This is a genomic window from Falsiroseomonas oleicola (genome assembly GCF_019029495.1).
Classification (GTDB): Bacteria; Pseudomonadota; Alphaproteobacteria; order Acetobacterales; family Acetobacteraceae; genus Falsiroseomonas; species Falsiroseomonas oleicola.
In genome coordinates, this window is sequence record NZ_JAERQM010000006.1 from 15115 (window position 1) to 403067 (window position 387953).

Consider the following 387953-nt stretch of genomic DNA (forward strand, 5'->3'; position numbering starts at 1 on the left):
CCGTCCAGCCGGTTGGCCAGCGCATTGCCCGTGCCGTTGAGGTCGGCGGAACCCGACAGGCTGAGGCGCTCGAGCTCGGCGCCAAGTGTCCAGTCGATCCCGGATATGACGCGGTCGTAGCCGCCACCGGCTTCCTCGACCACGATGTCGCCGAGGTCATCCACCACATAGGTGTCGTCGCCATCCCCGCCCGCCAGGCTGTCGGCACCCCGCCCGCCATCCAGCGTATCATCGCCCGACCCGCCGATCAGCGTGTCGTCGCCGGCCTTGCCATCGATCCAGTCATCGCCGTCTCCGGTGACGATGGACTCCGAAGCATCCGTCCCGACGATCGTCTCGGCCACGTTCGTCACGGAGATGGTCAGCGCCTGCGCCTGCGTCAGATCACCATCGGAAACCGTGACGATGATCTCGTAGGCGTTGTCGGAATCGGCGTCACCAGGCGCCTCGAAATCCGGCGCTGCGAGGAACGAGACAAGTCCGGTGGCTTCGTCGATGGTGAAACGGTCCGCATCGTCACCCGACAGCGACCAGGTGAGTGCGGTTCCGTCAGGATCCGTCACCGTCGCCTGATAGGCGAACGTCGTATTCTCCACCACGCTGGCCGTCGTGGCGGAGGTGATGATGGGCGCGGTATTCAGGACCGTGAGGCCGAGGTCATTTCCGCTGCCCGCCAGATAGCTGATCTGGAAGGTCTGCGCGCCGACGAGGAAGGTCGCGCCCTCGGCCCGGACTTCGCCGCCCACCTGAACCGTGCCAACGATCGCATCGTCGCCATCATTGTCGATGACGATGAAGGTTGTGCCAGGTGCCGGCGTGAAGGCCCCGATGTCAATGGACAGATTCGCCCCGCCGAGACTCACGGATCCGGTGACCTGGATCACGTCGTATTCGGTGCCGCGAGTCATCCCCTCGATCTCGACCGAGAGTGTTCCACCCTCATCAATCGTCAGGCCGTTCTCGAGCACGAGTATGCCCGGGCTGGCGCCGGCCCCGATCGTGCCGCCGGCCTGGACAGTAACCGCGCCGGACGCACCCGCCGTGCCGATCGTGCCGTTGCCACTCAATGTCGCACCGGAGGCAACGATCACCTCGCCGGTATTTGCCAGGACACCGTCAACCTGGAGCAGCCCCTCACCGACGGTCGTCGTTCCCGAATAGGTGGCTGTGCCGGACAGGACCAGCGTGCCGGTGCCCGTCTTGGTCAGCGCCGCGCCGCCCGACAGCAGGCCGCTCAGGCTCACATCCGCATCGGCACGAATGGTTGCATCGCCATTGAGCGCGACCGCATTGTCGATGGCCGTGGCCGCCGTGATGGCGAAGGTTGTCCCGGCTGCAAGCGTCACGGTACCGGCCGAGAGGGCATCGTCATCGGCGACAGACAACACGCCGGAGGCGATGGTCAGGCCGCCGGTCCATGCGGACTCGTTTCCGGTATCGGAGAGGACCAGCGTGCCATCCCCGGTCTTGGTCAGATCGAAGGCGCCAAGAAGCGCGGCCGCCAAGGTGAGCATACCGCCATCGGTCACATCGACCCCGACATTGCCGCCGAGGGTGAGCGAACCGCCGGCATCACCGGCAATCGTGACGGCGTTGGTGGCCAGCGCGATGAGGTCGCCGGCCGCCAGTACCGCGGTGCTGCCGGTCAGCGTCAGGATGGTGCCGTCGGCAATGCCGTCGAGGGTGATGGTGTCCCCGGTGGCTTGCGCCAGACCCTGCGCCAGCGCCTCACGCAAGGAGAAACCGGCAGCCGGATCGCCATCCGCATCGTCGTCCGGACGAGCGACGGTGATGGGCGTGCTGGCGCCGCGCAGGACGTTGACATCGGCCGTGACGACATGGGCGGTGTCGTTCAGCGCAAAGCGGATGGTGGCATCGCTGGTCAGCGTCGCATTGCCGTAGGCAATGTGCTGGATCACGTCCTCGACCAGCGCCTGGGTCGGGGTCCCGGTGATGCTGGCGTCGCCCGAGGCGGCCAGCCCGAACTCGATGGTCAGCGTGCCTGTGGCGTAGCTGTAGTAGTAGCGGGCGAAGGGAAGGTCGTTGGCGATCGAAACCAGCAGCCCGGTGGTGTCACCCTGGTTGGCGATGGCATCGGCGATGGACCCCGCATTCACCCCGCCGAAGCCGACGCCATCCGTCTCCACCTCGAAGAGGCCCCGGTCGAGGAATGCATAGATGTCGGTCGGCCCACCCGCAGGCGCGTCGTTAGCGATGCGGTTGACGGTCAGCGTGGCGCCGTTCCAGTTCGACGCGGACATGGTCCCCGACGTCACTTCGACCGTCATGTCGGTGTCCAGCGGCCGGACAGGCTGGGCGGTCAGCGTGGTGGTGTTTCCATCCAGCCGGTTGATCGCGCCCGCCAGCGGTTCGGCGGCAACGGCCATGAAGATGCCGTTGTTGCTACCGTCCTGGTTTGTCGAGTGCCAGGCAGCGATGATATCGCCATCCGCCTGCAGGGCGACAGCGACCGCGCCTTGCGTCGACAGCGTGTAGGAATTGAGCCGGAACTCGCCGCCTACCGCGACCCCGTCCGCGGTGTAGCGCTGTGCGAAGACTCCGGTTCCGCTGTCATCGACGCCGGCCCAGGAGATGACGAAGGCGCCATCGGCATCCATCGCGACGGCGGCGTTATTCTGGGCGCCTTCCGTACTGATATTGACCTGGAACTCGCCGCCTTGCGCCACGCCCGCCGCATTGTAGCGCTGCGCGAAGACACCGTCGGTGCTGCCATCCTGCAGTGATGACTGCCAGACGATGACGAAGTTGCCATCCGCGTCCATGGCGACATCAGCACTCTGCTGAGCGCCGGTGGTATAGGTATTGACCTGGAACTCGCTGCCCTGCGCCACGCCCGCCGCGTTGTAGCGTTGCGCGAAAACCCCGGTGCCGCTGCCATCCTGGTTGTTCGCGGAATGCCAGACGACGACGAAATTGCCATCGGCATCCATGGCCACCTCGGCAAGGCCCTGGGTACCATCCGTAAAGGTATTGACTTGGAACTCGGCGCCCTGCGCTACGCCGGCCGCGTTGTAGCGTTGTGCATAGATGCCATAGCCCGAGCCGTCCTGGCCGTTGGAGCCCCAGGTGACGACGAAGTCCCCGTCTGCGTCCATCGCGACGGAGGAGAGCGACTGCGCATTCGTCGTGTAGGTGTTGACGCGGAACTCGCTCCCCTGCGCAACGCCGGCCGCGTTGTAGCGCTGACCGTAGACGCCGGTGCTGGCGCCGTCCTGGCCGGATGAATCCCACGTCACCACGAAATTGCCATCGGCATCCATCGCGACGGCGGCGTTCGATTGATTGCTGGTGGTGTAGGTATTGACCTGGAACTCCGCGCCCGTGGCGACGCCGGCGGCATCGAAGCGCTGCGCGAAGATGCCGTTGAGGTTGCCGTCCTGGTTCGAGGACTGCCAGGCAACCACGAAGTTCCCGTCCGCGTCCGCTGCCATCGCCGGCGAGGACTGCGCGTCTGCCGTATGGGTGTTGACCTGGATATCCGTTATCGTGACCGGTGCGACAACCTCAACGGCGATAGGCTCGGCCGGGATGGCCAGGAAGATGCCGTTGTTATCGCCATCCTGTCCGTTCGATGTCCATACGACGACGGCATCGCCATTCTCCCGCAGAACGACGTCCGGCAGGCTCTGATTCGATCTCGTATAGGCGTTGACCAGGAATTCGCCACCCACGGCCGTGCCGGCCGCATCATAGCGCTGTGCGTAGATGCCATAGCCCGCACCATCCTGGAGATTCGATTGCCAGGTAACGATGAAGTCGCCATCCGCATCGACGGAGACGCTCGGCGCCTGCTGTGAGCTGGTGGTATAGCTGTTGACCTGGAACTCCGCGCCCTGCGCGACACCGGCGGCGTTGTAGCGCTGCGCATAGACGCCACCCAGGTCCCCATCCTGGCCGGCGGAGTTCCAGACGACGACGAAGTTGCCGTCTGCGTCCATGGCGACATCGGCGGACTGCTGGTTGCCGGCGGTATAGGTATTGACCTGGAACTCGTCGCCCTGCGCCACGCCCGCCGCGTTGTAACGTTGCGCGAAAACCCCGGTGCCGCTGCCATCCTGACCCGCCGAGTGCCAGACGACGACGAAATCGCCATCGGCATCCATTGCGACATCGGGGCTCGACTGGCTCCCAGTTGTAAATGTGTTGACACGGAACTCGGCGCCCTGAGCCACGCCGCCCGCGTTGTAGCGTTGCGCATAGATGCCATAGCCCGAGCCGTCCTGGCCGCTGGAGTTCCAGGTGACGACGAAGTCCCCATCCGCGTCCATCGCGACGGAGGATTGCGACTGCGCATTTGTTGTATAGGTGTTGACCCGGAACTCATCGCCCTGCGCGACGCCGGCCGCATTGTAGCGCTGGCCGTAGATGCCGGTACCGCTGCCGTCCTGGCCCGATGAATCCCACGTCACCACGAAGTTGCCATCGGCATCCATCGCGACGGCGGCGTTCAACTGATTGCTGGCGGTGTAGGTATTGACCTGGAATTCCGCGCCCGCGGCAACGCCCGCGGCATCGAAGCGCTGCGCGTAGATGCCGTTGCCGCTGCCGTCCTGGTTGTTGGAGTGCCAGGCCACCACGAAGTTCCCGTCCGCATCCGCTGCGATCGCGGGCGTTGTCTGTGCGGCGGCCGTATAGGTGTTGACCCGGATATCGGTCATGCGGAGGCTCCCGGTAGAGACGTGATGCGTGATGGGTCGGGCGCGGCGGCCCAGAAGCCCTGGCCGGGCAAGGCGAGTGCCAGGCGGTGTGCCGGATCCGCATGGTTCAGGATGCCGTGGCGCCCGGTGCCCGGCAGCAAGGCGAGATCCGAGACCTCATCCACCCCGCCAACCAGGTCGATCCGGCCGAGCACGCGACCGCTGTGCCGGTCCAGCGCCACCACGCCACAGATCAGACTCTCCCGGCCACGCTCGACCGGCAGCGGTGCATCGCCCGCACCCCGTCGGTCGCGCAGGCGCGACAGGCCGACGAACAGGAAGTCGCCCCGCGCGACCAGGCCGCGTGCATAGCCGGGCAGACGCGCAAGCACCTGGGCGGTGCCGGTCGCCGGATCCACGCGCAGAACCTCGCCTGCGCCCGAATTCAGCAGATGCAGCACGCCACCGATCAACCGCGGCGAATGCGGCATGCACAATCCATCCAGGACCACGCGGCCATCGGGCACGGAGACCAGGACGCCGCCGGCCGCACGCCCCGCCCGCCAGCCCTCCGCCATGTTGGTTGCGCCGAGCGCCGTGACGAAGCGCGGCGCGCCGGCCTCATCCAGTGCCATGCCGTTCAGATGGCAGCGATCCTCCGCCACCAGGTCGGTGACGAAGGGAGGCTTCCAGACGGGGGTGAAACTCGCGCCGTCATCGATCCTGGCGATGCAGGAAAAGCGCGTTGCCACGGCGAAAAGCGCGCCGTTGGCGAAGGCCGGATCATGCAGGTCGATTTCGCCCGTGTAGAACAGGGACCGCGGCAGCCAGAGCGTTCCATAGGCATTCGGCGCACGTGGATAACCGGGGGCCAGGGCGCCGGACGGGGCGAGGATCAACGCCTCGTTGCGGGCGGCGATGGCAAGCCGGTCGCCGGACGCGGCGAGGCCCATCGGCTTGTCGAAGCTGCGCGGCAGCACCGACAAACCATCCGCCGTGGCCGATGCCAGGATGACGACGGATGCCTGGTAGCTGGCAATCGCCAGGGACATGCCCAGCCCCTGCAGGATCGCCACGATATGGCCTGACGCATCGACCCGGATCGCCGCGGACCCAACCGCGAGCCCACTGACCTCGCCAGACGCCAACTTCTTTTCGCGACTCATGTCCGGAAGAAATCCAAAAATATGGTCATGCGCGGTTTTTGACACCAACAGCAAAGGGAAGAAAAACGAGCGACATGATGAATATCAAGCAAAATATTAAAAATGCCTGAAAACACATGATGATTGACTTTGACTTTGATATTTTCTGCGTGTCCACGCATGTTATGCAATTATTTTCGGTGACGCAACGCCCTGGGGGTCGATAATTTTTGGGTCATGTTCAATGAGGACTTATACGGAAGCGGAACTGTACCAACGGCCCTATCGCGTGACCGCTCCGGGCCGCCCGGACCGGTCAAGAGACCGGGCCACTGGTATTACTCGGCAGCGATCTATGGGACGCTGTGGCGCTCGCTGCGGGGGGAGAGAGCCATGCTGCAGCGCCGGCCACCTCCCAGGTTTGCCGCGCCTCTCTTTCGCCGATCGGCCGTCGAACCGCCATGACCGCCCCCGCATCCGGCTTCTGTGGTCCTGCTTCGGTGGTCTTGGGAACAAAACCAGAATATGATACGTGGCGAGTCCCAGAAAGGTTCATGGCCATGGCTGCACGCAATCAGGCTGCGCGCCCTCCGCGCGCGCCGCGCCCGGTGGATGCTGCGATCACCCGGCTTCTCACACTCGCCGGCCGCGGCGCAGCGCCAGGCCGCATGGCGCGGGAGGTGGATGCGATTGCGGAGGAGTGGCTGCGCGTTCCGAACCTGGATCGCATGGAGATCCGCGACCGCCTGGATGAGTTGCATGACCAGTTCGCCGGCGGCATCGGCCATGCGGAGGAACAGGTCTCTGACCTCGACTCGACGGAGGCGGCGGCTCTGAAGCAGGGGCGGGCGATGCTGGCAGCCCTGGTCGCGGCCCGCGACGCCACGGCCCGGGCGCTCGCGGCGCTGCAATCCGATATCATCGCGATTTCGTGATGATGGGCGGCAGGGTTTCGGGGGCGTATCAGGTGACACGAAAATCGCGATCGCGCATGGACATATCTCACGCATCCAAAACGCATCAGCGTTGTAAAAGCTGGTGTGGCGCAACTCTCATTTATTTACAATGAATTAAGGGATGAGCGCGCATCTCAAAATAGGTTGTATCGCGTAAATGGACGCAACCTATGCGCGATACCCGTCTGCCGGGTTAATGATTCGTCGCCGCAACCTTGGGTAGACGTCCCCACCTGGACTGTCCTAGCTTCCGGTCATGCAGCCAAGCCCCACCACGCTCCGCAACCGACGCCTCATCCGGACCGCCGTCGTGGTGATCGCGGTGGCCGGCCTGGGTGCCCTGATCCTTGGCCTGGGCGATGTGGTCAGCGCGGCCTTCGAGCCGCCCTCCGAAGTCCGCCCCTACGACCCCCTGCAACGCTGGTAGGTTTGCAACTTCCGCGGTTTCTGTCCATCCGATTGGCGGTCGCGCTCGGCGGCTGCGTGCCGGTGGCCGCGGGTTTGGCCGGCGTGCTCCTCGGTCCGGCGATGCTGGGTGGCCCCCCGGCCGATGCCGCGGCTGACAGCCATTTCCGCTACCTGTCGGGCCTGCTGCTGGCGATCGGGCTGGGCTTCTGGAGCACGATCCCTGCCCTGCCCCGCCGCGCCGCCCGCTTTCGCCTGCTGACCGCCCTTGTCCTGGCCGGCGGCCTGGCGCGACTTGCGGCGCTGCCGGACCAGGGCTGGCCCGGCCTGCCGATGGCCGCAGCGCTGGTCATGGAACTGATCGTGACGCCGCTGTTGTGCCTGTGGCAGGCGCGTGTCGCGGCCGCGGAACGGCATCGCAACGCCGCGATATCCGGCTGACACAGCCCGGCGGCAGGCTGGGGCGCAGGACATTCGGAGCCTGACGCCATGAACCAGACCCAGATCACCCAGATCGAATCGAGCTTTCCCCTGGTTGCCCCCATCGCCGAGCCCGCCGCGGCCATCTTCTACCGCCGCCTGTTCGAACGCGACCCGGCCCTGCGCCCCCTGTTCCGGGACACGGACATGGCGGTGCAGGGCCGCAAGCTGATGCAGGCCATCGGCTTCGTCGTCGCCCATCTGCGGGTGCCGGACCGGCTGCTGCCCGCCGTCTCCGCCCTTGGCGCGCGCCATGCCGGCTATGGCGTGCAACCCGCGCATTACGACACGGTCGGCGCCGCGCTGCTCGACACGCTGGAGGAGGGGCTGGGCGAGGCCTTCACGCCGGAGGTGCGGGAGGCCTGGGCCGCTGCCTATGGCCTGCTGGCGCAGGTGATGATCACGGCCGCCAATGATGAGGATGGAGTCATGGCGCAGAGCGTGGCCTGACTTCCGGCGGTGCGGGATGCTATCATGCCGCTGTGAACGTCCTCGCCCCGCCCCGCGCACGCCTGCAGATCGAGGTGGTCTTCGACCTTGTCTGTCCCTGGTGCTTCCTCGGCACCCGCCGGCTGCGGCGGGCGCTGCGCATGCGCCCCGACATCGCCGCCGACATCGCCTGGCGGCCCTTCCTGTTGAACCCGGATATCGCGGCGGGCGGCGTGCCGCGGCAGGACTACGTCATCCGCAAATTCGGCGGCGAGGACCGTGCCCGCCGACTGCACGCCACCATCGCGGAGCTTGGTCGGGGTGAAGGCGTCGCCTTCCAGTTCGACCTGATCCGCCGCATCCCCCCTTCGCTCGACGCGCATCGCCTGGTGCGGCTGGCCGAGCGGCATGGGGTGGCCGCGGATGCGGTGGATGCGCTGTTCCGGGCCTATTTCTGCGAGGGGCAGGATATCGGCGACCTGACCGTGCTGGTGCGGATTTCCGCCGGCCTCGGCATGGACCCCGGCGCCACCCGCCGCCTTCTGTCGGGCGCGGCGGAGGCGGAGGCGGTGCATGCGGACAATCTCCGCGCCCATCGCCTCGGCATCAATGGCGTGCCCTGCTTCGTGGTCCAGGGGCGCCACGCCATCGCCGGGGCGCAGGAGCCCGAGGTGATCGAGCGGCTGCTGGATGTGGCCGTGGTGGAGGGGTAGCTCCTTCATACTGGCGGGCCGGTCTCTTGACCGGTCCGAGCGGCCGAATGGCCGCCGCCGCAAGTGCGGCGAAGCCAAGCAAACCGGAGGTTTGCGCCCGGCGTTTGAGGGGCCTGAAACGTGTCAGCGTTTCGGGCCATCGATATTACGCCATCCGGGCGCGCCTCGGCCGCAGGAACAGCGTCAGCCCCAGCGCGAAGACCAGCGCCGGCAGCAGCATCAGGTTCAGCACCTCCCACCCCAGCGTGTCGTGGATGATGCCGGAGCCGAGCGCCGTGCAGGCGACGGTGCCGAAGACGATGAAGTCATTCGCCGTCTGCGCCCGCACCCGCTCCTCCGCCGTATGGGATTCGCCCAGCAGCGTGGTGGCGCCGGTGAACATGAAGTTCCAGCCGAGGCCCAGCAGCACCAGCGCCACGGTGAAGTGCCAGAAGGTCTCATCCTGCACCGCGACGGCGACGCAGAGCGCGTTCAGAACCGCGCCGACCGCGATGATGGTCCGCGCGCCAAAACGGGCGATCAGCCGGCCGGTGAAGAAGCCGGGCGCGAACATCGCCACGGCATGGGCCTGGATCACCGTGGCGCTGGCGCCGACGCCGAAGCCGCAGGCCATCATCTCCAGCGGCGTCGAGGTCATCAGCAGGTTCATGGTGCCATAGGCCATGGCGCCGGTGCCGGCGGCGGCCAGGAAGGCCGGGCGGCGCAGGATGTCGATGATCGGCGTCGCCACCTTGGGACGCGGCGGCGCCGGCGGCAGGCGGACCTTGGTCAGCAGCACGGCGCAGAGGATCGGCAGCAGCGCCAGTAGCAGATAGGTGCCGAGGAACAGGAAGGGCTGGAACATGTCCTTGCTGTGCTTCACCAGCTCCGGCCCGAAGATCGCCGCCAGCACGCCGCCGGCCATGACCAGCGAAATCGCCTTGGGCCGGTAGGCCGGGCTGGCGACCTCGGCGGCGGCGAAGCGGTAGTGCTGGGCGATGCCGAAGCCGATGCCGGCGGGCAGCGCGCCCAGCGCATAGACCCAGAAATCGCCGAGCCAGATGCCCAGCGCGAAGGTCAGCGCGCCGCAGAAGGACCCCGCCGCCCCCATCAGGAAGCCGGCGCGGCGGCCGAGGCGCGCGAAGATGATGCCGGCGGGGATGGAGGCCGCCATGGTGGCGACCATCTGCAAGGCCAGCGGCAGCGTCGCCAGCGACTTGTCCGTGGCCAGGCTGTAGCCGACCAGCCCGCCCATCGCGACCTGGCCGACGACGGAGGCATTCATCAGCGCCTGGCAGAAGAACAGCAGGCGGACATCGCGCTTCATGGCGCGCTCGGCCTGCATCTCGGTCGCGGTCATCAGAAGTGGCTCCAGCCGGTCGCTTGCAGATCCAGGGTGCGGCCGGCGGCATCCCGCACACGCACCCCCTCCCCGGCCTCGATATGGCCGATGCGGGTTGCCGGCGTGGTGCCGGCGGCGGCCAGGACCGCTGCCCGCGAGGCGGGATCGGCGGTGAAGACCAGTTCATAGTCATCGCCACCCGTCAGGATGCGCGGCAGCAGCGCGGCATCGGCCGCCAGGGCAAGGCGGGCTGGGTCCGAGAGCGGCACCAGATCGGCCTCGATCACCGCCGCGCAGCCGGCGGCGCGCGCCAGATGGCCGAGGTCCTGCACCAGCCCGTCCGAGACATCCATCGCCGCATGCGCCAGCCCGACCAGCGCCTGCCCCAGGGCGAGGCGCGGCCGTGGCAGCCGGTAGCGATCGGCCAGGTGCGGATCCGGCGGCAGGCGCCCGGTCAGCGCCAGCAGCCCCAGCGCCCCGTCGCCGACGCTGCCCGAGACCCAGACATCATCCCCCGGCCGCGATCCCACCCGCCGCAGCGCCGCGCCGGGCGCGACATGGCCCAGGATGGTCAGCGAGAAGGTGGCCGGCCCCTCCGTCGCCACGGTGTCGCCGCCAAGAAGCTCGATGGCGAATTCCGCCTGGTCCAGCGCCAGCCCGGCCGCGAAACCCGCGATCCAATCCTGCGTCACGCCGCGCGGAAAGGCCGTGGTCATCAGATAGGCCAGTGGCACCGCGCCCATGGCCGCGAGGTCCGACAGGTTCACCCGCAGCAGCTTGCGGCCCAGCGTCTCCGGCGGGTCCTCCGCCAGGAAATGCACGCCCGCCACCATGGCATCCGCCGCCAGCACGAGGGTGCGCCCCGGCGGCGGGTCGAGCAGCGCGGCATCATCGCCGAGGCCCAGCGCACCGCGCCCCGCCAGGGGCGCGAAATGCCGCGCGATCAGCCCGAACTCGGCGGGCAGCGTCATATTAGCCGCGCGGCGCGGGCGTGAATTCGTCGGCGCGGAAGGCGCGGGCCAGTGCGTCCAGCACGCCATTGGCGAAGCGCGGCTCGTCGCCGACGAAGAAGCCGTTGGCGATGTCCATATACTCGTTGATCACCACCCGCGCCGGCGGGTCGTTCGGCATGGACAACTCACCGGCCGCGGCGCGCAGCAGGGCGCGCAGCACCGGGTCGAGCTTCTCCAGCGGCCAGTCCTTGGCCAGGGCCTTGCCGATGGTCTCGTCCAGGCTCTCGATCTTGGCGGCGGTGTTGCGGACGATGCGGGCGAAGAGCTTGGCATCCACCTCCGGAATCCGGCCCTCGCCAAAACTGTCATCGGCCTCGTTCGGGCCGAGGCGGTGGCGGACGAACTGGTCGATCACCGTCTCCGGGCTTTCGCCGGCCTGCTCGCTCTGGAACAGCGCCTGCACCGCGGCGACGCGCGCGCCGGTGCGCGGGCGGCCAGAAGGCGCAGGCCTCGGACCCTTGGGCTTCTGGCCGCTCATCGGCGGGCCCAATGGGAGAAGTGCCAGCGGCGCGCCAGGGTGACCTGGCCGAGCACGGCATGCGCCGCCTCCGCACCCTTGTTGTGCTGGTCGGCGCGGGACCGGGCGATGGCCTGGTCAAGGCTCGCCACCGTCAGCAGCCCGAAGCCCAGCGGCGCGCCGTATTCGGAAGCAACCGTCATCGCGCCCTGGCAGACCGAGGCGCAGATGAAGTCGTAATGGTCCGTCTCGCCCTTCACCACGCAGCCGAGCATCAGGAAGCCATCCCAGCGCTCCGTCGCGCCGAGCGCCATGCGCAGCGCCGCCGGCATTTCGAAGGCCCCGGCCACATCGACCACCTCCAGGCTCGCGCCTACGCCTTCCAGCACGCCACGGGCGCCAGCCAGCATCCCGCCGACGACCTCCCCGTAATAGGGGGCCTGGATGACCAGGATGCGCGGCGGCTCCCCGCTCAGGGTTTTTGCCGCGCGCGTCGGTGCGTCCTTGGTACTCACTTGCTGTCCTTCGGTATCGGTCGCGTCTCGACCACGGTCAGGCCATAGCCTTCCAGGCCCACCACGGGGCGGGGTTTGTCGGACAGGCGGATGATGTCGCGCAAGCCCAGATCGGCCAGGATCTGCGCGCCAATGCCATAGTCGCGGATTTCCGGCGAGTTCAGCCGGCGTTCCCGCATCGCGCGTACCTGCTGCGACAGGCCATCGAGCCGCCAGTCTCGCAGCATCACCACCACGCCGCGCCCGGCATCGGCGATGGCGCGCATCGCCGCATGCAGGTCGTCCTCCACCTTGCCGCCGACCAGGTCGCGCAGCAGGGAGGTGGCGTGCATCCGCACCAGCATCGGCGCGGGGCCCGAGAGGTCGCCCTTCACCAGCGCCAGATGCTCCCCCTGGTCCAGGGTCGAGGCATAGACAACGACGCGCCAGGTGCCGCCGACACCCTCCACGCTGCCTTCCTCCACCCGCCGCACCAGCCGTTCCGTGCGGCGGCGATGGGCGATAAGGTCGGCGATGGTGCCGAGTTTCAGCCCGTGATGCTGGGCGAAGGCCACCAGATCCGGCATCCGGGCCATCGACCCGTCATCATTCATGATCTCGCAGATCACGCCGGCCGGGTTCAGCCCGGCAAGGCGCGCGAAATCGACCGCCGCCTCGGTATGCCCGGCGCGCACCAGCGTGCCGCCATCCCGCGCCACCAGCGGGAAGACATGGCCGGGGGTGACGATGTGTTCGCGGCCGAGTTCCGGATTGATGGCGACGGCCACGGTGCGGGCGCGATCGGCGGCGGAGATGCCGGTGGTCACGCCATCCCGCGCCTCGATGCTGACGGTGAAGGCGGTGGCGTGGCGGGTGCCGTTCGACTGCGCCATCAGCGGCAGGCCGAGCTGTTCCACCCGCTGCCGCGCCATCGCCAGGCAGATCAGCCCGCGGGCGTGCTTGGCCATGAAGTTGATGGCATCCGGCGTCGCGAATTGCGCGGGGATGACCAGGTCGCCCTCATTCTCCCGGTCCTCGTCATCCACCAGGATGAACATGCGGCCGCGCCGGGCTTCCTCCAGCAATTCCTCGGTGGGGCTGAGGAAGTCGTGGAAATTGGTGATCTGGGTGGTGACGGTGCTCATGCGTTGAACTCCCGCAGGCGGGCGACGTAGCGGGCCAGCATGTCGATCTCGATGTTGACCCTGTCGCCCGGGCGCAACCTGCCGAAGCCCGTCACCTCCGTCGTATGGGGGATGATGTTGACGCCGAATTCGTGGCCATCAACCTCGTTCACCGTCAGCGAGACGCCGTCGATGGTGACCGAGCCCTTGGGCGCGATGTAGCGGGCGAGTTCCGCCGGCACCCGGAAGCGCCACCGGGTGGAGCCGTTCTCCGGCGTGGCGGAAAGCACTTCCCCGAGCCCGTCGACATGGCCGGAGACGACATGGCCGCCCAGCTCATCACCCATTTTCAGGGGCCGTTCCAGATTGATCCGCCGCCCCACCTGCCAGCCGCCCAGCGAGGTCTTTGTCAGCGTCTCGGCGGAGGCCTCCACGGTGAAGGCCGTGGGCTCCAGTTCCACCGCCGTCAGGCAGCAGCCGGAACAGGCGATGGAGGCGCCGATCACCGCGCCCTCCAGCCAGCCTTCCGGCACGGCCACGGTCAGCCGCATATCCTGCCCCTCGCCGATCGGCGTGATGGAGGTCACCTCGCCCTGGGCAGTGATGATCCCGGTGAACATTCAGCCAGCCTCACGCTCGAATTCGGTCAGCATATCCGCGCCCAGCGCGCGCACCGCCACGCGGCGGAACTTGGGCGCCTTGGCGAGTTCCGGCAATGGGAGAGGATAGGAAGCTGGGATGCCGTCACCGCCGATCACCATCGGCGCGTGGAACCAGGCGAGCCGGTCCACCAGCCCCTCCCGCAGCAGCGATGCCGCGATGCCGGCCCCGCCCTCCGCCAGCAGCCGCGTGATGCCGCGCTGGGCCAGCGCCGCCAGGATGCCCTGCATGGCCAGGCCCTCCGGCCCCGGCGGCACTTCCAGGATTTCGACCCCGGCCTCACGCAGCGGCGCCAGGGCGGCTTCCGGATGGCCGGGGATGGTGGCGACCAGGGTCGGAATGTCGCGCGCGGTGCGCACCAGCTTCGCGGTGGGCGGGATGCGCAGCCGGGCATCGGCGACGATGCGGGGGGCGGGCACCGGGACGCCGCCGGGCAGGCGGCAGGTGAGGTCCGGATCGTCATCCAGCACGGTGCCGCTGCCGACCAGGATGGCATCGTGCCGGGCGCGCAGGCCATGGGCGGCGCGGCGCGCCTCCGGCCCGGTGATCCAGCGGCTTTCCTTGGTGGCGGTGGCGATGCGGCCATCCAGCGTGGTGGCGAGCTTCAGCGTGACCAGCGGCAGGCCCTGGCGCAGGCGCTTGATGAAGCCGGCATTTTGTCGAGCCGCCTCCTCCGCCAGCAATCCTTCCTCCACCACCACCCCAGCCGCCCGCAGGCGCGAAAATCCTTCGCCATCAACGCGGGGATCAGGGTCTCTCAATGCGACGACGATTCGAAAAATGCCGGCGGCGATGAGGGCGTCGGTGCAGGGCGGTGTGCGGCCCCAATGGCAGCAGGGTTCCAGCGTGACATAGGCCGTGGCGCCCCTGGCGCGGGCGCCGGCGCGTTTCAGCGCCTCCGTCTCCGCATGCGGGCGACCGCCGGGCTGGGTCCAGCCGCGCCCCACCACCTGGCCATCCGCCGCGACGATGACGCAGCCGACCGCCGGATTGGGCCAGGTATTGCCGAGGCCACGCGCCGCCAGCGCCAGGGCGGCGCGCATATGGGCCAGGTCGTCCGACACGCTCAGGAGCCTTCGATCTTCCCGAGGAAAGCGCGGAAATCCTTCGCCTCCCGGAAATTGCGGTAGACGCTGGCGAAGCGGACATAGGCCACCTCGTCCACGTCGCGCAGCGTTTCCATCACCACCTCCCCCACGCGGCGGGAGGTGACCTCGCTATCCGCCTCCACTTCCAGGCGGCGCTGGATGCCGGTGACGATGCGCTCGATCCGCTCCTCCTCGAAGGGGCGCTTGCGGAGTGCCACGCGGACGGAACGTGCCAGCTTGTCGCGGTCGAAGGGCACGCGCCGGCCATCGGTCTTGATGACGATCAGCTCGCGCAACTGCACCCTTTCGAAGGTCGTGAAGCGGTTGCCGCAGGCGGGGCAGGACCGGCGGCGGCGGATGGCGCCGCCATCCTCCGCCGGACGGCTGTCCTTCACCTGCGTATCCTCATGGCCGCAAAAGGGGCAGCGCATATGTTCAGGCCCTCAAACGCCGGGCGCCGGCTCCGCCGGCTTGGCTGCGCGCCTTGCACTGGCGCGCCGGGCCATGCGGGTGGTCTGGGCGCGGCGGCCATTCGGCCGCTCGGCCCGCGGAAGTGCGCGGGCCGCAGGTGGCGCCAAAAGGTCGGCACACATCGCCTGGGAGGTGCGCCATCGGCCTGGTCACCCGTAGATCGGGAAGCGGCGGCAGAGCTCGAGCACGCGGGCCTTCACGGCGCCCTCGACGGCCTCATTCGCCTCGGCGCTATTGGCCTTGGCCAGGCCATCCAGCACTTCGCCGATCATCTGCCCGATCAGGGTGAACTCGCCTTCCCCGAAGCCCCGGCTGGTCGCGGCCGGGCTGCCGAGGCGGACGCCGGAGGTGACCATCGGCTTCTCCGGGTCGAAGGGGATGCCGTTCTTGTTGCAGGTCAGGTGGGCGCGGTTCAGCGCACCCTCCGCCGCCTTGCCGGTCAGCTTCTTCGGCCGCAGGTCGACCAGCACCAGGTGGTTGTCGGTGCCGTCGGTCACCAGGTCGAAGCCCTGGGCCTTCAGCTCCACCGCCAGCGCCTTGGCGTTCAGCACCACCTGCTTCGCATAGGCGCGGAATTCCGGCCGCAGCGCTTCCCCGAACGCCACCGCCTTGGCGGCGATCACATGCATCAGCGGGCCGCCCTGCAGCCCCGGGAAGACCGCGCTGTTGAACTTTTTCGCCAGCGCCTCGTCGTTGGTGAGGATCATGCCGCCGCGCGGGCCGCGCAGCGTCTTGTGCGTGGTCGTCGTCGTCACATGCGCATGCGGCACCGGCGAGGGATGCGCACCGCCGGCCACCAGGCCCGCGAAATGCGCCATGTCCACCATCAGATAGGCGCCGACCTCGTCGGCGATGGCGCGGAACCGCGCAAAATCCCAGTGCCGGGCATAGGCGGAACCGCCCGCCACGATGACCTTCGGCCGGGTCTCCCGCGCAATCCGGGCCACTTCCTCCATGTCGATGAGCTGGTCCTCGCGGCGCACCGTATAGGGCTGCACCTTGAACCACTTTCCCGATTGATTGGCGGGTGCGCCATGGGTCAGGTGGCCGCCGGCGGCGAGATCCAGGCCCATGAAGGTGTCGCCGGGCTGCATCAGGGCGAAGAACACCGCCTGGTTGGCCTGGGCGCCGCTATGCGGCTGGACGTTGGCAAAACCGCAATCGAACAGCTTCTTCGCCCGCTCGATCGCCAGTGTCTCCGCCACATCGACCACCTCGCAGCCGCCATAGTAGCGGCGGCCGGGGTAGCCTTCCGCGTATTTGTTGGTCAGCACGGAGCCCTGCGTCTCCAGCACCGCCTTGGAGACGATGTTCTCGCTGGCGATCAGCTCGATGCCGTCCTGCTGGCGGATCAGCTCATCGCGCAGCGTGGCGGCGATCTCGGGATCGGTCTCGGCCACGGGGGCGGAGAAGAAGCGGGCGGGCGTCATCGCCGGGGTGGTCTCGTTCATGCGGAGGGGCTCCAACCGGGGCTGAGCTTCAAAACGCGGCGGTCATGCCGGCCGCCTTCATATGGCGTGGTCAGGAAGACGTTCAGCGCATCCAGCGCCACTTCCGCACCGATCATGCGGGCGCCGAGGGCCAGGACATTGGCGTCGTTGTGCTGCCGGGTCAGGCGGGCGCCGGTCGCGTCATGCACCAGGGCGCAGCGGATGTCCGGGTGGCGGTTGGCGGCGATGGAAATGCCGATGCCGGTGCCGCAGACCAGCACGCCGAAGCGGGCCGCGCCATCGGCCACCGCGGCGCAGACGGCGGCGGCGAAGTCCGGATAGTCGACGCTTTCCGGCCCATGCGTGCCGAGATCGAGCACCGGATGGCCGGCGGCCTCCAGCGTGGCGCGCAGCGTGGCCTTCAGGCCGGTGCCGGCATGGTCGGAACCGAGGGCAATGGGGGTTTCGGCGGGGGTCATGCCAAGGCTGTTACCACTTCCTGTGTCGGCCAGGAACCACCGACGCCAGATGCTGTGGCGCATGGCAGGATTGTCCCCCCGCGCCCTGTGCGGGAGACGGCCGCACCCCCAACCCCGCCCGGCCGGAGGAGCCGAAGCCCCGACTGGTGCGCTGCCATATCCGCCTGGAACGCGTGAGTTTCCGCTACCGCATGGACGGGCCGCGGGTGCTGGAGGGGGTGGAGCTGGATATCCCGGCCGGGCAGGTGGTGGGGATGGTCGACCCCTCCGGTTCGGGCAAGAGCACGCTTACCAAGCTGATCCAGCGGCTCTACGTGCCGGAAGCCGGGCGGGTGATGGTGGATGGGGTGGATTTGGCACTTGTGGACCCGGCCTGGCTGCGCCGGCAGATCGGCGTGGTGCTGCAGGAAAATGTGCTGCTGAACCGATCGGTTCGCGACAATATCGCGCTGGCCGTGCCGGGGGCGCCGATGGAAGCTGTGGTGCGCGCGGCACGGCTGGCGGGCGCGCATGACTTCATCCTGGAACTGCCGCATGGCTACGACACGGAGATTGGCGAACGCGGGGCGACCCTGTCCGGTGGGCAGCGGCAGCGCATTGCGATTGCGCGAGCGCTGATGGCGGAGCCGAAGGTGCTGATTCTGGACGAGGCGACGAGCGCGCTGGATTATGAAAGCGAGCGGGTGGTGCAGGAGAATATGCGCGGCATCGCGCGGGGCCGGACGGTGATCATCATCGCGCATCGGCTGGCCGCGGTGCGGGGGGCAGACCGGATCATCACGGTGGAGCGTGGGCGGGTGGTGGAGGATGGGACGCATGAGGAATTGGTGCGGAATGGGGGAAGGTATGCCGATTTGCTAACATATCAAAATAACATGGATGGACAGACTTAACGGCAATCTGCTAGCGGAACTGCTAATGGAGTCAATAACACACATCGGTCCAACCCAGGCAGGCAGGTCAAAAAATACACCACGAGAAAATTTGCGAGCCCAAATTCGCCCGCTTTCAGATGATAAACCAGGCTTAATTTTAGCTGAATTGAAAGGCAACGATATGACGTCCGCGCAAAACAAAGACGACTGGGAAAATCTACAGCTTTGCAGAATCGCAAAAGAATACCCAGATTTTTTTGCTGAAATCGCCACGAAAGTGAATGGGCATATACAGAGCAAGAATTCCGTATTTGGCATCCTCAGACCCGAACTTGCTCACGTCCTGCGTTTAGTCGGCATAAAAAAATCACTTAGCATGCGTGAACTGGTGCTAGCAGCCTTTCTCGTGAAGGATTTGCTTGAACGTGCTTTGGTCGGCGAAGAAGTTTTTGACATTAGGCGAAAGTATTTCGCAAATTCATCTAGTAACTCAAATCCAGCACCCGGCAGACTCGCCCATTTGTCCAAGGACGATGTTTTGCGCGTTGCCTCAAGTGCCCTGAGCAAGTCGCAAGAGCTGCTCGATCCGAATCTAAAAAACTCTGATAAAAAAATTATTGAGGCGGTTGATCGCTGCATGACTGATTTAGGTTTTTCGCTTGGGGCACAATCCTCGATCACGGCGATTCAGACTGTACGCAGCGCACGTGACCTTTGGATCGAAGTTATCTCAAGAGATGAATTTTCCTGACGCGCGAAATCAACGATTTTGGCAGGAGGGCCTAATGTTCCAAATCAACGTACCGGTAAATCTTGCAACACGTTCCCCGTCCGCGAATCTAATCGTCGACACTAACTCTCTTAAAAGCCTTGCCCTAATCGGGCAAGTTAATAGAAGCCTTGGAAGTATTCGACCATTGGATTTACTTCTACAAACGGGAAGAAGATTCGTCATGACTGATGTCGTGGCAGCCGAGATCACCTCAGCTTTACACATACCTGAGAACGCCATCATTGCTGCCTGGATGTCCTCACGCGCAGATCAAATCAGCATCGTAAACACTCGAAACGCGGATGGAACACAACGGTTCTCAGGCCTTAATGCCGGCGAAGAATCGATGCAGTGGTACGCCGCAAATAACTCCGCTTTAGATAATTTATTACTTTCCGATGATCGCCGCAGCTTTCCGCCTTTTGCGGCAGCATCAATGAATGGTCCGTTCGGAACGGTGGCTTGGCAGCCTGCTCCGCTAGAAGGCGTTTCTGCGGGCGTAATGGGAACAGTAGACTTTCTAAATGGAGCGGTACTTGCAGGCATAACCACACCACGGGAGCACTTGCGGCTTGTTGATGGACTTGCATCGAGCGGCCGCGTTGGGCCGACTGGTGAAGTAGGCTACATGAATGCTCTCCGCCCTGGCAATGATCCGATATTTCTGGAAGTCATGACTCCGCATGGCTTGCAAGTAGGACTCGTAGAATTTTTGGACGGAATTTTCACCGACACGATAGTGGCCATCTACACCACACCGGACGGCGTTCAACATATGGTTGGTCATCCGTTCCAGCGGATAGGTCTGGTAGATGGAGAGTGGGTTGCAAATCCAAGGGCGGTCATAACACGCAATCCGCAACCACCTAAATGCTTCCTCCCTGGCACCCCCATCCTCATGGCCGACGGCACCCACAAACCCATCGAGCAGATCCGCATCGGTGACCTCGTCATGGCCTTTGATCCCGCCTCCCAGCACGGCCGCGGCGCCCTCACCCCCTCCCGCGTCACCCGCACCTTCCAGAACACCACCCGCACCGTGGTAGATCTCCGCGGCCTGCGCATGACGCCCGGCCATGTCTGCCTCACCGGCGCGGGCGGCTTCGCCACCATCGCTGCCATCCTCGCCGCCGATGGCACCCTCGTGCAGGCCGATGGCACTGCCATCCGCGCCCGCACCGGCGCCGGCCTCGGCTCGGCCGAGGATGCGCTGGTCCGCGTCGCCTACACCGATCCCGCCACCGGCGCGCCGGGTTACGTCACGCTGCGCGCCGGCATTCCCTGTGCCACAGATGGCCTCACCCTCGCCGCCGTGCTCGCCGAGTCCGGCTACACCACCCTGGCCGATGGCGGCGTGCGCGTGACGGATGGGGAGGTCTTTGACTGCGTCGATTGGCCCGTCGGCACCACGCCGCTGGATGCGCCGGAACAGCGGAACTGGATCGTCCTCGGCCCGGATGGCCAGCCCTACACGCCGGACTGGATGCAGGGGCTGGAGGAGGAGGCCGGAATGGAACAGGCCGTCGGCGCCACCACCCGCACCCTGGCGCCCAGCACCCGCCCGGCCTTCCGCCCTCAACTCATTGGCGGCACCCTCTCCGGCCTGCCCGCCATCGGCAGCACCATCGGCCGGATGCACTGACCGCGCATGCGCCGCATCCTCGCCATCCTGCGCCACAGCCTGGTCCTGGAGCGTGCGGCGCGCGGCCGGCCGCGGCCGAATGCGGAGGAACGGGCCTTCCTGCCCGCCGTGCTGGAAATCACGGAGACCCCACCCTCCCCCACCGCCCGGATCCTCACCTGGGCGCAGGTCGGCTTCTTCGTGATCGGCCTCGTCTGATCCTGGGTCGGCCAGGTGAATGAGGTGGCGGCGCCTTGCATTGCAGCCCCCGGACGTGGAACGGATGCGGCCGGGACAGGAGAGACAGAACATGGCGTCGTCCGAGAATCCGGAAACCATCGCCCTTCACGCCGGCTGGCGGGCGGACCCGACCACGGGCTCCGTCGCGGTGCCGATCCACCAGACCACCAGCTTCCAGTTCCAGGATACCGGCCATGCCCAGCGCCTGTTCGGCCTGGCGGAGATGGGCAATATCTACACCCGCATCATGAACCCCACCGTGGATGTGCTGGAAAAGCGCGTCACGGCGCTGGAAGGGGGCGTGGCGGGGCTGGCGCTGGGCTCCGGCCAGGCGGCGACGACCTTCTGCGTGCTGAACCTGTGCGAGGCGGGAGACAATATCGTCTCCTCCACCGACCTCTATGGCGGCACCTGGAACCTGTTTGCCAATACGCTGAAATCCTTCGGCATCGAGGTCCGATTCGTCGATCCGGCCGATCCGCAGGCCTTCGTGAACGCCACCGACGACCGCACCCGCTGCTGGTATGCGGAGACGCTGCCGAATCCGAAGCTCCAGGTGTTCCCGATCGCCGAAGTGGCGGCGCTGGGCCGCAAGCTGGGTGTGCCGCTCATCATGGACAACACCGCGGCGCCGGTGCTGTGCAAGCCGCTGGCGCTCGGCGCGGCGGTGGTCATGCACTCCACCACCAAGTGGATCGGCGGGCATGGCAACAGCATCGGCGGCGTGGTGGTGGATGGCGGGAACTTCGACTGGGAGGCGCATGCCGCCCGCTTCCCCACCCTGAACAAGCCGGACCCGAGCTATCATGGCGCGGTCTGGACCCAGGCGGTGAAGCCGCTCGGCCCGATCGCCTATATCATCCGCATGCGGGTGATCCTGCTGCGCGACCTCGGCGCGCCGATGGCCCCGATGAATGCCTTCCTGACCCTGCAGGGGCTGGAGACGCTGCCGCTGCGCATCGAGCGGCATTGCGCCAATGCGATCAAGGTGGCGGCCTGGCTGGCAGGCCACCCGGCGGTGGAAAAGGTCATCCATCCCAGCCTGATGACCGGCGAGTCCAAGCGCCGGGCCGATGCGGCGCTGAAGGGCGGCTATGGCGGCCTGATGGGCTTCGAGCTGAAGGCGGGCGCCGAGGCCGGCCGCAAGTTCATCGAATCCCTCAAGATGTTTTACCATGTTGCCAATATCGGCGACGCCCGCAGCCTCGCCATCCATCCGGCCACCACCACCCACAGCCAGCTTTCGGCGGAGGAACAGGCGGCCTCGGGCGTCAGCCCCGGCTATGTGCGCCTGTCCATCGGCATCGAGCATATCGACGACATCCTGGCCGATCTCGACCAGGCCCTGGCGGTCGCCGCGGCATGAGCGGCTTCCCCGCCATCCGCCCCCGCCGCAACCGGGTGGACGCCTTCACCCGGCGGCTGGTGGCGGAGAACAAGCTTTCCGTCGACGACCTGATCTGGCCCATCTTCATCATCGAGGGCCAGGGGATCGAGACCGAGGTGTCCTCGATGCCCGGCGTGAAGCGGGTGACGCTGGACCGGCTGGCGGCGCATGTGGCGCCGGCGGCGGAGCTTGGCATTCCGGCCCTGGCCATCTTCCCGGCGACCGATCCTTCGAAAAAGGATGGCGAGGGGACCGAGGCCAAGAACCCCGAAAACCTGATGTGCAGCGCCGCGCGCCTGCTGAAGCGGGAATTTCCGGAGCTTGGCCTGGTCGGCGACGTGGCGCTCGACCCCTACACGGACCACGGCCATGACGGCGTTCTACGAGCGGGCCCCGGCGGCATGTATGTCGCCAATGACGAGACGGTGGAAATCCTGGCCGTCCAGGCGGTGATTCAGGCGGAGGCCGGGATCGATGTGATCGCGCCTTCCGACATGATGGATGGCCGCATCGGCGCCATCCGCGGCGCACTCGATGCCAAGGGCCTGATCCATACGCGGATCATGTCCTACGCCGCCAAATACGCCTCCGCCTTCTACGGCCCGTTCCGGGAGGCGGTGGGCTCCGGCGCCTCGCTGAAGGGCGGGGACAAGAAGACCTACCAGATGGACCCGGCCAATACGGATGAGGCGCTGCGCGAAGTCGCGCTGGATCTGGCCGAGGGTGCCGACATGGTGATGGTCAAGCCGGGCATGCCCTATCTGGACATCGTCCGCCGCGTGAAGGACCGTTTCGCGGTGCCGACCTTTGCGTACCAGGTGTCCGGGGAATACGCGATGATCATGGCAGCCGTCCGCAATGGCTGGCTGGACCACGACCGAGCGATGATGGAGAGCCTGCTGGGCTTCAAGCGCGCCGGCGCCGATGGTGTGCTGAGCTACTTCGCGGTGGAGGCGGCGCAGCGGTTGCGGGGCCTGTAGCCGGCGCAGTTTGCTTGAACCGATCAGGCTTGCGGCGCTAGGATGCTGCAATGCGAGATCGGGAAGCATGAGCAGCGCCGCCCTCTCTGACATCCGCGCCCAGCGCGCGGAGGTCGAGGCGCGTCTGGCCTATACCCATGCGCGTGATGGGGAGGCCAAGGCACTGGCCTGGTGGCGGCTGCAGCTTGCGCGGCGCGCGAGGCTTGCGGCGCTGGGGCCGGACAGTTCGATCCATCTGCCCGCCTTGCCCGCTCCACCGCCCGGTGCTCTGTCCCGATGGCAGGAGCTTGCGGTGCGGGTGCGGCTGATGCGGCTGAAGGATGCCAGCCCGCCCAAGGCCACTGCCGGCCTCCTCCGGCGCCAATCCAGCTGAGCCGTCCGCGACTCGACGATCTCGCGACCCAGGCGGCAACCTACAGGCAGCGACGGAGTTGACCGAGGCGGCCTGCGGCGGGTGATGGCGAAGATGCCACCCGCACGACGAGCGTCTGAACCCGACCTGGTCGGCCGGAGCGCGGCGACAGCTTGACGGGCACGCCATGCCGGAGGTCGACATGCTGCCTGAGCTTCCCGTCGAAGACATCATCATCCAGTTCGCCGTCGTCGTCGTGGCGGCGCTGCTCGTGCAACTGGCCTTCGAGCGGACGCGGGTGCCGGGCCTGATCGGCCTGATCATCCTGGGCATGATCATCGGGCCAGGTGGCACCGGCATCCTGCCGACCGAGCCGGTGGTGGGGCTGTTTGGCTCGATCGGGCTGCTCTACATCATGTTCATTGCCGGCGCAGAGATCGACCTGGACCTTGTGCGGGACCGGAAACGCGAAGCGGCGTCCTTCGGCGGCATGGCCTTCGCCTTTTCCTTCCTGCCGGCCTTCGGCGTCGGGCTGCTCTTCGGGCTTGAGACCTATGGCGCGTTGCTGCTCGGCGCCGCCCTCTCATCGCATACGCTGGTGGCCTATCCGATGGTCAGCCGTCTGGGCCTGGCGGGACGCCGCCCGATCGTGGCGGCAACGGGCGGCACCCTGCTGACCGATACCGCCTCGCTCCTGGTGCTGGTCGTGGTCATCAATGCGGCAGGCGGTGAAGGTGGCTGGTCCTGGCTGGTGCCCATCGTCTCGCTCACCGCTCTGGCGGTGGTGGCGCTGGCCACGGTGCCGCGGATCGCGGGCTTCGTCCTGACGACGGAGCTGCATACGCGCTCGGAAAAGGCGCTGTTCCTGCTGGCCGTCCTGCTGCTGCTGTCCATCCTGGCCGAGGCGATCGGCACGGAGGATATCCTGGGCGCCTTCCTGGCCGGCCTCTGCCTGAACCGGGCGCTGCACCGGCGGGAGGAGCTCAAGCATCACCTCGAATTCGTCGGCCGGATGCTGTTCGTCCCCTTCTTCTTCGTCGATACGGGCATGCGCCTGAACCTCGAAGCCTTGCAGCAGCCGGCGACATGGCTGCTCGCGGTGGCGCTGGTGGCGCTGATCATCCTCACCAAGGGGCTGGCGGCGGCGGCCGCCATGCGCCTGTTCGGCTATTCCCGCGTCGAGGGTCTGGCCATTGCGAGCCTGTCCTTTCCGCAGGCGGCCGCGACCCTGGCGGTCATGGTGATCGGCATGGAGCTCGATCTCATCGATGCCGTGACGGCCGATGCCATCATCATCACGATCTTCCTGACCTGCCTGGTCGGGGCGCTGCTGACCGGTTACGCCGCCCGGCGGATGGCACAGGATAAGGACTAGAGAAGGCTGCGGCGGAAGCTCAGGCGGCCAGGAAGCCGGCCACGGCCGCGATCTGGTCCGCCGCCTGCAGGGCCGGTGCATGGCCAACCCCGGCAAATTCGCGCAGCGCCACGCCGGGCCGCGCCGCCATCCGGGCCGCAACCCCGGCTTCGAGCACGTCGCTCTCCGCGCCGCGCAGCACCAGCGTCGGCACCGCCACCCGGTCCCACACCATGCCGAGCTCGATCGGTCCTTCGGCGGCCGCGGCGAAGGGCACGGCGATCGCCGGGTCGTGGTGGCTGGCAATGCCGCCCTCCGGCAGGCGGCGGGCGCTGGTTTCCGCCATATGGCGCCATTGCGCGTCGGTGAGCGCGCCGAAGGGGGCATGCACCTGCCGCAGATGCGCCTCCAGCCCCGCCAGATCCTCGAAGCGCGGGTCTTCCCGCACATAGGCGGCGATGCGCGCGGCGGCGGCGGCGGGCACATGGCTGCCGATATCGTTCAGCACCAGGCGACGGATCGGCGTGCCAGGTGCGGCGGCTAGCAGCATGCCGCAGATGCCACCCAGCGAGGTGCCGACCCAGTCCACCGGCCCCTCCAGCCGCGCCAGCAGATGCCCCAGCGCGACCACATAGCTCGGCGGCACATAGAGCCGCGGATCAGGCAGCCAGTCGGAGGCGCCGCGCCCCGGCAGGTCCGGGCAGAACACCCGCCGCCCCTGCCCGGCCAGCGCCTCCGCCAAGGTGTCGAAGTCACGCCCATTGCGGGTCAGGCCGTGGAGGCAGACCACCGGCGCGCCTCCCTCCGGCCCCCATTCGGTCCAGGCCAGGCCATGGAAGGCCGCGCCAAGAAGGTAGCGCAGCCTGCCATGGCGCATCTCAGACGATGCCCTTGTCCCGCAGCGCCTGGATCGCCGATTCGCTCATGCCGAGCAGGCCGGAGAGCACTTCCTCCGAATGCTCGCCAAGCTGCGGCGGCGGCACGCGATAGTCCGGCGGCGTGGAGGACAGGCGCACCGGATTGGCGATGACCTCCACCGTGGCGCCGGAGGAATGCGCCATCTCCACCACCACCTTGCGCGCCTGCACATGCGGGTCCGCAAACACTTTTTCCAATGTATTAATCGGGCCGCAGCCGATTTTCGCCTGTTCCAGCGCCGCCACCCATTCGTCGGTGCTGCGCTGCTGCATGACCGGGGTCAGCGTCTCCGTCACGAACTGGCGGTTGGCGACGCGGGCGGCATTGGTGGCGAAGCGCTCATCGGAGAGCAGCGCCTGCTGGCCGGTGACCTCGCAGAAGCGGGCGAAGGTCGGGTCATTGCCGACGGACAGCACGATGTGGCCGTCCCGCGTCGGAAACACCTGGTAGGGCACGATATTTGGGTGCTGGTTGCCCAGGCGGGGCGGGTTTTCCTTGGTCGCCAGGTAGTTCATGCCCTGGTTCGCCAGCCAGGCGACGCTGGTATCCAGCATGCCGATATCCACCTGCTGGCCCTGGCCGGTGCGTTCCCGGTGGCGCAGCGCCGCCAGGATGCCGATGCAGCCATAGAGGCCGGCGAACAGGTCCGCCACCGGCACGCCCACCTTCTGCGGCAGCCCATCCGGCTCCCCGGTCAGGGACATGACGCCGCCCATCGCCTGGATCAGCGAATCATAGCCCGGGCGCGGCGCATAGGGGCCGGTCTGGCCGAAGCCGGTGATGGAGCAATAGATCAGGCCAGGGAACTTCTGGCTGAGCTGCTCGAAGCCCAGCCCGTATTTGGCCAGGGCGCCGACCTTGAAGTTCTCCACCAGGATGTCGCAGCCATCCAGCAGCTCATGCACGATCGCCTGGCCCTCGGGCTTGGAGATGTCGAGCGTGAGCGACTTCTTGTTGCGGTTGACCCCTAGGAAATAGGCGCTTTCCGTCGTCTCCGGCCACACCGGCGGCGCGAAGCCGCGGGTGTCGTCGCCCGATTCCGGCTTCTCGATCTTGATGACCTCGGCCCCGAGGTCGCCCAGCATCTGGGTGCAGGTGGGGCCAGCCAGCACGCGGGTCAGGTCGAGGACACGAAGGCCGCGAAGCGGGCCGGTCGGGGATGTCATGAGGTGCCTCCAGATTGCGAATTGCTTAGGCGGGCCGCCCTGGCAGGGCAAGCCCGGAGGGGTCGCGACCGCCGGCGTCATCGGGCCGCCATCCAGACGACCGACGTCTGTCACGGAACATGGCTACAGCAGCCCCGGCCCGGGCGTCACCACCCCTCGCCCGCGGTCACCCTGAAGGGTGCTGTCCTCGCAGCGGTGCGCCGCGCCGCCGTCGATCACCCCCAAACCCCTCGTGCCGGCCCGACGAGGCCGCAAAGGAGTATGTTCCATGCCCGCACAGCAACCGGGCCGTCGCGCCTTGCTGGCCGCCAGCCTCACCTGCCTGGCCGCGCCCGCCTTGGCGCAGGGCCGCCCCATCAGCCTGGTGGTTCCCTTCGCCCCCGGCGGCACCACCGATCTCGGCGCCCGGCTGATCGCGCCCCGCGCGGCGCATCACCTTGGCGTGCCGATGGTGGTGGAAAACCGCCCCGGCGCCGGCGGCGCCACCGCCGCCGACCAGGTGCGCCGCGCCACGCCGGATGGGCAGACGCTGCTGTTTGCCGTCGCCTCCACCCATGGCGTCAATCCGGCCGTCTTCGACGACCTGCCCTATGATGCGGTGGCGGATTTCGCCCCGGTCGCGCTGCTGGGCGTCACCCCCTTCGTGCTGGCGGTCCGTGCCGACCATCCGGCGCGGGACGCGAAGGCGCTGGTCGATCTGCTGAAGCGGGAGCCGGGGCGGCACAACTATGCCTCGGCCGGCGTCGGCTCCATGCCGCATCTGGCCGGCGAGTGGTTCAAGTCGGAAATCGGCGCCCAGGTCGAGCATGTCGCCTATCGCGGCGGCGGCCCGGCGCTGCAGGCGCTGCTGACCGGCGAGGTCGGCTACACCATCGAATCCATCCCGACGCTGGCCGGCGCCCTGGCCGATGGCCGGGTGCGCGCCCTGGCCCGGGCCACGAAGCGCCCCGGCGGCCGCTACGGCAACATCGCGTCCCTGGCCGAGCTGGAGATCGCCGATCTGGATGCCGAGACCTGGATCATGGCGACCGCGCCGGCCAGCACGCCGCCCGCCGTGCTGGCGCGGCTGAATGCCGGCTTCAACGCGGCGGTGGCCGAGCCGGAACTCGGCCGCCGCCTGTCCGAGATCGGCACCGAGCCGATCGCGGACAGCACGCCGGAAAGTGCCGCGGCGCATGTCCGCGCCGAGATCGCGCGCTGGCGCGGCGTGGTGCAGCGGGCGGGACTCCGCATCCAGAGGAGCTGAGCGGTTCCCTCCGGACGCGCCCAGGTCTATGCCTGGGCGCAAATCCCGGAGACGTTCCTTATGCCTGCCTACACCCATCCGACGCCCGAAGCCCCGAGCACCGATCCCTTCGCCCTGGCCAAGGCCATGTCCGGCCTGCATTTCATCGGCGGGCGCTATGTGCCCGCCGGGTCCGGCGCGACCTTTGCCGTGGTCAATCCCGCGACAGGCGCGCAGGTGGCCACCGCGGCGGAAGGCGATGCGGCGGATGTGGATGCCGCCGTACAGGATGCGGCCAAGGCCCAGAAGGCTTGGGCCAAGGTGCCGGCCCGCAAGCGTGGCGCCCTGGTGCATGCCTGCGCGGCGGCCATCCGCACCCATGTCGATGAGCTCGGCCTGCTGATCGCGCTGGAGACCGGCAAGGCGCTGCGCACCGAATCCCGCGTCGAGGCCAATGTCGTGGCCGATGTCTTCGAATTCTTCGGCGGGCTCGGCGGCGAATTGAAGGGCGAGAGCGTGCCCTTCGCCCCCGATGTGCTGTCGGTGACGGTGCGGGAGCCGCTGGGCGTGGTCGGCGCCATCATCCCCTGGAACGTGCCGATGCTGCTGATGGCGCTGAAGGTCGCGCCGGCGCTGGTGGCGGGCAATGCCGTGGTCGTGAAGTCGGCCGAGGAAGCGCCGCTCGCCGTGCTGCGCATCTGCGAGATCATGAACCGCATCCTGCCGCCGGGCGTGTTCAACATGGTCTCCGGCCAGGGTCCGGAATGCGGCGCGCCGCTGGTGGCGCATCCTCTGGTCAGGAAGGTGACCTTCACCGGTTCGGTCGAGACCGGAAAGATCGTGGCCAAGGCCGCCGCCGAGAAGCTGATCCCGGTGACGCTGGAGCTCGGCGGCAAGTCACCGATGATCGTCTTCGCCGATTGCAACTTCGACAAGACGGTCTCCGGCGCCATCACCTCCATGCGCTTCACCCGCCAGGGGCAGAGCTGCACGGCCGCCAGCCGCATCTATGTCGAACGCCCGATCTTCGACCGCTTCGTCAGCGCGATGAAGGACGCCGTTGACAAGATGGTGATGGGCGACCCGCTGGATGAGAAGACCGACATCGGCACCATCATCAGCCAGGGCCAGTTCGACAAGGTCCAGGCTTTTATCGATGAAGGCACGAAGACTCCGGGCGCCAACGCCCTGGTCTGCTCCGCCATGCCCGCCGACCCCGCGTTGAAGAAGGGCCTGTTCATCCGGCCGGTGATCTTCACCGGCCTCGATGGGTCGAGCCGCCTGGTGCGGGAGGAGATCTTCGGCCCGGTCACCGTCATCCAGCCCTTCGACGATGCGGAGACGGTGCTGGCGGAGGCGAATGATTCCGAATACGGCCTGGCGGCCAGCCTCTGGACCAACAACCTGAAGATCGGCCTGGACCTCGCGCACCGGCTGGAGGCGGGGCTGGTGCAGATCAACCAGAACCTCGTGGTGCAGGCCAACCTCAGCTACGGCGGCGTGAAGTCCTCCGGCCTCGGCAAGGAAGCCTCGCTGGAGGCGATGCTGGAACACTTCACCCATAAGAAGACGATCATGGTGAATATGGGCTAAAAGACCGCACTGCCATCAAAATGGCCACGGCTGTTCCGCGAGCCATTTTGATGGCGGCATCAATCGCCTATTTCTGTGTCTGGACATGTTTTGCAAACTTTCGGTAGGTTTCCGCATTCGATCCCGCGGTAGCCTGCACAAGTGTTCGGAAAAGACTAATAGATTTGCTTGCCCGCTCGTTACTCTTCAGCCCATCGCCAAGGACGTCGAGAAGATGCTGGCAAAACGGCGAGACAGTCTGAACTATGTCACCCCAATGCTGCGTCGCCTGCTGCGGCGAAACCTTATTGCCAAAGGAGATGCGTGAAGTCGATGCAATCCTTTTTCCGAGAAAAGTTTCTAGGCACGAAGCGACGGCGGACACAAAAAGATATGTTGATCCTCGATGCCGGAAATACGAAAGAAGCTCCTGTTCCTGCTCAGTAAGCCCCACATCAGATTTTGATCGCGCAACAAGGTGTTTTTTTGAATTCTCCACCGATCGCAAAAGCGCGTAGCAAAAAACGAGGTGAGCGCCGGTGGTGCGTTCGTTAAAAAACCTGGAATACAAATTATCTTGTATCCAGATGTCGCTCTTTTGGTTGTAGGCGGCAACAGGATCCTGATGAACAGCCGCGAGAGCTTGCCCTACGGTGTACGAAGGTAGCAGATTTTTGTTTCTTGCAATCAAATCGCGATGACCTCCCCGACGCCCGCCTTCGTATTTCGCGCTGGGAATTTCTCCTATTTCCTCCCTCAACCTTCTCTGAATTCTATCGGTGCTGCGAAAATCGGACGCTGTGACCTTATTCTGCAAATTATTGAATTGAATTATATCATAGACTAGGTCGGCATTCTTGGTTTCTACAAACCGCGCAGGGACCAGTGCGGTCGGATTGGGAAGCTTGGGCAGTGAACCAATTGCGCCCGTTGTTTGCGCTCCATTGACAATGGAAATGCCTTTGATGCGAAGCTGAAGTTTTCCCTTAACGGTTTCTGACGAAAATTCGTGAGTAAGAGCCGTTATGCCGTTATTAAATGCCCAGAAATCTCCAGGTTTTGTTTCTGCTGTCTTTTTGATTCCGTTATTGATGTTCGCGTCACTTTGGCGAGACCCCAAGTAATCTCGGACATTGGCCGAAAAAAGCTTGGTGCGGTGTTTTTTGAATAGGCGATAGAGATTTCGTGCTGGTATTGCGGTCACATAAGCTTTCCAGTTTTCATTTTTTATTTCGAAGCCTGCCTGAATTTCGATAACTACTTCTTCATTTACGAGTATAGGCGACAGCGTCTCCTGGTACATGTCTTCAATGGTGGAAAGGCCCACCTCTAAAGCGCTTAAGGTGACATTAGAGTTAGAGTACAACGCATTTATAAGATGCCGCCCCGTGGATTCTACCGTTGAGAGTTCATCTTTGACATTGGTGGATTCTGGGAGGTTGTGCACATACCATGCTTCAACTCGCTTGATATCTCCGCCAACAATTGCTGAGCGCAGCGCTCCAGCGGCAGATTGCAGCCTTTCGGGCAAATCATGTAGCTCCCGTTGAAGGAGCCAACCGATAGCGGTATTTAAATCAGCCGCCTTATTCGCGGGAGCGCTACTTCTGTTTTTCGCTGAACAATAACACTGCGCTATAATCGCCACACCTTCGTCGCGATCAATAAAAATTATATCGCATTTTTTGTCATCACTGCCGTCGGTCACTGACTCCGCGGCTACGCTGTGTATATCATCTATTGCAAATCTTAAATTAAGCGCGAATAATCCTATTGCATTATCGCCATACTGGGATAGATCGTCCCTCGCACTTAGCGCATGTTGCCAGCTTGGCTGATCGTCGGTCACGCGCGCCTCCTGTTACATTATTCTCATTGTAGCTTCGAATCCATTATCTTGAATCTTGCAACTTCGCAATGTGCTTGGTGTGACTTTGATCATCCCGGGTCTGGATGTCACCCAACCCTTCCCTTCCCGCCGCATCCGGTCCATCTGGCGGCCCATGCGCTTCCTCCTCGGCTTCCTCGCCCGCCTGATCCCCTTCGGCGTCCTGATCGCCGCCCTGGGCGTCGCCTTCGCGGCGGCGCTGGTCTTCACCTCCCTGCCCGATATCCGGGAGGAGCAGACCCTGCCGGGCCTGTCCGCGCCGGTCGCCATCAGCCTCGACAGCCACGGCATTCCCCGCATCCGCGCGGAGAATGAACAGGATGCGGCCCGGGCGCTGGGCTACCTGCATGCGCGGGACCGCATGTTCCAGATGGAGGCGATGCGCCGCAGCGCCGCCGGCCGGCTGGCCGAGATCGGCGGTGCCTCCGCGCTCCGCCTCGACCGCTTCTCTCGCACCCTCGGCCTGATGCAGCGGGCCGAGGCGGATTTCGCGGCGCTCGATCCCGAGACCCGCGCCATGCTGGAAGCCTATGCCGAGGGGGTGAATGCGCTGATCGCCATTCGCGGCCGCCTCGCCGCCCCGGAATTCCTGGTAATGGGGGAGCCTGAGCCCTGGCGACCCGCCCATTCCCTGCTCTGGGGCAAGGTCATGGGCCTGTGGCTGTCGGGCAATTGGCGACGGGAGCTGGAGCGGGCGCGGCTGGAAGCCGCGCTGCCGGCGGACAAGGTCGAGGACCTCTGGCCGCGCGATGCCAGCCCGGGCCGCGCCGACCTCGCCGCCCTGCCGCCGGGGCTGAACCTGGACCGCATCCTGGCCGCGATCCCGGTCTTTGGCCAGGACGCGCCCCTGCCCGGCTCGGCCTCCAACGCCTGGGCCGTTGCGCCGGGTCGCAGCGCCAGCGGCGCGCCGCTGCTGGCGAACGACCCGCATCTCGGCTTCAACGCGCCGGTCCTCTGGTATCTGGCGCGGATCGAGCTGCCGGACGGCCAGTTCCGCGCCGGTGCCACCGCGCCCGGCGTGCCCGGCATCGTCATCGGCCGCAACCAGTCCCTCGCCTGGGGCTTCACCACCACCCATTCGGACACGCAGGACGTCTTCGTGGAGCGTCTGGCCGGACCCGACGCCTATCTCACCCCCGATGGCCCCCGCCCCTTCACCCTGCGCGAGGAACGCATCTCGGTGCGTGGGCAGGAGGAGGCGGAGGTGCTGAGGGTGCGGGAGACGCGGCACGGCCCGGTGATCTCCGACCTCGACCCGGCGGAAACCCCGCAGGGCCATGTGCTGGCCGTCGCCATGGCGAATCTCGCCCCGGATGACACCGCCGCCGCCTCCCTGCTGCGGCTGAACCGCGCGACTTCGGTCGCGGAGGCGCGTGACGCTGCGTCCCTGTTCAGCAGCCCACCGCAGACCCTGCTGGTGGCCGATGCCGCCGGCCGGATCGCGCAATACCTGGTCGGCCGCACGCCGATCCGTGCCAGCGGCGATGGCAGCCTGCCGGCGCGGGGCTGGGATGGCAGCATGGACTGGCAGGGCTTCGTGCCCTTCGACGCCATGGCGCATATCGAGGATCCGGAATCGGGCCTGATCGCCAATGCCAATTCCCGCGCGGCCCCGGCGGACCATCCGGTCTTCCTCGGGCGGGACTGGTTCGGCGACTGGCGCCTGCGCCGCATCCGCGAATTGCTGGCCGCGCGCCCCCGCCACGATGCCGCCGGCTTCGCGGCCATGCAGAACGACGTGGTCTCGCCGCTCGCGCGCGAATTGCTGCCGGTGCTGCGGGCGGTGACGCCGCCGGCGGGCCTTGCCGCGCGGGCCCATGCGCTGCTGGCGGATTGGGACGGCGCGATGCGCGCCGATGCACCGCAGCCGCTGATCCACCACGCCTGGCTGCGCCGCTTCCGCCAATTGGTGCTGCAGCAAGGCGGCGCGCCGGAGGGCACGGCGGCTGGGCCGGAATTCCTGGCCCGGCTGTTGCTCGACCAGGCCCGCGGAACTGCCTGGTGCGGGGCTGAAGGCTGCGGCCCTCTGCTGTCCCGCGCACTGGGCGAGGCGGTGGCGGAACTGGACTCGGCGCAGGGCAGCGACCCCACCGCCTGGCGCTGGGGCACCGCCCATGTCGCCGCCTTCGAACACCCGCTGCTGCGCTTCGTCCCCCTGCTGGGCCGGCTGACGCGGCTGGAGGTGCCCACCGGCGGCGACAACGAGACCCTGTCCCGTGGCGGCATGCGGGAGGCTGGCGCCAATCCCTTCGCGCATCTGCATGGGGCGGGGCTGCGCATGGTGGCGGATCTGGCGGATGCGGATGGGCTTCTGGCCATGATCGCCACCGGCCAATCGGGTCACCCCATGTCAGACAATTTCGCATCGCTGCTGCAACCATGGCGATCCGGTGACGTTCTGAGGCTCGGAAGGCAGCCGGAGGTCGAGTCCGGTTCGATACGCCTTACCCCGTGAACCGCGCCGGAGCAGCCTTTTGTCCCAGTCCCCAGGTCCTTTCGACAGCGTGCCGGGGCGCCGGATCACCGCCTGGGTGATCGACGCGGCGCTGCTGCTGGTTCTGTCCTGGCTGGTCTGGGGCGGGGCCGCGCTGCTCGCCATGCTGACGCTGGGGTTTGCGGGGGGTCTGCTGCTGCTGCCCTGGGCGCTGCTGCTGCCGATTCTCTATGGCACGCTGTCCATCGCCTCCCCGCTCTCGGCCACGCCGGGACAGGCGGTGATGGGTCTGGCGGTGCGGTCGGAGGTGGATGGCGCGGCGCCGAGCCTGGGCCAGGCCTTCACCGCCACCACGCTCTACGCCCTGTCCTGGATGGCCGGTGGCATGCCGCTTCTGGCGGCGCTGTTCTCCTCCCGCCACCGCACCCTGCACGACCTGTTCTCGGACACGCTGGTGGTGCGCAGCGCCTATCTGGAAAAGGCGCGCAATCCCCGGGGTCTCGCCGCCGAGGATGGTTGATTTGCGGCCGGCGAAGGCCGACACTCTCCCGCAATCAGATGCTCCATCGCCCCGCACGCCGTCCGCAATTCTTTTACACGACCGCGCCGCTACCCTGCCCCTATCTGGCCGGGCGGACGGAACGGAAGATCGTGACCGAGCTGTCGGGCGCGGAAGCGGAGCCGCTGCATGACCGCCTGTCCCGCGCCGGCTTCCGCCGCAGCCACAACATCGCCTATTCGCCGGTCTGCCCGGGCTGCCGCGCCTGTATCCCGATCCGCATCGTCGCCGGCGCCTTCCTGCCGGATCGCACCCAGCGCCGTGTTTTTCGCCAGAATGCCGATCTGACGGCCGCGGAGCTGCCGGCGCGGGCCAGCGCCGAGCAGTTCAGCCTGTTCCAGCGCTACCAGGGCGCGCGCCACGGCGATGGCGACATGGCGGCGATGGGATTCTACGACTATCGCGCGATGGTCGAGGACACGCCGATCACCACCGGCGTGGTCGAATTCCGCGACCAGACCGGCCGGCTGGTCGCCGCCTGCCTGACCGACTGGCTCTCCGACGGCCTGTCGGCCGTCTATTCCTTCTACGAGGCCGAGCCGGGCCGCCGCAGCCTGGGCACCTATATCGTGCTGTGGCTGGTGGCCCGCGCCCGGGCGCTGGCGCTGCCCTATGTCTATCTCGGCTACTGGGTGCCACAGAGCACCAAGATGTCCTACAAGGCCCGCTTCCGGCCGAGCGAGACCCTGGCGGGCGGCGTCTGGCGGGTGCTGAGCGAGCACCAGGACCATAGCGAGGCGCTGGCGCCCGAGGAAAAGCTGACCATCACGGGTTAGCTTAGACACGGGTTAGCTTAGACACGGGTTAGCTTAGGCCAGCTGCAGCGTGGCGTGCCGCCGGAATTCACCCCCTGCCAATTGCTCCTCCGACGCCAGCAGTTGGCGGCGCGGGGTCGGCTTTCCGGCCAGGGCAGCGACCAGATCACCCCGGGCGCCCATGTCGTTGCGGTACCATTGATGCTGGATCAGGTCGTATTCCGAGCCCCCCGTCGGCAGCACCTGCCCCGGGGTGGCCCAGGACAGGCCGGGCCAGTAATCCACCACCTGTATATTCGCCGGCAGCACCGCGAGGTCGTCCGGCCCGAAATGGCCCAGCCGGCGGCTGCCATGATTGGCGATCCTGCTCGCCAGGCTCAGCGTGGTGTCGCGGCTGATCGCCACCGTCACCTGCTCCGCCAGGTCGGCCAATATGCGCAGCGACATGCCCGGGGCGAAGGCGCCGGCATCGACATCGGCGGAGGCCATCACCGCATGGCCGAACAGCCCGCGCATTTCCCGCGTCATCAGGCCATTGTCGAGCGACAGCAGCCCATGCGCCAGGGCGTGGTTGCCCATGGAATGGGCCAGCAGGGCCAGGCGCGGTGGTTCCCCGGCCACCCTCGCCCGCGCATTGCGGATTTGCGCCAGCAGGCGCGCCAGGGCCGGGCCGGCGGCCGCGGCGTCCCGCTGGTCACGCCAGTACTGCTCCTTTGCGCCGCCGATGAAGCCGCCGGAATCCGCTGCGATCAGCTTGCCGTCGGAGGGCCAGGAAAACACCAGCGGTGCCAGCGCCAGCCCTTCCGCACCATAGAATTCAGAGATCTGCACGGCGCGCTTCACGGCTGATTCGAAGCTGTTGGAGAAGCCGTGGATGAACAGCAGCGGCAGCGCCTTGGTCGCCGCGGCCCGCGTCAGCCAGACATCCAGCGTCTGGGCGCAATCCCCGCGCGTCGGATCGGCGAAATCATCGAGGCCCGTGATATCTGGGGTCCGCATCAGGTCGCGTCCCGCCTCCGTCGCCTCCGGCTTGCCCAGCAGTTCCACCTCCACCTCGCCCAGCAGCAGGCGCGACGGCGCGGCTTCCTCGGCATTCATGCCGAAGCCGGCATCCATCCTGGCGCGATTGGTGGCGAAGGTGATGGTAGCGGCGCCGCCCTTGGCGGTCTTCTTCGGCTTCTTGGCCATGCGGTCCTCCCCGGCCAGGGGAGCACAGCATGGTGGGCCGTTTCATGTCGAGTTCGGAATCAAACCCCGAACTTGCGGCTCTTCGGGAAGCGGTCCGGCGGCATCTTGCCGGCGCCGGCGCGCTGGCCGGACCAGGTGCGCAGGTCCGTCTCCACCTTCACCCCGCCGCCATAGCGCCAGGAGAGACCCTCCTTGGCTGTGAACACCTTGGCGTCCTGCAGGGTGGCGCCGTCACGCAACTGCATGAGTTGCACGCCACGGCCACGCGTCATCTCCGGGACCTGGGAGAGCGGGAAGACCAGCAGGCGGTTGTTGCTGCCGATGGTCGCCACGCTGTCACCCTCCGCCGGGATGCAGAGCAGCGCCTCCATCGCGGTGTCCATCACCAGCACCTGCTTGCCGGTGCGCTTTTCCGCCAGCAGCTCCTCGCCCTTCACCACGAAGCCCTTGCCGTCCGTGGCGGCGACCAGGAAGCGGCGGCCGTCGCGATGGATGAAAAGCGTCACCACATCGTCGCCATTGCCGAGGTCGAGCAGCAGCCGCACCGGCTGGCCATCGCCGCGGCCGCGCGGCAGGGAATCCGCCTTCACGGTATAGGCCTTGCCATTGGTCGCCAGCACCACGATGCGGTCGGTGGTCTCCGCATGGATGGCCTGTTTCAGGCTGTCGCCCTCCTTGAAGCGCAGCTCCGCATCCGCCCCCAGATGGCCCTTCTGCGCCCGGATCCAGCCTTTTTCGGACAGGATGACGGTGATCGGCTCGCGCTCGATGAAGGCGGTCTCGTCCACCGGGCCGGTCGCCTCGATCGTGCCGGGGATGGTCCGGCGGCGGCCCAGCTCCGTCTCCTCGCCGAAGCGCCGACGCGTCTCCCGCACCTCATCGGCGATGGCCGCCCAGCGTTTCGCCTCGCTGGACAGCAGGCCCTGGAGCCGGGACTGTTCCTTGCTGAGCTTGTTGTGCTCCTTGCGGATTTCCATTTCCTCGAGTTTGCGCAGGGCGCGCAGGCGCATGTCGAGGATGGCATTGGCCTGGGTCTCGGTCAGGCTGAAGGTGGCCATCAGCGCCTCCTTCGGCTTGTCCTCCTCCCGCACGATCCGGATCACTTCATCCAGGTTGAGGTAGACGATCAGATAGCCCGCGAGGATTTCCAGCCGCCGTGCGATCGCCGCCAGCCGGTGCTCGGCGCGGCGCACCAGCACCACATGGCGATGGTCCAGCCAGCACAGCAGCACCTCCCGCAGCCCCATCACCCGGGGCGTGCGCTCGGCGTCCAGCACGTTCATGTTCAGCGGGAAGCGGGTTTCGAGCTGGGTGTTGCGGAACAGCGTCTCCATCAGCAGGCGGGGGTCCACCGCCCGCGTCTTCGGCTCCAGCACCAGCCGCACCTTGTCGGTGCTTTCATCCCGCACATCGCCCAGCAGGGGGAGCTTCTTTTCCTCCATCAGCGCCGCGATCTGCTCGATCAGGCGGGACTTCTGGACCTGGTAGGGGATCTCGTGGACGACGATGTGCCAGGTGCCGTTCTTCAGCTTCTCCTCGGTCCACTGCGCCCGAAGCCGGAAGCCGCCGCGGCCGGTGGCGTAGGCCTCCCGCATCGATTCGCGGCTTTCCACCAGCAGGCCGCCGGTGGGGAAGTCCGGACCCTGCACATGGGCCAGCAGGGCGTCGATGCCGGCCTCCCGGTTCTCGATCAGCACCAAAGCGGCGGCGCAGAGCTCCCCGGCATTGTGCGGCGGGATGGAGGTGGCCATGCCGACCGCGATGCCCGCCGCGCCATTGGCCAGCAAATTCGGAAAAGCCGCCGCCAGCACCAGCGGCTCCTTTTCCTCACCATCATAGGTGGCGCGGAAATCGACCGCATTCTCCTCGATGCCATCGAGCAGCGCCTGGGCGACATCGGTCAGCCGCGCCTCGGTGTAGCGCATGGCCGCGGCGTTATCGCCGTCGATATTGCCGAAATTGCCCTGGCCCTCGACCAGCGGATAGCGCGCGGCGAAGTCCTGCGCCTGGCGGACCAGCGCCTCATAGATGCTGCTGTCGCCATGCGGATGGTACTTGCCCATCACGTCGCCGACGATGCGGGCGCATTTCTTGAAGCCGGCGGCGGGGTCGAGCTTCAACTGGTGCATCGCGTAGAGCAGCCGCCGGTGCACCGGCTTCAGCCCATCCCGCACATCCGGCAGGGAGCGGCTGACGATGGTCGACAGCGCATAGGCGAGGTAGCGTTCCGACAGGGCCGCGGCCAGCCCGGTCTCGCGCATATTGCCGCCACTGTCGGGGGAGCCCGGTGGTGGGGCCTTGATGTCATCCGGCATGGGTGGTGATTCGCGCTTCGTTCCGGTCCAACGCCCCTTCTACCCCAGCCGACCCTCGCTGTTGAGGGGCTTCATGCGGCCAGCCGTGCCTTCGCCGGCAATGGCGCCCACCGCGCTTCCATGCTTTCATTGCGGTATACGATGAAACCCCGTGGAGACCACATGCCGGATGACGCTGCGGGATGCACCGCGCCCTCGCCAAGAGCGGGTCTGCTGCGGGCAACAGACCGGGCCGACCGGGCGCAACCCCGGGCGCGGCCCGGATTTCGGCGATGTCGCGCCCTGTCCCTCTGGCTGGGCTTGCTGATCGGGTTGCCGATGGGCGCCTGGTCCACTGCCGCCCGGTCCGAGATGTTCAGCATCGCCTCGAATTCCATGGCCCCCGCCTTGGTGATCGGCGACATATTCTTCGCCGGCAGGATCCGGGACCCGGTGCCGAAATTGTTCCGCCGCGGCGAGATCATCATCTTCCGGCGCAGCGACACGGGCAGTTCCGACTGGGTCAAGCGTGTCATCGGCCTGCCCGGCGACCGGGTCCAGTTGCGCGAGGGCCGCCTGCACCTGAACGGCCAGCCGGTTTCGCGTGAATTCATCGGCAGCCATGAGGTCGACGAAACCCGCATGCCCAGCGTCATGCAACGCTACCGCGAGACGCTGCCGGGCGAGGCTGAGGTGATCTTCGACGTGCTGGAACAGGATGACACGCAGCCCTTCGACAACACGCCCGAATACCGGGTGCCGGAGAGGCAGCTTTTCGTCCTGGGGGATAACCGCGACAACAGCCTGGATTCGCGCGCCATGAGGTCCTTCGGCTTCGTGCCGATGACGCGGGTTCTCGCACAGCCACGTTTCATCGTCTGGTCGCGGGATTTGCGCCGCATCGGGACCCGGCTCGACTGATGGAAAGGCAGCGTGGCTAGGCCAGGGCCACCACCCGGTCCACCAACAGGTCGCGCGCCGCCGGCAGGCCCCGGTGCTGCACGCCGAAGACATCGCGGGCCAGGAAATGCCCGGTCAGCCGCAGCCCGGCGGCCCAGTCCATCGGCCCGGACGGTCCCTGGCCCAGCAGGAAGGCCGGCAGCGGCAGCAGCCGGTCGCGCCATTCCCCCGCCGCCGCTTCCGACACCGCCCGGCCGGAGCGCGGCGAGACGAAGGTCAGGTCATCATGGCTGCCGGTCACCGCGCAGGTGGTGAGATCGAGCCCGTAGCCGAGATCGGCCAGCAGATCGGCCTCCCACCGCACCAGGTCCGGCAAGGCCAGTTCCGTACCGCGTGTCAGGGTGGCGATGAAGGCCACCAGGCCGTGGAACAGCCGCGGATGCGCCTCCCGCTCCGGCAGCGCGGCCTCTGCCACGGCGCAGGCGGAACGCAGGGCGGCGAGCGCCAGCGGGTCCTCCATGGCCAGCGCGGCGGCGGGGTGCACCAGCTCCGCGCTCAGCGCGCCGAGTTGCTCCGGCAGCCGCGCCACCCAGCGCGCCTCCACCAGATTGCCGGGCTGCCACAGTGCCGCCTGGCCGCGGGAGGCGCCGCCTTTGGCAAGGCCGGCGTGGCGGCCGTGTTCCTCGGTCAGCAGGGTGGCGATGGCGCCGCCCTCGCCATGCGGGCGGACGTCGAGGATGATGGCGGGGGCGGTCCATTCGATACTCACACCGGGCAAGGTGGGCGTTCGGCCAGGGACTGGAAAGCCGGTTCCGGCAGAATACGACGAGCCTGGGAGAATTCATGAAGAAGCCCGCCACCGGCCCGCTGGCCAACCCGAATGGCGCGACCGCGCGGGTCGGCGCGCTGGTGCCGCCGTTGATGGCCTCCTCCGCAGCGCTGGTGCTGGCCAATCTGGTGCCACTGGGCGGAGCGCTGCTCGGCTACTGGTCGGTCTATGAGATCGTGTTGCTGTTCTGGGCCGAGAACGTCGTCGTCGGCCTCATGGTGCTGCTGCGCATGGCCAGCCTGATGGTGCTGAGGCGCCTCTGGTCGCTGGTGGTGCTGATGGGCTTCTTCACCCTGCATTACGGCATATTCACCTTCGTGCATGGCATGTTCGTGGTGGATTTCCTGGGACCGCCGCGGGAGGGCCTGATCGGCGCGGTGGCCTTCCTGCTGGCGCCGGAGGGGCTGCGCTGGCCGTTGCTGGCATTGCTGGCCAGCCATGTGTTCTCGCTGGTGGTGAACTTCCTGGGCCAGGGTGAGTGGCGCCAGGCGAATGGCATCGGGCTGATGGTGAAACCCTATCCGCGCATCGTCGTGCTGCACCTCGTCCTCATCTTCGGTGGCTCGCTGGCGGCGGCGATGGGCGATCCCGTCTTTGCCGTGGCGCTGCTGGTGGTGGTGAAGCTGGCCCTGGACCTCCGCGCGCATTGGGCGGAGCACAAGGCGGCGCAGGCCGTCGCCTGATGCGCCGCCACCCCCTCCGCGGCGTGGCGGATTCCGCTACCATCCTGCCGATCGTCGCCGAAGCGCGCAGGAAGCGAGGAACCCCGGAGGGTTCATGAAGAAGCCCCAAGCCAGCATGCAAGCCAACCCTGCCGGAGCCGTCGCCAGGCTGGCCGGGCTGAAGACCCCATTGCTCGCCTCCGCCATCGCGCTGGTGCTGGCCAACCTGATCCCGCTGGCCGGCGCGCTGCTGGGCTACTGGTCGAGCTATGAGCTGATGCTGCTGTTCTGGGCCGAGAATGTGTTGATCGGCCTGTTCCAGCTTCTGCGCATGGGCACGGTGCTGGTGCGGCGGCGGGAGATGCAGATGCTGTTCCTGATGCCCTTCTTCACCGTGCATTACGGCCTGTTCACCTACGTCCACGGCACCTTCCTGACCCTTCTGCTGGGCGGAGGGGTGACGCTGGAAGCGGCGGTGGTGGAGCTTGTGTCGCCGGAGGCATTGCCCTGGGCGCTGCTGGCGCTGGTCGCCAGCCATGGCCTGTCCTTCGCCCTGAACTTCCTGGGCGAGGGCGAGTGGCGGCGGGTGGAGCCGAAGGCGCTGATGAAGCAGCCCTATGGAAGGGTGGTGCTGCTGCACCTCGTCATCATCTTCGGCGGCGTCATCGCCATGGCCGCGAATGACGCGACCATCGCCCTGGCAATGCTGGTGGTGGCGAAGGTGGTGATGGACCTGCGGGCGCATTGGCGGGAGCATCGGAACGCCCCGCCTGCTGCTCAGCCCTGATCTTCCAGACCCAGCGCGCGGATGCGCCCGCGCTCCTCATCCCAGCCCGCGCGCTCCTTGACGTTGACGAACAGATGGATGCGCCGTTCCAGCAGCGCCTCCAGCTCCCGTCGCGCCGACTGGCCGATCGACTTGATCTTGGCCCCGCCATCGCCGATCAGGATCGCCTTCTGGGTGGACCGGGTGACGTAGATGGTCACGTCGATCCGGGCGCTGCCGTCCTTGCGCTCCGCCCAGCTTTCCGTCTCCACCGTCGCATGGTGGGGCACTTCCTCATGCGTCTGGCGCAGCACCTGTTCGCGCACGATCTCGGCGGCAAGCATGCGCTGCGGCAGGTCGGAGAGGTCGTCCTCGGGGAACAGCCAGGGGCCTTCGGGCAGGTTGCGCGCCAGCACCTCCAGCACCCGGTCGAGACCCCTGCCCTTCAGGGCGGAGACCATGAAGGTCTCCTGGAAATCGACGATCTCGTTCAGCGCCTGCGCCAATGGCAGCAGCCGCGGCGCCTCCACCAGATCCGCCTTGTTCAGCAGCAGCATGGTGGGCCGCTTGCTGTGCTTCAGCTTCTCCGCGATCTCCCGCACCGCATCGGTCAGCCCGGCCCGGGCATCGACGATCAGCACCGCCAGGTCGGCATCCTGCGCGCCGCCCCAGGCCGCCGCGACCATGGCGCGGTCCAGCCGCCGGCGCGGGGCGAAGATGCCGGGCGTGTCCACCAGCACGATCTGCGCCAGGCCCTGCATGACCACCGCGCGGATGCGGAAGCGCGTGGTCTGCGGCTTCGGCGAGACGATGGTGACCTTGGTGCCGGTCAGCGCATTCACCAGCGTCGACTTGCCGGCATTCGGCGCGCCCACAATCGCCACCAATCCGCAGCGGCGCGGACCCTCCACGGCCACGGGGGTTTCCGTCTCGCTCATGCCGCACCCAAAATCGTCAACAGCTTCTCCGCGGCCGCCTGCTCGGCGGCCCTCTTGTTGTCGCCCGTCGCCTCCGCCTCCTGCCCCGCCGCCACGACTCGCACCCGGAAGACGGGGCTGTGGGAGGGGCCGGTGGTGGCGACGAGGATATAGTCGGGCAGGCCCAGCGCCCGCCCCAATGTCCATTCCTGCAACCGGCTTTTCGGCGAGGATGGCGGGCGGGAGGAGGCTTCCAGGAAGCTCTCCCATTCCCGCCGGATCAAGAGCCGCGCCGGATCCAGCCCGCCATCGACATAGAGCGCGCCCAGCAGCGCCTCCAGCGCATCGGCCAGCACGGATTGCCGGGCCATGACGCCGGCGCGCTGTTCCCCCAGCGGCACCCGCAGCGCGGCGCCGAGGTCCATGCGTTCCGCCACCTTGCCCAGCGTCTCGGCCGAGACCAGGGCGCCGAGGCGCTTGCCCAGCGCGCCTTCGCGCTCCCGCGGAAAGCGCTCGGCCAGCCATTCGGCCATGACCAGCGCCAGCACCCGGTCGCCGAGGAATTCCAGCCGCTCATTGCTGTCGAGCTGCTGCTGCTGTGGATTGGCGGCGGAGCGATGGGTCAGCGCCTCCACCAGCAGTTCCGGGCGTTGGAAGCGATGCGGCAGAGTGGCGGCGAAATCGCCCAGCGCCGCGTCATGCCCGGCGCGGGTGGTTACCGCCTCCGCCTCACGCCGCGCCTGGTTCCGGTCCTTGCGGCGCTGGGTGCGCTCGATGCGGCTTGGATCGGGGCGCAGTTCGTCCGGCGTGGTCACCGTACCGCGCTGAGCAGGCGACTCCAGCGGATTGCCATTGGCCAGGCCCAGACCTCCCACCAGCGGGCGGAGCCATCGACGGAGAAGAAGATGAATTCCGCGCGGCCCACCAGATTCTCGACAGGGATGAACCCCACCGCATTCTGGGCCCGGCTGTCCAGGCTGTTGTCGCGGTTGTCACCCATGGCGAAGACATGGCCGGCGGGAACCCGGTATTCGTCGGTATTGTCGAAGGGCTGGTCGTCCGACATTTCCAGGATGTAGTGGGCGTGTGGCTCCACCCCCGCCTGCGGCGGCAGGATCTCGCGATACTCGCGCACCACCAGCCGGGGGCCGTCGCCATCCACGGTGAAGGGGCCGATCAGTTCCCGCCGCACGGACTGGCCATTCACAAACAGCACGCCCGCGCGGACCTGGATGCGGTCACCGGGCAGGCCGATGATGCGCTTGATGTAGTCGGTCGAGTTGTCGCGCGGCAGCTTGAACACGGCCACGTCGCCGCGGGCCGGCAGGCTGCCGAAGATGCGGCCCTCGAACAGGTTCGGGCTGAACGGCATGGAATGCCGCGAATAGCCGTAGGAATATTTCGACACGAACAGGTAATCGCCCACCAGCAAGGTGGGGATCATGCTGCCGGACGGGATGTTGAAGGGTTCGAAGGCCACCGTGCGGATGCCGATGGCGATCAGCCCCGCATAGACCACCGTCTTGATGGATTCGAGCCAGCCGCCGGACTTGTGTTTGACCATGGAGGGAATTTGCGCTGGCATCCTCAACGGACGCCCCAAATGCCGGACGCGTCTCTGCGGGGCGGATAGAGCGCGACCGGCGCATGGCTGTCAAGGAAGCCGGAGGATCGGGGTGCCCGGAATCGAACCGAGGACCTCCTGTACCCAAAACAGGCGCGCTACCAGGCTGCGCCACACCCCGAATGGCGGATAACTACGGGCGCGGCCGCCCCAGGGCAAGGTATGCTCGCAAGACATGCTCACAAGACATGCGCGCAAGCCTCAGGGCGCATTGCCGAAGATGCGGTGCAAAGCGCGGTCGCCGACGCGGATGTCCAGCTTCTCGGTGATTCCGGCCTGAAGTTCCAACGTGGCGCGCACCGGGCCGCGGCTATCCACCGGGGTCAGGCTGTAGGGCACGGTGCGTTCGGCGATGCGGTGGATGCGGCCGTCGGCGGCGATGAAGACCATGTCCAGCGCGGCGATGGTGTTGCGCATCCACATGCTGCTTTCGCGCGGCGCGCCCCAGTCGAACAGCATGCCCTCATTGGCGCCGACGCTCGGGCGGAACATCAGGCCGATCATCTGGTGGTCGGGGCTGACCGCCATCTCCACCTGGAATGCATGGCGGGTGCCGTCGCGGGTGACGATGACCAGCGGCTCGGTCGGCAGCTTCGGCTGGGGCTGGTCCACCCCGGGCTGGGCCAGGGCATGGCCGGCCGCGAACAGGCCGAGGGAGGCAAGCAGGGGGCGACGTGTGATCATGCGGTGATCCTAGCATCGGTTTCAGCGAGCGCGGGAGGCGGTTCGGGCAGATCCTCCAGCGTCCTCGCCGCCAGGGTGCGGATCTCCGGCCGCACGGGTCCGGGGCGGGGCGAATCGGCGATGGAGGTGAACCAGTGCTCCGGTGGATTGCGCCCGGCGGCGCGGGTCCAGGCCAGGCCGCGCAGCACAGCCTCGGCGGCCGGCGGGATGCGGGGCGGGACGGGCAGCCGGTTCAGCGTCGCCCAGACCCCGGCCCAGCAGCGCGCCACCGACCAGGGATTGTAGCCGCCGCCGCCCAGCACGATCAGCCTTGGCGCCAGCCCCATCAGCGCCGCCACCACGCCGCGATGCGCCGCATTGGTCAAAGCCAGGCGCGACAGCGGATCTTCCAGGATCGCATCCGCGCCACATTGCAGCATCACCGCCTGCGGCCGGCGCTGGCGGAGGATGGGCAGGATGGCGTGGCGGAGAAGGAAATCCATCTCGCTGTCGTTGAACTGCTCGGGCACCGGCAGGTTGCGGGCATGGCCGCCGGCGCGGTTCTCCGCTGGGCCGGTATTGGGCCAGCGCCCGGCCTCATGCACCGAGACGGTGAAGACCCGCGGATCCTGGGCAAAGGCGTGCTCCACCCCGTCGCCGTGATGCGCGTCGATATCGAGGTAGAGGATATTGGTCAGGCCCAGGTCGAGCCATCGGTACAGGCCCAGCGCCGCATCATTGACGTAGCAGAAGCCGCTGGCCCGGTCCGGCTGGCCGTGATGCGTGCCGCCGCCCGGCACATGCACCACCCCGCCATCCCGCGTCAGCTCCGCCGCCAGCATCACCCCGCCGGCACTGGTGGCGGGGCGGGAGAAGACCTCCCGATAGATCGGATTGCCATCGGCGCCGATGCGGTGGCGTTCGCGGTGGACAGGGTCCACCTGCTGCGTCGCCTCGGCGGCCATCAGCGCCGCGATATAGTCCGGCGTGTGGAAGCGCAGCAGTTCCTTTGGCGTGGCGCGCGGGCTGTCGCGATACTGCTCCGGCGCTACCCAGCCCATGGCATGGATCAGATCCAGCGTGGTGGAGACTCGCGGAATCGCCAGCGGATGCTTCGGTCCGTAGCTGGAGCCACGATAGATCTCGGAGCCGATGAGCAGGGGGAGGGCGCTGTGCATCCCGCCCAAGATGGTGTGGTTTCGCTCAGCCGCCCAGATGCTGGAGCAGGATGGAGGTGCCGAGGCCGATCAGCGCCACGCCGGCCACCAGCTCCGCCACCCGGCCGATGCGGCTGGACAGCAGCCGGCCGGTCAGCATGCCGCCGGTGGCCATGATGAAGGTCGCCAGCCCGATGGCCGGCGCGACCAGCCAGATATTCACGTCCAGCACCGCGAGCGACACGCCGACCGCCATGGCGTCGATGCTGGTCCCGAAGGCAATCGCCAGCAGCATCCAGCCGGAGCGTGCCGGCGCCGGCGCATCGGGCGCGCGCCGCAGCGCGCTGAGCAGGATGTGGCCGCCCACCAGGCCCAGCAGCACGAAGGCCACCCAATGGTCGAACTCGGCGATGCGGCCGGCGGCGAGCAGGCCGGCCGACCAGCCGATCACCGGGGTCGCCATTTCCACCGCGCCGAAGACCGCGCCGGTGCGCAGCGCTTCGGTCACCCGCACGCGCTGCCCGGTCGCGCCCCGGCTGAGCGCGGCGGCGAAGGCATCCACGGACATGCCCAAAGCGAGGATGGTGATGGCGGCGGGGGTCATGGCGCCGATCTACCGTCCGCGATCCACGACGTCAAATTTTTTCTTTGTAAATCAGATACTTGTAGGCCAAGCTTACTAGTGTTCCGAAGGCTACAGATGCGGGTGGCGGGGACGAGATCGGGCCTGCGGCACCCCTCTTGCCCTGGGCGCCCGCCCATCGCATACAGGTCCCGTCATCGGGGGGAGCCCATAGGGGGCTGAGAGGCGGGACAGTCCCCGCGACCCCACGAACCTGATCCGGGTCATGCCGGCGAAGGGAACGGTGTCGTGCAAGGCCTCGATTCACCCGGATTCCGTATTGTGCTGCCGCGGGGCCTCTCCTTGGGGGGGCTGCCTGTGCTGGGGGCGCTTGATCTCGCCGTCGCGGCTGGGCGCACCACCGCGCTGCTCGGCCCCTCCGGCTCCGGCAAGTCCACGCTGCTGCGGCTGGTCGCGGGGCTGCTGCCGGTGCCGGCGGGCGGCAGCGTCACCGCCACCGATGGCGCCCCCCTGCCCGGCCGCATCGCCTATATGGCGCAGCAGGATCTGCTGGCGCCCTGGCGCGACGTGCTCGGTAATATCACCCTCGGCGCCCATCTGCGGGGCGAGGCGCCGGACCTGGCCCGGGCGCGGGCCATGCTCGCCGAGGTCGGGCTGGCGCCCGCCGATTCGCAAAAGTGTCCGGCGCAGCTTTCGGGCGGCATGCGCCAGCGCGTGGCCCTCGCCCGCACGCTGATGGAAGACCGGCCCATGGTGCTGATGGACGAGCCCTTCAGCGCCGTGGATGCGCCGACGCGGCACCGCATGCAGTCGCTCTCCGCCCGGCTGCTCGCCGGCCGCACCGTGCTGCTGGTGACGCATGATCCGCTGGAGGCGCTGCGCCTCGCCGACCAGATCTTTGTGCTGACGGGCGCGCCGGCCGTGCCGGTGGCGGTGCCGGTGCCGGAAGGCGCGCCCCCTCGCCCGGCCGGCGATCCGGCGCTGCTCGCCGCCCAGGCCGCGCTGCTCGAGCGCCTGTCGGAGGCGGTGGCATGATCCGCGGGTTTCTGGCCGCCTTCGGGCTGGTGCTGCTCTGGCAGGGCTTCGTCTGGCTGACGGAGGTGCCGCCCTTCCTGCTGCCGGCGCCGAGCCGCGTTGCACTCGCCCTGCTCGATCGCTGGGACAGCATTTTCAATCATGCCCTGATCACAGCTTCGGAGATCCTGCTCGGCCTGGCGCTGGGCGCGCTGCTCGGCATCACCACCGCGCTGGTGCTGGTGGCCTGGCAGGAGGGGCGGCGCTGGCTGCTGCCGCTGCTGCTGATCAGCCAGGCGATCCCGGTCTTCGCCATCGCGCCGCTGCTGACGCTCTGGCTCGGCTTCGGCATCGCCAGCAAGGTGGCGATGGCGACGCTGATCATCTTCTTCCCCGTCGCCACCGCCTTCTATGACGGGCTGCGGCGCACCGAGCCCGGCATGCTCGACCTCGCCGCCACCATGGGCGCCAGCCGCTTCGCCCTGCTGTGGCGGATGCGCGTGCCGGCGGCGCTGCCCTCGCTCGCCTCCGGCCTGCGCGTCGCCGCCGCCGTCGCGCCGATCGGCGCGGTGGTCGGCGAATGGGTTGGAGCCTCCGCGGGCCTTGGCTACCTGATGCTGCACGCCAATGGGCGCAGCCAGACGGATGTGATGTTCGCGGCGCTCTTCGTGCTGATGCTGATGGCGCTCGCCTTGTGGTTCGCCACCGACTGGCTGCTGCGCCGCGCCATTCCCTGGCAGCCCGATTCCCTTCTCACCGAAAAGGTCACGACATGAAGCGCCTTCTCACCGCGCTGGCTTTGCTGCTGGCGCCGCTATTGGCTCCCCTGGCCGCCCTGGCGCAGCCCGCGCCGGCGCCGCTGACGGTGCTGCTCGACTGGTTCATCAACCCGGACCACGCACCGATCATCATCGCGCAGGAGCGTGGCGACTTCGCCCGCGCCGGCCTCGATGTGCGGGTCATCGCGCCGGCCGATCCGAACGACCCGCCGCGGCTGATCGGCGCGCGGCGCGGCGATATCGGCGTCTACTACCAGAAAAACCTGTACCTGGCCGTGGAACAGGGCCTGCCCCTGATGCGCGTCGGCACGCTGGTGGCGACGCCGCTCTCCACCCTGACCGTTCTGCGCGACGGGCCGGTGCGGAGTCTCGCCGACCTGCGCGGCAAGCGCATCGGCTACTCCGTCGCCGGGTTCGAGGAAGTGACGATGGGCGCGATGCTGGAGACGGTGGGCCTCACCGTCGCCGACATCCGGCTGGTGAACGTGAATTTCGGCCTGTCCTCCGCCCTGATGTCCGGCCAGGTGGACGGCATCCTCGGCGGCTTCCGCAACTTCGAGCTGCACCAGCTCGACATCGAGAACCGCCCCGGCCGCGCCTTCTTCCCCGAGCAGTACGGCATGCCGGCCTATGACGAGCTGATCTACATCGCCCATCGCGACCGCGCCCAGGACCCGCTGCTGCGCCGCTTCATCGATGCGACGGAGGCCGCGACCCACTTCCTGGTGAACAACCCCGAGGAATCCTGGCGCATGTTCATCGCGGGACCGCGGCGGGAGCTGGACAACGAGCTGAACCGCCGCGCCTTCGCCAGCACCGCGAATCGCTTCTCGCTGAGCCCCGGCGCGCTGGACCGCAACCGCTACGAACGTTTCGCGCGATTCATGGTGGAGCGCCGCATGATCCGAAGCGTCCCGGCGCTTGAGACCTATGCGGTGGAGCTGCCGCCCGCTACGCAGGGGCGATGATCGAACCGCGCTTCCTGGTCGACGCCGATGCCTGCCCCGTCCGCGACGAAGTTCTGCGCGTTGCGGGGCGGCTCTGCCTGGAGACCATCTTCATCTCCAACGGGTCCCGCCCGATCCGGCCGCCGGGCGGGCGCACGCGGATCGTCATCGTCACGGATGGCGCGGACAAGGCGGATGACTGGATCGCGGATGAGGCGACGCCCACCGATATCTGCCTGACCGCCGACATCCCGCTGGCCGCCCGCTGCCTGGCCAAGGGCGCCTTCGCCCTGAATTTTCGGGGCCATCCCTGGACCGAGAACAATATCGGCAGCGCCATGGCCGGCCGCGCCGTGTCCCAGCATCTGCGGGAGATGGGCATGGGCGGCGGGCCGCCGGCCATGGCGGGGGCGGACAAGTCGCGGTTTTTGAATGCGCTGGATGCGATGGCGACGGCGGCGATCCGGCGCGCCAGGGGCTGAAGCCGCCGGGCCACCGCCTTTCGCGGCCTAATCCCTTTCACCGAGGCGCGGCGCTTCCTTGCTCCGCAGCAGGAACAGCGTGAAGGCACCGCAGGCCAGTGCGACGAAAACCGGCAGCCCATGCCGTGTGAGATCGAGCGCGAGCCCGGCCAGAGAAGGCCCGAGCAGCGCGCCCGCCCCCCAGAACAGCCCCATGGCGGTGTAGATGCCCACCAGCTCGGCGCCGCGGAAGCGGGCGCCGACCACGACCAGCATGGTGGTATAGATGCCGACGAAGATCCCGCCCCAGAGGAACAGCGCCGGATAGGCCAGCCAGGGCATGTCCAGCAGGAAGGGCCAGGCCAGGGCACCGAGGGTGGCAGCGCTGCCAAGCCAGAGCATCAGCCGGCGCCGGTCCATCTTGTCGCAGAGCCAGCCGATGGGCAGTTGCAGAAGGATGGCGCCCAGCATCAGCGTGGTGATCAGATGCGTGCCGCCACGCTCATCCCAGCCCAGCCGCATGGCATAGAGCGCCAGGAAGGACAGGCCCGCGGTTTCGACGGCCGCGTTCAGGGCGGTGGTGGACATGGCCACGGGCGCCAGCCGCATGAAGCGCAGCGGGTTGCCATGGGCACGCGCGCCCATCTTCGGGCTCAGTATCGCGGGATGCGCCATCAGCAGCAGCGCCAGCAGCGCCGCCGCCGCCCCCAGCAGGAAGGGCAGCATGCCGTCATGCCCGGCGATGGAGAGGATCATCGGCCCGCCTGCGAAGCCCAGCGAGAGCATGGCCACATAGGTCGCCATGATCCGCCCGCGCGTCGCCTCGTCGCTCAGCTCGCTGGCCCAGCTTTCCGTCAGGACGAACAGCACCTCCGCCCCCGCGCCGATGCCCAGGCGCAGCAGGAACCATGCCCAGAGGAAAGGCAGCACCGGAAACAGCAGCAGCAGGAAGGCCGAGAGCAGCAATGCGAGAATGATCATCGCCCGCACCCCGAAGCGTGCGGCAAGGCGCGGCAGGAAGGGGGCGATCAGCAGAACCCCCACGGCATGCATGGCGGCATTGAGGCCGATCATCGTCTCGCCCAGGCCGCGCCCTGCCAGGTTCAGGGCCACCAGCGGCGCCAGCAGGCTGTAGGTCAGGCCGAAAATGGCGGCGGTGCCGATGACCGCAGCCAGCGACAGTATCCGCGGCCGGTCGAACCGGCCCGCGGCCTTCGAATCCTCAGGTGCCATCTTGCGGCAGGTCCCCTCGGCGCTGGCCGACCCCCGCCGGAATCCTGCGCAGCATAATGGTGCCGCAGTGCCGGGCGTCAGGCCAGTGGGGCGCTCAATCCGCCCCCGGCGCGGCGAAAGGCACGCCGACCGTCCGCACCAGCCAGGCCAGCCGGTGCCGCTGGGCGGCCTGGGCATGGGCGCGGCTGGCGGCTTCCGCCGCGTCGCCGTCGCGTGCCCGCAGCGCGGCCAGGATCGCCAGATGTTCCGCATGCGCCTGCTCGGCGCGCCCGGCCACCGTCAGCAGGCTGGGCAGCAGGGCCATGGTGGCGGAGATCTGTTCCAGGCTGCGCAGCAGGTAGCGGTTATGCGCGGCCAGATAGAGCAACCCGTGCAGCCGCTGGTTGGTCTCCGCCAGGGCGCGGGCATCGTCGAACAGAGCGGGCTCGCCGGCCACCAGCTCCGCCATGGCGCCGATCTCGGTCGGGCTGGCATGCTGGGCGGCGAGGCGCGCGGCCGCACCCTCCAGCACCTCCCGCATCACATACAGCTCCACCACCTGCTGGTGGTCGGGCTGGGTCACGGTCAGGCCGCGCCGCGCCTCATGCGTCAGCAGCCCCTCGGCCTCCAGCCGCGCGATCGCCTGGCGGACCGGGGTGCGGGAGACGCCGAAGCGGGCGGCGAGGTCGGTTTCCGTCAGCCGGATGCCGGGCGCGAGCGCGCCTTCGCGGATGGCGGCGCGGATACGGCCATAGGCTTCCTGGCCGAGGTCACGGGGCGGGGGCGGAAGGTCCATGGGGTGAATGTAGCGCAGCGCCCCTCCCGGATGGAACATCCATCTGGACATCACTGGATACGAGTGGATACAAGACAGCGCGAAGACAAAGGGGAACGTGGCGCATGCCGGATTTCGCCCGAACTTATGACGTGCTGGTGGTGGGCGGCGGCAATGCCGCGCTCTGCGCCGCCATCACCGCGCGCCGGGCCGGCGCCTCGGTGATTCTCTGCGAGGCCTCCCCGCCCCCGCTCCGCGGCGGCAATTCCCGCCACACCCGCAACCTCCGCGCCCTGCATCCGGGGCCGACCAATGTGCTGACCGACAGCTATCTGGAGGAGGAGTACTGGGACGACCTGAACCGGGTCACCGCCGGCAAGACCAATGAGGATCTGGCCCGGATGTGCATCCGCGCCAGCCAGCACGCGCCGGACTTCCTGGCGAGCTGCGGCGTGGTGTTCCAGCCCTCGCTCTCCGGCACCCTGTCGCTGTCCCGCACCAACGCTTTCTTCCTCGGCGGCGGCAAGGCCTTGGTGAATGCGCTGTACCGAGAAGCGGGAAAACTCGGCATCGTGCTGCTGACGGATACCGAGGTGCAGCACATCCAGGTCGAGGAAGGCCATGCGACGGAGGCCGTGATCTCCCATTGCGGCTTCCCGCAGCGCATCCGCTTCAAGGCGCTGGTCGCGGCCAGCGGCGGCTTCCAGGCCAACCGCAACTGGCTGCGGGAGTATTGGGGCGACGCCGCCGACAATTTCCAGATCCGCGGCACCCCCTATGCCCAGGGCACGGTGCTGAAGGACCTGCTGGCCCAGGGCGTGCAGCAGGTGGGCGATCCCACCCAGTTCCACGCTGTGGCGAATGACGCCCGCGCGCCCATGGAGGATGGCGGCCTCGCCATGCGGCTGGACTGCGTGCCGTTCAGCCTGGTGGTGAACCGCAATGTCGAGCGCTTCTACGACGAGGGCGAGGATGTCTGGCCAAAGCGCTATGCCATCTGGGGCCGGTTGATCGCCCAGCAGCCCGGCCAGATCGCGCTGGCCGTCACAGACAGCAAGGCGGTGATGAATTTTCTGCCGTCCGTCTATCCGCCCTACAAGGCGAACAGCATCCGCGAGATTGCGCAGATGGCGGGCTTCGATGCGGACAAGCTCGAAAAGGTAGTGGCCGATTTCAACGCCGCCGTCCGCCCCGGCACCTTCAAGCCGATGGTGCCCGACGATTGCAGCACGGAGGGGCTGAGCCCCCCCAAAAGCCATTGGGCGCGGCGCATCGACACGCCGCCCTACTACGCCTACCCGCTGCGCCCCGGCATCACCTTCACCTTCCTCAGCGTCAAGGTGAACGACCAGGCCCGCGTGCTGATGGCGGATGGCAAGCCCTCCGCCAATATGTTCGCGAGTGGGGAAATCATGTCCGGCAATATCCTCGGCCAGGGCTACCTCGCCGGCTTCGGGATGACCCTCGGCACCGTCTTCGGGCGGCTGGCCGGTGAAGGAGCGGCGCGCCATGTCCGCAACTGAAATGAGCAAGCTCGACCTGCTGCTGCAGGAAGCGACCGAGATCGAGAGCGACGCCTACCAGGACGCGCGCCGCCAGATGGCGGTCTGCAATGCCTGCCGCTACTGCGAGGGCTATTGCGCCGTCTTCCCGGCCATGGCCGCGCGGCGCGAATTCGAGAAGGCGGACCTGACCCACCTGGCCAATCTCTGCCATGGCTGCAAGGGCTGCTACCACGCCTGCCAATACGCCCCGCCGCATGCCTTCGGCATCAATATCCCGGCGACCTTCGCGACCATCCGGCAGGAAAGCTACGCCGAATATGCCTGGCCGGCGGGGGCGGGCCGGCTGTTCGAGCGCAACGGCACGCTGGTGGCGGGGCTCGCGACGCTGTTCGTGATGCTGGCGCTGATCCTCAGCGTCGCCATCAAGGACCCGGCGGTGCTGTTCAGCGCGCAGACCGGCACGGGCGCCTTCTTCCGCATCATCCCGCTCTGGCTGATCAATATCCTGGCCGGCGGCAGCTTTCTGTTCGCGATCCTCGCCATGACGATGGGCGCCATCCGCTACTGGCGCGCCACGGGGGGCATGGGCGGCAATTTCCAGCCGGCGCCGGCGGCGGAAGCGGCGGTGGATGTGCTGACGCTGCGCAACCTCGGCGGCGGTGGGCATGGCTGCAACGACCTGGACGACAGCTTCGCCCAGCACCGCCGCTGGCTGCACCAGTCCATGTTCTACGGCTTCATGCTGTGCTTCGCGGCGACGACGACGGGCGCGATCTACCACCACATCTTCGGCTGGCACTCGCCGCATGCCTTCTTCTCCCTGCCCGTGCAGCTTGGCACCTGGGGCGGCGTGCTGCTGTGCATCGGCACGGCGGGGCTGATCGTGGTGAAGACCATCACCGATCCGGTGCCGGTGGCGCGCAAGCTGATGGGCGGCGAATACGCCATGCTCGGCCTGCTGTTCCTGATCGGCGCCACGGGGCTGCTGCTGCTGGTGGTGCGGCATACCGGCGCCATGGGCATCATGCTGGTGCTGCATCTGGGCCTGGTGCTGGCCCTGTTCGTGGCCCTGCCCTATTCGAAAATGGTGCACGGCATCTATCGCGGCATCGCCCTGCTGCGGAATGCGCGGGAGAAGCGCGCGGCCTGAGCCGGTCTTGCCGGGGCTGCCCCAGCCGGGCAGCCTCGCGCAAACGAAGGATCAGGCCATGCGGCATTTCTACGGATGGGCGACGCCCAATTCCCAGCGTGTCTCCATCATGCTGGAGGAATGCGGGCTGGACTATGCCGTGACCGGCGTGAACATCCGCGCGAAGCAGCAGTTCGCGCCGGAAATCCTGGCGCTGAACCCCTACGGCAAGATCCCCATCCTGGTGGAGGATGGGCGCGCCATCTTCGAAAGCGGCGCCATCCTGCTGCATCTGGCGGAGCGCCATGGCGTGCTGCTAGGCGAGGACCGGGCCACCACCCTGTCCTGGCTGATGGTGGCGCTGACCTCCCTCGGCCCCTTCACCGGCCAGGCGCATCACTGGACGGAGCTGGCGCCGGAGAAGCCGGAGGCGGCGCGGGCGCATACCACCGCGCTGGTGGAGCGCGTCTATCGTCTGCTGGACGGAAGGCTGGGCGAGGTGCCGTATCTCGCCGGCGCCGGCTGCACCATCGCCGATATCGCGGCCTATCCCTGGGTGGCGAAGCATGGCTGGGCCGACCGGACGCTGGCGCCGACCCCGCATCTGGCGGCGTGGTTCGCGCGGATGGGGGAACGGCCGGCGGTGCTGCGGGGCATGGCGGTGCCGGCGGGGGCGCGGCTGGAATAGGCGTGAGGGCTCTGGATGGTGGATGACAGTGCCATGAGCCCATTTGAAGCCGCCCTACGTCCGCTGACGCGACCCATCCAGGGCCAGTATCCGCGGCCTTGGATGACGGACATGCGCAATCCGGCGGAGGCAAAAGTCTTCATCATCGGCCGGAACTCGGCGAAGACGATCCATCAACGCCCGGGGCTCGACCACGAAGCCTACCTGGATGGCCTGTTCAATCGCAACGGCGCCTCCTGCCGCTCACTGTACGATGACGCTGTACGCGACAGCGGCCCGAGCCCGACAAGGCGCAATATCGACCGGCTGATGGCCTGCCTTGCCGAGGCTGGTGTCGCGGATGTCCTCCAGACCAACGTCACATGCTTCTCGACGCCGATGAGCGGTGATCTGGCGCGGCCGGAGAACCAGGAGGGTCGTGCCAATGGCACCAAGATCTTCGAGACCATCCTGGCGATCATCCGTCCCCCGATCCTCATCGCCCACGGCGCGGGCACGGTGCAGAACCTGTCCCGGATTCTCGGCTGCGAGTTGCCGAGCCCCCCAGCCGATCGGCACGCCGCATTGAGCCACCGGCGCATCGAGGCGCGCCTGTCTGGCGTAGCCTATGCGCCCCATGTCTTTGTCATCCCGTCCCTCGCGCCGCCTGCCTGGAATAAGTGGCAGGGCTGGGCAGGATCGCACCTGACCGAGACATGTGGCCGGGTCCGCGAGTGCTTGGAAGACGGAATGCCCAGTCCCTGACGCAACTTTCCCCGCGTGCCTCGTTCATCATTCCCCGCTATGCTGCACCGCCGTTGTGGCCACGAAGGATGCACCGCATGAACGCCCAAACCCCTCCCCCCGGGCGCGAGATGATGGCCCGATCCGCCGAGGCCATGACCCGCTTCATGGAACAGGCCCAGGCCATGGGCGATGTCGCCCGGCGCCAGATGGCGGCGATGACGCCCGCCATGCCCCCGCGCATCATGGATGGCGCGGCGCCCACCGGCGCGGCCTTCCTCAGCCGGTCCCCCCTCAAGCTCATGGCCGATGCCATGGCCTATGCGGTCGATGCCTCCCAGCGCTCCGTCCTGTTCTGGGACACGATGCGCCAGGCCGGCAACACCTTCGCCGAGCATGAGAAGGCCGGCTGCCCGCCCGTTCTTGTCTTCGACTGGGACATGGTGGTGGATGGCCGCACCCTGCCTCGCCGCTGCAACTACGCTTTGGTCCGCATCAAGCCGCCGGAGGGTGCCAAGCCCACCGACCCGGCGATGCGCCCCTTCGTCATCATCGACCCCCGTGCCGGCCATGGCGCCGGCATCGGTGGCTTCAAGTCCGACAGCCAGGTGGGCGTGGCGCTCCGCCGCGGTCATCCAGTCTATTTCGTCATCTTCTTCCGCGACCCGGAGCCCGGCCAGACCATCCTCGACATCACCGAGGCCGAGGCGATCTTCCTGCGCCGCATCCACGAACTGCACCCCGAGGCGCAGCGCCCCGTGGTCATCGGCAATTGCCAGGGCGGCTGGGCGGTGATGATGCTCGGCGCCTCGGAGCCGGAGCTGACCGGCCCGCTGGTCCTGAACGGCGCCCCCCTCTCCTATTGGGCCGGGGAACGTGGCCGCAACCCGATGCGCTATACCGGCGGCCTCGCCGGCGGGTCCTGGCCGGCGGCGCTGCTGGCCGATCTCGGCAATGGCACCTTCGACGGCGCCAACCTGGTCTCCAACTTCGAGAGCCTGTCGCCGGGCAACACCAAGTTCCGCAAATATTACAACCTGTACGAGAACGTCGACAGCGAGGCCGAGCGCTTCCTGGAGTTCGAGCGCTGGTGGGGCGGCTACTTCCTGATGACGCGGGACGAGATCCGCTGGATCGTCGAGAACCTGTTCATCGGCGACAAATTCGCCCGCGGCGAAATCTCCGCCGGCAAGGGCGCCAGCTTCAACATGCGCTCGGTGAAGTCACCGATCGTGGTCTTTGCGTCGGCCGGCGACAACATCACCCCGCCCGGCCAGGCGCTGCGCTGGATCGCCGACGTCTATCGCGATGAGCAGGAAATCAAGACCCTCGGCCAGACCATCATCTACCTGGTGCATGACGAGATTGGCCATCTCGGCATCTTCGTCTCCGGCAAGGTGGCCAACAAGGAACACACCGAAATCGCCAATACGCTCGACCTGATCGAGAGCGTGGCGCCGGGCCTGTACGAGCTGCGCATCACCGGCACCGCCGGCAGCGGGCTCAATACCGGCTATCAGGTGGAGCTGGTGGAGAAGACCATCGGCGACATCCGCGCCATCTCCGGCGAGGCGGAGAACGAGGCCTTCCCGGCGGTGGCCCGCATCTCCGCGCTGAACCAGATGGTCTACGACCTGTTCGCCAGCCCGGTGATCCGCCAGTTCAGCACGGAACAATCGGCGGAGCTGCGCCGGCAGATGAACCCGATGCGCGCCCGCCGCTACATGGTCAGCGACGCCAATCCGCTGATGCGCGGCCTTGGTCCGATGGCGGAGATGGTGAAGGCCAACCGCGCCCCGGCGGCGGCCGACAATCCCTTCGTCGCCATGGAGCGCGCCTGGGCCGATTCGGTGGAGCGCAGCATCGATGCCTGGCGCGACTGGCGCGATTCGATGCAGGAGACCGCCTTCCACGCCATCTACGGCACCATGTCCGCCCTGAATGTCGCGGCGGAGGTGCCGGCGGTGGATGCGGTGGCGGAACTGGCTGGCGAAACCCCCGATGTCCGTGCCGCCCTCGACCGGATCGCGGAGGGTGGCTACGCCGAGGCCGTGGTGCGGATGATGATCCTGATGGCCAAGGCCCGCGGCGGCGTCCGCCGCAGCCGCCTGGCACGTTCCAACACCCTGCTGACGACGGAGGCGCCCTTCGCGCAGATGACCTCCTCCGCCCGACAGGCGCTGATCCGGGAACAGACGGTGGTGGTGGAAATGGCGCCGCAGGACGCCTTCGACACGCTGGCCACGCTGCTGCCCGACGCGGAAAGCCGCCAGCGCGCGCTGGCCACGGTGGCCGATGTGGCGGGGCCGGAGGAGGAGCTGGGCGAGCCGGCGCTCGCCATGCTGGCGCGGCTCCGGGGCCTGTTGACGCCCTGAGACGCCCTTTAACTTTTCACGGAAATGCGAGCCGGATTCATTAATGCGCAATAGGTGGGGGGTCATTCTGCCTCTGCATCCGGTGCCCCCCGCGCCGGATTCCAACTCCGCAAGAATTGCGGGCACGAGGCAAGAGGGCCACCCCCATGACTCCGCATGCCACCGGCCGCACCACGCGGGCCGTTTCCACCCCTGACGTCATCGCCGCCACCCTGCTGACCTCCGAACAGGGCGCCGAAATCCACCTCATGGCGAAGGATGGCCGCCTGCTGCGGCTGCCGACGGATGAGGCCAATGCCCGCCAGCTCATCATCGGCCTCTGGCAGGCACTCGACCGACAGCGCTGACCGCGCCGGCCCGAACGGGATTGCGCCCCATCGCCTGAGGCCTATCGTGCCCCTCAACAACAGGGGGGCTCGTCATGGGCGAGGCGCGCAAGGTTGCGATCGTGGGCGCGGGGCTGATCGGCCGTTCCTGGGCGATGATCTTCGCCCGGGCCGGCTGGCAGGCCGCGCTGCATGACCCTGATCCCGCGGCGCTGGATGCCGCCCCGCGCCTCTGCGCCGAGGGTCTGGCGGAGCTGGCGCGGCATGGGCTGTGCCCCGCGCCGGAGGCCGCCGCCTCCCGCATCAGCATGGCCGGCAGTCTGACGGAAGCGCTGTCCGGCGCGACCTTCGTACAGGAGAACGGGCCGGAGGATGCCGCGACGAAGCGCGCCATCTTCGCGGAGCTTGATTTCCTGGCGGCGCCGGATTGCATCCTGGCGTCGTCGACCAGCGCCATCCCGGCCTCCGTCTTCACCGAGGGGCTGGCCGGGCGGGCGCGCTGCCTCGTCGCGCATCCGGTGAACCCGCCGCATCTGGTGCCGGTTGTGGAACTGTGCGGCGCGCCCTGGACGGCGCCCGCGACCATCGACCGCGCGCGGGCCATCTTCGCCAGCATCGGCCAGGCGCCCATCACGGTGAAGCGGGAGATCGAGGGCTTCATCCTCAACCGCCTGCAGGGCGCCCTGCTGGCCGAGGCCTTTCGGCTCGTGCAGGAAGGCTATGTCTCGCCGCAGGATCTGGATACGACCGTGGCGGAGGGGCTTGGCCTGCGCTGGTCCTTCCTCGGCCCCTTCGCGACCATCGAGCTGAACGCGCCGGGCGGCATCCCCGACTATTGCGCGCGCTATGGCCCCTTCTACGGGCGCATCGCCGCCGCGCCGCCCTCGCCCGAGGTTTTCGGCGCGGCGGGACTCGGACGCATCATGGAACAATGGGGTGCCACGCCCGACCGGTCGGAGATCGCCAGCCGCAGTGCGCGACGGGATGCGCGGTTGGCGGCGCTCGCCGCGCATAAGAAGGAGAGCGGAGAGGCATGACTCGCAAAATCATCATCACCTGTGCGGTGACGGGCGCGATCCACACCCCCAGCATGTCGCCGCATCTGCCGATCACGGCGGAGCAGATCGCCGATGCCGCGATCGGCGCGGCGGAGGCCGGTGCGGCCATCGTCCACCTGCATGCCCGCGACCCGGTGGATGGCCGGCCCGACCAGTCGCCGGAGGCCTTCGCGCCCTTCCTGCGCGTCATCAAGCAGCGCAGCGACTGCGTGGTGAACATCACCACCGGCGGCGCGCCGACCATGACCATCGAGCAGCGGGTGAAGCCGGCGGCGAGCTTCGCGCCGGAGGTGGCCTCGTTGAACATGGGCTCGATGAATTTCGGGCTGTTCGGCATGCTGAACCGGTTCAAGGATTTCCAGCACGACTGGGAACAGCCCTACCTGGCCAACAAGGACATCCTGTTCCGCAACACTTTTGGGGATATCGAATACATCCTTCGCACGTGCTCAGAGAATAACACGCGCTTCGAATTCGAATGCTATGACACGTCGCATCTCTACAACCTGAAGTACTTTCTCGATCAGGGCCTCGTGCGCGCGCCGCTGTTCATCCAGACGGTCTTCGGCCTGCAGGGCGGCATCGGTGCGCATCCGGAGGATGTGCTGCATATGAAACGCACCGCGGACCGGCTGTTCGGCGACCAGTATCGCTGGAGCGTGCTGGGCGCCGGCCGCAACCAGCTTCCGATCGCAGCCATGGCCGCCGCCATGGGCGGCAATGTGCGCGTCGGCATGGAGGACAGCCTCTGGGCCGGGCCGGGCCGGCTGGCGCGCAGCAATGCCGAACAGGTCCGCGCGGCGCGGCAGATCATCGAGGGGCTGGGGCTGAGCGTGGCCACGCCGGATGAGGCGCGGGAAATGCTGAGCCTGAAGGGCGGGGACCGGGTGAACTTCTGATGTCTCTGGCTGCGCTGCGCGCGATACGGACCTGGCGAGCCGCGCTGGCGGCCTCCCTGCTCGCCTTCGCCATCTCCATGCCACTTGGCGTGCTCAGCGGCGACCTGCTGCGGTTCGTGCCGCGCGATGGCCTTTTCACGGTGACGCTGGCCTGGAACCTGCTCAGCCTCGCCTTGGTGGAAGGCTGCAAGCTGGCGGCGCTGTGGTGGATCCTGCGCCGGGACATCGAAAGCTGGCCGGCGCTCGGCCTCGCCTATGGCGTGCTCGCATCGGGCTGGTCGCTGCTGCGCTGGGGGCTCGATTGGCTGCAATTCCCGGGCTTCGTGACCGCCTCGCCGATGATGGCACTGCACCTGGCCACGCCGATCCTGTTCCACGGCCTGCTCGGCCTTCTGGCCGCGGGGCTTGCCCGCGCGCCGGGGCGGGTCTGGTGGGGCTGGGCCGGGGCAAGCCTGGCGGGCCTTATCCTGACGAACTGGCGATCCTGGCTGATGCTGGCAGTGCCGTTGCCGGAAAGCCTGCTGCTGCTGGTGGACCTCGGCCCCCCGCTGGGCGTGGTTCTGTTCGGACTGGCCGTCTGGTGGGTGCGGCGCCACGGTCCGCGCCACCTGGTGGTGCTGGGGTTTGGCGTGATCGCGGCGCTGCTGCTGGTGCTCGGCCTGCTGCACCAGATCGTGCCGGTGGGGGGCATCCGGCGGGCGGACCCCGCGGCCGCGCTGATGGTGGCGCTCGGCCTTTGCCTCCTGGTGGCGATGGTCGCGCGGCAGACCATACTGCCCTGGATGCGCCGCGCAGGAGGGGAGCTCGAGGCGCCGCTACCCGTGGATGTTCCCATTCCGCGATGACCAACGATAGGTGATCTCGCCATATTGCCGGCCCGTGATGCGCAGCGGCAGGGTCGGCGCGTAGATCTCCATCGCATAGGCGGGGCGGTAGTCGCAGACCAGCTTGCCGGTGGCGTCCGTGATGAACACCCAGGTCGCCGGCCCGACCCGCCAGGTGACCCCGCCATGATTGGCGACCTGCATCGCCACGATGCCGCGCCCCGAAATGCCGTAGTTGCGGACGGAGCGGATGAAGGGCCGGTACATCGCCGGTTCATTGGCCACGGCCTGGGCAATGATGCCGTCCTCATGATCCTCGACCATCGCCTTCACCACGCCGGTGACGATGCTGGCGGCCGAGCCGATGGCGCCCCCGGCCAGGGAGACCACGGTGCCGAGCCCCCAAAGCTCCACATCCCCCGGCTGCGGCGCCCGGCCGGACAGCACCCAGACCGCCGGCTGCACCAGCGCACCCGCGAGGCCGCCCGCCGCCCCGCGCAGTCCCAGCCGCCCCGCCTCCCCGGCCCCGCGCTCAATGAAACGGGTCAGCGTTTCGGAGGCGATGGTCTGCGCCACCTCCCGCCCGGTGTTGGAGGAGTTGTTGATGAGGTCGGTGATGCCGTTGGATTCGGCCGGTGGGGTGAAATCCCCGGCGGCTGGCTGGGTGGATCCACTCATGGCCTGCTTCCTCGGTGGCGTCGTTGGCCAGCAGGATAATCAGCGCGGCGCGGCGGCGCGTTTCGCTCTGCTTCGCGACGTTACGCGTGATGGCAGGCGACCAGCGCCCCATCCTCCCGCGCCGTCAGCAGCGGGCGTTCGGCGCGACAGAGGTCGGTGGCCTTCGGGCAGCGCGGATGGAAGGCGCAGCCGCTGGGTGGCGACAGTGGCGAGGGCAGTTCCCCGGCGATCGGCTTGAAGCTGGCCACATCCTCGGCCGAGAGCCGCAGCTTCGGCACGCTGTCCAGCAGCCCCTGCGTATAGGGATGCCGCGGCGCCGCGTAGATGACCCGGGACAACCCGCTTTCGACGATGCGGCCGAGATACATGATGGCGACACGGTCGCTCACATGCCGCACCACCGACAGGTCATGCGAGATGAAGACGCAGGTCAGTCCCAGGTCGCGCCGCAGATCGAGGAACAGGTTCAGGATCTGCGCCTGGATCGACACATCCAGCGAGGCCACCGGCTCGTCGCAGACCAGCATCTCGGGCTGCATCGCCAAGGCGCGGGCGATGGCCACGCGCTGCCGCTGGCCGCCGGAGAACTGGTGGGGGAAGCGGGAGGCGAAGGCCGGGTCGAGGCCGACGCGTGCCAGCCATTCCGCCACCATGCGCGGCGCCTCCGCCCGCGTGGTCAGGCCGTGGGTGACGGGGCCTTCGGCGATGGTCTCGCCGATGCGCATGCGCGGGTTCAGCGAGGCGAAGGGGTCCTGGAACACCGTCTGGATGCGCGTCGTCGCCTTGTGCCGCCCTACCATGGGCGCCTGCCCTGAGACCAGTACGCGGCCGCTCGTCGGCGCCAGGATGCCCGCCAGCATTCTTCCGAGGGTGGACTTGCCGCATCCGCTTTCGCCCACCAGGCCGAGTGTCTCGCCGGCAGTGATGGAGAGCGACACGTCGGAGACCGCCTGCACCGCGCGCCGCTCCACCTGCGCACCCAGCGCGCCGGCGATCCGGTCACCGAGCGAAAGGCGCGGGTCGAAGCGCTTGGTGACGCCCTCGGCGACAAGAACCTGGTTCACGCCGCCACCCCCAGCGGATGATGGCAGCGCACCAGCCTGTCGCCCGTGACCACGTCCGGCGGGTCCGTCGCGCAGACCGCATCGGCGCGTGGGCAGCGCGGCGCGAAGGGGCAGCCGGGTGGCAAGGCGAGCAGGCTCGGCGTGGTGCCGGGAATCTGGTTCAGCCGCGCGCCCGGCAGGGCCGTGGCCGGCAGGCTGTCCAGCAGCCCCCGGGTGTAGTGGTGGCGTGGGTCGCGCAGCACCTCCCCCACCGCGCCGGATTCCACGATGCGGCCCGCATACATGACCAGCACCCGGTCCGCGAGGGAGGAGACGGTGGCGAGGTCGTGGCTGATCCAGACCAGCGCCGTGCCCGTCTCCCGCGCCAGCTTCTGCATCTCCGCCAGGATCTGCGCCTGGATCGAGACATCGAGCGCCGTGGTCGGCTCATCCGCGATGATGAGATCCGGGCCGTGCAGCAGCGCCGTCGCAATCGCCACGCGCTGGCGCATGCCGCCCGAGAATTCATGCGGATAGGCATCCAGCCGCGCCGCCGCGTCCGGAATGCCGACGCGCGTCAGCGTGCGCGCGGCCAAGTCCCGCGCCGCGGCCTCGCTGGCCTGTCCATGCGCGCGCACGGCGAGCGCCATCTGCTGGCCGATGGTCAGCACCGGGTTCAGCGTCGCCGCCGGGTCCTGGAACACCATGGCGATGCGCTTGCCACGCAGCCTGCGCATATCGCCTTGCGCCAGCCCCACCAGCTCCTGCCCATCGAAGCGGATGGAGCCGGAGACGATGCGGCCGGGCGGATCGACCAGGCCGATCAGCGAGAAGCCCGTGACGGATTTGCCGGAGCCGCTCTCGCCGACCAGGCCCAGGATTTCGCCACGTTGCAGGCTGAAGGACACGCCCTCCACCGCGCGAACCACGCCGGCGCGGGTGAAGAAATGCGTGCGCAGATCACGAACTTCGAGAAGGCTCACTTGCGGAGCCTCGGGTTGAACTGGTCGCGGATCTGGTCGCCCACGATGTTGATGGCGACGATCAGCAGGATCAGCGCGATACCGGGATACACCGAGATCCAGGCGCGCCCATTCATCATGTAGGGAAAGCCATTGGCGATCAGCATGCCTAGCGAGGGCTCCGTCGGCGGCAGGCCCAGGCCGAGGAAGGACAGCGTCGCCTCCAGCGCGATGGCATTGGCCACCTGCACGGTGCCGACGACGATCAGCGGCGGCAGGCAGTTCGGCAGGATGTGGCGCAGCACCACGCGCCAACTCGGCAGCGGCGTGGCAGAAGCGGCCTCCACGTAATCCTTCTGCCGCTCGGCGGTGGCGGCGCCATAGGCGGTGCGGGCGAAATAGGCATATTGCGCGGCGACCAGCGCGATGATGAGCTGCGACTTCCCCTGCCCCAGCACCGCCACCAGCACCAATGCCAGCAGGATCGCGGGGAAGGAGAGTTGCAGGTCCACCACCCGCATCACCAGCGCCTCCACCCATCCGCCGAGATGGGCGGAAAGGATGCCGAGGGTCGCGCCCAGCGTCATCGCCACCGCGCCCGCCACCAACCCCATCTGCAGGGAGATGCGCAGCCCGTAGAGAATGGCTGAGAGCAGGTCCCGCCCCTGCGCATCCGTGCCAAGCCAATGCACATATTCGCCGGATCCGACATAGCCCGGCGGCCGACGCGCATCCATCAGGTCCAGGATCGCCAGGTCGTAGGGGTCCTGCGGCGCGAAGATGGGCGCCGTCAGCGCGGCCAGCACCACCAGCACGACAACGGCGAGCGCCACGACGGCGACCCAGTTCTCCCGGTATTCGCGCCAGAAAGCCTTCACGCCGCGCGCCCCCGTCGAAGCCGTGGGTCCAGCAGCGCATAGGACAGATCGACCACCAGGTTGATCACCACGAAGAAGAAGGCGACCAGCACCAGATAGGCCACCATCACCGGCCGATCGAGCGAGGTGATGGAATCGATGATGAGCTTGCCGACGCCGGGCCAGGAGAAGATCGTCTCCGTCACCACGGCGAAGGCCAGCGTCGAGGCGAATTCCAGGCCGAACACGGTCACCAGCGGGATGGAGATCAGCCGCAGCACATGCCGCCGCAGGATGGTGAATTCCGAAAGGCCGGCGGCGCGGGCGAACTTCACCGTGTCGGTCAGCATGATTTCCCGGGTTCCGGCGCGCGCCAGCCGGATCATCATGGCCAGCTTGAACAGCGACAGGTTCAGCGCCGGCAGGATGAGGAAGGTCAGTCCCTCCGCCGTCAGGAACGACCAGCCGATGCCGAAGACCTCGACCGTAGGCCCGCGATCCCCCGCCGGCAGCCAGCCGAGATTGACCGCGAAGGTCAGGATCAGCAGCAGCCCGACCCAGAAGGTCGGCACCGAAAACCCCAGCACCGACACCGCCATGATGGCCCGCGACGACACGGCATCCGGCCGGTAGCCGGCATAGATGCCCAGCGGAATGCCGATGAAGGCGCCGATCAGCACCGATGCCAAGGCGAGTTCCAGCGTCGCCGGCAGCCGTGCCAGCACCAGTTCCAGCACCGGAATGTCGAAGACCAGAGACCGCCCGAAATCGCCGGAGAGCAGCCGCCCCAGAAAGGCGAAGTATTGCTGCCACAGCGGCAGGTCCAACCCGTAGCGACGGATCGTATCCTCCCGGATGTCCTGCGTCGCGTCCGGGGAGATCAGCACGTCGATCGGATTGCCGATGGCGTATACGCCGATGAAGACGAGCGCCGACATCGCCAGCATGACGCCGACCGATTGCAGGAGTCGCTGGATGATGAAGCCGAGCATTGCATCGCAGTATCGGGGCATGGACAGCGGACGCAAGCCGTTCCTACCATCGGCGGGACAGGACGCTTCCCCGGGGGATATAAAAATGACCCAGACCTTCCGCCGCCTCGCTCTGGCGGCCACCACAAGCCTGCTGCTGACCGGCACGGCCGGCGCCCAAACACTGAACCTCGGCGTCCGCGCGGGGCCGGAGGGGGTGGACCCGCACTTCACGGCCACCGGCACCCATGCCGAGGCGCTGAAGCATGTCTTCGACACGCTGGTGACCAGCGGCGACAACCTCCAGTTGGAGCCCGGCATCGCGGAAAGCTGGCGGCCGATCGACACCACCACCTGGGAATTCAAGCTGCGCCAGGGCGTCACCTTCCATGACGGCAGCCCAATGACGGCGGAGGATGTGGTCGCCTCCATCCGCCGCATGCAGGTGCTCTCCGGCCCGAACCCGACGCGCATCTACGTCCGCAACGTGAAGGACCTGCGCATCGTCGATGCGCATACGCTGCACGTCATCACGGATGGCCCGGCGCCGACCCTGCCCAACGACTTCATCCGCGTCTTCATCACCAGCGCCCGCGCCACCGCGGGCCTGACGCCGGAGACGAGCAACGAGGCCTTCAACACCGGCCGTGCCGCCATCGGCACGGGGCCCTACCGCTTCATCTCCTGGACCCCGCGGGAGCAGTTCGTGGTGGAGCGCAACGACGCCTATTGGGGCGGCCGCCAGCCCTGGGCACGGCATGTGCGCCGCGAAATCCCGAATGATGCCGCCCGCGTCGCGCAGCTGCGCACCGGCCAGGTGGACATGATCGTCCGCGTGCCGGCGGCCGATGTCTCGACACTGGAGCGTGACCGCGCGCTGCGCGTGGTGAAGGCGGATACCGTCTATGTCTTCAACCTGCAGCTCGACTACCGCGAGAACACGCCGCAGGTGACCGCCCGCGACGGCTCCCGCCTCGCCGCCAACCCCTATCGCGACATCAGGGTGCGGGAGGCGATGGACCTTGCGATCGACCGTCGCGCGCTGGCCGAGATCGCCATGGAGGGCCTGGGCAGCCCGCAGGGCCAGATGGTGACGCCCGGCATCTTCGGCTTCAACCCGGCCATCCCGATCCCGACGCCGAACCTGGCCCGCGCCCGCACGCTGCTGGCGGAAGCCGGCTATCCCAACGGCTTCCGGATGGTGCTGAACTTCACCAATAACCGCCTGCCGGGCGACAATGGCGTCGGCACCGCGCTGGCCCAGATGTTTGCCCGCATCGGCATCGAGGTGCAGGCAGCAGGCCAGCCCGCCGCCGTCATTTTCCCCGCCCGTGCGCGCGGTGAATTGTCGAACATCATGGCCGGCTGGGGCACGCTGACCGGCGAGGCGAACTACTACTATTCGTCCAACGCGCACACCAACAACCCGGCGCTGCGCCTCGGCGCCTTCAACTGGCATGGCTATTCCAACCCGGAGATGGACCGCCTGATCCAGGCCGCCTCGGTGGAGCTGGATGCGAAAAAGCGGGAGGAGTTGTTGCAGCAGATCGCCACGCTCTTCACCACGGAGCGGGTCGGCATGCCGCTGGCCTCCGTCGGCTCCGCCTGGGCGATGCGGCGGGACCGGGTGAACCTGGTGCGCGCCCGCACCGATGAGGACACGCTGGCGATGGACATCGTGCCGACGCGCTGATGAACATCGCAGACCACAACTGGAAGGATATCGAGGCGCGGCTGCGCCTCGATGACCGCTGCGTGCTGCCGCTGGGCAGCACGGAACAGCATGCGCAGCTTTCGCTGGCCACCGATGCGATCCTGGCGGAGCGCGTCGCGCGGGAAGCGGCGGCGCCACTCGGCGTGCCGGTGTTTCCGGTGATGCCCTTCGGCCTCGCGCCCTACTTTTCCGAATTTCCCGGCAGCGTCTCCCTGCGCGTCACAACGCTGCTCGCTGTGATGCGCGACCTGGTGGACAGCGTCGCGCGCGTCGGCTTCCGCCGCGTGATGGTGGTGAACGGCCATGGCGGCAATGCGCCGGTCGCCGCGCTGCTGCAGGAGATGATGGCGGAGACGCTGGGCCTCAGCCTGAAATTCCACAACTGGTACAACACGCCGCGCGTCTGGGCGGCCGCCATGGCCGCGGACCCCTCCGCCAGCCACGGCAACTGGTTCGAGAACTACCCCTGGACCCGCCTGCCCCACGCCCCCGCGCCCGAAGGCCGCAAGCCCGTGCCGGACCTCGCACGGATGAAGGCCGGCGGCCCCGCCCAGACCCGGGCGATTCTCGGCGACGGCGCCTTCGGCGGCCCCTGGCAGATCGACGACACAACCATGCAGGCCATCTGGGAGATCGGCGTGGCCGAAACCCGCGAGGCGTTGGAGGGACCATGGCAGACCCGATAGTCATCTGGGGCGCCGGCGCCATCGGCGGCACGCTCGGCGCCTTCTGGGCGCGTGCGGGGCATGAGGTGCTGCTGGTCGACACCGTCGCCGAACATGTCGAGGCCTGCCGTACCACCGGCCTGCGCATCACCGGCCCCGTCGCGGAGTTCACGCAGGTGATCCCGGCGGTGACGCCGGCGGAGCTGACGGGCACCTATTCCCGCATCGTCCTCGCCGTGAAGGCGCAGGCCACCGAAGCGGCGATCCCCATGCTGGCGCCGCATCTGGCGCCCGAGGGCTTCGTCTTCTCCGCCCAGAACGGGCTGAACGAGATCGCCCTGTCTCGCGCCTTCGGCGCCGATCGCGTGATGGGTTGCTTCGTGAATTTCGGCGCCGACTGGCACGGCCCGGGCGAGATCCTGTTCGGCAATCGCAGCGCTGTCGTCATCGGCGAGCTCGACGGCAGCACGCGCCCGCGCACGCAGGCGATGTTCGCCCTGTGTCAGAAATTCGAGCCGGATGCGATCCTCACCGACGACATCTGGTCCTACCTCTGGGGCAAGATGGCCTATGGCGCCATGCTGTTTGCCACCGCGCTGAACAATGACAGCATGAGCGCCAATTTCGGCGATCCGGCCCGCCTGCCCGTCTGGCTAGCGCTGGGCCGCGAGGTCGTCGCGACCGCCCTGGCCCATGGCGTCACGCCGCGCGGCTTCGGGGATTTTCGACCCATGGCCTTCGCCCCCGGCATGCCGGATGCGGAGGGTGCTGCCGTGGTCGACTGGCTGCGCGACTTCAACGCTGTCGGCGCGAAGACCCATTCCGGCATCTGGCGCGACCTCGCCGTGCGCCGCCGCAAGACCGAAGCGGATGCGCAGATCGGTTTGGTGCCTGGCCTCGCCGCGGAAAAGGGCATCCCCGTGCCGGTGATGGAAAAGCTGTGTGCCCTGATCTCGGAACTGGAGACCGGCCGCCGCGCCCAATCCGCCGAAACCTTCACGGCGCTGCTGGCATGACGGACAAGGTCCTCGACCACCTGCTGGCCGATCGCACCCCCTTCGTCGCGCGGCTGGCCGCCCTGGTCGCCTGCCCCTCCGTCTCCACCGACCCCGCTTATGCCCCCGGCATGGCGGAGGCGCGGGACTGGTGGTGCGCGCGCCTCGCCGCGCTCGGCTTGGAAGGGGTGCGGGAGGTCGCGGCCGGCGGGCACCCCGCCGTCACCGCCCGCTGGCACGGCGCCGGGCCGCAGGCGCCGACGCTGCTGGTCTATGGCCATTACGACGTGCAGCCACCCGACCCGGCCGAGGCCTGGATCTCCCCGCCCTTCCAGCTCACGCCCCGCAACGGCCGACTCTATGCGCGGGGCGTCGCCGACGACAAGGGACCCTCCCTTCTCGCCATCGAGACGCTCGGCGCCTTCCTGGCCGTCGAAGGCCGCCTGCCCTGCAACGTCACCATCCTGCTGGAGGGCGAGGAGGAGGTCGGCTCCGCGACACTCGCAAAAATCCTGGAGCAGGATCGCGCCTGGTTCGCCGCCGATGCCGTGCTCTCGGCCGATGGCGCCCGCTGGCGGGCGGACATGCCGACGCTGACCGTCGCCACCCGCGGCAATACGGCGCTGGAGCTGTCACTGCGCAGCGCCGGGAAGGACCTGCATTCCGGCCGCTATGGCGGCGTGGTGGCCAATGCCGCCCAGGCCATGGCGCGCCTGCTGGCGACGCTGCATGACGCGCAGGGCGCCATCGCCGTCGCCGGCTTCGCCGATGGCGCGGTGTCGCCCGATGCGGCGATGCGCGCGCAACTGGCCAAAATTCCCTTCGATGTGGCGGCGCATGATGCCAGCATCGGCGCCCCGCCCTCCGGCCTGTCCACCGCCGCCTTCCTGGAACGGCTCTGGCTGCTGCCGACGCTGGAGGTGAATGGGATGTGGGGCGGCTATACCGGCCCCGGCGGCAAGACCGTCATCCCGCACCAGGCCTTTGCGAAACTGTCGATGCGTCTGGTGCCCGGGCAGGACCCGGCGGCGGTGGTCGCCGCCGTCTCCCGCCATCTGCGCGCCCATTGCCCGCCCGGCGTGGCGCTCGAAATCCGCAGCCTGCGGGAGGGCAGCCGCGCGACGGAGGTCCCCGGCGACCACCCTCTGCTGCTGGCCGCCGAGGCCGCCCTGACCCAGACCACCGGCACCGCGCCGCTCCGCGTTCGCATGGGCGCGACCCTGCCGCTGAGCGACATCGTGCAGCGCGTGCTCGGCCTGCACACCGTCATGTTCTCCTTCGCCACGGCGGATGAGGATTTTCACGCGCCGGACGAGAACTGGCGGGAGAGTGCGATTCCGGAGGGATTTGCCGCTTGGGTCGCGCTGCTGCGGCAGGTGGGCGGGCTCAGCCGAGCCGCGTTCCTGCGCCCAGCGCGCTGATCGCGGCGTCCGCCAGCGCATCCGGCGTCGCCGCCACATCCAGCAGGATGGCACTTTCCTCCGGCGCCGGCGGTTCCAACGTGGCGAACTGGCTTGCCACCAGGCTGGCCGGCATGAAGTGGTTTTGGCGCGCCGCCTGGCGGGCCGCGACCAGGGCCTGGTCGCCCTGCAGGAAGACCAGCCGCAGGTCGGGTGCCGTTGCGCGCAGCCGGTCGCGATAGGCGCGCTTCAGGGCGGAGCAGGTCACCACGCAGCCGCGGCCACGATGCGCTGACAGATGCGCGCCGATGGCATCCAGCCAGGGGGCGCGGTCGCCGTCATCCAGCGGCTCGCCCCGGCTCATCTTCGCGACATTCGCGGGCGGATGAAAACTGTCCGCATCGTCGAAGCGCAGGCCCAGCCCCTGCGCGATCAGCGGCCCGACGGTGGACTTGCCCGCCCCCGAGACGCCCATCACCAGCACCAGATGGCTCATTTCGGCTCCAGATGCCCGCCGAAGGCGTTGCGCATGGCCGAGAGCGACCGATCCGCAAACGGCGCCTCCTGCCGCGACCGGAAGCGGGAATAGAGCGCGGCGGAGAGCACCGGGGCCGGCACCGCGCTTTCGATCGCCGCCTGCACCGCCCAGCGCCCCTCCCCACTGTCGCCGACCCGGCCGGAATAGCTCGAAAGCTCCCCATCCGCCGCCAAGGCCTGGGCCGTCAGGTCCAGCAGCCAGGAGGCGACGACGGAACCACGGCGCCAGGCCTCGGTGATGTCGGGCACATCCAGGTCGAGCCGCAGCTCCGGCGCCACCGCCTCGCTGCCCTGCTGGCGGAGCAGTTCCAGCCCCTCCGCCATCGCCTGCATCATCCCGTATTCCACGGCGTTGTGGACCATTTTCGTGAAGTGCCCGGCGCCATTGGCGCCGCAATGGACGTAGCCCTGGGGCGGGCGCGGATCGGCCTCCGCGTTGCGGCCGGGCGTGGGGGATGCCGCGGCCTCCCCGGGCGCCAGCGCCTTGAAGATGGGATCGAGCCGTTCGACCGGCACGGCCGGCCCGCCGATCATCAGGCAGTAGCCGCGCGCCAGGCCCCAGACGCCGCCGGAGGTGCCGATATCCAGCATGTCGATGCCACGCTCGCGTAGCAGTCCGGCGCGGCGGATGGCGTCCTTCCACATGCCGTTGCCGCCATCGATGGCGACGTCACCCGGCTCCAGCAGCCCGGCCAGTTGCGCCAGTGCCTCCTCCGTCGCCGCGCCGGCCGGCAGCATCACCCAGACGGCGCGGGGCGCCGGCAGGCGGCGGACGAGGTCGGCGAGGTCGCTGGCACCCTCCGCGCCCTCGGCGGCCAGGGTGGCGACCACGGCCGGGTCGCGGTCCCAGACGGTGCAGGAGATGCCGGCGCGCATCAGCCGCCGCACCAGATTGCCGCCCATGCGGCCCAGCCCGACCATGCCGAGTTGCATCCTGAAGACCCTCCCGAGATTGGTTGCCAGGATGCGGGCCGCTTCGCCTTAGGACAAGCCGGCCGCAGCCTCCGCCGATTTCGGCTTCACCGGAATCTTGAGGTAGCGCACGCCATTGGCCTCGGCCGCCGGGAAGCGGCCGGCGCGGATATTCACCTGGATGGAGGGCAGCAGCAGGGTCGGCGCGGCGAGCTTGGCGTCGCGGGCTGTGCGGAAGGCGACGAAATCCTCCTCCGTCTGGCCGTCCTTCACATGCGGGTTGTGGGCGCGCTGCTCGGCCACGGTGGATTGCCAGGCGAAGCTGTCCCGGCCCGGCGCCTTGTAGTCATGGCACATCCACAGGCGCGTCTCGGGCGGCAGGGCCAGCAGGCGGTGGATGGAGCGGTAGAGGGTGCGGGCATCGCCGCCCGGGAAATCGGCGCGCGCCGTTCCGTAGTCGTGCATGAACAGCGTGTCGCCAACAAAGACGTCGTCCGCAATCTTGTAGGCCGCGCAGGCCGGCGTGTGGCCGGGCACATGCAGCACCTCCACCTCCAACGCGCCGATGCGGAAGTGCTCGCCATCGTCGAACAGATGATCGAAGTCGCCGCCCTCGGGCGCCATGTCGTCCAGCCCGAAGACCGGCCGGAAGATCGTCTGCACCCGCTTCACCCCGGCGCCGATGCCGATCCGCGCGCCGCTATGCTGCTTGATCCAGGGTGCGGCGGTCAGGTGGTCGGCATGGACATGGGTTTCCAGCACCCAGTCCAACGTCACGCCTTCCGCCTTCGCCGCATCCAGCAGGGCCTGGGCGGAGCGTGTATCCGCCTCCCCGCTCCGGTTGTCCCAGTCCAGCACGGGGTCCACCACGGCGCCACGATGGGTGGCGGGGTCCCAGACCAGGTAGGAGACGGTGTTGGTCGGCTCGTCGAAGAAGGCGCGGATTTGGGCCTGGGCCATGATGTCCTCCTCGCGGTAGGGCATCATAGAGCAGGAATACGCCAGGAATCACCCCTTCCGCAGCCGGTTCATCCTTCCCGCCGGGCCAAGGCCATCAACAGGCGTTCCGGCGTGGCCGGCAGGTCGAGCGTCTCCACGCCGATCGCGTCCTTCAGCGCATTGGCCACGCTGATCGCCAGCAGCACCGGCGGTTCCCCCACCGCCTTGGACCGGAAGATGGTCTCCGACCGTGCCGGCGCGCCTTCCAGCAGCCGAACGTTGAAGATCGGCGGCACGTCGCGGGAGCCGGGGATCTTGTAGGTGGAGGGTCCCACCGTGCGCAGCCTTCCCTGGGTGTCCCACCACAGCTCCTCGCAGGTCAGCCAGCCCATGCCCTGCACGAAGGCGCCCTCGATCTGGCCGCGGTCGATGGCCGGATTCAGGCTGCGGCCGCAATCCTGTACGATGTCGGTGCGCAGGCAGCGATGCTCCCCGGTCAGCGTATCGACGATCACCTCGGATACGGCAGCGCCGTAGGAGAAGTAGAAGAAGGGGTTGCCGCGCATGGTCGCGCGGTCCCAATGGATGTCCGGCGTGCGATAGAATCCCGTCGAGGACAGCGAGACCCTTTCGAGGAAGCAGAGTTTCGCGAGTTCGCTGAACTCCAGGACGACATTGCCGCCGATCCGCTCCGCCCAGACCTTGTTGTCGGCGAAGATCACCTGCTCGACCGGGATGCCGAAGCGGGTCGCGGCGACCTCCGCCATGCGGCCCTTGATCGTCTCCGCCGCATTATGCGCGGCCCAGCCATTCAGGTCGCTGCCGGTACTGGCGGCGGTGGGCGCGGTGTTCGGCACCTCCGCGGTGCTGGTCGCCGTGATGGCGATGCGGTCGAGGTCGGTGCCGAAGACGTCGCAGACCACCTGCGCCACCTTCACGAACAGCCCCTGCCCCATCTCCGTGCCGCCGTGGTTCAGCCGGATCGAGCCATCCGCATAGACATGCACCAGCGCCCCCGCCTGGTTCAGGTGCATGACGCCGAAGGAGATGCCGAAGGCCAACACCATGGAACCGAGCCCGCGTCGCAGCGTGGGATGCGTGGCATTGAAGGCCGCGATCTCGCCCCGCCGCCGGTCCCAGTCGCTGTCCTGCCGGGCCTCGGCCCAGACGCGGGCGATAAGGTCGCCCTCAACTTTCTGGCCGTAGGGCGTCTCCTCCCCCTTGCCTGGCGCGCCGAGGAAATTCCGCGCACGCACCTCCTCCGGCGGCAGCCCGCAGGCGGCGGCAACGCGATGCACCACATCCTCCATCAGCAGCGCGCCCTGCGGGCCGCCGAAGCCGCGAAAGGCGGTGTGGGAGACGGTGTTGGTCTTCACCGCGCAGCCGGTGATCGTCACATCCGCCACGTCGCAGCAGTTCAGCGCATGGGTGACGGCGCGGAACACGACGCCCGGCGACATGTCGACGGACCAGCCGCCATCCGCCGCCAGCAGCGCCTCCAGACCCAGCACCCGCCCCTGCGCGTCGAAGCCGGCGGTCCAGCGGTACAGGAAGGGATGGCGCTTGCCGGTGGCGAGCATATCCGCCCGCCGCGTCAGCCGCAGTTTGACGGGCCTGCCGGTGGCGCTTGCCGCCAGGGCCGCGACGGCGGCCACCCAGCTCGCATTGCTCTCCTTGCCACCGAAGCCGCCGCCCATGCGCCGGCAGGTGACGGTGACGCGGTGGCAGGCGCCGCCCAGCACCTTCGCCACCACATGCTGCACCTCGGACGGATGCTGGGTGGAGGAGAGTACCAGCATCTCCCCATCCTCGCCCGGCGTGGCGAGGGCGACCTGGCCTTCGAGGTAGAAATGCTCCTGCCCGCCGGCGCGGAACTCCGCCTCCATCCGGCGTGGCGCGGCGGCGATGGCGCGGGCCGCGTCGCCGCGCGTCATCACCTGTGGTGCCACGACATTCTGGCCGAGTTCCAAGGCCCGCTCGATGCTCAGCACCGGCTCCCGCGGCGTGATCTCGGCGCGGATCGCGGCGGCGGCGCGCAAGGCGTCGTCGCGGGTGGTGGCGACCACCACGGCCAAGGGCTGGCCGGCGAATTCCACGAGGCCGTCGGCGAACAGCGGTTCGTTGACGGCGATGTCGTTCTGGCCCGGCACGTCGCGCGCGCCGAGCACGGCGACCACGCCCGGCATCGCCCGCGCCGCCGCATCCTCCAGCGCCAGCAGCCGGCCATGCGCGATCGGGGAGAGCACCAACGCGGCATGCAGCGTGCCGGCGGCCTCCGCCGTGTCATCGAGGAAGCGGGCCTCGCCGGTCGTGTGTTTCAGCGCGCTGTCATGGCGCAGGGCGGCGCCGGCGCCCTTCATGGCGACACCGCATAGCTGGCGACATCCGCGGGCAGGTCGGGGTTCGACCCGCGCAGCGCCAGCCGCCGCAACAACCCCTGCGCCACCATCAGCCGATAGGCGGCGCTGCCCCGCCAGTCCGATAGCGGAAAAATCTCATCCGCCAGCACCTCCGCCGCCTCCCCCAGGCTGGCCGCGTTCAGCACATGGCCGCGCAGCGCGGCCTCGGCGCGCGGGGCTCGGGCGGCGATGGGGCCGACGCCGCCGAAGGCGAGCCGCACCTCCGCCACGCGCCCATCCTCCATCCGCAGCCAGAAGGCGGCGCCGACCGTGGCGATGTCCTGGTCGTGGCGCTTGCTGACCTTCTCGCAGACGAAGAGGTCGCCGGGCGCCGGACGCGGCAGGGTGACGGAGAGGATGACCTCATCCGGCGCGAGGTCGTTCACCCGGTAGCCCTTGAGAAAATCCGCCACCGCCATTCGCCGCATGCCCCGCACCGAGGCCAGGGTCACCTGCGCGCCAAGCGCCAGCAGCGGCGGCAAGGCATCGCCGATGGGCGACGCCGTGCCGAGATTGCCCCCAAGCGTGCCCAGTCCGCGAATCTGCCGGGAGCCTAGCCGGGCCAGCAGGGCAGCGAAGGGTGCGAAGCCAGCCTCCCGCCGGCAGGCCTCCAGCAGCGCGGCATAGGGCAGTGCGGCGCCGACCTCCAGCGCTTCGGGCGTCGCCTGCAAGGCGTGCAATTCGGGCACGCCGAGCAGGCAGATGACCTCCGCCGGGCGCTCGCGATGGTCGGAGACGCGCAGGCCGAGATCGGTGCCGCCGGCCAGCAGCCAGGCCCCGGGATGCGCCGCCCTTAGTGCTAGCAGGGCATCGAGCGTCACTGGCCGATGGAAGACCTGGCCTGGCGCCTCGAAGACAGTGGCGGCCTCCTGCGGCAGCGCGGGCGGCGCGGCGCCATCATCAGCGAGGCCGGCAAAGACATCGAGAATGGGGCGGTAGCCGGTGCAGCGGCACAGATTGCCGGCCAGCGCCTCATGCACCTCCCCACCCTCGCGGGCATGGGCCCAGGCGGTCATGACGATGCCGGGGGTGCAGAAGCCGCATTGGGTGCCGTCGCTCTCGGCCATGGCGCGCTGGATCGGATGCGGCGCGCCATCGGCACCGCGCAGCCCCTCCACCGTGCGGATGGCGCGCCCATGCACCTGGCCGAGCAAGGTGAGGCAGGCGTTGATCGGCCTGCGGTCACCTTGCGCACCCTCCAGCACCACGGTGCAGGCGCCGCAATCACCCTCCGCGCAGCCCTCCTTGGTGCCGGACAGCGCCGCCGGGCCGCGCAGCCAGTCGAGCAGGGAGGTGGTGGGGGATGTGCCGGGCGGCAGGTGGACCTGCCGCCCGTTGAGGAGAAAGGCGATGGAGGTGGCGCTCATGGCCCGAGCATAAGCAAAAGCCGGGCCTGCCCGCCATCACCCCGCTTCGGGCATCTCCTCTGACAGCAGCCGGGCCGCGATGGTCACCAGCCCGCGCAACGGCACCGGCAGCCAGGTAGGGCGGTTGGCGATCTCATACCCCACCTCATAGGCCGCCTTTTCCAGCAGGAAGAGGTCGAGCGCCCCGGCCGCGCCGGCCGGCGCCGGGCCGGCCTCCGCCTCCCAGGCCAGGTTATAGGCGCTGAGGAAGGCGGCCTCCGCCGCCACCCGCCAACGCGCGATCAGCGCCGTGCGGCGCGGCGTCGGCGCCGCGGTGGCGGAGCCGGACTCCTCGGTCGCCGCGGCCACCGCGCCGGCATAGTCCAGGCTGCGCAGCAGGCCGGCGACATCGCGCCAGGGGCTGGATTTCGCCCGTCGGTCATCCAGGGACCGGGCCGGCTCGCCCTCGAAGTCCAGGATCACCGCATCGCCGGGCGCGACCAGTACCTGGCCGAGGTGGAAATCGCCGTGGATGCGGGTGGCCATCAGCGCCGTGGGGTCCGGCGGGTTGGCACGCAACGCCGCCAGCAGAGCTTCGCGCCGGCTGGTCAGCCATTCCGCCAGCCGCGACGCCTCCCCTTCGAGCCCCGGCCCGGCGAGAAGCCCCAGCGCCTTGTCGAGCATGTTCCCGGTCTGCTCGACCCATTGCGCCACCATCGCCGCATCGGCCGCATCCGGGGTGAAATCCGGATCCTCCGAGGGGCGGGCCAGCACCAGATGCAGCTGCGCCAGGCGGCGGCCGATGGCCTCAGCCAAAGGCAGGTAGCCGGCCAAAGGGTCGTCGGGCTCGGACTCCGTCAGCGCCGCGTCATCGACGGTGCGGGCCAGCCAGTCGAGCGTCCAGCCCCAGGCATCGCCCTGGTTGCGGCTGAAGGCCTGCAACACCATCAGCGTATGCGGCACGCCCTGCGCATCCACCCGCACCACCTCGCCCAGCAGGGCCGGGGTGCCGGGGTAGCCGGCGGCAGTCAGGTGGCGTGCCATTTCCGATTCCGGATGGCGGCCCGGCAGCACGCGGCGGAACAGCTTCATCACCACCGCCTCGCCGATGATGACCGTGGAATTGGACTGCTCCACGCCCAGGCGCCGCACCTCCGGCACATCCGGCAGGTCCATGCCGCGCAGCGCCTCGGTGGCGGTGAAATGCAGCTTGCCCTTCGGCGTCTCCACCGTCGTGCCGCTGCGGCAGGCGGCCAGCACGGCGCGAACGAAGCCATCGACCGCCATGGCATCCGTCAGCAGTCCGACGCGGGAGCCCTGGCGCAGCCGGGCCAAGGCGAGTTGCCCGGCCGGCAGCGACTCCTCCTCCACGCCGATGCGGGCCATGGGCAGCGACCAGAGCGCGCCATCCACCTCCAGCTCCGCCAGGATCATCAGCGGCGACAGCGCGAAGGGGATCGCATAGGCGAAATGCGGATGGCTCTCCAGCGCCTGGTTCTTGGCGCCGAACCAGCGGCGGCGGTGCAGCCATTCCGGCAGCACCTCCCGCTCCAGCACCCGGCGGGCCTCGGCGATCAGGGATTGCGCGGCACCGGCCTTCATGTCGGCCGGCGCCACCAGGGTGCGCAGCTCCGCCAAAGGCTGCGGCGCGGCGACATGCCAGGCCGGAAGCTGGGCGCCTTCGGCCAGCAGGAACCAGTGGAAGGCATAGGGCGGCAGGGTCAGCACATAGGACTGGCCACCGATCGGCGGGAAGGGCGTGCCGCCCAGCATCTCCACCGGCACCCGCCCGGCCAGCGCCGACAGGTCCAGCTCCACCGCCTGCGCGGCGCGGGAGAGGTTGAAGACACAGAGCACGACATCGCCCTCATATTCGCGCAGATAGGCGAGCACCTTGCGATTGCCGGGATAGAGCAGCCGCATCGTGCCACGGCCGAAGGCCTGGCTGCGGCGGCGCATCGCCAGCATGCGGCGCGTCCAGTTCAGCAGGCTGTGGCTGTCGCGCGCCTGGGTTTCGACGTTGAGGCTCTGATAGCCATACATCGGGTCCTGGATGGTCGGCAGGACCAGGGCGGCCGGATCGACGCGGGAAAAGCCGCCATTGCGATCCGGCGACCATTGCATCGGCGTCCGCACGCCATCGCGGTCGCGCAGGAAGACATTGTCGCCCATGCCGATCTCGTCGCCGTAATAGATCACCGGCGTGCCGGGCATCGACAGCAGCAGCCCGTTCATCAGCTCGATCCGCCGGCGGTCATTCTCCATCAGCGGCGACAGGCGCCGGCGGATACCGAGGTTCAGCCGCGCCCGACGATCCGCCGCATAGACCGACCAGAGCGTGTCACGCTCCGAGTCCGTGACCATTTCCAGCGTCAGCTCGTCATGGTTGCGCAGGAAGACGGCCCATTGGCAGCCATCGGGGATTTCCGGCGTCTGGCGCAGGATGTCGGTGATCGGGAAGCGGTCTTCCTGCGCCACCGACATGTACATGCGCGGCATCAGCGGGAAGTGGAAGCACATGTGGCATTCGTCGCCGTCGCCGAAATACTCCTGCACATCCTCCGGCCACTGGTTGGCCTCGGCCAGCAGCATGCGGTTCGGGTAGCGATCCTCCAGCGCCGCGCGGATGCGCTTCAGGATGGTGTGGGTCTCGGGCAGGTTCTCGTTGTTGGTGCCGTCGCGCTCCACCAGATAGGGCACCGCATCCAGCCGCAGGCCGTCCACGCCCAGGTCGAGCCAGAATCGCATGACGCGGAGGATTGCCTCCAGCACGCGGGGGTTATCAAAATTCAGGTCGGGCTGGTGGCTGTAGAAGCGGTGCCAGTAATGCGACTTGGCCACCGGGTCCCAGGCCCAGTTCGACTTCTCCGTGTCGATGAAGATGATGCGCGTGCCGTCATAGCGGTTCGGGTCGTCCGACCAGACGTAGAAGTCCCGCTGCCAGGACCCGGGCGGGGCATGGCGGGCGCGCTGGAACCAGGGATGCTCGTCGCTGGTGTGGTTGATGACCAGTTCGGTGATGACCTTCAGCCCGCGCGCATGGGCTTCCCGCACCAGGCGGCGGAAGTCGGCCAGCTTGCCGTAATCGGCATGGACATCGGTATACTCCGCGATGTCGTAGCCATCGTCGCGCCGCGGCGAGGGATAGAAGGGCAGCAGCCAGATCGCGTCCGCGCCGAGCCCGGCCACGTGGTCGAGCTTGGAAATCAGCCCGGCGAAGTCGCCAATGCCGTCATCATTCCCGTCCATGAAGGATTTCGGGTGGAGCTGGTAGATGACCGCATCCCGCCACCACAGCGGTCCACGCGCCGCATCCCATGCCTGCTCCGGTTTGCCCGTCGCATCCCGTCCGTCCGCCGTGCTGGCCGCCATGACATTCCCCTGATTGAGCAGGCGGAACGCGATGGAACCCGTCCCGTTCCGCCACTCGTGCCAATCCGCGGTCATGCGGATGGCTGGCGCCCCCCTGTTTCACCGCTGCGGCGGCCCGGGGCAAGCGTTCCCTCGGCCGAGGCAGGTCGCCACGCGGGGGCAAGACGACAAATCCGTGTGGTTTGTCGTCCCGTGTCTAGCGGAAAAAGACGCGGCCCAGATCAGCCGTTGGGAAAGCCGATGAAGACATAGCCGACCTGGCGGATGGTGATGATGCAGCGCTCGCCCAGTTCCGGCGCCAGCTTCTGGCGCAGATGCAGCACCGCATTGTCCACCGCCCGGTCGCCCGGACGCCAGGCGCGTCGGAAGACCTGGAGGGTCAGGGCTTCCCGCGTCTGCACCTCGCCGGGCTGGGCCGCCAGGGCGGCCATCAGGTCGAATTCCGCGCCGGTCAGTTCCAGCAGGCTGCCATCCGGCCGCACCAGGCGGCGCTCCACCGGCTGAAGCCGCCACCGGTCGCGGCGCGGCACGGCGGCGGCCATGTTGCCGGGGCGGCGGATGCGGGCGCGCAGCCGCGCCACCAGTTCGCGGCCGGAGACCGGCTTCACCAGGAAATCATCGGCCCCCAGCTCCAGCCCCAGCACCCGGTCCGTCTCCTCCCGGTTGCCGGTGACGATCAGGATCGGCGCATCGGTGCGGGCGCGCAGTTCCGGCAGATGCGGCAGCGTGTCCACCGGCCCCAGCCGCTGGTCCAGGATGATCGCATCCAGCCGGTGGGATTCGACGATGGCCAGAGCCGCGGGAAAGGAATTGGCGACAACGGTGCGCAGGCCGTAGCGCGCCAGATAGGCGGCCATTTCATCCGTCAACTCGCGCTCATCATCCGCCAGCAGCACCAGCGGCAGCGCCGCCTGGCCCAATGCCGCCGTTTCCATCGCACGCGCCTCCGGGTCCGCGACGCCGGGGCGAGCGGTCATTATCCGCAACGTCATGGTATGTCTCCCGGGACGGGCGCGATCTCTACAAATGGAGACGCACCGCGACGCGGAGGTTAACCGAGGACAAAGGGCGACGTCGAGCACCCGTCTCAGAAAAAGCGAGAATAGTTACGATCAATCACGACAACACGACGACGCGTTAACGTCTCATTCATCGCTCCGCCTTCCAGGGAGACGCCCTGCCAGGTCCTGCAAGACGGAGCCGCCCGATGAACATGCCGATCAGCCTTGGCAGCGCCCACAGCCCGGCGATGCTGCGCCTGCAAAGCCTCGCCCGACTTTCGGTGCTGCTGGTGGATGACGAGGTGGAGGTGCTGGAGGAACTGGCGGGCGCGCTCGGCCGCCGCGGTCTCGATGTGCTGTCGGCCGGCTCGGCGGAGGCCGCGCTGGCCGTGCTGCGGGGCAGGCCGGATGTGGCGACGCTGGTCAGCGACATCCGCATGCCGGGGATGGACGGGCTGGCCCTGGCCGAGGCGGCGCTGCGAGGCCGGGCGGAGGCGGAGGCGCTGGAGGTCGTGCTGGTCACCGGCTACGCCTCCTCCGCCCATGGCATGGCAGCGGCGCGGCTCGGCGCTTTCGGCGTGATCCAGAAGCCGATGCGCGGCGCCGACCTGGCGCGGATGGTGCAGGAGGCGCTGGCCCGCGCCGGCCAGCGGCGCGGCGCCGTGGCGCAGCCCGGCAGGCCGAGGCGCCGTGCCAGTGGCGAAGCACCGCCGTCCCCCGGCTGGACCGCACCGGGATGGACGGCGCGCGCGGCGGGTCCGCCCCTGCCGCAACGGCCGACCGCCGCCGCCGGACTGCCGCCCATCGCCGCGCGGGTCGATGCGCCGATCCCGGCCAGGCCGGCCACGGCGCCGCGCCTCGACCCGAGTCAGGACGCGGAGGCCCTGCTGCACAGGCTGGCGCGGCACCTGGACGCCGCCGGCAACGGCATTGAGGCCATTGCCCGCGACCTGCGCGGCCCGCTCGGCGACCTGCTGCGCGACGCGCCGCGGGCCAAGGAGGCGGCCGGCGCGCCGCGCGGCCTGCTGGCCTTGCTGGATGACCTGATGGACATCGCGGCGCTGGAGGCCGGCAGCCGGCGGCAGCACCCCGCGCCGATCTCCGCACATGGGCTGCTGGATGCCGTGGCGCTGCGGCTTTCCGCCATGGGGCTGCGCTGCGGCCGGCGCATCATCCTCCAGCCCGATGCCGACCCGGCCTTCCTGCTCGACAGCCCCCGGCTGGTGCGCGCCATGGCTCTTCTGGCGGGCCTCGCCATCGGACCGAAATCCACGATGGCCATGGCCGATCTGTCGATCGACGCCGGCGCCGGCCAGGCAAGGCTCGACCTGCTGATCCGCCCGGCGGAGACAGACCTGCCGGCCTGGCCAAAGACCCCCGCCGAAAGCCGCCTGCCGATCGCCATCGCCCGCCACCTGGTGACGCTCCAGGGCGGCCGGCTGGATGCCTGGCCGCTTCCGGAAGGCGGGCTGCGCGCCCGGATGCTGATCCGCGGCGGGTGATCCCCTGCGCCCGACACCGAGACCTGAACCGGCCGCCTCCGCCCTTTCGGGGCCGGACCGGCTCGCCATGACTGGAGACCGCCTGGATGCTCGCCGAATCGCTGACCCGCTCCCTGGCCGATGAGACCCCTCGCCCGCCGATGCCGCGCCTGGCCCGCCGCGCTTTGCTCGCCTTGACCACGGCGGCGCTGGTGCTGACGCCCGCCTGCGGCGAATCCTGGGCGCCCGCCCCGCGGGCGGAAACCGAGGACGACCCCGCCGCCGCCTGGCACAGCTTCCGCGACCGCTTCATCGCCACCGATGGCCGGGTGGTGGATGACGGCAATGGCGGCATCTCCCACAGCGAGGGCCAGGGCTATGCCATGCTCTTCGCCGAGGCCTTCGACGACCGCCGCAGCTTCGAACGGGTGCTGCGCTGGACCCGCGCCCATCTGCGCCGGCCGGACGGGCTCTATGCCTGGCGCTTCCGTCCCGAAGCCCAACCGCCGGTGGAGGACAGCAACAACGCGACCGACGGCGACCTCTACATCGCCTGGGCACTGCTCCGCGCCGCCGACCGCTGGCAGGAGGCATCCTGGCGGCGCGAGGGCCAGCGCATGGCGCAGACCATCCTCCAGAAGCTGGTGGTGGAGGTGGAGGGGCGCACCCTGCTGCTGCCGGCGGCCTATGGCTTCGTGCATCCCGACCGGGTGGTGGTGAACCCGTCCTATTACTGCTTCCCGGCGCTGGCCGCGCTCAGCCGGGCGCTGCCGGACCGCGCCTGGGGACGGTTGATCGATGATGGGCAGGCCCTGCTGCGCGGCAGTTGCTACGGCCGCTGGGGCCTGCCTGCGGATTGGGTGGAGATCGTCCGCGGCCGGGGCGGCCAGGCGCAGCCTGCCGCCGGCTGGCCGGCGCGCTTTTCCTACGACGCGGTGCGGGTGCCGCTGCACCTGGCCTGGGCCGGCATGGGCAGTGAGCCGGCGCTGCGCGCCTCGGCGCAGTTCTGGACCGGCCCCTGGCTGTCCGGCCGGCCGGCCTGGGCCGACCTGCTGACCGGCAGGATTGCGCCCTATTCCGCGCCCACGGGCATCGAGGCGGTGGCGGAGGTGACGCTGGCCAGCCACCAGCACCGCGCCCTGGCGCGCCCCCTGCCCGGCATCGCCCGCGCCACGGACTACTATTCCGCCGCGCTGTCACTGCTGGCCCGGCTGGCGCTGCGGGAGAATCCCCGCAACGTCATCGCGGAGGCGGCCAGGCAGGGCCAGCCCGGCTAGTAGATGTCGGGTTCCGGCGTGGCGGCGCCGGCTTCCAGGAAGCGCAGGTCGCAGCCCTCATCCGCCTGGGTCACCTGGTCGAGATACATGGAGGTCCAGCCGCGCGCATAGCGACGCGCGGGCGGCACCCAGGCGGCCTGGCGCCGCGCCATCTCCGCCTCATCGACCAGCAGGTCGAGCTTGCGGTTCGGCACGTCGAGGCGGATCAGGTCGCCATCCTTCACCAAGGCCAGCGGCCCGCCGACATGGCTCTCCGGCGCCACATGCAGCACGCAGGTGCCGTAGCTGGTGCCGGACATGCGGGCGTCCGACAGCCGCACCATGTCCCGCACCCCCTGCTTCAGCAGCTTCTGCGGGATCGGCATCATGCCCCATTCGGGCATGCCGGGGCCGCCCTGGGGACCGCCGGATTTCATCACCAGCACGCTGTCGGCCGTGACATCCAGATCCGGATCATCCAGCCGCTTCTTCAGGTCGGCATAGTTCTCGAACACCACCGCCGGGCCGGTATGGCTCAGCAGGCGCGGATCGGCCGCGCTGGTCTTGATGACGGCGCCGCGCGGCGCCAGCGTGCCCTTCAGCACGGCCAGCCCACCCTCGGCCTGCAAGGGGCGGTCCAGCGGCCGGATGATCTCCTCGTTGAAGACATCCGCATCGGCGATGTCCTCGCCCAGCGTCGCGCCGCTGACCGTCTTCGCCGTCAGGTCCAGATGCGGGCCAAGCCGGTTGAGGAAGGCACGCGACCCGCCGGCGAAGAAGAAGTCCGCCATGAGATAGGTGTCGCCATTCGGGCGGAGGTTGGCGATCAGCGGCACGCGGCGGCTGATGGCGTCGAAGCGCTCCAGGTCGAGCTCCAGCCCGGCACGGCGCGCCATGGCGATGATATGGACGATGGCATTGGTCGATCCGCCGAAGGCCATGGTGGCGGCCACGGCATTGTCGATGCTGCCCTGGCTGAGCAGTTTGGCGGGCGTCTCGTCATCCCAGACCATGTCGACGATCCGCTTGCCGGAATCGGTCGCCATGCGCGGATGCGCCGAATCGGCGGCGGGGATGGAGGATGCGCCAGGCAGGGTCAGGCCCATGGCCTCCACCGCCAGCATCATGGTCGCCGCCGTGCCGGCGGTCATGCAGGTGCCGAAGGAGCGCGCCATGCCGCCCTCCATGTCCTTCCACTGCGCCGGGGTGATGTTCCCGGCGCGCAGCTCCGCATTGTACTTCCAGGCATCCGAGCCCGAGCCCAGCGTCTTGCCGCGCCAGCTTCCGCTGTTCATCGGACCGGCGGGGACGAAGATGAAGGGCAGGCCGGCGGAGAGCGCGCCCATCACCAGCCCCGGCGGCGTCTTGTCGCAACCGCCCAGCAGCACCAGCCCGTCGCAGGGCTGGCTGCGGGCCAGCTCCTCCGTCTCCATCGCCAGCATGTTGCGATACAGCATGCTGGTCGGCTTCATGTACTGCTCGGTGACCGGATGCGCCGGCAGCTCCACCGGGAAGCCGCCCGCCTGCCAGACACCGCGCTTCACCTCCTCAGCCCGCGTGCGGAAGTGGAAGTGGCAGGGGCTCAGCTCGGACCAGGTGTTGATGATGCCGATCACGGGCTTGCCGCGGAAATCGGACTCGGAAAAGCCCATCTGGAGCATGCGGGACCGATGGCCGAAGGCGCGCAGGTCGTCCACGCCGAACCAGCGATGGCTGCGCAGATCCTCCGGCCGCTTGCGGGCCGCACCCTTGCTGTTTTCGGCCATGACCGTGTTCTCCCCTGCGATGGCGACAGGGCGGCAATCTGCCACCCGTCCCCTGGCGCGAACAGCCCGGCGCGCCACCGGCGGGGTCCAGCGGCGCGCTTGACCGCATCGCCGCCACGCCACAGGGTCCGGCCGGAGACGTTGCCTGACCGCCGGAGAGACGATGGCCCTGCTGCTGCCCCGCCGCCCGCTGCGGGCGCTGTTCATCCACCAGAACTTCCCCGGCCAATACGCCCATCTGGCGCCCGCGCTGGCGCAGCGGCAGGGGGTGCAGGTCTGGGGCATCGGGGAAAAGCCGGGCTATGCGGCGCCGGGCGTCACCTACATCCCCTATGGCGCGCCCAAGGGTGCCGGGGATCAGACGCATCGCTACCTGCGCTCGCTGGAAGCCTCCACCCGGCGCGGCCAGCACCTGGCGAACCGGCTGGTGCAGCTGCGGGACAAGGGGATGCGGCCGGATATCATCGTCTGCCACCCCGGCTGGGGCGAGGGGCTGTTCCTGAAGGATGTCTTCCCGCAGGCGCGCACCCTGTTCTACTGGGAATTCTACTACAATTCCGTCGGCCAGGACCTCGGCTTCGATCCCGCCCAGCCGGTCGGCCTGGACGACGCCGCCCGCATCCGGGTGCTGAACGCCACCCAGCTGCTCTCCCTGCAATCCGCCGACTGGGGCGTCAGCCCGACCCGCTGGCAATGGAGCCGCTACCCCGACTGGGCGCGTCGGCGCATCACCTGCCTGCATGAGGGGGTGGATACCGACCAATGCGCCCCCGACCCCCAGGCCGTGTTCCGCACGCCGGGGGGCCGCGATTTCCGCCGCGGGGACGAGGTGATCTCCTACGTCGCGCGCAACCTGGAGCCCTATCGCGGCTTCCCGACCTTCATGCGCGCCCTGCCCCGGCTGCAGCGGGAGCGGCCCGGGCTGCACACGGTGATCGTCGGCGGCGACGAAGTCTCCTACGGCCGCAAGCCGGAGGGGGCGGCGAGTTGGAAGGCGCAGATGCTGGCGGAGCTGGACGGCCAGCTCGACCTGTCGCGGATCCATTTCACCGGGCGCATCCCGCATGACGACCTGCACGCGCTGTTCCGGGTGACCCGGGCGCATATCTACCTGACCTATCCCTTCGTGCTGTCCTGGTCGATGCTGGAGGCGATGGCCTGCGGGGCCCTGGTCATCGGCTCCGACACCGCCCCGGTGCGGGAGGTGGTGGAGGAAGGTCGCAACGGCCTGATCGTGCCCTTCTTCGAGCCGGAGACCCTGGCGCGGCGCGTGCTGCGGGTGCTGGCCGATCCGGAGGGGCATGCCGGGCTGGCGGGGGCCGGCCGCGCCGACATCATCGCCCGCTACGACCTGCGCCGGCACTGCCTGCCCCGGCAACTCGACCTGGTGGAGCGGCTGGCGGCCGGAGGCGAGCCGGTGGCGGAGCCGGGATGACCCCCTGGTTGCAAGAAAAGCGTTTCCGACCCCCTGTGCCGTGCATGGTTTCCCTTCCCGTCCGCTTCACGATGCATTAAGACCTGCCTGTCTCTCGTTAAGCGAAAAACGCGCGCAGATGTTTCGAATTTCTCAATTTTAATACATTTCGCGACGCGGATTCGCCAGCGGAGACAACCTCGGGTTAGCGCAGGGATCACCGCAGATGCCGGAAGGGATCGGATCAGTACCGCCAGAGGCGCGCCGCTCAGGCAATGTGACCGCCCAATCCCTGCCCTTGGCCGGGCCCCTCCTGATCTCCGTGCGCCGCTTCGCCGATGCGCGCGGCGTCTTCACCGAGGCCTATTCACGCCGCGACTTCGCCGCCATCGGCATCCCCGATGAGTTCGTGCAGGACAACCAGTCCATGTCGGTCGCCACCGGCACGGTGCGCGGCCTGCATTTCCAGATCGCCCCGCATGCCCAGGGCAAGCTGGTGCGGGTGCTGCGGGGCCGGGTGCTGGACGTCGCGGTGGATCTGCGCGCCGCCTCGCCCAGCTTTGGCCAGCATGTCGCCGCGGAATTGTCGGCCGCGAACGGGCTGATGATGTGGGTGCCGCCCGGCTTCGCCCACGGCTTCGTGACCCGAGAGCCGGAGACGGAGGTCGCCTACAAGGTCACCGCCCTCTACGCGCCCGATTGCGACCGGTCGCTGGCCTGGGACGATCCGTCGCTCGGCATCGACTGGGGCCTGGACCCGGCGGAGGCGGTGCTGTCGGACAAGGACCGGCGCGCGCCGCGCCTCGCCGATCTCAGCCCGGCCTTCTGATGCGCGTCCTGATCGCCGGCCGCCAGGGCCAGGTCGCCCAGGCGCTGCTGCGCCGCCTCGATGGACATGCTGTGACGGCGCTCGAACCCCCGGAACTGGATCTGACCGACCCGGCCTCCATCGCCGCCGCCATGGAAGCGGCGCGGCCCGAACTGGTGGTGAACGCCGCCGCCTATACCGCGGTGGACCGCGCCGAGGACCAGGAAGCGCTGGCCTTCGCGGTGAACCGCGACGGCGCCGCGCATCTGGCCGCCGCCGCCGCCGCCATGGGCGCGCCCTTCGTGCATTTCTCCACCGACTATGTCTTCGACGGGCGGAAGGGCGCGCCCTATGTCGAGACCGATGCGCCCTCCCCCCTCGGCGTCTATGGCCGCAGCAAGGCGGAAGGCGAGGCCGCCGTGCTGGCCGCGCATCCCCGCAGCGTGGTGCTGCGCACCGCCTGGGTCTGCAGCGCGGATGGCGCCAATTTCGTCAAGACCATGCTGCGCCTGGCGGCGGAGCGGGAGGAGCTGCGGGTGGTCGCCGACCAGCACGGCGCGCCCAGCTTTGCCGCGGATCTCGCCGATGCGGTGGCGGTGATGGCGCCGCGCCTGCTGGCCGCCCCCGCCGGCGATGCCGCCTTCGGCCTGTTCCACCTGACCGGCAGCCCGCACACCACCTGGCACGGCTTCACCGCGGAGATCCTGGCCCAGGCGGCGCGGCGCGGCATGCGCGTGCCCCGGCTTGCCGCGATCGCCACGACGGATTACCCGACACGCGCAATGCGCCCGGCCGATGCAAGGCTGGATTGCGGTCGCATCGCGGATATACACGGCATCAGCCCGGCGGATTGGCGGCTGTCCCTGGCGCAATGCCTGGACAGGCTGGTCGGACCGGCCAAGGAGCTTGCGGAATGAAGGGCATCGTCCTGGCCGGCGGATCGGGCACCCGCCTGCACCCGGCCACACTCGCGGTCTCGAAGCAGTTGCTGCCGGTCTTCGACAAGCCGATGGTCTACTACCCGCTCTCGGTGCTGATGCTCGCCGGGATCCGGGAGATCATGATCATCTCCACCCCGCACGACCTGCCGCTGTTCAAGCGGCTGCTGGGCGATGGCGAACGCTGGGGCCTGAAGCTGGACTATGCCGAGCAGGACAAGCCGCGCGGCATCGCCCATGCCTTCGTGCTGGCGGAGGAATTCCTGGCCGGCGAGCCCTGCGCCCTGGTGCTCGGCGACAACCTGTTCCACGGCCACGACCTGGAAACGCGGCTGACCGAGGCGCAGGCCAATGCGGCGGCACAGGGCGCGACGGTCTTCGCCTATCGCGTCGCCGACCCGCACCGCTACGGCGTGGTGGAATTCGACGGCGACAACCGCGCCCTGACGATCGAGGAAAAGCCCACCCTGCCGCGCTCGGACTGGGCGGTGACGGGCCTTTATTTCTACGACGGCCGCGCCGCCGCCATCGCCAAGGCGCTCGCCCCCTCGCCGCGCGGCGAGTTGGAGATCACCGACCTCAACCGCGTCTATCTGGAGGAAGGCTCCCTGCGGGTGGTGCGGCTCGGCCGCGGCTATGCCTGGCTCGACACCGGCACGCATGACAGCCTGCTGGAAGCCGGCGAATTCGTCCGCGCCATCGAGAAGCGCACCGGCCAGAAGGTGGCGGCGCCGGAGGAGGTGGCCTGGCGAATGGGCTTCATCGACGGCGACGCGCTGCGCGCTTTGGCGGCGCCGCTGCGCAACAGTGGCTACGGTACCTATCTGGAAGGCCTGCTGGCGCGCGAGGACCAGTGATGGAGGGCGATCAGGACCCGGCACAGGACCCGCGCGCCAGGGCGCGGGAGGTCCTGGCGTCTTCCGGCATCGTCGATGCCGTCTGGTACGTCGCGCAGAACGCCGATGTGGCACATGGCGGGCAGGACCCGCTGTCGCATTTCCTGGAGACCGGCTGGGAACAGGGGCGCGCTCCGTGCTTCTACCTCGACCCCGCCTGGTACCTGGCGACGCATGCGGATGTGCGGGAAGCCGGCGCCGATCCGGTGCTGCATTATGTGTTTCATGGCGACTCGGAAGGCCGGCGCCCGGGCCCGCATTTCGACCCGGCCTGGTATCGCGGCCGCTACGGCCTGGGCGGGGAGGAGAATGCGCTGGCGCATTTCCTGCGCCATCGCGAATACGGCGCCTCTCCCATTCCGGAATTCGACGCGGAATTCTACCTCTCGACCTATCGCGACGTGGCGCGTGCCGGGGCGGATGCCTTCGAGCATTATGTGACACTCGGCTGGCAGGAGGAACGCGAGCCAGGGCCGGATTTCGACAGCCACTACTACCTCCAGCGCCATATGGGCGGCCGGATGACGGAGCCGCCGCTGCTGCACTGGCTGCGCCAGCGGCATGAGCCCGGCGTGCATCCGCGCATGCCGCAGGAAACGCCGACCATCCCGCGCGAGGTCCGCCGCAACACCCGCCCGGCGGAGGAATTCGAGGAAGTCCAGCCGCTGCCGGATGGCTTCCGCCCGCGCGCCAAGGTGCTGGCCTACTACCTGCCGCAGTTCCACGCGATCGCCGAGAACGATGCCTGGTGGGGCAAAGGCTTCACCGAATGGGCCAACCTGCCGCGCGCCTTGCCGCGCTTCGCCGGCCACTACCAGCCGCGCGTGCCACGCGACCTGGGCAACTACTCGCTCGACGACATGCGCGTCATGCGCAGGCAGATCGAGATGGCGCGGCGCGGCGGCGTGCATGGCTGGATCTTCTACTGGTACAGCTTCAACGGGCATCGCCTGCTGGAAAAGCCGGTGGATGCCTTCCTGGCCGATCGCAGCCTCGACATGCCCTTCGCCCTGATGTGGGCGAATGAGAACTGGACCCGGCGCTGGGATGGCGCCGAGCACGATATCCTGATGGGCCAGGACTACCGGCCGGAAGATGAGCCGGAGCTGGTCGCCACCCTCGCGCGCCACTTCGCCGATCCGCGCTACATCCGCGTCCAGGGCCGCCCCGTGTTGATGGTCTACCGCGCCGGGCTGATCCCCGAGCCGAAGGAGATCGTCGACGGCTGGCGCAAGCGTTTCCGCGACGCGCATGGGGAAGACCCGGTCTTCGTCATGACGCAGTCCTTCGACGATATCGACCCGACGGAATTCGGCTTCGACGGCGCCATCGAATTCCCGCCGCACAAGCTGGCCAAGCGCTGCACGCCGATCAGCGCCAGCCTGGACTACCTCGACCCCGATTTCACCGGCACCGTCTTCGCCTATGAGGACGTGATCCGCGTGTCGCTGGAGGAACCGAAGCCGGACTTCCCGCTGATCAAATGCGCCGTGCCGGGCTGGGACAACGACCCGCGCAAGCAGGGCCAGAACACCGTCATCATCCACGGCGCCAAGCCCGCCACCTATGAGGCCTGGCTGTCGGAGCTGATCGAGCGCGCCGGGCGCACGCCCTTCTTCGGCGAGCCGATGGTCTGCGTGAATGCCTGGAACGAGTGGTGCGAGGGCGCCTATCTGGAGCCCGACCTGCATTATGGCGGCGCCTTCCTGAACGCCACCGCGCGCGCCGTGGTCGGCAGCCGCGCCAGCGACGCGCCGGGCCTGCTGATCGCCGCGGCGGATGCCGAGGACAGCGAGGCGGCGCGCCGGCTGCTGGATGCCGCGGGCGCGCTGCGCCGCAGTTCCGGCCTGCGCGTGGAGGTGCTGCTGCTGGCAGGCGGGCCGCTGGAGGAGGAATTCGGACGCATCGGCCGGCTGACCTTCGCCACGACGCCGGAGGCGGCGGAGGCCGCGCTGTCCGACGCCGCGTCGGACGGGCTGCGACAGGCCTTGATGACCACGGCGGCAGCGGTGCGGCTGGCCGCGCTGGCGCAGGCGCGCGGCATCGCAGCCACGGTACTGCTTCAGGAAATGCCGGCGGAGCTGCGCGCGCGCGACCTGCTGGCCGGCCTTCGCGGCGCGCTGCGCCAGGCGACGAAGGTGCTGGTGCCAGCCGAGGAAGTGCGCCAGGCCCTGCTGGCAGAGCTGCCGGCCCTGGCGGAGACGCCGGTCGAGGTGCTGGAGCCGGGCCTGCCCTTCCCCCCGGCGCTGGATGCGGCGGATGTGGCCAGCGGGCGCGCCTATCTCGGCCTGGCGGCGGAGGACCGGCTGCTGCTCGGCACCGGGCCGGGCGACCTGCGGCACGGCATCGACCTGTTTCTTCAACTGTTCCGTCGGCTGCGGGCGGAGGATGCGCGGGTGAAGGCGGTATGGGTCGGCACGCTCGATCCCGGGCTGCGGCTCTGGCTCGGCGCGGAGCTGGCCGCGGCGCGGCAGGACGGGCTGCGGCTGATTGAGCAATTGCACGAACCCGGCCCGCTGCTCGCGGCCGCCGATCTGCTGGTGTTGCCGGCGCGGGAATCGGCCTTCCCGGTCGTGGCGCAGCAGGCGCTGACCCTCGGCGTGCCGGTGCTCGCCTTCCAGGGGGCGGGCGGCGCGGCCGGGCTGGCCAAGGCGCTGGGCGGCGAAGCGGTACCGCTGGGCGACATGGCGGCGATGGCGGCGGCGGCACAGCGGCTTCTGGCGAAGCCCGCGGATGCGGCAACCCGCGCGGTGCGGCGCGGCGCGGCGCTGGCCCGCTTCGATGTCGCCGAGACGCTGGCCCGGCTGCGCGGCGAACTGCTGCCGGGCCTGCCGGAGATCTCCGTGGTGGTGCCGGGCCGGGGCCGGGGCTTCATGCTGGCAAGCCGGCTGGATGGCGTGTTCCGGCAGGACCTACCGGTGTGGGAGGTTGTGGTGCTGGACGACCCGGCCGATCCGCGCGTCGCGGAGGGCGCGCGGATGGCGGCGGAACGCTGGCAGCGGGAGGTTCGGGTGGTGCCGGCACCCGCCTCGACGACGCTGGCGCAGACCTCGATGGCGGCCACAAGTGGCGCCCTGCTGTGGATCGTGGATCCGGACATGGCGCCGGGCGGCGCCTTCCTGCGTCGCGCCGCCAATGCCCTGGCCGCGGCGCCCGATGCGCCCTTTGCCGCGATCGCCCGGGATGGTGCCGCCGATCCGGCCGGGGTTCTCTGGCGGCGCGAGGCTCTGGGCGCGGCGATGACGGCGGCGAAGCCATTGGCGAATCCCAAGGCGGCGCTACTGGATGGCGTCGCGATGGTGCGTCTGTCACCGGCACCCGGCGCCTGAAGAAATGCGCGTTCCGGTTGTGTGATCCAGAGCGCCTAAGATCCACTTTGGCGCCGCACAGAACCGAGGAAAACAACCACTGGATGCGCATCCAGACTGATATTGCGGCAATGACGTCACATACGGGATGGCGAGTTTCATTTTTTGATCTTTTGTATAAAAAATGAGGCGAGCCCGCGTTTTCGCTGCACTCACCCCAAAGTGTCTTATTTTCTGCCCTTCGTCTGAATGATGCCATTTCTGCGCGTTTCGTTTGGAAATTGGTTCTGCCCGGTCGGCGCACCCCATCCGGCCTCCTCCTTGCACGGCTCGTCATTAACGATTTAGTCGGGCGTCTAAAAATCTGATTTTGATTATATATCAATGCGCTAAGTAGGTCGCGCCAGGCCGTTCTGTTCGATCGGAGACTAAATTGATTGACTCGCATTCCGTCTCGTTCTTAAAGATCGTTCCAGGGTCGCGGGCCGGATTTCGGCGCGTTCTTTTTATGACGGAGGCCGTGGATGTCCGGTTTCGCCTCAATTTCGGGAAGTCATGGCGACGACCTGCTGATGGCACCATTCGGTGATATCGGCCAAATGGTCCTCGGGCTCGGCGGCAATGACACCATCTATGGCTTCAACGGTGACGACTCGCTGTTCGGCGGGGCTGGCGATGACGAACTCTTCGGCGGCACGGGCAACGACATCCTGCGCGGTGGCGGGGGTGACGATGTGCTGGCCGGCAGCACGGGCGACGACACGCTGTTCGGTGGCGTCGGCCACGACACGCTGATCGGCGGCGTCGGCGACGATGTGCTGCGAGGCGGAGCGGGAAATGATGTCCTCGCCGGTGGCACCGGCAACGATCATCTGGTCGGCGGTGCCGGCGACGACACGATGAACGGCGGCCTTGGTCTCGACACGTTCGAGTTCGATGACGGCTTCGGCCACGACGTCATCGTCGGCTTCCAGCTCGGCGCCGACACGCTTCAGATCGCCAGCAACATCAATGCGACCGGCGTCGCCGATCCGAACGATCTCCTGGCACTGGTCTCCGACGACGGGTCGGGCAATGCGGTCATCACCCTGGGGACGGATACGATCAAGCTCCAGGGCATTTCGGTGGGTGACCTGACCGCCAATATCGGCACCGTCGTCCAGATCGTCTGACGGCCTTGGACCGGCCCAAGCCGTTTCGAGGCCACGGTCCAGGGCAGCGTGTTGTGGTGGATTGATGTCGATGGCCGCCTTGCAGGAAATCGACGTGCCACTTCCCCTCTGGGTCCGTCTTGGTACCGATGCCGTCGCTGTCGCCCTGCCACAGCGCCTCTCCGGGCTTCGCGATATTCTTCTTCGCGGGGAGCAGGGAGAGAGCTTCCAGCCACTCTCGCATCTGCCGCTTCCTCAGGGCGACCTGCTGCTGGCGCGCTCGCCGGACTGCAATCTGCTGTCCCTCAAAATCGGCAATGGCGCCTGGCTGGAACTCGGGGCAGCCAGCGACCACGGCGTCCTGGCCCCGGCCGCCGCCATGCCGCGCTTCCTGGCACTGCTCGCCAGCAAGATCGCCGGGCCGCTGCGCGCCGCCGCCGACCCGGTTATGGCGCGCGACCTGCTGGCCCTGGCCCGGGACCAGGCCGTGCCCGCACCCGATGCGCTACGCCTGCTGATCGACCTTGACCGGACCCGAGGGCTTTGGCGGCTGCCCACCGGCGGCTGGCTGGTCACAGCGCGCGGCGTGACGCGGGTGGCAGAGCCAGAGGCCGGCCTTGCCTTGTTGCCGGCCTTGCCCGCCGGCGCGGTCCTGCTGCGTGCCGAGGGTCCACCGCTGCGCCTGCCGCCACCTCCGGCCGGGGTGCCCGGCCTGGTGGAACTGGCACGGCAGGATGCGCCGGATCGGCGCGCCTTGCTGCGCCAAGCGATGCTGGCGCTTCGTCGCCACACCGCGGAGCCCTGGTGCCGGGAGGCGTTGCGCGACGCACAACTCCTGTTCATGGCGCCGGCACGGGCTGCCGGCGATCCCGCCAATGCCGTGGCCGGGGCACTGGACCGCGCCATTTCCGATCATGCGGGCGGCGTTTTCCTGATCGGCTGGCTGCACGACCCGCTGCGCCTGGTGCGCGGCATGACGCTGCGCGGCCCCTTCGGCGGCACGACGCTGCCCGGCGACCACCTGTTCCCCGCCACCCGCGCCGATGTGGTGAAGCGCTTCGAGCAGGCGCCCTTCGGTGCGCCCGATCCCCGCCCCGGCTTCGTCGCCCACCTCCCTGAAGCCGGTCCCGGCCCGGTCGCGCAATGGCGGCTGGAACTGGCGCTGGGCTCCGGCGAGGCGATCGAGTTGATCGCCGGTCCAGCCCTGATCCCCGCCGCCCAGGCGCGCGAAACCGTGCTGCGCGGGGTCAATCCGCTGGATGTCAGCCCTGCTTTGCTCGACCGCTGCCTGACCCCGGCCGCCGCACGTCTGCATCGCGCCGCCTCGGCCGAGGCGCTGGATATCGAGGTGATGCGCATCGGCCCGCGGGTCGCCCAGCCGCTCATCAGCCTTGTCATCCCGCTGTACCGCAACCTCCGCTTCGTCCGCCACCAGCTCGCCGCCTTCGCGCGCGACCCCATGCTGCGGCAGTCGGATCTGATCTATGTGCTGGACAGCCCCGAACAGCGCGGCGAAGCGGAGCACATGCTGCGCGGCCTCTGCGGCCTGACCGGGCTTTCCGTCACCCTGGTGATTCACGGCCGGAATACCGGCTATGCCACCGCCTGCAACAGCGGTGCGGCGCAGGCCACCGCGCCCATCCTGCTGATGCTCAATTCCGACGTGGTGCCGGACCGCCCAGGCTGGCTGGTGCCCTTGCTGGCGCGGCTGGCGGCGGATCCGAAGCTCGGCTGCGTCGGGCCGAAGCTGATGTTCGACGATGGCTCGCTCCAGCATGCCGGATTGTACTTCGCGCGCGGCCCCGGCGATGACTGGTATAATTGCCATTATTTCAAAGGCTTTCCGAGATATTATCCCATGGCGTGTCAGGCACGCCCGGTGCCTGGCGTCACCGGTGCGGCCATGTTGATGCGGCGCGAGGCCTGGGATTCGGTCGGCGGCTTCTCCGCCGACTATATCGTTGGCGATTACGAGGACAGCGATCTCTGCCTGCGGCTGCGCCAGGCCGGCTTCGGCATCCTTTATGAACCGGCCGCCGAGCTCTACCATTTTGAGCGGCAGTCGATCGCCCAGCATGGCGGCTATGCCGGCACCGTCGCCGCCGCCTACAACCGCCGCCTGCATCACCATCGCTGGAACGCGGCGATCGGCGCCCTGATGGAAGAATTCCCTCGGATGGGGGAGACGCTCGCCGCCGCCTGAGCCTCCGCGGCGAAACCGTGCCGATGCAGCGTCTTATCCACGTTCAGGCGATTTCGCCGCCCCCTCATTTCCTCTAGCGTTGCGGAGCCATGCGCCTCCTCGTCCTTTGCCATAACCATCCCGATCTGCAGCCAGGCGGCACCGAGGTGGTGGCGCGCGGGCTGTTCCGCGCGCTGCGCGACCGGCATGGGGTGGAGGGGCTGTTCCTCGCCGCCGTCACCCAGCAGCACCGCGAACGCCGCCCCGGCACGCTGTTCCAGTCCATCGGCCGCCATCCGGACGAGATGCTGGTCTGGCTCAGCCATTTCGACCGCTTTCATCTGTCGCAGGTCGATAGCTGGGGCCTGGGTGAGCTGGTCTCCTTCCTCGCCGACTACCAGCCGGACATCGTGCATTTCCATCACCTGCTGTATTTCGGGCTGGAGACGCTGGATGTCGTGCGCCGGGTGGCGCCCAAGGCCAAGATCATCGTCACGCTGCACGACTTCTTCGCGCTCTGTCCGCAGGAAGGTCAGTTGCTGACCACCGACGACCGGCTCTGCCCCGGCCCCTCCCCCGATGCCTGCCGGCGGTGCTTTCCGGGTCGGGGCGGCGCCGACCTCACGCTGCGGGAACTGGCGGTGCGCGGCGCCATGGCGGAGGTGGACCTGCTGCTCTCGCCCTCCGACTTCCTGCGCGACCGCTTCATCGCCGCGGGCTGGGACGGGGCGCGGATCGAGGTGCAGCGCAACGGCATCGCCGGCGGCCCCGCCGCCCCCTATCGCGTGGCGCCGGATGGGCGGCGCGACCGCTTCGGATTCTTCGGCCATATCAACCGCTTCAAGGGCAGTCTTGTGGCGCTCGCCGCCTCCGCGCATCTGTCGCGACAGGGTGTCGCGCATGACCTCGCCTTGCATGGCGGCACCGCCTACCAGCCTGATGAATTCCTTACGGGATTTCGGACGGCGCTGGCCGATGCGCCGGCCGCGCGGCATCACGGCCTGTACAGTCCGGAGGATATGCCGGCGCGCATGGCCGCGGTGGACTGGCTGGTGATGCCCTCCATCTGGTGGGAGAACGCGCCCCTGGTGGTGCAGGAGGCGTTCCGCCATGGCCGGCCGGTGATCTGCGGCAATGTGGGCGGCATGGCGGAATCGGTGCGGGATGGCGTCGATGGCCTGCATTTCCCGCTGGGCGACGCCGTCGGCCTTGCCGAGGTGATGCGCCGCGCGGCGGAGGAGCCGGGTCTGTGGGAACGGCTCGCCGCCGCCACCCCCGCGCCGCGCCGGATGGAGGATGCCGCCGCCGAGCACCTGGCGCTGTATCGCCGCCTGATGGGCCTGCCGGCACCGAGGCCGGAGCCGGTGCGGACCACGACCTCCCGTCGCGCGGAGGGCCGGGCGCGTGTCCGCCTTGGCTGAGCCCCTGTCCGCGCCGGACATCCGCGGCTTCGTCGACGCGGTCACCGGCAACCGGATCGATGGCTGGGCCTTCGAGCCGGCGCAGCCCACGGAACGGGTGGTGGTGGAGCTGCGGCTGGATGGCCAGACGGTGGCGACCAGCGTCGCCGACCGGCACCGTGCCGACCTGATCCGCGCCGGCATCGGCGATGCCTTCCACGGCTTCCGCTTCCTGCTGCGCCCGGCCTGGGCGGAACGGCGCGCCGAGCTCAGCGTGCTGGCGCGCGGCGTGGAAGGTGGCGAGGTGGTGCTGCCGTTGCTGCGCCATGGCGCGCCGCAGGACGCCCGGCCGGAGGCCCGCCCCGCCGCGCCGAACCCGCAGGTCGTGAAAGCCATCGAACAGCTTGCCGCCGGCCAGCGGGCGCTGGAGGCCCGTTTGCAGGAACTCGCCCAGCGGCCCGAGCCGCCGATGGCCGCCCTGGCGGCGGAGCCGGCGGATTTCGAGCAGCGCATGGAGGTGCTGGAGGCCTGGGTGGCGCGGCTGGATGAACGCCTGGCCAGCCTGCAAAGCGCCGCGCCTGCGCCACGCGGCGCGGGGCCCGCCGGGCTTGATACCTGGCAGGTGGTGCTGATCGCGCTGCTCGCCGTCACCGGCCTTGGCGGGCTGACCGTCTTCGCCCTGGTCCTGGCGCTGTAGCGCCATGGCATTGGCGCGCAGCCTGCGGGGTGCCGGGCCCAGCGCCGCGCCACCGGCAGCCACACCACCGGCACCCGCGGCCAATGTCATCGAGGTGGCGCGCGCCGAAGTCGCCTCCGCCACCCGGCTGACTCTCGCGCTCGGCCTGGCCATCAGCCTCGCCACCTTTGGCGTCGTCGCCGCCAAGCTGGTGATCTGGCAGCTCGTGCTGCCCACCGGCAATCCCTGGACCCTGGCGGGCCTCGCCATCGCCTTCTGCCTCGCGGTCGGCATCCTGCTGGGCCTCGACCAGTTGCGGGAGCTGGGGCTGCTCGCCATCTCCCACCGCCTGGCGCGACGGCTGGCGGCGCCGCTTGTGCTGGCGGCGGCGCAGCAGCCGGGTCGGGCGGATATCGCCGCCGCCCAGGCGTTGCGGGATGTGGAGGAGCTGCGGCGCAACCTGACCGGGCCGGTGCTGACCGGGCTGGTCGATGCGGTGCTGGTGCCGACGCTGATCCTGCTGCTGCTGTTCTTCCACTGGGCCTTCACCCTTTGGGCGCTGGGCTGCTGCCTCGCCGCCGCCCTGCTGTCCCTGCTGGGCGACCGGCTGACGCGGCGCGCCGTGGGCACCGCCAATGAATCCCAGGCCCGCACCGCCGGGCTGGTGGGTGATGCGATGCGCTGCGCCGAGGCGGTGGAAGCGATGGGCCTGCGCGCGCCGCTCGCCGCCCGGTGGGAAGCCCGGATGCGGGAGGGCACCACGGCGCTGCGCGGCGCCCAGGCCGGGGCGCGCTGGATCGGCGCCGGGCTCGCCACCATCCATGGCGTGGGCTCCGGCGGTGCGCTGGTGGTGGGCACGCTGCTCTCGGCCAATGGCGTCGATGTCGGCTTCGGCATGGTGCTGGCCATGCTGGTCACCGGCCAGATCATCACCCCCTTCGCCCGGCTCGGCGGCGCCAGCCATGAATGGGGCGCGGCGATTTCCGCCTGGCGCCGCCTCGCCAACCTCGCGGAGGCGGCGCCGGCCGCCGCCACGGGCATCGCCTTCCCCTGCCGGGAGGGGCGGCTGGTGATGGAACGGGTCGGCTTCGTGCATCGCGGCGCGCCCCGCCCGCTGCTGCGGGATGTGGCGCTGGAGGTGCCGCCGGGACGCATCGTGGCGCTGGCCGGCACCGCCGGGGCGGGCAAGACCACGCTGCTGCGCATCGCCGTCGGCATGCTGCGCCCTTCCGCCGGCGGCTGCTTCCTGGATGGCCAGGCCTGCTGGCAATGGGCGCGGGAGGATTTCGCCCGTCATGTCGGCTACCTGCCGCAGGACCCGCTGCTGACCGATGGCACGGTGGCGGAGGCGATCGCGCGGCTCGAAGTGCCGGACATGCCGGCGGTGATGGAGGCGGCGCGGCTGGCCGATGCGCATGGGCTGATCGCCGCCCTGCCCGCCGGCTACGCCACGCCGATCCGCGCCGAGGGGCCGCTTTCCGCCGGCCAGCGCCAGCGCGTGGCCCTCGCCCGCGCTCTGTATGGCCGGCCGCGACTGCTGGTGCTGGATGAGCCCGCGGCCTTCCTGGATGCGGCGGGCGAGGAACGGCTGTTGCGCCTGCTGCGGCACCTGGCGGCCCAGGGCACGGGCATCCTGCTGACCTCCCACCGCATGTCGCTGCTGGCGGCGGCGCATCAGGTGCTGACCCTGCGCGGCGGGCAGCTCGTGCCGGCGAAGGCACCGCCGATGCTGGCCGGGCCGAAGCGCCGCGCGGCATGAGCGGCCGGGCGATCCTGCGCGGCGATGGCGGCCGGTCCCGGCCGGCACCCCGGGCGAAGCCGCCAGGCCCCGCTTCGCCCCGCGTCGCATCGCCGGCCACGGGGCCACTGGCCGGGCTGCGCACGGCGCTGCGCGGCGCGCCGCTGTTCCGCCGGGTGCTGGCGGTGGTGCTGGCGATGTCCTTCGCCCGGCAGGCGGCGCTGCTCGGCATGCCGCTGCTGACCATGCATATCTTCGATGGCGTCACCCAGGGCCACAACCTGGACACGCTGCTGGTCCTGTCCATCGCCTTCGTCATCGCGCTCTGCATGGCCGGCGCGCTGCGCGCGCTGCGCGCCGCGCTGATGGCCGCGCTGTCGGAGGATATCGCCCGCCGCCTGACGCTGGAGGCGCTGCAGGCCGCGGTGCGCAGTGCCCTGCTCGGCAGCCGCCAGCCGGGCATCGCGGCGCTGCAGGACACGTCGGAGCTGCGCCGCTTCCTGGGCGGCAATACGCTGGCGGACCTGTTCGACATGGCGGCGCTGCCGGTGGCGCTGACGGTGCTGTTCCTGCTGCACCCGGTCTATGCCCTGGTGGTGGGCAGCGCCTGCATCATGATGGTGCTGCTCGGCCTGGTGCTGGACCGCACCACGCGGGGCCTGCTGCGGGAGGCCTCCGAACGGCAATTGCGCCAGGGCGCGGAATTGCAGGGACGGCTGCGGCAAGCCGACATGCTGGAGGGCCTTGGCATGCTCGCCGCGGTGGTGCGGCGCTGGGAACCCGCCCAGGCCGCCGCGTTGGCGGAGGGTGATCGTGCCCAGGCGCGGGCACGCGCCGTGCGGGGCGTGACCGAATTCGCCTCCTACATGGCGCAGGGCGCGGTGGTGGTGACTGGGGTGGTGCTGGCGCTGGGCGACCAGGCCTCCCCGGGCTCGATCATCGCGGCGATGATGCTGGCGGGCAGCGCCACCCTGCCGGTCGCGCGCATCGTGCTGGCCTGGCGGGAATGGGCTTTTGCGAGTCTCGCCTGGCGAAGGTTGCAGGAGCTGTTCCTCGACCATGCGGAGCCGGCGGTGCGGGCGGTGGAAGCCGGGGCGCCGCCCGGGCTCTGGCTGCGGGAACTGCGCTGGACGCCGCCGGGCGGGCTGCGGCCGGTGCTGGCGGATGTCAGCCTGTATTGCCCGCCGGGCAGCATCACCCTGGTCAGCGGGCCGAATGGCACCGGCAAGTCCAGCCTGCTGCGCGCGGCACTCGGCCTGCTGGCGGCGCATGCCGGCGTGGCGCTGCTGGATGGCCAGGACATGCGCGCGGTGGACCGTGCCGCGATCGGCCCGCGCATCGGCTTCCTGCCGCAGGATGTGCAGTTGCTGGAAGGCAATGTGCTGCAGAACATCGGCCGCTTCGGGCCGGAGGATGCGGCCGCGGTGGTGGATGCCGCTCGCCTCGCCGGCGCGCATGAGATGATCGGCCGCCTGCCCCGGGGCTACGAGACGGATGCCGGGCCGAGCGGCGTGCTCTCCATGGGCCAGCGCCGCATGGTGGGCCTCGCCCGCGCGCTGTATGGTGCCCCTGCCCTGCTCGTCCTGGACGAGCCGGAGGCGGGGCTGGACCAGGCGGGGCGGGAGGCGGTGCGGGATGCGGTGCTCGCCGCCCGCGCCGCAGGCGCCGCCTGCCTGCTGGTCAGCCACGAGCCAACGCTCTGGACCGGCCATCTGGATCAGATGCTGCATCTGGCGCCGGGCGGGCATTGGCGCAGCGAGGCTGCGGGGGAGATACGCGCATGACGGCAAGACTGGCCGGCCCGCCCAGCATGCCCCTGAACTTCGCCGAAGCCGAGGCCGCCGCCGCCACGCCCGATGTCCGGCGGGTGATGCGCGCGGCGCTGCTGCTGCTGGTGGTGGGCTTCGGCGGGCTGCTGTTCTGGGCCGCGATCACCCCGATCGAACGCGCCGTCGTCGCCCGCGGGGCGCTGGTGGCGGAGGGCCGGCGCAAATCCATGATGCTGGCCGAGCCGGGCATCCTCCAGGAACTGCTGGTGCGGGAGGGGCAGCGGGTGCAGGCCGGCCAGGTGCTGCTGCGGCTCGACCCGACCACGGCGGAGGCGAATGCCGCGCAGCTTCGCGCCCAGGCGCGGACGCTCGCCGCCCGCATCGCGCGGCTGCGCGCCGAACAGCAGGACCAGCGCAGCTTCACCATCCCGGCCGAGATCCAGCGGGCCGCCGCCACCGACCCCTCCCTCGCCGCGATCCTGGTCGCCGAGACCCGCCTGTTCCAGGCGCGGTGGGAGGCCTTCGACAGCAATACCCGCGTCTATGAACGCCGGGTCGCCGTGCCGCGCGAACAGCTTCTGGCCGCCGGCGCCCAGCGCGCCTCCGCCGCCGCCCGCGCCAGTTCCGTGCGCGCCGACCTCCAGGGCCTGCGCCCCCTCGCCCAGCAGGGCTTCGCCCGGATGCGGGAGGTGCGGGAACTGGAGCGGCTGGAGGCGCAAGCGCGCGGCGACATGGGCCTGTATGCGGCGCAGGAAGCACAGTTCCGCCAGGCCATCGCGCAGGCGGAGGCCGAGCTTTCCAGCCTGCGCCTGACCCGCGCCCAGGACATCGCCCGCGAATTGCAGGAAGCGCAGCAACAGATGGTGGAGGCGGAGCAGCGGCTGCTCTCGGCCGAGAACATCCGCGCCCGCCGCGACCTGGTGGCCAGCGAACCCGGCATCGTCACCGATATCCGCTTCGTGACGCCCGGCAGCAGCATCACCGATGGCCAGCCGGTGCTGGACCTGGTGCCGCTGGATGACCGGCTGGTGGTGGAGGCGCGGGTCTCGCCCACGGATGTGGAGCAGTTGCAGGTCGGCCAGCGGGTGAATGTGCGCCTGACCGCGCTGCGCCAGCGCAGCACGCCGCTGCTGGCGGGCCATCTGACCTATGTCTCCGCCGACCAGCAGACCGATGCCCAGGGGGTGGTGTATTTCCTCGCCCGTGCCGAGATCGATGCGGCCGAGTTGCGCCGCCTGCCGGAGGTGCGGCTGACCGCAGGCATGCCGACGGAGGTCTTCGTCCTGGGCGAGACGCGCAGCGCGCTGAACTACCTGGTATCCCCGATCCGGGATTCGCTGCGCCGTTCCCTGCGGGATTGAAGCACAGTTCCGGTCAAACGGCGCAGAGCCGGCCAAGCATCGCGGTGAGCTCCGCAGGGTCGTAGGGCTTGGCCAGCACCATGGCGTGCTGGTGCCCGGGCGGCAGGCCAGAGGCGCCGTAGCCGGTGGCGATCACATAGGGAATGCCGCGCGCGGCCAGAATATCCGCCACCGGGGTAGAGGTCTCCCCGGCCAGATTCAGGTCGAGCACCACCGCATCCGGACGTTCGCCGGTCGCCAGCAACTGCAATGCCTCATCCACCGTGGCCGCCGGCCCCAGCACCTGGAAGCCGGCATCGAGCAGCGCATCCTCCACCAACATGGCGACGAGGGCCTCATCCTCCACGACGAGGACCTTCCTGATCACACCCGACATCACCTACTCCGTCTGCCCATGGCATCGCGCACCTTGAACGCGAGCATCGCCCCGACGTTCCAATCGCATGTTGCCCTCCGCATCATGCCAGCTTCGGGTTTCGCCTATAATTCAGACCGTTTCAGGGCGTGCTGTCAGGGGCGTGCGCGCAGGGAGGCATGCGCCATCCAGGCCCAGACGGGTCCATGATCGCGCCCACCGATCCGCAGGCGCTGGGGACGCAGCCGATAGGCCGGTCCCTCATAGGCCATCAGCCGGCGCAGCGGCGCGCCCGCCAGGCGGAGGACAAGCCCCTCCACCAGGCCACCGCGATCACGCACCAGCATCGGCCAGGGCGTGCCGCGCAGCCGCGCGCGGCGCCATCCCCTCAGCCGCGCCGGGCGCAACGCCCGGGCGGGGAACCGCCGCCCGGCCTTCGCGTGCAGCACCGCCCGGTCGAGCAGCGAGCCATAGAGAAAGACCTCAATGCCCGGCGTTGTCACCCGAGAAATCCGGCACCGGCAGGCCGGAGGCCTGGAGTTGGCGGGCGATATCGGCCTTCAGCCGGTCGAGCCCGGCCTCCGACGACGCCTCCGCCCGCGCCACCAGCACCGCCTGGGTGTTGGAGGCGCGCAGCAGCCACCAGCCATCCTCGGTCAGCACCCGCACGCCATCCACGTCCTGCACCTTTGCGCCCTCATCGGCCAGGCGCTGCTTCACCTCGGTGATGACGCCGAACTTGCGCGTATCGGCGCAGTCGAAGCGCAGCTCCGGCGTGTTGATGACCTGCGGCAGGCCGGCGCGCATCTGGCCCAGGCTCTCCGCGCTGCGGGCGATGATGCCGAGCAGGCGGATGGCGGAATAGGGCGCGTCGTCGAAGCCGTACCACTTGTCGGCGAAGAAGATATGGCCGGACATCTCGCCGGCCAGCGGGCTGCCGGTCTCGGCCATCTTGGACTTGATGAGCGAATGGCCGGTCTTCCACATCAGCGGCGTGCCGCCGGCCTTGGCGATCTCGTCGAACAGCACCTGGCTGGCCTTCACATCGGCGATGATCACGCCGCCCGGCTTCGACTTCAGCACATCGCGCGTCAGCACCACCAGAAGCTGGTCCCCGAACAGGATATGGCCGTCGCCATCCACCACGCCGATGCGGTCCGCATCGCCGTCGAAGGCGATGCCGAGGTCGGCGCCCTGCTTCGCCACCTCCGCGATGATCTGTTCCAGGTTCCTGGCGACCGTCGGGTCCGGATGATGCGCCGGGAAGGTGCCGTCGATGCTGCCATTGATGATGTAATGCGTGCCCGGCAGTTGCGCCGTCAGCAGCTTGACGATCTCGGCACCCGAGCCATTGCCCGGGTCCCAGACCACCTTCAGGGCACGCTCGCCGCCATCCCAGTCCTGCATCATGCGCGCGACATAGCGTTCGGAGACGTCGACCTGCTCATCGGTGCCGACGGCGTTGGGCACCACATCGCCCTCCGCCGCCATGCGGCCGATCTCCTGGATCTGCGCGCCATAGAAGGGCTTGCCGCCCAGCATCATCTTGAAGCCGTTGTAGTCGGGCGGGTTGTGGCTGCCCGTGACCATGATCGCGCCATCCGCCTTCAGGGCGTAGGAGGCGAAGTACAGCATTGGCGTCGGCCCACAGCCGATCCGCGCCACCTGCAGGCCACAGGCGCGCAAGCCCGCGACGAGCTGCGCCTCCATCTCCGGCGAGGACAGCCGGCCATCATAGCCCACCGCGACCTTGGTCCCGCCGGCGCGCGACACCATGGTGCCGAAGCATCGGCCGATGGCGAAGGCGTCTTCCGGATGCAGGGTCTGCCCGACGATGCCACGGATGTCGTATTCGCGCAGCGAGGTCGGGTCGAAGCGGTGGTTGAAGGCGGTCATCTTCGGCTGGCTTCCCGGGAACTGTGGAGAGGGCGTCTTGCGGCCGGCGGCGCCTTTACTGCGCGTACTTCTTCAGGATCGCCTGCATCTCCGGCGCCATGTCCGGGCGCGACAGGGCGAAGGCGACCTGGGCTTCCAGGTATCCGGCCTTGTTGCCGCAGTCGAAGCGCCGGCCCTCATACAACACACCATGGAAGGGCTGGGTTCCGATCAGCTTGGCCATGCTGTCGGTCAGCTGGATCTCCCCGCCCGCGCCCTTTTCCTGCGTCGCCAGGAAGCCCATCACCTCCGGCATCAGCACATAGCGGCCGATGACGGTCAGGTTGGACGGCGCCTTCTCGACCGGCGGCTTTTCCACCAGGCCCTTGACCTCGACCAGATTGCCCGTGGTGGCGCCCGGGTCGATGACGCCGTAGGAGGAAACGCGCTCCTTCGGCACTTCCTCGATGGCCACCACATTGCCGCCGGTCTCGTTATAGGCGTCGACCAGCTGCTTGGTGCAGGAGACATCGCAGAGCATCAGGTCATCCGGCAGGAGGATGGCGAAGGGCTCATCCGCCACGAAGGCGCGGGCGCACCAGATGGCGTGCCCGAGGCCCAGCGGCACCTGCTGGCGGGTGGAGACGACGGAGCCGGGCGGCAGCGCCTGTTCGCGCAGCATGGCCAGTTCCTTGGCCTTATTGCGCTCCGTCAGGGTGCGCTCCAGCTCATAGGCGATGTCGAACTGGTCCACGAGCATGGTCTTGCCGCGGCCGGTGACGAAGCAGAATTCCTCGATCCCCGCGGCCCGCGCCTCCTCCACCGCGTATTGGATCAGCGGCTTGTCCACGACAGGCAGCATTTCCTTCGCCATCTGCTTGGTGGCGGGCAGGAAGCGCGTGCCGAGACCGGCGACGGGCAGGACGGCCTTGCGGAGCGGCTTGCGCACGGATGGAAATCCTCTGTCGGTTGGACGGCGAAGGAGTGCCACGCCCGGTGATGTGCGTCCACCGCGCGGGTGGGTGCCCGCGTCAGGGCAGCAACGTATCCCGGGCCTCGTTGAGGCGGGAGGCCAGCCAGTCCGAACCACCCTGGTCCGGATGCGCCGACCGCATCAGGCGCCGATGCGCCGCGCGGATCGCCTGTTCCGTGGCGCCTTCCGCCAGACCCAGCACCGCCAGCGCCTCCGCCCGCGTCATCGGCCCGGCGGAGGGCGGCGGCGTGTCGAGGCGCCATTCCGGGTGGCTGCGGTCCAGCCAGGCCTCCAGCAGCGGCACGCCTTCCGGGTCCAGCGCCGCCAACTCGGCCAGCAGGGCCAGCAGCGTCGGCAGGTCGAGATCGGCCAGTTCCGCGCCGCGATATGCCCCCGCCTTCACCCGCCCGGTCATGCGCCCCGTATCATGGTCCAGCGTCATCGCCAGATGCGCGGTTTCCACATCCGAAGCCTGGCCCGCGCTGGCCGCGCCGCCACGGGCGAAGGTGCCCGCGGCACGCCGCGCCTGCCACCAGCGCCAGCCGACCGGGCCCAACAGCGCCAGCGCCCAGAAGGCCTGGGGCCCGCGCCCGCTGGCCAACAGCGCCGCCATCAGCACCAGGCCGAGCCCGCCGGCGAACAGCGCCAGCGCCGCCTTCACCTGGCCCGGCTTCGCCTCCACGAACAGCTTCGTCAGCGCCAGCAGACCGACGAGCAGCAGCAGGCCCAGCGCGATCCAGACCATGCCTCAGAGCCTGTAAAAGGATCGAGCTTGAGCATGAATGCCCGTGGAAGGCATTTGACATTTTCCTGCCATTTGGCCGCTTTCGGGCATTAATTCACAAGCTCTCAGGCGCCGCGCGGGCTGGGAAGCTGGCCGGCGATGGCGCGCGCCGCCGCCCCGCCGAGCCGCTGGAGGGCCGGCCTGCCCCCGGCGGCGAAGACCGCGACCGCCCGCAGCAGGTCGCGCAGTGCCGTGGCGCTGGTCGCGTCGAAGGGTGCCCAGGCGCCACCCGAAAGCTGCGCCACCTGGCGCAGCGCGTTGCGCGCCACAGGATCCCCGCCTTCCTGGAAGCAGAACACCGGCAGGCCGCGCAGGCCGAGCTGGCCGGCGACATGGCAGGCGGCGTCCACATCCTCCTCGAAGGCATCGCCGATGAAGACCAGGGCATTGACCCGCTGGCGCTGGGTTTCCGCCAAAGCGTGCTTCAGCAGGCGTTCGACCTGGGTCTGGCCGCCGAGGCAGGTCACCGCCGTCATCCGCTGCGCCAGGTCCCGCGCATTGGTCAGGAAGGGGGTCGCGGCGAATTCACGGTAGCCGCGGTAATAGGCCAGGCTGACGGCCAGCCCACCGATCTCCCGCACCGCACCGAACATCTCCGCCTGGAGGTGGCAGGCGCGGTCCCAGCTCGGCTGGCGGCTGGCCGTCGCATCCATGGCGAAGATCAGCCGGCCGAGGCTGCCGCGCGCCGGCGCCACCGCGGGCATGGCCTCGACCTTGCGGAGAAAGGCGGCGACGGCCTGGGAGCCGGTTTTGTCGGGCAGGCTGGTCATGGGGGAGATGTGGGGGCGGAGGGGGCGGATCGCCAGGGTTCGCGGCCCCGGCACTGATCCGCCCCGCCTCAGCCCGCCGGACGCCCGAGCAGTTCCAGCGCCGCCCGGCTCAGCGCCTGCACCCCGTTGCCGATGCAGGCCTCGTCCGGCTGGTAGAAGGCATTGTGCAGCCGGTCGTCGCGCCCCGGCGCGCCGCTGCCGATGCGCAGGTGGAAGGACGGGGCCCGGGCGGCGAATTCGGAAAAATCCTCCGAGCCCATGGAGGCCTCGCCCGCATCCAGCACGTCCTCGCCGAACTGTGCCCGCACCGCGGCCAGAACCGGCGCCTGCACCCGCGTGTCGTTCACCAGCGGCGGCACCATGCGCTGGTAGTCCAGCGCGCAGTCCACGCGCATGCCGATGGCGATACCCTCCGCCAGGCGACGGATCGCAGCCTCCGCCGTGTTGCGCGCGGCCTCATGCAGCGTGCGCACCGTGCCCTTCAGATGCACGCGCTCGGGGATGATGTTGTAGGTGGTGCCGCCGTTGAAGGCGCCGATGGTGACGACGGCCGGATGCAGCGGCTTCACCTCCCGGCTCACCACCGTCTGTACCTGCGCCACGAAGGCGCTGGCGGCGACGATCGGGTCGATCGCGGCGTAGGGGTGCGCGGCGTGGCCGGACTTGCCGCGCAGCACCAGGTCGAATCGGTCGGAGGCGGCGAGGCAGGCGCCGGGGGCGAAGCCGAATCGACCGACCGGCAGGTCCGGCTGGTTGTGGAAGCCGAGCGCGATGTCGATCCCCTCCGCCGCGCCATCGGCGATCATCGCGGCGGCGCCCTGCAGCACCTCCTCCGCCGGCTGGAACAGCAGCACGATTCGCCCCGCCAGCATCGGCGCCAGATCCTTCAGGAGCGAAGCAACGCCCAGCAGGGTCGCGGTGTGGATGTCATGGCCGCAGGCATGCATCTTGCCGTCATTCCGGCTGGCGAAGTCGAGGCCGGTTTCCTCCTGGATCGGCAGCGCGTCCATGTCGGCGCGAATCGCCAGGGTGGGGCCGGGGCGGCCGCCCTCGATGGTGCCGATCACACCAGTGCCGCCCACGCCGGTGCGATGGGCAATGCCAAGACGCGCGAGTTCGGCGGCGACGATGCCCGCGGTGCGTGTCTCCTCGAAGGCGAGTTCGGGATGGGCGTGGATGTCACGGCGGATGGCAACGAGGTCCGGTGCGATGCTTTCCGCATGTTCCCGAATTCGCCGTTCCGGATCATTGATGCGCATTGATGGCTGCTCCACGCAATTTCATGGCCTCATCGTAAGTGAAGAAGTCTTCATCAGAAAGTGTCCGGCTTGCAGCGCTGGAACGCTGCGTGCATAGGCACGCCAACTTCTACGGGGAACATCCATGACTGCCCGAGTTACGCGCCGCGCGCTGGCCATCGGCTCGCTCGCCGCAGGTGCTGGCCTGACGGCCGTGCCGACGACGCTGCGGGCGCAGTCCTGGCCCTCCGGCCCGATCCGCCTTGTCGTGCCCTTCGCCCCCGGCGGCAGCACCGATCTTTCGGCGCGCCTGGTCGCCGATGGGCTGGCGCAGCGGCTCGGCGTGCCGGTGGTGGTGGAGAACCGGCCGGGCGCCGGCGCCACCACGGGCAGCCAGATGGTCGCCGATGCGGCGCCGGATGGGCAGACCCTGGTGATGAGCAATATCGCCAGCCATGCGATCAGCCCGGCGCTGTATCCGAACCTGCGCTACGATCCGGTGACCTCCTTCACCCATATCGCCATGGTCATCACCAACCCCTCCGTCTGGGTGGTGCATCCGCGCAGCGAGATCGCGAACCTCGCCGACCTGGTGCGGGCGGCGAAGGCACGGCGCGGCGGGCTCGACATGGCGTCGTCCGGCGCCGGTTCCTCGAACCACCTGATGCTGGTGCGCTTCTCCGAACTGGCGGGAATCGAGCATACGCACATCCCGTTCCGCGGCGCCGGCCCGGCGATGACGGCGGTGATCGCCAGCCAGGTGCCGATGATGTCGGACAGCCTGCCCTCCGCCGCCGGCCATATCCGCCAGGGCACCGTCCGCGCCATCGCGATCAGCAGCGCGGAGCGGCATCCGGCCTTCCCGGATGTGCCGACGTTCCGGGAACAGGGCTTCGACCTGTCCAGCACCTCCTGGTTCGCGCTGTCCGGCCCCGCCGGCATGCAGCCGGCGGTGGTCGAGCGGCTGCACCGGGAGATCATGGCGGTGATCGCGACGCCGGAAAGCCGGCGGCGATTTGCCGAGATGGGCGGCTCGCCGGGGGACATGACTCCGGCGGAATTCACGGCCTTCGTGGCGTCGGAGGTGGCGCGTTGGGCGCCCGTCGTGCGGGCTTCGGGCGCGACGGTCGGTTAATTAACGACTTGTAACCTTCAAGACGAATGTCCGGACATGTCTTGGTTGGCGAGCGCCTTCCAGATGATTAGGGTTCCGCCCGACTTGGCCGCTGGCGAAAGCCGGGGACATATCGTGCGTGGGTGACAGCGGGGGTGGCCACGCTGTTTTGTATTGGCAGATTGTCGGCCCTCAGATGGCGGCTGGCAGAAACGAGGTGCGGATGAAGATCAACCAGAAAGATCTGCTGGCGGGGTTTATCCTGCTGGCCTTCGCCGTGGCAGGCCTGCTGCTGAACATGGATCACACACTGGGCAACGCACGGCGCATGGGCCCCGACTACATGCCGATGCTGGCCTTCGGTCTGTTGTTCGCCTTGAGTGTCGCCGTCATTGCGCTGGGAATGTTCAACGGTCCCGACAAACTCGAACGTTGGGCGTGGCGAGAGCTTTTCCTGATCCTGGCTGCCATCTGCGTCTTCGCGCTGATCCTGGAGAAGGCCGGCATGATCCTCACCCTGGTGGTGAGCATCGGCATCGCAAGCCTCGCCGATCGAACGCACAAGCCACTGGGTGTGCTGGGGCTCATCGCGTTCCTGGTCGCGCTTTGCTACCTCGTTTTCATCTACTGGCTCGACATCCGCATTCCGGTCTGGCCGACCTATTTCGGCTACTGAGGGAAAACGATCCATGGAAACCCTTCTCGCGAACCTCGCCCTCGGGTTCAGTGTCGCCTTCAGCTTCGACAACCTGACCTTCGCGCTGCTGGGTGCCTTCATCGGCACCGCCATCGGCGTGTTGCCGGGCATCGGCCCGGTGGCCACCATCTCCCTTCTGCTGCCGATCACCTTCGGCATGTCGCCGACCACCGCCATCATCATGCTCGCCGGCATCTACTACGGCGCGCAGTATGGCGGCTCGACCACGGCCATCCTGCTGAACCTGCCCGGTGAGGTCAGTTCGGTCGTCACCGTGATCGAAGGCTACAAGATGGCGCGCAACGGGCGCGCCGGTGCGGCGCTGGCCACGGCGGCGCTTGGCAGCTTCTTCGCGGGCTCCGTCGCCACCGTCGTCGTCGCGGCCTCCGGCCCGCTGCTCACCTCCATCGCGCTGTCCTTCGGACCGGCCGACTACTTCTCCCTGATGTTCCTCGGCCTCATCATCTCCGCGGTGCTGGCGCAGGGTTCCATCGTCAAGGGCATCGGCATGGTGGTGCTCGGCGTCGGCCTCGGCCTGGTCGGCACAGACGTGCAGACCGGCCAGCAGCGCTTCACCTTCGGCGTGCCGGAACTGTCCGACGGCGTGGATTTCGTGGCCATCGCCATGGGCATGTTCGGCATCGCCGAGATCATCCTGAACCTCGAGCGCCCGGAATCGCGCAATGTGCTGACCAACAAGGTCGGCAGCCTGTATCTGACGCGCGAGGAATTCCGCCGGGCCGTTCCGTCGGTTCTGCGCGGCACGCTGCTCGGCACCGTGATCGGCATCCTGCCCGGCGGCGGCGCCTCGCTGTCCTCCTTCGGCTCCTACATGATCGAACGGAAGGTCTCGAAGTACCGGCACCTGTTCGGCACCGGGGCGATCGAAGGCGTTGCCGGCCCGGAAGCGGCCAACAATGCCGCCGCGCAGGCCAGCTTCATCCCGCTGCTGACGCTGGGCATCCCGGCCAATGCCGTGATGGCGCTGATGGTCGGCGCGCTCATCATCCAGGGCATCCAGCCGGGCCCGCGCATGGTCGAAGCGCAGCCGGACCTTTTCTGGGGCCTGATCTGCTCTATGTGGGTCGGCAACCTGATGCTGCTGGTCATCAACCTGCCGATGATCGGCATGTGGGTGAAGCTGCTGGAAGTGCCGTATCGCCACCTCTACCCGGCGATCATGATCTTCTGCGCGATCGGCATGTACTCCATCAACAACAACGTCTTCGACGTCTACCTGATGGTGCTGTTCGGCCTGTTCGGCTACCTCTGCTCGAAGGTGAAGCTGGAAGGCGCGCCGCTGCTGATCGGCTTCGTGCTCGGACCGATGATGGAAGAACATCTGCGCCGCGCCATGCTGCTGTCCCGCGGCGACGTCATGGTGTTCGTGGAGCGTCCGATCTCCGCCTCCATGCTGGCCATCTCCGCCATCGCATTGCTGGCGATGATGTTGCCGAACCTGCGGGCCGGCAAGGAAAAGGCGATGGCCGAAGGCGGCTGACCCGCCGGGGGCCGAAGGCCAAACGTCAAGGAAGGGGCCGCTCCGCAAGGGGCGGCCCCTTTCGCTTGCGCGGCGGCCGGCGCAGTTTGCGTGCCGCAATCACGGAGCCACCGGCATGGACCTGCAACTCACGGGCAAGGTCGCCCTCGTCACCGGCGCCTCCGCCGGCCTCGGCCGTGCCACCGCCCGGCTGCTGGCCGAGGAAGGCTGCCGCCTCGCGCTGCTCGCCCGCCGGATGGATCGGCTGGAGGCCTTCGCCGCCACCCTGCCCGCCAGCGCCGCGCCTCTGCTGCTGGCCGAGGACATCACCGATCCCACCGCCGCCGACCGCACGCGCGACTCCGTGCTGGCCCGATTCGGCCGCTGCGACATCCTGGTGAACAATGCCGGCGGCAGCCGCCCCCAGGCGGATCTGGGGCCGGAGGCGGTCTGGCAGGAATCGATGGAGCTGAACTTTCATGCCGGCCGCCGCATGGCCCATGCGCTGATCCCCGCCATGCAGGCGCAGAAATACGGCCGCATCGTCAACATCACCGGCAGTGACGAGCCCCATATCATCAACGCCGCCAATGCCCCCAACGGCGCCGTGCATATTTGGGCCAAGGCACTGTCCCGCCAGCTCGGCCGGGATGGCATCACGGTGAATTCGGTGCCGCCCGGCCGCTTGCGGTCGGAGCAGATCGACGCGCGCATCCTGACCAGCGAGGAGGCGCGCCAGGACTGGGCGGCGAAGGAAGTGCCGGTCGGCTTCATCGGGGAGCCGGAGGATCTCGCCGTGCTGGTGGTGTTCCTCTGTTCGCCCCGCGCCCGCTACATCACCGGCCAGGTGGTGCATGTGGATGGCGGCACGACGCGGTTCAGCCACTGACCCCCTGGCCGCGAAGGGTATAGGCTGAGGCCCTTCGCAGGACGCCGAGCATGGCCGATTCCCCGCCCACCCATCTGCGCCGCACCATCGCGCGCGCCAAGCACCGGCGCGCGAAGGTCGCGCGGCCGCGCCCACCCTCCCTGCCCGACCGGCTGGCCGATGCGGTGGCGACGCTGGTCGGGTCCTGGCGCTTCATCCTGATCCAGTCGGCTCTGCTGGGCACCTGGATCGCCGCGAACGCCGTGATCGGGACGGAGGCCTGGGACCCCTACCCCTTCATCCTGCTGAACCTCGTCCTGTCCTTCCAGGCCGCCTATACCGCGCCGATCATCATGATGAGCCAGAACCGACAGTCGGAGATGGACCGCGACCGCTCCGTCGCCGACTACCAGGTCAATCTGCGGGCGGAGGCGGACATCACCCTGCTGCACGAGAAGATCGACCTGCTGCGGGAAAGCCAACTGACCGAGATCACCGACATGCTCCGCCGCGCCCTCGACCGGATCGAGGTGCTGGAGGCGCGGCAAGGCAAGGGAGAAGCGTGATGGGCTGGCTGCTGCGCGGATTGCTGGTGGTGGCGGGCGCCATCGCCGCGCTGTTCGTGGCGCGGGACGCGCCGAATTTCGCGGTGGTGGAGGGCATGGTGGCGGTCGCGCTGATCGCCGCCATCGTGCTGGTCCTGGCGCTGACGCGGAAGAAGTAGCTACCCCCTCTCCCCGGGTATCACCTGCATCCGCCGCAAGTCGCCCCGGCGCAGCACCACCGCCTCCGTCAGCGTGCCCACCCTCTCGCCGGTCAGCCAGCGCAGCAGGTCGTCAACGCCCGCCACCTGCTGGCCACCGATCGAGACCAGGAGGTCGCCGCGCTCGATGCCGGCGCGATCCGCCGGGCCACCCTTCACCACATCCCCCACCAGCAGGGCCGTGGCCTGCACCAGGCCATGCGCGCGGGCGAAGCGGCGCGGCACCACCTCCCGCTGCCCGGTCAGGCCGAGGAAGGCGTGGCGCACCCGGCCGAAGCGCACCAACTGCCCCAGCACCAGCCGCGCGGTATTCGCCGCCACCGCGAAGCACAGCCCCTGCGCGCCGCCGATCATCGCGGTGTTGATGCCGATGACGCGGCCGAGGCTGTCGACCAGCGCGCCGCCGGAATTGCCGGGATTCAGCGCCGCATCGGTCTGGATCAGATCCTCGATCGGCCGCCCGCCCCGCCCGGCCAGCGTCCGCCCCAGCGCGCTGACCACGCCGGCCGTGATGGTGGAGGAGAAGCCGAGCGGATTGCCGATCGCCACCGCGACCTGCCCGACCCGCAAGGCGGCGCTGTCGCCAAGCTCGGCGGCCGGCAAGGCGGCGCCGGATTCGGCGCGCAGCAAGGCGAGGTCGGTGTCCGGATCGTCGCCCAGCAGGCGTGCCGGAAAGCGCGCGCCTTCCGCCGTGGTCAGCAGGATGCGCGCGGCGCCGGCGACCACATGGCTGTTGGTCAGCACCAGCCCGTCCGGCGAGACGATCACCCCCGACCCACTGCCGCGCCCCGGCAGTTCGACATGCACGACCGAGGGTGCGGCGCGGGCCACCGCCTGGGTGACAGCGGTGGAATAGGCATCGAGAAGATCCCCGGCCGCAGCCGGGATCGGAGCATCCAGCATGGAGGAATTCCTTTCGCCCTGCCAAGATGGGAAGCCTTCACCGGCGCCCCAAGCCCGCCCCCGAATCGGCCTTGCCAGCCGCCACCCCTCCCCGGATAGGCTCGCCCATGGAAATCGTGCAGGCCGTCCTGGCCCTGATCGCGGCCTGCATCGGCTTCGCGCTGCTCGCGCGGCGGCTGAACCTGCCCTATGCCATCATCCTGGTGGTGGGCGGCATGGTGCTGGCCTTCATCCCCGGCCTGCCGAGCGTGACGCTCGACCCGCAGATCGCGCTGGCCTTCTTCCTGCCGCCGCTGCTGCAGGCCAGCGCCTGGCGGACCGACTGGCGCGCCTTCCGCAGCAATCTGCGCCCCATCCTGTTCCTGGCCATCGGCGCCGTGCTGTTCAGCGCCATCTGCGTCGCCGTGGTGGCCAAGCTGCTGATCCCCGGCCTGCCCTGGGCCGCCGCCGTCGCACTCGGTGCCATCGTCGCGCCGCCGGATGCCGTCGCCGCCTCCGCCATTCTCGGCCGCCTGCCGATGCCGCGCCGGCTGGTGACGGTGCTGGAGGGCGAGAGCCTGGTGAATGACGCGACGGCGCTGGTGCTCTACCGCTTCGCCATCGCGGCGGTGGCCGCCGGCGGCATCGCGCTGGGGGAGGCGGCGGGCAGCTTCGTGCTGGTCGCGATCGGCGGCATCGCCATGGGGGCGGCGGTGGGCTGGCTGACGGACCTTGCCTTTCGGCGGCTGCGCGACCCGCTGCTGGAAGTCGCCGCCAGCTTCGTCGCCTGCTTCGCCAGCTTCCTCGCGGCCGATGCTCTCGGCCTGTCCGGCGTGATCGCGGTGGTGACCACGGGCCTGCTGCTCGGCCAGTTGCAGCACCGTTCCCTGTCCCCTGCCACGCGCACGGCCGCCGTCTCCGTCTGGAACTTCGTCGAATTCGTGCTGACCAGCCTGATCTTCCTGCTCGCCGGGCTGCAATTGCGCGCCATCCTCGACCGCATCGCCGAACGCGGCGTTTTGGACCTGGCGGTGCTGGCCTTGGCGCTGTCGCTGGCACTGATCCTCAGCCGCTTCCTCTGGGTCTTCCCGAGCGCGCTGGTGCCCGGCGCGCTGCCCGGGCCGGCGCCGGGGCAGCGCGCGCCGCTCTCGCATCTGCTCGTCGTCTCCTGGTGCGGCATGCGCGGCGTGGTCTCGCTGGCCGCGGCGCTGGCGCTGCCGCTGGATTTTCCGGAACGCGACCTGATGGTATTCCTGGCCTTCTGCGCCATCCTGGCGACGCTGGTGCTGCAGGGCACGACGCTGGAATGGGTGATCCGCCGGCTCGGCGTGGCAGAGACTCGCATCGCCGGCATGAAGCCGGAGGAAGCCGAGGCCCGCCGCCATGTCGCCCGCGCCACCCTGGCCGAGATCGAGCAGCGGTCGGAGGATATCCTGGAAGGCGCGGTGGCGCGCGACCTGCTGGGCGAGTACCAGGACAAGGCGCGTGTCTTCCACGGCGTCGCCGCCGGCGGCGGCCATGCGGAGCTGGAGGCGCGGCTGCGCATCCGCCTCGCCGCGCTGCGCGCCGGTCGCAAGGCCCTGCTGGAGCACCATTGCCAGGGCACGCTGGGGGATATGATGCTGGCCAGCCTGGAACATGAGATGGACCTCGAGGAGCTGCGCATCCTGCGCCTGCTCGGCGCCAGCCCCGCCGCATGAGCACGGACCAGACCCTTCCGTCGCGGTTGGAATCCGCACGGCGCGGCCTGCTCGACCTCTCCACCCGCAATCGCCTGCTGGCCCTGCCGAAGCCCGGCCGGTCGCGCGGCGTGCTGCTGCTGGATGGGGAGGAGGCGGATTTCGTCCTCGGCGCGCTGCAGGCCGGCCGAGTCTTCAGCTTCGAGGCGGCGGCGGATGCGCCGGAAGCCGCGCCGCGCCGGGGCCGCCGCACGGCGCGGGTGGATGGCGTGGCGACGGCCGATGCTGCGCAGGACGCCGCCGCGGCGCGGCGCGATGCGAAGCTGCGGGTGCGCCTGCCGGCGGAGGATGTGGCGCGCCGGCTGCGCGACCTGATGCAGGATGCGCGCACGGCGCGGGAGGAGACGGGCATCGCCACCCTCTCCCTCGCGCTGGGGGCGCTGGCCTGGCGCGACCCGGCGACGCCGGAGACGGAACGCCTGGCGCCGCTGGCCCTGCTGCCGGTGGTGCTGGAACGCCAGGGCGTGACCCAGGGCTTCCGGCTGCGCGCGGCCGGCGGCGAGGTGGAGGAAAACCTCTCCCTGCGCCAGAAGCTGCTGGCCGAATTCCGGGTGGAGCTGCCGCCCTTCCCCGAAGAAGGCTTCGCCGTTGGCGCGTGGGCGGAGCAGATCCAGGCAGCCATCGGCGAACGCGAGGGTTGGCGGCTGGAGGCGGATGCGCTGGCGCTCGGCCTGTTCTCCTTCCAGAAGTTCCTGATGTGGCGGGACCTGGACCCGGCGGTGAATCCCGGCCTGCTGACCCATCCGATGATCCGCGCCCTGGTGGGCGGAGAGGCGCTGGAGGCACCACCACCCTTCCCGGCCGATGCCGATGTGGATGCCGAGATTCCGGTCGGACGCCAGGATCATGTGGTGGAGATGGATGGCAGTCAGGCGCTGGCGGCGGAAGCCGTTCGCCGGGGCGGCCACATCGTCATCCAGGGACCGCCCGGCACCGGCAAGAGCCAGACCATCGCGACGCTGATCGCCCAGGCGGTGCTGGATGGGCGCAGCGTGCTGTTCGTGGCGGAGAAGCTGGCGGCGCTGGAGGTGGTGGAACGCCGCCTCGGCCAGATCGGCCTCGGCCGTGCCTGCTTGGAACTGCATGCGGAGAAGCAATCCAAGCGCGCCGTGCTGGACGAGCTGCGCGCCACCTTCGCCGCCCCGCCGGCACCCGCGCCGAACCGTGCCCCGGTGCTGGAACGGCTTGGCGCGCTGCGCGGCCGGCTGAACCGCCATGCCGAGGCCATGGCCCGCGAGGTCGGCGCGACGGGCCGGCCGCTGCATGCGGTGGTCGGCGCGCTGGCCGCGCGGCGCGGTGCCGGCCTGGGCGCGCCGGATATTCGTCTGCCCGCCGGGGAGTGGGACGCGGCGCGCCTCGCCGCCTGCGCTTCCGCGGTGGCGGAGCTGGCGGCCTGCGCGGAGGCCGGTGCCGCCAGCATCTGGCGCGGCATCGGCCTCGATCTTCAGCCCCTGGCGCAGGACCGTCTGCTGGCGCGGTTGCCGGCGCTGATCCGGGCCATGGCCGGCGGCGCCACGGCGCTGGCCCCCGCCGCGATGGTGCTGGCGCAGCCGGGGCCGGCCGGCGCGGCGCGGCTGCTGGCGCTGTCGGCCGCCATCGCCGTCGCCCCCGCGCATGATCGGGCGGCGCTGGCCGATCCGGCCTGGTCCGCCGACCCCGCGCCGCTGCGCGCCTTGGCCGAGGCAGCCGCCACCCAGGCCGCCGCGCAACGCGACCCGCGCCTGAAGCCGGGCGCCCTGGCGGTGCCGGGCCTGGCGGAGGCGCGCGCCACGCTGGCGGAGGGCGGCGGCTTCTTCAGCTTTCTCTCCCCCAGCCAGCGCGCCGCCAAGGCGCTGGCCGCGCAGGTGGTGGCCGATGGCGCGGCGGTGCTGCCGGCGCTGGAGGCCGCGATCACTGGCCAGCAGGCCGCACAGGCTTTGGCGAAGGGCGAGGCCAGCGGTCGCGTCACCTTCGGCCATATCTGGGGCGATGCCCCGGCCATGGCGGCGTTGGTTGCCTGGCGCGAGGCCCATGGCGCGGAGGCCGCCGCCGCGCTCGCCGCCGGCATGCCCGTCCTGGACGCGACGGCCATCGAGGCGGCGCTGGCGGCCTGGACCGAACTGGGCGAGGCCACCGCGCTCGACACCGCCCAGGCCTTCGCGGCGGAGGACCCGCCGCTGACCGCCATCGCCACCCGCCTCGGCGATTGGGCGGCGGAGCCGGAGGCGCTGGGACCCTGGCTCGCCTGGCGCCGCGCCGTGGCCCTGGCGGGGGCGGATCTGGCGCCACTGGTGGAACGCCTGGCCGATGGGCGCCTGCCGGCCAGCGAGGCCATGGCGACCTTCGAGGCGGCGCGGGACGAGGCACTGCTGAAGGCGGCGATGCGCGCCACGCCGGAACTCGCCGCCTTTGACGGTCCCGGCTTCGACCGCCTGCTGTCGGACTTCGCCGTCGCCGACCGCGCCCGCATCGAGCTGGCACGGCGGGAGGCCGCCGCCGCCCATGCCCCGCGGCTGGCCGAGGCCCGCAACCTGCCGGGCTATCGCCTGCTGCTCGGCGAATTCGAGAAGAAGCGCAGCCATCTGCCGGTGCGCGAATTGCTGCTGCGCGCCGGCAGCGTGGTGCAGGCGGCGAAGCCGGTCTTCCTGATGTCGCCGCTCTCTGTCGCGCAATTGCTGGCGCCGCCGCATGGGCTCAGGCCGGGGCTGAGCTTCGACCTGCTGGTGATGGACGAAGCCTCCCAGATCGAACCTGTCGATGCGCTGGGCGCCATCGCCCGCAGCCGCCAGGTGGTGGTGGTCGGCGACGACAAGCAGATGCCGCCCACCCGCTTCTTCCAGCGCATGACCTCCGAGACGGAGGAAACGCCGGAGGATGTCGCGGAGGACAACGTCGCGGCGCGGGAGGTGGAGAGCATCCTGGGCCTCGCCAATGCGCGCGGCGTGCCCAATGTCATGCTGCGCTGGCACTATCGCAGCCGCCACGAAAGCCTGATCGCCACCAGCAATGCCGAATTCTACGGCGGCCGGCTGGTGGTGCTGCCCTCCCCGCGCGGCCGTTCCCCGGCGCTGGGGCTCTCGATGGTGCGGGTCGATGGCAGATGGCAGGCCGGGGCGGGGGTGAACCTGCTGGAGGCGCAGGCGGTCGCGGAGGCCGTGCTGCGCCATGCGAAGGAATGCCCCGGGGAGACACTCGGCGTCGCCGCCTTCTCGCTGCGCCAACGCGACGCGATCCTGGATGCGGTGGAGGCGCTGCGCCGCGCGGATGACTCGGCGGAGGGTTTCTTCACCGCCCACCCGCAGGAGCCCTTCTTCGTCAAGAACCTGGAGAATGTGCAGGGCGACGAGCGCGACGCGATCTTCATCAGCCTCGGCTATGCGCGCGACGCGGATGGCAAGCTGGCCATGCGCTTCGGGCCGCTTTCGGCGGAGGGTGGGGAGCGACGGCTGAACGTGCTCATCACCCGCGCCAAGACGCGCTGCGTCGTCTTCAGCGCCCTGACCGCCGAGGATATCGACCTGGAGCGGGCCGGCGGCGCCGGCGTCGCCGCGCTGAAGACCTTCCTGCGCTTCGCCGAATCGGGCGAGGACCGGCGCGCCACCGGCGGCGATGCCGTGGCGCCGCTGGCGCGGCTGATCGCCGGGGAGATCACCGCCGCGGGGCTGGAGCCGGTGGCGCGGATCGGCAGCGCCGGCCTGTTCCTGGATGTCGCGGCGCGGCGGGAGGGTGACTACGTGCTCGGCGTGGAGGCCGATGCCGCGGACTGGTCCGCCCTGCGCGGCGCGCGGGACCGCGACCATGGCCGCCCCGCCGCGCTCGGCCGCATGGGCTGGCGGCTGCACCGCGCCTGGAGCCTCGCCTGGCTGCAAAGCCCGGAGAGCGAGCGCAACCGGCTGCGGGTCGCGCTGGGCGCCGCCCCGGCCGAGGCCCCGCCCGTGGCGGCGACGCCCGATCCGGGCCTTGCCATCCCCTATGCCGAGGCGGCGCCCGACATCCCGCCAGGCGTCGCGATCCCCAACATCCCCTTCGCGCAACTGGCCGGGATCCTCGCCGAGATCATCCGCGTCGAGCAGCCGGTGCATGGCGATGCGGTGCTGGAACGCGCGCGGCTGGCCTTCGGGCGGGAGGGTCTGTCGCCGGAGGAGCGCCGCGCCCTGCAACAGGCCCTGGTGCTGGCTCAGCGGCTGGAGGGTGTCTCGGAAGCGGGCGGCTTCTGGGTGGCGGACCAGGCCGGCCCCGTGCAACCCCGCAACCGCCGCGCCGCCGCGCCCCATCTGCGCCGCGCCGCCCTGCTGCCGCCGGCCGAGGTGCGGGCGGCGGCGGAGGCGCTGCTGACGGCCCTGCCAGGCAGCACCGAGCCGGAGCTGGTCTCGGGCGTGGTGCGGCTGCTCGGGCTGGAGCCCTCCGCCGGCCCCGCGGTGGCCGCCCGTATCGCCGGGATGGTGGGGGCCGGCAGGCTGCGACCAGCCGGCGCCTGACACCCGGTTGCAACCATTCCTTCTCCTGTCGCGTTCGTCCGACATCGAGGAGCCGCGCCCAAGGGCAAGGCGGCACAACGGAAGGAGCGACGGAATGAACAACAAGGCACGTTTGCTGGGCGCCGCGGCGCTTGGACTTATGGTCGCGGCCTGCGGCACCGATCCGCAGGAGCGGGTTTCCGGCGGCGCCGCCGCCGGTGCGGCGACGGGCGCTGGCGTTGGTGCGCTGGGCGGGCCGGTGGGTGCGCTGGCGGGTGCGGCGATCGGCGGCGGCGCCGGTGCCGTGACGGGCGCGACGACCTCCCCGAGCGATGTGAATCTTGGCCGTCCGGTGTGGAACGATCCGCAGACGCGGGTGCCGGGTGTGACCAGTCCGCCGCGCAACGCGGGTCCCTCCACCACCCGGCAGGCGCAGCGCGCGCTGACGGCCCGCGGCTTCAATGCGGGCGGCGCTGACGGCATCATGGGTCCGCGCACCAGCCAGGCGGCGTCTGATTTCCAGCGCGCCAACAACCTGGAAGTGACCGGTCGCCTCGACAGCGCCACGCTCTCGGCGCTGAACGTCGGCGCCGGCCGGACCGGCATGCGCGGCGCCTCCCGCGCCAATCCGAATGCGGCCTATCAGGGCGGCGGCATGGTGCAGCCGGTCAACCAGGCGCAGATGGGCGCCAATCCGGATCGCAGTGGCGTGGCGACGGATGCTGATCCGGGCACCGGCGGCACGGGTGGTTCGGGCGGCAGCAATCGCGGAGCGAACAGCCCGAACTACGGCGGCAGCGGCACGACCAACCCGATGGAGCGCAGCGGCACGGCGACCGGCGCCGATCCGGGGTCGGGCGGCACCGGCGGTTCGGGTGGCGGTGCGATGACCCGGCCGACCGGCCCGGGCGTGACGGGCCAGACCGGCGGCTCTGGCAGCACGCTGGAGCGGAGCGGTGTGGCGACCGATGCCGATCCGGGCACCGGCGGCACGGGCGGCTCGGGCGGTTCCAGCGGCGGGACCACCATGCCCCCGCGCTGATCACAGCGCATCACGGTAAAAAGGGGCCGGAGGCACAAGCCTCCGGCCCTTCTTCGTTCAGCTCCCCATCATTGTATTGGGCAGCCAGGTCACGATCTCCGGGAACAGCGTGACCAGGGCGACCGCGATCACCATCAGGGCGAAGAACGGCATGGTGTTGCGCGCCACCGTCATCATCCCCTTCCCCGTCAGCCCCTGAAGCACGAACAGGTTGAAGCCCACGGGCGGCGTGATCTGCGCCATCTCCACCACCAGCACGATGAAGATGCCGAACCAGATCAGGTCGAAGCCGGTCTGCGCGATGATCGGCAGAACCACCGATGCGGTCAGCACGATCATGCTGATGCCGTCGATGAAACAGCCGAGCAGCAGGTAGATGACCGTCAGGAAGGCGATGATCATGAAGGGGCTGAAGCCCTGGCTGCCAACCCAGGTCGCCATCGCCGCCGGAATGCCGGAATAGGCCATGGCCTTGGTCAGGAAGGCCGCGCCCGCCAGGATCAGGTTGATCATGCAGGACAGTTTCACCGCCCCCATCAGGCTGGCGGCGAAGGATTTGCGGTTCAGCGTGCCGCCCCAGGCCGAGAGCGCCAGCGCGCCGGCCACGCCGAAGGCGGCGGCTTCCGTGGCGGTGGCCCAGCCGAAATAGATGCTGCCCATGACGAAGCCGATCAGCAGCAGCACCGGGAACAACTGGCCGCTGGCGCGCAGCTTCTCCCGCATCGGCATCGGCGGATCGGCCGGCGGCACCAGCTTCGGGTTCAGCAGCGACCAGACGACGATATAGCCCGAAAACAGCAGGATCAGCAGCATCGCCGGCCCAAGCCCCGCGATGAACAGGCGGACGATGGAAACCTCCGCCGCCACGCCATAGACGATCATCACGATCGACGGCGGAATCAGCAGCCCCAGCGTGCCGGCACCGGCCAGCGACCCGATCGCCATGGGCTGGTGATAGCCACGCCGCGTCAGGGCAGGCAGCGACATCTTGCCGATGGTGGCCGTGGTGGCGGCCGAGCTGCCGGAGACGGCGGCGAAGATGCCGCAGCCGAGCACATTCACATGCATCAGCCGCCCCGGCAGCCACTGCACCCAGGGGGCGAGGCCGCGGAACATGTCATCGGACAGTTTGGTCCGGAACAGGATCTCGCCCATCCAGATGAACAAGGGCAGGGCCGCCAAAGTCCAGCTTGCCAGCGACCCCCACACCGCGCTGCCCAGCACCTTGTCCGCCGGGAAGCTCGCCATGCCGGTCATCAGCATCGGCAGGGCGACGACCCCGACCAGGCCCGTCGCCAGCAGCCCGAGCCCGATCCAGACGCCGAGGCCAAGAATCAGGAACAGCGCGCCGAGCAGCAGGAGCCCGGCCTCGGTCTGTGCGAGGTCCATGCTCAGATCTCCCCCAGGGCGCGCTCGAGCGCCGATTCCTCGGCGGCCCTGCGGTAGGATGGCGTGCCGCCGGACAGGTGGACCACCAGGTCATCCAGCAGCGAAATGCCGAACAGGGTGCAGCCGACCGCGCAGGCCGATTGCGGCACCCAAAGCAGCCAGGGCACGGTGCCCTGCGCCACATCCTCGAACAGCCAGGAATCATGGGCGAGGTCGCCGACCGACCAGGCCAGGAAGATCGCGAGGCCGGCGGCCAGCACCAGGGCCAGCGTTTCCATCGCGAAGCGCGCCCTGCCCTTCACATGGCCGATGATGAGATCGACGCGGATATGCGCCCCGGCGCGGAAGGCATAGGCCAGCGGCAGCAGGGCCGAGCCCGCCACCGCGAAGGCGGTCAGGTCATCCGCGCCATCCACCGACAGGCCAAACTGACGGCCGATCACCTGCGCCGCGATGATGACGCCAATGGAGGCCAGCGTCACGCCGCCGGCGATGCCTCCGGCGAGATACAGCAGGTCGAGCCCGCGCCGCAGCGCGCCCATCTCAGCCGGCGGCCCGCAGCGCGGCGATGATCTTGCGGCCATCCTCGCCGGCGCGGCCGGCCCATTCATCGGCCATGGTGGCGCCGGTGCGGGCCATGCCCTCCATCAGGGCCGGGGAGGCGGTGGCAACCGTCATGCCGCGGCTGGCGAGCGTGGCCTGTGCCGCATCGCGCGCCGCCTCGCTCATCGCCCAGCCGCGCGTCTCGGCCGCCGCGGCGGCGCTGCGGATGGTGGCCTGCACCTCGGCCGGCAGGGCCTCCAGCGCGCGGCGGTTCACGAAGACGGCGTTCTTGGTCCAGGTGAAGCCGATCGGCGTGAAGTGGCGCGCATAGTCCCAGGCGGCGGTGTCCACGCCGGTGGCGGCGGAGGTGACCATGGAATTCACCACGCCGGTGGCGAAGGCCTGCGGAATCTCGGCCGCCTGCACCAGGGTCGGCGTGGCGCCGATCAGCGTCGCGAAGCGGTTGGTCATGACGTTGAAGGTGCGCATCTTGGTGCCGCGCAGCGCCTCCAGCGAATCGACCGGGAAGTTGGTGTAGAAGCCAGAGGGCGGCCAGGGCACGGTGTAGAGCAGCGACAGCCCCTGCCGCGCCAGCCGCGCCTCCACCATCGGGCGGGACAGGTCGGCGAGCTTCTTTGCTTCGGGGTAGCTGGTCACCAGCTGCGGGATGCTGTCGACCTCGAGCAGCGGATCCTCATTGCCATAGGCGGAGATCAGGATCTCGCCGAGCTGCACCTGGCCGGTCTGCGCGCCGCGCTTGATCTGCGGCATCGGCAGCAGGCTGCCATTGCTGTGAAGCTGGATCGAAAGCCGGCCGCCGGAGCCCTGCTCCACCGCCGTGATGAATTCGCGGATGTTGCGGGTGTGGAAATTGCCATCCGGATAGGGCGTCGCGAACTGCCAGCGGGCGGTCTGGGCCTGGGCGATGCGGGGCAGCGCGGGCGCGGCAAGGCTGGTCGCCAGAATGGCGCGGCGAGAAAGGATCATGTCTGAAGCCCCCGATTGGCAGTGCGTTATGGCGCGATCATCGGGGCCAAACGGCGCCGCGCGCAAGGGGCTGTTGCGGTGCAGCGAAAGTTTGGAGGCAGTTTGCGACAACGGCGAGGCCCCCTTCACCCAACCCTCTCCCCCCGTTGGGGGGAGAGGGCTCTCGGGTCAGGCCTTGTAGTCGGCGATCAGCTTGGCGCCGTCGGCGCCGGCGCGCGCCACCCATTCATCCGTCATGGTGGTGCTGATGCGGCGCAGGCCGGCGAGGAATTCCTCGGTTGGCGGGACGATCTGCATGCCGCGGCTGCCGAGCGTCGCTTCCGTGCTGCGCTGGGCTTCCGCGCTCAGCTCATAGCCACGGGTCTCGGCCGCCGCCGCCGCCGCGCGCACCGCCGCCTGATCCGCCGCCGACAGCGCATCGAGTGCGCGGCGGGAGACGATGACGGCGTTCTTGGTCATGGAGAAGCCGAGCGGCGTGAAGACCTTCGCATAGTCCCAGGCGGCTGTGTCGACGCCCGTGGCGGCGGAGGTGATCTGCGCCTGCACCACGCCGGTGGCGAAGGCCTGCGCCAGTTCCGCCGACTGCACCAGCGTGGGCTGCGCGCCGACGAGGGCGGCGAATCGGTTGGTCGCCGGGCTGAAGGTGCGGAAGCGCAGGCCGCGCAGACCCTCGATCGTCGGGATCGGGTTCTGGGCATAGAGGCCGGCCGGCGGCCAGGGCACCATGTAGAGCAGGCTGAGGCCCTGCCGCGCGAGGCGCGTCTCGATATAGGGCTTCTGCAGATCCGCCAGCTTCTTCGCCTGGGCGAAGTTGGTGACGAGCTGCGGAATCGCATCGGCGTCGAAGAAGACGTCCTCGTTCGAATAGGCGGTCAGCAGGATCTCGCCGGCCTGCACCTGGCTGGTCTGCACGCCGCGCTTGATCTGCGGCATCGGCAGCAGCGCGCCGTTGGAATGCAGCTGGATGGAAAGCCGGCCGCTGGTCGCGGCCTCCAGCTCCGTCAGCATCTGGCGGATGTTGCGGGTGTGGAAATTGCCGTCGGCATAGGGCGTGGCCATCTGCCAGCGGGTCTGTGCCTGAGCGCCGCGCGACAAGGCGGGCGCGGCCAAAGCGGCGCCGGCGGCGGCAAGAAGGTGGCGGCGGTCGATCATGATGAAGCTGTCCCCCGGATGTTGATCTCCGTGGGCCGGAGCATCGCCCCCAACCGACCGCCCCGGCAAGTCCCCGCGTTACAGCGGGTAATCCCGCACCGGATCCACCCCGGCCGTGGTGAGGAACTTGCGCAGCTCCACCACCTCCTCCTTCGCCAGGCTGTGGCGGCTTTCGTGGAAGCCGTGGGTGTGGCCGTTCAGGCTGACCTTCATCTGGCCATGCCCGCCCGCGCTGACCTGCGCACCGAGCGATTCGAAGACGGCGGCCACGTCGCGCGGGTCGATGTTGGAGCTTACCGGATGGGCGAACAAAGCGTGCAGGACCTTGCGGTGCGGATGGTTCATGGGGCGACTCCTGGCGTTCGTTGTGCCCTGATCCTCCCGCCCGCCGCGCCGCAGGTCGTTGATATGTATCAACGCACCGTCAGGGGGCCGGGCGTGTCCCCATGGCGACGGTGCGCTCATCCATCCGCGGCTCATGCACCAGGCCGCGCCGCGTCGCCCAGGAATTGCTGATGTTGAACAGCGGGATCATGGCGACATCGTCGGTCGCCAGCTTGATCGCCTGCCGCAGCACCGCCGCCCGATCCTCCAGCCGCAGCAGCGTCGCAGCGCGGTCGGTCAGCGCATCCAGCTCCGGGTTGGAATAGCGCGCGGAATTCGCCGCGCCGCGCTGGGCCGCACGGTCGAAGGTGCCGATCACGCTGATCAGCACGCTGCCCGCTTCCCCCGTGCTGCTGCCCCAGCCGGCGAGGCGGATGGGGAATTCCTGGCGCGCGGCGCGCGCGGAATAGCTGGTCCAGGGCACCGCCTCCACCGCCGTGCGCACGCCGATGCGGCTCCACATCTGCGCCACGGCCTGGGCGGTGCGGGCGTCGTTGGGGTAGCGGTCATTCGGCGTGAACAGCGTCATCCGGAAGCCGTCCGGGAAGCCCGCCTCGGCCAGCAGGCGGCGCGCGGCCTCCATGTCGAAGGTCGGCACCGGGACATCCGGCGCATGGGTGGTGGTGCCGGCCGGCATCCACTGCCCGGCGGGCGCCGCCGCACCCTCCATCACCCGTTCCACCAGCGCGTCGCGATTGACCGAGATGTTCAGCGCGCGGCGCACGCGGACATCGTCGAAGGGATTCTTCTCCAGCGGCCGGCCGTCATTGTCGGTCACGAAGGGCAGGTTGCCGCGGCGGGACCGGTCGGGGGCGATGAAGATCAGGCGCAGCCCCTGCACCTCCGCGATGGCGACGCGATTGTCGCGGCGCAGGCGCACCAGGTCGGTGGAGGGCACCTGGTCGATCACATCGACATCGCCGGCCAGCAGCGCGGAGACGCGCGAGGTGTCATTGGCGATGATGCGATAGGTCACGCGTTCCCACGGCTGGCGCGGCCCGTGCCAGGCGTCGTTGCGCGCGAGCTCGAAGCGGTCGCCGGGCGTGGCGCCGGTGATGCGATAGGGGCCGGTGCCGATGGCGGCGCGCAGCGCATTGAAATCCTCCGTCCCGCGTCCTTCCACCGCATGTTTCGCGACGATGGCGATGGAGCCGAGTTCCACCGGCAGCAGCGGATGCGGCCGCGCGGTGTGGAAGCGCACGGTATGGGCATCGACGATTTCCGTGCGCTGGATCGCGCGCACGAAGGGGCTGAAGCTTGCCGGGCTGTTCGGCACCAGCGGCGGACGGGCGACGGAGAAGGCGACATCCTCCGCCGTGAAGGGCCTGCCGTCATGCCAGGTCACGCCCTGGCGCAGCTTGAATTCCCAGATCGTCGGGGAAACCGCTTCCCAGGATTCGGCGAGGCCGGGATAGGGCGTGACCTCCGCATCGCGTTCGACGAGGCGGTCGAAGATGTGCATGGAGAGCGCGAAGTTCGGCGCCGCATTGTAGAAATGCGGATCGACCGAAGTGGGCGGCGCGCCGGTCGCGACCGTCAGGTTCTGCGCGAGAGCCCCGGTTGAGAACGCGCCGGAGGAGGAGATCGCCAGAACCGTGGCCAGGATCGCACGCCGCATCGTTTCACCCCGCGCTTTCGACGTAATGCCGCAACTCTTCGGCTTCATGCACCGCCTCCTCGATCCGCGCCTTCACCAGGTCGCCGATCGAGACCATGCCCGCGAGGCTGCCATCCTCCTCCAGCACCGGCAAGTGACGAACGCGCCGATCGGTCATCAGGCCGAGCGCTTCCGGGATGCGGGTGCGCGGCGTCACGGTGTGCAGGGCGCGGGTCATCAGCCGCGCGGCCGGCATGGTGACCGCCTCCGCCCCATGCGCGCCGAGGGCGCGGACGATGTCGCGTTCGCTGACGATGCCGAGCACGTCGCCGCCCGGATCGCGCACCAGCACGGCACCGATGCGGTGCTTCGCCAACACCTGGGCGACATGGCCGGCATGGTCCTGCGCGGTGACCGAGATCACATCGGCGCCCTTGCGACGCAGGATGATGGCGATGGTCATGTTGTTGTCCTCCCGTTCTGGCAGGCGCACCGGTGGGGCGCTCCGCCGCTTGGAGGATGGTGGCAGGCCAGGCCGCCAGGGTTCAAGCACCGCGTGCACCGGGTCCGGCAATACAGCCGGGCGTTGTGCATTGCAGCAGATCAGCCCACCCTTGGCTCCGTCCCCGTCAACTGCGTCCTGACCAGCTCCGCGAAGCGCCCGTCCTGCGCCACCAACTCGGCGAAGCCGCCGCGTTCCACCACCTGGCCCTGGTCGAAGACCAGGATCTCATCCGCATCGCGCACCGTGGACAGGCGGTGCGCGATGACGAAGGTGGTGCGGCCGGCCATCAGGGCGCGCAGCGCACGCTGCACGCGCGCCTCCGTCGCCGCGTCCAGCGCGCTGGTCGCCTCGTCCAATATGAGCACCGGCGGGTCCTTCAGCAGCGCGCGCGCGATCGCCAGGCGCTGGCGCTGGCCGCCGGACAGCATGGTGCCGCGTTCGCCCACCAGCGTGTCGTAGCCCTGCGGCTTGGCCATGATGAAGTCATGCGCCTCCGCCATCCGGCAGCAGCGTTCCAGATCCTCCTGCGTCGCATCGGGGCGGCCGATCAGCAGGTTGTCGCGGATGGTGCGGTTGAACAGCAGGCTCTCCTGGAACACCACGCCGACATTGCGCCGCAGGCTGTCGAGTGTCAGGTCGCGCAGGTCATGGCCATCCAGCGTGATGCGCCCCTCCACCGGGTCCCACAGCCGCTGCAGCAGCGCCATCGCGGTGGACTTGCCGGCGCCGGTCTGGCCAACCAGGGCGATGGTGCGGCCCGGCGGCGCTTCCATTTCCACATTCTTCAGGATGGCCGGGCCGCCGGGATAGGCGAAGGCGACATTCTGGAAATGCACCGCGCCCTCCGCCCGCCCAATCGTCGTCGCATCCGGCTTTTCCGGCACCGAGGTGCGCGCATCCAGCACCGCGAAGAACTCCACCAGCGAGGGCATCTGGAACACCAGGCGGGAGACGAATCCCACCGCCCCCTCCAGCCGCCCGATCAGCAGCGTGGCGAAACCCATGAAGGAGACGATGTCCCCCACGCTCGCCATGCCCTGCACATGCAGGGTCGTGCCCAGGACGAAGATGGCGATGACGGTGATGGTGGCGGAGGCATTGGTCAGCACGGAGACCACGGCCCACCAGGTCAGCACCGGGAATTGCCGGTCCATCACCTGGCGGACGATGTCGCCGAATTGCCGCGCCTCCGATTCCAGGCGGGAGAAGGACTGCACCACCACGACATTGGACAGCGCATCCTGCGCATTGCCCGCGAGCTGTGTGTGCAGCCTCTCCACCTGGCCCTGCGCCGCCTCCGTCTTGCGGATCACCCAGGCGGAGACCAGCGCGAAGATGATGACCAGCACGATCAGCAGCAGGCCGAGCCGCCAGTTCATCACCAGCGTCAGCGGCAGCAGCACCACGGCGGCAATGAAGGTGGTCAGGTGCTCACGGAAGAAGGACAGCCACAGGCCGAACAGATTGTCGGCGCCGACCAGCATCACCTTCATCAGCCGGCCGGACTGCGTGTCGCCATGGAAGGACAGCGGCAGCGACATCACATGCTCGAAGTAGCGCGCCATCAGGGTCAGCCGGTTGCGATGCGCCATGCGGTCGGACAGCAGCGCCACGGCGACATTGGCACCGATGGCCGAAAGCCCGACGGCGCCCCAGAGCACCAGCAGCGCCAGAGCCTCGCGCCACAGGGCGGAGGTCTCCATGCGCTCGGACCGCGACAGCAGGTCGATCACCCGCCCGAACAGCACCGGCTCCAGGAACTGCAACCCGGCCAGTGCCAGCGCCGCGAAGCACAGCCCATAGGCAATCCATCGGTCTGGCCCGAGGAGTTGCAGCACCCGCCAATACAACCCCAGGAATCGCATGCGACCAGCCCTTTCGCGCCTCCTTCCGTCCCCTGGCGGGGTCCGGCGGGCAGGCATGGGCTAAGTCGCCAAAATCCGATGCCCTTGCAAGTTGTCCGCCGCGCACGGCAAGGTCAGTGCGGTTTCGTAAGGCGGGCCAGAGCCCCGCCGACAGCCGACGGAGGAGTTTCCATGACCGCCACCCGCCGCACCCTGCTCGGTGCAGCACTCGTCACGCCAGCCCTGCTCCGGTCGGGCCAGGCCCTGGCCCAGGGCTGGTCGCCCAGCCGACCGATCCGCATCGTTGTCGGATTTCCGCCAGCCGGCACCACGGATATCGCCGCCCGCCTGCTGTCCGAACCGCTCGGCCGCCGCCTGGGCACCCAGGTGGTGGTGGAAAACCGCCCCGGCGCCGGCGGCAATATCGCCAATGACGTGGTCGCGAAGTCGGAGCCCGATGGGCATACGCTGCTGATGCAGACCATCAGCGGCGGCGCGATCAATTATGCGCTGTATGGCGCGCGCATGCCGGTGAAGCCCGAGGATCTGGCCGCGGTCGGGCTGATGCTGCGGGTGCCCAACGCGATCTTCGTCAGCCCGCAGCTTCCGGCCCGCACGCTGGCGGAGCTGGTGGCGCTGGCCAAGGCGCGGCCGGGCGTGCTGAACCACGGCTCCTCCGGCGCCGGCACCTCGCTGCACATGACCGGCGAGTTGCTGAAGCTGGAGGCCGGGATCGACATGACCCATGTCCCCTTCCGCGGTGCCGGCCCGATGCTGCAGGAGATCATCGCCGGCCGGGTGGAGGTCGGCGTCGACAACCTTCCCTCCGTCATCGGCCATCTGCGCGACGGCCGGCTGCGGCCGCTGGCGGTCACCACGAAGGAAAGGTCGCCCGCCATGCCGGATGTGCCGACCACGGCGGAAGCGGGGCTTCCGGCCGTGGAGGCGACCGCCTGGTTCGGCCTGCAGGCGCCGGCCCGCACCCCCGCGCCGGTGCTGAAGCGCATCTCGGACGAGTTGAACCTCATCATTCGCGATCCCGACATGCAGCGCCGCCTGGCCGATCTCGGCGGCATGCCGCCCAACCTGACGCCGGATGGCGGCACCAGCCCGGAGACCTTCGACGCCTTCGTGAAGGCCGAGATCACCAAGTGGGCCGAGGTGGTGCGGCGTTCGGGCGCGCGGGTGGAGTAGCCGGGCCGGGGCGGCCTTGCGCCGCCCCGCCACAGCCCCATGATAGCGGCCTTTCGATGAGGAAACGTGCCGCAATGACCTTCACCCGCCGCGCCATGCTGGGCGCCGCACTCGCCACGCCCGCCCTGCGTTCCGGCCTGGCCCAGACGCCCTGGGCACCTTCCCGCCCGGTGCGGCTCGTGGTGCCCTTCCAGGGCGGCGGCGCCACCGACCTGACGGCGCGGCTGCTGGCGGAACGGCTGACGCCGATGCTCGGCCAGCCGGTGGTGGTGGACAACCGGCCCGGCGCAGGCGGCAACCTCGGCGCCGACCTCGTCGCCAAGTCCGATCCGGATGGCCACACGCTGCTGATGTGCACGATCGGCACCGCCAGCATCAACCAGTTCCTCTACAGCCGCCTGCCCTTCCGGCAGGAGGATCTGGCGGCGGTCGCGCTGGCCAATCTGGTGGCGAACGGGATCATGGTGCATGCCTCCCTGCCCGTGTCGACCTTCGCGGAGTTCGTGGCCTATGCGAAGGCCAATCCCGGCAAGCTGAACTTCGGCACGCCGGGCAACGGCACCTCCGGCCATCTCTGCGGCGAGTATCTGAAGGTGCGCGGCGGGTTCGAGATGTCGCATGTGCCCTACCGCGGCACGGGCGGCGTGGTGCCGGACCTGATCGCCGGCAATATCCAGGTCGCGGTGGACAACCTGCCCGCCTATCTGCCGCATGCCCGCGACGGCCGCATCAAGATCCTGGCCGTGACCAGCAAGGAACGCTGGTTCGCGGCGCCGGAGGTGCCGACGGTGCAGCAGGGCGGCATCGCGGATTTCGAGGCGGTGGCCTGGTTCGGCGTGCAGGCCCCGGCCCGCATGCCCGCCGCGATCCAGACCCGCTACGCCACCGCCATCGCCGAAATCTCCCGCAACCCGGAGGTCATCGCGCGCCAGCGCAGCTTCGGCGCCGAGCCGCATCCGCTCGGCCCGGCCGAATTCGCCGCCTTCATCGCCGCCGAGAACACCAAGTGGCAGGAGGTGGTGCGCCTCGCGGGGGCGAGGCTGGATTAAAGCGTGATGGCTTGAGAGGGAACCACCGCAAAAATCCGACGCCCGCGACCCATTGAAGCTGGACCATGATGCGTCAACAGGGCCGAACGCATCATGGTCCAACCGGTCAGAATCCGAAGGCTTTCTTGATCGAGTTGCCGGCTTTCTTGGCGCCGTCCGCGACGGTGTTCACGGCATTATTCGCCTCCGAAGCCAGTTTGTCGGCAGCAGCCTTGGCTTCCGCCGCGAGCTTGTCGGCAGCGGCCTTGGCTTCCGCGGCCGCCTTCTCCGCGGCGGCCTGGGCTGCTGCGGCGGCTTCCGCGGCGGCCCTCTCCGCCGCGGCCTTCGCCTCCGCGGCCGCCTTCTCCGCGGCGGCCTGGGCAGCGGCGGCGGCTTCCGCCGCGACCTTCTCCGCCAACGCCTTGGCCTCCGCCGCAGCCTTCTCCGCCGCGGCCTTCACCTCCGCGGCCGCCTTCTCCGCGGCGAGCTGGGCGGCGGCGGCGGCTTCCGCCGCGACCTTCTCCGCCAGCGCCTTGGCCTCGGCTGCCGCCTTCTCTGCCGCTTCCTTGGCTTCGGCCGCAGCCTTCTCCGCCGCCTCCTTCGCCTCGGCCGCGGCCTTCTCCGCGGCATCCTCGATCTTGTCGGCTGCGGCCTTCACGGCGTCGGAGGCCTTGTCGGCCAGATCCTCGGCGAAATCCCTGGCCTGACCGAAGGCCTTCTCGGCCGCCTTCAATGTCGCCTCGGCCTTCTCGGCCGCCGCTTCCAGGCGGTCCGCCACCTTGTCGGCGGCCATGGCCTGTGCCTTTTCCATGCTCGCCTTCGCCTGGTTCACGGCCTTCATGAAGCCTCCGCCGACCTTGGCGGCCGCGGCGGTGGCTTCCCTGGCCTCCTTCTCGGCGGTCTCGCGCGCGTCCTCGGCCGCCTCGCGTGCCTTTTCGGCCGCTTCCTTCGCCTCGGCGACCGCTTCCTTGGCCGCGGCGGCGGTCTGGTCGGCGGCGACCAGCGCCTCCGCCTCGGCCGCGACGGCGGCCTGCGATGCCGCATCGCCGATGGCATTCACGTCGACCGTGCCGCTGACGCCGAGATTCACGCCGCCGACCAGCAGCGACACCTCGGCACCGATGCCAATGGTGATCTCGCCATCCTGATAGCCGGCCTCGACATTGGCGCCCGCGCCCGCCGAGCCGGGATCGACATAGCCGGCCGACACCGTGCCCGAGCCCTCGTCGCCACCGATGGTCGCTTCCGCCGTGACGGAATAATAGGCACCGGCCATCAGCTCCGCCTCGGTCTGCACGCCTTCCGCCCCGATCGAGACGGTGCCTTCCACCCCGGCCTTGACGCCGACTTCCGTGGTCACGGTGGTGGTGGCCTCGGTGCCGTTGCCGAGGTCATGCGTGGTCTCGACGGAAACCGTCACGCTGCCGCCGATGCCGGCGGTGCCGCCATAGGCCACGCCGGTGGGGCCGACCTCCGCGGTCACCATGGCGCCGGCCTGCGCTTCCAGAACGACCGTGGTGGTGACATTGCCCTCGGTCACGCTGCCGCTGGCATAGGCGAAGGCACCAGCCCCCGCGCCGGCGCTGGCGCCCGTCGCCGTCACCTCATAGCCCGCGCCGGCGCCCCAGCCGGCACCGGCCTCCAGCGTCACGCCCTGGACGACAATGGTGGTGGAGGCGGAGTCGCCGGTGGAGACGCCACCGCTGGCCAAGGTCGGACCGCTGATGGAGGCGCCGTATTCCGCCTCGTCATCCTCGCCACCCGATGTCGTGGTATTGGTGGATCCGCTGCCACCGACGACGGAAGCCAGTGAAGCGTCTTCCAGATCGACCCAGACATTGGTGTCGGGAGGGGACATGGGAACAATCCTTTTCCGGGCTCGGACAGTCGGCACAGCCTTGCCGATCAGGCGAAAGCCTGAAACGGCAGGGCTACCTCGTGAAATTGCGCGGCAATTCGCGACCCCGGATGCATCTGATCCGCCGATATTTTATCTGGACTACGACCGCGAGCCCATCATGACGCAGACTGGTTACCGCGCCCTTCATTACGCGGCGACTCAGCTGCCGCACGGCAGGAATTTCTGATCGCCGCGCGCCGTGCGCTGCGCGTCCGCATGCGCGACGCCTGCGAAGACGACAACCTACGAAAACGCCGGCTAGACCGGCCGAAGCCAGTCGGGTGGTACCTCGCGGAAGGGCAGTGCCGCCAGGTCCAGCGCCGCGGGGCCGGGGCAGTCGCATTCCACGATGGCGGCGCAGCGCCCGGCGAAGGCGGCGCGGAAGTGGTTCTTCGCCTTGTTGGCCAGCAGCCGCGTCGCGCCGAGGTCGATGCCATGCAGCGCGAAGAAGGCGGGGTCCACCGCCGCCTCCTTCCGGCTGGTCAGGATCACCCGCAGCCAGCCGCCGATGCGCAGCACCGCGGTGGCGCCGAGATCGACCGGTGCGCCACGCTCCATCGGGCCTTCATTGGTGAAGCGGCCCTCCGTCAGCCGTTCCACCAGGGCGTCGACCTCCACCGGCGGGCCGAAATCCGCGGTGGTATGGCCACCGAGGGCAAAGCGCCCTGCCCCGCCAAGGCCCAGGGACGCGGCGGTCGCGACGCCGGCCGGGTCATGCAGGAAGGCGAAGACGGTCGGCACGCCCGGCGTCGACTCGATCAGGGCGCGCAGCATGCCGGGCGTGTCGGCGGTGCCGCCGGAGAGCGGATTGTCGGCCGGGTCGAGCAGCGCCACCAGCCCCGGTGGCCCGGCCAGCGCGGTGGCCAAGGCCGCCTGGGGCGTCGGCAGCGTCACGGCGAATCGCGGCAGGCGCGCCGCGATGGCATCCAGCACCGCTTGCGCCGCGCGTTGCGCCGCGATGGGGTCGGTCGCCCAGGCCATGCCGCTGGGGCCGGCATAGGGGGTGTCGCCCCAGGAGAAGCCGCCGAAGGGCGCGGCTTCCAGCACCACCCCGTCCTCCAGCGCCGCCGCCTCCGCCCAGACCTCCGCCATCGGCCCCTCGGCCGAGCGCATGTGGAAGGAGTGCAGCACCCGCGGCATCTTGGCGATCGCGCCATGCAGGCGCTGGCCGGAGAGACGACGCTCCAGCAAGGCCAGCGCCCGCAGCGCTGTCGCATCCATGTCGAGATGCGGATAGGTGCGGTAGACACTGGCGCCATCCAGAAGCGTCGCCAGTTCCGGCGCCATATTGCCGTGGAAGTCGAAGCTGGCGACCAGCGGCGTGGCGCCGACCAAAGCGCGGATTCGCCGGACGATGGCGAGGTCCGCGGCCGGCACGCCTTCCGCCACGCAGGCGCCATGCAGGGAGAGATACACGCCGTCCCACGGCCCGCCCGCGCGCAAGCCCTGTTCCACCTCCGCCAGCCAACCCGCAAAGGCCTCCGCGGTCAGCGGGCCGCCGGGCTGGGCGGAGGTGCAGCGCAGGATGGTGGCGCGCCAATCCGGCCGCGCCGCCAGGAAGCGCGCCAGGCCACCGAGTTCGGTCGCCGTGCCGGCATAGGCGGCCAGGGCCTCAGGCCCCGCCACCCATTCGCGGGAGCGGAGCGCGGCAGCGTCGGTCGGCGTGGGGGAGAAGGAATTGCCTTCGAACCAAAGGCGGGCAACGGCGATATGGGGCATCGCCGGAGTGTAGGGGAGGTCGCGTGGCCGCTAAAGCGCCCGCGCATTGGATGTGTCGCAGGACTGCAACTGGCCGCCCGACAGGCCCTGGCGGAACCAGCGCACCCGCTGGGCGGAGCTGCCATGGGTGAAGCTCTCCGGCACCACCTCCCCGCCGCCACGGCGCTGCAGGCGGTCGTCGCCCACCGCTGCGGCGGCGGCCAGACCCTCCTCGATATCGCCTTCCTCCAGGATCTGGCGGGCGTCCTGCGCCCGGCGCGCCCAGACGCCGGCCAGGCAATCGGCCTGCAGCTCGATCCGCACCTGCCGCGCATTGGATTGCTGGCCCGTACCGAGCACGCCGAGCAGGTTCTGCACATGATGGCCGACCTCATGCGCGATCACATAGGCAGCGGCGAAGTCGCCCGGCGCATTGAGCTGGCGCTGCATCGAGGCGAGGAAGTCGAGGTCGATATACACCTGCCGGTCGCGCGGGCAGTAGAAGGGGCCGACGGTGGACTGGGCATTGCCGCAATCCGTCCGCACCGCGCCGCTGAACAGCACCAGGATCGGCGGCTCGTAGGTCCGGCCGGCCTCGCGGAAGACCGGGGTCCAGACATCCTCCGTCTCAGCCAACACGCGGCGGACGAAGCGGGCACCCTCATCCTGCGCCGGCGCGCCCGCCTGCTGCTGCTGGGGCGCCGCCCCATCCAGGCCGGAGAGGATCACGGAGGGATCGACTCCGAACAGCAGCGCCAGCACCACCAGCACCACGCCGCCGAAGCCACCGCCTATGGCGATGCCGCCACCACGACCGACGCGGCGCCGATCCTGCACATTGCCGCTTTCACGCCCACCACCCAACCGCATCGCGCGCCCTCCGTCACGTTGGGGAAACGTGATGGCGCGGGCGAAGTTGCGCGACGGTCCAAAGGCCCCGCACCATGGCGGGCACCCGCCGCTCAGGCCGGCGGCAGCATCCGGCGCAGCGCCACCAGCACCGCATCCATGTCGAGCGGCTTGGGAAACAGGGCGACCGGCCCCTCCCCCGCCCCGCCGAAGGCCTGGGCACCGCCCGGCGGGGCATAGCCGGTCATGACCACCACCGGCAGGTCCGGCATCTCCGCCCGCAGGGCGCGGATCAACCCGGCGCCATCCAGCCGCGGCATGCGCAGGTCGGTCAGCAGCAGGTCAGGCTTCCGTACCCGCGCCGCCTCCAGCGCCGCCTGGCCATCGGCGGCCAGCACCACCTCATAGCCCTCCGCCAGCAACTCCTCCTCGATCGCCATGGCGGCGAGCGCCTCATCCTCCGCCAACAGAATGCAGGGAGCCATCAATTCAGCACCTCGACGGGGGTGGTAAGGCTGGATGCCGGGGCCAGGGCCAGGCGCAGCGTGAAGATGGCGCCGCCCCCGGCCTGGTTCCGCGCCTCCACCCGCCCGCCCATGCCGCGCGCCACGGCGGCCACCAGGGACAGGCCGAGGCCGCTGCCATGTCCGGGCTCGCGGGTGGTGAAGAAGGGGTCGAAGATCGCCTCGCGCAGCGCCTCCGGCACGCCGGGGCCGGTATCCTCGACCTCCAGCACCGCCTCCCCGGCGTCCTCGCGCAGGGTCACGATGATGCAGGCGGGGGCGTCGGGGTCGGTGGCGCGACGGTCGAGCACCGCGTCGCGGGCATTGGCCAGCAATTGCAGCAGGGCCTGCTCCAGCCGCGGCGGCACGCCGAGCACCGGCAGGCGGGCGGCCTGGCTGCGCAGCGCGACCTCCACACCCTCCGCCGCATAGGCCATGGCGACCTGGCGCAGGGCGGGGTCGACGATGCGGACGGCATCGAAGGCCTCCGGCGCCTCCGCTTCCTCGCCCGGCAGGGCGCGAATCCGGGTGACCAGGTCCCCCGCCCTGCGGAGTTGGCTTTCGATGATGTCATGCGCCCGGCGCAATCTTGTGCGTGCGGCCTCCGTGCCCCCCGCCTCCCCAGCCACGCGGGCATTGCGCAGCCAGAGCGTCGCGGTGTTCAGCGGCTGGCTGGTTTCATGCGCGAGGCCGGCGCACATGGTGCCGATGGTCGCCAGGCGGGCGCTTTGCAGCACGTCCGATTGCAGGCGGCGCATACGCGTGATGTCCCGCGCCGAACCCAGCAGCCGTTCCACCTGGCCATCCGCACCGCTCATCGGCACCAGCACCGTCTCCCACACCCGCCAGCCGACCGGCGCCTGCGCTTCCACCACGTAGTCGACCGGCCTGCCCGTGGCGATGGCCCTGCGCCAATGGGGCAGGACCTGGGCCAGGACCTCGGGCGGCATGGCGGCCTCCGTGGGGCGTTCGCGCAGCGTCTCGGCGGCGATGCCGAACATGCGTTCGAAGGCCGGGTTCACCGTCTCGATGATCCATCGCTCGCCGGACTCGATGCGGATGACGAACAGCGCCTCCGCCAGGTGTTCGACGAAGGCGGCGCTGCGCGCCTCGCTGGCCAGGGCGCGGGCTTCCGCCGCACGGCGCTCCGCCACTTCCCGCGCCAGCAATTCGGCGCTGGGCAAGGCGAGAAAGCGCGGCAGCAGAGGCCAGAGCAGGATGGCGGTGGCGACGGAAATCGCCGCGGTGACCAGCTTGACCAGCCCCTCCACCGCATAATCCGGCCGGAACATGGTCCAGACATGCATCAGATGGCTGGTGCCGCAGGCGATGATGAAGGCGGCGAAGAGCGGGATGACCCAGGGGTAGGCCAGGTCCCGCCGTCGCCGCGCGAAGATCAGCAGGACGACCGGGATCGAAAAATAGGCGAGCCCGATCGCGACATCCGAGATGATATGCAGATACAGGATATCGGGCTCAATAATTGAGCACAGTCCGGGCGGAAGCAGCCGCGGCGCGGGAAGAGAAAGGATATCGAGAGCCATTCGTGCGCGCGCAGTGCTTTGACCGACGTTCGGAGCAGTCTAACAGCCTGAGCCCGTGGACGTCGCCGGAACTGAGCGTTCCAGAACCGGCGATCACGCTTCGTTGAACGGGATTCGCGGGATTCCCTGTCAGGATTCGGCAGGCATGAGACTCACATGCGCCGAAACCACCCGCCAGCCTTCCGGAAGCCGCACCCATGTCTGGCTCTGGCGCCCGGTGCGGCCGTTGCGCGCGAAGGTCGTGTTGGCGGTGGCGAAGTCCCGGCCATGGGTGGTGATGACCGTGCGCAGCAGCGTCCGCTCCAGCCCGACGGAGGGGCGGGAGGCGCGGAATTCCATGATCTCGGCATAGCCGTGCAGGATCTCGGTGGCGCCGTAGCGGATGGTGCGCGGGTCGTTCCAGAAAAGCTCGTCGAGCACCGCCACGTCGTTGGTGACCAGTGCCGTCTCGTAACGCTGGAAGGCCTCGCTGACCTCGGCGACCACTTCGGGGATGTCGATCTGCATCAAAACGGGTCCTTGGGCTGGGGGCAGGCGGCGATGCCGGCGCGTTGCAGGGCACCGGCGGCGCGGAACAGCAGATCCTCTCGCCAGGGCGGGGCGATGAGTTGGACACCGAGCGGCAGGCCATCCGGCCCGGCCATGGGCACGGAGAGCGCTGGCAGGCCTATGGCCGAAATCGGCTGGGTGAACCAGCCAAGCTGCGGCCGGGCGGGCACCATCCGGCCGTCGATGTCGATCATCGCGGTGCCGATCGGCGGGGCGGCGAAGGGGGTGGTGGGGGTCAGCAGCAGGTCCCAATCGGCGAAGACCGCCCGCGCCGCCCGCTGCCAGGCCGCGCGCACCCGCTGCGCCTGGATCAGCCAGGCGGCCGGCAGCAGCGCGCCGCCGAGGAAGCGGTCCCGGGTCAGCGGGTCGTACGCCCCGGCGCGGGCGCGCAGGTCCGGCAGGTGCAGGTTGCCGCCCTCCGCCAGGGTTATCAGCAGTGCGGCGGCGCGGCCCTCGGCGGCCAAGGGTGGGGCGATGCGGGTGGTGGCGCCGAGTGCGGCGGCGGCGGTCTCCATCGCCGCGAAGCAGGCGGGCTGGCCGCCCTCGGCGAAATGGCCACTGGCGATGGCGATGCGCAGGCCGGCGATGCCCGCCTCCGCCAGGCCGGAGACGGGCTCCGCCGGGCGGTCCTGCTGCACCGGGTCCTCCGGATCACGGCCCTGCATGACGTCATAGGCCAGCGCCAGGTCGTCCAGGCTGCCGGCCAGCGGCCCGATATGGTCGAGCGAGGCGGAAAACAGATGCGCGCCGCGCCGCGACAGCCGCCCATAGGTCGGCTTCAGCCCCCAGATGCCACACAGCGCCGCCGGCACGCGGATCGAGCCATTGGTGTCCGTGCCCAGCGCGATCGGCACCAGCCCCGCCGCCACCGCCGCCGCCGAACCGCCGGAGGACCCGCCGGCGACCCGTGCCAGGTCATGCGGGTTGCGGGTCGGGCCGTCATGGTCGTTCTCGGTGGTGAAGCCGAAGGCGAATTCATCCATGTTCGTGGCGCCGACCAGGATAGCGCCAGCGCTGCGCAGCCGCGCCAGGGCGAAGGCATCGGCAGCGGCGGGCGGGGCCCCTCGCCGGATGCTGGACCCGGCGAGGGTGGCCATGCCCGCGATGTCGAACAGGTTCTTCACGGCGATGGGCACGCCGGCCAGCGGCCCGGGGTCCTGCCCGGCGGCCAGCGCCGCATCAACCGCCGCCGCCTCCGCCCGCGCCCGCTCCGCGGTGATGGCGGTGAAGGCGTTCAGGCGTGGATTGGCAGCGGCGATGCGCGCCAGGGCGGCGTCCACTGCCTCCGCTGCGGGCAATTGCCGCGCGCGGATGGCGGCGGCCAAGGCCGTGGCGCTCATGGTGAGGCCCTGAAGATGGGGGCGGGCTCGTCCTCCAAGGTCAGCGGCACCCGGCCGATCAGCGCGGCGGCGCCGGCCGCGACCTGAAGCGTGGCAACGATGCCGGGCAGATGCGCCGGCGCGATGGGAAAAGATAGGGCGGCGGCGGCGGCCTTGGCATAGGCCTCGAAATCCGGCTGGGTCATGCGCCTGCCGCAGGCAAGGCGCGTGCCGCCGCCATCACGTCGACGCGAGACATGATCGGGATCAAGGCGCCGCCACGCCGCGCACCGCCAATCTGCGCGCCACGGCAACAAGAACTGGGGTGCGCGTCATGGCCTTGCGGGATCTGCTGGTGCATCTGGATGGCTCGGCACGCGCGGCGGCGCGGCTGGATTTCGCCGCGGCGCTGGCCGCGCGGCATGATGCGCATCTCATCGGGCTGCATGCGGTGGAGGCATCGCTGCCCTTCGCCATCCCGGGCGATGCCGCCGCCGCCACCTTCGGCCAGATCGCCGAACGCTTCCGGGCGGAGGCCGCCGCCAAGGCGGCCCGGTCGCGTGCCGCCTTCGAGGACAAGATCCGCCGCGACGGGCTGCGCGGCGAGTGGCGGGAGGCCGATACGCTGCCCGCCGACGCCGTGGCGCTGCATGCGCGCTATGCCGACCTGGCGGTGCTGGGCCAGCCGGAGCCGGACAGCGCGGAGGCGACGGAGGACGGCGCCATCCTGGATGCGGCGCTGTTCCAATCCGGCCGTCCCGTCGTGGTGTTGCCCTTCGCCGGCCGTTTCACCACCGCGCCCGACCACATCATGATCGCCTGGAATGCGGGGCGGGAGGCGACGCGGGCGGTGCATGACGCGCTGCCCCTGCTGCAGGCGGCGGCGAAGGTAACGGTGATGGCGGTCAATCCGCGGCTGGGCATCGGTGGCCATGGCGACGTGCCCGCCGCCGATATCGCCCTGCATCTGGCCCGGCACGATGTGCGGGCGACCGCGCGGCATCTGGTGGCTGAGGATCTGCGGGAGGCGGATGTGCTGCTGAACGAGGCCGCCGATACCGGCGTCGGGCTCATCGTGATGGGCGCCTATGGCCATTCCCGGCTGCGCCAGATGATCCTGGGCGGCGTCACCCGGGGCATCATCGGGCGCATGACGGTGCCCGTCCTGCTGTCGCACTGAAAGCGCGTCTGGCTCAGCGCGCCAGCGACCTGCCGGCCAGCACCGCGAGCAGGCCGGCCAGCAGCAGCGGCAGGGTGGCGAGCGACCAGGACAGGGTGGCCAGGGCGCCGATCAGCGGCGGGGCCAGAAGCTGCGCCAGGTTGTTGCCCTGGATCACCAGCCCGACGGCCGGCGCCAGCAGCGCCGGGCTGGGCACGGCGCGCGGCAGCAGCGCGAAGCAGGCGGCTGGCAGCAGGCCGCCGATGGCGCAGGCGAGAACGGCCAGGCCTGTCACCACGAACGGGTCGGGCACCACGTAGACCCCCGCGGCCATCACCGCCATGCCCAGCGCGCCCACCACCACCAGCCGGTCCGGCGCCACGCCCCGGCCCATCAGCAGGCCGGAGACGAGGTTGCCGCCGGCATTGGCCAGGGCGGCCACCGCCGCCGCCGCCCCGGCCCCGCCGGTGCCGGCGCCCAGCGATTCCAGCCGTGCCGGCAGGAAGGCGGCGATGCCGAAATACATGACGTTGTAGGTGGCGAAGACCGCCGCGATGCGCAGCGGCGCCCGCGCTGCGACCAGGGCGCGGAGCTGGGCCTGGATCGGTGCGCCGGTCGGCGCCGTGGCGGCGCCTGCCCTCGGCACCAGCGTCCAGCAGGAAAGGGTGGCGGCGCCCAGCAGCAAGGCCAGCGTCATCCAGGCGAAGCGCCAGCCGGCCGCCTCCACCAGCGGGGCGCTCAGCAGGCCCAGTGCGATGCCGGCCGGCATGTAGGTGCCCCAGAGACCCATGGCGAGGCCGCGATCCTGCGCCGCGACGCTGGCCGCGATCAGCCCCGGCGCGGCGACGGCCAGCAGCAGGAAGCCCGCCCCCTCCACCACCCGCGCCAGCAGCAGCAAGGCGGTGTTCGGCGCCAAGGCCGCGCCCACGGCCGCCAGTGCGCCCAGCGCCAGCCCGGCCAGCAGCGCCCGTCGCGGCCCGATGCGCGCGGCGGCCAGCCCGATCGCCAGCCCGCCCAGCGCCGCCATCAAGGCAAACAGAGAGACGAGCAGCGCCGCCCCGGCCAGACCGAGGCCGAATTCGGCGCCGATGGTGGTCATCGCCGCCGGCACCTTGCCGATCTGCGCCGCGCCCAGGATGCCGGCCGCCAGGATGGCGGCGACGGGGGCCCAGCGCGTCACGGCCGGCTGGATCAGCCGCGGCGCTCGATCAGTTCCACGCGGACGCCATCCGGCGCCTGGAGGAAGGCGATACGGACGCCGGGCCGCGCCTCGGTGGGGCCGGAGATCAGCGGCACGCCCTTGGCCTTCAGATCGGCCAGGGCGGCATCCAGGTCATCGACGCCGAGGCCGATATGCTCGATGCCGAGGAAGGGCGGCGCCGGCGGCGCGGCGGTGTCGGCCGGCACCTCCTCGACGAACAGCGGCACGCCAGCCAGGTCCAGGATGATCCGCAGACGGCCGCCCGGGGTCACGCGCTGCTTGATCTCGGCGCCGAAGGCCGAGACATAGACGGCGACGGCGGCCTCGGGGTCCGGGCTGCGGAGGTGGATGTGGTCGAATCGATAAGGGCTCATAGCTTCTTTTCGCCCATTCCGGGGCCGGACTCCAAGAGGGGCATGCGTGGGGATGGAAACATGACGAATGATGGATTAGATTATTCATCATGAGCACAACCACCAAGGACACCCCGGCCCGCCGCGGCGCGAGCGCGGAGGACACGAAGCGCCGTATCGAGGATATGGCGGAAGCGCTGTTCCGCTCGATGGGCTACCAGAAGACCACGGTGGCGGACATCGCCCGCGAACTGGGCATGTCGCCGGCCAATATCTATCGCTTCTACCCCTCCAAATCCGCGATCAACGAGGCGATCGCGGCGCGGATGCTGAATGGGGTGGAGGCGGAGCTCTGGGCCATCGCCCGCAGCCAGGCGCCGGCGCCGGAGCGGCTGAGGACCCTGCTGAACACCCTGCACAACCGGCATATGTCTTTGTTTTTCAAGGAGCGCCGGCTGCATGACATGGTGACCGCCGCGATGGCGGAGCATTGGGGCGTGGTGGAACGCTTCATTGAGGGCATCCGCACCGCGATCCGCCATGTGCTGCTGGACGGCATGGCGAGTGGCGCCTTCGGCCGGCTGGATCCGGAAGTGACGGCCGGTTCGGTGAAGATGGCGGTGATCGGCTTCATGCACCCCGTGCTGATCGCCGAATGCGGCCTGCGGCAGGTGTCGGAGGAGGAGATGGCGCGGGACCTCTCCGCGATGATCGACCTGCTGCTGCGGGCTCTGCGCCCTGACGCATGCTGACTGACGATTATTGACTTTCATCAATCAATAACCATACTCGCTGGCAGACAGCCCGCGAGCCCCCCATGCCGATCTCCCGCCCGACCACGCTGCTGCTGAGCCTGCCGGTGCTGACCGCGATGGGCATGGCGACGCTGACCGCCTGCAATGGCGAAGCCTCCCCGCCCGCCGCCGCCGAGGCCATGCCACCGCGCCCCGTGCAAGTGGCGGAGGTGCGGCTCTCCTCCGGTGATTCCACCGCCGCCCATACCGGCGTGGTCCGGGCGCGGCGGGAGGTGGAGCTGGGCTTCCGGACGGGCGGGCGGATCGTCAGCCGGACGGTGGAGGTGGGCCAGGCGGTGACCGCCGGCCAGGTCCTGGCGCAGCTCGACCCTGCCGACCTGGCCCTGTCGTTGCGCGCGGCGGAGGCCGACCTCGCCTCGGCGCAGGCCCAGGCCCGGCAGGCCCGCAACGACGCCGTGCGGTCGCGATCGCTGCGCGCCGCCGGCCATGTCGCCGCCGCCTATGACGACCAGCGCGTCGCCGCCGATCGCGCGGCGGCGGAACGTGTGGCCAGTGCCCAGGCCGCCCTGCAACTGGCGCGCAACCGCCTGTCCTATGCCACGCTACGCGCCGCCGGCCCCGGTGTGGTGACGGGGCTGCTGGCGGAGGCTGGGCAGGTGGTGACGGAAGGCCAGGGCGTGCTGCGCCTCGCCGATCCCGCCGAGCGCGAATTGCAGGTGGCGGTGCCGGAATCCGCCTTGCCCGACCTCGCCCAGGCGCAGGCCGAGGTGCGCTTCTGGGCGCGACCGGATGTCGCCCTGCGCGCCACGCTGCGGGAGGTCGCGCCCCAGGCCGATGCCGCGCTGCGCACCTATGCCGTGCGTTTCGCCTTGGCCGATGCGCCGGACTGGGTGGCGCTGGGCATGACCGGCACGGTGCGGCTGACCCGGCCCGGCGTGGCCTCCGCCAGCCTTCCGCTCTCCGCTTTGCACGATCGCGGCCAGGGGCCGATGGTCTGGCGCGTGCTGCCGCAGGGGCGGATCGAGGCGGTGCCGGTCAAGGTGCGTGCCCTGGCGTCCCAGACGGTCGAGTTGGAAGGCCCCCTCGCCCCCGGCGATCAGGTGGTGGCCCTCGGACCGCAGCTTCTCGACCCCGGCCAGCGCGTGCGGGTGGTCCAGAACCGCCTCGCCGCGACGCTGCGCTGAGAGCTCGGGAAAATGGACCGCTTCAACCTTTCCGCCTGGGGCGTGCGCAACGGCGCGCTGACCCTGTTCGCCATGCTGATGCTGGCCGTGCTCGGCACCGGCGCCTATCTGCGGCTCGGCCGGGCGGAGGATCCCTCCTTCACCCTGAAGGTCATGGTGGTCTCCGCCGCCTGGCCTGGCGCCACGGCGGCGGAGATGCAGGCGCAGGTCGCCGATCGCATCGAAAGCCGGCTTCAGGACCTGGCGCATCTCGACACGCTCCAGACCTATGTGCGGCCCGGCAATGCCGTCATCACCATCACGCTGCGCGACACCACGCCGCCGCGCCAGGTGCAGGCCCTCTGGTACCAGGTGCGCAAGAAGGTCGGCGACATCGCGCAGAACCTGCCCGCCGGGGTGCGCGGACCGTTCTTCAATGACGAGTATTCGGATGTCTATTCCGCCGTCCTCGCGCTGACCGGGGCCGAGAATCCCGAGCTGGTGCGCCAGGCGGAGCAGATCCGCCTGCGCCTGCTGCGCGTGCCCGGGGTGGAGAAGGTCGCGATCCAGGGCGAGATCGAGCAGCGCATCCATGTCGAGGTCAGCCATGCCCGCCTCGCGACGCTGGGCATCGCGCCCAGTGTGATCCTGGACGCGCTGGCGCAGCAGAACCCCGTCGTGCCGGCGGGCGTGGTGGAAACCGGGCCGCTGCGCGTGCATCTGCGCGTCGGCGGCGGGCTGGATGGGCTGGAAGCGATCCGCAACGTCCCCGTGAGCGCAGGCGCGGGACGCACCGTGCGGCTGGGCGACATCGCCGAGGTCTCCCGCGGCCTGGCCGATCCGCCGAGCACGGCGGTGCTTCATGACGGCGCCGGAGCGGTCATGATCTCCGTCGTCAAGCAGCCCGGCTTCAACGTGCTGGCGCTGGGCGAAAGCCTGCGGGTGGCGCTGGCGGAGGTGCGGCGCGACCTGCCGCTCGGCCTGGACTTGCAGGCGGTGTCCGACCAGCCGCAGATCGTGGCGGAAAGCGTCGCGGAGTTCCTGACGAAATTCGTCGCGGCGCTGACCGTGGTGCTGGTGATCTCCTTCCTCTCTCTCGGCTTCCGCGCCGGCATCATCGTGGCGCTGTCGGTGCCGCTGACGCTCGCTGCCGTTTTCCTGATGATGCTGTATTGGGGCATGGAGCTGGAGCGGATTTCGCTCGGCGCGCTGATCCTGGCGCTCGGCCTGTTGGTGGATGACGCGATCATCGCCATCGAGGCGATGGTGGTGAAGCTGGAGGAAGGCTGGGACCGCACGCGGGCGGCGGCCTTCGCCTGGGGCAGCACGGCGGGGCCGATGCTGTCCGGCACGCTGGTGACCATGGCGGGCTTCATCCCGGTGGGCTTCGCGGCTTCGACCAGCGGCGAGTATGCCGGCGGCATCTTCTGGGTGGTGGGCGGCGCGCTGCTGGCCTCCTGGCTCGTCGCCGTCTGGTTCACGCCCTGGCTCGGGGTGAAGCTGCTGCCGACGCCGAAGCATGTGGTGCATCACGACACGCTGTATGATGGGCGCTTCTACCGGATGCTGCGGCGGCTGGTGGCCTGGTGCGTGGATTTCCGCTGGCTGGTGCTGGCGGCGACGCTGGCGGTGCTGGTGGCGGGCTTCGTCGGCATGGGCCTGACCAAGAAGCAGTTCTTCCCCACCTCCGCCCGGCTGGAACTGCTGGTGGATGTGAACCTGCGGGAGGGCGCCAGCTTCGCCGCCACCCGCGCGGCGCTGGAGCGCGTGGCGGCGGTGGTCGCCGATGATCCGGATGCGGTGATGTCCACCACCTATCTCGGCGCCGGCGCCCCCCGCTTCTTCCTGGCGCTGAATCCCGACCTGCCGAACGAGGCCTTCGGCAAGCTGGTGATCCAGGCGCGCGACGTGCCCGCCCGCGAAAGGCTGCGGGAGAAGATGATCGGCTTCGCCGAATCCGGCGCGGTGCCGGAGGCGCGCATCCGCGTCTCCCGCCTCGATTTCGGGCCGCCCGTCGGCTTCCCCGTGCAGTTCCGCGTCGTCGGCGGCCAGCCCGATGCGCTGCGCCAGGCGGCGGAGAAGGTGATGGCGGCGCTGCGGGCCATGCCGGGCACGCGGGACGTGCAGCTCGCCTGGGGCGAGCGCGCCCCTTCCCTGCGGCTGGTGCTGGATGAGGATCGCGTGGCGCAGCTTGGCCTGTCGCCACAGGCAGTGGCGCAGTCGATGCAGGCATTGGTATCCGGCGTGACGGCGACGCAGTTGCGGGAGGGTTCGCGACTGGTGGATGTGGTGCTGCGCGCCCCGGCGGCGGAGCGCCTCGGCCTCGCCAACCTCGCCGACCTGACCCTGGTGACAAGCGCCGGCCCGGTGCCGCTCGGCCAGGTGGCGCGGCTGGAGCCGGTGATGGAGGAGCCGATCCTGTGGCGCCGCAACCGCGAGCCCTTCCTGACTGTGCGCGCCGATGTGGCGCCGGGCCTGCAGCCGCCGGATGTGACCGCCGCCGCGCTGCCGCGGATCCAGGAGATCGCGGCGCGGCTGCCGGTGGGCATGCGCATCGACACCGGCGGCGCGGCGGAGGAATCCGGCAAGGCCAATGCCAGCCTCTTCGCCCTGTTCCCGGCGATGGTCGCGGTGATGCTGCTGATCCTGATGATCCAGCTTCGGCACTTCGGGCAGGTGGCGCTGGTGGTGGCGACGGCGCCGCTGGGCATTCCCGGCGCGGCGGCGGCGCTGCTGGTGATGGACATGCCCTTCGGCTTCGTCGCGCTGCTCGGCGTGATCGCGCTGGCGGGGATGGTGATGCGCAACACGCTGATCCTGGTGGACCAGGTGCGCCAGGATGTGGAGGCCGGCATGCCGCTGCGCGAGGCCATCATCGAAAGCAGCGTGCGCCGCGCCCGGCCGGTGGTGCTGACGGCGCTGGCGGCGGTGCTGGCCTTCGTGCCGCTGACGCTTTCGGTCTTCTGGGGTCCGATGGCGGTGGCGATGATCGGCGGGCTGCTGCTGGGCACGGTGGCGACGCTGCTGGTGGTGCCGGCGCTGAATGGGCTGGCGCTGGGGCGCGGGGCGCGGAAGGCGGCAATGCCGGCGGGCGCCTTCGCGCCCGCCGAGTAACGGTTAGGCCACCCGTTGCAGCAGGCGCCCGGCGGGCGTCTCGCTGGCGCCGGCGGCGTGGGTGTAGACGGACTGGCCGTTCACCCAGGTCTCGACAATGCCATCGGCCACCTGGCGCGGCTCGGTGAAGGTGGCGCGGTCGCGCACCGTGCCGGCGTCGAACAGCACCAAGTCGGCGAAGGCGCCTTCGCGCAGCACGCCGCGATCCGGAATACCCAAGACCTCCGCCGTGCGGCCGGTCATCTTGTGCACGGCGGTCTCCAGGTCGAACAGGCCAAGCTCCCGGCAATACTGCCCGAGCACCCGCGGGAAGGTGCCCCAGAGACGCGGATGCGGATGCTTTGCCAGTGGCCCGCCATCGCTGCCGACCATGGACAGGCGATGCGCCAGGATGCGGCGCACATCCTGCTCCGCCATGTTGTGGAAGACACCGCCGCCTGGGGTCAGGCGCTGCGCCGCTTCCTCCAGCGTCACGCCCCATTCCTGCGCGATATCGGCCAGCGCGCGCCCCGCCATTTCGGGATGCGGCACGGAGGTCGTCACCGTCACCGGCACATCCGGCCGCGGCTTGCGTGCGGCCAGGGAGGTGGAGGAGGCGGTATAGGGATAGACGTCGAAGGCCAGCGGATAGTCGGCGGCGTGCTTCTCGATCAGCGGCAGCGTCTCCACCGAGCGTCCGTGGTTTTCCGGCTGGGCGCATTTGTGGTGGCTGATGATGACCGGCGCGCCGACCGCCTTGCCGATACGCAGCGTCTCCTCGATGCTGTCCAGCACATGGTCGGCCTCGTCGCGCATATGCGTGACATACAGGCCCCTGTGTTCGCGCAGCGCCTCCGCCACCGCGATCACCTCCTCGGTGGGCGCGGCCTTGCTGGGCGGGTAGAACAGGCCGGTGGAGAAGCCGGCGGCACCTTCCGACAGGGCCTGGGCGAGCTGCCTGCGCATCCGCTCCGCCTCCTTGTCCGTGGCGGGGCGGCCGGTGTCGCGGCCCATGGCGCCGACGCGCAGCGACATATGGCCGATCAGCGCCAGCGTGTTCACCGAGGAAGGCGTCGTGCGCAGCCGCTCCGCATAGGCCCCAAAGCTGTCAAAAATCCACCATTCGGGGGCGCAGACGCCGTCCAGCGGCGCGGGCGGGCGCTCGCTCATGGTGACTGGCGACAGGCTGATGCCGCAATTGCCGACCACCACCGTCGTCACGCCCTGGCTGGTCTTGCAGAGCATGCAGGCCGGGCCACAGAGCACCGCCTGGTCGTCATGGGTATGCGCGTCGATGAAGCCGGGGGCCACCACGCGGCCTTCCGCCATCACTTCGCGGTCCGCCGACATGCCGGAGAGGTCGCCGAGGCCGGCGATGCGGTCGCCCTTCACCGCGACATCGCCACGGCGGCGCGGGCCGCCGGTGCCGTCGATGATGGTGGCGTCACGAAGGATAAGATCGCAGCGGAGGGTCATGAGGACAGCTTCCTTGGCCGTTCCCGCAGCATGGCGCCGCTTTGCCGATGACGAAACCCCCTTCCCCACCGACAAACTCCTCCGGCATGCTGCGCCGCGCCGCCCTCAGGAGAGCCCCGACCATGCCCAGCCGCCGCCAGTTCCTCGGCACCGCCGGGGCGATCCTTGCTGCCCCGCGCATCGTGGGCGCGCAGGGCGCCGCCGGCCGCACGCTGCGCTTCGTGCCGCAGGCGGACCTGACGGTGCTCGACCCCATCTACAACACCGCGACGGTGACATTGACGCATGGCGCGATGGTCTTCGACACGCTCTATGCGCTGGATGCCGGATTCAATGTGCAGCCGCAGATGGTCGAGGGCCATGTCGTCGCGAATGACGGGCTGCAATGGACCCTGACCCTGCGCGAAGGACTGCGCTTCCATGATGGCGAACCGGTGCGCGGCCGCGACTGCGTCGCCAGCATCCGCCGCTGGGGCGCGCGGGACATGTTCGGGCAGGAGCTGCTGGCGGCGATCGACGAGCTGACGGCACCAGACGACCGCACCATCCGCTTCCGCCTGAAGCGCCCCTTCCCGCTGCTGCCCCAGGCGCTGGGGAAGGTGACGGCGCCGCTGCCGGCGATGATGCCGGAGCGCCTGGCGCTGACCGATCCCTCCCGCGCCGTGACCGAGATGATCGGCAGCGGGCCGTTCCGCTTCAACGCGGCGGAGCGGGTTTCCGGCGTGCGCGTGGTCTATGACAAGTTCGACGGCTATGTGCCGCGCCAGGGCGCACCCAGCCGCAGCGCCGGCGCCAAGATCGCGCATATGGACCGCGTCGAGTGGCACATCCTGCCCGACCCGGCGACCGCGGCGGCCGCCCTGCAGCAGAATGAGGTGGACTGGCTGGAATATGCGCCGAACGACCTGCTGCCGATCCTGCGCCGCGCCCGGAATGTGCAGGTGAAGGTGACGGAGGACAGCAGCATCAGCATCCTGCGCTTCAACCACCTGCATCCGCCCTTCGACAACCCCGCCATCCGCCGCGCCCTGATCGGCGCGCTGGACCAGGCCGCCTATATGACCGCCGCCTTCAGCGAGGATCGCAGCCTGTGGCGCACCGGCGTCGGCGTCTTCCTGCCGAACACGCCGATGGCGAACGATGCCGGCATCGCCGCGCTGGAAGGCCCGCGCGATTATGAGAAGGTGCGGCAGGATCTGATCGCCGCCGGCTACAAGGGCGAGAAGGTGGTGGTGCTTCAGCCGATGGACCTCGCCTTCCTGAAGGTGATGGCGGATGTGGCGGTCGACATGTTCCGCCGCGTCGGCGTGAATGCGGAAGCCTTCTCGGCCGATTGGGGCACCATCGTGCAGCGGCGTGGGTCGCGGGAGCCTTCCGATCGCGGCGGCTGGAACGTGTTCCTCTCCGGCTTCAGCGCCGCGGGGCTGCTCGACCCGGTGGCCAATCTCGGCCTGCGCGCCAATGGGCCGCGCGCCTGGTTCGGCTGGCCCAGCAGCCCGGATCTGGAACGGCTGCGGCAGGAATGGATGGCAGCCCCCGACCGGCCGGCGCAGCAGGCCAAGGCGCGGGAAATCCAGACGCAGTTCTGGCAGGACACGCCCTATCTGCCGCTCGGCGAGTATTTCCGCATCATCGCGCATCAGCGCAACCTGGTGGACATCCCTGTCGGCATGTCGAACTTCACCGGGGTGCGGCGCATCTGAGATGCCGCATCTGCTGCTGCTCGGCGGCGGCCATGCGCATGTGGAGGTGCTGCGGCAATGGGCCGCGCACCCCCTGCCCGGCTGGCGCGTCACGCTGCTGACGCGGGAATGGATGTCGCCCTATTCCGGCATGCTGCCCGGCGTCATCGCCGGGCTGTATCAGCCGGAGGAGGCGTTGATCGACATCACCGCGCTGACGGCGCGCTGCAATGCGGCGCTGATCCTCGACCGCGCCACCGGCATCGACCCCCGGCGCCGGCGTGTGCAGCGCGCCCAGGGGGCGGATGTGGACTGGGACCTGCTGTCGATCGACACGGGCGCGACGCCGGATGTCGGCCGCGTGCCGGGTGCGGCGGAACACGCCCTGCCGCTGAAGCCGATCGACGCCCTGCTGCCGCGGCTGCGCGGCATTTTCCATGAGGCGCATCCCGGGCAGCGCATCGCCGTGGTCGGTGCCGGCGCGGCGGGGGTGGAGGTGGCGCTGGCGCTGGCAGTGCGGCTGGACGCGGCGATCACCCTGGTCGCCGGCGCCTCCGGCCTGCTGCCGGGCTTCCCCGGGCGGCTGCGCCGTCGCGCAGGGCAGGCGCTGGCCGCGCGGAAGGTGGCGCTTCGGTCGGGGCGGAACGTCACCGAAGTGGCGCAGGGCGCCGTGCATTTCGACGGCGCGCCGTCGCTGCCCGCGGAATCCGTCATCTGGGCGACCGGCGCTGCCGCCGCGCCCTGGCTGGCGGAAACCGGGCTGGCGCGGGATGCGCGCGGCTTCCTGCGTGTCGATGCCTGCCTGCGGGCGGAGGGGCACAGCCATATCTTCGCAGCCGGCGATGTGGCGAGCTTCGGCGCGGGCCTGCCCAAGGCCGGCGTCTTCGCCGTGCGCCAGGGGCCGGTGCTGGCGGCCAATCTGCGGGCGGTGGCCAGGGGCCGCGCGCCCCGCCCCTATCGCCCGCAGCGCGACTATCTGCGGCTGCTGTCGCTGGCCGATGGCACCGCGCTGGGCACCCGCAACGGGCTGATCTTCGGCGGGCGCTGGGTCTGGTGGCTGAAGGACCGGCTGGATCGCGGCTTCATGGCCCGCTACCAGGGCTGAGAATCGCCGCCAGTGCCGGGGACAGGCCAATGGTCTCCACCGGCCCATGCGGCAGCAGCCCGGCGCCCCCCTGGCCGAGCGCCGCCACCGTGGCGCGCACGCCTTCCTCCACCGAGCACAGCACGGGCACCGGCACCAGCGGCGCCAGCCGGGCTGCCAGGCCGGCGAGGCCGGCGCCGCCGAGGATGACCACCTCCGCCCCATCCTGCGTCACGCAGTCGCGGCAGGTCTCGGCCAGCAGGGCCAGGGCGCCGTCCGGGTCACGGGCGATCTCGCCGCCCGTCGGCGCGACGGTCCGCACGCCCGCGAGCTGGCCGGCATGGCCGCGCGTGACAAAAAATTCCTCCAGCATCGGCTTCCAGGCCGCGCCGCCGGTGACCACGCCGAAGCGACGGCCCTGGGCGGCGGCGGCGCTGGCATCGGCCAGGCCCAGCACCGGCACGGGCGCCAATTCGCGCAGCGCGTCCAGGCCGGGATCGCCGAAGCAGCCGATCAGCACGGCATCCGCCCCGGCGCCATGCGCGGCATAGGCATCGACCGCGGCATGGGCGGCGATGGCGGAGCTGGCGCGGCTGGCGATGTAGCGGGCGCCGAAGCGGCCTGTGGCGCCCTGGACCGTCACGCCGGGCGGGGCCAGCGCGCGGGCGATGGCGACCAGCCGGTCGGTGATGGATTCGGTGGTATTGGCGTTGATCAGCAGGATGCGCATGGCGGCATCCTAGGTCGGATCGCCGCAGCCCGCATACCAGTCCAGGATGTCGCGGGCCTGCAGGAAGGCCACGCCCGGCATCGCCGCCAGGTCGTCCAGCAGCGCTTCCAGCGCGGCGATGCGGTGCGGCACGCCGGTGATATAGGGGTGGATGGCGATGCACATCACGCGCGGCGTGGTGGTGGCTTCCGCCAGCAGCCGTGCGGCGTGGAGGCGGGCGCGGCGGGGCAGTTCCTGCTCGTCATGGTGCTGAATCATGACGACGGGGATGTCGTTCAGTTCGACACTGTAGGGCATGGTGAACAGCGTGCCATGCGCCGTCTCCAGCCGGCAGGGCAGGTCGTCCACCACCCAGTCGGCGCAGTAGCGCAGCCCGGCCTCGGCCAGCAGGTCGGCCGTTTCCAGCGTCTCCGTCAGTCCCGGGCCGAGCCAGCCGAGCGGCGGGGCGCCGGTGCAATCCTGGATCGCCTGGATGGTCTGGCGGATCATGGCGCGCTGGTCGGGGACCTTGTGCGTCGGCACCTGCACATGGCCGTGGCCCATGAAGTCCCACCCCGCCTCATGCGCCGCCTGCGCCACGCGCGGATAGGCGGTGCAGACGGAGCCGTTGACGGAGAGCGTCGGCCGGATGCCGCGCTTCTGGAAGGCGTCGAGGAAACGCCAGAAGCCCACGCGCATGCCGTATTCGTGCCAGCCCCAATTGGCGATGTCCGGCAGCAGCGCCGCACCCGTGGGTGCGACGAGCACCTGGCGCGGCATGGGATTGTCGATCAGCCAGTTCTCGACATTCACCACCGGCCAGACGGCAACCTTCGCGCCGTTTGGCAGCGTGCTGGGCGGACGGTCCGCGGGGGTGGAATAGCGCAGGCGTTGTTCAGGCCGCATCAGGCCGCCTTCTTCGCATGGTGCGAATGCAGCCGCAGGCCGAGTTCGCGCCGCACCTCGTTGAATTCCGGGGAGGCGACGTCGCGCGGGCGCGGCAGCTCCACCTGATGCGCGCTGGCGATGCGGCCGGGTCCGGGTTCCATCACCACGACGCGGTCGGAGAGGAAGATCGCCTCCTCGATGGAATGGGTGACGAAGAGCACCGTCAGGCCGGTGCGCTGCCACAGCTCCAGCAGCTCGTCCTGAAGCCGTTCGCGCGTCATCGCATCCAGCGCGCCGAAGGGCTCGTCCATCAGCACCACCTCCGCGTCATTGGCCAGCACGCGGGCGATGGCGACGCGCTGCTTCATGCCGCCCGAGAGCTGGTGCGGATAGGCATCGGCGAAGCGGGTGAGGCCGATCAGGGAGATGAAACGCTCGACGGTGTCGCGCACCTCCGCCTTCGGACGTCCACGGCTGGCCGGGCCGAAGCCGATGTTTTCACGGACCGACAACCATGGAAAAAGGCCGTAGTCCTGGAAGACCATGCCGCGATCCGGCGCCGGGCCGGCAATCGGCTTGCCCCACATCAAGGCCTGGCCCGCGCTCGGCGCCTCGAAGCCCGCCACGATCCGCAGCAGCGTCGATTTGCCGCAGCCGGAGGCGCCGATCAGGCAGACGAATTCGCCTTTCTTCACGGTGAGGTTCGCATCGCGCAGCGCCTCGATGCGGCTGTCGTTCAGGACATAGGTCTTGCCCACGCCCTGGATGTCGAGGATCGGGATCTCAGCCATGGTGGGAGGGGCTCCAGCGCAGCAGCCGGTTCATCAGCAGCACGACGACGCGGTCGGAGATGAAGCCGGCGATGCCGATGACGATCATGCCGCAGATGACGAGTTCGGTGCGCGACAGGGTGCGGCCATCCATGATGACGGCGCCAAGCCCCTGCGGCACGCCCGTCATCTCGCCCACCACGATGACGAACCAGGCAAGGCCCAGGCCCAGCCGCAGGCCCGTGAAGATGGAGGGCAAGGCCGCTGGCAGTACCACCTTGAAGAATTGTGCATTGCCGCGGCAGCCGAGCATGGAGGCAGCCTCGAACAGCCGCGGCTCGACATTCTTCACGCCGAAGATGGTGTTCAGCAGGATCGGGTAGAAGGCGCCCAGGAAGACCAGGAAGAAGGCGGAGCGCGCGCCCAGCCCGAACAGGATCATCGACAGCGGCAGCCAGGCGGTGACGGGAATCGGCCGCATCAACTGAAGAAACGGGTCCAGAAGCTGCCGCACGAAGGCGTTGCGGCCGATCAGCAGGCCGAGCGGGATGGCGACCAGCGCCGCCAGCACGAAGCCGCCATAGACGCGGCTGGCGGAGGCCAGCAGGTGGATATGCAGCGTGGCGGAAAAGGCATCGTCCCAGATGCCGCCCACGGCGAAGTCCACCATATATTCGGCGACTTCGGCCGGCGACGGGATCAGCCGGGTCATCCCCGCCGCCACCGCCCAGTGCCAGCCGAGCAGCAGCAGCAGCGGCACGATCAGGGACAGCAGCACCGGCCGGACGCGCCGCCAGAGCCGCAGCGCCGGCACCGGCCGTGCAACGGGCGCCTGGGTGAGGGTCACGTCCGACATGGTGCTGCCCCTCCCGATCAGGCGGTCGCGATGGCGTTGGAGAAGGACGGGTTCAGGAAGGTGTCGAAATTCGGCAGGCGGCGGATCTGCCGCAATTGCAGCATCTGCTCGGCATAGGTGCGGGACTGGCGCAGCACGGTGTCGTCCAGCTTCCAGATGTATTCGACATTGTCCGCGCCCAGCGCCTGCTCCACCGCGGCACGCGGTGCGCCGAGGATGCGCACGGTCGCCTCCGCCACTTCCGCCGGATGCGCCTTCATGTATTCGCTGGCCTGGCGGTGGATGTTCAGCATGGTGCGGACCAGCGCCGGGTCGGATTTGACGAGATCCTCGCTGGTGCCGAAGATCATGTTCAGCCCGCCCATGGCCGTGCCGTAGGGGTATTCCACCAACTGCCCCACGCCGGAGGAAATGGACAGGCCCGGCCCCGGCTCCGCGCCGACATAGGCGTCGATATCGCCGCGGGAGAGCATGGCGTGCATCTCGCCGAAGGGCACGCGGACGGGGGTGATGTCGCGCACGGACATGCCGGATTCGCGCAGGCGTTCCAGGATGAAGACCTCCTGCGTCGAGCCGGGCCAGATGCCGATGCGCTTGCCGCGCAGATCGGCCAAGGCGCGCAGCGGCCCGCCCGCCTTGCTGATGACGCCCATGCCCTTGTTGCAGAAGGCGCCGACGACGACGACGGGTTCCCCCGCCGCGGCGCCCAGCGTGGCGGCGGCGATGCCGAAGCCGCCGCAGGCGACGGAGCCGGTGACGACGGCATTCTTGCCATCGGTCGGGCTGTCGAAGGTGATGATCTCGATGGTCAGGCCAGCGGGGGCGAAGCGCTGGTAGAAATGCGGCGTCATCGAATGGATCAGGCGCAGCGAGCCCATCTTCACCGTGCGCGCGGCCTGCGCATTGGCGATGTGCGGGGCCGCGAGCGCGGCGGCGGCGGAGGCTGCGAGGAGGTGGCGACGACGGATCATGATCTTGTCTCCCTGGTTCAAGCGGGTGCGAGGCTGGCGATAAAGGCGCGCCAGCCGCCAAATCGAGAAATGTCCTCGGCCCCGTGCAGCCCTTCCGGCTCCACGAGGAATCCCTTGGGCGTGGAGCCATCGGCCAGCCGCAGGGTGCCGATGCAGAGCGGCGCGGGAATGCCGGCGACAAAGCGGCCGAAGCCGTCCTCCGGCAGCGCCCAGACCTCCGTGGCGATGGCAGCGCCCTGCGCCACCCGCAGCAGGCCGGGGCGACGCGGCGGGCCGCCGGCCAGGGCAAACAGGCGGTAGCAGGGTTCCGTCAGCACGGCGCGGCGCAGCTCCCCGCCTTCGCGCAGCAGCTCGGCGTTCAGCGCCATGCCGGACAGATGCGCACCGACGACGCAGATCTCGATCATGTCGAAAAGCTCCGCATCAGGGCGGCGCCGGTGGCGGCGAGCGCCACGTCGCGGCCACGCGGGCCGATCAGCGTGACGCCGAAGGGCAGGCCATCCGGCCGCAAGGGCGCTGGCACCGCCAGCGCCGCGAGGTCCAACAGATTGACGAAGTTGGTATAGGTGCCGAGCCGGGCGTTCGGGCCGATCGGGTCGGCCTCGAGCTCCGCCAGCGACGGGAAATTCGGCGCGGTCGGCACCAGCAGCGCGTCCATCTGCGCCCAGGCGGGCAGGGTCGCGAGGCGCAGTGCCGCGAGGCGGTGCAGCCCGGCGAAGGCATCGGTGGCGGTGAAGCGCGCGGCGCCGGCCAGGATGCGCTGCGTCACCGGATGCATCGCGGCGCGCGGCACCAGATGGCCGAAGGCAGCGTCGCGTTCGGCGACAAAGGCACCCTCATACAGAAGCCGGGCGGTTTCGAGGAACGGCGAGAGGTCGATCTCCGCCAGCACCACATCCCCCGGCAGCCGCGCCAGCGCCGCATCCCAGGCAGCGCGCTGTTCCGCGCCGTCCAGATGCAGATCCACCGCGCGGGGAATGCCGAGGCGCGTCAGCGCCGCACCCGGCGCGCCGAGGGTGATCGGGCGCGACCAGGGGTCCTGTTCATCCGCCCCCGCCATCACCGCATAGCCGGCCCAGGCATCGGCGACGCTGTGGGCGAAGACGGAGATGCAATCCAGACTCGGACAGGCCGGCACAACGCCGCGGGAGGGAATGGCGCCGACCGAGGGCTTCAGCCCCACAAGCCCGTTCAGCGCCGCCGGCACACGGCCCGAACCGGCGGTATCCGTCCCCAGCGACAGCAGCGCCAGCCCCTGCGCCACCGCGACGGCGGAGCCGGAGGAGGAACCGCCCGGCACGCGGTCCGGCGCGCAGGCATTGCGCGGAATCGGGTGCGGCGTGCGAACGCCCACCAGCCCGGTGGCGAACTGGTCCAGATTGGTCTTGCCGACGATCAGCGCACCCGCCGCCACCAGCCGCGCCACCGCCGGCGCGCTCTCCCCGGGCAGGTAGGCGAAATCCGGGCAGGCCGCCGTGGTCGGCATGCCGGCCACGTCGATATTGTCCTTCACCGCCACCGGCACGCCCCAGAGGGGAAAGCGCGCCGGGTCAAAGGGCGGCAGGGCCGCGACCGCCTCGGCCAGGACCGTCGGCGAAGGACGGTGCAGAAAGATGCCGGGATCGCCCAGCGCATCATGCCGCGCGGACAGGTCTTCGAGCAGCCCGGCGGGGGTCAGGCCCCCGGCATAGGCCGCGTGCAGCGCGGCGATGCTGCGGGGCGGGGTCGGCGCGGTCATGGGCGGGGCGGCTGGGTCATCGTCAAGGACCAAGCAAGTGTCGTGCCGTTTCGCGCCCTGCTCAGAATGGTTTCAGATCAATGTCTTGGAGGAGTGGATTTCCCGCCGTGTATGCAACAGCGCGGAATCGACGTCATTATGACCAGATTTTAGGCAGCATCCGGCCGGCGCAGCGCGACGGCCATCACCGACCAGGTCTGCTCCGTCAGCCCGATATGCGTGCGGATTCGCGCCGCAGCCCCCGCCGCATCGCCCCGCTGGATCGCCGTGACGATCTCCCCATGCTCCTCATGCGACCGCCGCAGCCGGTCCGGCGCCTCCAACTGCGCCGCGCGGAACGGCGCGAGGCGCCGGCGCGTGGCAGTGGCGATCTCGGTCAGGTAGCCGTTATGGGTGCCGAGATAGAGCAGGTGGTGGAAGGTGACATTGGCAGCGCGATAGGCCGCCACATCGCCGGCGCGCATCATGGCCGCCATCGCCGCGTGCTGGCGCTCCAGCCCCCGCCGCTGCTCCGGCAGCATGGAGAGCGCCGACAGCGCCGCCGCCATCGCCTCCAGCTCCGCCATCACCAGGAACATGTCCTTCAACTGAGTCGCATCGGGAATCGCCACCACGGCGCCGCGACGGGGGGCGACCTGCACCAGGCCGGTGGGTGCCAATTGGCGCAACGCCTCCCGCACCGGGGTGCGGCTGCTGCCGAAGGCCTTGGCCAGGCCAAGCTCGTCCAGCGGCGTGCCCGGCTTGAGCCGCCCGGCCACGATCTCCTCCGCCAGGCTGGCGGCGATGGCCTCGCCCCGGGTCGGGCGTGGCGGGGGTGGGACGGCGGTCGTGCTCCGGCGCGGCATCACGCGGTTGTGCCGCGCGGACAGCCCCGGCGTCCAGCACGGCGCGGCGCGGATGGCTTGCCGCGGCTGGCGAAATCGCCTCCGATAGATTCCAGGGAGAAACGATCATGAGCGGCGCAGTCAGCCTGCCCAGCGATCCGCTGTTCGCGGACCAGTGGTACCTGTACCAGGGCGGCCGCTCCGGGGTGGACATCAACGTGCTGCCCGCCTGGGCCGACCATACCGGGCGCGGTGTGAAGATCGCGGTGGTGGACACCACGATCGAGGCGACGCATCCGGATCTGGCGCCCAATTACGACGCCTCCCTGGAACTGCCCGACGATCCGCTGCGCCTGCCGGATAGCGCCTCCATCCACGGCACCGCGACCGCGGGCCTGATCGCCGCCGCGCGCAACGGCCTCGGCATCGTCGGCGTCGCCTATGAGGCCAGCATCACCCAGATGCCGATCCTGGCGAGCGGCGTCGCCACGCATGGCCAGACGCGGATCGAGGAGGTCTTCGCCCTGCTGAAGACCTTCGATGTCGCCGCGCAGGTCTGGGCGCTGCGCTGGCCCTTCACCGGCGGGCCCACCGATCGCGAATGGGCGGGGATGCATGCGGGGCTCGTCGCCTCGGTGGAGGAAGGGCGCGGCGGGCTCGGCACCGTCTCCGTCGCCAGTTCGGGCAATGACCGCTATACCAATTCCTACATCGACGCCAACATGACCGGCTTCACCGCGAGCCGCCATGTCATCAGCGTCGGCGCCGTGGGGCAGGACGGCAGGGTCAGCAGCTATTCCAACCCCTCGGCCACGCTGATGGTGGTCGCCCCCTCCTCCGCCGGCCTCTATGGCAGCATCACGACGACGGACCGCACGGGGGCGGAGGGCATCGACCCCGGGGACTGGACCTCGCAATTCGGCGGCACCTCCACCAGCGGCCCGCTGGTCTCCGGCGTCGCGGCGCTGGTGCTGGACGCCAACCCGGATCTCGGCTGGCGCGACGTGCAGGCCATATTGGCGCTCAGCGCACGGCATACGAGCCATGCGATCGGCGGGACGATGTCCCACCCCGAGCGCAATCCCTGGCGCATCACCGGCACGGATGACTGGAACGGCGGCGGAATGCACTTCTCCAACGACTATGGCTTCGGCCTGGTCGATGCCCGCGCAGCGGTGCGGCTGGCGGAAAGCTGGCAGCCGGCGGCGCGGACCTCCGCCAATGAGGTCGCGGCCGCGGCGCCGCGCTGGTCCGGCAGCCTGCTGGTGCCCGACAACGACCCGGCGGGGCTGAGCTTCACCTTCACCATCACCGACGACATCCGGGTGGAACACATCGCGCTGCATGTGGACCTGGTCTCCGGCATCGCCTCCCAGGTCGATATCCGGCTGTATTCGCCGGACGGCACGCGGGCGGACCTGGCGCCGAATGCCGGGGACGATTCCGTCTACCGGCCCTGGACCTTCGGTGCCAATGGCTTCCTGGGCGAAAGCGCGGCGGGCACCTGGCGCGTGGAGATCCGCGACGAAAAGGCGGGCGGGCCGATGACGGTGCGGGAGCTGGCGCTGACCGTCTTCGGCTGCGCCGAAAGCGACGACGACCACTATGTCTATACCGACGAATTCGCCCGCTTCGCGTCGCAGGATGGGCGCGGATTGCTGCAGGATGCCGCGGGCCACGACGTGCTGAACGCCGCCGCCGTCACCGGCGCCATGGTGATCGACCTGCGCCCCGGCGCCCAGAGCCGCATCGCCGGCCAGACCCTGACCATCGACGCGGCGACGCTGATCGAGGATGCGATCGGCGGCGACGGCAACGACATCCTGCGCGGCCATGCCGGGGCCAATCTGCTGATGGGCGCGCGCGGCAAGGACCGGCTGATCGGCCTGGGCGGGGCGGATACGCTGCTGGGCGGCGATGGCGACGACATCCTGACCGGCGGTGCCGGTGCGGATGTCATGATCGGCGGCGCCGGGCTGGACCGGGTGACCTACAACACCCAGGTGCGGCTCGACCTTTTGACCCCCGGGCTTTCCACCGGGGAGGCGCGCGGCGACGTGCTGTGGGATATCGAGCAGGTCTGGGGCTCCGCCCATGCCGACACGCTGGCGGGCAGCCATGCCGCCGATGTGCTGCTGGGAGAGGCCGGCGATGACTGGCTGTTCGGCCGCGGCGGCGTGGACCGGCTGATGGGCGGCGATGGCGATGACCGGCTGGAAGGCGGCGCCGGGACCGATGCGCTGACCGGCGGCGCGGGGCGGGACATCTTCGTGATGGAGGCGCCGGGCGCCCAGATGGACCGCATCCTGGACTTCACCAGCGGCGAGGACCGCATCCTGCTGGCCGGCATCGGGCTACCGGAGGGCCGGCTGGCCAAGGTGCGCTTCGGCTATGTCGGGGAGGCACCGGGCACCCACCGCATCCTGTATGACCGCGACACCGGCCTGCTGTCGCATGACGCCGATGGCGGCGGCCCGGCCACGCCGGTGGCACTGGCCACCCTGCTGGGCGCGCCGACCCTGCTGATCGGCGACCTGCTGATCGGCTGAACCCGTTCAGCGAAAGGGGTAGGCGTACATCAGCCCGCCGCGCCGCCAGAGGTCGGACAGGCCGCGATCCAGGCCGATCGGGGACCCCTCACCCAGGTTGCGCTCGAAGATCTCGCCGTAATTGCCGACCTGGCGAATCGCCTCCGCCGCCCAGCTGTCGCGCAGCCCCAGCCGGGCGCCGAGGCCGGCATCGAGGCCGATCAGGAAGCGCACCTCGGCATTGTCGGACCGCAGCGCGGCGTCGAGGCTGTCGCTCGCCACCTCCAGCTCCTCCGCCGCGACCAGGGCATGTAGGGTCCAGCTCACGATCTGGCGCCAGCGCTCATCACCACCGCGCACGAAGGGGGCCAGCGGTTCGCGGCTGAGGCGTTCCGGCAGCAGCACCGCGCCGGCCGGGTCCGGCAGGTCGGTCACCCGCAGCGTCGCCAGCGCGGCCGCATCGGCGGTCACCGCGTCGCAGCTTCCGTTCTTGTAGCCGTCCAGCAGTGCCGCGCCGCTCTGCCGGGTTTCCACCGGGATGATGGTGATGCCGGCGCGGCTGGCGGCATTGCGCAGGATGCCGAGGCTGCCATCCACCCCCGCCGCCGCCACGCAGATGCGCTTGCCGTCGAGCTGCGCGAAGGAGGCGACATTGGCATCGGCCCGCACCATCACCGCCTGCCCGTCAAACAGCAGCACGCCAACGGGGGTAAGGTTGCGCCCGGCATCGCGCATGGCTGTGACGGTGATGTTGCTGGACAGGATGTCCACCGTCCCGGCTTCGAGCTGCGCCAGCCCGGCCTCGACCGATGGCGCGGTGACGAAGCCCACCTGCTCGGCGTCGCCCAGCACGGCCGCCGCCACGGCGCGGCAGAAATCCGCGTCCAGGCCGCGCATCCGGCCGTTCACGTCGGGCGCCGAGAAGCCGGGCAACTGGCCGAACACGCCGCAGCGCAATTCCCCCCGCTGGCGCACGGCATCCAGCGTCTGGGCCAGGGCCGGGGCCGGTGCCGCGCCAGCGGCACCGATCAGCATCAGAAGGCCAAGAAGGTAGCGGCGCATGGCGGGGTTCCGATCGAGGAAGGGGCGCGGCATGGGGTCAGCAACCGGAGACGGCGATGCGGCAGACGATGCCGGAGCCCGGGCGTTCGGCAATCCGGCATTCCTGCAGGGCCTGCGCCTCCGCCTGCTCGCGGGTCTGCCCGGCGCCGGAGGCGGTGCGGCGGAGCTGCGCCGGGTTGCCGCTCACCGCCTGGGCCAGGGCGCCGCAGGCATTGGGGAATTCCCGGGTGATGCGGCACTGGTTGCGACCCACCACCGCCTCGCAGGCCCGGATCGCCTGCATGCTGGCGGCGAGGCGGTCGGACTGGCCGCTGGTGAAGCCGAAGGCGGTGGAGGGTGGCTCGGCCGTGTAGATGAAGCCGAAGCGGCCGCGAACCGCGCTGGCCGAGCCGCCGAGCGCCGGGGCCGCGGCCTGGATGTTGCCGCCCTGGGCGCAGCGTTGCAGGCAGGCATTCGCCAGGGCGCGCGGCTGCGCCTGGCAGGCCTGGCGGCAGGATTGCGGAATGGCGGCGGGGGCTGCCGGGACGGCGAGGCGCTGCGCCGGCGGCGCCCCGGACCCGAGCGGCTGGAAACAGGCGCCGGCGGCGGGACCGCTTCGCAAGCCGCAGGGAAACAGGCGCGGCGTGCCCCAGCGCTGCGCCGGCAATGCCAGGCGCCAGGGGCCGGCATCCCGGCATTGCAGGTCCCAATAGGCGGTGCGGTCACGGCCCATGCCGGCGGCAAACAGGTTGGAGACCTCCGCGCAGGCCACGCCATTGGTGCGCAACAGGCTGCGCAGCGCGTCGCGTTGTGCCGTGGCGCTGCGTGCCAGCAGCGCGTCATGGGCGGGGTTGCCGGTCTGCGCCAGCGCCGGCCCCACCCAAAGGGCGGTCCACAGGCCGAGCAATCCCGACAGTGCCAGCACGGCCAAGCGCATCGCCCGATTCTCCCGCTTCGGAAACAATGTGTCGCCTGCCGCCAGGGCCAGCGCAAGTCCCGAAAATGCGCCGCAAGACCTTGGGATGACGCGAATGTCTCGGGCAGCGCGGCTGGCGATACATCCGATGGATTTTGCGCCTCGCCCGGGACAAGCGAGGCAGCAAGCGGTTGCAATGCCAGAAATGCCACGCGCAGGACGGGAAAGACCCCACAGCCCGGCACCGCCTCGCCCGAAAGCGACCGGGAGTGCTATAGGCGGGGGGCGATGCAGACGGAGCGGACGGCATGAGAACGCGCGCGGCAGTGGCCTGGGCGGCGGGCAAGCCCCTTTCGGTGACGGAAGTGGAGATCGGCGGCCCGAAGGCCGGGGAAGTTCTGATGGAGGTGAAGGCCACCGGCCTGTGCCACACGGACCTCTATACCCTCTCCGGCGCGGACCCCGAGGGGCTGTTCCCCGCCATCCTGGGCCATGAGGGTGCGGGCATCGTGCGGGAGGTGGGCGCCGGCGTCACCAGCCTGAAGCCCGGCGACCATGTGATCCCGCTCTACACGCCGGAATGCCGGCAGTGCAAAACCTGCCTGTCCCAGCGGTCCAACCTCTGCACCGCCATCCGCGGCACCCAGGGCAAGGGCGTGATGCCGGATGGCACCAGCCGCTTCTCCTGCGAGGGCGCCCCGGTGATGCACTATATGGGCTGCTCCACCTTCGCGAATTTCACGATCCTGCCCGAGATCGCCCTGGCGAAAGTCCGGGAAGACGCGCCCTTCGAGAAGATCTGCTACATCGGTTGCGGGGTGACCACCGGCATCGGTGCCGTCATCAACACCGCCAAGGTCTGGCCCGGCGCCAATGTGGCGGTTTTCGGCCTGGGCGGCATCGGGCTGAACGTGATCCAGGGCGCGCGGATGGTGGGCGCGGACAAGATCATCGGCATCGACCTGAATGACGGGCGGGAGGAGATGGCCCGTAAGTTCGGCATGACCGACTTCATCAACCCGAACAAGATCGGCCATGACAAGGTGGTGCAGGCGATCGTCGACCTGACCGGCGGCGGCGCCGATTTCAGCTTCGAATGCATCGGCAATGTGAAGGTGATGCGCCAGGCGCTGGAATGCACCCATCGCGGCTGGGGCGAGTCCATCATCATCGGCGTCGCGGGCGCGGGCCAGGAGATTTCGACGCGGCCCTTCCAGCTGGTCACCGGCCGGTCCTGGCGCGGCACGGCCTTCGGCGGCGCGCGCGGGCGGACCGATGTGCCGAAGATCGTCGACTGGTACATGGAGGGGAAGATCGACATCGACAGCCTCATCACCCATGTGATGCCGCTGGATGAGATCAACCACGGTTTTGAGCTGATGGAACGCGGGGAGTCCATCCGTTCGGTGGTGGTGTACTGAGGGACCCATGTTACGGCTGACCGAATTGAAGCTGCCGCTGGACCACCCGGAAGGGGCGGTGCAGCAGGCGCTTTGCGCGGCGCTCGGGCTGCGGGCTGGGGAGGTGCGCGACATCACCATCGCCCGCCGCGCCTGGGATGCGCGCAAGCGGTCGGCCATTCTTTTGGTCTACTCGGTGGATTTCCGCGTCGATGACGAGGCGGCGCTGCTGCGGCGTGCGGCGGCGGACAAGGTGCTGTCCCGCACGCTGATCCGCACGCCGGATACCAGCTACCGCCCCGTGGCGCAGGCCCCTGCCCGGCTGCCGCAGCGGCCCGTGGTGATCGGCACCGGCCCCTGCGGCATCTTCGCCGCACTGATCCTGGCCGAGATGGGATTCCGGCCGATCATCCTCGACCGCGGCAAGGTGGTGCGGGAACGCACCAAGGACACCTGGGCGCTGTGGCGCCGCAACCAGCTCACGCCCGAAAGCAATGTGCAGTTCGGCGAGGGCGGCGCCGGCACATTTTCGGATGGCAAGCTCTGGTCGGGCATCAAGGACCCGCAGCATCTCGGCCGCAAGGTGCTGACCGAGTTTGTCGCGGCCGGCGCACCCGAAGAGATCCTCTACGTCGCCAAGCCGCATATCGGCACCTTTCGCCTCGTGACGATGGTGGAGAGCCTGCGCGCGAAGATCGAGGCGCTGGGCGGCGAATATCGCTTCGGCACCAAGGTGGTGGACTTCCTGGTCGAGACCGGCCGCGACGGCCAGCGCCGGATGCGCGGCGTGGTGACGGAAGCGGGCGAGACGATCGAGACGCAGCATGTGGTGCTCGCCATCGGACATTCGGCCCGCGACACCTTTTTTCAGCTGCAGGCCGCGGGCGTCTTCGTTGAAGCAAAGCCGTTTTCCATCGGGGTTCGGATCGAGCATCCGCAATCGATCATCGACCGTGCCCGCTTCGGCAATTTTGCAGGCAACCCGATCCTCGGCGCCGCCGACTACAAGCTGGTGCATCATTGCGCCAACGGCCGCAGCGTCTATTCCTTCTGCATGTGCCCGGGCGGCACGGTGGTAGCCGCGGCGAGCGAGCCGGGGCGGCTGGTGACCAATGGGATGAGCCAGTATTCGCGGGCCGAGCGCAACGCCAATGCCGGCATCGTCGTCGGCATCACGCCGGAGGTGGATTACCCCGGCGATCCGCTGGCCGGCATCGCCCTGCAACGGCACTGGGAGGAGAAGGCCTTCGTGGCCGGCGGCAGCAACTACTGCGCCCCGGCGCAACTCGTCGGCGATTTCCTGGCGGGCCGCGCCTCCCAAAGCCTTGGCGCGGTGGTGCCGAGCTACAGGCCAGGCGTGACGCCCACCGACCTCGCCACCTGCCTGCCGGATTTCGCCGTGGCCGCGATGCGGGAAGCCCTGCCCGCCTTCGGCAAGCAGATCCGCGGCTTCGACATGGCCGAGGCGGTGATGACCGGCGTCGAGACACGCACCTCCTCCCCCATCCGCATCCGCCGCGATGCCAGCTTCCGCAGCGTCAATACGCTGGGCCTGTATCCGGCGGGCGAAGGCGCAGGCTATGCTGGCGGAATCTTCTCCGCCGGCGTCGACGGCATCCGCGTGGCGGAGGCGGTGGGCCGCGACATGGCGGGGCTGGCGGAAGCCGCGTGACCCATTTCGATGTGATGGTGCTGGGCGCCGGGGCCGCCGGGCTGTTCGCCGCCATGCGCGCGGGCCAGCGCGGGCGGCGCGTGCTGCTGCTCGACCATGCGGAGGAGGCGGGGAAGAAGATTCTCATCTCCGGCGGCGGGCGCTGCAACTTCACCAATACCGGCTGCGTGCCGGACCGCTTCCTCTCCGCCAACCGGCACTTCGCCCGCTCGGCGCTGGCGCGCTACACGCAGCAGGATTTCGTCGGGCTGGTGAAGAAGCACGGCATCGCCTTTCACGAGAAGACGCTGGGGCAATTGTTCTGCGACGGCTCGGCACGGGCCATCGTCGCCATGCTGCTGGCGGAATGCGCGGCGGCGGGAGTCGATCTGCGGCTGGCGCACCGGATCACCGATGTGTCGCGGGATGACCGCTTCCGCATCGCCACGGATCGCGGCGGCTTCACCGCGGACAGCCTGGTGCTGGCCACCGGCGGTCTCTCCATTCCGAAAATGGGCGCCACCGGCTTCGCGCATGATGTGGCGCGGCGCTTCGGCCTGGCGCTGGTCTCACCCCGCCCCGGCCTGGTGCCGCTGACCTTCGGCGGCGAGGATCTGGAACTGATGCAGCCCCTGTCCGGCGTGGCGCTGGACAGCATCGCCAAGGCCGGCAAGGCCGGGTTCCGGGAGGCGCTGCTATTCACCCATCGCGGCCTGTCCGGCCCGGCGATCCTTCAGGCGTCGTCCTATTGGCAGCCCGGCGAGGCCATCACGCTGGACCTGCTGCCGGAGCGTGACGCGACGGCGCTGCTGCTGGCCGGCAAGCGGGCGCGGCCGAAGGCGGAGCCGAAGACGGTGCTGGGCGAATTCCTGCCCTCCCGCCTCGCCCAGGCCCTGGCCGCACGCCATCTGCCACCCCGGGTGATCGGCGAGGTAGGCGACGCGCCGCTGAAGGCGCTCGGCGCGCTGCTGAAGGCCTGGCGGCTGCAGCCCTCCGGAAGCGAGGGATATGCCAAGGCGGAAGTGACGCTGGGCGGCATCGACACGGCCGGCCTTTCCTCCCAGACCATGGCGGCCAAGGACGTGCCCGGCCTGTTCGTGGTGGGCGAGGCGGTGGATGTGACCGGCTGGCTCGGCGGCTACAATTTCCAATGGGCCTGGTCGAGCGGCTGGGTGGCCGGGGACGCGGTCTGAAGCCATCCGGCTTCAAGGACCCCACCCTTTGCCCCGGCGGCGTGGCGTTGCAGACTGCGCCGCCATAGTTCCAAGGGGTAGGAAATGTCGACCGAAGGCCAGGAAAAGTTCCAGACGCTGCATGAGCTGGTGAAGGCCGCGAAGATCCGGCTGAACGCCAATATCTGGGACTACCTGGTCGGCGCGACCGAGACCGAGACCACCATGATGCGCAATCGCGCGGCGCTCGATGCCTGGGCCTTCCGCCCGCGGGTGCTGCGCGATGTCAGCCAGGTGGATTGCAGCGGCGACTTCCTGGGGAAGCGGCGAATCCGGCTGCCTGTGGCGCTCGCCCCTGTCGGCTCGCTCGATTCCTTCGATCCGGGCGGGGCCGCCACCGCCGGCCGCGCGGCAGCGGCGTTCGGCGTGCCGATCATCGTCTCCTCCGTCACCGAGCCGGGGCTGGAAGGCTCGGCCCAGGCCAATCCGGACGGGGCCAAGGTGTTCCAGCTCTATGTCCGGGGCGGGCCGGATTTCATCGACGAGCATATCCGCCGCGCCATGGATGCCGGCTACGATGCCTTCGCCATCACCGTGGACACGGCGCATTACAGCCGCCGCGAACGCGACATCGCCAAGCGCTTCGTCAAGCACTGGCGCGCCCGTTCCTCCGGCATGAATTACCAGGCCGCCCTGTCCTGGGCCGATATCGCCCGGGTGCGGGCGCAGCATCCGAACGTCACGCTGATCCTGAAGGGCATCGGGACCGGGGAGGATGCCGCGATGGCGGTCGAGCACGGGGTCGAGGTGGTCTATGTCTCGAACCATGGCGGCCGCCAGCTCGACCATGGGCGCGGCTCGCTGGCCGTGCTGCCGGAGGTGGTGGAGGCCGTGGCCGGCCGCGCCCGGGTCTGGATGGATGGCGGCATCAGCCGTGGCACCGACCTGGTGAAGGCGGTGGCGCTGGGGGCGGAGATGGTGGGGCTCGGCCGGCTGTACTGCTACGGCCTGGCCGCGGGGGGCCAGGAAGGCGTGATGCGGGTGCTGCAATTGCTGGAGGATGAGGTGCAGACCTGCCTCGGCCTGCTCGGCGCCACCAGCTTCGCGGCGGTGGAGAAGTCCATGCTTCAGCCGGTCGCCCCGGTGGTGATGCCGCATGTGCATTCCGCCTTTCCGCTGCTGGCGGAGCCCGGGCGCGGCTACTGAGCTGGCACGGCGCGGCATGGCGGCCACAGGCCCGTCACTTGCCGCGCTGGCAGGCAGGGTGGAATACTCACTTTACCACCCCGCCATGGCGAGACCCCACCGGTTCCGGACCTGACCGGCGCCGCAAGCCTTGCCGGGCCCTGGCCGAATGAGAACCTGTGCGAGCCCTCAGCCACCTTCCACGCCGCCTCTGCCTCGCCACGGGATTGCTGCTGTCCGGAGGCCTGGCCCAGGCCCAGCCGCTTCCCCTGCCCCCTCCCCCCGCACCGGCCCTGGCGCAGCCTGCGCCCATCCAGGCTCAACCCCTGCTGGCGCCCCTGATCCCGGCAGTGCCGGCGCCACGCCCGGCCACGCCCCTTTCGGCGGGACAGGGGCTGCAACGGCGAATCGGCCTGCCGGAGTTGGGGCTGGCAGAAGGGCTGGGCTTCGACGCGGGCGGCCAGGCGCTGGATATCCCCCTGCCGCGCGGCGTGCCGGAGCTCGGCGCGCGGGTTCATCTGGCCATCGACCTCGCCGCCCCCTTCCCCGGCCGCCATGCGGTGGAGTTGCGGCTGCGCGACCAGATCCTGGCCAGCACCCCCTTCCCGGAGGGTGAGCGGCGCCTGCTTCTGAACATCCCATTGCCGGATGCCGCGCTGGCCGGGCCGGAGGACCGCCTGCGCCTCGATCTGCGGCTGCTCAGCGAGGCGCCGGGAGCGCCGGCCCGTGCAACGCTGCTGCCGGAAAGCCACCTGACGCTGCTGCTGCCGGACTCACCGGAAATATCCGTCGCCGCGCTGTTCCGGCTGCTGCCGCCGGATACACGGGTGCTGCTCCGCCCCGGCCCGATCAGCGCGGCGGAGGCCGCGGCGGCCCTGCGGATCGGGCTCGCCTTGGCCGCTTCCGGGCGGGATGCGCGGATCAGCAGCGCCCCGCCCGGGCTGCCCTTGCCCGCCCAGGGCGGCGCCCGGCTCTGGACACGGGGCGCGGTGCTGGTCGGCGATGGGGCGGAGGCCGCTTCGGTGCGGCTGGTCCATGGCCTGCCCGTGCTGGTGCTGGGAGGGGCGGCGCCGGAACGCCTGGCGCGGCTGCTCGACAGCCCCTGGCGCGACCTGGCGCTGGCGGGCACGCTGAGCGGCGGCGTGGCGCCGGAGCCAGCCTCCGCGCCCGCCGCCGCCACCCTCTCCTTCGATCACCTGCGCGGCAGCCTGGCGCCGCAGGACCAGGCACAGGCCCGCTGGGCCCTGGAATTCGCCAGCCGCGACCTGCCGGCCGGGCTGCGGCCGGAGGCGCTGGAGGTGGCGCTTCGCGCCACACCCGACCCCGGCGGCAGGCCGGCTGTCGCCACGGTGCTGCTCAACCAGGTGATCCTGGGCGGTGGCGCGCTGGATGCGCAGGGGGTGGGACGCCTGGCGCTGCCATTGCCGCCCGGGCTGCTCGCGGCGGACAACCGTATCGAGGTGCTGCTGAACCGGGCCAGCGCCGCCGGGCCGGCGCAGCTTCTGCCCTCCAGCCTGTTGCGACTCGCCGTTGCAGGCCCGCCGAGGGACTTCCTCGGCATCGGCGCGGCCTTCGGGACGGGGCTGGAGGTGCTGGTCGATGCGCCCGGCGGGGCGCTGGTGGCGGAGGGGCTGAACCCGCTGCTCTGGGTGCTGCGCGGCCTGGTCCCGGCCGGCGCGCCGTTGCGCGTGACCCTTGCCGAGCCCGGCATGCCGGCCACCCCGGATGGCCCCTTCCTGGCCGCGACGATGGAGCCACCGGCGGGCAGCGACCCGTTGCTGCGCTTCGATTCCGGCCGCATCCTTCTGTCCAACCGCGCGGGACGGCCGGTGCTGGACCTGGCGGGGCTGGAACGGGCACTGGCCCTTCAGCTTGTGACGGCGCAGGGCCAGCCCGGCCTCTGGCTGCGCCAGCTCGGCCCGCTGCCGCCGCTGCCGGCTGCCGCGCCCCGGCTGGACCAGGGCGACGTCGCCCTGCTGGACGCGCAGGGCCTGGTGCTCGCCTGGTCCAGTGCCCCGGCGCCGACGATCCGCGTTGCCTATCCCGATGCACCGCCGGCGGCCTGGGATCCGCTGGCCCTGCTGATGGCCTGGCGCCCTTGGCTGGTCGGTGCCGCCTGGCTCGCGGGCGTGCTGCTGGTGGCCTTTGCCTTTCTCAACCCGCGTCGCGACCGGGCGGGCTGACACCGCCGCGCCGCGTCATCCTTTCGCAAGAGGTGACGTGGCATGACTCGCATCGCAGAATGGAGACGCTGGACGCCGGTCGCGGCCTGCGGCCATAGGGTGCCAGAGGGCCGGCATGGGACCCGACGGTGACCGCCGGATAGTTGGAACCGGATAGTCGGAAAAGGTGATTTGCTCGCGATGGCACATGACACGGACCCGGCGCAGCTCGTCTTCGTCCATCTGCCGAAGACTGGCGGCTTCGCCCTGCATGCGGCGCTGGAACGCGGCCTGCCCGAGGGCAGCGTGCTGCGCGTGGGCGATTCGGAAGCGCAGGAGGCGTTCCGCGGGATGAGCCCGGAGTCGGTGGCGCCCTATGCCATGGTCAGCGGCCATTTCACCTTCGAGGAAGCGATGGCCCGCGCCCGTTCCGGCGCCCGCTTCGCCACCCTGCTGCGTGACCCTGTGGCGCGACTGCTCTCCGCCTTCAACTACATGTCCACCTGGGACGAACACCCGCTGCATGACAGCTTTCGCGGCCGCGGCTTCGCCGACTTCATCGCCGATTCCGGCGAGGAACTGGCGGCGGAGGCCTGCCGGCAATTGACCGGCCGGTCGACGGCGGCAGAGGCGATTCCGATCCTCGAGACCTACTACGCCCTGGTCGGCACCACCGCGCGGGTGCCGGATGTCTCGATCCGCCTGCATGAATGGCTGCACCTGTCGCCGCAGACGCCGGAGCGGGAGAATGTGACGGCGGGCCAGGGCAAGGTGACGCTGACCAGCGAGACCTGCGAGCAGTTGCTGGAACTGACCCGGGAGGACCGTCTGCTGTTCCGCCACATCGCCGAACGGCATGGCGGGCTGATGATCCACCGCGCCCATGCCAGGGGCTGAGTCACAAGCGCGCGAGCCTATGCGTAACCCGGAACGCCGCGGGCCTCAGACCTCCGCCAGCACCCGAAGCACCGCATCCCCGTAGCGGTCCAATTTGGTGCGGCCCACGCCAGCGATCTGGCCGAGCTGGTCCAGCCCGCGCGGGCGCTGCGCGGCGATCTCGGCCAGGGTCTTGTCCTGGAAGATGACATAGGCCGGCACCGACTGGGCCTGCGCCTCCCCCCGCCGCCAGTCGCGCAGCGCCTCGAACACCGCATCGCCAACCGGGGCGGCGGCCCCGCCGCCGGCGCTGCGGGCGTTGCGGGCCGGAGCGGCGGAAGCCTGCACCAGATCCTCCCGCAGCATCACCTTCTCCTCGCCCTTCAGCACGGGGCGGGAGGCATCGGTCGGCACCAGCTCCCCATGGTTCTCGATCGCCACATCCAGGATGCCGCGCGCCACCAACTGCCGCGCCACGCCGCGCCAGGCGAATTCGGAAAAATCCTTGCCGACGCCGAAGGTGGGAAGCTGGTCATGCCCGAATTGCGCGACCTTCTCCGTCAGCTTGCCGCGCAGCACATCCACCACATGCGCCACGCCGAAGCGCCGCCCGGTGCGCAGCACGGCCGAGAGCATCTTCTGGGCCGCCACCGTGCCGTCGAAGAGCCTCGGCGGCGAAAGGCAGACATCGCAATTGCCGCAGGGCGGCGGCTCGGCCTCCCCGAAGCAGCGCAGCAGGATCTGGCGGCGGCAGGTGGCGGCCTCGGCGATCGCCACCATGGCGTCCAGCCGCTGCCGCTCGATGCGCTTCTGCTCCGGTGCCGCCGGGCTTTCCTCGATCCGGTGGCGGCCGAGGGCGATGTCGCCGGCGCCATAGAGCAGCAGGGCACGGGCGGGCAGCCCATCCCGCCCCGCGCGGCCGATTTCCTGGTACCAGCTCTCGGGCGATTTCGGCAGGTCGAGATGCACGACCCAGCGGACATCCGGCCGGTCGATGCCCATGCCGAAGGCAATGGTGGCGCACATCACCACGGAATCACCGCGGGCGAAGCGGCGATGCGCCTGGCGCTTGGCCTCGGATTCCATGCCGGCATGGAAGGCCAGCGCGTCATGCCCATCGCCGCGCAGCCATTCGGCGGTCTGGTCGGTCTTGTTGCGGGTGCCGCAATAGACGATGCCGGCACCGCCCTTCGCCGATTCCTCCCGCAGCAAGGCGCGAAGCTGGGCACGTTCGGATTCGCGCGGCGCGGCCTCGATGCGGATGTTGGGGCGGTCGAAGCCGCCGCGGAACACCGGGTCGTCCTGCATGCCGAGCTGGCGACGGATATCCTCCACCGTGCGCGGATCGGCCGTGGCCGTCAGCGCCAGGCGCGGGGTGCGCGGGAAGCGCTCGGCCAGCACGCCCAGGCCGCGATATTCGGGGCGGAAGTGGTGGCCCCATTGGGAGACGCAATGCGCCTCATCCACCGCGAAGAGCGCGACGGGCAGTTGTTCCAGCCGGCTCAGCATGCCTTCCAGCGCCAGGCGCTCCGGCGAGACATAGAGCAGCTTGAGGTCGCCATTGTGCAGGTCGCGCAGCACCGTGCGCGATTCGCCCTCCGGCAGGTCCGAATGCAGCGCTGCCGCCGCCACGCCCTGCTGGCGCAGCGCGGCGACCTGGTCTTCCATCAGGGCGATCAGCGGGGAGACGACGATCCCCACCCCCGGCCGGCACAGCGCCGGCACCTGGAAGCACAGCGACTTGCCGCCGCCGGTCGGCATCAGCACGAGGCCGGAACCACCGCCGGCGACATGGCGCACCACCTCCTCCTGCCGCCCGCGGAAGCCCGGGTGGCCGAAGACGCGGCTCAGCACATCCAGTGGGTCGGTGCTGTCGTCCTGTGATTCGGTCATCAGATGGGAGAATCGGCCGTCATCGGGCATGGCCCTGTCTGCCACGCGAACGCCGCGATGGGCAGGGGGCCATAGGTCTGTGGACGTAGGGAGCCCGCGATGCGCTGGACTATACGAACAGCCAGACCAAGGGGCCGAGAAACAGCGAGAACAGGAACGGCCAAAACCCGGCCTTCAGCAGGACGACAAAGGCGTGACCCAGCCACAGGATCCCGAAAACTGCGTCCGACCCCAGGGCTTCCCTGTCGCGCACAATCTGCTGAACAGACTTGGATGGTTCGGGCCGCCCGCAATGTGGGCAGGCCTCTGCGACGTCGGAAACCTGCGTTCTGCAGTCGGGGCAGGCTATGATCCCCATCATGCCGCTCCCGGGTCGGTGGTAAAGAGCCTCATAAGCAACTGGCCCGACCGTCCGCCTCAAAATTCGGCCATTTTGGCGGATTGCAGTAGGCTACGCGGACATGGCTGTTTGCGACCGCGGAGCGCAACAAGGAGCTGTTCTCGTCGGAGCCATAAAAACTTGCGATATGGCCGCCGGCCTGGACCACACGCTGCTCACAACGCTCACCGCTCCGACCCATGATAGCGGCCAGCAGATCCGTCGCGTTCTGGCGCGAACACACCACCACATGAATCTCACGGGAGCATCCGTTGCGCCAGTCGAAGTTGTTGGCATCGAAGCGACTGGCTTCCCGCACCAGGCATGACCCGGAATCGGTAAAAACGGCACGAAATGCCGCTAAGCCGAGAAAGCCAATGCCAAAAACCAGGATGAGCCGACCAAACATACCGAACCCATTTCGATCAATGGTTCGGTCATTTTGGTATCCTGGCGGATCAATGTCTATGGGTAACCGACGACGATCTCCACCCGGCGGCTCTCGATCGGCACCGCATCGAAGGGCACCGGGCCGCGGCCGACCACGTTGATGCGGCTGCGGGCGACGCCACGCTTGACCATCTCCGCCGCCACATGTTCGGCCCGCCGCTCCGACAACTCGCGGTTGAAGGCGGCGCCGCCAGCGGGGCCGGCGAAGCCGCGCACCTGTACCGGAACCTCCGGATGGCGCCGCGCCAGGCGGGCGGCATCGGCCAGGATGGCCAGCGCCGGCTCATCCAGCTCGGCGCTGTCGGCCTCGAAGAACACAACGCGGGGGGGCTGGCCCACCAGCTCCCGCGGGTCCGCGGCGCAGGCGGCGAGGGTCACGGCCGGAAGCAGCCCGGCAAGGGCAAAGGCGCGGCGACGCATATGGGGGACTCCGGTGGGCATTCGGGAGATAGGTCGCCCGCCGGGCCGTGTCACGTCAATCACTGCTGCGCGAGGCGGCAGGGTGCGGTCACTTCTGCTTAACCATCCCTCCGCATTCTGGTGCGGTGTCCGATTCACCGACCACCTCCGTGCTGCCCGATCCGCGCGGCTTCGACCCCGTGCGCTTTCCCGGCACTGCCGAGGGCGAGGTCTGGCCGCCGCCGCGCTTCTGCTTCCAGGCGAGCTGGCTGCGCCAGCCCGGCATGGTGTTCGAGCGTGATCCCTCCGGCGGCATCGGCCTGGTGCGGCCCTTCGCGCATCTGCGCATGCTGACCGATCTGGAAAGCGCGCATCTGGTGCTCGACATTCCCTCCGGCACCCATGACTTCCGGCTGCTGCGGCTGGTGCCGGCGGCGCTGCGCTGTGTCGAACGGATCGCCCCCGGCGACCGGGTGCCCGGCCCTCTGCTGGAGGAAGACCCCGAGCCGCTCGACGAAGCCCATATGCGAGCGGCGACGGCCGACCTCGTCACCCGGCTGGCCGCCACCGCCGGGGAGGAGGGGGAGGCGCTGGCCGAGGCGATGCGCCACACCCCGCCCGGCCCGGCCATGTTCGAGGAAGCCATCGCCCAGTGCATCACCCGGGGCGGCTTCCCCATGGCCACCATGGCGCCGCTCGGCCGGCGGTTGCAGCTGCTGGCCAATGCGCATGCCCGCGTGCTGGCCGCGGCGGCCACCCAACCCGACTATCCGGCCATGGAACGCATGCTGCGCGCCACCCGCGCCGCGCTGGCCAATGATCGCCGCTGGACCGGCGACCTGCTGACCCGTGCGCTGGACGCGCTGGTGCTTCAGATCGGCCGCCCGCGCCGCACCAGCGCCGCGCTGCTGGCCAGCGCGGAGGCGGCGATGCGTCGCCCGCTGCCGCTGGAGGCCCCCACCCGGCTGATCCGCGAACAGACCGAGTTGCGCGACCGGCTGCTGGACCTTTCCGTCTTCTGGCACCGCCTGGCCGCCGCCTGGCTGGCGGTGGAGCCGGAGACCACGGACCGCCGCGACATCGAGGCGCTGTGCCGCAACGCCCTGCGCCGCCTGGCGCTGGAGCCGCTGTACCGCCTGCCCGGTTGAGCAGGCCCGGCTGCACGGGCCGGAGCTTCGCGTCTATGGTCGCCGCCGAATCGCAGCGATCGGGACCCCACGGCCATGACTGACTCCACCCGCCGCATCGTCATCGTCGGCGCCGGCCCGGTCGGCCTGGTGCTGGCGCTGAAGCTGGCCACCATGGGCCTGCCGAGCCTGGTGCTGGAGGCCGGGGACGACATTTCGGAGGAGTTGCGCGCCTCCACCTTCCACCCGCCCAGCCTCGACATGCTCGACACGCTGGGCCTGGCCCAGGACCTGATCGCCCAGGGCCTCGTGACCCCCACCTGGCAGATCCGCCGGCATGAGGATGGCGCGCGCGCCGTCTTCGACCTCGGCGTGCTGCGGGACGACACGGCGCATCCCTACCGCCTCCAGGCCGAGCAGTGGAAACTCTCCCGCCTCATCCTGGCGAAGCTGGCGGCCGAGCATGCCGGGACGGTGGAGCTGCGCTTCGGCGCGAAGGTGGACACGGTGGTGCATGGGGCGGACCATGTCGCCCTGACCGGCCAGGGCTTCGATCCGGTGGAGGCGCCCTATGTGGTGGGCTGCGACGGCGCCCGCAGCGTCATCCGCCGCGCCATGGGCCTCGACTTCGCCGGCGACACCTATCCCGAGACCACCATCCTGGCGACGACCCCCTTCCCCTTCCACGAGGTCTTCGAAGGGCTGTCCAACGTCAACTACATCTGGACGCAGCACCCGGCCTTCTCCGGCACCTTCTCCCTGCTGCGGGTGCCGGGGCTGTGGCGCGCCTCGCTGCACACGGCGCCGGGCGAATCGGTGGAACAGGCGCTGGAGCCGGCGGCGATCGAGCGCAAGCTCCAGGCGATCCATCCCAAGGGCACGCCCTATGAGGTGCCGGACCTGCGCCCCTACCGCATCCATCAGCGGATCGTGGAGAACTACCGCATCGGCCGGCTGATCCTGGCCGGGGACGCGGCGCATCTGAACTCACCCTCCGGCGGCATGGGCATGAATGGCGGCATCCAGGACGCCATGGAGCTGGCCGAGACCCTGGCGCCGGTCTGGCGTGGGGAGGAGGATGCCGCGCTGCTCGACCGTTACACCCGCCGCCGCCAGCCGATCGCGGCGCGGGAGATCATCGCCCAGGCCGACCGCAACCGCGCCCGGATGCGGGAGACGGACCCGGCCAGGCGCGCCGCCCTGCTGGCCGACCTTCAGGCCACCGCGGCCGATCCGGTGAAGGCGCGGGAGCATCTGCTGCGCTCCTCCATGATCTCGGGCCTGCGGGCGGCGAGCCGGATCATGTGAGGATTCATCCCCTTCACTGAACTGACATAAATCTGTAAAATCGCCGCAACGCTGGCCGTCTAGAGCCGCCGTCACCTCACGGGGAGAGATTTGCCATGTTCCGCCGCACATTGATGGCGGGCGCCGTCGCGCTCGCCGGCCTGATCGGGCCGGCCTCCGCCCAGCAGCCCACCGAGATCCAGTTCTGGCACGGCCTGTCGCAGCCCCTCGGCGGGTTGCTGGAGCGGCTGGTGTCGGACTTCAACGGCAGCCAGACCCAGTACCGCATCGTGCCGACCTTCCGGGGCAGCTATCCGGAGACGATGGTCGCTGCCATCGCCGCCTTCCGCGCCGGCCAGGCGCCGCATCTGGTGCAGATGTTCGAGGTCGGCACCGGCACCATGATCAATGCCGGCCGTGCCATCATCCCGACGCATGAGCTGCTGACGCAGACCGGCGTGAACATCAATTTCGACGACTTCCTGCCCGGCGTGCGCGGCTACTACGCCGCCGCCGATGGCCGGCAGATGGCGATGCCGTTCAACAGCAGCACCGCGGTCGTCTACTACAACAAGGACGCCTTCCGCCGCGCCAACCTGAACCCCGACCAGTTCCCGACCACCTGGGAAGGCGTGGGCCAGGCGCTGACCGCGCTCAAGGCCTCCGGCCATGCCTGCCCGATGTCGACCGCCTGGCCGACCTGGCTGCATGTCGAGCAGTTCAGCGCCATCCACAACATCCCGCTCGCGACGCAGGGCAATGGCTTCGGCGGCGCCAATGCGGAGCTTCGGGTCAACAACCCGATGATGCTGCGCCACCTGACCAATCTGGTGAACTGGCAGAAGGAAGGCCTGTTCCGCTGGGGCGGCCGCGACAATGCGGGCGAGGCGCTGTTCCCGGGCGGCGAATGCGCCATCATGATGACCTCCTCCGGCTTCCGCGCCCGGGTGCAGCGGGAAGCGCGCTTCGACTGGGGCGTCGCCATGCTGCCGACCTATGAGGGCACGCAGCCGGCGAACGCCATCATCGGCGGCGCCAGCCTCTGGGTGATGAACCGCGGCCCGAACACCCAGCGCAACGCGGCGGAGCTGCGCGGCGTCGCCGAGTTCTTCGCCTATACGGCCCGCCCGGAAGTGGCCGGCAAGTGGCACATGGACACGGGCTACCTGCCGATCACGCGCAGCGGCTTCGAATCCGCCCGCGCCAGCGGCTTCTACACCCAGCCGGCCAATGTCGGCGCCGACATCCCGATCGAGCAGATGCTGCGCGGCGCGAGCTCGGAGAACACCCGCGGCATCCGCCTCGGTGGCTTCGTCGAAATCCGCGTCATCATGCAGGAAGAGATGGAGAAGGCCTTCCAGGGCCAGCAGACCCCGGAACAGGCCCTGGCGGCGATGACGACGCGCGGCAATGCGGTGCTGCGCAATTTCGAGCGTGCGAATCGCGGCGGCTGATACGGGCTTTCTGGCTTGATGGGAGGGTGGGCATGGGGCCCACCCTCTTTGCGTTCTGAAGGGGGATCGCGGCGTTGCGGAAGAAGGTGATCTTCAAGGGGACGCTGTTGCCCTGGCTGCTGCTGCTGCCGCAATTGCTCATCACCGGCGTGTTCTTCTTCTGGCCGGCCGGCCAGGCGATCTACGGGTCCTTCCTGCGGGAGGATGCCTTCGGCCTGTCGCGCGAATTCGTCGGGCTGGAGAATTTCTCCGACATCCTGGCGGATCCGACCTATCTCGCGGCCGGCTGGAACACGGTGGTGTTCTCCTCTGCCGTCGCCTTCTCCGCGCTCGGCATCGCGCTGTTCCTGGCGGTGCAGGCGGACAAGGCGATCCGCGGCACCAACTTCTTCAAGACCATGCTGATCTGGCCCTATGCCGTGGCCCCGGCCATCGCCGCCGTGCTGTGGCTGTTCATGTTCCATCCGCAGATCGGGCTGTTCGGCCGTATGATCAACGGCATGGGAATCCTGTGGGACTACAAGCTGAATGGCGGCCAGGCGATGACGCTGGTGGTGGTTGCGGCGGCATGGAAGCAGGTGTCCTACAACTTCATCTTCTTCATGGCCGGGCTGCAATCGATCCCCCGCGCGGTGCTGGAGGCGGCGGCGATCGACGGCGCCCGGCCGATGCGGCGCTTCTGGACCATCATCTTTCCTCTATTGGCCCCGACGAGTTTCTTCCTGCTGGTGGTCAACATCGTCTACGCCTTCTTCGACACCTTCGGCACGATCCACGCCTTGACCGGCGGCGGCCCCGGGCAGGCGACCACGACCCTGATCTACAAGGTCTATGTGGACGGCGTCCAAAACCTGAATTTCGGCAGTTCCGCCGCGCAGAGCGTGATCCTGATGGCCATCGTCATCCTGCTGACCGCCGTGCAGTTCCGCTTCATCGAGCGGAAGGTGCATTATTAACATGCCCTCAAACGCCGGGCGCGGCCTCCGGCCGCTTGGCTTCGCGCAGGCCGCGGTCAGCACCCGTTGCCAGGATGGTCTGTGCGCGGCGCGCCTTCGCGCGCTCGGCCTGCCTGAAGTGCGGCAGGCCGCCGGGATTCGACCCTTCTCTCAATGGGGCAAGCGTTGATGTCCGCCACCATGGACCTGGAGGCGGATCGCCTCGCCCGCGCCACCCTCCGCCGCAACGCGCGCAACCGCTGGGTCGCCTATATCTCGCTGTCGCTCGGCGTGCTGATCTTCGCCTTCCCGATCTGGATCACGGTCGTGGGCTCCACCCATGACGTCTCCACCATCGGCCGTGGCGACGTGCCGCTGTGGTTTGGTGGGGAGGCGGTGGCGAACTACGTCTCCGCCTGGCTGACGGGCGGCGAGGCCACCCGCACCACGCGCTCCGTCCCCGCCTGGGTGATGCTGTGGAACAGCCTGAACATGGCGGTGCTGATCGCGGTGGGGAAGATCGCGATCTCCCTGCTCTCGGCCTATGCCGTGGTGTTCTTCAGCTTCCCCGGCCGCATGGTCGCCTTCTGGCTGATTTTTATCACCTTGATGCTGCCGGTCGAGGTGCGGATCATCCCGACCTTCGAAGTGATGGTGAATCTCGGCCTCATCAACACCATGACCGGCCTGGTCGTGCCGCTGATCGCCAGCGCCACGGCCACACTGCTGTTCCGGCAGTTCTTCCTGACCATCCCCGACGAATATGTGGAAGCGGCGAAGATCGATGGCGCCGGGCCGCTGCGTTTCTTCAAGGATGTCGTGCTGCCGTTGTCCATCACCAATATCGCGGCGCTCTTCGTCATCCTGTTCATCTATGGCTGGAACCAGTACCTCTGGCCCCTGCTCATCGTCACCGATCGCGACCTGGAGACGGTGGTCGTCGGCATGACCAAGATGATCGGCAATGGCGATGCGCAGAATGAGTGGAACATCATCATGGCCACCGCCGTGCTCGCCATGCTGCCGCCCGTGGCGGTGGTGGTGTTCATGCAGCGCTGGTTCGTGAAGGGCCTGACGGAGACCGAGAAGTAAGATGGCCACGCTCACGCTGACCTCCGTCAAGAAGCAGTTCGCCGCCACCCAGGTGCTGCACGGCATCGACCTCGACGTCGCCGATGGCGAGATGATCGTCGTGGTCGGCGCCTCCGGCTGCGGCAAGTCCACCCTGCTGCGCATCGTCGCCGGGCTGGAAACAGCCACCTCCGGCACCGTGCGCATCGATGGGCGCGACGTCACGGCGCTGGAGCCGGCGGATCGCGACATCGCCATGGTGTTCCAGAACTACGCGCTCTACCCGCATATGTCGGTCTTCGAGAACATGGCCTATGGCCTGAAGATCCGCGGCATGAAGCCCGCCGAAATACGCCGCCGCGTCGATGAGGCGGCGCAGATGCTGGAGATCGGCCCACTTCTCGACCGCAAGCCGCGCCAGCTTTCCGGCGGCCAGCGCCAGCGCGTCGCCATGGGCCGCGCCGTGGTGCGCGAACCGAAGCTGTTCCTGTTCGACGAGCCGCTGTCCAATCTCGACGCCAAGCTGCGCGTGCAGATGCGCGCCGAAATCCGCCGCCTGCAGAAGCGCCTCGGCGTCACCAGCCTGTTCGTGACCCACGACCAGGTGGAGGCGATGACACTGGGCGACCGGCTTGTCGTGATGCATCAGGGCCGCGCCGCGCAGGTCGCCTCGCCGATGGAGGTCTGGGGCCGGCCGGCGGATACCTATGTGGCCAGCTTCATCGGCTCCCCCGCCATGAACTTCCTGGCCGCGACGCTGGAGCCGGGCGGCGGGGCGGCCGCGCTGAAGGCCGGGCTGACCATCGGCTTCCCCGACGGCCCCCGCGCCGGGGCGGCCGGCATGCCGCTGACGCTTGGCATCCGCCCGGAACACATCCAGCTCGGCGAGGGTGGGCTGGATCTGGCGGTGGATCTGGTGGAGCCGCTGGGGTCGGAGACAGTGATCCACGGAACCATCAACGGTGGTGAGGCGCTGACCGTGCGCCTGCCGATCCCGGCGCACGGCATCGGCGCGGTGCTGCCAGTGATCCTGCCCTGGGACGCCTTTCATGTGTTCGACGGGAGCAGCGGCCGGCGTCTGGAACCCTGATGGATGTCCTGTCCTTTGCAACACGCGCCTGCAGAAGGTCCGCGCGTGAGAGCGGATAGGTCACGATCCGCCGCTTCTGGCATGGGCTCCGCCAATCAGCAGAGGATGCTGAGCGTCGCGAAGTCGAGGTTGCCCTGAAGTGACGAGGGCGAATCGTCAGGCTGCGTGACCCTCAGCGTCAGCGCCTTGGTACCCTCCCGAATCTTCAATGCCAGCCTCCCCGAGAGGACCGTGATCGGGAAGGTCTTCTTGTCGTTTGATTTCGTCAGGGCCGCCTTCAGGCGAAGTGTCTGCACCTCGCCGGACTCCGAAACAGCCTCGACCTGGCTCGCGGGATGGTGGCCGTAAAGACGAAGGCGAAGACGCCCCGTGAACTGAGCGCCCAGGGCGCCAAAAAACACGCATTCATTGTGCTCGGTCAGTGACACATCCAGCAGCCGAGCATCGCCACTCAGCTCAATCCGCAAGGCCGCCATGCCCTGCCGTGTCTGGGGGCTCAACATGTAGCCGTGAGGAAAGGGCGTCCTGGCGCTGATGGGCCGCATCGCAAAATGCAGTATCCGCCGGTAATTCCAGTGCTCCGGCCCTCCGCAATCACGAAAATCGTCGCGGTGACGGAAGCTTCCGATCAAGGCCGAAAGCCGCTCCTCGATATCGTAGCGATTGCGGGCGAGCGATCGCAGGGATGGCGCCGCCTCAAGCGCTGCCGGGTGTCCACCAACAATTTCATCGAGCAGTTGCTGCGCTGTCCGCTGTGACGTCCAGCGCCCGGAAAAGGTGTCCGCTTCTGCCGCGTCGATATTGTCCCGGGTGATCCACCCTGGCCCGCCAAAGTGGTCGTAGCAGAAAACCGGAACCCCACGCGCCAGCGCCTTCTGGGCCGTATGCCCAATTGTCACGACAGCATCGAACTGATCGATCAAATCCGGTTCGATCAGCCTTGGCGTCCCGCCACGCCCGATCAACGTCGGCTCGACGCCCACCGCCGGCAGAAGGTCGAGGAGTGCCCTGACCTCGGCGCACGGGTGGTTCGTTACGATACAAATCCTATTAAGCTTGGCCGGGCGTGCCTCGCTCCTGAACCAGAGGCGTGTGACCGCATTGCGGTAGTTGATGCGCGGCGCGGGGCAGGACACCAGGCTCGGCTCCTGGACCTCACCGATCCGCTTCGCCGCGAACAGCAGCGCGTCGGCCTTCCCCTCCAGCCCGAAAATCGCCTCCCCGTCCATGAAGGCGGAGAAGGAGCAAAGAACGAGATAGCGAAACCGGATGCCGCACTCCAGCAGGGCGAAGGAACTGGTCATCCAGCCATGGGTGATTACCAGATCAAAAGCGCCCCCCCGGACAGGTCGGGGATCGCTGCCGAGTGCAACGGCATCCTCAAGTCCGGGTACCTGCCGCACATAATCCGCGTTCACCGCCCATCCGGCGACCTGGACCGAGACGCCGAAAGACCGCAGCGTGCAGGCCATGTCCGCCGCGATGAGGCTGGGCCCGCCGAATTTCTCCAGGCCGGATACGATGATGAGGACGCGCCGGATGTCGTGGCGGTTCAGTGCGTCGGCCAGTTCCTCGGTGGCACGTTCGGTGCTGGGCGTCATGATCATCCTTCGACACATGCGGCAATCAACTCTTTGCCGACTTGGCACGCCTAGGCAACGCACAGCTTGCGAAGTCAGGACCGGCGGGCGGATCGCCTGTTTGGTCCCGGCGGTAGTTCAGGTATCTCCGTGGCATGCAGGACGACGCCGAAGCGACGAAACCCGAGCCCCCGACCCCCGAGGCCATCCGCGCCCGCGCCGACGCGCTGCGTGACGCGAAGCGATGGGCGGAGGCCGAGGCCGCCTATCGCGACTACCTCGCCTTGCGCCCGCGCCACTGGCAGATCCATGTCCAGCTCGGCCATACCCGCAAGGAACAGGGCGACCCGGACGAAGCCCTGGAGCATTACCGGCACGCCGCCCTGCTGGCACCCGACGATCCCGACCCGATGCTCCAGGCCGGCCATGTGCTGCGCAACCTGGGCCGGGGTGGGGAGGCCGCCGTGGCGCTGGCCCGTGCCCTGGCCCTGGCGCCACACAGCGCCGACCTGCGCCATGTCGTGGCGCTGATGCGCCACCGCACCCTGCCCGCGCCGGATGGTCCCATGCTGGCGCCGGCCCCGCGCCCGACCGGCACGCCGGTGCAGCTCGCCTTCGATGTCACCGACCTGCTGGACTATCTGCGCGCCGCCCGCACCCCCACCGGCATCCAGCGCGTGCAGATGGGCATCCTCGGCGCCCTGCTGGCCAGCCCGGCCCGCCCGGCGGATGTGATCCTGGTTGGCTTCGAGGGTTCCACCTGGCGCTGGTGGCATGTGGAGGAAGCCGCCTTCCGCCGCGTCCTGACCCTGTCGCGGCTGGGGGGGCGGGAGGATGATCCGGCCTGGCAGGCCGCCATCGCCGCCCTGGTCACCCCCGATGCCCGGCCGGATGCGCCGATCGTCGCGGGCTGCACCCTGTGCTCGCTGGGCAATGCCTGGGGGGTGCAGGAGTATTTCCGCGGCCTGCGCCGGCTGCGCGCCGCGACGCCGCTGCGCTACGTCGCCTTCGTGCATGACTGCGTGCCGCTGGCCATGCCGGAACACTGCCTGGACCTGACCGTGCGGCTCTATGCCCGCTGGTTCGCCGCGCTGTCGCTGCATGCGGATGGCATCCTGGCCAATTCGCAGGCGACCATCGGCGACCATGCCCGCTTCGCCGCGCCGCTCGGCCCGGTGGCGCCGGCGGGGCTGATCCGGCTGGCGGCCGAATCCGGTGCCTCCCCCCAGGCGGCGGCCCAGGCGGCGGCCGCCCTGCCCCATCCGCGCCCCGACGAGCGCTTCGTGCTGTTCGTCGCCACGCTGGAATCGCGCAAGAACCACCTGATGGTTTTCCAGGCCTGGCTGGAGCTGATCCGCCAGCTCGGCGCCGCCAATGTCCCGCGCCTGATCTGCGTCGGCCGCCCCGGCTGGCGGGCGGAGGCGGCGCTGGCGTTGCTGGAGGGCTCGCCCGATCTGCGGCGCAAGATCTCGGTGGTCTCGGGCGTGTCCGACCTTGCCCTGGCGGGGCTGTATGGGCGCTGCCTGTTCACCGTCTACAACTCCTTCCATGAGGGCTGGGGCCTGCCGGTCAGCGAGAGCCTGGCGGCCGGCAAGCTGGCCCTGGTACCGGCGCATTCCGGATTGCTGGAGGCCGGCGCGCCCGGCGCCCTGTTCTTCGCCCCCGGCGACATGCCCGACCTGGTGGCGAAGCTGGAGATGCTGCTGACCGACCGGGCGCAGCGCGAGCTCCTGGAATCCCGCATCGACCGCGCCGGCGCCCGCCGCGACTGGCCCGATGCGGCGCGGGAGGTTCTGGCAGCACTGACCAGCCCCGCCGAGGCGCCCCAGGCACCGCCCTTTCTGCCGCTCGGCCGCCACCTGCCGATGGGCTGGCGCGGCGAGGGCCTGCCCTCCCGCGACATGGCCTGGGCCGAGCGAGTGCGGGAGGGGCTGGCCTGGTGGTGGCAGGAGGACTGGGGCGTCTGGATGCGCGACGGCGTCGCCACCCTCGCTCTGCCCGCCGACCAGCCGGAGGGCACGCCGATGCGCCTGGTTCTGGAACTGCGCGGCCCGCCCGCCCCGCTGGCCCTGCGGCTGCGCGCCCGGGGCCGGCGCGTGGAGGCCTGGCGCGGCGTGACGCTCGCGCCCGGGGAGACGCTGCGCTGCGTGCTGCGGGCGGAGGCCGGACCCGGCGGCATCGCGGTCGACCTCGACAATGGCGATGGCGTGCCGCTCGGCGACCGTTTCAAGCGGATCGTCGGCGCCGGGCTCACCGGCGTGATGCTCTGCCGGGAGGATGACCTGGCCGCTCGTCTATCCGCCTTGGAGCGGGCCGAGGGCTGAGGATCGGGAGGCGCGTGCGGGGCGTCCCCGCATGGCCTATTCTGCACCGCGAATCGGCAAAATGCCGATATGTCGCCAGGCTTCACGGCATTTCACCCTCGGCGAAAGGGTTCCTCCATCACGCGCGACCGGCAGCCCCTCGCGGCGCGACCAGGCGCCCACCGCCCCGGCCGCGCCGCCCTGCTGGGCGGGACGCTGGCGATAGGGCTTGCCTGGACCGGCGCGGCCTGGTTTGCGCAGCAGCGGCAGGACGCTGCTGCGGAAGCGGCGCTGGCCAGCGCCAGCCATGCGCTGGAGGCGGGGCGACGCCTGATCGCCCCACCGCTGGAGGCCGCCGCGACCGCGCTGGAGGCCGCCGCCCAGCGCCCGCCGGATGCCGCCATGGCGCAGGCCCTGGCCGGACGGCTCGGCCGGGATGGCGTGCAGTTCGGCGCGTTCACCGATGCGGCCGGGCGCATCCTCTGGGCCAGCCATGCCTCGCTGGTTGGCCAATCCCTGGCCGGGCAGGACATCTTCGGCCAGCAACGCGCTGGCACGCCCGCGCCCCTGCTCAGCCCCGCATTGCTGGCCCTGCCCGGCGGCCCGCGCAGCCTGCTGGCGAGCCGCGCTCTGGCCGATGCGCGCGGGCAGTTCGCCGGCATCGCCGTGGTGGCGATCGATCCGCGCCGGCTGGACCAGGCCCTGGCCGATGCGGCGCCGCTGCCCGGCATGCGGCTGGCGCTGCTGCGCCGCGATGGCACGCCCCTGGCCGCCAGCGCCAGCTTCCCGGGCGGCGCGCCATGGCCCGCCCCACCCGCCGGACCCCAGGCGCTGCTGCGCCCGGCGGAGGCCGCCCTGCCAGCCCTGGCCCTGGCATCCGGCGCCCTGGCGCCGGACCTGGTGCTGCTGGCGGCCTATGACCGTGAACCGGCCGCCCGGGATGCGACGCTGGCGGGCTGGCTCGGCTATCTGGCGGCGCTGCTGGCCAGCCTGCTGGCCGTGGCCCTGGTCTTCCTGCGCCGCCCCCTGCCCCAGCCAGGCGGCGCGATGGAGGCGGCGCTGCCGGGCGTCGTCTATCGCGGCATCATCGACAATGGCGGCGCCCTGCGGCTGACCGAGATCGGCGCGAGCATCGAGCGGCTGACCGGCTGGGCGGCGGAGGCCGCGTTGCGCCCCGGCTGGCGGCAGCGCGGCATCGACGCGACAACCCTGCCGCTCGGCCCCGACCTGGAGGACCGGCTGCGGCGGGAGGCGGTGGCCAGCGCCGAATTCCGCTTCCGCCGCGCCGATGGCGCCTGGATGTGGCTGCGCGAGACCCTGCGCGCCACCAGCCGCAACCCCGATGGGATCGAGGTGGCGGGAACGCTGGAGGATATCTCCGCGGAGCGCGAACTCGCATTGCAGGCTGCAACCTCGGCAAAGTTCGCGACGCTGGGGGAGATGGCGGCGGGCCTGGCGCATGAGCTGAACCAGCCCATCGCCATCATGTCCCTGGCCGCCGAGAACGCCGCGGAGGCGCTGGAGGCCGGCGAGGATGGGGTGGAGGAAGCGCTGACCCGGCTGCGCCGGATCATGGCCCAGGCCGACCGCGCAAAAGCGATTGTGACGCAGTTGCGCGCCTTCTCCCGCGTCGATGTGGCGGCGCTGGAGCCGGTGGATCTCGGCGCGGCGGTGCAGGGCATGATGGTGCTGGCCGGCCAGGCGCTGCGCGATGCAGGCATCCAGGTGCAGATCCGCCTGCCGGACCTGCTGCCGCCGGTGGTCGGCCAGATCATCCTGGTGGAACAGGTGCTGCTGAACCTGGTGCTGAACGCCCGCGACGCGCTGCTGGAACGCCCGCCCGACCGCCGCCGCCTGCGCATCGACGCCGAGGCGCCGTCCCGCACGGATGCGGAGGTGGTGACGCTGCGGGTGACCGATACCGGTCCCGGGCTGAGCAGCGAGGTGCTGGAGAAGCTGTTCGAGCCCTTCTACACGACCAAGCCGCCCGGCCTGGGCACCGGCCTTGGCCTGTCCATCTCGCGCACCATCATGCGCGGGCTGGGCGGCAGGATCGTCGCCTCGAATGCGCCGGGGGACAGCGAGATGGGGGCGGAGTTCACGCTGGTGTTCCGTCGCGCCAGCCTGGATCCGCTGCCCGAATCGGCGGCACGCCACGCCGCCCCGGCCCCCGCGCCACGCTGGCCGGCGGCCACCTGACGGTGAAGGGCACGCCCGGCACGAAGTCCGGGCAGCCCGCCCACCGTCAGGCGGCGCGGTACGCGCCCTGGCTCAGAAGCGGTGCGACGTCGCTGGCTTCGATCTCCAGGGCGATATCGACGTCCCGGGCAAAGCCCCTGCCGACAAGTTCGCGCCCCGATGCCGAGTCACGGATCAATCCTGCAAGCTGGTCGCCCGCCGAAAGGAAGGCATCGCCTGCGACCCGCGCCTCGGGCGAGCAGGGAAGACCCAGATGGTGGATGATGGCGCCCGCGCCCAGCAGGTCTTCGATGGCCGGGCGCAGGCTGTCATCCGGCCAGCGCTCCCCGGCGGGGACCACGCCAATCGTGCCACCCCTGGCCATTGCACGGGCGACCCGCGCCACCGCGGCGGCATTGCGCAGGCAGCCGGTGAGAACCGGCGTCGCCCCGCCGGCCAGGGAAAGGCGCGAACCATTGGGCGACGGCAACATCAACACTGTTCCGGGCGCGACGGTCATCAGGCTTGCGGGCGACAGGCTGAACTGCCCGCCCGCGGCGCTCCTGGGGTGAACCAATGCGGCGCCCACCCGCCTCGCGGCGATCTCCGCGGCGTCGCGGTCTCCATGCGCGAAGGGAACCACCGCGGCGCCCCTGGACACCGCCACGTCGACCGCGGTGGAGAAGGACAGCACATCCACGATGACAAGCACCGAGACCTGCTCCCGCAGCGCCGCGACGCCGGCCATTCCCCATTCCGTGTGAACCGACCTCATCCTGCATCACGTCCTGGCACTGCGGCGCACGGGCGAACGCCGCTGACCTAGCAGGATTGCGAGAACCGCAGCAGATACCCATCCGGATCCTGCACGATGAACTGCCGCACCGTGACGGCGCCGCCTTCCACGCGATAAATCTTCTCCTCCGGCGCCAGATACAGGGGCCAGCCGGCCTGCTCCAGCGCCGTCAGGATCGGGTCGCAATCCGCCACCGCGACCTGGAAATTGATGCCGCGGCCGAAGGGCTTTTCCAGCCGGCCGGTGATCCAGCGGCGGCCGGGACCGGCCGCCTCCTCCAGCATCACCTGGGCGCCGTCGCGGTCGAGATAGGCGAAGCGGTCCTCCGGCCGGTCATAGGCGATGCGGAAGCCGCACAGCCCGCACCAGAAGCGCAGGCTGGCCGCCAGATCGCCGACCAGCAGTTCCGGAACCAGGACGGCCCGGCGAAGCTCGCTCACCCGAGACCCGCGACCACCAGCATCAGCGCCGCCATCGCGCCGCCCGCCACGCGCACCGCGATGCGGCTGGTGATGGCCTGCGCGCCGAAGACGCCCAGCGCATGCAGGGCGGCGGTGGCGATCAGGAAGCCGGCCGCATAGGGGAAGGCCCCTGCCCCGGCCAGCTCCGTGCCATGGGCATGGCCATGCAGCAGCCCGAACACCGCGACCAGCGGCACGGCCAGCATCAGGGAAAACCGCGCGGAGGCCGCGACCAGCGCGCCGAGGATGATGACGGAGGCGAGGATGCCCGCCTCCACCATCGGCAGCGCGACATCCGCCGCGCCCAGCCCGAAGCCCAGCGCCATGGCGCCGAGGAAGCCCGCCGGCAGCGCCCAGAGCGCCCGCCCGCCGAGCAGCCCGGCCCAGAGCCCCACCGCGACCATGGCGAGCACATGGTCCAGCCCGCCAACCGGGTGCAGGAAGCCCGCGGCGAAACCATGCACATGGTCGCCCGCGCCATGCGCGAAGGCGGGCATCGGTGCCAGCAGGGCAGCGAGGGTGAGAAGACGGCGCATCAGGCAATACCTCCGGATTTCAGGACAAAGGCGGCGATCTCGGACACGCCCTGGTTCGCCTTCAGGTTGGTGAAGATGAAGGGGCGCGCGCCGCGCATCTTCTTCGCGTCACGGTCCATGACGGAAAGGTCCGCGCCGACCAGCGGGGCGAGATCGGTCTTGTTGATGACCAGCAGGTCGGACCGGGTGATGCCCGGCCCGCCCTTGCGCGGGATCTTGTCGCCAGCCGAGACATCGATGACGTAGATCGTCAGGTCGGCCAGTTCCGGGCTGAAGGTCGCGGCCAGGTTGTCGCCGCCGGATTCGATGAACAGCACCTCCAGCGCCGGGAAGCGGCCGGACATCTCGGCGACGGCGGCGAGGTTGATGGAGGCGTCCTCCCGGATCGCGGTATGCGGGCAGCCGCCGGTCTCCACACCCATGATTCGCTCGGGTGCCAGGGCGCCGGAGCGGGTGAGGAATTCGGAATCCTCCTTGGTGTAGATGTCGTTGGTGATGGCGGCGATGTCGTGGCTGTCGCGCATCGCCTTGCAGAGGCGATCGACCAGCGCGGTCTTGCCGGAACCCACGGGGCCACCGATGCCGACGCGGAAGGGACCATTACTCATGAGCGGAATAGCCTTGTGTATTGCGTCTCGTGGCGCAGCGAGAACAGGTCGATGATGGGCGACGCACTGCCGATGTCTTCCGCCGATGTCACCGCCAAAGCGGCATCGGTCGCGGCGGCGAGCGCGGGCAGCAAGGCGGCCGTGGCGATCTGGCCATCGGTCTGGCCGAGCGGCACCAGGCGCACCCCGGCGGAGACCAGGTTGGCGGCGAAGGCGGCGAGCCAGCCGAAACAGGATTCACGCAGCGGCATGCCATGGAAGCCGGCGGCGGCGCCGTAGGCCACCGCATGCGTCAGGCGCCCGGGATGGCGCAGGGTGAATGCGCGAAAATCCGCATGCGGCCAGGCGGCATTGGTGGCGATGGCGAAGGCGCCGCCGGGCTGCGTTGCCTCCAGCGCCAGCTCCGCCGTGCCGCGCAGCGCCGCGGCGAGTTCGGCGAGCTCGTCCAGCGTCGCGGCATCACCGGCCGCGGCAGCGCGCCAGGACAGCGCCAGCAGCCCGCCATCCACCGCCCCCGCGCCATGCGCCAGCGCGGCCTCGGCATAGGCGACCAGGCCGGCGCGGTCGGTCACCGCGCCTTCCTCCACCGCCATCTCCAGCCCATGGCTGTAGCTGAAGGCGCCGGTGGGATAGGCGGGCGACAGCCAGGCCAGCAGCCGCGCGAGCGCGCCGAGGTCAGTGCTCGTGGTGATGGTGGTCATGGTCGTGGCCGTGGTGACCATGCGGATGTGCCGGCAGGCGGTTGTGCTCGCCATAGGCGCCGCCTTCCGGATTGAAGGGCGCGCGCACTTTTTGCAGCGTGGCGCCTAAACCTTCGAGCATGCGGATGATGACGTGGTCGTGGCGGATCAGGATTCGGTCGCCATCCAGCTCCGTCGGCAGATGCCGGTTGCCGAGATGCCAGGCGAGGCGCAGCAGCAGAGCGGGCGTCGCCGCGGTGATGGCCACCAGATCCTCCGCCGCCGCGCGCAGCCGGATAAAGCCGCCGGATTCCAGTTCCAGCCCATCGCCCTCCCGCATCACAGTGGCCTCGGCGAGGTCGAGCAGGAAGCTGCCGCCGCCATCGGTCAGATAGACCTTGCGGCGGCGGAAACGGTCATCGAAATCGACCGTCACGCTGTCTTTCGCTTCAGCCTCCGGCCAGCTTCCGGCGGGGTGGACGGCAATGGCGCGGGCTTGCGGCATGGGCTCTCTCAGAACAGGAAGTAGCGCTGCGCCATCGGCAGCACGGTGGCGGGCTCGCAGACCAGCAATTCGCCATCTGCGCGGACCTCATAGGTTTCCGCATCGACCTCGATTTTCGGGAGTGCATCGTTCAGCACCATGTCGCGCTTGCCGATCTGGCGGGTATTCGCCACGACCAGCATTGGACGCTGAAGGCCCAGCCGTTCGGCGATGCCGCCATCGAGCGCCGCCTGGCTGGTGAAGGTGACGGAGGACAGCGTATTGGCGCGGCCATAGGCGCCGAACATCGGGCGGTAGTGGATCGGCTGCGGCGTCGGGATGGAGGCATTGGGATCGCCCATCGGCGCCATGGCGATGGTGCCGCATTTCAGCACGTAGTCCGGCTTCACGCCGAAGAAGGCGGGCGACCACAGCACGAGGTCCGCGAGCTTGCCGACGGCGATGCTGCCAACATGCGTCGCGATGCCCTGCGCGATGGCCGGGTTGATCGTGTACTTCGCGATGTAGCGCCGTACGCGCAGATTGTCGTTGTCACCCGTCTCACCGGGCAGCCGGCCGCGCTGCTGCTTCATCTTATGCGCGGTCTGCCATGTCCGGATGATGACCTCCCCCACCCGCCCCATCGCCTGGCTGTCGGAGGACATCATGCTGATGGCGCCGAGGTCGTGCAGGATGTCTTCCGCCGCGATCGTCTCCTTGCGGATGCGGCTTTCGGCGAAGGCGACGTCTTCCGGAATGCGCGGGTCGAGGTGATGACACACCATGAGCATGTCGAGATGCTCATCCACCGTGTTGCGCGTATAGGGCATCGTCGGATTGGTCGAGGACGGCAGAAAATTCGGCTCGCCGATAACTCGTAAGATGTCGGGTGCGTGGCCGCCACCGGCGCCTTCCGTGTGAAAGGCCTGGATGGCGCGGCCGCCGATGGCGCGGATGGTGTCCTCGACGAAGCCGCTTTCGTTCAGCGTGTCGGAATGGATGGCAACCTGGATGTCGAAGGCATCGGCGACCTTCAGGCAGGTGTCGATCGCCTTGGGGGTGGTGCCCCAGTCCTCATGCAGTTTCAGGCCGCAGGCGCCGGCGCGGATCTGCTCCTGCAGCGCATCGGGCAATGCGGCATTGCCCTTGCCGAGGAAGCCGAGATTCATCGGAAAGGCCTCGGCCGCCTGGAGCATGCGGGCGAGGTGCCAGGGGCCGGGCGTCGCCGTGGTGGCGAGCGTGCCATGCGCCGGACCGGTGCCGCCGCCGAACATGGTGGTGATGCCGGAGACCAGCGCCTCCTCGATCTGCTGCGGGCAGATGAAGTGGATATGCGGGTCGATGCCGCCCGCCGTCAGGATGCGCCCCTCACCCGCCAGCACCTCGGTGCCCGGGCCGATGATGATGGTGACGCCCGGCTGCGTATCCGGATTGCCGGCCTTGCCGATGCTGTGGATCAGCCCGTCCTTCAGCCCCACATCGGCTTTGTAGATGCCGCTGTGGTCGAGGATCAGCGCATTGGTGATGACCGTGTCCACCGCGCCGTTGGCACGCGTGACCTGGGACTGGCCCATGCCATCGCGGATGACCTTGCCGCCCCCGAATTTCACTTCCTCGCCGTAGGTCGTCAGGTCGCGTTCCACCTCGATGATGAGGTCGGTATCGGCCAGACGCAGCCGGTCGCCGGTGGTCGGGCCATACATGCCGGCATAGGCGCGGCGAGAGAGTTTCGCGGGCATCAGAGCTTCCCCTCCGTCTCGCCGCGAAAGCCGTGCACGATGCGCGCGCCGGCATAGGGCACCAGCCGCACGCTGCGCGACTGGCCCGGCTCGAAGCGCACGGCGGTGCCGGCGGGAATATCGAGGCGCTGGCCATGCGCCGCGGCGCGGTCGAAGCGCAGAGCGGGATTGGTCTCGGCGAAATGGTAGTGGCTGCCGACCTGGATCGGGCGGTCGCCAGTATTGGCAACCTCGATCTCTGTCGTGGGTCGGCCGACGTTCAACTCGATCTCGCCTGCGGCGGGGAACAGCTCGCCCGGGATCATCGGATGGGCTCGTGGACGGTGACGAGCTTGGTGCCGTCCGGGAAGGTGGCTTCCACCTGGATCTCGTGAATCATTTCGGCGATGCCCTCCATGACCTGGTCGCGGGTGACCACCGTGGCGCCGTCACGCATCAGCTCGGCCACGCTGCGGCCGTCGCGGGCGCCTTCCACCACATAGTCGGTGATGAGGGCCACGGCCTCCGGATGGTTCAGCTTCACGCCACGCTCCAGCCGCCGTCGCGCGACGGTGGCCGCCATGGCGACCAGCAGCTTGTCCTTCTCACGCGGCGTCAGGTTCATGCGTCACCTCCGTCGAATTCCAAGCATGCCCTGTGCCACATCATGCGCGCCAGAGCCTCGGCAGCGCCGGCGGCAGGCCGAGGGCCGCTGCGCGCAGGGCACAGATGGCGGCGGCGAGGTTGGCGCGCACCGAACCGGCCTCCCCGAGCCAGCGTGCCACGAGCAGGCCGGGGGCCACCAGCCCGGCGCCACCGCCCGCCAGATCCCGCGCCAGGTCGCGATGCGCCGCGGCCTCCGGCATGGCGAGCACCAGCGTTGCCATGGCGCCAGCGCCATCCAGGGTGAAGCGGTGCGACAGGGCGGCGGCATCCAGCTTCAGGGCCTCGACCCAAAGCAGCTTCCCCCCACGCCGGATGCGCCAGCGATCCGCCAGCGCGCCGGCGGCAAAGACCTCGCCCCGCGCGGCGCGGCCGAAGACCAGCATCTCCGCCGCCAGAAGATGGCTGCCGGGCGCCAGGGCGATGTCCAGGCTGCGGGTCAGCCGGGCGTCGTTGAACAGGATGGTCTCCTGCGGCAGCCATTCGCAGACGGCGCCTTCCGCGACATCGAGGATTCCCGCGATTTCCGTCTGCGGACCGAGGCTGCGGTAGATTTTTTCGGCCGCCGGGGTCGTGGCGGTCAGCCGCGCCGCGGCATCGAGCCGCAGCGACACGTCCAGCCGGTCCCCACCCGCCAGGCCGCCGGCGACATTCACCATCGCCACCTGCTTCGGCTCGCTGGGGTCCGCATCCGGGAACAGCATGCGCAGCGGGGCGGATTGGAACAGGTGGAGGATGCGCGCGCCGCCGGGTGCGGCGGCCAGGCGCAGTTCGGCACGCCCGCGGGCACGTTGGTGGCGAGTCTCGGGATTCATCGCCATGACGATGGCATGGCCCGGCTCAGGCGGCCAGACTTCGGTCATCTGCCCAATCCGCATGCGCCGCGAACAGGCGCTATGCAGAAATCGCGCGATTCGCAGGCATCCACGAAAGCGGCATTTGCGGAAACGGAAGGAATGCGCGGAGCGGATCGTATGCGATGCCGTGGCACATATCTCGCAATGAGCGCCCCGGGGCGGCCCAGCGCCGCCGCTTCATGCACCCCGAGGAGGCTTCAAAAAAATGATCCATCGCCTGCCCATCACGCGGCGCGCTGCCCTGGCCGGCTTCGGCGCCGCCCTGGCTGCCCCTGCCATCCGCCCCTCCTTCGCCCAGTCCGCGCCGATCAAGGTTGGCGTCCTGCACTCCCTCTCCGGCACCATGGCGATCAGCGAGACCGCGCTGCGCGACACGGTGCTGATGATGGTCGAGGCGCAGAACGCGGCCGGCGGCATTTTGGGGCGCCGCCTGGAAGCGGTTGTGGTGGACCCGGCTTCCAACTGGCCGCTGTTCGCGGAGAAGGCGCGCGAACTGCTCGCCGTCTCCAAGGTCGATGTGACCTTCGGCTGCTGGACCAGCGTGTCCCGCAAATCCGTCCTGCCGGTGTTCGAGGAGTTGAACGGCCTGCTGTTCTATCCCGTCCAGTACGAGGGCGAGGAGGAGAGCAAGAACATCTTCTACACCGGCGCCGCGCCGAACCAGCAGGCGATCCCGGCCGTCGAATATCTGATGGGCCCCGATGGTGGCGAGGCCAAGCGCATCGCGCTGCTCGGCACGGACTATGTGTACCCGCGCACCACCAACCGCATCCTGCGCGCCTTCCTGAACAGCAAGGGCATCCCGGATTCCGACATCCTCGAGGAATACACGCCCTTCGGCCACAGCGACTGGCAGGGCATCGTCAGCCGCGTGAAGCGCTTCGCGGGCGAGGGCAAGCGCACCGCCATCGTCTCCACCATCAATGGCGACGCCAACGTGCCGTTCTATCGCGAGCTGGGCAACCAGGGCATCAAGGCGGAAGACATCCCCTCCGTCGCCTTCAGCGTCGGTGAGGAGGAGTTGGCCGGCATCGATGCGCGGCCGCTGGTGGGCCATCTGGCGGCCTGGAACTACTTCATGTCCGTCGACAGCCCGGCGAACACGCAGTTCAAGGCGATGTGGCAGGCCTATATCAAGAACCCGCGCCGCGTGACCAACGACCCGATGGAGGCCACCTTCACCGGCTTCAAGATGTGGGCGCAGGCCGTGGCCAAGGCCGGCACCACCGCCGTCGACCCGGTGCGCACCGCGATGATCGGCCAGAAGGTGGACGCCCCCTGCGGCTACACCGAGGAAATGCACGCCAACCATCACCTGTCGAAGCCGGTGATGATCGGCGAGATCCAGGCGGATGGGCAGTTCAACATCGTCTGGAAGACGCCGAACGCGATTCCGGCCGAGAACTGGTCGCCCTTCATCCCGGAGAATGCGAACCGGCGCCGCGGCTGAGAATCAGGGGGCGGCCTGGCGCCGCCCCCGCCTGATCCACATGAAGCATCCCGTCCTCATCTTCCTGTTGCTGTTCGCATTGGCTCTGCCGGCGCGCGCGCAGGACGCCTTCACCGCGGGGCTCACAGGGCTCGGCACCGGCTTCAACCAGACGGCGGAGTCCGTGGACCGGCTCGGCGCCAGCGGCGACCCGCGGGCCCTGCCCCTGCTGCGCGCGCTGAATGATGGGCGACTGCTGCGCCGGGCGGATGGAGCGCTGCTGATTCGCGACGGGGCCGGCGCGACCGATGCGCTGACCGGTGCGGCAGCCGATGCCACCGGGGCCGAGGTCGTGCGCCTGAACAACCGCGTGCGCGTGGCGCTGCGCGGCGCGCTCGGCCGGCTGCAGCTGGTCTCGCCCGATCCCGCCGAACGCCAGGCCGCGGCTGAGGCGGTGTTCCGCAGCCGCTCCGCCGAGAATGTGCCGCTGCTCGACACGGCTTTGGCGCGGGAGACGGTGCCGGCGATCCGCGCGCGCATCGCCCTGGCGCTGGCCGCGTCGCGGCTGATGGCGAATGATCCGGAGAATAAGCTGCTGGGCGTGACGGCGCTGGGCGCCACCGCCTCGCCCGAGGCCCGTGCGGTGCTGCTGGAAGCGCGCGCCACGAACCCCGCCATCGCCGCGCAGATCGAGGAAGCGGTGGCCGCGATCGACCAGCGCCTGGCGGTGCGCCGCGCGGCCGAAACACTGTTCCAGGGCCTGTCGCTCGGCTCCGTGCTGCTGCTGGCGGCGCTGGGGCTGGCCGTGACCTTTGGCGTCATGGGCGTGATCAACATGGCGCATGGCGAGTTCGTCATGCTCGGCGCCTACACCACCTTCATCGTGCAGGAAGCGCTGCGCGGCATTCCCATGCTGCAGCCCTGGTCGCTGCCGCTGGCCGTGCCCGCCGCCTTCCTGGTGACCGCGGCCTGCGGCGCGGCGATGGAGCGCGGGCTGATCCGCCACCTCTATGGCCGGCCGCTGGAGACGCTGCTGATGACCTTCGGCGTCGGCATGATGATCCAGCAATCGGTACGCCTCGCCTTCGGCGCGCAGAACCGCGAAATCATCAGCCCGGCCTGGATGCAGGGCACGCTGATGCTGCCGGGCGACATCGCGGTGACGCAGAACCGGCTGTGGATCCTGGTCTTCTCCCTGGTGATCCTGGGCCTGACGGTCGCCGCCATCCGCTTCACCCGCTTCGGGCTGGAGATGCGGGCGGTGACGCAGAAGCGCGCCATCGCGTCCTCCATGGGCATCCGCACGGGGCGCGTCGATGCGCTGACCTTCGCCTTCGGATCGGGCATCGCCGGTATCGCCGGCGTGGCGCTGAGCCAGATCGACAACGTCTCTCCCAACCTCGGCACCGGCTACATCATCGACAGCTTTTTGGTCGTTGTCTTCGGTGGCGTTGGCTCACTGGCCGGGACGCTGGTCGGCGCCTTCGGGCTTGGCACCATCAACAAGATACTTGAGCCGTGGGCGGGTGCCGTGCTCGCAAAAGTCTTCGTGCTGGTGGCGGCGATGCTGTTCATCCAGCGCAAGCCGCGCGGGCTGTTTGCCCAGAAAGGGAGGGCGGCGGACGCATGAGCCTCGCCATGTCACCCATCGCCGCCGATGCGCGGCTGCGGCTCGGCCTGCGGGCAGGGCTTGCCATCTTCGTGCTGCTGCTCGGCATCATGCCGCTGCTGAACCTGCTGCCGGTGACGAACCCGCTGCATGTCTCGGACTTCCTCGTCTCCATCACGGGCAAATGGATCTGCTACGCGATCCTGGCGCTGTCGCTGGATCTCGCCTGGGGCTATGCGGGGATTCTCTCGCTGGGCCACGGCGCCTTCTTCGCGCTGGGTGGCTATGCGATGGGCATGCACCTGATGCGGATGATCGGGCCGCGCGGGGTCTATGGTCACCCGGTGTTGCCGGACTTCATGGTCTTCCTCGGCTACCAGGAACTACCCTGGTACTGGCTGGGCTTCGGCAGTTTCCCCTTCGCCATGCTGATGGTGGTGCTGGTGCCGGGCGCGCTGGCGCTGATCGTCGGCTTCCTGTCCTTCCGCAGCCGCATCACCGGCGTCTATCTCTCGATCCTGACGCAGGCGATGACCTTCGCGCTGATGCTCGCCTTCTTCCGCAACGACATGGGATTCGGCGGCAATAACGGCTTCACGGATTTCAAGGAGCTGCTGGGTTTTGCCCTCAATACCTCCGGCGCACGGGCGGGGCTGTTCTACGCCTCGCTGATCGCGCTGGTGCTGTCCTTCCTGATCTGCCTGCGGCTGACGCGCAGCAAGTACGGCCGCGTGCTCACGGCGATCCGCGATGCCGAGAGCCGCGTGCGCTTCCTCGGCTACAACACCACCAGCCACAAGCTGTTTGCCTTCGTGCTGTCCGCCATGCTCGCGGGTGTCGCCGGCGCGCTCTACGTGCCGCAGGTCGGCATCATCAATCCGGGCGAGTTCAGCCCCGCCAATTCGATCGAGGCGGTGATCTGGGTGGCGGTCGGCGGGCGCGGCACGCTGGTCGGCGCGGTGCTCGGCGCCTTCACGGTGAACGGCTTGAAGACCTGGCTGACCAGCGCGGCACCGGATCTTTGGCTGTTCGTGCTGGGTGGGCTGTTCGTGGCGGTGACGCTGTTCCTGCCGAAGGGATTGATCGGGTTGATCAAGGGGCGCGGCCGATGAGCGAAGGGCGCCGCCTGTATCTCGATGGCGTCTCGGTGGTCTTCGACGGCTTCCGGGCGCTGAACAATCTCTCGCTGATCGTGGAGCCTGGCGAGCTGCGCTCCGTCATCGGCCCCAATGGCGCGGGCAAGACGACGATGATGGACGTCATCACCGGCAAGACCCGCCCCACCGCCGGCAAGGTGCTGTTCGGCGAGACCGACCTGACGCGGATGGACGAGGCCGGGATCGCCAATCTCGGCATCGGCCGGAAGTTCCAGAAGCCCACCATGTTCGACGCGCTGACCGTGTTCGAGAATCTCGAACTTGCGCTGAAGGCACCGCGCGGCCCCATCGCCTGCCTGCGCTGGAAGCTGAACGGCGAGGCCCGCACGCGCATCGAGCAGACCATGGCCGAGATCGGCCTGACCGAGCGCGCGCAGGACCTGGCCGGCATCCTCAGCCACGGCCAAAGGCAGTGGCTCGAGATCGGCATGCTGCTGATGCAGGACCCGGAGCTGCTGCTGGTCGACGAGCCCGTCGCCGGCATGACAGATTCCGAGACCGAGCACACCGCCGCCCTGCTGGTCCGCATCGCCGGCAAGCGCAGCGTGGTGGTGGTGGAGCATGACCTGGAATTCGTCCGCGCCCTCGGCCGCCGCGTGACAGTGCTGTGCGACGGCAGCGTGTTGTCGGAGGGGTCGATCGATCATGTGCAGAACGACCAGCGCGTGATCGAAGTGTATCTGGGGCGCTGAGATGCTGACGGTATCCTCGATCGACCTGTCCTACGGCGCCAGCCTGTGCCTGCGCGGCGTCTCGCTGGAAGCGCAGCCGGGCAAGGTCACCGCCGTGCTCGGCCGCAACGGCGTCGGCAAATCCTCCCTCCTGCGGGCCATCATGGGGCTGGAGAAGGTGCGCGCCGGCAGCATCACCTGGGAAGGCCGCGACGTGACGCGGCTGGGCCCGGCGGAACGCGCCCGCGCCGGCATCGGCTATGTGCCGCAGGGGCGGGAGATCTTTCCCTTCCTGACGGTGCAGGAAAACCTGGAAACCGCGCTGGCCGCCGCGCCGCGTGGATCGGGGGTGGATTCGGAGGTCTTCGACCTGTTCCCGATCCTGCGGCAATTCCTGCGCCGGCGGGGCGGCGATCTTTCGGGCGGGCAGCAGCAGCAGCTCGCCATCGGTCGCGCCCTCTGCGCCCGGCCGCGGCTGCTGATCCTCGATGAGCCGACGGAAGGCATCCAGCCCTCCGTCATCAAGGACATCGCCCGCGTCATCCGCCACCTGGCGAAGGATCGCGGCATGGCCGTGATCCTGGTGGAGCAGTACTACGACTTCGCCCGTGAGCTGGCCGATTCCATCGCGGTGATGGTGCGCGGCGAGGTCGCGCTGGGCGGCCCGGCCGGCACACTCGATGAGGTGGCGGTGCGCAAGCTGCTGACGGTGTAGCTACCAGAGCCCCGGCAGCCACAGCGACAGCGCCGGGAACAGCAGCAGAATGGCGATGCGCAGGATATCCGCGATGCAGAAGGGCAGCACGCCGCGATAGGTCTCCCCCATCGGAATGTCCTTCGCCATGGCATTGATGACGAAGAGGTTCATGCCGAAGGGTGGCGAGATCATCCCCACCTCCACGCTCATCAGCACCAATATGCCGAACCAGACCAGCACCTGATTGCGGTCCATGCCGAAATCCAGGCCGAGCATCAGCGGGATGAAGATGGGCAGCGTCAGCAGCACCATCGCCATGCTTTCCATGAAGCAGCCGAGGATGAAGTAGACCACCAGGATCGCCGCCAGGATCACCAGCGGCGGCACCGGCAGCGCCGCCACCATGGCCGACAGTTCCGAGGGCAGATGCGACAGCGCCAGCGCCGCGCTGAACAACTCCGCCCCCAGCAGCACCAGGAAGATCAGGCCGGTGGTCTCGGCGGTGGAGAGCAGGCTCTCCTTCAGACCCTGCCAGCGCATGCCACCCAGCGCCACGGCGATGATGCCGGTGGCCGCGGCGCCGATGGCGGCGCCCTCCGTCGCACTGAACCAGCCGCCATAGATGCCGGTGACGACCGTGATGAAGACCAGCATCACCGGCCAGACCTCCCCGGTCGCGCGGATGCGCTCGCGCCAGGGCATCCGCTCCGCAGCCGGCGCGGCGCCGGGCACGAGGCGGCTGTAGAGATTGACCACCAGCATGTAGCCGATGGTGGCGATCAGGCCGGGGATCACGGCGGCGATGAACAGCGCGCCGATGCTCATCTCGGTATAGATCGCGTAGATCACCAGGATGACGCTGGGAGGGATGAGGATACCGAGCGTGCCGCCGGCGGCCAGCGTGCCGGTGGCGAGCGCCGGCGAATAGCCATGCCGCCGCATCTCCGGCAGCGCCACCTGCGACATGGTGGCGGCGGTGGCGAGGGAGGAGCCGCAGATGGCGCCGAAGGCCGCGCAGCCGCCGATGCTGGCCACCGCCAGCCCGCCGCGCCAATGCCCCATCCAGGCGCGCGCGCAGCGGAACAGGGCGCGGTTCATGCCGCCCTTGGTGGCGAAGTCGCCCATCAGCAGGAACAGCGGAATGACGGAGAGCGTATAGGCGGAGAAGCGGCTGAAGGTCAGCGTGTTCAGCGTGGCGAACAGCCGGTCCCAGCCGGACAGCTCCGCATAGCCAAGCCCGCCCACCAGCAGCATGGCGATGCCGACCGGCATGCGCAGCGCGATCAACGCCAGCGCGCCGCCGAACATCGTCAACCCAATGGCGAAGTTGCTCATGCCGCGCGGCGCGGCCGCAACAGCCCCTCGATCGCGACAAAGCCGGCGCAGAGGCTCCAGGCCATCATGCCGAGCGCTGCCGCCGCATAGCCCCACCAGAAGGGCAGTTGCAGGAACATCGTGTCCCTTTCGCGATCCCACATATTGTAGCCGCCAATGGCCAGCCGCCAGGCCAGCACCGCAACCACCAGCGCGGCGATGGCACGCATCACCGCGTCCAGCCCGGCAATGCCGCGCGCGGGCAGTTTCTGGGTGAAAAAATCCACCACCACATGCGCGCCCTTCATCTCGCAGAGCGGCATGCACAAGGCGATAGCCACGCCCAGCAGCATCTCGACAATCTCGCTGTCACCCAGGATTGGCCGGCCAAAGGCACCGCGCAGGACGGAAGCGGTAGTGACCGCCACGGCCGCCAACAGGAGAAAGCCCGCCAGGATGGCGCAGCCTACCGCGAGCCGGGTGAAACCGGCCCGCAGCGAGTCCAGACTCATGCGCGGCCGTGCTTGGCGGTGATGGCCTGAAGATCCTCGAACATCGCGCGACCGTTGCGGCCACGGCGGGTCATCTCCGCGATCCAGGCGTCGTAGGCGGGTTGCACGGCGGTGCGCCAGCGGGCCTTCTCGGCATCGCCGATGGCGATGATCTCGTTGCCGGCAGCAAGGGTCGCGTCGACGGCGGGCTTGGTCTGCGTGTCCCAGATGGCGCCGCGATTGGCAGCGAGCGCGGGGCCGGAATTGGCGTCGATCACCGCCTTCAGATCGGGCGGCAGGCGGTTGTAGCTGCGGCCGTTCATCAAGGTGAGGATCATGCCCTGGAACAGGCCGACGCCCGGCGGCTCGCTGTGGAATTTCGCGACCTCATACAGGCGGAAGGGATGCGTGATGGCCCAGTTGATGAGGAAGCCGTCCACTTGGTTACGCGCCGTCGCCTCATAGACGCCGCCGAGCGGGATGCCGACGGGCGTGCCGCCGAGCGCCGTGACAGCCTCCCCAATGAAACGGCCGGCGACGCGCAGCTTGAGGCCGCGGAAATCCTCCATGGTTCGGATCGGCTTGCGGGAGGTGTGGACCAGCGCGCGGTCCGTCGCATGGACGGCGATGATCTTGATGCCGCGATATTCGGTATCGGCCAGGTGCTTGGCGATGAACTCCATCGCCGCCGGGCTTTCGGTGGCCGACAGGCCGGTGTTCAGGAAGGGCAGTTCCAGCCCCTCCGTCCCCATGAAGCGGCCGGGGGTGAAGCCGGGGACGGTCCAGATCATATCGACCACGCCGTCTTCCAACTGCTGCACCAGGTCGCGCGGCTGGCCGCCGAGCTGCATGGCGGGGAAGACGTCGATCTTGATGCGCCCGCCGGATTCCTGCGCCACCTTCGCCGCCCAGGGGTCGAGATGCAGCGTGTGGTCCAGCGCGGTGGGGGAGGAGAAGCTGTGCAGCCGGAAGGTGAAGGTGGTCTGCGCCCGCAGCGTGGCCGGCGCGGCCAGCGCCAGGCCGGTGGTCACGCCAGCGCCCAGCAGGTGACGACGATTCAACATGTGCATGCTCCTGTTCAGCGCGCGGGATGCGCGGGCACGAAGACCGGCTTCAGCAGCCAGCGACGCGCGATGTCGAAATAGCCGGGGAAGACGTAGTGGCCGTTATGTTCCAGCAGCTTCTCGCGATGGCGGCGCCAGAAGCCGGGAATCTCGAACCAGGCCATCTGCGGGTACAGATGGTGGACGATGTGCAGGTTGTTCCACAGGAACAGCAGGCCGAAGACCCAGTTGGATTCGACGCTGGCCGTGCGCTCGCCGGGCGTGGGGCCCCAGCGATGCTCGATGAAGGCGCGCAGCAGGCCAAGGCTCAGCCCGGGCAGGACGAAGACCAGGTAGTAGTGCCAGACCGGCATGCCGGCGACACCGGAGACGAACCACAGCACCACCGCGAGGCCCGCGAAGAAACGCAGCCAGACCGGCACATCCCGGAAATCCCCGGCGCGCAGCTTGGCCCATTCGGTCAGCACCAGCTTGCGCAGCCGCAGCACCGGCCCGATCGTCAGCCGGCCGAGCAAAGTCTGGTTGAACAGCAGCACCATGCGCCAGGGGCGTGAATAGCCGGACCAGTCGTCCTGGCGGTGATAGACGCTTTCGGTGTCCTCCCCGGGATAGGTCAGCACCGTGTTGCGATGATGCGCGGTGTGGCTGCGCTTGTAGAGTTCGAAGGGAAACCAGCCGCCGATGGGCGGCCAGACCATCGCCGTGCGCAGCCAGCGGGGAATGCTGCGCCAGCCATGGATCGCCTCATGCTGAAGCGAGAAGTGCCAGGCCAGCACATAGGCCCCGCCCAGCACCTGCAGCGGCCAGGGAATGCTGGTATGGAACCAGACCAGGGCGAACCAGGCGGCATAGATGGCGAAGGCCACGCCCCAGGTCGGCACTTCCCATCGCCGCCACCAGATCGGTGAGGGCGCGAGTGCGGCCGATCGGGGAAGGGCTTTCTCCTGCATGGCCGCAGCGTGGCAACAAACAATGGTGGCTGACAAGCGGGATCGCGCGACTCAAACCACGCCGCCGCGCCGCGTTGCGTGGAGGGCAAGCAGGCGATGCCGGTATACGCAGCAATGCAACACTGCATACGATTTCCGCATCCATCACGGGGCTGGAAGCGGCGCGAAATCCGACCATTCTCGAGGACCCATCAGGAGCGATTCGCCTTGCCCGCACCCCGCAGCCTTGCGGCCCTGGAACACGACGCGCGGCGCGACCTGGACCTGATCGCGCATCCGCGCATGGACTGGCTGCAACCCAAGACCAGCGGCGGCCGGCCCGTGCTGGATGTGCTGGTGGTGGGCGGCGGGCAATGCGGCGTGGTCACCGCCTTCGCCCTGATGCGCGACCGCGTGCGCAACCTGCTGGTGCTGGACCGCGCGGCCTATGGGCAGGAGGGACCGTGGCAGACCTATGCGCGGATGCACAATCTGCGGTCCTGGAAGGACCAGAGCGGCCCCGATCTCGGCGTGCCCTCCCTCACCTACCAGGCCTGGCATGAGGCGCAGTTCGGCACCGCGGATTGGGCGGCGCTGCGCTACATCCCCAAGGAGTTCTGGAACGACTATCTGCTGTGGCTGCGCCGCGTGGTCGGCGTGCCGGTGCGCAACGGGGTGAATGCCGGGCGCATCTCGCCCGCCCGGACGGATGACGGGCTGCCCTGCCTTTCCGTCGAGACCAGCGACGGCCCGATGCTCGCGCGCAAGGTGGTGCTGGCGACGGGGCAGGAAGGTGCCGGCGTCTGGTGGATGCCGGATTTCGTCACCGCCCTGCCCCGTCCTCTGCGCGCCCATAGCGCCGACCCGATCGACTTCGCGGCGCTGCGCGGCAAGGTGGTGGCCGTGCTCGGCGCCGGGGCCTCGGCCTTCGACAATGCGGCGATGGCGCTGGAGGCCGGGGCGGCGGCGGTGCATCTGTTCTGCCGCCGGGCGGAGCCGATGGTGGTGCAGCCCTATCGCTGGCTCACCTTCGCCGGCTTCATGCGCCACATCCATGAGATGCCGGATGAATGGCGCTGGCGCTTCATGGCGCATGTGCTGGGGCTGCGGGAGGGTTTTCCGCCCGACACCTATGCGCGCGTCCTGCATTTTCCCAACTTCGCAATGCATGTCGGCCGTGCCTGGACCGATGCGCGGAGCGATGGCGCGCGCGTGACGCTGACCACACCTCGCGGCGACTTCGAAGCCGACTTCCTGATCTGCGGCACCGGCGTGCGGATGGACCCGACTTTGGTGCCGGAACTCGCCGGCTGCGCCCACAACATCGCCCGCTGGTCGGACCGCTACACACCGCCGGCGGAGGAAGCCAATCCGCGCCTCGGCGAATTCCCCTACCTGGCCGACGACTACAGCTTCATCGAGCGCGTGCCGGGCGAGACCCCCTGGATGCGCGACATCCATCTGTTCGGCATCGGCACCACCCTGTCCTTCGGCCCCGCCGGCGCCTCCATCAACGCCATGGGCATCGCCGTGCCGCGCCTGGCCGCGGGCATCACCCGCGGCCTGTTTGCCGCCGAACTGCCGCGCTACTACGCGGAGCTGCGCGCCTATGACGTGAAGCAGGTGGAGATCGACCCGAGCCGGATCAGTTGAGGGTTTCCATCAACCGCCGCAGCAGCAGCGCGCGGGGCACCAGGCTTTCCAGATAGATCTGCTCGAAATCCGTATGCCCGCCCTTGCCATCGGCGCCCAGCCCATCGAGCACCGGCGCGAGATCGGCGCAGAAATTGCCGTCGCTGCCGCCACCTGTCTTCAGGTCCTGCAACTCGAAGCCGATCTCGGCCGCCAGCGCCTTGGCATGGTCGAACAGCGCGGCGATGGCAGGTGTCTTCTCATAGGGCGGACGGTTCAACCCGCCGGTCAGCATCAGCGTCACATCCGGGCCATGCGGACGCAGCGCCTGCATGCGCGCCAGCATCTCCTCCGCGATCGCTGGCGTCGGCAGGCGCATGTCGACGGCGGCGCGGGCTTCTTCCGCCACCACATTCGCCCGCGTGCCGCCAGCGACGACGCCGACATTCACGGTGACGCCGCGCTCGTAATCCGTCATCGCATGCAGGTCGATGATCTGCCGTGCCAGCTCGCCAATGGCGCTGCGGCCGTCCTGGTGCCGGCTGCCGGAATGCGCGGCGCGGCCCTTCACCACAAGGTCGAAACGCGCGGCGCCCTTGCGGGCCGTGACAATCTTGCCACCCTCCCGCGCCGGCTCCGTCACCAGCACATACCTGGCCTTACCGCCGAGGTCGCGGATCAGGTCCTTGCTGGTCGGGCTGCCCACCTCCTCATCCGCATTGAACAGATAGGTGATGGGCAGCGGCGTCGGCGTGCCGGCGCGCAGGAAGGAGAGGAAGGCCTCGAAGGCCAGCCGCGCGCCGGCCTTCATGTCGTAGATGCCGGGGCCGTAGGCGATGCCGTCCTGCACCCGGAAGGGCATGCGCGCCAGCATGCCCATGGGATGCACCGTATCCAGATGCGACAGCACCAGGATGCCCGGCGCATCGCCGCCCCAGGGCGAGCGCAGCAACACATGGTCGCCCATGCCGTCGCGGCCCGGGATGATTTCCACATGCGCGCCCGCCTCGCCGGCCTCCGCGGCGACCTTCGCCATCAGGGCGGAGACGGCATCGGGCGCATCGGTCGGCGTTTCATGCTCCACCCAGGGGCGGATGCTGGCGAGCAGCGCATCGGTGGTGAAGGTCATGTGGAGGGCACCAGTTTCGTCACGAGGGTTGCGGCATCACCGCCCTCCGCCAGCGCGGCGATGGCGGACAGGGCGTCTTCGGTCGCTCTGGGGCTGAGCACGCGCGCCGCGCAATCGCGGAATTTCGCCAGATGCTCCGCCTCGGTCATCGGGTTCCCGGCCGCGCCGCGGCGGATGCTGCGTGTTTCGCTCAGCGTGCCGCCATCGCGCAGATGCAGAGTCACCTGCGTCGGCGGGCGCGGGTCGGCATCCGGCAGCGCGCGCATCGTGATGCGCGGCATCAAGGCGCGGATGGAGGCGCGGTGGATCGCATCCCCCTCGAAATCCGCCAGCGCCACCTGTCCCTGTAGTGCCGCCGTCGCCAGGCAATACTCCATGCTGAAGCGTGCCTGCATCCCCGTGCGCGGATCGGGATGGATCAGGTTGCCGGCGAGCACCGCGGGCAGGGCCGTCTCGATCGCGGCGATCTCGGCAGGCGGCACCTTCATCGCCAGCAGCGCGTCCAGCGACAGGTGCGTGGCCGCGCAGGTGGGATAGGGTTTGTAGCTGATGCCCAAGGCCTCAATGGCCAGCGGCGCATTGTCGCCGGGCGGGTCCATCGCCCCCTCCGCTACTTCGGCGCCCGCGAACATCTCGACGAAGCGCCAACGGCCGGCCAGCGCCTCCGCCGCGCCATCGATGCCCTGCTCCGCGAGGATCGCCGCCAGCAGGCCCGATTTCGCGGCGAGGCCGGCATGCACGGACTTGGCCATGGCGCCGAGCTGCATGCGGCTGCCGCTGGCCATGCTGGTGGCGAGGCTGAGCGCATGCCCCGCCTGCCCGGCATCCAGCCCCAGCAGCCGCGCGCAGGCCGCCGCCGCGCCGATCGTGCCAATGGTGGAGGTGGCGTGCCAGCCCAGCCCGTAATGGCGCGGATTCACGCCGCGGCCGATGCAGGCCATCACTTCCAGACCGACGACCAACGCATCCAGCAGCGCGGGGCCCGCGGCCTGGCGCTCCTCGCCCAAAGCGAGGATGGCGGGCACCAGCACGGCGGTGGCGTGGCCATGCAGCGGGTTGAAGGTGTCGTCGTAATCCAGCACATGCGCCGCCGCGCCATTCACCAGCGCGGCCCAGGGTGCGGCCAGGGCGATTCGCGTCCCCAGCAGGCGCGAACCGCCGGCACCCCAGCGCGCAGCGGTCGCGGCGACGCGACGCGGTGTTTCCTCCACCGATCCGGCGAGCATCACGCCGATGGCGTCGCGCAGACCGGCGATGGCCAGCGGCGCCACGGCGGCCGTGCGGTCGACCGGCAGATCGGCGATCCATTCCGCCAGTCGCTGCGTCGGCCCCGCCATCCTCATCCCTTCCCGCCTGACGGGCGCAGCCTCGCGCGCCGCATGCCGCCGGGCAACCCCCGCCCGTCTTCACGCCGTCGCCGATGCCTGCGAAGCTTGCGGCCGAAGATGGGTGGAGAAGGCTGGAATGACCGGGACCAGGGCTGGAGCGATCGCGCGCGCGGAACGCTGCTTTGACGATGGCGCATATCTGGCGGCGCTGCGGAAGCTGGTCGCGGTCCCGACCGAAAGCCAGCTTCCGGACAGCCTGCCGGCGCTGACCCGCTACTGCACCGAAACGCTCGCCGATCTGATGCGCGACATGCCCTTCGAGCAGACCGTGCTGCCGAACCCGCGGGAGGGCCGCGGCCCGGTCTTCGTCGCGACCCGCATCGAGGACCCGTCCTTGCCGACCGTGCTGGTCTATGGCCATGGCGATGTGGTGCGCGGCCTGGCGCCGAAATGGAGCGAGGGGCTCGACCCCTGGCAGGTCACCGTGCGCGGCGACAAGTGGTACGGCCGCGGCACGGTGGACAACAAGGGCCAGCACCTGATCGCCATCGAGGCACTGCGCGCGGTGATGGCGGAACGCGGCGGCACGCTGGGCTTCAACGCCAAGGTGCTGGTGGAGACCGGCGAGGAACAGGGCTCCCCCGGCCTGCGCGCGATGCTGCAACAGCATCGGGAGATGCTGGCGGCGGATGTGTTCATCGGCCTCGACGGGCCGCGCCAGACCACCTTCATGCCGGAGATGAAGCTCGGCGCGCGCGGCGGCGTCGCCTTCGACCTGGTGGTGAAGCTGCGCGACCATGCGCATCATTCCGGCCATTGGGGCGGCGTGCTGACGGACCCCGGCTTCGTGCTGGCGCATGCGCTGTCCACCATCCTCGACCGCAATGGCCGCATTCTTGTGGAGGGCTGGTCGCCGGCGGCCATCCCGCCCGCCGTCAAGCGCGCCATCGGCGAACTGGTGTTCGAGGACATCCCCGGCCTGCCCGAAGGCGATCCCAGCTGGGGCGAGCCCGGCCTGACGAAAGCCGAAAAAATCTTCGGCTGGACCAGCGTCATCATGCTGGCGCAGATCACCGGCCATCCGGATGCGCCTACCAATGCCGTGCAGGGCGAGGCCCGCGCGCGGTTGCAGATCCGCCACACGGTGGACGTGCCCGGCGCCGCCTTCGTGCCGGCGCTGCGCAAGCATCTGGATGCCAGGGGCTTCCCGGAGGTCGAGATCATCCCGATGATGGAGCGCGACATGTTCGGCGCCGCGCGCACCGATCCGGACGATCCCTGGGTCGGCATGGTGGCCAACTCCATGGCGCGCACCAGCAACCGCGCGCCGAACATCGTGCCCAGCTCCTCCGGCTCCAACCCCTCCGACATGTTCCTGGAGGAGCTGGATGCGCCGGTGATCTGGATTCCGAACAGCTATGCCGGCTGCAACCAGCATGGTCCCGACGAACACGCGCTGGCGCCGCTGCTGCGTGAGGGTCTGGGGCTGATGGCCGGCATCTGGTGGGATATCGGCGAGGGCAAGGTCCCCCAGAGGAAGCGGTCATGACGGATGCCCTGCCCGCCGCGCTGATCGACCAGGTCAGCGGCAAGGAGATGATGGACAACCTGCGGGAGATCGCCCGCTGGGTGAAGCTGAGCGGCGCGGCGGAGGAGCTGGAATCGCTCGGCTTCCTGCAGCAGCGGATGAAGGCCTACGGCTTCCGCACGCAGATCCTGCTGCACGACGCCTATATCAGCCTGCCGGGCAAGGCCGCCGTCACCGTCGACGGCAAGGCGCTGCGCTGCATCACGCAGTCCTTCTCCCGCCCCGGCCGCGTCTCCGGCGTGCCGGTCTATCTCGGCCATGGGCACGATGCCGACTTCGCGGGCAAGGACCTGGCCGGCCGCATCCTGCTGTTCGAGGGCATGGCGACGCCGGCCGTGGCGCAGCGCGCCTCACATGCCGGCGCGGCGGGGCAACTGCATATCAGCCATCACGAGCATATCCACGAGATGTGCATCTCCCCCGTCTGGGGCAGCCCGGGCGCGAGCACGCTGGCGGAGCTGCCGACCACGGTGGTGTGCAGCGTCGACAATGCCGAGGGCGGCGCCATCCGCGACGCGCTGGCCGCCGGTGCGCAGCCTGTGGTGACGCTGGAGGCGGAGGTGGATACCGGCTGGCGCAAGACGCCGATCCTGGTGGCGGAGATGGAGGCGCCGCATGGCGGGGCGGAGGCGCCCTTCATCCTGCTCTCCGGCCATCAGGACACTTGGTATCATGGCGTGATGGACAATGGCTCCGCCAATGCCGGCATGATGGAGGCGGCGCGGCTTTGCGCGCTGCATCACGCCAAGTGGCAGCGCGGGCTGCGGCTGTGCTTCTGGTCGGGCCATTCGCATGGGCGCTATTCCGGCTCCGCCTGGTATGCCGACACGCATTGGGAGGAACTGGACCGCCGCTGCGCCGCGCATGTGAATGTGGACAGCCTCGGCGGCGCCGGCGCGACGGTGCTGGAGAATGCGGCGGCGATGACGGAGCTTCGCCATCTGGCGGCGGAGGCCGTGCAGGCGCAGACCGACCAGACCTACAAGGGCAAGCGCAAGGCGCGGAACAGCGACGAGAGCTTCGTCGGCATCGGCATTCCCTCCATGCTCGGCTCCATCAGCGAACAGCCGGCGCGGCATGCGCAGGCGCGCAATGCGCTGGGCTGGTGGTGGCACACGCCGCATGACCTGATCGACAAGGTCGATGAGGCCAATCTGGTGCGCGACACGCGCGTGCTGACGCAGGTGGTGTGGAAGCTGCTGGCGGAGCCGGTGCTGCCGCTGGACCACGCGGCGACCGCCGCCTCCCTGGTGCAGGAACTGGCCGGGCTTTCGGGCAGGCTGGCGGGCCGGTTCGAGATGGAGGGCCTGGTCACCGCGGCGACGCGGCTGCGCGACAGCGCGGCGCGCATCGCCGGACGGACGGCGAAGGATGCCGCGGCCGCCAATGCGGCGCTGATGCGGGCGTCCCGCGCCCTGGTGCCGGTCGACTACACGCCGGGCGACCGCTTCGGCCATGCCGCCGCCCTGCCCCTGCCCGCCTGGGCCACGTTGCAGCCGATCCGCGATCTGGCGGCGACGGAAGCGGGTACGGACGCCGAGAAATTCGCCACCGTGGACGCGACCCGCGCCCGCAACCGCCTGGCCTTCGCGCTGCGCGAGGCCCAGGCCGCGCTTGATGCCGCCGATGCGGCGCTGAACTGAAGGAAGAAGCCATCATGCGGAACGACGAACAGGTCTGGCGCAGCGTCGATGAGCGCAAGGAGACCTATGCGGAACTCAGCGACCGCATCTGGGGCATGCCAGAGCTTTGCTACAACGAGCATCGCAGCGTCGCCGAACATATCGCGATGCTGCAGGCCGAGGGTTTTGCCATCACCCGTGACGTCGCGGGCATCCCAACCGCGGTGATGGGCGAGGCGGGCGAAGGCGGGCCGGTGATCGCCATCCTCGGCGAGTACGACGCGCTGCCGGGCCTGTCGCAGGAGGCGGGCGTGGCGGAACACAAGCCGCTGCCGGGCGATGGCTACGGCCATGGCTGCGGCCACAACGTGCTGGGCTCGGCCAGCCTGCTCGCCGCCGCGGCGGTGAAGGACTTTTTGAAAGCCAACAACCTGCCGGGGCGGGTGCGCTACTACGGCTGCCCGGCGGAGGAAGGCGGCGCGGCCAAGGGCTTCATGGTGCGCGAAGGCGCCTTCGACGATGTGGACATCGCCATCTCCTGGCACCCGGCCAGCTTCTCCGGCGTGAATGACGCGATCTCGCTGGCCAATACCCGCATCGATTTTTCCTTCACCGGCCGCGCCGCCCATGCCGCATCCTCCCCGCATCTGGGCCGCTCCGCGCTGGATGCGATCGAGCTGATGAATGTCGGCGTGAACTACATGCGCGAGCACATGCCGAGCGATGCCCGCATCCACTACGCCTATCTGAATGCCGGCGGCATCGCGCCCAATGTCGTGCAATCCCAGACCAAGGTCCGCTACCTGATCCGCGCGCGGAACCTGCTCGAATTGAACGCCCTGGTGGCGCGCGTGCGCAAGATCGCCGACGGCGCGGCACTGATGACGGAGACCACCGTCTCCACCCAGGTGATCTCGGCCGTCTCGAACCTGCTCGGCAATTCGCCGCTGGAGCAGTTGATGTACGACAACTTCCAGCGCCTCGGCCCGCCGCAATTCACCGATGAGGACAAGGCCTATGCGGCCGAGATCCAGAAGACGCTGAGCGACGAGGACATCCTGTCCGGCTATCGCCGCCAGGGCGTCACGCCGGATACCGGCAAGGCGCTGTGCGAGCTGATCGTGCCGCTGGATGCCAAGGGCGCGGGCATGAACGGCTCCACCGATGTGGGCGACGTCTCCTGGAAGGTGCCGACGGTGCAGGCGCGTGGCGCGACCTATGCCATCGGCACGCCGGGCCATAGCTGGCAGGTTGTGGCGCAGGGCAAGGCGCCGGCGGCGCATACCGGCATGGTGCATGTGGCGAAGGTGATGGCCGGCACGGCGGTGGATGCGCTGCGCAATCCGGACATCATCGCCAAGGCCAAGGCCGATCATCAGGCGCGCACCGGCGGCAAGCCCTATGCCAGCCCGCTGCCGGCCGATGCGAAGCCGGCACTCGGCATGTCCCTCGCCGAGTGATCTAACCCGGACAACCCCGTGATCGCCGCGAGACTGCTTGCGGCGTTGCGGGGATGGCGGCAGCCTTCCGCTTTCTGCGGGAGGTTCTGGCCATGGCGCGGCGTCAGATGAAGCTCGGTGTTTCGATGATCGGGCTTGGCTATCACATGGCGGCCTGGCGCCATCCGGATATCGATCCGGCCGGCAATATGAAGCTGTCGCACTACGTCGATATCACGCGCATCGCCGAGCGCGGCAGGCTGGATCTGGTGTTCCTGGCGGATGGCGTCGGCATTCGCGCGCAGGATGAACCGAAGGGGGCGCTGGCCCGCTCCTCCAAGAACGTGGTGTTCGAGCCGCTGACACTGCTCTCGGCGCTGGCCATGGTCAGCGAGAATGTCGGCCTCGTCGCCACCGCCTCCACCACCTATAACGAGCCCTATCACGTCGCCCGCAAATTCGCCTCGCTGGACCATATCAGCGGCGGCCGCGCGGCTTGGAACGTCGTGTCCTCCTTCACCGATACCGAGGCGCGGAATTTCGGCTTCGAGAAGGCGCCGGACTACGACAGGCGCTATGACCGCGCCGCCGAATTCGTCGAGGTGGTGCGCGGGTTGTGGGAGAGCTGGGAGGATGACGCCTTCGTCCGCGACAAGGCATCCGGCGTCAACTACGACGAATCCAAGCTGCATGTTCTGAACCACAAGGGCGAGCATTTCCGCGTCGCCGGCCCGTTGAATGTGGCGCGCACGCCGCAGGGCCATCCCGTCATCTTCCAGGCCGGTGCCTCCGATGCCGGGCGCGAGTTGGCGGCGGCGACGGCGGACGGGCTCTATGCCGCGTCGCAGGAATTGTCCGTCGCCCAGGCCTATTACAGCGACGTGAAGGGCCGCATGGCGCGCTATGGGCGCGAGCCCGATCACCTGAAGATCATGCCCGGCATCCTCGCCGTGCCCGGCCGCACGCGGCAGGAAGCGCAGGACAAGCATGAGCAGGTGCAGTCGCTGCTCGACCCGCTGCTCGGGCTCAACCAGCTGTCCCGCGTCATGGGCGACCTCTCGGCCTATGACGTGGATGGCCCGGTGCCGGATGCGATCGACCCACGCATGCGCAGCCGCGCGCAGATTTTTCTCGACCTGGCCAAGCGCGACAACCTGACCATCCGCCAGCTCTACACGCTGGTCGCTGCCGGCAATGGCCATCGCACTGTGGTCGGCACGCCCGCCGATATCGCCGACGCCATGCAGGAATGGTTCGAGCAGGGCGCGGCGGATGGCTACAATATCCTGCCGCCCTGGCTGCCCGGCGGCCTCGCCGACGTCGTGGACCTCGTGGTCCCGGAATTGCAAAGGCGTGGCCTGTTCCGCACGGAATATGAGGGCACGACGCTGCGCGAAAATCTTGGCGTGCCCTACCCCACCCACCGCCGTGCCGCCCTCGCCCGCGGCCTGGCCGCCGAATGATGTCGGGAGACGCCACCATGCGCCTGCTCCGCCCGCTGCTGATGACGGCAGCCCTGCTCACCGCCCTGCCAGCCGCCGCCCAGGAATTGCGCATCGGCTTCAAGGCCGCGGTCGATGGCAGCGACCCGCACCAGAACTACACGCCGAACCGCAATGTCCAGTTGCACGTCTACGAACCGCTGGTGTTCCAGGACCCCTTCATGCGCCCCCTGCCCGGCGCGGCGTCGTCCTGGCGGCAGATCAGCGACGAGGCCTGGGAATTCACGCTGCGCGAGGGCCTGACCTTCCACGACGGCACGCCGGTGACGGCGGATGACGTCGTGTTCTCGATCAAGCGGGCGCGGGAGATCACCGGCCTGCGCACCTTCGTCGGCCAGACCCGCAGCATCGCCTCGGCCGAGGCGAAGGATGCGCGCACCGTCATCATCCGTACCCGCGGCCTGTCCACGCTGTTGCCGAACCAGATGGCGGTCATCGCCATCGTCTCCCGCCGGCTGGCGGAGGGCGCGGTGGAGGCGGATTTCAATGGCGGCCGCGCCGCCATCGGCACCGGCCCCTATCGCTGGGTCCGCCTGTCGCAGGGGCAGGATGTGGTGCTGGAACGGGCCGAGCGGCATTGGCGGGAGCCGGAGCCCTGGCAGCGCGTGACCTTCCGCTTCATCGGCAATGACAGCGCCCGCGTCGCCGCGCTGCTGGCCGGCGATGTGGATGTGATCGACAATGTGCCAGCCGCGCTCTACGGCCGCGTGCGCGACAGCGACCGGTCCCAGCTCATCACCGGCACGGGTCTGTTCACGCTGTACATGTATCTCGACCATTTCCGCGACCAGGTGGTCTATGCCACCGGCCCTGATGGCCAGCCCCTGGCGCGCAACCCGATCCGCGACCCGCGTGTGCGGCAGGCGATGAACCTGGCGCTGAACCGCGCCGCCCTGGCGGAACGCGCGATGGAAGGCTCCGCCGATCCGATCGGGCAGTTCGCCGGGCCGGGCTTCATCGGCCATGATCCCTCCCTGCCGGTGCCGGCGCAGGATATCGCCCAGGCACGCCGGCTGCTGGCCGAAGCCGGCTATCCGGACGGCTTCGGCCTGACCATCCACTGCACCAACAACCGCTTCGCCGGGGATTCCCGCACCTGCCAGGTGGTCGGCCAGATGCTGACCTCGGTTGGCATCCGCGTGACGGTGGATGCGCTGCCGACGGCGGTGTTTTTCCGCCGCGCCAATGGCGGCCAGGGGCTGGACCCCGAATTCACCGCCTTCATGGCGATCTTCGCCTCCTCCACCGGCGTGGCCAGCGAGACGATGAGCAGCATCCTGCGCACCCGCAACGCGGCCCTGGGCCAGGGTCCGCTGAACCGGGGCCGCTATTCCAACCCCGCCATGGATGCGGCGCTGGACCGCGTGGACCGCACGCTGGACGATGCGGAGCGGGAGCGGGCGATGGGCGCCGCCGCGCGCATCGCCATCGAGGACAATGCCATCCTGCCGATCTTCTCGCTCCGCGCCTCCTACGGTGTGCGGCGCGGCCTGACCCTGACGCCGCGCGGCGACCAGTACACCATGGCGACGGGCATCCGCACCGCGCCATGACCCGCCCGCGCATCCTGGTCATCGACCCGCAGGGCGAGGACCAGGACATCGAGAGGGCAGTGGCCGGCGAGGATGCGGAGCTGGTGTTCCGCCGCTCCAGCGGCGGGCGCCTGCCCGATCCGGCGGACTATGCCAGCGCCGATGCGGTGCTGAACTGCCGGTCCATGCACCTGCTCGGCGCCGATGCCATCGCGCTGTTCGAACGCTGCCGGGTGATCGTGCAGGGCGGCGTCGGCTTCGCGCATATCGACATCGCCGCCGCCGCCGCGCGCGGGATTCCGGTGCTCACCACGCCGGATTACGGCACGACGGAAGTCGCGGATCATGCGGTGGCGCTGGCGCTCGGCCTGCTGCGGGGGCTGCAGGGCTATGACCGGCGGCTGCGACGCGGCAATGCGGCCTGGGATGCGCGGCAGATGAAGCAGGTGCGGCGGCTCGGCACGCTGCGCCTCGGCATATTGGGGCTTGGACGCATCGGCACGGCGGCGGCTTTGCGCTTCCAGGCCTTCGGCATGAAGGTGGGCTTCCACGACCCGCATCTGCCGGTGGGCCACCAACTCGCCTTCGGCTGGGAACGCTTCGACACGCCGGAGGCGCTGCTGGCGCGCAGCGATGTGCTCAGCATCCATGCGCCGCTGGACGCCTCCAGCCAGGGCTTGCTGGATGCGCGCCGGCTGGCGCTGCTGCCGCCGGGTGCCGTGGTGGTGAACACCGCGCGCGGCGGCATCATCGATCTCGATGCGCTGCACGTGGCACTGCGCACGGGGCATCTGGCGGGCGCCGGGCTGGATGTCTTCGTCACGGAGCCGCTGGACCGCGCGCATCCGCTGATCGCTGCCTGGGCAGCCGGGGAGGCCTGGCTGGACGACCGGCTGGTGCTGACGCCGCACGCCGCCTTCTATTCCACCGCCAGCATCCGCGACATCCGCCGCCTGTCGATGCAGTACATGATGGATTTCCTGCGGACGGGCGCGCGGCCCACCTGCGTGAATGCGGCTTTGCTTTCTACAACGGCCAGAACAGCATGAGCGCCGGCACCGCCACCAGCACCACCAGCACCTCCAGCGGCAGGCCGAGCCGCCAGTAGTCGCCGAAGCCGAAGCCGCCCGGCCCCAGGATCAGCGTGTTGTTCTGGTGTCCGATCGGCGTCAGGAAGGCGCAGGAGGCGCCGATGGCCACCGCCATCAGGAAGGGATCGCTGGCGACGCCGAGCTGGCTCGCCGTGCCAAGCGCCACCGGGCACATCACGGCCGCCGTGCCGGCATTGTTCATGAAGTCGGACAGCGTCATCGTCACCACCAGCACCAGGGCCAGCGCCGCCACCGGGCCGAAGGGCGCGATGGGCGCCAGCAGCGTCTGCGCCACCACATCCGCCGCCCCCGTGGTCGCCATCGCCTCCGCCACCGGAATCAGCGCCGCCAGCAGCACGACCACCGGCCAGTCCACCGCATCATACAGTCGCCGCACTGCCATCTGGCCCAGCAGCACCACCGCCAGCACACCCGCGGCAAAGGCGATGGCGGCCGGCACCAGGCCGAAGGCGGCGGCGCCGATGGCGGCCAGCATCACCCCACCCACCATGGCCGCGCGCCGCCCATCCGGCAGGCGCAGCGTCCGCTGCGCCAGCGGCACCAGCCCGAAAAGCTGGGCGAATTCCGCCAGGGTCTCCGGCGATCCCTGCATCAGCAGCATGTCGCCCTCCCGCAGGGCCATGCTGTTGAGCCGCGCCGTGGCGTGCACGCCACGGCGCGAGATGGCGAGAAGATTGACGCCGTGCTGGTGGCGCAGGCGGATGCCCCGGGCGGACAGCCCGGCGATGGCCGCATGCGGCGGCACCACGAACTCGGCCAGCACCACCTCGGGCGACTGCAGGGCGGCGGCGGGGCTCTGCGATTCGGAGGCCGCATCCTTCTCCTCCGCATCGTCGCGCACATCCTCCTCCAGCTTCAGGCCGAGATCGGCCAGGGCGGAGGTCAGTGCCTCCGGCTCCGCCTCGATCACCAGGATGTCACCGGCATGCACCTCCCGCGACAGATGCGGTGCCGCGATCCGGCGTTCATGCCGCACCAGGCCGAGCACCTGGGCCTCGCTGGCCTTCAGCGCCTCCTCGATCGCGCGCAGCGACATGCCGGCGGCCTTGGCCCCCTCGGGCACACGCGCTTCGGTGAGATAGGCGCCGGCGCCAAAGCCCTCCGCGCCGCTGACCTTGCGCGCCGGCACCAGGCGCCAGGCGAGCGCCAGGAAGGCCAGGCCGGAAAGGGCAACGGCGACGCCCACCGGGGCGAAGTCGAACATGGCGAAGCTCTGCCCGCCCTCACTCTGGGCGCGGAAGCCGGAGACGATGAGATTGGGCGGCGTGCCGATCAGGGTCGTCATGCCGCCGAGGATCGAGCCGAAGGCGAGTGGCATCAGCAGCCGCCCCGGCGGCAGTTCCAGCCGCCGGGCGACCTGGATCGCGACGGGCATCAGCAGCGCCAGCGCGCCCACATTGTTCATGAAGGCGGAGAGCAGCGCCGCCAGCCCGGCCAGCGCCGTGATGGTCACGGTGGGTCCGGCCTTGCGCGGCACGGCGACGGCGGAAAGCCAGTCCACCGCGCCGCTGGCCTGCAGGGCGGCGCTGAGGATCAGGATGCAGGCGACGGTGACCACCGCCGGATGGCCCAGGCCGGCAAAGGCCGTCTCCGGCGCCACGATGCCGGCGGCCACGGCGGCCAGCAGCGCCGCGATCGCCACCACGTCATGCCGCCAGCGGCCCCAGATGAACAGGATGATGGTCGCCGCGAGGATGGCGAGCAGGGTGATCTGGGCGGTGGTCATCAATCTGGCCTTGGCAGCGACAACCTCCCATAGCAGGCATCACGCGGCCGGGTTGCACCAGGGCGGACCAAATCCTCAGATCTTGTGCGATTCCAGCGTGCTGGGGTGGAACAGCTCCTCCGGCGCCAGCAAGCGGCTGGACAGACCCTGGGCATGGTGGTGGCGCAGGAACCAGTCGAAGACATGGCGGTTGGCGGCCAGGCCGTAGGAGAAGAAGTCGTCCCCCATCAGACGGCGGGCGGCGCGCAGGTTCTCCTCGACGAAGGGCAGCGTGACCTTGGTGGCGGAGGTATCGGCCAGTTTTGCAAGCGCCACCGCCTTGGATTTCTCGAAGGCTTTTTGGGCGGCCGCCGGCAGCCAGGGATGCTTCTCGGCCAGCGTCTTCCGGATCCCCAGCACATGCATCACGGGAAAGATGCGCGTCTTGCGGAACCAGGCCTGGGCAGCGGCTGTCGGGTCCGGGAAGAGCCATTCGATGTTGGGGTCGCCGCGTTCGAAGCAGGAGGGCGCGCGCGGTCCCATCACCCCGTCCAGCTCGCCGGCGGCCAGCATGCCGGAGATGGTGGCACCCTCCGGCGCGTTCTCGATCACCACGCCCGGCGGCAGGTTGAGGGAGATTTTCTCGACGCGGCCGGGCGTGTCGTAGCCACCGCGCACCCAGGTGACCTCGGCGGGGGTGACGCCGTACTCCTCCTCCAGGATCGCCCGCGCCCAGACATTGGCGGTGAGCTGGTATTCCGGGATGCCGATGCGCTTCCCGCGCAGGTCCGAAGGCTTCGCAATGCCGCGATCCGTCCGCACCACGATGCAGGTGTGCCGGAAGGCGCGGGAGGGAAAGACCGGCACAGCAACATAAGGCGCGTCCCCTTTGGCGACGCGCACGGCGTAGGAGGACAGCGACAATTCGCAGATGTCAAAGGCCTCATGCCGGAAGGCGCGGAAGAAGATCTCCTCCGGCTCCAGCAGCATGAATTGCGGATCGACGGCATCGATCTGCACCTCCCCATCCACCAGGGGGCGCATGCGGTCATAGGGGCCGATGGCGATGGAAAGCTGCAATTTCGACATGCGTTATTCCGCCGCGATGGAGGACGGGGCGCTGACGAAAAGCTCGCGCTCCATCTCCGTCGTGCCGAAGCTGCGCCAATCCGTGGTCTTCGGCACCACGCCCTCGAAACTGGCGATGTCCTTCAGCGGCACGCGCGGTTCGGTGCGGCCCAGCGCCGGAGCGCCCTCGGCGAGCGCCCGCGCCGCCTCGATCATCAGCCGGCGCCATTGCACGATGGCGACGTCGCTGGCGCCGAGGCGTTCGCTGGTGCGGTCGGCGATGGGGCCCATGCTTTCCCACATCGCCATGTCCTGGGCCGGGATGCCCTTGATGCCGGTGAAATTGCCGAGCGCCATCAACCGGCGATCCTGCCCGTAGTCATTCTCCCGCACCCGGGTCTTCTGCCAATCGGCATCCACGTCGATGCCGGGCTGGAGTGCCAGGAACTTGCGCCAGTCCTCGGTGGAGGGGACTTCCGGCCCCTCCCCCCAGGCCATGAAGTAGAACCAGCTATGGGTGTCGTCGATCGGCACCGTCACCTGCGCCACATTGTAGCTGGCATTGGGCGGGATCAGGCAGGTCAGCGGCGCGACGAAGGTGGTGATGCGCACATAGTCATGCGTCGCTGCCTGGGTGATCGGCCGGCGGATCGCGGCATAGCGGAAGCCATAGGAGGTGAGTTGCACCTGAAGCCGCGGCGCCTTGTCGGTGGAAGGGCGCGTCCAGCTTTTCGCGCTCGCCCCGGCGCGGCCGACGCGGGCCGGCACCATGTCGGAGGAGTGGAGCGAGGAGGAATGGGCGCTGTCGATCTGGCCCTCGACGATCTGCGCCCAGTTGCAGGGCACCATGGTCTTGCCGATGGACACGCGCGTGGCCGGCGTCGGGGCAAAAGGCGGCGGTTCGAATTCCGGCATGTCGGCACGGTCACCGAGAAAGGCCCAGACGAAGCCGCCGGCCTCCTCCACCGGAAAGCTCGGATGCTTGAACTTGGCGGCGGCGCAGGCCTCCGGCGGTTCGCTCGGCATTTCGAGGACATTGCCCTCCACGTCGACTTTCCAGCCGTGATAGAGGCAGCGCAGCCCGCCCTCCTCGTTCCGCCCGTAATAGAGCGAGGCCTTGCGGTGCGGGCAGGCCTCCCCCACCAGGCCGAGGCGGCCGTCGCTGTCGCGGAAGGCGACCAGCTTCTCGCCCAGCACCTGGACGCGGACGGGCTTGCCATCCGCCTCCTCCACCTCCTCCGACAGGCAGACGGGCAGCCAATGGCTGCGCAGCAGGCGGCCCATGGGGGCGTCGCCGGTGACGCGGCACAGCAGCTCGTTCTCGGCCTGGGTGAGCATGGCGGTTCCTCCCGATATGCTTAGGTGACTAAGATATGCGGCCCGCCTTTCGCACTGTCCAGGGGGTGTTGACGGTAGATAGTTAGATTTCTAAGTGAATGGAAAGACGCGGAGGCAGGCAGGATGACGGAGGCGGCGTTTCGGCCCCTGCGGGTGATGGCGGCGGCGGAAATCGCCAGCGGCATTTTCCGGTTCGACCTGGCGCATCCCGAAGGCGAGCCGCTGCCGCCCTTCACCGCGGGCGCGCATCTGCGGGTGCAGGTGCCGGGCGGGCTGGTGCGGCGCTATTCGCTCTGCTCCGACCCGGAGGATGTCACCGCCTGGTCCATCGCTGTGAAGCGCGACGCGGCCGGCCAGGGCGGCTCCGTTGCCCTGTGCGACGGGGTGAAGCCCGGGGACCTGCTGCCCTGCGGCGAACCCCGGAACGACTTCCCGCTGGAGGGACGGCCGGTCGGGCGGGTCTTCATCGCCGGCGGCATCGGCATCACCCCGATCATGTCCATGATCCGGCATCTGGAGGGCTCCGGCGGGCCGCCCTGGAAGCTGTACTACCTCACCCGCTCCCCGGCCGAGACCGCCTTCCGGGAGGAGCTTTCCGCCTTTCGCGGCAAGGTGGTGATCCATCATGATGGCGGCGATCCGGACCGCGCCTTCGACCTCTGGCCCATCCTGGAACAGCCGAAGGGCCGCCACATCCATTGCTGCGGGCCGCGCGGGCTGATGCAGGCGGTGCGGGACATGACCGGCCACTGGTCCTCCGCCGCCGTGCATTTCGAGGATTTTGGCGCGGCTTCCGGCCAGACGCGCGCGGAGGATACGGCCTTCACCGTGGGCCTGGCGCGATCTGGCGGTGAGGTGACCGTGCCGGCCGGCACCACCTTGCTCGCGGCGCTGCATGCGGCGGGGCATGCCGTGCCATTCTCCTGCGAGAGTGGCACCTGCGGGTCCTGCCGCACCGGCCTGATCGCCGGCGCGGTGGACCATCGCGACCTGGTGCTGATGGAGCATGAGAAGGCCATGGCGATCATGCCCTGCGTGTCCCGCGCCGCCCCCGGCTGCGACCATCTGGTGCTCGACCTGTGACCAGCACGCCCGAGCCGGAGCTGGACCTGCGGCCGCCGCGCCGGCTGAAGCTGGGCGTAGCCGGGCTGGGCCGGGCCTTCATGCTGATGCTGCCGGGGCTGGCGCATCATCCGCGCATCCAGCTTGTGGCCTGCGCCGATCCGCGGCCGGAGGCGCGCATCCGCTTCACCGCCGATTTCGACGCACCCTCCTACGCCGAATTCGGCGAGCTCTGCGACGATCCGAATGTCGAGGCGATCTACCTCGCCACGCCGCACCAGTTCCACGCCGCCCAGGTCGCCCGCGCCGCCGAGGCCCGCAAGCACATCCTGGTGGAAAAGCCGCTGGCGGTGACGCTGGCGGAGGCGGCCTCCATGGTCGAGCGTGCGCGGGCGGCCGGGGTGCATCTGATGGTCGGCCACAGCCATGCGCAGGATGGGCCGGTGCTGGCCGCAAGGCGGTTGATCGCCAGCGGGGAGGTCGGCGCGCCGCGCCTGATGACCGCGCTGAACTACACCGATTTCCTGTACCGCCCGCGGCGGGCGGAGGAGTTGGACACAAGCCAGGGCGGCGGCGTGGTGTTCAGCCAGGGGGCGCATCAGGTGGATGTGGTGCGGCTGCTGGGCGGCGGGCTGGTGCGCTCCGTCCGGGCCATGACCGGCGCCTGGGACCCGGCGCGGCCGACCGAGGGCGCCTATGCCGCCTTCCTGACCTTCGCGGATGGCGCGGCGGCCAGCCTGACCTATTCCGGCTATGGCCGCTTCGACAGCGACGTCTTCCTCGACTGGGTGGGGGAGATGGGCCAGCGCAAGGATCCCGGGCGCCATGGCCTGGCCCGCGCGGCGCTCGCCGGGCTGCCGGATGCGGCGGCCGAGGCGGCGCTGAAGGCCAGCCGGACCTATGGCGCGCCCGGCCAGCCGCCCGGCCTGCCGCCGCTGGAACCCCCCGAATTCCACAACCAGTTCGGCCTGGTCATCGCCAGTTGCGAACAGGCCGACCTGCGGCTGACCGCCCAGGGGGTGGAGGTGCATGGCGATGCCGCGCGCCGCCTCCGCAAGGCCCCCCTGCCCGCCGTGCCGCGCGGCGAGGTCTGGGATGCATTGTGCACTGCGGTGCTGGATGGCATTCCCCCGCTGCAGGATGGTGCCTGGGGCATGGCCACGCTGGAGGTCTGCCTCGCCATCCTGCAATCCGCCCGCGAGGGGCGGGAGATCGCGCTGCATCACCAGGTGGCGCCGAAAGGACCTTGAGACATGCCGACGCTCCGCATTGAGGCGCAGCAGGATGCCGCCAGCGGGTTGTTTTTCCTGGAAGTCTTTCTGCCGGCTGAGTCCCCGACCCCCTTCGTCAGCACCGCGCCGCGCTACAGCAGCGCAGCGGCGGCCGAGCAGGACATGATCGCCACCCTGACGGCGGCGGCGAATCGACCGCGTAAGTCATGAACGATCGTGAGTCGGCTTTGCCCTTCGAGCAAAGCCTCGGCTTCCTGGTGCGCGACCTGAACCGGGCCATCCAGCGCAACCTGCAGGCGCGTATCCAGCCCAGCGGTGCGACGCTCGGCGCCTGGTACTTCCTGCGCGTGCTCTGGGAGGAGGACAGCCTGACCCAGCGGGAGCTGGCGCAGCGCATCGGCATGCAGGAACCCACCGCCGTCATCGCCCTGCGCGGGATGGAGGAGGCAGGCTGGATCGTCCGGGAACGCAGCGAGACCGATCGCCGCAAGGTGCATATCCACCTGACCGACACCGGCCGCGCCCTGCGGGAAGCGCTGCTGCCCGAGGCCAAGGCGGTGATCGCGGAGGCGCTGGTCGGCATGGAGGAGGCGGAGGTGGACACCCTGCTCAGCCTGCTGCGCCGCGCCCGCGCCAACCTGGCCGAGCCCGCCCCCGCTACCCCGCCCCATGCTACCCCGGCGGCGAAAGCCCGAGCCGCCGCGCGGCGGCTGCCACGCAGCGGCTGAACACCTCCAACGCATCGAAGGGCAGGTCCTGGCCGGCTTCGGGCAGGAAGACCGGCAGTCCGCCGGCCTGTTCCACCGCGCCGGGGATCATCAGATTGTCCGGCAGGCCGAAGCCGCCCACCGTCAGCCCCGACATCGGGTCCGGCACCGCCGCGAGCAGCGCGGCGCTGCGGGCGGCGAAGGGTGTGGCGCTGTTGGAATAGGCGAAGATCGGCCGCCCCCGGCCGAGGAACCAGCCCAGTTCCACCAGCGTGCCGGCATCGGCCGAGGCGCCGCGGAAGGGGGTGAGGTTGGCGATCACCAGATCGGCGCGTTCCATCATCGCCAGGTCCTTGGCGAAGATGACGCGCCAGGCCTCGGCCTCCGCCATGCTGGCCAGGGAGGCCACATCCTCGTTCAGCGGCGGCAAGGCGGTGATGCCGTGGCGGGCGCAGATCGCCGATTTGCGGGCGGCCTGGGCCGGCGCATCGGGCAGGAAGACATCGGGTCCGGCGAGATAGGCGAGTGGCATGGACGAAGCTGACCATGCGGCGCGCACAGCGCGCAAGCGTTGGGCAGTCCCGCGCCGGGATGGCGGGCCGTGGCGGAAAAGGCCTCTGGCCCGGTCACGGGGGCTTCTGGCAGGCTTGAGGCATGAGAATCTCCGCGTGAAGCCGGGCCCCTTCGAATGGCAGGCGCCCGACAGCCTGGAGGCGGCGCTGGCGCTGAAGGCCCGGCATGGGGAGGCCGCGCGCTTCCTGGCCGGGGGGCAGTCCCTGGTGCCGGCGATGAATTTCCGGGTGGCACAGCCGGCCGTGCTGGTGGATCTCAACCGGGTGGCCGCGCTGGATTTTTGCCAGTTCGACGCAGATGGCACGCTGCGCATCGGCGCCATGGCGCGCTACCGGCGAATCGAGCGGGATGCGGCGGTGGCGGCGCGGGTGCCGATCCTGGTGGAGGCGCTGGCGGAGGTGGCGCATCCGCAGATCCGCACGCGCGGGACGCTGGGCGGCAACCTCTCCCATGCCGATCCGGCCAGCGAGATGCCGGCGGTGATGCTGGCGCTGGATGCGCGGTTCCGGCTGCGACGAGCAGGCGGGGAAAGGGTCGTGGCGGCAGCGGATTTCTTTCTGGGGCCGCTGGCGACGGTGTTGGCGGAGGATGAGATGCTGGCCGAGGTCATCATCCCGCCTTTGCCGTCCGGCAGCGGGACTGCCTTCCTGGAAGTGGCGCGGCGGCGCGGCGACTACGCCATGATGGGCGTTGCGGCGGTGCTGCGGCGCGGGCCGGATGGGCGCTGCGCCGAAGCGCGGATCGCGCTGTGCAGCGCAGGTCCGACGCCTATGGCGGCCCCGCGGGCCTCCGAAGCCCTGATCGGGCGGGGGCTAAATGCCGAAAGCTTTGCAGAGGCGGCCGCCCTGGCGGTGACGGAGATCGCGCCGATGGGCAGCGTCCAGGCCTCCCCCACCTATCAGCGCCATCTTGCGGGCGTGCTGGTCGGCCGTGCCCTGAGTCTGGCGGCGGAGCGTGCGGCATGAAGATCACCATCCGGGTGAACGGCGTGGGCTACACACGGGATGTCGAGCCGCGTTTGCTGCTCAGCGACTTCCTGCGCCATGAGATCGGCCTGACCGGCACCCATGTCGGCTGCGAGCACGGCGTCTGCGGCGCCTGCACCATCCTGTGGGATGGCGAGCCGGCGCGATCCTGTCTCGCCTTCGCGGTGCAGGCGGAGGGGCATGAGATCAGCACGGTCGAAGGCCTGGCGCCGGGACCCGGCAAGCTCAACCCGCTGCAGCAGGCGTTTCAGGACGCGCATGGCCTGCAATGCGGCTATTGCACGCCGGGGATGCTGATGACGCTGACGGCCTTCCTGGCCGAGAACCCCCATCCGGACGAGGCGCAGATCCGGGAAGCACTGTCGGGCAATCTGTGCCGCTGCACCGGCTACCAACACATCGTCGATGCGGTGCTGCGGGTCGCCGCGGCATGACCAGCTTCGGTCGCCCGCTGACCCGCAACGAGGACCCTCGCCTGCTGCGGGGCGAGGCGCTGTTCGTCGATGATGTGGAGCTGCCCGGGCTGCTGCATGTCGCCTTCTTCCGCAGCCCGCATGCCCATGCCCGGCTTCTGTCCATCGATGTGGAGGCGGCCAAGGCCCGCCCTGGCGTGGTGGCGGTGGTGACGGCGGCCGATCTCGGCGAGTACTGGCAGCCCGGCCCGCTGCTGGTGCCGCCACCGCCCGTGCCGGGCATGGTGTTCCACCAGCGCTGCCAGGTGCCGCTGGTGCGCGACACGGCGCGGCATGTCGGCGAGCCGGTGGTGATGGTGCTGGCCGAAAGCCGCTATATCGCGGAGGACGCCGTCGGCGACATCCTGGTGGAATGGGAGACGCTGCCGGCGGTCGGCGATCTGGAAGCCGCGCTCCAGCCCGATGCGCCGCTGGTGCATGACGATCTGGACAGCAACATCGCCGCCCGCGTGCATCAGGCGCGCGGCGACTACGCGGCGGCGGCGCGCGCGGCGCATCTCGTCCTGAAGCGGCGCTTCATCTACGACCGCGGCGCCTCCATCCCGATGGAGACACGCGGCGTGGTGGCGAGCTGGGACCCGCGCGCGGACCGGTTGACGGTGTGGGACACCACCCAGGCGCCTGTCGTCATCCGCAATGGCCTCGCTGCCATGCTCGGACTCTCCGAGCGCCAGGTGCGCGTGGTCGCGCCGAATATCGGCGGCGGCTTCGGGCCGAAGATGATGATGTTCTATCCGGAGGAGGTGCTGATCCCCTGGGCCGCCATGCGCCTCGGCCGGCCGGTGAAGTGGATCGAGGACCGGCTGGAGCATTTCTTCGCGACGACCCACGAACGCAGCCAGATCCACGACGCGGAAATTGCGCTGGATGCGGAAGGGAAGATCCTCGGCGTGCGGGACGTCTTCCTGCACGACACCGGCGCCTATGACCCCTATGGGCTGACGGTGCCGCTGAACAGCCAATGCACCCTGCTCGGCTGCTATGTGGTGCCGGCCTATGACAGCTTGTTCACCGCAGTCTTCACCAACCGCACGCTGGTCACGCCCTATCGCGGCGCCGGACGCCAGCACGGCGTCTTCGTAATGGAACGGCTGCTGGACATGGCGGCGCGGGCGCTGGGGCTGGATCGCGCGGAGATACGCCGGCGCAACTTCATCGCGCCCGATGCCTTCCCCTTCGACCAGGACGTGATCTACCAGGATTTTTCCCGGCTGAGCTACGACAGCGGCAATTACGAACCGATCCTCGACAAGGCGCTGCACGCCATCGGCTATGACGACTTCCTGGCGCGCGTGCAGCCGGCGGCACGTGCCGAGGGCCGCGCGCTCGGCATCGGCCTGGTCTGCTATGTGGAGGGCACCGGCATCGGCCCCTATGAGGGTGCGCGGGTGCAGGTGCAGGGGTCCGGCAAGGTCAGCCTCGTCACCGGCATCGGCAGCCAGGGCCAGGGCCATGCCACCGCCTTCGCCCAGGTCGTCGCCGAACAGCTCGGCGTCGATATCCGCGATGTGGAGGTGGTGACGGGCGACACCGACCAGTTCCAATGGGGCGTCGGCACCTTTGCCAGTCGCGGCGCCGTCGTCGCCGGCAGCGCGGCGCATGAGGCGGCGAAGGTGGTGCGCCAGAAAGTCCTGAAGACCGCGGCAGCGCATTTCGAATGCGCGGAGGAGGATCTGGTTCTCGCCGATGGCAAGGTGCATGTCGCCGGCGTTCCGGACCACGCCATCACCCTCGGCAAACTCGCGGGCCTGGCGAACCCGATGCGCGGGGCGGTGACGCCGGGCACTGAGCCGGGGCTGGAGGCCACCAGCTATTTCGGCCCCGCCAGCGGCGCCACGGCCAGCGGCGTGCATGCGATGCTCGTGGAAATCGACCGCGCCACGCTGAAGCCCACCATCCTGGACTATGTGGTGGTGCATGACTGCGGCACGGTCATCAACCCGCTGATCCTGGCCGGGCAGATTCACGGCGGCGTTGCCCAGGGCATCGGCAATGCCTTCTTCGAGAAGCTGGAATGGGACTCCGAAGGCCAGTTGCTGAATGCGAGCCTCGCCGACTACCTGATCCCCACCGCGCTCGACGTGCCGCGCATGCGGCTGGACCACACGGTCACCCCCTCCCCGCTCAACCCGCTCGGTGTGAAGGGCGCGGGCGAGGCCGGCGCGATTCCCGTCGGCGCGCTGTTCGCCCAGGCGATCGAGGACGCGCTGGACCTGCCGGCGCAGGGCATCGAAATCCGCGAAATGCCGCTGGGACCCTCGCGGCTTTGGGAGATCACCCAGGGTGGCTGAATCCGTCATCGCCGCGCGCGACCTCTCCCTGGTTTTCCAGACGCGCGACGGGCCGGTACATGCGCTGTCCAGCGTTGATCTCGACATCGCGCCGGGCGAGTTCATCTCGCTGATCGGCCCCTCCGGCTGCGGCAAGACCACACTTTTGCGAGTTATCGCCGACCTTGAGCGCGCCACGTCCGGCAGCATCGCGGTGAATGGCCGCAGTCCGGCGCAGGCACGGTTGGCGCGGGACTATGGCTATGTCTTCCAGGCGCCGGCGCTCTATCCCTGGCGGACCATCCTGGGCAACGTCATGCTGCCGCTGGAGATCATGGGCGTGCCGCGCGCCGAACGTGCGGCGCGGGCGAAGGCGCAACTCGACCTGGTGAATCTCGGCGGCTTCGAGCGCAAATTTCCCTGGCAGCTTTCGGGTGGCATGCAGCAACGCGCCTCCATCGCGCGCGCCTTGGCCATCGAGCCCAAACTGCTGCTGATGGACGAGCCCTTCGGCGCGCTGGACGAGATTGTCCGCGATCATCTGAACGAACAGCTTCTCAAGCTGTGGGCGGCGACCCGGAAGACGGTGGTCTTCGTGACGCATTCGATTCCGGAAGCGGTCTTCCTCTCCACCCGCATCGTGGTGATGTCGCCTCGGCCGGGTCGGATCACGGATATCGTGCCCTGCGACCTCGGCCCGGACCGGCCGTTGGAAATCCGCGAGACGCCGGAATTCCTGCGCATCGCGCAGCGCGTGCGGGATGGGTTGCGGGCGGGCCATGCCTATGATGTCTAGGTCCGTCCTGCCGGTGCTGACGGTCTGCGCGGCGCTGGTCGTGCTTTGGTATCTCGGCGCGGTCTGGATGAACTGGCAGTTGGTGGCGGATGCCCAGGCGCGGGCCGGCGCCACGCCGGACCTCACCGAGATGATCCGGCTGACCCTGGCGCAGCCGCGCCCGCTGCTGCCGGCGCCGCACCAGATCATCGGGGAACTGTGGCGCACGACGGTGACGCTGCCCGTCACATCCCGCCGCAGCCTGGTGCATCATGCCTGGGTCACGCTCTCCGCCGCGCTCACCGGCTTCGGCATGGGTGTTGGCTTTGGCGTGGTGCTGGCGGTGGCCATCGTGCATCTGCGGGCGCTGGAACGCAGCGTGATGCCCTGGATCGTCGCCTCCCAGGCCGTGCCGGTGCTGGCGCTGGCGCCGATCGTCATTGTCGCCCTGGGCACGCTGGGGCTGGAGGGGCTGCTGCCCAAGGCGATCATCGCCGCCTATCTCTGCTTCTTCCCCGTCACCATCGGCATGGTGAAGGGCTTCCGGGCGCCGGACGCCATGGCGCTGGACCTGATGCGCACCTGGTCGGCCAGCCGGGCGCAAGTCTTCTGGAAGCTGCGCCTGCCGGCCTCCCTGCCCTATCTCTTCGCCGGGCTGAAAGTGGCCATGGCCGCCGCCGTGGTCGGCGCCATCGTCGCGGAACTGCCGGCGGGCGCGCAGGCGGGGCTGGGCGCGCGGTTGCTGGCGGGGTCCTATTTCGGCCAGACGCTGCAGATCTGGTCCGCCCTGGCCATGGCCGCGCTGGTCTCCGCCACGCTGGTCGGATTTCTGGGAATTGCGGAGCGTGCTGTGGCGCGCCGCATGGGCGTGCAGGCATGAGGACCGGCCTGCTGGCCGTGGTCGTCGCCGCCGGCTTCGCGGGGCTGATGGTGGCGGCGCATGCGGGCGCTGCCGGCATCGGTCTGGGGGCTGGCGCCATGGCGCTGCTGGCCGCTTGGCTGGTGCAGCGGCTCGGTGATGCGCCCGGCGAGGGGCTTGCGGGCCTCGCCGCCCCGCTTGTCTTCGGCGCGAGCGCCCTGGCCCTGTGGGAAGTGCTGGTCGTCGGCTTCGGCGTGCCGATGGTGCTGCTGCCGGCGCCTTCGGCCATCGCCGCGCGCATGGCGGTCTCCGCCCCGCTGCTCTGGCAGGATTTCGGGCAGACCTTCCTGAAGGCGGTGCTGGCCGGCTATGCGATCGGCTGCGGCGCCGGTTTCGCACTGGCGCTGCTGGCGGACCGGGTGGATTTCCTGCGCCGCGGGCTGCTGCCGCTCGGCAGCTTCGTCGCGGCGCTGCCGGTGGTGGGCATCGCGCCCATCATGGTCATGTGGTTCGGCTTCGACTGGCAGTCCAAGGCCGCCGTCGTCGTCGCCATGACCTTCTTCCCCATGCTGGTAAACAGCGTGGCCGGGCTGGCCGCCGCCGGGGCGCTGGAGCGCGACCTGATGCGCAGCTACGCCGCCAGCGCGGGGCAAACACTTTGGCTGCTGAAGCTGCCGGCCGCTTTGCCCTTCATCTTCACCGCGCTGAAGGTCAACGCCCCGCTGGCGCTGATCGGCGCCATCGTCGCGGAATTCTTCGGCAGCCCGACCATGGGCATGGGCTTCCGGATCACGACGGAGGCCGCGAAGCTGGCGCTCGACCTGGTCTGGGCGGAAATCATTGTCGCCGCGGTGGCGGGTTCGGCATTCTACGGGCTGGTCGCGCTGGCGGAGCGCGCCGCCACCTTCTGGCACCCCAGTGTGCGCAACGGATAGCAGGAGAGAACGGGATGCGACGGACGATACTGGCGGGGCTGGTCGGGCTCGGCCTGCTGGCGGGCAGCGCGACGACGCAGGCGCAAGCCCAGGGGTTGGAGCGTGTGACGCTGCAATTGAAATGGGTCACCCAGGCGCAGTTCGCCGGCTATTACGTGGCGCAGGCGCGCGGCATGTACCGCGCGGCCGGCCTCGATGTGCGGATCAATCCGGGCGGACCGGACATCGCCCCGCCCCAGGTCATCGCCGGCAATCGCGCCGATGTGGTGGTGGAATGGATGCCGGCGGCCCTCGCCAGCCGGGAACGCGGCGTGCCGCTGGTGAACATTGCCCAGCCCTTCAAGCAATCCGGCCTGATGCTGACCTGCCGGGCGGAGACGGGCATCCGCACCCCGGCCGATCTTCGCGGGCGCACGCTCGGCGTCTGGTTCTCGGGCAACGAATATCCCTTCCTCGCCTGGATGGCGCGGCTGAACCTGCCGACCAATGGCACGCCGCAGGGTGTGCGGGTGCTGCGCCAAGGCTTCAACGTGGACCCGCTGCTGCAGCGCCAGGCGGATTGCGTCTCCACCATGACCTACAACGAATACTGGCAGGTCATCGATGGCGGCTTCCGGCCCGACCAGCTCACCGTCTTCCGCTATGCCGACCAGGGCGTCGCGACGCTGGAGGATGGGCTCTATGTGCTGGAAAGCCGCCTGACCGACGCGGCCTTCGTGGCGCGCATGGGCCGCTTCGTCCGCGCTTCCATGCAGGGCTGGGACTGGGCGCGGCAGAACCCGGATGCGGCGGCGGCGATCGTGCTGGACAATGATGCCTCCGGCGCCCAGACGGAGGCGCATCAGCGCCGGATGATGGGCGAGATCGCCAAGCTGCTGGACACGACGGCCGGTGGGCGCCTGGACCCCGCGGATTATGAGCGCACGGTGCAGACCCTGCTCTCCTCCGGCGGTGAATCCCCGGTCATCACCCGTGCGCCGACCGGCGCCTGGAGCCATGCGGTGGTGGACGCCGCGCGGTAGTTTTCAGCCCCGGGCAAAAACGCAGACGAGGCCGCCACCCGGCGGCCCCTGATGCTCCGCCCCGCCGCTGACAAAAACCTGCCCGTCCCCGGCCACGCTGGCGACGATGGCGCCCAGCGCGCCGCGCAGGTGCCGCTGCGCATCGAGGTCGGTGTCGCCCAGCATGGTGTGGCGGGCGCCGCGGATATGCCCGGCCTTCTCCGGCTCGCCCTTGGCGATCACGCCCAGCACGCGATGGCGCTGGTCGGCGGGCACGGAGGGATCGGCGGGCAGCCCGGCCGCACGGAAGGCGGCGACCACGCCCGGCAGGTCCAGAAGGTCCGCCATCGGCGCGACGCCGGCGGTCAGGCCGGGCGCCCAGCCTTCGGCATAACCGAAGACCACCACCTCATTCGCCACCACCTCGATGCCGGAGGAGATGCTGGCACGGTTGGAATATTTGGTCAGATCGCGCAGAAGGTCGCCCTCCCCGGCCTCCGCCACATCACCCAGCGCCAACGCCACGCCAAGCGCGGCGGCGGCACGGGACAAGGCCATCAGCAGGCGCGGGTCACTGCTGCGGGCCTCCGCGCCGGGGGCCTGGGCGCAGGGCGCCTTCACCTGCACCAGCGCGACATCCTCCGCCCGCGTGATTCCGGCATCGGCCATGGCATCGCGCACCGCCTGGGTCACGGCGGCGATCTGCGCATCGCGTCCGATCTCGCTGGCGGGAGTCGGCGGGCTGAAGGCCGTGCCGAGCGCCAGGCCGCGCGGACCAGCTACAGCGCGATCCACAGCGAAGACCAGGTAATGTGGCGAGAGCGCCCCCTCCGTCCCGCCCGACAGGACGCAGGGAATCCGCGCGGTGAGCGTCGCCACGGACTCCCCCGTCTCGCGCGCCAGAAGCAGCATCAGCGACTGGGTGAAGAAGCCGCGCGTGAAATCGTTCAGCCCGCCATTGCCCTCGGTCTTGCCGATCACCGCGCGAACATCCCCCGCCCGCAGGGTCCCGGCCGCAATCAGCGCGGCAACTGCCGACATATCACCCGGATGGGCCATGGGCAGGCGGTGGATGGCGAGGCTGGGCATGGCGGGAGCATAATGCCCTGGCGCGGCGATTGCACCGCCTCGCGGGGATCACGGGACAGACTTCATGCGCATCGGCATCATCGGCACCGGCGTCGCGGGCAGCCTTCTGGCGGAGGGGCTCGCCGGCTTCGACGTCACCGCCTTCGAGCGTGTGGCGCCGGGCGACCAGGCGGAGGCCGGCACAGGGCTGAATATCGGCCCGAACGCCCTGAAGGCGCTGCGGCTGCACATGCCGGCGCGCCATGCGGCGTTGCGCGAGGCCTCCCTGCCCTGGCACCGCTGGTTCGTGGACCTGACCGATGGCACGCGGCTGTTCGACCTCGACATGCGGGATGTCGCGGAGGAGCCGGGGCTGCGCATCCGCTGGTCCGAGCTCTACCGGCTGTTGCGCGCCCCCGTGGCAGGCTGCACGCGCAATGGGCACGCGCTGGAAGCGCTGGAGGAGGATGCCGCCGGCCGCATGGTGCCGGTGTTCCGCACCGCCGAGGGTCTGCGGCGCGAGGGCGGCTTCGACCTGCTGGTCGGGGCCGATGGCCGCTACAGCCGGCTCCGTGCCTTGGCGGCCGGGGAGCCGGAGGGCACGCTGCTCGGCGTCTGCATCTGGCGATTGCTGGTGACCGATGCGGCGGATTGCCCCTATGACGATTACGGGCAGTGGTTCAACGGCAATGCCCGTCTGCTGTCCTTCCGGGTGCCGGGCGGCGCCGTCTATATCGCCGGCACCTTTCCCCTGCCCGTTGAGGGGCAAATCCCGGAGGCGATGAAGACCGCCGAGGCGCAGCGGGCGCTGTTCACGCCGGCGGAGGGCGCGCCCTGCCCGGCCGTGGCCTGGATGCTGGACAGGATCGCGGCGCATCTGCCGGATATCCATTGGGCGCGTTCGGCCACCGTGCCGGTGCTGCGCCATGCGCTGGGTGGCCGCGCGCTGTTCCTCGGCGATGCGGCGCAGGCCATGGTGCCGACGCTCGGCCAGGGCGCGACCCAGGCGGTGGAATGCGGCGTGGTGGCGGCGCGCGTGCTGCGCGCGGGCGGCGATGCCGCGGCTGTGGCGGCGGCGCGTGATGCGCGGGTCGATTTCGTGCGGGACTTTTCGCTCGCCGCCTCCGACACGCTGCTGCCGCCGGCCGATGTGGTGGCCGGCACGCGGAAGAAGATGGGGCCGGAGTTTCTGGGGAGGCTGCGGCGGCTCTACACGGAGGTCGATTAGCGGCCGGACCAATGCACGAAGCGCTTTTCGATCAACAGAAAAGCGAGGTTCAGCAGGTAGCCGAGGGCGCCAGCCACGAAGATCACGCCATACATCAGCCCGCTCTCGAACAGCATCTGCGCATTGATGACGCGATGGCCGAGGCCGTCGGTGGAGCCGATGAACATCTCCGCCACCACCACGATGACCAGCGCCAGCGAAATGCCGCTGCGCATGCCGACCAGGATCTGCGGCAGCGCCTCCCAGATCAGCACATCCACCAGGATGCGCGGACCGGAGGCGCCCATGATGCGCGCGGCCAGCACGCGGGTGCGCCGCGCATTGATGACGCCATAGGCGGCGTTGAACAGGATGACGAGCGCCGCGCCAAAGGCCGCGACCGCGATCTTCGTGCCCTCCCCCGGTCCGAACAGGATCAGGAACAGCGGGAACAGGGCGGAGGCCGGGGTGGAGCGGAAGAAATCGACGATGAACTCCACGCCGCGATACAGCTTCTCCTGCGCCCCCAGCGCCACCCCCAGCGGCACGCCGATCGCGGTCGCGATCAGGAAGGCCAGCCCGGTGCGCTGCACGGTCCGCCAGGTGTCATGCGCCAGCGTGCCACTCGCAAAGCCGCGCCAGGTCTCGGAGAAGGCCTCGGCGGGTGGCGGCAGCAGGATCGGGTCGGCGACGCGCAGCCAGACCGCCACCTGCCACAGCAGCACGAAGCCGATGGCGCCGAGCACCGGCGCGGTCAGCGCCCTCATGCCGCCACCGCGCGCTGGAACACATCCAGGCAGCGCGCCTTCAGCGCCATGAAGTCGGGCGCGGCCAGTGATTCCGCCTGCCTCGGCCAGGGCAGCGTGATGGGCACGTCATCGGCCACCGTGGTCGGCCGGCGGGTCAGCATCAGCAGCCGGTCGGCGAGCACGATGGATTCCTCCAGGTCGTGCGAGACCAGGATGGTGGTGACACCGAGATCCTTCAGCACGCGTTGCAGCAGGTCTCGCAGGGACAGGGTGGTTTCGAAATCCAGCGCGGAGAAGGGCTCGTCCAGGAACAGCACCTCCGGCTCCACCGCCAGGGCCCGCATGATGGAGACGAGCTGCTGCTGCCCGCCCGAGAGCTCATAGGGGTAGCGGTTCAGGTCGAAGCGCACCCGGAAGCGCTCCGCCAGCGATTGCAGGCGGGATTCCACCTGGGCGGGGGCCAGCCCCATCCGTCGCATCGGGTAGCGGATATTGTCGGCGGCGCGGCGCCAGGGGAACAGCGCCTCGCGATAGTTCTGGAAGACGTAGCCGACGCGGATCTCCGAAACCTCGCGCCCGTCATACAGGATATCCCCGCCATCCTTCGGCAGCAGCCCCGCCGCCATGTTGATGAGCGTGGACTTGCCGCAGCCATTCGGGCCGAAGATGGCAAGGATATCGCCGCGTCTCACATCCAGGTCGAAGCCCGAATAGACCGGCTGCCCGCCAAAGGCCTTGCGCAGGCCGCGGATGGTGATGGCGGTCTCCCGCGGCGTCAGGCTCACAACGCGCGCAGGAAGCTGCCGACCGGGATGGCGTTGCGCACCACGCCCTGCGCCACGGCGAGATCCACGAACTTCTGGAAATCGGCAAGGTCCTGCGGCGAGAGGTCGCGCACCATGACGAAGTTCACCAGGGGCACCGTCGGCGCCAACTCCGCCGAGGTCTGCATATGCTGCACCAGCAGCGGCCGCACGCTGGCGGCATCCGAGGTGATCAGCGCGCAGGCCTTCGACCAGGCGCTGGCGAAGCGGCGCGCCACATCCGGCTTCTCCTGAAGGAATTTGCCGGTGAGCGCAGCGCCGGCGGCGAAGGCCTGTGCCTCCGCCCGGCCTAGCAGATGCGTGGCGATCACACCCGCCTCCAGCCGTCGCGCGGCACCTGCGCGTTCGGCGATGGTGGCGACCGGCTCCAGCGTATAGGCCGCGTCGAAGGTGCCGGCGGCCAGGGCACCGACATGCACGCCCATCTGCTGTTCCTGGATCGTGTAGTCGCGCCCCTCCTGCAAGCCATTTGCCGCGAGCACGGCGCGTGCGGCGGAGAGATTGGCCGGGCCGGGGGCGGAGAGGATGCGCGCGCCCTTCAGGTCGCGGAGACTCTGCGCCGTGGATTGTGGGCGGACGATGAACTGCTCCATCTGGTAGCGCGCATTCTGGCCGTTCAGCGCGATGTAGACGGCGGTATTGGCGCGCCGGCTGTTGATATTGGCGCCTTCCAGCGTCACCAGGTTCGACGCGGCCTCGACATCGCCGGAGACCATGGCCTGCACGATCAGCGGCGCCGCCTGCAAGGGCACGGCGCTGGCCTCGATGCCCTCTGCCGCGAAGAACCCGCGCTCGACCGCCACATAATAGGGCAGCGCGGAGGAGACGTTGAAGACCGCGACCCGGACACGGTCGGCCGCCTGGGCCTGCGCGATCGCAGGCGTGGCGAGGGCGGCGAGCAGCAGCTTGCGGCGGCGGATCATGGGCGCATCCTCAGGACAAGGTGGGATAGGCGGCGGGGTCATGGAAGCTGGCGCCGGCGACGTAGCGTCGGCCCTCGGACATGTCCGGTGGCGCGCCGTGTTCCGCCGCGCCGTCGAAGGTCAGTTCCAGCTGCAGGCCGGAAGGGTCGTGGACGAAGAGCTGCCAGAGCTGCGTGCCGGGCACGAGGAATTCCCGCCAGTCCAGTCCTGCCGCGCGGAACCGCGCGACGTAGGCGTGATATCCGTGGCAGCTCAGCGAGACATGGTCGATGGCACCGGTGCCGGTCGGTGCCCGTCCCTCCGGCCCCAGGGCCGGGCCGCCCGCATAGATGTGCAGGATGGCGGCCCCGCCCGGCAGCGGCACGGCGAGCCAGGCGCCGGGATAGCCGAAATCCGGCCGCGCCACCGGGCGCAGCCCGATGACGCGCGTGTAGAAGGCAGTCGTGGCGGCCAGGTCGTTCGTCTTCACGGCCACGTGGAACAGGCCGGCGGTGACTGCCGCATTGTCCGAAGGCTCCGTCATCGCCGCTCCGGCTGAGATGCGGGGAATTTTCAAGCAACTGTCGTGCCACTTCGACCGGCATGAGGACCCGACCGAAAATACGTCGCCTCCGGCGGGGGCTGACCACAGCCTGGGCATGGTCATCCCCGCAACTGGCGCGGGACGCAGCAGATTTGTCCGGACGACCACATGCGACCGTCAGATTGACGATTGCGAACTGCGCCAGCTTCGTCATCATCCCAATCTCGCGAGAGGGATTGAAGCCGCATGCCCGACGCCCTGCCGCCCGCCGCCGAGACCCATTCGTGGATGTCTCCGCCGCGCGCCGGCTCGCGCGTGATGGATAAATGACAGGACATACATCATCGGCCGCCCACGGCTTCACGGCACACCCGCGGCTTGCCATCGCCGGCATGCCGGGGCGCGATGCTGGTGACGTGTCTGCACAACAGCCAACGCGTCGCGCCATCTCGCGCGGCGACCAGGAACAGGGAACGAGGGACATCATGACAAAGCGGACGACATGGGCGCGCGCCTTGCTCGGCGCGACGATGGGCGCGGCACTGTTCGCCGGCGCGGCCTCGGCACAGGCGCCGATCAATCTGCAGGCGGTGACGCAGCCGAACCCGCAGCAGCCGCAATATACCCGCGTCGATGTGCCCCTGCTGCGCGATGCCCTGCAGCAGCGCAGCAACGGCCGCTTCCGCGTCACCATCGCCACATGGCCCGAGCGCAACCTGAACGGGCCGGAGTTGATCCGCCTGACCCGTTCCGGCCAGATCGAGATCGGCGCGGCGCCCCTGAACACGGTGGCCGGCGACGTGCCGCTGCTCGACATGGCCGATCTTGCAGGGCTGAACCCGACGATCCAGCAGGCGCGCCAGATCGGGGAGGCGCTGCTGCCCGACATGAACCGGGCGCTGGAACGCTTCGGCGTGCGGCTGCTGGGCGTCGCCCCCTACCCCGCCCAGGTGCTGTTCTGCCGTGAGAAGGCGGAGAGCCTGGCGGCGCTGCGCGGTCGCCGAATCCGCACCGGCGGCGGCAGCATCAACGACTTCGTCAGCGCCATCGGCGGCCAGGCCGTCGGCATCGGCTTCCCGGAGGTCTATCCCTCCCTGGAACGCGGCGTGGTGGATTGCGCCATCACCGGCACGGGCTCGGGCAATGCGGCCCGCTGGTACGAGGTGACGACGCATATGTATGCGTTGCCAGTAGCCTGGTCGACCTACGGCTACTTCGTCAACCTCGCCTGGTACAACCGCCTGGATGCGCCGGCGCGGGAGCTGCTGACGCAGGTCATGGCCGAAGTCGTCGATGCGCAGTGGAAGCTGGGTGACGAAGCCTCAGAGGACGGCATCGCCTGCAACGTCGGCCAGCGCGCCAACTGCTCCATCGGCCGGCTTGTGGAGGCGCGCCCGATGACGGTGACACGCCCGACGCCGGAGGATCTGGTGACACTGCGCAATGTGCTGACCAACAACGTGCTGCCCGCCTTCGTGCGGCGCTGCGGCGCCGCCTGTGGCGAGACCTACAATCGCGTCGTCGCGCCGATCTCCGGCGTTCGCTACACGGCGCAATAGGGCATGCTGCACGTCGCCACCCGCCTGCGGCGCGCCGTTGGCGCGCTGTCCTCGCTGATGGGCCTCGCCGCCGGCTGGGGCTTCGTGCTCTGCGCCTTCTTCATCACCTTCGAGGTGCTGGCACGGTCGATCTTCCGCTTCAGCACCCAGTCCACCACGGAGATCACGGGCTATATGCTGGCCTTCGGCCTGTCCTGGGGCCTGGGCCACGCGCTGAACACGCGCAGCCATGTCCGCATCGACATGCTGGTCAACCGGATGCCCCAGCCGATGCGCATCTGGCTGCATCTTCTGTCCCTTCTGCTTCTGGGCATCATGATGGCCTTCGTCGCCAAGGGGGCCTGGGACCTGGTGGATGAGTCGCTGTTGTTCGGCGCCACGGACATCAGCCTGTTGCGCACCCCGCTGGCCATCCCGCAGGGTCTCTGGGCCTTCGGCCTGATCGTCTTCCTGGTGCAGATCGCCACCATGCTGTTCGAGAACCTGCTGCTGGCCCTGTCCGGCCAGGCGTCCCAGCTTGAACGCAACCTGTCTTCCCGCGGCTATGTGGAGGAAGCACAGGAAGCGCTCGATGCCCTGGCCGAGGTGGAGGCGCGCCGATGATCGCCGTTGTCTTCATCGTCGTCCTGATCGGCGTCTTCCTTGTTCTGTCGATGACGGGCGTCAGCCAGGGGCCGGAGATTCCCTGGACCGGCGTGCTGCTGCTGCTGGGTGTCTTCATCACCTTCTTCGCGGCCGGCATCTATGTCGGCGCGGCGCTCGGCGTGCTGGGCCTGCTGGCCGGCTTCGCCTTCTCCGACCGTCCCTTCTGGACCTTCCTCGGCCAGACCATCTGGGGACCCTCCTCCTCCTTCGTCCTGGTCGCCGTACCGCTGTTCCTGCTGATGGGGGAGATCCTGCTGCGGGCCGGGCTGTCGGAACGGCTGTATCGCTCGCTGAACCTGTGGCTGGACCGCATGCCGGGCGGGCTGCTGCACACCAATATCGTCGCCTCCGGCGTCTTCTCCGCCATCTCCGGCTCCTCCGTTGCCACCGCGGCGACGATGGGCTCCGTCGCCATGCCCTTCTTCCAGGGCAAGGGGTATGATCCGAAGATGGTGATGGGGTCGTTGGCGGCGGGTGGCGCGCTGGGCAACCTGATTCCGCCGGGTATCACCTTCATCATCTATGCGCTGATCACCGAAACCTCGGTCGGCGCGCTGTATCTGGCGGCGGTGGGGCCCAGCATCCTGGTGATGCTGGCCTTCATCGGCGTCATCCTGCTGAACCGCAAAAGCGCGCCACCGCCGGGGGAGCGCATTCCGCTCGACGTCAAACTGCGCGGGCTGGTGGACCTGCTGCCGACCATCATCCTCATCCTGATCGTGCTGGGCACCATCTATGCCGGGCTCGCCACGCCCACGGAATCGGCGGCCCTCGGCGTGGTGGCGGCCATCGTCATCGCCATCGTGGAGCGCCGCTTCTCCTTCCGCATGCTGCATGCCTGCGCCGAGGCGACGGCGCGCAACACGGCGATGATCGGGCTGATCCTGCTCGGCGCCTATGTGCTGAACTACATCATCACCCTGCTCGGCGTGCCACAGATGATGTCGGCGCTCGTCTCCGGCCTGCCGCTGCCGGCCTGGGTCATCATGGCGCTGATCATCGGCTTCTACCTGGCGCTCGGCACCTTCATGGAGGGCTTCTCCATGATCATCACCACCATCCCGGTGATCTTTCCCGTGGTGGTGGCGCTGGGCTACGACCCGATCTGGTTCGGCGTCGTCGTCACCATGCTGGTGGAGATCGCGCTCATCAGCCCGCCGGATGGCACGGTGTTGTATGTGCTTCAGGGGCTGCGGAAGGATGGGCGGGGCATCGGCGATGTCTTCGTCGGCGTGCTGCCCTTCGTCGGAGTCTATATCCTGGCCATCGCTTTGCTGATGGTCATGCCGGGCATCGCGCTCTGGCTGCCCGGCGCGGTCGGGCCATGAGGCTCAGCTTCACCCGCCACAGCATGGCCGGCAGCGACCGCATATCGCTCACCCCCGACGCCCTGGTCATCGCCGGCTGGGCGGCGCGGGATGAGGCCGCGGTGCGGCACCATATCGAGGAGCTGGCGGCGATCGGCGTGCCGCCGCCCTCCTCCGTCCCGGTCTACTACCGCGCCGCGGCGGCCAATCTGACTCAGGCCGAGGTGCTGGAGGTGCTGGGGCCGGATTCCTCCGGCGAGGTGGAACCGGTGCTGCTCTCCCTCGCCGACGGGCTCTGGGTCGGGCTTGGCTCCGACCATACGGACCGAAAGGCGGAGGCCATCGGCATCGCGCTGTCGAAGCAGATGTGCGGCAAGCCGGTGGGCCGCGATCTCTGGCGGCTGGAGGAGGTGGAGCCGCATTGGGATTCCCTGATCCTGCGCGCCACCGCGACCATCGATGGCGAGGCCGTGCTGTACCAGGAGGGCAGCCTGGCCGCGCTGCGCCATCCGCGCGACCTGCTGGCGCGGCGCCCCGGCGGCCCCGGCCTGCCGCCCGGCACCCTGATGTTCTGCGGCACGCTGGGCGCCATTGGCGGCATCCGGCCCTCCAGCCATTTCGCCATGGAACTGCACGACCCGGTGCTGGGCCGCAGCCTGCGCCACGCCTACCGGGTGGCGGAACTTCCTGTCATCGCCTGATCCCCTGCCCGGTTGTCCGGACAAGGCGGAAGGTCTAGCCTTCCGCCACAGGGCGGAAGGAGTGCATCATGCGAACGGGCCAGGAGGCACGGCTCTGAGCCGCCCCCTCTACGCGCAGATCGAGCAGCAGCTTCGCGAGGCGATCGCCGAAGGCCAGTACCCGGTCGGTGCACTGCTGCCGACCGAGGCGGAGCTTTGCGACAGCCTTCGCGTCTCCCGCCACACGATCCGGGAGGCGCTGCGCCGCCTGGTGGAGGCCGGGCTGGTGGAACGCCGCCAGGGCGCCGGCACCATGGTGGTGGCGCGGGAAGCGCCGGGCGGCACGGTGCAGTCGCTGCGCAGCATCGAATCGCTCTTCCAATATGCCGCCGATACCCGGCTGGAAATCCGCGACCGCCGCATGGCGGCGCTGGGCGCGGAGGATGCGGCGCTGATCCCCGCCGAGGCGGGCGAGACCTGGCTGCATCTTCAGGGCCTGCGCATTGGCCAGGATGGCGGCGCCATCGCGACGGCGGAGGTCTTCATCCATCCGCGCTTCGCCGCCATCGCCAATGCCCTGCCGGAACGCGGCGCCATCTACGCCATGATCGAGAGCCGCTTCGGGGTGGAGGTGGCGGAGGTGGTGCAGGAAATCAGCGCCGGCCCCCTGCCCAGCCGCATCGCCACCGCGCTGGGCCGCAAGAGGCGGGAGGTGGGGATGCGCTTCGTCCGCCGCTACCTCGGCACCGATGGCGCGACGCTGCTGCTGTCGCGAAGCTGGCATCCGGCAGAACGCTTCACCTATGCGATGCGGCTGCGGCGCGGCGAAGGTTGAGGGGTTTACGCGCGGCGCTTCTGGTCTAGGATTTGTCCGGACAACATAGGTGGACACGATGCCCCTCTCGCCCTGGCCCCAGGATTCCCGCCTCGCCCTCTCCGTCGTGGTGAATGTCGAGGAAGGCGCCGAGATGTCGGTGCGGGACGGCGACAAGGGGCCGGAGCCGGTGGATGAGCTGGGCGTCGCCCTGAAGATCCCGATCCGCAACTATGCCAATGAGTCCAACTACCTCTACGGCATCCGCGCCGGCTGGCCACGGGTGGCGGCGCAGCTCGCCAAGCATGAGGTGACGGCGACCTTCACCGCCGCTGCCCAGGCGCTGGAACGCGCACCGGAGATCGGCCAGGCCATCGCCGCCGGCGGGCATGAGGCCTGCAGCCATGGCTGGCGCTGGGTGCATCAGTTTTCCTATGACGAGGCGCGGGAACGCGACTTCGTACGCAAGGCGGTGGACAGCATCGCCCGCACCACCGGCACCCGCCCCGTGGGGTGGCTCTCCCGCTACCTGCATTCCCCGCGGCTGCGCACCACGCTGGCGGAGGAAGGCTTCCTCTATCACATGGACGATTTCTCCGACGACATGCCGCGCTGGGATGTGGTGGAGACGAAGGACGGGCCGCGCGCCATCCTCATCCTGCCCTATGCGCTGGACAGCAACGACATGAAGTTCTGGCTGGCGCCGGGCTACACGCCGCAGCAATGGCTGGACTATGCGATCGAGACCTTCGAGGTGCTGTATGAGGAAGGTGCGACGGCACCGCGCATGATGTCGCTCGGCGTGCATCTGCGCATCATCGGCCGGCCTGGGCGCATCGGCGCCTTCGGCAGGTTCCTCCAGCATGCGCGCAGGAAGCCGGATGTGTGGATCGCCACGCGCGCGCAGATCGCCCGCGCCTTCGCCGCCCAGACCCCGCCACCCGTGGAGCCAGCCGCACGATGAGCGACGATCTCGCCCAGGCCTTCGCCGAACATGCGGTGCGGGTGCGCCTTTCGGATCTGTCACCCGGCGTGGTGACGGCGGCGAAAACCTTCCTGCTGGACACGCTCGGCGTCGGCATCGCCGGCAGCAGCGGGGCGAATGTGCGGACGGTGCTGGACCTGGCGCAGCAATGGGGGCCGGGCGACGAGGCCACCGCCTGGCTCGGCGGGCGCCGCATGTCCGCCGGCTCGGCCGCCATCGTCAATGCCTATCTGATCCACTGCCTGGAATTCGACTGCGTGCATGAACGCGCGGTGGTCCACCCCATGGCGACGCTGCTCTCCGCCATCTTCGCCTGGTCGGAGCGGGAGGCGGCGCAGGGCCGGCCGGTTTCCGGCGCGCGTTTCCTGACGGCCATGGCGGTGGGCGTCGATCTGGCGGGGCTGCTCGGCGTGGCGACGGATTCCGCGCTGCGCTTCTTCCGCCCCGCGACGGCGGGCGGCTTCGGTGCCACGGCGGCCATCGCGAACCTTGCCGGCTTCGATGTCGCCACCACGCGCAGCGCCTTCGGTCATATGTATGGGCAGACCAGCGGCAATCTCCAGGCGCATCTGGAAGGCTCGCCGCTGCTGGGACTTCAGATCGGCTTCAACGCCCGCGGCGCCATCGCCGCCTGCGACCTGGCGGCGGCCGGCATGCAGGGGCCGCTGGATGTCTTCACCGGCCGCTACGGCTATTTTTCCCTGATCGATCCGGATGTGCATCCGGAGCGGGTGACGGCGGCGCTGGGCCGCGAATGGCAGATCGAGAAACTGTCCCATAAACCCTTCCCCTCCGGCCGGCTGACCCATGGCGTGGTGCATGGGCTGCGCGACCTGATGGCGCAGCACGGCTTCACGGCGGATGAGGTGGCCGAGGTTGTGTGCCGGGCGCCGCCGCTGGTGCTGCGGCTGGTCGGACGGCCGAATGTGCCGGACCCGACCTCCAACTACGCCAAGCTCTGCCTGCCCTTCGTCGCCGGCGTCTTCCTCGCCAAGGGGCGGTGCGACGTGCCGGACTTCCGGGGCGCCGCGCTGCGCGATCCGGACGTACACCGCCATGCGGCCAAGGTGCGGCTGGAGCCGGATGGCAACACCGACGAAAACACGCTGGACCCGCAGGTCGTGGAAGTGCGCCTGGCCTCCGGCGCCCGCCACGCCATCACCCTGCCCCGCATCTACGGCCATCCGGAGATGGCGCTTTCCGCCGCCGACAACGAGGAAAAATTCTTCCGCTGCTGCCGCCACGCCGTGCCACCGGTGCCGGAGAGCCGCGCCGTGGCCCTGCGCGACCTGGTGGCGCGGATCGAGACGCTGCCGGATGTGGCGGCAATCGTGGCCCTGCTGGCCGGAACCGATTGACGACAGGCGGCATCGCCCCCTAATTTGTCCGGACAAGTTTGGAAGGGAAGACGCCGCCATGGATATGCATGAGGAAGAGGCCGCCCTTCTCGACAGCATCGCGAAGTGGCTGGACCGGGATGTGCGGCCGCATGTGCTGCGGCTGGAACATGCGGATGAATGGCCCGCCGAGATGGTCGCGCAGATGACGGAGCTGGGCCTGTTCGGTGCCACCATCCCGGTGGAATATGGCGGGCTCGGCCTGTCGGCCACCGTCTATGCCAAGATCGTCGAGAAGATCGCGGAAGTCTGGATGTCGCTGAGCGGCATCTTCAACAGCCACCTCATCATGGCCGCCTGCGTGTCGCGCCTGGGGACGGAGGCGCAGAAGGCGGAATGGCTGCCGAAATTCGCCAGCGGCGAAATCCGTGGCGGGCTGGCGCTGACCGAGCCGGATTGCGGCACCGACCTCCAGGCCATCCGCACCCGCGCCGTGCGCGATGGCGACGACTACATCGTCAACGGCACCAAGACCTGGATCAGCAACGGCATCCATGGCTCCTGTTTCGCGCTGCTGGTGAAGACGGATAGCGAGGCCAAGCCGCGCCACAAGGGCATGTCCATGCTGCTGGCGCCGAAGGGCGAGGGTTTCACGGTTTCCAAGAAGCTCGAAAAACTCGGCTACAAGGGCATCGACAGCGCCGAGCTGGTCTTCTCGGATTATCGCGTGCCCGCCGCCAATCTGATCGGCGGCATCGAGGGCCAGGGGTTGCAGACCGCGCTCGGCGGGCTGGAACTGGGCCGCATCAATGTCGCCGCACGCGGCTGCGGCCTCGCCTCCGCCGCGCTGATGGATTCCGTGCGCTACAGCCAGATCCGCAAGACGATGGGCAAGCCAATCTGCGAGCATCAGGCGATCCAGCTCAAGCTCGGGGAGATGGCGACGCGGGTGCAGGCGGCGCGGCTGCTGACCTATGACGCGGCGCGCATCTACGATGCCGGCCAGCGCTGCGACATGGAGGCCGGCATGGCGAAATACTTCGCCAGCGAGGCCGCGGTGGAGAACAGCCTGGAGGCGCTGCGCATCCATGGCGGCTATGGCTATTCCAAGGAATACCATGTGGAGCGCTACTATCGCGACGCCCCGCTGATGTGCATCGGCGAGGGTACCAACGAGATCCAGCGCATCATCATCGCCAAGCAGATGATCGAGCGGAATCCGGCGTGAGCGGGTCCGATGACCGCAGCGGCGAAGGCCGCGAAGGTCTGAATCGGCCCCGCCAGGCGCCACTGCCATTGAAGGGCCTGCGGATCATCAGCTTCGAGCAGTTCGGCGCCGGCCCCTTCGCCACCATGAACCTCGCCGATCTGGGCGCGGAGGTGGTGAAGGTGGAACAGCCGGCGATCGAGGGCGAATTGCCCGGCGACATCGCACGCCACACCGGCGGCCATGCGCTGGGCGCGAATGACAGCCAGTACTTCCAGTCCTTCAACCGCAACAAGCGCAGCCTGACGCTGGATCTCCGCAAGCCCGGCGCGCGGGATGTGCTGCACCGGCTGGTGCGGGATGCGGATGCGGTGCTGAACAATCTGCGCGGCGATCTGCCTGCGAAGCTCGGCCTCGACCATGCCGCACTGTCCCGGGTCAATCCCGCCGTCGTCTGTGTGCATCTCTCGGGCTATGGCCGCGACGGCCCGCGCGCCGCCTGGCCGGCCTATGACTACCTCGCCCAGGCCGAGGCCGGCTTCTGCGCCATGACCGGCGAGCCGGAGGCGCCGCCGGCCCGCGCCGGGCTTTCGCTGGTTGATTTCCTGTCAGGCCTGACCGCCGCCATGGCGCTGCTCGCCGGGGTGATGGGCGCGCGCGCCAGCGGGCGTGGCTGCGACCTGGATGTATCGCTCTACGATGTGGCGATGCAGAACCTGACCTACCTCGCCACCTGGTATCTGAATGATGGCGTCGAGGTCGCCCGCCGGCCGCGTGGCGGCCACCCCTCCGTGGTGCCCTGCGAGATGTTGCCGACGGCGGATGGCCATGTCTTCGTCATGTGCATCAAGCCCGGCTTCTGGCGCGCCTTTTCCGAGCTGGCCGGCGCGCCCGCGCTGCTCACCGATCCGCGCTTCAAGGGGTTTGAGGCGCGGCTGGCGAATCGGGACGCGCTGATGGCGGAACTCGATCCCATCATGCGCGGCCGCAGCTCCGCCGAATGGGTGGCGTTGCTGGCGGGAAAGGTGCCGGTCGCGCCCGTGCTCGGGCTGGGCGCGGCGCTGGACAATCCGTATTTCCGCGACCGTGGCGGCGTGCTGGAACTGCCGCATCCGGCGCGGCCCGATCTCAAGGTCGTGGCCAATGCCATTCACCTGAACGGCCAGCGCCTGCCCGGCCGCGCAGGCCCCGGCCATGGCGCGGACAGCGCGGCGCTTCTGGCGGAAGCGGGCTATGATGCGGCGGAGATCGCGCAGTTGCGCGCATGGGGAGCGGTCTAGGCGATGAAGCTGCAAGGCATCCGGGTTCTCGACCTGTCGCTGTTCCTGCCGGGCCCCTACCTCACCACCATCCTCGCCGATCATGGGGCGGAGGTCATCAAGCTGGAGCCGCCCTCCGGCGAGCCGGTGCGCCAGATCGGCCAGCGCGCCGGCGACCACAGCGTGTGGTTCCGCAATATCGGGCGCGGCAAGAAATCCATCGTGCTGGATCTGAAGACGGCCGAGGGGCTCGATGCCTTTCGCGACATCGCGCGGAGCTGTGACGTGCTGGTGGAGGCCTTCCGGCCCGGCGTCGCCGATCGCCTCGGCATCGGCGCCACGGCGATGACGGCGCTGAATCCCCGGCTGGTCTATTGCTCCATCTCCGCCTTCGGCCAGGACGGGCCGGAGAGCCGCCGCCCCGCGCATGACCTGGCGGTGGAAGCGCTGGCCGGCACGCTCGCCGTCAATCTCGGTCAGGACGGCAAGCCCACCCATCCGGGCATTCCGGTGGCGGATGTCACCGCCTCCCTGCTCGCCCTGTCCGGCATCCTGATGGCGCTGCTGCGACGGGAAAGCACCGGGCGCGGCGATGTGATCGACATGGCGATGTTCGACGCCACCCTGTCCTGGCTGCCCAATGCGACCGGCGCCGTCTTCGGCGAGGATCGCGCGCCTGTGGTGAAGCATGAACGGCAATGGGGCGGCGGCGCCTTCTACAACATCTATCCGACCCGCGACGGCAGATGGGTGGTGCTGGGCGGCGCCGAGCACAAATTCGTCGAGACGCTGCTTCGGGCGCTGGATCGCCCCGATCTAATCCCCGGCGCCTCCGGTCCGCCCGGCCCCGGCCATGACGCCGCGCGGGAATTTCTGCGCGCCACCTTCGCCACGCGCACGCGCGACGAATGGGAAGCCTGGTTCAACGGCCGCGACGTCTGCTTCGCGCCCGTCCTCGACCTCAAGGAAGCCTTCGACGGGCCGCAGGTCGCCGCCCGGAAGATGCTGGTGCGGGATGAGGAGGGCCATCTGCATATCGGCCTGCCCATCAAGTTCCGCGACGAACCCGGCACGCTGAACCCGAAGCTGCCCGCGCTCGGCGAGCATACGGCGGAGGTGGTGGCGGAGGCGCGGCGCCGGCTGGCTACATAGCGCGCCGCATCGCCGCCCATTCCTCCGCGAGCCTGTCCCGGAACTGCGGCGCGGCGATCGCGATCAGCCGTTCTGCCCGCCGGTCGATATCCGCATGGCGCAGCTCCGCCACGCCATGTTCCGTCACCACGACATCGATGTCGGCTCGGGTGATGGACACCGGCGTGCCGGGCGCGAGGCGCGGCACGATGCGCGTGACCGTGCCGCCGCGGCCACTGGACAGCAGCGCGATCACCGCACGGCCGCCAGCGCTGCGCCGCGCGCCTCGCACGAAGTCCGCGACGCCGCCTTGCGCCGAAATCTGCCGCCCCTCGATCATCTCCGAATTCACCTGCCCGAACAGATCCACCTCCACCGCCGCATTGATGGCGATGAAGCGTGGAATCGCCGCGAGCCTTGCCGCGTCATGCGTTTCGGAGACGGGGCGGAATGCGATGCGCGGCTCCCGCGCCAGCCGGTCGTACAGGGCCTGGCTGCCCAAAGCGATGCCGGTGGTCGCGCTTTCCAGCGCGCCGGCATCCAGCAGCGCCGGCACGCCGTCCGAGATCATGCCGGCGTGGTAGCGCAGCCGCCGATGATCGCGCAGCGCGCCCAGCACCGCATTGGCCGCGGCGCCGATGCCGAGCTGCACCGTCTCGCCATCCCGCACCAGCCCGGCCACATGCCGTGCCATGGCCTGCATCGCGCTGCCCGGCACCTCCGCCGGCAGGATGGGCGAGTCGGAGGGGCCGTCGACCAGTGCATGCAGCCGGTCCAGCGGCAGCCTGATGCCATCCGGCACGTCCGGCAGCCCCGGATCCACCACAGCGACCAATGCGGCGCCCACGGCGGCCAGCGCCGGGACGAAATCATGCGCCAGCGCCAGGGAAACGCCGCCGTCGCGCGGCGCGGCGCAGCGGAAGATCGCCATGTCGGCACGCGCTGGGCCACGCAGCCAGGCATCGGCCTCGGAATAATGCAGCGGCAGGAAGCGCACCCGGCCATCGGCCAGGCCGGGGCGCAGCTCCGGCGTCATGAAGGCGGCCTCCACGGGGGCGATGGCCGGCAGATCGGTGCGGTTCACCCCCGCGATCGGCAGCGCCAGCAGGGTGAGGTCCGGCCGCGGCGGCATCGCCGCCAGCACGGCCAGCGGTTCCCCGCCACTTCCGGCGATGAACACCCGCAGCCCCCGGGGCAGCGTGGCGAGAAATGCGGTGACGGAGACGGCTTGCGCGCTGGTCATGCTTCCGTTGATATGTCCGGACAAGTTTCGTGGCAAATCCGATGGCCGACGCCTCCCTCAACGAGCATCTGACCACGCTGCTGCACCGCCCGATCACCCAGGCGGATCGCGCGCGCGCCGCGCTGCATCTGCTGGACTGGATCGGCTGCGCCGTGGCCGGCGCGGCCAGCGAGGTGGGCGGCGTGTTCCAGGCCCATGCCGCGCGCCAGCCGGGCGGCGCGGCGCGCATCATCTTCGGCGGCCAGGCCAATGCCCGCGACGCCGCCTTCGCCAATGGCGCCTTCGGCAATGTGCTGGAGATGGACGATGTGCATCGGGAGGCGATCCTGCATCCCGGCCCCGTCATCATGCCCGCCGCGCTGGCGCTGGCCGTGGAATGCGGCGCCGATGGCCTCGCGCTGCTGGATGCGATCCTGCGCGGCTATGAGGCGGAAATCCGCATCGGCCGGGCCATGGGCCCCGCGCATTACCGCCACTTCCATCCCACCGCGAGTTGCGGCCCCTTCGGCGCGGCGGCGGCCGCGGCCTCCCTGCTCGGGCTGGATGACAAGGCGACCGTCTGGGCGCTGGGCAATGCCGGCACGCAGGCCGGCGGCGTCTGGCAATGCCGGGCGGAGCCGGTGATGACCAAGCAGTTGCACACGGCGCGCGCGGCGGTGATGGGGCTGGAAGCGGCGCAGCTGGCGGCGCTGGGCCTCACCGGCCCGCGGCTGATCCTGGAAGGCCCCTTCGGCGTCTTCGCCGGTCTCGCCCCGGATGCGCGGCCGGAACGTGTGCTGGCCGAGCCAGAGGCGCCCTGGATGGTGCACGCCACCAGCTTCAAGCCCTGGCCCGCCTGCCGCCACTGCCATGCCAGCATCGATGCCGCCCTGGCGCTGCGCGGCCCGGAGATCGACGCCATCGCGGCGGTGGAGGTGGCGAGCTATGGCGACGCCATCGCCTTCTGCGACAACCCGTCTCCCACCAGCGTCATCCAGTCCAAATTTTCGCTGCAGCATGCCGTCGCGGTGGCGCTGCGCGACGGGCCGCCGCCGCTTGAGGCTTTTGCGCCAGCGGGGTTCACCGATCCGGGCCTCGCCGCGCTGCGCCAACGCGTGACGATCCGCCGCGACCCGGAAATCAGCGCCGCCTATCCGATGCGCTACGGCGCAGCCGTGACGCTGACGCTGAAGGATGGCACGCGCCACCGCGCCGAGGTGCCGGATGCGCTGGGTGATCCGGAGAACCCGCTGCCGCAGCCGCGCATCCTCGGCAAGGCGCGGATGCTGATGGCCAGCGCCAAAGTCGCGCCGGATCGGATCGAGGCGATCATCGCCGCGACACTCGCCTTGGCCGAAGGCGCCGCCCCTGCCGCGCTCGACGCGCTTCTCCCCTGATCCCGAAGGAACCACCCCGCATGCCGGTCTTCGACTACGTCACGGCCATGGACCACCCGGCATTGCTGCGGGACTACCCGATCGGGCCGGACTTTCCGCACGCGCTGCAAGGCCTTTCCCGAGATGCGCTGCGCGCGCGGCAGGATCGGGACTTCCGCAAGCTGCTGGATTTTGCCTGGAAGGTGCCGTTCTACCAGCGGCTATGGGGCGCCAAGGGGATCGAGCCGGGGGACATCCGGGGTCTCGACGACCTGCCGAAGCTGCCGGCCTATGACAAGTCGGATCTGATGGCCTCCGTCGCCGCCTATCCGCCGCTCGGCGATTTTCATGGGCGGGATGCGCATCCGCCGGAACGCCGGCCGCAGATCATCTTCCACACCACCAGCGGCACCACCGGCACGCCGCAGCCGCTGCTGTTCGGCGCGAAATCGCGCGAGGTGCAGAACCGCCTTCTGGCGCGGATGTACCTGATGGCCGGCATGACGCGGGAGGATGTGGTCCACTCCGTCTACGGCCACGGCATGATCAATGGCGGCCATTATGTGCGTGAGGCCGTGCATCACTGGGTCGGCGCGCAATTCCTCTCGGCCGGCACGGGGGTGGAGACGCGCTCGGCGCAGCAGGTCTTCATCATGAAGCAGTTCGGCGCCACCGCCATCGTGGGCTTCGCCGACTACATAAGGCGCCTGTCCGACGTGGCGCGCGACGAAGGGCTGGTGCCGGGCCGCGACATCCCGATCCGCCTGATCTGCGCGCATCTCGGCAGCGAGACCCAGGCGAGCGTCTCCGCCGCCTGGGGTGGTGCCGCGGTCTATGACTGGTATGGCGTGGGCGATACCGGGATCATTGCCGGCGAGGGGCCGGACCGCAGCGGCATGCACATCATGGAGGATGCGCATGCGCTGGAGATCGCCGATCCCGATACGGGCCTGCCGGTGCCGGAAGGCACGCTGGGCGACATGGTCTGCACCTGCCTGTTCAAGGACGACATCTTCCCCATCATCCGCTTCAACACCCATGACGTGACGGAGGAAGTTCTCGGGCCGAACCCCCTCGGCATTCCCTTCCGGCGGATGAAGGGCTTTCTGGGTCGCTCCGACAATATGGTGAAGCTGCGCGGCATCAACCTGTTCCCCACCGGCATCGGCGCGCTGCTGGTGGACCAGGCCGGCGAGGCGACGGGCGAATTCATCTGCCGCGTCAGTCGCAGCGAGGGCCGCGATGCGATGACCGCGCATCTGGAGGTGCGCGGCGCCAGCGATGACGCGATGCGTGAAAGGCTGGAAGGCATTCTGCGCCAGCGCCTCGGCGTCGAGATCGGCGTCGCGCTCTGCGCGCCTGGCAGCCTGGCCGCGCTGACCCAGGTGGAAAGCCGCCAGAAGCCGATCCGCCTGATCGACGACCGCAAATGAGCGATATTTCCGTCTTCCTCGACCGCATCGCGCAGCAGGATGGGGCCATCGGTGCCTTCTGGCAGGTGGATGCGGCCGGCGCCCTGGCCACGGCCGTCGCCGGGCCACTGGCCGGGCTGGCGCTTGGGGTGAAGGACAATGTCGATGTGGCGGGGCTGCGCACCACCGCCGGCATCGCCGCCTTCCGCGATCGCGTCGCCAGCTCCGATGCGCCCTGCGTCGCGGCACTGCGGCAGGCGGGCGCGGTCATTCTCGGCAAGCTGGCGATGCATGAGGGTGCGCTGGGCGCCACCACCGACACGCCGGGCTTCGGCCGCTGCATGAATCCGCTGCGGGAGGGTTTCACGCCGGGCGGCTCCTCCGGCGGGTCCGGGGCCGCCGTGGCGGCGGGCTTTGTCGATCTCGCCATCGGCACGGATACCATGGGCTCGGTCCGCATTCCGGCCGCCTATTGCGGCGTGGTCGGGCTGAAGCCGACGCGGGGCCTGCTGGGTCGCAGCGGCGTGGTGCCGCTGTCCCCGGCGCTGGACACGGTCGGCATGCTGGCCACGACGCCGCGCTTGGCCGCCAGGGGACTGGAGGCGATGGTGGCGGAGGATCTGGGCGATCCCGCCTGGCGCCCTGCCCCCGCCGGCTGGCACGCCGTGCCCCGGACCCCGCCGGACCTCTCCAGGCTGCGCATCGGCCTGCCGGAGCCCGTGCTGGCGGCGGAGATGGAGCCGGAACTGCGCGCCGCCTGGGCCGCCGCGGCGGCGCATCTGCGCGCGGAGGGCGCGATGGTGGAGCCGGTGGCCATGCCCGCCTGGCACCCCACCCAGGCCCGCCGCGCCGGGCTGCTGCTGGTGGAGGCGGAGGCGGCGGCGCTGCATGAGGCGCTGATCGACAATCCGGAGGCCGCGACCCCCGGCTTCCGCGCCGCCCTCGCCTATGGCCGGGATGCCGGCACGCTGCGGCTGATGCGGGCGTTGTTCCGGCTGGAGGAGGTGACCGCCGCGGCGCTGCGGGCGCTCGACCGCTGCGATGCGCTTCTGATGCCAACGGCGCCGCAGCGTGCCTTCGCCCATGGCACGCCGGCGCCGGTGGATCAGGCGGATTTCACCGCGCTGGCGAACTTCGCCGGCCTGCCCTCCATCGCCCTGCCCTGGCCGGCAACGGATGGCGGTCTGCCGGCCTCCGTCCAGCTCGTCGGGCGCCCGCATGCGGAGGCGCTGCTGGTGGGCATAGCGGAGATGCTCAGCCCGCCGTGAAGCGCGGCGGCCGCTTGGCGAGGAAGGCGGCGCTGCCCTCGGCGAAATCGGCGCCGCGGAACTGGTCCTCGAACAGCGCGTCGAGCTCCGGCGCATCGGGTGGCGCGCCGGCCTCGATGGCATCCGCCATCCGCTTCACGGCACGCAAGGCGGGGCGGGAGGTGGCGGCGAGGCCGGCCAGGATCTGCGCCGCCCCCGCCTCGAAGTCATCAGGCGGCAGCAGCCGCTCCACCAGGCCGATGCGCAGCGCTTCCGCCGCCTCCACCATCCGCGCGGTGAACAACATCTCCTTCGCCCGTCCGACACCCACGGTGCGGATCAGGCGCTGCGTGTCGGATTGGCTGTAGATGAGGCCGAGCTTCACCGGAGTGACCGCGAAACGGGCATCTTCCGCGGCGATGCGGATATCGCAGGCCAGCGCCATCGCCACGCCGCCACCGATGCAGGCGCCACGAATCACGGCGACGACCGGCTTCGGGCATTCGGCCAGCGAGTCCACCGCCGCGCGGATCGCGGCATTGCTGGCGGATGCGGCTTCCGGCGTCGCATAGCCCGTGGCGAATTCGGCGATGTCGGCGCCGCCGCAGAAATGCGCGCCCTGGCCGGTCAGCGCCAGCACGGCAATGGCGGGATCGGCCACGGCCTGCGCCACCAGCCCGGGCAGCGCCTGCCACATCGCGCGGCCCATGGCGTTGCGACGGACGGGATTGTCGATCAGCAGGGTGGCGATGCCAGCCTGGCGGAGCAGTCGGAGGGTCATGGACGAAGACTAATCCAGGCGCAGAAAATTGTCCGTACAAATTCCTTGTCGACTGGCACGCCCCATGCTTGGCTTCGCCTCACAGGGGCTTCATCACAAGGAGTGGGCAGATGCGGCGACGCGATATGATGCGGGTGGCAGGTGGCGCGGTGCTGGCCGGCGCGACGATGCGGGACGTGGGCGCGCAGGCGCAGGTGCGCTGGGACGTCTCGCTGCCCTGGGGCCCGACCGAATTCCACACGGTGAATGCCCAGAACTTCGCCGCCGAGGTGAAGAAGGCCACCAACGACGCCGTGCAGATGACGGTGCATCCCGGCGGCGCGCTGGGCGTGCGCGCCAATGAGACGGTGCGCGGCGTGGGTGATGGCGTCGTCCCCATGGCGGAATCCGCCGGCTTCCAGAATGTCGGCGACCTGCCGCTGCTGGGCATCGAGAGCCTGCCCTTCCTGATCGCGAATTACGACGAGCTTCAGATCATGCACAGCCTGGTCCGCGCGACCTGGGAGCGGGAGCTGGAGCGGCGTGGCGTCGGCGTGCTCTACATGGTGCCCTGGCCGACGCAGAACTTCTACTTCAAGAAGCCGATCGTCACCGCGGCCGATCTGCGCGGCGTGCGCATGCGCACCTATGACCGCGTGACGGCGGAGATGTGCACGCGGCTCGGCATGGTGCCGCAGCAGCTCAACAACCCCGATGTGGTGCCGGCGCTCGCCTCCGGCCGCGTCGATGCGGTGATGACCTCCGGCACCACGGCCGCGGCGCAGCGCTACTGGGAATTCCTCAAGCACACCTACGTCACCAACCATCTCTGGGCGACCAACCTGATGCTGGTGAACCTGGAAAGCTGGCGGCGCCTGCCGGCTGCCACCCGCACCACCATCCAGGACATCGCCAAGCGGATGGAGCCGGAGTTCTGGAACGTCTCCAAGGCGGAGCACGCGACCCGCATGGCGGAGCTGCAGCGCAACGGCATGACGGTGGAGGACCCCTCCCCGGCCCTGGTGCAGGCGATGCGGACCGCGACCGCGACGATGGCCGATGACTTCGCCCGCGCCAATCCGGCGGCGGGCCCGATCATCCAGGAATTCCGCCGGCGCGTCGGGCGGGCGTGACGCTGTCAGCCAGGCGGCGCGGTGGTGAGTTCCTCGACACGGCGCATCACCGCCGCGCCCGCCTTGGCCCAGCATTGATGGCCGTGGATCAGGATGGCGATGCCCAGCGCCTCCATGATCTGGCCGGGCGTGAGGCCGGCGCGCAGACCGGCCTCCGCATGCGCGACGGCGCCTTCCACATGTCCGGCGGCGACATCGAGCACGATGAAGACCAGCTCCTTGCTCGCCAAGGGCAGATGCCCCTCGGGCGGCAGGCGATAGGCAGCCTCCCGGGCCATCAGATAGGCCGCGAAAGCCTCCGGCGCATGGCGGCGCAGCAGCGCGACACTCTCCGGCACGGCGCCGAGGGTGGATTCGAAATGTTCGGCCTCATCGGCCATGACGGGACCCTTCCAATGCCTCATCCCCCCAGGCTAACGCGACGCTGTCCCGCAAGGCGAGGCTTCGCCGGATGAGCATGCTGCTGCGTGGCGTGGATGCGCTTTGCACCGCCGGGGCCTGGCTGGCCGCGATCTCCGCGGCGTTGCTCGCCACCATCCTGATCGTCGAAGTCCTGGCCACCAGCTTCTTCAACTGGTCGCAGCCCTGGGCGGTGGAGTATGCGATCTACCTGCAATGCTTCGTGCTGTTCTGCGGCGCCGGCTGGACCCTGCGGCAGGGCGGGCATATTCGCGTCGCGGTGCTGATGCAGACCCTGCCGCCGGCGGCCGCCAGGCTGCTGGACATGGCGGGCTGCGTCTTCGCCATCGGCGTCATCGGCTTCGCCACGCAGACACTGTGGCAGCAATTGCTGCGCAGTTTCGATTTCGGCAGCACCTCCTACTACCCCATGGCCACCCCCGTCTGGATGCCGCAATTGCTGCTGACCCTGGGCTTCACGCTGCTGCTGCTGGGTCTCGTCGCGCGCCTGCTGCGGCTTCTGCGGCGAGAGGCGCCGGACCTCGGCGATGCGCTGGCGAGCGGAGGCGTGGAATGACCGCGCCGCTCCTTCTCGTTGTCGGCATGCTGCTGGTGACCCTCGCCGGCGGCGTCTGGGTCGGTGTCGCGCTGATGTCGATCGGCATCGTCGCGCTGGAGGTCTTCCGCGACATGCGGGTGGACCGTTTCCTGGCCGGCGACATCTGGTCCAGCGCCACGGCGGTGGAACTCGTCACCCTGCCACTGTTCATCCTGATGGGCGAGATCCTGTTCCACACGCGGCTGTCCGAGAACCTTTTCAAGGGCCTGTCGCCCTGGACGCGGTTGCTGCCGGGGCGGCTGGTGCATGTGAATGTGCTGGGCTGCACGCTGTTCGCCGCCGTCTCCGGCAGCAGCGCCGCAACAACGGCGACGGTCGGGCGGATCACGCTTCAGGAGTTGCTTGGGCGTGGCTATGACCGAAGGCTCGCGGTCGGGTCGCTCGCCGGGGCGGGCACGCTGGGCTTCCTGATTCCGCCTTCGATCCCGATGATCGTCTATGGCGTCGTCGCCGATGCCTCGATCCTGGAACTGTTCATGGCGGGGTTGGTGCCGGGCCTGGGCCTTGCGGTGATGTTCATGGGCTACATCGCCTTCCGCGCCTGGATGGACCCGACGCTGGTTCCGCCGCAGGAGCCGGCGATTCCGACGAAGGACGCGCTGCTGGCGCTGCTGCAACTGATCCCCATCGCCTTCCTGATCTGCTTCATCATGGGCAGCCTGTATTTCGGCTTCGCCAGCATCACGGAAGCCGCCGCCATCGGCGTGCTCGGCGCGCTGCTGGTCGCGGTGGGCCAGCGCACGCTGACGCTGCGCGGGATGTGGGGCGCGCTGCTGGGCACGGTGAAGACCTGTTCGATGATCGGGCTGATCATCGTCGGCGCGCTGTTCCTGTCGAAGGCCATGGCGAGGCTCGGCCTGCCGGCGGATGTGGCGAATGCCATCCAGTCCTGGGGGCTGCACCCCTATATGCTGATCTTCGTGCTGCTGCTGTTCTACCTGGCGCTGGGCTGCATCCTGGACGGGCTTTCGGCCATCGTCATGACCCTGCCGGTGACGCTGCCGCTGGCCGTGGCGGCGGGGTTCGACCCGATCTGGTTCGGCGTCTTCCTCATCATCACCATCGAGATGGCGCAGATCACGCCCCCCGTGGGGTTCAACCTCTTCGTCATCCAGGGCCTGACCAAGGAGAACATCTTCCGCATCGCCGGCTATGCCTGGCCCTTCTGCGCCATCATGATGGTCTTCACGGCGCTGATCACCCTGTTCCCGCAGATCGTCACGGCGCTGCCCACCTCCCTCCGAGGATGACCTTGGGCGATTGGATTCGCCGCCACGGCCTGAAGCTGATCGCCGTGGGCGCGCTCGCGGGCGTCGCCTTGCCGGAGGTGGCGGAGGCGACGCGGCCTTCGCTGGTGCTGATGTCCATCGCGCTGATGCTCTGCGGGCTGCTGCGGATCGAGCCGGCGGCCTTCGGCCAGGTGCTGCGGCGGCCAACGCTCGCGCTGCTGATCCTGGCCTGGGTCACCCTCGGCGTGCCGCTGCTCGTCTGGCTTGTGCTGGGGGCGGTGCTGTCGCCGGACTCCGCCTTTCTCTCGGCGGCGGTGCTGATGTCCGCCGCGCCATCGGTCATGTCCGCCGCCACCTTCGCCTTGCTGCTCGGCGCCGATGCCGCGCTGCTGACGGTGGTCGCCATCCCCTCCAACGCGCTGGCCCCACTCTGGCTGCCGCTGGTCGCGGGGCTGATGGGGGTGGGGGCGCAGGTCGATCCCGGCGCCATGGCGATCCGGCTCGGCATCATGGTGGGCGGCAGTTTCGCGGGCGCCTGGCTGGTGGCCTCGGTCGTCGGACGGCCGGCGCTGCGGCAGGCGGCGCCAACCATCGACGCCTGGCTGGTGGTGCTCATCACCATCTCCGCCTTCCCCTGCATGGCCGGGGTGGGCGAGGCGCTGGCCGCGCGCCCGTTGCAGTTCCTGGGCATGATCGGCTTCGCGCTGGTGCTGAACCTGGTGCTCCAGGCCATCGGCTGGCTGGTGTTCCGCGCCGCCCCCATCGAGGGTGCGCTTTCCGCCGCCCTGGTCAGCGGATCGCGCAACATGGTGCTGCTGCTGGCGGCGCTGGGCACGCCGGGCGACAGCGACCTCGGCCTGATCGTGGCCGCCGCGCAACTCACACTCTTCATCATGCCGATGCTGGTCGCGCCGGCCTATCGGGCTCTCGCGCGCCGCCGCAGGATGCGCTAATAATTTGTCCGGACAAATTTGGGAGAACCAGCATGGTGCAGACGCATGCCGAGGTGGCGCCGAACCGCTTCCGCGAAAGCTTCGGCCGCTATTTCGAGGATTTCGTGCCCGGCCACATCTATGAGCACCGCCCGAACCGCACGGTGACGGAAACCGAGAACACCTGGTTCACCCTGCTGACCATGAACCAGCACCCGATGCATTTCGACGCGGAATACGCCAAGCATTCCGAATTCGGCCGCTGCATCATCTGCTCCCCCTTCACCGTCGCGCTGCTGGTGGGGATGAGCGTCAGCGATGTCTCCCAAAAAGCCATCGCCAATCTCGGCTGGAAGGAGATCAAGCTGACCTTCCCGCTGTTTGCCGGCGACACGCTGTCGGGCGAGAGCGAGGTGCTGGACAAGCGCGAGTCCAAATCCCGCCCGAATGCCGGCATCGTCAATGTCCGCACCCGCGGTTTCAACCAGGATGGCAAGCTGGTCTGCGAATTCGACCGCACCATGCTGATCGCCCGGCGCGGCTTCGACGTGGAGAAGAAGGCGAATTACTGATCGCGCCGCTACCGGACGGCGGAGAAGGCGGTTGGCGTCAGGATCAGGTTGCTGATGCTCTCCACGATCGGGCCATCCGCCTCGCTCTCCGCGCGTTTCGCGATCCATTCGGGGTCGGCCTGGAAGGCGGCCCACTTGGCCTCGCGCTCGGCGAGCGACTCCCAGGCGACCAGGTAGTACAGGTCCTGGTTGGAGGGCCCCACGGCCACGGTCCAGAACCCCGCCTGCCGGATGCCGTGGCGCGCCCAGAGATCGAGCGTCACCGTCTCGAAGCGCTTGAGCAGCGCCGGCAGGCGGCCGGTGATGCAGTGGTAGATGCGCAATTCATGGATCATGCTGGGTCCTCCCTGCCCGGAAGCCTGCCCTGCGGCGTGTCACCGATCAATCCGCCTGGACAACACAGGACGACCGCCTAGGCTTGGCCGCTTCCAACCCGCCGGAGACGCCTGCCCGTGGATCGTTTCTTCGAGTTCACCGCGCGCGGCACGACGCCGCGCACCGAGGTCCTGGCCGGCGTCGCGACCTATCTGACCATGGTCTATATCGTCGTGGTCAATCCCTCGATCCTGGCCGCCGCCGGCATCGACCACGGCGCCGCCTTCGTCGCCACCTGCCTGGCCGCGGCCATTGGCAGCCTGCTGATGGGGTTGCTGGCGAATTTCCCCATTGCGCTGGCGCCGGGCATGGGGATCAACGCCTATTTCGCCTTCGTCGTCGTCGGCGCCATGGGCATCCCCTGGCAGGTGGCACTGGGGGCGGTCTTCGTCTCCGGCTTCCTGTTCTTCCTGATCTCCGTGCTGCGCATCCGCGAATGGCTCATCAACGGCATCCCGATGTCGCTGAAGCTCGGCATTGCCGGCGGCATCGGCTTCCTGCTGGCCCTGATCGGGCTACAGGGCATGGGCATCGTGGTGGCAAGCCCCGCCACCATGGTCGGGCTGGGCCGGCTGACGGCGCCGGGCACGCTGATCGCCTGCGCCGGCTTCCTGCTGATCGCGGGGCTGGCGGCGCGGGCGGTGCCGGGGGCGATCGTGCTGGGCATCCTCGCCACCGCCGCCATCGGGCTGCCCTTCGGGCTGACGGAGTTCAAGGGCGTGGTGGCGCTGCCACCCTCCCTGGCGCCGACCTTCCTGCAGATGGACATCCCCGGCGCCCTCAGCCTCGGGCTGGTGGCGATCGTCTTCACCTTCTTCCTACTGGATCTGCTGGACAATACCGGCACGCTGATCGCCACGGCCCATCGCGCCGGGCTGATGAACGCGGATGGCACGGTGCCGCGGCTGGGGCGGGTGCTGGTGGCGGATAGCGGCGGGGCGATGATCGGCGCGGCGCTCGGCACCTCCACCACCGTCAGCTATATCGAGAGCGCGGCGGGCATCCAGGCGGGCGGGCGCACCGGGCTGACAGCGGTGGTGGTGGCGGGGCTGTTCCTGCTGACCCTGTTCCTGGCGCCGCTGGCCACCTCCATCCCGGCCTTCGCCACGGCGCCGGCGCTGGTCTTCGTCGCCTGCCTGATGGCCAAGGGCCTGCAGGACCTGGCCTGGGAGGATACGACCGAATACCTGCCGGCGATCCTGACGGCGCTGGCCATGCCCTTCACCTTCTCCATCGCCACGGGGATCGGCCTGGGCTTCCTCAGCTATGCGCTGGTCAAGACGATGGCGGGCCGGGCCGGGGAGGTCCATGGCGCGGTCTGGCTGCTGGCCGCGCTGTCGGCGGTGAAGTTCGCCCTCGCCTGAACGTCAGGCGATATCCACGTCTCAGACGATGTTGACCACGTCGTTCAGATCGCTCAGCAGATCGGCCTTGGAGACGCCCTGGAGCGTGATGCTGTCGCCATTGGCGAAGCTGATGACCGCATTGCCGCCGACCTCCCCGACATAGGGCGCCAGGTCCGACGGGTTGGCGATGCTGGTGCCGTTGATGCCGGCCTTGATCTCCAGCACGTCATTGCCGAGGTTGAAGTCGGTGATGACATCATCTCCGAAATTATTCTCAAAATAGAAGGTGTCGGACTGGCTGGAACCGCCGCTGCCATCGCCGGTCAGCAGGTCGTTGCCCGCCCCGCCGCTGAGATGGTCCGAACCCTGGCCGCCGATCAGCGTGTCATTGCCAGCTTCACCAAAAAGCCAATCGCTTGAATTTCCACCGTCGATCAGGTCGTTGCCGCTGCCACCATAGATGGTGTCCTGCGCCGCCTGACCAAAAACCTGGTCATTGCCGGATCCGGCATAGACCAGGTCCTTGCCGGAGCCCGCATAGATCGTGTCGTTCCCGTCACCACTCTTGATGGTGTCGTTGCCGTCTTTCGCGATGATGAAATCATCTCGCTGACCTTTGTGGATCGTGTCGATCAGATCATCATGATCCGTGCCGTGGATCGAGGCGTAGCCGGTCATGGCGTGGTCCCTGCCTGCGCACTGGGACCGGAGCGCGATCCCCATTCACTAGAAATCTCTTATTAATGAGAATAGTCGTTGTCAAATCCTTCGTGAACGTCCGGAGGCTGAATTGAGCTTATTTTCAGGATATGTTTATTTTTTAGGCATTTCCGACCGGACTCGCCGCGCCCTGACCGCCTCGGCCCGACCGGCGCCACCCAGGATCATCACCCGCGCGCTTTGGTGCTTCCCCCCGGCGCCAAGGCCCGCCAAGTTGCCGCCCGATGCATCTGCCCTCCGCCCTGACCCCGCTCCGCCATCCGGCCTTCCGGCTGCTCTGGCTCGCCAATCTCTGCAGCAACACCGGCATGTGGATGCAGAACACGGGCGCGGGCTGGCTGATGACCTCCCTCGCCCCCTCGCCGCTCATGGTCAGCATGGTGCAGGTGGCCAGCCTGCTGCCGGTGTTCCTGCTGGCGCTGCCGGCCGGGGCGCTGGCGGATATCGTGGACCGGCGGCGGTTCCTCATCGTCGCCCAGGCCTGGATCGCCGCGGCGGGCACCCTGCTTGCCATCCTGACCTGGACCGGCAGCCTCGGCCCCTGGGGGCTGCTGGCGCTGACCTTCGCCATCGGCATCGGCACCGCCATGAATTCCCCCGCCTGGCAGGCGACGACGCCGGAGACGGTGCCGCGCCACGACCTGACCGGCGCCATCGTGCTGAACGGCATCGGCTTCAACCTGGCGCGGACCATCGGCCCGGCGCTGGGCGGCTTCACCGTGGCGGCGGCGGGGGCGGAGGCGACCTTCGCGCTGAACGCACTGTCCTTCGCCGCCGTCATCGTCGCTCTGGTGTTCTGGAAGCGGGAGGCACCGCGCGCCACCCTGCCGAAGGAGCACTTCCTGTCGGCCATCCGCGCCGGCCTCGGCTATACCCGCGCCAGCCCGGTGCTGCGCGCGATCATGCTGCGCGGTTTCGTCTTCTTCCTGTTCGCCGCGGCGCTCTGGGGCCTGCTGCCGCTGCTGGTGCGCCAGCAGCTCGGCCTCGGCCCGCAATGGTTCGGCATCATGCTGGCGGCGATGGGCGTGGGCGCGGTGGCGGCGGGGTTCCTGCTGCCTTCCCTGCGCAGCCGGCTGGATCGTGGCGCCACGGTGACGGTGGCCATGGTGGTGACCGGCGGGGCGCTGATCCTGCTCGGCCAGGCGCAGCATTGGGCGGTCGCCATGCTGGCCATGCTTCTCTACGGCGTCGGCTGGCTGGCCGGCGCCTCCACCCTCCAGGCCTCGGCGCAGCTTTCGGTGCCGGCCTGGGTGCGGGCGCGGGCGCTGGGCATCTACCAGCTCAGCACCTTCGGCGGGCTGACGCTCGGCGCCGGCTTCGGCGGCTGGGGTGGGGAGGCGCTGGGGATCGGCACGGCGCTGGGCCTGTCCGGCCTGTGCTGCGCTGCGGGTGGCATTCTGGTGCGGCGCTACGCCATCGAGGCCCCGCCCAGCGAGCCCACCGCCGAAAACGCCCCCGCCCCCGCCGTGCCGAAGCCGGAGCCGGTTTCGCAATCCCTCGCCGCCCTGCTGGCGGGCGACAGCGGCCGGGTGATGGAGGTCGTGCGCTACCGAATCGACCCCGCCAATCGCGCCGCCTTCCTGGCCGCCATGGCGCAATGCCGCCAGGTGCGGCTGCGCAGCGGGGCGCAGGGCTGGCGGCTGTATGAGGACGTCGCCCATCCCGAGCACTGGGTGGAATTCTGGTTGATGGAGAGCTGGACGGAGCATCTGCGGGAGGAAGGCCGGCTGACCGAATGGGACATGAAGGTCCTCGCCGGCGCCGCCGCGCTGCATCGCGGATCGACGCCGCCCCGGGCATCGCGCTACCTGAATGTCATGCCTGGATTGCCAGGATAGAGGATGCAACGCGATGGCCCGTTGCTACGTTACTGTGCGACGCAACAGCCACGGAGACAGCAGATGGCCAAGTCTGGCACGAAGAGCCGCAACGACCTCCAGGACAATGCCAAGGCCACCTCGATCGAGGTCCTCCAGGCCTGCCTGACCGACAGCATCGACCTCTACAACACCACCCGCCAGGCCCATTGGAACGTGAAGGGCCCGAACTTCCACGGCCTGCACACGATGTTCGAGACCTTCTACACCACGCTCGAGACCGATATCGACGAACTGGCGGAGCGCCTGGTGCAGCTCGGCGGCACCGCGATCGGCGCCAGCCAGGATGTCGCCGCCAAGACCCGCCTGGCCGCCTATCCGGCCGATCTGAAGCTCGGCAAGGACCATGTCGCCGCCCTGACCGACCGCTACGCGGCGCTGGCCAAGACGATGCGGGAGGGTATCGACGAGACCGACGAGGCCGGCGATGCCGACACCGCGGATATCCTGACCGGCGTGTCGAAGAACCTCGACAAGGCGCTGTGGATGCTGGAGGCCAGCGGCGAGGGCTGAGCCGCCAGGCCACCCCTTCGCACCCCGCACCACCAGGCTGACTTGGTTGTGCGGGGCGCATCCGGCCGCTATCTTGGGCCGGAACTTGAGAACACAGCATGAACGACCTGTTCAAGCCCGGCCGGGCCGCCAAGCCCGCCCCGAAGCCGGCCGCGCCCACCGCGATCACGCCGGACAACGACTATTCCGCCAAGGACATCGAGGTCCTGGAGGGGCTGGAGCCCGTGCGGCGCCGGCCGGGCATGTATATCGGCGGCACCGATGAGAATGCGCTGCACCACCTGGCCTCCGAAATCCTCGACAATGCGATGGACGAGGCCGTGGCCGGCCATGCCGACCGAATCGACGTCACGCTGGAGCCGGACAACTGGCTGACCGTCCGTGACAATGGGCGCGGCATCCCGGTGGACCCGCACCCGAAATTCCCCAAGCTCTCGGCGCTGGAGGTGATCCTCACCACCCTGCATTCGGGCGGCAAGTTCTCCGGCAAGGCCTATGAGACCTCCGGCGGCCTGCACGGCGTCGGCTCCTCCGTCGTCAATGCCCTGTCGGAGCGGATGGAGGTGGAGGTGGCGCGGGACCGCATCCTGCATGCCCATGCCTTCGAACGCGGCAAGCCGGTGCAGAAGCTGAAGACCGTTGGCCCGGTGCAGAACCGGCGCGGCACCCAGGTGCGCTTCCGGCCCGACCCCGAGATCTTCGGCAAGCAGGTCTTCAGCGCCGCGCGCCTGCACCGGCTGTGCCGTTCCAAGGCCTATCTGTTCCGCGGCGTCGAAATCCGCTGGTCCTGCGGCCCGGCGCTGGTCGCGGGCATGGACACGCCGGCCCAGGCGGTGCTGCATTTCCCCGGCGGCCTGTCCGATTTCCTCGCCGCCGCCATCGAGGGCCGCAGCCAGGTGGTGCACAGCCCCTGGGCCGGCGATGCGACCTTCCCGAACGGCGCGGGCCGCGTGGAATGGGCGGTGACCTGGCTGGAGCAGAGCGACGGCTTCCTCTCCACCTACGCCAACACCATCCCGACGCCGCAGGGCGGCACGCATGAGGCCGGGCTGCGCGCCGCCCTGGTGAAGGGGCTGCGTGCCTATGGCGAGTTGAAGAAGGAACGCCGCGCGGCGAGTGTGACGGCGGAGGACCTGCTCGGCGGTCTCGCCGGCATGCTCTCCGTCTTCGTGCGCGACCCGCAATTCCAGGGCCAGACCAAGGACCGGCTGACCAGCCAGGATGCGGCAAGACTGGTGGAAGCGGCGCTGCGCGACCATTTCGACCATTGGCTGGCCGGCGATCCGGGCCGCGCCGACAACCTTCTCGCCTGGTGCATCGAGCGCGCCGAGGATCGCATCCGCCGGCGGGAGCAGAAGGAAACCCCACGCAAATCCGCCACCCGCAAGCTGCGCCTGCCCGGCAAGCTGGCCGATTGCGCGCGCGAAGGCGTGGATGGGACGGAGCTGTTCCTGGTGGAGGGCGATTCGGCCGGCGGCTCCGCCAAGCAGGCGCGGGACCGGGAGACCCAGGCGGTGCTGCCATTGCGCGGCAAGATCCTGAACGTCGCCAGCGCCAGCGCCGACAAGCTGCGGCAGAACCAGGAACTGCGCGACCTGATCGAGGCGCTGGGCTGCGGCGCCGGCGACCGCTTCGACATCGGCAAGCTGCGCTATGGCCGCATCGTCATCATGACGGACGCCGATGTCGATGGCGCCCATATCGCCGCGCTGCTGATGACGTTCTTCTACCGCGAGCTGCCGGAGCTGGTGCGCCAGGGCAGGCTGTTCCTGGCCCAGCCGCCGCTGTTCCGCCTGCAGGCCCAGGGCAAGACCATCTATGCCCGCGACGATGCGGACCGGGAGCGGCTGCTGAAGAAGGAATTCAAGGCCAACCAGAAGGTCGATGTCAGCCGCTTCAAGGGTCTCGGCGAAATGCCGCCCGCATCCTTGAAGGAAACGACGATGGACCCGAAGCGCCGCACCCTGCTGCGCGTGGTGCTGGAGGCTGCCGACCGGAAGTTCACCGAGGACCGGATCGAGGAGCTGATGGGCCGCCGCCCCGAGCTGCGCTTCCGTTTCATCCAGGAGAATGCGGCCAGGCTGGATGAGGAGTCGGTGGACGCCTGAGGCGCCCACCGATGTCGTTCAGCCGCGCGCGGCTTGGGCGATGCCCACCACGAAGGGCAGCGGGTCCGCCGGCCGCACCTGACGCTGCGGTGTAGTCACCTGGACCTTGAGGAAGCGCCCCGATGCGGCGCCCAGGCATATCAGGGTCTGTACCGGCTGCCGGCCATAGGTGCCGCGCAGATCCACGCATTGCAGCGGCGCCTGGCCCGGTACGGGAAGCGTGCTGCGCGCACCTTCCGTGATGTCCTGGCTGGTGCGCCGATCCGCCAGCGCCAACGCGTCCTGCACCGCCCGCGCGATTTCCTGCTGGATGATCGCGGAGGTGATGTCCTGCGGCACCATCGGCTCGCCACGGTCATAGAGGCTGACCGTGGCAACGGCGCTGCGTCCGGGGCCGGCGTAATCCACCGCCACTCCGAGTCCAGGCCGGTCACGCTCATGCCAGATGGTCTCGCCGCGGCCGAAGGCCGCGACCTCCTCGGGCAGCCTTGCGGCCGCCTGCTCCAGACTGGGCCGGGCTGAACCCCGGTCCCCACGTGTCGCCGTGCCGGCCCCACCGCCGGCGCAGGCCGCGAGGCCAAGCGCCAGGACCAGGCCGGCCAGCGGCAGCGTGCGCCGCATCAGCCGTGGGTCCCCGGGTTCCGTCGCGTCAGGTGGCGAGTGAGGTCCACCATCAGCGTGGCCACCACGGCCAGCACCGCGACATGCATCACGGTCGCCATCACCCAGAGCCCGATCGGGAAGACCCCTGGCACCGCCATCCAGCCCATCGGCAGGAACAGATAGCCGTAGGCCTGCGGCACCGTCTCCGCGATCTGGTTCGTACCCTCGTAGATCATCGTGACGGCGACGTAGAGGATGACGGCCAGGCCGATCCAGGCGATCCAGCGATGCTTGTCGAGCAGGCGCGCGATGAAGGTCGCCGCGACGCCCATCAGCACCACCGAGAAGGCCAGGCCGATGATCAGGATATAGGGATGGTCCTTCGCCGCGCCGGCGACGGCCAGCACATTGTCGAGGCTCATGGAGATGTCGGCGACCAGGATCTGGATGATCGCCTGCTTCAGCGTCTTGCGCGGCGGACCGCCGGCCTCGCCTTCCAGCGCATCGACGCCCGCTTCCTGGTGCCCGCCGCTGCGCAGCTCGCGGTACATCTTCCAGCAGACCCAGAGCAGCAGCACGCCGCCGGCCAGGACGATGCCGACGATGGACAGCAACTGCACGGTGATGGATGCGAAGGCGATGCGCATGACCGTGGCGGCGATGATGCCCCAGAAGATCGCCTTGCGCCGCTGGTCAGCCGGCAGGCCGGCCGCGGCCATGCCGACAACGATCGCATTGTCCCCGGCCAGAACAATATCGATGAAAAGCACCTGACCGAGAGCGACAAGCTCTGGTCCATATGAAGAAAAATCCATGTTTTCAACATCCATCCCGCTGCCGGCCTAATGCCATGCGGAGCGGGAGACTTGTCAACTGGCTGTCCGCCGCGCCAAGACACGCGCGCACAATTGCTCACGGAATCCGGCCCATGGTCCCCCGCTACAGCCGACCTGAAATGGTATCCATCTGGTCGCCGGAGACCCGCTTCCGCATCTGGTTCGAGATCGAGGCCCTGGCGGCCGAGGCGATGGCGGAACTCGGCACCATCCCGGCGGAGGCGGCGCAGGCCATCCGCCGCGGCGGCGCCGCCAAGACCGCCGACATCACCGCCGCGGATCTGGAGCGCATCGACGCCATCGAGCGTGAGACGCGGCACGATGTGATCGCCTTCCTGACCTGGCTGGGCGAGGGAATCGGCCCGGAGGCGCGCTTCATGCACCAGGGCATGACCAGCAGCGATGTGCTGGACACCTGCCTCTCCGTACAGATGACCCGCGCCGCCGACCTGCTGATCGCGGATATCGATGCGCTGCTGGAGGCGCTGCGGGCGCGGGCGGAGGAACACCGCCACACCCCCACCATCGGCCGGTCGCATGGCATCCATGCGGAGCCCACCACCTTCGGCCTGAAGCTGCTGGGCCACTACGCCGAATTCCAGCGCAACCGTGCCCGTCTGGTCGCAGCGCGGGCGGAGGTCGCGACCTGCGCCATCAGCGGCCCGGTCGGCACCTTCGCGAGTGTCGATCCCCGGGTGGAAGCGCATGTCGCGGCAAAGCTCGGCCTGGCGGTCGAGCCGGTTTCCACCCAGGTGATCCCGCGCGACCGGCATGCCGCCTTCTTCTGCACCCTGGCCGTGATCGCCAGCGGGGTGGAGCGGCTGGCGACGGAAGTGCGGCACCTGCAGCGCAGCGAGGTGCGGGAGGCGGAGGAGTTCTTCCACGCCGGCCAGAAGGGCAGCAGCGCCATGCCGCACAAACGCAACCCGGTGCTGTCCGAGAACCTGACCGGACTCGCCCGGCTGGTGCGCGGCTACGCCATGCCGGCGCTGGAAAACGTGGCGCTGTGGCATGAGCGGGACATCAGCCATTCCAGCGTTGAACGGGTGATCGGCCCGGACGCCACCATCACCCTCGACTTCGCGCTGATGCGCCTGACGGGGATGATGGCCAAGCTCACCATCTACCCGCGCCGCATGGCGGAGAATCTCGCCAGCCTCGGTGGCGTGGTGCACTCGCAGAAAGTGCTGCTGGCGCTGACCCAGGCCGGGCTGAGCCGGGAGGGTGCCTATGCCGCCGTGCAGCGGGCCGCCATGGCGACCTGGCAGGCGCTGGGCCAGCCGGGGGCACAGGATTTCCGCACCAATCTGCTGGCGGACCCGGAAGTGGCCGGCTGCATGAGCCCGGCGGCGCTGGAGACCGCGATGGATCCGGCGCGGGACTTCGTGCATGTCGATGCCACCTTCAGGCGGGTCCTGGGCACGCCCTGATCGCGTGACCGTCATCGCCGGGAAGCGCGCATTGCCAAGGTGCTGCCACATCTCATGCCTAGATAGAATGAGAGAAAGGGAGGGCCATGTCGTGATGCGTTTCCTGGCGAAACTGCTGCCCCTGGCCGCCGGGGCCGTGCTCCTGGCAGGTGCCAACAGCGCCCCGGCCGTGGCGAAGGATGATGCTGCCATCCTGGTCCATGACCATCGGCGTGGCGGCTACAATTATGGTCCGCCGCCGCGCCGCTATCGTGGCCCGCCGCCGCGTGCCTATTACGGCCCTCCGCCGCGGCGTTACTATCCGCCGCGGCCGCCGGTCTATTACGCGCCACCGCCGCGGCCGCGGTACTACTACGCGCCACCGCCCCCACCGCCCCCCGGCATCGGCCTGTATTTCAAGTTTTGAGGTCGATCTGACGGCGTGTGCACCATCGTCCTGCTGCGCCGCCCGAACCATCGCTGGCCCTTGCTGGTGGCGGCGAATCGCGACGAGCGGCTCGACCGGGCCTGGGCGCCGCCTGCCCCGCACTGGCCGTCATGGCCGGGTGTCACGGGCGGGCTGGACCACAGCGCGGGCGGCACCTGGATGGCGCTGGGTCCCCAGGGCGTCATGGCGGCGGTGCTGAACCGGCCCGGCAGCCTGGGGCCGGAGGCTGGCAAGCGCTCACGGGGCGAATTGCCTTTGATGGCGGCCTCCGCCGCCAGCGCCGGGCAGGCCCTGGCGGCGCTCGGCGCCCTGGATGCCCGCGCCTGGCGCCCTTTCAATCTGGTGATCGCCGATGCGCACGCCGCCTTTTTCCTGCGTGGCACCGGCGCCACGCGGATCGAGGTCGAGCCATTGGACGAGGGCGTCACCATGGTGACAGCCCAGGATCCGAACGACCCCGCCAGCCCCCGAATCCGCCGCCACCTCCCCCGCTTCCGCGACGCCGCGCCGCCAGACCCCGATGCGGACGACTGGTCGGCCTGGGAAGGCCTGCTGGCGGATGGCGACTATGGCGAGGCTGGCATCGCGGAGGCGCTGCGCGTGCCGCCCGCGCGCGGCTTCGGCACCGTCTGCGCCAGCCTGCTGGCGCTGGGCGCGCAAGGCGGCCGGCGGTGGCGCTTCTGCCCTGGCCCGGCGGGCAGCGCCCCATTCCGGGACCTGGACATCGCCGCGGCCTGAAACCCGCGCAACCCGGACCTGCGGCCCTGCCGTGGCGGTTCGCGAGAGGCCCTGCTATAGCTCCGCCAGATACCGGGCCGCCGCGGCCTGTCGTCCCGCGCGCCCCTTCCTGGGATCGCGGCAGTCGAGGAGTTTCAGCACCATGGCGCGCCGCCGTCAGCTCTACGAGGGCAAGGCCAAGATCCTGTTCGAGGGCCCGGAACCGGGCACCCTGGTGCAGTATTTCAAGGACGACGCCACCGCCTTCAACGCGCAGAAGAAGGGCACGATCACCGGCAAGGGCGTGCTCAACAACCGCATCAGCGAATACCTGATGATGAAGCTGGCGGAGATCGGCATCCCGACCCACTTCATCCGCCGGCTGAACATGCGTGAGCAGTTGATCCGCGAAGTCGAGATCATCCCGCTGGAAGTCGTCATCCGCAATGTCGCCGCCGGCAGCCTGGCCACGCGCCTGGGCATCCAGGAAGGCACGCGGCTGCCGCGCTCGATCCTTGAATACTACTACAAGAACGATGCGCTGGGCGACCCGATGGTCTCCGAGGAGCACATCACCTGCTTCGGCTGGGCCGCGACCCAGGACCTGGACGACATGGTCGCCCTGGCACTGCGGGTGAACGACTTCCTGACCGGACTTTTCCTCGGCGTCGGCATCACCCTGGTCGACTTCAAGCTGGAATTCGGCCGGCTGTACGAGAATGACGAGATGCGCATCGTCCTGGCCGATGAGATCAGCCCGGACAATTGCCGCCTCTGGGACGTGAAGACCGGCGAGAAGATGGACAAGGACCGCTTCCGGCGCGACCTCGGCAAGGTCGAGGAGGGCTACCAGGAGGTGGCCAAGCGCCTCGGCATCCTGCCCGAGGCCGGGGTGCGGGACATGAAGGGTCCGGAGACCGTCCAGTGACAGCGTCCGATGGTCGGAGCGCCGAAGGGCGCGGAGAGCTGAATCGGCCGCGCCCCATCAAGGCTCGTGTTACAATCATGCCGAAGAACGGCGTGCTGGACCCGCAGGGCAAGGCCATCGGCCATGCCCTGGCCTCGCTCGGCTTCGACGGCGTCGCCGAAGTGCGCGCCGGCAAGGTGATCGAGCTGGAACTGGCCGAGACCGATCCCGCCAAGGCGCAGGCCGCGGCGGAGGAGATGGCGCGGCGGCTGCTGGCCAATACCGTGATCGAGTCCTTCCGGGTCGAGCTCGCCTAGCCCCCCATGGTGAAGCTCTCGCTCCTCGTCATGCTGGTGCTGACGGTGCTGATTTCCATGCTGCTGCGCTGGCGCGAACAGCGCCTGCCGGCGGTGGCGGCTCAGCAGCGGCGGCTCGGCCTGGTGGCGCGGGGCAAGAAGGGGCTGGACCGCTGGGTGACGGCGGCGGCACTCGCCACCGTGCTGACGCTGGCCGTGGTCGGCGGCCTGCATTGGCTGCGGGTCTGGCTGGAATAGGCAGGCGCTCGGGGTCTTCGTCGGCTCCGCCTGGCTGGCCGGGCTTTTCATCGTCCTGGCCATCCCGGCCGGGCTGATCCTCTGGGTATTCTGGTGACTCCATGAAATCCGCGATCATCGTCTTCCCGGGCACCAACCGCGAGCGCGACATGGCGATCGCGCTGGAACGCGTCAGCGGCCGCAAGCCTGCCATGGTCTTCCACCTGGACACGGCCCTGCCGGCGGGCACCGACCTGGTGGTGCTGCCGGGCGGCTTCAGCCATGGCGACTACCTGCGCTGCGGTGCCATGGCGGCGCAGTCGCCGATCATGAAGGCGGTGCGGGATTTCGCCGCGGGCGGCGGCCTGGTGCTGGGCGTGTGCAACGGCTTCCAGATCCTGACCGAAGCCGGCCTGCTGCCCGGCGCCCTGCTGCGCAACGCCACGCTGCGCTTCCTGTCCATGGACTGCCACATGCGGGTGGAACGCGCCGACACGCCCTTCACCCAGCATTGGCAGAAGGGCGCCGTGTTCCGGTCCCCGATGGCGCATGGCGATGGCAACTACTTCTGCGATGACACGACCTTGGCGCGCCTGAACGGCGAGGGCCTGGTCGCCTTCCGCTACGCGACGCCGGAGGGCGCCATCACGGAGGCCGCCAACCGCAACGGCGCGCGCGACAACATTGCCGGCATCCTCTCCCCCAACCTCCGCATCTGCGGGCTGATGCCGCATCCGGAGGATCTGGTGGACCCGCTGATGGGTGGGGAGGACGGCCTGCCGCTGTTCACCAGCCTGCTCGATTCGCTCGCCTCCGCCTGAGGCCTTCTTCTTCTCCGCCCCCGGAGCCCTCGCCGACATGCAGCTTTTGCCCGCCGACCATGCCGCCCAGCTCGCCGCCGAATTCGGCCTGAAACCGGACGAGTATGAGCGGCTGCTGGCCATCCTCGGCCGCTCCCCTTCCCGCACCGAACTGGGCATCTTCTCGGTCATGTGGAGCGAGCATTGCTCCTACAAATCCTCCCGCATCTGGCTGAAGACCCTGCCGACCAAGGCCCCCTGGGTGATCCATGGGCCGGGCGAGAATGCGGGGGTGATCGACATCGGCGACGGGCTGGCCGCCATCTTCAAGATGGAAAGCCACAACCACCCGAGCTTCATCGAGCCCTATCAGGGCGCCGCCACCGGCGTCGGCGGCATTCTCCGGGATGTCTTCACCATGGGGGCGCGGCCGATCGCGAACCTCAATGCGCTGCGCTTCGGCATGCCGGATGCGCCGAAGATGAAGCGCGTCATCGATGGCGTGGTGCGCGGCATCGGCGGCTACGGCAATTGCGTCGGCGTGCCGACCGTGGGCGGGGAGGTGAATTTCCACCCGGCCTATAACGGCAATCCGCTGGTCAATGCGATGACGGTGGGCATCGCGCCGCGCGACCGGATTTTCCTCAGTGCCGCCGCCGGACTTGGCAATTCCGTGGTCTATGTCGGCTCGAAGACGGGCCGCGACGGCATCCATGGCGCCACCATGGCCTCCACCGAATTCTCCGCCGATTCGGAGGAAAAGCGCCCGACCGTGCAGATCGGCGACCCCTTCACCGAGAAGCTGCTGATCGAGGCCTGCCTGGAGCTGATGGCGACCGACATGATCGTCGCCATCCAGGACATGGGTGCGGCCGGCCTGACCAGCTCTTCCGTCGAGATGGCGGGCAAGGGCGGCGTGGGCATCGAGCTGGTGATGGACAATGTCCCCCAGCGCGAGGTCGGCATGACGGCCTATGAGATGATGCTCTCCGAGTCCCAGGAGCGCATGCTGATGATCCTGAAGCCTGGCCGCGAGGCCGAGGCCGAGGCCATCTTCCACAAATGGGAGCTGGATTTCGCCGTCATCGGCCATCTGACCGACACCGGCCGCATCGTCATCCGCCACAAGGGCGAGATCGAGGCCGATATCCCCCTCGCCCCGCTGGAATCCGAAGCGCCGCTGTACCGTCGCCCGACGGTGGAGACGCCGAAGCAGCCGGTGCTGGACGCCGCCGATATCGACGACCCCGCCGGCCCGCTGCCGGCGCTGGAGAAGCTTGTGGGCAGCCTCGACCTGTGCTCCCGCCGCTGGATCTGGGACCAGTATGACAGCACGGTGGGCGGCCAGACGGTGAAGCGCCCCGGTGGCGCCGATGCCGCCGTGGTGAAGCTGGAGGGCCTGAAGCGGGCCCTGGCCATGACCACCGACTGCACCCCGCGCTACTGCCAGGCCGATCCCGAGGTGGGCGGCGCCCAGGCGGTGGCGGAGGCCTGGCGCAACCTGACCGCGGTCGGCGCCCTGCCGCTGGCCGTCACCGACAACATGAACTTCGGCAATCCCGAAAAGCCCGAGATCATGGGCCAGTTCGCCGCCGCCGTGCGCGGCATGGGGGCCGCCTGCCTCGCGCTCGACTTCCCGGTCGTGAGCGGCAATGTCTCGCTCTACAACGAGACCCAGGGCCGCGGCATCCTGCCCACCCCCGCCATCGGCGGCGTCGGCGTGCTGGAGGATGCGGTCCAGGCGGTGGGCCTTGCCCTGCAACCCGGCCTCGACCTGGTGCTGATCGGGGAGACCCGCGGCTGGCTCGGCCAGTCGATCTGGCTGCGCGAGATCGCGGGGCGGGAGGAAGGGGCGCCGCCGCCGGTCGACCTCGCGGTGGAGCGCCGCAATGGCGATTTCGTCCGTGGCCGCATCCTGGCCGGCGAAGTGGTCGCCTGCCACGACCTGGCCGATGGCGGGCTGCTGGTGGCCGTGGCGGAAATGGCGATGGGCGGCGGCGTCGGTGCCACCCTGTCCGCACCGCCCGTCGGCATCGCCCCGCATGGCTGGTGGTTCGGTGAGGACCAGGCGCGCTACATCCTGGCGGTGCGCGATGGCGCGGCAATGCTGGCCGCGGCCCAGGCGGCCGGCGTTCCGGCCATGGAGCTCGGCCATAGCGGCGGCGGGGACTTGGTTCTTGGCGACGGCTCCTCCATATCCGTGGCGAAGCTGGTCGTCGCCCATGAGGCGACGCTGCCGGCGCTGATGCAGGGGGAGGCAGCCTGATGGCGATGGATGCGGCGGAAATCGAGGCCTTCATCAAGGCCGCCCTGCCCGACGCCGTGGTGACGATCGAGGATCTGGCGGGGGATGGCGACCATTACGCCGCCACCGTGGTCTCCTCGGCCTTCAAGGGCCTCAGCCGCGTGAAGCAGCACCAGATCGTCTATGCCGCCCTGCAGGGCCGGATGGGGGGTGCGCTGCACGCCCTGGCCTTGCAGACTTCCGCCCCCGAGTAACCTCTCCGACCAGGGACCCCGTGCCATGAGCAATCCCGTTTTCGACCGCATCCAGGCCGACATCGCCGCCAATCCGGTGGTGCTCTACATGAAGGGCACGCCGGTCTTCCCGCAATGCGGCTTCTCCGCCCGCGTGGTGCAGATCCTGTCCCATGTCGGCGTGCCCTTCAAAGGCGTGAATGTGCTGGAGGACATGGAGGTCCGAGAGGGCATCAAGGCCTTCGCCAACTGGCCGACCATCCCGCAGCTCTATGTGAAGGGCGAATTCGTCGGCGGCTGCGACATCATCACCGAGATGTTCCAGTCCGGTGAGCTGCAGACGCTGATGGAAGACAATGGCGTGATGCCGAAGGCGACGGCCTGACGCCTTGCCTGGCGGAAACGCTGGACATATGCCGGCTGGGCTTGCGGAGGCGGATGTGGCGTGCGGCGGGCAGCTTCTGGTCGATGGCCAGCGGCTTGTCCCCTTCCTGGCTGAGCCGGCCCATCTCGCTTTCGCGGTCAACCTGCCGATCGATCGGCTTGTCTGGGCTGGTGCCGCGCCGCTCGCGGCCCTGCGGCTGATCCGTTCGGAGGGTGTGGCGGATATCGCGCTGAGGGGTGGCGAGCCGGATCTCGCGCACGCTTCCCTGCTGCGCGCGGCCACGGGCCGGGCGGTGCTGGTGGCCGAGCCATCCGTGGTGGGGGCCGGCTCCGGCGACCATATCATGTTCCTGAGCGGCGATTCACGCCCCAAGGACGCGCATTTCGGGCCGCTGGTGCGCCAGTCCCTTTTCCCCTTCTTCGACCACGACTTCCATACCGAGGGCGCCCAATCCGGCATCCCGCCCGACCAGGCCCTGCCGCGCAGTTTTGCGGAACGGCAGGAATGGCTTACCGGCGTGCTGGAGGGCTGCGCCGATCCGGGCCGGCTGATCCTGATGGGGCGCTCCTCCGGCGCCCGGATTGCCAGCACCCTGGCCGATCTGCGGCCCGTGCGCGGCCTGGTCTGCCTCGGCTATCCCTTCCGCCAGCCAGGGCGGCCGGATGACCCGTCGCGCTACACCCACCTGCCGCATCTGCGCACGCCCACCCTCATCATCCAGGGCAGTCGCGACCCCTATGGCGGCGATGACGTGCCGGAGCGCTATCCCCTCGCCCCACGGACCGAGCTGGTCATCCTGGACACGGACCACGGCTTCCGGACGGACGCGGCTGGCTGGGAGAGAGTGGGACGTGAAATCCTGCTGTTCCTGGGACATTGCTGCCCGATTCCCGAATAGGGGCTCTCCCATACGAAAAGGGCGGGGTCTTGCGACCTCGCCCTTGAACACTCCGGCTTCGGAGGTAGTTGGCCAATGACATGGATGCCAGGCCTTCGTCCGCTCCCCGTAGTTGGGGACCGGAACGGTGCTGCGGAGCTGCCCGCCCGTTGCTGGGGCTGACCAAGGGAGGCACCACCGCGCCAGCGCAGGGGCTTCCTGTCGGGCGGTGGGCAGAGGCCCGGCCACCATCCGCCCAGCCCCACCGGGCCGCCGGGGGACACCCCTGGGGTCACGCATCGAAGGGGGGTGGGGTACGCCGGCGGGAGGGGGGAAATGTCGTGCGGAGCCCCTATGGATGGGGGCCTCGAAAATTCACAACAAAAATTCAGCCGACCTGAAGTATCAGGCCCGCCCTGCCGACCTCCGATCCTCTATCGCCTGCCATGCCTCCAGAAGAAACACCGTGAGCGCCAAGGAGGCATTGACGGCAAGGCGCGCATGCCGGGGCTCAATCCGGTAGGAGCGGGCAAGCTCTGGCCGCATTGCATGCGCCCTGCTCTTGTCGTCCCGAAGACCTTGGAGGCCGTCCACCATTGCAGCCATAGCGCCTGCGATCTTCTTCAGGTCACCATCCGGCATGGCCGCTGGGTCAGCGTTGATGGCGGGCTTCAAGATGGTCCACAGGGTGTTCACGGTTCGGTTCGCTGGGGGAGACAGGCCCATGCCCGCGATCATCTCGCCCATGACGCCTTCGACGATGTTGGCGGCTGCGGATAGGGCATCGCGTGGGTGGCCCGCCGCGCGGACAGCAAGGGTCGCGAACTCCGCCTCTAAGGCTGGAAGGTCGCGGGTCTTGATGAGGTCAGACAACTGCCTGGACGCCACAGCCACCCCGCCCCGCGCCAATTGGCCGTTGCCCAGGTAGGTGAAGCCGGCCTTGGTCAGAGCTGCCAGGACGCGCTTGCGGCCTTCGTCGCGCGCTTTGCGGGGATCGACTGAGGCAGGCGACCACATGGCCAAGCGCCTCGCCGCTTCGTCGGTCAGTGCGTCTTCCTCAAGGATTTCTTGAAGGAGAAGCCCGAGGACTGCGGGCGCCGCGTCCCCCATCTCGTCCCGGATGCGCCGCAGCCACGCTTCGCATTTGGCCGGTTTGGCGCCTTCGGGCTTCTCGCCCGGGGCACCAGCCTCAAGGAACAGGAGGTCGAGCTGGTTGTGGGTGTACCGATCCGCCAGCACGGCCGCGACAACCGCAATGAGCTGAGGCGGGAACGACATGCCGGGGAGCTTCCCGAGGCCGTGAGGGGGACACCGTGAGGGGTGGCGTGAGGGGGAGCGCCAATGGCTCAACCCTCGCAAGATATTGAAAAGGCGGAGCTTTCAGGCCCCGCCTCGTTAGCCTCAGCGCGAGTAGAACTCGACCACCAGGTTCGGTTCCATCTGCACCGGATACGGCACGTCGCTCAGCTTCGGCGCGCGCAGGATGCGGCCGCGCATCGCGCGGTGGTCGATCTCGATGTATTCCGGCACGTCGCGCTCGCCGGACTGGGCGGCGTCCAGCACGCAGGTGAGCTGCTTGGACTTGTCCTTCACCTCGATCACATCCGTGTCCTTCACCAGGTAGGACGGGATGTTCAGGCGCTTGCCGTTCACCAGCACATGGCCATGGTTCACGAACTGGCGCGCGGCGAAGGGCGTCACCGCCAGCTTCATGCGGTAGATGATGGTGTCGAGCCGGCGCTCCAGGATCTCGATCAGGTTCTCCGAGGTGTCGCCCTTACGGCGCACGGCTTCCTCGTAGTACTTGCGGAACTGCTTCTCGCCGATGTTGCCGTAGTAGCCCTTCAGCTTCTGCTTCGCCATCAGCTGCACGCCGAAGTCGGTCGGCTTCTGCTTGCGGCGCTGCCCGTGCTGGCCGGGGCCGTATTCGCGCTTGGCGATCGGGGACTTCGCACGGCCCCAGAGGTTCACGCCGAGGCGGCGGTTGATCTTGTACTTGCTTTCTGCGCGCTTGGTCATGCGCTTCTCCTGCCCGGCACCCGTGGGGGTTGCCGGTTCTTACTTGTGCCGGCACCCTTGAAGGCATCGCGGCGGGTTGTCCCGGTAGGCCCAAGGCCAGCATGGCCAAGGGCGGGCGCAGGCCCCGAAGGCCTGTCCGCGTTCCCGGAAGTGCGGCGCCTATAGGGGGCCGGCGGGCGGCTTGTCAAACCCGCCTTACCTCCCCTACTTCGCCCGCATGGTCACACGCGAAGACATCCTGATTCTCGGCCTGACCGCGGGTGTGGTCGGCAGCCTTGTGGGCGGCATGATGCTGGGCATCGGCCTCGGCTTGGTCATCGGCGGCCAGCATCTCGGCTGGCTGATGGTGCTGCCCGCCGCGCCCGTCGCCGGCATGATCGGCTATGTGCAGGCGCGCCGGCTGGCGAAGCGCCTGTGATCAGTCGGGCGTGATGCCCGCCGCCCGGATCAGCCGCGCCTTATAGGCCAGGTCCTGCTGCAGGAAGGCGGCGGTCGCCTCCGGGGTCGCGGCATGCACCGTGTAGCCCGCCGGCAGCAGATGCCGGTCCCGCACCGTCGGCGCCGCCATGGCGGTGGCGATGTCGCGCTGGATGCGGCTGAGCAGGGCGGCCGGGGTGCCGGCGGGGGCGAAGGCGCCGAACCAGGTGCGCGGGTCGATATCGTCGAAGCCCGCCTCGGCCAGGGTCGGCACGTCCGGCAGCGCCTCGAACCGCGTCGGCCGGCCGACCGCCAGCGCCCGCAGCGTGCCGGCGCGGATATGGCTGGCGCCGGAGGCGATGCCGGCCAGCGTCATCTGCACCTCCCCGGCCAGGGTCGCCAGCACCGCCGGCGTCAGGCCGCGATAGGGCACATGCACCATCTCGATCCTCTCCCGCGCCATCAGCGCGGCGAAGCAGAGATGCGGCTGGCTGGCGATGCCATAGGAGCCGAAGTTGAAATGCCCCGGCGCGGCGCGTGCCGCCGCCACCAGCTCCGCCATGCTGCGTGCCCCCACCGAGGGATGCACCAGCACCATCTGGTGCACATCCACCAGCAGGCTGACCGGCGCCAGGTCCTTCATCGGGTCATGCGGCAGGCCGCGGATCAGATGCGGATTCGAGGTGATGGAATTGTCCGCGGTGATCAGCAGCGTATGCCCATCCGGCGCCGCCTTGGCGACGATATCCGTGCCCGGCACGGTGGACCCGCCCGGGCGGTTGTCCACCACCACCGGCTGCCCCCAACCCGCCTGAAGCCGCTCTGCCAGGGCCCGCGCCAGCGCATCCAGCCCGCCACCCGGCGGGAAAGGGACCACGATGCGCACCTGCCGCGTCGGATAGTCGCTGCTTTGCGCCCGGGCCAGCGCCGGCATGGCGAGGCCGGCGAGCAAGGTGCGGCGGGACAGGCGCATGTTCAGTCTCCGAAAAAATGTCGGCGCAGAATGTCCAGCGTCCAGGCCGGGGCTTCAAGCTCCGGCAGATGGCCGATGGCGGGTGGCGTCAGGAAGACGGCGCCGGGGATCGCCTCGGCGATCGGGCGGCCGACCGTCTCCGGCGGGTTCACCACGTCATCGGCGCCGCTGATGGCCAGCGTCGGCACGCGGATATGCGGCGCGAAATCGGCGATGACATCCACCCGGTCGGTGCAGCGCGCCGCCTGCATCAACCCGCGCGGATGGGTCGCGGCGACCACGTTCTGCACCAATCCACGCACCAGCGGCCCGGCACCGGGCGAGACCAGGTTGCCCGAGCGCATCCGCGCCAGGGCGACGCTGCCCTGGGCCACGCTCGCCGCCCGCATCGCCAGCATGGCCGCCCGGCCCTCCTCCCCCTTCCAGCGCTGGCCGCGGGAGGTGCCCATCAGGGCCAGCTTCGCCACCCGCTCCGGATGCCGCGCCGCCAGGCAGGCGGCCAGCATCGAGCCGAAGGAGGATCCGGCAACGCAGACCGGCCCCCGCACGCCCAGCGCATCCAGCAGCGCCACCGCGACATCCGCATAGGCCTCGGCCGTTGGCGCCTCGGCGCCGAAACTGTCGGAGAGAAAATAGCCCGGCGCGTTCCAGGCGATGACGCGCGCACGGTCAGAAAGCCCGGCCAGGGAAAAGCGCCAGCCCATGCTGTTGGCGCCGATGCCGTGCAGGCAGAGGATCGTCACCGGTCCCTCGCCGGCTTCCATATAGGACAGGCGCGGCCCCTCCAGCCCGAGTGCCGCCGCATCCACCTCGCAGAAGCGGGGGTCCGGCAGGGGTGGGATGGGCGTGCCGTCCGGATGGATCATGCGCTGTCCTTCTCCGCCGCCTCATGCCAGGGCGGCAACGGGTCCTCGGCCGGGAAGCGGCCGCGCTGCATGCGGCCGGTGGAAAGCTCCGTCACCACGCCGTGCAGGGTGCGCAGCTCCTGCTCCGTCACCTCGCCGCGTTCGAACCAGTGGCGCAGGTTGCGGATCATGCCGGGACGCTTCGGCGGGTTGTGCAGGAAGCCGGAGGCATCCAGCTCCGCCACCAGCCGGCCGAGGAAATTCTCCAGCGCGCCCTTGGTGGCGACCGGTGTGCCATTGGTCAGGAACTGGCGGGGCGGCGTGGTCTCGGCCGCCATCCACCATTCATAGGCCAGGATCATCACCGCCTGCGCCAGGTTCAGGGAGGTATGTTCCGGGTTCAGGGGATAGCGGACCAGCGTGTCGCAATGGGACAGGTCCTCCGCCTCCAGCCCCGCACGTTCCGGGCCGAAGAGCACGGCGGCCCGCAGCCCCCGGCCGTTGATCTCGCGCAGATCGGCGGCGGCGGCGCGGGCATCACGCAACTGCACGATGGCGTAGCGCGGCCGCGGGCAGGTGCCCATCACCCGGTGGCAATCGGCGACGGCGGAGGCCACGTCCGGAAACACCTGCGCCGCATCCAATATGGCATCGGCGCCGGAGGCCGCGGGATAGGCATGCGGCTGCGGCCAGCCATCGCGCGGGGCCACGATCCGCAGGTGGAACAGACCGCCATTGGCCATGGCGCGGGCCGTGGTGCCGATATTCATGGCCATCTGCGGCCGCACCAGCACCACGATGGGGCTCTCGCCCGGGGCCGGCGTCAGCACCGCGCCCCCTTCCCCACGCCCGCCCGTCATCGCGTCGGTGGCGCGGTTCGGGCGAGGAAGGCGCGAAGCTGGGCGATCTCGGCCTCCTGCGCCCGGATGATGTCCTCGGCCAGCTTGCGCATCTCCGGCGTGGTGCCGTGGCGAAGCTGGATGCGGGCCATGGCGATGGCGCCCTCATGATGCGGGATCATGCCGGCCGCGAAGTCGCGATCGGCATTGCCGGTGAAGGCGATGTCCATGTCGCGATGCATCCGCGCATTGGCGGCGCGGAACTCGGCGGTGCTGGCCGGCTCCGCCGCCTGTTGCGGGGCGCGCGGTGCCGGCGCGGCGTGGTGGCCGTGATGGCCCTGCTGGGCCAGGGCCGGCACGGTCAGGGCAAGGGAAAGCGCGGTGGCGATGGCAAGGCGGGGCATGTCCGATCCTCCTTCGATGGGGTCGGTCGGACAGATGGAACCTTGCCCCCGGGGGAAGGCAAGAGGGTCACGCACGGCGCCAGCTCGTGCCCTGCGGCCCGTCCTCCAGCAGGATGCCCTGCCCCGCCAGTTCCTGGCGGATGCGGTCGGCCTCCGCCCAGTCCTTCGCCTTGCGCGCCGCGAGGCGGGCGGCGATGGCGGCCTCGATGGCCGTGGCATCGCCGTCCGCGCCGCGGAACCAGGCGGCGGGGTCGGTGCCGAGCAGGCCGAGCAGCGCGCCGCAGGCCAGGATGCGGCCCTTGAGATGCGGCAGGCCCGTATCGGACCCGCGCGCCAGCGTATCATTGGCGGTGGAGACCAGGTGATGCAGCGTGGCGAGGGCCAGCGGCGTGTTGAGGTCATCCGCCAGGGCCTGTTCGAAGGGCGGCGATTCGGCCGGGTGCGGCTTGTCGCCGTCCTCGGCCTCGATTTCGGACATCTTCGACAAGGCGCGATAGAAGCGGTCCAGCTCCCGCCGCGCCTCCTCCAGCGCGCCTTGGGTGTAGTCCAGCGCCGCGCGGTAGTGGGTGCGCAGCAGCAGCAGCCGGAACGCCTCGCCGGCCCAGGGGCCGTGACGCAAAATATCTTGTACAGTCAGAAAGTTACCGACCGACTTTGACATCTTCTCGCCGTCGACCAGCAGCATCCCATTGTGCAGCCAGTAGCGGGCGTAATGGCTGCCCGGGAAGGCGCAGAGGGATTGCGCGACCTCGTTCTCGTGATGCGGGAACATCAGGTCGGCGCCACCGCCATGGATGTCGAAATCCGGGCCGAACTGCTTCCAGGACATGGCGGAGCATTCGATATGCCAGCCCGGCCGGCCCCGGCCCCAGGGGCTGTCCCAGCCCGGCTGTTCCGGGGTGGAGGGCTTCCACAGCACGAAGTCGCCGGCATCGCGCTTATAGGGCGCGACCTCGACCCGCGCGCCCGCCAGCATCTCCTCCGTCGAGCGGCCGGACAGGGCGCCGTATTGCGGAAAGCTGGACACGGCGAAGAGCACATGGCCCTCCGCCGCATAGGCATGGCCATTGGCGACCAGCCGCTCGATCAGCGTCACCATTTCCGGGATGGAGCCGGTGGCGGTCGGCTCCACATCCGGCGGCAGCACGCCGAGGGCGGCCATGTCGCGGTGGAAATCGGCGGTGGTCCGCGTGGTCAGCGCCGCGATCCCCTCCCCGCTCTCCCGCGCCCGGTCGATGATCTTGTCCTCGACATCGGTGATGTTGCGGGCATAGGTCAGCTTCGGGAACGCCTGGCGCAGCAGCCGGGCGAGCACGTCGAAGACCACGTTCGGGCGCGCATTGCCCAGATGCGCCAGGTCGTAGACGGTCGGGCCGCAGACATACATGCGCACATGCTGGTCATCGATCGGCACGAACCGTTCCTTGCGGCGGGTCGCGGTATTGTGGAGCTGGATGTCCATGTTCAGCCTGCGGCGGCCAGAAGCAGGCGCTTCAGCGCCCGTTCCCGACCGATCAATGGGAGGAAGACCTTGAGGTCCGGGCCGTGGTCCTCGCCCGTCAGGGCGCGACGCAACGGCAGGTACAGCGCACGGCCCTTGCGGCCGCTGCGCGTCGACAGCTCGGATGTCCAGGCCGGCCAGGTGGCCTCATCCCATGGCTCCTCGGGCATCGTCTCGGCGGCCAGGCGCAGAAGTTCCGCATCGGCCGCGTCGCCCTGCGGCACGATACCACCGGAGGCAACCTCCCACCAGTCGCGGGCTTCGCGCAACAGATCGAGGTTGCCGCGCACCGCCAGCCAAAAATTCTCCCCCGCCCCCTCCGGCAGCCACTCCCGCACCACGTCGAAGGGCAGGCCGTGCAGCCAGCGGCGGTTCAGCGCCAGCATCTGCTTCGTGTCGAAGCGCGCCGCGGATTTGGAAACGCGGCCGAGATCGAAGCCGGGCACCAGATCGGCCGGCATGGCCGGCACCGGATCGGCGGAGGTGCCAAGGGCGGCCAGGTAGCCGACCAGCGCCGCCGGCTCCACCCCATCGCGCCGCAACTGCCGCAGCCCGACGCTGCCGGTGCGCTTCGACAGCGGCCCGCCATCGGCATCGGTCAGCAGCGGCAGATGGGCGAAGCGCACCTTCCGCGGATTCCCGCCGAGGGCGGCGAAGATGTCGAGCTGGATGCCGGTATTGGTGACATGGTCCTCGCCCCGGACGATGTCGGTGATCCCCATCTCCAGGTCATCGACCACCGAAGTGAAGGTATAGAGGTAGCTGCCATCGGCGCGGATCAGCACCGGGTCGGACAGGCTCGGCAGCTTGACGCTGCGCTTGCCCAGCACGCCATCCTGCCATTCGACATGCCCGCCCGAGAGCTTGAAGCGCCAATGCGGCGTCTTGCCATTGGCGATGGCGCGGGCGAGCTGGTCTTCCGTCATGCGCAGCGCGGCGCGGTCGTAGAGCGGCGGCTTGCCCTGGCGGATGCGCTGTTCGCGCTTGAAGGCCAGTTCCTCCTCCGTCTCCAGGCAGGGGTAGAGGTGGCCGGAGGCCTTCAGCCGCGCGGCGGCGGCGTCATAGGCCGCGATCCGGTCCGACTGCCGGGCGAATTCGTCCCAGTCGAGGCCGAGCCAGCGGAGGTCCTCCTCGATCGCCTGGGCGTATTCGGGGCGGGACCGCTCGGTATCGGTGTCGTCGAGGCGCAGGAGGAAGCGACCGCCCCGGTGCCGGGCGAGGCACCAGTTGGCGATGGCGATACGGGCATTGCCGACGTGCAGCAGGCCGGTGGGGGACGGGGCGAAGCGAACTTTCATGAGGCCGGGAGAGGAACGTCAAAAGACCGCGCAAAGCAAGGCGCCGGATACAATTCGCCCCATTCCGGCCACCCCTGGGGTGCTATTATCCGTGGGTAAGGAGAATTCCGATGCCCAGGCTTCGTACGGTGATGCTTCGTGCCGCGATCTTTGCCGGCGTTCTCGCAGTGGGTGCCGTGGCGGCCCCGGCGGCCCAGGCCGACTGGCGCTACCGGGGGCATGGTGGGGGGTACCATCACCACAACAATGGCGCCGCCGTGGTCGGCGGTGCGCTGCTGGGGTTGGGTGTGGGTGCGCTTCTGGGTGCGGCCCTGGCGCCGCCGCCCGTGATCTACGCGCCGCCGCCGGTTGTCTACTACCCGCCGCCACGCGCCTATTACGCGCCGCCTCCGCAGGTCTATTACGCCCCGGCCTATCCGCCGCCGGCCTATTACGCACCGTCCTATGCACCGCCGCCGCCGGGCTATTACGAGCCCGCGCCGGTCTACGCCCCGGCGCCAGGATGGGGTGGGACGAAGTAGCCGCCGGCTACTCCTCTCCCTCCTCCTCGTCATCATCCTCGTCCCGGCGCGGGTCGAGGATGCGCCAGTTGCGCTCCTCGGCATCCGCCGCGGGGCGGGCGGCGAAATCGGCCAGTTCGGTGGCGCTGCGCCAGGCATCGTCACCGGCGCCGTCCACCTCCGCATCCTCGCCGAAGGTGCCCCAGGCCGCCATCACCGCCTTGGCGTCCATGCCGGCGCCGCGGCAGATATCGACCGAGTCGCGGACATAGCGGCGGGCGAAGGCATTGGCATGGGCAATGGTGCCGAAGCCGCGCACGACCTCCACCGGCTCCGCGCCATTGGCGCCGGACAGGTCCATGATGCGGACCTCCAGCCCCTCCACCTGGCCGAGCACCTGTTCGGCGAAGATGGGATCCTCCTCGCCATCATCCTGCCCGCTCATGCGATCAATCCCGAAAAGCCGTTGGTCAGGGGGTAGCGCCGGTCGCGGCCGAAGGCGCGGGGCGTGATCTTCACACCGGGCGGCGCCTGGCGGCGCTTGTATTCGGCGCGGTCCAGCATGCGCCAGATGCGCAGCACCGTGGCGCGGTCATGGCCCTGGGCCACCAGCGCATCCACATCCATCTCCCGCTCCACCAGCCCCTCCAGGATCGCGTCCAGCACCTCATAGGGTGGCAGCGTGTCCTGGTCGGTCTGGTCGGGCTTGAGTTCCGCGGAGGGCGGCTTGGTGATGACCCGCTCCGGCATCACCGGCCCTTCCGGCCCCAGGGCACCCTGCGGCACATTCGCATTGCGCCAGCGCGACAGGGCGAAGACCGTCATCTTCCAGACGTCCTTCAGCACCGAATAGCCGCCACACATGTCGCCATAGAGGGTGGCGTAGCCCGTGCTCATCTCCGACTTGTTGCCGGTGGTCAGCAGCATGTCGCCGAACTTGTTGGACAGCGCCATCAGCGTCACGCCGCGCAGACGGGACTGCAGGTTTTCCTCGGTGGTATCGGCCGGACGGTTGCCGAAGGCCGGCGCCAGCATGCCCTGCATGGCCCGCATCGCCGCGCCGATCGGGATGCTTTCGTAGCGGATGCCGAGCAACTGCGCGCAGCCCTCCGCATCGTCCAGACTATCGCGGGAGGTATAGGGCGAGGGCATCATCACCGCCCGCACCCGGTCCGGCCCCAGCGCATCGGCGGCGACGGCGGCTGACAGGGCGCTGTCGATGCCGCCCGACAGGCCCAGCACCACGCCGGGGAAGCCGTTCTTGTTCACGTAGTCGCGCAGGCCGAGCATCATGGCGCGGTAGATCTGTTCCAGCCGCGGCATGGCCGGCGGAATCGGCTGCGGCGCGCAGACCCAGCCCTGCGGGCCGCGCGACCAGTCGGTGATCGCCACCTGCTCCTCGAACATCGGCATCTGCAGGGCCAGGCTGCGATCGGCGTTGAGGACGAAGGAAGCCCCCTCGAACACCAGCTCATCCTGGCCGCAGATCTGGTTCAGGAAGACGAAGGGCAGCCCGGTCTCCACCACCCGCGCCACGGCGAGCTGAACCCGGGTGTCCTGCTTCTCCGCCTCGAAGGGGGAGCCGTTGATGCTGATGAGCATCTCCGCGCCGCTTTCCAGCAGCGTCTCGCTGACCGCGGGAAACCACCAGTCCTCGCAGATCATCAGGCCGAGCCGGACGCCGCGGAAGGCCACCGGGCCGGGCGCGGGGCCGGCGATGAAGACGCGCTTGTCGTCGAAGACGCCGTAATTCGGCAGCTCGTGCTTGGCGCGGCGGGCCAGGATGCGGCCGCCCTCCAGCAGGAACAGGGCATTGTGCAGCCGGTCGCCATCGCGCCAGGGGCCGCCCACCACCACACCCGGCCCGCCATCGGCGGTCTCCGCCGCCAGCGCCTCGATCCGCTGCATGCAGGCCTCCACGAAGGCCGGCTTGAGCACCAGGTCCTCCGGCGGATAGCCGGCGATGGAGAATTCCGGGGTGACGAGCAGGTCGGCGCCAGCGGCGGCGGCCTCCGCCCTGGCCCGGCGGATGCGGTCCGCATTGGCGTCGAGCGCGCCCTCATGCGGGTTGATCTGGGCGAGCGCGATGCGGAGGCGGTCTGTCATGATCTCGGGAACCTAGGGACGGCCCCATATGGGGTCAACGCGCCCGATCCGGGAAGCGGACCACCATCAGGATCATGCCGGCCGAAACCAGCCCGACGCCGAGGAAGCCGGCCAGCCCCAGCGGCTCCGCCAGCAGCGGCCAGGCCGCCAGCGCCGCCATCCCCGGCACCAAGGCAGTGATGGTGGTGGTGGTCGGCGCGCCGAGGGCCGTGACCGCGCGGGTGAACAGCAGCCCGGCCAGGATGGTCGCGCCGATGCCCTGGTAGGCGAGCTGGTACAGCACCGCGCCCGTGCTGGCCGTGCCCATGCTCGACGGCAGCAGGAACCACCAGACCGGCAGGTAGACCGGGGCCGACCACAGCGCGATGGACAGCGTCGCCTGCATCGCGCCGATGCCCCAGAGGCGGATCAGCAGCGTATAGACCGCCCAGCAGCAGGACCCGCCCAGGAACAGCAGGTCGCCGCGCCAGGCGCCCGGATGGCTGCCGAAAGTGTCGCTGGCCAGAAGGCCAATGCCCATCGCCACCACGACCAGGGAGGCGACCCGCCGGCGGGTCCAGGACTCGCCGAGGAAGGCGGCGCCGAGGGCGGCGGTCAGGAAGGGCAGCGTGCCCGGCAGCATCACCCCGCCATGGGCGGCCGGCGCCAAGGTGAAGCCGTGATAGGCGAGGATCGGAAAGCCGAAGGAGGCCGAGGCCAGGATCGGCAGCAGCCGCAACGGCGGCAGCCTCGGCCGGCCCAGCACCGCCACCAGCGGCATCGCCGCCAGGAAGGCCCCCGCATAGCGCAGCATGGCCACGTCCCAGGGCGTCAGCGCCTGGCTGGCCGAGAGGCGGGAGGACAGCAGGAATCCGGTCCAGACGAACAGCACCGCGAAGGCGCAGGCAAAGCCGATGCGCCGTTCGCGCAAGGCGACGACGCCGGGCGCGGCGGAGGGGGGAGGCGTTTCGCCGTGCATCCGCTTCAGTCTAAACGATCATCGCATTGCTTGCCCATCCGACGGAGGACCCGCCATGTCCGCGCCCGACCCCTTCCTGCCCGGTGACCTGCTGCCGGCCCTGTCCCTGCCGGATGCGGCCGGCGCGCTGTTCGACCTGCACCAGCAGACCATCGCCGGGCTGCACCGGGTGCTGGTGCTCGGCCGCGCGGGCAGCGTGCCGAAGTCCATCCTGCAACAGGCGGCGGAGCAGGGCGCACGCATCATCCTGATTTCCGACCTGAAGCCCGACGGCACCCAGCACGCGGATGGCCCGCCACGCCTGTTCGATCCCGAGCGGAAACTGTTCAACGGGCTCGGCCTGCCGGAAGGCGGCGTCGCCGTGATCTCGCCGCGCGGTCGGCTCGCCTTCGTCCAGGCCGGAGATGCGGCGCTGCGCGCCGGCCTCGCCATGTTGCCCGAACCTGCTACCCCCGAGTTGCGGCGGCAGACTGCGCCGGTGCTGCTGATCCCCGGCGTGCTGGAGTCGGAGCTGATCGCGGCACTGCTGGCGCATTGGGAAAAGGGCGAGAAATCGCAGGACCGCGTCGCCTCCTCGGCCGCCGGCGCCGGGGCGGGCAAGGTGGCGAATATCAAGCGCCGGACGGATGTCTTCCTCGACGACCGGCAGCTCTACGCCACCTTCCAGCGCCGGCTGGAACGCCGCGTGCTGCCGGAGATGTGGCGCGCCTTCCGCTTCCGCGCCGCGAGCTTCGAGGCGCCGCGCATCGGCTGCTATGCGGCGGAGGTGGCCGGCGCCTTCGGCGCGCATCGCGACAACCGCACGCCCTTCACGGCGCATCGCCGCTTCGCCATGAGCCTCAACCTGAACAGCGGCGCCTATCGCGGCGGCCGGCTGCGTTTCCCCGAATTCGGCACCGAGGAATACGAGCCCGAGGCCGGGGGCTGCGCCATCTTCTGCTGCGACCTGCTGCATGAGGCGCTGCCGGTCACCGAGGGCCGGCGCTTCGCCATCTTCACCTTCTTCACCGATGCCGAGGGTGCGCAGCAGGAACGGCGGCTGATGGCGGAAGCCGCCGCCCGCGGCCAGAAAGGTGTGGAGATGCGGTGACCAGCCCGGGCTCAGCCCGGACCGCGCCGCCGCATCCCGTTCCGCAGCAGGAATTCGCGCCCGACCTTCACGCGCGGAACGCCGTCATAGGCGACGATATCCGCGGTGGCGTAGGTCTCGCTCCAGACATCGGGGATGAAGGAGCCGGTGCCGACCACGTCGATCGGCGCCTTGGCCTCCGCCATGACGCGGCATTTGCGGACCCCGAAGCCAGAGGAGGCAACGATGCGGACCTTGGGGAAGCCGGCCTCGTCCAGCGCCTCCCGCACCCGCCAGATCGCCGCCGCCGAGACGCCGGTACCGACCAGGTGGCGCAGTTCCGTCTCGCTGCGATAGCGGCGGACCGCCTGCGGCGCGTGGCGTTCCAGCACGGCGTAGGATTCGCCCGGGTCCAGCCCCTCCAGGAAGCGGCCGCCATGGGTGTCGAGCCGCACCGCCATCCGCCCGGCGGCGGCGAGTTCGGGGAATCGCTGGCAGACGGCCAGGCTGTCCGTCACCTCCCGCCCGAAATAGTCGACCAGGACCGTCAGGTCCTCGGCCGGGAAGGTCTCGTGGAACATCTCCGCCGCGCGGACGGTGGAACCGGCATAGCCGATCAGGGCATGCGGCATGGTGCCGCGCCCACGGGCGGCGCCGAACCAATGGGCCGTCGCGTCATTGGCATTGCCGATGAAGCCCTTGGCCCCTTCCCGCTGCGCCGCCGCGCTGCCAATCGCCGCGGCATAGGCCATCATTTCCTGCATCTCGGCGCCGGCACAGTGCCGTGCATCCATGGCCAGGAAGGGGACCTGCGGCAGCTCGACGCACATCTGGTAGGCGTTATGGGCCGCGACACAGGCCGGCCCCAGCTTCTGGAGCAGGATCGTCTCCAGATCCGCGAGCTGCTCGAAAGCGCCCGAGAGGTAGAAGATCGGGTCGCCGGCCCCGACCCAATCCCCTTCCCGGTGCATCAGCTCGATCTCGAAGCTGGTGCCACGATGCGCCGCCACGGCCTCCAGCCATTCCGTCGCCAGGCGCGGGGCGGAGATCACCGGGCGGCGCAGGAAGACCGCATAGGTCACCCGGCAATCGCCGAACTTCTGAACCACCGCCCGCGTGCGGTTGAAGTAGCTGTCGGTCCAGGCCGGGATGTCCGCCACGGCCGGCGGCAGGGGCCGGCCGTTGGGGGGCATGGCCGTCACTGGGCCGCCTTGGCGGGGATGAAGGCGCCGCCCGGGCGGCGGGCCTTCAACTCCTCCGAGATCAGGAAGGCCAGTTCCAGCGACTGCTCGGCATTCAACCGCGGGTCGCAGAAGGTGGCGTAGTTGGCGGCCAGATCGGCCTCCGTCATCCGATGCGCACCACCGATGCATTCGGTGACGTTCTGGCCGGTCATCTCGACATGCACGCCGCCGGGGATGGTGCCCACCGCCGCATGGCAGTCGAAGAAGCGGCGGATTTCGGCCAGGATCGAGTCGAAGGAGCGCGTCTTGTAGTCGCCCGCCTTCACCGTATTGCCGTGCATCGGGTCGCACAGCCAGACGACGTTGCGGCCGGCGCGCTGCACGGCGGCCAGCAGCCCCGGCAGCTTGCCCTCCACCTTCTCCGCCCCCATCCGGGCGATCAGGGTCAGGCGGCCCTTTTCGTTGGACGGGTTCAGGATTTCGGTCAGGCGGACCAGCTCATCCGCCTCCATCGACGGGCCGACCTTCATGCCGATCGGATTGGCGACGCCGCGCAGGAATTCCACATGCGCGCCATCCGGCTGCCGCGTGCGGTCGCCGATCCACAGGAAGTGCGCCGAACAGGCATAGTGCCTGCCCGGATGGGTGGAGGGCTGGCGGGTCAGCGCCTCCTCAAACGGCAGCAGCAGCGATTCGTGGGAGGTGTAGAACTCCGTCTCCCGCACCTGCGGCAGGTCGGACATGCCGCAGGCGCCCATGAAGCGCAGCGTCTCATCGATCCGGTGCGCCAGGCCGGCATAGCGGTCGGCCAGCGGGCTGCGGGCGGCGAAGTCCAGGTTCCAGCGATGCACCTCATGCAGGTCGGCATAGCCGCCGGTCGCGAAGGCGCGCAGCAGGTTCAGCGTCGCCGCCGATTGCAGATAGGCGAATTCCATCCGTGACGGGTCGGGCACCCGCGCCTCGGGGGTGAATTCCGGGCCGTTGACGATATCGCCCCGATAGGATGGCAGGGTCACGCCATCGATCGTCTCGCTGTCGCTGCTGCGCGGCTTGGCGAACTGCCCGGCCATGCGGCCGAGCTTCACCACCGGCACCGCCGCGCCGAAGGTCATCACCACCGCCATCTGGAGCAGCACCCGGAAGGTGTCCCGGATGGTGTTGCCGTGGAATTCGGCGAAGCTCTCCGCGCAGTCGCCCCCTTGAAGGACGAAGGCGTGGCCATCACCCGCACGTGCCAGCTGGGCTTTCAGCCGATCAGCCTCACCTGCAAAAACGAGGGGCGGAAATCGGCGGACCTTGTCCTCGATGGCCTTCAGTTGGGCCGGGTTCGGATAGTCCGGAACCTGCCGGATGGGCATCGCCCTCCAGCTGTCCGGGGTCCACGCGCGCGCATTCATTGTGATCCGTGCTCCACTCCTGGCTGTAACCTTAGCGTCAGGAGCTGCTTAGGGAAACTCCGGCCTATTCGGCGGCCGCTTGCTGCGGTGGCTGCACCCCGGCCTCCCGCGCCCGGGTGCGCAGGGTGACGAATTCCTCGGCCGCCGTGGGGTGGATGCCGATGGTGCGGTCGAAATCCGCCTTGGTGGCCCCCATGCCGACGGCGATGCCGATGCCCTGCATGATCTCCGCCGCGTCCTCGCCCAGCATATGGGCGCCCAGCACCTTGTCGGTGCGCTGGCAGACGATGAGCTTCATCACCGTCCGCCGCCCCTTCCGGCCGCTGATCGTGTGCCGCATGGGGGTGAAGCGGGTGACATAGACATCCACCGGCCCCCGCGCCGCCGCCTCCCCCTCGGAAAGGCCCACGGTGCCGATCGGCGGGTTGGTGAAGACCGCGGTGGGGACATTGTCGTAGGAGGCCTGGCGCGGCTTGTTGCCGAACAGCGTATCGGCCAGCGCATGGCCGGTCGCGGTGGCCATGGGCGTCAGGTTGATCCGGTCGATCACGTCGCCCAGGGCGAAGATATTCGGCTGGCTGGTCCGATGATCCTCATCCACCACCACGGCGCCGGCCGCATTGGTGGCGACTCCCGCCGCTTCCAGCCCCAGCCCCAGCGTATTGGGCGACCGGCCGGTGCAGAAGAAGACCGCATCGGCCTCCCGCATGAAGTTGTTGGACATGGCGACCATCAGATGGCCGTCCACCTGGGTGATGCGGGTGGGCGAAACGTCCGGGTTCAGCTTGATGCCCTGGGCGGTCAGCGCCTCCACCAGCTCGGCGCGGATGTCGTCGTCGAAGCCGCGCAGCGGCAGGGAGGCGCGATACATCACATCCACCTCCGCCCCCAGACCGCGCAGGATGCACGCAAATTCCAGCGCGATATAGCCGGCGCCGATCACCACCACCCGCTTCGGCAGGGCCTTCAGGGTGAACAGGTCGTCGGAGATCAGCCCGAGCTCGGCGCCCGGAATGTCCAGCTTCTGGGCGGTGCCGCCGGTGGCGATCAGGATGCGCTCGGCGGTGATCCTGCGGTCGCCGACCTGGAGGGTGTTCGCATCCAGCAGCGTCGCGCGGGCGTCGAAGGTGGTCACGCCATTGCCGGCCAGCAGCTTGCCGTAGATGCCGGACAGGCGCTGCACCTCCCGGTCCCGCGCCTCCGCCAGCTTCGCCCAGTCATGGCCCTTGATCTCGACATCCCAGCCGAAGGCGGCGGCGTCTTCCGCCCATTGGCCGTATTCGGTGGCGTTCACCATGATCTTCTTCGGCACGCAGCCGACATTGACGCAGGTGCCGCCCCAGAACCGCTCCTCCGCCACGCCCACCCGGGCGCCATGGCCGGCGGCGATGCGGGCCGAGCGCACGCCGCCCGAGCCGCCACCAATGACGAAGAAGTCGAAATCATAGGCCATGGAGGTCAGGTCCCGATGCCACCGAGGGCGAGATACTTGATCTCAAGATAATCCTCGATGCCGTATTTGGAACCCTCACGCCCCAGCCCGCTCTGCTTCACGCCGCCGAAGGGGGCGACTTCGGTGGAGATGATGCCCTCGTTGATGCCGATGATCCCGGCCTCGATGGCTTCCGCCACGCGGAAGATGCGGCCGATATCGCGGGCGTAGAAATAGGCGGCCAGGCCGAATTCACTGTCATTGGCCAGCGCCACCGCCTCCTCCTCCGTCTTGAAGCGGAACAGGGGGGCGACGGGGCCGAAGGTCTCCTCGCGGAACACCATGGCGCCGGGGGGCACATCGGTCAGGATGGTCGGCTGGAAGAAATTGCCGCCGCGGGCGTGGCGCTTGCCGCCGGTCAGGATGCTCGCACCCTTCGCGGTGGCATCGGCGATGTGTTCCTCGACCTTGGCCACCGCATCGGCGTTGATCAGCGGACCCTGGGTGACGCCCGGCTCCATGCCGTCGCCCACCTTCAGCCCCTCCACCGCCGCCTTCAGCTTCTGGGCGAAGGCGTCATAGACCCCGTCCTGCACCAGGATGCGGTTGGCGCAGACGCAGGTCTGGCCGGTGTTGCGGTACTTCGACGCCATGGCGCCCTGCACCGCCGCATCCAGGTCCGCATCGTCGAAGACGATGAAGGGCGCATTGCCGCCCAGTTCCATCGAGGTCTTCTTGATGGTCGGCGCGCATTGCGCCAGCAGCTTGCGGCCGACCTCGGTGGAGCCGGTGAAGGACAGCTTCCGCACGGCGGGATGGGAGGTCAGCTCCCCGCCCGTCTCCGTGGCCGGGCCGGTGATGATGTTGCAGACGCCGGGCGGCATGCCGGCGCGTTCCGCCAGCACGGCCAGGGCCAGGGCACTGAACGGGGTCTGGGAGGCCGGGCGGATCACCCCGGTGCAGCCCGCCGCCCAGCCGGGGCCGGCCTTGCGGGTGATCATCGCGGCGGGGAAATTCCAGGGCGTGATGGCGGCGAAGACGCCGATCGGCTCCTTCAGCACCAGGATGCGGCGGCCCTTGGCGTTCTGCGGCACGGTGTCGCCATAGATGCGCTTGGCTTCCTCGGCGAACCATTCGATGAAGGAGGCCGCATAGGCGATCTCGCCCTTGGCCTCCGCCAACGGCTTGCCCTGCTCCGCCGTCATGATGGCGGCCAGGTCGTCGGTATTGGCCAGCATCAGGTCATTCAGCTTGCGCAGGATCGCGGCGCGGTCCTTGGCCAGCATGGCGCGCCAGCCGGCGAAGGCGGCCTGCGCCGCCTCGATCGCACGGCGGGTTTCCGCCACGCCCATGGCCGGGACCTGGCCGATCACCTCCCCCGTCGCGGGGTTGCGCACCGCGATGGTCTTGCCGCTATCGGCCTGCACCCATTGGCCATTGATGCAATTGGCCTGGCGGAACAACTCCGGGTCCTTCAGCGGCAGGTTTTGCACAGTGTCGAGCATGGCAACGGTCCCCTCTGATTGAGGAGGAACATAGGCGCTGCGAGTCGCGCTGTCAGGGCCGCACCGCTGGACGATCGGGGAGCAGCAACATAGCCTGTTGCGAATGAGCACCGAACTTATTTCCGAAGAATACGCGCGACGCCGCACCTTCCTGGCCTTTGAGGGTGGCGGCGCCAAGGGACTGGTGCATCTCGGCGCCCTGCACGCCATCGAGGAGTCGAAGCGCTTCGACATTCAGGGCTTCGCTGGCACATCCGCCGGCGCCATGGTCGCCACGCTGGCCGCAGCCGGCTGGCAGGCTGAGACCTTGCTCCCCTTGGGTTCGTCGCCGGAGGAGAAGCCGGCGGACCATATTCTCGACCAACTCGGCCTGCGTGACGCGACCGAGATATTCGGGGCGCCTCGCTGGCGCTCGCTGCTGCAGTTCCGCGCACTTTGGGCAGGAGGATGGCGGCATCTTGTCACGCTGGCCTTCCGCCACACGAGTTTCGCCTGTGTCCTCGCCCTGCTGTTCGGACATTGGGGCGTTCATGGCGCCTTGGTCCTGGCGGTCGGCGAAATCGGCGCCCTGATCTGGCTGCTGCTCCATGGCGGCACGAGGCTCGACGGGGTCCGGGATGCTTTCGACAGGGCGCTGTGGCTCAAATTCCCGGCTCTGGCCGCGAAGCAGCAACGTGTCACTTTTGCCGACCTGCCGCTCCTGAAGGTCTGCGCCTCCAACCTCACCGAGCGACGGCTGGAGGTTTTCTCCGCCCAGACCACGCCAGGCATCCCGGTCGCCGATGCGGTCTGTGCCTCGATCTGCTACCCCTTTGCGTTCCGGCCCTGGGAAATCGAGATGCCGGATGGTCGCGGGACGCAATTGTTCCTGGACGGCGGCCTGCTGAGCAACCTGCCCGCCTGGCCCTTCGATGAGGAGCGACGGCTCGACCCACAGGCCCTGACACTGGCCTTCGCCATCGGGCCGACAGCGGAAAAGCCGAAACGGCCGAGTCCGCGGAACTGGATCTCGGCGATGTTGCCGACGGCGCTATTCGGCGCCGCGATGTTGAGCACACGGGGTGCAGGTGCCATCCAGATCCTGCCACTGCGGACCGACATCGACCTATTCGCCTTCGATCTGAGCAGGGAGGAGGCGCGGCGGGAGGTCACCCAGGCCCGGGACGCCATGCAGATCCTTTTGAATCGCGAGGTGCTTGGGGTGCCGGATCGCATCCGCCGCCGCAACGCCGATATCCGTGACCGCGTGGCGGCCTGGCAGGGGAGGAATAGCGGCGTGTTCGGGCGCGCTCCTGAACCCGACAGCGTCCGAGTGGCCTTGGCCGTCCCCGAGGATCACCTGGTGGGAGGTCTGCTTCCGGTTGCGGATCATCACCGCGCGCGGACGCTGACCCTTCGCTTCGGCGCAGGCTTCGAGGATTGGGCCGATGACGGCATGGTGATCCCGGTGGCGGGGACCACCGTCGGCACGGCCTGGTCGGCAGCACAACAGGGGCTGCCTGGCCCGACCCTGCAATTCCTGGACGAGCTTGACCCAGCTTTTCAGGGGATGGAAGGGCTCCATCTTCGCCGTCGGCTGCGCCCAGGCCTTGCCTGGATCCTCGCGATTCCGGTCACCAGGCCGTTCAATCGGCACTACGGCGTATTGGTCATTGACAGTGTCTGTCCGGTCCGGCCCCTATTCTGCCAGCGCCACCACTTCCTGACCAAACTGAAATCCTTGATTTCAGACGAAATTATGCCCATTCTTGACATTGAGCAGTAGGAACAGATTATCGTGATTCGTGTCTTGAAGCCCGTGCAGGGCCGGCTGCAGACCGATGAAGCCCTGACCAGTTCAAGCCGCCCGGCAGTCAGCCCCAATCCCGAGGCCGTCGCCAAGGGGCGTGCCTTGCGGCTTTGGGCGGCTGAGCAGGAATCGCGGGCCCACACGATACTGTCGCGTATGACCGACAAGGCGCTGCGCGAGAGCGTCGAGCAAATCCTGAAGCGCGGCTGATCGAACACGGCGCGCCTCGCCTCACTCGACGTGTAGGACCCCAGGACCGGATACTTTCGTACCGTACCTTGCCCTGTCGTCGTTCCTGCATCTCAACCACATCTCTGCGGCAACTTTAGCCACCTAAGATGGCCATTTAGCCCGCGAAAGTTTCCGCTCACCCGCATCACGACCACCCTGTAGGGCGGAGTGCCACGGTGCTCGCTCCGGTCAAGGTCCGGTCCTCGCCATGCTCGCCGTGCTCGGCGAAGGCGCCTCCGCGCGGCTCCGCGTGGCTCCGGTCCTCTCTTGACCTGCGCTGCGCGCCGCGGCCGTGCTGGGGCTGTCGGGACGAAGGGCGTCCCGCCAGATTCGACCATCGCCTCCGGCGAGGGTCGAACAAAGGGCTGTCCGAAAGGGCTCCATTCCGCTCACTGCCAGGGCACCTTGGTTTCAGACCAAGGAGGCTCGCATGAACCACCCCGCCGCAAACCCCTCGAGCACAGCCCTTTGCCCTGCGTCCGGTTCGCGGACGCGCCCGCTGTGGAGTGGCAGGAGGCAATGGCTCTCCTGGAGAAGGCCATGAGTCGCGCTGACGTTCGCCTGCCAGCACCCGACGGGCGCTTGGAGCGAAAGGACGCAGAGAAGATCATGACCGCGCTGTTCGAGCTGGGCGGTCGGGGCCCACACTTTGGTAAGGAGAGTGCGCGTACTCTGACTGCTGCTGCAGTCAATGGCCGAACACACGGAGATTGGTGACCAATGAGCGTCCTGACGGCCGAGGATATCATGCGCCCGGCACTTATTCTGGTGGCTTATGACAATGAGCGCTTAGCGGGTAATCAGGCCTGTCTGGCAAAAGCCCTTGACGAAGCTTACGAGGCGGCCCGACTGGTTTTTCCAGTGGTACGCCTCAGCACCGCACTTTGGGTGCCGGAGCTTGAACATTCCCTTGTTGGCAAGAATGTATCTGTCGGAAACTGGAGTAGGGATGATTCCGGCCCCGAGTGTATCGTCATAGACCAGGATGGATGGTACTGTGGATTCCCGGAAGGGACGAACGCAGAGTCGGTTCTGGGCACTTTTGTTGGACTTGCGGCCAAAATTGTGGCTAGCCGCCTTGAGAGCGATGATGCGCCCATCACGGCATTCCACAGAGTTGTTTCGGACAGCCGCATCATCCTGAAAAATTGCGGCTTCAACCCGTCAGCCGTTTTAGCGGCTGATCTGCCGGTTGTGCTTGTGAAAATGAGTAGTGTTCCTAATATCGACGGCGAAGAAACGATTAAATACCACTTGGCCCGAGCCGAGGCGGAAGCTAAGCACTTGCCGCCCAATTTTGATTATGCCTCTCTAGTACGCAGGCAGGATGATGATTGTCCTTTCTGATTTTTCCCTGAAATCGTTTTGGTTGATTATGCGAGGTCTGCCCAGCTTACGATCTTAATGGCAGTGTCGTGATGAAAGATGGCACTGCAGTACCGTCAGAAACATACGATCCTCATTAGCGGTCAACTGACCTGGCTGCCCAGTTCGCTAGCATCAGGGTGCATGTTATGCTGTTCGATGGAATCTGCTCGGCAAGCGGGGTCATTTGCCACCCGTGAGTACGGGCAGTTCCATGCCGGAATGATGTGCTAAGCAGACTGTTCGATCTGTTCGCGATTAAACCTAGGGTCCGGCGCAGCGACCTCTTTGGTCGCCTCAAACCTTCCCGATGTCGCCGCCGCCCTCGCCTTCGCCATTGCCTTGGCGTCCCACAGGAATCCGTGGAGCAGCCCGTTCCGCCTCGCTCCCGTTCAGCAGGCTGATGGTTCCGGTCTCGTTCTCCGGCTCCCAGGTGACAGCAACACCCCGGGCACGCAGCGCCTGAAAGATCGCGATCACTGTGGACAGCTTTGGATCCGACCTGCCCTGTTCAAGGGCCTGGAGCACACTGTTCGCCACACCGGCAGCATGAGCGAGTTCGGCCTGCGTGAGCCCGGCGAGAACACGGGCCGCGGTGAGAAGGCGCGGCAGTTGAAGCATGCGATGGGAGGCCGTGAGCGCTGTTCGGAGCGAATGTTGACAGCAATAAACGCGCTCGTCCCCGCGACAATCCATGTCAACATTTTCGGCCTTTGCTTGCCGCCTTACTGGCGCTTATACCGGTTTCTGCGACCGGTTTTCCGGTTGACAATCGCGCCTCGCGTATTCAGGCTCGGCCGTACTGGAACGGATGGGGGCACTCAGTGACGTGCGAATCGGGAACTGCCGTGTCAGCTACGTGTCTGTGTCGACGCCGTCCGACCTGCCCGCGCGGATCAGGTGATCGCGACCCGCATCGATGGAGAGGTCGCAGAATGAGCTGGGGCAACCAGCCTGCTGCTCGGGCGCGTCCTGCGACTACGGCTGCCCTGATGGTCCGAGCGCTTTGGCTGGTGCCAGGTGTCCTGGGGAAGGCCGAACCCGCCCGGGACAGCGAGCGGCACCGACTGCTCGCCGGTGGCCAAAAGCTATCCTGATGCGCCGAGAACTGGAGCAGTTACTGCTGTCGAGGTTTCCCGCGCTCTACCGGGATACTGGTGAGTGCGGCCAGGAACGACCGCCAATCTTCGGCGCTGATCTCGGCGACGGCTGGTTCGCCATCCTGCAGGCGCTTTCCGAAGTTCTGGCGGAGCGCGTTGAGCAGGCTCAGCTCGAGAATGTCCGCGTCCTGCGCATCGAGCGCCTGGAGGGCGGGATGCAGGCCCATGTGAGCGGCGAAGATGCCTTCGTGCGCGGAGCGGCCGCCGCCGCGTCACACATGAGCTTCGCCGTGAGCATGCAAAGCGGCAAGCCAGGCCGCCTCATGACGAACGACGGCGGTGAGTTGCGCGCGCTCGCATCGGGCGAACTGGAAGGGTGGAAGCCGGTTCCAAAGGCTGCCAAGCGACGCCATCCCGCACCAGTCGGGGCAGATGGAACCCGCGCGTTGAGGTTGCTCGAGCAGCGGTATGAACACCTCATCAATGACGGAATCGACCTCCCATCGGGTTGGGCGAACCTCGCTGAAGTCGTTCTCGCCCCGTTCCTGGTCAGCACGAATGAGGTGGAGCTGATCGCAGCTTGGGATAGCGGCTCCGCCTGCCAACTCATCGTCTCCCGCAAGCGAAAGCACCTGTCCCCATATCAAAGCGGGGGCATAGCCTTCGCCGTTCGCATGGCGGCGCTCACGGATCCTCAGACAGGAGCCTGCGGCCCCGTCGACGCCGAAGGGGTCCCGGATTGGTGGAGGCGCATAGCAGGTCCTGGTGGCCCCCATCCTACCCCCTGGGGCGTGTACAACGGCGATGGCGTTTGGCGCCCGCGCAAGGACATCTTCTCGGGACCCGCTTCCTGCCATCCCAGGCCAAAGCCGGTGATCAGGGCCCATCACTTTGAGAGCGGCGCAGTTCAACTCACCATCCACAAGGGCGCCGCCAACGTGATGCGTGGCATGGCCCGCAGGCACGGCAAGCCGGGTTGTGCAGCGCTGCTGGCTGAACTGCTGAGGCTCTAACCGAATGAGCCATGCCATGAGCACCGAGAACCGCGAATGCGAGGACGGGCTTCGCCAACCGCCGGTCTCCGGGATGGCGGCGAGCATGTCACCGTCAGCTCTCGCTCACAACAATGGTGACGGTCTCCTGGTGCCGTTCGGTGCAGGAGGGGAAGCCGTACCTTGACTGGAGAAACGTCATGAACGCTATTCAGGAGTGGCGCGCGAACGTCATTCTGGACCCTTGGTGCCTCGTGGAATTTGCCGACAACACCGAGGCGCTCTTCGGCTTCGCCATCAAGAACAACGCCACGGGCGGGCTGGCCTGGATGAGAAGCTCGCCAGTTGAATGGATGGCTGAGGATGGCAGCCGTGCGCGGACGATGACCGGTCGCCGATACTCGCTGGGCCGCCGCATCACTGTAGGCGAGCTACCAAGCGAGGAAGCCACGTATGCCTTCGCGATCATGATGACACCGCGCCTGGCTGATCCACGCCTCGCACCTGCGATTACGGTAGACCTGGCTATCGCCGTATGGTGGGTCGCCGCATGCAAGATGGCTCGGCATCTGAGGAGCGACGCGCCGCCGCTCCGTGACCCAAAGGCGACTCGGAAGTTCATCGCGGCCAACCTGCGTCGCTACCTCAGTCGCCCTGGCAGAAGACTGCTGTGATGCATATCCCAGACATTCCGCCCGTCATCTTCGTCGACATCGACGGCACGCTGCTGAGCACCCGGGCGTGGCTGATGCCAAGCAACCGTGAACTCCGTGCCAGGACCCGATGGGCCTATGGGCGGGGTGTGGCGCAGGAGATTGGGCGCGACGCAATTTTCGAGCCCAGCGCAATCCAGCTTCTCGCTCAAATCCACTATGCCACCGGCGTGCGCTACGTCGTCTCCAGCGGTTGGCGCTACACGGTCGGGCTGGCAGAGACGCGCGCCAAGCTCCTCCAACAGGGTCTCGACGAGGACATGCTTCATGAGGATTGGGCGTGTCCGCCGATGCAGCATGGGGAGAAGACGAAGTTCATCGACATCGAAAATTGGCTGAGCAATCATCCTGAGCAGCAGCCAGGCAGCTGGCTCATCATCGATAACGTGCCGGGCACGACGCCGGAACCGACCCTGCTGGTGGATGGCGTTGAGGGTCTCTGTGTCCGTGACGCTGCTGCCGCCATCCGTTACTTCGGCCGCTTCAGCGAGCGCCTCGGTATGCGCAGCCTGGACGAGCTCGACATCCCGACTGAAGTCCATAGCGCGTTCAACGGCCGCAGGGTCGAGCTCTGCCGCTGGCTCGAAGGGGTTGCTGTACCGATTGGCTACCAGAGCCCAGCACAGCTGCTCCGATGCGGCAAACCGGACTTAGCTCTTCGCCTGCTGCCCAGCGCCCTCAGCTTATCGATGCCGCCGGGACCCGACGACGACATCAAGAACGCGCTTTTGGGGCGCCAACCTCTGTGACCCGCAGCGGAGGCGAGAATGCCCATCTTCACTAGCCGTTACCTGAAGTGCCGCCGCTGCCGCTGGATCCACCGGGTAACGCTGTCCGAACCGGGCGACGAGGTGACTGGCCTTCGCGAGTGCCTGCACTGCGGCGAGAGCGCAGGATTTCTTGACGCAGACCCCAACGTGCTTCCCGACGGATGCACAGTCCCCTGTCTCGTCGTCCGGAGCATCGCTGAGCTGGATGTGACCTGAGACATGCTGGTGCACGATAGGACAGCCGGAATTCTGGCAGGGCTTTTCATCGGCGCTTTCGTGGCATGCGACGCTGTTCAGGCGCTCCGAAGCGCACCGATATCCGGCGCCGAGCTCGCGGCCATAGCTGCCGTGTGGTTGCTCGGCATCGTGACCACGGCCTGTGGTGCCGGTTTGCTCGTCTACCTCGGCATCGGCTTTGCTCGACTGTCGGCACGAGAAAAGCGAGTCCGCCGGGCAGATGCACCAAGACGCACGGCCAACCAGTGAGGACAGCATGACCGCGCCTGACGATTGGCGGCCAAACGCCCGCATGGATCCGTGGTGCTCCGTGGATATCGACGTCGGCGCCGAGATCCTGTTTGGCTACGCCGTCGAGCACAATGTGCTGGGCGGCCTGTCGTGGGCGAGAAGCTCCCGGGTGATGTGGTTCTCGGCCGACTACAGCCGTGCACAAACCATGAGCGGCCGCCGGTATTCGCTTGGGCAGCGCTTTGAACTCGACCAATTTCCAAACGAGGAAGCCAAGGTGGCCTTCGCTGTTCTGGTGGCACCATACCTCGACGATCCGCACCTCGCGCCTCCAGTTGAAGGAGACCTGTTCGTAGCCGGGCGTTGGGTGCTTGCCTGCAAGATGGCGCGCCACCTCAAGACCGCGGCGCCACCGCGCAGCGATCCGGATGCAGTCGAGGAGTTCATCATGTTCAACCAGAACCGGTACAGCCGTCTGCTGATGGGCGAGTAGCTGTCCTGAAGCATGATGGTCCTACGCTCTACCCGCTCACATTTTATGCCGCGCTTGGCGCCGGAATTATCGACCTCTCCAGCGTAGTCGTGAAAGGCATTTCTGGAGGCAACGACATTGCGTGAGGCACTCGAGCAGCTGCTGTTCCAGCGCTACCCAGCACTCTACGTCGGGCGCCACCTGCCCTTGACCGAGAGCTCGATGGCGCGGGGCTTCACCCACGGGGACGGCTGGTTCGCCATCGTCGACGTGCTGAGCAAACTCAGCCGCCAGGACGTTCAGCGAACGGGCAGATATCACATCGCGACTCAAGTGAAACAGAAGTTCGCCGCACTCCGGTTCCATATGAAGGACCTGGACGATTACATTCACAGCGCGCGGGTGATGGGCGAGCGCTACAGCCTCTGTGTGAGCGAGTTATCGGGCCGCCCCGGCGCGCTGCACGTTTGCGATGGCCACTACTACACCTTGGCGCTGGGCGAGCGCAGTGAATATGATCTCGCCGAGGGAACAGAGACGCCACTGCCACGTGCGGGCCAGCCGGACGCGCTGGACCATTTGAGTGCGGAATACGGCGCCCAGGTTCCCGGTGGAATCGACGTCCCAACCGGCTGGGTCGACCTGGTCCACGTGTTTGTTCTTCAGAATCTTGTGGGCGCACGCGGCAGAGATGACCAGGAAGAAATGGCCGAGCTGATATCCATCACCGCCACCGCCGATGGCGAGCTGACCATCCTGTGGAATGGCGAGCCGACACCCGATCAGCAGGGCTTCGCTGCGTTCGCTCAGGCCATGGTGCGTCACATCGATCCAGTGTCCGGTGCCATTGGCCCCGTGGACGACAAGGGAATTCCGGCGTGGAAGCGAGCGGGATAGCTTGGCGCTGCGCAGTGCGGAGGGGCAGCGTGCCGACGCGGCCTACTTTTGAGGCGATGGCAACTCCACGATCCATGGCTCCGCGCGCCCCAGGCCGCGCACTGCGCATCCGCCCCCTGGCCACTCGATGCGGCCCTCATGCGGGCGGTGATGGTGTCCGTGAATGACGAGGCGTACGCGGACACGGCGTGCCAAGGCATCAATCGCCGCGAAGCCGTAGGGGTGAGATGTCGGCGCCTCGTGGCAGACGAGGATATCGCCGCCATTCGTCGCCGCCCTTTCCCAGTCCTCGGGAAAGATGGTGATTGCCTGCCGGAGCGGCGGGGTCTTGCGTTCACCGTGAGCACGCCGTGCTTCGACGCGCGTCCTGTACCGGGGCTCCGCGGCCGCGTTGTTCCTGGGCCACCATACCCGTTCGCGGAACACGCCGCCCAGGCCCACGACGCGGACACCGGCGAGCGTCGCGGAGCGGCCGTGCAGGCTGCGCTCAGGCATGTCCCCGAAGGTGCGGTCGTACCATTCCTGGCTATCACCCTCGTGGTTGCCAGGGATCCAGCGCACGTCGATGCCAGCCTCAAGCAGCGGGGCCAGCACGACGCGCAGCGGCGCGGGCGGGTCGAAGTCGCCAACTATCAGGACTGCTGAGGGGCTGTGCTCCTTCACGGCGCGGAACAGCGGCACGAAGTCACCGTGCGGATCGCCGTAGGCAAGTAGGGGTCCTGGATTGCTCATGGCGCCGTCTCGGTCTCAAGGTCTTTCGTCCGCCCCCGGATCCCGAGCGGCGCGACCATCCTGCGGGTGCGTAGGCTACGGAACGCATCGTAAAGGTCGCCGCAACGCGCTCAAGCCCGAGCATGCGCCACCTGCCCTTGCTGGACCGTTGCCGCTGCCAGGAGCACCACGCCGAAAGGCACCATCCAGACCCTTCGCGCATCAGGGATGCAACGCGGGTGACGGGCGCAAGCACATGGTGGCGTCCGGAGGCAGCGCTCGCGACAAGCATGTCCGGCTTCGAAGGAGGTCACTGCAGCCCCTCGTGCTTCTTGCTCGGCACACCTGGCTTCGCTAGGTTCGACCTCTCGGCAGCCGTAACAAGAGGAGGGCCGCGGTGCATCATAGCTACCACCACCGGCGCGGCCCTGTTCCAGCCCTGCAGATGCGTTTGCAGGGCTGATCAGGCGACGGACTCCAAGGTCTCTTTCCCCGGTCAGCTCATCTTCTGACGGACGTTCTGCGCCTGGACCTCGATCCGGCCAGGACAGCGAAAGACGACCCCATGTCCCTGATCACGCTCGAAGCCCTCGGCATGTCACTTGGCGCGCCGCTGTTCACCAACCTCGACTTCACGATCCACAAGGGCGACCGCATCGGCCTCGTCGCCCATAACGGCGGCGGCAAGTCGACGCTGCTGCGCATTCTGGCGGAACGCAGCGAGCCGACGGCGGGGCGCTGCCGCTACGGCCGCAACCTGCGGGTCACGCCGATGCAGCAGGACCCGGAACCCGCGTCGCTGCCCCTGCCGGTGCGCGACGTGCTGCTGCAGGCGCTGCCCGCCGAGAGCCGGGAATGGGAGGGCTGGCGGGTGGATGTCGCGCTCGGCGCCATGGAAATCCCCTCGGAGTTGCACGACCGCCCCTTGGGCGCGCTGAGCGGCGGTTGGCAGCGGATGGTGCTGCTGGTCCGAGCCTGGCTGACGGAGCCCGACGTTCTGCTGATGGACGAACCCACCAACCATCTCGACCTCCAGCGGATCGGCCAGCTGCAGCGCTGGATCGCGGAGCTTCCCCAGGATGTCGCCCTGATGGTGGCGAGCCACGATCGCGCCTTCCTGGATGCGGTCACCCGGCGCACCCTTTTCCTGCGCCGCGAAGCCTCGGCCGAGTTCGCCGCGCCCTACTCCGCGGCACGCGCCAGCCTGGCGGAGCTCGACGAGGCGACGGCGCGGCGGCACGAGACCGAACTGCGCCACGCCACCCGGCTGCGGCAGCAGGCGGCCAAGCTGCACAACATCGGTGTCAACTCTGGCTCCGATCTGCTGAAGGTGAAGACAAAGCAACTGCAGGATCGCGCCGCGCGCATCGAGGCCGCAGCGCGTCCTGCCTACCGGGGAGGATCGGCCGGGCAGATCCGGCTGGCCGACGGCAGCAGCCATGCCAGGAGTCTGCAGACCCTCGACACCCTCAAGGTCGCAGCGCCGGGCGGGCGGCGGCTCTTCACCACGGGCAAGCTTCGCATTCAGCCCGGAGACCGGGTGGTGCTGCTGGGCGCTACGGCAGTAGCAAGTCGCGGCTGCTGCGGCTGGTGGGCGCCGAACGCGCCCGCGATGGTCTTCATCAGCGCGTGGCTCGGCCAGTTCCGTCCCTCGCCGTTCTCGAGCGCGCTTACCCGGGCATGGAACACGGGCAGGCGCTTGGCCAGTTCAGACTATATCAGGTTCGGCGCCTTCCTCATGCTGCCAAAGACGATCGACGCTGGGAAACTTCCGAAGCAGTCCTACAGAGCAGAAAAAGGTGGCGCGAAACACAGTGCAGAACAGGCCCATCTCAGTGGCCAGTCTCCGGCCGAAGGATCTCGGAGGGCCGTGCTGTCAACATGCCGACCAAAAACGGGACGGCGTAATTACGTTTTCTGGGGGCGGAGTTTAATGACCGCCTCGCTCCCGGCGCGTAGGCCAGGTATATTAATATCAATATTTATCTTAAAAGAAATTTCCTCGACTAAAAAATCTTTTGGTATAATGGATTCGAGCTTTCGCGCAATTGCGCCCGGAAGCGAGTCGAGGATCGCGCTCGGCAGCACGCCGAGAGTCCTCGTGCCTGCCCTCCTAGCCTTCAATTCATTACGGAGATCTGCGGGCAAATCCTCCAGTCGTATTTGGATTTCCAGCGGGGAGATAGCGGCATCCTCCTTGGAATGTTCAGAGGCATTCGGTGGATTTTCCATCGCATTTTATTCCTCAAGGGGTTTATAAGCCACGGGAATCAGATTTATAATCCATATCTAACGTATACATGGGTCCATGGATTTCGCTTTCGTCGATGCAAGAAGAACAGCCCTAATCGTTTGGGTGCGTGCTCGGACTTATCATTCTGATTCTCGACGTAATCATGGAGATCCTGATCAAGTTCATCCGCATCGGCTTCGCGTATCGTCGTTATGGGTGTCCACACCGCAGCGGATCTCGTATCAACAGCAGTCATCGCGAGATTCGACGCAGACTTCAAATTGCCTAATTTGCAGACCGACAGAATAAGCGAACCGTGTTTGCTGCCGATATTGTATGCTTTTATGGTTTTGTTATTTATTTGTAGCTTATCTGACCCCTCGCCAATTTCCACTACCTTCTCCTTGTCGTTCCAGTGACCGACAATGTGCAACACATCAGCGCTGCTCGATATGTCTGCCAAATCTTCAGGCGTCGATGGTGTTCGAACACGCCAGGGTCTATCAGCACTATTTGGCAGACCTATAGTGACCATCGACTTCATTTGGCGATGAGCTTTCGCGTGATGCAGCGAATTTGCGGCATCGAACGGCGCCCCGATCCATCGCACAACCATGCGTCCATGAGCGAGGGGCTCAGTCTCCTCATCCGCCTGTGGTATCGGGCACAGCCATTCCCAAGGAGCCAGGAAGCTGTTCATTGGTGAGTGCAACAAAATGAGCGACGAGCTCTTGAGTAATGAGCAAAGATAGTTGGCGCCGCGGTTGTCTAGCACCTTGGTTGCTAGCTCCGCACCCGCTTCACGAATCCACCGAAGGTCCAACGGACCTGCTCCCGCACGGGAATTAATATCCTGGATTAACTCCTTGCTGAGAGACTCGATCTCTTCGAGATTTACTTCGGGGCCGATAGGCTCCCCCTTGCGACCATTCGCAAGACGGTGCAGTAGCAGCTGCATTGTCGCGCCGTTAATATTCGGAGAAATAAAAAGGGTCTCTGACACGGGATGGTGGATCTCAATGCCAGAAACTTTGGTAAGAACCTCTCCCGCAAATCCAGGCAAACGAGGAAACACCATTATCGCACGGTGACTAGCCTTTGGCTGGCCGGAGTTGTTTTCGTACTTGCCTATCGGAACTGCGACTGTTGACATACGAATTTTGTGCTCGCCGCTAACGGCTTCGAGTGACACAACTACAGCGGAGTCAGTGCGCGATGCTGGAATGTCGGCGACAGCCTCTAGATTCTCGCCACGATCGCGCAATTTTATGTTGAAGTCCCCCGATTCTGATTGGGGCAGCAAATCTTGTTGGATGCCTGTTGGAGCACGCCTTACCCGATTTACCAACTCATCCAAGCGCTTTTCGATTCTATCACAGTGATCGCCGAGCTCGGTCAACGCGGTTTCGATAGAACTGAGTATTGCCTGATTAAGAGACATCTGGCTGCGGCCATGAACAGCGGTAAGCGCCATCATTATTGATCGTGTTAGAAGCCCACCGTTGCGCAGAGCATCCGCAAGCCGAAGGAGTTCTGGTGACGCAGAGGCTGTCGTCAGCTGAACAAATATTTGCCGTTCTTCACGTTTGGAGACTTCGTGAGCATACTCAATTAGTGAGGCGATCCTTGCAGAGAAATACCTCCTTCCCCCGCGTACCTTTTCCAAGCTGATGTCTACCAGGCTCCGCAAAGTCTCGTGCTGCAACGGAACGTCGAGTACGACCGCTGTCAGATAGTCGGCGTTTCGGAGAAAATGCTGCCGATAAAAATATCCCGCTTGTGTTAGTTCAACTTTCTCAGGTGGGTCGCTGGCGCTGATCGTATCGCCCGAGTTGGCCCTGATTAATAAGGGTCCTGACAGCATCTCCAGAGCTTGGAGTACCATATAACGGTCATACCCCATCAAGTTTAAACATCTACATAGCTCTGCAACAGTAGTGAAGACTGCTGGCTCTAAAAGGATCAGAATTCGATGCTGAATAAGGAAATTGGGGTTTCCGGAACCGTTATCGAACACAAGAATGTTCGGTACATAACGGTCATGCGTGTATATATATGCCCCCCCATCAATGAGGCAGCTTATCGGATGAAATTCATACGTTTCGCTCTGGCCAAGGAGAAATTTTTCGGGCAATCGTGAGTCACGGATGATTCGACGAAACAGAAGTTGCAAATGTCGAGTATCGTCTGCAGCGATGGCTTCTAGTATGGCAGACACATCATCCTGAAGACCGCCACTTTTAGTTGCTCTCTTGTTTACGAGCAAATCCGCGAGATTTTTGAAAATTGTCTTAATTTGGTTGCCTCGAATCTCTTTGCCATTAAGGACTGGAGGAGATCGGTTCTCGGCGGCTAGTATTTCCAGTTCTAATGAAAGCCGCTTTCCCAGATGATTGATCCATAGTTCCACGTCAGGTGCCGGAACAATAATCCGATGCTGAAAAAAAGCCCTGGCATCACCTCCCTTAAATAGCTCGTCCGTAACATTCGGCCTGACGCAAATAAAGCATCGAAAATTGGTAGATGTAGTGATTTGGCGGCCGAAATTAACTGCGGCCTTCCAGTAATCGCGGCTTAGGTGGTCAAGATTATCGAAAACGACGACATATTTTGCTTCTTTCTGAGACAGCAAATTTTGCTCAAGTGCTACAAAAGAATCGCGAATGGCAGGCTGAGACACGTCCGTCGACAAAACTCTTGAAGCACGCTTGAGGGCAGTGACTTCTCGAGGAGAACTACCTCGACCTATGGCTTGCTGGATAGCCTTGTTGACGCTTGACCTAATCGCACGGCCATAATCTTCGGCAACCTCCTTCTCTACGTTCGGACCTCGCAAATCGGCAAGCTGAAGACCATCAATAATCAAAAATCGTATCTTGGATTCTGGAGAGCACTGATGGATAACCTCCTCAAGATAATGCAGTAGTGAGGTTTTTCCTGATCCACGCCAACCCTCGACTAACGCCACACGACACCGATCCATATTATAAATCACATCAAGAAGGTCGATTTCGGTGATTCCGATCGGGGCATTATGATATTCTGAAGGCAATCTGGCTACACTGGATTTGTAGTTGAAGTTTTTGTGTCCCTTTCGGGCGGTAAGATAGTTCTCGCGAAGAACACTCCATTCTTGCCGCGGCATTGGGGCGGTTGCTGCTACGCGATCGTATAAAGTTTCCAGTGCTTGGAATATCGCGGAGGTCTGTTTTCCCGTGACCGATCCGTCGCATGAAGGTCTCCAAGGCATCGGTGATCTCCAGTCCTGTGGACATCGAGAGCGAGAACAACATCACTAGCCTATCTCGCGGCTGAAGCGATACAATCATGTGGAAGCTGCACCGAGAGGCAACATTGTAATTTTTGAGGCATTTTTTGCTCTAAACGGTGAGCCTGCCGAACATCGCGCGCGCCCACTGTAAGCGTGCACTGGCGACTGCGGCAGTCAGCGGAGCCTTCGGCTTGGCGGCTCAGGCGCGCCTGCGGTCCGGCCGTGCTGGCGACGTCTGGCGATGACGACGAGGCGGGCGTTGATGCGCTCCTCGTCGATCCGCCAGCCGGGTCGAGTTTACGCGAGATCCGACTTATCAAGGCCTTGGAGGCGAGGGAAATGTTTGTCAAACGGCGCGGAAGTGGGACCCCGGATCGGCGTCGAATAGGGACCCCTCTTTGGTGTGCTGATGCGCGCTGCGGTCGTCCGGCCCGCAGCCTTAGGCGGAGGGGCGGACGACCGCAGCGCGGCGGCTGTTGGATGGATGGCTCAGGCGCGGTTCTTGAACCGCCAGCTCTCGTTGCCGGTCTCGACGATGTCGCAGTGGTGCGTCAGACGGTCGAGCAGCGCCGTGGTCATCTTGGCGTCGCCGAACACGCTCGGCCATTCGCCAAAGGCCAGGTTGGTGGTGACCAGCACCGAGGTCTGCTCGTAGAGGCGGCTGACCAGATGGAACAGCAACTGCCCACCGGATTGCGCGAACGGCAGGTAGCCGAGCTCGTCCAGCACGACGAAGTCCATCCGGCACAGATGGTCCGCCAGCCGTCCCTGATGCCCGCTGCGGCTTTCCGCCTCAAGCCGGTTCACCAGGTCGACCACGGTGTAGAACCGGCCACGTGCCCCGCTGCGGATCAGCGCGCGGGCAATGGCGATGGTGAGGTGCGTCTTCCCCGTGCCGGTGCCGCCGACCAGCACCACGTTGCGCTGATGGGCCAGGAAGTTGCCCGTGGCGAGATCACGCACCAGGGCCTCGTTGATTGGCGTGCCCTCGAACCGAAAGTCCTCGACGTCCTTCGCCAGCGGCAGCCTCGATGCGGTGACCTGGTACTTGATCGACCGGGCCTGCTTCTCGGCAATCTCGGCGCCGACGAAGTCGCCGATGACCTGCTGCGGCTCATGCTGGCGCTTCACTGCCGTGGTGACGATCTGGTCGAACGCCGCCTTCATGCCGAACAGCTTCAGCTCGCCCATGCTGGCGAGGATCTCGGACCGCTCCATCACACGCTTCTCCTCAGGCTGTCATAGCGGGCGCAGTCGGCCAGCGGCTCGTGCCGCAGCCGCAGGGCATCTGGCGTCAGGATGGTCAGCGGCGCCGGGGGCTCGCGCTGGCGGGCCAGGATGTTCAGCACCACATCGGCGGAGTGCACGCCCTCCCGCAGCGCCTCGGCACAGGCCGCCTCGACCGCCACCAGGCCGTCGCTGAGCACGGCGGTGAGGATGTCCACCATCTGCCGGTCGCCATCGCCGACCCCGGCCAGCTTGCGGCGCACCCGTTCCAGCGCACCGGGCAGCAGCCAATCCTTGAACGGCGCCCCGTTCCGCCAGGCGCCAGGCTTGCGGGCCAGCACCGGCACATAGTGCCAGGGGTCGAACACCATCTGGCCCCGACCAAAGCTCCGCCGGTGCTCGCCGACCACGCGCCCGTCTTGGCGGAGTTCGATCCGCTCGGCATAGGCGCGGATTTCCACCGGCCGCCCGACGGCGCCCGCCGCCACGGAGTATTTGTTGCTGTCGAACCGAACCAGGCAGGTCTTCGAGACCGAGGCCGTCACGGCGTGGAAGCCGTCGAACCGACCGGCGTAGGGCACCAGGCTTGGCCGCTCAGCCTCGAATACCTCCCAGACCGTCTGGTCGCGCTGCTCAGGATGCCGACCCGAAACGGTGCGCTGGTCGTCCACCCTGATCTTCATGAGGCTCTCCGGATGATGGCGGGTCGCTTCGAAGCTACCTGGTGACCAGGTACCAAGCGAAGGTGTCGGGAGGTCAGGGCAGCGCCCCCACTCCTGCGCCACGGGCAGTCTTGCGTGAGGAACATATATAGAACATGCTGACGTCATGGATGCTCCTGGCCCCATCGATCCCGAAGTCCGACGTCGCATGCGCGCCGTCTTCACGACCGCCATCGGCACCCGGAGCAAGAGCATTTCCGAGGCTGCCGCCGAGGCCCGAGGCCTGGGGTGCGGAATGCAGCCCGCACTGCCGGTCAGCGTGGTTGATGACGCAGTGCAAGACATCATGCGCGAGGTAGGAGCCTGCCTGCCATCAGAAGATCCGGTAGAGCATGCGGGTCAAACCCTGCGGCCGGTCACGCCGGAGGAGGTCGCGGATAGCCTGGCCTACGCCATGCGCTTCAATGAGCGCGGCAAGGCGAGGCGGACGGGGCACGAGTACATGTCGCAGGTCGCGGCGGGTCAACTGGTGCAGCATCTGCTCCTAAGCGGGTACATCATCCTGCGATGCCCCACCACTCGGCCCTAGTTCGACCGTGTCGACTGCACGGCCGAGCGCCATCTGCGACGCGAGCAACACGTCAAACGAGGCGTAAGGGCCGCGCTATGATCCCCTGGACGGGTCGGCAATTGCCGTCAGGCCTGAACCGGGGGCGGGGACCGGGTCTCCACCTCAAACAGGCAGGCTGTCGCGGCGCGAAGCGCATCCAGCCTGCGGGTGCGGTCGTCCTCGAACTTGTTGAGGGAGCCGAGCCGCTGCTGCGCAGGTTTTGAGAGCGACCTGGGAAGGGCGCCGAAGGTTGATGAGCCGCGTCTGGATACTGGACGATGTTCCGCTGAGATAAATCAGCGGCCAGGAGGAACAGACGATGGTGCATTTTTCCCCTCGAACGAACAACAGGAGCATGGTTATGCTGCCTTCATGAAGCGCGGGCCTTCAGAACGCGCATGACCGAGGAGCGATGGGATGCTTGACCTGGACCGGTTCGCCGACGACTGCCGAGCGGCACTGGCTGAGGATCGAGGCGGGCACCGGGCGGTGCGCGAGGTCGTGGCACGAACGTTGTCAGATCCCAATGCCGTTCTGGCCGCGGTCGGCGAGCCGACGCGGGCTGGCGTGCACAAACTCTACCACTCGCCCGACCTGACCATCCTGAACCTGGTCTGGGGGCCGAAGATGACGCTCATGCCGCACGACCACCGCATGTGGGCGGTTATCGGTATCTACACGGGCCGCGAGGACAACATCTTCTGGCGCCGTCTTGAAGGCGGCAAGGTGGAGGCTGCCGGGGCGAAGGCGCTCGGGGTTGGCGACTGCACGGTACTCGGCCGCGACATCATTCACTCCGTCACCAATCCCATTCCACGCCTGACCGGCGCGCTTCACGTCTATGGAGGCGATTTCTTCGCCATGGAGCGGAGTGAGTGGGACCCCGAATCGCTGGCGGAGAAGCGGTACGACGTGGAGAAGAACATGCGACTGTTCGAAGAGGCGAACGCAGCCCTGCGCTAAACGGGTAGCATCGGCGGCCCGAGCCATGGATCCACCCAGCCTGCCTGCTGAGAAGGAAGAAGCGCGGCCCGGCGGCCCCTCGCCCGAAGGGGGGGTTTTGCTGATGCCGGGCTTCATACGCCCAATCCAGTCTGCTGTGAGCAGACATGAAGCTGTGCGCGGAATCAGCACCGCCAGAAGGGACGCTCCAACTCGCGATGCACCTCGTAGCGGTTGGTCCCCATGTCACGCAGCTCCCGATAGTCCAGACCAGCCAGTTGATGAGACTCACGAAAGCGGCGCAGCGTCCGGGTGAACCAGGCTGCAGCAGCGGACAGTGGCCTCCATCGCGTGCGATGAACCGCTGGCGCGGCACCCTTCAAGCGATCGGCCGCGTCACCACATCCCGCGTCCCTAACCAGTCGGCGCGTCAGCATCCCAGGTTCCATGATGCCCCTCGTCACCCCTGCCAGAACGGCTTGCTGAACTCGCGGAATGCATCCGCGCGACTCAGGCCGATGTCTTTCAGCGCCGAGTCAGGCAGCGATTTGAGATGCTGGCGCTGCGACCAGCGTTCGGCCCATAGGACACCGACACGGAGCAAGGCCTGCGGCGGGTAATTGCCCGTGGCCCGGTTCTGCTCGGCTCCGCCCCGCGAAGTGCGGCGGCATTCCGTTATGGCTGGCGCGCCGCCCGCACCGGCAACGTTGGGAAATGTTGGATCGGTGCCTTGCCCTGACTTGATGAGTTGCATCGGATGGCTCCAATGATTGGCTGAGCCATCGTGCATCCTGTGGTCGATCCAGCCGACCGACTTGTCCTCATGCCGTGTGAAGTGGCTTCACCGCCCAGGCGGGTGGCCGCCGGACCCGGACAACCTCAGTAGGGCGTTCCATCCTTGTGCCTGAACAGCCATGCGCCGCGCTCATCCAGCGACGCCTCGATATCATCAGCGGGATAGGCGACCTCGTCGCCCGGCGTTCTGTCGCCGATCTCGATGAAGGAGCAGTCCCGCGTCGTCCCGTTCTCGATGTGGTGTGCCTCGCCACCCGCCTTGAAGCCAGCCACCATGCCGGGGCGAAGCCTGACCGTCCGATCGCCGATGAACAGGGTCGGCTCCCCGTCGAGCACGTAGATGAACTCGTCCTGGCGGCTGTGGGCATGGTGGAGGGCAGACACCGCGCCCGGGGCGAGCACCGTCAGGTTGACCCCGAAATTCGTCAGGCCAAACAGGTTACCGAGCTGTCGCTTCAGGCGCCCGTTCATCCGTGATCTGAACGGCTCGGGATAGTTGCTCGGCTTGCGCCTGGGCGGCACGTCGGCCGCGATGATCGCCGCGGCGTCCTGGATACCCGTTGTTTCACTCGGCCGGTCACCGCTCAGGTCGAGTTGGATCGGCGCGCCGATACCGGCCGCGAAGGCGGATAGCAGCATGGCGCCTTCCCGCCAGTCACTCGGACCGCTTGCTGTGTCGCAGTCGCGAAGTGCGCCAACCTGCAGGAAGGCCGCACCCCAGGCACCAGCCAATTCTCTGGCATGCGTTCTGGACGTGCAGGGGTCGTCCACACTTGTGAGCACCAGCGTCGGGAATGCCAGCCGGTCAGTGGGCGCCGGGTGGAAGTCGGCAGCTGCTCCGGTGAAGGCTGCGGAGTCCGGCACGCCAACGAGGAAAGCACCAGCAACGGCCGAGTTGCCTTCGCTCCTCGCCCAATGCGCCACCAGAAGGCAGCCCAGGCCGTCGGCGACCAGCAACGGGGCTTCGCTGCAAGACCGCACGGCGTCGTCCAGGGCCTTCACCCAGCTTCGCAGGTTCGGTGCGTCCCAGCCTGGTGGCGCAATGCGGACCGCCTGCTTCATCGATGCCTGCCAGCGTCCCTGCCAATGTGCGTTTTCCGACCCGCCAGGGCCGGGGATGAATATCGTGCTCATGGGTCCTCCGAAGCCATACGATTGGCTGCTGCCATGGGTTCGCTGCAATTCACCGGGCGGTGTACCTCGCGGCGCATCGTCGGAGCTGTGGGCGTGACGGTGGCTGCCTTCGGCAAGGCGGCTCCAGCGCCGTCGGGCGAGAGCACCATCTGAACCATCGACAGCGCCTGTGCGGCGTATCGGATGTCCCGGTGCACCACGAGTTGCGCGATCAGCCCGTCCAGGACGAGCATCAGGCTGCGCGCCCGTCCTTCAGCGTCCTGCAGTCCCTCCGTCGCAATCCGTCGCGCCATCCAGGCTTCGAGTTGGCGCTTGTGAGCGGCCGCCATGATGCGGGCCGGGTGCCCCGGCAGTTCCGCGAACTCGAAGGCGGCTCTCAGGAATCCACACCCGCGCCATCGTGGTTCCGCTGACGCCTGCGCGATGCGGTGGATGATCTGGCCCATGCCATCCCGCATCGAGGTCCGGGGACTCGTCATCCAGCCCAACAGGCGCTCGCAGCCCGCATCATCGCCCTCGGCGAGGAAGGCAGAGATCAGGTCATCCTTGCTGCGAAAATGGTAGTAGATCGTTCGCTTGGTTACGCCCGCCCGGGCCGCGATGCGGTCCATGCCGCCCGCGCGCAGCCCTTCATTGGCGAAGACCTCTCCGGCGGCCGCGAGGATTCGATCGCGCATGCCGGAATTCCCACGCGTCATCAGGGTCTCCGATATACCGGGCGGTGAATGTCGATGCCTGTCCTGGCGTGCCAGCCTGTGTTCCGGTCAAGGGACAGGAGAAGGCGATGACGCGGCTGCGTCGGGCATCGGATCAGGCGGAGGCGGGCCTTCCCTCGGCCTGTCGCATCGCCCTCGCCGCGGGCTGCGCGCTGGCACTTCTGAGCTTCGGCCTGCGCGGTACCTTCGGCCTGTTCACCGCACCGCTCTCGGAAGCTCGCGGCTGGGACCGCGAGGTCTTCGCCGTGGCTGTCGCGATCCAGAACCTGGCCTGGGGGATCGGCCAGCCATTGGCCGGTATCGCGGCGGATCGCTGGGGCGCGTCGCGCGTCGTGGCTCTCGGGGGTTTGCTCTACGCAGCCGGACTGGCCGCAGCGCCCTTCGCCGACACGCCGCTCCTGCTGCATCTCAGCGTGGGCGTGCTGACGGGCCTCGGCATGGGGGGCGCATCCTACATCACGGTCATGGCGGCGATCGGCCGCATGGCGCCTGAGGCGAAGCGGTCCTGGGCGCTGGGCGTGGCGACCGCGGCGGGTTCGCTCGGACAGTTCATCGTGGTGCCCCTCGGTCAGGCCCTTATCAGTGCCTACGGCTGGAACATCGCCTTTCTGCTGCTGGCCGCGATGGGCGCCGCGATGCCGCTGCTCGCCCTGGGCCTGCGCGGCGACGTGCCGCCTGAACAGCCGCAGACCGATATGCAGGAGCTGGAGCGGGGCTCCTGGGCCATCATCGCCGATGCATTCAGGCTGCCGAGCTATCGCCTGCTCGTCGCGGCCTTCTTCGTCTGCGGTTTCCAGCTCGCATTCATCACCATCCACATGCCGCCCTGGCTCGCCGACCTTGGGCTCGATCCGTCCGTCGCGGCACTGGGCATCGCGCTGGTCGGGCTGTTCAACGTGGCTGGCGCCTATGCTGCGGGCGTCCTCGGCGCGCGCCGCAGCAGGCGCCTCCTGCTGGCCGGAATCTATCTTGGTCGCGCCCTGGCGGTGGCGGTATTCGTGTCCCTGCCGGTGACGCCCGTCACGGTGATGATCTTCTGTTCGGTCATGGGCGCGTTCTGGCTGTCCACCGCCCCTTTGACATCCGGCCTCGTCGCGGTGTTCTTCGGCACGCGACACCTCGCGACACTGTTCGGGATCGCCTTCCTCAGCCACCAGCTTGGGTCGTTCCTTGGCGTCTGGCTCGGTGCCGCCATCGTCAGCGCGACGGGAAGCTACGACATGGCCTGGTGGCTCTCCGCGCTGCTCGGCATCGCGGCGGCCCTGCTGCACCTGCCGATCCGGGAGGTGCCCGCGACCTCCCGTGTCCGCTTCGCCTAGGTCCGCCGCATGCCACGCGCGGCCCGCGCCATCGGAGGCCTGCTGAGCTGCCTCCTGATGATGGCAATGGTCCTTGCGCTCCCGCTCGGCGCGGCGCTTTGGCTGGGCCAGGAGAGAGCACCCAGGGGCCGTGTCCTTGTGGTCGCCCCGCCGTGGCAGCCGGATGCGGAGGTGATCGGCCGCCTTGGCTCGCTCGGCGCCGACTGGGCGCTGCCGCTCTGGGTGCCTGGTGCTTGGCTGGCCGAGTTCGGGCAGGGGCAAGCGGCCGGTCCGGTGCGCGGCCTGATGCTGTTCGGCCTTGCTGACGGCAGGACCTGGTTGGGCGGCTGCGTACCCCCGGGACAGGCGCCGCGTCCCGGAAATGCTGGCGCCGCCCGCTGAACCTGCTTCCACTGTCCTGTCCTGCGAATCTGACCTCGGCCCGCCGCAACCGGCGGCGGATCCCCAGCCTGCCCAAGTTCGGGACTGCCCAATGCAGAGATCTCCTCAATGTCGATGAGCCCCACTCACGCAGATTCACAGCCGCCGTCGGGCGCCATCTCCTTCTGGTTCGATTTCGGCTCGCCCTATGCCTGGATCGCCGCCGCGCAGTTGCCTGCGGTCGCGGCGCGATGCGGCAGGCCATTGCTCTGGCGTCCCATGCTGCTCGGCGTGGTGTTCCGTCAGACCGGCATGCTGCCCCTGGCGGAACAGCCGGTCCGGAGCGAGTACGCCCGCCATGATGTCCAGCGCCTGGCCCGGCGCCTTGGCCTGCCCTTCGCCACGGTGACGCCACCGCATGGCACCTCCCTCGCGCTCGGGCGCGTCTTCCACGCCATTGCACTGGAGGACACCGCGCTGGCGGCCGACTTCGCGGCGCAGGCGCTCATGGCGACCTTCGGCCACGGTGAGGCATTGGGTGACCTCGAAGCCGCTGCGGCCTTCGCCGCACGGCTTGGCCCGGAGGCGGCGGCCGCCGCCGCCACGGCACTGGCTCCCCCGGCGCGGGAGGCGCTGCGCGCGACGACCCGCGAGGCCATCAGCCTGGGCATCTTCGGCGCGCCGTTCTTCACCGTGGATGGAGAGGCCTTCTGGGGCCAGGACAGGCTGCCGCTGCTCGAAGCCTGGATCCGCGAGGGGCCCTGGTAGGCGGGCACCCCCGGGCATGAGATGCGTCCGCGCTGTCCTGGATGCTACGCTGTCCAAATGGACGCTGCCCCGCACAACCTGCCGCCCCTCGCGGCGCTCCGCATCTTCGAGGCGGCGGGCCGCCACGCCAGCTTTTCCGCCGCCGCCGCGGAACTCGGCGTCACCCCGAGTGCCGTAAGCCATGCGGTTCGCACGCTGGAGGATCGGCTGGGCATCCCGCTGTTCCGCCGGAATGCGAAGGGCCTGTCCCTGACCCCGGCCGGGGAGGATCTGCTGTCGGAGGCGACGCGTGCCTTCGAAGGCCTATCCCGCGTAATGGCACGCCTGAAGGAGGCGCAGGGCGATGCCGGATTGCGCGTCAGCGCGGCGCCGACCTTCGCCGCGAGCTGGTTGCTGCCGCGCCTCGCGGATCTGCGTCGCCGACATCCCAGGCTCTCGGTCGCCATTACGACGGAGCAGGAGTGGGTCGAACTGGGTGACGGCCGCTTCGACTTCGCCGTCAGGATGGCGGCCGCGCCTTCCGGCCCAGGCGAATGGCTGCGGCTGGCACCCGTGCGCCTGGTCCCCGTGGCGGCGCCCGCCTTCAAGGGCCTGGATGTCGGTGCCGCCATGGCGCGATTGCCCGGCATCCATGTCACCTCCACGCGGGATGACTGGGCCAGCTGGTCCGCCGCGCAAGGCATGGCGCCGCCCGAGCTCGCGCGCGGGATGCGCTTCGACACGGTGCACATGGCCATCGATGCGGCGGCGCAGGGGCTGGGCGTCGCCCTGGCGCGCCTGCCGGTCTGCGACGCCGACCTTGCCTCCGGCCGCGTCACGGCACTGGCCGAGCCGCTCGAGACTGGCATGGCCTACTGGCTCGTGGGCAGGCCCGGGGTGCTCCGGCAGTTCGATGGCCGCATCTTCGCGGAGTGGCTGCAGGCGGAGCTGACGGCGGAGCTGACGCCGGAAGAAAAAGCCACGCCGGAAACCCCATCGGTCACGGGCACCCGGGCCCGCCGCTAGCATGCGCTTTGACCTCACCGACCTAAGGCTGTTCCTGGCGACCGTCGAGACCGGCAGCATCACGCGGGGTGCCGAACGCTCGGCCATGGTGCTGGCATCGGCCAGCGCGCGCATCAAGGGCATGGAGGATGCCCTGGGCGTACCCCTGCTGCTGCGCGGCCGCGGCGGCGTGTCACCGACACCGGCCGGGCATTCCCTCGCGCATCATGCCGCCCTCGTCCTCGGGCAGCTCGAGGTCATGGTGGGCGAGCTGGCGTCCTATGCGGGTGGACTGAAGGGCCAGGTTCGGCTCCTGGCCAATACCGCCGCCATCAGCGAGTTCCTGCCGGACCTGCTGGGGCCGTGGCTGGCGGAGCACCCCAACATCGACATCGACCTTGCGGAGCGGCCGAGCCACAGCATCGTCAGGGCGGTTGCGGAAGGCACGGCCGATGCCGGAATTGTCGCCGACTGGGCGAATTCGGAGGGGCTCCAGCTTCTTCCCTTCCGCGTTGACCGGCTTGTGCTCGTGCTGCCGCGCGGCCACCGCCTGGCGCAGCGTCGCGTCGTGGCCTTCGAGGAAACGCTCGACGAGCCTTTCGTCGGGCTGGCGGAAGGAACCGCGCTGCAGGCGCATCTGGCGCTCAACGCCGCATCCTCACACCGCAAGCCGAGGCTCCGCATCCGGCTTGGAAGCTTCGACGCCGTATGTCGTCTTGTAGCGGGCGGCGCGGGAATCGGCGTCGTCTCGGACACGGCGTTCCGGCGCTGCCGCCGCTCGATGGCGATCAGCCGCGTCGCACTCTCTGATTCCTGGGCCGAGCGCCAACTCGGCATCTGCATCCGCGACCTGGCGAAGCTGCCTGCGCATGCCCGGAAGCTGGTGGAATATTTGGCAGATCAGAGAAGCTGACTGAGGCGCAGCCGAAGGCTGCCTTCGCCAATCCCAGATTGCGGTCATCGCGACGGGCGATGAAACCATCGCCCATGAACGAAAGCATCCTCACCGCCATGGCCGTCGCGGCCGTCTTCCTCCTGGCAGGCCTGGTCAAGGGCGTGGTGGGCCTGGGGCTGCCGACCGTCGCCATGGGCCTGCTGACGCTTGCCGTCGCACCGGCGCAGGCAGCAGCGCTGCTCCTCGCTCCGTCCCTGGTGACTAACGTCTGGCAAGCGCTTGTCGGGCCGGGGCTGCCGGGGCTCCTCGTCCGTCTCTGGCCGATGCTGGCCTGCGCCTTCATCGGGACATTGGCTGGCATAGGTTCCCTGACGGGCGCCCATGCCTCGGAGGCCGGAATGGCCCTGGGCGTTGTCCTCGCCGCCTACGCCGTCGTCGCGCTCTGGGCTCCTCGGCTGCAGGTGCCGCCATCCAGTGAGCGATGGCTGGGCCCCCTCGTGGGTCTGGTGACCGGCCTGATCACGGGTGCGACCGGCGTCTTCGTCGTACCGGCCGTGCCATACCTCCAAGCACTCGGATTGGGGAAGGATGCGCTGGTCCAGGCATTGGGGCTCTCCTTCACCGTCTCGACGATCGCACTGGGCTCGGCACTGGCGATGCAGGCGACGCTGGAGCCTGGCATCGCGGCGCTGTCGCTGGCGGCCGTGCTGCCAGCCCTCCTCGGCATGGCGTTGGGGCAAGGCGTGCGGCGCCGGGTGGATCCAGGTCGCTTCCGCTTGTGGTTCCTGGTCTCCCTGCTGCTGCTCGGCGCCTGGCTGGCACTCAAGCCCTTCGTGTGACGAGAACGAACACCGCCAGCGCCGCAACCGCCAGCGCCGCCAGCCCGAGCATCGCGGAGGTGTAGCCGCCGCCCTGTTGCCAGAGCGCGGCCACGGCAATGGGCCCCGCCGACCTGGCAAGGGCGCCGCATCCCGCCAGCGCCCCGGCGATCGCGCCATAATGCGCGGTGCCGAACATGCGCGACGGCAGCGCTCCCCGGACGATGGTCAGCGCCCCATTGGCCGCGCCGTAGAACAATACGGCCGCAGCCAGGACCCAATCCGCCGTCGCGCTGGCGAGGCACAGGAAGGCGGGCGTCACGATCGCCAGGGCCACGATGCCGGTGGCGCGCAGCGACCAGCGCCGCCCGGCCAGGAACTCCATGATGCGGCCCGCCACCTGCGCCACGCCGAACAGCGACGCAACCTGCGTGGCGGCGGCACCCAGGCCGCGCTCCTGCAGAAGGGGCACGAGATGGACGGCGATCGTCGCGGTGCAGACGCCGACGACCGCATAGACGAAAGCCAGACCCCAGAAGCGAGGCTGCCGGATCGCATCTGTCAGCCCCGGCTCTACGGCTGGCACAAGGGCTGGCTGCAGCACGACGAGCCTTGTGTCCGGCTGCGCTTTCCTCGGCAGCAGGAACAGGTGCGGCAGGGCGCAGAGCGCATTGGCAAGCGCCAGGATGGCGCAGGCGTCCCGCCAGCCCAGCTCCGTCACCATCGCGCCGGTCAGCGGCCAGGCCACGGTGCTCGCCAAGCCGCCCGCGAACACCACCACGGCGATGCCGCGCCGTGCGGCCTGTGCGCCGAAGGCAGCCGTCACCGCGGCGAAGGATGCCTCGTAGAGGGTCGTGGCCATGACCACGCCGAGGCAGATCCAGACCATGTAGAGCTGCCACAGGTTCGTGACCTGCCCCGCCGCCAGCAGGCCGAGCCCCGCGGCCAGCGAGCCCACCGCCATGACCCGGCGGGCGCCGATGCGGTCCAGCAGCGTGCCCACCAGCACAGCCGCCGCCGCCTCCGCGAGCAGCGCGGCGGAGAAGGCGCCGACCACGGTCTCGCGCTGCCATCCCATCTCCGCCGCTATCGCGGGCATCAGGACCGAGAAGGCGTAGAACAGCGAACCCCAATGGACGATCTGCGTCGCGGCGAGCGCCCCCGGCACGCGCCAGGGCAGCCCTGCGGTGGGTGCGCTCATAGCCCGCCCGTGACCCGCAGCACCGCCCCGGTGGTGTAGGAGGCGGCGTCGGAGACCAGCCACAGCACGGCCTCCGCCACTTCCTCGGGCGCACCGACCCGGCGCATCGGCACGCGAGGCGCGATGCGGGCCGGGCGCTCCGGGTCGCCCGCGGCGGCGTGGATGCCGGTCTGGACCGTGCCCGGTGCCACGGCGTTGACCCGGATGCCCTCGGCGGCAAGTTCCCGCGCCAGCCCGACGGTGAAGCTCTCCACCGCACCCTTGGTCGCCGCGTAATGGACGTATTCCCCCGGGCTGCCCGTGCTCGCCGCCACCGAGGAGATGTTGACGATCGAGCGGCCTGGCGCGGTAGGATAGCGGGCGAAGCGGCGGACGGCTTCCTGCGCACAGAGCAGCGTCCCGATCAGATTCACTTCCACCACCCGCCGCAGCGCCGCCACGTCGAGATCGACGAAGCGGCCGAGGGGTCCGGTGATGCCCGCGTTGTTCACCAGCGCATGCAACGGCCCAAGTGCCGCCTCGGCCTCGTCGAACATCCGGGCGACATCCGCTGCATTCGCGGTATCGGCCTGGATGGCACAGGCGGAGCCGCCATCGGCCCTGATGGCCTGCACGAGCGTTTCCGCGGCGGCGGCGTCCGCGCGGAAGTTGACGCAGACGGCATGGCCCGCCTGTGCCAGGCGGCGCGCGGTGGCAGCGCCGATGCCACGGCCGCCGCCCGTCACGACGACGGCCCGCAATGTGCCCGCCTTGCCCTTGTCCCCTGCCATTGCCTGCAAGACTCCTCTTTCCCTGGCTCAGCAATCCGCTTCTGAAGCCGGGATCCAGGGTGCTCGCGGATCCCGCGGGCTCAAAGGAAGTCTTTTCAATGCGGCGCATCAGCATAAGCTTTGGCTATGACCCAGCCGACCCTTCGCCAGATGCGGACCTTTCTCTCGGTCGTCGCAACCGGCAGCGTCTCCGCCGCAGCAAGAAGCCTCGGCCTGACCCAACCCGCCGCCAGTCAGCAGCTGCGTGAGCTGGAGCGCCACCTGGGCGTCCGGTTGCTGGAGCGTGCAGCAGGGCTGGCCCAGCCCACCGCCGCGGGAGAGGCGCTGCTGGCCCCCGCGCGACGGGCGCTCGCCGCGGCGGATGACGCGATCGCGGCGATGGCCGCGCACCGCACCGGCGATGCCGGGCGGGTCCGGCTGGGCACCGGTGCCACCGCCTGCATCTACCTGCTGCCGCCCATCCTCGCCTCGGTCAGGAAGCAGATGCCCGGGTTGAACCTCTCGGTCGCGACCGGCAATACCGGCGACATGGTGCGCCAGGTGGAGGATGGGGCGCTTGACCTCGCCGTGGTGACCCTGCCCGTGCCACGCAGCCGGTCGCTCTCCGTGACCCGCCTGCTGTCGGACCCCATGGTGGCCGTCATCCCCAGGGGCGAGGCCACCCGGTTCGGTGCCTCCGTCAGCGCGGCGGAGTTGAACGGCCTTCCGCTGATCCTCTACGAATCAGGTGCCAATGTGCGGAGCCTGGTGGAGGGCTGGTTCAGCGCGGCGGGGCTGGCGGTGCGTCCGGCCATGGAGCTTGGCAATGTGGAGGCGATCAAGGGGCTGGTCGCGAGCGGGCTGGGCTGCTCGATCCTGCCAGGCTCCGCCACCGCTTCCGGCATGAAGGGCGCCGTCGCGCTCAAGCTGCGGCCGGGGATGAAGCGGGACCTCGCGCTTGTGCTGCGGAAGGAGAAGATCATCGACCGCGGATTGCGCGCGGTGCTCGATGCGTTGTCACGGCTCGGCAAGCCCATCCCGCCTGAAAAAACATAGCTTCCGGGCTTGATGCGTGCGCCAGTGCGGAGGCTGTGAATGCGGCTCATGCAATGTGAGCACATCTCCTTGGCGGCGGGCATTCAGTCTCGCCGAGGATGCAGGTTCGGAAGGAAACCTCATGCGCCTGCTACAGCGACATCGTCCGCCTGCCCCCAATGGCGCGCCGCCACCTCAGGCGGAGCCTCGGATGCCCGAGCCTGCAACGCCGCCCGACTACTGGAACGGGCGCTATGCGAAGCGCGCGGACGGTATGCAGGCATCCGAGATCCGCGAGTTGCTGAAACTCCTCGCGCGCACCAATGTCACCTCCCTCGCGGGCGGCATTCCCGACCCTGCACTTTTCCCCGTTGACGAGTTCCGCACCGCGCAAGACGAACTGCTGTCGGATCCGGAATCGGCAGGTGCGGCACTGCAGTATTCCCCGACCGAAGGCTTCGAGCCGCTCCGGCGGTGGATCGCCGCCAGGATGGGAAGCCTAGGCGTGCCGTGCGATGTCGAGAACATCGCCATCACATCCGGATCGCAGCAGGCCCTCGATCTGCTCGGCAAGCTCTTCATCGGGCCTGGGGACAAGGTGCTGACGCAGGCGCCGACCTATCTAGGCGCGCTCCAGACGTTCAATGCCTACGAGGCGTCCTATGATGAGTTCGGTGACCCGCTCCCGCCTGCTGGCGCCGGGCAGGCGCGCGTGGCATTCGCCTACGTGGTCCCGGACTTCGCGAACCCGACCGGCGAGAGCCTCTCGCGCGAGGCACGCGAACAGTTGCTGGCGCTGACGCGGGATCTCGACGTTCCCCTGGTGGAGGACGCGGCCTACCAGGCGCTGAGGTTCGACGGGGCACCCATCCCGTCCTGCCTCGCGCTCGACATCGAGGCGGTCTCCGACATCGAACGAAGCCGGGTCATCTACTGCGGCAGCTTCTCGAAGATCCTGTCGCCCGGCTTCCGGATTGGCTGGATCTGCGGCGCGAAGGACTTGGTGCGCAAGGTCGTCCTGGCAAAGCAGGGCACCGACCTGCACACGCCCACGCTCAACCAGATGGTCATGCATCGCGTCGCCGAGCGCGCCTATGACAAGCAAATATCCCTGAGCATTGTCCATTACCGGCGACGACGGGACGCCATGCTGGCGGCCCTGGCGCGCCACATGCCTTCCGGCGTGACCTGGACAGAACCGCAGGGCGGCATGTTCATCTGGCTCACGCTTCCTTCCGGAATGGACGGCGGGTCGCTTCTGCGCGATGCCCTGGATGAAGGGATAGCCTTCGTGCCCGGCGGCGCCTTCTTCGCGAATGGAGGCGGCGCCAACACGATCCGCCTGAACTTCTCGCTGCCCTCACCGGCGCAGATCGAGGCGGCCGTCCCCGTGCTTGCACGGTTGGTTCGGCGCGGAAGCTGACGATCTTCGTGATGAGCGGTTAGACGGGCGCTGTCACCAAGACATATCAGACGTCACGCAAACCGCCTCCGGGGCGGAGAGATGGCCGTTCGTCATTGCCTCCTGGCGCAGGGCCGTGCTCCACAGGCGGACCCTCCGAACCCGATCCTACCTGAGCGAGCGCGAGGGCGCCGCGCATGCTGAACCGTGGAGCGCGGTCGCGGTCGCTGCACCAGCAAGCGCTGGTTGCCCCCGGTTGCGAAATGAACAGGTCAGCCATGCTGACATTTATGTGGCGGATGACGGTTCCCCCTGCTGCTGTGCGCCGGGAGGAGAGCCGGATGCTGCACAAATTGTATCCGTTGTCCGCGCTGCGTCTCTTCGAGGCGGCGGGTCGTCGCGGCGGATTCACGGCTGCCGCCGAGGAACTGGGGGTGACGCCCAGCGCGGTGAGCCACGCCATCCGTTCGCTCGAGGACCGTCTTGGAATCCCTCTGTTCCATCGCGCGCCGGGCGGGCTGAAGCTGACAGAGGCCGGTGTGGAACTGCTCGACGAGACAAGCCGCGCCATGCAGGGCCTGTCGCGGGTCGTGGAGCGGATCACGCGGTCGCGCTCATCCGCGGGACTGACGCTGAGCACTGGCCCCACCTTCGCGTCGCGCTGGTTGGTGCCACGGCTTGCGGCACTCCGGCGCCGCCATCCCCGGATATCCATCAGCATCTCGACCGAGCGGCACTGGGTCGACCTGGCCGACGGCGATTTCGACCTAGCGATCCGCGTGGCCCGAGAGCCATCCGGTGCGGGCGAATGGTTCCACCTCGCCCAGGAACGGCTGGTCCCCGTAGCGGCGAAGGCATTGGCTGGACTGCCGCTGGCGGACGCGCTGAGGCGGGTGCCTGCGATCCACGTCACCGGCCTGCGCGAAGATTGGCATAGCTGGGCGACCGCGCGACAGATCGCTCCGCCGGACCCGGCAAAGGGCGTGCGCTTCGACACCGCGCATCTCGCGCTCGAAGCCGTTGCCGAGGGAGCGGGCGTTGCGCTGGCTCGCCTGCCCGTGTGCGCCGCCGACATCTCGTCGGGCCGCCTCGTCATGCTCGACGAGCCCACCCTGAGCGGGTCCGCCTACTGGCTCGTGGCGCGGCCGGGTCTCCTCAGACAGCCCGACGGTCGGATCTTCGCCCAGTGGCTGAAGGAAGAACTATCAGAAGCCGCTGCGTGCTGACGCCGATGGATCGGCGCCGGGAATGATAGGCAATGCCAGCACCTCACGTGGCGTTCGGCAGGGCTCGGCCCAGATGGCGCCTGATGGACTTCAGGAAGGCATCCAACGCGCTCGAACGGTAGCCCTCCCGATGCCGGATGAACGCCGTCTGGACCAAGCCCTGGCCATCTTCCAACGGCTCAACCAAGAGGCGGCCAGGCTTGATGACCGGGCCTATCAGCGACCGCGGCAGCAGTGTGACTCCAAGTCCGGCTGAGACAGCCGAGAAGATGGCTTCCAGCGTGCCAAACTCGAGCACGCGAGGCGCAGGGACGCCCCTGTGCGCCAGGTACTCCTCAAGGCGCTGTCGGTAGGAGCATCCGAGGCGGAGCACGATCATCCGCGGGGGCTGAACTGAGTTCGCGAGAATCCGCAGAGCAGTCGCGCCAGGTGCGGAGAGAAGGACGAGTTCCTCCTGGCAGATTAGCTCCACCTCAATCTCCGCGTGCACCAGAGGCCCGCAAACGAATGCTCCTTCGACACGCCGTGCGATGACATCATCCAGGAGTTCACGGGTCGTGCCGGTTCGTAAGCAGAGATCCACGTCGGGGTAGGTGCCCGCGAATTCTGAGAGCGCAGGCGCGAGACGGAGCGCCAGCGTCGTCTCCAGCGACCCGAGCGTCAACGCTCCCTGCGGCGTCCCCGTATCAAGCACCGCCCGCTGGGCGTCGCTGAGAAGGGATGACAATCGCTGCGCATAGGGAAGCAGTCGCTGCCCCGCTGCCGTCAGAATCACACCCTTGGGCGTCCTCTCGAACAGTCGCAAGCCCAGTCGAGACTCGATTTTCCGCACGCGGGCCGTAACGTTCGACTGGACCGTATGGAGCTCGGCTGCCGCCATGCTCATCGAGCCCGCCCGCGCCACAGCCTCGAACACCTTGAGATCCTGCGCGTCCATTCAGCCCACCACCCGACGCATGCGCAGCCAGGGCAAGGAAAAGCAGAAGCCTAGCCCGGGCCACATCAGGTTGGCACTCTCGAGACCCGTTGGCCATTCCGGCCCGGCCCAGTTCGCGCAGATTGCGGCTGCCGCAGGCCATTTAGCCCAGCAGGCAAGACGCCTCGTCCCACAGCGCCCGAGCGAGGTTGGCCGCGGGCTCCGCTCGGGCGAGCGCTGCGGACTGCCCAGCCCATGCCTGCATCCTCTCGATGTCGCCCGACCTGGTGCCCAAATCCCGCATCGTCGCCGTCAGGCCGCGCTGGACAGGATAGGGTGCCGGGACCGGCGCCTCGGGGGCTGTCGCAGCGCGCACATAGGCGGTCGCGATGCTCCGTCCTGCCCTGCCGCTGAACGCGCGGCTCACGGCAGTGCCCTCGGGCGGCGTCTGCGCCAGCGCATCCGCCCAGGCCGGTGCTAGCTTGGCCTCGGGACAGCGCAGGAACCCGGTGCCGATCTGTGCTGCCGAGGCGCCAAGAACCAGCGCCGCCGCCACCCCGCGCCCATCCGCGATGCCACCGGTTGCGACAACGGGAATCCGCACGGCATCGACCACGGCGGGCACCAGGGAGAAGAGGCCCACCATGCCTGCCTCCGCACTTGCCGCGTCAAAGCAGCCCCGGTGGCCGCCTGCCTCCATCCCCTGCGCCACGACGGCATCCGCTCCTGCGGCCTCGGCCGCCCGGGCCTCCGCGACGGTGGAGACATTGGCGAACCACTGGATGCCGCATGCCTTCAGGCGCGCGACAAACTCTGCCGGGAACAGGCCCATTACGGAGGAGACAATCGGCGGCCTCGCCGCGATCAGGGCCTCGCACTGGGCCGTGAAATCAGGAGGTGTCGCATCCCCGGCGTCGGGCGCGACATCCGGCCCCCAGCCGGAGAGGAACGCGCGAAGCCGGGCCTCGTGGGCCGGATCGCGACACGGCGGCGGGTCCGGAATCCAGAGGTTCATCTGGAAGGCTCCGTTGGTCCCGCCCCGGACCTCGTCGGCCCAGGCCTGGATCGCGGATGGCTGCATCAGCAGCGCCCCGCAGGCACCCAATCCACCGGCATTAGCCACGGCTATGGACAGCGATGGCGGACAAGCTCCGGCCATCGGGGCCAGCAGGATAGGGCGCTCCAATCCGAACCGGGAGCAGAAGTCGCTGGCTCGCGAATTGACCCGGTTCATGGAGCCTGGACTCCTGCGCTTCCCGATCGAGTGATTGTCACGCTGAACATCATGGCGGCCCTCCTCGCGACGATGGTCTTGCCTGGTCAGATCCACCTCAAGCGAAGAAATGAGATGCCTGCCATCGCTCCGGCTGATGGGGTGTAACCGTACATTGCCAACGCGAGTGCTGCCTTGGGAAGCGGCATGGCGATATCCCACCCCGCGCGTCTTGAGGCGTGGGGCTGGACACCTGACACGGTGAATTTCTGTCAAGCCCAATGAGCCCTATTCTCTTGAGGAAATGAGGGGGCGCGCGGATCCTGTCCTGATCATGGTTCAGCCCCGACGACACGCTGTCTGAATGACCCTGGCCTTGTTCATGGCGCCTCATTGGCAGGACGAGGCGCTTCGGCGGTCGCGCGGCGCGCGCCTGAGGACAGAACCGCAGCTGAGCGATCCCGGCGCACAATTCCGGCAGCACCCGGGAGATGATCATATGTCGGCGCAAGCCTCCGCATCACACACGCCTGCCAGCAATCTTCTCAGTCTGACGGCGGGCGCTGCCATCATCGCCATCCTCGCAAGTTTCACGCTCGCTTCCCGGCTCGCCTACGCGTCGGCGCTGGCACCACAGGACCTGATGGCGATCCGGTTCGTCACCAGCGGTCTACTTCTGCTCCCGGTCGCACTCAGCCGTGGCGCGTCAGGTCTGCTCACCCTGGATTCAGCCAAGCTCGCTCTGACCGGAGGACTCGGTTTCGCTACGCTGGCTTTCGCCGGGCTGATGCTTGTTCCCGCGTCTCACGCTGGCGCGCTGCTGCACGGGGCGCTCCCACTCTTCACCTTCACCCTTGGGCTCGTACTCGGAAGGACCACAGCGGACCGCGGGCGGGTTGCAGGTGCCTTCCTCGTGGTCATCGCGCTCTCGATAATCGCCTGGGACAACATGCGTGGGACGGGCTGGCAGCAGCTATTGGGGTGCGCACTGCTGCTGACTGCGTCGGCGACGTGGTCCGCCTTTGGGATCCTGGCCGCCCGCCTGAAGCCGGACCCGATCAGCACGGCCGCCACGGTCAGCGTGCTGTCAGCAGCGGTCTACCTGCCACTCTACGTCGCTTTCCTCGAATCGAGCCTCGACGAGGCACCCTTGTCCCCAGTGCTGATTCAGGTGGCCGTACAGGGAGTCCTGGTCGGCACGATCTCAGTCTTTGCCTATAGTTGGGCAATCTCTAAGATTGGCGCCCTCGGCGCGGCCGTCGCGACCGCCATGGTGCCCTCTGTGACCGCGCTGACGGCAATGCCTCTGCTATCCGAGTTTCCGTCGCCCACCGTCGCGACGGGCCTCGCGATCCTCGTTGCGGGCAGTTTGCTCGTCCTGCCGGTGCGATTTCAGGAGCGGCGAAATGGCTAGGATCGGGTGTGCCAGATGGTCGGCGGCTCGTGCTACATCGAGTTTGGATGCTAGGCGCAGGTGTGAGCGGGCCGGACCATGTGCTGCGGAGGCCCGTCGCTTCCGCTGGGTCGATCCACAGCCGACGACAGTCAAGGCACAATGATACGGCCCGCGCGACCCGACGAGGCGGACACGGTTCGTGCACTCGTGGTCGCGGCTTACCAGCACTACGTCGAGCGGATCGGAAAGCCGCCCGGACCAATGCTCGACGACTACGGGCGCCGCATCCGCGACGGCCAGGTCTGGGTACTGGACCATGCAGGGCGTTTCTGCGGCGTCCTCGTGCTCGAGGGCCTCGGTGATGACGCGATACTGTTGGACAACGTGGCAGTGGCGCCGCCCGAGAAAGGCAAGGGTCACGGACGGACGCTCATCTCCTTCGCCGAGACTGAGGCGCGTCGTCGATGCTGTCGCGAGATCCGCCTGTACACCCACGTCCTGATGACTGAGAACATCGCGCTGTATCGCAAGCTCGGATTTGTCGAGACCGGCCGCGTGACGGAGAAGGGCTACAATCGCGTCTACATGGTCAAGGCGCTGCGTTGAACGCCGGATCCAGCCGAGGCCGCGCAAAAGTTCTGTGCTAGCGCTGGGTCAGTCGAACACGTCGCAGAGATCTTTGACGATCCGGTCCGCGACATCACGTTGGTCCGCGGCAGCATCGGGGTTTCCGATCCAGAGCGTAGCTATCCCGAGGCTTCTTGCAGGCACAACGTCTCGCAGAAGATCGTCGCCGACGAACAGGACATCGCCGGGCATCAAGTCGAGTGCGCGCAACGCGATCTCAAACGGGCGACGCGACGGCTTCACGGAACGATGGTCAGAGGAGAAAACGACCACCTCGAACGTGCGTTCGAGGCCAAGAGCGCCGAAGGCGTCGCGCCATGGTCCGCTGTGCGACCAAATGTTGGACACCACGCCCAGGCGATGCGTCTGCGCGAGACGTTGGAGCGCGGCGGCATGGCGCTCAGGAATCTTGTCCATCTCGTGCTTGGCGATCACCGCCTCAAGCGCGTGGCGCTCCGCATCCGGCAGCGATGGGAAGATCTCGGACAGTGCCTCGAGAACCGTAGGGAAGTCGTCCGCCAACGCGGGGTTCGCGTAGAGTGTCCCGTACGAGCTGAGAAATGCGCAGATGGCGGTATCCACCTCCTCCTCCGTCAGAACCTGCCCACCGATCGCTACGTAGGTGCTCCAATAATTTGTCCTTGGCAGAAAGCGATCGTGACCGAACATGAAGGTGCCGTTCATGTCGAGCAGTATTGCCTTGAACCTGGCGAGCCAGGATGCCCATCCGCAACTGTTTTCGGAGGCTTCGAGGCGTCGCATCGTGCGGCTACCTTCCACCATCGGGCGCCCCGGCGAGGCCGACAGCGACAAGTGAGCTCCACACCAGCACGCCGACGCAGATGCCGGTGCCTGCAACCATAGCTCGGAGAGGGCCCTCCACCGCCGCAGTTCGAAAGACGAGAGCGGTGCCCGACCCCGGTGTCAGCGTAAGTAGTCCGGCTACACCGAATGCGCACATCAGAACGATTAGCTCCATCATCACCCCTTCATGGAAGAAGTGGGCCTAAAGATTCCTAACTGGAAACAGATGTCGGCGAGGCGAGTCGCGCTCGTCTGATCGTCAAAGTTCGGGCTGGCTCGCTTGATAATGCTGGAGTCCTTCCGCCCGCTGACGCCGGAGGCGTCGCCGCGCTTCTTGGCCGCGACCTCGACGTCCGTCGTAGGCACGCCAGTCCATCAAGCGGGCTGTGCAACCGACCCCGCCTGCTCGCCGCGTTCTATGACGAAGCCCTCGTCTTCCCACCCTGTCATGCCACCGAGCATTAGCTTCACTGGACGGCCAAGCCTTGCAAGTCGCAAGGCGCCCCGGTCGGCTCCGTTGCAGTGCGGGCCCGCGCAGTAAACGACGAATACAGTGTCGTCCGGCCACTCTGCCATGTGCGTAGCAGTGATCTTGCCATGCGGAAGGCTCAGCGCACCTGGCACGTGCCCAGCTACGTACGAGGCGTGTCCCCGTACATCTAGAAGGACAAAGTCCATTTTGCCCGTGCGCATGGACTCGTGGACGTCCCAGCAGTCGGTCTCGAACTCGAACTTCTTTGCGAAGTGCTCAGTGGCGGTCTGCGCAGTTGCGGGCTTCACATCAGTAATTCGGCTCGGCATCCCGGTCTCCTCTGGCTTGCCGTGGTTTCCCAATCGTGGCCCGCATCCGGTGCCTTGCATGCGTCCGTCGCCTCGACAGAACTGCGGAGCCTGACCGATATTGCCCTATGTCAGACGATCTAAGTTTCACTCGTCGGTCTACCTGCTCCGGATCGCTGGCGCCCGGCGCGTACACTGTCGTCGCCACCAAGCAACAGGAAAGAGCGCAGCATGGACGGACGCGGGTGAGCAGGCATCATAGCCGTTGTGGCGGCACTCGCAGCCGTGGCGACGAGCCTGCTCCAGGCGGCTAAGCCGAGCTTCAGGCTGGCGGGAGCGACCACAACCGGAGGGGCGCCGATGCCAGCTAGGCATCTGCTGGACGGCTTCGGCTGTATGGGCGCGAGCGTCTCCTCATCGCTGCATTTGACTGACCCGTCATCCGGGGAGCCGAGCTTCGCCGTAACCGTCTCGACCGGGACTTGCCGCTGGGAGCGACTACTGACGCTGTGTCGTGTTCAACATTCGGGTGGTGACCTCAGAACTGCGGGAGGTGCTGGCGACGCTGCTGGCCGTGGGCTGCCCATGGCTACGTCCAGGTGCGCACCTCCTCGGACTCTCACGATACCGAGGAACGCGTTGGATGACCGCTACTCATTCCGCCTGAGCAGAACTCGGTCGGGATTGGCCGTCTCAGAATGCAACATAGGCACCCTGGAGCGACGCCAGCAGCACCAGGCCTCGAGGTGACTTTTCGCTGAGCTGGTGCGCGTGGGTGCCGGGACGACGATTCTTTCCGAGGGTTCGTCGCTGGGCGCCCTGGCTAATGCCAACGGGCAACATGACGCTGAGGACGAGAGATGGACGCAAGCATGGCTGCAGCAGCGAGCCCGCTGGGGCGCGACGACCAGGGCGGCGTCGCGGTACTCACGCTAAGCAGGCCGGAGAAGCTGAACGCCCTGAACGACGACCTGCTCGGCGCACTCATGATGGAGCTCGACGAGATTGAGTTGAACGAGCGGATCCGGGCAGTCGTAATCACTGGCGCCGGTCGGGCCTTCAGCGCCGGTGCCGACGTCGCCTGGTTCAAGCCGCACATGGCGGCGGGGCCAGGGGCGGCTGTGGCGCGGTTCTTACGCCCCGGCCAGAGGATGACAAGGCGGGTGGAGGCATTTCCCAAGCCGATCATCGCCGCAGTCAACGGGTTGGCCTTCGGTGGAGGCTGCGAACTGGTTGAGGCCACGCATATGGCGGTGGCCGCTGAATCGGCGGCATTCTCGAAGGCGGAAATCAACATCGGTATCATCCCGACTTTTGGAGGCACCCAGCGGCTGCCGCGGCACATTGGCCGAAAAGCGGCCATCGAACTCATCCTGACGGGCAGGCCGATCGCTGCCGCCGAGGCGCTGCGCCTGGGGCTCATCAACCGGATCGTGCCGGACGCCCGCGTCCTGGCCGAGGCCCTGGCACTCGCGGAGGAGGTGGCCGCCAAGCCGCCGCAGACGGTCGCGGCGGCGCTTTCCGCCATTCATCGCGGGATGGACGCCTCGATCGACGACGGCCTCGCCATCGAGGAGGCCGCCTATTTGGCAATTGTGCCGACTTGCGACGCGCAGGAGGGAGTCGCCGCCTTCATCGAGAAGCGCAAGCCGCTCTATGGAGGGAGCTGAAGGCGTCGTGCTCAACGCTCCTGAATTCCGCTTGCGGCCGCATTCTTAAGGCCTGGGGGGTTCCCGATGTCAGGTGACCCTCCCCGTGGACTCGTAATCCGGGCTTATGACAACGAGGACGAGGCGGCCGTCAGGGAGTTGCTTGTGACCGTGAACCGAGCTCTTGCGCCCGATGCGATGAGGGCGGCGTTCGAGGGCTACCTTGAACCTAGCCTTCGACGCCATCCTGGTGAACTCTGCGTGGCAGAACGTGCCCCACGGACCGTCGGCGCATTCCCGAAACTGGTCGGCTTGCTCCGACCGCACGGTGTCCTTGCCATGACGCTCAGGGACGGATCCTCGGAGCCGGAGGGCGGAATGCACGCGGCGCCCCTGGCCAGGGTTGAGGAACTCGCGCGCGACCACAGGTTGGTAGTGGTGCGGGCGAGGCCAGCCCCTGCCCCCTGAGACGCCCGGACGGCAGTTGGGTGAACGTGGCGCTCCTTCGTCTTTTGTCGAACTCCGCTGATGCTGTAGCTACCGAGCATGCTCATCCGCTCTGAGGTCACTGCCGACGCGCAGGCAATCCGCATTCTCGTGACCGCCGCGTTTCAGGATGCAGCGCATAGCAGCGGCACCGAAGCAGACATTGTTGACGCTCTGCGGGCGGGCGAAGCCCTAACGATCTCCCTCGTCGCGGTCGAGGGCGGCGTGGTCGTGGGGTATGTGGCCTTCTCCTCGGTCACTATCGCGGGGAAGGACTTCGGATGGTTTGGCCTCGGTCCTGTAGCCGTGGAGCGCAGCAAGCGACGGCGAGGCATCGGTCAGCGCCTTGTCGAGGAGGGCCTGAGTCAGCTTCGGAGCCGCGGGGCAAGCGGATGCGTCGTGCTGGGCGATCCGTCCTACTACGGCCGGTTCGGCTTCGAGCCGGACCCGGCCATCACGCTCGTCGGGGTTCCGGCGGAATACTTCCAGCGCCTTCGCCTCCAGGGCGAGCAGCCGGTGGGTGAGGTCGTTTACCATCCCGCCTTCGGGTCGGCCTGATATGAGGGTACTGCTCGGGCGTTTCTTGTGAGCGTGCCCGATCCCACTTCCCGGTCGCGGCCGGGAGCTTCCGAGACCTACCGCGCAGCCGGTTGCCCTTCCCGGCGCTCGTGCTGGCGTCTGGACAATCCCTTCAGATCGTCGGTGCAAGCGGCCTCGCCTGCCAGGTGGCGATCTCGTCCAGCACGGCGTCCGTGACCGTGCTGACCAGGTCCGGCGAGACCTCGATGCCGTAGAGCTCCTCGAGGTGCCCTGCGATCTCCCGCGTGCTCATGCCGCGGGCGTACATCGACACGATCTTCTCGTCGAAGCCGGGAAAGCGCCGCTGGTACTTGGCGATCAGCACCCGGTCGAAGCTGCCCTGCCGGTCACGGGGGATATCCAGCGCGATCCGGCCGGTGTCAGTGACCACGCTCTTGCGGCCGTAGCCGTTGCGGCTGTTCCGGGCGCCGCCTTCGCCCGCCAGATGGTGGTCCATCTCAGCGTTCAGCGCCCGCTCCGCCAATGCCTTCTTCAGCTGGTCCAGCAGGCCGCCCTGGTCAAAGGCCGTGCTGGCGCTCGCGCCAGACAACAGCTGGTCCAGCATCTCATCCGGGATCGTCGGAGCTTTCCGTCGGGTCATGGGGGTCTTCATCTCCTTCCCTCATGACCGGCAACACACGAAATCCCTGACAGTCCCGATTCGCACTTGCCCACCGGAGCCTCCACCGGCGGACTTACTGACGTGCGAGCCGATGACAGATGAGATTCGATCACCTGCGGTGAGCAGAAGTCGGTCGGCCAAGCAAGCAAGGAGGCGCAGCATGACTGTCCGAAATTGTGGAAGCTTGCGCCCATGCTCACTCTGCCAGCTCCCAGCGCTCTCGCGCTCGGCCGCGGGCCGTCGCCGCCACCTGCTTTTGACCGGCCGCCTGCCGCCGAGACCTATAGCGAGCTCCCGATCCTTCACGGTGGACGCGCCACCGTCCCGTAGTCCTCGTGGTCCAGTGCGCTGTCGGTCCTCGAACGCTGGTTTCGCGTGTGCGTCTAGGCAGGCCGCTCGCATCCGTCCCGGACGCGCTGCTGAGGGACGTCGGCGGCACGCGCGCCCTTCCTTCCAGGGCGCTCGCACGTGTCGGCATAATGTCGGCGGCGATCTGCGAAATTCAATATTAATATACCCACCGATCCAAATCCTTTTCCTCTCTGAAGGAATGAAATCAGTGCAGTGGACGGTTCCTGAGAGCTTCGACTTCAATGGACAGTCTGTTCGATTCGGCGTTATGGGTGACGGACCACCGCTCGTTCTGGTTCACGGAACTCCATTTTCCTCATACGTGTGGCACCGCATTGCGCCCCATCTGGCCGCGTGGCGCCGCGTCTTTTATTTTGACCTCATCGGATACGGTCTCTCCGCGATGAACGAGGGTCAGGACATATCTCTTGGCGTTCAAAACCGCCTTCTTGCAGAATTACTGCGCCATTGGGATCTGGAGCACCCAGACGTAGTGGCGCACGACTTCGGCGGCGCGACCGCGCTTCGCACCCACCTGCTGAACGGCTGCGACTTCCGTTCCCTCACATTGGTCGACCCTGTCGCACTCAGACCGTGGGGTAGCCCGTTCGTAAGGCATGTCCGACGGTATGAAGCCGCCTTCGCAGGGCTACCTCCCCAAATACATGAGGCCATACTGGCGGCTTATGTCGCAGGCGCAGCACATCGGAGGCTGACCGCCGAGGAGCTCCAGCCTTACTTGAAGCCCTGGATTGGGCCTGTCGGTCAATCGGCCTTCTACCGACAGATAGCTCAGATGGACGAGCACTACACCGCCGAAGTGGAGGACAGATACGCAGAAATTCGATGCCCATTGTTGGTCGTTTGGGGAGAAGAGGATGCATGGCTCCCTATCGAGCAAGGCCGGAATCTGGCGGCGCGGGTGCCGGGCTCGCGTTTCTTGCCTGTGGCGCGTGCCGCCCATCTGGTGCAGGAGGACGCTCCCGAGGCGCTTGTTGCGGCATTGCTTGATTTTCTGCCGAGGGTTGCTTGAGGTGCGGGTGTTCACATTTAGAGGGCTGGGCAGTTCGGTTGTTCAGAACGACTGTGATCTGAAGCGGCGGGTGAAGCTGTCGAGAACTTCCCTGAGCATCCGCACGCCTCGCCGGATGGCGCTATCATCGAGGCTGGCATACCCCATCAGCAGCCCCGCCGTGGCAGGCAGGAGGGTTGCCGGGCCGGGCGCGTAGAGCGGGGTGACAGGGTACACGCCGACGCCCGCCGCGAGAGCTCGCGCAATCAGCTCATCCTCCCACGTCCTAGGCAGGCCGTTGAGCCAGACGACGACGTGAAGCCCGGCGTCGGCGCCAACCACCGTCGCCGCGTTCCCTAGGCTGTCCGCCAACGCGGCCAGAAGCGCTGCACGTCGGTCCCCGTTCAGGCGCCGGACGCGGCGAACATGCCGCTCATAGGCACCGCTCCCGATCAGGTCGGCGAGGGCCTCCTGCTCCAGGCCCGGCGCGTGCCTGTCCGTAAGACGCTTTGCCTGGGTGAAAGCCGTGGACAGCGCGGGCGGAACCACGAGGTAGCCGAGGCGCAGGGTGGGCGAGAGCGTCTTGGAGACCGTGCCGAGATAGATGACCCGCCCCGCATCATCCATCGCCTGCAGAGGCGGGATCGGGGCGATGTCGTAGCGGTACTCGCTGTCGTAATCGTCCTCAATGACATGAGCGCCGGTGCGCCGTGCCCAGGCCAGAAGCTCCCGACGCCGCCCTGCCGACAGAACTCCGCCGAGCGGAAATTGGTGGGACGGGGTGGTGTAGGCGAGCCGCGCCGCGGGCAGCCCTTCCGTCTGAAGGCCTTCCCCGTCTACTTGGACGGGGACCACCTCCGCACCGGACGCCAGGAATACCTGCTGCGCGAGCGCGTAGCCGGGGTTCTCCATCACCACCCGGTCGCCCGGGTCAAGCAGCAGCCGGGCGCAGAGGTCGAGGCCCTGCTGCGAGCCGTTGACCACGATGATCTGGTCCTGGTCGCATCGCAGCCCGCGGGCCCGCCACAGGTAGCCCTGCAAAGCCACCCGCAGGCCAGCCAACCCGCGGGGATCACCGTAGCGGAGGCGCTCCTGCCGCCGCAGCACCGCGCCCCCGACCGCCTTCCGCCAAGCGAGCACCGGGAAGTCGGCGGCTGCCACGTCCCCGTACCGGAAATCCGCGATCATGCGTCCGCCGCCAGGCATGGGCGGGAGGGCGAATTCCATCAGCCGTTGGCCATAGGCCGACAGTCGCTCCGGCACATCAGGTGGCTCAGCCTGTCCCTGTGGCGCGGGGGCAAGGCCAAGCCCCTGCGCCACGCGCGTCCGCGCGCCCTGCCGCGCCTCCAGGTATCCCTCGGCGATCAACTGCTCATACGCGGCGGTCACAGTGGTCCGCGACACGCCCCATTCCGCCGCCAAGGCTCGGGTGGAGGGCAAGGGCGTGCCGGGGCCGAGCGCACCGGCAGCAATCTGGCCCTTGATCGCCTCGCAGATCCTACGGGTGATCCGGGCAGAGGCGGGTGCTTCCGGTGTCATGGCAGGCGACTGGCCCAGTGCGTTCAGGGGAAACTGGACGTTCCTTATGGACCAGTCCGCAAGCAGGATACACGCCAATTTAGGAGCCACCGCGATGTACGTCCCGTCCGCCTTCCGCGAGGATGACCTCGCCGCTCTACATGGCACGATGCGGGCGGCGCGTCTGGCCAACCTTGTCACCGCCACGGGCGAGAGCCTGATGGCCACGCCATTGCCGCTGTTCCTGGCGGCGGAGGAGGGCCCCCACGGCACGCTGTACGGCCACTTGGCCCGCGCGAACCCGCAATGGAGGCTGCCGCCGACCGGCGAGGCGATGGCGCTGTTCATGGGGCCGGACGCCTATGTCAGCCCTTCCTGGTACCCCTCCAAGCAGGAGCACCAGCGTGTGGTGCCGACCTGGAACTACATCGCGGTCCACGCATACGGGCCGGTCGAGTTCTTCGAGGACGCGGACCGCCTGCTGGACCTCGTGACCCGGCTGACCAACCTGCACGAGCGCCCGCGCGCACGGCCCTGGGCCGTGACCGACGCCCCGGCGGAGTTTGTCCGTGCGCAGCTCAAGGGGATCGTCGGCTTGCGCCTGCCAATCACGCGGATCGAGGGCAAGCGGAAAATGAGTCAGAACCGGTCCGCCGCCGACCGGCGGGGCGTTGCCGCTGGCCTGGCCGAGAGCGAACTGCCCTCAGAGCGCGCTGTGGCACAGCTGATCCCGGGCTGATCCCGCCGACCGGTGGAGACGGCGCCAAGGAGGCGCCGGAGGACGAGAAAGCCGCATACGAGTAGAGGTGCCCGCCCATGCCCGACATGACCCAACTTGCAGTCTTCCTTGCTGCGGCCATCGTGCTCGCGGTGACCCCTGGTCCGGGGATCTTCTACGTCGCCGCGCGCACGCTGGCTGGCGGCCGTGCCGAAGGTGTGGCCTCCAGCTTTGGGACGGGGCTGGGCGGCATGGCCCATGTCGTCGCGGGTGGCTTGGGCGTCTCGGCCATCGTGCTCGCCAGCGCGGAGCTTTTCACCGCGCTGAAGCTGGTCGGGGCTGCCTATCTCGTCTGGCTCGGCGTCCGCACCATTCAGTCCGCCCGCCGCGATGTGGCGACATCCCTGAACGGCGGATCAGTGCCGCCCATCGGCCAACGGCGGGCCTTCCGCGAGGGCGTGGTGGTGGAGGCGCTGAACCCGAAGACGGCGGCCTTCTTCCTCGCCTTCGTCCCACAGTTCGTGGATCCCGCCGCTGGCCATGTGGCCCTGCAGTTCGTCGTGCTCGGCTTCGTATCGGTCACGCTGAACACTCTTGCCGACATCGTGGTCGCCTTCGCAGCGAGCGGCATCCGCGACGGTGCCGCTGCACGCCCGACCCTGATCCGCCGCCTGCGAGAAGCGTCCGGCGCAGGAATGGTCGCGCTTGGCCTCGGCCTTGCTCTGGCGAGGCGCCCCGCTGCTTGAGTGCGGTAGAAGGCCGGAATTTTGTATCAGGAGAGCCAGGCCCGACCCACAAGCGACCCACGGGCCTTTACCCGGGAGGTCCGGTATTGGTGGATGAGCAGACGCAGTCGGTAGGTGGCCAAGATCGGCGGCTCTGCGCCCATTCTGGGCATTCAAGCTTGCAGGTCGAATTCTGCAAAGCGGACGTCAGACCTATTCGAGGCTGTTCAATATTTGGTGCAAGGTTTGCCAACGGCAACAACCGGGTTGGTGGGTATGGGCTTCATGCTGTTCATGCCCATAGGGGAATCCCGTTTGCTCCATGGCAAGCCCAAGTCGTCCAACAACATCGATCGCGTGCCCAACTGAGTGCAGGGCAAAGCCGTCATGTGGAAACGGTGACGTAATACACCATGATGGCTATGATTTAGCCCGGCAACAGTTCCTCGGCGATCCAGCGTTGTTGCTCGTTCAGCCGGTCGAGGGATGCACGAAGAGTATCCTTTAGGGTCTCGAGATCCGCGTCGGCTAGGCTCATTCGATCAAGAAGGATAGCCAGCAGGAACTCGCCCAGCGCTTCGCCTTGCTGCCGGTCAGATAGGTCCACCATCTGGCGGATAAGATCGCCGACCAAGCGGCTTTCCTCAGGGGTGTCACGATAGTTCAACTCAATAGGCAGTGCCGCCCGAAGAATGGCCGCCTGAATTACACCGTCGTTGTATCGGGCGAACGTCTCACCAGACAGGACGGTGTGCGTCTGCGGGTCGTTCACGATACGGTGCTCCGGTAGTACATCGGCTCCCGTCCGGAGATTTTGCAGTATTGCGGCCATGGTAAGAAAGACGTCGGCTTGGCTGGCGGCGCCGCAAGGCGTGCCAACTGGCCAGAAGGCGAAATTATCGCGGAGCTTTAAACCTTCCTTCGCACCGGGCAGGAAGAGGTCATTCCTGAGTCCCGATGGACTATTGTCCAGGAGCTGGAGCCTACTCGCGACTGTGTTCGGCAGGGTTTGGTCGAGTTCGGCTAGGTAATCCCGTTCTTTGTCCCAACTCTCCGACGCCGTCGCGCGATCGAGAAACACCTCGAACATCGAACTGAAACAGTGGCTGGGCTGTCTTAGGTTCGATTGCAGGAGGCCGAAAGCCCGTTTCGATGATGGTATCGTTGCCGCCGATAGGAAGATGCGATGGGAAGCCGGGGCGTAGCGGCGGAGTGCGCGGCTGATCGACAGCAACTTCTCGCCATGGCCCGTGGCGCCCCCGACAATAACGATGGGGGATCCAGACACCGGCCATCCTGCCGTTTTGTCCTGCTCGATCTCGCTTAGCCCCAACAAGGTGACATTTTTGAGGTCGCCCCCATGCCGACGGATTGCCTCGATCAGGGCATCGGCCACGGACTTTGCCGAAGTATCCTTGTCGGGGTAGACGATGGCGCGAACAGAAGCCGGGATTTCGCGGATGACAGTTTTCTCGACCCACTCCTTGAAGGGCTCCGTCTGACGGAGCTGTTCCACATCGATCCAAATCGCGCGGCGCGAACTCCGCTCGGCGTCGGCCTTGTACGCGACGAATATCCCCTGGCCCTGGAGGCGCGAAATCTTTTCGGCGATGACCGTTGGAGCGTGCTTCAGCCCAGGCACCACGGTCCGCGCAGGTTCCGGCGCGGCGATGAAATGCTCGCCGATCAGCCGAATCGGCCGGGTTAAGGCTGGGTCGGGAGGAGGCGGGGCGGGCGGATATCCAGTGGGATTCAGCTTCTCGTCGATACGGAGATCACACAACACCTGTGTAGGCTTCGGCGGATCGCCGCCCATGGAGAACAAGGTTACGACACGCTCTGCGTCCTTTACACGGCTAGCGATTAGCCCAGCCATACTGCCCGACTGCGAAGCGGAAATCAGGACCAAATCGGCTCGGTCGGGGCTAAATGGATGGGTGTAAATCCCCCGGTAGGATTGAAACGTGCGCACCGTCGGCATCCTGGTCAACCGCTTTATCAAGAGCCCGGCAAGCACGACGCTGGCGATGGATGACGTGTCTAGGTGGACAAAATCCAGGTCGTCGGTTAGGTACGGCAGCAGCCAAAACGCCACGAAGAATATTTCGGCGCCTTCGGAAAGCGCGTGAGACGCGCGGAGAAACCGGGAATCGGTTTTCTTGGATGGTTTCACGAAATGGGCAGTCGGCCCGGCTTCAAGAAGGCCCTGTCGCCGGTTGAACAGCTCCGTCAAGCCCTGGCGGCGAATGTGCTGGAGCGGGAGGGCTTCGGGTGGCGCTCCACGCAGCACCGCATGCCGTCGCACGACGCCAGCTTCGTCGTAAGAGTAAAGGCCGATAGACGTATCCACCGACAGCGTGTGGAAAGCAGAATTGTCTTCCTCCAGTTGGCTTCGTACCTCCGCAGCCCGATCCTTGGGATAGATGAGGTATGCGGCATCTGGGGACAGCGCGCGGCTCGTTTCTGACTTAATCGCGGCAGCAAGATCGTTGATCGAGAAAGCCGTCGGCCCGCAGAAGACGACGAGGGTGGAAATGGCTTGCGGATGCTCGGGCGTCCGGCAACGGAACGCGTAGACGCTGCTCATCGCGCCAGCTCCCGGTTCAGCGGCAACATCGCTGTGATGACGGTTCCCTCTGCCCATGCCTGGGGTACGCTGGGCCTGCCGCCCCTAACCATATCCTCCATGGCTAGATCCTCTTCGGTCGGTTGGCCCAAGCCGGAGCCGTCGAACGCCTTTATGAGCGACAGCCTCCCGCTGCGGATGCGGACGAAGCCTCCCGTGCGTTTCGCTACGTCCATAATCCGGAACAACCCGATCCCACTCGTGAGGTCGGACTTCGTTGTGCCACCCTTGCGTAGGCACGCGCCAACCGCTTGGTACTCGACCTCTAGGGGAACGCTGTCGGCGATAATGCCCTTGTCGAGACCTACTGTCTTTGCAAGCCAGTTCTGAGCTAATCCGGGACCGCTGTCGAAAACCGACACCTCGACGAACTGAGCATGCCGCGCCCCGCCGCGAGGCGCCCAGCCCCCAAAATGAGCGCGAAGGGGCCCGTGCGCGCCCGCCATCCCCTGGAGCTGGTCAACCGCCAAGTAACGATACCCAACCAGAATGCCGCGGGTTGACCTCCGCAGCCGCACTTCCCGGAAATCGGTTCGAGCGTGGTCGTCGGTGTTTTTGAAGGCTTCCTGCACCAGCGCCGCGATTGCCCCCAACGTACCTGACCGCTCGACCGTCGGCATCCCCGGCCGGAGCGTCCTGAGGCAACTTCCGATCAAGGCCTCAAAGTCTCTGGCACTGCGGACGTCGACCGTGCCGGGAACGTACAGGCGGATCGGTCGCCGGTATTCTTGAGCGTTGTCAACGCAGACGATCGGGATGGCCGATTTGTCGATGTCGCGCAATTTGTCGAGCGCCCCTCCGTGCATGGCCAGGACGTAGTCTCTCGTCTGCAGTAACGCCTCGCGGCGCCCGACGGCTTCACCACCGGAGAGCGCGACCTTGCCTGCCATGTTTAGGGCGACGACTCCGAACGGCGTATTCGCAAAATTGTGGAAAGCAACGTCATCGACGCGCTGTGCGTGAATGCGTAGACGCGAGTCCTCCTCGCCACGTACAGCCCAGGTGATGATAAGCTGGATGAGTGCAGCAAGACTGCCGACCGCGCTCGCCTTAACTTTATTAGGAATACGCAACTCCGGTTCACCTAAAGCGATCCGGGAAAGCCCCGCCTCGAATTCATCAAGCGAGAAGTCTTTGTTAATACTAAGCATTAGACTCCCCGTGATGCGCATGGCTCAAGATCTTCGGCTCTCCGATGTGCCCCAAGCCCATCTCGTGTGAGGCTAGAATGAGATGAAAGCCCTGTGCCTTTGGCTCGAAGGCCGATTTGGTGCCTCGTCAATCATGGCAGCTTGCCGGACCACCCGCCAGCACGCTCTCCCGCCAAGAACCGCGTTATCGCCCGGCGCCACAGCGTAGCAAAAACGATGAGGTGTGACCGTCCACTTTACTTCGGCGTTGCACCATACCGGACGGACTGGATTCGGCCAGACCACGCCAGAAGTGCAGTCTCAGACGGAATGCTGCTATGTCCGCTTGTGAGGGTGGCGCGGACATCGACATACCCGGGCTTCTACAGCCGCTTTCCGCCCAGACCCGACGAAGCGCGGCCTTTTATGGATCAGGCGCTGATTGGCAGGCCGCGGCAGTCACACGCAACGGGATCGACCGCGCCGCCACCCCGGCATCAGCTGACTCTGACCATTACGCCGTGCCCGGCTCCGTCCTAGACTGTCCCCGTGACATCCCACGTGTTCCCCGTCGCCTGGTACGACGCGAACGCGGCTCGCCTCGCGGCAGACTACGCACGCGTTGACCCGTCCCTGGCGCTGAACTGGCTGCTCCCCCTCCTCCCGGACCCGCCCGGTCTGGTTCTCGACGTGGGTGCAGGTACGGGCCGGGATGCAGCATGGCTGGCCTCGCTGGGCCACAACGTCGTGGCCGCCGAGCCAGCCGCAGGCATGCGCGATCAGGCCGCACGACAGCACCCTCATGAACGCCTCCAGTGGATCGATGACAGCCTGCCTGCGCTGATGGCGATTGGACGCCTGGGTCTCGCCTTCGACACCATCCTGGTCAACGCGGCCTGGCAGCACGTCGCACCAGCGGACCGGCGACGCGCATTCCGGAAACTGGTCGGCTTGCTAAGGTCCGGCGGCGTCCTCGCCATGACGCTGCGGGACGGGCCTGCCGAAGCGGAGCGGGCGATGTTCCCCGCGCCGCTGGCCGAGGTCGAGGCGCTCGCGCGCGACCACGGCATGACCATGGTGCTGACCGAGCCAGCATCCGACGCTCTCGGCCGTCCGGAGATCAGCTGGACCCATGTTGCTTTCAGGCTGCCGGACGACGGAACCGGTGCGCTACCGCTCCTTCGGCATGTCATCCTCAATGACCAGAAGACGTCGACCTATAAACTCGGCCTGCTCAGAGCCCTCTCAAGAATTGCCGATGGAATGGCGGGCCTAGCGAGGCACGTAGACGACGATCGCGTCGAACTCCCGCTCGGCCTCGTCGCGCTGACGTGGCTGCGCCTCTACCTGCCCCTAGTCGCCGCCAACTTGCCGCAGATGCCCGCGAACCGAGGCGCCGACGGACTGGGCTTCGCAGGCGACGGGTTCCGCGCGCTGCTCGGGGGCGTCATCCCGCGCCTCGACCTGCGCCTCGGCGCCCGCTTCTCGGGTGACGCCGCGCAGGCGGTGCACGCGGCGCTACGCGACGCAGCGACGACCATCACGCGCATGCCCGCAAACTACATGACGTACCCCAACGGTGGCGCAATCCTCCCCGTGACGCGCGCATCCCCCAGGCTTCGCGGCACCGAGGTCGCACTCGACGCGAGCTACCTGTGGGACTTCGGCACCATGGAGGTGCCCCGGACGATGTGGTCGGCGCTCGGCAGGTTCTCTGCGTGGATCGAGCCCGCCGTGAACGCGGAATGGGTGCGCCTTATGCAGGGCTACGCAGCCAGCCAGGGACGCCGCCTTGACGAAGGTGCCATCGCGTCAGCGATGACGTGGTCGGACCCTACCCGCGATGTGGCATTGCCACGCCAGATCGCGACCAGGCTGCTGACCTCGGGCCGCCCGGTCCTTTGCTCGTGGAGCGGCAAATTGCTGAATGCCGAGCGGCTGGACATCGACCATTGCATGCCCTGGTCTGCCTGGCCCTGCTCTGACCTGTGGAACCTGCTTCCAGCGGACCGCCGGGTCAATCAACACCTGAAGCGCGATCGGCTCCCAGCGGAGGCGCTGCTCTTGGCATCGCGGGGCCGGATGCTCGAATGGTGGGAGGCGGCCTACCTGCCGCAGGAACGGCAGCTGCTTGCCGAGAGGTTCGTGGAGGAGGCGCGGGCAAGCCTTCCTAGCCTCGCTGGAGCAGCTTCGCTGGAACGGCCGGAGGACGTGTTCGCTGCCGTCCGCGTGCAGAGGCTGCGGCTCAGGCGCGACCAGCAGGTCCCGGAGTGGGCGGGGATGTCCTGAACATGCGCTAGTCTCCCGCCTGGAATGTGGTCAGCATGGAAGAAGGACCCCGGTGAGGGGTGATCGGCGTCCAAACGGGACCCCTTTGGTGATGGGGTTCACGCTGGTTCCTTGGATGACCAGCGGCCTGGTTCGGGATGCTGGTACCCTCGACTTCGCCCGACCAGAGGCGTCAGTATAATGAGCGGCTCTACAACCCAAGGCGGCGACACTCGGCCATTGGCTATCTCAGCCCCATGGCGTTCGAGCGCTTGCCCGGTTCAGGCTAAACTAGGTGCCCCGCGAACCGGCAGCAGTCCAGGCCAATTTGGCCCCGATCACAACGCGCGAACCTTCTTGAACTCTCGCAGGACGGCCTGGACTGCTCTGGCCAGCGCTTGCGGCGGCAGGGACGGATTGTTGAGTGCCTTGAAGGCGTCTCTTGGGTACCAGGGCCAGCGCGCCAGCTCGGTCTGCGTGGCGGTCCACGCTCGGGCTGCGGCATGCCCGGTGGCGCCTATCGGGATCGGCACGCGGCCGCTGTCCAGAGTCATCCTGAACTCTTCCATGACGCCATCGGCGACCGACAGTGTCCCGTCGGCTTCGCGCTTCGCACCGGCGATGATCACGGTTGCGCCTGCCCGGCTGACCATTTCCTGCCGCCAAGCCCTCCAGAGTGCCGGGTCCGGCACTTCGCCGGGCGCCGGTTGAGGGAATGGTCGGAGCAGCATGTGCCTGTCCAGGCGCAGCGACGGCTGCCCGGTTCTGTTCAGCGCCCCCAGCAGGCCAGAGATGGCGGCAGATCCGATGGTGAGGCCGAAGCCCGACACCAGCCGGAAGCCCTCACCAGGAAGCAGGCCAGCGACCGCCTCAGCGACGGCGCTGGGAAGTTCACGCTCGGCCTCTGAAGCGATCTCAGGAAGGCTGCCCGAGATCAGCACCGACTCCCTCACCGTTCGGAGTTCAACGCGCCCCAGCAGGGCGGGCACCTCGTCCCAGTTGTTAACCTCGACGAACTTGACGCCGTACCTGACCTCCCAGTCCTGGACCCACAGGTCGAAGCGCCGGTCAACTTCGTCCTGGTCTTCCGAAAGTTCGGCCTTGGGGCGCCGTGCGAGGCTGAAGTGCCGCGCGGCGCCGTTGCCGAACATTCGGCGCAGTGTGCTGAACATAATCGCCAGATTCGGATCTCGATGCCCGAAGCCGAGGAAGAGCATCCGCTTCCCGATCAGGTCGGCGGCAAGAGCCGTGAAGAAGCCCTCGCGTGAAGCTGCGTACTGGTCGTAGTGGTCCTTGGCGATGACGATGCTATCGAGGTCGCCGACGCAGCCGTGCATCTTGTAGAGCGTGCCATCCGCCCACGGAGGAGGTGCAACTTTGAAGTCCTCCTGATTACGCTTCACGTCGAGATGTAGACCCTGCTGCTTCCAGGCCTGCTCGATGATTTGGTCGTAGTTGGTGGTCCAGATTGTCCGCAACTGCGACCGCGCCAGAATTTTCAGGGAGCGGGGAAGCCGGTCATCTGGGACAGGGCTCAGCGAATCCCTGATGGTCTGTCGAAGCTCTGCGCCGCGATTTCCGCCTTGGTTCAGGTAATGCTGCGCCACCATCGCCAGGTCATCGAGGCGGTGGAGCTTGATACGGAGTTCCTTGGCGCAGGTTTCCAAAAGGTCTGACCAGGACCCGTAGCCCGCCTCCAGGCTGACGCCGGAACCGACGAACAGCGATGCCTGGCCCTTGGCCAAGGCGTCACCCCATTCAGCGACGAAGGTCTCGGGCGATACCGCCATGGCGCAATGCTTGTCCCGTTGTATAGGCGGCATGATATTCTAAATGCCGATTCGAGAGGAACCTGCATGGCGCGCCGCGTCTTCTTCAGCTTCCACTACCAGCCGGACGTCTTCCGCGCCAACGTGGTCAAGAACGCATGGGTCGGCCGCGATCGGGAAGATGCGGGCTTCTTCAACGCATCTGTCGTTGAGGCGACGAAGAAGACCAGCGACGATGCGCTCCGGACATTCCTTCGGAAGGGCTTGGAGGGGTCGAGCGTCCTGTGCGCGCTCGCCGGGGCCGAAACGGCGAGCCGCCGCTGGGTGAGGTTTGAAGTGCTACAGGCGCTTCGGGATGGCCGCGGCATCATGGAAATCGCCATCCACGGCATCAAGTGCGCCAAGACAGGGAATACAGCGGCGGCCGGTTCATCGGTGTTGGGTGAACTCGGTTTCTGGGCTGGGGACGGCCGGGTGACGTTCATGGAAGTCGGGCCGGACCGGCAGTGGCGCCGAAACGACGACGTGCCGAGCATCGCTGTCAGCGATTTCCACTGGTCAGTGCAGGACAAGCAGGGCGTGAACCTCTCCTCAATGTTCAAACGCCACGACTGGGTCCTGGGCGACGGTTACGCAAATCTTGGGTCCTGGGTCGAGGCGGCCGCGAAGCAGGCGGGCTACTGAGGATCGGCAGATGGCATTTATCACCCTCGGCGAGGCTCGCAGGCGCGGCATGACGCCGCCCCAGACGACCTCAGCCCGCGTGCTCAAGGAGGAGGCCGGAACCCTCCGCAAGAGCGCCGCCCGCTACGACATTTTCCTATCGCACAGCTTCAGCGACGCGACCTTGGTGCTCGGCGTGAAGCGAATTCTCGAGGAGGACGGGGGACTGCGGGTCTTCGTGGACTGGGTGGAGTACCCGGAACTGGACAGGAGCCGGGTGACCGCCGAGACGGCCGCGATCATCCGGGCCGCCATGGAAAACTCGAATTCGATGATCTTCACAACTTCGGAAACATCGCCCTCGTCGAAGTGGATGCCCTGGGAACTGGGCTTCTTCGATGGGAAGCGAGGGTCCGACAAGGTGGCAGTCCTTCCGCTGGTTGAGACCGAGGGCAAGGAGTTCAAGGGGCAGGAATATCTGGCGCTCTACGGACAGGTCGAGCGCCACGACCTGCGGCTGACGAAGAGCGACGGCAGTTCACGCCAACTGCCGCGCGCCCTGGCCGTGGTCTCCTCACCGCGCAGCGCACGGGAGAGCTATACCTTGGTCCCCATGTTCGCCAGCCGCGGCTAGATGCTTCGCCCTGTCCTTGCGACGGGCGGATGTCAGGCTTCAGTCTCCGGTTGCTCGAGTGGTAGGAGCTGGTCCACTTGCCCAAAGAATGACAGGTGCTTCAAGAGAAGTTTGTTGAGGAGGCTCGGGCAAGCCTCCCTGGTCTGGCTGGAGCAGCTTCGCTCAAGCGGTACGAAATGTGTTCGCTGCACCCGTTACCTTGCTCGGCCGAATAACGAGCCGCGCGATAGCCATCCTGGGCATTGAACTTGCGTGGGAGTCGGCACCTCCACCACGCGCACCGGCACCACGCGGGTGCCGCATCAGCGCGCACCACGCCCCGCATCGTCCCTGCACACGCAGGGGGTCTGCGTTGCTCGCGGGCAGAGAGGACGCAGCACCACCCTACCGCATAGCGCTGCTCAAAGCTCGTTCTGGTCCGGCAGGCCGCCGTCGTCCCTTAGGGTATACTTGATCGATACGGGGGCTGGTCCAGATAGCGCCACACGAAACCCGAAGCGCATTATCAGGGTCCCATCCTCGGCACTGGGCTCTGCGACAAATTCGGCAGTTGCCAGATGGGAACCGCTAACGGTGAACTGGACAGCTGCGAGTGCGCGCCTGGAGACAACGATAGTCCAATCCGACGGCAGAAGGGCGTGAAAAAGGGGAATTCCGTTCAGGTCGAGAAAGTAGCCCTGTCGCGCTTCGTCCTGCCGAACCGCGACCGAGAGCCCAGCGGGAACAGGCGCGCCGTAGCCGTGCTTCCACCCGTTGAGCCAAATCAGACTGTTGCTCTGCGATACCAGGATGAGGACTTCGTGGGGCGGCTCGCCGATCCCATCGACGGCAGAAGTCACTGCATCGCACCAAGTCTCGGCATTTGCCACCTGCACGACAGGCGTCGATTGATCCAGCAGCGCACTGCCGACCCCCCAGGCTGCCCGGTCGGCAAGCGCGCCGGGCAACAAGCCCCAGTCACTCTTTGCCTCAACGAGCCGCGGCGACGTGAACTCCCCGCGGGAGTAGCCTTGGAAGCTGATTTCTGCACTGTGCGCCGGGGTGAAAGATGCAGTCTCGACCCGGTCAAAGAGGTTCACGGGGCATCGGGCCATACCCGACGCAAAGGCCGCGCGCGCCGCATCGTCGGCAGTGGTCTGCAGCCGCACCTGATCAAGCGGCAGCGAGGTCAGAGCCGTCTCCAGGTTGGAGGCAACTTGCTGCCTGAGCTCTTGCAGGCGCGCGACGGCCCGTCCACGCCACTCGTCGAAGTCAACTGGGGTCGCCGACCCGGCCGGGTCATCAGACGTCAAGGCGGCGGCAATCGGGGACCATTCGGCGGCGTTGAGCGCGTGCAGGTTGCGGGCGAGTCGGTCGAGGTCCTGAATGGTGTGGCGAGCGGTTTGCGCTTCCCCAGCCGTCGAGGGCACCGCAGTGGCGGCCGCCTCACCCGGCTGCCCGACTGCCCGAGATGCCGCCGCGACCAAGAGCAGGGCTTCTGCGGCGCTCAAGTCGCTCGCCGGACCCGAAGACATGTAGATGCGCATGGAAACCATGTCTTGCGGCGCTTGGCGGGCGAGCGCCGACGCTACCCCCTCCAGGCCATCGCGCGACGCATCCAGCGTCGCGCGCAGGGTGCCACCGAGCCCGCTCCCGAAAGGCCGTTTGGACAGCCGCGAGTGAGCAGCCGTGTCGTGCAGTTCGTGCCGGAAGAGCATGCGCGCGCCAATAATTGATGGATCTTCCCGACCCTTCTGCGACGCCCAAGACAGCAGCACCTCGGCCAACGCGATCAACACAAGGGCCCAGGCCTCCTCCGCCGCCGCACCGAAAGCGGCTCCTGGCGTGATACCAAGGCTGAAGCCGTCCGGCGCGAGCGTGTCCCGGACCTTCTTCCAATCCCTTTCCTCGATGAGGCTCGTGCTCACGCGCCGGTACATCGGCGGCAGGGGCGGATTGTACCCGGTCGCCTTTGACAGTTCATCTGGCCATCGCAGCAGCGCATCGATAGCCCAGCGCACCCCTTCGATGTCGCCGAGGCTCGCCGCCCTGGCCGCCATCCTGGCCGTCCCTTGCAGGTGGGCATTTATCGACGACCAGCCGCCAACAAGCCGCTGCCACTCATCCTCCCCGTCCACCACAGGGGCCGTGCGCATTCGTTCGAGCAGAAGGTAGTTCCACGCACCGATCATGGTGCGCCAAGCTGCCGACTGGACGTCAGGTGCCGGTAGGACCTGGGGGCTGGCCAGTACGGCCGGTCCGCCGCCTGGCGCCCGCCTGAGGCGCATGGAGACAAAGTTGGCGAGCAATGGGAGCAGAGCGTCGCTCGCGGAAAGGGACGAGAGCGGCACGCGGCCTGCGGCGGCGGCAATCCTGGTTGGCAGATAGGCGGCCACTTGGAGCAACTCGGGTCGAGAGAGCGAGACCTCAGCTACGCGCTCGAGCGCGTCCCGGTAGCACTCGCCCCATTCCTGGCCCAGCGTCGCGAATGAGCGCCGACCTGGTTGGTCCGCGTAGCTGCCAGAGTTCCCCTGCATGGCAGCCAGCCGCAGCAACAGGCCATGCAGGTCGGCAGCTTCGGCCAGCCGGACGCGAAGCTCCATGGAGTCACCCGCGAGCGTGGCAGCCATCATCTCATTCGCAGCGTCAGAGAGCAGGTCTCTGGATGACGGCGGTGTCGCCCAGTCCCCCGAATCTCGCTCGATGCTGAACGAGAGGCGAACGAGAAGGCGCTCCACCCGAGTCAGCTCCGCGTCCGCGGTCCATGTGGCGAGGGTAACCGGTCCTTGAACGGCGTCGCCCGGGAGAAGCGGGAAACTGACGCTGCGCCGCTCTGGCGAATGGAGCAGGTTGGCTCCGGCGGCCAGATCGCGACGTTGACGATCCGCCCAGGAGCCTGCCACCAAGTCGAGCAGCGCAACGCGCACGTCCCTCACAATGTGGGGCGTGCCTGGGAGGTGACGCACCACAGCGCCCCCTTTGCCGTGCCCTGCCGCGCGACCTGCTGCAACCTCGACGAGGGGTGACGCGGGTGAGATGGCCGCCGTGTTCACCTCCCGCCCTACCTGGGTCACGATCGTGGGCACGAGCAACTGTTCGAACTCCCTCGGCCAAGCCACGTTGCAGGCGTACGCGTGCCTGAGTGCCTGTCGTCCGGCAGGCGTGAGGAAAGCAAGTGTGCTTTTCAGGAAGAGGCCGATGCCGAGGAGGTTCCCAAGGAACCACACGAGGTTCACCGCCGTAAATCCGACGATGATAGAAATTGGTAGCGACGTGGCGAAGGCCAGGGCAACCGTTGCCGTCCCGCACAATGACAAGGCACTGGCGCCGACCTGGATGGCACCGGTCTGCCGGACGAAGATGAGCATTCTCGCACCGCCGGTTGACCGAGCGCCGAGCAGGACGCTGACCAAGGCTATGACGATGGGGTAGACGAGGCCGAGCAGCGTTGCCTGGGCGGAGAGGAGGGCCACGTTGACGTCACGCAGGACCGCCAACGCCGAGGATGCGTCACCTTGGTTCGCCCCCTGGGACACACTCCCGCCGAGCATGCTGATGAGCGTAGCGTCCCCCACGAAGGCAGCTCCTCCGTACGCAGCGGTGGTACAAACCGCAAAGGTCGCCGCGGCGACCTTCCAGTTGGCCTGCAGCACGGAAAGGACGAACCGCACCGGGTGGCGACGGTGTGCCATCGCTTCATCGTTCGAGGCGTGGTGCTGTCGCACCCTGACGCGCGCCGTTACGCGTGCGCTTGGCCAGACGAGCGCGAGCATGGCCGCCGCCAGCAGTAGCCGGATAGCGCGTGCGGCCATTAGACCCCGGAGCCGTATGGGACCCAGAGCCAACCTTAGCCGCTGGGCCGCCGAGTGAAGGTGGGAGAGCGTCGTTCTCATTCCGGACGGATATCACCCTGCACGCCCCTTGGCACAACGCACCGGATCCTAGGATCGTCGACCTTCGATGATGTCCTCGGCCACAGTGGATACTCCTCGCCTCGAGGGGTGACAGTGCTTGCGGCTGAGGTGCAGGACCTTCTGCAGCGCGTAGCCGACAACCAGCCGGGCTTCAGCGGAGCGCGCTTTGCCTGCATTGGATGCGGGCGGATCGCTGCCCGGGATGACCTTCGCCCTCGTAAGAGCCAAGTGTTGATCGATGCTAAGGTGCGGGTTCCATAAGCCCGGAAAATACCCATCCCCACGGATCCTCTTCCCCGATCAGGACCCATCCAGCATTCCTCTCAAAGACCCTGAGCACGGCACCACTGGGCGCAGTTCGAACAACCGCCGAACTGCCGCTGGCTCCCGCCCTGACATTGGCCGCCTGCCTCATGATGACGCGTTCGCCGACGCCCGCGGTTGATGCTGCCGACGCCGGTCTGGATATCGGAGGTAGAGGCAGACTGGTCACAGTTCGAGTTGGCGCAAGTGCCTCGGGCGCTGAGGCTTGCTCGGACTTTGGCGCCTTAACCTCCGGCGTTGTCCGATCCGCCGAAGCGGGGCGAGGTGCTTCAGCCGATCGGCTTGGCGCTGGCGGCGCGGGCAGAGGAACTGGTAGCGTCACCACAGGGGTGACTGGCAAGTCTGTGGCTGCACTCGAAGGGCGATGTTCGATGATGGGAGAGCGATGTCCGATACCGGTGACAAGGGCGACGGCGGCCGCCGCGCCTGCCAGCGCGAGCAAGCGCTTATGGGTCGTCCTGTTCTCCGGCACGACAGCGGCGTCGGCTGCGGCCTGCGCATATTGAGGGCGGAGTTCCGCCACTCGACCTTCCAAGGCTTGGCGACGGCTCGTATGAGCGGCTGCCGCCGCTCGCATCCGGGCAAGCCCTGCCGCAACTTCGCGTTCCAGCTTTGTGCGCTGTGCCGCAATGTCTCTCTCGACCAATGCTATCTCGGACGAGGAAACGCCTTTGCTCGGATCGAAGCGAAATGAGGCTTCGTGCGACCGGCGCCAGGCCAGCAGTTTGGCCACTGTGGCCGGGCCGAAGCCTGGCACTGCCAACAGGCGATGGCTGATGATGTCGCTGGCCGTGTCGATGCCATGGCTGGCCAGGGTGGCAACACGTGCCGGGCCGATGCCGGGGACCTTGGCGTTGGTCAGTGAGAAGTGGTCCAGATGGTCTTCGAGCTGCTTTTCCCGACGCTGCTCGTTCAGCTTCTGCATGCGCTTGGCGCGTTCGCCGTTGAGCCCATCATACTGAGCCTTGAGACGAGTGAGGTTCGCCCTGATGTCCGAAGCGCTAGGCCCAGGCAACGGCATGTTCCAAGCGCGCCGAAGCTCATCCCATTCCCGCTTCAGTTCGCCCAGCCTTTGCTGAAACGGGTTCTGCTGCGCGTTCTGACCGATGCGGTGGATGATGAAGGCGATCACGCCGATGGCAGGCACCATCGCGGCGCGGAAGTCAGGAGAAGCGAAAGCGAGTGTTACCGCCAAGCTCGCAGCTACCGAACCCCAAGCAGCCGTCTTCAGGCTGCGTCCGCTCCCGGCCAATGCTTGCGCAGCTGGAGACGCCTGAACTGCCGGGCCGGGTGGAGGTGGACACTGACCCAGCAGAGGCGGGTCAGGGAGCTTGGAGACCTCCTGCCAAAGCGCTGCCATACCGGTCGCGCCAACCGCACCGGGTTTGAACACCACGGGAAACAGCGTGATCCCACTCGCATTCTCAATCGCGCACCACGGACAGGCGCTGAGCCCCTTGCGGTAGAAGTGGGCGCCGTTCGCGCCGCACGACTTCAGATCAGATGCGAGTTCACCTAAAGCCGTGACCCACTGGTCAGCATTCGGTCGTCCAGCACGTGCTGCCCCGGGAGCGAAGGCTCTCTCGAACAGGTCCTGGATGGAGGGCGTCAGCGCGTCAACTGGGAGGCTCCCTGGAGGAGGCTCCATGGCTGTGCGTGAACGGTCGCGCGAGTAGGCATAGCGGGACGCCTTGATCGCATCCTCGATTGAGGGCGGTTCGCCAGGACCCTTGTATCGTCCCGCAAAAGGATGGCGCGCAATGCAGAGCAGCTGGAAGACGATAACTGCCAAGCCAAAGCTGTCGTGGTTTGGCGTCCTCAACACACCGGCGTAGCTGTCGAGGGCCTGCATTTCCGGAGGTTGATGCGTCCCCACCCCGACCTCACAGAACCAGGTCTTCCCGGCCTGCGTCACCTGGAAGCTGTCGCAGTCAATCATGCGGACCGTGGCGTCTTGACCAACCACAAGATTGCCGTGGTTGACATCGCCGATGACCAGTCCCGCAGCGTGCACGGTCGAGAACGAGCGTGCGGCATTGGCCGCAGCGTGGATCAGGAAGCGCCAGTCGGCAGTCGGGAATTCCTGCATTCGCAGTTTGGGGCCGTACAACTTAAAGACCGGCTCGTGCCCGCCGACCTTCGGCATCATAAAACCTGCAACCGAGCCCGACGGCTCGTGGAGCGTTCCGGTCGGCCAAGCTGCGATGCGTAGAAGCGGAGCAGACGCCATCCCAGCCATGGCTGACAGCTTCGCGGCACGCTGGGCGCTGGGAGCCTTGAGGTAGACCTTGGCGACCGCGTCGGGTTTTCCGGCTACGTCGAACACCGCCCCCTCGCCACCACGACCGAGCTCCTTCCCAAGCGTGACGGAGTTGCCCCGAGCATCCAGGAGCCGACCCGGCTTCACGGGAGCACGGTCCTGGCAGGCGGCAGCGCTCGGGTTGCCATCACGAGGGTCTTGTCGTCGTCAGTGCGACGATTGACGTGATCCGAGTCGAGGTAGGCTAGCAGTCCTGGGGAAACGCACCCGGAGTAGTCAGGCTCAGTCCCTGCGAGCCATTCGAAGATCGGCTGGAACGCCGGGCCGTGCACGGTCCTGGCCGACATGTCGAGCACAAGGCGCTCGATGCCGTCGGAGAAAAGCGCGATCTGATCCATTGCAGGTTGGACTTCGAACTGCAGGACGCGCTCGGCGCCGTCCTGGGTGATGAAGTAGGTGCTGTTCGCGTACTCCCCATGCTGCGGCCAAAAGATCCAGGAATAGCCTTGAGCCTCTGCGGTCGAGACTACGATCGCTCCGTCGCCAATCTGGACGTAGGCGGCCATGCTCGGCCCGACCACGGCGCCGAGCAGGGTGCATGCATATTCATTGGGCTCAGCACCGTCTTGGACGGCACGCGCCCCGATGGCGTCGCGAACTTCGTCGAACCATTCCTCTACGAAGGCGTGGTCCACCGTCTTGAGGTCGGATGATGCTGCTCCGGCCAGGGCGAAGCGCTCCAGGAAGCTCTCGACGACCAGCGCGGAACCGACATCAGATCGCTTGGCCGTGCCAGCCCCGTCGCTTACCGCGGCGACCAGGACCTCCGTTCCATCGGCAGCCTTCACCACCCGGCAGGCACCGGCATCCTGGCATGGGGTGCCGTTCTTCTGGTGCGAGGTACCGATTGACGAAGCGAATGCAGTCCGCCAGCTCCTCCCCGTGATCACACTGCTGACCAACCAGATGGCGGCGGGAGGGCCACGAGCTGGCCCGGCTGGGAACGGGCAACACCCCCCAGAGAACTCGACAGCCAAGTAAACAACTCGCGGAAGCTCAGGCCCTGCAGCTTCAACGGCGGACGGCTGGGGCTGCAGATCTGCCCGAGCTTACTCATGTCGGCGCCTTCGACACCAACGGCGAAGAAGCTGAATGCCTTCCGCTCCGGGTTGTCGCCTTGACGAACGCGCTCGGCCGCTGCGGCATAGCTATCTGTGGGCGCGCCGTCAGTGATGAGGAATACCCACGGACGGTAGTACGCAACGCCTGCATGCTTGTAGATGCCCTTTCGGGTCTCCAGCATGTCCAGGCCCTGCATGATTGCTGAGCCCATCGGGGTGTCGCCCCCAGCTTGCAGAGTCGGGGGTTGGAAGACATCAGCGGTTTCGAAATCCGACAGGACATTGACCGGTCCGAAGGTCATCATGGCGACCTCGACCCTCTGGGAGGCCATGGCGTCGCCGGTCAGTTCCTCCCTGAAGGTTCGTAGGCCGTCGTTCAGCGCCGCGATGGGCCTGCCGTTCATGGATCCAGAAGTGTCGAGCAGCAGGAGGCACGGACACCTCGGCTCGGGGTTCTCAATGAGACTAGGGGGGACGAAGGGGATCTGATCGGAAAAGCTCATGGTCGTTCCTGCCTAAGGGGCGGCAGGATATACTTTGACCTAGTTTAGCAACAAGGCTGGAACGGCCCCGGCTAAAACCAGCTTCATGACCCGCTGCGACGGTGGTCGCCGATAACGGCTATTGTCGCCGCCGCACCGCCGTTTATGCTGGTTTCGGAGGGGAGTAACGGCATGGGCTGGCGCTTTAGGAAATCCGTCAAGATCCTGCCCGGCGTCCGAATGAACATCGGGTCAAAAGGTATAACCAGCTGGTCGTTTGGCGGCCGCGGAGTCAGGGTCAACGTCGGAAAACGCGGGACCTCGACAACTTACAGCCTGTTCGGCACGGGCCTGTCCTATCGTTCGCACACCCCTCGCGCCCAGCCGAGCCAGTCAGCCGTCAAAGCCAGGGTCATCGCGCAATCGCCTTCACCTCCCCCTTTGCCCGGGCCTGCACCGGCTAGGCGGAGCTCTATCGGCACATACGCATTTGTCGGTGTCGCGGCGCTGATCATGTACCTGGTGCTGAAGCCAGATCGTCCCGTCTCGCAGGACCCCGCATCCCCGGTTGAGGCCAGCTCTCGGGTGCTCCAGACGTCGCCTCCTTCTCCCGCATCAAGGCCTACGCTCGTCGCCCCTGTGTCTGCGTCTCCTTCCTCGCCGGTAGCCCGGCCGCCTGAAAGTGCACCACGTCCGACGTTCTTGAGGGACGCCGTGACCACAACCGGTGCCAATGTCAGAGCTTCGGCGTCGAGGTCCGGTTCAGTCGTCAGAGTTCTGAATGCTGGAACTCAGGTCCAGATCGTCGGCCAGGAGGGTGCCTGGCACAGGGTCGCTGACTCGAGCGGGGAAATCATGGGATGGGTGCACGGCTCCATCCTCCGCTAGCGGAACCGAAAAAGGCCGACCGACCTCTACTTTGTCAGCAACGAAGCCCCATAGCCGCGAGCGTCGCGTTGTCGAGCGTGCCCGTCTCGGACAGCCGTCGGGATCTCTGGAACTGCACGAGAGCCGAACGCGTACCCGGCCCCATGATCCCGTCGATCGCACCTGTGTAGAGGCCGAGCGCACGGAGCTCGACCTGCGCCCGCATTCCCATGACGGCGCCTGCGGTAGAGCAGGTCCCAACATCCTGCGTCGGTGCCTGCTGGGCAGGCCGCGCGGCTTGCCCGCTGCCGGGTGACCTGGCTGCTGGCGGCGGCGGGCTCGAAGGAACGATCTGTGCTGGGGCGGGTGCCGGGACTGGCGCCGAACGCAGCGGTGCGGCGTAGCTGGGCGGGGCTATGTACCTCGGTGGCGGAGCATAGGAGGGCGAAGGCGCGTAGCTGTTCCCGCGATAGCCGGATCCCGAGTAGTGGCTGGAATGGCTACGGTGGCTGGAATGGCTACGGTGGCTACGGTGCTGTGCATAAAGCTCTGGGCCATCGACGCGGTTCTGCAACTCCATGACAAACGGACCACGACCAGCGTCGTCAGTTGCCGCTGATGGGCCAGGAGCAGTCGCGGCATGGGCTGCGCCGAACCCGAAGGGTGCGATGGCGAGCCCCGGCAGAGCCCTGTAGAGCAGGCGCACCAGGGTGCTCCAAGTTTTCGTCATGCGGATGCCTCCGACATTTCCGCGGCCGAGAGGGGCCGTATGCGCTGACCACGCCATGTGGCATCGGCAGATATGAAGAAGCCACAGCAGGCAGTCCGAACGGCGCAACCTTCGCACTCGGCCGCGTAATCCTGCTTCCAGTCGCTGATGCTCTGGCGTGCCAGAGGCCATGCCTGTCTGGGTAGGAGGCAAAGCGGGACGTTATAGATGGAAACCGGCATCCCTCGGCGCGCCAGGTAGATTGCAGCGTCTGCGACTGTGGCTGCCGCATCCGCAGGGTCGACCCAGAGCCTGTCTCGATTCTTGCGGGCGTACCCCATCGGCTCCAGACCCATCAGCGCCACGTGCCCCGAGAATGGCAGGTTGCGCCAAATGAACTCCGCCAGTGCAGGCAGCCGAGGAAGGCTCATGGCGTGCGCGACAAAGCGGATTTCGACGTCGTGGCCAGCTTCCGCCAGGTTGTGGATCCCCTCCAGCGTCTCGTCAAAGGCACCTGATGCCTGCACGACATCATCGTGTACGCGAGCCACCTCGGCATAGAGCGGGATGCCCCAGGTGACCGCATCGACGCCTGCGGAGACTGTGCGAACCAGCCCTGGATCCGAGAAGAGTCTGCCGTTGGTCAGGATGTGCAGTCGGGTCGATGGAAGGCGTTCCCGAACCACTTCCAGCAACCTGCCGAGCCCCTCGCCCAAGAGGGTCGGCTCGCCGCCGGTGATGCCCAAGACCTCAATATCGTGGTCGAGTAGCGGGATAACGTCGAGCGCCTCGGCAAGGCGCCAGCTGTCATCCTCATCTCGAGGAGGTTGGCTGCACATGACGCAAAGGCTGTTGCAGCGCTCTGTGAGGAGCAAGGTATTCGCGTTGGCGCCGCGACGATGCACGATGCCAACCCGTCCCGGGCTCGACTCAACCCGCACGACATCGCCTGATCCGGCGACGTCACCGCGTCGAAGCGAGTGGATCAACGGTAGCCCGGCTTCGCGCGCTTCGGGCACGTGATCGATTGTGCCGAAGGCAGCACCGAAGTCAGCGGCGGCCAGCGCGGCAAGCAGGACCTTACCGGAACTCGGATGTCGAAGGTCCACGGCAACCCGGTTGAGCGGGAGCTCGGTTGCCAACGCTTCCGGCAGAGCCAAGAGCTTTAGCAGCTTAGGCGTCGGCCCGAGGCCCTCCACCTGCGCAAGGGTGTGCAACGGAAGGCTCATGCTAATGGCGCTCCGTCCGTACCCCACCGCCTCGTCGCCCAGCTCAGCAGTACGTCCCGTGTCGCGGCATCGCCGTGTTCAAGCAAGCCGAGCAGCAGGTCGAACAGGCCCATGTGCCGTTGGCAAAAGTCGCTGGACAGTCGATCTGCGGCTACGTCGCCCGCCGTGGCATGGTGGTGAACCGGGTCAGAGCCGCACCACGGAACAAGGGCACAGTCGCGGCACCCCGGCTGCTCCTCCGCAACACCGCCACGCGCCAGCGTCTCCATAGCGGCGGACGCCATCAGCTGCGCCAGCGGCTCAGTGACTGCACCGAGCCTGAAGGTGGGATCGCCGGTGGCGCCGAGCATCCGGCCTTCGTCGGATGCGTAGACGGACCCATCGTGGTCGTAGACGAGTACGCCGAGACCGGCACCTGCAGGAGAACGAAGGTCCAGATAGCCGGAGTGAAAGGGGGTCAGCATGTGGCGGAGGAGAACGGCAGCGTACGCCTCCTCCACGGCCAATCCGCCTCGGTTGAGCTCAAGGATCCGCCGCAGCGCGCGCTCGTAGAACGCCAAGAACGCAGCCATGTCGTAGCCCGTGCGACGAGCTGAGCGGACCGCGAAGCCAAACGGGCTGACCGAACGCAGGAACAGTGACCGGAAGCCGAGCGACACCAGCGCGTTCACCATCGCCTCCGGCTGCTCCAGCCCCGAGCGCGTGACCGTGGTGATCGCGGCTACATTCGCGGGGCCGAGCACCTCGCGGGCAAGAGCAACGCCTTGCAGTGTCTTGGCAAGCGAGTTGCCGCCAGGAACTGGGCGGTTGCTGTCGTGGACCGCGGCAGGCCCATCAATGGAGGCGGACAACTGGAAGGCGTGGTCGCGGAGGAAGGCGGCAATCTCCGGGGTCAGGTGATGCAGCGTCGATGTCATGGAGAAAGTCACGCTGCGGCCCGCGGCTCTTCGCGTGACCTCCTCCGTCACGCGCTGGATGACGTCGAAAGCCAGTAGAGGCTCGCCCCCCTGGAACTCCACCGTCAGTGCCTTGGCGGGGGACTCAAGTATCCGGTCCACCGCTGCCAGCGCGTGGGTCGGACTCATGTCATAGCCCGCCTCGTCCATCCGGCGCCGCGAGACCTGGCAGTAGCCGCAGGAGTGGTCGCACCGGAGTGTGGGCACCATGATGTGGAGGCTGGGCCCCTCAAGCACGAACGCCTTCTTGGTGCGGAGTTTGGTCGCCAGAAGCCGCAAAGGCACTGCGACCTGCCCTTCGTGGATCATGTGCCGGGCCAACAGCGCATCGTACGCGGCAGTCCCCCGCGGAAGCGTGCCATCCAGCAGGGCAGCATGTTCAGCTTCGGTCAGCAGGGCGAACTCGCCAGCCTCGTTCGTGACGAGCAGCCTTCCGGACAATGACGGGAGCCGGGTGCTGCGGACGGGGAGCAGACCAAAGCCGCCCGGTCCTCGTGACGCGAAGCGGGACCGCAAGGTGCTGGATCCCACGCCAAGCGCGGCGGTAGCGATGACATTGCGCCAGGCGTCGCCATCATTCCATCGCGCGTGGCTGAGTTGAGCGTTGCTGGGCTGCTCTCCGAAAGCGTCGGCCGAGGCAGAAAAGCCATCCGGTGTCATAACGCTCACTGTCCATTTAATTCGACCACTCAACTACTTCAGCTTGCACAGCCTCAATCTGATTGGGAAGCTGCATTCGAGTAATTCGGGCGCGGCTGACATTAATGGCCCAGGGGTCCGCCGCGGACTGGTTGAGAGATGCGCCTACACCACGCCTCGAACCGGCTCTCAACGGTGACGCTCTCAACAGCCGAGAGAGCAAGGCCGATGTCACACAACCAGTTTCGTCTCGCGAAATGAACGCTATGTCCCAACGGGCATTGCAAAAGCGGTCGCGAGCTTGGCGCCCATTTAGCATCGGCGCACGTAAATGCCCGCGCCACCGACACATGTCGCGGCTTCTGTCGGCGCTTGGCTTCAGCGTTATGGCGAGTTCCTCGGTGCCGGAGCTTTTGCATGAGAGGGACGGCCTGTTGACGCCGAAGGAGGCGGCTGATGCCTGTGCACGAGGCGACAGCGTGACCTCGGCAGGCGAGCATCAGGATGGTCAACAGTAAGATCGTGCCGCAGTCTCGCGCGACGCGGGTCATCTCGCGGCAGGCCGGTGCCTGGAACGGGGACGTCATGCCAGCAGGCAGGGCGACGGCGCTACAGCAGGGGAGAGAACAGATGCGCGCAGCTGTTGTGGCCGAGGGCGGTTTGGTGGTGAAGGAGGTGCCTGATCCGCGCCCTGGTCCACGTCAGGTGCTGGTCCGGCTGCGTGCCATCGGCCTGAACCGCGCCGACCTGGGTGTGGCGTCAGGCCACAAGCACGGCAACCAGGGCGGGCCCGGCGCCATCCCCGGCATCGAGGGCGCGGGCGAGGTTGTCGAGGTCGGGTCGGAGGTGCCCTCCCACATCGTACCGGGCATGCGCGTCATGGCCTCGATGTCTGGCTCCTACGCCGAGTACTGCGCCGTTGACTGGGACCGCCTGTTCCCTGTGCCGTCCAACAACATGTCCTGGGAGGTTGCGGCGACGCTGCCACTGGCTCTGCAGACCATGCATGACGCGGTCGTCACCCATGGGCTGTGTGGTCCCGGCCGCAGCATCCTGATCCAAGGCGCCTCCTCCGGCGTCGGATTGATGGGCTTGCAGGTGGCGCGACTGATGGGCGCCACCACGGTCATCGGCACCTCGACGAATGCCGAACGCAGGGCGCGGCTTACAGAGTTCGGCGCCACCCATGCGGTGGACACCTCGGACACGCGCTGGGTGGACCAGGTGCTGGAGGCGACAGGTGGCCGCGGTGTGGACGCAGTGGTCGACATGATCAGCGGGCCTCTCGTCTCCCAGACACTGCGCGCGACAGCCATTCTCGGGCGGATCGTCAATGTCGGCCGTCTTGGCGGCACCGTGGCGGAGTTCGACTTCGACACCCATGCGGCGCGGCGCATCACCTATGTCGGCGTGACCTTCCGGACCCGCAGCGCCGAGGAGGTCGCCGAGATCGTGCGCCGGTCCCGGACTGACTTGTGGGGTGCGCTGGAAGCCGGGAAGCTCTCGCTCCCGCTGGACCGGACATACGCGCTGGACGAGGTGAACGAGGCGCTGGCACAGATGAAGGCAAATCAGCACTTCGGCAAGCTGGCACTTATTCCGTGAGCCACCCGCGCACGGACACTGTTCCCGAATCCCGGAACTCGTGAAGGCCGTCTTCGACACGCGGCCGGTGACATCGTACGACGACGATGTCACGCACCGCTACCACTTCCCAGACCGATACCTCGAGGCTGCGCGTCGCACCCTAGGCGATTGGGTGTTGTTCCGGGAACCGCGGCGCGGCGGCGGCCGCGAGGGCTATGTGGCGGTCGCGCGCGTCGAGCGGATCACGCCCGATCCGGCGCGCCCGAAGCATTCCTACGCATGGCTATGCGACTTCCTGCCTTTCGACGAGGTGGTGCCGTTGCGGCGAGGAGCGGGCTTCTACGAGGTCACGCTGAACTCGGTGCCCGACCCGTCGCGGATTGGCGCCGCACTGCAGGGCAGGTCCATCAGGAACATCTCCGACGCCGAGTTCGGCGCCGTCGCCAGAGCCGGACTGCAAGCGACGCTCGACCCGGCGAACGCAATTGCCAGGCGCCTTTCGCCGACTGAGATTGACGTCGACACTGCAGCGGCACTGCATGCGTCACCTGAGGAACAGGAACGGCGCATCGTCCAGCTGCTCGTGAACCGCAAGATCCGCGACGCTGCGTTCCGAGGAGCGGTGTGCGCCGCCTACGACAGCCGATGCGCTGTGACGCGACTGCGGATCGTAAACGGTGGCGGCCGGGCTGAGGTGCAGGCGGCACATATCTGGTCTGTGGCAAGCGGCGGACCCGATGTCGTCCAGAACGGGATCGCGCTCTCGGCCACAGTGCACTGGCTGTTCGACCGCCACCTCATCTCGCTGACTGACAACTACGGCCTGTTGGTGTCGCACAACAAGGTGCCCTCAGAGCTCCGAACCCTGTTCACGCGGCAGCTCGACAAGATCCACCTGCCTGCCGATCGCGGGCTGTGGCCCCATCTAGACTACGTCAGGCGCCACAGAGAGGAATTTGTGGCCGGTTGAGGTGAAGGACGCGCGACAGTGCGCGGGATGCAAGTCGGCCAAACAAGGCCATGCCGCCGTGCACATGGATGTGAGCCAAAGCATTGGCCATTCAGACCTACTCGGGCCCAGCCAAGCGGTTAATCATGTCGCGGCACCTCTCGGTCAAGGAGTTCGACCGTGACGTCGGCGGTCCCCCAATTATTGGACCCATAGAACTGACCGATTCTCAGAACCGGTGCAGCGTCGTTGACATAGAGATAGATCGGGCCAGAGCGCCTTGCGCGTATCTGCGCCCGATAAGTCGTGGCGCCTTGGTCCGGGGCGAGCCGCCAGTCAGGCGCGTACACGTCTGAACCGTTGTTCCCGATGCGCGCCATCAGCTTGTGCCACGGCTCGCCTAAGTGGCGCCGGAATGGAACCGCTAATGGCATCCACCATTCTTCTGCGCCCCGGTGGATGCCGTTCGGGCCTGCGGGCATCTGGCAGTCCCACCACTCGGCACTAGCGGCGGGGGAGGTCGGCTGGCAGCCATCCTGCGGCGGCTTGGACGGGCCGGGATCTCGCGCCGGGATCGTGACGCGAATGAGGTAGGTGCCCCCCATTTCGGCCTTATCCAATACCCGGTGACAAAGGGAGCTCGTTCTGAACGTGCTGCCCTCTGTCATTACCTCCGAGTTGCCACACACGCCTTCGCCAGACTCCATGGCGGACAGGAGCGCCGCGTTTAGGCCCCCCAGGAGGAGCAGCGCCCCGAAGGCGAAGGCTGTCGTTGGAAGGACGATGCGCCCCGCGAGATCCCAGAAGGCCGAATATACTTGGGATGTCCTGAACGTCTGGACGGCGGAGTTCAGTCGCCCCGGATCTCTCGGCTCGGCGAAGGCGACCATACCACTATGGCGGTCCGGCCTGAGCTTCGTTCGATACCAAAGCCTTCGCATCTCATCCGGGATTCGCACATCAAGGTGCCGCCCGGTCACCGTTCCGGCGAGCACGACGGCGATTCCGGCGAGGGTGGTTGCCGGGTGTGAGGCGAACACTTGCGTCCAGGTGCTGGCAAAGCCGGGAAGAACATGCTCGGCGGCTGATAGCAGCGGCGAGAGGGGGCATGCCCATGACGAGCAGGTTGCCACGCCCTTGTGCAGGGGCATGATCGCGAGGAAGGTCGTCCCTATGAGCGTCGTAAAGTAGGCCACCCTGCGCCACCAGACGAAGTTCCACACGTGCTCCTGCTGCCGGGCAAAATCGTTCTCGGCCTCCGAAGGGTTCTGATTGTCCCAGAGGCAGGCCTCGGACTTTCGGGTGTCTGCGGCGCCCGCCTCCACGGGTTGCACTAGGAAGGACGGTGGAAGGCTGATTGGGGCATAACCGTCCTGCCCGACGGAGATGCGGCGGAGCACGCTCTCGTGCACGGTGACGCGCCTAAGCTCCACCTCGTATCCACGGGTGAGGCCCGTGGGCTGGTGAGCGAGCGACGAGAGCCGCCTCGGCTTGTAGCGGTAGTAGCTCGCGAGGCCAGCCCGGGAGTCGTGCATCGGCGCGTTCTCATCCGCGAGAACCCGCTGCCGGGCCCGAATCTCCTCTGAGAAGCGCAATCCTTCATGGCCAGGCACCGCAGCCACCGCCTCGGCCAGCATCCACTCAAGCGTCACATGCGCGAGGCCAGCGTCCGGGTAGCCCCCACCGACATCCGCGTGAACCCCGGCGAACCAGACCTGGCGGATGCGGTCGGGATCCTGCTCAAGCTTCTCGTTCCAAAGTCTCGGGTGGAAGGTATTCCGCTGGTCATCGAGCGACAGGGCGTGTCTCGCCCGCCTGACCTCCTTCGCGAGGTCGCCATTGGGCATGGTGAACGGGAACAGCACGACGTCCACGGCACGCGTCAACTCCTCAATGGGCAACCCGTAGGCGTCCACCGTGTCCCATACACCCACGAATTCGATGGTGCCCTCGCCAGCCTCGCCGATGCGGTGCCTTGGTACCTCAGCGAACGGCGTCATTCCCAATGCCGTCTCGTAGGCGCCGATGACGGCATCCCTCACGACGCGCCAGGCGACGGTCAGCGGGCGGCCGCCGTATCTCTCGCGCCGGTAGGCCCGCCACGCGGCCTGGACGTTGCGCTCTAAGGTCGCCTCGTCGCCGTCGTGGGCGACGATACCCTGGTTCACGATCAGGCCGACCGTCACGCGCACCGTGAAGGCACCGCGGCTGAAGCCGAAGGCATAAATGCGGTCACCTGGCCGGTAAGTGCGGCACAGGAAGGCGTAAAGATCACGGACGTTTCTTGAAAGGCCGAAGCCGAATGCCCCGCCAAGTAGTGCCAATGGCCTGAAGGAGGACGTGCCAACGCCGTCGTCGTAGTAGGCGAACTGCCGCGGGTGCTTCGGGTCCTTCGGGTCCGCGAGGTCAAGTGCCTCGTAGACACGCCGGACATTCGTCTGGAACAGGCTCCTCGAGCTGTTCCCAGTTCCGTCGGAAAGCAGCACGATGTTCCGACCCGAGCTTTCCGCCATGCCTCACTCCACGCGTGATGGCTGAAGTACTTCGCCAGAGCCGAGCCGCAAATCCGCTTGGCCTTTGCGCGTCGCGGCACGACCGTCGAGGCCCTGCAGACCCGGCCGATGGTCCTGACAGAAGATGACCTCACGCTGCGGGCCGTGCACGTTCTGCCAATGACGAACCCGGCGTGTCAGCCTGCGGCAGATTCTGGAGGACGACTTTGGGTAGCGCCGGATCATCTACAATTTCCATCTCTCAATCGAGAGCAACCGATAATCGAGATAGCGTAGTCATAACGAAGGTGGCACGTAAGTGTTCAATCGATGGCCTACGTAGCCCGCAGCGTAAGCGTGCGCTGACGGCTACGGCATTGGCAGCTTGACGGTGCTCAGCCCGCGTCTGGCCGAAGGTTCCCGGGCGCCAGATCGCCGATGCGGTTGATCGGGTGGTCGGCGATGCGGTCAAGGCTTGATGTCGGCCGGTGCGAAACTTGGCCATTCACCGCCCCTCCGCCCCAGGGGTGGCCTGTATCGCGCTCCTCCGAGCGGCTGATCCAACCCGTCGATGGGCTAACTCTGACCCTTGCCGTCCCCCGAACTCGACGTGCCCGTCCTGCCTGGGAGACCCGATGTCTGCCCGTGACCGCCCGGAGGTGGAGGTGTGACGGAGCCGCGCCCTGCCCCGCCAGCGCGATCGCCGCCCGCGGGCGCAGCCTCACCGGGGTTTCCAACAGGGGGCCCGGCGGCGTTATTGGGGCCAGGCTGGATCTGAACGCTGTTGAAAAGGCTGGGCACAAGCCGTTCAACGAAGCCAGCCAGGAATCCTAGCACAGGGACGTACATCCAATTGTCGATCGTCATTGCGTCGGCCTGTCCACCCAACGGCTTGGCGAGGAAGCCGGAGGAGAGGGCAAGCAGCAACGCGCCGCCCGCGATCACGCCTGCGCCGATCCTGACCGTTGCATCGAGCAGGATCCGGATCTTCTCGTTATCCGGAGCCAGCTTTCGTTCGCGGAAGAGCACCGCGCTCGAGAAGAGCGCGCCGACCGCGCCACCCTTGGCCGCAGCCCACACATTGGTCGCGGGAGATTCCGTGAACGGAGTCCAGATCCATTCACTGAAGAGGTAGAGGAGGGCGACGAAGCCGATGCAGGCGGCGGCGGCAAAGAACATCTGCCAGGCGTGCCCTATCCGGAGGCTCTCTTCTCGCAGATCGGCGAGAAGACCCTCCATCAGATTCCGGCCCTTCTCCGCTTCGAATTCGGCGGTCGTCCCAAGCGCCTCCGCGAACCGTCTCTCGAACACCGGATTTCGCCACGGGCCGATAATCAGCGCGCTGACCTCGGCGCGGAACCCGCTGACGGTCGCCAGTCTTTGGGCTTGTTCCCTCATGATGTCCGGGGCGTCGGAGAGGTGGACGGCGATGCGCGATGTCTTCAGCTGCTGGTTGAGCTCGCTCTTCTTTGACGCAGGCTTCTCGTCGATGGCGTGGTAGACAACATATTGATCAGGTGACTCGGCGAGGATGTGCAGGACGTAGCGGCCTCGGCTGTCCAGGGCGCCGACCTTCAAGTCGCGGATGCTGAAGCCACCTCCAGAAATCTCTCCCTTCGCCAAGCGCTCCGCTTGTTCGGCTCGCTTCTCCGCATCCAGCGCCTTCATGTTCGCTTCCGCGGCGCGGGCCTCGGCGGCAGAGGCCTGCGCCGCAGCTGCCGCGAATGCGTCGTCCAGGGTGCGCAGGCGGGCCAGCTTCTCGGAGAGGGCCTGGAGCGTTGCCCGAGCGGACTCCAGACCGCTGCTGATCTTCCTCTCGGCAGCCCGGGCTGCATCCACGTCAGTTTCCCGGACAGTGATATGGTCTCCGGTTGCCTCGCTCGCGCGCGCCTCCTCGAGCCTCCCCCCCGCGTCGCGCACGGTGGCCTGTGCATCCGCCAGCGAACTTTCCAGGGCGGCCACTTCCGCCACCAAAGGGGCGAGAAGAGCCTCGTCTGGTGCTTGGCCAGCGTCCGCGCCTTCACCGCTGGCGCTACCGTCGACCAATCGGGGATCGTTCATTCGGCCTCTCCTGTGCCCCTTCCCGAAGACGCCCGCCTGCGTCTTGCCCGCCCCAGCTGGGCCTGATGGATATCCGCTAGGTCGGCTTCGCTTGGGCCTTCTTGTTGGCCGGAGTGATCTTGGCCTGAGCTACGGCAGGAGCTGCCGCGTCTGCGTAGAGCACCTTCAGGCCGCCGTCCCGCCGCAAGACGTGGACCCTCGACCAAGTGTCGCCATCGACCAGGCCCGTGAGCCGGATCGCCTCTCTGGCCTGGAAACGAAAGATCGCCGCTTGGGTCTCGCGTCCGAAGATGCCGTCCACCAGCAGCCCTGCTTCGTGCAGGTTCAACGCCTCCTGGACGTAGCGCACTTCGTCCCCGCGGTCGCCCAAGCTCAGCAGGAAGGTCTCCGGCGGGTTCAAGCCGGAGCCGAACCGCCCACTGGCCAACCAGGAGCGGATGAGGCCATCGGAGACCTCAAAGTGCATGCCGTCCTCCTTGGAGAAGGCCGCGCCCCAGAACCATTCGTGCCTGTTGAAGATCGGGTAAATGTCGACCAGGCCTCGCTGGACCTTTCCATCGCCGTAGGGGTCGAGGATGCCGCCGATCGTAAGGTCGATCGCGGTGCCCCAGGCGTGGTTGCTGATGGCGGTCCTGGAGCCGCGCACGTAGCGCACGCAGAGCATGCCCGCGGATCCGAGCGCCCGGTAGACCGCAGGCTGCTCGGCGGCGATGTCGGCCATGATCGCCCGAAGGCTTTCCACGGCTGGCCGAAGGCCCGTCACCCGGAAGGGGCCGACGCTGCTGGTCACCATGAGCGCCTTCAGCGACGGCGTCGCCACAGCTTGGCAGTCTTGGTTGAGGTCCGCCCTTGGGCTGCCCAACAGGGCCAGCATGGTGGCTTGCTTGGCGTTCTGGAGGCGTCGGCCATCAGCCAGCACATTGATGCCCTCTGGGACAGCAACCAGATCGGTAAGAGACATTTCCCTATCTCCCGTTTCTCTTGGCGACGGGAGGATAACCCGAAATCGAGGGGAGATTGCCAGCGATTGTTTCTATACCGAGGTCGTTGGGCAAACCCAGGACAGGATCATGACATCCCTTCCAACAAGCGTCTCCCAGTGCGCTGCCTGGGCCAGCATCCTACGGAGGGAGTCGAGACAGGTGTTGAGCTGCAAATGCGCTCGGCCGTTCGTCAAATCCGCGGCTATCGCAGCCGCAGGCAGATATCCTCGGCGGCCTGCATACCGCCACCGGGCAGCGAGAGCGCCATCACCCGGCATACATTTGCGCCCGCGACAAGGGGCAGCGCTTCAGGCGGCATCGCAGCTGCCGTGCCGCCCGCTCCCTGAACGAGCGCCTGGGTCAGCCCTGGCATTCCGGTGGCGTCGAAGGGAACCTCAACCGCACCGTCGTAGTCCGAACCGAAGGCCAGATGTCTCCACGGGCTCAGTCCTGCGGACGTGAGAACTGCAGCAGCGCGAGCGAAGCTCGCAAGAATGGCTGAGGTGCCTCCCGAGCCGACGGCTTCCGGCCAGAAGCCGATGCCGATGACTCCGCCAAGCCGTGCAATGGCGACGAGCTCGTCATCTGCAAGGTTCCTGCCCCTGTGGCAGGGCCCAGTGCAACTGGCCTGCACGCCGGTATGGGACACGATCGGCGGTCGACGCAGCAATCGCAAACGTAGGATGTCCTGCAGAGATCTTGAGGAGACGTGCGCCAGGTCGATGACCATCCCCAGGTCCTGTGCCTCATCAAGCGCGGCCGCGCCCTGTGGGGTTAGGCCATAGCGGTCACAGCCTTCACTGGACCCAGAAAGCGAATTGTCGAAGCGATGTGTCAGAGCGAAGGTCCTGAAGCCCGCGTTGTACAGGGCCCTCACTTCCGCCCGGACCTGCGCTTCGCTGAACTCAGCGCCACCGATCCAGTTGGCACCCTCCAGCCCAAGCACTGCGCCCAGGACATCTCGCCCTTCAGCGTGCAAGCGCACCAGCCTTCTGAGATCGTCCACGTGACGCACAGGTAAAAGCTCGGTCTCGCCGGATCGCAGGGAGCGAAGAACGGCCTCGTCCAGCCTGCGTGCCTGGTAGAGCGCGCGCGACCGTAAATTGCCCCACGTCTCGAGCGGGCGACCCTGCACAACGGACAGAAGCCCGGTCATGTTGGTGCTGCTGCTTGAGACACAGTGCTCGTTTTCAATTCCCGGTGCATGGCTGTGCCGTTCGGGCGGCGTTTGGGTGACCACAGTGAAAACCTGGAGATTGATGCCGCCCTGGCGAAGGCGAGGCACGTCGACGTGCCCCCACCGCCCCCGCTCCAGCAAATCACGGCGCCACATCAACGTGTCAGCGTGAAGGTCCGCGACAAAGAGGCGGTCGTGCAGAGATGCGTGCGATGTGGATACAGGACCGGGTCCAGGCCCCACGACAGGGTTCAGGCGCGCGTCGACATAGTCTGCCAACGGCGCGCAGGCCGTTGCCAAGCAGGCCAAGACAAAGAAGCAGACTGTGCGAGCCGTTCTCATCCGCGGGCGCTGTCACTGATGCGTTCGCGCGATCGTCGCATGCCGCTTAACCGTGAAAGAAGATAAATATTCGAAATGGAGTGATACCGGCTGCTGCTAGCCTGACTGATGTTGATGTTTCCTGAGTAGGCCGAGGCCTGCGAAGATGGAAGCAGGAGGGACGGCGTTGAGGCCGCCTGGGGTCGGGCCAACGAGAACGGCTTGATGGCGTGATGTCCGACCGCACGCGCCCGCAGCAGCATGTCTGGCGCGCGGATTGTAGTGCAAGCTGCGGACGGCGCGCGCACGATTGCAGCATGCTCCGGTGATTGCCGCCCAGATACCTGCCCAACCTACAGCAGTTCACTCTCTCAGTCGGTCTCCACAGTCGTAATTCATGCGGGCCGGAGACCGAACCGACTCCAATCGTATTGTTCCGTGGACGGGGCCCTTGCGGATGGGCTTGAATGATGACGACTGGGGAGAATACGCATGTTCTGCTGTCCCGTCTGCACGCCTGGCCTGGGCCGCTTCGTCTGTTCGCCGGACATGGGGAGCGGCGGCGGAGGCGGGGCCGCGGCGGCGATCCGCGACGCGGTATCGACGGGCAGACCAGGCGAGCGGTGGATCGACATACACTGCCATCTATTCAACATCCGAGACCTGCCTGCGCGCGAGTTCATCATGCAGACCCGGCTGAACATGCCGTCGATCGTTGATGTACCCGCTTTCCTTGCGCTCGCCGCGCTAGTGGGCGGCCTCAACGGCATGGGCATCACGGCGAAGGATGAGCTTAGAGCGCTCGGGAAGGGCACGGACCCGCGGCTGCTGACCATCGGTGGCGCGGGAAGTACCGAGGAGGCGCTCCGCGCCATCCGCGACGGGGTTGCGACGGAGCCTCACGGATTTCAGGCGCCCTGGGACCAGGAGCCACGGCTGCCGCCGCTACCGGAAGGCGCCGCCGATGTCTTGAAGCGCGCGGCGGACGAGACGCTGCCGGGCCGCGCTCCGGGGTCAGAAGTATCGAACGCCGAGATCGCGGCGCTTGCCCGGCGGATCGACGAGGACACTGGACCGTCGCGGGAGGGCTTCACGGGATGGGCGCACACCATGGCCAAACCCCGCGACCAGCTCACAGGCGAGCTGCTGAAGCAGTTCCCCGAGGGCGCGGACGTGCTCCTCACGCCCGCACTCGTGGACTATAGTCGCTGGCTGGGCATTAGAGGCAGCCGACTCTTTCCTGATCCCGCCGGGAACGTCGAGGAGCAGATCGGGGTGATGGCCGCGATCTCGGACCGGCGAGCGCGGAATAGTTCAGCGAAGCGGCGCTCCGGCCTCTTCTCCTTCGCCCCCTTTTGCCCGTGGCGTCAGGCCGAAGCGATGGCCTCGCGGAGCCGCGGGCGCATCGTGGACACGCCGCTCGAACGGGTGGAGCGCTGGGTCCGGCAGGGCCACGTCATCGGTGTGAAGCTGTACCCGCCGATGGGCTTTCTCCCCATCGGCAACGAGGGGCGCTCCGCCGATTTGCCGCGCTTCCCGGACCGCCTCAGGGAACTCGCGGGGACGCGCGATCCCGGTGCGATTCTCGACGCGGCCCTCGCGCAACTCTACGCCTTTTGCGAGGCGAACGGCGTGGCCGTGATGGCCCATTGCGGCGACAGCAACTCGCCCTTCGAGACCGGAGGCTCCCTCGCGGGCCCCCATGCCTGGGGGCGCGTGCTGGAGCAGTGGCCACAACTGCGGCTGAATCTTGCTCACTTCGGCGGCGTCTTCTCCTTCGGCTCGCGCGACCTGCGGGCCAGGGAGACTTCGCAGGACTGGGCAGAGCGCATAGCTGTGCTCATGGAGCGGCGGCCGCACCTATACGCCGACATTGGCTTCGGCGGGCAGTTCCTGGACGAAGGCGATGTGAGCGGAGAGGCGGCCGCCTCGATCACCTTCCTAGAGGATCTCATCCATCGACACCCGCTCCTCCGCAGGCGCCTGATGTACGGCTCGGACTGGGTGATGGTGGGCATGGTGCGCGGGGGTGGGCGCTACGCCTCCTTGATTGCGCGCAGTATGGCGCGCCTTTTCCCCTTCGACGCAATGGAGGACTTCCGCTGGCGCAACGCCGCCAGATTCCTTGGCCTTGCTGAGGGTGAGCAGGCCAGAGAGCGGATGGTGCGCTGGCTTGAGCCACGTTCGCCCGGCCTTCTCGCCCGCTTCGATCCGACGGCGCCAATGTCTTAAGGATGACGGCCCGGCGGTCTAGTTGAAGGTCTGAGGAACAGGATGGCGAGTATGCAGAGGGTCGGCGGAGAATTATTCGAACAGGGAAAGATAATTCTTCTTTGCGTCGTGGCTGTATGTGTCTACGGAATAATGAATAACCTTATTACTGTGCGGATACTACCTGAATTTTTCGCCATTTTTGGTGCGAATACGGCACACGTCAATCCAAATCAAATAGCGTTTTTTTTCGGAGTAATCGCAACATGGTGGGTGGGCGCTGTTATCGGCGTAGTTTTGGCGATAAGCGCCCGGGCTGGCTCGCGTCCCCGCATAAGTGCCGTACAGCTAGTAAAGCCACTTATATATTGTCTCGTGGCTGTAGGTGCGTTGGCGTGTCTTGCAGGTTTTTCGATGTACGGTCTTAGCGTCAACGTTGAGTTGCCGCGTCAGTATTCCCCATATATCTCTTCTGATAAAGCCAACGCGTTTTGGGTCGTTAATGCAATTCACACTGTGGACTATGTGGCAGGCCTTCTTGCTGGCGTGTTATTGTGCTCTGTGACTTACGGCAGCCGAAGACATTCTCCGTCAAATTTCAGAGCTGTACCGGAGAATCGTACTGAGGACGCTCAGAATATACATGACCCAAACCTTCGTGTTAAAACCCTTCTCGGTCAAAGTCTGCCTTGGCCCGTTCAAGGAGTATTTTTCTCAGTCGCCTGCACACTTCTATTTCTAGCGTTCTATTATATTCCGCCCGGCGTGATTACGGCTTGCCTCACGGTGACAATTGGGGCCTATGCGATATGGTTGATACTAGATCCTAGGCGGCGGTACATCCGGATGGCATCTGCAGCCTTTGGTGTATGGGCCGCGAATTCCGCAATTCCGAAGCTTTCGGGCTTTTTGAATGCTAGAGGCTTCAACCTAGGCTTCTCGATCGATGGCGATCCTGGGTGGAGTTTCCACTTTGCCTCCTTCGCAATAATCGCCGTTTTGGTTGCGGCACAGATTTGGACTGATGGGAAGCAGGACGTTCAATAAATTCCGTCGCGATCGGCGCTGCCACTACGGCTCCCCGTCCTTCATGCCCGAAGCCAGTTATCCGCGGACTTGGAGCCCAACGTCCTGATCTCGTCCAAGGCTAGCCCGTCAGTCCGCTCACGAAGCTGGTGATCTTTTGGCGTCTCGACCGCTATGGGTGCGATTGGGTGCTCCGCGAACTCGACCACCTCCTCGGCCGCAAGATCATGGGGTGACTATGAGTTCACGCTTCTGACGTCAAAAACGATTTGTGCGTGCGGACATCCTTCGACTAGCCAGCGTTGGTCTCCGCGCTCCGCTGCGTCCACGCCCCGCATGCCCGCCGCAACCTCACTGGGCTCCACTGCAAAGTTCCTACCCAGGCCGTCGCCTACTCCGACTAGCGCCGCTTGCCGCCTCCCGACCGGATCAGTCGGCCGAAGATGTCCTCGGCACGGCTAAAGCCTGCATCGGTCTTGCAGGCATCCCAGGGTGAGCATCCGAGCGCGGGATGATGGCCGCGCATCCAGAGTTCAGCCATTTCAACGTTGCTCCGGTTGGCTTGGAGCGCCTTGCGGAGGAGCCGCTCGCGCCGGTCGTTGACCGCCTGCGCCGCGATGCCCTCTGCGACGGCCCGCCTTCGCTCAGCCTCGCGCTCGCGCGCCACACTGTCGTGCAGCGCGTCGAGGTCCGCCTGGATCGCCCTGATCTCGATGAAGCCAAGGCGCTGGCGGGCCTCATCGAACGGTTCGTCAACTCGACGCGCGACGGCCGCCGCGACCCAGGCTGCACCCTCCTCCCGCCCGAGCAGCAGGCACGCATCGGTCAATGCGCGATCAATGAATGCAAGGGACTCCGCACGCCGCTTCTCCGCCAGTCTACGCTCGCTCTCCTCCTCTCTCCGCCGCCACTCGGCTTCACGGTCGGCCGCTTCTCGGATCCGCGTGGCGCGAAGCTCCTCCAGAGGCAGGCCGAGCATACCGTCCTCGGGCACTGCCTTTCCGCCCGGCCGCGCCATAGCGGCAAGCCGCCGGAGGTCCTGGCGCAGACCGGACCAGGCATCCTTGCCGGAACGCGCGACCTCCAGAGGGGAACGTCCCAGGTCAGGCAGCGGCACATCCGTCCATCCATCGAGGGCGGCAGAGAGCGGCTCTCCCAGCGCTTCGACCAGGGAGCGGACATCCTGCTCGAGCTCTCTTTCGCGTTCCCGCGCCGCCTCTGCGGCTTCCTCATGCCTGGTGATGGCCATTGCGATCATACCGCCAAGCTGCCAGCGCCTGGTCGTGCTCCGGCCGCGGCCAGCCAGCACACGCCTGCCGACCATCGCGTCGGCGAAGGCGGCCACGACCTCAGTGGGCGGGCGGAATTCTGGCGCCTCCCGGCACACGGCCGCGACGATCTCGTCATGCCAGGCAAGATCCTGGTCGAATGGCTTCTTCAGCATGCCGAAGGAGATGAGGCGTTCCAAGATTTCCTGCGCCGTGGGCATTCGACCGGCGGAGCCCCGCCACAGAACCAGGAAGATGGCGGTTTGCCAGACGGCCCTGTCCACAGACATACAAGCATCGCCTTCGACCGGATCACCGAGGTATCCTCCAACGCCCACCTCCCGAGCCCAAGCGACCCAGTCGGCTCCGCCCGCCTGCGGTGCAGACGCCAGAGCGGCCTTCACTTCAGCAGCGAGTTCGCCGAAGAGCCTGCGGTCCCACTCGAGCTTCTTTGCTTCAGCAGCATCGCGCCGCTCACGCATGCGTTCCTCGGCGGCGGCGATCAGTCGGTTGTGCAGCCAGTGACGTGCCGCCCCGAAAAGCACGAAGTTACGTTGCTCCTCCTCCGTGCCGTGGAGCGGCATCTTCCGGAGGTCGACTTCAATGCAGGAAGTTCCGTGGGCACGGATGCGCTCGATCTTTTCCAACCCCGTCTCGTGGCGCCACCTGAACTCGACGAGTAGTTCGTGCTCCCCGCGGCGCACCACGCCGTCAGGAACGAAGCCCGCATAGACATCGCGGACCTCCTCATCCGGCCTCTCGTAGCGGAACGGCCGCTCACGGACGACGAGTTCCGGCTCCATGCCGGGCACGCGGGCGTGGCCGTCGGGTAAGCGCAGTTGATCCGACGCGAGGAGGACCTCCTTGGCCTTCAGATGGACCGCGCTCTCCAGGCCGACCGCGCAGGCGCGAACTCCACTGTGCTGGAAGTGGTGGCGCTGGCGGCGCCGCCCCGGCCGCTCGGGGCCTGGATGGTGCGCCTCGAGCCGCGAACCGCACCCCGGGCAGGTGCAGCCACAGGCAAGGCCGGAAGGCATGTCGCGGGCGTGGACAAGCTTCCCGCCCGGCCCAAGGGCCAGGGGGAGCAGGACGTCGTCCTCATCCTCAGCCGTCTTGCAAGCGACCCTGCGCATCCTGACGACCTTAGTGCAACTGGCCCGCTTGCGCATTCGCATCAATGCCGCGCTCCCCTACCCCGCCCGGTGCCACGTCCACGAATTGCTAAGCAGTCTTCGCGTAACGGTAGGACCGGCATGAGAACGGCAACGGCGGCATTCTACCAGATTGGAACTATGCGAATGGTCCGAAAAAACACCTCAAGGCGCGACAGCCCGCTGAGCAATTTCATGTTGCGGGTGCGTAGCTAACCCACATGGCGGAACTCGAAATGCCGCTGTCCATCACCGCCAACCCCCCCCCGATACCCGCTTGGGACCGGCCGCCGCCGTCAAACCGCTCGACTGAACATCGAAGTAGCGCCGCGCTGAGCGATTCCAAGACGTTGCACAAGGAGTGAACGAATGAAGTGGTTCGAGGTGGATCGGGGTGGGTTGTCGCGACTTCTGGAGCGTAAGGGCAAAGAGTTCGTTTTGCATGAGTTGATCCAAAATGCCTGGGATCAGAATGTCACGCGTGTCGACGTCACCTTGGTGAAGGAGCCGGGATCTCGGGTCGCTGAGCTCGTGGTCGAGGACGACGATCCGGCTGGGTTCACTAACCTTTCCCACGCTTGGACGCTGTTCGCCGAAAGCACCAAGAAGGGAGCGGCCGAAAAGCGAGGACGGTTCAATCTGGGCGAGAAGTTGGTCCTGGCGCTCTGCGACGAGGCGGAAATCGTCACGACATCCGGCGGAGTTCGCTTTGACGCGGAGGGTCGACATGTCACGCGTAAGCGTCGCGAGCGCGGGTCGCGCTTCAGAGGCATCCTCCGCCTGACAAACGCGGAGCTCGAAGCGTGCAGCGAGGCCATGGCCCGGCTCCTGCCACCGTCCGGCGTGGTCACGACCTTCAACGGTGTTCCGCTGCAGGATCGTCAGCCAGTAGCCATCTTCGAGGCCTCACTCCGTACAGAGGTCGCCGACGCGGAAGGCAACCTAAGATCTGCGACCCGCACAACACCTGTCCGCGTGATCAAGCCGCTCCCAGGGGAAACAGCGTCACTCTATGAGATGGGCATTCCAGTCGTTGAAACGGGCGACGCCTACCACATAGATGTCTTGCAAAAGGTACCGCTCGGATTCGATCGGGAGCATGTCCCGCCCGCGTTCTTACGGCACCTCCGTGCACTGGTCCTGAATAACACGCATGAGCTGCTGAAACCGGAGCAGGCCCGCGAGACCTGGGTTCGCGAGGCCATGGGCACGACCCATGTGGCTGCGGAGGCGGTGCGAACTGTTGTCAATCACAGGTTTGGCCAGAAATCCGTCGTGTACGACCCTTCTGATGCCGAGGCGAACAAGCTGGCGATCGTGGACGGATACCACGTCGTCCATGGCAGTCAGCTGTCGGGCGAGGAATGGGCCAATGTTCGCAAAGCAGGCGCGCTCTTGCCCGCTGGCCGCGTAACTCCAAGTCCGAAAGCCTTCGCCGAAGGCGGGGCGAAAATTAAGCTTTTGCCTGAATCGGAGTGGAGCAGTCATATCCGGGCGACAGTGGCCCTATACCAGCGTTTGGCGCAGATGATGATCGGGCGCGCGATTGAAGTCCGAATTGCCGTAGACGCGGACGTCAAATGGCTTGCTTGCTATGGCCCTGCCGGTTTGATGTATCTCAATAAGCACCGACTCGGCGTTAAATTCTTTCTTGAAGGCCCGTCGGAACGCGTCCTTGATCTGCTCATTCACGAACTTGGACATGAGTATAGCGGCGACCACCTGAGCTCGGACTACTACGACGCGCTGACGAAACTCGGCGCTCGCCTGGCTCTTGGAGTTGCGGCAGACCCCGGACTGCTAGCTTATCGCCCGGACGAGCATGTGAGCGACAGCTGAGTCTTGAGCCGCGGAAAGGAAGGGACAGGTCGCGGCCACTGATTCGACCGCGACAGCCTGGAAAAAATGCTGGGTGGCGGAGCGGACGGCTCACCCAGCGATACCACGACCTCACATTCCCGAAGTCCAAATTCTCAGCGGCGCGGGCAGACATCCTTTGACCAGCCCGCAGCATCCATGCTCACGCCCACGTTCACACCACGTGCGAGAACGTCGGCCACCACCCTTTCCCGGTGATCGTGGTGCGGAAGCACTGTGAGGGCAACATCTGCAGTCCGGCTGTGGAGCTCGATGCGGGAAGCAGACCAGCGGGGATCCCCTCGCTCGACGGTGTCCACGCCGCGGAGCCGCACCCGGATGGCCTGCGGTTGCCCCTCGCAGTCGACGGTCAGCGTATCGCCGTCGGCCCAGCGAAAGGCGGCGCAGGTCCACCGCTCCCCGGCTGGGTATGTCCGCGCAGGCTCGCGCCACCGGCAGGCCAGCGCAGGCGAGGTGATCGCGGACAGGAGGATCATTGCGCCGATTGCGGCGCGACGAACGCAGATTGTGGGTTTCCCTGACGGAAGGCGGGCGCACCTGGAGAGGCAAGAAGAGCAGCGAGACCCTCCACCACCAAACGTTAATTTTTTGTTAATAGACCATCCAGATGGTGCACGTCGCTTCAGGGTGAGACAGGATCGGACAAACAACCTTGAGTTGATTTTGTGCGGTTCGATTTCGGCGTTTCGGCAGTATCCAAGTGGCTGAATGCCGCCCTGGGAGGTACCCTGCGGCGGCCATCCACCAGAAAAGCGGAGGGTGAGTGGCGCCAGGCTCCCCACCCGCCTGGCGGCTTCCGCGATGCACCTCGATTGCCCGATGAGGTGCCGCTGCCGATCCGCGCCGCTTTCGCAGAGGGCATGACTGCGCGGCATCAACCGGACCCGCCATCCGGCCAGCCCGAAGGCGGCGCCAGCACGCAGCCGCTCCCGTTCCCCAGCACGGGCCCCCACGGGCATCGTGAACGGATGAGAGAGAAGCTGCTCACCCGGGGGCCGGATGCCCTGGCGGATTATGAATTGCTGGAGATGCTGCTTTTCCTCGCCATGCCGAAGGGCGACACGAAGCCTCTGGCAAAGTCGCTCATCAACCGCTTCGGCAGCTTCGCAAATGTACTGGCTGCACCGCAGCTGGAACTCCTGGCAATTCGAGGGCTGGGGACGCACTCGGTCGCCGCCATGAAGCTGGTGCAGGCAACGGCGCTACGCATGCAGCGAGCCGAGGTCATCGGCTCCATCGTGCTGAACAGCTCGGAGCGGCTCGATGCATACCTGACCGCGCTGATGGCGCGGGAGAGAGTCGAGCAGTTCAGGGTTCTCTTCTTGGACTCGAGGAACCGCCTGATCGCCGACGAGGCGCAGGCCAGGGGCACCGTAAACCACACGCCGGTCTACCCGCGCGAGGTGGTCAAGCGGGCTCTGGAGCTTCACGCTACCGCGTTGATCCTCGTCCACAATCATCCATCGGGGGACCCCACACCATCGCGGGCTGATCGGGAGATGACGCAGGAGGTCAAACGGGCGGCCGCCGCCATCGGCATCGCGTTGCACGACCACATCATCATTGGCAACGGGGACACGTTCAGCTTCCGGCGTGCTGGAGACCTCTGACCGCCAGCAGGTTCGCTTAGCCGCGGCTCGCTGCCGTCGACCTGCCCCAGCGGACCTTACGCGGGCTGCTGAGCTCGGTTACGAATGTCGGATGCCCGGTGGCGGCGTAGCCATGGTCAACGCCTCCAGCGCCCGCAGGACGTGCCGCCACAGTACAGCGTCCTCGACGTCGCCCTCGTCCCAGGCCGCGTCGCATGCCGCTGCAGCGACCAAGTCCGCGTCGACGCCATGGATCTCCATGATCTCCGACATGAGAAGCCACGCCTCGGTGCTGACCGCTCGGTTGGGGTGCTGCCCCATCGTACCGTTGCCTCGTGTTTTCGCGGCCCAAGCCTAGCGTTGAGCGACCTCAGTCTGCCAGCGTGAGACCGCGGAACTCCCGGATCTGAGGGTTGGCGAGCAACGCCAGAGCGGGCAGATGGTCACAGACACCAGGTGCGTCGCTGTCGAGGCGTGCGCCTCCAGGGCAAGGGCACTCCTCGAAATCGAAGACCACTGCGCCTGCCACGCCGAGAGCCCGGGTAGCACCTTCAGAATGGCAATCGTTTTCGCCGGGCGCTTACTGCATTTCCCTTCAGCGGACAAAGGCACCTAATTGTCGCATTTCACGGTTTTGAACACTGGTCTTTACCGGCTCGCCAATCTCAGCGTCCAGCGATTTTGTGCCGCCCTTTCCGTCCTGTTGCTCATTGCGGTGGTGAACCCTGCACATGCCCAGGAACTGCGGGGTCGGATTGTCGCCATATCGGACGGCGACACGGTAACCCTGTTAACTCCGCAGCGGCAGCAAGTCAGGATCCGACTTCACGGCATCGATGCGCCGGAGAGCCGACAGCCCTATGGAACCCGTTCCCAGCAGATGCTGTCTCGCCTCGTGTTCGGGCGCCAGGTGCGTGTCGAAGTCGTCGACATCGACAGGTACCGTCGCACCGTCGGCCGGATCCACGTCGGGCGCACGGATGCTGGCGCGGAGATGGTTCGGCTGGGCGGTGCCTGGGTATACCGGCAGTACACCAATGACCCCGTCTATATCCGGTTCGAGGACCAGGCACGCCGCGGCCGCAGGGGCTTGTGGAGCATGCCGGAAGCGCAGCGGATCCCTCCGTGGGAGTGGCGAAGCGCGCGGCGGCGGCGGTGACGGCGAGGGGTTGAACTGGAACGGCCCACAGTACGACCGGACAGGCGGCGCAACCTTGAGGGGCTAGGCATGCGCGCATGGCGAAGCCGATCGAGCGCGTGGAAATCATCACCGTCGGCGCGCTGGAGGCGATGCCGCAGTGGGATGTGGGCGGTCAAGGTTGGTTGCAGCCCGGCAACTGTGGCGGCGATCGATCGATCAGGCATCTCTCGGTTCACCGAGGCGGCGCATGTGACCGGAAGTCGAGGCCGCCTGTCGGCGTTGGACAACTTCTGAGCGATGGCGTCCACCGCTGCTGTCATCAAGACAGTAAGAATCCCTTAGAGCATTTGCGTTACCTCAGCTTTGTTGATGTTCACAGCTTCTGAGGCAACATGAACGCGTCAGCCCGACCCTCCGCACCAATCGGTAGCGCCTCGTTCTTCGGCTACTCTGATCGGATCCCCGCGAGCGAGAAGATGCAAGCTGCCGTCAACAATATCGTTGAGCACCTATATCCGGCCATGAGAGACACTCGATGGTGGTGCGACATCAATCAGGAGCGCTGCCTGTGGTCGTCGGCTGCGGCGGCGGAGTACCTCCGGCGACGCCACATCCGCGCGAAAGCGGTGATTGGCGCTTTCATCGTTGCTTTCGTCGATGCCGAACGTTTCCCGATTTGGAGCGACGGAAGTCTCCGCATTGGTCTGCCAGAGGCAAAGACGGGGCACGAGGGCTTGCACTCGCTCGTCGAAATCCAGGACAGTAGCGGCCCTTGGCTGCTTGACGTGAACGTATGGCAGGGACAGCGGCCCCGCTTTCCCGGGCTACCTGACATGGTGGCAATTTGCAAAAACCTTGACCGTCCGATTGAGAGGGCTCCCGAGTTCAAATTCGCTGGAGTCTACCCGTGCAACGGCGACAGTTACCGGCTGTATTTGCTGGTTGCTCCGAAGCGGAAACGGTTTTGGCTCGGCGCGGGCGACTTGGAGCCCGCGCGCGCGCGAGCCGTAGCGGATGGCATCGAGGCGCGTGTTCGAGCGGCGAGACGAATCGGTCCTTCGGCTGATAGACACCGGTCGCTTACGCCGAGGCGGCCGCCAGAGCATGAGAGCTTGGTGAAGTCTGCCATAAATCCCAGCGCGGCCGCCCATCCTCGACCAGCGCAAGCTTCTGCTCCGTCGTCCAGCGGCGACTCCGCCGCACCACGCTGATCACCCCGCCTCGCGGGCCATCTAGCATCGCCCATACCCTTACGCGTGGGGGCCGGAACCCACCTGCACCGCCCCGGAGCCGGGCTGCTCAGCCGATCAACGCAGCGCGCCGCAGAACAGCCGGGGGGAGGACGCTTACGGGTGAAGGGATCGCCGTGTGACCCAGCGTAGGAGGCCCCGCCGCAACGCGGCCGGTTCAGCCCAGGCCGCATCGCTGTGGGCGAGGTGCTCGATCAGGCCAGTACGGAGAACGTGGCCCGGGTCGGTCGCGGTGGCACCGGTCGTCCGCCGATCTTCACCGGCGACGGGACGACGAGGACGCACGCAGCACGCGACACGTCACCCCTTCTGGATGCGCCTCAGCGCACAGCCCTCGGCCGCCTGCCGCCGTCATGGGCCACTACAATCGGCCGATTTAATTGGTCGAGTGTCATACCCTTGTCGATTGCTGCGTTGTGGGCCCAGCGTTGAAAGCGTTCCAGCAGGTCCTGGTTCTCCTGCTCCAGCCGGGCGTTCTCGTTGCGCAGCCGACGCAACATCTCCCGAAGCTGCGCGATGGCCGCGTCCCCGTTGCTGGGTACGCCAGCCGATTCCAAGCTGCCCTCAAGTCGGCGCCTCGCCATCTGCCAAGCGTTCAGGATACGCGGCTGCTTCCTCAGACCTGCTTTGGTGTAGAGGGTGCCACCGAGCTCCGTTGCCAGAAGCGCGAGGTAGCGCTCCCAGGTCAACTTGCCGGTCCAGCCGTCAAGCAGCCGGACCGCAAGGGCGATGTCCCCGTCCGTGAGGCGGCGGGCCATCAGGCGTCCGCGACTATGGCTAGCATGTTGTCCAACTCGTCGGGCGCTTCCGCAGCTTGCTCGGCCTCCCTGACGCGCATACTGAGGCCAGTCTTGGTCTGAGAAACGTTGGGCGGAGGCAGCGTGATGAGCGTGCCTTCCTTAATGGTCTCGTCGAGCATCAAGCCCAACACGAGCGACCAGCGGTCCTTCGTATCCTGATGCTTCCGGAGCCAGTTCTCCACGCCGGGTTCACCTTGCTCGATCGCGGCGACGCAGTTGGCGACCGCCCGTTCCGCGATAGCGAGCTGAGCGCGAGCTTCGGCAAGATGACGCGCGTCGCCTTTGATAAACGTGTTCTCGCCGCAGCTGATACAGTTCTTGTCCTTCGGGCATGGTGTCAGCGCGTAGTTGTGGCGGCACAGCCCGAAGCGGGTCGAGATTACCGAACCCACCTCAAGGCGCATGGCCTCGGCTGGCGTGATCATCTCCATCCGTGCTCGGTCCGCCACCTTATCTGCAAGCGGCCCGACCGCCGTGATTTGCTTCGGCGCCTCGTCGCCCAAGGCCACGAACAACTCGATGAACGCCTCGTGCGGGACGTGGTCGTACCAGCTGTTCTGGTCCACCCGCTTGCGTCCGGACCAGAACGCGATGAGTGCCTGGGATACGTTCTTGGACTGGGCAAGCGTGTTCAGGAGGTGCCGGGGCTGGTGCGATGTCAGCTTCCAGTGCTCGCCGGTCGTCGGGTCCCTGAGGTCGTGCCTAACGAAGATGGTGGCAGCCAGGTTGTTCATGTCGGCGTAGATCTGGTTGGCGTCGATCAGGTCAGGGACGTTTGCCTGAACAGCGTAGTTCGCCCTCATCGTATGCCGTGGTACGCAGAACAGCGCGTCCTTCGCGTGCAGGCCGAACTTCCTGTCCGCCCACGGAAACTCCTTGGGGAGATGGTCGAGGACGTAGCGCTCAAGGGAGCCGAACTCGTACAGCCGGGTCCAGCCCCGGCCGCCCGTCCTGGCCTTGTCATGGGTCGTTTGCTTGCTCGGCGTGATGATGCGGCTCAGGGCATAGTCATTGAACCCTTCCTCGCCGACGCCGAGGATGGCGTACACCTCGTGCTGGGTCACACCCTGCCCGCGAAGATGCTCGTAGCCGGGTGGGAGATAGAGCTCCTTCGGGTGCTCCGCATACCAAGCGGCGGCGCGCCGTGCCGGTTCACCCAGCTTGCGAAGACGCGCAATGGCGGTTCGCCCAACGTCGGCCCACTCGTCGTTCGTGGCGAACTTCGTCAGCGGGGCCCCGCCCTTGGATGGGCGCCAGGACAGGCCGTAGATGCCTCCCATCTCCGTCTCACAGGCGAGCGGCAGGGTGAGGATCTCCGAGACCCGGCTTGGAGCGAACATGGCGAGCGCGAACCATGCCGTGGTGACAGCGTCCGCGCCGCCCTCCGCAGACTGGAAGACAGAGGCGAGGTCCAGTACGCACTTGATGTGCGGTAGCTTGTCAGAGACGGCCGTGCCGCCGTCCTCCTGCACGCGGACACTGCGGCGCTGATTGCGTTGCGGCGGAGCGGGGCTCTTCCAGCTCAACGGAGTGGCCGACAGCCGCTTGCCCGTGATCTCCTCGGCCAGCTGTGCCAACGCCGCCACCCAACCGGCGTCGTCGTTCCCGTTGTCCAGAATGAGGGTAGCCGCCTTGTCTAGGACGGCATGGTCGATGAGCGTGATGTCGGCCGGTCTGCCGAGTTCGCGGAACGCTTTCTCAACGGCCCTGAGCGCCATGAGGCGGCGGTACGGCGCGCTCATCTTCCCCCTGGGAATGGTGACGGCAACGAGTGCCCTGACGGTCTCCGCGAATGGCTCGGAAAGGGGCACGCGTTCCGCCCGCTTGACGTTCCCGCCGGACTCCCAGGTGTTAAAATGCAGAACGAGGGTGCGCGAGGCGTTGCGCGTGGCGACCTTCGAACGCAGGTCCCAAGTAACCTCCTGCCACGGGATGGCGTCCTGACCGTCGAAGTAACCCAGTCCGCGCGCGTGCTCGATGAAGGCGACAAGGTTTTCCCTTGCCGTCTTCTCCGGTCGTCCGACGAATGGGATGATCATGCCGCCCATGGTGTCGTCTCCGGTGTGGAATCGCACTCGGCGATGATCTCCAGGACCACGTCGATCTGTTCCTGGGTGATGAGCCGGATGCGGTCCTCCTCCTCTGCGTCCAGATCCTCCTTCAGGACACCGAGAAGCTGCTCCCAGGGAGCGGTCCTGAGGGGCTCAAACTTCCGGCAGGTCAGGCAGGCGCGCGGAGCGTTCTGATGGCACTCCGCGTTCGTGCCGCAGGCGCCGAGCTTCTGACCTACCAGATAGGCGAAGTCGCGGATGACGGCGCCAGGCTGACCCTTGCGGGTGGCCTCCTCAAGGGTCCCAATCAGGCGGCCTTGGAAGGCTCGGGCGATGAAGCCCATCTCGGGACCGATGGCGTCAGCGATTGGCTGCTGCAGCGTAGGGAGGGATGCGCGGTAGTAGTGGACGCAACGCGTGGAGCGGTGCGTCAGCAGACGGGCCGCCTCGTGGTCAGACGCTCCCAACTGGATGGCGCGGGTCCCCAGCGTGTACCGGAAGCGATAAGGGAAAATGGGAATAGGCGCCCCACCGAGCCGCTCCGAGACGGTCTTAACGGTTCGAAACACCCTGCGAAGGCGATCCGAAACCTCATTCGACTGTACGCAGAACAATGGTGCTCCCGGTTCACCGGACGCGAACTGCGGCAACTGGAGGTAACGCAGAAGCACCTCTGCCAGGACCGACGGCGCCTTCCGTCTCCAGCGTGCCTTGTTGACCTGCTGCTGCCCCTTAGCCAGAGGGATGAGCAGTGTGACTTCCTTGCCCTCGGGGCCGTTCGTGACGATGACGTCACGCCGCTTCATCCTGGCGATCTGCACCGGCCGAACGCCCGTGGCGATGAGGAACCAGACGAGCGTCCAGTCCTCTATGCTTACGTCGCCCTCTTCGAACGACTTGTTCAGGCCATCACGGATGCTCCTGAGCTCCTGCTCCGTGAAAGCGCCGCGCTCGGGGTCGTTGGCGACCAGCGAGAAGTACCAGTCGCCGCTTTCCTCAAAATGCTCTGGCTGGTCTATGAAGGCCATCAGGTCATCGGCGAGACCCGGCAGACCGGTTTCGCCCCAGTTCCTGAGCATTGCGCGAACGAAGGGCCAAGCTTTGATGCCGTGCCTAGCCCGCATAATTCATGAAGGCTGCTGGATGGCGCGGACGGGGGCGGCCGGCGCTGTAAGGGAGACGCGGTCGCGTTCGATCCCCTCCGGCGCTGGGG

344 protein-coding genes, 1 tRNA gene, 3 pseudogenes and 1 riboswitch are annotated in these 387953 nt (G+C 68.2%); of the genes and pseudogenes, 185 read left to right on the top strand and 163 right to left on the bottom strand.

The features are described 5' to 3' along the window. Together JJQ90_RS27510 and JJQ90_RS18985 are read right to left on the bottom strand one after the other, a co-directional pair. Positions 1 to 4679, bottom strand: a 4679-nt coding sequence (locus tag JJQ90_RS27510; protein ID WP_216877841.1) for a beta strand repeat-containing protein, incomplete at its 3' end; no start/stop codon positions are given. After that, the gene (locus JJQ90_RS18985) at positions 4676 to 5824 is read right to left on the bottom strand and encodes a TIGR03032 family protein (RefSeq protein ID WP_268958675.1); all 1149 of its coding nucleotides are present in this window, start codon (positions 5822 to 5824) and stop codon (positions 4676 to 4678) included. The genes JJQ90_RS18985 and JJQ90_RS27510, both read right to left, overlap by 4 nt. 539 nt (positions 5825 to 6363) lie before the next feature. Here JJQ90_RS18985 and JJQ90_RS18990 point away from each other — a divergent pair. The 5 genes from JJQ90_RS18990 to JJQ90_RS19010 all read left to right on the top strand — a co-directional run bounded on the left by JJQ90_RS18990 (position 6364) and on the right by JJQ90_RS19010 (position 8786). After that, positions 6364 to 6738: a hypothetical protein gene (locus JJQ90_RS18990; protein ID WP_216877843.1), complete on the top strand. Its 375-nt coding sequence runs from the start codon at positions 6364 to 6366 to the stop codon at positions 6736 to 6738. A 277-nt stretch (positions 6739 to 7015) separates the two neighbouring features. Continuing rightward, positions 7016 to 7186, top strand: a complete 171-nt coding sequence (locus JJQ90_RS18995) for a hypothetical protein (protein ID WP_216878182.1) — start codon at positions 7016 to 7018, stop codon at positions 7184 to 7186. Positions 7187 to 7218: 32 nt separating this feature from the next. Continuing rightward, on the top strand, positions 7219 to 7605 hold the full coding sequence (locus tag JJQ90_RS19000; RefSeq protein ID WP_268958676.1) for a DUF4345 domain-containing protein: 387 nt from the start codon (positions 7219 to 7221) through the stop codon (positions 7603 to 7605). Positions 7606 to 7653: 48 nt separating this feature from the next. Then, on the top strand, positions 7654 to 8094 hold the full coding sequence (locus JJQ90_RS19005; protein WP_216877844.1) for a globin family protein: 441 nt from the start codon (positions 7654 to 7656) through the stop codon (positions 8092 to 8094). A 32-nt stretch (positions 8095 to 8126) separates the two neighbouring features. Then, the gene (locus JJQ90_RS19010; protein WP_216877845.1) at positions 8127 to 8786 is read left to right on the top strand and encodes a DsbA family oxidoreductase; all 660 of its coding nucleotides are present in this window, start codon (positions 8127 to 8129) and stop codon (positions 8784 to 8786) included. A 145-nt stretch (positions 8787 to 8931) separates the two neighbouring features. Here JJQ90_RS19010 and JJQ90_RS19015 read toward each other — a convergent pair whose 3' ends face one another. The 10 genes from JJQ90_RS19015 to rpiB form a co-directional block, all read right to left on the bottom strand. Beyond that, on the bottom strand, positions 8932 to 10125 hold the full coding sequence (locus tag JJQ90_RS19015) for an MFS transporter (protein ID WP_216877846.1): 1194 nt from the start codon (positions 10123 to 10125) through the stop codon (positions 8932 to 8934). Beyond that, positions 10125 to 11078: a thiamine-phosphate kinase gene (thiL, locus tag JJQ90_RS19020; RefSeq protein WP_216877847.1), complete on the bottom strand. Its 954-nt coding sequence runs from the start codon at positions 11076 to 11078 to the stop codon at positions 10125 to 10127. Before thiL ends, JJQ90_RS19015 begins: the two co-directional genes overlap by 1 nt. Before the next feature lies 1 nt (position 11079). Further along, positions 11080 to 11598 (bottom strand): transcription antitermination factor NusB, encoded by a 519-nt coding sequence (gene nusB / locus JJQ90_RS19025; RefSeq protein WP_216877848.1) that lies wholly within the window; start codon positions 11596 to 11598, stop codon positions 11080 to 11082. Further along, entirely contained in the window at positions 11595 to 12092 is a 498-nt protein-coding gene (gene ribH, locus JJQ90_RS19030; protein ID WP_216877849.1) for a 6,7-dimethyl-8-ribityllumazine synthase, read from the bottom strand. Before ribH ends, nusB begins: the two co-directional genes overlap by 4 nt. Next, positions 12089 to 13216, bottom strand: coding sequence for a 3,4-dihydroxy-2-butanone-4-phosphate synthase (gene ribB, locus JJQ90_RS19035; RefSeq protein ID WP_216877850.1), 1128 nt, complete (start codon positions 13214 to 13216; stop codon positions 12089 to 12091). The genes ribH and ribB overlap by 4 nt, the downstream gene beginning before the upstream one ends. Beyond that, complete coding sequence (locus tag JJQ90_RS19040) at positions 13213 to 13815, bottom strand: riboflavin synthase (RefSeq protein WP_216877851.1); 603 nt, start codon at positions 13813 to 13815, stop codon at positions 13213 to 13215. Before JJQ90_RS19040 ends, ribB begins: the two co-directional genes overlap by 4 nt. Next, complete coding sequence (gene ribD / locus JJQ90_RS19045; protein ID WP_457851891.1) at positions 13816 to 14919, bottom strand: bifunctional diaminohydroxyphosphoribosylaminopyrimidine deaminase/5-amino-6-(5-phosphoribosylamino)uracil reductase RibD; 1104 nt, start codon at positions 14917 to 14919, stop codon at positions 13816 to 13818. A 2-nt stretch (positions 14920 to 14921) separates the two neighbouring features. After that, a complete protein-coding gene (nrdR, locus tag JJQ90_RS19050; RefSeq protein WP_216877852.1) occupies positions 14922 to 15374 on the bottom strand; it encodes a transcriptional regulator NrdR in 453 nt (150 codons plus the stop codon). A gap of 189 nt (positions 15375 to 15563) precedes the next feature. Continuing rightward, entirely contained in the window at positions 15564 to 16865 is a 1302-nt protein-coding gene (gene glyA, locus JJQ90_RS19055; RefSeq protein ID WP_216877853.1) for a serine hydroxymethyltransferase, read from the bottom strand. Then, positions 16862 to 17323: a ribose 5-phosphate isomerase B gene (gene rpiB / locus JJQ90_RS19060; RefSeq protein ID WP_216877854.1), complete on the bottom strand. Its 462-nt coding sequence runs from the start codon at positions 17321 to 17323 to the stop codon at positions 16862 to 16864. The genes glyA and rpiB overlap by 4 nt, the downstream gene beginning before the upstream one ends. Positions 17324 to 17496: 173 nt before the next feature. Between rpiB and JJQ90_RS19065 the strand changes: the two genes are divergently transcribed. The 8 genes from JJQ90_RS19065 to JJQ90_RS19100 all read left to right on the top strand — a co-directional run bounded on the left by JJQ90_RS19065 (position 17497) and on the right by JJQ90_RS19100 (position 24925). Next, positions 17497 to 18216 (top strand): ATP-binding cassette domain-containing protein, encoded by a 720-nt coding sequence (locus JJQ90_RS19065; RefSeq protein WP_329959479.1) that lies wholly within the window; start codon positions 17497 to 17499, stop codon positions 18214 to 18216. After that, on the top strand, positions 18203 to 18949 hold the full coding sequence (locus tag JJQ90_RS19070) for a hypothetical protein (protein WP_216877855.1): 747 nt from the start codon (positions 18203 to 18205) through the stop codon (positions 18947 to 18949). The genes JJQ90_RS19065 and JJQ90_RS19070 overlap by 14 nt, the downstream gene beginning before the upstream one ends. A gap of 919 nt (positions 18950 to 19868) precedes the next feature. Continuing rightward, entirely contained in the window at positions 19869 to 20612 is a 744-nt protein-coding gene (locus tag JJQ90_RS19075) for a hypothetical protein (protein WP_216877856.1), read from the top strand. A 6-nt stretch (positions 20613 to 20618) separates the two neighbouring features. Beyond that, positions 20619 to 20810 (top strand): hypothetical protein, encoded by a 192-nt coding sequence (locus JJQ90_RS19080; RefSeq protein WP_216877857.1) that lies wholly within the window; start codon positions 20619 to 20621, stop codon positions 20808 to 20810. Positions 20811 to 20901: 91 nt separating this feature from the next. Then, the gene (locus JJQ90_RS19085; RefSeq protein ID WP_216877858.1) at positions 20902 to 22197 is read left to right on the top strand and encodes an O-acetylhomoserine aminocarboxypropyltransferase/cysteine synthase family protein; all 1296 of its coding nucleotides are present in this window, start codon (positions 20902 to 20904) and stop codon (positions 22195 to 22197) included. Next, positions 22194 to 23198, top strand: coding sequence for a porphobilinogen synthase (gene hemB / locus JJQ90_RS19090; RefSeq protein ID WP_216877859.1), 1005 nt, complete (start codon positions 22194 to 22196; stop codon positions 23196 to 23198). Before JJQ90_RS19085 ends, hemB begins: the two co-directional genes overlap by 4 nt. A gap of 67 nt (positions 23199 to 23265) precedes the next feature. After that, positions 23266 to 23571 (top strand): hypothetical protein, encoded by a 306-nt coding sequence (locus JJQ90_RS19095; RefSeq protein WP_216877860.1) that lies wholly within the window; start codon positions 23266 to 23268, stop codon positions 23569 to 23571. 181 nt (positions 23572 to 23752) lie between these two features. After that, on the top strand, positions 23753 to 24925 hold the full coding sequence (locus JJQ90_RS19100) for a cation:proton antiporter (RefSeq protein ID WP_216877861.1): 1173 nt from the start codon (positions 23753 to 23755) through the stop codon (positions 24923 to 24925). Between the two features lie 19 nt (positions 24926 to 24944). Here the strand turns inward: JJQ90_RS19100 and JJQ90_RS19105 are convergent, their stop codons facing one another. Both JJQ90_RS19105 and JJQ90_RS19110 read right to left on the bottom strand, forming a co-directional pair. Next, positions 24945 to 25781, bottom strand: a complete 837-nt coding sequence (locus tag JJQ90_RS19105) for an alpha/beta fold hydrolase (RefSeq protein WP_216877862.1) — start codon at positions 25779 to 25781, stop codon at positions 24945 to 24947. Between the two features lies 1 nt (position 25782). Continuing rightward, the gene (locus JJQ90_RS19110; protein WP_216877863.1) at positions 25783 to 26988 is read right to left on the bottom strand and encodes a CaiB/BaiF CoA transferase family protein; all 1206 of its coding nucleotides are present in this window, start codon (positions 26986 to 26988) and stop codon (positions 25783 to 25785) included. Between the two features lie 268 nt (positions 26989 to 27256). On the opposite strand from JJQ90_RS19110, the gene JJQ90_RS19115 reads away from it, so the two are divergent. Then, positions 27257 to 28234 carry a Bug family tripartite tricarboxylate transporter substrate binding protein gene (locus tag JJQ90_RS19115; RefSeq protein ID WP_216877864.1) on the top strand — a complete coding sequence of 326 codons (978 nt, stop codon included), beginning with the start codon at positions 27257 to 27259 and terminating at the stop codon, positions 28232 to 28234. Positions 28235 to 28294: 60 nt separating this feature from the next. Then, positions 28295 to 29806 carry an aldehyde dehydrogenase family protein gene (locus JJQ90_RS19120; RefSeq protein WP_216877865.1) on the top strand — a complete coding sequence of 504 codons (1512 nt, stop codon included), beginning with the start codon at positions 28295 to 28297 and terminating at the stop codon, positions 29804 to 29806. Between the two features lie 67 nt (positions 29807 to 29873). Here JJQ90_RS19120 and JJQ90_RS19125 read toward each other — a convergent pair whose 3' ends face one another. Further along, entirely contained in the window at positions 29874 to 31634 is a 1761-nt protein-coding gene (locus JJQ90_RS19125) for an AIPR family protein (protein WP_216877866.1), read from the bottom strand. 154 nt (positions 31635 to 31788) lie between these two features. Between JJQ90_RS19125 and JJQ90_RS19130 the strand changes: the two genes are divergently transcribed. From JJQ90_RS19130 to JJQ90_RS19140, 3 genes are read left to right on the top strand one after another with little or no spacing between them, the layout of a single operon-like run. Continuing rightward, complete coding sequence (locus tag JJQ90_RS19130) at positions 31789 to 34128, top strand: penicillin acylase family protein (protein ID WP_216877867.1); 2340 nt, start codon at positions 31789 to 31791, stop codon at positions 34126 to 34128. Positions 34129 to 34147: 19 nt separating this feature from the next. Then, positions 34148 to 34627, top strand: coding sequence for an RDD family protein (locus JJQ90_RS19135; RefSeq protein WP_216877868.1), 480 nt, complete (start codon positions 34148 to 34150; stop codon positions 34625 to 34627). 38 nt (positions 34628 to 34665) lie between these two features. Beyond that, entirely contained in the window at positions 34666 to 35442 is a 777-nt protein-coding gene (locus JJQ90_RS19140) for an arginyltransferase (RefSeq protein WP_216877869.1), read from the top strand. Positions 35443 to 35475: 33 nt separating this feature from the next. Here the strand turns inward: JJQ90_RS19140 and JJQ90_RS19145 are convergent, their stop codons facing one another. Beyond that, the gene (locus JJQ90_RS19145) at positions 35476 to 36609 is read right to left on the bottom strand and encodes an alpha/beta hydrolase (RefSeq protein ID WP_216877870.1); all 1134 of its coding nucleotides are present in this window, start codon (positions 36607 to 36609) and stop codon (positions 35476 to 35478) included. Positions 36610 to 36668: 59 nt separating this feature from the next. Then, positions 36669 to 38924 carry a DNA topoisomerase IV subunit A gene (parC, locus tag JJQ90_RS19150; protein WP_216877871.1) on the bottom strand — a complete coding sequence of 752 codons (2256 nt, stop codon included), beginning with the start codon at positions 38922 to 38924 and terminating at the stop codon, positions 36669 to 36671. Between the two features lie 318 nt (positions 38925 to 39242). Between parC and lepB (JJQ90_RS19155) the strand changes: the two genes are divergently transcribed. After that, positions 39243 to 39824, top strand: coding sequence for a signal peptidase I (gene lepB, locus JJQ90_RS19155; RefSeq protein ID WP_216877872.1), 582 nt, complete (start codon positions 39243 to 39245; stop codon positions 39822 to 39824). Positions 39825 to 39840: 16 nt separating this feature from the next. Here lepB (JJQ90_RS19155) and recO read toward each other — a convergent pair whose 3' ends face one another. Next, complete coding sequence (recO, locus tag JJQ90_RS19160; RefSeq protein ID WP_216878161.1) at positions 39841 to 40566, bottom strand: DNA repair protein RecO; 726 nt, start codon at positions 40564 to 40566, stop codon at positions 39841 to 39843. Between the two features lie 80 nt (positions 40567 to 40646). On the opposite strand from recO, the gene JJQ90_RS19165 reads away from it, so the two are divergent. Next, positions 40647 to 41315, top strand: coding sequence for a DUF6498-containing protein (locus JJQ90_RS19165; protein WP_216877873.1), 669 nt, complete (start codon positions 40647 to 40649; stop codon positions 41313 to 41315). 94 nt (positions 41316 to 41409) lie between these two features. Beyond that, positions 41410 to 42081 (top strand): DUF6498-containing protein, encoded by a 672-nt coding sequence (locus JJQ90_RS19170; RefSeq protein WP_216877874.1) that lies wholly within the window; start codon positions 41410 to 41412, stop codon positions 42079 to 42081. On the opposite strand, the gene era is transcribed toward JJQ90_RS19170, so the two are convergent. The 7 genes from era to JJQ90_RS19205 form a co-directional block, all read right to left on the bottom strand. Next, positions 42072 to 42998, bottom strand: a complete 927-nt coding sequence (gene era / locus JJQ90_RS19175; RefSeq protein WP_216877875.1) for a GTPase Era — start codon at positions 42996 to 42998, stop codon at positions 42072 to 42074. The genes JJQ90_RS19170 and era overlap by 10 nt on opposite strands. Beyond that, positions 42995 to 43666 (bottom strand): ribonuclease III, encoded by a 672-nt coding sequence (rnc, locus tag JJQ90_RS19180; RefSeq protein ID WP_216878162.1) that lies wholly within the window; start codon positions 43664 to 43666, stop codon positions 42995 to 42997. The genes era and rnc overlap by 4 nt, the downstream gene beginning before the upstream one ends. Before the next feature lie 122 nt (positions 43667 to 43788). Next, positions 43789 to 44541, bottom strand: coding sequence for a signal peptidase I (lepB, locus tag JJQ90_RS19185; RefSeq protein WP_216877876.1), 753 nt, complete (start codon positions 44539 to 44541; stop codon positions 43789 to 43791). Between the two features lie 107 nt (positions 44542 to 44648). Next, positions 44649 to 44722: transfer RNA gene (locus JJQ90_RS19190), tRNA-Pro, on the bottom strand. An 80-nt stretch (positions 44723 to 44802) separates the two neighbouring features. Then, positions 44803 to 45285 (bottom strand): DUF192 domain-containing protein, encoded by a 483-nt coding sequence (locus JJQ90_RS19195; protein ID WP_216877877.1) that lies wholly within the window; start codon positions 45283 to 45285, stop codon positions 44803 to 44805. Beyond that, positions 45282 to 46442 (bottom strand): acetoin utilization protein AcuC, encoded by a 1161-nt coding sequence (locus tag JJQ90_RS19200; RefSeq protein ID WP_216877878.1) that lies wholly within the window; start codon positions 46440 to 46442, stop codon positions 45282 to 45284. The genes JJQ90_RS19195 and JJQ90_RS19200 overlap by 4 nt, the downstream gene beginning before the upstream one ends. 25 nt (positions 46443 to 46467) lie before the next feature. Continuing rightward, a complete protein-coding gene (locus JJQ90_RS19205) occupies positions 46468 to 47025 on the bottom strand; it encodes a manganese efflux pump MntP (RefSeq protein ID WP_216877879.1) in 558 nt (185 codons plus the stop codon). A gap of 169 nt (positions 47026 to 47194) precedes the next feature. Further along, a riboswitch (TPP riboswitch) is annotated at positions 47195 to 47302 on the top strand. A 44-nt stretch (positions 47303 to 47346) separates the two neighbouring features. Between JJQ90_RS19205 and JJQ90_RS19210 the strand changes: the two genes are divergently transcribed. From JJQ90_RS19210 to JJQ90_RS19225, 4 genes are read left to right on the top strand one after another with little or no spacing between them, the layout of a single operon-like run. After that, positions 47347 to 48039, top strand: coding sequence for an ABC transporter ATP-binding protein (locus JJQ90_RS19210; protein WP_230410816.1), 693 nt, complete (start codon positions 47347 to 47349; stop codon positions 48037 to 48039). Beyond that, positions 48036 to 48794, top strand: coding sequence for an ABC transporter permease (locus tag JJQ90_RS19215; protein ID WP_216877881.1), 759 nt, complete (start codon positions 48036 to 48038; stop codon positions 48792 to 48794). The genes JJQ90_RS19210 and JJQ90_RS19215 overlap by 4 nt, the downstream gene beginning before the upstream one ends. After that, entirely contained in the window at positions 48791 to 49765 is a 975-nt protein-coding gene (locus JJQ90_RS19220) for an ABC transporter substrate-binding protein (RefSeq protein ID WP_216877882.1), read from the top strand. The genes JJQ90_RS19215 and JJQ90_RS19220 overlap by 4 nt, the downstream gene beginning before the upstream one ends. Beyond that, positions 49762 to 50226, top strand: a complete 465-nt coding sequence (locus JJQ90_RS19225) for a YaiI/YqxD family protein (RefSeq protein ID WP_216877883.1) — start codon at positions 49762 to 49764, stop codon at positions 50224 to 50226. The genes JJQ90_RS19220 and JJQ90_RS19225 overlap by 4 nt, the downstream gene beginning before the upstream one ends. Before the next feature lie 27 nt (positions 50227 to 50253). On the opposite strand, the gene JJQ90_RS19230 is transcribed toward JJQ90_RS19225, so the two are convergent. Together JJQ90_RS19230 and JJQ90_RS19235 are read right to left on the bottom strand one after the other, a co-directional pair. After that, positions 50254 to 51438, bottom strand: a complete 1185-nt coding sequence (locus tag JJQ90_RS19230; RefSeq protein WP_216877884.1) for an MFS transporter — start codon at positions 51436 to 51438, stop codon at positions 50254 to 50256. A gap of 94 nt (positions 51439 to 51532) precedes the next feature. Beyond that, a complete protein-coding gene (locus tag JJQ90_RS19235) occupies positions 51533 to 52213 on the bottom strand; it encodes a GntR family transcriptional regulator (protein ID WP_216877885.1) in 681 nt (226 codons plus the stop codon). A gap of 104 nt (positions 52214 to 52317) precedes the next feature. On the opposite strand from JJQ90_RS19235, the gene tcuA reads away from it, so the two are divergent. The 9 genes from tcuA to JJQ90_RS19280 all read left to right on the top strand — a co-directional run bounded on the left by tcuA (position 52318) and on the right by JJQ90_RS19280 (position 61740). Beyond that, on the top strand, positions 52318 to 53715 hold the full coding sequence (gene tcuA, locus JJQ90_RS19240; protein WP_216877886.1) for an FAD-dependent tricarballylate dehydrogenase TcuA: 1398 nt from the start codon (positions 52318 to 52320) through the stop codon (positions 53713 to 53715). Then, positions 53702 to 54847: a tricarballylate utilization 4Fe-4S protein TcuB gene (tcuB, locus tag JJQ90_RS19245; protein WP_216877887.1), complete on the top strand. Its 1146-nt coding sequence runs from the start codon at positions 53702 to 53704 to the stop codon at positions 54845 to 54847. The genes tcuA and tcuB overlap by 14 nt, the downstream gene beginning before the upstream one ends. A 58-nt stretch (positions 54848 to 54905) precedes the next feature. Then, positions 54906 to 55514, top strand: a complete 609-nt coding sequence (locus JJQ90_RS19250; protein WP_216877888.1) for a glutathione S-transferase family protein — start codon at positions 54906 to 54908, stop codon at positions 55512 to 55514. A 111-nt stretch (positions 55515 to 55625) separates the two neighbouring features. Next, positions 55626 to 56258, top strand: coding sequence for a hypothetical protein (locus tag JJQ90_RS19255; RefSeq protein ID WP_216877889.1), 633 nt, complete (start codon positions 55626 to 55628; stop codon positions 56256 to 56258). Positions 56259 to 56335: 77 nt separating this feature from the next. Continuing rightward, the gene (locus tag JJQ90_RS19260) at positions 56336 to 58612 is read left to right on the top strand and encodes a DUF3141 domain-containing protein (RefSeq protein ID WP_216877890.1); all 2277 of its coding nucleotides are present in this window, start codon (positions 56336 to 56338) and stop codon (positions 58610 to 58612) included. Between the two features lie 146 nt (positions 58613 to 58758). After that, positions 58759 to 58959, top strand: coding sequence for a hypothetical protein (locus JJQ90_RS19265; protein WP_216877891.1), 201 nt, complete (start codon positions 58759 to 58761; stop codon positions 58957 to 58959). Between the two features lie 74 nt (positions 58960 to 59033). Next, positions 59034 to 59975 (top strand): 3-hydroxyacyl-CoA dehydrogenase, encoded by a 942-nt coding sequence (locus tag JJQ90_RS19270; protein ID WP_216877892.1) that lies wholly within the window; start codon positions 59034 to 59036, stop codon positions 59973 to 59975. Further along, the gene (locus JJQ90_RS19275; RefSeq protein ID WP_216877893.1) at positions 59972 to 60895 is read left to right on the top strand and encodes a BKACE family enzyme; all 924 of its coding nucleotides are present in this window, start codon (positions 59972 to 59974) and stop codon (positions 60893 to 60895) included. Before JJQ90_RS19270 ends, JJQ90_RS19275 begins: the two co-directional genes overlap by 4 nt. Then, positions 60895 to 61740 (top strand): hypothetical protein, encoded by an 846-nt coding sequence (locus JJQ90_RS19280; protein WP_216877894.1) that lies wholly within the window; start codon positions 60895 to 60897, stop codon positions 61738 to 61740. The genes JJQ90_RS19275 and JJQ90_RS19280 overlap by 1 nt, the downstream gene beginning before the upstream one ends. Here JJQ90_RS19280 and JJQ90_RS19285 read toward each other — a convergent pair. The 5 genes from JJQ90_RS19285 to JJQ90_RS19305 all read right to left on the bottom strand — a co-directional run bounded on the left by JJQ90_RS19285 (position 61711) and on the right by JJQ90_RS19305 (position 66272). Continuing rightward, positions 61711 to 62397, bottom strand: a complete 687-nt coding sequence (locus tag JJQ90_RS19285; protein WP_216877895.1) for a hypothetical protein — start codon at positions 62395 to 62397, stop codon at positions 61711 to 61713. The genes JJQ90_RS19280 and JJQ90_RS19285 overlap by 30 nt on opposite strands. An 80-nt stretch (positions 62398 to 62477) precedes the next feature. Beyond that, entirely contained in the window at positions 62478 to 63461 is a 984-nt protein-coding gene (locus JJQ90_RS19290) for an ABC transporter ATP-binding protein (RefSeq protein ID WP_216877896.1), read from the bottom strand. Further along, entirely contained in the window at positions 63458 to 64423 is a 966-nt protein-coding gene (locus JJQ90_RS19295) for an ABC transporter ATP-binding protein (protein ID WP_216877897.1), read from the bottom strand. The genes JJQ90_RS19290 and JJQ90_RS19295 overlap by 4 nt, the downstream gene beginning before the upstream one ends. Then, positions 64420 to 65280, bottom strand: coding sequence for an ABC transporter permease (locus tag JJQ90_RS27515; RefSeq protein WP_216877898.1), 861 nt, complete (start codon positions 65278 to 65280; stop codon positions 64420 to 64422). Before JJQ90_RS27515 ends, JJQ90_RS19295 begins: the two co-directional genes overlap by 4 nt. Next, positions 65277 to 66272 carry an ABC transporter permease gene (locus JJQ90_RS19305; RefSeq protein ID WP_329959480.1) on the bottom strand — a complete coding sequence of 332 codons (996 nt, stop codon included), beginning with the start codon at positions 66270 to 66272 and terminating at the stop codon, positions 65277 to 65279. The genes JJQ90_RS27515 and JJQ90_RS19305 overlap by 4 nt, the downstream gene beginning before the upstream one ends. Before the next feature lie 64 nt (positions 66273 to 66336). Between JJQ90_RS19305 and JJQ90_RS19310 the strand changes: the two genes are divergently transcribed. Genes JJQ90_RS19310 through JJQ90_RS19325 form a run of 4 tightly spaced genes read left to right on the top strand, consistent with a single transcriptional unit; the run spans position 66337 to position 71025 of the window. Further along, positions 66337 to 67923 carry an ABC transporter substrate-binding protein gene (locus tag JJQ90_RS19310; RefSeq protein WP_216877899.1) on the top strand — a complete coding sequence of 529 codons (1587 nt, stop codon included), beginning with the start codon at positions 66337 to 66339 and terminating at the stop codon, positions 67921 to 67923. Continuing rightward, complete coding sequence (locus tag JJQ90_RS19315; RefSeq protein WP_216877900.1) at positions 67923 to 68630, top strand: creatininase family protein; 708 nt, start codon at positions 67923 to 67925, stop codon at positions 68628 to 68630. Before JJQ90_RS19310 ends, JJQ90_RS19315 begins: the two co-directional genes overlap by 1 nt. Further along, on the top strand, positions 68615 to 69625 hold the full coding sequence (locus tag JJQ90_RS19320; RefSeq protein ID WP_216877901.1) for a ketopantoate reductase family protein: 1011 nt from the start codon (positions 68615 to 68617) through the stop codon (positions 69623 to 69625). Before JJQ90_RS19315 ends, JJQ90_RS19320 begins: the two co-directional genes overlap by 16 nt. Beyond that, positions 69622 to 71025, top strand: coding sequence for a M20/M25/M40 family metallo-hydrolase (locus JJQ90_RS19325; RefSeq protein ID WP_216877902.1), 1404 nt, complete (start codon positions 69622 to 69624; stop codon positions 71023 to 71025). The genes JJQ90_RS19320 and JJQ90_RS19325 overlap by 4 nt, the downstream gene beginning before the upstream one ends. On the opposite strand, the gene JJQ90_RS19330 is transcribed toward JJQ90_RS19325, so the two are convergent. The 7 genes from JJQ90_RS19330 to JJQ90_RS19360 form a co-directional block, all read right to left on the bottom strand. Further along, positions 70991 to 71500 carry a gluconokinase gene (locus tag JJQ90_RS19330; protein WP_216877903.1) on the bottom strand — a complete coding sequence of 170 codons (510 nt, stop codon included), beginning with the start codon at positions 71498 to 71500 and terminating at the stop codon, positions 70991 to 70993. The two genes, JJQ90_RS19325 and JJQ90_RS19330, sit on opposite strands and share 35 nt — an antisense overlap. Continuing rightward, complete coding sequence (gene gnd / locus JJQ90_RS19335; protein WP_216877904.1) at positions 71497 to 72474, bottom strand: phosphogluconate dehydrogenase (NAD(+)-dependent, decarboxylating); 978 nt, start codon at positions 72472 to 72474, stop codon at positions 71497 to 71499. The genes JJQ90_RS19330 and gnd overlap by 4 nt, the downstream gene beginning before the upstream one ends. Before the next feature lie 48 nt (positions 72475 to 72522). After that, complete coding sequence (locus tag JJQ90_RS19340) at positions 72523 to 73413, bottom strand: MBL fold metallo-hydrolase (protein WP_230410817.1); 891 nt, start codon at positions 73411 to 73413, stop codon at positions 72523 to 72525. Positions 73414 to 73481: 68 nt separating this feature from the next. Beyond that, on the bottom strand, positions 73482 to 75752 hold the full coding sequence (xdhB, locus tag JJQ90_RS19345) for a xanthine dehydrogenase molybdopterin binding subunit (RefSeq protein WP_216877905.1): 2271 nt from the start codon (positions 75750 to 75752) through the stop codon (positions 73482 to 73484). Beyond that, a complete protein-coding gene (locus tag JJQ90_RS19350; protein ID WP_216877906.1) occupies positions 75749 to 77158 on the bottom strand; it encodes a xanthine dehydrogenase small subunit in 1410 nt (469 codons plus the stop codon). The genes xdhB and JJQ90_RS19350 overlap by 4 nt, the downstream gene beginning before the upstream one ends. 36 nt (positions 77159 to 77194) lie before the next feature. Further along, on the bottom strand, positions 77195 to 80509 hold the full coding sequence (treS, locus tag JJQ90_RS19355) for a maltose alpha-D-glucosyltransferase (RefSeq protein WP_216877907.1): 3315 nt from the start codon (positions 80507 to 80509) through the stop codon (positions 77195 to 77197). Between the two features lie 221 nt (positions 80510 to 80730). Continuing rightward, a complete protein-coding gene (locus JJQ90_RS19360) occupies positions 80731 to 81486 on the bottom strand; it encodes a response regulator transcription factor (protein WP_216877908.1) in 756 nt (251 codons plus the stop codon). Between the two features lie 230 nt (positions 81487 to 81716). Here JJQ90_RS19360 and JJQ90_RS19365 point away from each other — a divergent pair, with 230 nt between their 5' ends. Then, complete coding sequence (locus JJQ90_RS19365) at positions 81717 to 83012, top strand: response regulator (protein ID WP_216877909.1); 1296 nt, start codon at positions 81717 to 81719, stop codon at positions 83010 to 83012. Positions 83013 to 83098: 86 nt separating this feature from the next. Then, complete coding sequence (locus tag JJQ90_RS19370; protein WP_230410818.1) at positions 83099 to 84268, top strand: glycosyl hydrolase family 8; 1170 nt, start codon at positions 83099 to 83101, stop codon at positions 84266 to 84268. Here JJQ90_RS19370 and araD read toward each other — a convergent pair. Further along, positions 84265 to 86013 (bottom strand): L-arabinonate dehydratase, encoded by a 1749-nt coding sequence (gene araD, locus JJQ90_RS19375; RefSeq protein ID WP_216877910.1) that lies wholly within the window; start codon positions 86011 to 86013, stop codon positions 84265 to 84267. The two genes, JJQ90_RS19370 and araD, sit on opposite strands and share 4 nt — an antisense overlap. A gap of 163 nt (positions 86014 to 86176) precedes the next feature. Here araD and JJQ90_RS19380 point away from each other — a divergent pair, with 163 nt between their 5' ends. From JJQ90_RS19380 to JJQ90_RS19435, 12 genes are all read left to right on the top strand, one after another. Further along, positions 86177 to 87448, top strand: a complete 1272-nt coding sequence (locus JJQ90_RS19380; RefSeq protein WP_230410819.1) for a glycosyltransferase family 4 protein — start codon at positions 86177 to 86179, stop codon at positions 87446 to 87448. Between the two features lie 205 nt (positions 87449 to 87653). Then, a complete protein-coding gene (gene rfbC, locus JJQ90_RS19385; protein ID WP_216877911.1) occupies positions 87654 to 88256 on the top strand; it encodes a dTDP-4-dehydrorhamnose 3,5-epimerase in 603 nt (200 codons plus the stop codon). Then, positions 88172 to 89152: a dTDP-4-dehydrorhamnose reductase gene (gene rfbD / locus JJQ90_RS19390; RefSeq protein ID WP_216878167.1), complete on the top strand. Its 981-nt coding sequence runs from the start codon at positions 88172 to 88174 to the stop codon at positions 89150 to 89152. The genes rfbC and rfbD overlap by 85 nt, the downstream gene beginning before the upstream one ends. Next, complete coding sequence (gene rfbA, locus JJQ90_RS19395; protein WP_216877912.1) at positions 89149 to 90030, top strand: glucose-1-phosphate thymidylyltransferase RfbA; 882 nt, start codon at positions 89149 to 89151, stop codon at positions 90028 to 90030. The genes rfbD and rfbA overlap by 4 nt, the downstream gene beginning before the upstream one ends. Next, positions 90030 to 93398, top strand: coding sequence for a glycoside hydrolase family 99-like domain-containing protein (locus JJQ90_RS19400; protein ID WP_216877913.1), 3369 nt, complete (start codon positions 90030 to 90032; stop codon positions 93396 to 93398). The genes rfbA and JJQ90_RS19400 overlap by 1 nt, the downstream gene beginning before the upstream one ends. A 503-nt stretch (positions 93399 to 93901) precedes the next feature. Further along, positions 93902 to 94549 carry a calcium-binding protein gene (locus tag JJQ90_RS19405; RefSeq protein ID WP_216877914.1) on the top strand — a complete coding sequence of 216 codons (648 nt, stop codon included), beginning with the start codon at positions 93902 to 93904 and terminating at the stop codon, positions 94547 to 94549. Between the two features lie 94 nt (positions 94550 to 94643). Then, positions 94644 to 96731, top strand: coding sequence for a glycosyltransferase (locus JJQ90_RS27520; protein ID WP_216877915.1), 2088 nt, complete (start codon positions 94644 to 94646; stop codon positions 96729 to 96731). Positions 96732 to 96820: 89 nt separating this feature from the next. Further along, a complete protein-coding gene (locus JJQ90_RS19415) occupies positions 96821 to 98131 on the top strand; it encodes a glycosyltransferase family 4 protein (RefSeq protein ID WP_216877916.1) in 1311 nt (436 codons plus the stop codon). Further along, positions 98124 to 98807 carry a hypothetical protein gene (locus tag JJQ90_RS19420; RefSeq protein WP_216877917.1) on the top strand — a complete coding sequence of 228 codons (684 nt, stop codon included), beginning with the start codon at positions 98124 to 98126 and terminating at the stop codon, positions 98805 to 98807. The genes JJQ90_RS19415 and JJQ90_RS19420 overlap by 8 nt, the downstream gene beginning before the upstream one ends. A gap of 4 nt (positions 98808 to 98811) precedes the next feature. Further along, a complete protein-coding gene (locus tag JJQ90_RS19425; RefSeq protein WP_216877918.1) occupies positions 98812 to 100545 on the top strand; it encodes an ATP-binding cassette domain-containing protein in 1734 nt (577 codons plus the stop codon). Next, positions 100542 to 102308 (top strand): ATP-binding cassette domain-containing protein, encoded by a 1767-nt coding sequence (locus JJQ90_RS19430; protein WP_216877919.1) that lies wholly within the window; start codon positions 100542 to 100544, stop codon positions 102306 to 102308. The genes JJQ90_RS19425 and JJQ90_RS19430 overlap by 4 nt, the downstream gene beginning before the upstream one ends. Continuing rightward, positions 102305 to 103654: an HlyD family type I secretion periplasmic adaptor subunit gene (locus tag JJQ90_RS19435; protein ID WP_216877920.1), complete on the top strand. Its 1350-nt coding sequence runs from the start codon at positions 102305 to 102307 to the stop codon at positions 103652 to 103654. The genes JJQ90_RS19430 and JJQ90_RS19435 overlap by 4 nt, the downstream gene beginning before the upstream one ends. Before the next feature lie 13 nt (positions 103655 to 103667). Here JJQ90_RS19435 and JJQ90_RS19440 read toward each other — a convergent pair whose 3' ends face one another. From JJQ90_RS19440 to JJQ90_RS19470, 7 genes are all read right to left on the bottom strand, one after another. After that, a complete protein-coding gene (locus JJQ90_RS19440) occupies positions 103668 to 104030 on the bottom strand; it encodes a response regulator (RefSeq protein ID WP_216877921.1) in 363 nt (120 codons plus the stop codon). 134 nt (positions 104031 to 104164) lie between these two features. Continuing rightward, the gene (locus JJQ90_RS19445; protein ID WP_216877922.1) at positions 104165 to 104512 is read right to left on the bottom strand and encodes a gamma-glutamylcyclotransferase family protein; all 348 of its coding nucleotides are present in this window, start codon (positions 104510 to 104512) and stop codon (positions 104165 to 104167) included. Then, positions 104493 to 105905 (bottom strand): phosphoglucomutase/phosphomannomutase PgmG, encoded by a 1413-nt coding sequence (gene pgmG / locus JJQ90_RS19450; RefSeq protein WP_216877923.1) that lies wholly within the window; start codon positions 105903 to 105905, stop codon positions 104493 to 104495. Before pgmG ends, JJQ90_RS19445 begins: the two co-directional genes overlap by 20 nt. Before the next feature lie 55 nt (positions 105906 to 105960). Further along, positions 105961 to 106833: a UTP--glucose-1-phosphate uridylyltransferase GalU gene (gene galU, locus JJQ90_RS19455; RefSeq protein WP_216877924.1), complete on the bottom strand. Its 873-nt coding sequence runs from the start codon at positions 106831 to 106833 to the stop codon at positions 105961 to 105963. An 82-nt stretch (positions 106834 to 106915) separates the two neighbouring features. Continuing rightward, positions 106916 to 107602 (bottom strand): J domain-containing protein, encoded by a 687-nt coding sequence (locus JJQ90_RS27085; protein ID WP_230410821.1) that lies wholly within the window; start codon positions 107600 to 107602, stop codon positions 106916 to 106918. Positions 107603 to 107706: 104 nt separating this feature from the next. After that, positions 107707 to 108411 carry a VWA domain-containing protein gene (locus JJQ90_RS19465; protein ID WP_216877925.1) on the bottom strand — a complete coding sequence of 235 codons (705 nt, stop codon included), beginning with the start codon at positions 108409 to 108411 and terminating at the stop codon, positions 107707 to 107709. Between the two features lie 68 nt (positions 108412 to 108479). Beyond that, positions 108480 to 109670, bottom strand: a complete 1191-nt coding sequence (locus JJQ90_RS19470; protein WP_216877926.1) for a M20 metallopeptidase family protein — start codon at positions 109668 to 109670, stop codon at positions 108480 to 108482. 124 nt (positions 109671 to 109794) lie between these two features. Here JJQ90_RS19470 and JJQ90_RS19475 point away from each other — a divergent pair, with 124 nt between their 5' ends. From JJQ90_RS19475 to JJQ90_RS19500, 6 genes are all read left to right on the top strand, one after another. Then, positions 109795 to 110784 carry a Bug family tripartite tricarboxylate transporter substrate binding protein gene (locus JJQ90_RS19475; protein ID WP_216877927.1) on the top strand — a complete coding sequence of 330 codons (990 nt, stop codon included), beginning with the start codon at positions 109795 to 109797 and terminating at the stop codon, positions 110782 to 110784. Positions 110785 to 110986: 202 nt separating this feature from the next. Further along, on the top strand, positions 110987 to 111439 hold the full coding sequence (locus tag JJQ90_RS19480; RefSeq protein WP_216877928.1) for a tripartite tricarboxylate transporter TctB family protein: 453 nt from the start codon (positions 110987 to 110989) through the stop codon (positions 111437 to 111439). A 13-nt stretch (positions 111440 to 111452) separates the two neighbouring features. Continuing rightward, complete coding sequence (locus JJQ90_RS19485; protein WP_216877929.1) at positions 111453 to 112961, top strand: tripartite tricarboxylate transporter permease; 1509 nt, start codon at positions 111453 to 111455, stop codon at positions 112959 to 112961. A 115-nt stretch (positions 112962 to 113076) separates the two neighbouring features. Next, positions 113077 to 113829 carry an SDR family NAD(P)-dependent oxidoreductase gene (locus JJQ90_RS19490; RefSeq protein ID WP_216877930.1) on the top strand — a complete coding sequence of 251 codons (753 nt, stop codon included), beginning with the start codon at positions 113077 to 113079 and terminating at the stop codon, positions 113827 to 113829. Between the two features lie 50 nt (positions 113830 to 113879). Beyond that, on the top strand, positions 113880 to 114374 hold the full coding sequence (locus tag JJQ90_RS19495) for a DUF1003 domain-containing protein (protein ID WP_216877931.1): 495 nt from the start codon (positions 113880 to 113882) through the stop codon (positions 114372 to 114374). Beyond that, a complete protein-coding gene (locus JJQ90_RS19500) occupies positions 114374 to 114532 on the top strand; it encodes a hypothetical protein (protein WP_216877932.1) in 159 nt (52 codons plus the stop codon). Before JJQ90_RS19495 ends, JJQ90_RS19500 begins: the two co-directional genes overlap by 1 nt. Here JJQ90_RS19500 and JJQ90_RS19505 read toward each other — a convergent pair whose 3' ends face one another. After that, positions 114533 to 115474, bottom strand: coding sequence for a S1C family serine protease (locus tag JJQ90_RS19505; protein WP_216877933.1), 942 nt, complete (start codon positions 115472 to 115474; stop codon positions 114533 to 114535). It lies immediately after the preceding gene. 107 nt (positions 115475 to 115581) lie between these two features. On the opposite strand from JJQ90_RS19505, the gene JJQ90_RS19510 reads away from it, so the two are divergent. From JJQ90_RS19510 to JJQ90_RS19520, 3 genes are all read left to right on the top strand, one after another. After that, a complete protein-coding gene (locus JJQ90_RS19510) occupies positions 115582 to 117153 on the top strand; it encodes a Na+/H+ antiporter (protein WP_216877934.1) in 1572 nt (523 codons plus the stop codon). Further along, the gene (locus tag JJQ90_RS19515; protein WP_216877935.1) at positions 117150 to 121649 is read left to right on the top strand and encodes a DUF4011 domain-containing protein; all 4500 of its coding nucleotides are present in this window, start codon (positions 117150 to 117152) and stop codon (positions 121647 to 121649) included. Before JJQ90_RS19510 ends, JJQ90_RS19515 begins: the two co-directional genes overlap by 4 nt. Before the next feature lie 94 nt (positions 121650 to 121743). Continuing rightward, positions 121744 to 122670 (top strand): peptidoglycan-binding domain-containing protein, encoded by a 927-nt coding sequence (locus tag JJQ90_RS19520; RefSeq protein WP_216877936.1) that lies wholly within the window; start codon positions 121744 to 121746, stop codon positions 122668 to 122670. 57 nt (positions 122671 to 122727) lie between these two features. Here the strand turns inward: JJQ90_RS19520 and JJQ90_RS19525 are convergent, their stop codons facing one another. The 8 genes from JJQ90_RS19525 to JJQ90_RS19560 form a co-directional block, all read right to left on the bottom strand. Further along, entirely contained in the window at positions 122728 to 124059 is a 1332-nt protein-coding gene (locus JJQ90_RS19525) for a TRAP transporter large permease (protein ID WP_216877937.1), read from the bottom strand. A gap of 2 nt (positions 124060 to 124061) precedes the next feature. After that, a complete protein-coding gene (locus tag JJQ90_RS19530; protein WP_216877938.1) occupies positions 124062 to 124601 on the bottom strand; it encodes a TRAP transporter small permease in 540 nt (179 codons plus the stop codon). A gap of 1 nt (position 124602) precedes the next feature. Further along, positions 124603 to 125589, bottom strand: coding sequence for a TRAP transporter substrate-binding protein (locus JJQ90_RS19535; protein ID WP_216877939.1), 987 nt, complete (start codon positions 125587 to 125589; stop codon positions 124603 to 124605). Positions 125590 to 125757: 168 nt separating this feature from the next. After that, positions 125758 to 126741, bottom strand: a complete 984-nt coding sequence (locus JJQ90_RS19540) for a TRAP transporter substrate-binding protein (RefSeq protein ID WP_216877940.1) — start codon at positions 126739 to 126741, stop codon at positions 125758 to 125760. Between the two features lie 78 nt (positions 126742 to 126819). Then, positions 126820 to 127086 (bottom strand): hypothetical protein, encoded by a 267-nt coding sequence (locus JJQ90_RS19545; protein ID WP_216877941.1) that lies wholly within the window; start codon positions 127084 to 127086, stop codon positions 126820 to 126822. Between the two features lie 79 nt (positions 127087 to 127165). Next, entirely contained in the window at positions 127166 to 128743 is a 1578-nt protein-coding gene (locus tag JJQ90_RS19550) for an ABC transporter substrate-binding protein (RefSeq protein WP_216877942.1), read from the bottom strand. 4 nt (positions 128744 to 128747) lie between these two features. Next, the gene (locus JJQ90_RS19555; RefSeq protein ID WP_216877943.1) at positions 128748 to 129185 is read right to left on the bottom strand and encodes a CBS domain-containing protein; all 438 of its coding nucleotides are present in this window, start codon (positions 129183 to 129185) and stop codon (positions 128748 to 128750) included. A 140-nt stretch (positions 129186 to 129325) separates the two neighbouring features. Next, positions 129326 to 131092, bottom strand: coding sequence for a glucan ABC transporter ATP-binding protein/ permease (locus JJQ90_RS19560; protein WP_216877944.1), 1767 nt, complete (start codon positions 131090 to 131092; stop codon positions 129326 to 129328). A 171-nt stretch (positions 131093 to 131263) separates the two neighbouring features. On the opposite strand from JJQ90_RS19560, the gene JJQ90_RS19565 reads away from it, so the two are divergent. Then, complete coding sequence (locus tag JJQ90_RS19565; protein ID WP_216877945.1) at positions 131264 to 132265, top strand: Bug family tripartite tricarboxylate transporter substrate binding protein; 1002 nt, start codon at positions 131264 to 131266, stop codon at positions 132263 to 132265. A gap of 74 nt (positions 132266 to 132339) precedes the next feature. Continuing rightward, positions 132340 to 133314 carry a Bug family tripartite tricarboxylate transporter substrate binding protein gene (locus JJQ90_RS19570; RefSeq protein WP_216877946.1) on the top strand — a complete coding sequence of 325 codons (975 nt, stop codon included), beginning with the start codon at positions 132340 to 132342 and terminating at the stop codon, positions 133312 to 133314. Positions 133315 to 133420: 106 nt separating this feature from the next. Here JJQ90_RS19570 and JJQ90_RS19575 read toward each other — a convergent pair whose 3' ends face one another. The 8 genes from JJQ90_RS19575 to JJQ90_RS19610 all read right to left on the bottom strand — a co-directional run bounded on the left by JJQ90_RS19575 (position 133421) and on the right by JJQ90_RS19610 (position 141861). Further along, entirely contained in the window at positions 133421 to 135151 is a 1731-nt protein-coding gene (locus JJQ90_RS19575) for a hypothetical protein (protein WP_216877947.1), read from the bottom strand. 300 nt (positions 135152 to 135451) lie between these two features. Beyond that, positions 135452 to 136912: a M81 family metallopeptidase gene (locus JJQ90_RS19580; protein WP_216877948.1), complete on the bottom strand. Its 1461-nt coding sequence runs from the start codon at positions 136910 to 136912 to the stop codon at positions 135452 to 135454. 30 nt (positions 136913 to 136942) lie between these two features. Then, positions 136943 to 137761 (bottom strand): KPN_02809 family neutral zinc metallopeptidase, encoded by an 819-nt coding sequence (gene ypfJ, locus JJQ90_RS19585; protein WP_216877949.1) that lies wholly within the window; start codon positions 137759 to 137761, stop codon positions 136943 to 136945. Positions 137762 to 137853: 92 nt separating this feature from the next. Next, complete coding sequence (locus tag JJQ90_RS19590; protein ID WP_216877950.1) at positions 137854 to 138225, bottom strand: response regulator; 372 nt, start codon at positions 138223 to 138225, stop codon at positions 137854 to 137856. After that, positions 138225 to 139787: a sensor histidine kinase gene (locus JJQ90_RS19595; RefSeq protein ID WP_216877951.1), complete on the bottom strand. Its 1563-nt coding sequence runs from the start codon at positions 139785 to 139787 to the stop codon at positions 138225 to 138227. Before JJQ90_RS19595 ends, JJQ90_RS19590 begins: the two co-directional genes overlap by 1 nt. Before the next feature lie 129 nt (positions 139788 to 139916). Continuing rightward, positions 139917 to 140294 (bottom strand): oxalurate catabolism protein HpxZ, encoded by a 378-nt coding sequence (hpxZ, locus tag JJQ90_RS19600; protein ID WP_216877952.1) that lies wholly within the window; start codon positions 140292 to 140294, stop codon positions 139917 to 139919. Next, positions 140294 to 141676 carry an AtzE family amidohydrolase gene (locus tag JJQ90_RS19605; RefSeq protein ID WP_216877953.1) on the bottom strand — a complete coding sequence of 461 codons (1383 nt, stop codon included), beginning with the start codon at positions 141674 to 141676 and terminating at the stop codon, positions 140294 to 140296. The genes hpxZ and JJQ90_RS19605 overlap by 1 nt, the downstream gene beginning before the upstream one ends. Next, positions 141673 to 141861: an AtzG-like protein gene (locus JJQ90_RS19610; RefSeq protein WP_216877954.1), complete on the bottom strand. Its 189-nt coding sequence runs from the start codon at positions 141859 to 141861 to the stop codon at positions 141673 to 141675. The genes JJQ90_RS19605 and JJQ90_RS19610 overlap by 4 nt, the downstream gene beginning before the upstream one ends. Before the next feature lie 128 nt (positions 141862 to 141989). Here JJQ90_RS19610 and JJQ90_RS19615 point away from each other — a divergent pair, with 128 nt between their 5' ends. Next, complete coding sequence (locus tag JJQ90_RS19615; RefSeq protein WP_216877955.1) at positions 141990 to 142835, top strand: universal stress protein; 846 nt, start codon at positions 141990 to 141992, stop codon at positions 142833 to 142835. Positions 142836 to 142848: 13 nt separating this feature from the next. On the opposite strand, the gene JJQ90_RS19620 is transcribed toward JJQ90_RS19615, so the two are convergent. After that, complete coding sequence (locus JJQ90_RS19620) at positions 142849 to 143994, bottom strand: MFS transporter (RefSeq protein WP_216877956.1); 1146 nt, start codon at positions 143992 to 143994, stop codon at positions 142849 to 142851. A gap of 11 nt (positions 143995 to 144005) precedes the next feature. Then, positions 144006 to 144389 (bottom strand): VOC family protein, encoded by a 384-nt coding sequence (locus tag JJQ90_RS19625; protein WP_216877957.1) that lies wholly within the window; start codon positions 144387 to 144389, stop codon positions 144006 to 144008. Between the two features lie 89 nt (positions 144390 to 144478). Between JJQ90_RS19625 and JJQ90_RS19630 the strand changes: the two genes are divergently transcribed. From JJQ90_RS19630 to JJQ90_RS19640, 3 genes are all read left to right on the top strand, one after another. After that, positions 144479 to 145120 carry a TetR family transcriptional regulator gene (locus tag JJQ90_RS19630; protein WP_216877958.1) on the top strand — a complete coding sequence of 214 codons (642 nt, stop codon included), beginning with the start codon at positions 144479 to 144481 and terminating at the stop codon, positions 145118 to 145120. Positions 145121 to 145185: 65 nt separating this feature from the next. Further along, positions 145186 to 146307 carry an efflux RND transporter periplasmic adaptor subunit gene (locus tag JJQ90_RS19635; protein ID WP_216877959.1) on the top strand — a complete coding sequence of 374 codons (1122 nt, stop codon included), beginning with the start codon at positions 145186 to 145188 and terminating at the stop codon, positions 146305 to 146307. A gap of 12 nt (positions 146308 to 146319) precedes the next feature. After that, positions 146320 to 149400, top strand: a complete 3081-nt coding sequence (locus JJQ90_RS19640; protein WP_216877960.1) for an efflux RND transporter permease subunit — start codon at positions 146320 to 146322, stop codon at positions 149398 to 149400. A gap of 3 nt (positions 149401 to 149403) precedes the next feature. Here the strand turns inward: JJQ90_RS19640 and JJQ90_RS19645 are convergent, their stop codons facing one another. Continuing rightward, positions 149404 to 150855 carry an N-acyl-D-amino-acid deacylase family protein gene (locus JJQ90_RS19645; RefSeq protein ID WP_216877961.1) on the bottom strand — a complete coding sequence of 484 codons (1452 nt, stop codon included), beginning with the start codon at positions 150853 to 150855 and terminating at the stop codon, positions 149404 to 149406. A 122-nt stretch (positions 150856 to 150977) separates the two neighbouring features. Here JJQ90_RS19645 and JJQ90_RS19650 point away from each other — a divergent pair, with 122 nt between their 5' ends. After that, positions 150978 to 152558 carry an ABC transporter substrate-binding protein gene (locus JJQ90_RS19650; protein WP_216877962.1) on the top strand — a complete coding sequence of 527 codons (1581 nt, stop codon included), beginning with the start codon at positions 150978 to 150980 and terminating at the stop codon, positions 152556 to 152558. Position 152559: 1 nt separating this feature from the next. Beyond that, the gene (locus JJQ90_RS19655; RefSeq protein WP_216877963.1) at positions 152560 to 153642 is read left to right on the top strand and encodes an FAD-dependent oxidoreductase; all 1083 of its coding nucleotides are present in this window, start codon (positions 152560 to 152562) and stop codon (positions 153640 to 153642) included. Here JJQ90_RS19655 and JJQ90_RS19660 read toward each other — a convergent pair. The 8 genes from JJQ90_RS19660 to JJQ90_RS19690 form a co-directional block, all read right to left on the bottom strand. Continuing rightward, a complete protein-coding gene (locus JJQ90_RS19660; RefSeq protein ID WP_216877964.1) occupies positions 153620 to 154351 on the bottom strand; it encodes an aspartate/glutamate racemase family protein in 732 nt (243 codons plus the stop codon). The two genes, JJQ90_RS19655 and JJQ90_RS19660, sit on opposite strands and share 23 nt — an antisense overlap. A 9-nt stretch (positions 154352 to 154360) precedes the next feature. Beyond that, the gene (locus JJQ90_RS19665; protein ID WP_216877965.1) at positions 154361 to 155236 is read right to left on the bottom strand and encodes a polysaccharide deacetylase family protein; all 876 of its coding nucleotides are present in this window, start codon (positions 155234 to 155236) and stop codon (positions 154361 to 154363) included. Continuing rightward, entirely contained in the window at positions 155236 to 156009 is a 774-nt protein-coding gene (locus JJQ90_RS19670; RefSeq protein WP_216877966.1) for an ABC transporter ATP-binding protein, read from the bottom strand. Before JJQ90_RS19670 ends, JJQ90_RS19665 begins: the two co-directional genes overlap by 1 nt. Then, positions 156002 to 156844: an ABC transporter permease gene (locus tag JJQ90_RS19675; protein WP_216877967.1), complete on the bottom strand. Its 843-nt coding sequence runs from the start codon at positions 156842 to 156844 to the stop codon at positions 156002 to 156004. The genes JJQ90_RS19670 and JJQ90_RS19675 overlap by 8 nt, the downstream gene beginning before the upstream one ends. A gap of 17 nt (positions 156845 to 156861) precedes the next feature. Beyond that, positions 156862 to 157815, bottom strand: a complete 954-nt coding sequence (locus tag JJQ90_RS19680) for an ABC transporter substrate-binding protein (RefSeq protein WP_216877968.1) — start codon at positions 157813 to 157815, stop codon at positions 156862 to 156864. Between the two features lie 17 nt (positions 157816 to 157832). Then, positions 157833 to 158222, bottom strand: coding sequence for an allophanate hydrolase-related protein (locus tag JJQ90_RS27730; RefSeq protein ID WP_230410822.1), 390 nt, complete (start codon positions 158220 to 158222; stop codon positions 157833 to 157835). Beyond that, positions 158219 to 159553, bottom strand: coding sequence for an allophanate hydrolase (gene atzF, locus JJQ90_RS19685; RefSeq protein ID WP_230410823.1), 1335 nt, complete (start codon positions 159551 to 159553; stop codon positions 158219 to 158221). The genes JJQ90_RS27730 and atzF overlap by 4 nt, the downstream gene beginning before the upstream one ends. Positions 159554 to 159702: 149 nt before the next feature. Continuing rightward, a complete protein-coding gene (locus JJQ90_RS19690; protein WP_216877969.1) occupies positions 159703 to 160398 on the bottom strand; it encodes a GntR family transcriptional regulator in 696 nt (231 codons plus the stop codon). A gap of 107 nt (positions 160399 to 160505) precedes the next feature. Between JJQ90_RS19690 and JJQ90_RS27525 the strand changes: the two genes are divergently transcribed. Then, positions 160506 to 162926 carry a S8 family serine peptidase gene (locus JJQ90_RS27525; protein WP_216877970.1) on the top strand — a complete coding sequence of 807 codons (2421 nt, stop codon included), beginning with the start codon at positions 160506 to 160508 and terminating at the stop codon, positions 162924 to 162926. Between the two features lie 6 nt (positions 162927 to 162932). Here the strand turns inward: JJQ90_RS27525 and JJQ90_RS19700 are convergent, their stop codons facing one another. Then, a complete protein-coding gene (locus JJQ90_RS19700) occupies positions 162933 to 163967 on the bottom strand; it encodes a transporter substrate-binding domain-containing protein (protein ID WP_216877971.1) in 1035 nt (344 codons plus the stop codon). Between the two features lie 37 nt (positions 163968 to 164004). Continuing rightward, positions 164005 to 164883, bottom strand: coding sequence for a DUF4189 domain-containing protein (locus JJQ90_RS19705; RefSeq protein ID WP_216877972.1), 879 nt, complete (start codon positions 164881 to 164883; stop codon positions 164005 to 164007). 287 nt (positions 164884 to 165170) lie between these two features. Between JJQ90_RS19705 and JJQ90_RS19710 the strand changes: the two genes are divergently transcribed. The 6 genes from JJQ90_RS19710 (at position 165171) to JJQ90_RS19735 (ending at position 173329) form a co-directional block, all read left to right on the top strand. Further along, entirely contained in the window at positions 165171 to 166283 is a 1113-nt protein-coding gene (locus tag JJQ90_RS19710; RefSeq protein WP_216877973.1) for an S-(hydroxymethyl)glutathione dehydrogenase/class III alcohol dehydrogenase, read from the top strand. 7 nt (positions 166284 to 166290) lie between these two features. Continuing rightward, a complete protein-coding gene (locus tag JJQ90_RS19715) occupies positions 166291 to 167934 on the top strand; it encodes an NAD(P)/FAD-dependent oxidoreductase (protein ID WP_216877974.1) in 1644 nt (547 codons plus the stop codon). Further along, entirely contained in the window at positions 167931 to 169106 is a 1176-nt protein-coding gene (locus JJQ90_RS19720; protein ID WP_329959481.1) for a BaiN/RdsA family NAD(P)/FAD-dependent oxidoreductase, read from the top strand. The genes JJQ90_RS19715 and JJQ90_RS19720 overlap by 4 nt, the downstream gene beginning before the upstream one ends. Positions 169107 to 169190: 84 nt before the next feature. Beyond that, positions 169191 to 170291 carry an alpha-hydroxy acid oxidase gene (locus JJQ90_RS19725; protein ID WP_216877975.1) on the top strand — a complete coding sequence of 367 codons (1101 nt, stop codon included), beginning with the start codon at positions 169191 to 169193 and terminating at the stop codon, positions 170289 to 170291. A 158-nt stretch (positions 170292 to 170449) separates the two neighbouring features. Next, a complete protein-coding gene (locus tag JJQ90_RS19730) occupies positions 170450 to 172453 on the top strand; it encodes a hypothetical protein (protein WP_216877976.1) in 2004 nt (667 codons plus the stop codon). Between the two features lie 180 nt (positions 172454 to 172633). Beyond that, positions 172634 to 173329, top strand: coding sequence for a hypothetical protein (locus JJQ90_RS19735; protein WP_216877977.1), 696 nt, complete (start codon positions 172634 to 172636; stop codon positions 173327 to 173329). A gap of 45 nt (positions 173330 to 173374) precedes the next feature. Here JJQ90_RS19735 and recQ read toward each other — a convergent pair whose 3' ends face one another. The 3 genes from recQ to JJQ90_RS19750 form a co-directional block, all read right to left on the bottom strand. Further along, the gene (gene recQ, locus JJQ90_RS19740) at positions 173375 to 175201 is read right to left on the bottom strand and encodes a DNA helicase RecQ (protein WP_216877978.1); all 1827 of its coding nucleotides are present in this window, start codon (positions 175199 to 175201) and stop codon (positions 173375 to 173377) included. Positions 175202 to 175590: 389 nt separating this feature from the next. Beyond that, complete coding sequence (locus tag JJQ90_RS19745) at positions 175591 to 175989, bottom strand: hypothetical protein (RefSeq protein ID WP_216877979.1); 399 nt, start codon at positions 175987 to 175989, stop codon at positions 175591 to 175593. 56 nt (positions 175990 to 176045) lie between these two features. Continuing rightward, complete coding sequence (locus tag JJQ90_RS19750) at positions 176046 to 176450, bottom strand: OmpA family protein (protein ID WP_216877980.1); 405 nt, start codon at positions 176448 to 176450, stop codon at positions 176046 to 176048. A gap of 125 nt (positions 176451 to 176575) precedes the next feature. Between JJQ90_RS19750 and JJQ90_RS19755 the strand changes: the two genes are divergently transcribed. From JJQ90_RS19755 to ugpC, 6 genes are all read left to right on the top strand, one after another. Then, positions 176576 to 177577 (top strand): hypothetical protein, encoded by a 1002-nt coding sequence (locus tag JJQ90_RS19755; protein ID WP_216877981.1) that lies wholly within the window; start codon positions 176576 to 176578, stop codon positions 177575 to 177577. A 75-nt stretch (positions 177578 to 177652) separates the two neighbouring features. Next, complete coding sequence (locus JJQ90_RS19760) at positions 177653 to 178864, top strand: FAD-dependent oxidoreductase (protein WP_216877982.1); 1212 nt, start codon at positions 177653 to 177655, stop codon at positions 178862 to 178864. A 95-nt stretch (positions 178865 to 178959) separates the two neighbouring features. After that, entirely contained in the window at positions 178960 to 180297 is a 1338-nt protein-coding gene (gene ugpB / locus JJQ90_RS19765) for a sn-glycerol-3-phosphate ABC transporter substrate-binding protein UgpB (RefSeq protein ID WP_216877983.1), read from the top strand. 74 nt (positions 180298 to 180371) lie between these two features. Beyond that, positions 180372 to 181253, top strand: coding sequence for a sn-glycerol-3-phosphate ABC transporter permease UgpA (gene ugpA, locus JJQ90_RS19770; RefSeq protein ID WP_216877984.1), 882 nt, complete (start codon positions 180372 to 180374; stop codon positions 181251 to 181253). A gap of 168 nt (positions 181254 to 181421) precedes the next feature. Continuing rightward, positions 181422 to 182324: a sn-glycerol-3-phosphate ABC transporter permease UgpE gene (gene ugpE, locus JJQ90_RS19775; protein ID WP_230410824.1), complete on the top strand. Its 903-nt coding sequence runs from the start codon at positions 181422 to 181424 to the stop codon at positions 182322 to 182324. Position 182325: 1 nt separating this feature from the next. Beyond that, positions 182326 to 183393: a sn-glycerol-3-phosphate ABC transporter ATP-binding protein UgpC gene (gene ugpC, locus JJQ90_RS19780; RefSeq protein ID WP_216877985.1), complete on the top strand. Its 1068-nt coding sequence runs from the start codon at positions 182326 to 182328 to the stop codon at positions 183391 to 183393. A gap of 95 nt (positions 183394 to 183488) precedes the next feature. Here the strand turns inward: ugpC and JJQ90_RS19785 are convergent, their stop codons facing one another. Next, positions 183489 to 184994 carry a hypothetical protein gene (locus JJQ90_RS19785; protein ID WP_216877986.1) on the bottom strand — a complete coding sequence of 502 codons (1506 nt, stop codon included), beginning with the start codon at positions 184992 to 184994 and terminating at the stop codon, positions 183489 to 183491. Positions 184995 to 185128: 134 nt separating this feature from the next. Between JJQ90_RS19785 and JJQ90_RS19790 the strand changes: the two genes are divergently transcribed. Next, positions 185129 to 187297, top strand: coding sequence for a glycosyltransferase (locus tag JJQ90_RS19790; protein ID WP_216877987.1), 2169 nt, complete (start codon positions 185129 to 185131; stop codon positions 187295 to 187297). Between the two features lie 69 nt (positions 187298 to 187366). Next, on the top strand, positions 187367 to 189475 hold the full coding sequence (locus JJQ90_RS19795; protein ID WP_216877988.1) for a sensor histidine kinase: 2109 nt from the start codon (positions 187367 to 187369) through the stop codon (positions 189473 to 189475). Positions 189476 to 189521: 46 nt separating this feature from the next. On the opposite strand, the gene JJQ90_RS19800 is transcribed toward JJQ90_RS19795, so the two are convergent. From JJQ90_RS19800 to JJQ90_RS19845, 10 genes are all read right to left on the bottom strand, one after another. Then, entirely contained in the window at positions 189522 to 190202 is a 681-nt protein-coding gene (locus JJQ90_RS19800; protein ID WP_230410825.1) for a 2-phosphosulfolactate phosphatase, read from the bottom strand. A 74-nt stretch (positions 190203 to 190276) separates the two neighbouring features. Beyond that, positions 190277 to 190690, bottom strand: coding sequence for a bleomycin resistance protein (locus tag JJQ90_RS19805; protein ID WP_216877990.1), 414 nt, complete (start codon positions 190688 to 190690; stop codon positions 190277 to 190279). Continuing rightward, positions 190687 to 191247 (bottom strand): HupE/UreJ family protein, encoded by a 561-nt coding sequence (locus JJQ90_RS19810; RefSeq protein WP_216877991.1) that lies wholly within the window; start codon positions 191245 to 191247, stop codon positions 190687 to 190689. The genes JJQ90_RS19805 and JJQ90_RS19810 overlap by 4 nt, the downstream gene beginning before the upstream one ends. Further along, entirely contained in the window at positions 191247 to 191855 is a 609-nt protein-coding gene (gene ureG, locus JJQ90_RS19815) for an urease accessory protein UreG (protein ID WP_216877992.1), read from the bottom strand. Before ureG ends, JJQ90_RS19810 begins: the two co-directional genes overlap by 1 nt. Next, on the bottom strand, positions 191852 to 192610 hold the full coding sequence (locus tag JJQ90_RS19820; protein WP_230410826.1) for an urease accessory protein UreF: 759 nt from the start codon (positions 192608 to 192610) through the stop codon (positions 191852 to 191854). The genes ureG and JJQ90_RS19820 overlap by 4 nt, the downstream gene beginning before the upstream one ends. After that, complete coding sequence (locus JJQ90_RS19825; protein ID WP_216877993.1) at positions 192531 to 193040, bottom strand: urease accessory protein UreE; 510 nt, start codon at positions 193038 to 193040, stop codon at positions 192531 to 192533. Before JJQ90_RS19825 ends, JJQ90_RS19820 begins: the two co-directional genes overlap by 80 nt. Before the next feature lie 8 nt (positions 193041 to 193048). Further along, positions 193049 to 194758, bottom strand: coding sequence for an urease subunit alpha (gene ureC, locus JJQ90_RS19830; RefSeq protein WP_216877994.1), 1710 nt, complete (start codon positions 194756 to 194758; stop codon positions 193049 to 193051). Next, positions 194758 to 195063, bottom strand: coding sequence for an urease subunit beta (locus tag JJQ90_RS19835; RefSeq protein WP_216877995.1), 306 nt, complete (start codon positions 195061 to 195063; stop codon positions 194758 to 194760). The genes ureC and JJQ90_RS19835 overlap by 1 nt, the downstream gene beginning before the upstream one ends. Beyond that, complete coding sequence (locus tag JJQ90_RS19840; RefSeq protein ID WP_216837806.1) at positions 195060 to 195362, bottom strand: urease subunit gamma; 303 nt, start codon at positions 195360 to 195362, stop codon at positions 195060 to 195062. The genes JJQ90_RS19835 and JJQ90_RS19840 overlap by 4 nt, the downstream gene beginning before the upstream one ends. Positions 195363 to 195402: 40 nt before the next feature. Next, on the bottom strand, positions 195403 to 196263 hold the full coding sequence (locus JJQ90_RS19845; RefSeq protein WP_216877996.1) for an urease accessory protein UreD: 861 nt from the start codon (positions 196261 to 196263) through the stop codon (positions 195403 to 195405). 199 nt (positions 196264 to 196462) lie between these two features. On the opposite strand from JJQ90_RS19845, the gene urtA reads away from it, so the two are divergent. From urtA to urtE, 5 genes are read left to right on the top strand one after another with little or no spacing between them, the layout of a single operon-like run. Then, a complete protein-coding gene (gene urtA / locus JJQ90_RS19850; RefSeq protein ID WP_216877997.1) occupies positions 196463 to 197707 on the top strand; it encodes an urea ABC transporter substrate-binding protein in 1245 nt (414 codons plus the stop codon). Between the two features lie 40 nt (positions 197708 to 197747). Further along, positions 197748 to 199316 carry an urea ABC transporter permease subunit UrtB gene (gene urtB / locus JJQ90_RS19855; RefSeq protein ID WP_216877998.1) on the top strand — a complete coding sequence of 523 codons (1569 nt, stop codon included), beginning with the start codon at positions 197748 to 197750 and terminating at the stop codon, positions 199314 to 199316. Positions 199317 to 199324: 8 nt separating this feature from the next. Beyond that, the gene (urtC, locus tag JJQ90_RS19860) at positions 199325 to 200407 is read left to right on the top strand and encodes an urea ABC transporter permease subunit UrtC (RefSeq protein ID WP_230410827.1); all 1083 of its coding nucleotides are present in this window, start codon (positions 199325 to 199327) and stop codon (positions 200405 to 200407) included. Beyond that, positions 200404 to 201144, top strand: coding sequence for an urea ABC transporter ATP-binding protein UrtD (gene urtD, locus JJQ90_RS19865; protein WP_216878000.1), 741 nt, complete (start codon positions 200404 to 200406; stop codon positions 201142 to 201144). The genes urtC and urtD overlap by 4 nt, the downstream gene beginning before the upstream one ends. A 1-nt stretch (position 201145) precedes the next feature. Next, a complete protein-coding gene (gene urtE, locus JJQ90_RS19870) occupies positions 201146 to 201838 on the top strand; it encodes an urea ABC transporter ATP-binding subunit UrtE (RefSeq protein WP_216878001.1) in 693 nt (230 codons plus the stop codon). On the opposite strand, the gene JJQ90_RS19875 is transcribed toward urtE, so the two are convergent. Genes JJQ90_RS19875 through JJQ90_RS19890 form a run of 4 tightly spaced genes read right to left on the bottom strand, consistent with a single transcriptional unit; the run spans position 201839 to position 205570 of the window. Then, a complete protein-coding gene (locus JJQ90_RS19875; protein ID WP_216878002.1) occupies positions 201839 to 203155 on the bottom strand; it encodes a TRAP transporter large permease in 1317 nt (438 codons plus the stop codon). Next, positions 203152 to 203646: a TRAP transporter small permease gene (locus JJQ90_RS19880; protein ID WP_216878003.1), complete on the bottom strand. Its 495-nt coding sequence runs from the start codon at positions 203644 to 203646 to the stop codon at positions 203152 to 203154. Before JJQ90_RS19880 ends, JJQ90_RS19875 begins: the two co-directional genes overlap by 4 nt. After that, positions 203643 to 204689 carry a TRAP transporter substrate-binding protein gene (locus tag JJQ90_RS19885; protein ID WP_216878004.1) on the bottom strand — a complete coding sequence of 349 codons (1047 nt, stop codon included), beginning with the start codon at positions 204687 to 204689 and terminating at the stop codon, positions 203643 to 203645. Before JJQ90_RS19885 ends, JJQ90_RS19880 begins: the two co-directional genes overlap by 4 nt. Positions 204690 to 204703: 14 nt before the next feature. Next, positions 204704 to 205570 (bottom strand): fatty acid desaturase, encoded by an 867-nt coding sequence (locus tag JJQ90_RS19890; RefSeq protein ID WP_216878005.1) that lies wholly within the window; start codon positions 205568 to 205570, stop codon positions 204704 to 204706. A gap of 276 nt (positions 205571 to 205846) precedes the next feature. On the opposite strand from JJQ90_RS19890, the gene JJQ90_RS19895 reads away from it, so the two are divergent. After that, positions 205847 to 207271 carry an NAD(P)-binding domain-containing protein gene (locus JJQ90_RS19895; protein WP_216878006.1) on the top strand — a complete coding sequence of 475 codons (1425 nt, stop codon included), beginning with the start codon at positions 205847 to 205849 and terminating at the stop codon, positions 207269 to 207271. Here JJQ90_RS19895 and JJQ90_RS19900 read toward each other — a convergent pair. After that, the gene (locus JJQ90_RS19900; protein ID WP_216878007.1) at positions 207264 to 208379 is read right to left on the bottom strand and encodes a M20 family metallopeptidase; all 1116 of its coding nucleotides are present in this window, start codon (positions 208377 to 208379) and stop codon (positions 207264 to 207266) included. The two genes, JJQ90_RS19895 and JJQ90_RS19900, sit on opposite strands and share 8 nt — an antisense overlap. Continuing rightward, positions 208376 to 209716, bottom strand: a complete 1341-nt coding sequence (locus JJQ90_RS19905; RefSeq protein WP_216878008.1) for an MmgE/PrpD family protein — start codon at positions 209714 to 209716, stop codon at positions 208376 to 208378. The genes JJQ90_RS19900 and JJQ90_RS19905 overlap by 4 nt, the downstream gene beginning before the upstream one ends. A 127-nt stretch (positions 209717 to 209843) precedes the next feature. Here JJQ90_RS19905 and JJQ90_RS19910 point away from each other — a divergent pair, with 127 nt between their 5' ends. Genes JJQ90_RS19910 through JJQ90_RS19935 form a run of 6 tightly spaced genes read left to right on the top strand, consistent with a single transcriptional unit; the run spans position 209844 to position 218439 of the window. After that, on the top strand, positions 209844 to 211256 hold the full coding sequence (locus JJQ90_RS19910; protein ID WP_216878009.1) for a M20/M25/M40 family metallo-hydrolase: 1413 nt from the start codon (positions 209844 to 209846) through the stop codon (positions 211254 to 211256). Beyond that, positions 211253 to 212938 carry a M28 family peptidase gene (locus JJQ90_RS19915; RefSeq protein WP_216878010.1) on the top strand — a complete coding sequence of 562 codons (1686 nt, stop codon included), beginning with the start codon at positions 211253 to 211255 and terminating at the stop codon, positions 212936 to 212938. The genes JJQ90_RS19910 and JJQ90_RS19915 overlap by 4 nt, the downstream gene beginning before the upstream one ends. Before the next feature lie 14 nt (positions 212939 to 212952). Further along, complete coding sequence (locus JJQ90_RS19920; protein ID WP_216878011.1) at positions 212953 to 214377, top strand: M20 family metallopeptidase; 1425 nt, start codon at positions 212953 to 212955, stop codon at positions 214375 to 214377. A gap of 53 nt (positions 214378 to 214430) precedes the next feature. Then, positions 214431 to 215819 carry an LLM class flavin-dependent oxidoreductase gene (locus JJQ90_RS19925; RefSeq protein WP_230410829.1) on the top strand — a complete coding sequence of 463 codons (1389 nt, stop codon included), beginning with the start codon at positions 214431 to 214433 and terminating at the stop codon, positions 215817 to 215819. A 17-nt stretch (positions 215820 to 215836) separates the two neighbouring features. Next, entirely contained in the window at positions 215837 to 217411 is a 1575-nt protein-coding gene (locus tag JJQ90_RS19930) for an ABC transporter substrate-binding protein (RefSeq protein ID WP_216878012.1), read from the top strand. Continuing rightward, positions 217408 to 218439, top strand: coding sequence for an NAD(P)-dependent oxidoreductase (locus JJQ90_RS19935; protein ID WP_216878013.1), 1032 nt, complete (start codon positions 217408 to 217410; stop codon positions 218437 to 218439). Before JJQ90_RS19930 ends, JJQ90_RS19935 begins: the two co-directional genes overlap by 4 nt. On the opposite strand, the gene JJQ90_RS19940 is transcribed toward JJQ90_RS19935, so the two are convergent. From JJQ90_RS19940 to JJQ90_RS19950, 3 genes are all read right to left on the bottom strand, one after another. Next, positions 218417 to 220228, bottom strand: coding sequence for an SLC13 family permease (locus JJQ90_RS19940; RefSeq protein WP_216878014.1), 1812 nt, complete (start codon positions 220226 to 220228; stop codon positions 218417 to 218419). The two genes, JJQ90_RS19935 and JJQ90_RS19940, sit on opposite strands and share 23 nt — an antisense overlap. 75 nt (positions 220229 to 220303) lie before the next feature. Continuing rightward, positions 220304 to 221296, bottom strand: a complete 993-nt coding sequence (locus JJQ90_RS19945; protein WP_216878015.1) for a PhnD/SsuA/transferrin family substrate-binding protein — start codon at positions 221294 to 221296, stop codon at positions 220304 to 220306. 3 nt (positions 221297 to 221299) lie between these two features. Beyond that, positions 221300 to 222613, bottom strand: coding sequence for a Rieske 2Fe-2S domain-containing protein (locus tag JJQ90_RS19950; protein WP_216878016.1), 1314 nt, complete (start codon positions 222611 to 222613; stop codon positions 221300 to 221302). A 123-nt stretch (positions 222614 to 222736) separates the two neighbouring features. Here JJQ90_RS19950 and JJQ90_RS19955 point away from each other — a divergent pair, with 123 nt between their 5' ends. The 4 genes from JJQ90_RS19955 to JJQ90_RS19970 are packed head-to-tail and all read left to right on the top strand — an operon-like array spanning position 222737 to position 225635. Then, entirely contained in the window at positions 222737 to 223696 is a 960-nt protein-coding gene (locus JJQ90_RS19955) for a PDR/VanB family oxidoreductase (RefSeq protein WP_216878017.1), read from the top strand. Continuing rightward, positions 223693 to 224925 carry a Gfo/Idh/MocA family protein gene (locus JJQ90_RS19960; protein WP_329959482.1) on the top strand — a complete coding sequence of 411 codons (1233 nt, stop codon included), beginning with the start codon at positions 223693 to 223695 and terminating at the stop codon, positions 224923 to 224925. Before JJQ90_RS19955 ends, JJQ90_RS19960 begins: the two co-directional genes overlap by 4 nt. A 3-nt stretch (positions 224926 to 224928) precedes the next feature. Beyond that, the gene (locus JJQ90_RS19965) at positions 224929 to 225117 is read left to right on the top strand and encodes a hypothetical protein (RefSeq protein WP_216878018.1); all 189 of its coding nucleotides are present in this window, start codon (positions 224929 to 224931) and stop codon (positions 225115 to 225117) included. Continuing rightward, on the top strand, positions 225114 to 225635 hold the full coding sequence (locus JJQ90_RS19970) for a MarR family winged helix-turn-helix transcriptional regulator (RefSeq protein WP_216878019.1): 522 nt from the start codon (positions 225114 to 225116) through the stop codon (positions 225633 to 225635). Before JJQ90_RS19965 ends, JJQ90_RS19970 begins: the two co-directional genes overlap by 4 nt. Here JJQ90_RS19970 and JJQ90_RS19975 read toward each other — a convergent pair. Further along, entirely contained in the window at positions 225580 to 226146 is a 567-nt protein-coding gene (locus JJQ90_RS19975; protein WP_216878020.1) for a nucleoside 2-deoxyribosyltransferase, read from the bottom strand. The two genes, JJQ90_RS19970 and JJQ90_RS19975, sit on opposite strands and share 56 nt — an antisense overlap. A 136-nt stretch (positions 226147 to 226282) precedes the next feature. Here JJQ90_RS19975 and JJQ90_RS19980 point away from each other — a divergent pair, with 136 nt between their 5' ends. Genes JJQ90_RS19980 through JJQ90_RS20010 form a run of 7 tightly spaced genes read left to right on the top strand, consistent with a single transcriptional unit; the run spans position 226283 to position 233507 of the window. Next, the gene (locus tag JJQ90_RS19980; RefSeq protein ID WP_216878021.1) at positions 226283 to 227152 is read left to right on the top strand and encodes an FAD binding domain-containing protein; all 870 of its coding nucleotides are present in this window, start codon (positions 226283 to 226285) and stop codon (positions 227150 to 227152) included. Next, the gene (locus JJQ90_RS19985) at positions 227149 to 227607 is read left to right on the top strand and encodes a (2Fe-2S)-binding protein (RefSeq protein WP_216878022.1); all 459 of its coding nucleotides are present in this window, start codon (positions 227149 to 227151) and stop codon (positions 227605 to 227607) included. The genes JJQ90_RS19980 and JJQ90_RS19985 overlap by 4 nt, the downstream gene beginning before the upstream one ends. Next, positions 227604 to 229937: a xanthine dehydrogenase family protein molybdopterin-binding subunit gene (locus tag JJQ90_RS19990; RefSeq protein WP_216878023.1), complete on the top strand. Its 2334-nt coding sequence runs from the start codon at positions 227604 to 227606 to the stop codon at positions 229935 to 229937. The genes JJQ90_RS19985 and JJQ90_RS19990 overlap by 4 nt, the downstream gene beginning before the upstream one ends. Further along, on the top strand, positions 229930 to 230712 hold the full coding sequence (locus tag JJQ90_RS19995; RefSeq protein WP_216878024.1) for an ABC transporter ATP-binding protein: 783 nt from the start codon (positions 229930 to 229932) through the stop codon (positions 230710 to 230712). The genes JJQ90_RS19990 and JJQ90_RS19995 overlap by 8 nt, the downstream gene beginning before the upstream one ends. Next, the gene (locus JJQ90_RS20000) at positions 230705 to 231571 is read left to right on the top strand and encodes an ABC transporter permease (RefSeq protein WP_230410831.1); all 867 of its coding nucleotides are present in this window, start codon (positions 230705 to 230707) and stop codon (positions 231569 to 231571) included. The genes JJQ90_RS19995 and JJQ90_RS20000 overlap by 8 nt, the downstream gene beginning before the upstream one ends. After that, the gene (locus JJQ90_RS20005) at positions 231568 to 232485 is read left to right on the top strand and encodes an ABC transporter permease (protein ID WP_216878026.1); all 918 of its coding nucleotides are present in this window, start codon (positions 231568 to 231570) and stop codon (positions 232483 to 232485) included. Before JJQ90_RS20000 ends, JJQ90_RS20005 begins: the two co-directional genes overlap by 4 nt. A gap of 14 nt (positions 232486 to 232499) precedes the next feature. Then, positions 232500 to 233507, top strand: a complete 1008-nt coding sequence (locus tag JJQ90_RS20010) for an ABC transporter substrate-binding protein (RefSeq protein ID WP_216878027.1) — start codon at positions 232500 to 232502, stop codon at positions 233505 to 233507. Positions 233508 to 233510: 3 nt separating this feature from the next. On the opposite strand, the gene atzD is transcribed toward JJQ90_RS20010, so the two are convergent. Further along, on the bottom strand, positions 233511 to 234575 hold the full coding sequence (gene atzD / locus JJQ90_RS20015) for a cyanuric acid amidohydrolase (protein ID WP_216878028.1): 1065 nt from the start codon (positions 234573 to 234575) through the stop codon (positions 233511 to 233513). Positions 234576 to 234639: 64 nt separating this feature from the next. Here atzD and JJQ90_RS20020 point away from each other — a divergent pair, with 64 nt between their 5' ends. Beyond that, complete coding sequence (locus JJQ90_RS20020) at positions 234640 to 235782, top strand: FAD-dependent oxidoreductase (RefSeq protein WP_216878029.1); 1143 nt, start codon at positions 234640 to 234642, stop codon at positions 235780 to 235782. On the opposite strand, the gene JJQ90_RS20025 is transcribed toward JJQ90_RS20020, so the two are convergent. Genes JJQ90_RS20025 through JJQ90_RS20040 form a run of 4 tightly spaced genes read right to left on the bottom strand, consistent with a single transcriptional unit; the run spans position 235779 to position 238780 of the window. Continuing rightward, positions 235779 to 236528, bottom strand: a complete 750-nt coding sequence (locus JJQ90_RS20025) for an ABC transporter permease (RefSeq protein WP_216878030.1) — start codon at positions 236526 to 236528, stop codon at positions 235779 to 235781. The two genes, JJQ90_RS20020 and JJQ90_RS20025, sit on opposite strands and share 4 nt — an antisense overlap. Then, positions 236525 to 237295, bottom strand: a complete 771-nt coding sequence (locus JJQ90_RS20030; protein WP_216878031.1) for an ABC transporter ATP-binding protein — start codon at positions 237293 to 237295, stop codon at positions 236525 to 236527. The genes JJQ90_RS20025 and JJQ90_RS20030 overlap by 4 nt, the downstream gene beginning before the upstream one ends. After that, positions 237292 to 238257, bottom strand: coding sequence for an ABC transporter substrate-binding protein (locus JJQ90_RS20035; protein ID WP_216878032.1), 966 nt, complete (start codon positions 238255 to 238257; stop codon positions 237292 to 237294). Before JJQ90_RS20035 ends, JJQ90_RS20030 begins: the two co-directional genes overlap by 4 nt. 10 nt (positions 238258 to 238267) lie before the next feature. Further along, positions 238268 to 238780 (bottom strand): VOC family protein, encoded by a 513-nt coding sequence (locus JJQ90_RS20040; protein WP_216878033.1) that lies wholly within the window; start codon positions 238778 to 238780, stop codon positions 238268 to 238270. A gap of 485 nt (positions 238781 to 239265) precedes the next feature. Between JJQ90_RS20040 and dctP the strand changes: the two genes are divergently transcribed. The 10 genes from dctP to JJQ90_RS20090 all read left to right on the top strand — a co-directional run bounded on the left by dctP (position 239266) and on the right by JJQ90_RS20090 (position 249725). Then, complete coding sequence (dctP, locus tag JJQ90_RS20045) at positions 239266 to 240339, top strand: TRAP transporter substrate-binding protein DctP (RefSeq protein ID WP_216878034.1); 1074 nt, start codon at positions 239266 to 239268, stop codon at positions 240337 to 240339. Positions 240340 to 240342: 3 nt separating this feature from the next. Continuing rightward, positions 240343 to 240942 carry a TRAP transporter small permease subunit gene (locus tag JJQ90_RS20050; RefSeq protein ID WP_216878035.1) on the top strand — a complete coding sequence of 200 codons (600 nt, stop codon included), beginning with the start codon at positions 240343 to 240345 and terminating at the stop codon, positions 240940 to 240942. Continuing rightward, entirely contained in the window at positions 240939 to 242312 is a 1374-nt protein-coding gene (locus JJQ90_RS20055) for a TRAP transporter large permease (protein WP_230410832.1), read from the top strand. Before JJQ90_RS20050 ends, JJQ90_RS20055 begins: the two co-directional genes overlap by 4 nt. Further along, positions 242309 to 242992, top strand: coding sequence for a DUF2848 domain-containing protein (locus JJQ90_RS20060; RefSeq protein ID WP_216878036.1), 684 nt, complete (start codon positions 242309 to 242311; stop codon positions 242990 to 242992). Before JJQ90_RS20055 ends, JJQ90_RS20060 begins: the two co-directional genes overlap by 4 nt. Before the next feature lie 61 nt (positions 242993 to 243053). Further along, positions 243054 to 243806 (top strand): GntR family transcriptional regulator, encoded by a 753-nt coding sequence (locus tag JJQ90_RS20065; protein WP_216878037.1) that lies wholly within the window; start codon positions 243054 to 243056, stop codon positions 243804 to 243806. A 58-nt stretch (positions 243807 to 243864) separates the two neighbouring features. Next, positions 243865 to 244749: a polysaccharide deacetylase family protein gene (locus tag JJQ90_RS20070; RefSeq protein ID WP_216878174.1), complete on the top strand. Its 885-nt coding sequence runs from the start codon at positions 243865 to 243867 to the stop codon at positions 244747 to 244749. Beyond that, positions 244746 to 246128, top strand: coding sequence for an MmgE/PrpD family protein (locus JJQ90_RS20075; protein WP_216878038.1), 1383 nt, complete (start codon positions 244746 to 244748; stop codon positions 246126 to 246128). The genes JJQ90_RS20070 and JJQ90_RS20075 overlap by 4 nt, the downstream gene beginning before the upstream one ends. Before the next feature lie 58 nt (positions 246129 to 246186). Then, positions 246187 to 247335, top strand: a complete 1149-nt coding sequence (locus JJQ90_RS20080) for an acyl-CoA dehydrogenase family protein (RefSeq protein ID WP_216878039.1) — start codon at positions 246187 to 246189, stop codon at positions 247333 to 247335. Continuing rightward, the gene (locus JJQ90_RS20085) at positions 247332 to 248594 is read left to right on the top strand and encodes a CaiB/BaiF CoA transferase family protein (protein ID WP_216878040.1); all 1263 of its coding nucleotides are present in this window, start codon (positions 247332 to 247334) and stop codon (positions 248592 to 248594) included. Before JJQ90_RS20080 ends, JJQ90_RS20085 begins: the two co-directional genes overlap by 4 nt. Positions 248595 to 248597: 3 nt before the next feature. Continuing rightward, positions 248598 to 249725 carry a CaiB/BaiF CoA transferase family protein gene (locus tag JJQ90_RS20090; RefSeq protein ID WP_216878041.1) on the top strand — a complete coding sequence of 376 codons (1128 nt, stop codon included), beginning with the start codon at positions 248598 to 248600 and terminating at the stop codon, positions 249723 to 249725. Here JJQ90_RS20090 and JJQ90_RS20095 read toward each other — a convergent pair. Then, positions 249718 to 250947 carry an acetyl-CoA hydrolase/transferase family protein gene (locus tag JJQ90_RS20095; protein ID WP_216878042.1) on the bottom strand — a complete coding sequence of 410 codons (1230 nt, stop codon included), beginning with the start codon at positions 250945 to 250947 and terminating at the stop codon, positions 249718 to 249720. The genes JJQ90_RS20090 and JJQ90_RS20095 overlap by 8 nt on opposite strands. A gap of 41 nt (positions 250948 to 250988) precedes the next feature. Here JJQ90_RS20095 and JJQ90_RS20100 point away from each other — a divergent pair, with 41 nt between their 5' ends. The 3 genes from JJQ90_RS20100 to JJQ90_RS20110 are packed head-to-tail and all read left to right on the top strand — an operon-like array spanning position 250989 to position 254982. After that, positions 250989 to 252323 (top strand): MmgE/PrpD family protein, encoded by a 1335-nt coding sequence (locus tag JJQ90_RS20100; protein ID WP_216878043.1) that lies wholly within the window; start codon positions 250989 to 250991, stop codon positions 252321 to 252323. A 20-nt stretch (positions 252324 to 252343) separates the two neighbouring features. Further along, on the top strand, positions 252344 to 253735 hold the full coding sequence (locus JJQ90_RS20105) for a phenylacetate--CoA ligase family protein (RefSeq protein ID WP_216878044.1): 1392 nt from the start codon (positions 252344 to 252346) through the stop codon (positions 253733 to 253735). Continuing rightward, entirely contained in the window at positions 253732 to 254982 is a 1251-nt protein-coding gene (locus JJQ90_RS20110; protein WP_216878045.1) for an amidase, read from the top strand. Before JJQ90_RS20105 ends, JJQ90_RS20110 begins: the two co-directional genes overlap by 4 nt. Here the strand turns inward: JJQ90_RS20110 and JJQ90_RS20115 are convergent. Beyond that, positions 254969 to 255742, bottom strand: a complete 774-nt coding sequence (locus JJQ90_RS20115) for an enoyl-CoA hydratase/isomerase family protein (protein ID WP_216878046.1) — start codon at positions 255740 to 255742, stop codon at positions 254969 to 254971. The two genes, JJQ90_RS20110 and JJQ90_RS20115, sit on opposite strands and share 14 nt — an antisense overlap. A 110-nt stretch (positions 255743 to 255852) precedes the next feature. Between JJQ90_RS20115 and JJQ90_RS20120 the strand changes: the two genes are divergently transcribed. Then, positions 255853 to 256854 (top strand): TRAP transporter substrate-binding protein, encoded by a 1002-nt coding sequence (locus JJQ90_RS20120; RefSeq protein ID WP_216878047.1) that lies wholly within the window; start codon positions 255853 to 255855, stop codon positions 256852 to 256854. Positions 256855 to 256859: 5 nt separating this feature from the next. Here JJQ90_RS20120 and JJQ90_RS20125 read toward each other — a convergent pair whose 3' ends face one another. After that, positions 256860 to 257234 carry a carboxymuconolactone decarboxylase family protein gene (locus tag JJQ90_RS20125; RefSeq protein ID WP_216878048.1) on the bottom strand — a complete coding sequence of 125 codons (375 nt, stop codon included), beginning with the start codon at positions 257232 to 257234 and terminating at the stop codon, positions 256860 to 256862. 71 nt (positions 257235 to 257305) lie between these two features. Between JJQ90_RS20125 and JJQ90_RS20130 the strand changes: the two genes are divergently transcribed. From JJQ90_RS20130 to JJQ90_RS20145, 4 genes are read left to right on the top strand one after another with little or no spacing between them, the layout of a single operon-like run. Next, positions 257306 to 257830: a TRAP transporter small permease subunit gene (locus JJQ90_RS20130; protein ID WP_216878049.1), complete on the top strand. Its 525-nt coding sequence runs from the start codon at positions 257306 to 257308 to the stop codon at positions 257828 to 257830. After that, a complete protein-coding gene (locus JJQ90_RS20135) occupies positions 257827 to 259122 on the top strand; it encodes a TRAP transporter large permease (RefSeq protein WP_216878050.1) in 1296 nt (431 codons plus the stop codon). Before JJQ90_RS20130 ends, JJQ90_RS20135 begins: the two co-directional genes overlap by 4 nt. Positions 259123 to 259124: 2 nt before the next feature. Continuing rightward, positions 259125 to 260054 (top strand): hypothetical protein, encoded by a 930-nt coding sequence (locus tag JJQ90_RS20140; protein WP_216878051.1) that lies wholly within the window; start codon positions 259125 to 259127, stop codon positions 260052 to 260054. 32 nt (positions 260055 to 260086) lie between these two features. Further along, on the top strand, positions 260087 to 260605 hold the full coding sequence (locus JJQ90_RS20145; RefSeq protein WP_216878052.1) for a MaoC family dehydratase: 519 nt from the start codon (positions 260087 to 260089) through the stop codon (positions 260603 to 260605). Between the two features lie 8 nt (positions 260606 to 260613). On the opposite strand, the gene JJQ90_RS20150 is transcribed toward JJQ90_RS20145, so the two are convergent. Then, positions 260614 to 260940 (bottom strand): NIPSNAP family protein, encoded by a 327-nt coding sequence (locus JJQ90_RS20150; RefSeq protein WP_216878053.1) that lies wholly within the window; start codon positions 260938 to 260940, stop codon positions 260614 to 260616. A 117-nt stretch (positions 260941 to 261057) separates the two neighbouring features. Between JJQ90_RS20150 and JJQ90_RS20155 the strand changes: the two genes are divergently transcribed. Further along, a complete protein-coding gene (locus tag JJQ90_RS20155) occupies positions 261058 to 262344 on the top strand; it encodes an NCS2 family permease (protein WP_216878054.1) in 1287 nt (428 codons plus the stop codon). Between the two features lie 21 nt (positions 262345 to 262365). Here JJQ90_RS20155 and JJQ90_RS20160 read toward each other — a convergent pair whose 3' ends face one another. Further along, a complete protein-coding gene (locus JJQ90_RS20160; protein WP_216878055.1) occupies positions 262366 to 263004 on the bottom strand; it encodes a calcium-binding protein in 639 nt (212 codons plus the stop codon). A 266-nt stretch (positions 263005 to 263270) separates the two neighbouring features. Between JJQ90_RS20160 and JJQ90_RS20165 the strand changes: the two genes are divergently transcribed. From JJQ90_RS20165 to parE, 3 genes are all read left to right on the top strand, one after another. Then, positions 263271 to 264884: an MFS transporter gene (locus JJQ90_RS20165; protein ID WP_216878056.1), complete on the top strand. Its 1614-nt coding sequence runs from the start codon at positions 263271 to 263273 to the stop codon at positions 264882 to 264884. Positions 264885 to 264947: 63 nt separating this feature from the next. Next, positions 264948 to 265436, top strand: coding sequence for a DNA starvation/stationary phase protection protein Dps (gene dps, locus JJQ90_RS20170; protein ID WP_216878057.1), 489 nt, complete (start codon positions 264948 to 264950; stop codon positions 265434 to 265436). 98 nt (positions 265437 to 265534) lie between these two features. Further along, on the top strand, positions 265535 to 267544 hold the full coding sequence (gene parE / locus JJQ90_RS20175) for a DNA topoisomerase IV subunit B (protein WP_216878058.1): 2010 nt from the start codon (positions 265535 to 265537) through the stop codon (positions 267542 to 267544). Positions 267545 to 267562: 18 nt separating this feature from the next. Here the strand turns inward: parE and JJQ90_RS20180 are convergent, their stop codons facing one another. After that, positions 267563 to 268165, bottom strand: a complete 603-nt coding sequence (locus JJQ90_RS20180) for a hypothetical protein (protein WP_216878059.1) — start codon at positions 268163 to 268165, stop codon at positions 267563 to 267565. A 176-nt stretch (positions 268166 to 268341) separates the two neighbouring features. Then, positions 268342 to 268962, bottom strand: a pseudogene (locus JJQ90_RS20185) (TerC family protein); the annotation flags it as partial. A gap of 113 nt (positions 268963 to 269075) precedes the next feature. Here JJQ90_RS20185 and purB point away from each other — a divergent pair. The 11 genes from purB to JJQ90_RS20240 all read left to right on the top strand — a co-directional run bounded on the left by purB (position 269076) and on the right by JJQ90_RS20240 (position 277558). Next, positions 269076 to 270413 (top strand): adenylosuccinate lyase, encoded by a 1338-nt coding sequence (purB, locus tag JJQ90_RS20190; protein WP_216878061.1) that lies wholly within the window; start codon positions 269076 to 269078, stop codon positions 270411 to 270413. 91 nt (positions 270414 to 270504) lie between these two features. Continuing rightward, on the top strand, positions 270505 to 270819 hold the full coding sequence (locus tag JJQ90_RS20195) for a hypothetical protein (protein WP_216878062.1): 315 nt from the start codon (positions 270505 to 270507) through the stop codon (positions 270817 to 270819). A 15-nt stretch (positions 270820 to 270834) separates the two neighbouring features. Next, on the top strand, positions 270835 to 271578 hold the full coding sequence (locus tag JJQ90_RS20200) for an NRDE family protein (RefSeq protein WP_216878063.1): 744 nt from the start codon (positions 270835 to 270837) through the stop codon (positions 271576 to 271578). A gap of 142 nt (positions 271579 to 271720) precedes the next feature. After that, positions 271721 to 272485: a phosphoribosylaminoimidazolesuccinocarboxamide synthase gene (gene purC, locus JJQ90_RS20205; protein WP_216878064.1), complete on the top strand. Its 765-nt coding sequence runs from the start codon at positions 271721 to 271723 to the stop codon at positions 272483 to 272485. Between the two features lie 56 nt (positions 272486 to 272541). Next, positions 272542 to 272781 carry a phosphoribosylformylglycinamidine synthase subunit PurS gene (gene purS, locus JJQ90_RS20210; protein WP_216878175.1) on the top strand — a complete coding sequence of 80 codons (240 nt, stop codon included), beginning with the start codon at positions 272542 to 272544 and terminating at the stop codon, positions 272779 to 272781. Between the two features lie 6 nt (positions 272782 to 272787). Then, on the top strand, positions 272788 to 273018 hold the full coding sequence (locus JJQ90_RS20215) for a hypothetical protein (RefSeq protein WP_216878065.1): 231 nt from the start codon (positions 272788 to 272790) through the stop codon (positions 273016 to 273018). Positions 273019 to 273119: 101 nt separating this feature from the next. Next, entirely contained in the window at positions 273120 to 273818 is a 699-nt protein-coding gene (gene purQ, locus JJQ90_RS20220) for a phosphoribosylformylglycinamidine synthase subunit PurQ (protein WP_216878066.1), read from the top strand. Positions 273819 to 273855: 37 nt separating this feature from the next. Beyond that, positions 273856 to 276063 carry a phosphoribosylformylglycinamidine synthase subunit PurL gene (gene purL / locus JJQ90_RS20225; RefSeq protein ID WP_216878067.1) on the top strand — a complete coding sequence of 736 codons (2208 nt, stop codon included), beginning with the start codon at positions 273856 to 273858 and terminating at the stop codon, positions 276061 to 276063. Then, positions 276063 to 276296: a BolA family protein gene (locus tag JJQ90_RS20230; protein WP_216878068.1), complete on the top strand. Its 234-nt coding sequence runs from the start codon at positions 276063 to 276065 to the stop codon at positions 276294 to 276296. Before purL ends, JJQ90_RS20230 begins: the two co-directional genes overlap by 1 nt. Before the next feature lie 25 nt (positions 276297 to 276321). Continuing rightward, a complete protein-coding gene (grxD, locus tag JJQ90_RS20235) occupies positions 276322 to 276660 on the top strand; it encodes a Grx4 family monothiol glutaredoxin (protein WP_216878069.1) in 339 nt (112 codons plus the stop codon). Positions 276661 to 276688: 28 nt separating this feature from the next. Next, on the top strand, positions 276689 to 277558 hold the full coding sequence (locus JJQ90_RS20240) for an alpha/beta hydrolase family protein (RefSeq protein ID WP_216878070.1): 870 nt from the start codon (positions 276689 to 276691) through the stop codon (positions 277556 to 277558). A gap of 384 nt (positions 277559 to 277942) precedes the next feature. Here JJQ90_RS20240 and JJQ90_RS20245 read toward each other — a convergent pair whose 3' ends face one another. Beyond that, the gene (locus JJQ90_RS20245) at positions 277943 to 278815 is read right to left on the bottom strand and encodes an abortive infection family protein (protein WP_216878071.1); all 873 of its coding nucleotides are present in this window, start codon (positions 278813 to 278815) and stop codon (positions 277943 to 277945) included. 123 nt (positions 278816 to 278938) lie between these two features. Continuing rightward, on the bottom strand, positions 278939 to 279556 hold the full coding sequence (gene rpsD, locus JJQ90_RS20250; protein ID WP_216878072.1) for a 30S ribosomal protein S4: 618 nt from the start codon (positions 279554 to 279556) through the stop codon (positions 278939 to 278941). Between the two features lie 217 nt (positions 279557 to 279773). Here rpsD and JJQ90_RS20255 point away from each other — a divergent pair, with 217 nt between their 5' ends. Next, positions 279774 to 279974: a hypothetical protein gene (locus JJQ90_RS20255; protein ID WP_216878073.1), complete on the top strand. Its 201-nt coding sequence runs from the start codon at positions 279774 to 279776 to the stop codon at positions 279972 to 279974. On the opposite strand, the gene JJQ90_RS20260 is transcribed toward JJQ90_RS20255, so the two are convergent. The 6 genes from JJQ90_RS20260 to gltX form a co-directional block, all read right to left on the bottom strand. Continuing rightward, on the bottom strand, positions 279975 to 280946 hold the full coding sequence (locus JJQ90_RS20260; protein WP_216878074.1) for a Bug family tripartite tricarboxylate transporter substrate binding protein: 972 nt from the start codon (positions 280944 to 280946) through the stop codon (positions 279975 to 279977). Between the two features lie 2 nt (positions 280947 to 280948). Next, positions 280949 to 281812, bottom strand: coding sequence for an alpha/beta fold hydrolase (locus JJQ90_RS20265; RefSeq protein ID WP_216878075.1), 864 nt, complete (start codon positions 281810 to 281812; stop codon positions 280949 to 280951). Next, entirely contained in the window at positions 281809 to 282651 is an 843-nt protein-coding gene (locus tag JJQ90_RS20270) for an RNA methyltransferase (protein ID WP_216878076.1), read from the bottom strand. The genes JJQ90_RS20265 and JJQ90_RS20270 overlap by 4 nt, the downstream gene beginning before the upstream one ends. Further along, entirely contained in the window at positions 282648 to 283034 is a 387-nt protein-coding gene (gene copM, locus JJQ90_RS20275; RefSeq protein ID WP_216878077.1) for a CopM family metallochaperone, read from the bottom strand. Before copM ends, JJQ90_RS20270 begins: the two co-directional genes overlap by 4 nt. Positions 283035 to 283101: 67 nt before the next feature. Beyond that, positions 283102 to 284496: a cysteine--tRNA ligase gene (gene cysS / locus JJQ90_RS20280; RefSeq protein ID WP_216878078.1), complete on the bottom strand. Its 1395-nt coding sequence runs from the start codon at positions 284494 to 284496 to the stop codon at positions 283102 to 283104. A gap of 2 nt (positions 284497 to 284498) precedes the next feature. Beyond that, complete coding sequence (gene gltX / locus JJQ90_RS20285; protein ID WP_216878079.1) at positions 284499 to 285833, bottom strand: glutamate--tRNA ligase; 1335 nt, start codon at positions 285831 to 285833, stop codon at positions 284499 to 284501. Between the two features lie 110 nt (positions 285834 to 285943). On the opposite strand from gltX, the gene JJQ90_RS20290 reads away from it, so the two are divergent. Next, entirely contained in the window at positions 285944 to 286354 is a 411-nt protein-coding gene (locus JJQ90_RS20290) for a hypothetical protein (RefSeq protein WP_216878080.1), read from the top strand. A gap of 7 nt (positions 286355 to 286361) precedes the next feature. Here the strand turns inward: JJQ90_RS20290 and JJQ90_RS20295 are convergent, their stop codons facing one another. Genes JJQ90_RS20295 through JJQ90_RS20305 form a run of 3 tightly spaced genes read right to left on the bottom strand, consistent with a single transcriptional unit; the run spans position 286362 to position 289397 of the window. Further along, the gene (locus tag JJQ90_RS20295; protein ID WP_230410835.1) at positions 286362 to 286778 is read right to left on the bottom strand and encodes a hypothetical protein; all 417 of its coding nucleotides are present in this window, start codon (positions 286776 to 286778) and stop codon (positions 286362 to 286364) included. Beyond that, positions 286775 to 288439 carry an NAD+ synthase gene (locus JJQ90_RS20300; protein ID WP_216878081.1) on the bottom strand — a complete coding sequence of 555 codons (1665 nt, stop codon included), beginning with the start codon at positions 288437 to 288439 and terminating at the stop codon, positions 286775 to 286777. Before JJQ90_RS20300 ends, JJQ90_RS20295 begins: the two co-directional genes overlap by 4 nt. Before the next feature lie 34 nt (positions 288440 to 288473). Next, positions 288474 to 289397, bottom strand: a complete 924-nt coding sequence (locus JJQ90_RS20305; RefSeq protein ID WP_216878082.1) for a DMT family transporter — start codon at positions 289395 to 289397, stop codon at positions 288474 to 288476. A gap of 55 nt (positions 289398 to 289452) precedes the next feature. Here JJQ90_RS20305 and JJQ90_RS20310 point away from each other — a divergent pair, with 55 nt between their 5' ends. Next, complete coding sequence (locus tag JJQ90_RS20310; RefSeq protein ID WP_216878083.1) at positions 289453 to 290487, top strand: 2OG-Fe(II) oxygenase; 1035 nt, start codon at positions 289453 to 289455, stop codon at positions 290485 to 290487. Between the two features lie 11 nt (positions 290488 to 290498). Here the strand turns inward: JJQ90_RS20310 and JJQ90_RS20315 are convergent, their stop codons facing one another. The 4 genes from JJQ90_RS20315 to gabD form a co-directional block, all read right to left on the bottom strand. Further along, positions 290499 to 291659, bottom strand: a complete 1161-nt coding sequence (locus tag JJQ90_RS20315) for a beta/alpha barrel domain-containing protein (protein WP_216878177.1) — start codon at positions 291657 to 291659, stop codon at positions 290499 to 290501. A 5-nt stretch (positions 291660 to 291664) separates the two neighbouring features. Next, positions 291665 to 293047, bottom strand: a complete 1383-nt coding sequence (locus tag JJQ90_RS20320) for a class II 3-deoxy-7-phosphoheptulonate synthase (protein ID WP_216878084.1) — start codon at positions 293045 to 293047, stop codon at positions 291665 to 291667. Positions 293048 to 293111: 64 nt separating this feature from the next. Next, the gene (gene gorA, locus JJQ90_RS20325; RefSeq protein WP_216878085.1) at positions 293112 to 294500 is read right to left on the bottom strand and encodes a glutathione-disulfide reductase; all 1389 of its coding nucleotides are present in this window, start codon (positions 294498 to 294500) and stop codon (positions 293112 to 293114) included. Positions 294501 to 294505: 5 nt separating this feature from the next. Further along, positions 294506 to 295984, bottom strand: a complete 1479-nt coding sequence (gabD, locus tag JJQ90_RS20330; RefSeq protein ID WP_216878086.1) for an NADP-dependent succinate-semialdehyde dehydrogenase — start codon at positions 295982 to 295984, stop codon at positions 294506 to 294508. A gap of 103 nt (positions 295985 to 296087) precedes the next feature. On the opposite strand from gabD, the gene JJQ90_RS20335 reads away from it, so the two are divergent. The 3 genes from JJQ90_RS20335 to JJQ90_RS20345 all read left to right on the top strand — a co-directional run bounded on the left by JJQ90_RS20335 (position 296088) and on the right by JJQ90_RS20345 (position 299351). Continuing rightward, the gene (locus JJQ90_RS20335) at positions 296088 to 297749 is read left to right on the top strand and encodes a patatin-like phospholipase family protein (protein WP_216878087.1); all 1662 of its coding nucleotides are present in this window, start codon (positions 296088 to 296090) and stop codon (positions 297747 to 297749) included. A gap of 12 nt (positions 297750 to 297761) precedes the next feature. Next, entirely contained in the window at positions 297762 to 297983 is a 222-nt protein-coding gene (locus JJQ90_RS20340) for a hypothetical protein (RefSeq protein ID WP_216878088.1), read from the top strand. Positions 297984 to 298724: 741 nt separating this feature from the next. After that, a complete protein-coding gene (locus tag JJQ90_RS20345) occupies positions 298725 to 299351 on the top strand; it encodes a hypothetical protein (protein ID WP_216878089.1) in 627 nt (208 codons plus the stop codon). A 315-nt stretch (positions 299352 to 299666) separates the two neighbouring features. Here the strand turns inward: JJQ90_RS20345 and JJQ90_RS20350 are convergent, their stop codons facing one another. Continuing rightward, positions 299667 to 299990, bottom strand: coding sequence for a helix-turn-helix domain-containing protein (locus JJQ90_RS20350; protein WP_216878090.1), 324 nt, complete (start codon positions 299988 to 299990; stop codon positions 299667 to 299669). Positions 299991 to 300465: 475 nt separating this feature from the next. Here JJQ90_RS20350 and JJQ90_RS20355 point away from each other — a divergent pair, with 475 nt between their 5' ends. From JJQ90_RS20355 to JJQ90_RS20380, 6 genes are all read left to right on the top strand, one after another. Next, on the top strand, positions 300466 to 301482 hold the full coding sequence (locus tag JJQ90_RS20355) for a hypothetical protein (protein WP_216878091.1): 1017 nt from the start codon (positions 300466 to 300468) through the stop codon (positions 301480 to 301482). Between the two features lie 179 nt (positions 301483 to 301661). After that, positions 301662 to 302135: a hypothetical protein gene (locus JJQ90_RS20360; RefSeq protein WP_216878092.1), complete on the top strand. Its 474-nt coding sequence runs from the start codon at positions 301662 to 301664 to the stop codon at positions 302133 to 302135. Then, positions 302135 to 302923 (top strand): HAD domain-containing protein, encoded by a 789-nt coding sequence (locus tag JJQ90_RS20365; protein WP_216878093.1) that lies wholly within the window; start codon positions 302135 to 302137, stop codon positions 302921 to 302923. Before JJQ90_RS20360 ends, JJQ90_RS20365 begins: the two co-directional genes overlap by 1 nt. A 240-nt stretch (positions 302924 to 303163) precedes the next feature. Further along, entirely contained in the window at positions 303164 to 303430 is a 267-nt protein-coding gene (locus tag JJQ90_RS20370) for a hypothetical protein (protein WP_216878094.1), read from the top strand. Between the two features lie 61 nt (positions 303431 to 303491). Continuing rightward, a complete protein-coding gene (locus JJQ90_RS20375) occupies positions 303492 to 303905 on the top strand; it encodes a hypothetical protein (protein ID WP_216878095.1) in 414 nt (137 codons plus the stop codon). A gap of 117 nt (positions 303906 to 304022) precedes the next feature. Further along, positions 304023 to 304781 carry a hypothetical protein gene (locus JJQ90_RS20380; RefSeq protein ID WP_216878096.1) on the top strand — a complete coding sequence of 253 codons (759 nt, stop codon included), beginning with the start codon at positions 304023 to 304025 and terminating at the stop codon, positions 304779 to 304781. A 42-nt stretch (positions 304782 to 304823) separates the two neighbouring features. Here JJQ90_RS20380 and JJQ90_RS20385 read toward each other — a convergent pair whose 3' ends face one another. After that, positions 304824 to 305513, bottom strand: a complete 690-nt coding sequence (locus JJQ90_RS20385; protein ID WP_216878097.1) for a metallophosphoesterase family protein — start codon at positions 305511 to 305513, stop codon at positions 304824 to 304826. Between the two features lie 544 nt (positions 305514 to 306057). On the opposite strand from JJQ90_RS20385, the gene JJQ90_RS20390 reads away from it, so the two are divergent. Then, positions 306058 to 307752, top strand: a complete 1695-nt coding sequence (locus tag JJQ90_RS20390) for an ATP-binding cassette domain-containing protein (protein ID WP_216878098.1) — start codon at positions 306058 to 306060, stop codon at positions 307750 to 307752. A 16-nt stretch (positions 307753 to 307768) separates the two neighbouring features. Here JJQ90_RS20390 and JJQ90_RS20395 read toward each other — a convergent pair whose 3' ends face one another. The 3 genes and pseudogenes from JJQ90_RS20395 to JJQ90_RS20405 all read right to left on the bottom strand — a co-directional run. Beyond that, on the bottom strand, positions 307769 to 310870 hold the full coding sequence (locus tag JJQ90_RS20395) for a hypothetical protein (RefSeq protein ID WP_216878099.1): 3102 nt from the start codon (positions 310868 to 310870) through the stop codon (positions 307769 to 307771). Positions 310871 to 311485: 615 nt separating this feature from the next. Further along, the gene (gene istB / locus JJQ90_RS20400) at positions 311486 to 312214 is read right to left on the bottom strand and encodes an IS21-like element helper ATPase IstB (protein ID WP_216878100.1); all 729 of its coding nucleotides are present in this window, start codon (positions 312212 to 312214) and stop codon (positions 311486 to 311488) included. Continuing rightward, a pseudogene (locus JJQ90_RS20405) lies at positions 312214 to 312864 on the bottom strand (Mu transposase domain-containing protein); the annotation flags it as partial. The gene istB and the pseudogene JJQ90_RS20405, both read right to left, overlap by 1 nt. Positions 312865 to 313093: 229 nt before the next feature. Between JJQ90_RS20405 and JJQ90_RS20410 the strand changes: the two are divergent. Then, positions 313094 to 313474 carry a hypothetical protein gene (locus JJQ90_RS20410; protein WP_216878101.1) on the top strand — a complete coding sequence of 127 codons (381 nt, stop codon included), beginning with the start codon at positions 313094 to 313096 and terminating at the stop codon, positions 313472 to 313474. Between the two features lie 438 nt (positions 313475 to 313912). After that, on the top strand, positions 313913 to 314458 hold the full coding sequence (locus JJQ90_RS20415; protein WP_216878102.1) for a cysteine dioxygenase family protein: 546 nt from the start codon (positions 313913 to 313915) through the stop codon (positions 314456 to 314458). A gap of 439 nt (positions 314459 to 314897) precedes the next feature. Here JJQ90_RS20415 and JJQ90_RS20420 read toward each other — a convergent pair whose 3' ends face one another. The 3 genes from JJQ90_RS20420 to JJQ90_RS20430 all read right to left on the bottom strand — a co-directional run bounded on the left by JJQ90_RS20420 (position 314898) and on the right by JJQ90_RS20430 (position 317064). Further along, the gene (locus tag JJQ90_RS20420; RefSeq protein ID WP_216878103.1) at positions 314898 to 315191 is read right to left on the bottom strand and encodes a DUF1127 domain-containing protein; all 294 of its coding nucleotides are present in this window, start codon (positions 315189 to 315191) and stop codon (positions 314898 to 314900) included. A gap of 125 nt (positions 315192 to 315316) precedes the next feature. Further along, complete coding sequence (locus JJQ90_RS27735) at positions 315317 to 316366, bottom strand: alpha/beta hydrolase (RefSeq protein ID WP_216878104.1); 1050 nt, start codon at positions 316364 to 316366, stop codon at positions 315317 to 315319. Further along, positions 316363 to 317064: a TetR/AcrR family transcriptional regulator gene (locus JJQ90_RS20430; RefSeq protein ID WP_216878105.1), complete on the bottom strand. Its 702-nt coding sequence runs from the start codon at positions 317062 to 317064 to the stop codon at positions 316363 to 316365. The genes JJQ90_RS27735 and JJQ90_RS20430 overlap by 4 nt, the downstream gene beginning before the upstream one ends. 86 nt (positions 317065 to 317150) lie before the next feature. Here JJQ90_RS20430 and JJQ90_RS20435 point away from each other — a divergent pair, with 86 nt between their 5' ends. The 6 genes from JJQ90_RS20435 (at position 317151) to JJQ90_RS20460 (ending at position 322247) form a co-directional block, all read left to right on the top strand. Beyond that, positions 317151 to 318401, top strand: coding sequence for an MFS transporter (locus tag JJQ90_RS20435; RefSeq protein ID WP_216878106.1), 1251 nt, complete (start codon positions 317151 to 317153; stop codon positions 318399 to 318401). A 171-nt stretch (positions 318402 to 318572) separates the two neighbouring features. After that, positions 318573 to 318782: a hypothetical protein gene (locus JJQ90_RS20440; protein ID WP_216878107.1), complete on the top strand. Its 210-nt coding sequence runs from the start codon at positions 318573 to 318575 to the stop codon at positions 318780 to 318782. A gap of 114 nt (positions 318783 to 318896) precedes the next feature. Then, positions 318897 to 319529, top strand: a complete 633-nt coding sequence (locus JJQ90_RS20445; protein WP_216878108.1) for a 2-hydroxychromene-2-carboxylate isomerase — start codon at positions 318897 to 318899, stop codon at positions 319527 to 319529. Between the two features lie 57 nt (positions 319530 to 319586). Next, positions 319587 to 320534 (top strand): LysR substrate-binding domain-containing protein, encoded by a 948-nt coding sequence (locus tag JJQ90_RS20450; protein WP_216878109.1) that lies wholly within the window; start codon positions 319587 to 319589, stop codon positions 320532 to 320534. Position 320535: 1 nt separating this feature from the next. Beyond that, positions 320536 to 321426, top strand: a complete 891-nt coding sequence (locus tag JJQ90_RS20455) for a LysR family transcriptional regulator (RefSeq protein ID WP_216878110.1) — start codon at positions 320536 to 320538, stop codon at positions 321424 to 321426. A gap of 74 nt (positions 321427 to 321500) precedes the next feature. Beyond that, the gene (locus tag JJQ90_RS20460; RefSeq protein WP_216878111.1) at positions 321501 to 322247 is read left to right on the top strand and encodes a sulfite exporter TauE/SafE family protein; all 747 of its coding nucleotides are present in this window, start codon (positions 321501 to 321503) and stop codon (positions 322245 to 322247) included. Here JJQ90_RS20460 and JJQ90_RS20465 read toward each other — a convergent pair. Both JJQ90_RS20465 and JJQ90_RS20470 read right to left on the bottom strand, forming a co-directional pair. Further along, the gene (locus JJQ90_RS20465) at positions 322231 to 323427 is read right to left on the bottom strand and encodes an MFS transporter (RefSeq protein WP_216878112.1); all 1197 of its coding nucleotides are present in this window, start codon (positions 323425 to 323427) and stop codon (positions 322231 to 322233) included. The genes JJQ90_RS20460 and JJQ90_RS20465 overlap by 17 nt on opposite strands. After that, positions 323424 to 324197 (bottom strand): SDR family oxidoreductase, encoded by a 774-nt coding sequence (locus JJQ90_RS20470; protein ID WP_216878113.1) that lies wholly within the window; start codon positions 324195 to 324197, stop codon positions 323424 to 323426. Before JJQ90_RS20470 ends, JJQ90_RS20465 begins: the two co-directional genes overlap by 4 nt. A gap of 126 nt (positions 324198 to 324323) precedes the next feature. On the opposite strand from JJQ90_RS20470, the gene JJQ90_RS20475 reads away from it, so the two are divergent. The 3 genes from JJQ90_RS20475 to JJQ90_RS20485 all read left to right on the top strand — a co-directional run bounded on the left by JJQ90_RS20475 (position 324324) and on the right by JJQ90_RS20485 (position 327839). Next, positions 324324 to 325232 carry a LysR family transcriptional regulator gene (locus JJQ90_RS20475; RefSeq protein WP_216878114.1) on the top strand — a complete coding sequence of 303 codons (909 nt, stop codon included), beginning with the start codon at positions 324324 to 324326 and terminating at the stop codon, positions 325230 to 325232. A 190-nt stretch (positions 325233 to 325422) separates the two neighbouring features. Then, on the top strand, positions 325423 to 326634 hold the full coding sequence (locus tag JJQ90_RS20480) for an aminotransferase-like domain-containing protein (RefSeq protein WP_216878115.1): 1212 nt from the start codon (positions 325423 to 325425) through the stop codon (positions 326632 to 326634). Positions 326635 to 326954: 320 nt separating this feature from the next. Next, complete coding sequence (locus JJQ90_RS20485) at positions 326955 to 327839, top strand: LysR substrate-binding domain-containing protein (RefSeq protein ID WP_216878116.1); 885 nt, start codon at positions 326955 to 326957, stop codon at positions 327837 to 327839. Between the two features lie 43 nt (positions 327840 to 327882). On the opposite strand, the gene JJQ90_RS20490 is transcribed toward JJQ90_RS20485, so the two are convergent. Further along, positions 327883 to 328776, bottom strand: coding sequence for a LysR substrate-binding domain-containing protein (locus tag JJQ90_RS20490; protein WP_216878117.1), 894 nt, complete (start codon positions 328774 to 328776; stop codon positions 327883 to 327885). A gap of 142 nt (positions 328777 to 328918) precedes the next feature. Continuing rightward, entirely contained in the window at positions 328919 to 329989 is a 1071-nt protein-coding gene (locus tag JJQ90_RS20495) for an NAD(P)H-dependent flavin oxidoreductase (protein WP_216878118.1), read from the bottom strand. Between the two features lie 343 nt (positions 329990 to 330332). Between JJQ90_RS20495 and JJQ90_RS20500 the strand changes: the two genes are divergently transcribed. Beyond that, on the top strand, positions 330333 to 331382 hold the full coding sequence (locus JJQ90_RS20500) for a DMT family transporter (protein ID WP_216878119.1): 1050 nt from the start codon (positions 330333 to 330335) through the stop codon (positions 331380 to 331382). A 243-nt stretch (positions 331383 to 331625) separates the two neighbouring features. Further along, positions 331626 to 331970, top strand: coding sequence for a GNAT family N-acetyltransferase (locus tag JJQ90_RS20505; RefSeq protein ID WP_216878120.1), 345 nt, complete (start codon positions 331626 to 331628; stop codon positions 331968 to 331970). 48 nt (positions 331971 to 332018) lie between these two features. On the opposite strand, the gene JJQ90_RS20510 is transcribed toward JJQ90_RS20505, so the two are convergent. Both JJQ90_RS20510 and JJQ90_RS20515 read right to left on the bottom strand, forming a co-directional pair. Next, positions 332019 to 332804 (bottom strand): HAD family hydrolase, encoded by a 786-nt coding sequence (locus JJQ90_RS20510; protein ID WP_216878121.1) that lies wholly within the window; start codon positions 332802 to 332804, stop codon positions 332019 to 332021. A gap of 366 nt (positions 332805 to 333170) precedes the next feature. Then, entirely contained in the window at positions 333171 to 333656 is a 486-nt protein-coding gene (locus tag JJQ90_RS20515) for a rhodanese-like domain-containing protein (RefSeq protein WP_329959483.1), read from the bottom strand. A gap of 779 nt (positions 333657 to 334435) precedes the next feature. Here JJQ90_RS20515 and JJQ90_RS20520 point away from each other — a divergent pair. Both JJQ90_RS20520 and JJQ90_RS20525 read left to right on the top strand, forming a co-directional pair. Continuing rightward, positions 334436 to 335245, top strand: coding sequence for an enoyl-CoA hydratase-related protein (locus tag JJQ90_RS20520; RefSeq protein WP_230410836.1), 810 nt, complete (start codon positions 334436 to 334438; stop codon positions 335243 to 335245). 525 nt (positions 335246 to 335770) lie between these two features. Continuing rightward, positions 335771 to 336268 carry a GNAT family N-acetyltransferase gene (locus JJQ90_RS20525; RefSeq protein WP_216878123.1) on the top strand — a complete coding sequence of 166 codons (498 nt, stop codon included), beginning with the start codon at positions 335771 to 335773 and terminating at the stop codon, positions 336266 to 336268. Positions 336269 to 336416: 148 nt separating this feature from the next. Here JJQ90_RS20525 and JJQ90_RS20530 read toward each other — a convergent pair. After that, positions 336417 to 336890, bottom strand: a pseudogene (locus tag JJQ90_RS20530) (transposase); the annotation flags it as partial. A gap of 571 nt (positions 336891 to 337461) precedes the next feature. On the opposite strand from JJQ90_RS20530, the gene JJQ90_RS20535 reads away from it, so the two are divergent. Further along, positions 337462 to 338295: an alpha/beta fold hydrolase gene (locus tag JJQ90_RS20535; protein ID WP_216878124.1), complete on the top strand. Its 834-nt coding sequence runs from the start codon at positions 337462 to 337464 to the stop codon at positions 338293 to 338295. 42 nt (positions 338296 to 338337) lie between these two features. On the opposite strand, the gene pdxR is transcribed toward JJQ90_RS20535, so the two are convergent. Beyond that, the gene (pdxR, locus tag JJQ90_RS20540) at positions 338338 to 339813 is read right to left on the bottom strand and encodes a MocR-like pyridoxine biosynthesis transcription factor PdxR (protein ID WP_216878125.1); all 1476 of its coding nucleotides are present in this window, start codon (positions 339811 to 339813) and stop codon (positions 338338 to 338340) included. Between the two features lie 94 nt (positions 339814 to 339907). On the opposite strand from pdxR, the gene JJQ90_RS20545 reads away from it, so the two are divergent. The 3 genes from JJQ90_RS20545 (at position 339908) to JJQ90_RS20555 (ending at position 341604) form a co-directional block, all read left to right on the top strand. After that, positions 339908 to 340531 carry an FMN-binding negative transcriptional regulator gene (locus JJQ90_RS20545; protein ID WP_216878126.1) on the top strand — a complete coding sequence of 208 codons (624 nt, stop codon included), beginning with the start codon at positions 339908 to 339910 and terminating at the stop codon, positions 340529 to 340531. 77 nt (positions 340532 to 340608) lie between these two features. Next, complete coding sequence (locus JJQ90_RS20550; RefSeq protein ID WP_230410837.1) at positions 340609 to 341256, top strand: LysE family translocator; 648 nt, start codon at positions 340609 to 340611, stop codon at positions 341254 to 341256. 114 nt (positions 341257 to 341370) lie between these two features. Then, positions 341371 to 341604 carry a hypothetical protein gene (locus JJQ90_RS20555; protein WP_216878127.1) on the top strand — a complete coding sequence of 78 codons (234 nt, stop codon included), beginning with the start codon at positions 341371 to 341373 and terminating at the stop codon, positions 341602 to 341604. Between the two features lie 58 nt (positions 341605 to 341662). Here the strand turns inward: JJQ90_RS20555 and JJQ90_RS20560 are convergent, their stop codons facing one another. Beyond that, positions 341663 to 343822, bottom strand: coding sequence for a hypothetical protein (locus JJQ90_RS20560; RefSeq protein ID WP_216878128.1), 2160 nt, complete (start codon positions 343820 to 343822; stop codon positions 341663 to 341665). Beyond that, positions 343819 to 345033, bottom strand: coding sequence for a hypothetical protein (locus JJQ90_RS20565; protein ID WP_216878129.1), 1215 nt, complete (start codon positions 345031 to 345033; stop codon positions 343819 to 343821). Before JJQ90_RS20565 ends, JJQ90_RS20560 begins: the two co-directional genes overlap by 4 nt. Before the next feature lie 519 nt (positions 345034 to 345552). Between JJQ90_RS20565 and JJQ90_RS20570 the strand changes: the two genes are divergently transcribed. Continuing rightward, positions 345553 to 347280 carry a methyltransferase domain-containing protein gene (locus JJQ90_RS20570; RefSeq protein ID WP_216878130.1) on the top strand — a complete coding sequence of 576 codons (1728 nt, stop codon included), beginning with the start codon at positions 345553 to 345555 and terminating at the stop codon, positions 347278 to 347280. 317 nt (positions 347281 to 347597) lie between these two features. Here JJQ90_RS20570 and JJQ90_RS20575 read toward each other — a convergent pair whose 3' ends face one another. Continuing rightward, positions 347598 to 349049 carry an SIR2 family protein gene (locus tag JJQ90_RS20575; RefSeq protein ID WP_216878131.1) on the bottom strand — a complete coding sequence of 484 codons (1452 nt, stop codon included), beginning with the start codon at positions 349047 to 349049 and terminating at the stop codon, positions 347598 to 347600. Positions 349050 to 349115: 66 nt separating this feature from the next. Here JJQ90_RS20575 and JJQ90_RS20580 point away from each other — a divergent pair, with 66 nt between their 5' ends. Both JJQ90_RS20580 and JJQ90_RS20585 read left to right on the top strand, forming a co-directional pair. Beyond that, the gene (locus JJQ90_RS20580; protein WP_216878132.1) at positions 349116 to 349712 is read left to right on the top strand and encodes a TIR domain-containing protein; all 597 of its coding nucleotides are present in this window, start codon (positions 349116 to 349118) and stop codon (positions 349710 to 349712) included. 10 nt (positions 349713 to 349722) lie between these two features. Further along, a complete protein-coding gene (locus JJQ90_RS20585) occupies positions 349723 to 350325 on the top strand; it encodes a TIR domain-containing protein (RefSeq protein ID WP_216878133.1) in 603 nt (200 codons plus the stop codon). 401 nt (positions 350326 to 350726) lie between these two features. On the opposite strand, the gene JJQ90_RS20590 is transcribed toward JJQ90_RS20585, so the two are convergent. The 4 genes from JJQ90_RS20590 to JJQ90_RS20605 form a co-directional block, all read right to left on the bottom strand. Beyond that, positions 350727 to 354077 carry a hypothetical protein gene (locus tag JJQ90_RS20590; RefSeq protein ID WP_216878134.1) on the bottom strand — a complete coding sequence of 1117 codons (3351 nt, stop codon included), beginning with the start codon at positions 354075 to 354077 and terminating at the stop codon, positions 350727 to 350729. A 382-nt stretch (positions 354078 to 354459) separates the two neighbouring features. Beyond that, a complete protein-coding gene (locus tag JJQ90_RS27530; RefSeq protein WP_216878135.1) occupies positions 354460 to 356868 on the bottom strand; it encodes an SH3 domain-containing protein in 2409 nt (802 codons plus the stop codon). 77 nt (positions 356869 to 356945) lie between these two features. After that, on the bottom strand, positions 356946 to 357752 hold the full coding sequence (locus JJQ90_RS20600; RefSeq protein WP_329959489.1) for a PP2C family serine/threonine-protein phosphatase: 807 nt from the start codon (positions 357750 to 357752) through the stop codon (positions 356946 to 356948). Further along, positions 357749 to 358426 carry a vWA domain-containing protein gene (locus tag JJQ90_RS20605; RefSeq protein ID WP_216878137.1) on the bottom strand — a complete coding sequence of 226 codons (678 nt, stop codon included), beginning with the start codon at positions 358424 to 358426 and terminating at the stop codon, positions 357749 to 357751. The genes JJQ90_RS20600 and JJQ90_RS20605 overlap by 4 nt, the downstream gene beginning before the upstream one ends. Before the next feature lie 171 nt (positions 358427 to 358597). On the opposite strand from JJQ90_RS20605, the gene JJQ90_RS27640 reads away from it, so the two are divergent. Beyond that, on the top strand, positions 358598 to 359293 hold the full coding sequence (locus JJQ90_RS27640) for a DUF4236 domain-containing protein (protein ID WP_216878138.1): 696 nt from the start codon (positions 358598 to 358600) through the stop codon (positions 359291 to 359293). Between the two features lie 34 nt (positions 359294 to 359327). Here the strand turns inward: JJQ90_RS27640 and JJQ90_RS27645 are convergent, their stop codons facing one another. The 3 genes from JJQ90_RS27645 to hxsB are packed head-to-tail and all read right to left on the bottom strand — an operon-like array spanning position 359328 to position 362826. Beyond that, positions 359328 to 360059 (bottom strand): peptidoglycan-binding protein, encoded by a 732-nt coding sequence (locus JJQ90_RS27645; protein ID WP_377099628.1) that lies wholly within the window; start codon positions 360057 to 360059, stop codon positions 359328 to 359330. Further along, positions 359999 to 361210: a His-Xaa-Ser system radical SAM maturase HxsC gene (hxsC, locus tag JJQ90_RS20620; protein ID WP_216878140.1), complete on the bottom strand. Its 1212-nt coding sequence runs from the start codon at positions 361208 to 361210 to the stop codon at positions 359999 to 360001. Before hxsC ends, JJQ90_RS27645 begins: the two co-directional genes overlap by 61 nt. Beyond that, entirely contained in the window at positions 361207 to 362826 is a 1620-nt protein-coding gene (gene hxsB, locus JJQ90_RS20625; protein WP_216878141.1) for a His-Xaa-Ser system radical SAM maturase HxsB, read from the bottom strand. The genes hxsC and hxsB overlap by 4 nt, the downstream gene beginning before the upstream one ends. Before the next feature lie 609 nt (positions 362827 to 363435). Between hxsB and JJQ90_RS20630 the strand changes: the two genes are divergently transcribed. Together JJQ90_RS20630 and JJQ90_RS20635 are read left to right on the top strand one after the other, a co-directional pair. Continuing rightward, on the top strand, positions 363436 to 364410 hold the full coding sequence (locus JJQ90_RS20630; protein ID WP_216878142.1) for a quinone oxidoreductase family protein: 975 nt from the start codon (positions 363436 to 363438) through the stop codon (positions 364408 to 364410). Positions 364411 to 364450: 40 nt separating this feature from the next. Continuing rightward, the gene (locus tag JJQ90_RS20635; protein ID WP_216878143.1) at positions 364451 to 365362 is read left to right on the top strand and encodes an HNH endonuclease; all 912 of its coding nucleotides are present in this window, start codon (positions 364451 to 364453) and stop codon (positions 365360 to 365362) included. A gap of 119 nt (positions 365363 to 365481) precedes the next feature. Here the strand turns inward: JJQ90_RS20635 and JJQ90_RS20640 are convergent, their stop codons facing one another. The 4 genes from JJQ90_RS20640 to JJQ90_RS20655 form a co-directional block, all read right to left on the bottom strand. After that, complete coding sequence (locus JJQ90_RS20640; protein WP_216878144.1) at positions 365482 to 367854, bottom strand: DUF2235 domain-containing protein; 2373 nt, start codon at positions 367852 to 367854, stop codon at positions 365482 to 365484. Between the two features lie 555 nt (positions 367855 to 368409). Then, complete coding sequence (locus JJQ90_RS20645) at positions 368410 to 369894, bottom strand: HlyD family secretion protein (RefSeq protein ID WP_216878145.1); 1485 nt, start codon at positions 369892 to 369894, stop codon at positions 368410 to 368412. 76 nt (positions 369895 to 369970) lie between these two features. Continuing rightward, complete coding sequence (locus tag JJQ90_RS20650) at positions 369971 to 370855, bottom strand: M15 family metallopeptidase (protein ID WP_216878146.1); 885 nt, start codon at positions 370853 to 370855, stop codon at positions 369971 to 369973. A gap of 224 nt (positions 370856 to 371079) precedes the next feature. Further along, the gene (locus tag JJQ90_RS20655; protein ID WP_268958678.1) at positions 371080 to 372396 is read right to left on the bottom strand and encodes a dipeptidase; all 1317 of its coding nucleotides are present in this window, start codon (positions 372394 to 372396) and stop codon (positions 371080 to 371082) included. A 471-nt stretch (positions 372397 to 372867) separates the two neighbouring features. Here JJQ90_RS20655 and JJQ90_RS20660 point away from each other — a divergent pair, with 471 nt between their 5' ends. Together JJQ90_RS20660 and JJQ90_RS20665 are read left to right on the top strand one after the other, a co-directional pair. Then, positions 372868 to 374607 carry an amidohydrolase family protein gene (locus JJQ90_RS20660; protein WP_216878148.1) on the top strand — a complete coding sequence of 580 codons (1740 nt, stop codon included), beginning with the start codon at positions 372868 to 372870 and terminating at the stop codon, positions 374605 to 374607. A gap of 51 nt (positions 374608 to 374658) precedes the next feature. Further along, complete coding sequence (locus JJQ90_RS20665; protein ID WP_216878149.1) at positions 374659 to 375633, top strand: hypothetical protein; 975 nt, start codon at positions 374659 to 374661, stop codon at positions 375631 to 375633. A gap of 379 nt (positions 375634 to 376012) precedes the next feature. Here JJQ90_RS20665 and JJQ90_RS20670 read toward each other — a convergent pair whose 3' ends face one another. Continuing rightward, on the bottom strand, positions 376013 to 378055 hold the full coding sequence (locus JJQ90_RS20670; RefSeq protein ID WP_216878150.1) for a competence protein CoiA family protein: 2043 nt from the start codon (positions 378053 to 378055) through the stop codon (positions 376013 to 376015). Positions 378056 to 378400: 345 nt separating this feature from the next. Between JJQ90_RS20670 and JJQ90_RS20675 the strand changes: the two genes are divergently transcribed. Further along, complete coding sequence (locus tag JJQ90_RS20675) at positions 378401 to 379870, top strand: ATP-binding protein (RefSeq protein ID WP_216878151.1); 1470 nt, start codon at positions 378401 to 378403, stop codon at positions 379868 to 379870. A gap of 704 nt (positions 379871 to 380574) precedes the next feature. Then, complete coding sequence (gene radC / locus JJQ90_RS20680) at positions 380575 to 381519, top strand: RadC family protein (protein WP_329959484.1); 945 nt, start codon at positions 380575 to 380577, stop codon at positions 381517 to 381519. Between the two features lie 78 nt (positions 381520 to 381597). Here the strand turns inward: radC and JJQ90_RS20685 are convergent, their stop codons facing one another. Continuing rightward, complete coding sequence (locus JJQ90_RS20685) at positions 381598 to 381771, bottom strand: hypothetical protein (protein WP_216878152.1); 174 nt, start codon at positions 381769 to 381771, stop codon at positions 381598 to 381600. Positions 381772 to 382114: 343 nt separating this feature from the next. Between JJQ90_RS20685 and JJQ90_RS20690 the strand changes: the two genes are divergently transcribed. Beyond that, the gene (locus tag JJQ90_RS20690; RefSeq protein ID WP_230410839.1) at positions 382115 to 382657 is read left to right on the top strand and encodes a thermonuclease family protein; all 543 of its coding nucleotides are present in this window, start codon (positions 382115 to 382117) and stop codon (positions 382655 to 382657) included. A gap of 77 nt (positions 382658 to 382734) precedes the next feature. Next, positions 382735 to 383025 carry a hypothetical protein gene (locus tag JJQ90_RS20695; RefSeq protein ID WP_216878153.1) on the top strand — a complete coding sequence of 97 codons (291 nt, stop codon included), beginning with the start codon at positions 382735 to 382737 and terminating at the stop codon, positions 383023 to 383025. A 1184-nt stretch (positions 383026 to 384209) separates the two neighbouring features. Here JJQ90_RS20695 and JJQ90_RS20700 read toward each other — a convergent pair. From JJQ90_RS20700 to JJQ90_RS20710, 3 genes are read right to left on the bottom strand one after another with little or no spacing between them, the layout of a single operon-like run. Next, positions 384210 to 384647: a hypothetical protein gene (locus tag JJQ90_RS20700; protein ID WP_216878154.1), complete on the bottom strand. Its 438-nt coding sequence runs from the start codon at positions 384645 to 384647 to the stop codon at positions 384210 to 384212. Continuing rightward, positions 384647 to 386737 carry a hypothetical protein gene (locus JJQ90_RS20705; RefSeq protein WP_216878155.1) on the bottom strand — a complete coding sequence of 697 codons (2091 nt, stop codon included), beginning with the start codon at positions 386735 to 386737 and terminating at the stop codon, positions 384647 to 384649. Before JJQ90_RS20705 ends, JJQ90_RS20700 begins: the two co-directional genes overlap by 1 nt. Then, complete coding sequence (locus JJQ90_RS20710) at positions 386725 to 387819, bottom strand: site-specific integrase (RefSeq protein ID WP_216878156.1); 1095 nt, start codon at positions 387817 to 387819, stop codon at positions 386725 to 386727. The genes JJQ90_RS20705 and JJQ90_RS20710 overlap by 13 nt, the downstream gene beginning before the upstream one ends. Positions 387820 to 387953: the final 134 nt, after the last annotated feature.

Coding starts and splice junctions, on each gene's coding strand:
- JJQ90_RS18985 (WP_268958675.1), bottom strand. CDS start 5,824: ATGAGTCGCGAAAAGAAGTTGGCGTCTGGCGAGGTCAGTGGGCTCGCG.
- JJQ90_RS18990 (WP_216877843.1), top strand. CDS start 6,364: ATGGCTGCACGCAATCAGGCTGCGCGCCCTCCGCGCGCGCCGCGCCCG.
- JJQ90_RS18995 (WP_216878182.1), top strand. CDS start 7,016: ATGCAGCCAAGCCCCACCACGCTCCGCAACCGACGCCTCATCCGGACC.
- JJQ90_RS19005 (WP_216877844.1), top strand. CDS start 7,654: ATGAACCAGACCCAGATCACCCAGATCGAATCGAGCTTTCCCCTGGTT.
- JJQ90_RS19015 (WP_216877846.1), bottom strand. CDS start 10,125: ATGACCGCGACCGAGATGCAGGCCGAGCGCGCCATGAAGCGCGATGTC.
- thiL (WP_216877847.1), bottom strand. CDS start 11,078: ATGACGCTGCCCGCCGAGTTCGGGCTGATCGCGCGGCATTTCGCGCCC.
- nusB (WP_216877848.1), bottom strand. CDS start 11,598: ATGAGCGGCCAGAAGCCCAAGGGTCCGAGGCCTGCGCCTTCTGGCCGC.
- ribB (WP_216877850.1), bottom strand. CDS start 13,216: ATGAGCACCGTCACCACCCAGATCACCAATTTCCACGACTTCCTCAGC.
- JJQ90_RS19040 (WP_216877851.1), bottom strand. CDS start 13,815: ATGTTCACCGGGATCATCACTGCCCAGGGCGAGGTGACCTCCATCACG.
- nrdR (WP_216877852.1), bottom strand. CDS start 15,374: ATGCGCTGCCCCTTTTGCGGCCATGAGGATACGCAGGTGAAGGACAGC.
- glyA (WP_216877853.1), bottom strand. CDS start 16,865: ATGAACGAGACCACCCCGGCGATGACGCCCGCCCGCTTCTTCTCCGCC.
- rpiB (WP_216877854.1), bottom strand. CDS start 17,323: ATGACCCCCGCCGAAACCCCCATTGCCCTCGGTTCCGACCATGCCGGC.
- JJQ90_RS19070 (WP_216877855.1), top strand. CDS start 18,203: ATGGACAGACTTAACGGCAATCTGCTAGCGGAACTGCTAATGGAGTCA.
- JJQ90_RS19075 (WP_216877856.1), top strand. CDS start 19,869: ATGGCCGACGGCACCCACAAACCCATCGAGCAGATCCGCATCGGTGAC.
- JJQ90_RS19080 (WP_216877857.1), top strand. CDS start 20,619: ATGCGCCGCATCCTCGCCATCCTGCGCCACAGCCTGGTCCTGGAGCGT.
- JJQ90_RS19085 (WP_216877858.1), top strand. CDS start 20,902: ATGGCGTCGTCCGAGAATCCGGAAACCATCGCCCTTCACGCCGGCTGG.
- hemB (WP_216877859.1), top strand. CDS start 22,194: ATGAGCGGCTTCCCCGCCATCCGCCCCCGCCGCAACCGGGTGGACGCC.
- JJQ90_RS19095 (WP_216877860.1), top strand. CDS start 23,266: ATGAGCAGCGCCGCCCTCTCTGACATCCGCGCCCAGCGCGCGGAGGTC.
- JJQ90_RS19100 (WP_216877861.1), top strand. CDS start 23,753: ATGCTGCCTGAGCTTCCCGTCGAAGACATCATCATCCAGTTCGCCGTC.
- JJQ90_RS19105 (WP_216877862.1), bottom strand. CDS start 25,781: ATGCGCCATGGCAGGCTGCGCTACCTTCTTGGCGCGGCCTTCCATGGC.
- JJQ90_RS19110 (WP_216877863.1), bottom strand. CDS start 26,988: ATGACATCCCCGACCGGCCCGCTTCGCGGCCTTCGTGTCCTCGACCTG.
- JJQ90_RS19115 (WP_216877864.1), top strand. CDS start 27,257: ATGCCCGCACAGCAACCGGGCCGTCGCGCCTTGCTGGCCGCCAGCCTC.
- JJQ90_RS19120 (WP_216877865.1), top strand. CDS start 28,295: ATGCCTGCCTACACCCATCCGACGCCCGAAGCCCCGAGCACCGATCCC.
- JJQ90_RS19130 (WP_216877867.1), top strand. CDS start 31,789: ATGCGCTTCCTCCTCGGCTTCCTCGCCCGCCTGATCCCCTTCGGCGTC.
- JJQ90_RS19140 (WP_216877869.1), top strand. CDS start 34,666: ATGCTCCATCGCCCCGCACGCCGTCCGCAATTCTTTTACACGACCGCG.
- JJQ90_RS19145 (WP_216877870.1), bottom strand. CDS start 36,609: ATGGCCAAGAAGCCGAAGAAGACCGCCAAGGGCGGCGCCGCTACCATC.
- parC (WP_216877871.1), bottom strand. CDS start 38,924: ATGCCGGATGACATCAAGGCCCCACCACCGGGCTCCCCCGACAGTGGC.
- lepB (WP_216877872.1), top strand. CDS start 39,243: ATGGGCGCCTGGTCCACTGCCGCCCGGTCCGAGATGTTCAGCATCGCC.
- JJQ90_RS19165 (WP_216877873.1), top strand. CDS start 40,647: ATGAAGAAGCCCGCCACCGGCCCGCTGGCCAACCCGAATGGCGCGACC.
- JJQ90_RS19170 (WP_216877874.1), top strand. CDS start 41,410: ATGAAGAAGCCCCAAGCCAGCATGCAAGCCAACCCTGCCGGAGCCGTC.
- era (WP_216877875.1), bottom strand. CDS start 42,998: ATGAGCGAGACGGAAACCCCCGTGGCCGTGGAGGGTCCGCGCCGCTGC.
- lepB (WP_216877876.1), bottom strand. CDS start 44,541: ATGGTCAAACACAAGTCCGGCGGCTGGCTCGAATCCATCAAGACGGTG.
- JJQ90_RS19195 (WP_216877877.1), bottom strand. CDS start 45,285: ATGATCACACGTCGCCCCCTGCTTGCCTCCCTCGGCCTGTTCGCGGCC.
- JJQ90_RS19200 (WP_216877878.1), bottom strand. CDS start 46,442: ATGCACAGCGCCCTCCCCCTGCTCATCGGCTCCGAGATCTATCGTGGC.
- JJQ90_RS19205 (WP_216877879.1), bottom strand. CDS start 47,025: ATGACCCCCGCCGCCATCACCATCCTCGCTTTGGGCATGTCCGTGGAT.
- JJQ90_RS19215 (WP_216877881.1), top strand. CDS start 48,036: ATGATCCGCGGGTTTCTGGCCGCCTTCGGGCTGGTGCTGCTCTGGCAG.
- JJQ90_RS19220 (WP_216877882.1), top strand. CDS start 48,791: ATGAAGCGCCTTCTCACCGCGCTGGCTTTGCTGCTGGCGCCGCTATTG.
- JJQ90_RS19225 (WP_216877883.1), top strand. CDS start 49,762: ATGATCGAACCGCGCTTCCTGGTCGACGCCGATGCCTGCCCCGTCCGC.
- JJQ90_RS19230 (WP_216877884.1), bottom strand. CDS start 51,438: ATGGCACCTGAGGATTCGAAGGCCGCGGGCCGGTTCGACCGGCCGCGG.
- JJQ90_RS19235 (WP_216877885.1), bottom strand. CDS start 52,213: ATGGACCTTCCGCCCCCGCCCCGTGACCTCGGCCAGGAAGCCTATGGC.
- tcuA (WP_216877886.1), top strand. CDS start 52,318: ATGCCGGATTTCGCCCGAACTTATGACGTGCTGGTGGTGGGCGGCGGC.
- tcuB (WP_216877887.1), top strand. CDS start 53,702: ATGTCCGCAACTGAAATGAGCAAGCTCGACCTGCTGCTGCAGGAAGCG.
- JJQ90_RS19250 (WP_216877888.1), top strand. CDS start 54,906: ATGCGGCATTTCTACGGATGGGCGACGCCCAATTCCCAGCGTGTCTCC.
- JJQ90_RS19255 (WP_216877889.1), top strand. CDS start 55,626: ATGCGCAATCCGGCGGAGGCAAAAGTCTTCATCATCGGCCGGAACTCG.
- JJQ90_RS19260 (WP_216877890.1), top strand. CDS start 56,336: ATGAACGCCCAAACCCCTCCCCCCGGGCGCGAGATGATGGCCCGATCC.
- JJQ90_RS19265 (WP_216877891.1), top strand. CDS start 58,759: ATGACTCCGCATGCCACCGGCCGCACCACGCGGGCCGTTTCCACCCCT.
- JJQ90_RS19270 (WP_216877892.1), top strand. CDS start 59,034: ATGGGCGAGGCGCGCAAGGTTGCGATCGTGGGCGCGGGGCTGATCGGC.
- JJQ90_RS19275 (WP_216877893.1), top strand. CDS start 59,972: ATGACTCGCAAAATCATCATCACCTGTGCGGTGACGGGCGCGATCCAC.
- JJQ90_RS19280 (WP_216877894.1), top strand. CDS start 60,895: ATGTCTCTGGCTGCGCTGCGCGCGATACGGACCTGGCGAGCCGCGCTG.
- JJQ90_RS19285 (WP_216877895.1), bottom strand. CDS start 62,397: ATGAGTGGATCCACCCAGCCAGCCGCCGGGGATTTCACCCCACCGGCC.
- JJQ90_RS19305 (WP_329959480.1), bottom strand. CDS start 66,272: ATGCCCCGATACTGCGATGCAATGCTCGGCTTCATCATCCAGCGACTC.
- JJQ90_RS19310 (WP_216877899.1), top strand. CDS start 66,337: ATGACCCAGACCTTCCGCCGCCTCGCTCTGGCGGCCACCACAAGCCTG.
- JJQ90_RS19315 (WP_216877900.1), top strand. CDS start 67,923: ATGAACATCGCAGACCACAACTGGAAGGATATCGAGGCGCGGCTGCGC.
- JJQ90_RS19320 (WP_216877901.1), top strand. CDS start 68,615: ATGGCAGACCCGATAGTCATCTGGGGCGCCGGCGCCATCGGCGGCACG.
- JJQ90_RS19325 (WP_216877902.1), top strand. CDS start 69,622: ATGACGGACAAGGTCCTCGACCACCTGCTGGCCGATCGCACCCCCTTC.
- JJQ90_RS19330 (WP_216877903.1), bottom strand. CDS start 71,500: ATGAGCCATCTGGTGCTGGTGATGGGCGTCTCGGGGGCGGGCAAGTCC.
- gnd (WP_216877904.1), bottom strand. CDS start 72,474: ATGCAACTCGGCATGGTCGGGCTGGGCCGCATGGGCGGCAATCTGGTG.
- JJQ90_RS19340 (WP_230410817.1), bottom strand. CDS start 73,413: ATGGCCCAGGCCCAAATCCGCGCCTTCTTCGACGAGCCGACCAACACC.
- xdhB (WP_216877905.1), bottom strand. CDS start 75,752: ATGAAGGGCGCCGGCGCCGCCCTGCGCCATGACAGCGCGCTGAAACAC.
- JJQ90_RS19350 (WP_216877906.1), bottom strand. CDS start 77,158: ATGAGCGCCACCTCCATCGCCTTTCTCCTCAACGGGCGGCAGGTCCAC.
- treS (WP_216877907.1), bottom strand. CDS start 80,509: ATGGCGGCCAGCACGGCGGACGGACGGGATGCGACGGGCAAACCGGAG.
- JJQ90_RS19360 (WP_216877908.1), bottom strand. CDS start 81,486: ATGACCGCTCGCCCCGGCGTCGCGGACCCGGAGGCGCGTGCGATGGAA.
- JJQ90_RS19365 (WP_216877909.1), top strand. CDS start 81,717: ATGAACATGCCGATCAGCCTTGGCAGCGCCCACAGCCCGGCGATGCTG.
- JJQ90_RS19370 (WP_230410818.1), top strand. CDS start 83,099: ATGCTCGCCGAATCGCTGACCCGCTCCCTGGCCGATGAGACCCCTCGC.
- araD (WP_216877910.1), bottom strand. CDS start 86,013: ATGGCCGAAAACAGCAAGGGTGCGGCCCGCAAGCGGCCGGAGGATCTG.
- JJQ90_RS19380 (WP_230410819.1), top strand. CDS start 86,177: ATGGCCCTGCTGCTGCCCCGCCGCCCGCTGCGGGCGCTGTTCATCCAC.
- rfbC (WP_216877911.1), top strand. CDS start 87,654: ATGCCGGAAGGGATCGGATCAGTACCGCCAGAGGCGCGCCGCTCAGGC.
- rfbA (WP_216877912.1), top strand. CDS start 89,149: ATGAAGGGCATCGTCCTGGCCGGCGGATCGGGCACCCGCCTGCACCCG.
- JJQ90_RS19400 (WP_216877913.1), top strand. CDS start 90,030: ATGGAGGGCGATCAGGACCCGGCACAGGACCCGCGCGCCAGGGCGCGG.
- JJQ90_RS19405 (WP_216877914.1), top strand. CDS start 93,902: ATGTCCGGTTTCGCCTCAATTTCGGGAAGTCATGGCGACGACCTGCTG.
- JJQ90_RS19415 (WP_216877916.1), top strand. CDS start 96,821: ATGCGCCTCCTCGTCCTTTGCCATAACCATCCCGATCTGCAGCCAGGC.
- JJQ90_RS19425 (WP_216877918.1), top strand. CDS start 98,812: ATGGCATTGGCGCGCAGCCTGCGGGGTGCCGGGCCCAGCGCCGCGCCA.
- JJQ90_RS19430 (WP_216877919.1), top strand. CDS start 100,542: ATGAGCGGCCGGGCGATCCTGCGCGGCGATGGCGGCCGGTCCCGGCCG.
- JJQ90_RS19435 (WP_216877920.1), top strand. CDS start 102,305: ATGACGGCAAGACTGGCCGGCCCGCCCAGCATGCCCCTGAACTTCGCC.
- JJQ90_RS19440 (WP_216877921.1), bottom strand. CDS start 104,030: ATGTCGGGTGTGATCAGGAAGGTCCTCGTCGTGGAGGATGAGGCCCTC.
- pgmG (WP_216877923.1), bottom strand. CDS start 105,905: ATGACCGCCTTCAACCACCGCTTCGACCCGACCTCGCTGCGCGAATAC.
- JJQ90_RS27085 (WP_230410821.1), bottom strand. CDS start 107,602: ATGGTCTGGATCGCGCTGGGCCTGCTGCTGCTCGTCGGTCTGCTGGCG.
- JJQ90_RS19465 (WP_216877925.1), bottom strand. CDS start 108,411: ATGACCAGCCTGCCCGACAAAACCGGCTCCCAGGCCGTCGCCGCCTTT.
- JJQ90_RS19470 (WP_216877926.1), bottom strand. CDS start 109,670: ATGCGCATCAATGATCCGGAACGGCGAATTCGGGAACATGCGGAAAGC.
- JJQ90_RS19475 (WP_216877927.1), top strand. CDS start 109,795: ATGACTGCCCGAGTTACGCGCCGCGCGCTGGCCATCGGCTCGCTCGCC.
- JJQ90_RS19480 (WP_216877928.1), top strand. CDS start 110,987: ATGAAGATCAACCAGAAAGATCTGCTGGCGGGGTTTATCCTGCTGGCC.
- JJQ90_RS19485 (WP_216877929.1), top strand. CDS start 111,453: ATGGAAACCCTTCTCGCGAACCTCGCCCTCGGGTTCAGTGTCGCCTTC.
- JJQ90_RS19490 (WP_216877930.1), top strand. CDS start 113,077: ATGGACCTGCAACTCACGGGCAAGGTCGCCCTCGTCACCGGCGCCTCC.
- JJQ90_RS19495 (WP_216877931.1), top strand. CDS start 113,880: ATGGCCGATTCCCCGCCCACCCATCTGCGCCGCACCATCGCGCGCGCC.
- JJQ90_RS19500 (WP_216877932.1), top strand. CDS start 114,374: ATGGGCTGGCTGCTGCGCGGATTGCTGGTGGTGGCGGGCGCCATCGCC.
- JJQ90_RS19505 (WP_216877933.1), bottom strand. CDS start 115,474: ATGCTGGATGCTCCGATCCCGGCTGCGGCCGGGGATCTTCTCGATGCC.
- JJQ90_RS19510 (WP_216877934.1), top strand. CDS start 115,582: ATGGAAATCGTGCAGGCCGTCCTGGCCCTGATCGCGGCCTGCATCGGC.
- JJQ90_RS19515 (WP_216877935.1), top strand. CDS start 117,150: ATGAGCACGGACCAGACCCTTCCGTCGCGGTTGGAATCCGCACGGCGC.
- JJQ90_RS19520 (WP_216877936.1), top strand. CDS start 121,744: ATGAACAACAAGGCACGTTTGCTGGGCGCCGCGGCGCTTGGACTTATG.
- JJQ90_RS19525 (WP_216877937.1), bottom strand. CDS start 124,059: ATGGACCTCGCACAGACCGAGGCCGGGCTCCTGCTGCTCGGCGCGCTG.
- JJQ90_RS19530 (WP_216877938.1), bottom strand. CDS start 124,601: ATGGGCGCGCTGCGGCGCGGGCTCGACCTGCTGTATCTCGCCGGAGGC.
- JJQ90_RS19535 (WP_216877939.1), bottom strand. CDS start 125,589: ATGATCCTTTCTCGCCGCGCCATTCTGGCGACCAGCCTTGCCGCGCCC.
- JJQ90_RS19540 (WP_216877940.1), bottom strand. CDS start 126,741: ATGATCGACCGCCGCCACCTTCTTGCCGCCGCCGGCGCCGCTTTGGCC.
- JJQ90_RS19545 (WP_216877941.1), bottom strand. CDS start 127,086: ATGAACCATCCGCACCGCAAGGTCCTGCACGCTTTGTTCGCCCATCCG.
- JJQ90_RS19550 (WP_216877942.1), bottom strand. CDS start 128,743: ATGCGGCGTGCGATCCTGGCCACGGTTCTGGCGATCTCCTCCTCCGGC.
- JJQ90_RS19555 (WP_216877943.1), bottom strand. CDS start 129,185: ATGACCATCGCCATCATCCTGCGTCGCAAGGGCGCCGATGTGATCTCG.
- JJQ90_RS19560 (WP_216877944.1), bottom strand. CDS start 131,092: ATGCGATTCCTGGGGTTGTATTGGCGGGTGCTGCAACTCCTCGGGCCA.
- JJQ90_RS19565 (WP_216877945.1), top strand. CDS start 131,264: ATGACCGCCACCCGCCGCACCCTGCTCGGTGCAGCACTCGTCACGCCA.
- JJQ90_RS19570 (WP_216877946.1), top strand. CDS start 132,340: ATGACCTTCACCCGCCGCGCCATGCTGGGCGCCGCACTCGCCACGCCC.
- JJQ90_RS19575 (WP_216877947.1), bottom strand. CDS start 135,151: ATGTCCCCTCCCGACACCAATGTCTGGGTCGATCTGGAAGACGCTTCA.
- JJQ90_RS19580 (WP_216877948.1), bottom strand. CDS start 136,912: ATGCCCCATATCGCCGTTGCCCGCCTTTGGTTCGAAGGCAATTCCTTC.
- ypfJ (WP_216877949.1), bottom strand. CDS start 137,761: ATGCGGTTGGGTGGTGGGCGTGAAAGCGGCAATGTGCAGGATCGGCGC.
- JJQ90_RS19590 (WP_216877950.1), bottom strand. CDS start 138,225: ATGGCTCCCTGCATTCTGTTGGCGGAGGATGAGGCGCTCGCCGCCATG.
- JJQ90_RS19595 (WP_216877951.1), bottom strand. CDS start 139,787: ATGGCTCTCGATATCCTTTCTCTTCCCGCGCCGCGGCTGCTTCCGCCC.
- hpxZ (WP_216877952.1), bottom strand. CDS start 140,294: ATGCAGATCGACATCCCCGAAGTGGTCGCCGAGGTCAGCGAGGCCTTC.
- JJQ90_RS19605 (WP_216877953.1), bottom strand. CDS start 141,676: ATGAGCGCCACGGCCTTGGCCGCCGCCATCCGCGCGCGGCAATTGCCC.
- JJQ90_RS19610 (WP_216877954.1), bottom strand. CDS start 141,861: ATGACCCAGCCGGATTTCGAGGCCTATGCCAAGGCCGCCGCCGCCGCC.
- JJQ90_RS19615 (WP_216877955.1), top strand. CDS start 141,990: ATGGCCTTGCGGGATCTGCTGGTGCATCTGGATGGCTCGGCACGCGCG.
- JJQ90_RS19625 (WP_216877957.1), bottom strand. CDS start 144,389: ATGAGCCCTTATCGATTCGACCACATCCACCTCCGCAGCCCGGACCCC.
- JJQ90_RS19630 (WP_216877958.1), top strand. CDS start 144,479: ATGAGCACAACCACCAAGGACACCCCGGCCCGCCGCGGCGCGAGCGCG.
- JJQ90_RS19635 (WP_216877959.1), top strand. CDS start 145,186: ATGCCGATCTCCCGCCCGACCACGCTGCTGCTGAGCCTGCCGGTGCTG.
- JJQ90_RS19640 (WP_216877960.1), top strand. CDS start 146,320: ATGGACCGCTTCAACCTTTCCGCCTGGGGCGTGCGCAACGGCGCGCTG.
- JJQ90_RS19645 (WP_216877961.1), bottom strand. CDS start 150,855: ATGACCCTCCGCTGCGATCTTATCCTTCGTGACGCCACCATCATCGAC.
- JJQ90_RS19650 (WP_216877962.1), top strand. CDS start 150,978: ATGCCCAGCCGCCGCCAGTTCCTCGGCACCGCCGGGGCGATCCTTGCT.
- JJQ90_RS19655 (WP_216877963.1), top strand. CDS start 152,560: ATGCCGCATCTGCTGCTGCTCGGCGGCGGCCATGCGCATGTGGAGGTG.
- JJQ90_RS19660 (WP_216877964.1), bottom strand. CDS start 154,351: ATGCGCATCCTGCTGATCAACGCCAATACCACCGAATCCATCACCGAC.
- JJQ90_RS19665 (WP_216877965.1), bottom strand. CDS start 155,236: ATGCGGCCTGAACAACGCCTGCGCTATTCCACCCCCGCGGACCGTCCG.
- JJQ90_RS19670 (WP_216877966.1), bottom strand. CDS start 156,009: ATGGCTGAGATCCCGATCCTCGACATCCAGGGCGTGGGCAAGACCTAT.
- JJQ90_RS19675 (WP_216877967.1), bottom strand. CDS start 156,844: ATGTCGGACGTGACCCTCACCCAGGCGCCCGTTGCACGGCCGGTGCCG.
- JJQ90_RS19680 (WP_216877968.1), bottom strand. CDS start 157,815: ATGATCCGTCGTCGCCACCTCCTCGCAGCCTCCGCCGCCGCCGCGCTC.
- JJQ90_RS27730 (WP_230410822.1), bottom strand. CDS start 158,222: ATGATCGAGATCTGCGTCGTCGGTGCGCATCTGTCCGGCATGGCGCTG.
- atzF (WP_230410823.1), bottom strand. CDS start 159,553: ATGACCGCGCCGACCCCGCCCCGCAGCATCGCCGCGCTGCACGCGGCC.
- JJQ90_RS19690 (WP_216877969.1), bottom strand. CDS start 160,398: ATGCCGCGCCGGAGCACGACCGCCGTCCCACCCCCGCCACGCCCGACC.
- JJQ90_RS27525 (WP_216877970.1), top strand. CDS start 160,506: ATGAGCGGCGCAGTCAGCCTGCCCAGCGATCCGCTGTTCGCGGACCAG.
- JJQ90_RS19700 (WP_216877971.1), bottom strand. CDS start 163,967: ATGCGCCGCTACCTTCTTGGCCTTCTGATGCTGATCGGTGCCGCTGGC.
- JJQ90_RS19705 (WP_216877972.1), bottom strand. CDS start 164,883: ATGCGCTTGGCCGTGCTGGCACTGTCGGGATTGCTCGGCCTGTGGACC.
- JJQ90_RS19710 (WP_216877973.1), top strand. CDS start 165,171: ATGAGAACGCGCGCGGCAGTGGCCTGGGCGGCGGGCAAGCCCCTTTCG.
- JJQ90_RS19715 (WP_216877974.1), top strand. CDS start 166,291: ATGTTACGGCTGACCGAATTGAAGCTGCCGCTGGACCACCCGGAAGGG.
- JJQ90_RS19725 (WP_216877975.1), top strand. CDS start 169,191: ATGTCGACCGAAGGCCAGGAAAAGTTCCAGACGCTGCATGAGCTGGTG.
- JJQ90_RS19735 (WP_216877977.1), top strand. CDS start 172,634: ATGGCACATGACACGGACCCGGCGCAGCTCGTCTTCGTCCATCTGCCG.
- recQ (WP_216877978.1), bottom strand. CDS start 175,201: ATGACCGAATCACAGGACGACAGCACCGACCCACTGGATGTGCTGAGC.
- JJQ90_RS19745 (WP_216877979.1), bottom strand. CDS start 175,989: ATGTTTGGTCGGCTCATCCTGGTTTTTGGCATTGGCTTTCTCGGCTTA.
- JJQ90_RS19750 (WP_216877980.1), bottom strand. CDS start 176,450: ATGCGTCGCCGCGCCTTTGCCCTTGCCGGGCTGCTTCCGGCCGTGACC.
- JJQ90_RS19760 (WP_216877982.1), top strand. CDS start 177,653: ATGACTGACTCCACCCGCCGCATCGTCATCGTCGGCGCCGGCCCGGTC.
- ugpB (WP_216877983.1), top strand. CDS start 178,960: ATGTTCCGCCGCACATTGATGGCGGGCGCCGTCGCGCTCGCCGGCCTG.
- ugpE (WP_230410824.1), top strand. CDS start 181,422: ATGTCCGCCACCATGGACCTGGAGGCGGATCGCCTCGCCCGCGCCACC.
- ugpC (WP_216877985.1), top strand. CDS start 182,326: ATGGCCACGCTCACGCTGACCTCCGTCAAGAAGCAGTTCGCCGCCACC.
- JJQ90_RS19785 (WP_216877986.1), bottom strand. CDS start 184,994: ATGACGCCCAGCACCGAACGTGCCACCGAGGAACTGGCCGACGCACTG.
- JJQ90_RS19790 (WP_216877987.1), top strand. CDS start 185,129: ATGCAGGACGACGCCGAAGCGACGAAACCCGAGCCCCCGACCCCCGAG.
- JJQ90_RS19795 (WP_216877988.1), top strand. CDS start 187,367: ATGTCGCCAGGCTTCACGGCATTTCACCCTCGGCGAAAGGGTTCCTCC.
- JJQ90_RS19800 (WP_230410825.1), bottom strand. CDS start 190,202: ATGGCCGGCGTCGCGGCGCTGCGGGAGCAGGTCTCGGTGCTTGTCATC.
- JJQ90_RS19810 (WP_216877991.1), bottom strand. CDS start 191,247: ATGCGCCGTCTTCTCACCCTCGCTGCCCTGCTGGCACCGATGCCCGCC.
- ureG (WP_216877992.1), bottom strand. CDS start 191,855: ATGAGTAATGGTCCCTTCCGCGTCGGCATCGGTGGCCCCGTGGGTTCC.
- JJQ90_RS19820 (WP_230410826.1), bottom strand. CDS start 192,610: ATGGCGAGCACAACCGCCTGCCGGCACATCCGCATGGTCACCACGGCC.
- JJQ90_RS19825 (WP_216877993.1), bottom strand. CDS start 193,040: ATGCCGCAAGCCCGCGCCATTGCCGTCCACCCCGCCGGAAGCTGGCCG.
- ureC (WP_216877994.1), bottom strand. CDS start 194,758: ATGCCCGCGAAACTCTCTCGCCGCGCCTATGCCGGCATGTATGGCCCG.
- JJQ90_RS19835 (WP_216877995.1), bottom strand. CDS start 195,063: ATGATCCCGGGCGAGCTGTTCCCCGCCGCAGGCGAGATCGAGTTGAAC.
- JJQ90_RS19840 (WP_216837806.1), bottom strand. CDS start 195,362: ATGAACCTGACGCCGCGTGAGAAGGACAAGCTGCTGGTCGCCATGGCG.
- JJQ90_RS19845 (WP_216877996.1), bottom strand. CDS start 196,263: ATGACCGAAGTCTGGCCGCCTGAGCCGGGCCATGCCATCGTCATGGCG.
- urtA (WP_216877997.1), top strand. CDS start 196,463: ATGATCCATCGCCTGCCCATCACGCGGCGCGCTGCCCTGGCCGGCTTC.
- urtB (WP_216877998.1), top strand. CDS start 197,748: ATGAAGCATCCCGTCCTCATCTTCCTGTTGCTGTTCGCATTGGCTCTG.
- urtC (WP_230410827.1), top strand. CDS start 199,325: ATGTCACCCATCGCCGCCGATGCGCGGCTGCGGCTCGGCCTGCGGGCA.
- urtD (WP_216878000.1), top strand. CDS start 200,404: ATGAGCGAAGGGCGCCGCCTGTATCTCGATGGCGTCTCGGTGGTCTTC.
- urtE (WP_216878001.1), top strand. CDS start 201,146: ATGCTGACGGTATCCTCGATCGACCTGTCCTACGGCGCCAGCCTGTGC.
- JJQ90_RS19875 (WP_216878002.1), bottom strand. CDS start 203,155: ATGAGCAACTTCGCCATTGGGTTGACGATGTTCGGCGGCGCGCTGGCG.
- JJQ90_RS19880 (WP_216878003.1), bottom strand. CDS start 203,646: ATGAGTCTGGACTCGCTGCGGGCCGGTTTCACCCGGCTCGCGGTAGGC.
- JJQ90_RS19885 (WP_216878004.1), bottom strand. CDS start 204,689: ATGTTGAATCGTCGTCACCTGCTGGGCGCTGGCGTGACCACCGGCCTG.
- JJQ90_RS19900 (WP_216878007.1), bottom strand. CDS start 208,379: ATGACCTTCACCACCGATGCGCTGCTCGCCAGCATCCGCCCCTGGGTG.
- JJQ90_RS19905 (WP_216878008.1), bottom strand. CDS start 209,716: ATGGCGGGGCCGACGCAGCGACTGGCGGAATGGATCGCCGATCTGCCG.
- JJQ90_RS19910 (WP_216878009.1), top strand. CDS start 209,844: ATGACCGGGACCAGGGCTGGAGCGATCGCGCGCGCGGAACGCTGCTTT.
- JJQ90_RS19915 (WP_216878010.1), top strand. CDS start 211,253: ATGACGGATGCCCTGCCCGCCGCGCTGATCGACCAGGTCAGCGGCAAG.
- JJQ90_RS19920 (WP_216878011.1), top strand. CDS start 212,953: ATGCGGAACGACGAACAGGTCTGGCGCAGCGTCGATGAGCGCAAGGAG.
- JJQ90_RS19925 (WP_230410829.1), top strand. CDS start 214,431: ATGGCGGCAGCCTTCCGCTTTCTGCGGGAGGTTCTGGCCATGGCGCGG.
- JJQ90_RS19930 (WP_216878012.1), top strand. CDS start 215,837: ATGCGCCTGCTCCGCCCGCTGCTGATGACGGCAGCCCTGCTCACCGCC.
- JJQ90_RS19935 (WP_216878013.1), top strand. CDS start 217,408: ATGACCCGCCCGCGCATCCTGGTCATCGACCCGCAGGGCGAGGACCAG.
- JJQ90_RS19940 (WP_216878014.1), bottom strand. CDS start 220,228: ATGACCACCGCCCAGATCACCCTGCTCGCCATCCTCGCGGCGACCATC.
- JJQ90_RS19945 (WP_216878015.1), bottom strand. CDS start 221,296: ATGTCGAAATTGCAGCTTTCCATCGCCATCGGCCCCTATGACCGCATG.
- JJQ90_RS19950 (WP_216878016.1), bottom strand. CDS start 222,613: ATGCTCACCCAGGCCGAGAACGAGCTGCTGTGCCGCGTCACCGGCGAC.
- JJQ90_RS19955 (WP_216878017.1), top strand. CDS start 222,737: ATGACGGAGGCGGCGTTTCGGCCCCTGCGGGTGATGGCGGCGGCGGAA.
- JJQ90_RS19965 (WP_216878018.1), top strand. CDS start 224,929: ATGCCGACGCTCCGCATTGAGGCGCAGCAGGATGCCGCCAGCGGGTTG.
- JJQ90_RS19970 (WP_216878019.1), top strand. CDS start 225,114: ATGAACGATCGTGAGTCGGCTTTGCCCTTCGAGCAAAGCCTCGGCTTC.
- JJQ90_RS19975 (WP_216878020.1), bottom strand. CDS start 226,146: ATGCCACTCGCCTATCTCGCCGGACCCGATGTCTTCCTGCCCGATGCG.
- JJQ90_RS19985 (WP_216878022.1), top strand. CDS start 227,149: ATGAAGATCACCATCCGGGTGAACGGCGTGGGCTACACACGGGATGTC.
- JJQ90_RS19990 (WP_216878023.1), top strand. CDS start 227,604: ATGACCAGCTTCGGTCGCCCGCTGACCCGCAACGAGGACCCTCGCCTG.
- JJQ90_RS20000 (WP_230410831.1), top strand. CDS start 230,705: ATGTCTAGGTCCGTCCTGCCGGTGCTGACGGTCTGCGCGGCGCTGGTC.
- JJQ90_RS20005 (WP_216878026.1), top strand. CDS start 231,568: ATGAGGACCGGCCTGCTGGCCGTGGTCGTCGCCGCCGGCTTCGCGGGG.
- JJQ90_RS20010 (WP_216878027.1), top strand. CDS start 232,500: ATGCGACGGACGATACTGGCGGGGCTGGTCGGGCTCGGCCTGCTGGCG.
- atzD (WP_216878028.1), bottom strand. CDS start 234,575: ATGCCCAGCCTCGCCATCCACCGCCTGCCCATGGCCCATCCGGGTGAT.
- JJQ90_RS20020 (WP_216878029.1), top strand. CDS start 234,640: ATGCGCATCGGCATCATCGGCACCGGCGTCGCGGGCAGCCTTCTGGCG.
- JJQ90_RS20025 (WP_216878030.1), bottom strand. CDS start 236,528: ATGAGGGCGCTGACCGCGCCGGTGCTCGGCGCCATCGGCTTCGTGCTG.
- JJQ90_RS20035 (WP_216878032.1), bottom strand. CDS start 238,257: ATGATCCGCCGCCGCAAGCTGCTGCTCGCCGCCCTCGCCACGCCTGCG.
- JJQ90_RS20040 (WP_216878033.1), bottom strand. CDS start 238,780: ATGACGGAGCCTTCGGACAATGCGGCAGTCACCGCCGGCCTGTTCCAC.
- dctP (WP_216878034.1), top strand. CDS start 239,266: ATGACAAAGCGGACGACATGGGCGCGCGCCTTGCTCGGCGCGACGATG.
- JJQ90_RS20050 (WP_216878035.1), top strand. CDS start 240,343: ATGCTGCACGTCGCCACCCGCCTGCGGCGCGCCGTTGGCGCGCTGTCC.
- JJQ90_RS20055 (WP_230410832.1), top strand. CDS start 240,939: ATGATCGCCGTTGTCTTCATCGTCGTCCTGATCGGCGTCTTCCTTGTT.
- JJQ90_RS20060 (WP_216878036.1), top strand. CDS start 242,309: ATGAGGCTCAGCTTCACCCGCCACAGCATGGCCGGCAGCGACCGCATA.
- JJQ90_RS20070 (WP_216878174.1), top strand. CDS start 243,865: ATGCCCCTCTCGCCCTGGCCCCAGGATTCCCGCCTCGCCCTCTCCGTC.
- JJQ90_RS20075 (WP_216878038.1), top strand. CDS start 244,746: ATGAGCGACGATCTCGCCCAGGCCTTCGCCGAACATGCGGTGCGGGTG.
- JJQ90_RS20080 (WP_216878039.1), top strand. CDS start 246,187: ATGGATATGCATGAGGAAGAGGCCGCCCTTCTCGACAGCATCGCGAAG.
- JJQ90_RS20090 (WP_216878041.1), top strand. CDS start 248,598: ATGAAGCTGCAAGGCATCCGGGTTCTCGACCTGTCGCTGTTCCTGCCG.
- JJQ90_RS20095 (WP_216878042.1), bottom strand. CDS start 250,947: ATGACCAGCGCGCAAGCCGTCTCCGTCACCGCATTTCTCGCCACGCTG.
- JJQ90_RS20100 (WP_216878043.1), top strand. CDS start 250,989: ATGGCCGACGCCTCCCTCAACGAGCATCTGACCACGCTGCTGCACCGC.
- JJQ90_RS20105 (WP_216878044.1), top strand. CDS start 252,344: ATGCCGGTCTTCGACTACGTCACGGCCATGGACCACCCGGCATTGCTG.
- JJQ90_RS20110 (WP_216878045.1), top strand. CDS start 253,732: ATGAGCGATATTTCCGTCTTCCTCGACCGCATCGCGCAGCAGGATGGG.
- JJQ90_RS20115 (WP_216878046.1), bottom strand. CDS start 255,742: ATGACCCTCCGACTGCTCCGCCAGGCTGGCATCGCCACCCTGCTGATC.
- JJQ90_RS20120 (WP_216878047.1), top strand. CDS start 255,853: ATGCGGCGACGCGATATGATGCGGGTGGCAGGTGGCGCGGTGCTGGCC.
- JJQ90_RS20125 (WP_216878048.1), bottom strand. CDS start 257,234: ATGGCCGATGAGGCCGAACATTTCGAATCCACCCTCGGCGCCGTGCCG.
- JJQ90_RS20130 (WP_216878049.1), top strand. CDS start 257,306: ATGAGCATGCTGCTGCGTGGCGTGGATGCGCTTTGCACCGCCGGGGCC.
- JJQ90_RS20135 (WP_216878050.1), top strand. CDS start 257,827: ATGACCGCGCCGCTCCTTCTCGTTGTCGGCATGCTGCTGGTGACCCTC.
- JJQ90_RS20145 (WP_216878052.1), top strand. CDS start 260,087: ATGGTGCAGACGCATGCCGAGGTGGCGCCGAACCGCTTCCGCGAAAGC.
- JJQ90_RS20150 (WP_216878053.1), bottom strand. CDS start 260,940: ATGATCCATGAATTGCGCATCTACCACTGCATCACCGGCCGCCTGCCG.
- JJQ90_RS20160 (WP_216878055.1), bottom strand. CDS start 263,004: ATGACCGGCTACGCCTCGATCCACGGCACGGATCATGATGATCTGATC.
- JJQ90_RS20165 (WP_216878056.1), top strand. CDS start 263,271: ATGCATCTGCCCTCCGCCCTGACCCCGCTCCGCCATCCGGCCTTCCGG.
- dps (WP_216878057.1), top strand. CDS start 264,948: ATGGCCAAGTCTGGCACGAAGAGCCGCAACGACCTCCAGGACAATGCC.
- parE (WP_216878058.1), top strand. CDS start 265,535: ATGAACGACCTGTTCAAGCCCGGCCGGGCCGCCAAGCCCGCCCCGAAG.
- JJQ90_RS20180 (WP_216878059.1), bottom strand. CDS start 268,165: ATGCGGCGCACGCTGCCGCTGGCCGGCCTGGTCCTGGCGCTTGGCCTC.
- purB (WP_216878061.1), top strand. CDS start 269,076: ATGGTCCCCCGCTACAGCCGACCTGAAATGGTATCCATCTGGTCGCCG.
- purC (WP_216878064.1), top strand. CDS start 271,721: ATGGCGCGCCGCCGTCAGCTCTACGAGGGCAAGGCCAAGATCCTGTTC.
- JJQ90_RS20215 (WP_216878065.1), top strand. CDS start 272,788: ATGGTGAAGCTCTCGCTCCTCGTCATGCTGGTGCTGACGGTGCTGATT.
- purQ (WP_216878066.1), top strand. CDS start 273,120: ATGAAATCCGCGATCATCGTCTTCCCGGGCACCAACCGCGAGCGCGAC.
- purL (WP_216878067.1), top strand. CDS start 273,856: ATGCAGCTTTTGCCCGCCGACCATGCCGCCCAGCTCGCCGCCGAATTC.
- JJQ90_RS20230 (WP_216878068.1), top strand. CDS start 276,063: ATGGCGATGGATGCGGCGGAAATCGAGGCCTTCATCAAGGCCGCCCTG.
- grxD (WP_216878069.1), top strand. CDS start 276,322: ATGAGCAATCCCGTTTTCGACCGCATCCAGGCCGACATCGCCGCCAAT.
- JJQ90_RS20240 (WP_216878070.1), top strand. CDS start 276,689: ATGCCGGCTGGGCTTGCGGAGGCGGATGTGGCGTGCGGCGGGCAGCTT.
- JJQ90_RS20245 (WP_216878071.1), bottom strand. CDS start 278,815: ATGTCGTTCCCGCCTCAGCTCATTGCGGTTGTCGCGGCCGTGCTGGCG.
- rpsD (WP_216878072.1), bottom strand. CDS start 279,556: ATGACCAAGCGCGCAGAAAGCAAGTACAAGATCAACCGCCGCCTCGGC.
- JJQ90_RS20255 (WP_216878073.1), top strand. CDS start 279,774: ATGGTCACACGCGAAGACATCCTGATTCTCGGCCTGACCGCGGGTGTG.
- JJQ90_RS20260 (WP_216878074.1), bottom strand. CDS start 280,946: ATGCGCCTGTCCCGCCGCACCTTGCTCGCCGGCCTCGCCATGCCGGCG.
- JJQ90_RS20265 (WP_216878075.1), bottom strand. CDS start 281,812: ATGATCCATCCGGACGGCACGCCCATCCCACCCCTGCCGGACCCCCGC.
- JJQ90_RS20270 (WP_216878076.1), bottom strand. CDS start 282,651: ATGACGGGCGGGCGTGGGGAAGGGGGCGCGGTGCTGACGCCGGCCCCG.
- copM (WP_216878077.1), bottom strand. CDS start 283,034: ATGCCCCGCCTTGCCATCGCCACCGCGCTTTCCCTTGCCCTGACCGTG.
- cysS (WP_216878078.1), bottom strand. CDS start 284,496: ATGGACATCCAGCTCCACAATACCGCGACCCGCCGCAAGGAACGGTTC.
- gltX (WP_216878079.1), bottom strand. CDS start 285,833: ATGAAAGTTCGCTTCGCCCCGTCCCCCACCGGCCTGCTGCACGTCGGC.
- JJQ90_RS20290 (WP_216878080.1), top strand. CDS start 285,944: ATGCCCAGGCTTCGTACGGTGATGCTTCGTGCCGCGATCTTTGCCGGC.
- JJQ90_RS20295 (WP_230410835.1), bottom strand. CDS start 286,778: ATGAGCGGGCAGGATGATGGCGAGGAGGATCCCATCTTCGCCGAACAG.
- JJQ90_RS20300 (WP_216878081.1), bottom strand. CDS start 288,439: ATGACAGACCGCCTCCGCATCGCGCTCGCCCAGATCAACCCGCATGAG.
- JJQ90_RS20305 (WP_216878082.1), bottom strand. CDS start 289,397: ATGCACGGCGAAACGCCTCCCCCCTCCGCCGCGCCCGGCGTCGTCGCC.
- JJQ90_RS20310 (WP_216878083.1), top strand. CDS start 289,453: ATGTCCGCGCCCGACCCCTTCCTGCCCGGTGACCTGCTGCCGGCCCTG.
- JJQ90_RS20315 (WP_216878177.1), bottom strand. CDS start 291,659: ATGCCCCCCAACGGCCGGCCCCTGCCGCCGGCCGTGGCGGACATCCCG.
- JJQ90_RS20320 (WP_216878084.1), bottom strand. CDS start 293,047: ATGAATGCGCGCGCGTGGACCCCGGACAGCTGGAGGGCGATGCCCATC.
- gorA (WP_216878085.1), bottom strand. CDS start 294,500: ATGGCCTATGATTTCGACTTCTTCGTCATTGGTGGCGGCTCGGGCGGC.
- gabD (WP_216878086.1), bottom strand. CDS start 295,984: ATGCTCGACACTGTGCAAAACCTGCCGCTGAAGGACCCGGAGTTGTTC.
- JJQ90_RS20335 (WP_216878087.1), top strand. CDS start 296,088: ATGAGCACCGAACTTATTTCCGAAGAATACGCGCGACGCCGCACCTTC.
- JJQ90_RS20345 (WP_216878089.1), top strand. CDS start 298,725: ATGAGCGTCCTGACGGCCGAGGATATCATGCGCCCGGCACTTATTCTG.
- JJQ90_RS20350 (WP_216878090.1), bottom strand. CDS start 299,990: ATGCTTCAACTGCCGCGCCTTCTCACCGCGGCCCGTGTTCTCGCCGGG.
- JJQ90_RS20355 (WP_216878091.1), top strand. CDS start 300,466: ATGCGCCGAGAACTGGAGCAGTTACTGCTGTCGAGGTTTCCCGCGCTC.
- JJQ90_RS20360 (WP_216878092.1), top strand. CDS start 301,662: ATGAACGCTATTCAGGAGTGGCGCGCGAACGTCATTCTGGACCCTTGG.
- JJQ90_RS20365 (WP_216878093.1), top strand. CDS start 302,135: ATGCATATCCCAGACATTCCGCCCGTCATCTTCGTCGACATCGACGGC.
- JJQ90_RS20370 (WP_216878094.1), top strand. CDS start 303,164: ATGCTGGTGCACGATAGGACAGCCGGAATTCTGGCAGGGCTTTTCATC.
- JJQ90_RS20385 (WP_216878097.1), bottom strand. CDS start 305,513: ATGAGCAATCCAGGACCCCTACTTGCCTACGGCGATCCGCACGGTGAC.
- JJQ90_RS20390 (WP_216878098.1), top strand. CDS start 306,058: ATGTCCCTGATCACGCTCGAAGCCCTCGGCATGTCACTTGGCGCGCCG.
- JJQ90_RS20395 (WP_216878099.1), bottom strand. CDS start 310,870: ATGCCGCGGCAAGAATGGAGTGTTCTTCGCGAGAACTATCTTACCGCC.
- istB (WP_216878100.1), bottom strand. CDS start 312,214: ATGGAGCGGTCCGAGATCCTCGCCAGCATGGGCGAGCTGAAGCTGTTC.
- JJQ90_RS20410 (WP_216878101.1), top strand. CDS start 313,094: ATGCGCGCCGTCTTCACGACCGCCATCGGCACCCGGAGCAAGAGCATT.
- JJQ90_RS20415 (WP_216878102.1), top strand. CDS start 313,913: ATGCTTGACCTGGACCGGTTCGCCGACGACTGCCGAGCGGCACTGGCT.
- JJQ90_RS20420 (WP_216878103.1), bottom strand. CDS start 315,191: ATGCAACTCATCAAGTCAGGGCAAGGCACCGATCCAACATTTCCCAAC.
- JJQ90_RS27735 (WP_216878104.1), bottom strand. CDS start 316,366: ATGAGCACGATATTCATCCCCGGCCCTGGCGGGTCGGAAAACGCACAT.
- JJQ90_RS20430 (WP_216878105.1), bottom strand. CDS start 317,064: ATGACGCGTGGGAATTCCGGCATGCGCGATCGAATCCTCGCGGCCGCC.
- JJQ90_RS20435 (WP_216878106.1), top strand. CDS start 317,151: ATGACGCGGCTGCGTCGGGCATCGGATCAGGCGGAGGCGGGCCTTCCC.
- JJQ90_RS20445 (WP_216878108.1), top strand. CDS start 318,897: ATGAGCCCCACTCACGCAGATTCACAGCCGCCGTCGGGCGCCATCTCC.
- JJQ90_RS20450 (WP_216878109.1), top strand. CDS start 319,587: ATGGACGCTGCCCCGCACAACCTGCCGCCCCTCGCGGCGCTCCGCATC.
- JJQ90_RS20455 (WP_216878110.1), top strand. CDS start 320,536: ATGCGCTTTGACCTCACCGACCTAAGGCTGTTCCTGGCGACCGTCGAG.
- JJQ90_RS20460 (WP_216878111.1), top strand. CDS start 321,501: ATGAACGAAAGCATCCTCACCGCCATGGCCGTCGCGGCCGTCTTCCTC.
- JJQ90_RS20465 (WP_216878112.1), bottom strand. CDS start 323,427: ATGAGCGCACCCACCGCAGGGCTGCCCTGGCGCGTGCCGGGGGCGCTC.
- JJQ90_RS20470 (WP_216878113.1), bottom strand. CDS start 324,197: ATGGCAGGGGACAAGGGCAAGGCGGGCACATTGCGGGCCGTCGTCGTG.
- JJQ90_RS20475 (WP_216878114.1), top strand. CDS start 324,324: ATGACCCAGCCGACCCTTCGCCAGATGCGGACCTTTCTCTCGGTCGTC.
- JJQ90_RS20480 (WP_216878115.1), top strand. CDS start 325,423: ATGCCCGAGCCTGCAACGCCGCCCGACTACTGGAACGGGCGCTATGCG.
- JJQ90_RS20485 (WP_216878116.1), top strand. CDS start 326,955: ATGCTGCACAAATTGTATCCGTTGTCCGCGCTGCGTCTCTTCGAGGCG.
- JJQ90_RS20490 (WP_216878117.1), bottom strand. CDS start 328,776: ATGGACGCGCAGGATCTCAAGGTGTTCGAGGCTGTGGCGCGGGCGGGC.
- JJQ90_RS20495 (WP_216878118.1), bottom strand. CDS start 329,989: ATGAACCGGGTCAATTCGCGAGCCAGCGACTTCTGCTCCCGGTTCGGA.
- JJQ90_RS20500 (WP_216878119.1), top strand. CDS start 330,333: ATGACCCTGGCCTTGTTCATGGCGCCTCATTGGCAGGACGAGGCGCTT.
- JJQ90_RS20505 (WP_216878120.1), top strand. CDS start 331,626: ATGCTCGACGACTACGGGCGCCGCATCCGCGACGGCCAGGTCTGGGTA.
- JJQ90_RS20515 (WP_329959483.1), bottom strand. CDS start 333,656: ATGCAAGGCACCGGATGCGGGCCACGATTGGGAAACCACGGCAAGCCA.
- JJQ90_RS20520 (WP_230410836.1), top strand. CDS start 334,436: ATGGACGCAAGCATGGCTGCAGCAGCGAGCCCGCTGGGGCGCGACGAC.
- JJQ90_RS20525 (WP_216878123.1), top strand. CDS start 335,771: ATGCTCATCCGCTCTGAGGTCACTGCCGACGCGCAGGCAATCCGCATT.
- JJQ90_RS20535 (WP_216878124.1), top strand. CDS start 337,462: ATGAAATCAGTGCAGTGGACGGTTCCTGAGAGCTTCGACTTCAATGGA.
- pdxR (WP_216878125.1), bottom strand. CDS start 339,813: ATGACACCGGAAGCACCCGCCTCTGCCCGGATCACCCGTAGGATCTGC.
- JJQ90_RS20545 (WP_216878126.1), top strand. CDS start 339,908: ATGTACGTCCCGTCCGCCTTCCGCGAGGATGACCTCGCCGCTCTACAT.
- JJQ90_RS20550 (WP_230410837.1), top strand. CDS start 340,609: ATGCCCGACATGACCCAACTTGCAGTCTTCCTTGCTGCGGCCATCGTG.
- JJQ90_RS20560 (WP_216878128.1), bottom strand. CDS start 343,822: ATGAGCAGCGTCTACGCGTTCCGTTGCCGGACGCCCGAGCATCCGCAA.
- JJQ90_RS20565 (WP_216878129.1), bottom strand. CDS start 345,033: ATGCGCATCACGGGGAGTCTAATGCTTAGTATTAACAAAGACTTCTCG.
- JJQ90_RS20575 (WP_216878131.1), bottom strand. CDS start 349,049: ATGGCGGTATCGCCCGAGACCTTCGTCGCTGAATGGGGTGACGCCTTG.
- JJQ90_RS20580 (WP_216878132.1), top strand. CDS start 349,116: ATGGCGCGCCGCGTCTTCTTCAGCTTCCACTACCAGCCGGACGTCTTC.
- JJQ90_RS20585 (WP_216878133.1), top strand. CDS start 349,723: ATGGCATTTATCACCCTCGGCGAGGCTCGCAGGCGCGGCATGACGCCG.
- JJQ90_RS20590 (WP_216878134.1), bottom strand. CDS start 354,077: ATGCTCGCGCTCGTCTGGCCAAGCGCACGCGTAACGGCGCGCGTCAGG.
- JJQ90_RS20605 (WP_216878137.1), bottom strand. CDS start 358,426: ATGAGCTTTTCCGATCAGATCCCCTTCGTCCCCCCTAGTCTCATTGAG.
- JJQ90_RS27640 (WP_216878138.1), top strand. CDS start 358,598: ATGGGCTGGCGCTTTAGGAAATCCGTCAAGATCCTGCCCGGCGTCCGA.
- JJQ90_RS27645 (WP_377099628.1), bottom strand. CDS start 360,059: ATGGCGTGGTCAGCGCATACGGCCCCTCTCGGCCGCGGAAATGTCGGA.
- hxsC (WP_216878140.1), bottom strand. CDS start 361,210: ATGAGCCTTCCGTTGCACACCCTTGCGCAGGTGGAGGGCCTCGGGCCG.
- hxsB (WP_216878141.1), bottom strand. CDS start 362,826: ATGACACCGGATGGCTTTTCTGCCTCGGCCGACGCTTTCGGAGAGCAG.
- JJQ90_RS20630 (WP_216878142.1), top strand. CDS start 363,436: ATGCGCGCAGCTGTTGTGGCCGAGGGCGGTTTGGTGGTGAAGGAGGTG.
- JJQ90_RS20640 (WP_216878144.1), bottom strand. CDS start 367,854: ATGGCGGAAAGCTCGGGTCGGAACATCGTGCTGCTTTCCGACGGAACT.
- JJQ90_RS20645 (WP_216878145.1), bottom strand. CDS start 369,894: ATGAACGATCCCCGATTGGTCGACGGTAGCGCCAGCGGTGAAGGCGCG.
- JJQ90_RS20650 (WP_216878146.1), bottom strand. CDS start 370,855: ATGTCTCTTACCGATCTGGTTGCTGTCCCAGAGGGCATCAATGTGCTG.
- JJQ90_RS20655 (WP_268958678.1), bottom strand. CDS start 372,396: ATGAGAACGGCTCGCACAGTCTGCTTCTTTGTCTTGGCCTGCTTGGCA.
- JJQ90_RS20660 (WP_216878148.1), top strand. CDS start 372,868: ATGTTCTGCTGTCCCGTCTGCACGCCTGGCCTGGGCCGCTTCGTCTGT.
- JJQ90_RS20665 (WP_216878149.1), top strand. CDS start 374,659: ATGCAGAGGGTCGGCGGAGAATTATTCGAACAGGGAAAGATAATTCTT.
- JJQ90_RS20670 (WP_216878150.1), bottom strand. CDS start 378,055: ATGCGAATGCGCAAGCGGGCCAGTTGCACTAAGGTCGTCAGGATGCGC.
- JJQ90_RS20675 (WP_216878151.1), top strand. CDS start 378,401: ATGAAGTGGTTCGAGGTGGATCGGGGTGGGTTGTCGCGACTTCTGGAG.
- JJQ90_RS20685 (WP_216878152.1), bottom strand. CDS start 381,771: ATGTCGGAGATCATGGAGATCCATGGCGTCGACGCGGACTTGGTCGCT.
- JJQ90_RS20695 (WP_216878153.1), top strand. CDS start 382,735: ATGGCGAAGCCGATCGAGCGCGTGGAAATCATCACCGTCGGCGCGCTG.
- JJQ90_RS20700 (WP_216878154.1), bottom strand. CDS start 384,647: ATGGCCCGCCGCCTCACGGACGGGGACATCGCCCTTGCGGTCCGGCTG.
- JJQ90_RS20705 (WP_216878155.1), bottom strand. CDS start 386,737: ATGGGCGGCATGATCATCCCATTCGTCGGACGACCGGAGAAGACGGCA.
- JJQ90_RS20710 (WP_216878156.1), bottom strand. CDS start 387,819: ATGCTCAGGAACTGGGGCGAAACCGGTCTGCCGGGTCTCGCCGATGAC.